Origin of the sequence: Sphingomonas sp. EC-HK361 (assembly GCF_902498785.1) — a bacterium.
GTDB lineage: Bacteria > Pseudomonadota > Alphaproteobacteria > Sphingomonadales > Sphingomonadaceae > Sphingomonas.
The window spans coordinates 284618-726664 of the sequence record NZ_LR701494.1 but is presented as its reverse complement, the minus strand read 5'-3'; the positions used below and the strand labels follow the sequence as shown (position 1 = coordinate 726664).

At 66.2% G+C, this 442047-nt stretch carries 452 protein-coding genes, 9 tRNA genes, 1 other RNA gene, 2 pseudogenes and 1 riboswitch (2 of these 465 only partly in view); of the genes and pseudogenes, 236 read left to right on the top strand and 228 right to left on the bottom strand.

Annotated features, from left to right (window positions below; translation table 11 throughout):
* The 6 genes from tig to BOS5A_RS10790 form a co-directional block, all read left to right on the top strand.
* Nucleotides 1-1363, top strand: partial view of a trigger factor gene (gene tig / locus BOS5A_RS10815; RefSeq protein WP_151955118.1) — the 3' portion only. Its footprint begins 302 nt before the window's first position; the window shows 1363 of its 1665 coding nt (coding positions 303-1665); the start codon falls outside the window, past its left edge; it ends in the stop codon at nucleotides 1361-1363.
* 135 nt (nucleotides 1364-1498) lie between these two features.
* Nucleotides 1499-2440: a glycosyltransferase family 2 protein gene (locus tag BOS5A_RS10810; RefSeq protein ID WP_151955117.1), complete on the top strand. Its 942-nt coding sequence runs from the start codon at nucleotides 1499-1501 to the stop codon at nucleotides 2438-2440.
* Nucleotides 2441-2496: 56 nt separating this feature from the next.
* On the top strand, nucleotides 2497-3186 hold the full coding sequence (locus BOS5A_RS10805; RefSeq protein WP_151955116.1) for an ATP-dependent Clp protease proteolytic subunit: 690 nt from the start codon (nucleotides 2497-2499) through the stop codon (nucleotides 3184-3186).
* A gap of 109 nt (nucleotides 3187-3295) precedes the next feature.
* Nucleotides 3296-4561, top strand: a complete 1266-nt coding sequence (clpX, locus tag BOS5A_RS10800) for an ATP-dependent Clp protease ATP-binding subunit ClpX (RefSeq protein ID WP_151955115.1) — start codon at nucleotides 3296-3298, stop codon at nucleotides 4559-4561.
* Nucleotides 4562-4676: 115 nt separating this feature from the next.
* Nucleotides 4677-5801 carry a calcium:proton antiporter gene (locus tag BOS5A_RS10795; RefSeq protein ID WP_151955114.1) on the top strand — a complete coding sequence of 375 codons (1125 nt, stop codon included), beginning with the start codon at nucleotides 4677-4679 and terminating at the stop codon, nucleotides 5799-5801.
* A 113-nt stretch (nucleotides 5802-5914) separates the two neighbouring features.
* Entirely contained in the window at nucleotides 5915-6247 is a 333-nt protein-coding gene (locus tag BOS5A_RS10790) for a PilZ domain-containing protein (protein WP_151955113.1), read from the top strand.
* 7 nt (nucleotides 6248-6254) lie between these two features.
* On the opposite strand, the gene pyk is transcribed toward BOS5A_RS10790, so the two are convergent.
* The 5 genes from pyk to BOS5A_RS10765 all read right to left on the bottom strand — a co-directional run bounded on the left by pyk (nucleotide 6255) and on the right by BOS5A_RS10765 (nucleotide 11332).
* On the bottom strand, nucleotides 6255-7715 hold the full coding sequence (gene pyk / locus BOS5A_RS10785; RefSeq protein ID WP_151955112.1) for a pyruvate kinase: 1461 nt from the start codon (nucleotides 7713-7715) through the stop codon (nucleotides 6255-6257).
* Between the two features lie 105 nt (nucleotides 7716-7820).
* Nucleotides 7821-9122: a M20/M25/M40 family metallo-hydrolase gene (locus BOS5A_RS10780; RefSeq protein WP_151955111.1), complete on the bottom strand. Its 1302-nt coding sequence runs from the start codon at nucleotides 9120-9122 to the stop codon at nucleotides 7821-7823.
* A 30-nt stretch (nucleotides 9123-9152) separates the two neighbouring features.
* Entirely contained in the window at nucleotides 9153-9323 is a 171-nt protein-coding gene (locus BOS5A_RS10775) for a DUF1289 domain-containing protein (RefSeq protein ID WP_151955960.1), read from the bottom strand.
* 10 nt (nucleotides 9324-9333) lie between these two features.
* Nucleotides 9334-10728 carry a DEAD/DEAH box helicase gene (locus tag BOS5A_RS10770; RefSeq protein WP_151955110.1) on the bottom strand — a complete coding sequence of 465 codons (1395 nt, stop codon included), beginning with the start codon at nucleotides 10726-10728 and terminating at the stop codon, nucleotides 9334-9336.
* 127 nt (nucleotides 10729-10855) lie between these two features.
* Entirely contained in the window at nucleotides 10856-11332 is a 477-nt protein-coding gene (locus tag BOS5A_RS10765; protein ID WP_151955109.1) for a hypothetical protein, read from the bottom strand.
* A gap of 95 nt (nucleotides 11333-11427) precedes the next feature.
* Here BOS5A_RS10765 and BOS5A_RS10760 point away from each other — a divergent pair, with 95 nt between their 5' ends.
* The 3 genes from BOS5A_RS10760 (at nucleotide 11428) to BOS5A_RS10750 (ending at nucleotide 14287) form a co-directional block, all read left to right on the top strand.
* Nucleotides 11428-12891 (top strand): FAD-binding oxidoreductase, encoded by a 1464-nt coding sequence (locus BOS5A_RS10760; protein ID WP_151955108.1) that lies wholly within the window; start codon nucleotides 11428-11430, stop codon nucleotides 12889-12891.
* Nucleotides 12892-12953: 62 nt separating this feature from the next.
* The gene (locus tag BOS5A_RS10755) at nucleotides 12954-13718 is read left to right on the top strand and encodes a SapC family protein (RefSeq protein WP_151955107.1); all 765 of its coding nucleotides are present in this window, start codon (nucleotides 12954-12956) and stop codon (nucleotides 13716-13718) included.
* A gap of 20 nt (nucleotides 13719-13738) precedes the next feature.
* Nucleotides 13739-14287, top strand: coding sequence for a cytochrome b (locus BOS5A_RS10750; RefSeq protein WP_151955106.1), 549 nt, complete (start codon nucleotides 13739-13741; stop codon nucleotides 14285-14287).
* Nucleotides 14288-14492: 205 nt separating this feature from the next.
* Here the strand turns inward: BOS5A_RS10750 and BOS5A_RS10745 are convergent, their stop codons facing one another.
* The gene (locus BOS5A_RS10745; RefSeq protein ID WP_199857339.1) at nucleotides 14493-15350 is read right to left on the bottom strand and encodes an N-formylglutamate amidohydrolase; all 858 of its coding nucleotides are present in this window, start codon (nucleotides 15348-15350) and stop codon (nucleotides 14493-14495) included.
* Between the two features lie 99 nt (nucleotides 15351-15449).
* On the opposite strand from BOS5A_RS10745, the gene cpdR reads away from it, so the two are divergent.
* The gene (cpdR, locus tag BOS5A_RS10740) at nucleotides 15450-15824 is read left to right on the top strand and encodes a cell cycle two-component system response regulator CpdR (protein ID WP_151955105.1); all 375 of its coding nucleotides are present in this window, start codon (nucleotides 15450-15452) and stop codon (nucleotides 15822-15824) included.
* A 71-nt stretch (nucleotides 15825-15895) separates the two neighbouring features.
* Nucleotides 15896-15970 (top strand) — tRNA-Val (locus tag BOS5A_RS10735).
* A 208-nt stretch (nucleotides 15971-16178) separates the two neighbouring features.
* On the opposite strand, the gene glnA is transcribed toward BOS5A_RS10735, so the two are convergent.
* The 3 genes from glnA to map form a co-directional block, all read right to left on the bottom strand.
* A complete protein-coding gene (gene glnA, locus BOS5A_RS10730) occupies nucleotides 16179-17591 on the bottom strand; it encodes a type I glutamate--ammonia ligase (protein ID WP_151955104.1) in 1413 nt (470 codons plus the stop codon).
* 128 nt (nucleotides 17592-17719) lie between these two features.
* The gene (locus tag BOS5A_RS10725) at nucleotides 17720-18058 is read right to left on the bottom strand and encodes a P-II family nitrogen regulator (protein WP_151955103.1); all 339 of its coding nucleotides are present in this window, start codon (nucleotides 18056-18058) and stop codon (nucleotides 17720-17722) included.
* Nucleotides 18059-18223: 165 nt separating this feature from the next.
* Nucleotides 18224-19051, bottom strand: coding sequence for a type I methionyl aminopeptidase (map, locus tag BOS5A_RS10720; RefSeq protein ID WP_151955102.1), 828 nt, complete (start codon nucleotides 19049-19051; stop codon nucleotides 18224-18226).
* Nucleotides 19052-19102: 51 nt separating this feature from the next.
* On the opposite strand from map, the gene BOS5A_RS10715 reads away from it, so the two are divergent.
* Both BOS5A_RS10715 and BOS5A_RS10710 read left to right on the top strand, forming a co-directional pair.
* Entirely contained in the window at nucleotides 19103-19861 is a 759-nt protein-coding gene (locus tag BOS5A_RS10715) for a competence/damage-inducible protein A (RefSeq protein ID WP_151955101.1), read from the top strand.
* A gap of 105 nt (nucleotides 19862-19966) precedes the next feature.
* The gene (locus BOS5A_RS10710) at nucleotides 19967-21730 is read left to right on the top strand and encodes a sensor domain-containing diguanylate cyclase (protein ID WP_151955100.1); all 1764 of its coding nucleotides are present in this window, start codon (nucleotides 19967-19969) and stop codon (nucleotides 21728-21730) included.
* A 10-nt stretch (nucleotides 21731-21740) separates the two neighbouring features.
* Here BOS5A_RS10710 and accC read toward each other — a convergent pair whose 3' ends face one another.
* The 3 genes from accC to aroQ are packed head-to-tail and all read right to left on the bottom strand — an operon-like array spanning nucleotide 21741 to nucleotide 24037.
* Nucleotides 21741-23099, bottom strand: a complete 1359-nt coding sequence (accC, locus tag BOS5A_RS10705; RefSeq protein ID WP_151955099.1) for an acetyl-CoA carboxylase biotin carboxylase subunit — start codon at nucleotides 23097-23099, stop codon at nucleotides 21741-21743.
* Nucleotides 23100-23101: 2 nt separating this feature from the next.
* The gene (accB, locus tag BOS5A_RS10700) at nucleotides 23102-23590 is read right to left on the bottom strand and encodes an acetyl-CoA carboxylase biotin carboxyl carrier protein (RefSeq protein WP_151955098.1); all 489 of its coding nucleotides are present in this window, start codon (nucleotides 23588-23590) and stop codon (nucleotides 23102-23104) included.
* A 12-nt stretch (nucleotides 23591-23602) separates the two neighbouring features.
* Nucleotides 23603-24037 carry a type II 3-dehydroquinate dehydratase gene (gene aroQ, locus BOS5A_RS10695; protein WP_151955097.1) on the bottom strand — a complete coding sequence of 145 codons (435 nt, stop codon included), beginning with the start codon at nucleotides 24035-24037 and terminating at the stop codon, nucleotides 23603-23605.
* A gap of 172 nt (nucleotides 24038-24209) precedes the next feature.
* Here aroQ and thiS point away from each other — a divergent pair, with 172 nt between their 5' ends.
* From thiS to BOS5A_RS10680, 3 genes are all read left to right on the top strand, one after another.
* Nucleotides 24210-25217, top strand: a complete 1008-nt coding sequence (thiS, locus tag BOS5A_RS10690; protein WP_151955096.1) for a sulfur carrier protein ThiS — start codon at nucleotides 24210-24212, stop codon at nucleotides 25215-25217.
* Nucleotides 25218-25228: 11 nt separating this feature from the next.
* Nucleotides 25229-25981: an alpha/beta hydrolase gene (locus tag BOS5A_RS10685; RefSeq protein ID WP_234419303.1), complete on the top strand. Its 753-nt coding sequence runs from the start codon at nucleotides 25229-25231 to the stop codon at nucleotides 25979-25981.
* 92 nt (nucleotides 25982-26073) lie between these two features.
* A complete protein-coding gene (locus BOS5A_RS10680; RefSeq protein WP_151955095.1) occupies nucleotides 26074-26244 on the top strand; it encodes a CsbD family protein in 171 nt (56 codons plus the stop codon).
* Between the two features lie 124 nt (nucleotides 26245-26368).
* Here BOS5A_RS10680 and BOS5A_RS10675 read toward each other — a convergent pair whose 3' ends face one another.
* The 3 genes from BOS5A_RS10675 to BOS5A_RS10665 form a co-directional block, all read right to left on the bottom strand.
* Entirely contained in the window at nucleotides 26369-29284 is a 2916-nt protein-coding gene (locus tag BOS5A_RS10675) for a TonB-dependent receptor plug domain-containing protein (RefSeq protein WP_151955094.1), read from the bottom strand.
* Nucleotides 29285-29517: 233 nt separating this feature from the next.
* Complete coding sequence (locus BOS5A_RS10670; RefSeq protein ID WP_151955093.1) at nucleotides 29518-31170, bottom strand: thiamine pyrophosphate-binding protein; 1653 nt, start codon at nucleotides 31168-31170, stop codon at nucleotides 29518-29520.
* Nucleotides 31171-31339: 169 nt separating this feature from the next.
* Nucleotides 31340-32779, bottom strand: coding sequence for an NAD-dependent succinate-semialdehyde dehydrogenase (locus BOS5A_RS10665; protein ID WP_151955092.1), 1440 nt, complete (start codon nucleotides 32777-32779; stop codon nucleotides 31340-31342).
* A gap of 76 nt (nucleotides 32780-32855) precedes the next feature.
* Between BOS5A_RS10665 and BOS5A_RS10660 the strand changes: the two genes are divergently transcribed.
* The 7 genes from BOS5A_RS10660 to guaA all read left to right on the top strand — a co-directional run bounded on the left by BOS5A_RS10660 (nucleotide 32856) and on the right by guaA (nucleotide 39057).
* On the top strand, nucleotides 32856-33779 hold the full coding sequence (locus BOS5A_RS10660; RefSeq protein WP_151955091.1) for an SMP-30/gluconolactonase/LRE family protein: 924 nt from the start codon (nucleotides 32856-32858) through the stop codon (nucleotides 33777-33779).
* 10 nt (nucleotides 33780-33789) lie between these two features.
* Nucleotides 33790-34485, top strand: coding sequence for a VIT1/CCC1 transporter family protein (locus tag BOS5A_RS10655; RefSeq protein WP_151955090.1), 696 nt, complete (start codon nucleotides 33790-33792; stop codon nucleotides 34483-34485).
* A gap of 190 nt (nucleotides 34486-34675) precedes the next feature.
* On the top strand, nucleotides 34676-35044 hold the full coding sequence (gene rpsM / locus BOS5A_RS10650; protein ID WP_151955089.1) for a 30S ribosomal protein S13: 369 nt from the start codon (nucleotides 34676-34678) through the stop codon (nucleotides 35042-35044).
* A gap of 66 nt (nucleotides 35045-35110) precedes the next feature.
* The gene (gene rpsK / locus BOS5A_RS10645) at nucleotides 35111-35500 is read left to right on the top strand and encodes a 30S ribosomal protein S11 (protein ID WP_114687585.1); all 390 of its coding nucleotides are present in this window, start codon (nucleotides 35111-35113) and stop codon (nucleotides 35498-35500) included.
* Nucleotides 35501-35588: 88 nt separating this feature from the next.
* Complete coding sequence (locus BOS5A_RS10640) at nucleotides 35589-36653, top strand: DNA-directed RNA polymerase subunit alpha (protein WP_151955957.1); 1065 nt, start codon at nucleotides 35589-35591, stop codon at nucleotides 36651-36653.
* A 227-nt stretch (nucleotides 36654-36880) separates the two neighbouring features.
* Nucleotides 36881-37303: a 50S ribosomal protein L17 gene (gene rplQ / locus BOS5A_RS10635; protein WP_151955088.1), complete on the top strand. Its 423-nt coding sequence runs from the start codon at nucleotides 36881-36883 to the stop codon at nucleotides 37301-37303.
* A 200-nt stretch (nucleotides 37304-37503) separates the two neighbouring features.
* A complete protein-coding gene (gene guaA, locus BOS5A_RS10630) occupies nucleotides 37504-39057 on the top strand; it encodes a glutamine-hydrolyzing GMP synthase (RefSeq protein ID WP_151955087.1) in 1554 nt (517 codons plus the stop codon).
* Nucleotides 39058-39315: 258 nt separating this feature from the next.
* Here guaA and rplI read toward each other — a convergent pair whose 3' ends face one another.
* The 4 genes from rplI to BOS5A_RS10610 all read right to left on the bottom strand — a co-directional run bounded on the left by rplI (nucleotide 39316) and on the right by BOS5A_RS10610 (nucleotide 41148).
* The gene (rplI, locus tag BOS5A_RS10625) at nucleotides 39316-39933 is read right to left on the bottom strand and encodes a 50S ribosomal protein L9 (protein ID WP_151955086.1); all 618 of its coding nucleotides are present in this window, start codon (nucleotides 39931-39933) and stop codon (nucleotides 39316-39318) included.
* A gap of 12 nt (nucleotides 39934-39945) precedes the next feature.
* Nucleotides 39946-40170: a 30S ribosomal protein S18 gene (gene rpsR, locus BOS5A_RS10620; RefSeq protein ID WP_007403456.1), complete on the bottom strand. Its 225-nt coding sequence runs from the start codon at nucleotides 40168-40170 to the stop codon at nucleotides 39946-39948.
* Nucleotides 40170-40595 (bottom strand): 30S ribosomal protein S6, encoded by a 426-nt coding sequence (rpsF, locus tag BOS5A_RS10615; RefSeq protein ID WP_151955085.1) that lies wholly within the window; start codon nucleotides 40593-40595, stop codon nucleotides 40170-40172. The genes rpsR and rpsF overlap by 1 nt, the downstream gene beginning before the upstream one ends.
* Nucleotides 40596-40779: 184 nt before the next feature.
* On the bottom strand, nucleotides 40780-41148 hold the full coding sequence (locus BOS5A_RS10610; protein WP_151955084.1) for an RcnB family protein: 369 nt from the start codon (nucleotides 41146-41148) through the stop codon (nucleotides 40780-40782).
* Between the two features lie 172 nt (nucleotides 41149-41320).
* On the opposite strand from BOS5A_RS10610, the gene fabD reads away from it, so the two are divergent.
* The 6 genes from fabD to mltG all read left to right on the top strand — a co-directional run bounded on the left by fabD (nucleotide 41321) and on the right by mltG (nucleotide 46219).
* On the top strand, nucleotides 41321-42256 hold the full coding sequence (gene fabD / locus BOS5A_RS10605) for an ACP S-malonyltransferase (protein ID WP_151955083.1): 936 nt from the start codon (nucleotides 41321-41323) through the stop codon (nucleotides 42254-42256).
* A gap of 41 nt (nucleotides 42257-42297) precedes the next feature.
* Nucleotides 42298-42729 carry a GxxExxY protein gene (locus BOS5A_RS10600; protein WP_151955082.1) on the top strand — a complete coding sequence of 144 codons (432 nt, stop codon included), beginning with the start codon at nucleotides 42298-42300 and terminating at the stop codon, nucleotides 42727-42729.
* On the top strand, nucleotides 42729-43469 hold the full coding sequence (gene fabG / locus BOS5A_RS10595; protein ID WP_151955081.1) for a 3-oxoacyl-[acyl-carrier-protein] reductase: 741 nt from the start codon (nucleotides 42729-42731) through the stop codon (nucleotides 43467-43469). Before BOS5A_RS10600 ends, fabG begins: the two co-directional genes overlap by 1 nt.
* 77 nt (nucleotides 43470-43546) lie before the next feature.
* Nucleotides 43547-43783, top strand: coding sequence for an acyl carrier protein (locus BOS5A_RS10590; protein ID WP_056424990.1), 237 nt, complete (start codon nucleotides 43547-43549; stop codon nucleotides 43781-43783).
* 96 nt (nucleotides 43784-43879) lie between these two features.
* Nucleotides 43880-45139 carry a beta-ketoacyl-ACP synthase II gene (gene fabF / locus BOS5A_RS10585; RefSeq protein WP_151955080.1) on the top strand — a complete coding sequence of 420 codons (1260 nt, stop codon included), beginning with the start codon at nucleotides 43880-43882 and terminating at the stop codon, nucleotides 45137-45139.
* Between the two features lie 111 nt (nucleotides 45140-45250).
* On the top strand, nucleotides 45251-46219 hold the full coding sequence (mltG, locus tag BOS5A_RS10580; protein WP_151955079.1) for an endolytic transglycosylase MltG: 969 nt from the start codon (nucleotides 45251-45253) through the stop codon (nucleotides 46217-46219).
* A gap of 60 nt (nucleotides 46220-46279) precedes the next feature.
* Here the strand turns inward: mltG and eda are convergent, their stop codons facing one another.
* The 8 genes from eda to BOS5A_RS10540 form a co-directional block, all read right to left on the bottom strand.
* On the bottom strand, nucleotides 46280-46891 hold the full coding sequence (gene eda, locus BOS5A_RS10575) for a bifunctional 4-hydroxy-2-oxoglutarate aldolase/2-dehydro-3-deoxy-phosphogluconate aldolase (RefSeq protein WP_151955078.1): 612 nt from the start codon (nucleotides 46889-46891) through the stop codon (nucleotides 46280-46282).
* Nucleotides 46891-47856 carry a glucokinase gene (glk, locus tag BOS5A_RS10570; RefSeq protein WP_151955077.1) on the bottom strand — a complete coding sequence of 322 codons (966 nt, stop codon included), beginning with the start codon at nucleotides 47854-47856 and terminating at the stop codon, nucleotides 46891-46893. The genes eda and glk overlap by 1 nt, the downstream gene beginning before the upstream one ends.
* A gap of 10 nt (nucleotides 47857-47866) precedes the next feature.
* Nucleotides 47867-49678, bottom strand: a complete 1812-nt coding sequence (gene edd, locus BOS5A_RS10565) for a phosphogluconate dehydratase (protein WP_151955076.1) — start codon at nucleotides 49676-49678, stop codon at nucleotides 47867-47869.
* 81 nt (nucleotides 49679-49759) lie between these two features.
* A complete protein-coding gene (gene pgl, locus BOS5A_RS10560; protein WP_151955075.1) occupies nucleotides 49760-50464 on the bottom strand; it encodes a 6-phosphogluconolactonase in 705 nt (234 codons plus the stop codon).
* A gap of 79 nt (nucleotides 50465-50543) precedes the next feature.
* Nucleotides 50544-52007: a glucose-6-phosphate dehydrogenase gene (zwf, locus tag BOS5A_RS10555; protein ID WP_151955074.1), complete on the bottom strand. Its 1464-nt coding sequence runs from the start codon at nucleotides 52005-52007 to the stop codon at nucleotides 50544-50546.
* Between the two features lie 20 nt (nucleotides 52008-52027).
* Nucleotides 52028-52954 carry an N-acetyl-gamma-glutamyl-phosphate reductase gene (argC, locus tag BOS5A_RS10550; protein ID WP_151955073.1) on the bottom strand — a complete coding sequence of 309 codons (927 nt, stop codon included), beginning with the start codon at nucleotides 52952-52954 and terminating at the stop codon, nucleotides 52028-52030.
* Complete coding sequence (locus tag BOS5A_RS10545; RefSeq protein ID WP_234419302.1) at nucleotides 52951-53187, bottom strand: SH3 domain-containing protein; 237 nt, start codon at nucleotides 53185-53187, stop codon at nucleotides 52951-52953. Before BOS5A_RS10545 ends, argC begins: the two co-directional genes overlap by 4 nt.
* 73 nt (nucleotides 53188-53260) lie before the next feature.
* Nucleotides 53261-53593, bottom strand: a complete 333-nt coding sequence (locus BOS5A_RS10540) for a MarR family transcriptional regulator (RefSeq protein ID WP_151955955.1) — start codon at nucleotides 53591-53593, stop codon at nucleotides 53261-53263.
* 232 nt (nucleotides 53594-53825) lie between these two features.
* Here BOS5A_RS10540 and secG point away from each other — a divergent pair, with 232 nt between their 5' ends.
* From secG to BOS5A_RS10525, 3 genes are all read left to right on the top strand, one after another.
* Entirely contained in the window at nucleotides 53826-54224 is a 399-nt protein-coding gene (gene secG / locus BOS5A_RS10535) for a preprotein translocase subunit SecG (RefSeq protein ID WP_151955072.1), read from the top strand.
* An 85-nt stretch (nucleotides 54225-54309) separates the two neighbouring features.
* Nucleotides 54310-55944 (top strand): CTP synthase, encoded by a 1635-nt coding sequence (locus BOS5A_RS10530; RefSeq protein ID WP_151955071.1) that lies wholly within the window; start codon nucleotides 54310-54312, stop codon nucleotides 55942-55944.
* Between the two features lie 8 nt (nucleotides 55945-55952).
* The gene (locus tag BOS5A_RS10525; protein ID WP_234419301.1) at nucleotides 55953-56399 is read left to right on the top strand and encodes a hypothetical protein; all 447 of its coding nucleotides are present in this window, start codon (nucleotides 55953-55955) and stop codon (nucleotides 56397-56399) included.
* A gap of 44 nt (nucleotides 56400-56443) precedes the next feature.
* Here the strand turns inward: BOS5A_RS10525 and BOS5A_RS10520 are convergent.
* Nucleotides 56444-56520: transfer RNA gene (locus tag BOS5A_RS10520), tRNA-Arg, on the bottom strand.
* 56 nt (nucleotides 56521-56576) lie between these two features.
* On the opposite strand from BOS5A_RS10520, the gene BOS5A_RS10515 reads away from it, so the two are divergent.
* Nucleotides 56577-57326 carry a queuosine precursor transporter gene (locus tag BOS5A_RS10515; RefSeq protein WP_151955070.1) on the top strand — a complete coding sequence of 250 codons (750 nt, stop codon included), beginning with the start codon at nucleotides 56577-56579 and terminating at the stop codon, nucleotides 57324-57326.
* A 148-nt stretch (nucleotides 57327-57474) separates the two neighbouring features.
* Here BOS5A_RS10515 and gorA read toward each other — a convergent pair whose 3' ends face one another.
* A complete protein-coding gene (gene gorA / locus BOS5A_RS10510; RefSeq protein ID WP_151955069.1) occupies nucleotides 57475-58824 on the bottom strand; it encodes a glutathione-disulfide reductase in 1350 nt (449 codons plus the stop codon).
* An 85-nt stretch (nucleotides 58825-58909) separates the two neighbouring features.
* The gene (gene pgi / locus BOS5A_RS10505) at nucleotides 58910-60397 is read right to left on the bottom strand and encodes a glucose-6-phosphate isomerase (RefSeq protein WP_151955068.1); all 1488 of its coding nucleotides are present in this window, start codon (nucleotides 60395-60397) and stop codon (nucleotides 58910-58912) included.
* A 101-nt stretch (nucleotides 60398-60498) separates the two neighbouring features.
* Here pgi and lepB point away from each other — a divergent pair, with 101 nt between their 5' ends.
* The 4 genes from lepB to era are packed head-to-tail and all read left to right on the top strand — an operon-like array spanning nucleotide 60499 to nucleotide 63330.
* Complete coding sequence (lepB, locus tag BOS5A_RS10500) at nucleotides 60499-61329, top strand: signal peptidase I (RefSeq protein ID WP_151955067.1); 831 nt, start codon at nucleotides 60499-60501, stop codon at nucleotides 61327-61329.
* Nucleotides 61284-62048, top strand: coding sequence for a ribonuclease III (gene rnc, locus BOS5A_RS10495; RefSeq protein ID WP_151955953.1), 765 nt, complete (start codon nucleotides 61284-61286; stop codon nucleotides 62046-62048). Before lepB ends, rnc begins: the two co-directional genes overlap by 46 nt.
* Nucleotides 62045-62440 (top strand): GIY-YIG nuclease family protein, encoded by a 396-nt coding sequence (locus BOS5A_RS10490; RefSeq protein ID WP_151955066.1) that lies wholly within the window; start codon nucleotides 62045-62047, stop codon nucleotides 62438-62440. The genes rnc and BOS5A_RS10490 overlap by 4 nt, the downstream gene beginning before the upstream one ends.
* The gene (gene era, locus BOS5A_RS10485) at nucleotides 62437-63330 is read left to right on the top strand and encodes a GTPase Era (protein WP_151955065.1); all 894 of its coding nucleotides are present in this window, start codon (nucleotides 62437-62439) and stop codon (nucleotides 63328-63330) included. Before BOS5A_RS10490 ends, era begins: the two co-directional genes overlap by 4 nt.
* Nucleotides 63331-63391: 61 nt before the next feature.
* On the opposite strand, the gene BOS5A_RS10480 is transcribed toward era, so the two are convergent.
* A complete protein-coding gene (locus BOS5A_RS10480; protein ID WP_151955064.1) occupies nucleotides 63392-64090 on the bottom strand; it encodes an NAD-dependent deacylase in 699 nt (232 codons plus the stop codon).
* Nucleotides 64091-64171: 81 nt separating this feature from the next.
* Between BOS5A_RS10480 and BOS5A_RS10475 the strand changes: the two genes are divergently transcribed.
* Both BOS5A_RS10475 and BOS5A_RS10470 read left to right on the top strand, forming a co-directional pair.
* Nucleotides 64172-64726: a hypothetical protein gene (locus BOS5A_RS10475; protein ID WP_151955063.1), complete on the top strand. Its 555-nt coding sequence runs from the start codon at nucleotides 64172-64174 to the stop codon at nucleotides 64724-64726.
* A 51-nt stretch (nucleotides 64727-64777) separates the two neighbouring features.
* Entirely contained in the window at nucleotides 64778-65569 is a 792-nt protein-coding gene (locus BOS5A_RS10470) for a TonB family protein (RefSeq protein ID WP_234419300.1), read from the top strand.
* 141 nt (nucleotides 65570-65710) lie between these two features.
* Here BOS5A_RS10470 and pepN read toward each other — a convergent pair whose 3' ends face one another.
* Nucleotides 65711-68305 carry an aminopeptidase N gene (gene pepN / locus BOS5A_RS10465; RefSeq protein WP_151955951.1) on the bottom strand — a complete coding sequence of 865 codons (2595 nt, stop codon included), beginning with the start codon at nucleotides 68303-68305 and terminating at the stop codon, nucleotides 65711-65713.
* 102 nt (nucleotides 68306-68407) lie between these two features.
* On the opposite strand from pepN, the gene BOS5A_RS10460 reads away from it, so the two are divergent.
* Together BOS5A_RS10460 and BOS5A_RS10455 are read left to right on the top strand one after the other, a co-directional pair.
* Complete coding sequence (locus BOS5A_RS10460; protein WP_151955062.1) at nucleotides 68408-70057, top strand: M28 family peptidase; 1650 nt, start codon at nucleotides 68408-68410, stop codon at nucleotides 70055-70057.
* Nucleotides 70058-70061: 4 nt separating this feature from the next.
* Complete coding sequence (locus BOS5A_RS10455) at nucleotides 70062-70973, top strand: NAD(P)-dependent oxidoreductase (RefSeq protein ID WP_151955061.1); 912 nt, start codon at nucleotides 70062-70064, stop codon at nucleotides 70971-70973.
* On the opposite strand, the gene BOS5A_RS10450 is transcribed toward BOS5A_RS10455, so the two are convergent.
* The 3 genes from BOS5A_RS10450 to BOS5A_RS10440 all read right to left on the bottom strand — a co-directional run bounded on the left by BOS5A_RS10450 (nucleotide 70883) and on the right by BOS5A_RS10440 (nucleotide 75197).
* On the bottom strand, nucleotides 70883-71821 hold the full coding sequence (locus BOS5A_RS10450; protein WP_151955060.1) for a DMT family transporter: 939 nt from the start codon (nucleotides 71819-71821) through the stop codon (nucleotides 70883-70885). The two genes, BOS5A_RS10455 and BOS5A_RS10450, sit on opposite strands and share 91 nt — an antisense overlap.
* A 64-nt stretch (nucleotides 71822-71885) precedes the next feature.
* Nucleotides 71886-72887 (bottom strand): threonine aldolase family protein, encoded by a 1002-nt coding sequence (locus BOS5A_RS10445; RefSeq protein WP_151955059.1) that lies wholly within the window; start codon nucleotides 72885-72887, stop codon nucleotides 71886-71888.
* 147 nt (nucleotides 72888-73034) lie between these two features.
* Nucleotides 73035-75197 carry a transglycosylase domain-containing protein gene (locus tag BOS5A_RS10440; RefSeq protein WP_151955058.1) on the bottom strand — a complete coding sequence of 721 codons (2163 nt, stop codon included), beginning with the start codon at nucleotides 75195-75197 and terminating at the stop codon, nucleotides 73035-73037.
* 96 nt (nucleotides 75198-75293) lie between these two features.
* On the opposite strand from BOS5A_RS10440, the gene BOS5A_RS10435 reads away from it, so the two are divergent.
* A complete protein-coding gene (locus tag BOS5A_RS10435) occupies nucleotides 75294-76292 on the top strand; it encodes a LacI family DNA-binding transcriptional regulator (RefSeq protein WP_234419299.1) in 999 nt (332 codons plus the stop codon).
* Here the strand turns inward: BOS5A_RS10435 and BOS5A_RS10430 are convergent.
* Entirely contained in the window at nucleotides 76289-77305 is a 1017-nt protein-coding gene (locus tag BOS5A_RS10430) for a YeiH family protein (protein WP_151955056.1), read from the bottom strand. The two genes, BOS5A_RS10435 and BOS5A_RS10430, sit on opposite strands and share 4 nt — an antisense overlap.
* 206 nt (nucleotides 77306-77511) lie before the next feature.
* On the opposite strand from BOS5A_RS10430, the gene BOS5A_RS10425 reads away from it, so the two are divergent.
* Both BOS5A_RS10425 and hemA read left to right on the top strand, forming a co-directional pair.
* On the top strand, nucleotides 77512-78750 hold the full coding sequence (locus BOS5A_RS10425; protein ID WP_151955055.1) for an MFS transporter: 1239 nt from the start codon (nucleotides 77512-77514) through the stop codon (nucleotides 78748-78750).
* Between the two features lie 41 nt (nucleotides 78751-78791).
* Nucleotides 78792-80048 carry a 5-aminolevulinate synthase gene (gene hemA / locus BOS5A_RS10420; protein ID WP_325058541.1) on the top strand — a complete coding sequence of 419 codons (1257 nt, stop codon included), beginning with the start codon at nucleotides 78792-78794 and terminating at the stop codon, nucleotides 80046-80048.
* 4 nt (nucleotides 80049-80052) lie between these two features.
* On the opposite strand, the gene BOS5A_RS10415 is transcribed toward hemA, so the two are convergent.
* Together BOS5A_RS10415 and BOS5A_RS10410 are read right to left on the bottom strand one after the other, a co-directional pair.
* Entirely contained in the window at nucleotides 80053-80541 is a 489-nt protein-coding gene (locus BOS5A_RS10415) for a DUF3429 domain-containing protein (RefSeq protein WP_151955054.1), read from the bottom strand.
* Entirely contained in the window at nucleotides 80541-80981 is a 441-nt protein-coding gene (locus BOS5A_RS10410; RefSeq protein ID WP_151955053.1) for a hypothetical protein, read from the bottom strand. Before BOS5A_RS10410 ends, BOS5A_RS10415 begins: the two co-directional genes overlap by 1 nt.
* A 194-nt stretch (nucleotides 80982-81175) precedes the next feature.
* On the opposite strand from BOS5A_RS10410, the gene rpiB reads away from it, so the two are divergent.
* The 5 genes from rpiB (at nucleotide 81176) to BOS5A_RS10385 (ending at nucleotide 84731) form a co-directional block, all read left to right on the top strand.
* On the top strand, nucleotides 81176-81616 hold the full coding sequence (rpiB, locus tag BOS5A_RS10405; protein ID WP_151955052.1) for a ribose 5-phosphate isomerase B: 441 nt from the start codon (nucleotides 81176-81178) through the stop codon (nucleotides 81614-81616).
* Nucleotides 81613-82920, top strand: coding sequence for a serine hydroxymethyltransferase (glyA, locus tag BOS5A_RS10400; RefSeq protein ID WP_151955051.1), 1308 nt, complete (start codon nucleotides 81613-81615; stop codon nucleotides 82918-82920). Before rpiB ends, glyA begins: the two co-directional genes overlap by 4 nt.
* Nucleotides 82921-82933: 13 nt before the next feature.
* The gene (locus tag BOS5A_RS10395; protein WP_151955050.1) at nucleotides 82934-83122 is read left to right on the top strand and encodes a hypothetical protein; all 189 of its coding nucleotides are present in this window, start codon (nucleotides 82934-82936) and stop codon (nucleotides 83120-83122) included.
* Nucleotides 83123-83134: 12 nt separating this feature from the next.
* On the top strand, nucleotides 83135-83608 hold the full coding sequence (gene nrdR, locus BOS5A_RS10390) for a transcriptional regulator NrdR (RefSeq protein WP_151955049.1): 474 nt from the start codon (nucleotides 83135-83137) through the stop codon (nucleotides 83606-83608).
* 67 nt (nucleotides 83609-83675) lie between these two features.
* On the top strand, nucleotides 83676-84731 hold the full coding sequence (locus BOS5A_RS10385; RefSeq protein WP_151955048.1) for a TrmH family RNA methyltransferase: 1056 nt from the start codon (nucleotides 83676-83678) through the stop codon (nucleotides 84729-84731).
* 17 nt (nucleotides 84732-84748) lie between these two features.
* Here BOS5A_RS10385 and BOS5A_RS10380 read toward each other — a convergent pair.
* The 7 genes from BOS5A_RS10380 to BOS5A_RS10350 form a co-directional block, all read right to left on the bottom strand.
* Nucleotides 84749-84824: transfer RNA gene (locus BOS5A_RS10380), tRNA-Phe, on the bottom strand.
* Nucleotides 84825-84854: 30 nt separating this feature from the next.
* Nucleotides 84855-85028 (bottom strand): DNA gyrase inhibitor YacG, encoded by a 174-nt coding sequence (locus tag BOS5A_RS10375; protein WP_151955047.1) that lies wholly within the window; start codon nucleotides 85026-85028, stop codon nucleotides 84855-84857.
* A complete protein-coding gene (locus BOS5A_RS10370; protein WP_151955046.1) occupies nucleotides 85025-85990 on the bottom strand; it encodes a ribonuclease in 966 nt (321 codons plus the stop codon). The genes BOS5A_RS10375 and BOS5A_RS10370 overlap by 4 nt, the downstream gene beginning before the upstream one ends.
* The gene (locus BOS5A_RS10365; protein ID WP_151955045.1) at nucleotides 85983-86558 is read right to left on the bottom strand and encodes a Maf family protein; all 576 of its coding nucleotides are present in this window, start codon (nucleotides 86556-86558) and stop codon (nucleotides 85983-85985) included. Before BOS5A_RS10365 ends, BOS5A_RS10370 begins: the two co-directional genes overlap by 8 nt.
* Before the next feature lie 119 nt (nucleotides 86559-86677).
* Nucleotides 86678-86923, bottom strand: a complete 246-nt coding sequence (gene infA, locus BOS5A_RS10360; protein ID WP_022685627.1) for a translation initiation factor IF-1 — start codon at nucleotides 86921-86923, stop codon at nucleotides 86678-86680.
* 144 nt (nucleotides 86924-87067) lie between these two features.
* Nucleotides 87068-87970, bottom strand: coding sequence for an RNA polymerase sigma factor RpoH (gene rpoH, locus BOS5A_RS10355; protein ID WP_151955044.1), 903 nt, complete (start codon nucleotides 87968-87970; stop codon nucleotides 87068-87070).
* A gap of 57 nt (nucleotides 87971-88027) precedes the next feature.
* Nucleotides 88028-88975 (bottom strand): RluA family pseudouridine synthase, encoded by a 948-nt coding sequence (locus BOS5A_RS10350; RefSeq protein WP_151955043.1) that lies wholly within the window; start codon nucleotides 88973-88975, stop codon nucleotides 88028-88030.
* Between the two features lie 17 nt (nucleotides 88976-88992).
* Here BOS5A_RS10350 and BOS5A_RS10345 point away from each other — a divergent pair, with 17 nt between their 5' ends.
* The 9 genes from BOS5A_RS10345 (at nucleotide 88993) to rnpB (ending at nucleotide 96484) form a co-directional block, all read left to right on the top strand.
* Nucleotides 88993-89457, top strand: a complete 465-nt coding sequence (locus tag BOS5A_RS10345; RefSeq protein WP_151955949.1) for a M67 family metallopeptidase — start codon at nucleotides 88993-88995, stop codon at nucleotides 89455-89457.
* On the top strand, nucleotides 89454-90101 hold the full coding sequence (locus BOS5A_RS10340) for a histidine phosphotransferase family protein (protein ID WP_151955042.1): 648 nt from the start codon (nucleotides 89454-89456) through the stop codon (nucleotides 90099-90101). The genes BOS5A_RS10345 and BOS5A_RS10340 overlap by 4 nt, the downstream gene beginning before the upstream one ends.
* A gap of 79 nt (nucleotides 90102-90180) precedes the next feature.
* Nucleotides 90181-92478 carry a chemotaxis protein CheA gene (locus BOS5A_RS10335; RefSeq protein ID WP_151955041.1) on the top strand — a complete coding sequence of 766 codons (2298 nt, stop codon included), beginning with the start codon at nucleotides 90181-90183 and terminating at the stop codon, nucleotides 92476-92478.
* On the top strand, nucleotides 92478-92909 hold the full coding sequence (locus BOS5A_RS10330; protein ID WP_151955040.1) for a chemotaxis protein CheW: 432 nt from the start codon (nucleotides 92478-92480) through the stop codon (nucleotides 92907-92909). Before BOS5A_RS10335 ends, BOS5A_RS10330 begins: the two co-directional genes overlap by 1 nt.
* A gap of 74 nt (nucleotides 92910-92983) precedes the next feature.
* Entirely contained in the window at nucleotides 92984-93349 is a 366-nt protein-coding gene (locus BOS5A_RS10325; RefSeq protein ID WP_151955039.1) for a response regulator, read from the top strand.
* A gap of 16 nt (nucleotides 93350-93365) precedes the next feature.
* Complete coding sequence (gene cheB / locus BOS5A_RS10320) at nucleotides 93366-94430, top strand: chemotaxis-specific protein-glutamate methyltransferase CheB (protein WP_151955038.1); 1065 nt, start codon at nucleotides 93366-93368, stop codon at nucleotides 94428-94430.
* On the top strand, nucleotides 94427-95284 hold the full coding sequence (locus BOS5A_RS10315; protein WP_199857331.1) for a CheR family methyltransferase: 858 nt from the start codon (nucleotides 94427-94429) through the stop codon (nucleotides 95282-95284). The genes cheB and BOS5A_RS10315 overlap by 4 nt, the downstream gene beginning before the upstream one ends.
* Before the next feature lie 121 nt (nucleotides 95285-95405).
* Entirely contained in the window at nucleotides 95406-96038 is a 633-nt protein-coding gene (locus BOS5A_RS10310; RefSeq protein WP_442800526.1) for an N-acetylmuramoyl-L-alanine amidase, read from the top strand.
* 10 nt (nucleotides 96039-96048) lie between these two features.
* Nucleotides 96049-96484: RNase P RNA component class A (rnpB, locus tag BOS5A_RS10305), an RNA gene on the top strand.
* Nucleotides 96485-96497: 13 nt separating this feature from the next.
* Here rnpB and BOS5A_RS10300 read toward each other — a convergent pair.
* On the bottom strand, nucleotides 96498-96986 hold the full coding sequence (locus tag BOS5A_RS10300) for a MarR family winged helix-turn-helix transcriptional regulator (protein WP_234419298.1): 489 nt from the start codon (nucleotides 96984-96986) through the stop codon (nucleotides 96498-96500).
* A gap of 77 nt (nucleotides 96987-97063) precedes the next feature.
* Here BOS5A_RS10300 and BOS5A_RS10295 point away from each other — a divergent pair, with 77 nt between their 5' ends.
* The 4 genes from BOS5A_RS10295 (at nucleotide 97064) to BOS5A_RS10280 (ending at nucleotide 100755) form a co-directional block, all read left to right on the top strand.
* Nucleotides 97064-98143, top strand: a complete 1080-nt coding sequence (locus tag BOS5A_RS10295) for a branched-chain amino acid aminotransferase (RefSeq protein WP_151955035.1) — start codon at nucleotides 97064-97066, stop codon at nucleotides 98141-98143.
* Between the two features lie 75 nt (nucleotides 98144-98218).
* Nucleotides 98219-98293 (top strand) — tRNA-Gln (locus BOS5A_RS10290).
* Between the two features lie 108 nt (nucleotides 98294-98401).
* The gene (locus BOS5A_RS10285; protein ID WP_151955034.1) at nucleotides 98402-99514 is read left to right on the top strand and encodes an S-(hydroxymethyl)glutathione dehydrogenase/class III alcohol dehydrogenase; all 1113 of its coding nucleotides are present in this window, start codon (nucleotides 98402-98404) and stop codon (nucleotides 99512-99514) included.
* Nucleotides 99514-100755: an NAD(P)/FAD-dependent oxidoreductase gene (locus tag BOS5A_RS10280; protein WP_151955033.1), complete on the top strand. Its 1242-nt coding sequence runs from the start codon at nucleotides 99514-99516 to the stop codon at nucleotides 100753-100755. The genes BOS5A_RS10285 and BOS5A_RS10280 overlap by 1 nt, the downstream gene beginning before the upstream one ends.
* A gap of 30 nt (nucleotides 100756-100785) precedes the next feature.
* Here the strand turns inward: BOS5A_RS10280 and BOS5A_RS10275 are convergent.
* A tRNA-Ser gene (locus tag BOS5A_RS10275) sits at nucleotides 100786-100875 on the bottom strand.
* 178 nt (nucleotides 100876-101053) lie between these two features.
* On the opposite strand from BOS5A_RS10275, the gene BOS5A_RS10270 reads away from it, so the two are divergent.
* From BOS5A_RS10270 to BOS5A_RS10230, 9 genes are all read left to right on the top strand, one after another.
* Entirely contained in the window at nucleotides 101054-101857 is an 804-nt protein-coding gene (locus tag BOS5A_RS10270) for a DUF1134 domain-containing protein (RefSeq protein WP_151955032.1), read from the top strand.
* Nucleotides 101791-102705, top strand: a complete 915-nt coding sequence (gene bla, locus BOS5A_RS10265) for a subclass B3 metallo-beta-lactamase (RefSeq protein WP_234419405.1) — start codon at nucleotides 101791-101793, stop codon at nucleotides 102703-102705. Before BOS5A_RS10270 ends, bla begins: the two co-directional genes overlap by 67 nt.
* 48 nt (nucleotides 102706-102753) lie before the next feature.
* Nucleotides 102754-103101 carry an ArsC family reductase gene (locus BOS5A_RS10260; protein WP_151955031.1) on the top strand — a complete coding sequence of 116 codons (348 nt, stop codon included), beginning with the start codon at nucleotides 102754-102756 and terminating at the stop codon, nucleotides 103099-103101.
* 73 nt (nucleotides 103102-103174) lie between these two features.
* Nucleotides 103175-103612 (top strand): hypothetical protein, encoded by a 438-nt coding sequence (locus BOS5A_RS10255; RefSeq protein WP_234419297.1) that lies wholly within the window; start codon nucleotides 103175-103177, stop codon nucleotides 103610-103612.
* 25 nt (nucleotides 103613-103637) lie between these two features.
* Complete coding sequence (gene panB / locus BOS5A_RS10250) at nucleotides 103638-104513, top strand: 3-methyl-2-oxobutanoate hydroxymethyltransferase (RefSeq protein WP_151955030.1); 876 nt, start codon at nucleotides 103638-103640, stop codon at nucleotides 104511-104513.
* A 68-nt stretch (nucleotides 104514-104581) separates the two neighbouring features.
* A complete protein-coding gene (locus tag BOS5A_RS10245) occupies nucleotides 104582-105283 on the top strand; it encodes a tetratricopeptide repeat protein (protein ID WP_151955029.1) in 702 nt (233 codons plus the stop codon).
* The gene (locus tag BOS5A_RS10240) at nucleotides 105280-106602 is read left to right on the top strand and encodes an outer membrane protein assembly factor BamB family protein (RefSeq protein WP_151955028.1); all 1323 of its coding nucleotides are present in this window, start codon (nucleotides 105280-105282) and stop codon (nucleotides 106600-106602) included. Before BOS5A_RS10245 ends, BOS5A_RS10240 begins: the two co-directional genes overlap by 4 nt.
* A gap of 63 nt (nucleotides 106603-106665) precedes the next feature.
* Complete coding sequence (gene der / locus BOS5A_RS10235; RefSeq protein ID WP_151955027.1) at nucleotides 106666-108036, top strand: ribosome biogenesis GTPase Der; 1371 nt, start codon at nucleotides 106666-106668, stop codon at nucleotides 108034-108036.
* A gap of 96 nt (nucleotides 108037-108132) precedes the next feature.
* A complete protein-coding gene (locus BOS5A_RS10230; RefSeq protein WP_151955026.1) occupies nucleotides 108133-108567 on the top strand; it encodes an Hpt domain-containing protein in 435 nt (144 codons plus the stop codon).
* On the opposite strand, the gene BOS5A_RS10225 is transcribed toward BOS5A_RS10230, so the two are convergent.
* The 18 genes from BOS5A_RS10225 to BOS5A_RS10140 form a co-directional block, all read right to left on the bottom strand.
* Complete coding sequence (locus tag BOS5A_RS10225; RefSeq protein ID WP_151955025.1) at nucleotides 108568-110160, bottom strand: long-chain fatty acid--CoA ligase; 1593 nt, start codon at nucleotides 110158-110160, stop codon at nucleotides 108568-108570.
* Nucleotides 110161-110236: 76 nt separating this feature from the next.
* Nucleotides 110237-113734 (bottom strand): DNA polymerase III subunit alpha, encoded by a 3498-nt coding sequence (gene dnaE / locus BOS5A_RS10220; protein ID WP_151955024.1) that lies wholly within the window; start codon nucleotides 113732-113734, stop codon nucleotides 110237-110239.
* A gap of 51 nt (nucleotides 113735-113785) precedes the next feature.
* Nucleotides 113786-114217 carry a DUF6628 family protein gene (locus BOS5A_RS10215; protein ID WP_151955023.1) on the bottom strand — a complete coding sequence of 144 codons (432 nt, stop codon included), beginning with the start codon at nucleotides 114215-114217 and terminating at the stop codon, nucleotides 113786-113788.
* A gap of 68 nt (nucleotides 114218-114285) precedes the next feature.
* Nucleotides 114286-115605 (bottom strand): bifunctional folylpolyglutamate synthase/dihydrofolate synthase, encoded by a 1320-nt coding sequence (locus tag BOS5A_RS10210; RefSeq protein WP_151955022.1) that lies wholly within the window; start codon nucleotides 115603-115605, stop codon nucleotides 114286-114288.
* A 30-nt stretch (nucleotides 115606-115635) separates the two neighbouring features.
* The gene (accD, locus tag BOS5A_RS10205; protein WP_151955021.1) at nucleotides 115636-116496 is read right to left on the bottom strand and encodes an acetyl-CoA carboxylase, carboxyltransferase subunit beta; all 861 of its coding nucleotides are present in this window, start codon (nucleotides 116494-116496) and stop codon (nucleotides 115636-115638) included.
* Nucleotides 116493-117305 carry a tryptophan synthase subunit alpha gene (trpA, locus tag BOS5A_RS10200; RefSeq protein ID WP_151955020.1) on the bottom strand — a complete coding sequence of 271 codons (813 nt, stop codon included), beginning with the start codon at nucleotides 117303-117305 and terminating at the stop codon, nucleotides 116493-116495. Before trpA ends, accD begins: the two co-directional genes overlap by 4 nt.
* Nucleotides 117302-118531, bottom strand: coding sequence for a tryptophan synthase subunit beta (gene trpB / locus BOS5A_RS10195; RefSeq protein ID WP_151955019.1), 1230 nt, complete (start codon nucleotides 118529-118531; stop codon nucleotides 117302-117304). The genes trpA and trpB overlap by 4 nt, the downstream gene beginning before the upstream one ends.
* The gene (locus tag BOS5A_RS10190; protein WP_151955018.1) at nucleotides 118528-119163 is read right to left on the bottom strand and encodes a phosphoribosylanthranilate isomerase; all 636 of its coding nucleotides are present in this window, start codon (nucleotides 119161-119163) and stop codon (nucleotides 118528-118530) included. The genes trpB and BOS5A_RS10190 overlap by 4 nt, the downstream gene beginning before the upstream one ends.
* A gap of 45 nt (nucleotides 119164-119208) precedes the next feature.
* A complete protein-coding gene (gene pyrF / locus BOS5A_RS10185) occupies nucleotides 119209-119883 on the bottom strand; it encodes an orotidine-5'-phosphate decarboxylase (RefSeq protein ID WP_151955017.1) in 675 nt (224 codons plus the stop codon).
* Complete coding sequence (locus tag BOS5A_RS10180) at nucleotides 119880-120218, bottom strand: lipopolysaccharide assembly protein LapA domain-containing protein (protein ID WP_151955016.1); 339 nt, start codon at nucleotides 120216-120218, stop codon at nucleotides 119880-119882. Before BOS5A_RS10180 ends, pyrF begins: the two co-directional genes overlap by 4 nt.
* A 66-nt stretch (nucleotides 120219-120284) precedes the next feature.
* On the bottom strand, nucleotides 120285-122570 hold the full coding sequence (locus BOS5A_RS10175; RefSeq protein WP_151955015.1) for a patatin-like protein: 2286 nt from the start codon (nucleotides 122568-122570) through the stop codon (nucleotides 120285-120287).
* Nucleotides 122570-123262 carry an endonuclease/exonuclease/phosphatase family protein gene (locus tag BOS5A_RS10170; protein ID WP_151955014.1) on the bottom strand — a complete coding sequence of 231 codons (693 nt, stop codon included), beginning with the start codon at nucleotides 123260-123262 and terminating at the stop codon, nucleotides 122570-122572. The genes BOS5A_RS10175 and BOS5A_RS10170 overlap by 1 nt, the downstream gene beginning before the upstream one ends.
* Entirely contained in the window at nucleotides 123259-123897 is a 639-nt protein-coding gene (locus tag BOS5A_RS10165; protein WP_151955013.1) for a DedA family protein, read from the bottom strand. Before BOS5A_RS10165 ends, BOS5A_RS10170 begins: the two co-directional genes overlap by 4 nt.
* A complete protein-coding gene (locus tag BOS5A_RS10160; RefSeq protein ID WP_151955012.1) occupies nucleotides 123894-124313 on the bottom strand; it encodes a hypothetical protein in 420 nt (139 codons plus the stop codon). The genes BOS5A_RS10165 and BOS5A_RS10160 overlap by 4 nt, the downstream gene beginning before the upstream one ends.
* A gap of 13 nt (nucleotides 124314-124326) precedes the next feature.
* Nucleotides 124327-124402: transfer RNA gene (locus BOS5A_RS10155), tRNA-Thr, on the bottom strand.
* Between the two features lie 19 nt (nucleotides 124403-124421).
* Nucleotides 124422-125288 carry a hypothetical protein gene (locus BOS5A_RS10150; RefSeq protein WP_151955945.1) on the bottom strand — a complete coding sequence of 289 codons (867 nt, stop codon included), beginning with the start codon at nucleotides 125286-125288 and terminating at the stop codon, nucleotides 124422-124424.
* Nucleotides 125278-125625, bottom strand: a complete 348-nt coding sequence (locus BOS5A_RS10145; RefSeq protein ID WP_151955011.1) for an MmcQ/YjbR family DNA-binding protein — start codon at nucleotides 125623-125625, stop codon at nucleotides 125278-125280. The genes BOS5A_RS10150 and BOS5A_RS10145 overlap by 11 nt, the downstream gene beginning before the upstream one ends.
* Nucleotides 125622-126941, bottom strand: coding sequence for a replication-associated recombination protein A (locus tag BOS5A_RS10140; RefSeq protein ID WP_151955010.1), 1320 nt, complete (start codon nucleotides 126939-126941; stop codon nucleotides 125622-125624). Before BOS5A_RS10140 ends, BOS5A_RS10145 begins: the two co-directional genes overlap by 4 nt.
* A 96-nt stretch (nucleotides 126942-127037) precedes the next feature.
* Between BOS5A_RS10140 and BOS5A_RS10135 the strand changes: the two genes are divergently transcribed.
* Both BOS5A_RS10135 and BOS5A_RS10130 read left to right on the top strand, forming a co-directional pair.
* The gene (locus BOS5A_RS10135; protein ID WP_151955009.1) at nucleotides 127038-127616 is read left to right on the top strand and encodes a PadR family transcriptional regulator; all 579 of its coding nucleotides are present in this window, start codon (nucleotides 127038-127040) and stop codon (nucleotides 127614-127616) included.
* Nucleotides 127617-127624: 8 nt separating this feature from the next.
* The gene (locus tag BOS5A_RS10130; RefSeq protein WP_151955008.1) at nucleotides 127625-127915 is read left to right on the top strand and encodes a DUF2218 domain-containing protein; all 291 of its coding nucleotides are present in this window, start codon (nucleotides 127625-127627) and stop codon (nucleotides 127913-127915) included.
* A gap of 117 nt (nucleotides 127916-128032) precedes the next feature.
* On the opposite strand, the gene BOS5A_RS10125 is transcribed toward BOS5A_RS10130, so the two are convergent.
* The gene (locus BOS5A_RS10125; protein WP_151955007.1) at nucleotides 128033-129178 is read right to left on the bottom strand and encodes a glycosyltransferase family 4 protein; all 1146 of its coding nucleotides are present in this window, start codon (nucleotides 129176-129178) and stop codon (nucleotides 128033-128035) included.
* Between the two features lie 71 nt (nucleotides 129179-129249).
* Here BOS5A_RS10125 and BOS5A_RS10120 point away from each other — a divergent pair, with 71 nt between their 5' ends.
* From BOS5A_RS10120 to BOS5A_RS10095, 6 genes are read left to right on the top strand one after another with little or no spacing between them, the layout of a single operon-like run.
* Nucleotides 129250-129954, top strand: coding sequence for a glutathione S-transferase C-terminal domain-containing protein (locus BOS5A_RS10120; RefSeq protein WP_151955006.1), 705 nt, complete (start codon nucleotides 129250-129252; stop codon nucleotides 129952-129954).
* A gap of 50 nt (nucleotides 129955-130004) precedes the next feature.
* Nucleotides 130005-131378 carry a DNA repair protein RadA gene (radA, locus tag BOS5A_RS10115; protein WP_151955005.1) on the top strand — a complete coding sequence of 458 codons (1374 nt, stop codon included), beginning with the start codon at nucleotides 130005-130007 and terminating at the stop codon, nucleotides 131376-131378.
* A gap of 57 nt (nucleotides 131379-131435) precedes the next feature.
* Nucleotides 131436-131981, top strand: coding sequence for a CvpA family protein (locus tag BOS5A_RS10110; RefSeq protein WP_151955004.1), 546 nt, complete (start codon nucleotides 131436-131438; stop codon nucleotides 131979-131981).
* The gene (locus BOS5A_RS10105; protein ID WP_151955003.1) at nucleotides 131978-132409 is read left to right on the top strand and encodes an iron-sulfur cluster assembly scaffold protein; all 432 of its coding nucleotides are present in this window, start codon (nucleotides 131978-131980) and stop codon (nucleotides 132407-132409) included. The genes BOS5A_RS10110 and BOS5A_RS10105 overlap by 4 nt, the downstream gene beginning before the upstream one ends.
* Nucleotides 132402-134165: a cation:proton antiporter domain-containing protein gene (locus BOS5A_RS10100; protein WP_151955002.1), complete on the top strand. Its 1764-nt coding sequence runs from the start codon at nucleotides 132402-132404 to the stop codon at nucleotides 134163-134165. The genes BOS5A_RS10105 and BOS5A_RS10100 overlap by 8 nt, the downstream gene beginning before the upstream one ends.
* A 2-nt stretch (nucleotides 134166-134167) precedes the next feature.
* Complete coding sequence (locus BOS5A_RS10095; RefSeq protein ID WP_442800525.1) at nucleotides 134168-134494, top strand: DUF423 domain-containing protein; 327 nt, start codon at nucleotides 134168-134170, stop codon at nucleotides 134492-134494.
* Here BOS5A_RS10095 and BOS5A_RS10090 read toward each other — a convergent pair.
* The 3 genes from BOS5A_RS10090 to BOS5A_RS10080 are packed head-to-tail and all read right to left on the bottom strand — an operon-like array spanning nucleotide 134491 to nucleotide 136270.
* Nucleotides 134491-134631: a DUF2256 domain-containing protein gene (locus BOS5A_RS10090; protein WP_151955000.1), complete on the bottom strand. Its 141-nt coding sequence runs from the start codon at nucleotides 134629-134631 to the stop codon at nucleotides 134491-134493. The genes BOS5A_RS10095 and BOS5A_RS10090 overlap by 4 nt on opposite strands.
* A complete protein-coding gene (gene aroB / locus BOS5A_RS10085) occupies nucleotides 134631-135731 on the bottom strand; it encodes a 3-dehydroquinate synthase (RefSeq protein ID WP_151954999.1) in 1101 nt (366 codons plus the stop codon). Before aroB ends, BOS5A_RS10090 begins: the two co-directional genes overlap by 1 nt.
* A complete protein-coding gene (locus BOS5A_RS10080; RefSeq protein WP_151954998.1) occupies nucleotides 135728-136270 on the bottom strand; it encodes a shikimate kinase in 543 nt (180 codons plus the stop codon). The genes aroB and BOS5A_RS10080 overlap by 4 nt, the downstream gene beginning before the upstream one ends.
* Nucleotides 136271-136363: 93 nt before the next feature.
* On the opposite strand from BOS5A_RS10080, the gene BOS5A_RS10075 reads away from it, so the two are divergent.
* From BOS5A_RS10075 to BOS5A_RS10060, 4 genes are read left to right on the top strand one after another with little or no spacing between them, the layout of a single operon-like run.
* Entirely contained in the window at nucleotides 136364-136501 is a 138-nt protein-coding gene (locus tag BOS5A_RS10075; RefSeq protein WP_199857327.1) for a hypothetical protein, read from the top strand.
* Nucleotides 136502-136517: 16 nt separating this feature from the next.
* Nucleotides 136518-138293 (top strand): hypothetical protein, encoded by a 1776-nt coding sequence (locus BOS5A_RS10070; protein ID WP_234419296.1) that lies wholly within the window; start codon nucleotides 136518-136520, stop codon nucleotides 138291-138293.
* On the top strand, nucleotides 138290-139192 hold the full coding sequence (locus BOS5A_RS10065) for a tyrosine-type recombinase/integrase (protein ID WP_267903843.1): 903 nt from the start codon (nucleotides 138290-138292) through the stop codon (nucleotides 139190-139192). Before BOS5A_RS10070 ends, BOS5A_RS10065 begins: the two co-directional genes overlap by 4 nt.
* A 9-nt stretch (nucleotides 139193-139201) precedes the next feature.
* Complete coding sequence (locus BOS5A_RS10060) at nucleotides 139202-140152, top strand: acetyl-CoA carboxylase carboxyltransferase subunit alpha (protein WP_151954997.1); 951 nt, start codon at nucleotides 139202-139204, stop codon at nucleotides 140150-140152.
* Between the two features lie 88 nt (nucleotides 140153-140240).
* Here BOS5A_RS10060 and BOS5A_RS10055 read toward each other — a convergent pair whose 3' ends face one another.
* Both BOS5A_RS10055 and BOS5A_RS10050 read right to left on the bottom strand, forming a co-directional pair.
* Nucleotides 140241-140408 (bottom strand): Flp family type IVb pilin, encoded by a 168-nt coding sequence (locus tag BOS5A_RS10055; RefSeq protein ID WP_151954996.1) that lies wholly within the window; start codon nucleotides 140406-140408, stop codon nucleotides 140241-140243.
* A 138-nt stretch (nucleotides 140409-140546) separates the two neighbouring features.
* Entirely contained in the window at nucleotides 140547-140753 is a 207-nt protein-coding gene (locus BOS5A_RS10050; RefSeq protein WP_151954995.1) for a Flp family type IVb pilin, read from the bottom strand.
* 32 nt (nucleotides 140754-140785) lie between these two features.
* Here BOS5A_RS10050 and BOS5A_RS10045 point away from each other — a divergent pair, with 32 nt between their 5' ends.
* Entirely contained in the window at nucleotides 140786-141214 is a 429-nt protein-coding gene (locus BOS5A_RS10045) for a (deoxy)nucleoside triphosphate pyrophosphohydrolase (RefSeq protein WP_151954994.1), read from the top strand.
* A gap of 1 nt (nucleotide 141215) precedes the next feature.
* On the opposite strand, the gene BOS5A_RS10040 is transcribed toward BOS5A_RS10045, so the two are convergent.
* Nucleotides 141216-141289 (bottom strand) — tRNA-Cys (locus tag BOS5A_RS10040).
* A gap of 166 nt (nucleotides 141290-141455) precedes the next feature.
* On the opposite strand from BOS5A_RS10040, the gene BOS5A_RS10035 reads away from it, so the two are divergent.
* The 6 genes from BOS5A_RS10035 to BOS5A_RS10010 all read left to right on the top strand — a co-directional run bounded on the left by BOS5A_RS10035 (nucleotide 141456) and on the right by BOS5A_RS10010 (nucleotide 150969).
* Nucleotides 141456-142130, top strand: coding sequence for a protein-L-isoaspartate O-methyltransferase family protein (locus BOS5A_RS10035; RefSeq protein ID WP_151954993.1), 675 nt, complete (start codon nucleotides 141456-141458; stop codon nucleotides 142128-142130).
* A 2-nt stretch (nucleotides 142131-142132) separates the two neighbouring features.
* Nucleotides 142133-143650: a TolC family outer membrane protein gene (locus tag BOS5A_RS10030; RefSeq protein ID WP_442800514.1), complete on the top strand. Its 1518-nt coding sequence runs from the start codon at nucleotides 142133-142135 to the stop codon at nucleotides 143648-143650.
* A 37-nt stretch (nucleotides 143651-143687) separates the two neighbouring features.
* A complete protein-coding gene (locus tag BOS5A_RS10025) occupies nucleotides 143688-144167 on the top strand; it encodes a DUF2497 domain-containing protein (RefSeq protein WP_151954992.1) in 480 nt (159 codons plus the stop codon).
* A gap of 61 nt (nucleotides 144168-144228) precedes the next feature.
* Complete coding sequence (locus tag BOS5A_RS10020) at nucleotides 144229-146277, top strand: S9 family peptidase (protein WP_151954991.1); 2049 nt, start codon at nucleotides 144229-144231, stop codon at nucleotides 146275-146277.
* A gap of 91 nt (nucleotides 146278-146368) precedes the next feature.
* Entirely contained in the window at nucleotides 146369-149377 is a 3009-nt protein-coding gene (locus BOS5A_RS10015; protein ID WP_151954990.1) for a valine--tRNA ligase, read from the top strand.
* Nucleotides 149378-149493: 116 nt separating this feature from the next.
* Nucleotides 149494-150969: an MATE family efflux transporter gene (locus BOS5A_RS10010; protein WP_151954989.1), complete on the top strand. Its 1476-nt coding sequence runs from the start codon at nucleotides 149494-149496 to the stop codon at nucleotides 150967-150969.
* Here the strand turns inward: BOS5A_RS10010 and BOS5A_RS10005 are convergent.
* On the bottom strand, nucleotides 150966-151862 hold the full coding sequence (locus BOS5A_RS10005) for a diacylglycerol/lipid kinase family protein (RefSeq protein ID WP_234419295.1): 897 nt from the start codon (nucleotides 151860-151862) through the stop codon (nucleotides 150966-150968). The two genes, BOS5A_RS10010 and BOS5A_RS10005, sit on opposite strands and share 4 nt — an antisense overlap.
* 79 nt (nucleotides 151863-151941) lie before the next feature.
* Between BOS5A_RS10005 and hemB the strand changes: the two genes are divergently transcribed.
* Nucleotides 151942-152934 carry a porphobilinogen synthase gene (hemB, locus tag BOS5A_RS10000; protein WP_151954987.1) on the top strand — a complete coding sequence of 331 codons (993 nt, stop codon included), beginning with the start codon at nucleotides 151942-151944 and terminating at the stop codon, nucleotides 152932-152934.
* The gene (locus BOS5A_RS09995) at nucleotides 152931-153458 is read left to right on the top strand and encodes a GNAT family N-acetyltransferase (protein ID WP_151954986.1); all 528 of its coding nucleotides are present in this window, start codon (nucleotides 152931-152933) and stop codon (nucleotides 153456-153458) included. The genes hemB and BOS5A_RS09995 overlap by 4 nt, the downstream gene beginning before the upstream one ends.
* Nucleotides 153459-153464: 6 nt before the next feature.
* Here BOS5A_RS09995 and BOS5A_RS09990 read toward each other — a convergent pair whose 3' ends face one another.
* Nucleotides 153465-153968: a hypothetical protein gene (locus BOS5A_RS09990; protein ID WP_151954985.1), complete on the bottom strand. Its 504-nt coding sequence runs from the start codon at nucleotides 153966-153968 to the stop codon at nucleotides 153465-153467.
* Between the two features lie 83 nt (nucleotides 153969-154051).
* Here BOS5A_RS09990 and BOS5A_RS09985 point away from each other — a divergent pair.
* A tRNA-Arg gene (locus BOS5A_RS09985) sits at nucleotides 154052-154128 on the top strand.
* A gap of 172 nt (nucleotides 154129-154300) precedes the next feature.
* Here BOS5A_RS09985 and BOS5A_RS09980 read toward each other — a convergent pair.
* A complete protein-coding gene (locus tag BOS5A_RS09980) occupies nucleotides 154301-154507 on the bottom strand; it encodes a helix-turn-helix transcriptional regulator (protein ID WP_151954984.1) in 207 nt (68 codons plus the stop codon).
* A 344-nt stretch (nucleotides 154508-154851) separates the two neighbouring features.
* Here BOS5A_RS09980 and BOS5A_RS09975 point away from each other — a divergent pair, with 344 nt between their 5' ends.
* The 4 genes from BOS5A_RS09975 to BOS5A_RS09960 are packed head-to-tail and all read left to right on the top strand — an operon-like array spanning nucleotide 154852 to nucleotide 164687.
* On the top strand, nucleotides 154852-156660 hold the full coding sequence (locus BOS5A_RS09975; RefSeq protein WP_199857325.1) for a hypothetical protein: 1809 nt from the start codon (nucleotides 154852-154854) through the stop codon (nucleotides 156658-156660).
* Nucleotides 156661-156662: 2 nt separating this feature from the next.
* Nucleotides 156663-158204: a hypothetical protein gene (locus BOS5A_RS09970; protein WP_151954983.1), complete on the top strand. Its 1542-nt coding sequence runs from the start codon at nucleotides 156663-156665 to the stop codon at nucleotides 158202-158204.
* Nucleotides 158201-163729, top strand: a complete 5529-nt coding sequence (locus BOS5A_RS09965; RefSeq protein WP_151954982.1) for an FtsK/SpoIIIE domain-containing protein — start codon at nucleotides 158201-158203, stop codon at nucleotides 163727-163729. The genes BOS5A_RS09970 and BOS5A_RS09965 overlap by 4 nt, the downstream gene beginning before the upstream one ends.
* Before the next feature lie 4 nt (nucleotides 163730-163733).
* Nucleotides 163734-164687, top strand: a complete 954-nt coding sequence (locus tag BOS5A_RS09960) for a hypothetical protein (RefSeq protein ID WP_151954981.1) — start codon at nucleotides 163734-163736, stop codon at nucleotides 164685-164687.
* Nucleotides 164688-164704: 17 nt separating this feature from the next.
* Here the strand turns inward: BOS5A_RS09960 and BOS5A_RS09955 are convergent, their stop codons facing one another.
* Genes BOS5A_RS09955 through BOS5A_RS09940 form a run of 4 tightly spaced genes read right to left on the bottom strand, consistent with a single transcriptional unit; the run spans nucleotide 164705 to nucleotide 170950 of the window.
* On the bottom strand, nucleotides 164705-165544 hold the full coding sequence (locus BOS5A_RS09955) for a phosphoadenosine phosphosulfate reductase family protein (protein ID WP_151954980.1): 840 nt from the start codon (nucleotides 165542-165544) through the stop codon (nucleotides 164705-164707).
* A complete protein-coding gene (locus tag BOS5A_RS09950) occupies nucleotides 165541-168849 on the bottom strand; it encodes an ATP-binding protein (protein WP_151954979.1) in 3309 nt (1102 codons plus the stop codon). Before BOS5A_RS09950 ends, BOS5A_RS09955 begins: the two co-directional genes overlap by 4 nt.
* Nucleotides 168846-169769 (bottom strand): DUF4007 family protein, encoded by a 924-nt coding sequence (locus tag BOS5A_RS09945; RefSeq protein WP_151954978.1) that lies wholly within the window; start codon nucleotides 169767-169769, stop codon nucleotides 168846-168848. The genes BOS5A_RS09950 and BOS5A_RS09945 overlap by 4 nt, the downstream gene beginning before the upstream one ends.
* Nucleotides 169770-169780: 11 nt before the next feature.
* Complete coding sequence (locus tag BOS5A_RS09940) at nucleotides 169781-170950, bottom strand: cysteine desulfurase family protein (protein ID WP_199857323.1); 1170 nt, start codon at nucleotides 170948-170950, stop codon at nucleotides 169781-169783.
* A 66-nt stretch (nucleotides 170951-171016) separates the two neighbouring features.
* Here BOS5A_RS09940 and BOS5A_RS09935 point away from each other — a divergent pair, with 66 nt between their 5' ends.
* Genes BOS5A_RS09935 through BOS5A_RS09925 form a run of 3 tightly spaced genes read left to right on the top strand, consistent with a single transcriptional unit; the run spans nucleotide 171017 to nucleotide 172810 of the window.
* Nucleotides 171017-171442 carry a hypothetical protein gene (locus BOS5A_RS09935; RefSeq protein WP_151954976.1) on the top strand — a complete coding sequence of 142 codons (426 nt, stop codon included), beginning with the start codon at nucleotides 171017-171019 and terminating at the stop codon, nucleotides 171440-171442.
* Nucleotides 171442-172083 carry a class I SAM-dependent methyltransferase gene (locus BOS5A_RS09930; protein ID WP_151954975.1) on the top strand — a complete coding sequence of 214 codons (642 nt, stop codon included), beginning with the start codon at nucleotides 171442-171444 and terminating at the stop codon, nucleotides 172081-172083. Before BOS5A_RS09935 ends, BOS5A_RS09930 begins: the two co-directional genes overlap by 1 nt.
* Complete coding sequence (locus BOS5A_RS09925) at nucleotides 172067-172810, top strand: hypothetical protein (protein ID WP_151954974.1); 744 nt, start codon at nucleotides 172067-172069, stop codon at nucleotides 172808-172810. Before BOS5A_RS09930 ends, BOS5A_RS09925 begins: the two co-directional genes overlap by 17 nt.
* Nucleotides 172811-172860: 50 nt before the next feature.
* Here the strand turns inward: BOS5A_RS09925 and BOS5A_RS09920 are convergent, their stop codons facing one another.
* Nucleotides 172861-173064, bottom strand: a complete 204-nt coding sequence (locus BOS5A_RS09920) for a hypothetical protein (RefSeq protein WP_151954973.1) — start codon at nucleotides 173062-173064, stop codon at nucleotides 172861-172863.
* On the bottom strand, nucleotides 173061-173387 hold the full coding sequence (locus tag BOS5A_RS09915; protein ID WP_151954972.1) for a hypothetical protein: 327 nt from the start codon (nucleotides 173385-173387) through the stop codon (nucleotides 173061-173063). Before BOS5A_RS09915 ends, BOS5A_RS09920 begins: the two co-directional genes overlap by 4 nt.
* A 405-nt stretch (nucleotides 173388-173792) precedes the next feature.
* On the opposite strand from BOS5A_RS09915, the gene BOS5A_RS09910 reads away from it, so the two are divergent.
* Nucleotides 173793-174992, top strand: coding sequence for a hypothetical protein (locus BOS5A_RS09910; RefSeq protein ID WP_151954971.1), 1200 nt, complete (start codon nucleotides 173793-173795; stop codon nucleotides 174990-174992).
* A 58-nt stretch (nucleotides 174993-175050) separates the two neighbouring features.
* Nucleotides 175051-175899, top strand: coding sequence for an HNH endonuclease (locus tag BOS5A_RS09905; protein ID WP_151954970.1), 849 nt, complete (start codon nucleotides 175051-175053; stop codon nucleotides 175897-175899).
* Between the two features lie 9 nt (nucleotides 175900-175908).
* Here BOS5A_RS09905 and BOS5A_RS09900 read toward each other — a convergent pair whose 3' ends face one another.
* The 3 genes from BOS5A_RS09900 to BOS5A_RS09890 form a co-directional block, all read right to left on the bottom strand.
* Nucleotides 175909-176106, bottom strand: a complete 198-nt coding sequence (locus tag BOS5A_RS09900; RefSeq protein WP_151954969.1) for a hypothetical protein — start codon at nucleotides 176104-176106, stop codon at nucleotides 175909-175911.
* Nucleotides 176107-176201: 95 nt separating this feature from the next.
* Nucleotides 176202-177164 carry a helix-turn-helix domain-containing protein gene (locus BOS5A_RS09895; protein ID WP_151954968.1) on the bottom strand — a complete coding sequence of 321 codons (963 nt, stop codon included), beginning with the start codon at nucleotides 177162-177164 and terminating at the stop codon, nucleotides 176202-176204.
* Nucleotides 177165-177651: 487 nt separating this feature from the next.
* On the bottom strand, nucleotides 177652-178137 hold the full coding sequence (locus tag BOS5A_RS09890) for a helix-turn-helix domain-containing protein (RefSeq protein WP_151954967.1): 486 nt from the start codon (nucleotides 178135-178137) through the stop codon (nucleotides 177652-177654).
* A gap of 478 nt (nucleotides 178138-178615) precedes the next feature.
* Between BOS5A_RS09890 and BOS5A_RS09885 the strand changes: the two genes are divergently transcribed.
* The 18 genes from BOS5A_RS09885 (at nucleotide 178616) to BOS5A_RS09800 (ending at nucleotide 196830) form a co-directional block, all read left to right on the top strand.
* Complete coding sequence (locus BOS5A_RS09885; protein ID WP_409314177.1) at nucleotides 178616-178861, top strand: hypothetical protein; 246 nt, start codon at nucleotides 178616-178618, stop codon at nucleotides 178859-178861.
* A gap of 28 nt (nucleotides 178862-178889) precedes the next feature.
* The gene (gene traL, locus BOS5A_RS09880) at nucleotides 178890-179177 is read left to right on the top strand and encodes a type IV conjugative transfer system protein TraL (RefSeq protein ID WP_097064904.1); all 288 of its coding nucleotides are present in this window, start codon (nucleotides 178890-178892) and stop codon (nucleotides 179175-179177) included.
* A 13-nt stretch (nucleotides 179178-179190) separates the two neighbouring features.
* A complete protein-coding gene (locus BOS5A_RS09875) occupies nucleotides 179191-179757 on the top strand; it encodes a type IV conjugative transfer system protein TraE (protein ID WP_151954966.1) in 567 nt (188 codons plus the stop codon).
* Nucleotides 179754-180566, top strand: coding sequence for a type-F conjugative transfer system secretin TraK (locus BOS5A_RS09870; RefSeq protein ID WP_151954965.1), 813 nt, complete (start codon nucleotides 179754-179756; stop codon nucleotides 180564-180566). Before BOS5A_RS09875 ends, BOS5A_RS09870 begins: the two co-directional genes overlap by 4 nt.
* Entirely contained in the window at nucleotides 180563-181885 is a 1323-nt protein-coding gene (locus BOS5A_RS09865; protein WP_151954964.1) for a TrbI/VirB10 family protein, read from the top strand. Before BOS5A_RS09870 ends, BOS5A_RS09865 begins: the two co-directional genes overlap by 4 nt.
* 38 nt (nucleotides 181886-181923) lie before the next feature.
* Nucleotides 181924-182763, top strand: coding sequence for a DsbC family protein (locus BOS5A_RS09860; RefSeq protein ID WP_442800524.1), 840 nt, complete (start codon nucleotides 181924-181926; stop codon nucleotides 182761-182763).
* A complete protein-coding gene (locus BOS5A_RS09855) occupies nucleotides 182760-183587 on the top strand; it encodes a TraV family lipoprotein (RefSeq protein ID WP_151954962.1) in 828 nt (275 codons plus the stop codon). The genes BOS5A_RS09860 and BOS5A_RS09855 overlap by 4 nt, the downstream gene beginning before the upstream one ends.
* Nucleotides 183584-186157, top strand: a complete 2574-nt coding sequence (gene traC, locus BOS5A_RS09850; RefSeq protein ID WP_151954961.1) for a type IV secretion system protein TraC — start codon at nucleotides 183584-183586, stop codon at nucleotides 186155-186157. The genes BOS5A_RS09855 and traC overlap by 4 nt, the downstream gene beginning before the upstream one ends.
* A complete protein-coding gene (locus tag BOS5A_RS09845; RefSeq protein ID WP_151954960.1) occupies nucleotides 186150-186509 on the top strand; it encodes a hypothetical protein in 360 nt (119 codons plus the stop codon). Before traC ends, BOS5A_RS09845 begins: the two co-directional genes overlap by 8 nt.
* The gene (locus BOS5A_RS09840; RefSeq protein WP_151954959.1) at nucleotides 186502-186900 is read left to right on the top strand and encodes a TrbI F-type domain-containing protein; all 399 of its coding nucleotides are present in this window, start codon (nucleotides 186502-186504) and stop codon (nucleotides 186898-186900) included. The genes BOS5A_RS09845 and BOS5A_RS09840 overlap by 8 nt, the downstream gene beginning before the upstream one ends.
* Nucleotides 186887-187423 (top strand): S26 family signal peptidase, encoded by a 537-nt coding sequence (locus BOS5A_RS09835; RefSeq protein ID WP_151954958.1) that lies wholly within the window; start codon nucleotides 186887-186889, stop codon nucleotides 187421-187423. The genes BOS5A_RS09840 and BOS5A_RS09835 overlap by 14 nt, the downstream gene beginning before the upstream one ends.
* Nucleotides 187420-188061, top strand: coding sequence for a type-F conjugative transfer system protein TraW (gene traW / locus BOS5A_RS09830; protein WP_151954957.1), 642 nt, complete (start codon nucleotides 187420-187422; stop codon nucleotides 188059-188061). Before BOS5A_RS09835 ends, traW begins: the two co-directional genes overlap by 4 nt.
* 98 nt (nucleotides 188062-188159) lie before the next feature.
* Nucleotides 188160-189146, top strand: coding sequence for a conjugal transfer pilus assembly protein TraU (traU, locus tag BOS5A_RS09825; protein ID WP_423228913.1), 987 nt, complete (start codon nucleotides 188160-188162; stop codon nucleotides 189144-189146).
* Nucleotides 189146-189898: a type-F conjugative transfer system pilin assembly protein TrbC gene (gene trbC, locus BOS5A_RS09820; protein WP_151954956.1), complete on the top strand. Its 753-nt coding sequence runs from the start codon at nucleotides 189146-189148 to the stop codon at nucleotides 189896-189898. The genes traU and trbC overlap by 1 nt, the downstream gene beginning before the upstream one ends.
* Nucleotides 189895-191640 (top strand): conjugal transfer protein TraN, encoded by a 1746-nt coding sequence (locus tag BOS5A_RS09815; RefSeq protein ID WP_234419294.1) that lies wholly within the window; start codon nucleotides 189895-189897, stop codon nucleotides 191638-191640. Before trbC ends, BOS5A_RS09815 begins: the two co-directional genes overlap by 4 nt.
* Nucleotides 191637-192455 (top strand): conjugal transfer protein TraF, encoded by an 819-nt coding sequence (gene traF, locus BOS5A_RS09810; protein ID WP_234419293.1) that lies wholly within the window; start codon nucleotides 191637-191639, stop codon nucleotides 192453-192455. Before BOS5A_RS09815 ends, traF begins: the two co-directional genes overlap by 4 nt.
* A 181-nt stretch (nucleotides 192456-192636) precedes the next feature.
* Nucleotides 192637-193986 carry a conjugal transfer protein TraH gene (locus BOS5A_RS09805; RefSeq protein ID WP_151955937.1) on the top strand — a complete coding sequence of 450 codons (1350 nt, stop codon included), beginning with the start codon at nucleotides 192637-192639 and terminating at the stop codon, nucleotides 193984-193986.
* Nucleotides 193987-194004: 18 nt separating this feature from the next.
* Nucleotides 194005-196830, top strand: coding sequence for a conjugal transfer protein TraG N-terminal domain-containing protein (locus BOS5A_RS09800; protein WP_151954955.1), 2826 nt, complete (start codon nucleotides 194005-194007; stop codon nucleotides 196828-196830).
* Between the two features lie 542 nt (nucleotides 196831-197372).
* On the opposite strand, the gene BOS5A_RS09795 is transcribed toward BOS5A_RS09800, so the two are convergent.
* Genes BOS5A_RS09795 through BOS5A_RS09785 form a run of 3 tightly spaced genes read right to left on the bottom strand, consistent with a single transcriptional unit; the run spans nucleotide 197373 to nucleotide 201260 of the window.
* Nucleotides 197373-199328, bottom strand: a complete 1956-nt coding sequence (locus BOS5A_RS09795) for a hypothetical protein (protein ID WP_151954954.1) — start codon at nucleotides 199326-199328, stop codon at nucleotides 197373-197375.
* A gap of 43 nt (nucleotides 199329-199371) precedes the next feature.
* On the bottom strand, nucleotides 199372-199944 hold the full coding sequence (locus BOS5A_RS09790; RefSeq protein ID WP_151954953.1) for a hypothetical protein: 573 nt from the start codon (nucleotides 199942-199944) through the stop codon (nucleotides 199372-199374).
* Nucleotides 199941-201260, bottom strand: coding sequence for a dsDNA nuclease domain-containing protein (locus BOS5A_RS09785; RefSeq protein WP_151954952.1), 1320 nt, complete (start codon nucleotides 201258-201260; stop codon nucleotides 199941-199943). Before BOS5A_RS09785 ends, BOS5A_RS09790 begins: the two co-directional genes overlap by 4 nt.
* A 459-nt stretch (nucleotides 201261-201719) precedes the next feature.
* On the opposite strand from BOS5A_RS09785, the gene BOS5A_RS16160 reads away from it, so the two are divergent.
* Nucleotides 201720-202046, top strand: coding sequence for a helix-hairpin-helix domain-containing protein (locus BOS5A_RS16160; RefSeq protein ID WP_234419292.1), 327 nt, complete (start codon nucleotides 201720-201722; stop codon nucleotides 202044-202046).
* A 2-nt stretch (nucleotides 202047-202048) separates the two neighbouring features.
* On the opposite strand, the gene BOS5A_RS09775 is transcribed toward BOS5A_RS16160, so the two are convergent.
* From BOS5A_RS09775 to BOS5A_RS09745, 7 genes are all read right to left on the bottom strand, one after another.
* Nucleotides 202049-202672, bottom strand: a complete 624-nt coding sequence (locus BOS5A_RS09775; RefSeq protein ID WP_151954950.1) for a class I SAM-dependent methyltransferase — start codon at nucleotides 202670-202672, stop codon at nucleotides 202049-202051.
* Nucleotides 202669-203031 carry a hypothetical protein gene (locus tag BOS5A_RS09770; protein WP_151955936.1) on the bottom strand — a complete coding sequence of 121 codons (363 nt, stop codon included), beginning with the start codon at nucleotides 203029-203031 and terminating at the stop codon, nucleotides 202669-202671. Before BOS5A_RS09770 ends, BOS5A_RS09775 begins: the two co-directional genes overlap by 4 nt.
* 58 nt (nucleotides 203032-203089) lie before the next feature.
* A complete protein-coding gene (locus tag BOS5A_RS09765) occupies nucleotides 203090-203284 on the bottom strand; it encodes a DUF6961 family protein (RefSeq protein WP_151954949.1) in 195 nt (64 codons plus the stop codon).
* Between the two features lie 78 nt (nucleotides 203285-203362).
* Nucleotides 203363-206284 carry a MobF family relaxase gene (gene mobF / locus BOS5A_RS09760; RefSeq protein WP_151954948.1) on the bottom strand — a complete coding sequence of 974 codons (2922 nt, stop codon included), beginning with the start codon at nucleotides 206282-206284 and terminating at the stop codon, nucleotides 203363-203365.
* A 9-nt stretch (nucleotides 206285-206293) separates the two neighbouring features.
* The gene (locus BOS5A_RS09755) at nucleotides 206294-208603 is read right to left on the bottom strand and encodes a type IV secretion system DNA-binding domain-containing protein (RefSeq protein ID WP_151954947.1); all 2310 of its coding nucleotides are present in this window, start codon (nucleotides 208601-208603) and stop codon (nucleotides 206294-206296) included.
* Nucleotides 208593-208883 carry a hypothetical protein gene (locus BOS5A_RS09750; protein ID WP_151954946.1) on the bottom strand — a complete coding sequence of 97 codons (291 nt, stop codon included), beginning with the start codon at nucleotides 208881-208883 and terminating at the stop codon, nucleotides 208593-208595. Before BOS5A_RS09750 ends, BOS5A_RS09755 begins: the two co-directional genes overlap by 11 nt.
* A gap of 449 nt (nucleotides 208884-209332) precedes the next feature.
* The gene (locus BOS5A_RS09745) at nucleotides 209333-209572 is read right to left on the bottom strand and encodes a hypothetical protein (RefSeq protein ID WP_151954945.1); all 240 of its coding nucleotides are present in this window, start codon (nucleotides 209570-209572) and stop codon (nucleotides 209333-209335) included.
* A gap of 404 nt (nucleotides 209573-209976) precedes the next feature.
* Between BOS5A_RS09745 and BOS5A_RS09740 the strand changes: the two genes are divergently transcribed.
* A complete protein-coding gene (locus tag BOS5A_RS09740) occupies nucleotides 209977-210246 on the top strand; it encodes a DUF6437 family protein (protein WP_151954944.1) in 270 nt (89 codons plus the stop codon).
* A complete protein-coding gene (locus BOS5A_RS09735; protein WP_151954943.1) occupies nucleotides 210233-210454 on the top strand; it encodes a hypothetical protein in 222 nt (73 codons plus the stop codon). Before BOS5A_RS09740 ends, BOS5A_RS09735 begins: the two co-directional genes overlap by 14 nt.
* Nucleotides 210455-210497: 43 nt before the next feature.
* On the opposite strand, the gene BOS5A_RS09730 is transcribed toward BOS5A_RS09735, so the two are convergent.
* Nucleotides 210498-210908, bottom strand: coding sequence for a single-stranded DNA-binding protein (locus BOS5A_RS09730; protein ID WP_151954942.1), 411 nt, complete (start codon nucleotides 210906-210908; stop codon nucleotides 210498-210500).
* Nucleotides 210909-211177: 269 nt separating this feature from the next.
* Nucleotides 211178-211630 carry a thermonuclease family protein gene (locus tag BOS5A_RS09725; protein ID WP_151954941.1) on the bottom strand — a complete coding sequence of 151 codons (453 nt, stop codon included), beginning with the start codon at nucleotides 211628-211630 and terminating at the stop codon, nucleotides 211178-211180.
* 171 nt (nucleotides 211631-211801) lie between these two features.
* Between BOS5A_RS09725 and BOS5A_RS09720 the strand changes: the two genes are divergently transcribed.
* Nucleotides 211802-212074: an NUDIX hydrolase gene (locus BOS5A_RS09720; RefSeq protein WP_151954940.1), complete on the top strand. Its 273-nt coding sequence runs from the start codon at nucleotides 211802-211804 to the stop codon at nucleotides 212072-212074.
* A 153-nt stretch (nucleotides 212075-212227) separates the two neighbouring features.
* Here BOS5A_RS09720 and BOS5A_RS09715 read toward each other — a convergent pair whose 3' ends face one another.
* From BOS5A_RS09715 to BOS5A_RS09680, 8 genes are all read right to left on the bottom strand, one after another.
* On the bottom strand, nucleotides 212228-213196 hold the full coding sequence (locus tag BOS5A_RS09715; RefSeq protein ID WP_151954939.1) for a DUF2493 domain-containing protein: 969 nt from the start codon (nucleotides 213194-213196) through the stop codon (nucleotides 212228-212230).
* A gap of 224 nt (nucleotides 213197-213420) precedes the next feature.
* Nucleotides 213421-214065, bottom strand: a complete 645-nt coding sequence (locus BOS5A_RS09710; RefSeq protein WP_151954938.1) for a hypothetical protein — start codon at nucleotides 214063-214065, stop codon at nucleotides 213421-213423.
* Between the two features lie 70 nt (nucleotides 214066-214135).
* Nucleotides 214136-215056: an ArdC family protein gene (locus tag BOS5A_RS09705; protein ID WP_151954937.1), complete on the bottom strand. Its 921-nt coding sequence runs from the start codon at nucleotides 215054-215056 to the stop codon at nucleotides 214136-214138.
* A 131-nt stretch (nucleotides 215057-215187) separates the two neighbouring features.
* Nucleotides 215188-217203: a ParB/RepB/Spo0J family partition protein gene (locus BOS5A_RS09700; protein ID WP_151954936.1), complete on the bottom strand. Its 2016-nt coding sequence runs from the start codon at nucleotides 217201-217203 to the stop codon at nucleotides 215188-215190.
* Nucleotides 217204-217286: 83 nt separating this feature from the next.
* Nucleotides 217287-217745 (bottom strand): PIN domain-containing protein, encoded by a 459-nt coding sequence (locus BOS5A_RS09695; RefSeq protein ID WP_151954935.1) that lies wholly within the window; start codon nucleotides 217743-217745, stop codon nucleotides 217287-217289.
* Nucleotides 217742-217975, bottom strand: a complete 234-nt coding sequence (locus BOS5A_RS09690) for a type II toxin-antitoxin system Phd/YefM family antitoxin (protein ID WP_151954934.1) — start codon at nucleotides 217973-217975, stop codon at nucleotides 217742-217744. The genes BOS5A_RS09695 and BOS5A_RS09690 overlap by 4 nt, the downstream gene beginning before the upstream one ends.
* 67 nt (nucleotides 217976-218042) lie before the next feature.
* Nucleotides 218043-222251 (bottom strand): strawberry notch-like NTP hydrolase domain-containing protein, encoded by a 4209-nt coding sequence (locus BOS5A_RS09685; RefSeq protein ID WP_199857321.1) that lies wholly within the window; start codon nucleotides 222249-222251, stop codon nucleotides 218043-218045.
* 45 nt (nucleotides 222252-222296) lie between these two features.
* On the bottom strand, nucleotides 222297-223205 hold the full coding sequence (locus BOS5A_RS09680; RefSeq protein WP_234419291.1) for a DUF7146 domain-containing protein: 909 nt from the start codon (nucleotides 223203-223205) through the stop codon (nucleotides 222297-222299).
* A 126-nt stretch (nucleotides 223206-223331) separates the two neighbouring features.
* Between BOS5A_RS09680 and BOS5A_RS09675 the strand changes: the two genes are divergently transcribed.
* A complete protein-coding gene (locus BOS5A_RS09675; protein WP_234419290.1) occupies nucleotides 223332-223958 on the top strand; it encodes a lytic transglycosylase domain-containing protein in 627 nt (208 codons plus the stop codon).
* Between the two features lie 23 nt (nucleotides 223959-223981).
* Here BOS5A_RS09675 and BOS5A_RS09670 read toward each other — a convergent pair whose 3' ends face one another.
* Entirely contained in the window at nucleotides 223982-224164 is a 183-nt protein-coding gene (locus tag BOS5A_RS09670) for a hypothetical protein (RefSeq protein ID WP_151954932.1), read from the bottom strand.
* Nucleotides 224165-224235: 71 nt separating this feature from the next.
* Between BOS5A_RS09670 and BOS5A_RS09665 the strand changes: the two genes are divergently transcribed.
* From BOS5A_RS09665 to BOS5A_RS09650, 4 genes are all read left to right on the top strand, one after another.
* Complete coding sequence (locus BOS5A_RS09665; RefSeq protein ID WP_442800513.1) at nucleotides 224236-224889, top strand: S24 family peptidase; 654 nt, start codon at nucleotides 224236-224238, stop codon at nucleotides 224887-224889.
* 26 nt (nucleotides 224890-224915) lie between these two features.
* Nucleotides 224916-225308, top strand: coding sequence for an HIRAN domain-containing protein (locus BOS5A_RS09660; RefSeq protein WP_151954931.1), 393 nt, complete (start codon nucleotides 224916-224918; stop codon nucleotides 225306-225308).
* Nucleotides 225301-225564: a hypothetical protein gene (locus tag BOS5A_RS09655; RefSeq protein WP_151954930.1), complete on the top strand. Its 264-nt coding sequence runs from the start codon at nucleotides 225301-225303 to the stop codon at nucleotides 225562-225564. The genes BOS5A_RS09660 and BOS5A_RS09655 overlap by 8 nt, the downstream gene beginning before the upstream one ends.
* A 175-nt stretch (nucleotides 225565-225739) precedes the next feature.
* Nucleotides 225740-226363 carry a recombinase family protein gene (locus BOS5A_RS09650; RefSeq protein WP_170172280.1) on the top strand — a complete coding sequence of 208 codons (624 nt, stop codon included), beginning with the start codon at nucleotides 225740-225742 and terminating at the stop codon, nucleotides 226361-226363.
* Between the two features lie 259 nt (nucleotides 226364-226622).
* Here the strand turns inward: BOS5A_RS09650 and BOS5A_RS09645 are convergent, their stop codons facing one another.
* The 4 genes from BOS5A_RS09645 to BOS5A_RS09630 form a co-directional block, all read right to left on the bottom strand.
* Nucleotides 226623-227105, bottom strand: a complete 483-nt coding sequence (locus tag BOS5A_RS09645) for a c-type cytochrome (protein WP_007406258.1) — start codon at nucleotides 227103-227105, stop codon at nucleotides 226623-226625.
* 14 nt (nucleotides 227106-227119) lie between these two features.
* Entirely contained in the window at nucleotides 227120-228355 is a 1236-nt protein-coding gene (locus BOS5A_RS09640) for a molybdopterin-dependent oxidoreductase (RefSeq protein WP_007406293.1), read from the bottom strand.
* Between the two features lie 89 nt (nucleotides 228356-228444).
* The gene (locus BOS5A_RS09635; RefSeq protein ID WP_007406242.1) at nucleotides 228445-229596 is read right to left on the bottom strand and encodes a TDT family transporter; all 1152 of its coding nucleotides are present in this window, start codon (nucleotides 229594-229596) and stop codon (nucleotides 228445-228447) included.
* Nucleotides 229593-230465 carry a LysR family transcriptional regulator gene (locus BOS5A_RS09630; protein ID WP_151954929.1) on the bottom strand — a complete coding sequence of 291 codons (873 nt, stop codon included), beginning with the start codon at nucleotides 230463-230465 and terminating at the stop codon, nucleotides 229593-229595. Before BOS5A_RS09630 ends, BOS5A_RS09635 begins: the two co-directional genes overlap by 4 nt.
* Nucleotides 230466-230611: 146 nt before the next feature.
* On the opposite strand from BOS5A_RS09630, the gene BOS5A_RS09625 reads away from it, so the two are divergent.
* The gene (locus tag BOS5A_RS09625) at nucleotides 230612-231679 is read left to right on the top strand and encodes a molybdopterin-dependent oxidoreductase (RefSeq protein ID WP_007406227.1); all 1068 of its coding nucleotides are present in this window, start codon (nucleotides 230612-230614) and stop codon (nucleotides 231677-231679) included.
* Entirely contained in the window at nucleotides 231676-232188 is a 513-nt protein-coding gene (locus BOS5A_RS09620) for an MgtC/SapB family protein (RefSeq protein WP_007406274.1), read from the top strand. The genes BOS5A_RS09625 and BOS5A_RS09620 overlap by 4 nt, the downstream gene beginning before the upstream one ends.
* Nucleotides 232189-232239: 51 nt before the next feature.
* Here BOS5A_RS09620 and BOS5A_RS09615 read toward each other — a convergent pair whose 3' ends face one another.
* Genes BOS5A_RS09615 through BOS5A_RS09600 form a run of 4 tightly spaced genes read right to left on the bottom strand, consistent with a single transcriptional unit; the run spans nucleotide 232240 to nucleotide 235324 of the window.
* The gene (locus tag BOS5A_RS09615) at nucleotides 232240-233010 is read right to left on the bottom strand and encodes an anti-sigma factor family protein (RefSeq protein WP_007406229.1); all 771 of its coding nucleotides are present in this window, start codon (nucleotides 233008-233010) and stop codon (nucleotides 232240-232242) included.
* Nucleotides 233007-233516 (bottom strand): RNA polymerase sigma factor, encoded by a 510-nt coding sequence (locus BOS5A_RS09610; RefSeq protein ID WP_007406239.1) that lies wholly within the window; start codon nucleotides 233514-233516, stop codon nucleotides 233007-233009. Before BOS5A_RS09610 ends, BOS5A_RS09615 begins: the two co-directional genes overlap by 4 nt.
* Nucleotide 233517: 1 nt before the next feature.
* Complete coding sequence (locus BOS5A_RS09605; RefSeq protein WP_007406255.1) at nucleotides 233518-234957, bottom strand: YncE family protein; 1440 nt, start codon at nucleotides 234955-234957, stop codon at nucleotides 233518-233520.
* 1 nt (nucleotide 234958) lies between these two features.
* The gene (locus BOS5A_RS09600) at nucleotides 234959-235324 is read right to left on the bottom strand and encodes a DUF305 domain-containing protein (RefSeq protein WP_219994278.1); all 366 of its coding nucleotides are present in this window, start codon (nucleotides 235322-235324) and stop codon (nucleotides 234959-234961) included.
* A gap of 163 nt (nucleotides 235325-235487) precedes the next feature.
* Nucleotides 235488-235564, top strand: a riboswitch (Fluoride riboswitch).
* Between the two features lie 23 nt (nucleotides 235565-235587).
* Between BOS5A_RS09600 and BOS5A_RS09595 the strand changes: the two genes are divergently transcribed.
* From BOS5A_RS09595 to BOS5A_RS09585, 3 genes are all read left to right on the top strand, one after another.
* Nucleotides 235588-236946, top strand: coding sequence for a voltage-gated chloride channel family protein (locus BOS5A_RS09595; protein ID WP_007406263.1), 1359 nt, complete (start codon nucleotides 235588-235590; stop codon nucleotides 236944-236946).
* Entirely contained in the window at nucleotides 236903-237355 is a 453-nt protein-coding gene (locus BOS5A_RS09590) for a DUF190 domain-containing protein (protein WP_204200589.1), read from the top strand. The genes BOS5A_RS09595 and BOS5A_RS09590 overlap by 44 nt, the downstream gene beginning before the upstream one ends.
* 142 nt (nucleotides 237356-237497) lie before the next feature.
* A complete protein-coding gene (locus BOS5A_RS09585; protein ID WP_097065254.1) occupies nucleotides 237498-238055 on the top strand; it encodes a recombinase family protein in 558 nt (185 codons plus the stop codon).
* A gap of 75 nt (nucleotides 238056-238130) precedes the next feature.
* Here BOS5A_RS09585 and BOS5A_RS09580 read toward each other — a convergent pair whose 3' ends face one another.
* The 3 genes from BOS5A_RS09580 to BOS5A_RS09570 form a co-directional block, all read right to left on the bottom strand.
* A complete protein-coding gene (locus BOS5A_RS09580) occupies nucleotides 238131-238634 on the bottom strand; it encodes a DsrE family protein (protein WP_018251190.1) in 504 nt (167 codons plus the stop codon).
* 70 nt (nucleotides 238635-238704) lie between these two features.
* On the bottom strand, nucleotides 238705-239115 hold the full coding sequence (locus BOS5A_RS09575) for an ArsR/SmtB family transcription factor (protein ID WP_018251191.1): 411 nt from the start codon (nucleotides 239113-239115) through the stop codon (nucleotides 238705-238707).
* On the bottom strand, nucleotides 239112-239735 hold the full coding sequence (locus BOS5A_RS09570; protein WP_018251192.1) for a peroxiredoxin: 624 nt from the start codon (nucleotides 239733-239735) through the stop codon (nucleotides 239112-239114). Before BOS5A_RS09570 ends, BOS5A_RS09575 begins: the two co-directional genes overlap by 4 nt.
* 84 nt (nucleotides 239736-239819) lie before the next feature.
* Here BOS5A_RS09570 and BOS5A_RS09565 point away from each other — a divergent pair, with 84 nt between their 5' ends.
* The 12 genes from BOS5A_RS09565 (at nucleotide 239820) to BOS5A_RS09510 (ending at nucleotide 248610) form a co-directional block, all read left to right on the top strand.
* Nucleotides 239820-240737: an MBL fold metallo-hydrolase gene (locus BOS5A_RS09565; RefSeq protein WP_272695613.1), complete on the top strand. Its 918-nt coding sequence runs from the start codon at nucleotides 239820-239822 to the stop codon at nucleotides 240735-240737.
* On the top strand, nucleotides 240737-241174 hold the full coding sequence (locus BOS5A_RS09560) for a YeeE/YedE family protein (RefSeq protein ID WP_170172224.1): 438 nt from the start codon (nucleotides 240737-240739) through the stop codon (nucleotides 241172-241174). Before BOS5A_RS09565 ends, BOS5A_RS09560 begins: the two co-directional genes overlap by 1 nt.
* The gene (locus BOS5A_RS09555) at nucleotides 241174-241599 is read left to right on the top strand and encodes a DUF6691 family protein (RefSeq protein ID WP_018251195.1); all 426 of its coding nucleotides are present in this window, start codon (nucleotides 241174-241176) and stop codon (nucleotides 241597-241599) included. Before BOS5A_RS09560 ends, BOS5A_RS09555 begins: the two co-directional genes overlap by 1 nt.
* An 18-nt stretch (nucleotides 241600-241617) precedes the next feature.
* Nucleotides 241618-242052: a TIGR01244 family sulfur transferase gene (locus BOS5A_RS09550; RefSeq protein WP_018251196.1), complete on the top strand. Its 435-nt coding sequence runs from the start codon at nucleotides 241618-241620 to the stop codon at nucleotides 242050-242052.
* On the top strand, nucleotides 242049-243281 hold the full coding sequence (locus BOS5A_RS09545; protein WP_018251197.1) for an NAD(P)/FAD-dependent oxidoreductase: 1233 nt from the start codon (nucleotides 242049-242051) through the stop codon (nucleotides 243279-243281). The genes BOS5A_RS09550 and BOS5A_RS09545 overlap by 4 nt, the downstream gene beginning before the upstream one ends.
* The gene (locus BOS5A_RS09540; RefSeq protein ID WP_018251198.1) at nucleotides 243278-244060 is read left to right on the top strand and encodes a sulfite exporter TauE/SafE family protein; all 783 of its coding nucleotides are present in this window, start codon (nucleotides 243278-243280) and stop codon (nucleotides 244058-244060) included. The genes BOS5A_RS09545 and BOS5A_RS09540 overlap by 4 nt, the downstream gene beginning before the upstream one ends.
* Nucleotides 244061-244089: 29 nt before the next feature.
* On the top strand, nucleotides 244090-244869 hold the full coding sequence (locus BOS5A_RS09535; protein WP_234419289.1) for a TlpA disulfide reductase family protein: 780 nt from the start codon (nucleotides 244090-244092) through the stop codon (nucleotides 244867-244869).
* Complete coding sequence (locus BOS5A_RS09530; protein ID WP_151954928.1) at nucleotides 244866-245492, top strand: DsbA family protein; 627 nt, start codon at nucleotides 244866-244868, stop codon at nucleotides 245490-245492. The genes BOS5A_RS09535 and BOS5A_RS09530 overlap by 4 nt, the downstream gene beginning before the upstream one ends.
* Nucleotides 245493-245494: 2 nt before the next feature.
* Nucleotides 245495-246136, top strand: a complete 642-nt coding sequence (locus tag BOS5A_RS09525) for a DsbA family protein (protein ID WP_026189135.1) — start codon at nucleotides 245495-245497, stop codon at nucleotides 246134-246136.
* 21 nt (nucleotides 246137-246157) lie between these two features.
* Nucleotides 246158-247045 carry an MBL fold metallo-hydrolase gene (locus BOS5A_RS09520; RefSeq protein WP_018251202.1) on the top strand — a complete coding sequence of 296 codons (888 nt, stop codon included), beginning with the start codon at nucleotides 246158-246160 and terminating at the stop codon, nucleotides 247043-247045.
* On the top strand, nucleotides 247042-247998 hold the full coding sequence (locus tag BOS5A_RS09515; RefSeq protein ID WP_018251203.1) for a c-type cytochrome: 957 nt from the start codon (nucleotides 247042-247044) through the stop codon (nucleotides 247996-247998). The genes BOS5A_RS09520 and BOS5A_RS09515 overlap by 4 nt, the downstream gene beginning before the upstream one ends.
* 93 nt (nucleotides 247999-248091) lie before the next feature.
* Nucleotides 248092-248610 (top strand): hypothetical protein, encoded by a 519-nt coding sequence (locus BOS5A_RS09510; RefSeq protein WP_231376781.1) that lies wholly within the window; start codon nucleotides 248092-248094, stop codon nucleotides 248608-248610.
* Between the two features lie 40 nt (nucleotides 248611-248650).
* Here the strand turns inward: BOS5A_RS09510 and BOS5A_RS09505 are convergent, their stop codons facing one another.
* Complete coding sequence (locus BOS5A_RS09505) at nucleotides 248651-249055, bottom strand: MerR family DNA-binding protein (RefSeq protein WP_101750172.1); 405 nt, start codon at nucleotides 249053-249055, stop codon at nucleotides 248651-248653.
* A gap of 72 nt (nucleotides 249056-249127) precedes the next feature.
* Here BOS5A_RS09505 and BOS5A_RS09500 point away from each other — a divergent pair, with 72 nt between their 5' ends.
* Entirely contained in the window at nucleotides 249128-249895 is a 768-nt protein-coding gene (locus BOS5A_RS09500) for a glutaredoxin family protein (protein WP_017980773.1), read from the top strand.
* A 21-nt stretch (nucleotides 249896-249916) separates the two neighbouring features.
* Here BOS5A_RS09500 and BOS5A_RS09495 read toward each other — a convergent pair whose 3' ends face one another.
* The 13 genes from BOS5A_RS09495 to BOS5A_RS09435 all read right to left on the bottom strand — a co-directional run bounded on the left by BOS5A_RS09495 (nucleotide 249917) and on the right by BOS5A_RS09435 (nucleotide 264074).
* On the bottom strand, nucleotides 249917-250243 hold the full coding sequence (locus BOS5A_RS09495; protein WP_017980774.1) for a copper-binding protein: 327 nt from the start codon (nucleotides 250241-250243) through the stop codon (nucleotides 249917-249919).
* On the bottom strand, nucleotides 250243-253380 hold the full coding sequence (locus tag BOS5A_RS09490; RefSeq protein WP_151954927.1) for an efflux RND transporter permease subunit: 3138 nt from the start codon (nucleotides 253378-253380) through the stop codon (nucleotides 250243-250245). Before BOS5A_RS09490 ends, BOS5A_RS09495 begins: the two co-directional genes overlap by 1 nt.
* A complete protein-coding gene (locus BOS5A_RS09485; RefSeq protein WP_018251209.1) occupies nucleotides 253377-254876 on the bottom strand; it encodes an efflux RND transporter periplasmic adaptor subunit in 1500 nt (499 codons plus the stop codon). Before BOS5A_RS09485 ends, BOS5A_RS09490 begins: the two co-directional genes overlap by 4 nt.
* Nucleotides 254873-256090 (bottom strand): TolC family protein, encoded by a 1218-nt coding sequence (locus tag BOS5A_RS09480; protein WP_018251210.1) that lies wholly within the window; start codon nucleotides 256088-256090, stop codon nucleotides 254873-254875. The genes BOS5A_RS09485 and BOS5A_RS09480 overlap by 4 nt, the downstream gene beginning before the upstream one ends.
* An 897-nt stretch (nucleotides 256091-256987) precedes the next feature.
* Nucleotides 256988-257440, bottom strand: a complete 453-nt coding sequence (locus tag BOS5A_RS09475) for a DUF411 domain-containing protein (protein ID WP_017980778.1) — start codon at nucleotides 257438-257440, stop codon at nucleotides 256988-256990.
* Between the two features lie 68 nt (nucleotides 257441-257508).
* Nucleotides 257509-257874, bottom strand: a complete 366-nt coding sequence (locus BOS5A_RS09470) for a DUF305 domain-containing protein (protein WP_018251211.1) — start codon at nucleotides 257872-257874, stop codon at nucleotides 257509-257511.
* A 160-nt stretch (nucleotides 257875-258034) separates the two neighbouring features.
* Entirely contained in the window at nucleotides 258035-258772 is a 738-nt protein-coding gene (locus tag BOS5A_RS09465) for a PepSY domain-containing protein (protein WP_017980780.1), read from the bottom strand.
* Nucleotides 258773-258797: 25 nt separating this feature from the next.
* Nucleotides 258798-259271, bottom strand: coding sequence for a c-type cytochrome (locus BOS5A_RS09460; RefSeq protein ID WP_234419288.1), 474 nt, complete (start codon nucleotides 259269-259271; stop codon nucleotides 258798-258800).
* A 126-nt stretch (nucleotides 259272-259397) separates the two neighbouring features.
* On the bottom strand, nucleotides 259398-260690 hold the full coding sequence (locus tag BOS5A_RS09455; RefSeq protein WP_024310688.1) for a copper resistance protein B: 1293 nt from the start codon (nucleotides 260688-260690) through the stop codon (nucleotides 259398-259400).
* The gene (locus BOS5A_RS09450; protein WP_018251213.1) at nucleotides 260687-262720 is read right to left on the bottom strand and encodes a copper resistance system multicopper oxidase; all 2034 of its coding nucleotides are present in this window, start codon (nucleotides 262718-262720) and stop codon (nucleotides 260687-260689) included. Before BOS5A_RS09450 ends, BOS5A_RS09455 begins: the two co-directional genes overlap by 4 nt.
* 67 nt (nucleotides 262721-262787) lie before the next feature.
* Nucleotides 262788-263357: an RNA polymerase sigma factor gene (locus BOS5A_RS09445; protein WP_018251214.1), complete on the bottom strand. Its 570-nt coding sequence runs from the start codon at nucleotides 263355-263357 to the stop codon at nucleotides 262788-262790.
* 10 nt (nucleotides 263358-263367) lie between these two features.
* Nucleotides 263368-263808 carry a periplasmic heavy metal sensor gene (locus BOS5A_RS09440; RefSeq protein WP_017980786.1) on the bottom strand — a complete coding sequence of 147 codons (441 nt, stop codon included), beginning with the start codon at nucleotides 263806-263808 and terminating at the stop codon, nucleotides 263368-263370.
* Complete coding sequence (locus BOS5A_RS09435) at nucleotides 263805-264074, bottom strand: hypothetical protein (protein ID WP_020486670.1); 270 nt, start codon at nucleotides 264072-264074, stop codon at nucleotides 263805-263807. The genes BOS5A_RS09440 and BOS5A_RS09435 overlap by 4 nt, the downstream gene beginning before the upstream one ends.
* Nucleotides 264075-264201: 127 nt before the next feature.
* On the opposite strand from BOS5A_RS09435, the gene copC reads away from it, so the two are divergent.
* The 3 genes from copC to BOS5A_RS09420 are packed head-to-tail and all read left to right on the top strand — an operon-like array spanning nucleotide 264202 to nucleotide 265823.
* Complete coding sequence (gene copC, locus BOS5A_RS09430; protein ID WP_020486671.1) at nucleotides 264202-264570, top strand: copper homeostasis periplasmic binding protein CopC; 369 nt, start codon at nucleotides 264202-264204, stop codon at nucleotides 264568-264570.
* Nucleotides 264571-264574: 4 nt separating this feature from the next.
* Complete coding sequence (gene copD, locus BOS5A_RS09425) at nucleotides 264575-265501, top strand: copper homeostasis membrane protein CopD (RefSeq protein ID WP_017980789.1); 927 nt, start codon at nucleotides 264575-264577, stop codon at nucleotides 265499-265501.
* 52 nt (nucleotides 265502-265553) lie between these two features.
* A complete protein-coding gene (locus BOS5A_RS09420; RefSeq protein WP_017980790.1) occupies nucleotides 265554-265823 on the top strand; it encodes a flagellar biosynthetic protein FliQ in 270 nt (89 codons plus the stop codon).
* A gap of 45 nt (nucleotides 265824-265868) precedes the next feature.
* On the opposite strand, the gene BOS5A_RS09415 is transcribed toward BOS5A_RS09420, so the two are convergent.
* The 4 genes from BOS5A_RS09415 to BOS5A_RS09400 form a co-directional block, all read right to left on the bottom strand.
* Nucleotides 265869-266201: a four-helix bundle copper-binding protein gene (locus tag BOS5A_RS09415; protein WP_151954925.1), complete on the bottom strand. Its 333-nt coding sequence runs from the start codon at nucleotides 266199-266201 to the stop codon at nucleotides 265869-265871.
* A gap of 89 nt (nucleotides 266202-266290) precedes the next feature.
* Nucleotides 266291-267169: a DUF4396 domain-containing protein gene (locus tag BOS5A_RS09410; protein ID WP_234419402.1), complete on the bottom strand. Its 879-nt coding sequence runs from the start codon at nucleotides 267167-267169 to the stop codon at nucleotides 266291-266293.
* A gap of 70 nt (nucleotides 267170-267239) precedes the next feature.
* Nucleotides 267240-268553 (bottom strand): hypothetical protein, encoded by a 1314-nt coding sequence (locus BOS5A_RS09405; RefSeq protein ID WP_017980793.1) that lies wholly within the window; start codon nucleotides 268551-268553, stop codon nucleotides 267240-267242.
* Nucleotides 268554-268845: 292 nt separating this feature from the next.
* A complete protein-coding gene (locus tag BOS5A_RS09400; protein WP_177179223.1) occupies nucleotides 268846-269031 on the bottom strand; it encodes a hypothetical protein in 186 nt (61 codons plus the stop codon).
* Here BOS5A_RS09400 and BOS5A_RS09395 point away from each other — a divergent pair.
* Together BOS5A_RS09395 and cueR are read left to right on the top strand one after the other, a co-directional pair.
* Entirely contained in the window at nucleotides 268981-271242 is a 2262-nt protein-coding gene (locus tag BOS5A_RS09395) for a heavy metal translocating P-type ATPase (protein WP_234419287.1), read from the top strand. The two genes, BOS5A_RS09400 and BOS5A_RS09395, sit on opposite strands and share 51 nt — an antisense overlap.
* The gene (gene cueR / locus BOS5A_RS09390; RefSeq protein WP_017980795.1) at nucleotides 271239-271622 is read left to right on the top strand and encodes a Cu(I)-responsive transcriptional regulator; all 384 of its coding nucleotides are present in this window, start codon (nucleotides 271239-271241) and stop codon (nucleotides 271620-271622) included. Before BOS5A_RS09395 ends, cueR begins: the two co-directional genes overlap by 4 nt.
* A gap of 52 nt (nucleotides 271623-271674) precedes the next feature.
* Here cueR and BOS5A_RS09385 read toward each other — a convergent pair whose 3' ends face one another.
* Complete coding sequence (locus BOS5A_RS09385) at nucleotides 271675-272196, bottom strand: DUF6118 family protein (protein WP_017980796.1); 522 nt, start codon at nucleotides 272194-272196, stop codon at nucleotides 271675-271677.
* 212 nt (nucleotides 272197-272408) lie between these two features.
* On the opposite strand from BOS5A_RS09385, the gene BOS5A_RS09380 reads away from it, so the two are divergent.
* Nucleotides 272409-273656, top strand: a complete 1248-nt coding sequence (locus BOS5A_RS09380) for a cytochrome P450 (RefSeq protein ID WP_017980797.1) — start codon at nucleotides 272409-272411, stop codon at nucleotides 273654-273656.
* A 73-nt stretch (nucleotides 273657-273729) separates the two neighbouring features.
* Here the strand turns inward: BOS5A_RS09380 and BOS5A_RS09375 are convergent, their stop codons facing one another.
* Nucleotides 273730-274146 carry a MerR family transcriptional regulator gene (locus BOS5A_RS09375; RefSeq protein WP_017980798.1) on the bottom strand — a complete coding sequence of 139 codons (417 nt, stop codon included), beginning with the start codon at nucleotides 274144-274146 and terminating at the stop codon, nucleotides 273730-273732.
* A gap of 62 nt (nucleotides 274147-274208) precedes the next feature.
* On the opposite strand from BOS5A_RS09375, the gene BOS5A_RS09370 reads away from it, so the two are divergent.
* From BOS5A_RS09370 to BOS5A_RS09365, 3 genes are all read left to right on the top strand, one after another.
* The gene (locus BOS5A_RS09370) at nucleotides 274209-274625 is read left to right on the top strand and encodes a mercuric transporter MerT family protein (RefSeq protein WP_017980799.1); all 417 of its coding nucleotides are present in this window, start codon (nucleotides 274209-274211) and stop codon (nucleotides 274623-274625) included.
* A complete protein-coding gene (locus BOS5A_RS16260; protein WP_081609171.1) occupies nucleotides 274625-274846 on the top strand; it encodes a GDCCVxC domain-containing (seleno)protein in 222 nt (73 codons plus the stop codon). Before BOS5A_RS09370 ends, BOS5A_RS16260 begins: the two co-directional genes overlap by 1 nt.
* 262 nt (nucleotides 274847-275108) lie before the next feature.
* Nucleotides 275109-276311, top strand: coding sequence for an aspartyl protease family protein (locus BOS5A_RS09365; RefSeq protein WP_082795033.1), 1203 nt, complete (start codon nucleotides 275109-275111; stop codon nucleotides 276309-276311).
* Here BOS5A_RS09365 and BOS5A_RS09360 read toward each other — a convergent pair.
* Entirely contained in the window at nucleotides 276305-276721 is a 417-nt protein-coding gene (locus BOS5A_RS09360) for a MerR family transcriptional regulator (RefSeq protein WP_004212867.1), read from the bottom strand. The genes BOS5A_RS09365 and BOS5A_RS09360 overlap by 7 nt on opposite strands.
* 78 nt (nucleotides 276722-276799) lie before the next feature.
* Between BOS5A_RS09360 and BOS5A_RS09355 the strand changes: the two genes are divergently transcribed.
* The 3 genes from BOS5A_RS09355 to lspA all read left to right on the top strand — a co-directional run bounded on the left by BOS5A_RS09355 (nucleotide 276800) and on the right by lspA (nucleotide 280008).
* Nucleotides 276800-277426: a cation transporter gene (locus BOS5A_RS09355; RefSeq protein WP_004212870.1), complete on the top strand. Its 627-nt coding sequence runs from the start codon at nucleotides 276800-276802 to the stop codon at nucleotides 277424-277426.
* Nucleotides 277426-279387: a cytochrome c/FTR1 family iron permease gene (locus BOS5A_RS09350; RefSeq protein ID WP_151954923.1), complete on the top strand. Its 1962-nt coding sequence runs from the start codon at nucleotides 277426-277428 to the stop codon at nucleotides 279385-279387. Before BOS5A_RS09355 ends, BOS5A_RS09350 begins: the two co-directional genes overlap by 1 nt.
* Nucleotides 279388-279483: 96 nt before the next feature.
* Entirely contained in the window at nucleotides 279484-280008 is a 525-nt protein-coding gene (gene lspA, locus BOS5A_RS09345) for a signal peptidase II (protein WP_064311259.1), read from the top strand.
* A 74-nt stretch (nucleotides 280009-280082) separates the two neighbouring features.
* Here lspA and BOS5A_RS09340 read toward each other — a convergent pair whose 3' ends face one another.
* The 7 genes from BOS5A_RS09340 to BOS5A_RS09310 all read right to left on the bottom strand — a co-directional run bounded on the left by BOS5A_RS09340 (nucleotide 280083) and on the right by BOS5A_RS09310 (nucleotide 288552).
* Complete coding sequence (locus BOS5A_RS09340; RefSeq protein ID WP_232318420.1) at nucleotides 280083-280664, bottom strand: class I SAM-dependent methyltransferase; 582 nt, start codon at nucleotides 280662-280664, stop codon at nucleotides 280083-280085.
* 125 nt (nucleotides 280665-280789) lie between these two features.
* On the bottom strand, nucleotides 280790-282079 hold the full coding sequence (locus BOS5A_RS09335; protein WP_198161971.1) for a sodium:proton exchanger: 1290 nt from the start codon (nucleotides 282077-282079) through the stop codon (nucleotides 280790-280792).
* The gene (locus BOS5A_RS09330) at nucleotides 282076-282423 is read right to left on the bottom strand and encodes a DUF190 domain-containing protein (protein ID WP_064311318.1); all 348 of its coding nucleotides are present in this window, start codon (nucleotides 282421-282423) and stop codon (nucleotides 282076-282078) included. The genes BOS5A_RS09335 and BOS5A_RS09330 overlap by 4 nt, the downstream gene beginning before the upstream one ends.
* A 14-nt stretch (nucleotides 282424-282437) precedes the next feature.
* Nucleotides 282438-285719, bottom strand: a complete 3282-nt coding sequence (locus BOS5A_RS09325; RefSeq protein ID WP_084445250.1) for an efflux RND transporter permease subunit — start codon at nucleotides 285717-285719, stop codon at nucleotides 282438-282440.
* A gap of 3 nt (nucleotides 285720-285722) precedes the next feature.
* Nucleotides 285723-286895, bottom strand: a complete 1173-nt coding sequence (locus BOS5A_RS09320; protein ID WP_064311257.1) for an efflux RND transporter periplasmic adaptor subunit — start codon at nucleotides 286893-286895, stop codon at nucleotides 285723-285725.
* Entirely contained in the window at nucleotides 286892-288235 is a 1344-nt protein-coding gene (locus BOS5A_RS09315; protein WP_064311256.1) for a TolC family protein, read from the bottom strand. The genes BOS5A_RS09320 and BOS5A_RS09315 overlap by 4 nt, the downstream gene beginning before the upstream one ends.
* Nucleotides 288232-288552, bottom strand: coding sequence for a hypothetical protein (locus tag BOS5A_RS09310; protein WP_147036290.1), 321 nt, complete (start codon nucleotides 288550-288552; stop codon nucleotides 288232-288234). The genes BOS5A_RS09315 and BOS5A_RS09310 overlap by 4 nt, the downstream gene beginning before the upstream one ends.
* Nucleotides 288553-288802: 250 nt before the next feature.
* On the opposite strand from BOS5A_RS09310, the pseudogene BOS5A_RS16255 reads away from it, so the two are divergent.
* From BOS5A_RS16255 to BOS5A_RS09255, 12 genes and pseudogenes are all read left to right on the top strand, one after another.
* Nucleotides 288803-289009: pseudogene (locus BOS5A_RS16255) on the top strand (iron permease); the annotation flags it as partial.
* Between the two features lie 51 nt (nucleotides 289010-289060).
* Nucleotides 289061-289249: a hypothetical protein gene (locus BOS5A_RS09305; protein WP_115381664.1), complete on the top strand. Its 189-nt coding sequence runs from the start codon at nucleotides 289061-289063 to the stop codon at nucleotides 289247-289249.
* 141 nt (nucleotides 289250-289390) lie between these two features.
* On the top strand, nucleotides 289391-289741 hold the full coding sequence (locus tag BOS5A_RS09300) for a hypothetical protein (protein ID WP_151954922.1): 351 nt from the start codon (nucleotides 289391-289393) through the stop codon (nucleotides 289739-289741).
* Nucleotides 289742-289806: 65 nt separating this feature from the next.
* A complete protein-coding gene (locus BOS5A_RS09295; RefSeq protein WP_151954921.1) occupies nucleotides 289807-291153 on the top strand; it encodes a TolC family protein in 1347 nt (448 codons plus the stop codon).
* Complete coding sequence (locus tag BOS5A_RS09290) at nucleotides 291150-292331, top strand: efflux RND transporter periplasmic adaptor subunit (protein WP_151954920.1); 1182 nt, start codon at nucleotides 291150-291152, stop codon at nucleotides 292329-292331. Before BOS5A_RS09295 ends, BOS5A_RS09290 begins: the two co-directional genes overlap by 4 nt.
* Nucleotides 292332-292334: 3 nt before the next feature.
* Entirely contained in the window at nucleotides 292335-295580 is a 3246-nt protein-coding gene (locus tag BOS5A_RS09285; RefSeq protein WP_151954919.1) for an efflux RND transporter permease subunit, read from the top strand.
* Nucleotides 295577-295849, top strand: a complete 273-nt coding sequence (locus BOS5A_RS09280) for a DUF190 domain-containing protein (RefSeq protein WP_325058540.1) — start codon at nucleotides 295577-295579, stop codon at nucleotides 295847-295849. Before BOS5A_RS09285 ends, BOS5A_RS09280 begins: the two co-directional genes overlap by 4 nt.
* A 117-nt stretch (nucleotides 295850-295966) precedes the next feature.
* The gene (locus BOS5A_RS09275; RefSeq protein ID WP_199857320.1) at nucleotides 295967-296446 is read left to right on the top strand and encodes an SRPBCC family protein; all 480 of its coding nucleotides are present in this window, start codon (nucleotides 295967-295969) and stop codon (nucleotides 296444-296446) included.
* Nucleotides 296443-296823 carry a hypothetical protein gene (locus BOS5A_RS09270; RefSeq protein ID WP_234419286.1) on the top strand — a complete coding sequence of 127 codons (381 nt, stop codon included), beginning with the start codon at nucleotides 296443-296445 and terminating at the stop codon, nucleotides 296821-296823. Before BOS5A_RS09275 ends, BOS5A_RS09270 begins: the two co-directional genes overlap by 4 nt.
* 31 nt (nucleotides 296824-296854) lie before the next feature.
* Complete coding sequence (locus BOS5A_RS09265; protein WP_151954917.1) at nucleotides 296855-297538, top strand: ZIP family metal transporter; 684 nt, start codon at nucleotides 296855-296857, stop codon at nucleotides 297536-297538.
* 69 nt (nucleotides 297539-297607) lie between these two features.
* Nucleotides 297608-298066 carry a hypothetical protein gene (locus BOS5A_RS09260; RefSeq protein WP_151954916.1) on the top strand — a complete coding sequence of 153 codons (459 nt, stop codon included), beginning with the start codon at nucleotides 297608-297610 and terminating at the stop codon, nucleotides 298064-298066.
* An 82-nt stretch (nucleotides 298067-298148) separates the two neighbouring features.
* The gene (locus BOS5A_RS09255; protein ID WP_064311253.1) at nucleotides 298149-299066 is read left to right on the top strand and encodes a cation diffusion facilitator family transporter; all 918 of its coding nucleotides are present in this window, start codon (nucleotides 298149-298151) and stop codon (nucleotides 299064-299066) included.
* A 60-nt stretch (nucleotides 299067-299126) separates the two neighbouring features.
* Here the strand turns inward: BOS5A_RS09255 and BOS5A_RS09250 are convergent.
* Nucleotides 299127-299435 (bottom strand): annotated as a pseudogene (locus BOS5A_RS09250) (efflux RND transporter permease subunit); the annotation flags it as partial.
* 247 nt (nucleotides 299436-299682) lie between these two features.
* Here BOS5A_RS09250 and BOS5A_RS09245 point away from each other — a divergent pair.
* The 6 genes from BOS5A_RS09245 (at nucleotide 299683) to BOS5A_RS09220 (ending at nucleotide 303314) form a co-directional block, all read left to right on the top strand.
* The gene (locus tag BOS5A_RS09245; protein ID WP_151954915.1) at nucleotides 299683-300015 is read left to right on the top strand and encodes an ArsR/SmtB family transcription factor; all 333 of its coding nucleotides are present in this window, start codon (nucleotides 299683-299685) and stop codon (nucleotides 300013-300015) included.
* An 11-nt stretch (nucleotides 300016-300026) separates the two neighbouring features.
* Nucleotides 300027-300455 (top strand): arsenate reductase (glutaredoxin), encoded by a 429-nt coding sequence (arsC, locus tag BOS5A_RS09240; protein WP_151954914.1) that lies wholly within the window; start codon nucleotides 300027-300029, stop codon nucleotides 300453-300455.
* Nucleotides 300455-301741 (top strand): arsenic transporter, encoded by a 1287-nt coding sequence (locus tag BOS5A_RS09235; RefSeq protein WP_151954913.1) that lies wholly within the window; start codon nucleotides 300455-300457, stop codon nucleotides 301739-301741. Before arsC ends, BOS5A_RS09235 begins: the two co-directional genes overlap by 1 nt.
* Nucleotides 301738-302061, top strand: a complete 324-nt coding sequence (locus BOS5A_RS09230; RefSeq protein WP_151954912.1) for a YnfA family protein — start codon at nucleotides 301738-301740, stop codon at nucleotides 302059-302061. The genes BOS5A_RS09235 and BOS5A_RS09230 overlap by 4 nt, the downstream gene beginning before the upstream one ends.
* Before the next feature lie 19 nt (nucleotides 302062-302080).
* Complete coding sequence (gene arsH, locus BOS5A_RS09225; RefSeq protein ID WP_151954911.1) at nucleotides 302081-302827, top strand: arsenical resistance protein ArsH; 747 nt, start codon at nucleotides 302081-302083, stop codon at nucleotides 302825-302827.
* Between the two features lie 181 nt (nucleotides 302828-303008).
* A complete protein-coding gene (locus BOS5A_RS09220) occupies nucleotides 303009-303314 on the top strand; it encodes a hypothetical protein (protein WP_151954910.1) in 306 nt (101 codons plus the stop codon).
* Nucleotides 303315-303858: 544 nt separating this feature from the next.
* Here BOS5A_RS09220 and BOS5A_RS09215 read toward each other — a convergent pair.
* The 9 genes from BOS5A_RS09215 to BOS5A_RS09175 all read right to left on the bottom strand — a co-directional run bounded on the left by BOS5A_RS09215 (nucleotide 303859) and on the right by BOS5A_RS09175 (nucleotide 312264).
* Nucleotides 303859-304143, bottom strand: a complete 285-nt coding sequence (locus tag BOS5A_RS09215) for a hypothetical protein (protein WP_151954909.1) — start codon at nucleotides 304141-304143, stop codon at nucleotides 303859-303861.
* A 360-nt stretch (nucleotides 304144-304503) separates the two neighbouring features.
* Entirely contained in the window at nucleotides 304504-305739 is a 1236-nt protein-coding gene (locus BOS5A_RS09210; RefSeq protein WP_151954908.1) for a tyrosine-type recombinase/integrase, read from the bottom strand.
* Nucleotides 305740-305997: 258 nt separating this feature from the next.
* A complete protein-coding gene (locus BOS5A_RS09205) occupies nucleotides 305998-306213 on the bottom strand; it encodes a hypothetical protein (protein WP_151954907.1) in 216 nt (71 codons plus the stop codon).
* A 65-nt stretch (nucleotides 306214-306278) separates the two neighbouring features.
* Nucleotides 306279-307532: an N-succinylarginine dihydrolase gene (locus tag BOS5A_RS09200; protein WP_151954906.1), complete on the bottom strand. Its 1254-nt coding sequence runs from the start codon at nucleotides 307530-307532 to the stop codon at nucleotides 306279-306281.
* Nucleotides 307532-308548, bottom strand: a complete 1017-nt coding sequence (locus tag BOS5A_RS09195) for an arginine N-succinyltransferase (RefSeq protein ID WP_151954905.1) — start codon at nucleotides 308546-308548, stop codon at nucleotides 307532-307534. The genes BOS5A_RS09200 and BOS5A_RS09195 overlap by 1 nt, the downstream gene beginning before the upstream one ends.
* On the bottom strand, nucleotides 308545-309753 hold the full coding sequence (locus tag BOS5A_RS09190; RefSeq protein WP_151954904.1) for a hydrolase: 1209 nt from the start codon (nucleotides 309751-309753) through the stop codon (nucleotides 308545-308547). Before BOS5A_RS09190 ends, BOS5A_RS09195 begins: the two co-directional genes overlap by 4 nt.
* A gap of 46 nt (nucleotides 309754-309799) precedes the next feature.
* Nucleotides 309800-310693, bottom strand: coding sequence for a DUF481 domain-containing protein (locus tag BOS5A_RS09185; protein ID WP_325058539.1), 894 nt, complete (start codon nucleotides 310691-310693; stop codon nucleotides 309800-309802).
* 68 nt (nucleotides 310694-310761) lie between these two features.
* Nucleotides 310762-311244 carry an RNA pyrophosphohydrolase gene (locus tag BOS5A_RS09180; RefSeq protein ID WP_151954903.1) on the bottom strand — a complete coding sequence of 161 codons (483 nt, stop codon included), beginning with the start codon at nucleotides 311242-311244 and terminating at the stop codon, nucleotides 310762-310764.
* Nucleotides 311245-311250: 6 nt separating this feature from the next.
* Nucleotides 311251-312264 (bottom strand): alpha/beta hydrolase, encoded by a 1014-nt coding sequence (locus BOS5A_RS09175; protein WP_151955929.1) that lies wholly within the window; start codon nucleotides 312262-312264, stop codon nucleotides 311251-311253.
* Between the two features lie 66 nt (nucleotides 312265-312330).
* Between BOS5A_RS09175 and BOS5A_RS09170 the strand changes: the two genes are divergently transcribed.
* From BOS5A_RS09170 to BOS5A_RS09150, 5 genes are all read left to right on the top strand, one after another.
* Nucleotides 312331-313260: a histone deacetylase family protein gene (locus BOS5A_RS09170; RefSeq protein WP_151954902.1), complete on the top strand. Its 930-nt coding sequence runs from the start codon at nucleotides 312331-312333 to the stop codon at nucleotides 313258-313260.
* Between the two features lie 97 nt (nucleotides 313261-313357).
* A complete protein-coding gene (locus BOS5A_RS09165) occupies nucleotides 313358-315226 on the top strand; it encodes a 2-oxoacid:acceptor oxidoreductase subunit alpha (protein ID WP_151954901.1) in 1869 nt (622 codons plus the stop codon).
* On the top strand, nucleotides 315223-316254 hold the full coding sequence (locus BOS5A_RS09160; RefSeq protein ID WP_151954900.1) for a 2-oxoacid:ferredoxin oxidoreductase subunit beta: 1032 nt from the start codon (nucleotides 315223-315225) through the stop codon (nucleotides 316252-316254). The genes BOS5A_RS09165 and BOS5A_RS09160 overlap by 4 nt, the downstream gene beginning before the upstream one ends.
* The gene (locus BOS5A_RS09155; RefSeq protein WP_151954899.1) at nucleotides 316251-317615 is read left to right on the top strand and encodes a cryptochrome/photolyase family protein; all 1365 of its coding nucleotides are present in this window, start codon (nucleotides 316251-316253) and stop codon (nucleotides 317613-317615) included. Before BOS5A_RS09160 ends, BOS5A_RS09155 begins: the two co-directional genes overlap by 4 nt.
* Nucleotides 317616-317657: 42 nt before the next feature.
* Entirely contained in the window at nucleotides 317658-318884 is a 1227-nt protein-coding gene (locus BOS5A_RS09150) for an SAM-dependent methyltransferase (protein WP_234419285.1), read from the top strand.
* On the opposite strand, the gene BOS5A_RS09145 is transcribed toward BOS5A_RS09150, so the two are convergent.
* A complete protein-coding gene (locus BOS5A_RS09145) occupies nucleotides 318881-319594 on the bottom strand; it encodes an SDR family NAD(P)-dependent oxidoreductase (protein WP_151954898.1) in 714 nt (237 codons plus the stop codon). The genes BOS5A_RS09150 and BOS5A_RS09145 overlap by 4 nt on opposite strands.
* A 26-nt stretch (nucleotides 319595-319620) precedes the next feature.
* Nucleotides 319621-321078, bottom strand: a complete 1458-nt coding sequence (gene purF / locus BOS5A_RS09140) for an amidophosphoribosyltransferase (RefSeq protein ID WP_151954897.1) — start codon at nucleotides 321076-321078, stop codon at nucleotides 319621-319623.
* A 159-nt stretch (nucleotides 321079-321237) separates the two neighbouring features.
* On the opposite strand from purF, the gene hisI reads away from it, so the two are divergent.
* Genes hisI through BOS5A_RS09120 form a run of 4 tightly spaced genes read left to right on the top strand, consistent with a single transcriptional unit; the run spans nucleotide 321238 to nucleotide 324352 of the window.
* Nucleotides 321238-321600: a phosphoribosyl-AMP cyclohydrolase gene (hisI, locus tag BOS5A_RS09135; protein ID WP_151954896.1), complete on the top strand. Its 363-nt coding sequence runs from the start codon at nucleotides 321238-321240 to the stop codon at nucleotides 321598-321600.
* Entirely contained in the window at nucleotides 321597-322094 is a 498-nt protein-coding gene (locus BOS5A_RS09130) for a hypothetical protein (RefSeq protein ID WP_234419284.1), read from the top strand. The genes hisI and BOS5A_RS09130 overlap by 4 nt, the downstream gene beginning before the upstream one ends.
* Before the next feature lie 31 nt (nucleotides 322095-322125).
* The gene (locus tag BOS5A_RS09125; protein WP_151954895.1) at nucleotides 322126-322548 is read left to right on the top strand and encodes a MerR family transcriptional regulator; all 423 of its coding nucleotides are present in this window, start codon (nucleotides 322126-322128) and stop codon (nucleotides 322546-322548) included.
* Between the two features lies 1 nt (nucleotide 322549).
* Nucleotides 322550-324352, top strand: a complete 1803-nt coding sequence (locus BOS5A_RS09120) for an acyl-CoA dehydrogenase C-terminal domain-containing protein (RefSeq protein WP_151954894.1) — start codon at nucleotides 322550-322552, stop codon at nucleotides 324350-324352.
* On the opposite strand, the gene BOS5A_RS09115 is transcribed toward BOS5A_RS09120, so the two are convergent.
* The 3 genes from BOS5A_RS09115 to BOS5A_RS09105 all read right to left on the bottom strand — a co-directional run bounded on the left by BOS5A_RS09115 (nucleotide 324339) and on the right by BOS5A_RS09105 (nucleotide 327961).
* On the bottom strand, nucleotides 324339-325628 hold the full coding sequence (locus tag BOS5A_RS09115) for a cell wall hydrolase (protein WP_151954893.1): 1290 nt from the start codon (nucleotides 325626-325628) through the stop codon (nucleotides 324339-324341). The genes BOS5A_RS09120 and BOS5A_RS09115 overlap by 14 nt on opposite strands.
* A gap of 135 nt (nucleotides 325629-325763) precedes the next feature.
* A complete protein-coding gene (gene cysK / locus BOS5A_RS09110; RefSeq protein ID WP_151954892.1) occupies nucleotides 325764-326684 on the bottom strand; it encodes a cysteine synthase A in 921 nt (306 codons plus the stop codon).
* Nucleotides 326681-327961, bottom strand: coding sequence for an MFS transporter (locus tag BOS5A_RS09105; RefSeq protein WP_151954891.1), 1281 nt, complete (start codon nucleotides 327959-327961; stop codon nucleotides 326681-326683). Before BOS5A_RS09105 ends, cysK begins: the two co-directional genes overlap by 4 nt.
* A 134-nt stretch (nucleotides 327962-328095) precedes the next feature.
* Here BOS5A_RS09105 and pdhA point away from each other — a divergent pair, with 134 nt between their 5' ends.
* Together pdhA and BOS5A_RS09095 are read left to right on the top strand one after the other, a co-directional pair.
* Nucleotides 328096-329163 carry a pyruvate dehydrogenase (acetyl-transferring) E1 component subunit alpha gene (gene pdhA, locus BOS5A_RS09100; RefSeq protein ID WP_442800512.1) on the top strand — a complete coding sequence of 356 codons (1068 nt, stop codon included), beginning with the start codon at nucleotides 328096-328098 and terminating at the stop codon, nucleotides 329161-329163.
* Between the two features lies 1 nt (nucleotide 329164).
* Nucleotides 329165-330565, top strand: coding sequence for a pyruvate dehydrogenase complex E1 component subunit beta (locus tag BOS5A_RS09095; protein WP_151954890.1), 1401 nt, complete (start codon nucleotides 329165-329167; stop codon nucleotides 330563-330565).
* A gap of 45 nt (nucleotides 330566-330610) precedes the next feature.
* On the opposite strand, the gene BOS5A_RS09090 is transcribed toward BOS5A_RS09095, so the two are convergent.
* Genes BOS5A_RS09090 through BOS5A_RS09080 form a run of 3 tightly spaced genes read right to left on the bottom strand, consistent with a single transcriptional unit; the run spans nucleotide 330611 to nucleotide 333209 of the window.
* Entirely contained in the window at nucleotides 330611-332056 is a 1446-nt protein-coding gene (locus BOS5A_RS09090) for a TadE/TadG family type IV pilus assembly protein (RefSeq protein WP_199857318.1), read from the bottom strand.
* Nucleotides 332057-332058: 2 nt separating this feature from the next.
* Nucleotides 332059-332637, bottom strand: coding sequence for a TadE/TadG family type IV pilus assembly protein (locus BOS5A_RS09085; protein ID WP_199857317.1), 579 nt, complete (start codon nucleotides 332635-332637; stop codon nucleotides 332059-332061).
* The gene (locus BOS5A_RS09080; RefSeq protein ID WP_151954888.1) at nucleotides 332634-333209 is read right to left on the bottom strand and encodes a TadE/TadG family type IV pilus assembly protein; all 576 of its coding nucleotides are present in this window, start codon (nucleotides 333207-333209) and stop codon (nucleotides 332634-332636) included. The genes BOS5A_RS09085 and BOS5A_RS09080 overlap by 4 nt, the downstream gene beginning before the upstream one ends.
* A gap of 117 nt (nucleotides 333210-333326) precedes the next feature.
* Between BOS5A_RS09080 and BOS5A_RS09075 the strand changes: the two genes are divergently transcribed.
* A complete protein-coding gene (locus BOS5A_RS09075; RefSeq protein WP_151954887.1) occupies nucleotides 333327-333974 on the top strand; it encodes a squalene/phytoene synthase family protein in 648 nt (215 codons plus the stop codon).
* A gap of 61 nt (nucleotides 333975-334035) precedes the next feature.
* On the top strand, nucleotides 334036-334512 hold the full coding sequence (locus BOS5A_RS09070) for an EF-hand domain-containing protein (RefSeq protein WP_151954886.1): 477 nt from the start codon (nucleotides 334036-334038) through the stop codon (nucleotides 334510-334512).
* On the opposite strand, the gene trmFO is transcribed toward BOS5A_RS09070, so the two are convergent.
* Both trmFO and BOS5A_RS09060 read right to left on the bottom strand, forming a co-directional pair.
* Complete coding sequence (gene trmFO / locus BOS5A_RS09065) at nucleotides 334485-335831, bottom strand: methylenetetrahydrofolate--tRNA-(uracil(54)-C(5))-methyltransferase (FADH(2)-oxidizing) TrmFO (protein WP_151954885.1); 1347 nt, start codon at nucleotides 335829-335831, stop codon at nucleotides 334485-334487. The genes BOS5A_RS09070 and trmFO overlap by 28 nt on opposite strands.
* Before the next feature lie 58 nt (nucleotides 335832-335889).
* Nucleotides 335890-335964 (bottom strand) — tRNA-Glu (locus BOS5A_RS09060).
* A gap of 102 nt (nucleotides 335965-336066) precedes the next feature.
* On the opposite strand from BOS5A_RS09060, the gene BOS5A_RS09055 reads away from it, so the two are divergent.
* Nucleotides 336067-336906, top strand: a complete 840-nt coding sequence (locus tag BOS5A_RS09055) for a carbon-nitrogen hydrolase family protein (RefSeq protein WP_151954884.1) — start codon at nucleotides 336067-336069, stop codon at nucleotides 336904-336906.
* Here the strand turns inward: BOS5A_RS09055 and BOS5A_RS09050 are convergent.
* From BOS5A_RS09050 to BOS5A_RS09030, 5 genes are read right to left on the bottom strand one after another with little or no spacing between them, the layout of a single operon-like run.
* A complete protein-coding gene (locus BOS5A_RS09050; RefSeq protein ID WP_151954883.1) occupies nucleotides 336903-337358 on the bottom strand; it encodes a MaoC family dehydratase in 456 nt (151 codons plus the stop codon). The genes BOS5A_RS09055 and BOS5A_RS09050 overlap by 4 nt on opposite strands.
* Before the next feature lie 22 nt (nucleotides 337359-337380).
* Nucleotides 337381-337848, bottom strand: coding sequence for a cyclic pyranopterin monophosphate synthase MoaC (gene moaC / locus BOS5A_RS09045; RefSeq protein WP_151954882.1), 468 nt, complete (start codon nucleotides 337846-337848; stop codon nucleotides 337381-337383).
* Complete coding sequence (gene trpC, locus BOS5A_RS09040) at nucleotides 337845-338627, bottom strand: indole-3-glycerol phosphate synthase TrpC (protein ID WP_151954881.1); 783 nt, start codon at nucleotides 338625-338627, stop codon at nucleotides 337845-337847. The genes moaC and trpC overlap by 4 nt, the downstream gene beginning before the upstream one ends.
* Nucleotides 338624-339616 carry an anthranilate phosphoribosyltransferase gene (gene trpD, locus BOS5A_RS09035; protein ID WP_151954880.1) on the bottom strand — a complete coding sequence of 331 codons (993 nt, stop codon included), beginning with the start codon at nucleotides 339614-339616 and terminating at the stop codon, nucleotides 338624-338626. The genes trpC and trpD overlap by 4 nt, the downstream gene beginning before the upstream one ends.
* A complete protein-coding gene (locus tag BOS5A_RS09030) occupies nucleotides 339613-340197 on the bottom strand; it encodes an anthranilate synthase component II (protein ID WP_151954879.1) in 585 nt (194 codons plus the stop codon). Before BOS5A_RS09030 ends, trpD begins: the two co-directional genes overlap by 4 nt.
* A 146-nt stretch (nucleotides 340198-340343) precedes the next feature.
* Between BOS5A_RS09030 and BOS5A_RS09025 the strand changes: the two genes are divergently transcribed.
* The gene (locus BOS5A_RS09025; RefSeq protein ID WP_151954878.1) at nucleotides 340344-340793 is read left to right on the top strand and encodes a hypothetical protein; all 450 of its coding nucleotides are present in this window, start codon (nucleotides 340344-340346) and stop codon (nucleotides 340791-340793) included.
* A 3-nt stretch (nucleotides 340794-340796) separates the two neighbouring features.
* On the opposite strand, the gene trpE is transcribed toward BOS5A_RS09025, so the two are convergent.
* Entirely contained in the window at nucleotides 340797-342308 is a 1512-nt protein-coding gene (gene trpE, locus BOS5A_RS09020; protein WP_151954877.1) for an anthranilate synthase component I, read from the bottom strand.
* Complete coding sequence (locus BOS5A_RS09015; protein ID WP_151954876.1) at nucleotides 342289-344238, bottom strand: peptidylprolyl isomerase; 1950 nt, start codon at nucleotides 344236-344238, stop codon at nucleotides 342289-342291. The genes trpE and BOS5A_RS09015 overlap by 20 nt, the downstream gene beginning before the upstream one ends.
* Nucleotides 344239-344344: 106 nt before the next feature.
* Between BOS5A_RS09015 and tpiA the strand changes: the two genes are divergently transcribed.
* On the top strand, nucleotides 344345-345082 hold the full coding sequence (gene tpiA, locus BOS5A_RS09010) for a triose-phosphate isomerase (RefSeq protein WP_151954875.1): 738 nt from the start codon (nucleotides 344345-344347) through the stop codon (nucleotides 345080-345082).
* A 21-nt stretch (nucleotides 345083-345103) separates the two neighbouring features.
* Here the strand turns inward: tpiA and BOS5A_RS09005 are convergent, their stop codons facing one another.
* Entirely contained in the window at nucleotides 345104-346486 is a 1383-nt protein-coding gene (locus tag BOS5A_RS09005) for a leucyl aminopeptidase family protein (protein WP_151954874.1), read from the bottom strand.
* A gap of 85 nt (nucleotides 346487-346571) precedes the next feature.
* Between BOS5A_RS09005 and trxB the strand changes: the two genes are divergently transcribed.
* The 7 genes from trxB (at nucleotide 346572) to BOS5A_RS08970 (ending at nucleotide 351794) form a co-directional block, all read left to right on the top strand.
* On the top strand, nucleotides 346572-347540 hold the full coding sequence (gene trxB / locus BOS5A_RS09000; protein ID WP_151954873.1) for a thioredoxin-disulfide reductase: 969 nt from the start codon (nucleotides 346572-346574) through the stop codon (nucleotides 347538-347540).
* A 30-nt stretch (nucleotides 347541-347570) separates the two neighbouring features.
* On the top strand, nucleotides 347571-347822 hold the full coding sequence (locus tag BOS5A_RS08995; RefSeq protein ID WP_234419281.1) for a hypothetical protein: 252 nt from the start codon (nucleotides 347571-347573) through the stop codon (nucleotides 347820-347822).
* Nucleotides 347815-348570 (top strand): prepilin peptidase, encoded by a 756-nt coding sequence (locus tag BOS5A_RS08990; RefSeq protein ID WP_151954872.1) that lies wholly within the window; start codon nucleotides 347815-347817, stop codon nucleotides 348568-348570. Before BOS5A_RS08995 ends, BOS5A_RS08990 begins: the two co-directional genes overlap by 8 nt.
* Complete coding sequence (locus BOS5A_RS08985) at nucleotides 348567-349019, top strand: hypothetical protein (RefSeq protein ID WP_151954871.1); 453 nt, start codon at nucleotides 348567-348569, stop codon at nucleotides 349017-349019. The genes BOS5A_RS08990 and BOS5A_RS08985 overlap by 4 nt, the downstream gene beginning before the upstream one ends.
* A gap of 24 nt (nucleotides 349020-349043) precedes the next feature.
* The gene (locus tag BOS5A_RS08980; protein WP_151954870.1) at nucleotides 349044-350501 is read left to right on the top strand and encodes a coniferyl aldehyde dehydrogenase; all 1458 of its coding nucleotides are present in this window, start codon (nucleotides 349044-349046) and stop codon (nucleotides 350499-350501) included.
* Between the two features lie 2 nt (nucleotides 350502-350503).
* The gene (locus tag BOS5A_RS08975) at nucleotides 350504-351391 is read left to right on the top strand and encodes a crotonase/enoyl-CoA hydratase family protein (RefSeq protein ID WP_151955924.1); all 888 of its coding nucleotides are present in this window, start codon (nucleotides 350504-350506) and stop codon (nucleotides 351389-351391) included.
* Nucleotides 351392-351488: 97 nt separating this feature from the next.
* Complete coding sequence (locus BOS5A_RS08970) at nucleotides 351489-351794, top strand: hypothetical protein (protein WP_199857316.1); 306 nt, start codon at nucleotides 351489-351491, stop codon at nucleotides 351792-351794.
* Between the two features lie 51 nt (nucleotides 351795-351845).
* On the opposite strand, the gene BOS5A_RS08965 is transcribed toward BOS5A_RS08970, so the two are convergent.
* The 3 genes from BOS5A_RS08965 to BOS5A_RS08955 are packed head-to-tail and all read right to left on the bottom strand — an operon-like array spanning nucleotide 351846 to nucleotide 354243.
* Entirely contained in the window at nucleotides 351846-353066 is a 1221-nt protein-coding gene (locus BOS5A_RS08965; protein ID WP_151954869.1) for a M20 metallopeptidase family protein, read from the bottom strand.
* A gap of 53 nt (nucleotides 353067-353119) precedes the next feature.
* The gene (locus tag BOS5A_RS08960) at nucleotides 353120-353758 is read right to left on the bottom strand and encodes a peptidylprolyl isomerase (RefSeq protein WP_151954868.1); all 639 of its coding nucleotides are present in this window, start codon (nucleotides 353756-353758) and stop codon (nucleotides 353120-353122) included.
* On the bottom strand, nucleotides 353755-354243 hold the full coding sequence (locus BOS5A_RS08955) for a hypothetical protein (protein ID WP_151954867.1): 489 nt from the start codon (nucleotides 354241-354243) through the stop codon (nucleotides 353755-353757). The genes BOS5A_RS08960 and BOS5A_RS08955 overlap by 4 nt, the downstream gene beginning before the upstream one ends.
* Nucleotides 354244-354361: 118 nt before the next feature.
* Between BOS5A_RS08955 and BOS5A_RS08950 the strand changes: the two genes are divergently transcribed.
* Nucleotides 354362-354757: a phasin family protein gene (locus BOS5A_RS08950; RefSeq protein WP_234419279.1), complete on the top strand. Its 396-nt coding sequence runs from the start codon at nucleotides 354362-354364 to the stop codon at nucleotides 354755-354757.
* Nucleotides 354758-354763: 6 nt separating this feature from the next.
* On the opposite strand, the gene BOS5A_RS08945 is transcribed toward BOS5A_RS08950, so the two are convergent.
* The 3 genes from BOS5A_RS08945 to BOS5A_RS08935 form a co-directional block, all read right to left on the bottom strand.
* Nucleotides 354764-355528 (bottom strand): esterase/lipase family protein, encoded by a 765-nt coding sequence (locus BOS5A_RS08945; RefSeq protein ID WP_199857314.1) that lies wholly within the window; start codon nucleotides 355526-355528, stop codon nucleotides 354764-354766.
* 55 nt (nucleotides 355529-355583) lie between these two features.
* Nucleotides 355584-356363, bottom strand: a complete 780-nt coding sequence (locus BOS5A_RS08940; RefSeq protein WP_151954866.1) for a transglutaminase-like domain-containing protein — start codon at nucleotides 356361-356363, stop codon at nucleotides 355584-355586.
* An 80-nt stretch (nucleotides 356364-356443) separates the two neighbouring features.
* Nucleotides 356444-357187: a Bax inhibitor-1/YccA family protein gene (locus BOS5A_RS08935; RefSeq protein ID WP_151954865.1), complete on the bottom strand. Its 744-nt coding sequence runs from the start codon at nucleotides 357185-357187 to the stop codon at nucleotides 356444-356446.
* 146 nt (nucleotides 357188-357333) lie between these two features.
* Between BOS5A_RS08935 and thpR the strand changes: the two genes are divergently transcribed.
* From thpR to BOS5A_RS08915, 4 genes are all read left to right on the top strand, one after another.
* Nucleotides 357334-357885: an RNA 2',3'-cyclic phosphodiesterase gene (gene thpR, locus BOS5A_RS08930; protein WP_151954864.1), complete on the top strand. Its 552-nt coding sequence runs from the start codon at nucleotides 357334-357336 to the stop codon at nucleotides 357883-357885.
* A 33-nt stretch (nucleotides 357886-357918) separates the two neighbouring features.
* The gene (locus BOS5A_RS08925; RefSeq protein WP_151954863.1) at nucleotides 357919-358488 is read left to right on the top strand and encodes a septal ring lytic transglycosylase RlpA family protein; all 570 of its coding nucleotides are present in this window, start codon (nucleotides 357919-357921) and stop codon (nucleotides 358486-358488) included.
* A 77-nt stretch (nucleotides 358489-358565) separates the two neighbouring features.
* Entirely contained in the window at nucleotides 358566-360119 is a 1554-nt protein-coding gene (locus BOS5A_RS08920) for a spinster family MFS transporter (protein ID WP_151954862.1), read from the top strand.
* A 41-nt stretch (nucleotides 360120-360160) separates the two neighbouring features.
* On the top strand, nucleotides 360161-361138 hold the full coding sequence (locus tag BOS5A_RS08915; protein ID WP_151954861.1) for a M48 family metallopeptidase: 978 nt from the start codon (nucleotides 360161-360163) through the stop codon (nucleotides 361136-361138).
* On the opposite strand, the gene BOS5A_RS08910 is transcribed toward BOS5A_RS08915, so the two are convergent.
* Complete coding sequence (locus tag BOS5A_RS08910; RefSeq protein ID WP_151954860.1) at nucleotides 361132-362070, bottom strand: D-2-hydroxyacid dehydrogenase; 939 nt, start codon at nucleotides 362068-362070, stop codon at nucleotides 361132-361134. The two genes, BOS5A_RS08915 and BOS5A_RS08910, sit on opposite strands and share 7 nt — an antisense overlap.
* Nucleotides 362071-362153: 83 nt before the next feature.
* On the opposite strand from BOS5A_RS08910, the gene trhO reads away from it, so the two are divergent.
* Nucleotides 362154-362969, top strand: a complete 816-nt coding sequence (gene trhO / locus BOS5A_RS08905) for an oxygen-dependent tRNA uridine(34) hydroxylase TrhO (RefSeq protein WP_151954859.1) — start codon at nucleotides 362154-362156, stop codon at nucleotides 362967-362969.
* Between the two features lie 93 nt (nucleotides 362970-363062).
* On the opposite strand, the gene BOS5A_RS08900 is transcribed toward trhO, so the two are convergent.
* The 13 genes from BOS5A_RS08900 to BOS5A_RS08840 form a co-directional block, all read right to left on the bottom strand.
* A complete protein-coding gene (locus BOS5A_RS08900; RefSeq protein WP_151954858.1) occupies nucleotides 363063-363242 on the bottom strand; it encodes a DUF4169 family protein in 180 nt (59 codons plus the stop codon).
* On the bottom strand, nucleotides 363242-364639 hold the full coding sequence (locus BOS5A_RS08895; protein ID WP_151954857.1) for an efflux transporter outer membrane subunit: 1398 nt from the start codon (nucleotides 364637-364639) through the stop codon (nucleotides 363242-363244). The genes BOS5A_RS08900 and BOS5A_RS08895 overlap by 1 nt, the downstream gene beginning before the upstream one ends.
* 125 nt (nucleotides 364640-364764) lie before the next feature.
* The gene (locus BOS5A_RS08890) at nucleotides 364765-365916 is read right to left on the bottom strand and encodes an HlyD family secretion protein (protein ID WP_151954856.1); all 1152 of its coding nucleotides are present in this window, start codon (nucleotides 365914-365916) and stop codon (nucleotides 364765-364767) included.
* Entirely contained in the window at nucleotides 365913-367571 is a 1659-nt protein-coding gene (locus tag BOS5A_RS08885; RefSeq protein WP_151954855.1) for an MFS transporter, read from the bottom strand. Before BOS5A_RS08885 ends, BOS5A_RS08890 begins: the two co-directional genes overlap by 4 nt.
* Before the next feature lie 171 nt (nucleotides 367572-367742).
* On the bottom strand, nucleotides 367743-368069 hold the full coding sequence (locus BOS5A_RS08880) for a hypothetical protein (protein WP_234419278.1): 327 nt from the start codon (nucleotides 368067-368069) through the stop codon (nucleotides 367743-367745).
* A 21-nt stretch (nucleotides 368070-368090) separates the two neighbouring features.
* A complete protein-coding gene (locus tag BOS5A_RS08875; protein WP_199857412.1) occupies nucleotides 368091-369566 on the bottom strand; it encodes a L,D-transpeptidase family protein in 1476 nt (491 codons plus the stop codon).
* Nucleotides 369567-369732: 166 nt separating this feature from the next.
* Nucleotides 369733-371193, bottom strand: coding sequence for a cysteine--tRNA ligase (gene cysS, locus BOS5A_RS08870; RefSeq protein WP_151954853.1), 1461 nt, complete (start codon nucleotides 371191-371193; stop codon nucleotides 369733-369735).
* A 70-nt stretch (nucleotides 371194-371263) separates the two neighbouring features.
* Nucleotides 371264-371881 carry an FKBP-type peptidyl-prolyl cis-trans isomerase gene (locus tag BOS5A_RS08865; RefSeq protein WP_151954852.1) on the bottom strand — a complete coding sequence of 206 codons (618 nt, stop codon included), beginning with the start codon at nucleotides 371879-371881 and terminating at the stop codon, nucleotides 371264-371266.
* A gap of 103 nt (nucleotides 371882-371984) precedes the next feature.
* Nucleotides 371985-372191: a 30S ribosomal protein S21 gene (rpsU, locus tag BOS5A_RS08860; protein ID WP_088331195.1), complete on the bottom strand. Its 207-nt coding sequence runs from the start codon at nucleotides 372189-372191 to the stop codon at nucleotides 371985-371987.
* A gap of 108 nt (nucleotides 372192-372299) precedes the next feature.
* Nucleotides 372300-373376: a DUF3667 domain-containing protein gene (locus tag BOS5A_RS08855; RefSeq protein ID WP_151954851.1), complete on the bottom strand. Its 1077-nt coding sequence runs from the start codon at nucleotides 373374-373376 to the stop codon at nucleotides 372300-372302.
* A 36-nt stretch (nucleotides 373377-373412) separates the two neighbouring features.
* Complete coding sequence (locus BOS5A_RS08850) at nucleotides 373413-374654, bottom strand: cytochrome P450 (protein ID WP_151954850.1); 1242 nt, start codon at nucleotides 374652-374654, stop codon at nucleotides 373413-373415.
* 73 nt (nucleotides 374655-374727) lie between these two features.
* The gene (locus tag BOS5A_RS08845) at nucleotides 374728-375957 is read right to left on the bottom strand and encodes an ABC transporter permease (protein WP_151954849.1); all 1230 of its coding nucleotides are present in this window, start codon (nucleotides 375955-375957) and stop codon (nucleotides 374728-374730) included.
* Complete coding sequence (locus BOS5A_RS08840) at nucleotides 375954-376895, bottom strand: ABC transporter ATP-binding protein (protein WP_151954848.1); 942 nt, start codon at nucleotides 376893-376895, stop codon at nucleotides 375954-375956. Before BOS5A_RS08840 ends, BOS5A_RS08845 begins: the two co-directional genes overlap by 4 nt.
* 132 nt (nucleotides 376896-377027) lie before the next feature.
* On the opposite strand from BOS5A_RS08840, the gene queG reads away from it, so the two are divergent.
* Nucleotides 377028-378107 carry a tRNA epoxyqueuosine(34) reductase QueG gene (gene queG / locus BOS5A_RS08835; protein WP_151954847.1) on the top strand — a complete coding sequence of 360 codons (1080 nt, stop codon included), beginning with the start codon at nucleotides 377028-377030 and terminating at the stop codon, nucleotides 378105-378107.
* A gap of 84 nt (nucleotides 378108-378191) precedes the next feature.
* On the opposite strand, the gene BOS5A_RS08830 is transcribed toward queG, so the two are convergent.
* Nucleotides 378192-378566: a hypothetical protein gene (locus tag BOS5A_RS08830; protein WP_151954846.1), complete on the bottom strand. Its 375-nt coding sequence runs from the start codon at nucleotides 378564-378566 to the stop codon at nucleotides 378192-378194.
* Nucleotides 378563-379240 (bottom strand): EI24 domain-containing protein, encoded by a 678-nt coding sequence (locus BOS5A_RS08825; RefSeq protein WP_151954845.1) that lies wholly within the window; start codon nucleotides 379238-379240, stop codon nucleotides 378563-378565. The genes BOS5A_RS08830 and BOS5A_RS08825 overlap by 4 nt, the downstream gene beginning before the upstream one ends.
* Nucleotides 379241-379406: 166 nt before the next feature.
* Here BOS5A_RS08825 and BOS5A_RS08820 point away from each other — a divergent pair, with 166 nt between their 5' ends.
* Nucleotides 379407-380405: an adenosine kinase gene (locus BOS5A_RS08820; RefSeq protein WP_151954844.1), complete on the top strand. Its 999-nt coding sequence runs from the start codon at nucleotides 379407-379409 to the stop codon at nucleotides 380403-380405.
* A gap of 69 nt (nucleotides 380406-380474) precedes the next feature.
* On the opposite strand, the gene BOS5A_RS08815 is transcribed toward BOS5A_RS08820, so the two are convergent.
* The 10 genes from BOS5A_RS08815 to hisB form a co-directional block, all read right to left on the bottom strand.
* On the bottom strand, nucleotides 380475-382010 hold the full coding sequence (locus tag BOS5A_RS08815; protein WP_151954843.1) for an amino acid permease: 1536 nt from the start codon (nucleotides 382008-382010) through the stop codon (nucleotides 380475-380477).
* A gap of 110 nt (nucleotides 382011-382120) precedes the next feature.
* A complete protein-coding gene (locus BOS5A_RS08810) occupies nucleotides 382121-382498 on the bottom strand; it encodes an HIT domain-containing protein (RefSeq protein ID WP_151955920.1) in 378 nt (125 codons plus the stop codon).
* Between the two features lie 77 nt (nucleotides 382499-382575).
* Nucleotides 382576-382890, bottom strand: coding sequence for a phosphoribosyl-ATP diphosphatase (locus BOS5A_RS08805; RefSeq protein ID WP_151954842.1), 315 nt, complete (start codon nucleotides 382888-382890; stop codon nucleotides 382576-382578).
* A gap of 33 nt (nucleotides 382891-382923) precedes the next feature.
* Nucleotides 382924-383076, bottom strand: coding sequence for a hypothetical protein (locus BOS5A_RS08800; RefSeq protein WP_199857310.1), 153 nt, complete (start codon nucleotides 383074-383076; stop codon nucleotides 382924-382926).
* A gap of 40 nt (nucleotides 383077-383116) precedes the next feature.
* On the bottom strand, nucleotides 383117-384163 hold the full coding sequence (locus BOS5A_RS08795) for a methyl-accepting chemotaxis protein (RefSeq protein ID WP_151954841.1): 1047 nt from the start codon (nucleotides 384161-384163) through the stop codon (nucleotides 383117-383119).
* 56 nt (nucleotides 384164-384219) lie between these two features.
* Nucleotides 384220-384999, bottom strand: a complete 780-nt coding sequence (hisF, locus tag BOS5A_RS08790; RefSeq protein ID WP_151954840.1) for an imidazole glycerol phosphate synthase subunit HisF — start codon at nucleotides 384997-384999, stop codon at nucleotides 384220-384222.
* Nucleotides 384996-385220 (bottom strand): hypothetical protein, encoded by a 225-nt coding sequence (locus BOS5A_RS08785; RefSeq protein ID WP_151954839.1) that lies wholly within the window; start codon nucleotides 385218-385220, stop codon nucleotides 384996-384998. The genes hisF and BOS5A_RS08785 overlap by 4 nt, the downstream gene beginning before the upstream one ends.
* Nucleotides 385217-385945, bottom strand: a complete 729-nt coding sequence (gene hisA, locus BOS5A_RS08780; protein WP_151955919.1) for a 1-(5-phosphoribosyl)-5-[(5-phosphoribosylamino)methylideneamino]imidazole-4-carboxamide isomerase — start codon at nucleotides 385943-385945, stop codon at nucleotides 385217-385219. The genes BOS5A_RS08785 and hisA overlap by 4 nt, the downstream gene beginning before the upstream one ends.
* 26 nt (nucleotides 385946-385971) lie before the next feature.
* A complete protein-coding gene (gene hisH / locus BOS5A_RS08775; protein WP_151954838.1) occupies nucleotides 385972-386580 on the bottom strand; it encodes an imidazole glycerol phosphate synthase subunit HisH in 609 nt (202 codons plus the stop codon).
* A 4-nt stretch (nucleotides 386581-386584) separates the two neighbouring features.
* Nucleotides 386585-387172, bottom strand: a complete 588-nt coding sequence (gene hisB / locus BOS5A_RS08770; RefSeq protein ID WP_151954837.1) for an imidazoleglycerol-phosphate dehydratase HisB — start codon at nucleotides 387170-387172, stop codon at nucleotides 386585-386587.
* Between the two features lie 74 nt (nucleotides 387173-387246).
* On the opposite strand from hisB, the gene BOS5A_RS08765 reads away from it, so the two are divergent.
* The 3 genes from BOS5A_RS08765 (at nucleotide 387247) to BOS5A_RS08755 (ending at nucleotide 389549) form a co-directional block, all read left to right on the top strand.
* On the top strand, nucleotides 387247-387726 hold the full coding sequence (locus BOS5A_RS08765) for an SspB family protein (protein ID WP_151954836.1): 480 nt from the start codon (nucleotides 387247-387249) through the stop codon (nucleotides 387724-387726).
* Nucleotides 387727-387867: 141 nt separating this feature from the next.
* Nucleotides 387868-389256 carry a class II fumarate hydratase gene (gene fumC / locus BOS5A_RS08760; RefSeq protein ID WP_151954835.1) on the top strand — a complete coding sequence of 463 codons (1389 nt, stop codon included), beginning with the start codon at nucleotides 387868-387870 and terminating at the stop codon, nucleotides 389254-389256.
* A gap of 80 nt (nucleotides 389257-389336) precedes the next feature.
* Nucleotides 389337-389549 carry a hypothetical protein gene (locus tag BOS5A_RS08755; protein WP_151954834.1) on the top strand — a complete coding sequence of 71 codons (213 nt, stop codon included), beginning with the start codon at nucleotides 389337-389339 and terminating at the stop codon, nucleotides 389547-389549.
* 8 nt (nucleotides 389550-389557) lie between these two features.
* Here the strand turns inward: BOS5A_RS08755 and BOS5A_RS08750 are convergent, their stop codons facing one another.
* The gene (locus tag BOS5A_RS08750) at nucleotides 389558-390124 is read right to left on the bottom strand and encodes a DUF2585 domain-containing protein (RefSeq protein ID WP_199857308.1); all 567 of its coding nucleotides are present in this window, start codon (nucleotides 390122-390124) and stop codon (nucleotides 389558-389560) included.
* 37 nt (nucleotides 390125-390161) lie between these two features.
* Here BOS5A_RS08750 and gmk point away from each other — a divergent pair, with 37 nt between their 5' ends.
* Nucleotides 390162-390812, top strand: coding sequence for a guanylate kinase (gmk, locus tag BOS5A_RS08745; RefSeq protein WP_151954832.1), 651 nt, complete (start codon nucleotides 390162-390164; stop codon nucleotides 390810-390812).
* On the opposite strand, the gene BOS5A_RS08740 is transcribed toward gmk, so the two are convergent.
* The 5 genes from BOS5A_RS08740 to BOS5A_RS08720 all read right to left on the bottom strand — a co-directional run bounded on the left by BOS5A_RS08740 (nucleotide 390790) and on the right by BOS5A_RS08720 (nucleotide 394292).
* Complete coding sequence (locus tag BOS5A_RS08740) at nucleotides 390790-391506, bottom strand: ATP12 family chaperone protein (protein WP_151954831.1); 717 nt, start codon at nucleotides 391504-391506, stop codon at nucleotides 390790-390792. The two genes, gmk and BOS5A_RS08740, sit on opposite strands and share 23 nt — an antisense overlap.
* Complete coding sequence (locus tag BOS5A_RS08735) at nucleotides 391503-391712, bottom strand: hypothetical protein (RefSeq protein ID WP_151954830.1); 210 nt, start codon at nucleotides 391710-391712, stop codon at nucleotides 391503-391505. The genes BOS5A_RS08740 and BOS5A_RS08735 overlap by 4 nt, the downstream gene beginning before the upstream one ends.
* The gene (locus BOS5A_RS08730; RefSeq protein WP_151954829.1) at nucleotides 391709-392362 is read right to left on the bottom strand and encodes an HAD-IA family hydrolase; all 654 of its coding nucleotides are present in this window, start codon (nucleotides 392360-392362) and stop codon (nucleotides 391709-391711) included. The genes BOS5A_RS08735 and BOS5A_RS08730 overlap by 4 nt, the downstream gene beginning before the upstream one ends.
* Complete coding sequence (locus BOS5A_RS08725; protein WP_151954828.1) at nucleotides 392359-393456, bottom strand: RluA family pseudouridine synthase; 1098 nt, start codon at nucleotides 393454-393456, stop codon at nucleotides 392359-392361. The genes BOS5A_RS08730 and BOS5A_RS08725 overlap by 4 nt, the downstream gene beginning before the upstream one ends.
* 104 nt (nucleotides 393457-393560) lie before the next feature.
* Nucleotides 393561-394292, bottom strand: a complete 732-nt coding sequence (locus tag BOS5A_RS08720; protein WP_151954827.1) for a hypothetical protein — start codon at nucleotides 394290-394292, stop codon at nucleotides 393561-393563.
* A 105-nt stretch (nucleotides 394293-394397) separates the two neighbouring features.
* Here BOS5A_RS08720 and BOS5A_RS08715 point away from each other — a divergent pair, with 105 nt between their 5' ends.
* Nucleotides 394398-394619: a hypothetical protein gene (locus tag BOS5A_RS08715; RefSeq protein ID WP_151954826.1), complete on the top strand. Its 222-nt coding sequence runs from the start codon at nucleotides 394398-394400 to the stop codon at nucleotides 394617-394619.
* A gap of 57 nt (nucleotides 394620-394676) precedes the next feature.
* Here BOS5A_RS08715 and BOS5A_RS08710 read toward each other — a convergent pair whose 3' ends face one another.
* The 6 genes from BOS5A_RS08710 to BOS5A_RS08685 all read right to left on the bottom strand — a co-directional run bounded on the left by BOS5A_RS08710 (nucleotide 394677) and on the right by BOS5A_RS08685 (nucleotide 400186).
* Nucleotides 394677-395267, bottom strand: coding sequence for a glycine zipper 2TM domain-containing protein (locus tag BOS5A_RS08710; RefSeq protein WP_151954825.1), 591 nt, complete (start codon nucleotides 395265-395267; stop codon nucleotides 394677-394679).
* A gap of 107 nt (nucleotides 395268-395374) precedes the next feature.
* Nucleotides 395375-395803: an OsmC family protein gene (locus BOS5A_RS08705; RefSeq protein ID WP_151954824.1), complete on the bottom strand. Its 429-nt coding sequence runs from the start codon at nucleotides 395801-395803 to the stop codon at nucleotides 395375-395377.
* A 78-nt stretch (nucleotides 395804-395881) separates the two neighbouring features.
* On the bottom strand, nucleotides 395882-396190 hold the full coding sequence (locus BOS5A_RS08700) for a glycine zipper 2TM domain-containing protein (protein WP_151954823.1): 309 nt from the start codon (nucleotides 396188-396190) through the stop codon (nucleotides 395882-395884).
* 912 nt (nucleotides 396191-397102) lie between these two features.
* On the bottom strand, nucleotides 397103-399514 hold the full coding sequence (locus BOS5A_RS08695; RefSeq protein WP_151954822.1) for a TonB-dependent receptor: 2412 nt from the start codon (nucleotides 399512-399514) through the stop codon (nucleotides 397103-397105).
* A gap of 95 nt (nucleotides 399515-399609) precedes the next feature.
* Nucleotides 399610-399978 carry a winged helix-turn-helix domain-containing protein gene (locus BOS5A_RS08690; RefSeq protein WP_151954821.1) on the bottom strand — a complete coding sequence of 123 codons (369 nt, stop codon included), beginning with the start codon at nucleotides 399976-399978 and terminating at the stop codon, nucleotides 399610-399612.
* 1 nt (nucleotide 399979) lies between these two features.
* Nucleotides 399980-400186, bottom strand: coding sequence for a TOBE domain-containing protein (locus tag BOS5A_RS08685; RefSeq protein ID WP_151954820.1), 207 nt, complete (start codon nucleotides 400184-400186; stop codon nucleotides 399980-399982).
* Between the two features lie 94 nt (nucleotides 400187-400280).
* Between BOS5A_RS08685 and BOS5A_RS08680 the strand changes: the two genes are divergently transcribed.
* Complete coding sequence (locus tag BOS5A_RS08680) at nucleotides 400281-400940, top strand: trimeric intracellular cation channel family protein (RefSeq protein ID WP_151954819.1); 660 nt, start codon at nucleotides 400281-400283, stop codon at nucleotides 400938-400940.
* Here BOS5A_RS08680 and BOS5A_RS08675 read toward each other — a convergent pair.
* From BOS5A_RS08675 to sppA, 3 genes are all read right to left on the bottom strand, one after another.
* On the bottom strand, nucleotides 400920-401480 hold the full coding sequence (locus BOS5A_RS08675) for a GNAT family N-acetyltransferase (protein ID WP_151954818.1): 561 nt from the start codon (nucleotides 401478-401480) through the stop codon (nucleotides 400920-400922). The genes BOS5A_RS08680 and BOS5A_RS08675 overlap by 21 nt on opposite strands.
* A 66-nt stretch (nucleotides 401481-401546) precedes the next feature.
* Complete coding sequence (locus tag BOS5A_RS08670; RefSeq protein ID WP_151954817.1) at nucleotides 401547-401921, bottom strand: glyoxalase; 375 nt, start codon at nucleotides 401919-401921, stop codon at nucleotides 401547-401549.
* Nucleotides 401918-403801 carry a signal peptide peptidase SppA gene (gene sppA, locus BOS5A_RS08665; protein ID WP_151955918.1) on the bottom strand — a complete coding sequence of 628 codons (1884 nt, stop codon included), beginning with the start codon at nucleotides 403799-403801 and terminating at the stop codon, nucleotides 401918-401920. Before sppA ends, BOS5A_RS08670 begins: the two co-directional genes overlap by 4 nt.
* Before the next feature lie 122 nt (nucleotides 403802-403923).
* Between sppA and BOS5A_RS08660 the strand changes: the two genes are divergently transcribed.
* The 4 genes from BOS5A_RS08660 (at nucleotide 403924) to pepF (ending at nucleotide 409572) form a co-directional block, all read left to right on the top strand.
* A complete protein-coding gene (locus tag BOS5A_RS08660; protein ID WP_151954816.1) occupies nucleotides 403924-405324 on the top strand; it encodes an MATE family efflux transporter in 1401 nt (466 codons plus the stop codon).
* Between the two features lie 117 nt (nucleotides 405325-405441).
* Nucleotides 405442-405729 (top strand): co-chaperone GroES, encoded by a 288-nt coding sequence (gene groES, locus BOS5A_RS08655; RefSeq protein WP_093003109.1) that lies wholly within the window; start codon nucleotides 405442-405444, stop codon nucleotides 405727-405729.
* An 88-nt stretch (nucleotides 405730-405817) separates the two neighbouring features.
* Nucleotides 405818-407461 carry a chaperonin GroEL gene (groL, locus tag BOS5A_RS08650; RefSeq protein ID WP_151954815.1) on the top strand — a complete coding sequence of 548 codons (1644 nt, stop codon included), beginning with the start codon at nucleotides 405818-405820 and terminating at the stop codon, nucleotides 407459-407461.
* Between the two features lie 242 nt (nucleotides 407462-407703).
* Complete coding sequence (pepF, locus tag BOS5A_RS08645) at nucleotides 407704-409572, top strand: oligoendopeptidase F (RefSeq protein ID WP_151954814.1); 1869 nt, start codon at nucleotides 407704-407706, stop codon at nucleotides 409570-409572.
* Nucleotides 409573-409687: 115 nt separating this feature from the next.
* On the opposite strand, the gene BOS5A_RS08640 is transcribed toward pepF, so the two are convergent.
* Nucleotides 409688-410743 carry a mannose-1-phosphate guanylyltransferase/mannose-6-phosphate isomerase gene (locus BOS5A_RS08640; protein WP_151954813.1) on the bottom strand — a complete coding sequence of 352 codons (1056 nt, stop codon included), beginning with the start codon at nucleotides 410741-410743 and terminating at the stop codon, nucleotides 409688-409690.
* 185 nt (nucleotides 410744-410928) lie between these two features.
* Between BOS5A_RS08640 and BOS5A_RS08635 the strand changes: the two genes are divergently transcribed.
* From BOS5A_RS08635 to BOS5A_RS08610, 6 genes are all read left to right on the top strand, one after another.
* On the top strand, nucleotides 410929-412317 hold the full coding sequence (locus BOS5A_RS08635; RefSeq protein ID WP_151954812.1) for a TIGR03013 family XrtA/PEP-CTERM system glycosyltransferase: 1389 nt from the start codon (nucleotides 410929-410931) through the stop codon (nucleotides 412315-412317).
* Entirely contained in the window at nucleotides 412314-414365 is a 2052-nt protein-coding gene (gene prsK / locus BOS5A_RS08630) for an XrtA/PEP-CTERM system histidine kinase PrsK (protein WP_151954811.1), read from the top strand. Before BOS5A_RS08635 ends, prsK begins: the two co-directional genes overlap by 4 nt.
* Nucleotides 414362-415714, top strand: a complete 1353-nt coding sequence (prsR, locus tag BOS5A_RS08625; RefSeq protein ID WP_151954810.1) for a PEP-CTERM-box response regulator transcription factor — start codon at nucleotides 414362-414364, stop codon at nucleotides 415712-415714. Before prsK ends, prsR begins: the two co-directional genes overlap by 4 nt.
* A 67-nt stretch (nucleotides 415715-415781) precedes the next feature.
* Entirely contained in the window at nucleotides 415782-417821 is a 2040-nt protein-coding gene (locus BOS5A_RS08620) for a tetratricopeptide repeat protein (protein WP_234419277.1), read from the top strand.
* 10 nt (nucleotides 417822-417831) lie between these two features.
* Nucleotides 417832-418638 carry an ATP-binding protein gene (locus tag BOS5A_RS08615; protein ID WP_151954808.1) on the top strand — a complete coding sequence of 269 codons (807 nt, stop codon included), beginning with the start codon at nucleotides 417832-417834 and terminating at the stop codon, nucleotides 418636-418638.
* Nucleotides 418639-418714: 76 nt separating this feature from the next.
* A complete protein-coding gene (locus BOS5A_RS08610) occupies nucleotides 418715-419668 on the top strand; it encodes an isopenicillin N synthase family dioxygenase (RefSeq protein WP_151954807.1) in 954 nt (317 codons plus the stop codon).
* Here the strand turns inward: BOS5A_RS08610 and BOS5A_RS08605 are convergent, their stop codons facing one another.
* A complete protein-coding gene (locus BOS5A_RS08605; RefSeq protein ID WP_151954806.1) occupies nucleotides 419669-420736 on the bottom strand; it encodes a beta-N-acetylglucosaminidase domain-containing protein in 1068 nt (355 codons plus the stop codon).
* A gap of 64 nt (nucleotides 420737-420800) precedes the next feature.
* On the opposite strand from BOS5A_RS08605, the gene BOS5A_RS08600 reads away from it, so the two are divergent.
* Nucleotides 420801-421883, top strand: a complete 1083-nt coding sequence (locus BOS5A_RS08600) for an anhydro-N-acetylmuramic acid kinase (protein ID WP_151954805.1) — start codon at nucleotides 420801-420803, stop codon at nucleotides 421881-421883.
* Here the strand turns inward: BOS5A_RS08600 and BOS5A_RS08595 are convergent.
* The 4 genes from BOS5A_RS08595 to BOS5A_RS08580 form a co-directional block, all read right to left on the bottom strand.
* The gene (locus BOS5A_RS08595; protein ID WP_151955917.1) at nucleotides 421868-422380 is read right to left on the bottom strand and encodes an NUDIX hydrolase; all 513 of its coding nucleotides are present in this window, start codon (nucleotides 422378-422380) and stop codon (nucleotides 421868-421870) included. The two genes, BOS5A_RS08600 and BOS5A_RS08595, sit on opposite strands and share 16 nt — an antisense overlap.
* 35 nt (nucleotides 422381-422415) lie before the next feature.
* Complete coding sequence (locus BOS5A_RS08590) at nucleotides 422416-423087, bottom strand: TPM domain-containing protein (protein ID WP_151954804.1); 672 nt, start codon at nucleotides 423085-423087, stop codon at nucleotides 422416-422418.
* On the bottom strand, nucleotides 423087-423962 hold the full coding sequence (locus tag BOS5A_RS08585) for a TPM domain-containing protein (RefSeq protein ID WP_199857306.1): 876 nt from the start codon (nucleotides 423960-423962) through the stop codon (nucleotides 423087-423089). The genes BOS5A_RS08590 and BOS5A_RS08585 overlap by 1 nt, the downstream gene beginning before the upstream one ends.
* 66 nt (nucleotides 423963-424028) lie before the next feature.
* Nucleotides 424029-424616 (bottom strand): LemA family protein, encoded by a 588-nt coding sequence (locus BOS5A_RS08580; RefSeq protein ID WP_151954803.1) that lies wholly within the window; start codon nucleotides 424614-424616, stop codon nucleotides 424029-424031.
* A gap of 123 nt (nucleotides 424617-424739) precedes the next feature.
* Here BOS5A_RS08580 and mscL point away from each other — a divergent pair, with 123 nt between their 5' ends.
* From mscL to BOS5A_RS08540, 8 genes are all read left to right on the top strand, one after another.
* Entirely contained in the window at nucleotides 424740-425183 is a 444-nt protein-coding gene (mscL, locus tag BOS5A_RS08575; RefSeq protein ID WP_151954802.1) for a large conductance mechanosensitive channel protein MscL, read from the top strand.
* An 80-nt stretch (nucleotides 425184-425263) separates the two neighbouring features.
* The gene (locus BOS5A_RS08570) at nucleotides 425264-427675 is read left to right on the top strand and encodes a glycogen/starch/alpha-glucan phosphorylase (RefSeq protein ID WP_151955915.1); all 2412 of its coding nucleotides are present in this window, start codon (nucleotides 425264-425266) and stop codon (nucleotides 427673-427675) included.
* A complete protein-coding gene (glgB, locus tag BOS5A_RS08565) occupies nucleotides 427672-429849 on the top strand; it encodes a 1,4-alpha-glucan branching protein GlgB (RefSeq protein ID WP_151954801.1) in 2178 nt (725 codons plus the stop codon). Before BOS5A_RS08570 ends, glgB begins: the two co-directional genes overlap by 4 nt.
* 80 nt (nucleotides 429850-429929) lie before the next feature.
* Complete coding sequence (gene glgC / locus BOS5A_RS08560) at nucleotides 429930-431183, top strand: glucose-1-phosphate adenylyltransferase (RefSeq protein ID WP_151954800.1); 1254 nt, start codon at nucleotides 429930-429932, stop codon at nucleotides 431181-431183.
* A gap of 148 nt (nucleotides 431184-431331) precedes the next feature.
* Complete coding sequence (gene glgA / locus BOS5A_RS08555) at nucleotides 431332-432756, top strand: glycogen synthase GlgA (RefSeq protein ID WP_151954799.1); 1425 nt, start codon at nucleotides 431332-431334, stop codon at nucleotides 432754-432756.
* Nucleotides 432753-434375, top strand: a complete 1623-nt coding sequence (locus BOS5A_RS08550) for an alpha-D-glucose phosphate-specific phosphoglucomutase (protein WP_151954798.1) — start codon at nucleotides 432753-432755, stop codon at nucleotides 434373-434375. The genes glgA and BOS5A_RS08550 overlap by 4 nt, the downstream gene beginning before the upstream one ends.
* The gene (gene glgX / locus BOS5A_RS08545; RefSeq protein ID WP_234419276.1) at nucleotides 434376-436181 is read left to right on the top strand and encodes a glycogen debranching protein GlgX; all 1806 of its coding nucleotides are present in this window, start codon (nucleotides 434376-434378) and stop codon (nucleotides 436179-436181) included.
* Between the two features lie 82 nt (nucleotides 436182-436263).
* The gene (locus BOS5A_RS08540; RefSeq protein WP_151954797.1) at nucleotides 436264-436932 is read left to right on the top strand and encodes a DUF4893 domain-containing protein; all 669 of its coding nucleotides are present in this window, start codon (nucleotides 436264-436266) and stop codon (nucleotides 436930-436932) included.
* 9 nt (nucleotides 436933-436941) lie between these two features.
* On the opposite strand, the gene BOS5A_RS08535 is transcribed toward BOS5A_RS08540, so the two are convergent.
* From BOS5A_RS08535 to BOS5A_RS08525, 3 genes are all read right to left on the bottom strand, one after another.
* Nucleotides 436942-437202, bottom strand: coding sequence for a hypothetical protein (locus BOS5A_RS08535; RefSeq protein ID WP_151954796.1), 261 nt, complete (start codon nucleotides 437200-437202; stop codon nucleotides 436942-436944).
* A gap of 42 nt (nucleotides 437203-437244) precedes the next feature.
* Complete coding sequence (locus BOS5A_RS08530) at nucleotides 437245-437679, bottom strand: CoA-binding protein (protein ID WP_151954795.1); 435 nt, start codon at nucleotides 437677-437679, stop codon at nucleotides 437245-437247.
* Nucleotides 437680-437765: 86 nt separating this feature from the next.
* Nucleotides 437766-438719, bottom strand: a complete 954-nt coding sequence (locus BOS5A_RS08525) for an Mrp/NBP35 family ATP-binding protein (protein ID WP_151954794.1) — start codon at nucleotides 438717-438719, stop codon at nucleotides 437766-437768.
* Nucleotides 438720-438790: 71 nt separating this feature from the next.
* On the opposite strand from BOS5A_RS08525, the gene hflK reads away from it, so the two are divergent.
* From hflK to BOS5A_RS08510, 3 genes are all read left to right on the top strand, one after another.
* Entirely contained in the window at nucleotides 438791-439903 is a 1113-nt protein-coding gene (hflK, locus tag BOS5A_RS08520; protein ID WP_151954793.1) for a protease modulator HflK, read from the top strand.
* The gene (gene hflC / locus BOS5A_RS08515) at nucleotides 439900-440760 is read left to right on the top strand and encodes a protease modulator HflC (protein ID WP_151954792.1); all 861 of its coding nucleotides are present in this window, start codon (nucleotides 439900-439902) and stop codon (nucleotides 440758-440760) included. The genes hflK and hflC overlap by 4 nt, the downstream gene beginning before the upstream one ends.
* A gap of 104 nt (nucleotides 440761-440864) precedes the next feature.
* Nucleotides 440865-442047 carry the 5' portion of a Do family serine endopeptidase gene (locus tag BOS5A_RS08510; RefSeq protein ID WP_151954791.1) on the top strand. Its footprint extends 350 nt past the window's final position, so the window shows 1183 of its 1533 coding nt (coding positions 1-1183); the start codon lies at nucleotides 440865-440867; the stop codon falls past the right edge of the window.

The window sequence follows — 442047 nt, the reverse complement described above, 5'->3', positions numbered from 1 at the left end:
CAAGGACGCCGAACTGAAGGTCGAGCTGGAAGTGCTCCCGCAGGTTCCCGCCCCGGCGATCGACACGCTGACGCTCGAGCGGCTTTCGGTGCCCGTCGATGACGCCGCGGTCGATGCGCAGCTCCAGAAGTTTGCCGACCAGTCGAAGGCTTGGGACGATACCAAGGCGACCTACAAGGCGAAGAGCGGCGATCTCGTGACCGTCGATTTCGTCGGCAAGACGCTGGACGGCGTGGCGTTCGACGGCGGCACCGGCGAGGACATGGCGGTCGAGATCGGCTCGGGCCGTCTCATCCCCGGCTTCGAGGACCAGATCATCGGTGTAAAGGCCGGCGAGGAGCGCCAGATCAAGGTGACGTTCCCGGCCGACTATCAGGCGAAGGAACTGGCCGGCAAGGACGCGACGTTCGACCTGACGGTCAAGTCGGTGAAGACCGCCGGCGAAAGCAGGATCGACGAGCAGCTGGCGAAGAATCTCGGGCTCGAGAGCCTGGAGCAGCTGCGTGGGCTGGTGAAGGGCCAGATCGAGCAGGAGCATAACGGCCTCACGCGCACCCATATGAAGCGCAAGCTGCTCGACCAGCTGGCCGAGGGGCATGACTTCGACGTGCCGCCGTCGATGGTCGAGGCCGAGTTCAACCAGATCTGGGCGCAGCTGGAGCATGAGGCGACGCACGAGGCCGATCCGGACGCCGCGATCAAGGAAATGGAAGCCGAGCGCGACGATTACCGCAAGATCGCCGAGCGCCGCGTGCGCCTTGGCCTGCTCCTTTCGGAAATCGGCCAGGCGAACGGCGTCGAGGTCTCCGCGCAGGAGATGAACCGGTTGATCGCGCAGGCAGCGCAGCAATACGGCCCGGAGGATCGCCAGCGCTTCATCCAGTATGTGCAGCAAGAGCCGATGGCGGCAGCCCAGCTGCGCGCACCGCTCTATGAGGACAAGGTCGTCGATTTCCTGTTCGAAAAGGCCGCGATCACCGACCGTGACGCGACCCGCGAGGAACTGGAAGCCGCGATCGAGAGCGAGGACGGCTTCGCGACCGGCACGCACACCCACGATCACGATCACGACCACAAGCCGAAGAAGAAGCCGGCTGCGAAGAAGGCTGCCGCAAAGGCTGACGCTCCGGTTGAGGACGCTGTAGAGGCGCCGAAAAAGGCGGCTCCGAAGAAGGCGGCGGCCAAGCCTGTGGCAAAGGACGACGATTCGGCGGTTGTGACGGACGAGCCGGCTCCGGCGAAGAAGGCTTCTGCGAAGAAGGCGGCACCGGCCAAGGCGGAAGCCGCTGAGTCGGAAGCGGCTCCCAAGAAGGCCCCGGCCAAAAAGCCCGCGGCAAAGAAGACCGCGAAGGCCGAGGGGTAGGCAACCCCGGCGTCCGTTCGCCCTGAGCTTGTCGAAGGGCTGTCTTTCTCTTTAGGAAGGGCAGGGCTCCGGCGGGACCCATCAAAGTAGTACTTTGATGGGCGCCCTCTCAGGCTCAGCCCGAACGGAGTTGGGGTGGAACGCTCACATCGACCGACGATCGCAGTCCTGCTGCCCTGTTACAACGAGGAGGCCGCGATCGCGCAGACGGTCGCGGGGTTCCGTGCGGCGCTGCCCGACGCGCGCATCTACGTCTACGACAACAACAGCCGCGACCGGACCTGCGAGGTTGCGGCCGCCGCGGGCGCTATCGTCCGGCGCGAGCGGATCCAGGGCAAGGGCGCGGTCGTCCGGCGGATGTTCGCCGATGTCGATGCCGACATCTATGTGATGGCCGACGGTGACGCGACCTATGACGCGGCGTCGGCCCCCGCGCTGGTCCGCCGGCTCGTTGACGAGCAGCTCGACATGGTGGTCGGCAGCCGCATCGGCGAAGCGGTCGAGGCGTATCGGCGCGGTCACCGGCTCGGCAATGCGATGCTCACCGGCATGCTGGCGCGGCTGTTCGGGCGCAGCTTCACCGATATCCTGAGCGGATACCGCGTTTTCTCGCGGCGCTTCGTGAAGAGCTTTCCCGTGCTGTCGGTCGGATTCGAGATCGAGACCGAGATCAGCGTCCACGCGCTCGAGCTGAAGATGCCGACCGGCGAGGTCGAGACGCCCTATTATGCGCGGCCCGAGGGATCGGTGTCGAAGCTCAGCACCTATGGCGACGGCTGGCGTATCCTGCGGACGATCGCGACGCTTTACCGGATCGAGCGGCCGCTGTGGTTCTTCGGCGCGATCGGCGGTGTGCTGGCGCTGATCGCGATCATCCTCGCGGTGCCGCTGGCGATCACCTATATGCAGACGCATCTGGTGCCGCGCTTTCCGACCGCGATCCTCGTGACCGGGCTCATGATTCTGGCCGCGCTCAATGTCTTTGCCGGGCTGATTCTCGACACCGTCGTGCGCGGGCGGCGCGAGGTGCGGCGCCTCGCCTATCTGACCCACAAGGCGCCCGGCGCGGACACTTGAAGTCCTTCGCCGAAGCGCCGATGTTGGCGCTCTAATCGGGCATAAGAGAGAGTTTCATGCACAATCCGTTCGAGACCGGCGATTTCGCGAGCCCGCTGGCACAGGCCGGCGTCGGGCTGCAGCAGACCCAGGCGGGGCTGGTGCCGATCGTCATCGAGCAGTCGAACCGCGGCGAGCGCTCGTTCGACATCTTCTCGCGCCTGCTGCGCGAGCGCATCATCTTCGTGACCGGTGGAGTCGAGGATGGCATGGCTTCGCTCATCTGTGCGCAGCTGCTGTTCCTTGAATCGGAAAATCCGAAGAAGGACATCTACATGTACATCAACTCGCCGGGCGGAGTCGTCACGGCGGGCATGGCGATCCATGACACGATGCAGTATATCCGCCCGCGCGTCGGCACGCTGTGCATCGGCCAGGCGGCGTCGATGGGCAGCTTCCTGCTTTCGGCGGGCGAGCCCGGCATGCGCGTCGCGACCACCAACAGCCGGATCATGATCCACCAGCCTTCGGGCGGGGCGCAGGGCATGGCGGCCGATATCGAGATCCAGGCGAAGGAAATCCTGCGCATCCGCCACCGGCTGAACGAGCTGTATTCGAAATATACCGGCCAGCCGATCGAGGCGATCGAAAGCGCGATGGACCGCGACAAGTTCCTCTCGTCGGACGAGGCGAAGGCATTCGGCCTGATCGACGAGGTGTTCGACAAGCGCCCCGCGCCGGCTGATGACGTCGCGGCGGCGGCTTGAGGCGTTTCAAGGACGGCAGGCCGAAATACGGCATTGTGCAGTGTGTGACGGCCGGGTTACGTTGCCCGGCCAATAACGGCGCGCGCATGCCGCGCCAGGGAAGGTTTGAATGACGAAGCTGAGCGGTGGCGACTCGAAGAGCACCCTCTATTGCTCGTTCTGCGGAAAATCGCAGCACGAGGTGCGCAAGCTGATCGCGGGTCCCACCGTCTTCATCTGCGACGAGTGTGTCGAGCTGTGCAACGACATCATCCGCGAGGAGACGAAGTCGGCGCTGGTCGCCAAGAAAGACGGCGGCGTGCCGACCCCGCAGGAAATCTGCGATGTGCTCGACGATTACGTCATCGGCCAGAAGCAGGCGAAGCGCGTGCTGTCGGTGGCGGTGCACAACCACTACAAGCGGCTGAACCACGGCGCGAAGGGTGCCGATGTCGAGCTCGCCAAGTCGAACATCCTGCTCGTCGGCCCTACGGGTTGCGGCAAGACGCTGCTCGCCCAGACGCTCGCGCGCATCCTCGACGTGCCGTTCACGATGGCCGATGCGACGACGCTGACCGAGGCAGGGTATGTCGGCGAGGATGTCGAGAACATCATCCTCAAGCTGCTTCAGGCCTCCGACTACAATGTCGAGCGGGCGCAGCGCGGGATCGTCTATATCGACGAGATCGACAAGATCAGCCGCAAGGCGGAAAACCCCTCGATCACCCGCGACGTGTCGGGCGAGGGTGTTCAGCAGGCGCTGCTCAAGCTGATGGAGGGCACGACCGCGAGTGTGCCCCCCCAGGGCGGACGCAAGCATCCGCAGCAGGAGTTCCTGCAGGTCGACACCACCAACATCCTGTTCATCTGCGGCGGTGCGTTCTCGGGACTCGAGAAGATCATCGGCGATCGCCTCCAGGGCAAATCGATCGGCTTCGGCGCCTACGTGGCGGCGCCGGAGGAGCGCCGCACCGGCGAGATGCTGCGACAGACAGAGCCGGAGGATCTGCTCAAGTTCGGGCTGATTCCCGAGTTCGTCGGCCGTCTGCCGGTCATCGCGACGCTGGAGGATCTCGACATCTCCGCGCTGGTGAAGATCCTGTCCGAACCGAAGAACGCGCTGGTCAAGCAGTATCAGAAGCTGTTCGAGATGGAGGACGTGAAGCTCGGCTTCACTGACGAAGCGCTGGTCAGCGTGTCCAAGAAGGCGATCGACCGCAAGACGGGCGCGCGCGGGCTTCGCTCGATCCTGGAGGGCATCCTGCTCGACACCATGTTCGAGCTGCCCGGCATGGACGGCGTTGACGAGGTGATGATCGACAAGGACGTGATCGAGGGCCGCAAGGAACCGGTGCGCGTCTATGCCGAGAAGAAGAAGGCGGGCGACGCCGCCTGATTCTCGGCGGTTGGCCTAACGACCGAAGCGGGCGTCGAGCGATCGGCGCCCGTTTTTTCTTGTGCACCGTGAACGGCTTCGCCCACCATCGGTTGGTGATCACCGAGGAGACAGAATGCCGCAGCCGATGACCGCGAAACCCGACCTGAATTCTGCGCCGAAGGCCCATGAGCGCCTGCCGCTCTGGTCGCTCGTTTTCCCCCTCCTCGGCATTCTCGCGGTCGCGGTGTCGCTTTACACCATGGGCACCCTCGGCGCGACCGGCGCGGCGGTAATCCTGATCGGCGCCGTGCTCGCCGCGGTTCACCATGCGGAGGTCGTCGCGCACCGTGTCGGCGAGCCGTTCGGCACGCTGGTGCTCGCGGTCGCGGTGACGGTGATCGAGGTGTCGCTGATCGTCAGCCTGATGCTGGCGCCGGGCGGCGACACCACCGCGCTCGCCCGCGATACGGTGTTCGCGGCGATCATGATTATCCTGAACGGCATCGTCGGGCTCTGCCTGCTGGCGGGCGGGCTGCATCACGGCGAGCAGCGCTTCACCCTGCGCGGCGTCAGCGCGACGCTCTGCGTTCTGACCGCCATGGTGGTGCTATCGCTCGTCCTGCCCAATTACGTGTCGAGCGCGCCGGGGCCGACCTATGCGCCGTCGCAACTGGTGTTCGTCGCGGTCGTGTCGCTGATCCTCTACGCGACCTTCGTGATGGTCCAGACGGTGCGCCACCGCGACTATTTCCTGCCCGCGGACGATGAGGCGGCCAAGGATGCGCATGCGCCGCCGCCGTCCAACCGGATGGCATGGATGGCATTCGGGGCGCTGCTCGTCGCGCTCGTCGGTGTCGTCCTCCTCGCAAAGGGCCTGTCGTCGATCGTCGAGACAGCGGTCGTCGATGCCGGGCTGCCGCTTGCGGTCGTCGGCATCGTGATCGCCGCGCTCGTCCTCGCGCCGGAAAGCCTGGCCGCTTACCGCGCGGCGCGGCGCGACCGGTTGCAGACCAGCCTCAATCTCGCGCTGGGGTCGGCGCTGGCGACGATCGGGCTGACGATTCCGGCCGTCGCGGTCGTCTCGCTGCTGCTCGACCTGCCGCTGGCGATGGGGATCGGACCGAAGGGCATCACGCTGCTCGTCCTCTCGCTCTTCACCATCACGCTGTCGCTAGGAACGGGACGGACGACGATCCTGGGGGGCGTCGTGCATCTCGTCATCTTCGCCGCCTATCTGTTCACCACCGTCATCCCGTGACCGGTGTGCAGGTCCTCGGCCAAGCCGCTTTGACTGGCTCAGTGATCGTTACGGAAACGATTTAGACAAAGTTAATCAACGGTGCATAAGCTTTTCCCGCAAAGGGGTGGGGAATGGCATCGCGGGCCACGCAATATCGGCCGGTCCAGCCGGCATCGATCGATCAGCGCGGCGCAGTGCGGCACCGGCTCACCTTGTCGCGCGCGACGGTGCGACGGCATGGTGGGCAACCCGTCGAGGCCGAACTGCACGACGTGTCGATCTACGGTTGTCGCGTTGCGGGAGACTTGCCGTTCGCCGAGGGCGAGCGGCTGTGGCTGCGATTCGAGGGCGGGATGCCGATCGCCGCGACGATCGTGTGGAGCGTCGATGGCTTTACCGGGTGCCGTTTCGACGACCCGATCGACCGCGCGCTGATGCGCCGGCTGACACTGGTGATCTGCTAGGCGCGCTTCAGGCGCCCTTGTGACCCTTCAACTCGTCGCCAAGGATGCTGACGACGTGCAGCACGTTGGTGGATCCCGGCGTCTTGAAGGGCACCCCGGCCATCACGACCACGCGGTCGCCGGCCTTGGCGATGCCGTGGCGCAGCGCCATGCGCTTGGCCTTGGCGACCATCTCCTCGAACGAATCGACGTCGCGGGTGTGGACCGCATAGGTGCCCCAGAGCAGTCCGAGCCGGCGCGCGGTGTCGATATTGGGGGTCAGCACGAGGAGCGGCACCGCCGGGCGCTCGCGCGCGACGCGGCGGGCGGTCGAACCCGAGGTCGTGAAGCAGATGATCGCCGACGCCGACACGGTGCGCGCGATGTTCTTCGCCGCTTCCGACAGGGCGTCCGCGGTCGTCGGATCGGGACGGGTGACGGTGAAATGGATGCGGTCGCCGTGGGCGGGATCGCGCTCCACCGCTTCACCGATCGCGTTCATCATCGCGACCGATTCGACCGGCCAGTCGCCCGCGGCGCTTTCCGCCGACAGCATGATCGCGTCGGCGCCGTCGTAGATCGCGGTCGCGACGTCCGACACCTCGGCGCGGGTGGGCGAGGGGGACTTGATCATCGATTCGAGCATCTGCGTCGCGACGACGACCGGGCGACCCATGCGGCGCGAGGTTTCGACGATCCGCTTCTGCAGCGGCGGCACCGATTGCGGCGGCAGTTCGACCCCCAGATCGCCACGCGCGACCATGACGCCGTCGCACATCTCGACGATCTCATCGAGGCGTTCGATCGCCGCCGGCTTTTCGATCTTGGCGAGCAGCGCCGCGCGCCCCTGGATCAGGCGCCGCGCCTCGGCCAAGTCTTCCGGGCGCTGGACGAAACTCAGCGCGATCCAATCGACATTCTGTTCGCACGCAAAGGCGAGATCGCTGCGGTCCTTTTCGGTCAGCGCGGCCATCGGTACGACGACGTCGGGGACGTTCAGCCCCTTGTTGTTCGACAGCACGCCGCCGACCTCGACCATTGTATCGATCCGGTCGAGCGAGTGATCGGTGACGCGCACGACGAGCTTGCCGTCGTCGAGCAGCAGACGCGCGCCCGGTTCGATCGCGGCGAAGATTTCGCGGTGGGGGAGCTCGACGCGCGTCGCGTCGCCGGGGGTGGGATCGCGGTCGAACGTAAAGGTCGCGCCGTGCTCGAGCATCACGCGGCCTTCGGCGAAGCGCCCGACGCGCAGCTTGGGCCCCTGCAGATCGGCAAGGATCGTCGTCGGGCGGCCAAATTCCTTCTCCAGCGCGCGGATCGCTGCGATGACCGCGACCTTGGACTGCTGGTCGCCATGGCTCATGTTGATGCGGAACGCGTCCGCGCCCGCCTGAAACAGCGTGGCGATCATGTCATGGCTGCTGCTGGCAGGGCCGAGCGTCGCGAGGACGCGCACCTTGCGCGCGCGGGGGCCGATGGCCTTGGTCATTCGTCTTGGTCCTTCGCGTCTGCGCGCGTCGCTGTAACCGCTCCCACGCAGCGATCAACCGCCAAGCGGCGATTTGTTGACCCCGCAATGCCGTAGCGTCGCGGCTCAGCGGCGCGGCGCGCGCCCGGCGAAGGTCACGAGGCTCTCCGCTCCGCCGGCGGAAAGTGCTGAGACGCCGACGAAATTGTCGTCGACGGGCACTTCCTTCAGCAGCGTTTCGGTCGCGCCCGTGACGGTGCGGCTGTCGGCCCAGTCCTGCCTGTCGGTTCGTCGCCAATAGACCTTGTAGGCCGTCGCGCCGGGTACCGGTTTCCACGCAACGGTCGTGTCGCGTGACAGGGCGCCCGACACGCTGACTGCGACCGGCGCGGCAGGTGCCGCGGCGAGGCGAGCGAGCGTCCCCACGTTGATCGCGGTCACGTGCGCCAGATAGTCGAAATCCATCGCCTCGGGCAGGTCGCCGTACGGCCTACCGCCCTCGGTGCGGACATCCTGATGCTGGCGGTCCCAATTTTCCACCGCGGAGGTGAAGCGGACGGCGGGATAGCCTTCGGCGAGAAACGGCTCGTGGTCGCCGCCGCGACCGAAGCGGTCGGGGCGCCTGTCGACAAAGGCGTCGAACTTGCCGGGAAGCGCTTGCGCGACGCCGTCGATCGCCTTGGCGAGCGCGCGGCTGGGGCCGTCATCCTCGCCGCCGATCGCGCGGCGTTCCATCGCCTCGGCAAGGCTTTCGTCGGCGCGGATGCCTTCGGAGAAAACGCGCACCCGGTCGGCGACCTTCAGGCCGCCCTGGCCGATCGAATTGCCGACGATATCGTTGTTGAGCATCGCATCGACCTGCCACCCGCGCGCCTTCGCGGTCTGTGCGAGCAAGGTGCCGCCCCAAAGACCCTGCTCTTCGCCGGAAAAGACCGCGTAGACGATCGTCGCGGCGAACTTCTCCTTCGACAGGATGCGCGCGGCTTCCAGCACGAGCGACACGCCCGAGGCATCGTCGTTCGCGCCGGGCGCATCGCCGACCGAGTCCATCACGTCGCTGCGCATGCTGTCGATATGCCCGCCGACGATCACGTAGCGGTTCGGGTCGGTCCCCTTCTGGATGCCGAGCACATCCTCGATCACGACGCCGTTGGGCGCGCGCGGACCGACGAAGCGGCGTGAGATTCGTTCGACCGTAAGGCAGCCGCCGCAGTCGCGCCCAATCGCTGCGAACCGCGACGCCGCCCAGTTGCGCGCCGCGCCGATGCCACGCTTGGGATCGGTCGTGGTCGAGAGCGAATGGCGCGTGCCGAAGGCCGCGAGCGTGGTGACGCTGTCCTTCAGCCTGGCGGGCGAGGGTGCCTCCCGCGCAGCGACGGGGGCGGCGAGGATCAGCGAGGCGAGGGTGAGGGGCGTGAACAGGCGCATGGCCTTGTGTGGCCGGATTCCGCCGCCTGCTCAAGCCGTTCGCTTGCGTTTCTCGATCGCGGCGAGAATGTCCCGTCGCTCGCGGTCGCCGGCGTCGGGCCATGCCGTGATCTCGGCGAGGGTGCGCAGGCAGCCGAGGCACTGCCGCCGTGCCGCGTCGAGGCGGCACACCCCGGTGCACGGCGAGGGGACGGCTGTCAGGGCCGGGGCCTCAGAGGCCGAAGGTCGCGTTCAGGAAATCCGGGATCGGCCCGTTCCAGCCTTCGTCCGGGCCGTCGTCCTGGGGCGCGCGCTGCCGCGCAGGCTGGGCGCGCTCTGCAAAGTTGCGCTCGCTCGTGCCCGCCCGTTCGCGGCGCGGTGCGCGCTCGCGTGCGGGGGCGTCGACGGCTTCCCGTGCGGGCTTCGCTGACGCCTGTTCCGCGCTGTCGGCCCGCGCGCGCCGACCGCGGCGGGGGCGTTCCCCGGCATCCTCTTCCACTGCAGGCTCGGCCATGTCGAAGCGCTTGATCTTGTGGCCGGTCAGCTTCTCGATATTGGCGATGTTCTCGGCATCGTCGGCGCCGACCAGCGTGTAGGCGACCCCGGTCGCGCCGGCACGGCCGGTGCGGCCGATGCGGTGGACGTAATCGTCGGGATGCCACGGCGCATCGAAGTTGAAGACGTGGCTCACACCCTTCACGTCGAGGCCGCGTGCGGCGACGTCGGAGGCGACGAGGATGTTGACCGTGCCCGCCTTGAACCGGTCCAGCTCGGCGATGCGCGCGGGCTGGTCCATGTCGCCGTGGATTTCGCTGGAGCGGAAGCCATGGCTCTTCAGGCTCTTGTTGAGCTCGCGCACCGTGGTCTTGCGGTTGCAGAAGATGATCGCGGTCGTCACATCCTCGGCCGCCAGCAGGCGGCGCAGCGTATCCCGCTTCTTGAAGGCCGGTCCGGTGACGGGAACGATCCACTGCGTGATGTTGGTGTTGGTGCTCGCCGGCCGCGCGACCTCGATCGTCTTGGGGTTCGACAGGAACTTGTCCGCCAGCTTCTTGATCGGCGGCGGCATGGTGGCCGAGAACAGCAGCGTCTGGCGCGTCGTCGGCAGCTTGGTGCAGATTTCCTCGATATCGGGGATGAACCCCATGTCGAGCATCCGGTCGGCCTCGTCGATGACGAGCAGGCTGCACCCGGTCAGCAGGATCTTGCCGCGCTGGAACAGGTCCATGAGGCGGCCGGGGGTCGCGATGAGGACATCGACGCCCTTTTCCAGCGCCTTGACCTGATCGCCCATCTGCACGCCGCCGATGAGCAGCGCCATCGATAGCTTGTGATACTTGCCGTATTTCTCGAAATTCTCCGCCACCTGGGCGGCGAGCTCGCGGGTCGGCTCCAGGATCAGGCTGCGCGGCATGCGCGCCCGGCTGCGGCCGTGCGCGAGGATATCGATCATCGGCAGCACGAACGACGCGGTCTTGCCCGTGCCGGTCTGCGCGATGCCGATCATGTCGCGCATCATCAGGACGGACGGAATCGCCGACGCCTGGATCGGCGTGGGTTCGGTGTAGCCCGAATCCTCGATCGCGCGGAGCAGTTCGTCGGAAAGGCCGAGATCGGCAAAGTTCATGGAAATGTCCGAAAATAGCGCGGACGCACAGGTCGGTCCGCTGCCTCTGCGCGCTTCCCCATCACGCGCCAAAAGTCAAGAAAATGCGCGTTGGCGCGGCCTCGCTGGCCCTGCAAGAGCGGTCGGATCAGTGCTTGGGAACGAGAGAGCGGAACCGGTCGATCGGGCACACCGCCCCCGATCGCGACCGGATGGCATCACGGTCTGCGCACATTTGCCCGTCCGCCGTCGGCTTGAGGTAGAAGCCGGAGTAGAAGTCGAGCGCCGGACAGTCATCCTCGAGCTTCGCCCGGACCCGCTTGTTGCCCGCCAGCACGAAATCGACCCCGTCGTCGCCGCCGAAGGCCGCGCCGCGCAGCGCGGCGATCGGCACGCATTTCGGCCCCTTCTTCTCCTTCCACTCGATCGGCGCGACGGCGGCGGGCGTATCGCGCCCGGCACGCGGATCGAGCCGCGGCACCCGGATGACGATGCGTTCGCGCACCGTCAGTTGCGCCCACTGCGTCCCGTCGAGATCCTGTGCGGCGCCGGCCGAATCGCGCACGCCCGCCATGAGCGGGGCAGCGGCGAGCAGGCCGATTGCAGGAATGAGGCGCGCGATCATGGAAGAGCGCGATCGTAGGTCTGTGGGTTGAATGGTCCATGAATTTCCGTGGCGATGCTTGGGACTCGGCAACAGATCGCCTAAGAGCGTTGCCGATGCGCAACACTTCCATCGGTCTCGACGTCGCCGGCCTGCTCGAACGGGTGGGCGGCGTGCTCGATCCCAGGGGCATCATCACAGATGCGGAGGCGATCGCGCCCTGGCTCGACGACTGGCGCGGGCGATGGCACGGTGCGGCGGCAGCAATCCTTGCCCCGCGATCGACCGATGAGGTGGCGGCGATCGTGAAGGCGGCGGCCGCCACGCGCGTCGCCTTGGTACCGCAAGGGGGCAACACATCGATGGTGGGCGGCGCCACCCCGCCTCCGGATGGAAGCGCGGTGATCCTGTCACTGCGCCGGATGAACCGGGTGCGACATCTCGATCCCGAGGCCGGACTGGCCGTGGCGGAGGCCGGGGTCATCCTCGCCGATCTGCAGGCGGCGGCCGAGGCGGTGGACCGGCGCTTTCCGCTGACCCTTGGTGCGCGCGGATCGGCGACGATCGGCGGGCTCGTCTCGACCAATGCCGGCGGTACGCAGGTACTGCGCTGGGGGACGATGCGCGGCCTTGTCGCCGGGGTGGAGGCAGTCATGGCGGACGGATCGATCCATGACGGCACGACCGCGCTCAAGAAGGACAATCGCGGCTACAGCCTCGACCAGTTGCTGATCGGCGCGGAAGGGACGCTGGGCATCGTCACCGCAGCGACACTGCGCCTCGCGCCCGCGATCCGACAGCGCGCGGTGGCCTGGGCGGCGGTGGCGACGCCGGCAGATGGGCTGCGACTGCTCCGCCGGTTCGAGGGCGAGAGCGATATGGTGGAAAGTTTCGAGCTGCTGCCCGCCGAATCGCTGGCCGCGGTTCTCGCGCACATCCCCGGCACGCGCGCGCCGCTGACCGGCGCCCATCCCTGGCACGTCCTGATCGAGGCGGTATCGGGGAGGCTTGATGGCACGGCACCGACGGAGATGGTCGAGGGTGTGCTTGCATCCGCTGCCGCGGACGAAATCATCGCCGACGCCACGATCGCGGCGAGCGAGGCCCAGGGCGCGGCCTTCTGGCGCATCCGCGATTCGATCTCCGAATCCGAACGCGCGCTGGGGCCGGCGGTCCAGCACGACATTTCCGTGCCCGTGTCGGCCATGCCGACGTTCATGATCGATGCGGCGAAGGCGTGCGAGGCGCGCTTTCGCGGCACGCACGCCTCAGGCTTCGGTCATCTGGGTGACGGCAACGTCCACTTCCACGTCCGCGCGCCCGCCGGTGTCGACCCGGCGCGCTGGTATGCGGAGGATGCGCCGGACATCAGCCGGTTCGTTCACGATCTCGTGACCGGGGCAGGGGGCTCGATTTCCGCCGAGCATGGTATCGGCCAGATGAAGCGGGAGGAGCTTGCCCGGCTCGCGTCGCCGGCCCGGATGATGGCGCTGCGCGCGATCAAGCAGGCGCTCGATCCGCTCAACATCCTGAACCCCGGCAAGCTCGTGGCGCTTGCGCCCGCGCGCCCGGGGCAATAGGGCCGCGCCAGTCCGCTCGCCCGCGTGGCGGGCGTAACGCCATATCTGTCTGGAGAGTTCCGATGGCCAGTGCGCCGCTTCCGCTTTTCTACAACGGCCTCGAGCCGCTTTCGAGCGAAACCCACGCCAATTACAAGGTGCGTCAGCAGGATCGCGCGCCGTTCCTCGCGACCACCCACGCGGTGCCGGTGACGATCGACGAGTTCCCGCTGGCGCAGCGGTATCTGCCGATCGTGTTCTCGATCGGTGACGACGCGATTCCGATCGCGCTGATGGGCCTGAACGAGGGCGTCAACGTCTTCCTCGACGACGAAGGCAAGCTGATCGACGACAACGTCTACGTCCCCGCCTATGTGCGCCGTTACCCCTATATGCTCGCCCGGCTTCGCCCCGACGCGGAAGAGCTGTCGCTGTGCTTCGATCCCACCTCGGATTCGATCGGCGCGTTCGACGACGGCGACGCGCTGTTCGCCGATGGGCAGCCGACCGATCTGACCAAGAACATCCTCGCCTTCAACGAAAGCTTCGAGCAGGCCGGTGCCCGCACTCAGCAGTTCATGAACGAGCTGAAGGAGCTGGAGCTGCTGATGGACGGCGAAGTCTCGATCCAGCAGGACGGCGTCGAGCAGCCGTTCATCTACCGCGGCTTCCAGATGGTGAACGAAGAGAAGCTGACGAACCTGCGCGGCGATCAGCTGCGCAAGATGACCCAGTCGGGCATGCTGCCGCTGCTCTATGCACACCTGTTCTCGCTGTCGCTCATGCGCGAACTCTTTGCCAAGCAGGTGAAACTGGGCAAGATGCCGCAGCCGCAGCTCACGCTGTAACTGCCGAGAAGGGATCGCCAATGGCCACCTTGCCCCGCGACGAACGCTATTCGATCGTCGCGATCTGGTTCCACTGGGCCATCGCAGCAATGGTGATCCTCAATCTCGTGATCGGCCTTTTCCATGAATCGCTGCTGGCGGGATGGAAGGGATCGATCGGGATCCACAAGGCGGTCGGCATCACCGTGCTCGTGCTGACCGCGGGGCGGATTCTGTGGCGGCTCGCACACCGTCCGCCCACGCTGCCGGCGAACGTCGCCGGGTGGGAGCGGGGTGCGGCGCACGCGGCGCATTGGGCGCTCTACGCGCTGCTGTTCATCATGCCGCTGACCGGCTGGGCGATGAGTTCGGGGCCGAAGCGCTATCCGCTGACCTGGTTCGGGCTGTTCGATATCCCCTATCTGCCGGTTTCGGCTGGCACCGCGGGCTTCAGCCACGAGGCGCATGAGGTGCTCGGCTTCCTGATGGCGGGGCTCGTCGTCATTCATGTCGCCGCTGCGCTGCGGCATCATTTCCTCCTGCGCGACCGCGTGCTTGCGCGCATGCTGCCCTCGGCCGCGCGTCACTGATCGAATCCGGTTGCGACAGATTGCGACAAAATCGTTGATCAGATGGGCTTGAACGCCCTGATCATGCGCCTATATTCGAAAGCATACGGTGGCGTGTCCCCCCCTTTCGCGGCGCCGTATGACACATCTTCGGATGTGTCTCCTCCCTGAACCTTGGCCGCCTCGGATGCTTGCATCCGGGGCGGTTTTTTATCGAACGCCGCGGCTATTCCGCTGCGGTGGCGAAGGGCGTACCCTCGGCCTCGTCGGCCAGCGCCGCGATCATCCGGGCGAGCAGCGCGGCGGTGCCGGCAAAGCCGGGCCCGGGACCATCCATCCGCGGATCGAGATAGAGCGTCCGGTCGATTTCCAGCTGCACCGCGTGGATATTGTCCTGTGTGCGGGCGTGGCGTTCGAGGATGTGGCCACCGGCATAGGGCGTGTTGAGCGCGCACGGGATGCGGTGGGCGCGCGCTTCCGCCTCCAGCCGGTAGACGAAGCGCGCGCCGGCGCTTTTGCCGAAGCGGTCGCCCAGTACGATCCGCGCCCCGCTGGCGAGTGGCGGCATCGAATGGATGTCGAGCAGGATAGCGATGCCGAACCGCGCGCGCGCCGCGTCGAGGAGGTCGCCGAGCGCGGCGTGATAGGGGCGGTGATCGCATTCGATCCGCGCGACCACCTCGTCGCTGCTCAGCTTGCCTCGCCAGATGTCGCCGGCTCCGGGCGTGCGCCGTGGCACGAGACCAAGCCCGCTGCGCAGCTTGAGCGACGGCGCGGATTGGCGTCGGCGGTCCGCCCCCGAATCGATCGCCGGGTCGCGCTCATGCTCTGCGCGGTTGAGATCGATCCAGGCTCGGGGCAGCCGCTGGACGATCGTGGTATGGTCGCCGCGAGCGGCATGCGCCAGCGCATCGACATGCCGGTCCTCCAGCGGGGCCAGCGCCTCTAGCGGAACGCGGATCGCGGCGCGCAGGGCCATCGGATAGTCGCGGCCCGCATGCGGCACGGACAGCACGACCGGGCTTTCCGGCTGGCAGGGACCGTGAAGGTCGAATGACGGCGTGCGCATGCTCACGGTCGCCATCCTATGGAACGCATCGATCCGTCGCAATCGCGCGGGTGCGTGCTGGAAAATCTTAAGGGCTTCGCGCATAGATTCTCGCGTGAGCGTGCGGGGATTGGAATGATCAGGATTTTGCTGGCCGAGGACGACCAGATCATGCGCGAGTATCTGACGCGCGCGCTGGAACGGTCGGGCTATGCGGTCAGCGCGGTCGATCGCGGCACTGCCGCGATTCCGCTGCTCGAAACCGAGCATTTCGATCTGTTGCTCACCGATATCGTGATGCCCGAGATGGACGGAATCGAGCTTGCGCAGAAGGCGGGCGAGATCGCCCCCGACCTGCGGGTGATGTTCATCACCGGCTTTGCAGCTGTCACCCTGAAGGCGGGAAAGGCAATGCCGCAGGCGCGCGTCCTGTCGAAGCCGTTCCACCTGCGCGATCTGGTTCTGGAGGTCGATCGCATGTTCGAACTGGGCGACGCGAGCGGTCTTTGAGAAATTCGTAGCGAAGATGCGCGAAGCGCTTGCCAGCCGTCTGCAGCGCGGCTAATGGCGCACCTCCCCGTGGGCGTGTAGCTCAGTGGTAGAGCACTGTGTTGACATCGCAGGGGTCGCAAGTTCAATCCTTGCCACGCCCACCATGAAAAGCCCGTCCGGTCACCGACCTGGCGGGCTTTTCTGTTTCCGCACCGAGATCACGCAGATGAGCGTCTGAAACCCGTGGCGGATGTGGAAGCGCAACGCCAGCATTGGCTTCGAGCGCAATGCTGGGGTCACAATGCTGTCAACAGACGGCTATGGCGCGGGTGCGGGGCGCGAGCGCGCCCCGCAGGCAAGGCATGACCCGCCTCAGCCGCTATAATACATATCATACTCCACCGGGCTGGGCGTCATCTCCCAGCGCGCGACTTCCTGGTATTTCAGCTCGATATAAGCCTCGATCTGTTCCTTGCCGAACACGTCGCCGCGCAGGAGGAAGTCGTGGTCGGCCTCGAGGCTCTCCAGCGCCTCGCGCAGCGACGCGCAGACGGTGGGGACGTTGGCGAGCTCCGCGGTTGGCAGGTCGTAGAGGTTCTTGTCCATCGCCTCGCCCGGGTGGAGCTTGTTCTGGATGCCGTCCAATCCCGCCATCATCAGCGCCGCATAGGCGAGATACGGGTTCGCCAGCGCATCGGGGAAGCGCACCTCGACGCGCTTCGCCTTGGCGCCGGTGCCATAGGGAATGCGGCACGAGGCGGAGCGGTTGCGCGAGGAATAGGCGAGCAGCACCGGTGCCTCATAGCCCGGCACCAGTCGCTTGTAGCTGTTGGTCGACGGGTTGGTGAAGGCGTTGATCGCCTTGGCGTGCTTGATGATGCCGCCAATGAAATAGAGGCACATGTCGCTGAGGCCCGCATAGCCGTTGCCCGCGAAGAGTGGCTTGCCACCATCCCAGATCGAGAAGTGGGTGTGCATCCCCGAGCCGTTATCTTCCTTGATCGGCTTGGGCATGAAGGTCGCGGTCTTGCCGTACGCATGTGCGACCTGATGGACGACATATTTGTAGATCTGCATCCGGTCCGCCGTTGTCGTCAGCGTGCCGAAGGTTAGGCCGAGCTCATGCTGCGCGGCGGCGACCTCGTGGTGATGCTTGTCGCAGGGCAGCCCCATTTCGAGCATGGTCGAAACCATCTCGCCGCGGATATCGACCGCGGAATCGACCGGCGCGACGGGGAAATAGCCGCCCTTGGCACGCGGGCGATGCGCAAGGTTGCCGCCTTCATATTCGCGGCCCGAATTGCCGGGCAGCTCGATATCGTCGATCTTGTAATAGCTTGTCGAATAGCTGTTCTCGAACCGCACGTCGTCGAACATGAAGAACTCGGCTTCCGGCCCGACATAGACGGTGTCCCCGATGCCCGTGGTCTTCAGATACGCCTCGGCGCGCTTGGCGGTGGAGCGCGGGTCGCGGCTGTAGAGCTCGCCGGTCGAGGGTTCGACGATGTCGCAGAACACGATCAGCATCGGCGTGGCCGAGAAGGGATCGTCATAGACCGCGTCCAGATCGGGCTTGAGGATCATGTCGCTCTCGTTGATCGCCTTCCAGCCCTCGATCGACGATCCGTCGAACATCAGCCCGTCGGTGAACTCGTCCTCACCGAGGATCGAGGCGACCATCGTCAGGTGCTGCCACTTCCCCTTGGGATCGGTGAAGCGCAGATCGACCCACTCGATCTCGTCGTCCTTGATGCGCTTCAGGATGTCGGACGCCTTGTTCGCCATGATAATCTCGTTCCCTAGTCAATGTTTACGCAAAGCCGTTTGCCCTGAGCTTGTCGAAGGGTCGTTCTTTTTTCTTGTCTGGAAAAGAAGAACGGGGCTTCGACAGGCTCAGCCCGAACGGAAACTACTCAGATCGCTTCCTCGTCGCGTTCGCCGGTGCGGATGCGGAGTGCGGTTTCGACGGGGATGACGAAGATCTTGCCGTCGCCGATCCGGCCGGTTACCGCGGCGGCGGCGATCGCTTCGACAACGCGGGTCGCGAGGCTGTCCTCGACGACCACCTCCAGCTTTACCTTGGGGAGGAAGTCGACGACATATTCGGCGCCGCGATAGAGCTCGGTATGGCCCTTCTGGCGGCCGAAGCCCTTCGCCTCGGTCACGGTGATGCCGGACACGCCCACTTCGTGGAGCGCCTCCTTCACCTCGTCCAGCTTGAAGGGTTTGATGATCGCTTCGATCTTTTTCACGCAGTCCTGTCCCGCCCGGTCCCGAGTCCCGCCTGAAAGGCGCCTTGCACCGAACGTGCCAGCCGGCCGGCGCAGGGGCAAGGGCGAGACTCGCGGGGTGCAGAGCGCTGCCCTGCCCAAAACATGGGCAGCGCGGCGGGCGCTGCCCGGAATCCGGTCAGTCGATCAGGCGTAGGGCGGCTTGTGGAAGCCCGCGGGGCTTGTCGTGAAGATTTCGCAGCCCGTCTCGGTGATGCCGATCGAGTGTTCGAACTGCGCCGACAGCGAGCGGTCGCGCGTCACCGCGGTCCAGCCATCGTCGAGCAGCTTCACGTCGGGGCGACCGATGTTGATCATCGGCTCGATGGTGAAGATCATGCCGGGCTTCAGCTCGGGTCCGGTGCCGGGGCGGCCGACATGGACGACCTCCGGCGCGTCGTGGAACAAGCGGCCGAGCCCGTGGCCGCAAAAGTCGCGGACGACGCCGTAGCGGTTGCCCTCGGCATGGCGCTGGATCGCGTTGGCGACGTCACCCATGTGGTTGCCGGGCTTCGCCTGCTCGATGCCGAGCATCAGGCATTCATAGGTGACCTCGACGAGCCGCCGCGCCTTCAGGGGCACATCGCCGATCAGGTACATGCGGCTCGAATCACCGTGCCAGCCATCGACGATCGGGGTCACGTCGACATTGACGATGTCGCCCGATTTCAGCGTCTTCTCGCTGGGGATGCCGTGGCAGACGACATGGTTGATCGAGATGCAGGTGGAGTGCGTGTAGCCGCGATAGCCTAGCGTCGCGGGCACGCCGCCAGCGGCCGTCACGAAATCGTAGATCAGCCGGTCGAGCTCCGCGGTCGAGACGCCGGGCACCATGTGCGGCACGAGCATGTCGAGCGTTTCGGCCGCCAGCCGCCCCGCCTGGTGCATGCCGGCAAAGGCATCCGGCCCGTGAAGCTTGATGGCGCCGGTGCGCGCGTCCGGCGCGTCGGAGGTGACGGTCACATATTCGGTCATGGCGGGCGATATAGCGTGGCGGGCGCGGTTTTGCGAGGCTATGCCGCGGGCATGGCAAGCGAGCGCATCTGGACGGCCGCGTTGATCGTGATCGGCGACGAAATCCTGTCCGGTCGCACCCAGGACAAGAACGTCGCGCAGATCGCCCGGTGGCTCAACGTCCAGGGAATCCGGCTGGCGGAAGTGCGCGTCGTCGCCGACCGCGAGGATGCGATCGTCGAGGCGGTGAACGCGCTGCGCGCCCGCAACGACTATCTGTTCACGACGGGGGGCATCGGGCCGACTCACGACGACATAACCGTCGATGCGATTGCGGCGGCGCTGGGCGTGGGTGTCGTCCATCATCCGAAAGCGGTCGCTGTGCTCGAGCGTTACTACGCAACGCGCGGCGGCGCGACCGAGGCGCGGCTGCGGATGGCGCGGGTGCCCCAAGGCGCCGACCTGATCGAGAATCGCGTGTCGGGCGCGCCGGGCATTCGCATCGGAAACGTGTTCATCATGGCGGGCGTGCCGCACATCACCGCCGGCATGCTCGACGCGCTGACCGGGACGCTGGAGGGCGGTCGCCCGGTCGTCAGCCGGACGATCGGCTGCTGGGTTGCAGAGAGCGAGGTCGCGGACCTGTTAGGCGCGGTCGAGCGCGCGCATGAGGGCGTCGCGATCGGCAGCTACCCGTTCTTTCGCGAAGGCCGCACGGGTGCCAACTTCGTCGTGCGCTCGCCGGATGCGGTGCAGGTGGATGGCTGCATCGCCGACCTGTCGCAGGCGCTCGAAGGCGCAGGCTATGCGGTGGTGACCGACGGCATCTGAACTTCCAAGCGGCTGCCGCCATATTTTTGCAATGAAAGCGCTTCCAAGCTCCTTGCCGGCCGCGAAGTAAACCGCCCCTTTACCCTCCCGGCCTAGGGCGGACACATGTCCGCTGCCGCGCTGCGTCCCCTTACTGCCTGCCTCATTCTCGGCGTCGCGTATTTTGCGGCGGCGTCGCTCACGATTCTCGTCGGGCGGTTCGATCACGGCGTGGCGTTCGTCTGGGTCGCGACCGCGGTCCTGAGCAGCCGGCTTTCCGTCCTGCCGAGGGTCATCTGGCCGCGCGCTATCGCCGCGTGCTTCGTCGGCAGCGTGCTCGCGACGGGGCTTTTCGGCTTCGGCTGGGCTCTCGCCTTGCCGATCGCGGTGGTGAACATCACCGAGGGCGTGTTCGGCGCGTGGCTGCTCAGCCGCCTGAACGGCAGCTTCGATCCGCTCAAATCGCTGCGCTGGGTCGGCGGCTTCCTGCTGGCCCTGGGGCTTCTGGCGCCCGCGCTGGGGGCGGTGGCGGCGTCGGTGATCGTGGCGCTGCTCGCGGATCAGGACGTCGTGGTGATGGGCGTGCGCTGGTTTCTGGGGCATGCGCTGGGGACGATAACCTTTGCGCCCATTCTCCTCCTCGCGTTTCGTACATCGCCGCAGGAATGGATCGCGTCGGTCAACAAGGCGCGTGCGCCCGAAGCGACGGCGCTGCTGCTGCTGGTCGTCGCGACGTCGTTCGGGGTGTTTGCGCAGAGCGAGCTGCCGCTGCTGTTTCTGCCGACGCTGCCGGTGATCCTGGTGACGTTCCGCCTCGGGCGGCTGGGCGCCAGCGCGTCGATCGTGATCCTTGCGGTCATCGGGACGACGATGACGCTCCACGGTACCGGTCCGTTGAACCTGGTGACGGGATCGATGGGGATGCATCTGCAGGTGCTGCAATTCTATCTGGCCGCGACCGTGATGACGATCCTGCCCGTCGCGGCCGAGCTGGCCTATCGCGGCGAGCTGTTCCGCCAGCTGCGCGAGAGCGAGACGCGCTATCGCCTCGTCGCCGACAACTCGTCAGACATAATCCTGAACGTCGATCTGAAGGGAATCATCCGCGTCGCCTCGCCATCGATCCGGCAGATGGGCGGCTACAGCCCGGACGACGTCGTCGGCACGCCGGCCATAAGACTCGTCGCGGCGGAGCATCATGACGCTGTCATCGGCGCGCACCGCGACGTGCTCGCGAACCCCGACCGCAATGTCATCGTAGAATATCAGGCGATCCACGCCAATGGCGAGATCCGCTGGTACGAGAGCCACACGCGCGCGGTGCAGAACGAAGCCAATGCGGTCATCGGCGTCGTCAGCGCGGTGCGCGACATCGCACATCGCAAGATCGTCGAGGGCGAACTGGCCGCTGCCGCCTATACCGATGCGCTGACCGGGCTGGCCAACCGCCGCGCCTTTCTCGCCGAATTCGATCGGCGTGCGGCGAATGGCGGCCATGGCTGCGTCGGGATGCTCGACCTCGATCATTTCAAGCGGGTCAACGACGTGCATGGCCATGATGCTGGTGATGAGGTGCTGCGCCGCTTCGCCCTTGTCGCGCGCGGATGCCTGCGCGACGGGGACATGCTCGCGCGGATCGGCGGCGAGGAGTTCGCGTTGCTGCTGCCGGGCGCCGGGCTTGCCCAGGCGCAGGTCGTGTGCGACCGAATCCGCACCGCGGTCAGCAGCGCGCCGATCACCTATGCCGGCGTGACGCTGCTGGTGACGGTGAGCGGCGGCGTCGCGCCCTGGGGAGCGGGGGCCGACCGGCAGGAGACGCTGCGCGAGGCCGATATCGCGCTCTACCGCGCGAAGCGCGAAGGACGCGACCGGCTGGCGCTCGCGTCGTGAACGGCGCGGTTCAGCCCGCGTTTTCCTCGCGGGCCAGCCATTCCTCCAGCCACTTGATCGTATACTGGCCGTCCTGGAATTCGGGGTCCTCGATCAGCGCCCGGTGAAGCGGGATCGTTGTCTTCATCCCCTCGATCACGAACTCTTCCAGCGCGCGGCGCAACCGGCGGATCGCACCCGCGCGGGTGGTGCCGTAGACGATCAGCTTGGCGATCATGCTGTCGTAATAGGGCGGCACCTTGTAGCCCGCATACAGCCCGCTATCGACGCGCACGTTCATGCCGCCGGGGGCGTGGAACATCTTCACAAGGCCCGGCGAGGGCGCGAAGGTGCGCGGGTCCTCGGCGTTGATACGGCACTCGATCGAATGGCCGCGAAACACGACATCCTGCTGGCGCAGCGTCAGCGGATGCCCTTCCGCGATACGAATCTGCTCGCGCACGAGATCGAGGCCGGTGATCGCTTCGGTCACCGGATGCTCGACCTGTAGCCGCGTGTTCATCTCGATGAAGTAGAACTCGCCGTCTTCCCACAGGAATTCGATCGTGCCCGCGCCGCGATAGCCCATATCGGCCATCGCCTTTGCGACGATGCCGCCCATCCGCTCGCGCTCTTCCGACGAGATGACGGGGGAGGGCGCCTCTTCCAGCACCTTCTGGTGGCGACGCTGGAGCGAGCAGTCGCGTTCGCCGAGGTGAATCGCATTGCCGTTGCCGTCGCCGAAAATCTGGAACTCGATGTGGCGCGGATTGCCGAGATATTTTTCGAGATAGACGGTCGCGTCGCCGAACGCAGCCTTCGCCTCGGTGCCGGCCTGCAGCATCTGGGTTTCGAGGCTGGCTTCGTCATTGACGACCTTCATGCCGCGCCCGCCGCCGCCCGACGCCGCCTTGATGATGACGGGATAGCCCGCTTTCGCCGCGATCGCCTTCGCTTCCTCGATGTCCGAAATCGGACCGTCGGAGCCGGGGACGAGCGGCAATCCCAGCGCACCCGCAGTGCGTTTCGCCTCGATCTTGTCGCCCATCGTGCGGATATGCTCGGGCTTTGGCCCGACGAAGATCAGGTCGTGCGCCTCGACGATCTCGGCGAACTTGGCATTTTCGCTGAGGAAGCCGTAGCCGGGGTGGATCGCGTCGGCGCCCGAGATTTCGGCGGCCGAGATGATGTTCGGTATGTTGAGATAGCTGTCGGTCGCGGACGGCGGGCCGATGCAGATCGCCTGATCGGCGAGGCGCACGTGCATCGCATCGGCATCGGCGGTGGAGTGCACCGCCACCGTCTCGATCCCCATTTCATGGCACGCGCGGTGGATGCGCAGCGCGATCTCGCCGCGGTTGGCGATCAGCAGCTTCCTGATGGCGGGCATGATTACTCGACGACCACGAGCGGCTGGTCGAATTCGACGGGCTGGCCGTTGTCGACGAGGATCGCGGTGACCTTGCCCGCGGACGGCGCGACGATCGGGTTCATCACCTTCATCGCCTCGACGATCAGCAGCGTTGCGCCGGCGGCGACGGTGTCGCCCACGGACACGAACGCCTTGCCGCCCGGTTCGGCCGACAGATAGGCGGTGCCGACCATCGGGGACTTCACCGCATCGGCGTGGCTGGCCGGTGCGGGCGCGCCGGCCTCGGCGGTCGCAGCCGGTGCGGCGGCTGCCATCGGCGCGGGCGCGGGCGCGGCGTGATAGACGGGGGCGGCGGCTGCGACGGGCGCTGCCTTGCGCGCGACACGGATGCGGCGGTCGCCATCCTCCACCTCGATCTCGGTCAGGTGCGTGGCGTCCAGCATTTCGGCGAGCTGGCGGACGAGATCGACATCGACCTTCATCGCGCCCTTATCAGAATGATCGGTCATCGCGGCCCTCTGTCAGATGCGTGCGGCGGCTTCAAGCGCGAGGAGATACGACAGTGCGCCGAATCCCGCCACTGTGCCTTTTGCGGCACGCCCGACATAAGATACGTGGCGAAACGCCTCGCGGGTGTGCGGGTTCGACAGATGCACCTCGATCACCGGCGTCTTCACCGCCTTGATCGCGTCGTAGAGCGCGATCGAGGTGTGGGTGAAGGCGCCGGCGTTCAGCAGCACCGCCTTCGCATCGTTCGCCTGCGCTTCGTGCAGCCAGTCGACCAGGTGCCCCTCGTGGTTCGACTGGCGCATGTCGATCATCAGATCGAGGTCGCGGGCGCGGTCTTCGAGGTGGCCGGCGATATCGTCGAGCGTGTCGTCGCCGTAGATCTCCGGCTCGCGCAGGCCGAGAAGGTTCAGGTTGGGACCGTTGAGAACGTAGATCGTGGCGGGCATGAGGGACTTTCTTGAACCGGCTGTCCGGGACGACTAGTTGGCTGGCAGGTCCTTAGCCCGTTTGCCCTGAGCTTGTCGAAGGGCCGTCCTTCTTTTCCGTTCTCGGGAGGAAGAGAAAGACGGGGCTTCGACACGCTCAGCCCGAACGGGAGTGGGGGTCTGCCCCGATATCATGCCGCACACCGACGGAACCGTCTCGATCAGCGTGAATGGCGAACATCGCCGCGTTCGCGCTGGACTCAGCCTGGCTGAGCTTGCGACAGACATGGGGCTTGTCCCCGAAAAGGTCGCGGTGGAGCGCAATCTGGAGGTCGTTCCGCGATCGACGCTGGCGCAAGTCTGCGTCGAGGATGGCGACGAGCTCGAGATCGTCCACTTCGTCGGCGGGGGGGATCACGCCGCACCGATCGCGGACGATAGCTGGACGGTCGCGGGCCGGACGTTCCGGTCGCGCCTCATCGTCGGCACCGGAAAGTACAAGGACTTCGCGCAGAACGCAGCCGCGGTGGAAGCGTCTGGCGCGGAGATCGTCACCGTCGCGGTGCGGCGGGTAAATGTCAGCGATCCGAACGCGCCGATGCTGACCGATTTCATCGATCCCAAGCGGATCACCTACTTACCCAACACCGCCGGCTGCTTCGATGCGGAGTCGGCCATCCGTACGCTGCGGCTGGCGCGCGAGGCCGGCGGCTGGGACCTGGTGAAACTGGAGGTGCTGGGCGAGGCGAAGACGCTCTACCCTGACATGGTGGAGACGCTGCGCGCGACAGAGGTGCTGGCGAACGAGGGTTTCAAGCCGATGGTCTACTGCGTCGACGATCCGATCGCGGCGAAGCGGCTGGAGAATGCGGGCGCGGTCGCGATCATGCCGCTGGGGGCGCCGATCGGCTCCGGACTCGGTATCCAGAACCGGGTCACTATCCGGCTGATCGTGGAAGGGGCGGGCGTGCCGGTGCTGGTCGATGCGGGCGTCGGCCAGGCATCCGATGCGGCGGTCGCCATGGAACTCGGCTGCGACGGCGTGCTGATGAACACCGCGATTGCCGAGGCGCGCGATCCGATCCTGATGGCGTCGGCGATGAAGGCCGCGGTAGAGGCGGGGCGGATGTCTTATCTGGCGGGACGGATGGGCAAGCGGCGCTATGCCGACCCGTCGAGTCCGCTCGCCGGTTTGATCTGAGGGAGATGCGGATGCGGGTGGGACTGACGATCGCGGCAGCCGTGATGCTGGTGTCGTGCAGCGGCGGTGCGGCGCAACCGGGCAAACCGGACGAGAAGGGCAGCTTGATGAGCCTGCCCGCCGCCGACAAGATGCCGCTCATCGCGCGGAAATATTCGGCCGAGCACCCGCGTGCGACGATCCTGCTGTTTCATCAGGCCGGGTCGGGGAAGGGCGAGTATGCAACGATCGCGCCGCGGCTGACCGCGCTCGGCTATGACGCGGTCGCTGTCGATGCGCGATCGGGCGGGGGCCTGTACGGCGAGAACGAGACGGTGCAGCGCAACGGCCGCTCCACCGACATGAAGCTGGCGCAGCGTGACTTGCAGGGCGCGGTCGATTGGGCCGCGGCGCAGGGGCGGCCGGTGATATTGTGGGGCAGCAGCTATTCCGCGGCGCTCGCCTTTCCGGTGGCGGCGGCCAATCCGGGCAAGGTGAAGGCGGTGCTCGCTTTCTCGCCGGGCGAGTATTTCGACGGGAGGCCGGCAATCGCGGCGGCCGCGAAAGCGGTAACGGTGCCCGTGTTTATAACCGCTGCCCCGACCGCAGAAGAGCAGGCTCAGGCCAAGCCGATCTTCGACGCAGTGGGGGCGAAGGACAAGACGCTGTTCGTGCCGAAGGACGGCGTCCACGGCTCGTCCACGCTGATCGCCGCGAAGAATCCGGCTGGCGCGGCAAGCGAATGGACGGCCGTCGAGGGTTTCCTGAAAAAGCTGTCACTCTAGGCCCGCGGCGGAACTTTCGAGCGGGAAAGGCCGTTCAATTCTTCGTGATTACCGGCGCCTAATTCCGGGTGTCGCAGCAACGGAGATCGAACATGGGCGAGCTCGTCGACAAGATCAAAGGCAATGTGAACGAGGCCATCGGCAAGGCCAAGCAGCATTCCGACAACCCCGATACGAAGGCCGATGGCGCCGCGCAGGAAGCCAAGGGCAAGGCGCAGCAGCTGGGCGGCAAGGTCAAGGGTGCGCTCGGCGACGATATCTGAGCCTTCACCCGGATGACAAAGAAAAAGGCCGTCGCGGGAAACCGCGGCGGCCTTTTTTATGAGGTGCTTTCAGACAAGGGTTTTCGGACGGGTCCGAAAACCCGTCCGCCCCTCTCCCCGAGCTTTAGAACTTGAAGTTGGCGCCGGCCCGGAAGGCGCGGCCGACCACGCCCGACTGGGTGTAGGTCGGGTTATAGTTCACGCCCGCATAGTTGCCCGCGTTGAGCGGAGCATGCGCGTCTAGCACGTTCAGGGCATTGATGTAGAAGGTGAACTTGTCGTTGACCTTCACCTGCCCGACGAGATCGACGTTGATGAACGACTTCACCTTGCAGTTGAAGTCCGGATTGCTGCCCTGATAGGTGCTGCTGTTCGCGCACGTATCGTCGCCGAACTGATCGATGCCGACCGCCTTGTAGCCATCCGTGTAATAGGCGGTCGCGGTGAGCGAGTAGGGGCCGTATTCCACCGTGTTCTGCCAGTTGCCGCGCCACTGCGGCGTGCCGGCGCCCGACGACGTCACGTAGGGCGACTGGGTGCCGACGAAGTCCTGATAGGGCGACGCGGCGTCAGGCTTGAACTTGTAGTTGATGATGTAGGTCGCCTCTGCGCGGCTGGTGAAGCGCAGGTCGTCCGACGCCTTGAAGTTCACCTGGGCGGCAAAGTCGATGCCCGACGTCTTCAGCGCCGCCGCATTCGCGAACGGGCCGTTGATGAAGAGCGCACGGCGCGGCGCGTTCGGGAAGGCCGGATCGATCGCATCCGGCGTGACCGAATAACCGGTCGGCAGCGCCGTGCCGGCATAATAGGCCGCCAGGGCCTGACCCGCGAGCGGGGCGCCGGTGATGATGTCGGTCTTCTTGATGTTGTAATAGTCCGCGGTGAAGCTCAGCCAGCGGGTCGGCTCGAAGACTGCGCCGGCGGTGAAGCTGGTCGACTTTTCCGGCTTCAGGTTGGGATCGCCGATCGTGTTGAATCCGAACCCGTAGGACTGATTGTACGAGCTGCCGCCCGAGCAGGTGCCATCAGCATTCAGCGTCGCGCCGTGCTGGACCTGGATCGAGCAAGGCGGACGGCCGCTGGTGAACCCGACCACCGAACCGCCCTGTTCGGCGAAGCTCGGTGCGCGGAAGCCCTTCGAGAAGGTTCCGCGCAGCGCGACCTGACGGATCGGGGTGAACTTCGCGCCGATCTTTGGCGAGAAGTTGCTGAACCCGTCGGAATAATGGTCGTAGCGGCCCGACCCGTTGATCTCGAGCACGTTCAGCACGGGCGCGTTGATCTCGAAATAGCCCGAGGTGACATAGCGGTGGCCGACTGCGCTGTACTGGTTCAGGTTCAGCGTCTGCGCATTGGCATTCTGGTTCGGGTCGTTGACCGCTTCGTAGCGGAACGAACCGCCGACGCCGACCTGCAGCGGGCCACCCGGGAGGTCGAACAGCTCCTTGGTCACGACGCCCTGGATCATGTCGAGATCGCTGGTGGCGTTCGTCACCACGGTCGGCGACAGTGCGCTGCGCACCGCGTCGGTGTTGAGCGACGGATTGGCGAAGTTATAGCTGCCGGTATTGATCGCGGTGATGAGCGCGGGCAGGTTGATATACCCGTCCTGCGTGATCTTAAGCCACGACTTGGCGGCGGTCGCATCGACCTGGAAGCCCCAGCCATCACCGAACTTGCCCGATGCGCCGACCTGTGCACGGGCGACGTCGTTGCGGTAGTTCGACGACTGCGGGATATCGCCGAAGAGGTAACGGATCGCGGCCGACTGGCCAGTCTGGGCGAACGGGTTGTTCGTGATGTTAAGCTGGCCGTTGTCTAGCACCGCGGGGAGCACGATGCTTAGCGTGTTGACCGGGTTAGCCGACCGGATGCCGTTGGGCGTGCCGTTCACGGTCACTTCGTTGCGGAAATAGGACAGCGCGGCGTGCGCCTCGATATCCGGGCTGACCTGAAGCGTGCCGTGGACAGTGCCGCCGTAGCGGGTCTGCTTCGGCTGGAGGACACCGTAGTCATAGGCGGTGTTCTGCTCGCAGCCGGTGCCCTGCGCGCCCGTCCGCACTGCCTGTCCGGCGGGGCAGGAGCCGCCGAGGATCTGCCATGGGCCGTTGGTCAGCCCGGTGCCCGACAGCGGGTTGCCCGGCTGGGTCTGATTGCTCGGCGCGACGATCGCGGTGGTCGTCGTGCCCGGGACGACCGAACCGGCGTTGTTGTTGTCGCCGCCGATCGAGCTCAGGTCGTTGGTGTTGTAGGGGAAGCCGCGACCCTTGTTGAAGATCGGGTCGTCGTGCTGATATTCGCCGCTGATGTAGATGTTGTAGCCGTCGTCGCGCAGGCTGCCGTGACCCAGGGTCAGCGTCGCGCGTTGCTCGCCGCCGTCGCCGCGCTCGGTGATGCCGCCCTCGACGGTGCCTTCGAGGCCGATGATTTCCTTCTTGGTGATGATGTTCACCACGCCGCCGATCGCGTCCGCGCCGTAGCTGGACGACGCGCCGTCCTTCAGCACTTCGACCCGATCGATCGTCGCGTTGGGAATGGTGTTCAGATCGACGAACGAGCGCTGGCCGTCATCGGCGAGCGGATAATAAGCGGAGCGCACACCATCGACGAGGGTGAGCGTCGAGTTCACGCTGAGGCCGCGCAGCGACACGCCCGACGAACCCGCGCCGAAGCCGTTGCCGAACGCGGTCGGGATCGAGCCGCTGCTGTCGGCCGAGATCGAACGCACCGCGTCGGCGGCGGTCGTGATACCGGCGCGCGCGAGGTTGTCCGACGTCAGCACCGTGACGGGCGAAGGGGTTTCGGTGTCGGTGCGGCGGAACAGCGTGCCGGTGACGACGATGTCGGACTGATCGCCCGCGTCTGCGGCGGGGGCCGGCTGCGCCGTCTGGGCGGTCTGATCGGTCGGCGTAGCAGTCGTCGGGGCGGTCTGGTCCTGCGCATAGGCAGGCAGCGCAAGACCCGCGCCTGCTGCCAGGACGAGCGGCAGGGCCACGCCGCGCAGAAGCGCGGAACGCGAGGTAACGGCGATGTCGATCATTTGGGGCCTGTCCTTCTAAAATTCTTCGCCCCGCCGTCCGGCAGGCACGAATTCCACTCGCAACATCGAGGGCCCCCGGCCCCCCTGTTCGGGCCGATCCTCGACGACGTGGGTGGGCTGGTGCGCCCGAACCGTTCACCCTGTAAAGTCCGCCTGCGACGAACCGAAGTTGCTTAGATTCAGCCTGTAGCAGAAACGTCACACTTCCTGACGTATCCGTTATGATCGACTGGTCAGCTTCGGCGCGCGCGCATCGCGCTCAGCGTCGTGCCGTTCGTGATGACCTCGACGTCGGTCTTGATGTGGAGCAACCTGACGCCGCTCACATTCCGGGCGCGCATGAGGGCGGGCGCGAAATCCTCGGTGCGCTCGATTGTCTCGGCCCAACAGCCATAAGCGCGCGCGAGCGCCGCGAAATCGGGGTTGGCGAGGCGCGTGCCGGATATGCGACCGGGAAACTCGCGTTCCTGGTGCATGCGGATCGTGCCGTAGGCGCCGTTGTCGACGACGATGACGAGCATGTCGGCACCGTGCGCGACCGCGGTCGCGAGTTCCTGCCCGTTCATCAGGAAGCAGCCGTCGCCGGCGAGCGCGACGACCTGCTGGCCGGGTCGGCGCAGCGCCGCCGCGACCGCGGCAGGGACGCCGTAGCCCATTGCGCCCGCGGTCGGGGCGAGCTGCGTGCCGGGCGCGGCATAGGGCCAGTAACGATGCCACCAGCCCGAATAATTGCCCGCACCGTTGCAGATGATCGAATCTGCGGGAAGCTGATCGCGCATCGCGGCGACGCAGGGGCCGAGATCCATCGCCACGCCGTCGCGGGGCTTGGGCGTCGACCAGTCGCGCCAGTCGGCGTGTGCGGCGCCGCCGTCCGCGGCTGGCGGGCCGTCGATAGGCGACAGCACCTCGGCAAACTCGGCCATGCTCGCGCAGATGGCGAGATCGGTCCGGTAGGTCATGCCGAGCTCGGTCGCGTCGGGATGGACATGGACGAGGCGCTGGCCGGGATGATCGGGGGTGATGAGTGTGTAACCGTCGGTCGTGGCCTCGCCCAAGCGCGGGCCGACGATGAGGAGCAGATCGGCGCTTTTGACCCGCTGGACCAGCTTCGGGTTCGGGCCATAGCCGAGATTGCCCGCCCAGGCGGGGCAATCGTTGGGGATGGCATCCTGCCTGCGAAAGGCGGCGGCGACCGGCACGCCGGTGCGATCGGCCCAGGCGGCGACATCCTGTGCGGCGATGCCGTCCCACCCGGCGCCGCCGACGATCGCGAGCGGGCGCTCGGCAGTAGCGAGCAGATCGGCGAGCTGTGCCATCGCGTCGGGATCGGGCGCCTGCGCGACTTTCTCCACGCGCGGGCGATCGATTGCCTCGACGGCATCGAGTAGCATGTCCTCGGGCAGCGCAAGCACGACCGGGCCGGGGCGTCCCGACATGGCGGTCGCATAGGCGCGCGCGACATATTCGGGGATGCGGCGTGCGTCGTCGATCCGCGCGGCCCATTTGGCGATGGGTGCGAACATCGCCTCGAAATTGATCTCCTGGAACGCTTCGCGGTCACGCGTGCCGCGGTCGACATCGCCGATGAAGAGGATCATCGGCTGCGAGTCCTGCATGGCGACATGGACGCCGATCGAGGCGTTGGTCGCGCCGGGGCCACGGGTGACGAAGGCGATGCCTGGGCGGTGGGTCAGCGTGCCGTCCGCGCACGCCATGAACGCGACGCCGCCCTCCTGCCGGCACACCACGAGATCGATCGCGGGGGTGTCATGCAGCGTATCGAGGACGGCGAGGAAGCTTTCGCCCGGCACGGTGAAGATGCGGTCGCAGCCCTGCGCCACGAGGTTGTCGACAAGGATGCGGCCGCCGGTGCGAGTTTGAGTCATGGTGAGCGCATCTAGCGGGGGGATTACCACGACACAAATCCTCCCCTGCAAGAGGAGGTGGCAGCGCGGAGCGCTGACGGCGGGGGCGTGCGGCAAGCGAAATCGATTGCGGCTGGCCCCCTCCACCATGTTTCGCATGGTCCCCCTCCCCGTGCCGGGGAGGAATGGGTCATGCCTGGTGGATGGCCTTCACCACCGTGAAGCTGTCGAACCCCTCGCTGCCGCCTTCGCTGCCGAAGCCCGACTGCTTCACCCCGCCGAACGGCGCGTCCGCCACGCTGATCGCGAAGGTGTTGATGCCGACCATGCCGGCCTCTATCGCGTCACCGAGCAGGTTCGCGCGGCGACCGTTCTCGGTGAAGGCGAAGGCGGCGAGGCCGTAGGGGAGGCGGTTCGCCTGTTCGATCGCCTCGTCCATATCCCTGAACGAGCGCGAGACCGCGACCGGCCCGAACGGCTCGTTCGCCATGATGTCTGCCTCCAGCGGCACATCGGCAAGCAGCGTCGGCTGGAAGAAGAAACCGCCGTCTCCGGAACGCGCGCCGCCGGCTGCTGCGCGGGCGCCCTTGGCAACGGCATCGTCGACGAGCGCCGCGATCGCATCGGGGCGGCGGCGGTTGGCGAGGGGCCCCATGCGGGTCGCGGGATCAAGCCCGTCACCGACCGGCACCTTTGCGGTGCGTGCGGCGAAGCCTTCGATGAAGGCGTCGTAGATCGGCTCCTCGATATAGAAGCGCGTCGGCGAGACGCAGACCTGACCCGCGTTCCGGAATTTCTGCGGCACGACCATGTCGAGCGTCTTTTCCAGGTCGCAGTCGGCGAAGATGAGGACGGGCGCGTGGCCGCCCAACTCCATCGTCGTCACCTTCACGCCGTCCGCGGCCAGCCGCATCAGATGTTTGCCGACGGGGACCGACCCGGTGAAGCTCACCTTGCGGATCACATCGGATGCGATGAGGTGACGGCTGACCGTGTCGGGCACGCCGAACACCAGCTGCGCGACGCCCTTTGGCAGGCCCGCATCGACGAGGCATTCGAACAGCGCCCCGGTGCAGCCGGGCGTTTCCTCAGGGGGCTTGGCGATGACGGAGCAGCCCGCCGCGAGCGCCGGGGCAAGCTTCTTCGCCATCAGATAGACCGGGAAGTTCCAGGGCGAGAGTGCGGCAACCGGGCCGATCGGCTGGCGCAGCACGATCGAGCGTTGCCCGGTGGGGCGCACAAGCACGCGACCGTAGGCACGCTTGGCCTCTTCGGCATACCAGTCGAACATCTGTGCCGATCCCGCGACCTCGCCGCGCGCCTCGGCGATCGGCTTGCCCTGTTCGCGGGTCAGCAGCGTCGCGATCCGCTCCGCGCGTTCGCGCATGAGCGCCGCGGCCTTGTGGAGGATGCCGGCGCGCGTCTCGACATCGGTGGCGCGCCACAGCTTGAAGCCCTTGTCCGCCGCATCCAGCGCCGCGTCGAGGTCTGCGGCAGACGCCAGCGGCACCTGTGCGATCGCCTCGCCCGTCGCGGGGTTCATCACGTCCTGCGTGTCGCGCCCTTCGCCGGACTGCCATGCCCCGTCGACGAACAGGCGGAGGTCGGCATCATAGACGGTATCGGTCATGGCGGATTTGGTCCTTGGCGAATGGGGATGGCCGTCAGATAGTGGCGGCAGGAGATCAAAGCGAGAGGCAGCGCGGATGGCCGACTTCACGATTCTGGCGGACGGATTGCGGTTTCCCGAAGGCCCGGTGGCGATGCCGGACGGCAGCGTGATCCTTGTCGAGATCGCCGCGGGCCGGATTACCCGCGTCATGCCCGACGGCCGCAAGCTCACGGTCGCCGAGCCCGGCGGCGGCCCCAATGGGCTCGCAATGGGGCCGGGCGGCAAGCTCTTCTGCTGCAACAATGGCGGGTTCAACTGGAACGAGGGCGCTGGGTATCTCGCGCCGCACGGCCAGGCGGACGATTATTCGGGCGGGCGGATCGAGATGATCGATCCCGACAGCGGCAAGGTGGAGGTGCTCTACAAGGACGGTGACTTCGGCTGCTCTCTGCGTGGCCCGAACGACATCGTCTTCGACGATGCGGGCGGTTTCTGGTTCACCGACCACGGCAAGACCCGGCCGCGCGAACGCGACGTTACGGGCATCTTCTATGGAAAGGCCGATGGCAGCCATCTGGAGGAAGTGATCTTCCCGAGCGAAAATCCCAACGGCATTGGCCTCTCGCCCGACGGCAAGCGGCTGTACGCGGCGGAAACCTACACCTGCCGGCTTATGGCGTTCAACGTGATCGCGCCCGGCAAGGTCGACGATGCGGCTGGTCCGGGCGGGCCGGGCATCCCGATCTACCGTCCTGCCGGCTATAAATTCTTCGACTCGCTGGGCGTGGAAGAAAGCGGCAACGTCTGCGTCGCGACGATCGGCGAATGCGGGATCAGCGTTATTTCTCCCGATGGCGCGCTCGTCGAGTTCGTGGCGACGGACGATATCTTCACCACCAACATCTGCTGGGGCGGGGCGGACCGGATGGACGCCTATATCACCTTGTCGGGCACCGGGCGGCTCGCGAAGACGCGGTGGGCGCGGCCGGGCCTCGCGCTGCGTTATCGAAGCGGTTAGGGCAGCGCGCATGAGCAGGCTGCACGCAGAGGGTCACCGGGTCGAGCGCATCGGGTGGCTGCGGGCTGCGGTGATGGGCGCGAACGACGGCATCGTCTCCACCGCAAGCCTCATCGTCGGGGTCGCAGCGGCCGGACCTGACCGCGCTGCGATCCTGCTGAGCGGAACGGCCGGGCTGGTCGCTGGCGCCATGTCGATGGCCGCCGGCGAGTTCGTCTCGGTCAGTAGCCAGGCCGATGCCGAAGCGGCGGACCATGCGCGCGAGACCGAGGAACTGGTCAACGATCCCGACGGCGAGCATGAGGAACTGGCCGCGATCTACCGTGCGCGCGGGCTAGATGCAGCACTGGCGGGGCAGGTCGCGACGCAGTTGATGGCGCACGACGCGATCGGCGCGCATATGCGTGACGAGCTGGGCATAACCGAACACGGCGCGGCGCGCCCCGTGCAGGCAGCGATGGCGTCGGCGGCCAGCTTCGCGATCGGCGCGGCGATACCGTTGCTGACCGTGATCCTCGCGCCGGTTGCGCGGATCGGCCTGATCGTCTCGATCGCCAGCCTTGTCCTCCTCGCGGTGCTCGGCGCGGTCGGGGCGCGGGCGGGGGGATCGCCCCTCGCGAAACCGATGCTGCGCGTCGCGTTCTGGGGCGCGGCGGCGATGGCGGTGACCTATGCCATCGGGCATCTGGTCGGCGCCAATCTTTGACCGCGTCGGTCGGTTGACAGTGCGGGCGGGCAGCCGTATTGGACGCGGCTTCCGATAGACCGGCTCCCGGCGGCGTGCTTGTGCGCCCGCCGCGTTTGTTGCGTTCAGGTGCCGGCGAATCGGGGCAGTGCGACGAGATGGGATGCGTGGCAGCCATGCCGCACCCCGTGGAGCAAGGAGAACAAGTTTCATGGCACGTATCGCGGGTGTCAACATCCCGACCAACAAGCGCGTCGTCATCGCGCTGACCTATATCCACGGCATCGGCCCGACCAAGGCGAAGGCCATCACCGAGAAGCTGGGCATCACGTCCGAGCGTCGCGTGCAGGACCTGACCGACCAGGAAGTGCTGCAGATCCGCGAGACGATCGACGCCGACCACACGGTCGAGGGCGATCTGCGCCGTGAGACCGCGATGAACATCAAGCGTCTCATGGACCTCGCCTGCTACCGTGGGCTTCGCCACCGCAAGGGCCTGCCGGTCCGCGGCCAGCGCACGCACACCAATGCGCGCACCCGCAAGGGCAAGGCCAAGCCGATCGCCGGCAAGAAGAAGTAAGCCTCGCGCTTACTTCTCCGCCGGCGCTGAACCGGCGTATCTTGAGATTCAGGTCAGGAACACCAAATGGCACGTGAACCGCAGCGTATTCGCCGTCGCGAACGCAAGAACATCACCAGTGGCGTCGCGCATGTGAACGCCAGCTTCAACAACACCATGATTACCATCACCGATGCGCAGGGCAATGCGATCAGCTGGTCCTCGGCCGGGATGATGGGGTTCAAGGGTTCGCGCAAGTCGACGCCATACGCCGCGCAGGTCGCAGCGGAAGACGCCGGCAAGAAGGCCGCCGAGCACGGCGTCCGCACCCTCGAGGTCGAGGTGAAGGGCCCGGGTTCGGGCCGCGAATCGGCACTGCGCGCGCTGCAGGCGGTGGGTTTCCAGATCACGTCGATCCGCGACGTGACCTCGATCCCGCACAACGGCGTTCGTCCGTCGAAGCGTCGCCGGGTCTGATTTTTCCGACCGCCGGCTGACGAGTCGGCGCGTTTTTCCTCAACGGCTGGCGCTTCCCCCCGCCCGCCCAACACCAGGGGACATGAGCTTGTCTGTCAATGCAAAGAACTGGCAGGAACTGAAGAAGCCCACCGGCCTCGAAAAGAAGACGAGCGGTGACGGCAAGCGCAAGGCGACGTTCGTCGCCGAGCCGCTGGAGCGGGGCTTCGGCCTGACGCTCGGCAACGCGCTGCGCCGCGTGCTGCTGTCGTCGCTGCAGGGCGCCGCCGTCACCTCGATCAAGATCGAGAACGTCCTACACGAGTTCAGTTCGCTGGCCGGCGTCCGTGAGGATGTGACCGACATCGTGCTGAACGTGAAGCAGATCGCGCTGAAGATGCAGGGCGAAGGCCCGAAGCGTCTCCAGCTTTCGGCGACGGGCCCCGGCCCGGTGAAGGCCGGCGACATCGCGGTGTCGGGCGATATCGAGGTGATGAACGCCGATCTGGTGATCTGCCACCTCGACGAAGGCGCGACGCTCAACATGGAGCTGACCGCTGATATCGGTAAGGGCTATGTCCCCGCGACCGCCAATCGCCCGGCCGACGCGCCGATCGGGCTGATCCCGGTCGATGCGCTCTACTCGCCGGTGCGCCAGGTGTCGTACAAGGTCGATCCGACCCGCGTCGGGCAGGACCTCGATTACGACAAGCTGACGCTGACGGTCGAGACCGACGGCACGATCGCCCCGGAAGACGCGATCGGCTATGCCGGCCGTATCCTTCAGGACCAGCTCGCGCTCTTCGTCCACTTCGATGATTCGGCGGTCACGCGCTCGGCCCCGATCGGCCATGCAGCACCCGCTGCTGGCGCGGAGCCGGCTAGCGACACCCAGCAGATCAACCGCTACCTTCTCAAGAAGGTGGACGAGCTCGAGCTGTCGGTGCGTTCGGCGAACTGCCTGAAGAACGACAACATCATCTATATCGGCGACCTGGTCGGCAAGACCGAAGCCGAGATGCTGCGCACCCCGAATTTCGGCCGCAAGTCCCTGAACGAGATCAAGGAAGTGCTGTCTTCGATGGGCTTGCGCCTGGGCATGGAAATCCCCGGCTGGCCGCCCGAGAATATCGAGGAAATGGCCAAGAAGCTCGAGCAGGAGATTATGGGGTGATCGCAGCGGATTAGCGCACGCTAATCCGTGCCGTGGCGATCGCCTCGGCCGGCGGGTCGGCTCGCCGAACCCGACCGACGACGCGGGATTTACTCCCGCGTCGTATCGAGCCGGTAGAGACATGGATCCCGGCCTTCGCCGGGATGACGGTAAACAAGGTCGGCCACCGTCCCGACCTGCCTTGGGGTTCCGTGAAACGGCCCCCTGACGAACGAAAAGGATAGATCATGCGTCACCGTGTTGGCGGCCGTAAGCTTCAGCGGACCTCGGCCCACCGCATCGCGCTGTTCCGCAACATGTCGGCAGCGCTCATCAAGCATGAGCAGATCACGACCACCGTCGCCAAGGCGAAGGAACTCCGCCCGTATATCGAAAAGCTGATCACGCTCGCGAAGAAGGGCGGCCTTTCGAACCGCCGCCTCGCGCACTCGCGGCTGCTTGACGATGCGCAGCTGGTGAAGCTCTTCGATGTGCTGGCCGCGCGCTATGCCGACCGCAACGGCGGCTACACCCGCATCATCAAGGCCGGCATCCGCGCGTCGGACGCGTCGCCGATGGCGATCATCGAGTTCGTCGACCGCGACCTCTCGGCCAAGGGCCAGGATTCGGGTCCGGTGATGTCGGACGAGGATTTCGACGAGGCGGCGTAAGTCGCAGCCGTGTTGCGACGAGGCTCAAGCCTCGTCCAGCCGGCGGCGCTCAAGCGACGACCGACGACGCGGCTTTGCCGCGGCGAATCACGAAGGGGCTGCGCCTATGCCGGGGCAGCCCCTTTTCGTTTCTTCACGTGCTGCCCCCGCCCCCGCCGACAGGCTTGGCCTGAGCCGACTACGCCGCTAGGGCCTGCGCCATGGAGCATCCCGACAGCATTCTCATCATCGATTTCGGCAGCCAGGTCACCCAGCTGATCGCACGCCGGGTGCGCGAGGCGGGGGTCTATAGCGAGATCGCGCCCTTCCAGTCCGCCGCCGACGCCTTCGAACGGATGCAGCCCAAGGGGGTCATCCTCTCGGGCGGGCCGGCATCGGTGACCGACGCGGACAGCCCCCGCGCGCCGCAGGCGGTGTTCGATAGCGGCGTTCCCGTGCTCGGCATCTGCTACGGCCAGCAGGTGATGACAGAACAGCTTGGCGGGCGGGTCGAGAAGGGCGCGTCGGGCGAGTTCGGCGAGGCGTTCGTGGAGGTCGATCGGCGCTGTGCCCTGTTCGACGCGCTCTGGAAGGAAGGCGACCGGCATCAAGTGTGGATGAGCCACGGCGATCATGTCGCGGAGCTCGCGCCCGGCTTTCGCCCCGTCGCATCGTCCAGGGGCGCGCCGTTCGCGATCACCGCCGACGAGGATCGCCGCTATTACGGGCTCCAGTTCCATCCGGAGGTCGTCCACACCCCCGATGGGAGCAAGCTGATCGCCAATTTTGCGCGCCATGTTTGCGGGCTTTCCGGTGACTGGACGATGGCGGAGTTTCGCCAGACCAAGATCGCGGAGATTCGCGAGCAGGTCGGCAAGGGGAGGGTGATCTGCGGGTTATCGGGGGGCGTGGACTCGGCCGTCGCAGCGGTGCTGATCCACGAAGCGATCGGTGACCAGCTGACCTGCGTCTTCGTCGATCACGGGCTGCTGCGCGCCGGCGAGGCGGACCAGGTCGTTTCGCTGTTCCGCGGACATTACAACATCCCGCTCGTCCATGTGAGCGCGGAGACGCTGTTCCTGAACGGTCTCGCCGGCGTCACCGATCCGGAAGCAAAGCGTAAGTTCATCGGCAAGACCTTCATCGAGGTCTTTGAAAGCGAAGCGAAGAAGATCGGCGGCGCGGAATTCCTGGCGCAAGGCACGCTGTATCCGGACGTGATCGAAAGCGTCAGCTTCACCGGCGGGCCATCGGTGACGATCAAGAGCCATCACAATGTCGGCGGGCTGCCGGAACGGATGAACATGAAGCTCGTCGAGCCGCTGCGCGAGCTGTTCAAGGACGAGGTACGCGATCTGGGGTGTGAACTCGGGCTGCCCGACATCTTCGTCGGCCGCCATCCGTTTCCCGGACCCGGTCTCGCGATCCGTATTCCGGGCGAGGTCACCAAGGAGCGGTGCGATATCCTGCGCAAAGCCGATGCCGTCTATCTGGAGGAGATCCGCAACGCCGGGCTCTACGATGCGATCTGGCAGGCGTTCGCGGTGTTGCTGCCGGTGCGATCGGTGGGGGTGATGGGCGATGGCCGGACATATGATTCGGTGCTCGCGCTGCGGGCGGTGACCTCGACGGACGGGATGACTGCGCAGGCATTCCAGTTCCCCGGCGACTTCCTGTCGCGGGTTACCACGCGGATCATCAACGAGGTGAAGGGCATCAACCGCGTAACCTACGACTATACGTCGAAGCCGCCCGGCACGATCGAGTGGGAGTGAGCGGACGCGTTCAGGCGCGGTAAAGGCATTTCGAAACTATTTGGCGCCCGGTGCATTCTGCCTTTCTGAAACCAACAGCAGATCGCCAAAAGCCCGTGAAACAGATCTTCCCCGTCGTCCTCGCTCTCATCCCGCTGGCCGCCGTGATCGGCGCGTGCGTCGCCTGCCCCTGAGCGGCGCGACGCCCGACGAAAAAGAAAAGGGCCGCCCGGCAAAACCGGGCGGCCCTTTCTGTTTGGCCGTGAAAGACGCGGGGCGTCAGCCCTGCGCGTCGTCCTCTGCGGCGGGCTGTGCCTCGGAGGCCTGCGTCTCGGCAGTTGCGCCTGGCTCGGCATTGGGATCATAGTCCTCGGTGAAACCGCTCTCGTCGCGGTTTTCCTCGAACATCGCCGCCATGACGTCGACACCCGACGCCTGCATCTCGGCCTCTTCGGGCGAGCGTGCGACGTTGACCTTGACCGTCACCGACACTTCGGGGTGCAGCGCGACCTTCACCTCGTAAACGCCGATCGCCTTGATCGGCTTGTCGAGCACGATCGCCGACTTGGCGACCTTGTGACCATCGGCGTTCAGCGCCTCGACCAGATCGCGCACCGCGACCGAGCCGTAGAGCTGGCCGGTGTTCGATGCCTGGCGAATCAGCGTGATCTTGGCATCGTCGAAGGTCTTTGCCTCCGTCTCGGCCTCGCTACGGCGATTGGCGTTGTCCGATTCGATGCGCGCGCGGTTGGCCTCGAACACCTTGCGGTTGGCTTCGTTCGAGCGCAGCGCCTTCTTGTTCGGCAGCAGGAAGTTGCGGGCGAACCCGTCCTTCACGGTGACGACGTCGCCGATCTTGCCGAGCTTTTCGACGCGTTCCAGCAGAATGACATCCATGTCTGCTACTCCTTACTTAACGACATAGGGCAGCAGGCCCAGATGGCGGGCGCGCTTGATCGCCTGAGCGAGTTCGCGCTGCTTCTTTGCGCTCACCGAGGTGATGCGGCTGGGCACGATCTTGCCACGCTCGGACACGAAGCCCTGCAGCAGGCGGACGTCCTTGTAGTCGATCCGGGGCGCGTCCTTCGCGGAGAAGGGGCAGCTCTTGCGGCGACGGAAAAACGGGCGGGCCATCAGTTCATCTCCTCACGACGCGAGCCACGATCGGGGCGGTCGCCACGATCGGGACGACCCTCGCGCCCACCTTCACGGTCGCCGCGGCGCTCACGGTCGCGCTCCTGCTTGCGCATCATCACGGTAGGCCCCTCTTCGAGCGCATCGACGCGGACGGTCATGTAGCGGATGACGTCTTCGTTGATCGACGTCTGGCGCTCCAGCTCGGCAACCACATCGCCGGGGGCGTCGATTTCGAGCATCACATAATGCGCCTTGCGGTTCTTCGCGATCTTGTACGCGAGGCTGCGCAGGCCCCAGGTCTCGGTCTTGACGACCTTGCCCTTGTGATCCTGAACGATCTTGGTGGCGGCTTCCGCCAGCGCGTCCACCTGCGCCTGTGCCAGATCCTGGCGCGCAAGGAACACGTGCTCGTAAAGAGCCATGTCTTGTCCTTCGTCTTGGCCGATCGCTGACGCCCGCCCCATGCGATGCGCCCCTCCGGCTGTCGTCTCGTGCAAAAGCACATCGAGGCGAGAAGCAGACGCTTCCCACCCCGATGGCGGTTCCTTAGCGGTTTCCGGGCGAAAGGCAAGGCTTCCGCCCGGAATGGCTGGCCCGAAAGCAGCCTTAGTTGAGCGCGCCGCCGATGACCGCACCGATCAGCCCGCTGGCAACCGCGACGAGCACCGCGTCATTGCCCGACCGCACCCAGTGATAGCCCCGGGGCGGCGCATAGAGGCGACGGTCCCGGTACTGGCGATAGTCGATCTCGCGGTAGTTCTGCGCATAGCGGCGATCGAAGCGCTGGCCCTTCGCCCAGTGGCGATAGGTTACGCGCGCCGGCGCCTTGCGCACGGTCTTCTTGACGACCACGGTCCGGCCGGGCTGGTGGCGCACGATGGTTTCGTGGCGCTGCGGCGCGGCCATCGCGGGGGCTGCGGCCATCGGGCTGGCGATAACGGCGGCGGCGACCGCGCTCAGAATAAGCTTCTTCATGACTTGTCTCCTCATGTCGGGCGCCGGATGTCCCCGGCGTCGAATGAAGAGATAGGAGGCGGGTGTATCAGCCCCGTCCCGGCAACATGACGAAAGTGTCACCAGGTGTCGCAGCTTGCGAAACGGCGTTCAGCTTTCTACGCGGACGACCTGTTTTGACGAGAGGATGACGATGCGCGCCTTCATGTTCCCGGGGCAGGGAAGCCAGTCGGTCGGCATGGGCAAGGCCCTGGCCGATGCCTCCGCTGTCGCTCGCGAGGTGTTTCAGGAGGTCGACGAAGCGCTCGGCCAGTCGCTCTCGCGCCTGATGTGGGATGGCCCGTCCGAAGATCTGATGCTGACCGAGAACGCGCAGCCCGCGATCATGGCGAATGCCATCGCGACGCTGCGTGTGGCGGAACGGGAGGGCGGGATACGCCTTGCCGACAAGGCGGACTTCGTGGCCGGGCACAGCCTGGGCGAGTATACGGCCCTGTGCGCAGCCGGCGCGATCGACCTTGCGACGACGGCGACGCTGCTGAAGCTGCGCGGGCAGGCGATGCAGGCGGCGGTGCCGGTGGGCGTCGGGGCGATGGCGGCGTTGCTCGGTGCCGATCTTGCCAAGGCGCAGGTGATTGCCGATGCTGCGGCCGAGGGCGAGGTCTGCACCGTCGCCAACGACAATGATCCGTCGCAGGTCGTCCTCTCCGGGCACAGGGGCGCGATCGACCGCGCCATCGCCATCGCCAAGGATCACGGTGCCAAGCGGGCGATCGCGCTGCCGGTGTCGGCGCCGTTCCACTGCCCGTTGATGCAGCCCGCCGCCGAGGCGATGGGAGCGGCGCTGGCCGACGCGCGGATCTCCGCGCCGCTCGTCCCGGTCTACGCGAACGTCACCGCGGCCCCCGTCGCCGACCCCGACACGATCCGCGCGCTGCTGGTCGAGCAGGTGACCGGCATGGTCCGCTGGCGCGAATCGGTGCTGGCGATGGAAGCGGCCGGGGTGCACGATTTCGTCGAGTTCGGCGGCAAGGTGCTCAGTCCCATGGTAAAGCGCATCGCGCCGGACGTGACAGCAACGAGCGTGGTGTCGATGGACGATATCGAGGCGCTGGTGAGAGTCATTTAGAACTTTGTTCGCGCGGAGACGCGGAGAGCGCGGAGGAAATGGTGAAGAATATTGATGAGATCAGCGGTGATGTCGTCGATGTTGCACTGCGCCTTCACCGCGATCTTGGCCCCGGGCTACTCGAAAGCGTTTATGAAACGGTTCTGGCGGCCAGATTGGCACAGATGGGCTACACCGTCGTCAGGCAGCGGCCAATCGATATCGAATTTGACGGGTTACGCTTTGAGGCCGCTTTTCGTATCGATTTGTTGATCGATGATCGATTGCTGGTGGAAATCAAATCGGTGGAGCGCCTGACGGCGGTGCACGCCAAGCAGTTGCTGACCTACCTCCGTTTAACCAAGCAGCCCGTTGGGCTGCTAATCAATTTCGGTGGCGCGACGCTCAAGGAAGGTCTCCGTCGCCTGGTCAATGACTACACTCCCTCTGCGTCCTCCGCGTCTCTGCGCGAAAAAATTCCAAGGAAAATATGATGTTCGACCTGACAGGCATGACCGCGCTGGTGACCGGCGCATCTGGGGGCATCGGTTCGTCGATCGCCAGGGGGCTTGCGGCGCAGGGTGCGCGGTTGGCGGTTTCGGGTTCGAATGCGGCGAAGCTCGATGCGTTCTGCGCCAGCCTTGGTGGCGATCATGTCGCACTCGCCTGCGACCTTTCGGATGCCGCGGCGGTGGACGGGCTTGTGCCGCGCGCGGTCGATGCGCTCGGCGGCAAGCTGGATATCCTGGTCAACAATGCCGGCGTCACCCGCGACAATCTGACGATGCGGATGAAGGACGAGGAATGGGATCAGGTAATCCGCGTCAACCTGGAAGCTGCCTTCCGCCTGATTCGCGCCGCGGCCAAACCGATGATGAAGGCGCGGTTCGGGCGGATCGTCTCGATCACCTCGGTCGTCGGCGCGACGGGCAATCCGGGGCAGGCCAATTACGCCGCATCCAAGGCCGGGCTGGTCGGCATGTCGAAGGCGATCGCGCAGGAGCTCGCCAGCCGGAACATCACGGTGAACTGCGTCGCGCCGGGGTTCATCACCTCGCCGATGACCGACGCGCTGCCCGATGCGCAGAAGACCGCGCTCACCTCCCGCATTCCCGCCGGGCGGCTGGGTGAGGGCGAGGACATCGCCGCCGCGGTCGTCTATCTCGCCAGCCGTGAAGCCGGATACGTCACCGGGCAGACCGTGCATGTGAACGGCGGGATGGCGATGATCTGATACTTGCGCCCCTGCGTCACGCGTTCTACGTGCGTTCAGGAATTACCCAAAACCCCCCAACGTGAAGAGGGAATGTTATGAGCGAGACCGCCGACCGCGTGAAGAAGATCGTCGTCGAGCACCTCGGCGTCGAAGCCGACAAGGTGACCGAAGATGCGAGCTTCATCGACGATCTGGGCGCGGACAGCCTCGATATCGTCGAACTGGTGATGGCGTTCGAGGAGGAATTCGGCGTCGAGATCCCCGATGATGCCGCGGAGAAGATCGCGACCGTCAAGGACGCGATCACCTATATCGACGAGCACAAGGGCTAAGCCCCCACGTCCCACATCGGGCCGGATTTGAGCGGCTCCCCGTCCCCGGCTAGAGGGCGGGGAGCCGTTTCGTTTTGGACAAGGATTGGAGTTGCCATGCGGCGTGTCGTCGTAACCGGATTGGGGCTTGTCACGCCGCTGGGCGCGGATGTGGAAACGGCCTGGGCGAACATCATCGCGAGCAAATCGGGCGCGGCGACGATCACCCGTTTCGATGCGACGGATTTCCAGACCAACTATGCCTGCGAGGTGAAGCCCGCTGACCATGAATTCGGGTTCGACGCCGGCAAGCGTGTCGACCACAAGATTCAGCGCCAGGTCGATCCGTTCATCGTCTATGGCATCGACGCCGCCGGCCAGGCGCTCGAGGATGCGGGCCTGACCGACATGAGCGAAGCGGAGCGCCTGCGCGCCGGCTGTTCGATCGGATCGGGGATCGGCGGGCTGCCGGGGATCGAAAGCGAGTCGCTCGTCCTCGCTGAAAAGGGGCCGAAGCGGGTCAGCCCGCATTTCGTGCATGGACGCCTCATCAACCTCATTTCGGGGCAGGTCTCGATCAAATACGGCCTGATGGGACCGAACCACGCCGTCGTTACCGCCTGTTCGACCGGCGCGCATTCGATCGGCGACGCGGCGCGGATGATCGCGATGGACGATGCCGATGTCATGCTCGCCGGGGGCGCGGAAAGCGCGATCTGCCCCATCGGGATCGCCGGCTTCGGTCAGGCGCGCGCGCTTTCCACCGGCTTTCGCGACGATCCGACGCGTGCCAGCCGGCCCTATGACAAGGACCGCGACGGCTTCGTGATGGGTGAGGGCGCCGGCGTCGTCTGCCTCGAGGAATATGAGCACGCCAGGGCGCGCGGCGCGAAGATTTACGCCGAGGTCATCGGCTACGGCCTGTCCGGCGACGCCTATCATGTGACGGCGCCGCATCCGGAAGGCTCCGGGGCGTTCCGGTCGATGGAAATGGCGATGCGCAAGTCGGGCCTTTCGCTCGAGGATATCGATTACATCAACGCGCACGGCACCTCGACGCCGCTGGGCGACGAACTGGAACTCGGCGCGGTAAGGCGGCTGTTCGGCGATGCGCTGGGCGGCGTGTCGATGTCCTCGACCAAATCGGCGATCGGCCATCTGCTGGGCGGCGCGGGCGCCGTGGAGAGCATCTTCTGCATCCTGGCGATGCGCGACCAGATCGTCCCGCCGACGCTCAATCTCGACAATCCGAGCGACAATTGCGTCGGCGTCGATCTGGTGCCGCATACCGCCAAGAAGCGGCAGGTGCGCGCGGTGCTCAACAACTCGTTCGGCTTCGGCGGCACCAACGCCTCGCTCGTGATGAAGGCGGTCTGATATGGCTTGCTATTTTCCTGGCCCAATGCGCCGTTCGGCCTGAGCGAAGTCGAAGGCCATGCGCTTCGTCAGGTGCTTCGACTGCGCTCAGCACGAACGGGGAATGACGCGATGAGACCGCTCGGCTGCTTCGGCCTGCTGCTTGGCCTGCTCGGGATCGTCGCGGCGTTTCTGATCGCGCAGGACTGGCGCGGGGCGGGGCCCTCGAACAGCGCGCTGACCGTCCAGATCCCGCGCGGAGCGACGCTGTCGCGGGCGGCGGCCGAGCTGGAAAAGGCGGGCGCGATCGATTCTGCGTTCCGTTTCCGCGCCTATGCTCGCGTATTCGGTAACAACAAGTCGATTCGTGCCGGCGAATATGCCCTGCCGCCGTCCGCCAGCAAGTCGGAGGTTCTGAACCTGCTTCAGGCGGGGAAGGTCCGCCAGCGGTTCGTCGTGGTGCCGGAGGGGCTGCCTTCGGTGATCGTCCATGATGCGCTGCTGCGCGCGGACGGGCTGGTCGGCAGCGTCGATGTGCCGCGTGAGGGGTCGGTACTGCCCGACAGCTATGCCTATGAGCGTGGTGACACGCGAATTTCGGTGGTGTTGCGGATGCAGAAAGCGATGCGCGACTATCTCGCCGCGGCGTGGAAGAAGCGCAAAGCCGATATCGCGGTAAAGACGCCCGAAGAGGCCATCACGCTCGCCTCGATCGTCGAGAAGGAGACGGGCAAACCGTCCGAGCGGCGGACGGTCGCGGGCGTCTATGGCAACCGCCTGCGCCTCGGCATGCCGCTGCAGGCCGACCCGACCGTCATCTATCCGATCACCAAGGGGCGTCCGCTTGGGCGGCGCATCCTGGAATCGGAGCTGAAGGCGAAGAACGGCTACAACACCTATGCAAGCCCCGGCCTGCCGGTCGGGCCGATCGCGAACCCGGGCAAGGCATCGATCGACGCGGTGCTCGATCCGGCGGACACGAAGGCGCTGTATTTCGTCGCTGACGGAACGGGCGGGCATGTGTTCGCGGACACGCTGGAAGAGCATAATGCCAATGTCGCGAAATGGTATGCGATCCGCCATGCGCGCGGCGAGATGTAGAGACGTGCTCCCGCGAAGGCGGGAGCCCAGACTGGGTCCCCGCCTTCGCGGGGACACATATTACCTATGAATTGCGCTTGCAGCCCGCGCCTTCGCTTCCACATCAGCCATCGACGCGCCTGCGGGGGTCGCCCAGCTGCCGCCGACGCACAGCACCTTTTCGAACGCTAGCCACTCGGGTGCCGACGTTTCGGTGATGCCGCCGGTTGGACAAAAGCGACATTGATAGAACGGCGCGGCGAGGGCCTTCAGCGCCTTGATCCCGCCAGAAGTTTCCGCCGGAAAAAACTTGAAGTGCGTCAGGCCCAGGTCGAGCCCGCGCATGATGTCACCCGCGGTCGCGATGCCGGGGAGGTAGGGCACACCGCTCGCGATGATCGGATCGGCGAGGCGATCGGTCAGGCCGGGCGAGACGATGAACTCCGCGCCCGCGTCCATGACCTGCGCGAACTGATCGGTCGAGACGACCGTGCCCGCGCCGACGATCGCGCGGGGGACCTGCTTCATCTCGCGGATGGCGTCGAGCGCGGCGGGGGTGCGCAACGTGACTTCTAGGACGCGCAGACCGCCCGCGACGAGCGCTTCGGCGAGCGGCCTTGCGGTCGCGGCGTCGTCGATGACGAGGACCGGGATCACCGCGCTTGTCCGCATGATCGTTTCGATATCGGGCATCAGCTATGTTCCTGCGCAAAGGCGGCCGCGGCGCCGAACAGGCCGGGCTGGGGATGGGTGATGAGCTTGACCGGGAGCGACGCCATCAGCGACTGAAAGCGGCCCTTGGCGATGAAGCGCTGGTCGAAGCCCGATCGCAGCAGCTTGTGCTTGATGCGCAGGCCCAGGCCGCCCGCGATGACAACGCCCTTCGCGCCGTGCGCGAGCGCGAGATCACCCGCGGCGGCACCGAGCGTCAGGCAGAAGCGATCGAGCGCGGCGAGCGCGATCGAATCGGTGCCGTCCAGCGCCTCGGCCCAGATCGTCTTGTCGTCACGGCTGTGGACGGCGCGCCCTTCGAGCTCGGCGAGCGTTTCGTAGATCGCGACGATCGCCGGCCCGGCGCAGACGCGCTCGGTCGAGACGCGGGTGAAGGTCTTGCGCAGCCGCTTGAGGATCGCGTCCTCGATCCCGTCGAGCGGGGCGAAATCGACATGGCCCCCCTCGGTCGGCAGGACGTAATAGCGGTCCGGCGTCTTGAAGACCTGCGCGACGCCAAGCCCCGTGCCGGGGCCGCACACGGTCGTCACACCCTCGACCGGGAGCGGCGTGTCGGGGCCGCAGAGATGGTCGAAATCCTCCACCGGCAACTGCGCGACGGCATGGCCCACCGCGCCGAAATCGTTGATGACGGTGTAGATGTCGGCGCCCAGCCGCTCGGGGATCAGCGACTGGCGGATCACCCAGGGATTGTTGGTCAGGCGGATGACGTCGCCCGTGATCGGCGAGGCGACCGAGATCGCCGCGGCCTTGGGGGTTGGGCGGCCGAGTTGCGCCTCGAACGCCTGCCACGCGGTCTGGAGGCTCGCATGCTCGGCAGTCTTCAGCGTGACCGGCTCGCCGAGCGCCACGACGCGGCCACCCTCGACCTCGGCGATCGCGAAGCGCGCGTGGGTTCCGCCGATATCAACTGCCACGACTTCCATCGACATCCTCCTAAAGCCCGGCACCCGCCAATACCGCCGATGCGCCCTTTTCGGCTTCATCGGCAAGCCCGCGGAACATCCCGAACAATTCGCGCCCCATGCCCGTGGCGGGTGCAGGTGCGGGAGCAGATTCGCGCGTCGCCCATTCGGCCGGATCGACGAGCGCGTCGAGCGTGCCGTTCACCGCATCGACGCGGAGCATGTCGCCGTCACGGACCAGACCGATCGCACCGCCAAGCAGCGCCTCGGGCGAGCAATGGATCGCGCACGGCACCTTGCCGCTCGCGCCCGACATGCGCCCATCGGTGACGAGCGCGACCCTGAACCCGCGATTTTGCAGTACGCCGAGGCACGGCGTGAGCTTGTGGAGTTCGGGCATGCCATTGGCGCGCGGGCCCTGGAAGCGGACGACGACGACGACATCCTGCTCCAGCGTGCCCTGCCGGAACGCCTCGAGCACTTCGAGCTGATCGGCGAAGACGCGCGCCGGCGCCTCGACGATCCAGCGGTCGCGCTCGACCGCCGACACCTTGATGCACGCGCGGCCGATATTGCCTTGCAGGATGCGCATGCCGCCATCGGGGGAGAAGGGCGCGGTGGCGGGGCGAAGGATGGTCTCGTCGCCGCTGTCCCCGACGCGTTCCCAGGCGAGGGCATCGTCCTTGAGCACCGGCTTCGACGCGTAGTCGCGGAGGTCGGCGCCGCCGACCGTCCTGATATCGCGGTGGAGGTAGCCGCCATCGATCAGCTGCCCGATGACGAAGGGCATGCCGCCCGCTGACTCGAAGGCGTTCACGTCGGCGGACCCGTTGGGATAGACCCGCGCGATGAGCGGCACGGCGGCGGAGAGGCGGTCGAAATCCTCCCAGTCAATGACGATGCCCGCCGCACGCGCGATGGCGGGGACGTGGAGCAGGTGGTTGGTCGATCCGCCGGTCGCCAGCAGCCCCACCGCCGCGTTCACGATCGCGCGCTCGTCGACGCAGTGCCCGAGCGGGCGGTAATCGTCACCGCGCCAGCCGAGGCCAGCGACCTTCTGGACGGCGGCGCGGGTGAGTTCCTGACGCAGCTTCGTGCCGGGATTGACGAACGCGGCGCCGGGCATGTGCAGGCCCATCACCTCCATCATCATCTGGTTGGTGTTGGCGGTGCCGTAGAAGGTGCAGGTGCCCTGGCCGTGATAGGCGGCGATCTCGCTGTCGAGCAGCTCCTCGCGCGTCGCCTCGCCGGTCGCGAACCGCTCGCGCACCGCGGCCTTGGCCTTGTTGGCGAGGCCCGAGGGCATCGGACCGCCGGGGATGAGGACCATCGGCAGATGGCCGAAGCGTAGCGCACCCATCAGCAGGCCGGGCACGATCTTGTCGCAGATGCCGAGCAACGCCGCGCCCTCGAACGTGCCGTGCGAGAGCGCAATCGCGGTGGAGAGCGCGATCGTGTCGCGGCTGAACAGCGACAGCTCCATGCCCGGATAGCCCTGCGTCACCCCGTCGCACATCGCTGGCACGCCGCCTGCGACCTGCGCCGTGGCGCCGACCTCGCGCGCCCATACCTTCATCAGTTCCGGGTAGCGGTAGTAGACCGCGTGCGCGGAGAGCATGTCGTTATAGGCGGTGACGATGCCGATGTTCATGCCCGCATCGGCCTTCATCGCCTCGCGGTCCTCGGGCGTGCCGGCATAGGCATGGGCGAGGTTCGCGCAGCCGAGCGACGGGCGGCCGATCCAGGTCTCGCGCTCGCGCTCGATCAGCGCGAGATAGGCGGCGCGGGAGGGGCGCGAGCGTTCGATGATGCGGTCGGTGACCGCGCTGACGGCGGGGTTCATTTCGATCTCCGATGTGCTCCCGCAGGGACGGGAGCCCAGTCTGGATCTCCGCCTTCGCGGAGATACATTAGGGTCAGGCGATCAGGCCGCCCAGTGGATATCCACCGGCAGCTCCGCATCCGCCAGCACGCGGCCGATCGGATAGGGCGAGCCGGCACCTTCCGAGATCGCGTCCTCGATGACCTTGCGCTTGGCATCGCCCGTGACCGCGATCATCAGCGCGCGCGCGGTGACGATGGCGGAACGGCTGAGCGTCACCCGTGCGACCGGTGCCTCGGGCGGCAGCGGATCGGGCATCACGCCGAGCGCGCGCCGCTCGCGCGGGCCATTCAGCGCTTCGTCGAAATCGGCGCCGGGGAAGATCGACGCGGTGTGCCCGTCGCCGCCGACACCGAGCAGGCACAGGTCGAGCGGCCAGTGCAGGTCCTGCATCAGCGCGTCCGCGGAGCGCCCGGCCGCCTTGTAGTCCGCCGTCGCGCTCGGCACGATCGGCATGACGCGAGCGCCCTTGGGGATGAACGCCTTGCCGATCATCGTGACGTTGGACAGCGGATCGCCCAGCGGCACGACGCGCTCGTCGGTCGGCACGATGGTCACGCGCTTCCAGTCGAGCTTCGCCGCGCTCAACTTCTCGTAGATGGGCACCGGAGTCTTGCCGCCCGAGAGCGCGATAACCGCGCCGCCACGTGCGTCGATCGCGCTTTCGATGATGAACTGGATGTCGCCCGCGACCGCGCCCGCCATCTCGGCTGCGTCGTCATAGTCCCACCATTCGATCTCGGTCATATCGTGCCTTTTGCGTTGTGCTCCCGCGCAGGCGGGAGCCCAGACTGGATCCCCGCGTGCGCGGGAATACAAGAAGTGCTCAATCGTCCTGCCAGGTCACCCCGTCGCGCTCCGTCAGCGCGATGGCGTTGGAGGGTCCCCAGGTGCCCGACGCATAGCTTTTGGGCTTCATGTCGTTCGCGGTCCACCCCTCGCGGATCGCGTCGATCCACTGCCACTGCGCTTCCACCTCGTCGCGTCGCACGAACAGCGTCGGGTCGCCCTCGATCAGGTCGAGGAGCAAGCGTTCATAGGCAATGCGGCGGCGCGTGCCGGCGAATTCAGCGTCGAGGCTGAGGTTCAAGGGCACTTCGCGCAATCGAATCCCCTCGCGGTCGAGCCCGGGCTCCTTCGCCATCACGAGCAGCTGGATATACTCCTCGGGCTGCAGACGAATGATGAGCATGTTGGGCTGGAGCAGCCCGCCGCGGCCAGCGAACATCGAATGCGGCACTGGCTTGAACTGGATCGCGATCTCGCTGCGCCGCGTCGCCATCCGCTTGCCGGTGCGCAGGTAGAAGGGCACACCCTGCCAGCGCCAGTTGTCGACATGCGCCTTGATCGCGACGAAGGTTTCGGTCGTCGATGGCTTGCCGAGTTCGGCGACGTAGCTCTTCACGATCTCGCCGTTCACCGCACCGTCGCCATATTGGCCGATCACGGTTTCGTGTGGGACCTGTTCGGGCGGCATCTGGCGGAGCGAGCGGAAGACCTTCGCCTTTTCGTCGCGGATCGCGGTGCCGTCGAAGCGGGCGGGGGGCTCCATCGCGATCAGCGCGACGAGCTGGAGCATGTGGTTGGCGACCATGTCGCGCAATGCGCCCGCCGTCTCGTAATAACCGGCGCGATCCTCGAGCCCGACCGTCTCGGCAACGGTGATCTGGACGTTGTCGATGCCTTGCGCGTTCCAGACGGGTTCGAAGAACGAGTTGCCGAAGCGCAGCGCAAGGATGTTCTGGACGGTTTCCTTGCCCAGATAATGGTCGATCCGGAAGGTGCGATCCTCGGGAAAGGCAGTCGCGACAGTGTCGTTGATCTCCTTCGACGAGGCGAGGTCGTAGCCGAGCGGCTTTTCGAGGCCGATCCGCACCGTCTCGCCGGTCAGTCCGGCGGATTCGAGACCCTTGATGACCGGCTCGAACAGCGATGGCGCGGTCGAGAGGAAGATCGCGAGCCCGCCCGCCGTATCGCCGATCTTCTTCGCCAGATCCTTGTAGTGCGCCATGTCGGTCGCATCGAGCGCTTGATATTGGAGCCGATCGAGGAACGACTTCAGCGCTTTTTCGTCCTTGCGGTCGTCCGGCAGGAACTCGTCGAGCGCGGCTTTCGCGAACTTCTTGTAGCTCGCATCGTCATGCTCGGACCGGGCGGTGCCGGTGATCGTCAGCCCGTCGGGCAGCAGACCGTCGGCGTGGAGGCCGTAGAGCGACGGCAGCAGCATGCGCTGCGCCAGATCGCCGGTGGCGCCGAACAGCAGGAGTTTACCGACGGGGCTGCGCTGCAACGGGCGTCTCCTTGGAAATATCAGGCGGTGAGGCCGGCGAGCGGATCTAGCCCGGCCATGATGTTGAGGTTCTGGACTGCGGCACCCGCCGCGCCCTTGCCGAGATTGTCGAGCGTGGCGACGAGCCGCGCCTGACCCGCCGCGTCATTGCCGCAGGCATGGAGCGTCAGCCGGTCGGTGCCGGCATCGTCCGCGATCGCGATGGCCGCAGCTTCCGCGCCCAGCCGGACGAGCGGATGACCGGCATAGGCGTCGGTCCAGCAGTCCCGGATCGCGGCGAGCGTCGGGCGGCCGGGGACCGCGTGGAGATGGAGCGGCACCTCGACGACCATGCCGCGATAGGTGTTGGCCACGGCTGGCGCGAAGATCGGCGCGTGCGCCAGGCCGGCATGCGCCTGCATTTCGGGCACATGCTTGTGCGCGAGGCCGAGCGCATAGGCGCGAAATGCGGGGGCGGGGGAAGCGCCTTCGAACTCGGCGATCATCGCCTTGCCGCCACCCGAATAGCCCGACGTCGCGTTGACCGTCATCAGCCAGTCGGCGGGGATTAGGCCGCTTCGCACCAAGGGCCTGACGAGCGCCAGGAAGCCGGTCGGATAGCAGCCGGGGTTGGTGACTCGCGCCGCTGTCCGCAGCGTTTCGGCGCGATCGGCCTCGATCTCGGGAAAGCCATAGGTCCAGCCGGCGGCGGTCCGGTGCGCGCTCGACGCATCGATGATCCGAACCGCGGGGTTGGTGACCAGCGCCACCGCCTCGCGCGCCGCATCGTCAGGCAGGCAGAGCACGACGACGTCTGCCGCATTCAGCGCGTCGCTGCGGGCCGCGGCATCCTTGCGCAGGTCATCGGAAAGCGTCGTGACCGTCACGTCGTCGCGGCCTGCCAGCCGCTCGCGGATTTCGAGCCCCGTGGTGCCGACCGCGCCGTCGATGAAGACGCGCACGCTCATCCCGGCAGGCCGAGCGCCTTCGCCGGCAGGTAGCCGACAAGACCGGAGCCGGTCGCGATTCCCCAGGCTACCCCGCCGGTCACGTCGAGCACGTCGAACGCGTCGCCGGCGGCGAGTTGGGCAACGGTCCCGGAATCGGCTTGGCGGGTTTCGGTCATCACGGCGGCGCTTAGCAGCTTGCGCGGCATCGGCGCGGCATAATGCGGCGCGAATACGTATTCGGCGAGCCGCACGTCGGCGATATCCGGCCGAACGGCGTTGGTGCGCGGATCGAGGTGGCGCGACGGCCCGGTCAGCGCGAAGCTGCTACGCGCTGGCGTGGTTGGGTGCCCGTTCGGCGAGCGGTTCGTCTCCGTCGCCGATGAAATGGCCGAACTCCTCAAGAAAATCTGCCCCTTCGGATGTGCGCGCGATGAATATATTGCGCTTGTCGCTGTCGTCGCGCTGGCGGCGCAGATAGCCCAGCGCGCCCAGCCTGTTCAAGGCGCGCGTGACCACCGGCTTCGACACGTTCAATGCACGCGCCAGACCGCGGACCGTATGGGGGCCGGGATTGAGATAGACAAGCAGAAGGAGCGCCATCTGCCGATTGGTGAGGTCGGGCTCGCCGGAGCGGACATAATCGACCAACGTCCGCATCCAGCCGCCGAGCTCGGGATGTATTGCCGTTGCCACCGCTTCATTCGTCCCGATAGTGAAAACCCGGGGATACGGGCCTTGCCTGTGCGCAGATAACGCCTGCATTCCGCGCTGGTTTCAGCTGTGTTACGAATTTGCTGGATGGGGGGGCGGGCTGATCGGTTGATCGGACGCACCATCCCGCCTATGTGCGCGCTCGGTCATCACCATCATCGGGCTCTCGTCGCGCATCATGTTCACCTTTCTCCTTGTCGTGCAGGCGATCATCGCCGCGGCCCTCGTCACGGTGATCCTGATGCAGAAGTCGGAAGGCGGCGGCCTGACTTCGGGCGGCAGCCCGTCGGGGCTGATGTCCGCGCGCGGTGCCGCCGATTTCCTGACCCGGTCGACCGCAGTGCTGGCGTTTCTGTTCGTGTCGATGAGCATCGCGCTGTCGGTGATCGCCGCCGGCCGCCAGTCGACGACGGTCGATACTTCGCTGGCCCGCAAGGCACCGCTCGCCCCGGCGAGCACCGGACCGGCGCCCGCCGATCAGGGCGCGCCCTTCGCGACGGCAGCGCAGAATGCGGCCGCCGCAGCGGCGCAGAACAGCACCCCGCCTGCGGACAACGGCGTCCCGCTCGCGCGGTAAGAATACCGAATTGTCGGCATTTCGTCGCGTCCGTGGATTCGGGCGCTTGTGATCCCTTGTGTTTAGAGGCTAGGCGTTTCCTCCCATGGCGCGGTTCATTTTCATTACCGGCGGCGTGGTCTCCTCGCTCGGCAAGGGTCTCATGGCGGCATCGCTCGCCGCTCTCCTCCAGACGCGCGGCTACAAGGTCCGCATCCGCAAGTTCGATCCGTATCTGAACGTCGATCCGGGCACGATGAGCCCGTATCAGCACGGCGAGGTCTATGTGACCGATGACGGCGCGGAGACCGATCTCGATCTCGGCCATTACGAGCGCTTCACCGGCGTCGCGTCGCGGCAGAGCGACAACATCACGTCAGGTCGCATCTACCAGCAGATCATCACCCGCGAGCGCCGCGGCGACTATCTGGGCGCGACGGTGCAGGTCATCCCGCACGTCACCGATGCGATCAAGGAATTCGCGAAGGCCGACACCGACGACCTGGATTTCGTCCTGTGCGAGATCGGCGGGACGGTCGGCGACATCGAATCGCTGCCCTTCATCGAGGCGATCCGCCAGCTCAAGAACGACCTTGGCCGGGGCAATTCGATCAGCGTCCACCTGACGCTCGTTCCCTATATCTCGGCGGCGGGCGAGCTGAAGACGAAGCCGACCCAGCATTCGGTGCGCGAACTCGCCGCGCTCGGCGTCCAGCCCGACGTTCTGGTCTGCCGCTGCGAGCATCCGCTGCCCGACAGCGACCGCGCCAAGATCGCGCTGTTCTGCAACGTGCCCAAGGCCGCGGTCATCCCCGCGCTCGACGCGAAGAGCATCTATGCGGTGCCGCTGCAATATCACGCCGAGGGCCTCGATTCCGAGGTGCTGCGCGCCTTCGGGATCGAGCCGGGCTCGACACCCGATCTGTCGCGCTGGGAACAGATCGTCGACCGACTGACCAATCCGGAAGGCGAGGTGACCGTCGGCGTCGTGGGCAAATATGTCGGGCTGCAGGACGCCTACAAGTCGCTCAACGAAGCGCTGGTGCACGGCGGCATCGCCCACAAGGTGAAGGTCAACATCCGCTGGATCGACGCCGAACTGTTCGAGGGCGACGAGAGCGAGATCGCAGCTGCCCTCGAGCCGTGCCACGCGATCCTCGTCCCCGGCGCGTTCGGCGAGCGCGGCGCGGAGGGCAAGATCGCGAGCATCCGCTTCGCACGAGAGCGCAACGTGCCGTATTTCGGCATCTGTTTCGGCATGCAGATGGCCTGCATCGAGGGCGCGCGCGACCTCGCCGGAATCGCCGGTGCTTCCTCGACCGAATTCGGCCCGACCGACGAACCCGTGGTCGGTCTGATCACGGAATGGATGGGCAAGGACGGGCTGGAGAAGCGGGAGGCGAACGGCGACCTGGGCGGCACGATGCGGCTGGGCGCCTATGAGGCGAGGCTGGACGGCAACAGTGTCGTTGCGTCGATCTATGGCGACACCACGATCCATGAGCGGCACCGGCACCGGTACGAGGTGAACACCGGCTACCGCGCGGCACTGGAGACGGGCGGGCTCGTCTTCTCGGGCATGTCACCCGACGAAACGCTGCCGGAGATCGTCGAGCGGCCGGATCATCCGTGGTTCGTCGGCGTGCAGTTTCATCCGGAGCTGAAGTCCAAGCCATTCGACCCGCATCCGCTGTTCGCCAGCTTCATCGGCGCGGCGGTGAAGCAGAGCCGGCTGGTCTGACGCCCATATTGCCGCCGCCGGTCGTCGCCACGCTGGAGCGGGTTGCGGCGCTGCTAGGCAAGGCGGACGAGCCGTGGTGGATCATCGGCAGCGCCGCGGTCGCGCTGCACGGCGGGGCGGCGGACGAGATCGGCGACATCGATGTGCTTCTTGGCACCGCCGATGCTTTGCGGCTCGTCGATGAACTTGGTTTGGCGCGATGTGAAAGCGGGAACGATCCGCTGTTCCGCTCCGCCATATTTGCGCGATGGACCGCCCCTCCACTGCCGGTCGAGTTCATGGCCGGCTTGCACGTCGCGGATGCAGGGCAATGGGCAAGCGTGGTGCCGCAGAGCCGGGAGTTGATTCGATGCGGCGACGTCATGATCGGTGTGCCGTCGCGCGCCGAACTGCGCGCGATTCTGCTTCTGTTCGGACGGCCGAAGGATTTACGGCGGGCAACGACGCTTGTTTGAAAATCACGGCGCCGGACCACTTGGCGCGGATAACCGGGAATTGGTGGCGCGCCCGGAGGGATTCGAACCCCCGACCAAGGAGGTAGAAGCTCCTTGCTCTATCCATCTGAGCTACGGGCGCCCGCGGCCCTGCTAGCGGCAATTGCGCGCGAGTGAAACCGGCAGCATAACCTCGCCATGATCGAGGGGGCTCAGGACAGGCCGCGCGCGACCGACGCGAGCACGCTCGGCGGCGCGAATTTCCGTTACTATGACTTCGTGATGGCGGCGTTCGTCGCGATCCTGCTGCTGTCGAACGTCATCGGCGCCGGCAAGGTCGCGGTCGTGAACCTGCCGGTCATCGGCGACTGGCCGTTCGGGGCGGGCATCCTGTTCTTCCCCGTCAGCTACGTCATCGGCGACGTGCTGACCGAGGTCTATGGCTATGCGCGCGCCCGGCGGGTGATCTGGGCGGGGTTCGCGGCGGTCGTGTTCATGGCGTTCATGGCCTGGGTGGTCGTCAAGCTGCCGCCTGCGCCCGACTGGAAGAACCAGGCGGCGTATGAGGTGATCTTCGGGCAGGTGCCGCGGATCGTGTTCGCCAGCGTCTGCGCCTTCTGGGCGGGGGAGTTCGTCAACTCGTTCGTGCTGGCGCGGATGAAGATCTGGACGGGCGGCCGGCATCTGTGGACCCGCACGATCGGATCGACGATCGCCGGGCAGGCGGTGGACAGCGCGATCTTCTATCCGCTGGCGTTCTGGGGCGCGGAGGGGTGGACCAACGCATTGGTCGTGAAGGTGCTGTTCACCCAGTGGGCGCTGAAGGTCGGCTGGGAGGTGCTACTGACGCCCGTGACCTATGCGGTCGTCGGTTTCCTGAAAAGGCGCGAAGGCATCGACGTGTTTGACCGCGATACCGATTTCACGCCGTTCCGGGCGCGGGTGTAAGCGTCGTTGTCACCCCAGCCCTTCGACTGCCTGCAAGGCAGGCGCTCAGGATAAACTTCGGCCGTAGGCCGAAGGCTGGGGTCCATGTCTGGCCGACGCCCCACCCCGATAGAGCCATAGACCCCAGCCTTCGCTGGGGTGACGGAAATTAGCGCAATAGAACAAGCTCCTCGGCCATGCTCGGGTGGAGCGCGACGGTCTGGTCGAACTGGTCCTTGGTGAGGCCCGCCTTGACCGCGATCGCCGCCGCCTGAAGGATCTCGGGCGCGTCGGGGCCGATCATGTGTAGACCAACGACACGGCCGCTGTCGCCGTCGCAGACCATTTTGTAGAGCGCGCGTTCGTTACGGTTCGCCAGAACGTTCTTCATCGGGCGGAAATCCGACGTATAGACCCGGACTGAGCCGAGCGTCTGTTTGGCCTGGCTCTCCGTCATGCCGACGCCCGCCATCGGCGGGTGGCTGAAGACGGCGGAGGGAATGCAGCCATAATCGACGCGCGTGGGTTTGCCCCCGAAGACGCTGTCGGCGAAGGCCTGCCCCTCGCGGATCGCGACGGGGGTGAGCTGGACGCGGTTGGTCACGTCGCCGACCGCGTAGATCGACGGGCAGGTCGACTGGTTGTCGTCGTCGACCTTGATCGCGCCGGCCTCGTCCAGTTCGACCCCGGCGGATTCGAGCCCGAGTCCCCTGGTGTTTGGCAGGCGACCGGTCGCGAACATCACGAGATCGACCGTGACCGGCTCGTGACCCTTCAGCTTGACCGTCAGGCAGCCGTCGTCGCTCTTGTCGATGCCCTGGAATGCCGCGTTGAACTTGAACTCGATCCCCTTGGCGAGCGAGACCTGGAGCAGGCGGTCGCGGATCGACTCGTCATAGCCGCGCAGGATCACATCGGTGCGGTTGATGAGGATGACGTGCGCGCCGAACTGGTGGAAGATGCCGGCGAATTCGTTGGCGATATAGCCGGCGCCCGCGATCAGAACGCGCTTTGGGATCGCATCGAGATGGAATGCCTCGTTCGAGGTGATGCCGTGTTCGTGGCCGGGGCAGGTGGGGACAGCTGGGTGCGCGCCGACCGCGATCAGGATTTTACCTGCGGTCTTCCTCGTGCCGTCGGCGAGCGTTACTTCGTTGGGGCCAGAGACGGTGGCGCGCTGGGGAATGATCTCGACGTGGTGGCTTTCTAGGGTGTTGGTGTAGGCGGTGTTGAGCCGATCGACCTCGGACAGCACGTTGTCGCGCAGCGTCGTCCAGCTGAACTCGCATTCGTCCGGCACTTGCCAGCCGAAGCGCCTGGCGTCCTTCAAATCCTCGGCGAAGTGGGCGCCGTAGACGAGGAGCTTCTTGGGGACGCAGCCGCGGATCACGCACGTGCCGCCGACGCGGTATTCCTCGGCGACGGCCACGCGCGCGCCGTGGGCGGCGGCGACTCGGCTCGCGCGGGTGCCGCCCGAGCCGGCGCCGATGACGAAGAGGTCGTAGTCGTAATCGGGCATTTCGGTCTCCGGACGCGATGTATCCCCGCGAAGGCGGGGATCCAGACTGGGCTCCCGCCTTCGCGGGAGCACATTGTGGGGTGATCTAGCCGAACGCCCGCTTGATGAGGTCGTTCGTCGAGGGGTCGAAGTCGCCCCCGCCCTTCGCGGCTTCCTTCGCCATTTCCTTGCCGAGCTCGACGCCGAACTGGTCGAAGGAATTGATGTTGAGAAGCACACCGTTCACGAAGACGCGGTGTTCGTAGAAGGCGATGAGCGCGCCGAGCGTGCGCGGGTCGCACTGATCGAGCAACAGCGTCGAGGACGGACGGTCGCCGGAATAGCTGCGCGCGGGATCGTCGACCTGCTTGCCCTTCATCAGCGCGCCGCCTTGCGCGAAGGCGTTGAGAAGGAGCTGCTTGTGGTGGCCCTCGTCGAGCGTGTCGCCCGCCTCGATCACGGCGATGAACTCGACGGGGATGAGGTGGGTGCCCTGATGAAGCAGCTGGAACACCGCATGCTGGGCATCGGTGCCGACCCCGCCCCAGGTGATCGCTGCGGTCGGACGGCCCACGGGCTTGCCCTCGATCGTGACGCCCTTGCCGTTCGACTCCATTTCGAGCTGCTGGAGGTAGCTCGGCAGGAGGCGCAGGCGCTCGTCATAGGCGAAGGGCGCGCGGGTCTCGGCATGGCGGACCTGCGTATAATAGAGGTCGGCGAAGGCGGCGAGCGCGGGGGCGTTCTCGTGCAGCGCTGAGAGGCGGAAGTGGCGGTCCATCTCGGCCGCGCCATCGAGCAGTTGCTCGAAGGCATCCCAGCCTAGCGCCAGCGCTGCCGGGAAGCCGATCGAGGACCAGAGCGAATACCGTCCGCCCACGCCCTCGCTGAACGGGAGCACGCGGGTTTCGTCGACCCCCCATTCGGTCGCCTTGTCGGGCGAAGCGGTGAGCGCGACCACGCGGCCATAGGGGTCCTCGACGCCGTGTTCGGTCATCCACGCGATCACGCTTTCGGCGTTCATCATCGTTTCGGTCGTGGTGAAGGTCTTGGACGCAACCACCAGCAGCGTTGCGGCGGGATCGAAACGCTCGAACACATCCTCCAGCGCGATGCCATCGACGTTGGACACGATCGCGACGTCGTAACGCTTGTCCTCGCGCCCCAGCGCATCAACGAGGAGATGCGGGCCGAGCGCTGAGCCGCCGATGCCGACGTGGAGGATGTGGCGGACCGGGCCGAGTGCGTCCGATTCGATCGCGTCGATGAGCGCGCGCATCCGGGCGTGATAGGCGCCGGCGCGCGCAACGCTGTCGGGCAGGCCCTCGCCGCGTTCCGCGGTATGCTCGACAGGGCGATCCTCGGTGACGTTGACGTGGCTGCCGGTGAACATCGCCTCACGGCGCCCCGCGAGGTCCGTTTCCCTGGCGAGCTGTTCGAACGCCGTAATCGCGTCCATGGTCAGGTGCGTCTTGGAAAAGTCGAAATGGATGCCGGCGACACCGAGGCTGAGGCGAGACAGTCGGTCCGCATCGTCGGCGAACAGCTGTTCCAGCTTCGTCGCGGGAAGCGCCTCGATCTTCGACCAGTCTGCCATGTCGTGAGTCTCCGGATTTGGGATGGGCGCGCTCTAGCGTCCCCGCGCACAACGCGCCACCGCTTGACGCGGGTTCCGCGCCCTCGCAAACCGCACACCCGATGACCGATACCGACACAGCAGCCCCGGCGACCACCGCGCCGAAGCCCGCCGCCAAGCGATCGGAGGCAGGCGACACGTGGCGTTTCCTGCTGAAACTCGCACTCGTCGTGCTGATCTTTCGCAGCTTCGTCTTTTCGCCGTTCAGCATTCCCAGCGAGTCGATGCTGCCGCGCCTGCTGATCGGCGATTATCTGTTCATCTCGAAATGGAACTACGGCTATTCGCGCTGGAGCCTGCCGTTCGGCTTCCCGCCGATTCCGGGGCGGCTGTTCGGACGGACGCCGACCCCGGGCGATACGGTGGTCTTCCGCGGCCCGCCGGCGAACGACCATGACGTCATCAAGCGGGTGATCGGCATTCCCGGCGATACGATCCAGATGCGTGGCGGGCAGCTCATCCTGAACGGCAAGCCGGTGCCGAAGGTCGCACAGCCCGATTTCATCGTGCCGGTAACCCCGAATTTCTCGTGCGATGGCCAGTTCCAGAGCGTGGCGCAGAATGGGCAGACCGTGTGCCACTTCCCGCAGTTTCGTGAGACGCTGCCGAACGGCAAGAGCTACAACGTTCTCGATCTTGGCCAGACGATCGTCGACGATACCGAGGTCTATACGGTGCCCGCCGGCCACGTCTTCCTGATGGGCGACAACCGCGACAATTCGGAAGACAGCCGGTTCAGCCAGGCGGCGGGCGGATTCGGCTATGTCCCGATGGAGAATATCGAGGGCAAGGCGGTGGTCGGCTTCTTCTCGACCGACGGTTCGGCCAATTGGTTCCTGCCGTGGACATGGTTCTCGGCCGCGCGCTGGCACCGGATCGGGATGGGCTTTTGAACAAAGTCGCCGATTGGGTCGCATCGATCTTCGGGCATACGGCCCGCGACCCGGCCCTGTTCGAGCGCGCACTGACGCACGGCAGCCGCGCCGCTGACACCTATGAGCGCCTAGAATTTCTGGGCGACCGCGTTTTGGGGCTGACCGTTTCGGAGTGGCTTTACGCGGTCTTCCCCCAGGAAAGCGAAGGCAAATTGTCGAAGCGCTTCAATGCGCTCGTCACCGGCGCTGTTTGCGCCGAGGTCGCGCGTGGGCTGGGCGTGCCCGAACGGCTGCGGCTGGGCAAGCAGGCGCGCGACGACGGTGCGGCGGACAGCGACAATGTGCTTGGCGATGTGATGGAGGCGCTGCTCGGCGCGCTCTATTTGGAGGCCGGGCTCGATACTGCGCGCGGTGTCGTCCGCCGCCTTTGGGCAGACCGTATTCTCGCCGACGCCGCGGTGCCGCATCATCCGAAGTCCGCGCTCCAGGAATGGGCGGCGGCGAACAACCGCAAGCCACCGGTTTACGAGATCACGGACCGTTCGGGCCCCGGGCACGCGCCGCGCTTCACGATCCGTGTCGCGATTCCCAAGCTGACCGAGGCGACCGCAACGGGCGCCAGCAAGCAGGAGGCGGAGACGGCCGCGGCGGCGGCGTTGCTGAAGGACCTGACCCGGACCGTTAGCCCTGAGCCGGTCGAAGGGCGACCTTCGCGCAAATCGAGGTCGGGCGGATGACCTTCTGGTGTTACCTTTTACGGTGTGGCGACGGCAGCTTCTATTGCGGCCACACCGACAACCTCGAAGCGCGGATCGGCCAGCATCATACCGGCGCGATTGATGGTCACACCAAGCATCGCCGGCCGGTTTCGCTCGTATGGAGTGCGGACTTCTCCACTCGGTTGGAGGCGCTGGAAGTGGAGCGTCGGATCAAGGGCTGGACGCGCGCGAAGAAGGAAGCATTGATCGCCGGGGACTGGGACCGCGTTTCGCTGCTAGCCCGGAATCGTCATAGCGCTGGCCGCCCTTCGACAAGCTCAGGGCGAACGGCTAAAGGCTGGAGCGATCTTCAAAAATCCGTTCGCCCTGAGCCTGTCGAAGGGCGGCCTGACACCGAGACAATCACATGACCCAATCCTGCGGCCTTGTCGCCGTCGTCGGCGCGCCCAATGCGGGCAAGTCCACCCTCGTCAATGCGCTGGTCGGGCAGAAGGTCGCGATCGTCAGTCCCAAGGCGCAGACGACGCGCGCCAAGCTGATGGGCGTTGCGATCGAGGGCGACACGCAGGTGCTGCTCATCGACACGCCGGGTATTTTCGAGCCTCGGCGACGGCTCGACCGCGCGATGGTCGCGGCTGCGTGGGGCGGGGCGGAGGGCGCTGACGTCATCGCGCTCGTCGTCGACGGGAAGGGCGGGCTGCCGGAGAAGGTGACGGCGATCGCCGAGAGCCTGAAAGATCGGCCCGAACCAAAGCATCTGATCCTCAACAAGGTCGACATCGCGACCAAGGAGAAGCTGCTCGTTCACGCCGAGAAGCTGAACGCGATTCTTCCTTTCGCGGAGACGTGGTTCGTGAGCGCGGAAACAGGCGACGGCGTGCCCGAATTGAAGCGCGCCTTTGCGAAGGCGATGCCGGCGGGGCCGTGGCACTTTCCCGAAGATCAGGTGTCTGACGCGACCGAACGCGCGCTGGCGGCGGAGGTGACGCGCGAGCAGCTGTATCTCCAGCTTCATGCCGAGCTGCCCTATGCGAGCACCGTCGAGACCGAGAAATTCGACGAGCGGGCGGACGGATCGGTCGAAATTCACCAGCAGATTCTCGTCGAGCGGCCGACCCAGCGCGCGATCATCCTCGGCAAGGGCGGGCAGCGGATCAAGGAGATCGGCGCAAAGGCGCGCGCGCAGCTGACCGAGCTGATGGAGCGGCCGGTGCATCTGTATCTGCACGTGAAGGTCAAGCCCGGCTGGGACGAAGACCGTGCAACCTACCGCGATATCGGGCTGGATTGGGTGGAGTAGCGCGTGTGTCCCCGCGAAGGCGGGGACCCAGACTGGGCTCCCGCCTTCGCGGGAGCACATTTTAAGGCAGCACTTCGTCCACCCACGCTGGCACCAGCACGCTCGCCGGACCAAGGCGACTCTGGCCGAACCACCCGCTGCCTTCCGACGGATCGAGGTTGAGTTCCAGCGTTTCGGCACCGTGATAGCGGGCAGTCTGGACGAACCCGGCAGCGGGATAGACCGCACCTGACGTACCGATCGACACGAACAGGTCGGCTTGGGCGAGGGCGGCTTCGATGCGCTCCATTGCGTAGGGCATCTCCCCAAAAAAGACGATGTCGGGGCGAAGCGTCGCCGCGCCACAGTCCGCGCAAGGTGTGTCGGGTGGCAGATCGCCGCTCCATTTGATGCGCGCGCCGCACGCCGCACATAGTGCCGATCGTAGCTCGCCGTGCATGTGGAGCAGGCGCCGCGCACCGGCGCGCTCGTGGAGGTCATCGACGTTCTGCGTCACGATCAGAAGTTTGCCCGGCCATTCGGCGTCGAGGCGGGCAAGTGCGCGGTGGGCGGGGTTCGGCTCTACCCCGGCGAGTGCCGCGCGGCGCAGATCGTAGAAGCGGTGGACGAGATCGGGATCGCGCGCGAGCGCTTGCGGCGTGCAGACATCCTCGACACGGTGCCCCTCCCACAAGCCGCCGGGGCCGCGAAAGGTGGCGATGCCGCTCTCGGCGGAAATGCCCGCGCCGGTCAGGACGACGATGTTTCGGATATCCCGCATGGGCGGGAGGGTAGCGCAGCTTTGCGCTCGCGCAACGCCGTCGATCGTGAGAGGCTGTGCGTCGATCATTCGGGGGTCTTCATGCTTCGCTTGTTTGTCGCTTCACTGCTGCTTGCCCTCCCGGCCACTGCGCAGACCGTCGCGCCGCCGAGTATCGCGTCGTTGCTTGCGGGCACGGCGGGGACCTGGACCGGTCGGCTGGAATATCGCGACTATCAGAGCAATCGCTGGGAAGGCCTGCCGATGACCGCCACGATCGCGCTGCAGGCGGATGGCGCGACGATGATCCGCACGGCAACCTTCGACGACGGGCCGAAGACCGGCGCGGTCGTCATCACCACGATCTCGCTGGTCGATACCACCAACGAGACCGAGAGCTATGCGAGCTTTCGCAAGGGCAAGCCGCTGTCGAGCGGCACCGCGATCCTCTCGATGCCGGCACCGCCGCGCGACGCGACGCACTGGACGATCGTTGCGCAGGAACATGCCCGCGACGGCGACGGGTTGGCCAAGCTGCGCGAAACGACGACCCGCGACGGCGATATGCTGACGGTGTTGAAGGAGGTCGATCCGGACGGGGATGGGAAAGACGCGTGGCTGCCCCGCAATCGGACGACGCTGAAACGCGTGGGCTGAGGCGGTTCAGCCTCTTGAAATCGCGGGTGTTGCAGGCCGACATGCGTGACGATGGCGACGTATCTGCAACCCTCCAGGACGGAGCGCGCGCGCGGGGCCGCGCTGGCGCTCGGCGTGCAGGCGGTGCTCGGCTACGCCCTGTTCACCGGGCTGGCGATGCACATGCCCGGGGTGGTCGAGGATAGCCTCAAGGTCTTTGCCGTGACCCCGCCACCGCCGCCCCCGCCGCGCGAAACGACCAAACCCCACATCGTCCGCTCGACGCGTCCCGAAGGAGCTGCGGCGCCGCCCAATCTGCGATCGAAGGCGACGCAGGTGGTGGCGCCCAAGCCTATCGTCATTCCGCCCCCGTTGCCGCCGCCGATTCCGGTCGCGGAGAAGGCCGGCGTCGGCGCGGACGCGACCTCGGGCAATGCCGATATCGTCGGGCCGGGGACGGGCGCGGGCGGCGTCGGCAACGGGACCGGAAGCGGACGCTATGGCGATGGCGACGGGGATGGAGGCTTCACCGCGCCGGTCCAGATAAGAGGGAAGCTCAAGGATTCCGATTTCCCTGACGAGGCGGGGGATCGGAATCAGACCAAGCCCGTCTATGTCGATTATGTCGTGCAGCCGAATGGCCGTGTCACCGACTGCCAAATCCGGCATTCGAGTGGCAACCGGCTGCTCGATGCAACGACGTGCCGGCTGATCGAGGAACGGTTCCGCTTCAGGCCCTCACGCGATCCTTCTGGGCGCGCTGTGGAATCAGTGGTGACGGAGAGTCATGGCTGGTCGGAAGAGATCGTGCCGGCGGAACCGGGGCCGCCCGTGGTGGAGCGTCGGCGGCGATTTCCGTTTTGAGGGTGGAATACAGGGCGGCCAAGGTCCTCGATTCCGTTCGTGCTGAGCTTGTCGAAGCACCGTCCTTCTCCGCATCAGTTGCAAAAGAAGTACGGCATTTCGACAGGCTTAGTGCGAGCGGGGAAGGGCGTCGTGTGGGCCCTACTCCAAACTTTTCGATGCCTGCTCGAACAGGTCCTTCGACAAGCCCGGCGTGCGGACGATGCGGTCCAGTTCGGCGCGCATGAGCGCCGCGCGCGCTTCGTCGAAGCGGCGCCAGCGGCCGAGCGGGGGGAGCAGCTTCGCGGCGGTCTGCGGGTTCAGCTTGTCGAGCGCGATGAGCTGGTCGGCGAGGAAGCGATAGCCCGCCCCGTCGGCCGCGTTGAACGCGCGCTGGTTGACCCCGAACGCACCGACGAGCGAGCGGGCACGATTGGGGTTGGCGAGCGTGAAGTCGGGATGCCGGGCAAGCTCCGCGACGATCGCGGGGGTATCGTCGCGCGACGAAAGCGCCTGAGTCTGGAACCATTTGTCGAGGACGAGCGGGTTCGTGGCGTAGCGATTGTAGAAGATGTCGAGCGCGGCCTCGCGCTCGTCCGACGTGCCGTTCGCAAGCGTCGTGAGCGCGGCCTGCCGGTCGGTCATGTTATCCGCCGCCTCGAACTGGCGAAAGGCAAGGGTGGCGGCATCGTCGGCGCCGCTCGCGGCGATGTAGCCGAGCGCGACCGCGCGCAGGCGGCGCTTGCCCTTGGCGTCGGGCGAATAGGTGTAAGGCCCCTTGGGCGCCTGATCATAGGCCAGGCGCCACAGGTCGGCGAGACTGCGCCCTAGGTCGCGGCGCAGTGCCTCACGCGCGCGGAAGATCGCGTCGGGATCGACCGTCGACAGCTGATCGCCGATGAAGCTTTCGGACGGCAGCAGTACGGCTTCGGCGACGAACGCCCAGTCCAGCTCCGGGTCCTCGATCGTGTTCGATACCGCTTCGATGACTGCCTTGTGATCGGCGCGACCCTCGATCGTGGCGGCCACGAGGGTATCGAGCATGAGCTGCTGCATTGCCTCATACCGCGCGAACGGATCGTCGTCGTTTGCCGAGAGGAACGCGAGATCGGCCGCGGAGCGATCGCTTTCGATGACGACAGGGGCAGAAAAGCCGCGGTTGATCGACAGGACCGGACGTTCGGCAATGCCTTCGAACGTCACCGTTTCGGCGGCGGAATCGAGCTGGATGAGCTGTTCCTCGGTCAGCGGCTTGCCGGTTTCCGCGCCGAACAGCCGGACCTTGAGTGGCAGGACCATCGGCGCCTTCACGTCCTGACCGGGCGTCGGCGGGACATGCTGGGCCAGACGCAGCGTCGCACGTCCGCCGCCATCACGGTGATCGAGGCTGGCCGAGACGCGGGGTGTGCCGGCCTGGCTGTACCAAAGCCGGAACTGTGAGAGATCGACGTCGCCGGCCTCCTCCATGCAGGCGACGAAATCCTCGCAGGTCGCGGCGGTGCCATCGAAGCGATTGAAATAGAGATCGGTCGCGGCGCGGAATTTCGTGGGGCCGAGGATCGTCGCCATCATCCGGATGAGCTCGGCACCCTTGTTGTAGATGGTGGCGGTGTAGAAGTTCGAGATCTCGATATAGCTTTCCGGCCGGACGGGGTGCGCGAGCGGGCCGGAATCCTCGGGGAACTGCGCTGCACGAAGCCCGCGGACATCCTCGATCCGCTTGACCGCGGCGCTGCCCTGATCGGCGGAAAAGCTCTGGTCGCGGTAGACCGTGAAGCCTTCCTTCAGGGACAGCTGGAACCAGTCGCGGCACGTGACGCGGTTGCCGCTCCAGTTGTGAAAATACTCATGCGCGACGACGGCGGCGATGGCGTCATAATCGTAATCGGTGGCGGTATCGGGATCGGCGAGGATGTAGCGGCTGTTGAAGATGTTCAGCCCCTTGTTCTCCATCGCGCCGAAGTTGAAATCATCGACCGCGACGATGTTGAACACGTCGAGATCATATTCCCGGCCATAGACACGCTCGTCCCATGCCATCGACGTCTTCAGAGCGTCGAGCGCGTGGTCGGTCTTGGGCAGGTCGGCCGCGCGCACCCAGATGCCGAGCGCGACTTCGCGGCCCGAGCGGGTGGTGAAGGTGCCGCGATTGACCGCGAGATCGCCAGCGACCAGCGCGAAGAGGTAGCAGGGCTTGGGATAGGGATCGTTCCACTCCGCCCAGTGCTTGCCGCCATCCGCATCGCCCTGCGCGATGGGATCGCCGTTCGCGAGCAGCACCGGGAAGCGCGCCTTGTCGGCGGTCATCCGCACCGCATAGCGACTGAGGACGTCTGGCCGATCGGGGAAATAGGTGATGCGGCGAAAGCCTTCCGCCTCGCACTGGGTGCACAGATTGCCGCCCGAGGCGTAAAGACCCATCAACTGCGTGTTGCGATCCGGCGCGATCGCAACCTCTGTCTCGATCGTGTGTGCAGCGCCCGACAGCGGGATCACGAGCGTCTCGCCATCGAGCCGCCAGTCGTTGACCGCGACACCGTCGATCATCACCGAGAGCGGCTGCTGCCCGGCACCGTCGAGCCGTAGCGGGTCCGTGTGCGCGCCGTTTCGTTTCACCGACAGCCGCGCTTTCACGCGTGTTTCCGCCGGATCGAGATCGAAATCGAGATGGATGTCCGGCACGAGCCATTCGGGCGCGCTGTAGGCCTCACGGCGCGTGACGGTCGGTTGGGCGGGCGCGGTCTGCACGTCGATCATTCCCGACATATAGTCGGCGTGCGCGGCCATTCCATCCGAATCCTTGCGCGGGCGGTTCGGCGTGCTACGCGCTCGATACACCGCTCTTCACAAGGATCCCGCATGCGCCGTTTCGCCCCCCTGATCCTGCTTGCACTTTCGGGCACCGCGCTCGCCGACAACGCGCCGTCGCCGGCGGAGCTGAACGCGCGGCTCGCGGCGCCGCTGCCCGCCGATCAGGCGGCGATGAAGGCGCATGTTCTGTTCCTCGCCTCCGACGCGATGCAGGGGCGCGAGGCGGGGAGCGCGGCCTATGACATCGCGGCGCAATACGTCGCCGCACAATTCTACGCAGCCGGGCTGAAGCCGGCGGGCGACGAGGGCGGGTATCTCCAGGCGGTGCCGCTGGTCAGTTACAAGGCGGCGGGCGAGGGGACGTTCGTGCTTTCGCACGGCGCGACGCCGCAGCCGCTGGTGTTCGGCGAGGATTATGTGCCCGCCGCCAACCCGGCCAAGGCGGAGACGAGCGTGACTGCGCCCGTCGTGTTTGTCGGCTACGGGATCAACGCGCCAAAGTACAAGCGCAACGATTACACGGGCGTCGATGTGCGCGGGAAGGTCGTCGCGTTCTTCGGCGGTGCGCCGGCCGGCTTCGACGGCGAGGAGCGCGCGTTCTTCAGCTCGCCCGCGACCAAGGCGCGGGAAGCGGCGAGCCGCGGTGCTGTCGGCATCATGATGCTTTCCAGCCCCAAGACCGAGAAGACGCGCCCCTTCGCGCGGACGGCGCAGGGGTATCGGGCGATGAGGATGACGTGGGCGAATCCCGACGGCACGGGTAACCTCGACACGCCCGGCACGCCGATGCTCGGCACGCTGAGCCTGGCGGGTGCGGCGAAGCTGTTCGCCGGCGCGAAGACGCCGTGGAGCGCGGTGATGGCGGAAGCGGCGAAGGACAATGCGGCGTTCCGCGCGCAGGTGCTGCCCGGCACGCTATCCGTTGCGACGAAAACCAGCTTCGAACCGGCGCGGTCGTCGAACGTCGTTGGCGTCATTCCGGGCAGCGACCCGAAACTGAAGGACGAGGTGGTCGTGCTGTCCGCGCACCTCGATCATATCGGCATGAAGAGCGATGGCGCGGGGGACCGGATCAACAATGGCGCCTTGGACAATGCGATCGGGATCGCGAGCCTGATCGAGGAAGCGAAGCGCTTCAAGGGCGCGACCGCGCCGCGGCGCACGGTGATGTTCCTGGCGGTGACGGCGGAGGAAAAGGGGCTCGTCGGTTCCGATTACTTCGCCAACCACCCGACTGTGCCGCTCAAATCGATCGTCGCTGACGTGAACCTCGATATGCCGATCCTGACCTACAAGTTCGAGGATATGGTGGTGTTCGGCGCCGAGCGATCGACGATCGGTCCGATCGTACAGAAGGCTGTGGAGGAGATCGGCGTCGGCCTGTCGCCCGATCCGATGCCGGAGGAAGGCATCTTCGTGCGATCCGACCATTTCCGCTTCGTCCAGAAGGGCGTGCCGTCGGTGTTCCTGTGGCCGGGGCAGAAGGGCGCGGGCAAGGCGGCGGTCGAGGATTTCATGAAGAACCGCTATCACAAGGTCGGCGACGACCTGACCCAGCCGATCATGTGGGATCAGGGGGTGCGCTTCGTCGATGTGAACTACCGGATCGGGCGCGCGCTCGCCGATGCCGATACGCGGCCGGTGTGGAACAAGGGCGATTATTTCGGGACGCTTTTCAAGGGGCCGATGGCGCGGTGACAGCGTGACCGGTCGGCTGCTAATCTTCGGCTTCGGCTATACCGCGCAGGCGATCGCGGCGCGGCTGCCGGGGTGGCGGGTGGTCGGCACGACGCGGGATGGGCGCGAGGGGACGCTGGCGTTCGACGATCCGGCGGTCGAGCGCGAGTTGGCGACGGCGACGCATGTGCTGTCGTCGGTGCCGCCGGACAGTGAGGGCGATCCGGTGCTGGCGCGATTCGGTCCTCTCCTTGGTCATCCCGGCGAAGGCCGGGATCCATGTCTCTCCGATGTGCCACACCGACCAGATATGGACCCCAGCCTGCGCTGGGGTGACGGGAAAAGGTTATGGCTCGGCTATCTTTCGTCGACCGGTGTCTATGGGGACGCAGGGGGCGCGTGGGTCGACGAAACCGTGTCGATCCGGGGAAGGCGCGAGGGTCGCAACGCTGCCGATGCCGCCTGGCTCGAACTTGGCGCGCGGGTTTTCCGATTGCCGGGCATCTATGGTCCGGGGCGGTCCCCGCTCGATCGAGCGGCGGCGGGCCACGCGCACCGTGTCGATGTTCCGGGGCAGGTCTTCAGCCGGGTGCATGTCGACGATATCGCCAGCGGGGTGATCGCGGGATTCGATGCGCCTGCGGGCGCCTACAACCTGGCCGACGACGCGCCGTGCGGGCAGAATGAGGTCGCCGCATTCGCTGCGTCCCTGCTCGGCCTCGAACCGCCGCCATTCGTGCCGCTCGAAATCCTCTCACCGATCGCGCGCGCCTTCTATGCGGAGAATCGCCGGGTCGCGAACGGCAAGGCGAAGCGCGTGCTCGGCTGGTCGCCCGCCTATCCCGATTACCGGTTGGGCCTGCGTGCCCTGAGTGCGATAACGAGGCCGATGCCGGTCAGCACAGCGCCGCCGATCGCGAGCGGCGACCAGCGATAGCCTTCGAACAGCGTCGATAGGAGCATCGCGATAACGGGGACGATGACGCTGGAATAGGCGGCCTTCGCCGGACCGATGACGCGCAGCACCCCGAAATAGAGCGGGAAGGCGAGGGCGGAAGCGGCGAGGCCGAGATAGAGGATTCCGGCGACATAGCTCCAGCGCGGCTCGAACACCGGCGCGCCGGTCGTCGCCCATGCGAACGCGCCGTCGAGTAGCGCACCGAAGAGCATCGCGAGCGCGAGCGTCGCGTTCATCGGATAGCGCTTCGCGGTGTCGGTCGCCTGCAGCACGTTGGCGCTGGAGGCCGACAGGATCGCGGCGAGGGTGAAGCCGATGCCGATGAGGACCTCGGTGGTGCGGCTGGGGTCGATCCGCGCTTCGTGCACGAACAGCAAGACGACGCCCGCCATCGCGACGAACGATCCGACGAGCAATTGCCGCCCGAGCTTCTGGCCGAGAAAGAGGCGGCCGAAGAGCGCGTTGGGGACGAGGAGCATCGCGAAGACGACCGCGACAAGCCCGGAGGTGATATGCTCTTCTGCGCGGTAGACGAGGTTGAAGTTGAGACAGAATTGCGCGAGCCCGGTCGCCGCCACGAACGCCAGTCCGCGTGCGTCGAACCGGAAGGATTCGCGCTTCATCAGCGCGAAGACGAGCATGGCGACGCCGGCGACGACGAAGCGGTAGGTGACCGACCAGCTCGGCGGCACGACGCCCAGCTGGTCGCGGATGACGAGCCAGGTGGAGCCCCAGATCAGGGTCACGATCGCGAAGGGAATCAGGATCGCGGCGCGGGTGGATTGGGGAGGGGCCGCGACCCGTTCGTGCTGAGCCTGTCGAAGCACCGTTCTTCTTTCTTTGGAGCGAAGGTAAGGGCGGCCCTTCGACAAGCTCAGGGCAAACGGATGTTTAGAGCGCGGCGATCGCGTCGGCGAGTGGCCGGATCGCCTCTGCTTGCTGATCCCAGGACGTGACGAGCCGTATCTCGCCGGCCGCCCAGTCGTAGAAATCGAAGCCCTCCGCCCGCAGCGCCGCGGCTTCGTCGGGCGTCGCGCGCAGGAAGACTTCGTTCGCCTCGACGGGATGGATCAGGCGATCCCCTGCGCCGCTCGCCAGCAGGGTCGCGCCGGCATTCGCGGCGCGGGCGTTCTCCAGCCACACATCGTCTTCGAGCATCGCGAGCGGCTGAACCGCCAAATAGCGACCCTTGGACAGCAGGTGCCCGGCGCGCTTGCGGCGGATGAGCGTCGCATCGGCGAGGTCGGTCTTGAAGAAGACGAGCACCTCCGCGTTCATCGCGCCGTTCTTCACGAAGCCGAAGCTCAGTGCCTCGACGCCAGCTCGCCACGTCACCTCGGCGGGCGAGCAGCCGAGATGCGCGACAGCATTGGCGAAGCGCGCGCCGTCCATGTGGAAACCGAGGCCCCGCGCCTTTGCAAGGGCGCCGATCGCTGCGACTTCGGCGGGCGTGTACACGCGGCCATATTCGGTCGCGTTGGTGATCGAGATCGCGTGCGGCTGGACGCGGTGGACGTCGCCCGCGATGGCGTCGAGCGTCGCGGTGATCGCGTCGGGGGTCATCTTCGCGCCGTCGCCGTCGACGAGCATCAGCTTGGCGCCGTGGGTGTAGAATTCGGGTGCGCCGGCCTCGTCGTTCTGGATGTGCGCGTCGCGGTGGCAGACCACGCCGCCATAGGGCGGGCAGAGGGCGGCGAGCGCGAGGCAATTGGCAGCGGTGCCGCTCGGCACCCAGAGCGCGCGCACTTCGGTTTCGAACAGGTCCGAGAAGCGCGCGTCGAGCGACTTCGACCAGCGGTCGCCATCATAAGCGGTGTCGAGGACGTTGACGTCCGCCATCGCCTTCAGGACGGCAGGGTGGACCGGGGCGGCGTTGTCGGAGAAGAAGCGCATGCGCAGCGCATTACGGGGGTGCGAAGGCTCGTCAACCGCGATGTGCGCCAATCCGTACGGGCTGAGCTTGTCAAAGCCCCGTCCTTCTTCCGCGCAAGAAAGAACGGCACTTCGACAAGCTCAGTGCGAACGGAGAAGTGTCGAAAATCACTGCTGATCGTAGACCGAATCCTCGTCCGGCGCGCGCCGATCCTCGCGACGATCGCGCGGCGGCGGCTCATCCCGGCCGCGCGACGGGCCGACGGTGATGCTGCCATCCTCGCCCATCTTCAGGTTCAGCCCCATGCCTTCGAGCTGACCCTGGATGGGCGCGATCTGGCCATTGACGATATCGCCGACGCCCTGGTCGATGAGATTGCCGACATCGTCGCCTTGATATTCGTCATCGGCGGGAATTGCGGCTGGCCGCGTCGCTGGTTCCAGACCGAGCGCCTGGGTCATGAAATCGCGCCAGATACGCGCCGGGATGCCGCCGCCAGACAGGCCGGGGTTTGGCGTGTTGTCGTCATTGCCGACCCACACGCCGGCGACGATCCCGTTCGCGAAGCCCATGAACAGCGCGTCGCGGTTGTCCTGCGTCGTGCCGGTCTTGCCGAACGTATCGACCGACAGCCCCGCCTGCCGGCTGGTTCCGCCCGAAACCGACGCGGACATGAGGTCGAGCATCTTTGCGCGGATATCGTCGGGGATCGTCGTCGGACGGCTGGTGAAATTCTCGTACCAGCTCTTGTCCTGCACCTGTTCCAGCCCGCGCGGCGCGACCGGATAGCTGCCGCGCGCGATCGCGCCATAGGCGGCGGTGAGTTCCAGCAGCGAGACGGTCGAGGTGCCGAGTGCGATCGTCGCTTCCTCCGGGATCGGCGTCGAAATACCGAGATCGCGCGCCGCTTTGATGACCGCGCGGACGCCGACCTGCTGGGTCAGCCGCGCGGCGGCGACGTTGGACGAGCGTGCAAAGGCTTCGCGCAGCGTGATGGTGCCGCGATACTGGCCGTCAGAGTTCTTCGGTTTCCAGCCCGAGATTTCGATCGGGCGGTCCTCCACCGTCGAATCGGGCGTCATCCCGGCGCGCATCGCGGCGAGATAGACGAAAAGCTTGAAGGTCGATCCCGGCTGGCGCCGCGCCTGTGTTGCGCGGTTGAACGGGCTTTTCCCATAGTCCTTGCCGCCGACCATCGCGACGACGCGCCCGTCGGGACGCATCGCGACAAGGGCGACCTGCGCCTGTTTCAGCCCGGCGCGCTTCACCGCGCGCTCGGCGGCACGCTGCATCTTGCGGTCGAGTGTCGTCTGGACGGTCGTCTCGGTCTTGATCTCCCCCGCCTGATCGCGCGCGGATGGCAGCACCCAGTCGGCGAAGTAGGTGCCGTTGGGGAGTTGCTCGACGTCATCGTGCCGTACCCGCTGCGGCTGGACGCGCGCAGCTTCCGCCTTCGTCAGGAAGCCGGCATCGACCATCGCGCCGACGACAACCGCCTCGCGCGCGCGGGCTCCCGCCAGATTGCCGGTAGGGGCGAGGCGCGAAGGAGCTTTGACGAGTCCCGCGAGCATCGCCGCCTGGCCGATGTTCAGGTCCTCCGGCGTGCGGCCGAAATAATGTCTCGACGCAGCCCGGATGCCGTAGACATTGTCACCGAAATAGACGTTCGAGAGGTAGCGTGAGAGGATTTCGTCCTTCGTCAGCCAGGCCTCCAGCCAGAACGAGATCATCGCCTCGCGAATCTTGCGCGCGGCGGTGCGATCCGAATCGAGGAAGGCGTTCTTTGCCAGCTGTTGCGTGATCGTGCTGCCACCCTCGCGCACCCCGCCACCGCGCATGTTGTGCCAGGCGGCGCGCGCGATCCCGCGCGGATCGACGCCCCAATGCGAATAGAAGCGACGGTCCTCGATCGCCAGGAACGCCTCGCGGACATGCGCTGGCAGCTTGGCCGCATCGACCGGCGCGCCGATGATCGCGCCGCGCCGTGCGATCGGTGTGCCGTCCTCGGCGGTCAGCGTGATCGAGGGTGGGGTGGGGGGCTTCAGCGAGCGCGAGAGCGGCGCGGTGACCGCGAGCCACGCGACGATGATGATGAACAGGATGATCGCCGAGCCGAACCCGCGCATGATCCAGCGACCCCAGCGGCGGCGCGGGTGGGCGGGCTGGACGGGCGGCGTTCCGCTGCCGCTGCCCGAATCGACGCCATGCCAGTCCCCGAACCCGGTTAGCCCGGGCCGGTCCGCGATCGGCGCGGGGGGCGGGTCGGCAGGCGCGTGGTTGTAGCGCAGGCGGCCCCATTCAGGCTGTTGGTCGAAGGGATCGGGACGCATGGACAAATCTCTATCGGGCGACTGTATTAGCTTCATACGACAGTTGCCGCAAGTGCGGGCATCATGCCACAAGGCGCAGCCATTCGGGAGACGGCATTGCGCGCCACCATCAAGGACGTATCGCGGGAAGCGGGCGTTTCGATCAAGACCGTGAGCCGCGTTCTCAACAACGAGCGCTATGTGGGGGCAGCGACCCGGGAAAAGGTGCTGGCGGTCGTCGCCGCGCTCAATTTCCGCCCGAGCATCGCCGCGCGCTCGCTGGCGGGACGGCGCAGCTGGCAGATCGCGCTCGTCTGCGACAATCCCAGCCCGCATTACGTCTATGAAATGCAGACGGGGATTCGCGACCGGTGCGATGTGGACGGTGTGCGGATGATCGCGCAGCCTTATGACCGCGGCTCAGACCGGCTGATGAGCGAGATCGAGGGGCTGATCGACGCGACGCATGTCGATGGGTTGATCCTTACACCGCCGGTCAGCGACCATGCGCAGGTGCTTGAATTATTGACGGAGCGCGGCGTGCGGTTCGTGCGCGTCTCGCCGGGATCGGCGCCCGCGCTGTCGTCGTCGGTCTATATCGATAACGAGAGCGCTGCGGCGGAGATGACGCGCTATCTCCTGTCGCTGGGGCACAAGCGGATCGGTTTCATCGCCGGGCACCGCGACTATGCGACCAGCCGGCAGCGGCAGGCGGGGTATGCCGCGGCGCTCGGAAAGGCCGGGGTTGCGCTGGACGAGGCGCTGGTCCTGCCGGGAGACTATGACTTCGCATCGGGGTCGGCGGCCGCGGATCGGCTGCTGGCACTGTCCGACGCGCCAACCGCGATCTTCGCGGCGTCAGACGATATGGCGGCGGGTGCGCTGGCGTCGGCGCACCGGCGAGGGCTGTCGTTGCCTAATGATCTGTCGGTCGCGGGGTTCGGCGACGATTCGCTCGCCGGCTATGTATGGCCGCCGCTCACCACGATCCGCCAGCCAGTGCGGAAACTGGCGTGGGAAGCGGCCGACCTGCTGCTGGCGCCGGAGGATGCGCCGGCCGAACAGCGCGAATTGGCTTATGAGTTGGTGGTGCGGGGATCGACGGCGGCGGTCTAGCCGATCAAAAACATCGCCGCGCCGAGCGCGAGCGCGAAGGCGACCAGCGAGGAGGCGAGGATTACCACCAGCGGGCGCGGTCCGGCGGCGGTGAGCTGCGCGAGCGGGGAGCGGATCGCGGTGGCGGTGACGGCCGCGGCGAGCATTGCGGCGGCGATCTTCTCCGCCCATCCCGCGGCAATCGCAGGGATAAGGCCGAAGGAGTTTATCCCGGCCAACACGAAGAAGCCGACGACGAACCACGGGATGCCTGGACCTTTCGCGCCGCTCGTTCCCTTGGGAAGGAACATCGCGACGATCGCCAGGACGGGCGCGAGGAGCGCGACGCGCGTCAGCTTCACGATCGCGGCGATCTGGCCGGCGCCGTCCGAATAGGAGTAACCCGCGCCCAGCGCCTGCGCGACGTCGTGGATCGACGCGCCCAGCATGAAGCCGGCTTTCAGGTCGCTCATGTGCAGCCAGTGTGCGACGAAGGGGTAGGTGACCATCGCGAGCGCGCTCGCCGCCGAGATGCCGACGAGGACGAGCGTGAGCTGCGCCTGGCTCGCGCGACGTTCGCCCAGTGTCGTCGCCAGCGCCATTGCCGCCGACGCGCCGCAGATCGCGACTGCGCCGCCCGCGAGCGTGCCGAACGCCGAATCGAATCCGAGCCGCCGCGCGACCAGAATGCCCGCGCCGATCGTCAGCGCAACGATTGCCACGACCGCGAGCAAGGCTGCGGGGCCGAGCGCGGCGATCTGCCCGAAGGTGATCCGCACGCCGACCAGGACGATCCCCCAACGCAGCAGCGAGCGTGAGGCGAAAGCGAGGCCCGGGGTCAGCCGCGAATCGGCGGACAAGAAGTTGAGCGCGAGGCCGATCAGCAGCGACATCAGCGTCAGCGGCGCGCCGTAACGATCGGAAATGAACCCCGCGGCCAGCGTCCCCGCGGTGACGATCGCGAGCCCGGGCAGGTATCCGCGCCACGTCGCCCTGGGGCTGGGTTCGATATCGCCGTACAGATCGGCGGCCATCGGGAGGGGGCGAGAACTTATATTGGCCATCGATCTCATCACCGTTCGGGCTGAGCCCCTCGACACGCTCGGGACAGGCTTGTCGAAGCCCCGCCCTCCCTTACAAGAAGTGCGTCCCTTCGACAGGCTCAGGGCGAACGGATTGCGTATAGCCAAGCGCGCTGCGTTATGACAACGTTATCAGGAAAAGAAAAACGGGAGTGGGCATGACGGGATCGGCAAATCGCGGGCGCTGGGGGATCGTCGCGCTCGTCTTCTTCGCGATCATGCTCAACTATGTCGATCGGCAGATCCTGGCGCTGCTCAAGCCGACATTGGAGGTCGAGTTCAACTGGTCCGACCAGGATTATGCCAACATGCTGTCGGCCTTCCAGGTTTCGGCGGCGGTCGCGTTTCTGGGGACCGGATGGTTCATCGATCGCGTCGGGCTGCGGCTGGGTTTTGCGATCGGGGTTGCGGTCTGGAGTCTGGCCGGGATGGCGCACGCGGTGGCGACGTCGGTCGGCGGCTTTATCGCGTCGCGCGTGGTGCTGGGGGCGGCCGAGTCGGTCGGAACGCCAGCGGCGGTAAAGTCTGCCGCGACCTATTTCACTCAGAAGGAACGCTCCTTCGCGCTCGGCGTCGGCAACACCGCGCCCAATATCGGGGCGATCGTGACGCCGCTGGTCGTCCCGGCGATTGCGGTCGTGTTCGGGTGGAAGGCGGCGTTCCTGCTGGCGGGGGGGCTCGGGCTGGTGTGGGTCGTCGCATGGTTCGCGGTAAAGGTGCCGCCGGTTGCCGAGACGGGGGCCAAGCCGACACCGATCCGCTGGGCGAGCCTGCTTCGTCGGCGCGAGACCTGGGCGATCGCGGTGGCGAAGGTGCTGTCGGATCAGGTGTGGTTCTTCATGCTCGCCTGGCTGCCTGATCTCTTTCACCGGATGTTCGGCCTGCCGCAGGGCACCGTCGGGCTCCCCGTCGCGCTCGCTTATGTGATGGCTGCGGCGGGCGCACTGACCGGTGGGTGGCTCCCCGGGCGGCTTATGGCGCGTGGGTGGGACGTGAACCGCGCGCGCAAGACGACGCTACTGATCTACGCGGTGCTGATTTTGCCGGTGACGCTGGTGCTGGTCGTCGACAGTGCCTGGACCGCCGCGCTGCTGCTCGGGCTCGGCCTCTTCGCGCATCAGGGATTTTCCACCAACGTCTTCGGCCTCGCGACCGACATGGTGCCGGCGCGCGCGGTGGGATCGACCATCGGGATCGCGGCATTCTGCGGCAATATGTGGTCGATCGTGCTGATCCAGCTGGCGGCGGTGTCGCTGAGCCATGGCTGGGGCTATGGCCCGCTGCTCGCAATCTGTTCGGGCTCGTATCTGGTGGCGCTCGGGCTCGTCCACCTCATCATTCCGCGCATCGAGCCGGTTGATGAAATCGATACCGATGTCGTGATACTTGCCCATTGAAGGGTGGTGCGCGCCCGTGCGATCGCCTAGATGGGCCGGCCATGAGCGATGTGAACGAAGCGACCCACCCTGCTCAGTTGGGGGTGGATTATTCCCGGATCTTCACCCAGGCGATCGATCGCCTGCATGCCGAGGGGCGCTACCGCGTCTTCATCGACATCCTGCGCAACAAGGGACAGTTTCCCAATGCGCGGTGCTTCGCCGGGCATAACGGGCCGAAGCCGATCACCGTCTGGTGCTCGAACGACTATCTGGCGATGGGGCAGCATCCCAAGGTGATCGCGGCGATGGAGGAAGCGCTGCACGATGTCGGCGCCGGGTCCGGCGGCACGCGCAACATCGGCGGCAACACACACTATCATATCGATCTGGAGGGCGAGCTTGCCGATCTCCACGGCAAGGAAGCAGCACTTCTGTTCACCAGCGGCTACGTCTCGAACGAGGCGACGCTGGCGACGCTGGCGAAAGTGCTGCCGGGCTGCATCATCTTTTCGGACGAGCTCAACCACGCGTCGATGATCGCGGGCATCCGCAATTCGGGGTGCGAAAAGCGGGTGTTCCGGCACAACGATCTCGCGCATCTCGAAGAGCTGCTCGCGGCTGAGGACCCGGCGGTGCCGAAGCTGATCGCGTTCGAGAGCGTCTATTCGATGGAAGGCGATATCGCCCCGATCGCCGCGATCTGCGATCTCGCCGACAGATATCACGCTTTGACCTATCTCGACGAAGTCCATGCGGTCGGCATGTACGGCCCGCGCGGTGGCGGCATTTCGGAACGTGACGCGCTCGCCGACCGGATCACGATCATCGAGGGCACGCTTGGCAAGGCGTTCGGGGTGATGGGCGGCTACATCGCGGCCGATCGGACGATCATCGACGTGATTCGCAGTTATGCGCCGGGGTTCATCTTCACCACGTCGCTGTCGCCGGTGCTGGTCGCGGGCGTGCTGGCGTCTGTTCGGCACCTGAAAGAGTCGTCGGTCGAACGCGACCGCCAGCAAGCGTCCGCCGCGATGCTGAAGACGATGCTCGCGGATGCCGGCCTGCCGGTGATGACGGGCGATACGCACATCGTGCCCGTGATGGTGGGCGATCCGGTGAAGGCCAAGAAGATCAGCGATATCCTGCTGGCCGAATATGGAATCTATGTTCAGCCGATCAACTATCCCACGGTGCCGCGGGGGACCGAGCGGCTGCGCTTCACCCCCGGCCCGACGCATGACGCCGCGATGATGCATGAGCTGACCGACGCGCTTGTCGAAATCTGGGGCCGGCTGGAACTGCGCGCCGCGGCGTGATCGGCTAATTCACGACGCTGTAGCTGATCGTGATGGCATGGGGCGCAAGTATGCCGGCGAGGATCGTCATCGATCCCAGCGTTAGCGACAGGGGCACCCGCAGTGTCATCCAGTCGCGCGGCGCGCGCGCCTCCTTCACGAGTTCGCGGTCGATCAGCAGTGTCAGCATGATCGCGCTGCCCAGCGCGACGAGCGCCCAGCTGACCGGCATTCCGAGCAGCCGCGCGAGGATGAAGAGGCCGGCGACGATCGTCGGCGTGACCGCGATCGCCGCGACCGACGCCTGGCCCTCGCCGCGCCCGACCGCGAATCCCCACCATATCCCGCCGATGAAGCTCAGGATCATCGCGGCATAGAGGAACGCCGCGAGCGCGCCGAGCGCCGGATCGATGCCGCTGACGATGAACAGGATCGCGATCAGTTGCGGAATCAGCCCGGCGAAACCGAGCAACCGGGTTGTGCCGACCATTGCGGTGCCGGTTGGGTGCAACATCAGCCGCGGCAATATCCCTCGCCGGGAGCGACCGTCAGGCAGTCGCGCTTCCCGTCGAGATATTTGAGGCCGGTCGCGGCACCATCGCTCGGTTTCAACGTGAGCGTCTTGCCGTCGCGTTCGAAGGCGATGCCGTCGTCGGCCGCACGGCCCGTCGCGGTCATCTTGTGGTCGAGGTCATATTGCATTTCGAGCGCATAGGTGTCCGGCGCGGTCGGCTTGACCACGAGATACATTCCCTCGACCCCGATCCAGCGGCCCGCGAGATTCGCGGGCGTGGCGCTGGGCGATGGCGACGGAACGGGAACTGGCGAAGGCTCGGGCGAAGGCGCCACCTCGGCAACATTGCGATCGACCGCGCCGGCTGACCCGGCCACGTCGGTCACATTGGTTTCGGGGGCGGGCCGGCTGCACGCGGCGATCAGGGCGAGGCACGACATGGCCGATAACGGTATTCCACGCGACATCGGCGCAACCCCCTTTCTTGATACAGGTTATCCTCAACCGCCCGCGGCGGCGCCCGTTCCGCTCCAGTCGGGTGTCCCGCAGAATCTTTTTGGCCTGTGGCATTTCGCGACGTTGGGCGGTAAGGGGCCAGCGATCCCCGATCACCCGAGCCGGAGCGCCGCTGCCCATGCGCATCGCCATCGCATCAGACCATGCCGCCGTCGCCCTCAAGGACGTGCTCGTCCCCTGGCTGGAGGCTGCGGGTCACGCGGTCGAGGATCTGGGAACGCACGGCACCGCCAGCGTCGATTATCCCGATTATGGCGAAGCGGTCGCGGGCGCGCTAGCCGACGGCCGGGTTGAACGCGGGATCGCACTCTGCGGGTCGGGCATCGGCATCGCCATCGCCGCCAACCGCAACCCCGCGTGTCGCTGCGCACAGGTCAGCGAACCGCTCTCGGCCCGCCTCGCGCGCACCCACAACGACGCCAACGCGATCGCGATCGGCGCGCGGCTGGTCGGCGAGGAAATGGCCAAGGCCTGCATCACCGCCTTCCTCGACGCCGATTTCGAGGGCGGGCGACACCAACACCGCGTCGACAAGCTATCCCGGAAGGAATTCGCATGAGCACCAACCCCCGCACCCTTTCGGACGTGCAGCCGGACGGCTTCTTCACCCGCACGCTGGCCGAAGCGGACCCCACGATCTTCGTCGGCGTCGCGCACGAGCTGGAGCGCGAGCAGACCCAGATCGAGCTGATCGCGAGCGAAAACATCGTCTCCAGGGCGGTGCTGGAAGCGCAGGGGTCTGTCTTCACCAACAAATATGCCGAGGGTTATCCGGGCAAGCGCTACTATCAGGGCTGTCACCCTTCCGACGAGGTCGAGCAGCTGGCGATCGACCGCGCGAAGCAGCTCTTCGACTGCGGCTTTGCCAACGTCCAGCCGCATTCGGGCGCGCAGGCTAACGGCGCGGTGATGCTCGCGCTGACCAAGCCGGGCGACACGATCCTGGGCATGAGCCTCGATGCCGGCGGGCACCTGACCCACGGCGCGAAGGCGGCGATGTCGGGCAAGTGGTTCAACGCGGTGCAGTACGGCGTGGATCCCGACACCCATCTGATCGACTATGACGCGCTGGAGGCGCTTGCGGTCGAGCACAAGCCGACGCTGATCATCGCGGGCGGATCGGCGTATCCGCGCGTCATCGATTTCGAACGCTTTCGCGCGATTGCGGACAAGGTCGGCGCGAAGCTGATGGTCGATATGGCGCATTTCGCCGGGCTGGTGGCGGCCGGGCATCATCCCTCGCCGCTGCCCCACGCGCATGTCGTGACGACGACGACGCACAAGACGCTGCGCGGGCCGCGCGGCGGCATGGTGCTGACCAATGACGAAGGCGTGGCGAAGAAGATCAACTCCGCGGTCTTCCCCGGCCTTCAGGGCGGGCCGCTGATGCATGTGATCGCGGCGAAAGCGGTCGCATTCGGGGAAGCGCTGCGGCCGGAATTCAAGAGCTACGCCGCGGCCGTCATCGAGAACGCGAAGGTGCTGGCCGCGACTCTGAAAGAGCGCGGCGCGGAGATCGTCTCCGGCGGCACCGACACGCATCTGGCGCTCGTCGATCTCACCCCGCTCGGCGTGACGGGCAAGGATGCCGACGAGGCGCTGGAGCGCGCCGGCATTACCTGCAACAAGAACGGCATCCCCAACGATCCGCTGCCGCCGGTGAAGACCAGCGGCATCCGCGTCGGCTCGCCCGCCGGCACGACCCGCGGCTTCGGACCCGCAGAATTCCGCGAGATCGGCCATATGGTCGCCGACGTCCTCGACGGACTGCGGGCAAAGGGCGAAGCGGGGGACCCGAAGGTCGAGGCGGACGTTCGGACCCGTGTGCGCACGCTGTGCGCGCGCTTTCCCATCTATCAGTAAGGAGCAGCGGCGCATGGCCGGCATCGACGACAAGATCAAGGAAGTGACGGGCGACGTGAAGCGCGATCCTGAACTCGGCAAGAGCATGGCGAAATGGGCGGCGCTCGGCGCGGTCGTGGCGATCCCGGTGCCGTTCGTCGGCCCGATCTTCGGTGCGCTCGGCGGCGCGGCCTACGCCTATATGAAGAACAAGAAGGCCTAGGAACCAGACCGGATGCGCTGCCCCTTTTGCGGCCATGACGACAGCCAGGTGAAGGACAGCCGCCCCACCGAAGACGGGGCGGCGATCCGTCGGCGACGCCAGTGCGAGGGCTGCGCCGCGCGCTTCACGACGTTCGAACGCATCCAGCTTCGCGATCTGACCGTCGTGAAAAGCGAAGGGGCGGGCGGAGTGCGCCGCGAGTCCTTTGACCGCGAAAAGCTGCTGCGTTCCATCGCGATTGCGACGCGCAAGCGCCCGGTCGATGGCGTCGCGATCGAGCGGCTGGTGTCGGGCATCCAGCGCCAGCTCGAAACGCTGGGAGAGGCCGATGTTTCGTCGAAGCGGATCGGCGAGATGGTGATGGACGGGCTGAAGGGACTCGATTCAGTCGCGTATATCCGCTTTGCGAGCGTCTATCGCGATTTCAGCGAGGCGAGGGACTTCGAGGAATTCGCTGGCAGTGTGGAGGAAGTGGGGCGGGGGTGACAACAAGAGATCCGTTCGGTTCGAGCTGCATCGAGCTTGCCGAGATGCAATCGTCGAGAACCTGCGCATGACGTTCTGGGTCTATATCCTCCGATGCTCGGACGGCACGTATTACACCGGTCACACCGAAGATTTGGAGCGCCGGTTGGCTCAGCATGAGACGGGCGCATTAGAAGGCTATACGAGCAAGCGCTTGCCGGTCGAATTGATGTGGGCGGAGGAATTTCCCACGCGCCTCGACGCGCTTGAGCGCGAGCACCAGGTGAAAGACTGGTCACGCAAAAAGAAGGAAGCGCTCTTCCGGAGCGACTGGGCTGGAATATCGGCGGCCTCGCGTTCTCGACCACGCGCCTCGGCTGCGCTCGACGCTGGCTCGAACCGAACGGTGGGAAGCACCACCACGCCTGCCCCCGTCATCGTCCTCGTCCGCCCGCAGCTCGGCGAAAACATCGGCAAGGCCGCGCGCGCGATGCTCAATTTCGGGCTCGTCGAGATGCGGCTCGTCGCGCCGCGCGACGGGTGGCCGAACCCGCAGGCCGGACCGGCTGCGTCGGGCGCGGACATCGTGCTGGAGCAGGCACAGGTCTTCGACAGCGTCGCGAACGCCGTTGCCGACTGCGCGCATGTCTATGCGACGACGGTGCGCAAGCGCGGGGTCACCAAGCCCGTCGTCACGCCCGAAGTCGCGGCGCGTGAAATCCATGCGGGGCCGGGGCGCTCGGCGATCCTGTTCGGCCCCGAACGTTCGGGGCTGGAGACGGATGACGTCGCGATCGCGCGCACCATCGTCACGGTGCCGATCAATCCCGAGTTCGGCAGCCTGAACCTTGCCCAGGCGGTGATCCTCGTCGCCTATGAGTGGTCGAAGGGCGTCACGCTGGCGCAGCCGCCCGAGGTCGATCTTCCCGATCCCGCGCCGCAGGGCGAGCTCGACGGGATGATCGCGCAGCTCGACGCGATGCTGGAGGAGGCTGGCTTCTACTTCCCGCCGGACCGCGTTCCCGCGTCGAAGCGGACGCTGCGGACGCTGCTGACGAAGCCCGGCTGGTCGAGCCCGGAAGTCCGCACGCTGCGCGGCGTGCTGTCCGCGCTCGCCCCGAAGGTGCCGCGGCGACTGCGCTGATTTCAGGAAGAAGGGAATGGTGCCCAAGGGCGGGATCGAACCACCGACACTACGATTTTCAGTCGTATGCTCTACCAACTGAGCTACTTGGGCATTTCCGAACCGCGTCCGGAAGCGGCGTCTCTAGGGATGGTCGGGCGGGCTGTCCAGCCCTTCCTCGTCAGTTTTCGGCCCCGGAATGCGATAGCCTTCGCCGAGCCATTGCAGCAGGTCGCGATCCTTGCAGCCGCGGCTGCAGAAGGGGACGTGAAGCGCATGCGGCGACTTGCCGCAGACGGGGCAGGCGCTCTTGGTCATCCTCGTTCCATTGGGTTCGGCTCCATACGCGAGACGACGCCTGTGCGGCGTTCGAGTTCCGCGCGCCAGCCTTCGCTATCGATGCGCGCGATGACGGCGGCGGGCAGGCGCACCGCGTTCACCGCGCCCGGCGGCGTCCGCTCCAGCGTGCGCAGCACCGCGCGTGCGGCGGCGCCGATGGGATCAGCGCGCAGGAATTCGGGCAGCGACGCGCGGGGACGCGGCCGGACGATCTGCAGGAAGCCGAACCCGTTGACTGCGGTGCGTTCGAACGGCTGGGCGAGCGTCGCGTCCAGGGCGTCGGCGACGGCCTGACGCTCCGCCTTGTTACCGAGTGTCGGGAAGTCGATGCCGATCGATCCGCCGATGTCGTGGCGATCGATCGCGGCAGCGACGGCGCGCGCGGCGGCGACCGCGAGAGGGCCAAGCGGGGCAGGGCCGTCGACGTCGAACAACGTCATCGCCGGGGTCGGCGAGAGACGCAGCGCGCCGAGTGCGAAGCAGATGTCGCCGGTGCGGGCTTCCTCCAGGACTTCGGACCAGCCCGCAGTTTCCAGCGCGTCGGCTTCATGCGCGCGACACATGCGGACGGCGTGGGGGGACGCCGTGATCCGTTCGAGAAGGGCCGGGGCGTCGCGTTCGATTGCGTCCTCGGCAGCGACGCGCGCGCGTGCGAGCTTGGGGCGACCCGGTTCGGGGATCGCCTCGCGGACGACCTCGATGGTCAATGCGCTGCCGAGGGTTGCGCCGGCGGGCGGGCGATCGACAATGATGTCCCGGCCATCGTTCAACCGTGCAAGACCGATCTGCGCGGAGATGCGCTCGATCAGTCGGGCCTTGGCGATCGTTCCGACCCGCAGGCCGATTGCGGCGGGTTCGATCCGGGCCGCGAGGATGGTCTCGCCATCGACGAGCGCTGCGCGCGCTTCGCCGATCCCGGCCTCATACAGCCATTCAGGCAAGCGGCAGGCCCGCCGCGACGAGCAGCGCGCGGGTTTCGAACAAGGGCAGCCCGACAACGCCCGAATGACTCCCCTGGAGGAACCGGACGAACGCTTCCGCACGGCCCTGGATCGCGTAGCCGCCCGCCTTTCCCATGCCTTCGCCGCAGGCGACGTAACCGTCGATCTCGGCAGCGCTCAGCGCCTTGAACGCAACCGTCGTGTCGGAAATGCGGGTGCGCAGCGTGCCGGCGCGATCGATGACTGCAACCGCGCTGATGCAGTGGTGGCGGCGCCCCGAAAGAAGCGCGAGCATCCGGCGCAGGTCTGCCTCGTCGGCGGGTTTGCCGAGAATGCGGCGTCCGGCGGCGACGGTGGTGTCGGCGGCCAGGATCACTTCGTTATCGGCGCGCGGTACGGCCATCGCCTTCGATACCGCGATCCGCAACGCGTAATCGCGGGGGCGCTCGTCCTTCAGCGGGGTTTCGTCGACATCGGGCGCAGCGATGCGCGATGGTTCGATTCCGAGCCGCGCGATCAGTTCGCGGCGGCGTGGGGAGGAGGAGGCAAGGACGAGGGACTGGGCCAACACACAACCGTTTGCCCTGAGCTTGTCGAAGGGCTGTTCTTTCTTCGTCCTTCAAACAAGGAGGACGGGGCTTCGACAAGCTCAGCCCGAACCGTGTGAAGGTGCGGCCTAACCGCGGCTCAGGACGGTCCCGGACCGCCGCGGCCCGGCATGAAGCGATAGGTGATGCGGCCCTTGGTCAGATCGTAGGGCGTCAGTTCGACCAGCACTTCGTCGCCGACGAGCACGCGGATGCGGTTCTTGCGCATCTTTCCGGCCGTGTGACCGAGGATTTCGTGATCATTCTCGAGCCGGACGCGGAACATCGCGTTGGGCAGAAGCTCGACCACCTGGCCGCGCATTTCGAGGAGCTCTTCCTTGGCCAAACAAAACCTTCCGAATTCTGGGATATCTGAGGACGGCGCGCCTTAGCGGATCGCGCGCCGAAAGGAAAGACGGGCGCGGCGGAACGTGGGGTCGCCACATTCCGCTGCATTTTTGGATCGGATTGCGGCAAGCGCCGCGCGGGTTCAGGCGGTGAGCAGTCGCTTTTCGCCAGCGAGGCGCATCATCGCCTTTTGCAGCTTTTCGAACGCGCGCACTTCGATCTGTCGGACGCGTTCGCGCGATACGCCGTAAACCTGGCTCAGCTCCTCGAGCGTCTTGGGATCGTCGGTCAGGCGGCGTTCGGTGAGGATGTGCTTCTCGCGGTCGTTCAGGTCATCCATCGCCGACACGAGCATGCCGTGGCGAACCTCGGCCTCCTGCGTTTCGGCAACGATCGTATCCTGCAGCGGTGCATCGTCGGCGAGCCAATCCTGCCACTGGCCCTCGCCATCCTCGCGCATCGGCACGTTGAGCGAGGTGTCGCCGCCCATTGCCATCCGACGGTTCATGCTGACGACGTCCGCTTCCGCCACGCCGAGATCGGTCGCGATCTTGGTGACGTTCTCGGGGCTGAGATCGCCGTCCTCGAACGCGTCGAGCTTGGACTTCATCCGGCGCAGGTTGAAGAACAGCTTCTTCTGTGCAGCCGTGGTGCCCATCTTCACGAGCGACCAGCTGCGCAGGATATATTCCTGGATCGACGCGCGGATCCACCACATCGCATAGGTCGCGAGGCGGAAGCCACGATCGGGCTCGAACTTCTTCACGCCCTGCATCAGGCCGATATTGCCTTCGGAAATCAGTTCCGATGTGGGCAGGCCGTAGCCGCGATAGCCCATCGCGATCTTGGCCACGAGGCGCAGATGCGAGGTAACAAGCTGGGCTGCTGCTTCGGTATCGCCATGCTCCTGAAAGCGCTTGGCGAGCATATATTCCTGCTCGGGTGCGAGGATCGGGAATTTCTTGATCTCGGAAAGGTAGCGGTTGAGGCTCGCCTCTCCGCCAAGCGCGGGGATCGTCGCTGGGACGTTGCTGCGGGCTGCCATGATCGAACTCCCTTTCTTCGGGGCACCTACGCTGCATCGCAGCGCATTGCCCTTTAGCTATACGTGGAGGTGACTGAACAGTTCCTGCATGTCAGCAGGGATTGTACTTTCGAACGCCAAAGCGGCGTTTGTCACCGGATGAATGAACCCCAGATGGGCCGCGTGCAAGGCCTGGCGGCGGAAACCGAGCGTTTCGAGAAGCGCTTTCTGGGCGCCTTTTGTTCTACCATAGGACTGGTCGCCCAACAAGGGGTGGCCGATCGATGCCATGTGGACGCGCACCTGATGCGTGCGCCCCGTCTCCAGGCGGCATTCGACCAGTGCGGCGCCGTCGAGCGGCTCCAGGGTGCGATAATGGGTCACGGCGCGCTTGCCGGTAGATACGATCGCAATCTTCTTTCGGTTACTCGGGCTTCGCGCGAGCGGCGCATCGATAGTGCCGGCGGCAGGGCGGGGGTGACCCGTCACGATCGCGCGGTAGCGGCGGTCGATGCTGTGCGCGGCGAACTGCTTTGCCAGCCCTTCGTGCGCGCGGTCGGTCTTTGCCGCAACCATCAGCCCGCTCGTGTCCTTGTCGATCCGGTGAACGATCCCCGGTCGCGCGACCCCGCCGATGCCGGACAGCGACCCCTTGCAGTGGTGGAGCAGCGCGTTGACGAGCGTGCCGTCGAGATTGCCAGCCGCTGGATGGACAACGAGCCCCGCCTGCTTGTCGATGACAATCAGATGATCGTCCTCGAACGCGATCGAGAGCGGGATATCCTGCGCTTCGTTATGCGGCTCGGTCGGGATCGGGACCGCAACGGTGAAGGTCTCTCCGGCAGCAGCCTTGCGGGCGGGGTCGCGGGCGAGGATGCCGGCCCTTTCGACCTGGCCGGCATTGATAAGAACCTTCAGCCGCTCGCGCGAGAGCGTCGGCACCGCGTCGGCGAGCGCGCGGTCTAGCCGCCAGCCGTCAGCCGAAGGGGCGATCGTCGCCTCGAAGATGGAAACCCCCCGGTCCATGCGCTAGCGATGTGGCGATGCGGGTGACGATTTCAAGCACGGTGCTGGCGCAGATCGTCGCAGAAATGCGGGCCTCCCCTGCAAAGGAAATCTGCGGCCTTCTGTTCGGAGACGGCACCGCCATTCACGCGGCGCAAGCATGCTTAAACGTCGCGACGGACCCAGCCCGAACGTTCGAGATCGATCCCGCCGCGCTGATCGCCGCGCACCGGCACGCGCGCTCTGGCGGGCCTGCGATCATGGGGCATTATCATTCACATCCGTCCGGTTTCGCGGAGCCTTCCGCGCACGACGCAGCGGATGCCACCCCCGACGGATCGCTGTGGTTGATCGCTGCGGGAAACGAGGTGCGGGGCTGGCGCGCGGTGCGCGACGGGGCGGTGCATGGGCGCTTCGATCCGGTCACGCTTGTAAGCCTCGCGCCTTGCGCCGCCGACTCCGCTTCGCCAGAAGACGCGATTGATACGAAGGACTTTCAATGACCACCGTCGCCCCGATCGATTTCGCCGGACTGCTCTGCTCGCGGCTGTGCCACGACCTGCTGTCGCCGGTCGGCGCGCTCAACAACGGGCTGGAGCTGCTTGCCGACGAGACCGATCCGGATATGCGCCAGCGCTGCCTCGATCTGCTGGCGGAAAGCGCGCGGACATCGGCGAACAAGCTGAAATTCTTCCGGCTCGCTTTCGGTGCGGCGGGCGGCTTCGGCGATGCGGTCGAAACGCGCGAGGCGCGGCTGGCGATCGAGGGACTGTTCGCCGAATCGAAGCGCGTGGCCGTCGGCTGGCTGGTCGAGGCGGATCAATTGCCCAAGGCCGCGGTGAAGGTGCTGCTCAACCTCTCGCTGATCGCTGGCGAGGCGCTGGTGCGTGGCGGCAACCTGGATATCGGCGCCGAGTGCGAAGACGGCCGGATCGAGATCGTTGTGCGTGCGGCCGGGCCGCGGCTGATCCTCGACCCCGAATTGAAGGCGATGCTGGTCGATGGGCCAAAGGATGCCGCCGTCACCCCGCGCGCCGCCGCTGCCTACCTCATCCACTCGCTTGTCGCGGAGGGCGGCGGCTCGCTTCAGGTCAGCGAACCGGCGGAAGGCACGCTGCTCTTCGGTGCGGCCTTCAACGCCGGTTGAACCGGCGGCGCCAAGGCTAACGCAGCTTTAACGTCTTTGAGGGCAATACCGGCCGCGAACGCGACGCGCCCGGGGACCCATGGACGACCTGCTACAGGAATTCATTGCCGAGACACGCGAGACGCTTGAAGCGCTCTCGGGCGAGATCGTCGCGTGGGAAGCCGATCCGAGCGACCGCGCACGGCTCGATTCGATCTTCCGGTTCGTCCACACCGTAAAGGGCAGTTGCGGCTTTCTGGACCTGCCGCGCCTGTCGCGGCTCAGCCATGCCGCCGAAGACGTGCTGGCGGCGGCGCGTGACGGCACGCGCAGCGCCGACCCCGCGCTGGTCAACGCGGTCCTCGCGATCGTCGATCGGATCGGCGAGATCGTCGAGGCGATCGATGCGGGCGTCGCGCTCGACGATACCAGCGACGACCTGCTGATCGCCGCGCTGGAAAAGAATGCGGTCGCAGCGACGCTCGTCACGACATCGATGGCGATGCGCGCGCCGACGCGCAGCGTGCGCCTGTCGGTCGATCTTCTCGACCGGATGATGGGCGGCATGTCCGACATGGTGCTGGCGCGCAACGAACTCGCGCGCCGTTTGCGCAGCGATGGCGGCGACCCCGCGACGGAAGCGGCGCTGGAGCGGCTGAGCGCGACCGTGGCGGAAATGCGCGACACCGTATCGCGCACGCGGATGCAGACGATCGATGCGTTGTTCTCTGCCTTGCCCCGCATGGTGCGCGATACCGCGGCGAGTGTCGGCAAGGCGGTGGCGCTGACCATCGACGGCGCCGATGTCGAGCTCGACCGCGAACTGATCGAGATGATGCGCGACCCGCTGGTCCACATCATCCGCAATGCGATCGACCACGGGATCGAGTCGCCGGCGGATCGCCGCAAGGCGGGCAAGCGCGAGAGCGGGCGCCTCGCCGTTTCCGCACGGCAGTCCGGCAATCGCATCATCGTCGAGATCGCGGACGACGGCCGCGGGATCGACACCGACCGCTTGGTCGCCAAGACGATCGCGCAGGATCCGCGGCGCGAACCCGAGCTGCGCCGCATGTCGGAGCGTCAGCGGCTCGACCTCGTCTTCGAACCCGGCCTGTCGAGCCGCGACGAGGTGACCGCGATCTCCGGTCGCGGCGTCGGCATGGACGTGGTGCGCGCGAATATCGAGCAGCTCGGCGGCCGCATCGAACTCGACAACCGTCCCGGCGCCGGCCTGACCCTCGCCATCCACGTGCCGCTGACGCTCGCGATCCTGTCGGCGGTGGTCGTCGGGGTCAACGACACCTGCTTTGCGCTCCCGCGCCAGGCGATCGACGAAATCATTGCGATGCGATCCCCGGCAATCCGGATCGACCGAGTCGGCGCGCAGATGGTCGTGCGGGTGCGCGAGCGGCTGATGCCGCTGATCGATCTCGGCACGCTCATGGCACTGCGCGGCGAGCCGTCCGACGATGCGACGCTGGTGATCGTCGACGTACCCGGCGGCAGCTTCGCGCTGGTCGTCGATTCGGTGCTGGATACCGAGGAACTGGTGGTGAAGCCGGCAGCCCCCGCGGTGATGGCGGCGGGACTTTATGCGGGGCAGACCCTGCCGGACAGCGGCCTGCCGCTCCTGCTGCTCGATTGTTCGGGCATCGCCGCGACGGCCGGCATCCGCTTCGAACGCGTGGCCGCGTCCGAGGTCGCCGTGGAGACGGCAAGCGCCCCGATCGGTGCGTCCGCTCTGCTGTTCCGCGATCTCGATGGTGTCCGCCGTGCCGTGGCGTTGTCTGCGGTCGATCGCGTCGAGCAGGTTCCGGCCCACATGATCGCCCGCACGGGCGGACGTTTACGGCTGACCGTCGAGGATCGCACCGTGCCGCTGGTCGCGACCGGGGACGTTGCCGCGGCCGGCATGGTGCCGGTCCTGCGGCTCCATGACGACATGGTCGAAATGGGTTACCCGATCGCGGAAGCGCTCGAAATCGTGACGCTCCCCGTCGAGATCGCTGCGGTTCCGCCGGGAGGCGCCATTGCTGGCGTCGCGGTGATCGATGGCGAGCCGACAGAACTTGTCGATCCGCTGTGGTTGCTCGCGTCCGCGGTCGATTCGGATCAGCCAACTGCGCAGCCGCTCTGCCTGCTCGAAGGCAGCGATGCCGGCTGGATGGAAGCCTTTCTGAAACCCGCGCTAGAGAGCGCAGGCTACCGCGTCGCCGCGACGTTGGCGTCGGGCGAAAAAGCCGATGTACGTCTCGCGATGATCGAGGATGCGAGCGTGGCGAGCGGTGGCGCGCCCGTCGTGCGGCTGGGGCGCAGGCGCGGCGAGGGGGTCTACCGCTACGACCGCGCAGAACTGCTGGCGGCGGTCGCGGCGAGTGTTTCGGGGCGGGGTGCGTGATGAGCGAAAAGCTGTTTCTGGTGGCACACATCGCCGGCCGCGCGGTTGCGATCGACGCGGCGCAGGTCGAATCGGTCGTCGATCTCGGGCAGAGCGTGCCCGTGCCGGGAGCACGCGCCGAGGTGTTGGGGCTTGCTGCACTGCGCAGCCGGGTGGTCACCGTCATCGACACGCTCGTCGCGCTTGGGCTGCCTAGCTACGGCGCGCCGGGCCGGCGCGCAGTGATCACCCGCGTCGACGAGCACCTCTACGCGGTGCCGGTCGACATGCTGGAGGATGTCGCGCCGTTCGAACCGGCGCCGCTGCCGGTCGGACTGCATCTCGACGGGCGCTGGGCCGATATCGGCCGCGGGCTGGTCACACGCGATGGCGAGGCGCTGCTCGTCATCGATCTCGGCAGCCTGGTTCCCACGATCGCACAGGCCGCTTGAAGTCCGACAATTAACCCCATCCTTACTGTTGTCTGCCAGGGTTTTGCTGGCTGTAACCCCCGAGGTGTCTCCGCATGAAAACGTGCCTGGTCGTCGATGATTCGAAGGTGATCCGCAAGGTCGCCCGGCACATTCTCGAGGCGATGAATTTCGAAGTGTCCGAAGCCGCCGACGGGCGCGAGGCGCTCGATTCGTGTCTGGCGAAGGTGCCCGATGCGGTGCTGCTCGACTGGAACATGCCGGTGATGAGCGGCATGGATTTCCTGCGCGCGCTGCGCGACACGCAATTGTCGTCGCGCCCCAAGGTCGTCTTCTGCACCACCGAAAACGGGATGGCCCATATCCGCGCCGCGATCGAGGCGGGGGCGGACGAATATGTGATGAAACCCTTCGATCGCGAGACGCTCGAAAGCAAGCTGCAGCTCGTCGGCCTCGCCTGACGCGGGAGCGAGCCGGGTGTCGTCCTCCCCCCAGATCGCCGAGCGGTCGCAATCCGCGGCGCAGCGTGTCCTGATCGTCGATGATTCGGCGGTCGCGCGGGCCGTTCTGACGCGCGCGATCGGCGAACATCCGAACTTTGTCGTGGCGGGGGTCGTCAACGACGCGCTCGGCGCGCTCGCCTTCCTTGAAAACCAACGCGTCGATGTCGTGCTTCTCGATCTCGACATGCCGGGTATCGATGGTCTTACAGCGCTTCCCGACCTCATCGCGGCAGGGTGCGGTGCGCGTGTCCTCGTCGTGTCGTCGTCCTGTGCGGAAGGCGCATCCGCGACGGTGCAGGCGCTCGCGCTTGGCGCTGCCGATACGCTGGTGAAGCCGGGTATCGGCACACACAACGGCCGCTTCGCCGATATGCTCGCCGAGCGCCTTTCGCGCCTGACCGATCCGGTGGTGCAGGGCGAGGGCAAGGCTGCCGCCATTTCCGGTCCGATGCCCGAGACGATCGACGTTGTCGCGATCGGTGCCTCGACCGGCGGCATTCACGCGCTCAGCCAGCTGCTCCGCGCGATCCCGACCGATTTTCGTGCGCCGATCCTGGTCACCCAGCATCTGCCGCATTCCTTTTCGCCCTATTTCGCCGCTCAGCTCGCGGTGCTCGCCAATCGGCCGTGCGACCTCGCCGTCGATCGGCTGCGCATCCGCCCCGGCCGCGTCATCGTCGCGCCGGGCGATGCGCATATGACTTGCGTGGCGCTGCCCGACGGCACTGCGTCGGTGCGCCTGTCGCGCGATCCCGTCGCAAATGGCTGCATGCCGTCGGTCGATCCCATGATGGCGTCGGTCGCGATGGCTTACGGCGCGCGCGCATTGGCGATCATGCTGAGTGGTATGGGGCGCGATGGCGTGGACGGCGCACGCCTCATTCGCGAGGCCGGCGGCACCGTCTTCGCGCAGGACCGCGAGACATCGGTCGTGTGGGGAATGCCGGGTGCCGTTGTCGGCGCGGGGATCGCCAACGCGGTGCTCGATCCGCCGACCATTGGCCGCCTGATCGCCTCGCGCGCGCGGGTGCAGCCATGATCCAGATGCCGATGCCGCATCCCGGGCCAGCCGGTATCATCGCCGCGCTGATGCAGGCGCGCGCCGGTCAGGAGATCGCTGCCAATCGCGCCTGGCGAATCGACCTTGCGCTGAAGCCGCTGCTGGCGGAACGCGGTCTCAAGACGCTGGACGAGCTTGTGGGGCAGCTTCTCGACGGCAAGGACACGACCGTCGGCGACCGGATCGTGGATGCCTTGCTCAACCAGGAAAGCTCGTTCTTTCGCGACGCCGGGATCATCGAGGCGACCGCGCAGGCGATTCGCGAGACATCGGCGGATGGCCTTTCGGCGCGCCCGAAAATCTGGTGCGCGGGCTGCGCGCGCGGGCAGGAGCCGCTTTCGCTCGCCATGATTTTCGCCGAGGAGAGCGAGGGAGCGTTGCTGCCCGATATTCTCGCCACCGACATTTCGGACGCCGCGCTGCAGCGCGCGCGGCAGGGGCGCTATACCCAGTTCGAGATCCAGCGCGGTCTGCCAATCCGCCGCATGATGCGCTGGTTCGATGCGGAGGCCGTCAGCGGCGACTGGATCGCGAAGCCCGAACTGTTGCGCATGGTGCGGTACCGCCGGCAGAATCTGGTCGCGGACGCGGCGCCGGTCGGTCTGTTCGATGCGGTGATGTGCCGCAACGTGCTGTTCTATCTGACCCCGCCACTGCGCGCGGCAGTGCTGGACCGCTTTGCGAACGCATTGCGTCCGGGCGGCTTGCTGGTGCTCGGTGCGGGTGAAACGGTGATCGGATTGTCGGACCGCTTCACCCCCAGCCAGCGCTTCCGCGGATTCTACGAGGCGCTACCTGCAAAGCGGTCCCGCCCGGTCGCGAGCGCTGCCTGACGCGCTGGCGCTTGTGTCCGCGCCCTAAGCTGCTCTAGCACCGCTGCAATCGAAGGATATGCCGGTGCCGCCGATCGATCTGCCGTCCCCCAATTTCGACGCGCGCGCGCTGCCGATCAGCATGATCGTGCTGCACTATACCGGCATGGAAAGCGCCGAGGCCGCGATCGACCGGCTGCGCGACCCCGAGGCGAAGGTGTCCGCCCATTACGTCGTCGACGAGGATGGGCAGGTCATCTGCATGGTGGATGAGGGTGACCGCGCCTGGCACGCGGGCGCGTCGCACTGGCGCGAGATCGACGACGTCAATTCCGCGAGCATCGGGATCGAGATCGTCAATCCCGGCCACGAATGGGGCTATGTCCCCTTCCCGGATGCGCAGATCGACGCCGTCATCCGCCTCGTCGCGGAAATCAAGGACCGCTACGAGATCACACGCGGCAACATCGTCGGCCATTCCGACATTGCCCCGGCGCGCAAGCGCGATCCCGGCGAGCTGTTTCCCTGGCACCGGCTGGCGCGCCTCCGTCTTGCGCTGCCGCGTCCGACGCAAAGTCTCATGGACCCGTTCTGGACGGAAGCGGGTTTCTGCCTCGCGCTCGAACGGTTCGGGTATGACGTGACCGACCGGATGGCCGCGATCATGGCCTTTCAGCGCCGGTTCCGCCCGGAGCTGATCGACGGCGAGATCGACGCCGAGTGCCGAATGATCCTGCTCGCGCTCCTGCTTCCCAAGCCGCGCGGAGACGCGTAGGGAGGCCGCGCTAGAGGGCCGGGCGACTGCGGCCCCCGCGGAGGGCGCCCGTCAAAGTAATACTTTGACGGGACCCGAGGCGGGGGGCGAGGAAAGTCCGGGCTCCGCGGAACAACGGTGCCGGGTAACACCCGGCGGGCGGGCGGCCTTGTGCCGACCGTTCAGGGACAGTGCCACAGAGAGCAGACGGCGACCGCTTAGGCGACGCCACGGTGAAAGGGTGCGGCAAGAGCGCACCGCGCGCCTGGCAACAGGGGCGGCACGGCAAACCCCACCGGGAGCAAGACCGAATAGGGGTAGCGAGGGCGCATTCGTGCGTCCGGGGCGTGTTCCCGCCTGCTACCCGGGTTGGTCGCTTGAGCCTGTCGGTAACGGCAGGCCTAGAGGAATGGTCGCCCATCCGCATCTGCGGTGGACAGAACCCGGCTTACAGGCCCTCTGGCAATTCCATCCGGATCGTCATCCGCGAAGTGCGGCGACGCGCGGCAGTTCCTTTTCGGGGATAAGCCCTTCCAGCACCGACCAGAAGCCGGTGACCGCTTCCTGCCCCGCGTTCGAATAGGCCGAAGACCAGCGATCGCGGACGTAATCGAACATCTTCGCCTCGAACGCCGCACCCTCGGGCGTCAGCCGCAGCAGCCGCTGGCGGCGATCGCGCTCGCCTGGCCGGGTCTCGACATAATGGCGGTCGGTCAGTTCGTTCAGCACGCGGCCGAGCGACTGCTTGGTAATGCCGAGCAGCGCGAGCAGGTCGCTGACCGCCATGTCGGGCTTACGCGCGATGAAATACAGCGCGCGGTGATGCGCGCGCCCCAGCCCCTGTCGGGCGAGGTCCGCGTCGATCTTCCGGGCGATGTAGGTCTGCGCGAAATACAGCAGTTCGATGCCGCGCCGAATCTCCGATTCGCGCAGGAACAAGGCTGATGCGGACTGGGTTTGGGCAGTCATGTTGACCGGCTTTGCCATCGGCACTAGGCGTCCGCAAGCCGTAACCTGCGTTATACTGTCCCCAATCTGGAGCCGACGTGACCTTCGCGTACGAACCTCACCCTTCTCCCGTCGCCGCCAGTGAGCGCGACGGCCGCCTCGTCGATCCCGGTTTTGGCCGCGTTTTCACCGATCACATGGTCACGCTGCGCTGGTCGGAGGGGAAGGGGTGGCACGACGGCAAGGTTCATGCCCGCGCGCCGCTGCAGATGGATCCCGCGTCGTCTGTGCTTCACTATGCGCAGGAAATCTTCGAAGGAATGAAGGCGTATCGGCTCGACGACGGCACCACCGCGCTATTTCGCCCTGAAGCAAATGCGCGCCGCTTCCAGGATTCGGCCCGTCGCATGGCGATGCCAGAACTGCCGGAGGCGCTGTTCCTCGAATCGATCGAGCGGCTGGTCGAGATCGATCGCGACTGGATCCCGACGATCGAGGGCGGTTCGCTGTATCTGCGCCCCTTCATGATCGCCAGCGAGGTGTTCCTCGGGGTGAAGCCCTCGTCCGAATATCTCTACATGGTCATCGCCTCCTCCGTTGGCGGCTATTTCAAGAGCGGCGCACCGGCGGTCTCGCTATGGGCGACGCGCGATTTCACCCGTGCGGCTCCCGGCGGGACGGGCGCGGCGAAGTGCGGCGGCAACTATGCCGCCAGCCTTGCCGCGCAGCACGACGCGATCGCGCGCGGGCACGACCAGGTCGTCTTCCTCGATGCGGCGGAGCGCCGCTGGATCGAGGAGCTTGGCGGCATGAACATCTTCTTCGTGTTCGAGGACGGCAGCGTCGTCACCCCGCCGCTGACCGGCACGATCCTGCCCGGCATCACCCGCGATTCGATCCTGACGCTGCTTCGTGACGAGGGGGTCGCGGTGCGCGAAGAGCCATATGCCATCCAACAGTGGCAAGCCGATGCGGAGAGCGGCCGCCTGATCGAAAGCTTCGCCTGCGGCACCGCTGCGGTCGTGACACCGATCGGCAAGGTCACCAGCACGGAGTTCGCGTTCACCGTCGGCAGCGGCGGGCCGGGCCAGATGACCCAGCGCATCCGACAGCGCCTCGTCGACATCCAGCGCGCCCGCGCCCCCGATCCGCATGGCTGGCTGAAGCGCCTCGACTGAGGCGGAAACGGGTCTTTCCTAACCCGCGCGGGCCGCTATAAGCCCGCGCTTCCGGGTGGCCGAGCGCCACCTCGTTGGGGCGTCGCCAAGTGGTAAGGCAGCGGCTTTTGGTGCCGCCATTCGCAGGTTCGAATCCTGCCGCCCCAGCCAATTCCCCGAGGCCTTCACGCGCGCTGAGGTCGCCACTCGCCATATTGACTTCGCGGGCGCTTTCGCATCCCAGACAGGACATCCGCCCTGCTGGAGAGAGACGTCCCCATGAAGACCCGTGCTGCCGTTGCGTTCGAAGCGAAACGCCCGCTCGAGATCGTCGAGCTCGATCTGGAAGGGCCGAAGGCTGGCGAGGTGCTGGTGGAGATCATGGCGACGGGCATCTGCCATACCGACGCCTATACGCTCGACGGTCTGGACAGCGAGGGACTGTTTCCGAGCGTGCTGGGCCATGAAGGCGCGGGCATCGTGCGCGAGGTCGGGGCGGGGGTGACCTCGGTGAAGCCGGGCGATCACGTCATCCCCCTCTACACGCCGGAATGCCGCCAGTGTAAATCCTGCCTCAGCGGCAAGACCAATCTGTGCACCGCGATCCGCGCGACGCAGGGGAAGGGGCTGATGCCGGACGGGACGACGCGGTTCAGCCACAAGGGCAAGCCGATCTTCCATTACATGGGCTGCTCGACCTTTTCGAATTTCACCGTTCTGCCCGAGATTGCGGTGGCGAAGATCCGCGAGGACGCGCCGTTCAAGACAAGTTGCTATATCGGCTGCGGGGTCACCACCGGGGTCGGCGCGGTCGTCAACACCGCCAAGGTGCAGGTCGGCGAGACGGTCGTCGTCTTCGGGCTTGGCGGTATCGGTCTCAACGTCATCCAGGGCGCGCGGCTGGCGGGCGCGAGCCGCATCGTCGGGATCGACCTCAACCCCGAGCGCGAGGCCTGGGGCCGCCAGTTCGGGATGACGGACTTCATCAATTCCCGGGGGCTGTCACGCGAGGAGACGATCGCGAAGGTGCTGGAGCTGACCGATGGCGGCGCGGATTACAGCTTCGACGCGACTGGCAATACCGAGGTGATGCGCACCGCGCTGGAATGCTGCCACCGTGGCTGGGGCACGTCGATCATCATTGGCGTCGCGGAAGCCGGTAGGGAAATCAGCACCCGGCCGTTCCAGCTCGTCACCGGGCGGAACTGGCGCGGCACCGCGTTCGGCGGCGCCAAGGGGCGCACCGATGTACCCAAGATCGTCGACTGGTATATGGACGGCAAGATCGCGATCGACCCGATGATCACCCACGTCCTCACCCTGGACGAGATCAACAAGGGCTTCGACCTGATGCACGCCGGCGAGAGCATCCGCAGCGTCGTCGTCTATTGATGACGGACGCGGCGGCCTATGACGTCCTGATCGTCGGCAGCGGCCATGGCGGCGCGCAGGCCGCGATCACGCTGCGCCAGATCGGGTTCACGGGGAGCGTCGCGATCCTGGGGGACGAGGCGGAGCCGCCCTACGAGCGCCCGCCGCTATCCAAGGATTATCTCGCCGGCGAAAAGCCGTTCATGCGCATCCTCATCCGTCAGCGGCATTTCTGGGCTGAACGGGAGATCACGCTGCTGCCTGGGCGGCGGGTGGTGTCGGTGGACGCCGCGGCGCACCGCATCACGACCGGTGACGGCGAGACGATCGGTTATGGCCGTCTCATATGGGCTGCGGGCGGTGCTGCGCGGCGGCTTGCCTGCGCGGGCCATGATGCCGCTGGGGCCCACAGCGTTCGCACGCGCGCGGACGTCGACAGGGTGATTGCCGAGCTGCCGGATGTAGCGCGCGTCGTCGTCGTCGGTGGCGGCTATATCGGGCTGGAGGCGGCTGCGGTCCTGACCAAGCTGGGCAAGCAGGTGACTGTCGTCGAGGCGCTCGACCGCGTGCTGGCGCGGGTGGCGGGAGAGCCGCTGTCGCGCTTCTTCGAGGCCGAGCACCGCGCCCACGGCGTCGATGTTCGGCTCGGCGCCGCCGTGGAGGAAATCCTTGTCGAGAAGGCGCGCGCTGCGGGGGTGCGTCTGGCCGACGGCGCGGTGTTGCCGGCGGAGATGGTGATCGTCGGCATCGGCATCCTGCCGGAAGTCGCGCCGCTCATCGATGCAGGCGCGGTGGGCGGAAACGGGGTGGAGGTGGATGCCTTTTGCCGGACGAGCCTGCCCGACATTTTCGCAATCGGCGACTGTGCCGCGCATCCGAACCCGTTTGCCGCAGGTCGTATCGTTCGACTGGAATCGGTGCAGAATGCCGTCGATCAGGCGGGGGTCGCCGCCCGCGCGATCGCCGATACCGCGCCGCAGCCTTATGCCGCCGTGCCGTGGTTCTGGTCGAACCAGTATGACCTGAAGCTCCAGACGGTCGGACTGTCGGCCGGCCACGACGCCTGCGTCTTGCGCGGAGACCCCGCCACGCGGAGCTTTTCGCTGATCTATCTGCGGGAAGGCGCGGTCATCGCGCTCGACTGCGTCAATGCGACGCGAGACTATGTGCAGGGCCGCGCGCTGGTGGAACAGCGCGCGATGATCGACGCAGCCCAGCTTGCGGACACGACGACCCCGCTCAAGACACTGCTGAGCGCGTAGAAGCTCTCGATTTCGGGCGCTGGTCGGCGGTGGCGGAGACGGAGGGATTCGAACCCTCGGTACGGTTTCCCGTACGACGCTTTAGCAAAGCGTTGGTTTCAGCCACTCACCCACGTCTCCGGATGCGCTGCGAGGGCAGGGCTATAGCGACGGGTATCGCCGGGATCAACGCGCATTTCGCGGATAAGATCGCTGCATTCGGGCGTGAAATCGACTCGGGTCATCGACGGTTCATTGCGCGGCTGCGACGAACGGGGTTAACCAAGGTAGGTGGGGTGCGCCCCGGGGGGTGAATGACATGCGGAAGGTTCTGAACGGGTTGGCAATCGCGGCGATGCTGCTGGGCGGGGCCGCGGCGCCCGCGCAGGTGCGCACCATCGATCCCAATCAGGCGATCGACAGCGATCTCGGCGGACAGCGTAGCGCGCCGCCGCGGACGGCTCAGGCCGACCCGACGAATTACCCGTACGAACCGGTTCAATCCGGTTCGCAGTCCGATCCGATGCAGGAGGTTCCGCCTGCCCCCGCGCAACAGGCGCCGGCTCAGCCGCTTCCACCACCGGCGGCGCACAGCGAGGCCGCGCAGGAGCGGAGGGCCGAGGCGACGACGACCGCCGACCAGACGTTCAAGCGGGACGATCTGATCGGTGCGGGCGAAGGCGTGTTCGGCAAGGGCGCGGAAGGGTTCGCGTCGATCATCGAGAAGATCCTGAAGGACCAGGGCCAGCCCAACGCCTACATTGCGGGGCGCGAGGCGTCGGGGGCGTTCGTTGTGGGGCTTCGCTACGGATCGGGGATCATGACCCACAAGGTCGAGGGGCAGAAGCCGGTCTATTGGACCGGGCCTTCGGTCGGCTTCGATGTCGGCGGCGATGCCAACAAGGTCTTCGTGCTGGTCTACAATCTCTACGACACCGAGGAGCTCTACAAGCGCTTCCCGGCAGCAGAAGGCCGACTGTATTTCGTCGGCGGCTTTGCGGCGACCTATCTGCGGCGCGGCAACGTCGTGCTCATCCCGGTGCGTCTCGGCGTCGGCTGGCGGGCGGGCGTCAATGTCGGCTATATGAATTTCACCCACAAATCGCGCTGGCTGCCGTTCTGAGCCTGCGCCTGCGTATCGCGCTTAGCGCAACGGCGCTTGCCGTCCTTCCGGCGGCGAGCGCGGTTGCCGCCGACCCGCCCGAATGGACCCGGCCGACCGCGCCGTTCCATATCGTCGGCAACATCTGGTATGTCGGCAGCGAGGGGCTCGCCGCGTACCTCATCAAGACCACGGCCGGCGCGATCCTGATCGACGCGACGATGGCGGAGAATGTGCCAGCGATCCTGCGCAATATCCGAAGCGTCGGGGTGTCGCCGCGCGACGTGCGCTACCTTCTCGTCAGCCATGCGCATTTCGACCATGCGGCCGGCGATGCAGCGATGGTGAAGGCGACCGGCGCCAAGGTCGTGGCTGGTGTTGGCGACGTGGCGGCGCTGCAGTCGGGCAGGCCGCCGGGCGAAACGACCTACACGCCGGTAAATTTCGCGCCGGTGACGGTCGCGCGCGGCGTTCGGGATGGCGATGCGGTAAGCCTTGGCGGGGTCACGCTGCGCGCGGTCGCGACGCCTGGCCATACGCCGGGCTGCACGACCTGGACGATGCGGACGCGCGGGGCGGGGCGGATGCTCGATGTCGTGTTTCCGTGCAGCATTACCGTGGCCGGCAACCGGCTCGTCGGCAACCGGCGCTATCCGGCTATCGTCAGCGATTTCCGGAAAAGTTTCGATCGTCTTGCGAGGCTTCACGCCGACGTCGTCCTTCCTGCGCATCCCGAGTTTGCCGATGTGCTGACCCGGCATACCCGCGGCGGCGAACGGGCCTATGTCGCGCCGGGGCTGCTCCAGACGATGGTGGCGAAAGCGCGCATCGCCTTTGCGGACGATCTCGCCAAGCAGCAGAAGCGGTGATCGCGCGGGCAGTTGCAGCAGGTGGGCGTTTCGTCGATTGAGCGGCGCATGACGATGACTCTTTACGGCATTCCCAATTGCGACACGGTGAAACGCGCGCGGCGCTGGCTCGACGAGCACGGTGTTGCCTACGCCTTCCACGATTACCGCAAGAACGGTGTCGATGAAGCGGCGCTTCGCGGCTGGATCGGTCGGTTGGGTTGGGAGGCGCTACTCAACCGATCGGGCACGACCTTTCGAAAGTTGCCCGAAGATATGAAGCGGGACATCGACGCGGAAAAGGCGATGGCGATCATGCTCGCCAACCCGTCCGCCATACGCCGCCCCGTCGTCGTTCAGGGCGATCGGCTCGTCGTCGGCTTCGATCAGGATCGCTTCGCGCCCCTGGCTGGCTGAGCAAGTCGTTCCTTCGATTGCGTTTGTCGGAAAGGCGGCGCAGCATATCGCCAGCATTTGGTGGAGGGGACAGATGATGGCGGGACGGCGCAGGGCACCGGTTTGGTTCAAGCTCGTGGCGGTATTGCTGACGGCGTGGGGGATGCTGGGCTGCTATGCCTGTCTGATGCAGTTCCTGCACGGCGCCGAGGCGATGGGGCCGGCGACCGACTATGACCGCGCGCTCTACGCCGCGCTGCCGATCTGGTACAATTCGGTCTATGCCGTGGCGGTCGTCACCGGCTTTCTGGGCGGCCTGTGCCTGATCGTGCGATCGGCGATGGCGCGGCCGCTTTTCGTCATTTCGCTGGTCGCGGTCATCGTGCAATTCGGCTGGCTGTTCGCGACGACCGATATCATCGCGCACAAGGGCGCGGGCGTAGTCCTGCCGTTCCCGATCCTGATCGTGCTGATCGCAGCGTTCGGCATCTGGCTGTCGGGGCGGGCGCTGCGTCGCGGCTGGATCGGATGATGCGCGCGGTGTAGAGCGCGCGACCATGTCCACGACCTTCACGATCGACAGCGCCACGAGCCGCGCCAATCCCGTTTCCGCGCCGATGAAGCGGCTGACCGTGCCTGCCATCCGGAAGCGAAAGACGGAGATCGCAGCGGGCGCAGAGCCGCTGGTGATGCTGACCGCCTATACGGTGCGCAACGCCCAGCTGCTCGATCCGCACTGCGACCTGCTTTTGGTCGGCGATAGCCTGGGCCAGGTGATCTACGGCCTGCCCTCCACGGTTCCCGTGACGCTCGACATGATGGCGGCGCACGGCGCGGCGGTGGTGCGCGGCAGCTTTCACGCGGTCGTCGTCATCGACATGCCGTTCGGCAGTTACGAGGCGTCGCCCGAAAAGGCGTTCGAAAGCGCGGCGTGGCTGTTGAAGCAGACCGGCGCCGCAGCGGTGAAGCTGGAGGGCGGGGCGGCGATGGCACCCACGGTCGGTTTCCTTTCGGAGCGCGGCATTCCCGTGATGGCGCATGTCGGGCTGACGCCGCAGGCGGTGAACGCGCTCGGCGGCTATGGCGCGCGCGGGCGCACCAAGGCGGAGGCGGACAAGATCGTTGCCGACGCCAAGGCGGTGGCCGACGCGGGCGCGTTCGCGCTGGTGATCGAGGGCGTGGTAGAGCCGATCGCGGTCGCGATCACACAAGCGATTCAGTGCCCGACGATCGGCATCGGCGCGTCTGCACAGTGCGATGGCCAGGTGCTGGTCGCCGAGGACATGCTGGGCCTGTTCGAGCGGACGCCGCGCTTCGTGAAGCGGTTCGACGACATGGCCGGCCATATCTCGAAGGCCGCGGCGACCTATGCCGCGGACGTTCGATCGCGCGCGTTTCCCGGCCCCGAACAGACCTACGCGCCCAAGGATTGAGCGCGCTTCCGTTTCCCGTTTCGCGCGGCTAAGGTCCGCGCCTTTCCACACCTGCCGGAGCATTCCCCTTGGCCGTCACGCCGAATACCAACGATACCTTCCTGCGCGAGGTCGATGAGGAACTGCGCCGCGACCAGGCGATCGCGGTGTGGCGCAAGTGGGGACGGCTGATCGTCGTCGGCGTGGTCGTCGCGCTGGTGGCATTCGGCGGGTATCTGTTCTGGCAGCACCGCAAGGCCGAAGCCGCCGGCGCCGAGGGCGAGCAGCTGCAGGCAGCGTATGACAAGCTTGCTGCAGGGCAAAAGGACGCGGCGGCCAAGCCGCTGGCGGAACTGGCGCAGTCCAGTGCGGACGGCTACCGCGCGCTCGCGATCTTCACACAGGCGGACCTTCTGCTGCAGAAGGACGATCTGAAGGGCGCGGCAGCCAAGTTCGCCTCGGTCGCGAACGATAGCAGCGTCGCGCAACCTTTCCGCGACCTTGCGCTCGTGCGTCAGACGACGGCGGAGTTCGACACGCTGAAGCCGGATGACGTCATCGCGCGGCTGCGCGGTCTCGCGGTGCAGGGCAATCCGTGGTTCGGCAGCGCCGGCGAGCTGGTGGCGGCGGCGTATCTGAAGCAGGGGCGGCGCGATCTGGCGGGCGCGATGTTCGGCCGGCTCGCCAAGGACGAGGGGGTTCCGGAATCGATCCGTCAACGCGCGGTTCAGATGGCCGGGACGATGGGGGTCGACACGGTCGGCGCGAACGAAGGTCAGAACAAGCAATGAAGAAGACTGTTGCAACCCCGCTCGTCCTCGCGGCGATGATGGGGCTGAGCGCGTGCGGCGTGTTCAAGGGCGGCCAGAAGAAGACGCCGACGCTGGGCAACCGCGTGCCGATCCTGGTGTCCGAAAACGGCGCCGAGGCGGACAAGACGCTCGCCGATATTCAGGTCACGCTGCCCGCACCAGTCGTCAACGACGCGTGGGCACAGCCCGGCGGCAATGCGTCCAAGTCGATGGGTCAGCTCGCCATCGGTGACCAGCCGACCCGCGCCTGGGTCGCCCGGATCGACGGCGGATCGAGCCGCGCGCGGTTGGGTGCGGCGCCGGTCATTGCGGATAACAAGATCTTCGCGGTCGATGTCGACGCCAACGTCCACGCCTTTGCCGCCGACACCGGCGCCTCGCTCTGGTCGCACGGCCTCGCCGATGGCGAGAAGAACCGGGCGGCGCGCTTTGGCGGCGGGGTGAGCTACGACGAAGGCAAGGTCTATGCGACCGACGGTCTTGGCGAAGTCGTCGCGCTGAACGCGGCGGACGGCAAGGAAGTGTGGCGCGCGAAGCCGGGTGGCCCGCTGCGCGGCGCGCCGTCGATCGCGGGGGGCCAGCTTTACGTGCTCAGCCAGGACAACCAGCTCTTCGCGCTCGACGAGGCGACGGGCAAGGTGCTCTGGAACCAGACCGCCAGCCTCGAAACGCAGGGCGTCTTCGGCGTGGCGGCGCCGGCGGTCGCGTCCGGCACGGTCGTTGCGGGCTTCTCCTCGGGCGAGCTCAACGCCTATCGTTACGAGAATGGCCGCTCGCTGTGGCAGGATGCGCTGTCGCGCACGTCGATCTCGACCTCGGTGTCGAGCCTTGCCGATGTCGATGCCGATCCGGTGATCGAGGACGGCCGCGCCTATGCGGTCGGTGTCGGTGGTCGAATGGTCGCGATCCAGCTCGATACCGGGCAGCGGCTTTGGGAACAGAATCTGGCCGGCATATCCACCCCGTGGATCGCGGGCGAGTGGCTGTTCGTCGTGACCGACGACGCGCGGCTGATCGCGCTGTCGCGGACCAACGGCAAGGTGCGCTGGATCAGCCAGCTGCCCGGCTATCGCAACGTCAAGAAAAAGAAGAACCCGATCAACTGGTTCGGTCCGGTGCTCGCGGGCAACCGCCTGTGGCTGACCAATTCGGCCGGCCAGATCGTGGCGACGAACCCCAGCGACGGTTCGGTGCATGCGACGATCGAGACGAAGGAATCCTTCTCGCTGCCGCCGGTCGTCGCCAACAACACGCTGTATGTGCTCGACCAGAAGGGTCAGCTTTCGGCCTATCGCTAGGGGCGGAACCGGCGTTCCACGATCACGGGTGACGACAGCGCGCGCGTCGGCTATCGCGCGCGTATGCCAAAACTCCCCGTGGTCGCGATCATCGGCCGTCCCAATGTCGGCAAGTCGACGCTGTTCAACCGGCTCGTCGGCAAGAAGCTGGCGCTGGTCGACGATCGTCCCGGCGTAACCCGTGACCGGCGGGAGGGCGACGCGCACCTCCTCGGCCTCGATTTCCGGATCGTGGATACGGCTGGTTATGAAGACCACGACGCCCAGTCGCTACCCGGTCGGATGCGCCAGCAGACCGAAGCCGCGGTTGCACAGGCCGACGTCGCGCTGTTCATGATCGATTCGCGTGCCGGTATCGTCCCCCTCGACGAGGAGATCGCACGCTGGCTGCGCGGCGCCAGGACGCCGATCCTGCTCGTCGCCAACAAGGCGGAAGGGCGCGCCGGTGAGCAGGGCATCCTCGAATCATTGGCGCTCGGCTTCGGCGATCCCGTCCAGCTCTCCGCCGAGCACGGCGAGGGCATTGGCGATCTGTTCGAGGCACTGTTGCCGCATATCGAGGGCAAGGCGACCGACGATGATGCGGACGACGACGAGGGAGAGGACGCGCCGCTGAAGCTGGCGATCGTCGGTCGGCCCAATGCGGGCAAGTCCACGCTGGTCAACAAGATGCTCTGCGAAGACCGGATGATTACCGGTCCGGAAGCCGGCATCACGCGCGATTCGATCGCGATCGACTGGGAATGGACCGCGGCGGACGGCACCGTGCGCCCGGTGCGGATCATCGATACTGCGGGCATGCGCAAGCGCGCGAAGGTTCAGGACAAGCTGGAAAAGCTGTCGGTTGCGGACGCGCTCCACGCGGTCGATTTCGCCGAGGTCGTCGTCCTGCTGCTCGACGCGACGCTGGGGCTGGAGGCGCAGGATCTGCGCATTGCCGACAAGGTCCTGTCCGAAGGCCGCGCGCTCATCATCGCGATCAACAAATGGGACATCGCCGAAAACGCGTCGTCGCTGTTCAACGGCATCAAGCGTGCGCTGGAAGACGGGCTGAGCCAGGTGAAGGGCGTGACCGTCATCACCGTCTCCGCCGCGACGGGGAAGGGGATCGACCAGTTGATCCAGGCGGCGTTCGAGACGCGCGAGGCGTGGTCGCGCCGCGTCGGAACGGGCGAGCTCAACCGCTGGTTCGAACGCGCGATCGAGGCGAATCCGCCGCCCGCCCCCGGCGGCAAGCGGATCAAGATGCGCTACGTCACCCAGGTGAAGACGCGGCCGCCGAGTTTCGTGATCTTCGGCACCCGCGTCGATCAGCTGCCCGCAAGCTATGAACGCTATCTGGTCAACAGCATGCGCCGCGACCTGAATTTCGGCGCAGTGCCGGTTCGGCTGACGCTGCGCGCACCGAGCAATCCGTTCGATCGCCGCGAGTGATTGCGGTGCCCGCGTCAACGACATGTTTACCCAGATCGGACTAACTTGCGCTTTAACAGTGCCGTTCGGCGTTCGCGCCGATAGGGGGAGATCACGGTGTCGTTCGAAGGTAGCACTCTGGTGGACTGGGCCGCCTTTTCGCGCGCCCGTGCTGAGCTGGGCGCGGGATTCGTGCGGATCCTGGGGTATTTCCGCGAAGATGGCGTCAAGTCGGTCGCCGCGATCGAGGACGCGATGCGCAGCGGCAACGCGACCGCGATGGTGATTCCCGCGCACACGCTGAAGGGCGAGGCGCGGCAGTTCGGCGCGGAACCGCTGGCCGACATGGCCGAGCGGATCGAGGTCATCGCGCGCGACTGCGTCGAATCGCGTGATACGCCGGATCAGGCGATCGAGGATATCGTCGCATTGCGCCCGATGTTCGAACAGACGCTCGCGCTGCTGGAGCGCGAGGCCAATCCACTGGCCGAGCGCCGGCCCGCCGGCGGGTTCGGTCGCCGTGCATCGCCCGGAGGCTTCGGCCGCGCCTGATCAGCCGGCGAGGCGCGCGTCGGGCAGTCGATAGTCCCGAAACTGGTCCCGTAGCGCCGTCTTCAGCAGCTTGCCGGTCGCGGTGTGCGGGAGCGAATCGACGAACTCGATCGCATCGGGCAGCCACCATTTGGCGACATGCTTCCTCAGATGCGCATTGATCTCGTCGGGTGATACGGCCGATCCCGGCTTGCGCACGACGAGAAGGAGCGGGCGTTCGTCCCATTTGGGATGCGCGATGCCGATGGCGGCGGCTTCCGCCACGCCTGCGCAGCCGACCGCGGCGTTTTCCAGCTCGACCGAGCTGATCCATTCGCCGCCCGATTTGATGACGTCCTTCGAACGATCGGTGATCTGCATCGTGCCGTCCGGGTGAAGCACCGCGACATCGCCGGTGTCGAACCAGCCACCGGCATCGACCGCGTCCTGATCCGCGCCGAAATAGCGCTTCACGACCCAGGGCCCGCGCACCTGCAGGCGACCCGAGCTCTTGCCGTCGCGCGGCAGCACAGCGCCATCGTCGTCGATGACCTGCAGCTCGATCCCGAACGGAATACTCCCCTGCTTGCACATCCGGTCGAGTTGGGCGTCGCGAGTCATGCTCGCCCAGTCCGGCGGTTCGTTGCCCGCCGTGCCGATCGGTGAGGTTTCGGTCATCCCCCACAGATGCTTGACGGTCGCGCCCATCCCCATGATCCGGTCGATCATCGCGCGCGGCGCCGCCGAACCGCCGATCGTGACCTGCTTCAGGTGGCGCGGACTTTCCCCGGTCGCATCGATATGCTGGAACATCGACAGCCACACCGTCGGCACGCCGGCCGAATGGGTGACCTTTTCGTCGTTCATCAGCCGGCACAGCACGGCCGGATCATTGACGGCGGAATAGACGAGCTTCGCGCCGGCGAGCGCGCAGGCGAAGGGCAGGCCCCAGGCGGCGGCGTGGAAGAGCGGGACGACGGGCAGCACTACCGAACTCGGCGCGAGATCGAAGACCCATGGCGCAACCTCCGCCATCGCGTGGATCATCGTGGAGCGGTGTTCGTAGAGAACGCCCTTCGGATTGCCGGTCGTGCCGCTGGTGTAGCAGAGCATGCACGGCTCGCGTTCCGGCCCCTCGACCCATTCATAGTCGTCGTCCTCGCGATCGATCAGCGCGGCAAAGCCCTGCAGCCCGAGATCGTCGAACGCGACATAATGACGGATGCTGGTCCACTGGCTTTTCAATCGATCGACGATCGGCTGGAAGGCCATGTCGTAGAACAGCACCTGATCCTCGGCGTGATTGGCGATGTAGACGAGCTGTTCGTCGAAAAGGCGCGGGTTGATAGTGTGGACGACCCCGCCCATGCCGATCGCGCCATACCACGCGACGAGGTGGTGCGCGTGGTTCATCGCCAGCGTCGCGACCCGGTCCCCACGGCCCACGCCCATTCGTTCGAGCGCCTGCGCCAGTTTGCGCGCATCGCGTGCGATGCCGGCCCAGTCGGTGCGCGTCTCGCGGCCATCGGCCCAGTGTGTGACGATTTCCCGCGCGCCATGTTCGCGCGCCGCGTGATCGATGAGGCGCGGTACGCGCAGCTCGAAATCCTGCATTCCGCCAAGCACCGCCCACGCTCTCCCGTTCGTGTCGATCGCATCGGCCGGAGCGAACGCCGCCCGGTCTCCCGCGTCAGCCGACGAGCGCGAGCCGGGTTTCTGACGGCTTGAGCAAGGCGGTGGTCACACCGTGCAACGTCTCGATCCGGCCCGCAAGCTCGCCGTCGAGCAGGAAGTCGCGCCCGAGTAGCAGCGTTGCGGTTCCGCCTGTCGGCACAAGAACCTTGAGGCGAACCTCACCCCGCGCGCCGCGGTGCGGGGCGAGTGTGGCGGCAAGCGCCGGGATGGCGGCCGCATCATCGACTGCGATCTCCAGCACGAAGCGCGCGGTCGATGCCAGCGTCTCGAACGGCTGGATTCGTTTCACCGACACGCGCGGCGTATCCTCGCCCGGACGCCTGTCGAGTTCGACGGTGATGAGCCCGCATCCGCCGTTCTTCGCGGCGTCCTCCAGATCGGCGGCGACCGCGTCGTCGAAGCAGGTTGCGACGAACTGGCCGCTGGCGTCGGACATCGTCGCCATCATGTAGCGCCGCCCGCGCGCCGAGGTGCGCCAGCGCGCGTCCTCGACCAGCACCGCCATCGTCGCGCCGGTCCGCGTGCCATCGTCGGGGATCGACAGCTCGCCAAGCGCGACGAAGCTGCGCGCGCCGTGGCTGCGGGCAAGATGCAGGTGGCGATCGACGGGATGGGCGGAAAAGTAGAAGCCGTAAGCCTCCTTCTCCTGCTCCATCCGCTCGGCGAGCGACCAGTTGGCGCCCGCGGGCAGCTTGATCGTGTCGCCTGCGACCGCGCTATCGCCGAACAGCCCACCCTGGCCGCTGATCCGTGCCGCATGGTTGCTGGCCGCCACCGCGAGGATCGTCTCGGCCGCGGCGAACACGCCGGCGCGGTTGGGTTCGAGCGTATCGAAGGCGCCGGCAGCAGCGAGCGTCTCGACCTGGCGCTTGTTGAGCAATCGCGGATCGACGCGATCGGCGAGGTCGTCTAGGCTCTGGAACGCGCCGCTCGCCTGGCGTTCCTCGACCAGCCGTTCCATCGCGCCTTCGCCGACCGATTTGAGCGCCGCAAGCGCGTATCGCACGGCGTGGCCGTCCGACGTCGCCTGGACATCGAACTCGGCTTCGCTCGCGTTGATATCGGGCGGCAGGCATTCGACGCCGAGTCGACGCATGTCATCGACGAAGATCGCGAGCTTGTCTGTCAGATGCAGGTCGTAACACATTGATGCCGCGAAGAACTCGTGCGGATAATGCGCCTTCAGCCATGCCGTCTGATAGGTGAGCAGCGCATAGGCCGCGGCGTGGCTCTTGTTGAAACCATAGCCGGCGAACTTGTCGATCAAGTCGAACAGCTCGTTGGCTTTCGCCTTGGCGATCCCGTTCACCTGTGCGCAGCCCTCGACGAAGATCGCGCGCTGCGCGTCCATCTCGGCCTTGATCTTCTTGCCCATCGCGCGGCGGAGCATGTCGGCGCCGCCCAGCGTGTAGCCCGCCAGGATCTGCGCAGCCTGCATCACCTGTTCCTGATAGACGAAGATGCCATACGTCTCTTGCAGGATCGGTTCGAGAAGGGCGTGAGGATATTCAATGGCTTCGTTGCCATTCTTGCGACGGCCGAACATCGGGATATTGTCCATCGGACCCGGCCGATAGAGCGCGTTGAGCGCGATGATGTCCTCGAAAACGGTCGGCTTCACCGCGGTCAGCGTCCGGCGCATGCCCTCCGACTCGATCTGGAACACCCCGACCGTGTTGCCGCTCTGCATGAGCTTGAAGGTCGCTTCATCGTCCCATGACAGCGTATCGAGATCGACAACTATATCTCGTTTCTTAAGTAGTTCGACAGCCTTCTTGAGAACCGAAAGCGTCTTCAAGCCAAGGAAGTCGAACTTCACCAGCCCGGCGCCCTCGACATATTTCATGTCGAACTGTGTGACGGGCATGTCCGATCGCGGGTCGCGGTAGAGCGGGACGAGCTGGGCGAGCGGGCGATCGCCGATGACGACGCCGGCGGCGTGGGTCGAGCTGTGGCGGGGCAGGCCCTCCAGCTGCGTCGCAAGGTCGAGCAGGTGGCGGACCTGATTGTCGTTCGAATATTCGCGCGCCAGCTCTGGCACGCCGTTGAGCGCGCGCTTGAGGTCCCACGGGTCGGTCGGATGGTTGGGCACCAGCTTGGCGAGCCGATCGACCTGACCGTAGCTCATCTGGAGGACGCGTCCGGTGTCCTTCAACACCGCGCGCGCCTTCAGCTTTCCGAAGGTGATGATCTGCGCGACCTGATCGCGGCCATATCGTTCCTGAACGTAGCGGATGACCTCGCCGCGCCGCGTTTCGCAGAAGTCGATATCGAAATCGGGCATCGACACGCGTTCCGGGTTCAGGAAGCGTTCGAACAGCAGACCCAGCTTCAGCGGATCGAGATCGGTAATCGTCAGCGACCAGGCGACGACCGAGCCCGCACCCGAACCGCGCCCTGGTCCCACGGGAATATCGTGGTCCTTCGCCCATTTGATGAAATCGGCGACGATCAGGAAATAGCCCGGAAACCCCATCTGGATGATGACGTCGAGCTCGAATTCCAGCCGCGCGATATAGGGATCGCGCCAGCCATCGGGAGCTGGCTCTGCCGCGAATGCCGCGATCCGGTCGAGCCGGGCGTGGAGTCCCGCGCGCGCCTGTTCGCGCAGCATCGCCGCCTCGCCGTCGCGGTCGCCCGCAAGGCTCGGCAGGATCGGCTTGCGCTTGGGCGCGGCGACGGCGCAGCGCTGGGCCACGACGAGCGTGTTCGCGATCGCTTCGGGCAGGTCGGCGAACAATGTCGCCATGACGTCCGCCGGCTTCATCCACGCGTCCGGCGAGCTGCGGGGACGATCCTCGCTCTGTAAGTAGCTGGAGCTGGCGATACACAGCATAGCGTCATGCGCCTCGCCGAAATCGGCCTCCGCAAAGCAGCAGGGGTTGGTGGCGACAAGGGGCAGGTCGCGGGCGTAGGCGAGATCGATCAGCGCCTCCTCGGCGGCCTCCTCGATCGCATCGCCGCGGCGCGAGAGTTCGATGTAGAGGCGGTCCGGGAACGCCTCGGCAAGCTGCTCCGCATAGGCCAGCGCGCGCGCCGGCTGGTCTTCCGCGAACAGCCGCGCGACCGCCCCTTCGCCGCCGGCGGTCAGCGCGAGCAGGCCGGCGCTGAATTCTCGCAGTGTCGACAGCTCGACATGGGGCGGCTGGTCGATAGGCCGGTCGAGATGCGCGCGGCTGACGAGTTGGCACAGATTGTCATAGCCCGCGGCGTCCTGCGCGTAGAGCGCGATCCAGTCGACGACGGGCGCGGCGCCGTCCGGCATGCCCGGTCGCGCGATCGAGAGCATCGTGCCGATCACCGGCTGGACGCCGGCGCCCATCGCCGCGTCGGAAAACGCCATGGCGGCGTAGAGACCGTTGCGATCGGTAAGTGCCGCAGCCGGAAAGCGCAGTTTCGCCGCAGACTTCGCGATCGCCTTGGGTTCGATCGCACCGTCGAGCATGGTGTAGGACGAAAAGATACGAAGCGGTACGAAGCCGGAATGCGCCATGCGGGCGACTATGCGCGCCCCGCGCGATTCGCGAAACCGCTGTTCGCCAGATCAGTCGCTCAGGACGATCGGGTGCCCGAGATCGGCAAAGGCCGCCGACACCGCTGCGATGCTGGCGAGCGCGCCATCCACGGATCGGTTCCCGAGCAGGTCGGCGAGCAGCAGCCGCGCGCGTGCCGGTCGCGTTTCCGCGCATTCCAGCAGCAGGAGCAGCGCGCGTTCGGCGTCGGTTGCGCGCGCGCAGCAGCACGGTGCGATGGTCAGGCAGGTGGCAGCACTCGCGGCGAGATCGGCCATCATCGCGCGCATCAGGGACAGCGGGCGTCGGAATCCGGTGCCGAAAGCCTGCATCATGATCTGCGTGGCGCGTGCATCGTGAAGCCCGTGCGCACCGATCCGGCGAACAACGAACAGGGCAAGGCGTGCCGTTCCGCCGGCGGGCAGGGAATGGGGCAGGGGGCGACTCACCGAAACGATGTCCATTGACGCGACTCCTTTGCGAGGACAGTCTCGCAAGTCGCTATTGCAAGTCAATCGCAAATAAAGTGGGGTCAGTCGGGCGGGGTGCCGTTGAGCTTGAGCGCCTCGCCGGCGAGGTAGAGCGAGCCTGCAATGAGGATGGCTGCTACATTCGATTGCGCCGTCGACGCCAGGCGGAGCGCGGCGGCGATATCGCCAGCAGCTTCTGCGTTCAGGCCCATCCCCCGCGCCTGGTCGGCCAGCGCTTGCGGATCATGCTCGTCGTGCCCGGGAACCGGGACGGCGACCACGAGGTCAACGACCGGAGCAAAGGCTCCCAGCACGCCGGCCGCATCCTTGTTGGCGAGCATGCCGAGAATGAGGATGCGCGGCCCGCGCGGCGCTGCTTCGATAAAGGCGTCCGCGACGCGCGCCGCCGCCGAGGGGTTGTGCGCCCCGTCGAGCCACAGCGCGCAATGCGCGGGGAGCGAATCGACCAGGTCGCCGCGATCGAGCCTCTGCATGCGGGCGGGCCATGTCGCCTGCCGGGACGCCTCCGCCATGGATTCCTCAGGCATGCGAAGGGCCGACTGGTTGCGGATCATTGCCGCGGCGAGCGCGAGGTTATCGCGTTGATGGTCGCCGGCAAGGGTCGGGATCGGCATCGCAATCGCAACTTTGGCGTCATGATAGCGCACCACGCCGTCCTCGCCCGTCCAGGTCCAGTCGCGGCCTTGCATCACGACGGGCGCGCGTCGCTCGGTCGCGATACGGTCGATCACCGCGGCGATCTCGGGCGGGTAGGCGAGGGTGACGAGGGGAACGCCCTCCTTGGCGATGCCGGCCTTTTCCGCGGCGATCACCGGCAGCGTCTCGCCGAGAAATGCCTGGTGATCGATGCCGAGCGCGGCGATTCCGGTGACGGCGGGGCGTGCGATGACGTTGGTCGCATCGAGCCGACCGCCTAGCCCCACCTCGATCACACAGGCGTCCGCGGGGGTGCGCGCGAAGGCCAGGAACGCAGCCGCGGTCGTGACCTCGAAGAAGCTCGCCCGCAGGCCATCGGCGTGATCGAGCACCTCTTCGAGTAGTGCGGCGAGATGGGCGTCGTCGATCAGCTCGCCGGCGAGCCTTATCCGCTCGTTGAAGCGGACGAGATGCGGGCTCGAATAGACGTGGACGCGTTTTTCCGCCGCCTCGATCGCGGCGCGCAGGAAGGCGCAGGTCGATCCCTTGCCGTTCGTCCCGGCGACATGGAAGACCGGGGGCAGATTGCGTTGCGGGTTGCCAAGACGATCGAGCAGCCGCGTGATCCGATCGAGCCCCAGCACATCCGCGCCGGGCGAGAGCGACCACAACCGGTCCAGCTGTGCCTGAACGGCAGGCGAGGAGGAGACGGCGTGGTCGGGCATCGCCGCTATCCTTGTGCGATCAGGGCGCGATCAGGCCGCGGCCCGTTCCGGGCAAAGATATTCGATCACGGTCGCCAGCTTCTCGCGAAGCGCCTTGCGGTGCACGACCATGTCGATCATCCCATGCTCGAGATAATATTCGGAAGTCTGGAAATCATCGGGCAGCTTTTCGCGGATCGTGTTCTCGATCACGCGGCGGCCGGTAAAGGCGAGCGTCGCCTTGGGTTCGGCGATGTGGACGTCGCCCAGCATGGCATAGGCCGCCATGACCCCGCCGGAGGTGGGATCGGTCAGCACGACGATGTAGGGTAGCCCCGCGTCGTGAAGCATCTGGATCGCAACGGTCGCGCGCGGCATCTGCATCAGGCTCAATATGCCTTCCTGCATGCGCGCGCCTCCGGACGCGGTGAAGACGATGAAGGGGCATTTGTCCTCGATCGCCGCCTGCGCGCCGCGAATGAACGCCTCGCCGACCGCCTGGCCCATCGATCCGCCCATGAACGCGAAGTCCTGCACGCCGATGACCACCTTGTGGCCCATGATCCGCCCGCGCGCGTTGACGAACGCGTCCGCCTCACCGGTCGCGACGCGCGCGGCCTTCAGCCGGTCGGCATATTTCTTGGAATCGCGGAATTTCAGCGGGTCTTCGGCGACCTTGGGCGCGGGCAGTTCGGCAGAGCTGCCCTCGTCGAACAGATAGGCGAACCGGTCACGCGGGCCGATCCGTTCGTGATGGTCGCATTTCGGGCAGACGTGGAGGTTTTCCTCCATTTCCTTGGCGAACACCATCTGCCCGCAGCCCTTGCATTTGTGCCAGAGATTGTCGGGCGTTTCCTTTTTGGTAGGAACAACCAGCGACAAGGCATTGCGAACACTAGAAAGCCAGCTCATGCGGGAATCCTTCGGGCCGACGAAACCGCGTCGGCGAGACTGCGAATATAGGGGATGACGGCGGCGGGTGCATCAGCACCGTTCGCGGCGATGATCTCGACGATGGCCGAGCCGACGACGACGCCGTCGGCGACCGCGCCGATCGCTTGGGCCTGTTCGGGTGTCCGTATGCCGAAACCGACCGCGACGGGCAGATCGGTTGCGGCCTTGATCCGCGCGACCGCGGCCTCGATCGAATCCTGCGCGGCCTGCTGCAACCCGGTGATGCCCGCCACCGACACATAATAGAGGAAGCCCGAGGCGCCATCGATCACCGCCGGCAACCGCGCGGCGTCGGTGGTGGGCGTCGCCAGGCGGATGAGGTCGAGCCCGGCGGCGCGGAGCGCCGGGCCAAGCGCGTCGTCCTCCTCGGGGGGCACATCGACGCAGATCACGCCATCGACACCGGCTTCCTGTGCGGCGTCGGCGAACCACGCGGCGCCGCGGCGGAGCATCGGATTGGCATAGCCCATCAGGACTAGCGGGATGCCAGCGTGGCGCGTCCGAAATTCCTTCGCGATGCGCAGGATGTCGGCAGTTGTCGTCCCGGCATCCAAACTGCGGATGTTCGCCGCCTGGATTGCAGGCCCGTCCGCCATCGGATCTGTGAAGGGCATACCCAGCTCGATGACATCCGCGCCGCCCTCGACCAGCGCATCGAGGATAGCCCCGGTCGCGGCTGGCGAAGGATCGCCGGCGGTCACGAAGGTGACGAGCGCCGCGCGACCATCGGCCTTCGCGCGCTCGAAGGCCGAACCGAGGCGGCTCATATCGCGACCCCCAACGCCTCGGCGACGGTGAAGATGTCCTTGTCGCCACGACCGCACAGATTGGCGAGGATGATCTGATCTTCCCGCATTTCTCGTGCCTTCCGCGTGACGGCTGCAATCGCATGAGAAGGCTCGAGCGCTGGGATGATGCCTTCCGTCCGACAGAGCAGCTGGAACGCGTCGAGCGCCTCGCTATCGGTGGCGGAGTCATATTCTACCCGGCCGATATCGCGCAGCCACGCATGTTCCGGACCGATGCCGGGATAGTCGAGGCCCGCCGAAATCGAATGTGCCTCGGTGATCTGGCCGTCCTCATCCTGGAGCAGATAGGTCTTGTTGCCGTGCAGGACGCCGGGAAAGCCGCCGGCGAGGCTGGCGGCATGGTCCTTGTCCAGTCCGTGACCCGCAGCTTCCACGCCGAGCATCGCGACGTCCGGATCGTCGAGAAAGGGATGGAACAGCCCGATCGCGTTCGATCCGCCGCCGATCGCCGCGACCAGCAGGTCGGGCAGGCGGCCGGTGCGGGCAAGCATCTGCGCCCGCGCTTCGATGCCGATGACGCTCTGAAAGTCGCGGACAAGCTCGGGATAGGGGTGCGGGCCGGCGGCGGTGCCGATGATGTAGAAGGTGTCGTGGACGTTCGCGACCCAATCGCGCAGCCCCTCGTTCATGGCGTCTTTCAGCGTCGCGGCACCTGAAGTCACGGCGCGAACTTCGGCGCCCAAGAGCTTCATCCGAAAGACATTCGGCTGCTGCCGCTCGATATCGCGCGCGCCCATATAGATGACGCAGGGCAGGCCGAAACGCGCGCAGACGGTCGCGGTCGCGACGCCGTGTTGGCCGGCGCCGGTTTCTGCGATGATCCGCGTCTTGCCCATGCGGATCGCGAGCAGGATCTGGCCGATGCAATTGTTGATCTTGTGCGCGCCGGTGTGGTTCAGCTCGTCACGCTTGAACCAGATTTCGGCACCCATCCCCTGCTCGGCACCTTCGCGCACCGCCGCGGTAAGCCGCTCCGCGTGGTAGAGTGGGCTGGGGCGACCGACATAATGTTCGAGGAGGTCGTCGAACTCGGCCTTGAATGCCGGGTCGGCCTTCGCCGCGCGATATTCCCGATCGAGATCGAGAACGAGTGGCATCAGCGTCTCGGCGACGTAGCGACCGCCGAACTGGCCGAAATGGCCACGATCATCAGGCTGTGCCCGGAAGGAATTTGGAGCGTTCATGCGTGGTCCACGGCTTTAAGGAACGTCGCGATCTTGTCCACATCCTTGACGCCGGGCGCGGACTCGACGCCGGAGGAGACGTCGACGATCATGGCGCCGGTGCGGCGGATGGCCTCGCCGACGTTCGAGGAATCCAGCCCCCCCGACAGCGCCCAGGGAAGCGGGTGGTGGAAGCCATCGAGCAGCCCCCAGTCGAAGCGGATGCCCATGCCGCCGGGCAGCGACGCATCGTCCGGCGTCCTGGCGTCATAGAGGATGCGCGTCGCGGCATCGCGGTAAGCCGCGGCGCGGTCGAGATCGGCGCGCGTCTTGACCGCGACCGCCGCCCAGGTTTCCAGGCCCGTTCGCCTTCGCAAGGCGGCGACGCGATCGGGCGCCGTCTTGTGCAGTTGCAGCGCTTCGAGCCTACTCGCCGCGACGGCTCGGTCGATCACGGCATCGTCTGGATCGACGAAGACGCCGACGCGCTGGACGTGGGAAGGGATGTCCCTCGCAAGCGCTGCGACTTGCTCAAAGCCGACGTCGCGTGGACTGGGCGCGAAGAAGACGAAGCCGATGTGGCGCGCGCCGCCCTCGATCGCGGCATCGCGTGCCGCCGGCGTCGTGACGCCGCAAATCTTGGCCACTGGCATCGCGGCGATATAGCGCGCGCGGCGGGCGAGGGAAGGGCGCGCGACTTACAGCGTCGCGCCGATTTCCCGCGCGGCGTGGTCGGGGTCTTCGGCCTGGGTGATCGGCCGCCCGACGACCAGGATCGAGGCGCCGGCGTCGAGCGCGGCGCGCGGGGTGACGACCCGCTTCTGGTCGCCGACCGCGCCGTTGCCTGGGCGCACCCCGGGCACGACGAAGAAACCCTTGGGCCAGAGCCGGTGCGCGGCGGCGACTTCCTCGCCGGAACAGACGATGCCGTCCACGCCCGCGCTCATGGCGAGTTCGGTCAGGCGCATCACCTGATCGTGCGCGCTGCCCGCGACGCCCGTGGTGCGAAGATCGCCGTCGTCGAGGCTGGTGAGCATCGTCACCGCGACGACCTTCGTCCCCGATGGCGCTGCGGCCTTCGCATCCTCCAGCATCGCGCGGCCACCCGCGGCGTGCACCGTCAGGATCGCCGGCTCGAGCGGGCGCAGCGACTGGATCGCTTTCCCGACCGTATTGGGGATGTCGTGGAGTTTCAGGTCGAGAAAGATGGGAAGGCCGATATCGGCCATCTCGCGCACGCCCTGCCGGCCGTTGCCGAGGAAGAATTCAAGACCGAGCTTGATTCCGCCGACATGGTGGCGAACGCGCTCTGCGATCGCCTTTGCCCGGTCGAGATCGGGGGTGTCGAGCGCGACGTAGATCTTGCTCGTCATGGCCGAGGCTCGCCTACCGGCGGGATCGGGACGCCGGCTGGCGAAAGCGGCGGGGCCATCGCGCTTGTAGCCGGCGGACCCGCTGCAAGGCGAATCTCGCTCAGCGCGCGCTCGGTCGCCGCGAGCCGCTGACGCAGCCGCCACTTGGTTGCCTGCTGATAGAGCAGCGTCGGGAGAAAGCCGATGAGGAAGACGATGAGCAGCAGGAGCGGCAGGTTGGTTTCGGCGATGAGTCCGCCGCCGACGCGGACGGGGACCGTGGTCCAGTTGCCGATGGTGAACAGCGCCGCGATGAAGGCGATGAGGCACCAGAAGAGGATCTTGAGAAACTGCATGGCTGCCGCCTCCCATGCGGGCGCCGCAAAAGCTAGCCCCGATGCGATCGCTTGACCAGAGGTGGCTCAGCCGATCTCGCGGCGGACGGCGGCGATCAGCGAAGCAACCGCGGTCAGCCGGGGCGCCTCCTCGTCGAGGATCGCGAGAAACACCTGTCGCTTGATCGCGGCGACGCGTCCCGGCTTCAGCCGGATCGTGTCGGGGAGTGCGGAGACGGTGATGTCGATGAGTCGTTGCGCGCCGTGGAGACGCCCCCACAGATAATCGTTTTCGCGGTAGGCGCGGCTGAAGAACGCGCCGAAGCTGTTGAACTGGATGCCCTTGAGCGTCGCCTCCGCACCGCCGCCGCGGATCGAGCGCGCGTCGTCCGGGGAGATGCGATCGACCTTGATCGGATCGAACTCATCGAGGCCCTCGCCCTGGAGCAGCGGGAGCGTCGCGACGTCGAAATAGGGAAAGCCGAGATAGGCGAGCAGCAGCGGACGGCGCACATCCTTGGCGAGCGCGGTCAGCGCATCGGCCAGTCGCGCATCGGTCTCGTCATCGATCCGCTTGAGATCGAGCGATGCGGCGAGCGCATCGATGACCGGGGCCGCATCGCCGCGCAGCGCGCGAATCTGCTGACGCAGCGGCGCGTGCCGCGGCGGCGACTTTGCGGCAAGATAGGCGGAAAGCGATTCGTAGACGGCATCGCGGATCGGTTGCAGCGAAGCCTCCGCGACATCGGCTTCGAGCGCGACGATGCGGCGCGACAGCAGCCGCAGACGGCGCAGGCGAAAGGCGATGTCGTGTTCGCGCAGGAAAGCGATGGTCGTCGGGTCGTCGGCCGAGCCGGCGGCCGCCTCGTCCAGCCCGCGTTCGCGCAGCGTATCGGCAATCGCGCCGCGTATCCTCCGCCAGCGCTGCGGGCCGGGCTCGCCACCGATCGCATAGGCAAGCTGGGTCATCCCTTCGATGACGCCGGCAAGCTTCAGATGGCCATAGGCCGCAAAGCCATAGCCCGCCTTCGCCGCAGCACCGGCATTCGCGCGCTTTCGCCAGGCGGAGAGGCGCGCCGGCGTGGGGCGATCGAGGAACAGCGTGTAGCCGAACAGCGATTCGACCTCATGCTCCACCTCGGGGCGGATCGCGGTGACGATCGCACGCATCCGCTCGATCCGCGCGGAGCGTTCGGCGATGGCGTCCAGATTGTCGCGGATCGGCTGGTGACGCGGCAATTCTGTCACCGCGCCGAGGATCGTCTGGAAAAAGCCCGGCACCTCGCTCGCTTCGCGTGCAAGGCGAAACTTCATGCCCGGCGAGGGGTCGATATAGACGAACCGGCGGTCGATCGGCCGGCGGGCGGGGCGATCCGCCAGTGCATCGATTGCGGGGCGGAAGGGCGCGTTGGCGAGCACCGAGCCGTCGATCATCACCGCCTTTTCCGCCGCATCGGCGGCGGCATGGCGCGGCAGGATGCGCGAAAGGAAGGCCTTGCGCCCCGGCCAGGGCCTATGCCGTGCCTTCAGCACGCCATCGAGTTCGCCGACGCTGAACGGCGGAAAGGCGCCGGGAAAGCTCGATGTGGCGCGCGCGGCGAAGGCGAGTTCGGCGGCGTCCCCCAGGGACTGCGATGGCTCACCGTGATCGCTGAACGCAAAGACCAGTCGGTGCTCGGTTTCGACGACCTCCGGTGGCGAATTCAGGCGCAGGCGTTCGGGATGACCCGTAAAGTCGGTGACGGTGACGAACAGATCGAGCGGCTGGCCGTCCGGGAGGAGCCGCGGCCCCCTGGGTGCCGCCTCCATCGCCTCGAACGCGTCGAGCAGCAGCGCGGTGAAGCGCGCGCCCCCGAAAGGCGGCTCGAACCAGCGCGACCGGACGAAATGGGAGAGCTTGGCGCGTACCTCGTCGCGCGTGCCGGGGTCGAGCTCGTCGATGTTCTCCGCGCTCCTGCCCGCCGCCATCCATGCGAGCGGGAGCGCCCAGGCCTTGGAAAAGCGCGAAGCGGGAGCGGCTTCGGCATCGATCAGCGCCTCGACATCGGCGGAGGTCAGCCACAGATCGGTCAGCGGCTCAAGGCTTTGTCCGGTCGCGAGCGCCTGGGCGAGGAAGATGCCGTTGATCCCGCCCGCGCTCGCGCCTGCGACGATATCGGGCAGCACGCGCAGCATCGTGTCGCCATCGGCCGCGATTTCCTCCAGCAGCGCGCGGTAGACGCCCTGGCTGCCGCCAAGCGCCGGCTCGCCGTCGTGGAAGGCGCGGCTCGCACGGGCCAGGCGCCAGATCTCCTTTGTGATGCCGTGCATGTAGACGGCAAGGCTGATCCCGCCATAGCAGACCAGCGCCAGGCGCAGCTCGCGTTCGCGCATCAATCCGCCGCCAGCGTCGCCCAGATGGGCAGGTGATCGGACGCCCGCCGCGCGGTGTTGCTGTGGTGCACGCCGCAATCGACGATGGTCATGTCCCGCACCATGATCCGGTCGAGACGCCCCACCGGTCGACGGGCGTGGAAGCTGGGGCCGGTCTCGGCGAAGCGGTAGCCATGGCCGAAATCGCGCAGACAGCCGCCAGACGCGGTCCATTCGTTCAGGTCGCCCATCATCACGGTCGGCAGGCGGCGGGTGCAGGCATCGACATGCGCCATGATCGCATGCGCCTGGCGGCGACGCCACAGTCCAGAGAGATCGAGATGCATGCCGATGACGCGAACGACGGTATCGCCGATCGCGACATCCGCGCTGACCGCGCCGCGCGGTTCGAGAGCCGGCAGATGAATCGGTTCGCAATCGAGGATACGCGCGCTGCGGCGGACGAGGATCGCATTGCCGTGCCAGCCGAGGCTCGCCGCGCGCACCCCCACGTCGATCGCCTGCCAGTCGCCATGCTCTGCCAGCGCATGCGGCGTGATGACCGCGGCGCGAGCGCCGAAGCGTCTGTCCGCCTCCTGCAGCGCGATGATATCGGCATCGACCTCGCGCAGGACCTCGAGGATCCGGTCGGGATTGCGTCGCCGGTCGGCGCCGATCCCCTTTCGCATATTGTAGCTGGCGACCTTTATCATGCCGATGGCGTAACGTCCGGCATCCTGTCGGTATCCCCGGAAAGATCGGCCGGCTTCATCGCGCGGTAAAGCCGGTATCCGAGGAACAGCGTGGCCGCGCCGCCGGCGATCGCCCAGCTGACGTTGCCGAGCAGCTCGGCCATCGCCTGGATGCGGTCGCTGAAGATATAGCCCAGCCCGCCGTAGAGCAGCACCCAGAGCAGCTCGCCCGAAACGTCCCAGAGCATGAAGCGCGGCCACGGATATTCGCTGAGTCCGCTGGTCACGTTGATCCATGGGCCCAGCGCCCCGACCAGCCACCGCGTGAAGAAGATGCCGGCGCCCGACCATTTGCGCGCGAAATCTTCCGCCGCATCGACCTTGTCCGCGCCGCCCACCGCGTCGGTAATCCGGCGGACGAGCCGGCGACCGCCCCAGCGCGCAGCCCAATAGCCGATCTGGTCGCCCAGCACCGCGCCTGCGACCGCGGCGGCAAGCGCCTGCGCCGGGTCGATCTCCCCCTGCGCGGCGACCGATCCGGCGGCGAGCAGCATCAGGGAGGATGGAAACGGTACGCCCGCCGATGCGAAGACGAGAATGAGGAAGAGCGCGACGACGCCGTAATCGGCGAACAGGCCGAGCAGGGTATCGCTCACCGCGCGCTCGATGCCGGCTTGCCCGTGCCCGGCGGTTGCCGCGGTGGCGGCGGCCCGGGCGGCGGATAGGGCGGGCGGACGTGGACGATCGCGTTCAGCAACCGCGCCTTCAACGTCGCCAGCGGCACCCCGGTGTCGGCGGCGATGCGGGCGAGCCGGCGGTGATCGGGTGGCGGCCCCGGCGGCAGCCCGATCGCCTGCTCCAGCACATAGGGCGGGACGTGATAGGAATGCGCCACGAAGCCGATCGACATCCAGCCCTCGATCGGCTCGTCGCGGTGTGCGTTCCAGAAGCGGACTTCGCGCACCGTGCGGACGACGGCGACGGCAGTGACGGTGGCAACGATCACGAAGCAGGCGATGAGCAGCCACTGGGTCGGAGAGCGGCCGCGCCATGTCATCTGCTGCGCCTTCATGCCCGAGCCAGAATGGTGCCGGTTGCAGGAATCGAACCCGCGACCTTCGGTTTACAAAACCGCTGCTCTACCAGCTGAGCTAAACCGGCGTTTCACGCGTCCTTTGCGTCAGGCGACGCCGAAGGTCCAGCCCTCGCTTTGCGCGATTGCGTCGGTCATCGCTTGCGGGTGCCACAGCTCGGTGCGCCGGGCGGAGGCGCGCAGCCACGCGGCGGTGAGGATCGCGTCGGTCGCGTGGTCGTCATAGCGGGCGAGCGGCGCGTGCGGGCGGCTGCCGATCGCGGGCGACGTCAGCGCTTCGTCGAGCGCATCCGGGCCACGCATCTTGCTCAGCCCCTTGCGGATGCCGGCCGCGCGGGCGGCGATGGTGGTGTAGATTTCGACGATCGCGGCGCCCTTGGACGGCGCGGGGTCGAACGGCCAGACGGGGATCGCACCGTCCAGACGATGAAGCAGGCGCATCCCCGCAAAGCTCGATTTCGCGACCTGCGCGGCGCCGATCGCGTCGTAGACCGTGGAGGGCTTGCCGCCGCCTTGCGCGTTGAACCACGTCTCGCATTCTCGAAAATGCATGAAATCGGCCTTCGCGCCGTCCGCCGCGCCGAGATAGAAGTGACGACTGCGCCGCGCTTCAAGGAAAGACGCGGCACCGAGATCCACATCGGCGCTGTGCGCATCGACATAGGCCCACAAATCACGCGCGCGAACGCTGTCGGTTTCGCCCGGCAGGTGCGCGCCGCGCGCCATGAAGGGCGCAGAAAAGCTGAAATCGAACCCGACGAGCATTGGGTCGCTGCGCCGGGCGACCAGCCAGTCGAGCACCGCTTGCCGCGACCACACGCCGTCCGGCGGATCGACGAGGACAGGCGCCGCGTCCCCCTTGTCACAAAGCGCGACCGCAATCCCCCTGTGGCGGCTTCCCTTCGCGCCCGACCAGTCGATCGCGGCGAAGCGGCTGAAATGCTCAGGGACGATCGCCGAACGCTCCCCGCTGCACCTTCGACGCGCGGTCCCACCACGCGCGGCGGACGACGCGTGCGACGCGCTCCGGATCGGCGCTGCCATAGCGTACGAGCAGTCCCGGCCAGCCTTCATAGTGCGGCGTCTGCCAGAAAGTGTCGGGATCGGTATCCAGCAGCACCGCCTTTTCGTCGTGCGGGCTCATCACATGGAAACTGTCCGCCTCGCGGCCCGGTGAGACGAACGCCTTCTTGTTCACCTTGGGGCAGGGCGTGCCGTAGAAGCTTTCCATATAGGTATCAGGCAGCGTCAGCGCATAGGCGACGACCTGATCCCAATCGTCGAAGGTCATGATCGGCGCTCGGCGCGGAGTTGCGACCAGTAGGCGAGCCGTTCCGACAGCCGCTTCTCGAATCCGCGCTCGGTCGGTTCGTAAAAGGTCTGTGGCGGCAGGTCGTCGGGCCAGTAATTCGCGCCGGAAAATCCGTCCTCGGCATCATGGTCGTAGGCGTAGTCCTTGCCGTAGCCGATCTGCTTCATCAGCTTCGTCGGCGCGTTCAGGATGTTGGCCGGCGGCATCAGCGATCCGGTTTCCTTCGCCGTTCGCCAGGCCGCTTTCTGCGCCTTGTAGGCGGCGTTCGATTTGGGGGCGGTCGCGAGATACAGGCAGGCCTGTGCGATGGCGAGCTCACCCTCGGGCGAACCCAGGAAATCATAGGTATCCTTCGCCGCGATGCACTGGACGAGCGCCTGCGGATCAGCGAGCCCGATATCCTCCACTGCCGCGCGGGTCAGGCGGCGGAGGAGATAGAGCGGTTCCTCGCCGGCCGTCAGCATCCGCGCGAGATAATAGAGCGCTGCCTGTGGATCGCTGCCGCGGATCGATTTGTGGAGCGCGGAGATGAGGTTGTAATGCCCCTCCCGGTCCTTGTCGTAGACTGCGACGCGGCGTTGCAGGAAGCTGGAAAGGCCCGCGGGATCGAGCGGCGCGGGCAGGTCGGCCGAGAACAACGTCTCCGCCTGATTGAGAAGGAACCGGCCATCGCCATCGGCGCTCGCGACCAGCGCGTCGCGGGCGGGCGGGGTGAGGGGGAGCGGGCGGTCCATCTCCGCTTCGCCGCGCTCCAGCAGCAGTTCCAGCGCAGCGCGATCGAGACGGTGGAGGATCAGCACCTGCGCGCGGCTGAGGAGTGCGGCGTTGAGTTCGAACGAGGGATTCTCCGTCGTCGCGCCGACAAGCGTCACCGTGCCGTTTTCGACATAGGGCAGGAAGCCGTCCTGCTGCGCGCGGTTGAAGCGGTGGACTTCGTCCACGAAGAGCAGCGTCTTCGTGCCCATGCGGGCATGTTCCGCTGCCTCCGCGAACGCCTTCTTCAGGTCGGCGACGCCGGAAAACACCGCCGAGATCGCGACGAATCGTAATCCCACCGCGTCGGCGAGCAGCCGCGCGATCGTCGTCTTGCCGGTGCCGGGCGGACCCCACAGGATCATCGACGAAAGCCGCCCCGCCGCGACCATCCGTCCGATCGCGCCCTCGGGGCCGGTCAGGTGATCCTGCCCGACGACCTCACCGAGCGCGCGGGGGCGGAGGCGGTCTGCGAGGGGCGCGTCCGGCGCAGCGATATCGGCAGGGGCGGCGGGTTCGAACCCCGCGAACAGATCGGCCATACGTTCAAGATAGGGGGTGTGGAAATTTTTTCACAGCCGGTCTTGTCGACGCGCATCAAAGATATATCTTAGCGCTATCGAGATAGGAGTTCGAACATGTTTCACGGAATGCACGGCCGCGAATGCGGTCCACGGAGTGGCGGGCGCTGGCAGCGCGGGCCGTTTTCGGTAAGTTGGGAAATGCACGGCGAACGCCACGGCCCCGGCCGCGGCAGGCGTATGTTCGATGGCGGTGAGTTGCGCCTCGTGTTGCTGAAGCTGATCGCCGACGAGACACGCCATGGCTACGAGCTGATCCGCGCGATCGAGGACATGACCGGCGGCGCCTATGCGCCGAGCCCTGGCGTGGTCTATCCGACGCTGGCGCTGCTCGACGAAATGGGACTGATTGCGGAACAGCAGTCGGATGACGCCAAGAAGCGCTTCGCCGTGACCGAGGATGGGCGCAAACATCTGGAAGAAAATGCCGAGCAGGTCGCCGAGTTGATGGCGCGGCTCGAAGCGGTCGGCCAGCATCGCGAGCGCACCGATGGCGCACCGATCCGCCGCGCGATGGGCAATCTGCGCGTCGCGCTGCAGAACCGCCTGTCGAAGGGTGAGTTTTCCGAAGAGACGTTGCATGACGTCGCGGCGCTGATCGACGAGGTCGCGCAGAAGATCGAGCGGCTGCGGTGAGCGCCGGGATGAGCGTGTCGCTCGCACGGGTGCCGACGCATTCGGCGAGCCGCTACCTCCAGCAGCTTGCCAAGCACTGGAGCCACAAGATGACGGTCGTGTTCGACGCGCAGGAGGGCACGATCGACTTTTCGAACGGCAGCCGGCTGGAGATGCGCGCGGACAGCGAAAGCCTGGACGTCGTGCTCCGGGTGCCGGACGGAGAGGACCGGGCACGGATGCGCGAGGTGGTGGCTAGCCACCTCGATCGCTTCGCCTTTCGCGAAGCGCCGCTGACGTTCGATTGGCGCGAGGGCTAGCGCGAAAACGGGCTGGCTGGAATCACCACGTCCGTTCGTTTCGAGCGAAGTCGAGACACGCTGGACTGCGCCTGGAAACGCTTCTCGACTTCGCTCGAAGCTAACGGGTTCATGGGATCAGCGGGTGCCCAGCAGTTCCAGATAGGTCTGCAGCACCGCTTCGTTCGCCACCTCCCAGCGATAGCCGGCCGCGCGGGCGTGGCCGGCGTCGCCCATCGTGCGCCGCATCGCCGGATTACCGACGATCTCCCCGATGGCATCCGCATACGCATCGACGTCGCGCGGCGGCACGAGGAACCCCGTTGCGCCCTCGACGACGAGATCGACCGCGCCCGTCGCGCGTGCGGCGACGACCGGCACGCCGGCCGCCATCGCCTCGGTCGTGACGTTGCCGAAGGTTTCGGTCACGCTCGGGTTGAAGAATACGTCCATCGACGCGACCGCGCGGCCCAGGTCGTCGCCCGACATGAAGCCGGTGAAGACCGCCTCCGGCACGCGCGCGGCGAACCATTCGCGCGCCGGGCCCTCGCCGATCACGAGCACGCGGTGCGGGACGCCGCGCTCGCGCAGTCGCGTTGCGACGTCCGCGAAGATGTCGAGGCCCTTTTCCTTCACCAGCCGGCCGAGAAAACCGATGACCATCTCATCGTCGCCGATCCTGAGCGAGCGGCGCCAGGCGAGATCGCGCCGCGCAGGGTTGAAGCGCGCATGGTCGATCCCGCGCGACCAGATGCCGATCGGGGTCGTCACGCCCCATTCCTTCAGCAGCGCGCCCATGCTCGGGCTCGGCACCACGACACGGTCGGCGCGGTTGTAGAAGCGGGTCAGGAGGCGTTCGATCAGTGGCTCGACGAAGCCGACGTGATAATAGCGGAAATAGGTTTCGAAACGGGTGTGAAGCGAGGCGACCGACGCGACGCCGTTCGCCCGCGCCCATGTCAGCGCCGCATGCCCCAGAAATTCGGGTGCGGAGACATGGACGATATTCGGCCGGAACGCCTCGAGATCGGCGCGCGGCTTCGCCGGCAGCCCGCGGCCGAGCTTGTATTCGCCGCGCCCGCCGATCATCGGGAAAGCGGGCACGTCGACAAGGTCGCCGGTCGGCGCAAAAGCGGGTTCGGCGACGGTCGGCGAATAGACGCGAACGGTCACCCCGCGATCCAGCAGATGCCCGACCAGGAGGTTGAGCGCCTGGTTGGCGCCGTCGCGCACATAATTGTAATTGCCGCTGAACAGCGCGACGCGAAGCTCTGAAGGTTGCATTGCGGGCGGGCATAGCGGTTCGCCTGTTGCGTGCCTACCTGTCGTCAGAACGACAACGATGCGAGGCGAACATGGCGGACCTTTCCGGCTTTCCGATCACCCGGCGGTGGCCGGCGCAGCATCCCGATCGCATCCAGCTCTATTCGCTGAACACGCCGAACGGGGTGAAGGCATCGATCATGCTGGAGGAGGCGGGGCTGCCTTACGAAGCGCATCTGGTCGATTTCGCGAAGGACGACCAGAAGTCGCCCGAGTTCGTCTCGCTCAATCCCAACGGGAAAATCCCCGCGATGATCGATCCCGATGGCCCGGAAGGGGCACCGATCGCCCTGTTCGAAAGCGGTGCGATCCTGCTGTATCTCGCGGAGAAATCCGGCAAGTTCATTCCGGACGACGCTGCGGGTCGCTGGCATGCGATCCAGTGGGTGATGTTCCAGATGGGCGGCGTCGGGCCGATGTTCGGCCAGCTTGGCTTCTTCAACAAGTTCGCCGGCAAGGACTATGAGGACAAGCGCCCGCGCGACCGTTATCTTGCCGAGAGCAAGCGGCTGCTTGGCGTCATGGATGCCGCGCTTGCCGGGAAAACATGGTTCCTCGGCGACGACTACACGATCGCCGACATCTCCATGCTCGGCTGGGTGCGCAATCTGATCGGCTTCTATGAAGCGCGCGATCTCGTCGGGTTCGATGGCTATCCGAACGTCGCGGCATGGCTCGATCGCGGGCTGGCGCGGCCGGCGGTGCAGCGCGGGCTGGAGATTCCGTCCAGGGGATGAACGCGCTGGAGCATGTTCCCCTCCCGTTCCGCTTCTGCTAGGCACTCGCCATGGCCAAACCCCAGAAGCGCTATGTCTGTCAGTCCTGCGGCTCGGTGAGCCATCGCTGGCAGGGGCAGTGCGCCGATTGTTCCGAGTGGAACACGCTGGTCGAGGAGGCAGGCGCGGTCGTCACGCCATTCCACGCCAAGCACAATCTGCAAGGCGGCGGGCGGACGATCCTGATGAGCGGCCTCGACGCCGACGTCGCCTTGCCCGACCGGATGGCGACGGGGATTGCGGAGCTCGACCGCGCATTGGGCGGGGGCTTCGTCGAGGCGTCCGCGACGTTGATCGGTGGCGATCCGGGGATCGGCAAGTCGACGCTGCTGTTGCAGGCGGCGGCGAAGATGGCCGTCGCGGGGCTGTCGGTCGCCTATGTGTCGGGCGAGGAAGCGGCCGACCAGGTACGACTGCGCGCACGGCGGCTGGGGCTGGGCAGCGCACCGGTGCAACTGGCCTCGGCGACCTCAACGCGCGACATTCTGACCACGATGTCGCAGGGCGCGCCGCCTGCGTTGCTCATTATCGATTCGATCCAGACGATGCATTCCGACCTGATCGAAGGCGCACCGGGCACGGTCAGCCAGGTTCGGGCGTCGAGCCAGGAACTCATCCGTTTCGCCAAGGAACGCGGCACTGCGGTCGTGCTGGTGGGCCATGTCACCAAGGACGGATCGATCGCCGGCCCGCGCGTGCTGGAGCACATGGTCGATACCGTGCTGAGCTTCGAGGGCGAGCGCAGCCACCAGTATCGCATCCTGCGCGCGATCAAGAACCGCTTCGGCGGCACCGACGAGATCGGGGTTTTTGCGATGGAGACGGGCGGGTTGTCCGAGGTTGCGAACCCGTCAGCGCTGTTTCTGACACAGCGCGACGAGGGGGTGACGGGAACGACGGTCTTTCCCGCGCTCGAAGGCACGCGGCCGGTCCTCGTCGAAATCCAGGCGCTCGTCGTGCGGTTGGCGAGCGGGGCGACGCCGCGGCGTGCCGTTGTCGGCTGGGATTCGGGGCGTCTCGCGATGATTCTCGCGGTGCTGGAGGCGCGTTGCGGGCTCAGCTTTTCGACGTGCGAAGTCTATCTGAACGTTGCGGGCGGATACCGCGTGCAGGACCCGGCGGCTGACCTTGCGGTCGCCGCCGCGCTCGTCTCCGCGCTTAGCGAGCGGCCGGTTCCGGTCGATGCAGTCGCGTTCGGCGAGGTCGCACTGTCAGGCGAAGTTCGCCCGGTTGCGCACGGCGCGCTGCGGTTGAAAGAGGCGGGCAAACTCGGTTTCGAACGCGCGCTGGTGCCGATCTCCATGGCGTCGGAAGCGGGCGGGTTGCGACTGTCGGGCTTCCGCACGCTCGGCCAGTTCGTTGACCATATGCTGGGGCGGGGCTAGCGAAATCCTGATCTGTCGCCCACCTCAGGGTTGGGCATCACCTGAGAATCGGACGACATGGGACTGACTGCGCTCGACATCATCGTGTTGCTGTTCGTCGCGGGCGCGGCCGTTCTTGGCTTCATGCGCGGTTTCGTGACCGAGGTGCTGTCACTGTTCGCGTGGGTGGCGATCGTCTTCGTCATCAAGGTCGCGCATCTGCCGCTGACGAAGGTGCTGGCGCCGATGATCGGCACCAATTCAGGCGCGGCGGTCGCGGCGTTCGCGCTGCTCGGCGGGGTGACCTACATCTTCGGCCGGATGGTGGCGAACGCGATCGGCGCGCGGACACGGACGTCGATCCTCGGCCCGGTGGATCGGGCACTGGGGTTCGGGTTCGGGGCGCTGAAGGGCCTGATCCTCGCCAGCCTCGCCTTTCTTGGCGTCGTGCTCGTGCTCGATACGATCCGCGGCGGGCCGGCGCGGCGGCCGGTCTGGCTGACCGATTCGCGCACCTATCCGCTGCTGAACACGACGAGCAAGAGTGTCTCGGATTTCGTCGATCGGCGCAGGCGGGGGCTGCCCGCGCTCGGCCCCACGCCGCGCCAGAGCGACCGGCCATGAGCGCGCCGCTTTACAATGAGGCGATCCTGCGGCTGGCGACGGAGTCGCATGCCGAGCGGCTGGCCGATCCCATGGCGTCATCCGAGAAGCGTTCGCCGATTTGCGGCAGCCGCGTGACCGTTGATGTGAATGTCGATGCGGATGGAAGGGTGAGCGAGATCGGCATGCTGGTGCAGGCCTGTGCGCTGGGCCAGGCGTCGTCCGCGCTGCTCGGCGCCCATGCGGTCGGCCGCACGCCGGAGGAACTGGCGCAGGCGCGCGATGCGTTGACAGGGTGGCTCGCCGGCGAAGGCGGCACGCCCGACTGGCCGGGTATGGAGGTGTTCACGCCGGCACTGGACTACAAGGCGCGTCATCCGTCGATCCGCCTCGCGTTCGAAGCGGCGGCGCAAGCGGCAGACGAAGCGAGGGCCAGCCACCATGCATGACGCCGCGAACGCGACCTCGCTTCTGCGCGACGGATTCATCCTGCTCGGCGCGGGGCTGTTCTTCGTGCTGGTGTTCCGGAGGCTCGGTCTCGGCGCAACGCTGGGTTATCTCGTTGCGGGCGCCGTCGTCGGACCGCAGGTGCTGCGGCTCGTGGGCGATGCCGAATCGAAGCTCGGGATCGCCGAACTCGGCATCACGATGCTGCTGTTCATCGTCGGGCTGGAGCTCAATCCGTCACGCCTGTGGCGGTTGAAGGAGGACATTTTCGGCCTCGGCCTGATTCAGGTCGTTGCGTGCGGATTGGCGATCGCATCGATCGTGGCGGTGTTCGTCAAATTCTCGATCCCCGCGGCGTTCGCGATCGGATTGCCGCTGGCGCTGTCGTCGACGGCGCAGGTACTGCCGATGCTGCAATCGTCGGGGCGGATGCGCACGCCCTTCGGCGAGCGCGCCTTTTCGATCCTGCTGTTCCAGGACCTTTCGATCATCCCGATGATCACGATCATCGCCGCAATGAGCCGTAACCCGGCCGATGCCGCCGGGCCGCCGGGATGGCTGCTGACGCTCTATACCATCGGTGCGATCGTCGGGCTTATCGCGGCGGGTCGCTTCATCCTGCGTCCGCTGTTCCGGCTGATCGGCAATATGGGCGAGCGCGAGATGTTCGTGTTCGCGGCGCTGTTCACGATCATCGCAAGCGCGGCGCTCATGGAGGCGCTGGGGCTGTCCACCGCGCTCGGCGCGTTCATCGCGGGCGTGATGCTCGCAGACAGCCCCTACCGGCACGAGCTGGAGGCCGATGTCGAGCCGTTCCGATCGATCCTGCTCGGGCTGTTCTTCCTTGCGGTCGGGATGATGCTCAACCTCACCGCGATCGCCGAGCGGCCGGTCTTCGTGATTGCGATGGCGGCGGCGCTGATCGCGACCAAGACGCTCGTCATCACGCTGATAGGGCTGGCGTTCCGCATGAAATGGCGCGGCGCCTTCGCGCTTGGCCTGCTGCTGAGCCAGGGCGGCGAGTTCGGCTTCGTGCTGCTGGCTCAGGCGCAGAACGCGTATCTGATCGCCCCCGATGCGGCGAGCCTGTTCGGCGCGATCATCACCCTGTCGATGGCGACGACCCCGTTCCTGATGACCGTGACCCGCAGGTTCCGCGAGGAACCCGCGAAGGACGGAGAGGAGCGCGAGGGACCGTCGTCGGACGGCGCCAACGCGTTGATCGTCGGCTATGGCCGGTTCGGGCAGACGGTCGGCCAGATGCTGCTTGCGCAGGACATCCCGGTCACGCTGATCGATACAGATATCGAGATGATCGACATCGCCGGCGAGTTCGGTGCGAAGGTCTATTATGGCGACGGGACCCGGCTCGATCTGCTGCGTCAGGCGGGCGCCGGGGAAGCGGAGCTGATCCTGTTCTGCATCGACGGCGACCAGATCACCCCCGACATCCTGGAGGGCGTGCACGAGGCCTTTCCCAATGCGGCGCTCTACGTTCGCGCCTATGATCGCCGCGCACTCGTGAAGCTGAAGCCAGGGCCGGCGACGCTGGTCGTGCGCGAGGTGCTCGAATCGGCGGTGAAGATGGCGCGGCTCGCGATGGAGGGGCTCGGCATCGACAAGACGGATATCGACCGCGCCGAGGATATGTACCGGGCCAAGGACAAGGAACGGCTGCGCATCCAGATCGAATCTGGCGACATGCTTGCCGCGCGTGCGCAGACCGCAGCGCAAGTACCCTGGGGGAACGACAAGTGAACCTGCTGCTGGCGTTGGCGGCGCTGTCGGGAGCGGTGGCGGTCGCGGCGGGGGCATTCGGCGCGCACGGGGCGAGCGGCGACGCGGCGGAGTGGCTGAAGACCGGTGGGCATTACCAGCTGATTCACGCGGTGGCCGCGCTCGTCGCGACGAAGCTGGAGATGCACGGGCCGGGGTGGCTGTTTCTGGCAGGTGGCGCGATCTTTGCCGGCACGCTCTACCTGATGGCGCTGGGCCTGCCGCGCTGGCTGGGCGCGATCACACCGATCGGCGGCGCGCTGTTGATCGGCGGCTGGCTGTGGATGGCGTGGATCGCCGCGCGGGGCTAGCGTTTCTTGCGGCACGCGTCCGAGCAATAGATCACCGTCTCCCAGTCGCGCGCCCATTTCTTGCGCCACATAAACGGACGACCGCAGGTCGGGCACGTCTTGGTCGGCAGATCGGTTTTCGCGACGCCGTTGGGCATCACCGATCCCGACCATCGAGGAACGCGGTGACGTCGGCGAGATCGACCGTCTTGTCGAGATAGGTCTGGCCGATGTCGCGCGCCAGAAGGAAAGGCAGCGTGCCGGCCGCCATCTTCTTGTCGTGGCGCATATGCTCCACGAGCGTCGCGCCGGTCGCTTCGATGCCGGCGGAAGGCACGCCGTCGGGCAGGCCAACCGCGCGGAAATGTGCGGCAACGCGCTCCGCTGCACCCGCCGGACAGAGGCCGCGCCGCGCGGAATAGGCGAAGGCAAGCGCACAACCGGCGGCAACCGCTTCGCCGTGGAGAAGGCGGTCGGAGAAGCCGGCCTCGGCCTCCAGCGCGTGACCGAAGGTATGCCCGAGATTGAGCAGCGCGCGGCGACCCGTCGTCTCGAACTCGTCCTCGCCGACGATCCGCGCCTTTGCGGCCACCGAATGCGCGATGGCCTGCGCCTGAAGACCGCGGTCGCCGGCCAGCAGCGCTGCACCGTTCTCCTCGCACCACGCGAAGAAAACGGCGTCGTCGATCAGGCCGTATTTGGCGACCTCCGCATAGCCTGCGCGCAGCTGACGCGGCGGGAGGGTCGCCAGGACATCCGGATCGATGAGCACCCTGGCGGGCTGGTGGAAGGCGCCGATCAGGTTCTTGCCGGCGCGCGCGTTGATCCCGGTCTTGCCGCCGACCGACGAATCGACCTGGGCGAGCAGCGTCGTCGGGACCTGGATGAAGCCGCAGCCGCGCTTCAGGATCGCGGTCGCGAAGCCGACAAGGTCGCCGATCACCCCGCCGCCGAGCGCCACGACATGATCGCCGCGCTCGACCCCGAGTGCCAGCAATTCGTCGCAAAGGCGCTCGAGCGTCGCCCAGCTCTTGCTGGCCTCGCCGGCGGAAATCTCGATCGGGTGCACGACCAGACCGGTACTCTCCAGCGACCGGCGGAGCGTCGCCAGATGCGTGCCGACATTCGCGTCGGCGACGATGACCACCGGGCGCGTGCCGGTAAGCGGCGCGATATGGTCTGCGGCGCTGGCGAGCAGGCCAGGCTCGATGATGACGTCATAGCTGCACGCGCCGAGTGCCACGGGAACCACGGTCATCGGCCGATCGCCTTCAGGATGGCACGAACCGTCGTCTCGTGCGGGGAACGGTTGCTCGCGACGTGGATCGGCGCGGTCGCGTAGAGCGGATTGCGCACGGCGGCGAGATCGCGCAGCACGACCAATGGATCGCGCCCGCGCAGCAATGGGCGCGTGTCGCGCCTGGTGACGCGGTCGGCCAGCACCTCGGGCGGGGCATCGAGCCAGACCGCCAGTGCCTCGGCAAGAATGAGCGCGCGGGTTTCGTCGTTGACGAACGCGCCGCCACCGGTCGCGATGACCTTTGGCACGCCGTCCATCAGCCGCGCGATCACGCGGCGCTCGCCATCACGGAAATAGGCTTCGTCGAAGCGGTCGAAAATCTCGGCGATGGTCATGCCCGCCGCCGCCTCGATCTCGTGATCGGCATCGACGAAGGGAAGCCCGAGGCGCGCCGCGAGCCGGCGGCCGACCGTCGACTTGCCGACGCCCATCAGCCCGACGAGCACGATCGGCTGGCCGGTCCAGGCGGCGGGTGGGGCGGGGCGGCTTTGCAACATCGGGTCCGGGGCTATACAGCGCAGCAGCGCCGCGGCAAAAGCCGACGACAGGTCGGCGCCGACAATTTTTGTGCAAGGGTGGTGTTCTACGCGATGTCCCGGTTGATCGTTTCTCTCGTCGTCATCGTCGTCGTTGTTGTGGGCGGACTGTTCCTGCTCGGCAGCCGCGCGACCGAAAAGCCGCAGACCCGCGTCGAGCAGACGGTGGAGCTCGGCAACCTTGCGAGCTAGGATTTTTCTGCTCGGCGTGGCCGCGCTGGCCTTTGTCGGCGCGGGCGCCCTCGCCCAGAAGCAGGACCAGAAACAGGAAAAGCCCGAATCGCTGCTGCCGCCCGGTTTCGGCGAGCAGGCGCCGACGCAAGCCCCGGATCAGCCCGGGCTGTCGCCCCAGCAGCAACCGCCACAGACGGTGCCGGCCGCGCCGGGAACCGTTGCTCCGGCGCTCGTGAACGGCGTGGCGCCCGATATCCTGCCCAGCCCGACGCCGACTGTGTCGCCGACACCGATCGATCCGGCGACGCTCGCAAAATACGAGATGCCCGAGTTCGCGCGCCGCAGCCTGACGACGGTTGGCACGGGTGGCGGAGGATTCGGCGCCGACGCTTTCGGGCAGGCCGATGGCGGTTATCTCGAAACGCTGATGCGCCGGTTGTCCGCGCCCGTCCCCTCGCGCTGGGTATCGATTGCGCTGCGCCGGCTGCTGACCGCGCCGATCGCGACGCCTGCGCAGCTGAACGGCGCGGACTTTGCTGCCGAGCGTGCATGGCTGCTGCTCCGGATGGGAGAATCGGTGTCGGCGCGCAGCGTCGTCGAGGCGGTCGATAACGACAACTATACGCCGAAGCTGCGTCAGGTCGCGATGCAGGCGATGCTCGCCACCGCCGACCCAGCGGGGCTGTGCCCGCTCGCGAACGCGTCGACCGCTGCGTTCAACGAACGTGGATGGGTGCTCGCCAAGGCGATGTGCACCAGCCTGTCGGGCGATGCCGCTGCGGCGCGTCCGCTGATCGCCGCCGCGAAGCGGCAGCGTTTGGCGACCGGGATCGACATGCAACTCGCCGAAAAGGTGGCCGGCGCAGGGGCCGACAGCCGTCAGGCGGTGACCATCGAATGGAACGCGGTCGATCAGCTCACCGCCTGGCGTTTCGGCCTTGCCGCCGCGACCGGTGTCGCGATCCCCGATACGCTCTATGCGTCGGTCGGGCCGCAGGTCACCGGCTGGCGCGCGCTCTCGCCGGCGATTCCGATGGCGGATCGCGTGGGGGTCGCGGGGCAGGCGGCGACGATGGGCGTCCTGTCCAGCGCCGCCCTCGTCGATCTCTACGCCGCGCTTGATACGGCCGACGACACGCCCGCGCCGATCGCCGCTCTCGCGAGCGATATCCAGAACGCATATGTCGGCGCGGACGCGGCGACCCGCGCCAAGGCGCTGGTGAACCTGTGGGACGGCGCGACGACGCCGGCGGACCGCTATGCGCGGCTGATCCTGACCGCGCGCGCAGCCGCGCGAGTCCGCCCCGGCGACAACCCCGAAGCGAATCGTCTGGTTGCGGCGATGCTCACTGCAGGGCTCGACCGGCTCGCCTCGCGCTGGCGCAACAGCGTGAACGAAGGGAGCGATGGCTGGGCGCTCATCACGCTCGCCGATCCCGATTTCGCCGGGCGCGTCTCATATCGTACCCTGTCGGGCTATGCGGGGAGCGGCGACGCGGCGCTGAAGCAGCGGCTGTTCTTCGCGGGGCTCGCCGGGCTTGGCCGCATGGCGCCCGACGATGTCGAGCGCGCGGCACAGGCGCTCGACGTGCCGATCGGGGCCGAGAACAGCTGGACCCGCGCGCTGAACGTCGCGGTGCGCCGGCGTCAGCCGGGAACGGTATTGCTGCTCGCTGCGGTGGGTATGCAGACGCCGGGGTGGGACGGCGTGCCGCCGGCCGCGCTCTACCGCATCGTCGCGGCGCTGCGCGCGGTCGGATTGAACGGCGAAGCGCGGATGATCGCCGCGGAAGCGCTGACACGCGCGTGACCACGGGCGGAGACGCCGCGCTCGTCGAGCGGTTTCTGGAGATGATGGCGGCGCAGGTCGGCGCGGCGCCGAACACGCTCGCCGCCTATCGCAGCGACCTGATGCTGGCCTCGTCGGCGCTCGATGGACGGCTCGCGACGGCGGATGGCGACGCGATCGCTGCACTTTCCGCAACATGGCTCCCGCTCGCGTCGTCCACCGTCGCGCGCAAGGCGGCCGCGCTGCGAAGGTTCTACGCCTTCCTGTGTGAAGAGGGCGACCGCGACGACAACCCCAGCGACGCACTCCCCCGCCCGGCGGCGCGGCGCACGCTGCCGCGCACGCTCGATCATCATGATGTGGATCGCCTGTTCGGCGTTATCTCCGAACGCTTGGCGGGCGCGCCGTTACCGTCGGACCTGCGGCTAGCTGCGCTGATCGAGCTTCTCTACGGATCGGGGCTGCGCGCGTCGGAGCTGGTATCGCTGCCGCGCGGCGCGGTGCATCCCGACCGGCCTTATCTCATCCTGCGCGGCAAGGGCGGGCGGGAGCGGATGGTGCCGATTTCCGACCGTGCCCGCGCGGCGGTGGCGGCGTGGCGCGCGCATGTTGATCCGGGGCGCGCGTTCCTGTTTCCGTCGGGCAGGGGGCATCTTTCGCGCATCCGCCTCTACCAGCTCGTCAAGACGCTCGCGGCCGATGCCGGGATCGATCCCGACCGGGTCAGTCCGCACGTGCTGCGCCACGCATTCGCTACGCATCTGCTGGAGGGGGGCGCCGATCTTCGCGCGCTGCAATCGATGCTCGGTCACGCCGATATCGCGACGACCGAAATCTATACCCATGTCGATGCGAGCCGGCTGGTCGATCTGGTCAACGCGCGCCACCCGCTCGTTGACCTGACGCGCGAGCGGCCTTAGTCGCCGCCGATGCCAAGTTTTCTGGATTTCGAGAAGCCGATCGCGGAGCTTCAGACTCGCATCGACGAGTTGCGCGAGACGGGCAATGGTGGCGGAATCGATATCGATGCCGATGTCGCGCGCCTGCAGGCCAAGTCCGACAAACTGCTGCGCGACACCTTCGCGAAACTGACCCCGTGGCAGAAGACCCAGGTCGCCCGCCATCCCGAGCGGCCGCATTTCAAGCACTATGTCGCGGGTCTGTTCGACGAGTTCGTGCCATTGGCGGGCGACCGCGCGTTCGGCGACGATCAGGCGATCCTCGGCGGCTTTGCGATGTTTCGCGGGCGGCGAGTCATGGTGCTGGGTCACGAAAAGGGCGACGACACCGCATCGCGCCTCCGCCACAATTTCGGAATGGGCAAGCCCGAAGGGTATCGCAAGGCGATCCGGCTGCTCGAGCTCGCCGATCGTTTTGGTCTGCCGGTGGTGACGCTCGTCGATACGTCAGGCGCGTTCCCCGGCATCCAGGCCGAGGAGCGCGGGCAGGCGGAGGCAATCGCGCGGTCGACCGAGGCGTGCCTCGCGCTCGAAGTGCCGATGGTCGCGGCGGTGGTTGGCGAGGGCGGCTCGGGCGGCGCGATCGCGCTGGCGAGCGGCAACCGCGTGCTGATGTTCGAGCACGCCGTCTATTCGGTGATCTCGCCCGAGGGTTGCGCGTCGATCCTGTGGCGCACCGCCGACAAGGCAGCCGACGCGGCCGAGGCGATGAAGGTCACGGCGCAGGACCTGAAGGCGCTCGGCGTCATCGATGCGATCGTGCCGGAGCCGCTTGGCGGCGCGCACCGCGATCCGGCCGCGGCGATCGGCGCGCTCGGCGATGCCATCATGGCGCAGCTCGATTCGCTGTCGGGCATGGATCAGGCCGCACTGAAGGCGGATCGCCGTACCAAGTTCCTGACGATGGGCCGCTTCGCCTGAGATTGCTGGTGCGGGACCGACCGCAAAAGAAAGGGGCGGCGGACCCTGTGGTCCGCCGCCCCGTTTCCGTTCGCAAAGTCGCTTGGACTTACGAAGCCTTCATGTTGGTCGACACGTTCGAGAACGTGGTCTTCAGCTGGTTGCCCAGGCCCTGCATCGCTGCGATGGCGGCGACGGCGATCAGCGCGGCGATCAGGCCGTACTCGATTGCGGTGGCGCCCTTGTTGTTCTTCAGGAAAGTGCGAATCTTCTGCATGTCCGGTCTCCGTTCAATAACGCTTCAGTCACCCGGCTGAACCGGGAACACCGGAGCAGCGGCACGAGGATTAGGGATTCTGGGTTGAGAAAAGTTTAAGGCCGCGCCGGATATTTTCTTACAATAGCGGCGCGCCGGTCAGCGTGCGTTTGCGACCTTCGACGACACATCGTTCCACATGCCGGTCGTCGAGTTCGCGACCGCCTGGATGCTGCCGACGACCGCGAGGAAGATGAGCGCGAGAATGAGCCCGTATTCGACCGCCGTCGCGCCGCGCTCGTCCGCCGCCAGCCGCGAAAGCTGGCGAGCAAGGGCGCGAGGCGATAGGCGACGACGCAGGTTCATCCCTGCCGCGATACCGCCGAAAGCCTTAACGAATGACTGATGCCGTCCCCGAAACGATCGCGCTGCTCACCGTCGTCGCCTGCGCGCTGATCGATCCGCAAGGACGGGTGCTGGTGCAGCAGCGCCCTGCCGGCACCGACATGGCGGGACTGTGGGAGTTCCCCGGCGGCAAGATCGAGGCCGGCGAGGCGCCGGAGGTCGCACTGTGCCGCGAACTGCGCGAGGAACTCGCGATCGGCGTCGAGATCCGGGATGTCCTGCCGCTCGCGTTTGCCAGCGAGCCGAGAGGCGAGCGTCACCTGTTGCTGCTGCTCTTCATCTGTCACCGCTGGACGGGCGATGTGCAACCGCTGCATGCAGCCGCGCTGAGGTGGACCGGGTTGCCCGAACTCGCCGAGCTGCCGATGCCGCCCGCCGACGTGCCGCTCGTCGATGCGCTGCGCGCGTATCTGGCGGCGTAGATGGAGGCCCGACCGGGAATCGAACCCGGGTGCAAGGATTTGCAGTCCTCTGCGTCACCACTCCGCCATCGGGCCTCGATGTCGCGGGAGGCGCGCAGATGCGGGGATGCGGGGGCCATGTCAAGCGCAAGCGGCAACAGGCGGCGGGAACGCTTGGCGACACCCGACAGGCGCGATAGAAGCCTCGACAGAACGAAGTGTATTGCATTGGTATAACAGCTGTGCGACAGGACAGACAATGATGACCGCGACCAACGACTTGACGATCGATTTCGCAGCGCTGCGCTCCGCCATGGTGGCCAGCCAGCTGCGCCCGAACGCGGTCAACGATCCGCGTCTCGTCACCGCGATGGCGGAGGTGCCGCGCGAGAATTTTCTGCCCGCAGCGGTCGGCGCGCTCGCGTATCGCGACACTGCGGTGCCGATCGGCGGCGGACGCTCGGCCAACGTGCCGATCGCGACCGGCAAGCTGCTGACCGAGGCGTATCTGCGCGCCACCGACAAGGTGCTGCTGATCGGCGCGGGCGCGGGCTACACCGCCGCGGTGCTGTCGCGCCTCGTCGCGTCGGTCGTCGCGGTCGAAGTCGATTCGGCGTTGGCAGAGCAGGCGCGGACGAACCTTGCCGATGCCGCAAACGTGACCGTGGTCGAAGGTCCGTTGCCCGCGGGCGCGCCCGATCACGCCGCCTATGACGTGCTGATCGTCGATGGCGCGGTCGAAAAGCTGCCGGACGCCCTGATCGATCAGGTTGCGATCGGCGGCCGGGTGGTGACCGGCATCGTCGATCGCGGTGTCACGCGACTTGCGACCGGCAAGCGCAGCGCGGGCGGCTTTGGTCTTTCCGATTTCGCCGATATCGACTGCGTCGTCCTGCCCGGCTTCGCCGCGCCGGCGTCCTTCTCCTTTTCGAGGTAAGTGTGCTGAACCGTCGCTCGCATCTTCTGGCTGCCGCCGCCATTCTCGTCGTCGTGCCGGGAGCGGCCGGCGCGGACACGCTGCGCGATGCGCTGCTGAAGGCCTATAACAGCAATCCGACGCTGACCGGCCAGCGCGCGGCGCAGCGCGCGAACGACGAGAATGTGCCGATCCAGCGCGCAGCCGGGCTGCCGTCCGCCAACGTGCAGGGCGACTACACCGAGAACCTGCTGAACAGCGGGACGAACTTCACCAGCGTCGCGCGGAGCGTGAACGGGCAGGCGCTCGTCTCGCTGCCGGTCTATTCGGGCGGCGCGGTCAAGAACTCCGTCCGGGCGGCAAAGACCCGCGTCGAGGCCGGGCGCGACCAGTTGCGCAGCACCGAGGCGACGGTGTTCACCAATGTCGTCGGCGCGTATATGGACGTCATCCGCGACGAGGCGATCGTCGGGCTCAATACCCAGAACGTGAAGGTGCTCGACGTCAATCTGGAAGCGACGCGGGATCGATTCCAGGTCGGCGACCTGACGCGTACCGACGTCGCGCAGTCGGAGGCGCGGCTGTCGATCGCGCGCGCACAACTTCAGACTGCGCAGGCGAATCTCATCGCAAGTCGTGAAAATTACGTGCGGTTTGTCGGCACTGCACCGGGAACGCTCGATGCGCCGCCGATTCTCCCGAACCTGCCCGCCTCGCCGGACAGCGCCGTTGATGTGGCGCTCGATCGCAATCCCGCGCTGCTTGCCGCGCAGAAGGAGCGCGACGCGAGCGGCTACGACATTTCGGTCGCGCGGGCCGGGCGGCTGCCGACCGTGAGTGTGACCGGCGGCGGCACCTACACCAACTATCTCGGATCGCTGAATTCGGGGCAGGGCTTCCCGGTCGGGCAGAGCGGCGTCGGCGCGACCGCCGGGGTGACGCTGCGCCTGCCGCTGTTCCAGGGTGGTCGTCCGGGCGCGCAGGTGCGCCAGGCGCAGGCGCTGCGATCGCAGGCGATCGAGCAGGTCACCGAAACCGAACGCGGCGTGATCGCGCAGGCGCGCTCGGCTTATGCGATCTGGCAGTCGTCGCAACAGGTGATCCAGTCGTCCGAGGCGGCGGTTTCCGCCAACAAGCTGTCGCTGGAGGGCGTGCGCGCCGAGAACAGTGTCGGCACGCGCACGATTCTCGACATTCTGAATGCCGAGCAGGAGCTTCTGAACAGCCAGGTGACGCTCGTCACCGCGCGCCGCGACGCGTATGTGGCCGGCTTCGCGCTACTGGCTGCGATGGGCGAGGCGGAGGCGAAGGACCTCGGGCTGAACGGCGGGCCGCTCTACGATCCGGTCGCCAATTACAACCGCGTGCGTCACCGCATCAACGATTTCGATTCGGACCCGGCACCCCAGCCCGTTGCCTCGACGACGCGCACGACGCCTGCGCAGGGGGCGCAGGTCACCAAGTCGCTCGATCCCATGCTGGAGAGCGATGTTGACAGAGGCGCGCCTTTGACGACAGGTGAGAACGCACCGAACCGCTGACATCCCGGCGGTCGTTGTCGGGGAGCGCGCAGGCGAGATGGGCGACGTTACGACCGAACCGTCGATGGAAGACATCCTGTCGTCGATCAAGCGGATCATCGCCGAGGAAGGCGAGGGCGCCGTTCAGGCGCGCACGCGCCGGGCGGAACCGGCCCCGCGCGCCGCTTTGCCCGCTTCGAAGCCCGCACCCGTCATCGAGGACGAGGTGCTAGAACTGAGCGACCCGATGCCAGCCCCCGCGCCCGAGCCTGCCATGCTGACCCCTGCCGATGATGCGCCGTCTGCTAGCCCGGCGCCGATCCTCTCCGATTCGGCCGCGCAGGCGACGCGCGGTGCGCTCGATATCCTGTCGCGGCTGGTGGTGAAGCCCGAGCCGCCGAGCGACGGCACGCTCGAGGGCCTGGTGCGCGATATGCTCCGGCCCATGCTGCGGGAGTGGCTCGACGCCAACCTGCCGGCGATGGTCGAACAGATGGTGCAGCGCGAAATCGCGAAGATCACCGGCGCGCAACGCTGACGCTTCGCCGCCGATGCGACGGCGATTGTCGCATACGTAACGATCTGCTCTAACCCGCATCATGAAGATGCTTCTGACCGCGAGCCTCACCGCGCTCGCCACCGCCGCCGTGCCTGCTTCCGCCCGGCAACTTACTATCGATGACGTGATCGCGCTGAGCCGCGTCGGGGCGCCTGCTGCATCACCGGACGGCCGCTGGCTTGTGTGGCAACAGCGCGAAACCGATCTTGCCGCGGACAAGGGACGGTTCGACCTCTGGCGGCTCGACCTGACCCGCAAGGGCGCGGCACCGGAAAAGCTCGTCGCCGATGCGGATGTCAACGAGACGAGCCCGCAGATCGTCGGCTCGACCGTCTATTTCCAGTCGGACAAGGGCGGCGATGATGCGGTGTGGGCGGTGGGGCTGGACGGCGCGAACGCGCACCGCGTCACCGACTTCAAGGGCGGTTTCGGCGGGTTCAAGGTGTCGCCCGCCAGTGACAAGCTGCTCGTCTGGGCTGATCGCCTTCCCGGCGCGCCGAGCCTTGAGCCAGCCGCCACGAAGAAGGATCCGAATGCGGGCGCGGCGCGGACCTATGACCAGCTGTTCGTGCGTCACTGGGACACCTGGGCGGACGGCACGCGGTCGCAGCTGTTCGTGCTGCCGCTGAGCGCCGCGGGCGCGGCCGGCAACGGCGTCCCGATCGAAGGCAAGCTTGTCGGCGATACGCCGTCCAAGCCCTTTGGCGGCGGCGAGGAAGTAAACTGGAGCGCGGACGGCAAGACCGTCTATTTTGCGCTGCGCGAGGCAGGACGGATCGAGCCGACCTCGACCAACCTCGACATCTTCGCAGCGCCCGCCGATGGATCGTCGCCGCCGGTGAACCTGACCGACGCGAATGACGGGATGGACAATCTGCCGACCGTATCGCCCGACGGGAAATACCTCGCCTGGTTCGCGATGAAGCGCCCGACCTATGAAGCCGATCGTCAGGTACTGATGCTCCGCGATCTGGCGAGCGGGCAGGTGCGCGCGCTGACCGAAAGCTGGGATCGCTCGGTCGGATCGATCGCCTGGGCGCCCGATTCGAAACGCATCTACGTGACGGCCGAGGACACGCAGGAAACGCCGCTCTGGTCGGTCGATCCGGCGAGCGGCAGGGTCGCGCGGCTGACGAAGGAAGGCAGTGTCTCGGCCGTCGTGCCGACCCCCAAGGGGGTCGTCATCGCGATGAACAGCCTCACCGCGCCGGACGACTTCTACATGGTGGCGGGCAAGGGCGCGCCGAAGCGGCTTACGAAGGTCAATGCCGCCAAGCTCGCGGGCATCGACATGCCGACGGTCACGCGCTTCAACTTCAAGGGCGCGAACAACGATACCGTCTGGGGCTATGCGGTGAAGCCTGCGGGCAGCGCTGGCAAGGTGCCTATCGCCTATATGGTCCACGGCGGGCCGCAGGGTTCCTCGAACAACAGCTGGTCCTATCGCTGGAACCCCGCGGTGTTCGCGGGCGCCGGCTATGGGCTCGTCGCGGTCGATTTCCACGGGAGCACCGGCTACGGCCAGGCCTTCACCGACGCGATCCGCAACAATTGGGGCGGCTGGCCGCTCGAGGACCTGCAAAAGGGATTGAAGGCGGCGACGGACAAGTTCGCCTGGCTCGACGCGGACAACGCTTGCGCGCTCGGCGCGTCCTATGGCGGCTATATGATGAACTGGTTCGAAGGTCAGTGGCCCGATCGGTTCAAGTGCATCGTCCAGCATGACGGCGTCTTCGATGCGCGCGCGATGGCCTATGAGACCGAAGAGCTGTGGTTCGACGAATGGGAACATGGCGGCAAGGCCTATTTCGAGGACCCGCAAGCGTTCGAGAAGTGGAACCCGGTCAATTACGTCGCGCAGTGGAAGACGCCGATGCTCGTCATCACCGGCGAGAAGGACTTCCGCATCCCCTACACCCAGGGGATCGCGGCGTTCACGGCGCTCCAGCGGCGCGGGATTCCCTCGCGGCTGGTGGTGAACCCGGGCGAGAACCACTGGGTGCTGAAGCCGAAGAACAGCCGCCAATGGTATGGCGAGGTGCTGGGGTGGATGGATCGGTGGACGGGGAAGGACGGCGCTGCTCAATGATGTGTCCCCGCGAAGGCGGGGACCCAGACTGGGCTCCCGCCTTCGCGGGAGGACATTGCGGCTAGCGCTGTGGTGTGGCTAAAGCCCGGCCATGACCGAACTCCCCAAGACCTTCGACCCCTCGGCAATCGAATCGCGCTGGTACGCGCATTGGGAGGAAACCGGCCAGTTTCGCCCCGACCGCCCTGGCGCGGAGCCGTGGACGATCGTCAACCCACCGCCCAATGTCACCGGCTCGCTCCATATCGGCCACGCGCTCGACAATACGCTGCAGGACATCCTCACCCGCCACGCGCGGCTGAAGGGCAAGGATGCGCTGTGGGTCGTCGGCACCGATCATGCCGGGATCGCGACGCAGATGGTCGTCGAGCGGCAGATGGCCGCCGCCCAAGACAAGCGCACCAACTATTCCCGCGAGGATTTCGTCGCGAAGGTGTGGGATTGGAAGCGCGAGAGCGGCGGCGAGATCACCCGCCAGCTCCGCCGGCTCGGCTGCTCGATGGACTGGGCGAACGAGCGCTTCACGATGGACGAGGGCTTTTCGAAGGCGGTCCTCAAGGTCTTTGTCGATCTCTACAACCAGGGCCTGCTCTACCGCGACAAGCGGCTGGTGAACTGGGACCCCGGCCTTGGCACCGCTATCAGCGATCTGGAGGTCGAGACACGCGAGGTGCAGGGCAAGTTCTGGCACTTCAGCTATCCGCTTGAGGACGGCAGCGGCGCCATTTCGGTCGCGACGACGAGGCCGGAGACGATGCTCGCCGACATGGCGGTCGCGGTGAACCCGGAGGACGCGCGCTACACCGCGCTGATCGGCAAGCGGGTGCGGCTGCCGATCACCGGGCGGCTGATCCCGATCGTGGCGGACGAGCATGCCGATCCCGAACTCGGCTCGGGCGCGGTGAAGATCACGCCGGGGCATGATTTCAACGACTTCGAGGTCGGCCGGCGCGCCGGGATCGAGGCGCGCGACATGCTCAACATGCTCGACGCCAAGGGGGCGGTGACGCAGACGGCGGACGGGCTGATCCCGGCCGATCTGCTTGGCCTCGACCGGTTCGAGGCACGCAAGGCCGTCGTCGCGGGGCTGGAGGCGGACGGCGTGCTGGAACGCGTCGAGGATCGCACGATCCAGACGCCTTATGGCGACCGATCGGGCGTGGTGATCGAGCCTTGGTTGACCGACCAATGGTATGTCGATGCCGCAACGCTCGCGAAACCCGCGATCGAAGCGGTGAAATCGGGCGCGATCCGGATCGTGCCGAAGACGTGGGAAAAGACGTTCTTCAACTGGATGGAGAACATCCAGCCCTGGTGCGTGTCGCGGCAATTGTGGTGGGGGCACCGGATACCGGCTTGGTTCGGGCCGGCCAGAGACGAGGTTGGTCTGGCGAGCCATATCGACATGACGTTTCATGCGGATGGCACATTTACTGAGCGGCCAGCGCTCGCGAGCCAAATCTTCGTGGCGATCTCCGAGGCTGAGGCCATAGCATCTGCGGCCGCCTTCTATGGTGACAGATTTGCCGTGAAAGTCGACCACACACGAAATTTCCCTCGAGCAACGAATGACGAGGTTTACCTCGTTCAGGACGACGACGTCCTCGACACCTGGTTCTCCTCCGCCCTCTGGCCCTTCGCGACGCTGGGATGGGAGGGCTCCCAGTCTCCGTTGGCCCTGAGCGAAGTCGAAGGGCAGGCCACAGGCGATACGCCCGAGACAAGTGCTTCGACTTCGCTCAGCACAAACGGCAAAGGGAGCTGGGGTTTCCCAAACCGCACGCCCCAACTCGCCGGCCGCTACCCCAACGATGTGCTCATCTCCGGCTTCGACATCCTGTTCTTCTGGGACGCCCGCATGATGATGCAGGGCTTGCACTTCATGAAAGATGTGCCGTTCAAGACTCTGTATCTTCATGGTCTTGTCCGTGCGGCGGATGGGCAGAAGATGTCGAAATCGAAGGGCAACACCGTCGATCCGCTGGGCCTGATCGACACCTACGGCGCCGACGCGCTGCGCTTCTTCATGGCGGCGATGGAGAGCCAGGGTCGCGACATCAAGATGGATGAGAAGCGGGTCGAGGGGTATCGCAACTTCGCGACGAAGCTGTGGAACGCCGCGCGGTTCGCGCAAGCAAACGGCATCGGCGGATCGACGACGCTCGAACCGCCCGCTGCGACGCTCGCGGTCAACAAGTGGATCATCGCCGAGACGATCCGCACCGTCCAGGCGGTCGATCTCGCGCTCGCCGACTATCGGTTCGACGGCGCGGCGAACGCGATCTACCAGTTCGTCTGGAGCCGCTTCTGCGACTGGTATCTCGAACTCATCAAGCCCGCCTTCAACGCCGACGTGAAAGCCGAGATCGACGCGGAGTCGAAGGTCGTCGCGGGCTGGGTCCTCGACCAGATTCTCGTCATCCTCCACCCGTTCATGCCCTTCATCACCGAAGAACTGTGGCACGCGCTTGCTTCGCGAGAGCACGACCTCATCGTCGCGCAATGGCCGATGGCCGACGCGCGCGCGATCGATCCCGAGGCTGAAAGGGAAGTCGGTTGGCTGATCGACTTCCTCAGCACGCAGCGCGAAGTGCGGGCGGAGGTCAACGTTCCGCCGGGCGCACGGCCCGCGCTGTATGTTCTCGGGCAACAGACGGTAGCGGGAAGCGCCGATCCCGCGACCTATCCGAGCGACTTGATCGACGTATTCGACCGGCATCGCACGACGATAAACCGGATGGGCCGCGTGGACGTGATAACCTTCCTTAACACAGGCATGCGCTTCGATCTCAAATCCGGCGAGCGCGAAAGCCGGCTAGGCGAAAGTCCATTGCTTGGCAGCGGCGTGCAGTTCGTGGTTGGCGAGGATACCTACTTCATCGCACTCGAGGGCACGGTCGATCTCGACGCTGAACGCGCCCGCTTGACCAAGGCCATCGCCGCCGCTGAGAAAGAACGCGATAGCCTCGCAGGTCGCCTCAACAACGCCAGCTTCGTCGAGCGCGCCAAGCCGGAGGCGGTGGAGAAGGCAAAGGCCGATCATGCCGAGAAGTCCGCGGAGGCGGAGCGATTGACGGCTGCGCTGGCGCGGCTCGGCTGACCTCACGTCGTCACCCCGGACTTGTTCCGGGGTTCACGCTGCGGCACAGGCAAAGCGAAGAGCGACGCGGCACGACGGATGCCGGAACACGTCCGGCATGACGGGGTAGCGCAGCGATGGCATCCGATAGCGACGTTCCTCCGCGCGAGCGCTCCCGCCCCGGCCAGCGAGACCTGACCGCCGGACCGATCGGCAGTACGCTCATCGCGTTTGCGCTTCCCACGCTCGGCTCGAACATTCTCCAGTCGCTGAACGGCTCGATCAACGCGATCTGGGTGGGGCGCTTCCTCGGCGAAGGCGCGCTCGCGGCGACGTCCAATGCGAACATCATTATGTTCCTGATGTTCGGTGCGGTCTTCGGGTTCGGCATGGCCGCGACGATCCTTGTCGGGCAAAGCTGGGGCCGCCGCGATGTCGATGGTGCACGGCGCGCGTTCGGGTCGGCGATCGGGCTCGTGCTCGGCGCATCGATCGTCGTCGGCTTTGCCGGCTGGGCGTTCGCGCCGGGGATACTGAAGGCGCTCGCGACCCCGCCGGAAGCGCTGGCGCAGGCGGAGGCGTATCTGCGCGTCATCTTCCTCGGGTTGCCCGCATCGATGATTCTCGTCCTGATGTTCATGGGGCTGCGCGGGACGGGTGATTCGCTGACGCCTTTGTGGTTCATGGGGCTGTCGGTGGTGCTCGACAGCGGGCTCAACCCCGTCTTCATCCTCGGCCTCGGCCCCGCGCCAAAAATGGGGATTGCGGGATCGGCGACCGCGACGCTGATCGCCAATGTCGTCGCGGTGTCCGCGCTCGCGCTCTACATTCGCCTGCGCGACCTGCCGCTGCGTCTGCGCGGGGGTGAACATCGCTACATCCTCCCCTCGGCCGATCTGACGAAGCTGATCGTCGCCAAGGGCCTGCCGATCGGTGCGCAGATGCTGGTGATCTCTACCGCGGGCCTCGCAATGGTGGGCCTCGTCAACCGCAATGGGGTGGATACGACCGCCGCCTACGGCATTACCCAGCAGCTATGGGCCTATGTCCAGATGCCGGCGATGGCGATCGGTGCCGCGGTCAGCGCGATGGCGGCGCAGAATATCGGGGCAGGGCGGTGGGACCGGGTATCGCGGATCACCCGATCGGGACTGATCCTCAACGTCGCGTTGACGGGTGTGATGGTCGGGGTCGTCCTGTGGTTCGACCGCACGATCCTGGGTCTGTTCGTGGCCGAAAGCAGCGCCGCACTGCCGATCGCGCAGCATATCAGCTACATCGCGACCTGGGGGTTCATCCTGTTCGGCGCGACGATGGTGTTGTTCGGCATCGTCCGCGCGAACGGCGCGGTGTGGGGGCCGCTCGTCAGCCTGGCAATCGCGATGTTTCCGGTGCGGCTCGGCATCGCCCTGGCGCTCAAGCCCGCACTGGGCGCCGATGCGTTGTGGTGGAGTTTTCCCGCCGGTTCGGCGACGACGCTGATCCTTGCCGGGCTGTATTATCGCCTCGGGCCGTGGCGGAAGGGGCGGCTCGTCGTCCCGCACGAGCATGAAGCGCAGGACCAGGCGCACGCGACACTCGAACCCGCAGGGACACTCAAGCCCGCGGGCTAGGCGCCGACCGGCGCCATCACCCGGATCACGCCGGCCGCGATCTTTGCGGTGACGGGCGTGTGGGCCAGCACCTCGCCGTCGATCGAGATCGGCAGCGGCGGGATCGTCGCGATCTTGAGCTCGCGCCCGCGGAAAGAAACGGTGTCCTCGTGCCTTGCCTCGTGCCGAAGAACACTCGCCGCCCAGTTCTTGATGAGCGTGCTTTTCACATGGCCCCGCACCGCCTGGACGATGATCTCGCCCGAATCGACCGCGGCCTCATCGACCAGTTCGGTGCCGCCGTGGAAGGGGCCGTTCGAGATTCGCACCTCGACGACCTTCAGCCGCTCTGCGCTTTCGCCCTCGCCGACGATCAGCGTGAAGGGTTTGAACTTCGCGAATTGCACGCCAGCCCAGCCGAGATACCCGACGCGGCCAAGCACCTTCTTCAACCCGTGCGGCACCGTCTCCGCGATCTGCGGGCTGATCCCCATTGCGGCGCAGTTCGCGAAATAATCCTTGTCGATCATGCCGAGATCGATTCGCTTCGGCGCCCCGGTCCGCAGCACCTCGATCGCGCCGTTGATGTCGAGCGGAATGCCGAGGGTGCGCGCGAAGCTGTTCGCGGTGCCGAGCGGCAGGACGCCGAGGATCGTCTCCGTCCCCACCAGATAATCGACGAGCCCGCTGACCGTCCCGTCGCCGCCGCCAAGGATCATCAGGTCGGGCTGCTTCGCCATCAAGGCCTTGATGGTGGGAACGAGCTTCCTGGGATCGTCGACCGCGCGTGCCTCGACCGGAAAGGGTAGTGCGTCCAGACGCTTGCAGGCTCTTTTGAAGAGGCGCTGTCCTTTGCGGGACTTCGCGTTGACGATCATCGCCGCCGATCGGATTGCTTGTGGAGTTTCGGGCATCGCGGCGCTCAACGCACGAATGGCGGTTTCGCTTCCGTAACGCTTGCGAGCCGCGGGGACGGGGCGCAAAAGATGGCGCATGTCCGCAACCTACCCCGCGCTCCGCCTTCGCCGTACCCGCTCTGCCGCGTGGAGCCGTCGACTCCACGGCGAAACCGTCCTCACTCCCGCCGACCTCATCTGGCCGCTGTTCATCGCGGAAGGGGAAGGAATCGAGGAGCCGATCGCGAGCCTGCCGGGCGTCTCGCGCTGGTCGGTCGATGGCATCGTCGCACGCGCGAAGGAGGCGCGCGACGCGGGCATCCCGTGCATCGCGCTGTTTCCCAATACGCCGCACGCCTTGCGCAGCGCTGACGGAGCGGAGGCGCTCAATCCCGACAATCTGATGTGCCGCGCGATCCGCGCCCTGAAAGACTCGGTGCCTGAGGTCGGCGTGCTGACCGACGTCGCGCTCGATCCCTATACCAGCCACGGGCATGACGGGCTGGTCGACGACACCGGCTATGTGATGAACGATGCGACTGCCGACGTCCTGATCGGTCAGGCGCTCAACCAGGCCGAGGCCGGTGCCGACATCATCGCACCCAGTGACATGATGGACGGCCGCGTCGGGCTGATCCGCGAGGCGCTGGAAGAGAGCGGGCATGTGAACGTGCAGATCATGGCCTATGCAGCGAAATATGCCTCCGGCTTTTACGGGCCGTTCCGCGATGCCGTCGGCAGTCGCGGGCTGCTGAAAGGTGACAAGCGCACCTATCAGATGGACCCGGCCAATGCCGAGGAAGCACTGCGCGAGGTCGCGCTCGATCTCGCCGAGGGCGCTGACAGCGTCATGGTCAAGCCCGGGCTACCCTATCTCGATATCATTCTGCGCGTGAAGAACGCCTTTGAAGTGCCTGTATTCGCCTATCAGGTCTCCGGCGAATACGCGATGCTGGAGGCTTCGGTCGCGGCAGGAGCAGGCGAACGCGATGCGCTGGTGCTGGAAACGCTGATGGCGTTCAAACGCGCTGGCTGCTCGGGCGTGCTGACTTACCACGCGCTTCATGCGGCGCGGCTGCTCGGCGCGTGATCGAAACCGCGCGGCTGATCCTGCGGCCCTGGCGCGAGAGCGACGACGCGTCCTTTTTCGCGATGGGGCAAGATGCTGAGGTGATGCGCTTTCTTGGCCCGCCGACGACGCTCGCCGATGTCCGATCGGCGCGCCAGAGGATGACCGCTTGCCAAGCGGAGTATGGCTACTGCTTTTGGGCGCTTGAACGGAATGAGGACGCGGCCTTTATCGGCTTTTGTGGATTGAAGCCCGCCAAGCCGCCGATCGTGGGCGAAACGGAGATTGGCTGGCGGCTGGCGCGCGACGCATGGGGGCAGGGCTATGCCCGCGAGGCGGCGGAGGCCAGTCTCGCATGGGGCTGGGCGAATCTCGATGTGCCTGCGATTGCCGCGATCACGGTCCCTGCAAATGCACGCAGTTGGGGTTTGATGGAGCGGCTCGGCATGGTCCGTGATCCGGCCGGCGACTTTGATCACCCCGATCTCGCCCTCGACGACCCGCTGCGCGCCCACATCACCTACCGCATCACGCGGCCGCGCTGAGGTGCGTCAGAGCGGCGCGAGTTGCGCCTGCAACGTGGCGATCCGCTTCGCCTGGTCGTCGGCTTGTGCGGCTGCTTCGCCGCGCAGGGTTTCCAGCGCCGGATAGGCCGGCTCCAGCGCCGTCGCGCGCACGATCGCCTGCTGTTCCAGATCGGTGACGACCAGCGATGTGTCGGCGCGCAGCGAATCGAGCGTTGCAAGCCGCGTCTGCGCTTCGATCCACGGCTCGCTGCCGGCCGCCGCGCCCTTCGCCGTGCGCGCAGCAGAGCCGGCGCGGTCTGCCGCCGCGTCAAACGCGGTCTTGCCGCTCGCGAGCTTTGCCCGCGCCGCGGCAATCGCAGCATCGAGCGCAGGGTCGGCCACGACGGGCTTCGCCTCGGGCGCGGCGGGTTCGGCAAATCCGAGCTTCTCGACCGGACGCGGCGCAAGCGAGGGGTAGCCCGTCGTTTCCGGGGTCGCGCAGGCGCAGAGCGCGAGCGCAAGGCTGACGGCGGAGAGCGACACTTTCATCGTGCTCTCGTGTAGGCGGCGAAGATTCTTGGCGCAACGCACTTGCGCAATCCGAAAGCCCCTTATATCAGCGCCACTCCCAAGCGCCCGTAGCTCAGCTGGATAGAGCATCAGACTACGAATCTGAGGGTCGGACGTTCGAATCGTTCCGGGCGCGCCATTTTTCAAGGGGTTAGCAGGGACCATCCCTCGCCCGGATGGCTCTAGGTAACATACTAGGTAACACGCTCCCCTGAAGGGGGAGTCGAGAGCCGTTCAAGCTGTCAGATGAGTCTGCCACGCTGTTCTCCGTATCCGCCGACCTTACGCCAGCTCTGCTCTTCGCTGCACCCTCAAACGCTCGGCTTTGCAGGCCGGCTGTCGATCCAATGATCGATGTCACTCACTAACCAGGCGACGGCCCGTGGCCCGAGCTTCCGAGGTCGTGGGAAACCGCCGTGCTCCATCATGCGGTAGATGGATGATCGGGCGAGACCAGTCCGGAGTTTAACTTCAGGCAGCCGGATGAGGCGCGTGGGTGTGTGAGCATCTTTGGCCATGAACTGCTCCAAGCAGGATAGCCCCTTCCGGAACGATTATACGGCCTGAGGGATCGTCAGGAAAACGTTGGAGCGTCAGTAGACGGCAACAGACAGCTTTGTGCCTTGGTAGAGCGGAGGCGAATCGCGGCATCGATAATTTCACCAGCGCCTTGCCGACGTGCATCGCGCTGCAAGGGCGATCGCGCTCGCAGCCTCCGCGAGTCCTGTCGCGCGAATCGCCTATGAGGCGAAGGCGGTGGCGCGCTCGTCGTTGACCTAGGCCTCCGCAAATCGCACGTTGATCGCAACACGTCGTAATGTCGGGGTCGAACTTGTCAGTGAATTCAACGGCGGCGGCATGGGTGCGGTTTCTACGCAACTACGGACCCATCCCGACCAACGACAATATGTATGACGAGTCGATCCAACGCGCGCTGCGCCGCCACAAGATTCGACCGATCACCTTGCCTGCGCCGCTGCGCGACCGCCTTGTCGCGATGTTTCGCGGCGATGCGCCGATTTCGCACATCATCACCGGTACCGCCGGCGACGGCAAAACCTATCACTGCCGCGAAGTCTGGACCGAGCTCGGCGGGGATGTCACGGCCTGGAACCACGGCGACAAGGTCCAGCGGCTCGCAGTGGGTGCGCGCACGCTCGTCATCGTCAAGGATCTAAGCGAGCTCCGTGACGATGAGAGCAATAATCTCATCGTTGAGTTTGCGCAGGATGTCGCTAATCCCGCGACCGACACTTTCTATCTGTTCGCGGCCAATCACGGCCAGCTGCTCGAAAAGCTCAAATCGGCGCCGGCAAACGACGCGGTGGTCCGGGTCAGCAAGGTGGTTGAGGATCTGCTCGTCACCGGCGCCAGTGCCGATTCCGGCATCGCGCTCGAATTGACCGATCTTAGCCGGTCGCCCGCCGCCGAAATGGCAATGACGATCATAGAGGAAGTCACCGACCATGAGGGCTGGGAAGGGTGTGGTGAATGCGGTGCCAGCAGCGACGGCAGCTGTCCGATCTTTGAAAATCGGCGCCGGCTGATCGGCGATGGCCCCAACGATCCCTTCAAGCACCGGCTGACCGCGCTTATCGAGCTTAGCGAGCGCAACGGCAGCCATTTTCCGGTGCGCCAGCTGCTCGCGCTCGTTGCCAATGCCATTCTCGGCCATCCCGAGGCGCGCGACGGTCTGATGAGCTGCAACGATGTGGCGGGCATCCAAGCGTCGGGACACGCCGATCGCGCGTCGATCTACCGGAACATCTTCGGTGAAAATTTAAAGCCCAGTAAGGCCGAGAAAACCGAGCTGTTCCGCAAGCTTAACGCCTTCGGCATCGGTGCCGAGACCAGCAACCGGGTCGACAATCTTTTGGTCTATGGCGCCGACGATCCGGCATATGCCGCCGACTATAACGCGCTCGTACTTGGCGATCCTGTCTATGGCGCGACACCGGCCTATACCAACGCGCAGCGCGGTTATCTCGAAGGCACTGACGATGGCGACCGGGCAAGCTTTCTGGGCGCCTTGCGCGCCCAGCGTCAGCGCCTCTTCTTCACCATGCCCGCGGACAAGGCGGCAGACTATGATCTGTGGGATCTGACCGTGTTCCGCTACGCCGGTCTCTATCTCGAGGTCGCCGAGAAGGTCGCCGCGAAGCAGCCGGTGCCGCGCGCCGCGCTCAACATGGTGGTGCGCGGCCTCAACCGCATCTTCACCGGCATGCTGGTCCAGAACCAGGACGAACTCGTGCTCGCGACCTCTGGCAGCTATTCACAGTCGAAGCGCAGCCCGCTGCTCGACGAGCTGATCTCGGTCCCCCGCTCAGGCGGCGAGGAAGTCAGCATAGTCGCCGACAAGAGCGAGGGATCGTTCGGCGTCTCGGTCAAGCTGGTGCGCGGCAGCGAAATCCCGCCGGTATTCCTGTCGCTCTCGCCAACCCGCTTCGAATTTCTCGGCCGCGTCGCCGAAGGCGCGTTGCCCAGCAGCTTCTCGCTCGAATGCCATGAGGATTTGCTGGCGTTCAAGGCGCGGCTGCTGCGCGAGACTGAAACCCGCCGCAAGCTCGATGGCGACGACGAAGCCGCCGAGGGCGAACTGGTGCTGCGCTTCATCGAGCTGAGTGCCGACGGCCGCGCGCAACCGCGCCGCGTGATTGTGCGAGTCTGATAATGGAAATCCTTGCCCGCCCCACCGAGTTCGAGGATCGCGCTGGTCCCGCCTTCTGGATCGACGAAGCGATTTGGGGCCATCGCTTGCACGACGAACAGGCGCCCTGGCTGATCTTCCTCGAGTTTATGACCGTGCTGCTCGCCGAGCATCGCGAGGGACGGGCGCTCAGGGAGGAGCGGCTCAACAGCCTCTCCTACAAGCCGCAGCTGCAGCTGCGGCTGCGCAACCTGGTCTTCAATAATCCGCATGTGATGACGGTGCGCGCCGAGGCCCGCTCGGACGAGGCGGCCTGGGCCAGCTGGCTCGAGAAAATGGCCGACACCGCCGGCGGGATCGAGGATCGCAACTTCGCCTATTTGCGCGACCGGTTCGAGAGCTTCGACGATTTCGCCGCCGTGCTGAGCTTCCTCCAGGGTTCGGCGATCGAGGGCACCAGCAACAAGCGCTGGAGTTCGAAATTCGTGTTCCCGTTCGGTCCGCACGCGCTCTACGAAGACGTCAATGTAAAGCCGAGCGGCAGTGTCTCGAACGACCGCCGCTTCTTCGCGCGCTCGGGCGAACTCCTCTATCTCATGCTCAGCCGCAGCCAGCATGCCGATGCGCTGCGCAACCTGCTCGTCACGCGCTTTCTGGAAAGCCCGGTGCCCTATGACAGCATGGCGCATGCCCTGCAGGGCGAGCGGCAGCTCGCCAAGGCCGAACGCGCCGGCGCCTATCTGCCCTGTTCGAGCCATCCGATCTTCGACCGGCTCGCCGCCGACTGGCTTGCAATCCTCAACCTGCCGATTCCGGCGCATGACGCGATCCCGCATCTCGTCACCATGACCGGGCTCAATCTCATCCTCTATCAGCTCGACCGCGCGCGCGAGTTGCTCGACCGGCCGCCGATCAGCCTCGTCTGCGAGATCGTCTCGCCGCGCAAATCGGTGGTGCGCGACCTCTCGGCCGACAGCTATCAGCACAACAACATACTGCCGCAGCAAGCGATCGAGCATTTCGTGCGCCGCGTCACCGCGACCGATGTCTGGACCGAGGCGCTGGCGTCGGACGATCCGACGCTCAATGCGATCGACATCCTCAAGCGCGAGTTCGGCTGGCCCGACGGCGACGACGACGAGCTCTCGACCGACCCGCAGGATTTTGTCGATGCGCTGGTCGACCGGGCGACGGTTCGCCACAAACAGCATGTCGGCAAGATCCACATGACCTGGTCGCGCGCGATTGGGCTTGCGTCGCGGCGCTCGAGCCGGCGCGTTCGCTATGCACCTACCGATCGACTGTTGAAGACACTGGTCATCGCCTGTGTCGGCGAGCGCCTCGAGTTCAAGGATTTCTTGATCCGGCTCCACGAGCGCTATGGCCTCATTATCGGCGACGCCCAGGCCCGGCCGTTCATCGACGCCGGCACCGCCGACCAGGAAGATTTCTCCGACAATGCGCACCGTTTGGAAGAACGGCTCGCCAGCCTCGGTCTGTTGAATCGCCTGTCCGACAGCTGCGCCTATGTCGAAAACCCGTTCCAGCGAGCCCAAGCCGCGTGACTCCTTCCGATCTGATTGGCGCCGCCGGCGCAACCTCCATTCGCCTGCGTCTGGAAAGCCTCACCCCCGAGGATGAACTCGCACGCTATCTGCTCGACCGGCTGACCGGCGAACAGGTCGCCGCGATCACCCGCGCGCTGCTTGCCGATGGCGCGACCGCGGCCAAATTGATGATTGCGCTGCCGCGCGACCTCGTCGCGCCGTTCGGTCTGCCCGAAACGGTCATCACCGACGAGCGTACCGTGCGCGTCCGCAACCTTGAATGCGATCGGCCGGCGATGCTCATCGCCAATACCGATGACGACCAGGGCGCCTCGCTCGGCGACGTCACGCTGATCGGCGCCAAGCAGCTGACCGAGGAGCCCGACCCCTGGGTCGACGCCGCGGTTGCAGGGCTTGGTCTCGTCGATACCCAGATCGCCGCGTGGAAGGCGGCGCTGCGCGGTCTCAACAGCGCGGATGACTGGACGCTCCATCAGATCGGCACCTATGTCGCGATGACGCGCGAGCGGATCGAAACCGACGCCGTGCCGGTAGCCGCGGCGCTCGGCTGGGCCTTGCCGGCGCTGCGCCTGCCCCGTGACAGCGGCTATTTCATGGCGCTCGGCGACAAGGACCGCGAACAGCCGCGCCGCTGGAAGAAGCTGTTCGAGAAATTGGTCTCCGACCGCAAGCCGCTTCTGGTGAAGCAGCGGCCCAACCGCCAGATCATCGAAAGCGACGAGCTGCGCAGCCAGTTCGAGGAGGTCCGCGAGGATATCCCGGCCGAAGTGCACCCGGCGATCGACGCCTTTATCGACACCGCGCCGGGCTGGGGACCGGAAGCCGAAGCGCTCGCCGCGTTCGAATGGGAAGGGGAGAGCGTCCTCCAGCTCTTCTCGGGCATCAAATTGAAGAAGACCTCCTTCGCGCAGGAGACCATCAACTTCTTCGAGTTCACCTTGCCCGACCGGCTGAGCGCGGCCGACAACGACTATCTAACTGCGCTCAAGGGCCGCTCGCTCAAGGAGACGCGCGACGACGATCGCGATTTCTTCGAGGCCCACCGCGACGATCTCGCCCAGGACAAATCGCTCCGCGTCAAATGGGAGCGGTTCATTTTCGGCCGCCCGATCGAATGCACTGATTTTCTCGAAGGACTGTTGCGGGCGATCGAACGCTTGTTCGGTCAGGTCAATTTGCTCGGCGGTACGCGCAAGCTCACGATCAAGTCGGCACGCCGCAGCCGCAACCAGTGGCTCGACCTGAACGCCGATGTCGGTCTCGCCTTCGGTCTGCGCTATCGCGGTCTGAAAGACCTGATCGGCCCCTCAGTCGACTGGGATGTGCCGCATCTCTTCGCCTATGAAGAGCTGCTCGACCGCGCCAAGGCGCGCCAGAAGAAATATCGCCGCAATGAGTCCACCGCGCGCGGCGCGATCCAGATTAAGTTCGATATCGCGCTGAGCGTCGGCGGCGAACGCGCCACCGTGCAGCTAGTCTGGACCGGGCAACCCGGCGTCATCGGGGTCGAAATGCCCAAGGATGTCGGCCGGCTGCTCAAGCGCCCGTTCGTGCGCAGCAATGTCGCGCGCCTGCCGGTCAGCCGCAAAGGCGCGCTGCAATCCGTGTCGCTCGTCGATGTCGGCACCTTACAGCCTGCCTTCGGCCAGGATGCCGGCACGCTGGTGCCGCGCACCAATGCAGGCGAGGATATCGCCAAGCTCTTCCCCAAGGCGCTGAGGACCGCGCGCGACGGCGGCCGCATCGACGCCGCCGGCTTTGCCGCGATCGAGGCGAGCTGGTCCGCGTTCGCCGCGCTCTACACCGACGCACTGACCGCCCTGCAAAGCTCGGGCTATGCCTCGGGCACGCTGATCGCGCAGGCCGAGGCCTATGGCGCGCTGCTCTCGACCCTCGCCGCCCATGCGGTCGGCGACCTCAACCGCCGCGACCTCTGGGAACCCTTGCTCAGCCTCGGCACCGTCACCGTGGTCGGTGGCGCGCCATCGGCGATCGTCGCGCCGTGGCATCCGCTGCGCCTTGCCGCCAGCGCCGCCAAGATGCGCTCGGTTGCGGGACTGGCCGATTATCTGCTGTCCGATGTCGATGTGAATTTCGGCGATTCGCGCCTGTTCTTCGCCGATCTGCGCGACGAACTTGCCCATCCACTTTTTCCTGAAATCGCGGTCGGCTATGACGGCAGCGAGGCGGTGCTCCTCGCCGAGACCAGCACGGTCAATGACTATAGCCTGCTCGAGCGGCCGGTGCGCGATCCGTCCGAGGCGACCACCGACGTCGATCCGGCCGAGGCGGCGCGGCAGATCCGTAGCTTGCTCGAACGCTATCTCGACCTCCAGCCGCATGAGCGCTCGAACCTGTCGATCATGCTCTACAATTGCGATGCGGCGGGTCTGCCGCTCGCGACCGTCAATGCGCTCGGCTCGGTGCAGGACCAGGACGAGGTGCATTGCAATGTGCTGGTGCGGCACCGCGACCGCTCGCGCCTCTCGCGCGTCTATACCGAGTTGCTCGAACGCTCCGAAGGCGATCCCGACGCGGTCGTCGTCAGCGAGACCTCGCGCAATTTCATGTCCAAGCTGCGCATCGGCGTGATGCTCGACGCCGGCACCACCACCGGCGGCAACACCCGCGAAATCGATGTCGCCTTCCTGCACGATGTCGTCTCGCGCCAGGCGCGCGAACAATGGTTTCCGGTGCCCGCGATCAGCGACAATCCGACCCTGCTCGAGCATGTCCCGGCGCGCTGGTCCTATCGCCGCGTGACCTCCGAGGACGAGCTCAAGGCGACCAGCTATCTTACCTGTCCTCGCCAGCCCGATGCCGGCTGGGCCTATGTCGATGCCATCGCCAACATTGTGCGCCGCCAGTCCCACGCGCCCGACGAACATTATCTGCCCGCGCGCCAGATTTCGTTCCAAGATGGCGGATTGAAGGCGATGTTCGAGGAGGTCCATGGCCTCGCCGAATGGGTCGCGACCTATGACGACCTGCTCGACAAGCGCCAGCTCGCCGCACAGGGCATCAACGTCATTCGCTATCGCCGGCAGCGCACCCATGGTCGCAACATGGTGGTGTCCTCGACCTCCGAACTGCGCATTCTGCATGTTCTGGTTCTGCGCCGCCTGACCGAATTGTCGCTTGGCCTCGACGACGCGCGGCTCGGTGCGCTCGCCAAGCGGATGATCGAGGACGCCAACGCGATCTCGGGCGACATCGTGCTGCGCGCCGCCAAGCGCGGCGTCTCTGCCGGCGAACTTATCGGGCTCGTGCTCAGCCGTGCGCTGATCGCGGAGGAAATGGGCAGCAGCGCCGCGATCGCCTGGTTCCTGCTCGACGATTATGCCGAGTGGCTCGGTCAGAAAGAGGAGGGCATCGCCGATATTCTCGGGCTCAGCCTTTCGACCGATGCTGAGGGCGAGCCGCGGCTGCGCGCGATCGTCACCGAAGCCAAATATGTCGATCAGACGGGTGCGGCCGAAGCCAGCCGCAAGTCGCGCGGCCAGCTTCGCCAGACCGTCGCGCGGATTGATGACGCCCTGTTCGGCGATCCCGGCCGTCTCGACCGCGATCTCTGGCTGTCGCGCATCGCCGACCTGCTTCTCGACGGCACAGCAGCCCTGGGCCAGCCCAATCTGCTCGAGCGGGTGCGCGACGGGATCCGGCGCGGCGCCGTTCCGATCGACCTGCGCGGCTATTCGCACATCTTCATCTCCGGCCCGGCCGGCGATGGCAGCAATGCGGGCGAGCAGGACGCATTGCCCGGGATCCAGGGTGGTCTGCAGGAGACCTTCTCCCGCGAGGGTCTGCGCCAGCTGTTGAAAGCCTATGAAGCACGGGCGCCGCTCGCCGTCGTGCGCGAGAGCCTTGGCGAGGATCGCAGCTGGGATACGCCTCACTTCAGCGCGCCAGCCCCGCGCGTCGAATGGACCAAGTCGATCGGGGTCGATGCGACGCCCGCCGCCACCGCCAAGCCGATCGTCCATGATTATGATGAGGATGACGACGAAGGCGATCCCGAAGGCGGCATCACCGTCGATGAGCCGGCGCCGACGCCCGGTTCCGGCGATAGCGGTGCAGCTGCGGGTTCGGATAGCGAGCCTGCGGCACCGACGGATGCAGCAACCGCCACCCCACCGACCGAAAGCGAGGCCGCGACACCTGACGCATCGCCGCCAGCAGGCAACAGCGGTGGGGCAGGGGAGAGCGCTGCGCCGGTCGAGGCTGTGACCAGCCCGGTCGAAACCGCGTCTGCGGGTGCTCAAGCAGCGCCGGTGACCCCGCCGCCGCCCGATCCCGTCGCACCCGCGCCCGTGGCAGCGCCGGCTGTTCCCGTAGCGCAGGCAGGGTCAGGTCTCTCGATCGACGCCCTGATCCAGGCCCGCGCCGAAAAGGCGCATGAAGAATCGGCGGAGGCGCAAAGCTGGCTCGACGCGACCGCGCAGAAGCTGCGATCGGCGCTGCTCGGCTATAATCTCCAGGCCAAGATCACCGGCACCCGGCTCACCCCCAATGCCGCGCTGATCCGCTTCATGGGGTCCGACCGGCTGCGCGTCGAGGACATCGAGGCGCGTCAGTCAGCACTGCTCACCACCCATGGCCTGCGGTTGATTTCGGTGTCGCCGCTTCCCGGCGAGATCGTCGTCGGGGTTGCCCGGCCGCAGCGGCAGATCGTGTCGCTCTGGGATGTCTGGGCGCGCCGCGAGATCAACCGCAACGCCGCCGGCGTGAACGCCTCGTTCGTGCTCGGGCTGAAGGAGCTCGACGGCGACATCCTCTATCTCAACCTTGGCGGTCCCTTCGCCGGCGGGCAGCAGCACGAGCCGCATACGCTGGTCGCGGGTGCGACTGGCTCGGGCAAATCGGTGCTCATCCAGGCGCTGTTGCTCGATATCGCTGTCACCAATGCCAGCAATCTCGCGCACATCTATCTCATCGATCCGAAAATGGGGGTCGACTATGCGGCGATCGAGCGGTTGCCGCATCTGCAAGGCGGGGTCATCGTCGACCAGACCCGCGCGGTCGAAGTGATGGAAGGCCTCGTAGCCGAGATGGAGCGGCGCTACGAACTGTTCCGCACCCATGGCGCGCGCGACATCCGCGCGTTCAACACCAAAGTCCCGCCCTCCGAGCGGCTACCCTATGTGTTTCTGGTCCATGATGAATTCGCCGAATGGATGCTGACCGACGAGTATAAGTCGGCGGTGACGTCCAACGTTTCGCGGCTCGGGGTCAAGGCGCGCGCGGCGGGCATGCACCTGATCTTCGCAGCCCAACGGCCCGATGCCAATGTAATGCCGATGCAGCTGCGCGACAATCTCGGCAATCGCCTGATCCTCAAGGTGGCGAGCGTCGGCACATCGGAAATTGCGCTCGGCGTGAAGGGTGCGGAACAGTTGCTGGGGCTAGGCCATCTCGCCGCGCGATTGAGCGGCGAGCCGTCGATCATCTATGCGCAGGCCCCTTTCCTGTCAGACGACGATATCGACGCGGTGGTGGATGCGATCATCGCGGGGGATAGGTGACGCCATGACGGCTCGGGAGCGTCAATCGCTTCATTTTGTGCCGGGGATGGAGCGACTGACGTACGACGAGGCAGGAATCGCGACGCTCCGATACACAGCGATCGATCCAGCGACGAAACTGTTTACCTGCAGCTGCGGAAAGCCTGATTGCAACATCGCATCTTTCAGTCCGCTGCGCGATCATATCGCCGAGCTGGTGCGCGTCATCCTCTCAGCTGGCCACGAAGGCCAGCTGCCGGGCGCAGAAGGTGCTTATGAGGCTTGGCCGGGAGTTTGCTATCCGCTTCAAATGGCAGCGAGCATCACCGATGTGTTCGCGGATCCCTCAATCACAGATGACTCCGAGGCTTGGGCATGGTGCAGCCCGGCTTGGGAAAGCGACGAAGACGATCGTGAACAGGCCTCGAAATACGTGGCGGGCCTGACCGTCTTCAATTTTGTCTGGATGGCTTATGAGGACGCGATCCGAGAGACCAAAATAGCGCAATACAAGAAAGACAAGCTGCCAGTTCAAGCGCGAAAGCACTTTGCCGATTTTCACGATCGGACAGAGGACATGCCCCTTCTTGCTTTTTCCTACCGGCTGGCAAGGCATTGCTGCCTTAAAGATGAGGTGCTCACTGAAGATATCGGCAAAATCGAGCAGCAGTATCAACTCAAGGGAGCAGCTGCAGCCGCCGAATTAGTGAGAATCTTTCGGAACTATATCGTCCATGGCTCCGACCCCATCCCGATCTATCATCTCCCCGGCGGCTGGGCCTTCGCACGCTTTTACGCGATGTCGCGTTTGCTACTCCTATTGATCCAGTCTCTAATCCGTTTGCAGCTCGTTCAGCCCAACAAACGCATTCCGATGTCCAGAACCTACGACCAGATTACGGAACCGGCAGGAACGATCTTCAAAAGCCTTCACCTCTTGCCAGAGCGCTGGAGAAGTTCTGAAACGGACGCCGAATAGGTGATGCGACGGTCAACCTATTTGTGACAAATGACGCAGCTGCTTGATCCTTCGTCGATGCCATAGACATCGTCGATCGTCTCGGCGGTGTTGGCCGAGAGCGGATTGAACCGGCGATTCCTGCGCAGCCGCTCGCGGCGCTTTTCATAATCCGCCTTGATCTGGCTGACACGCGCGGGCGCGATCAATTCGGTCAGGCTCTCACCCTGGCTCCAAGTGAAGGGCGAGCCGTCCTTGAGCGCTGTTTTCTCATAGTCGACCGCCTCGGCGAACCGGTCGGGGTGGTTTTCGGACAGGCGGACCCATTCGATTTTCTGCTGATAGAAGCAGAAGGTGCAGCCCGAGCGCGAGCGCCATTTATAATAGTCGGGCTCACCGACGTCGGATTGTTCGAGGATTTCGAGCACCCCGGCGCGATCGATCCCGGCATCGCGCAGCGGGAAGTGCACGCGCATATTGGGATGAGTCGCCTGATAGCCTTCGCGGCTCGGCTCGTCGGCGCGGATCGCGACATAGCTGTGAATGACCGTGCCGGCCTCAAGATCGGCCTTCAGCCAATGTTCGAGCGGCCGCAATTTGAGCTGTCTGGTGCACCAGCGCGTGCGCGGCGAGGGCAGGAAATTGCCGTATTCGTCGAGCCAGAAGTCGAAGTCACGATCGGGGTTGAGCCGCTGGATCGGCTTGCCGAGAAAGCCCTCGAGCTTGTCGAGGAAGCTATAGACTTCGGGCAGTTCCTTGCCTGTGTCGGTGAAGAAATATTCGAGCGGCAGTCGCGGATGATGCTGGCGCATATACACGGCGAGCGACGCGCTGTCGCGGCCGCCCGAAATGCCGAGGATATGGCGTTCGTTGGTCATGCCGCTTCGGCCTCATCCTCATGTTCGGCAGCGAGCATCGCCACCGCGCGGGCGAGCGCGGCGAGCTGCAACCGGCCGGTCTTGTCATCGGCCTGCAATGCCGCGACCAACCGATCGGCCATGCTGGCGGCGGCGGCCTTTTCCTGCTCGTTGAGGACGAAGCTGCGCATCAGCGGCGGTGCCTTGGGATCGAGCCCGACGACCAGCGCCAGCGCTTCGGTGTGCGACTTACGGTCGCGCACCACCGCCAGCGCCTCGAGTTCGCGGAAGCGTCGACCATAGCGCGCGATCTCGGTCAGCGCTTCCTCGCGGTCGCGGTCCGACCAGTTGCGCGCCGGACGGTGCAGCAACACGCTGACCAGGCTCTCGATATCGCCATTGCCTTGTTCGATCGCGGCAGCACGATCGGCGAAGGCATCGAAATTATAGTCGTTGGTCAGCCCCTTGATCAAGGCCGCCCGTTCGGTGATCCCGCCGAAATCATTGGGGTCGATGCCAAGTGCGCGCCCGAGCGCCAGCCGGACTTCGTCGAGCAGGTCGGGATAGCTGGCTTCAGCCTCGAGGATCGCCTGGTGGATCGCCTCGGGGGTCAGTGCCTCGCCAAGCGCATCGGGCAAATCGTCGAACAGCAGTTTCTCCGGGTCGTCGGACTTGGTGACGACGCCGCGGATGGTGCGCGCCTGCCCGTCGATCCGCTGGGTGCGCTTCGCGAAATTCGGCAAGGCCTCGAAGCGCTGGAACAGCGCCGCGGCGATCGGCAGCGACGCATTGCTGTCCTCAACCTCGAGCAATTTGCCAAGTCCGCTCAAAAACGCGAGTTCGCGCACCGAACGATCGATCTTGCGCAGCCGGAAGCTCCCCGGCTTCTGGATCAGCTTGTCGACCACCACATCGTCGATCGCGGTCTGGTAGATGCCGTCGATGTAAATCGCCACGCTGTCGGCCTTGGCGAGCATATAGGCGAGCGCAATCGCCGGCATCACCCCGGCCTTGATGCCATAAGGCGGGGCCGCCCAGCGCGCATAGATCTGGTCGAGCGGCTCATCGCCGGCGGCGTCGAGCACGTCCCAGGCCGGCTGGAGCGACTGGCCGACACGTTCCTCGTCCGGTGCCATGAACGCATAGCGGCCCGGTTCGACCTCGCGGTGGAGCCCGAACGGCTTGATCACCGTCAGATAGAGCCCGAGCTCGGCGGGATATTGCGTCATGCCGAGCTGCGCCTGGTCGCCGGCATGGACCATCGCATGCGCCAGATCGCGCAGTGCCGCCATCGCGTTCGACGACGGCTTGTCGCGCTGGAGCAATTCGCTCTTGAGGATCGGCGCCTTGGCATAGCCGGCATCGGCGAGCGCGCTCGCGATGATCGCCAGCGGCTCGCTGTGCGCGCGCTTGGGGGCCGGCGCCAGATACCATTTCGCGCCTTCGAGCGCGGCTTCCAATTTGCGGTGCAGTTCGTCGATACAGCGCGACTGGCGGGCGGCGATCTCACGCCGGGCAATCCGGTCACCCTCGAGCTGGGGATGCTCGCGGAAGACACGTTCGACCGCCAGCAGCTCAGCTGCGGCACTGCGCAGCGCGAAACTCTCGCTGGCGCTGCCGATCGCGATCACCCGGCCGCTCGCCTTGAGCGCCTTGGCCACGCTCTTGGCGAGCGCTTCCACCGCCTGGCGCGGCAGGCTGCCATCGGCGAGGAACAGCAACAGCAGTCCGCTGCCACGCTGCGGTCGTGCGCTGACGCGTGCGACCAGCGTTTCGGTCGTGTCTTCGGGCGACACCACTTGCAGCGCGATCTCGAAGGTACGCAGCGCCCCGGTCAGGAAATAATGGCGCTTGGCGGTCGCGAAGCCGAACCCGACTCGGTTGGGAATGCCCTCGAGCTGGACATTGTCGACCGGCATCTCCGCGCGCCCGATCGCTTCGTCGAGGTCGAAGTCGCTGCCCGCGAATAATGCATAGCCGCCCAGCCGCGGCTGGCGGATCAGCACCGCCCAGTCGAGCAGGTCCCTGATTGCCGCGCGGACCATTTTCTCCGGAGCATTCGGCACCGAGGCGATGAGGAATTCGTCAGCGAGCGTCACACCCGAGCCGTTGCGGAAGAACTCGATCACCGCCGCCGCCTTGGTCAGCGCGACATGGATGCCGTCACCCTTGGCGCCCGCGCGCTCGATCGCTTCATAGGCGAGGCTGAACCGGCTGCCATCGGTGCCGCCGGCGAGCGCCATGCCGAAATTGGCGGCGAGATAGTCCCACAACATTGCAGGATCATAGGTCGCGCCGGCGTCGTCGGCATGATCGAGGAAATCCTGGAAACCCGATGGTTCAGCCGAACTCAGGAAGCCGAAGACGCTGCGCTCATTCTGCGCGAAGCGCGCGCGCGAAACCGGCCCCAGCAGCAGCGCGGTCACCGGGTTGAGCGGCCAGGTATCGGCGAGCGCGCGAGCGAGGCTCTGCGTATCGGTCGGCCGCCGCTTGGCGACTTCCTCCGCGACGGTTCTGGCGACATCCTCGGCTGACGGCGGGTGGTCAGCCGAAATCGCGCGTCCGAGCAGCGCGACGGTCTCGTCGGCGCCGGACAGGAACGCGATATCGTGGAAACGGCCCTGGACCTTGGCCCATTCCTGCCGTGCATCGCGCGCGGCGCGAGCGGCATATTGCTCGAACGACTGGTGCAGGATGCCGATGACGACCAGCCGGCCCTTGCTGCGCGTCGCATGTTCGGCGAGATCCTGCAGCAAATGCACATCGCCGCCCTCGAGCGCTTCATGTTCGAGCAGCTTGCCGAGTTCGTCGAGGATCAACAGCGTGCCGCTCGATGCGGTTTCACCACCCGCGATGAGCGCAGCGATCAGCTTGTCGTCGCTCGCACTATGGGCGGCAACCTCGGCCGAGCTCCAGTCGAGCGCGATCGTCGCGGCGTCGATGATCGCATCGCGCAGTCGCTGCCGGCTGCCGGTGACCGCGACCACTTTCCAGCGGCCCTTGGGCTCGGGAAAGGCTTCGGTGTAGAGGCGGCTCAGCGCTTCGCCGGCAATGTCGCGCGCGATCTTGCGATTCCCCTTGGTTCCCGCGACCAGATTGGCAAGCAGCAGCGCCGCACTCGACTTGCCGCCGCCATAAGGGCCGGTCCAGGTGAAGGCGCCCTGGTGGCTGTCGCACTGGCTGTCGCCCAAGGTCTTCAGCGCCTTGGCGATGCTCGCCTGCATGACATAGCCGACCAGCGGCGGCGTGCCGTTCAGGTCCGCGTCGAGCCGCGCCGAGCGCGCGAAGCGCCGGTCGATCGTGACGATCGCGGAGAGCTTGGTCATGCCGCTGCCTCCAGCGGCACCGGCCGCGGATAGGCGAGGGGCAGGGTGTTCAGCGGGTCGAAGTCCGACACGCGCTGGATCTGACGCAGGCCGGCGGTATCGACCCATTTCCAGGCGTCATCGGTCAGATCGTCGAGCCTCATCAGCCGGCTGATGACGCTGTCCTCGTCGAGCTTGAACACGCGGCCCGGCGAGCCCGGCGCATAGCAGATCTGCTCGGCGGTCAGCGTCGTCGGATATCCGCTGCGCGCCCAGAAATCGCCAAGCGCATAGGCGAACACCGCGTCGCTGAGGCTCGGCTTGGGGCCGCGCACGAATTCATACCAGCCGCCGAGCCGCGCTTCGCGAATGATCGCGAGTTCGGCGAGCAAGGGCTCGGCAGCATCCTCGTTGAGTGCATCGCCGCGCCGGACATAGCTGCGCAGAAACACCTCGATGTCGCGCTTCAAGGTGCCGCGGGTCGCGCGCCAGCCATTTTCCTCGACCAGCGCGAAGATTTCCTCGAGCAGGATCGCCGGATCGAACTCGATCGCGCTCAACAGGTTGAAGGCATAATAGGCCGTCGTCGTCATCTCGGGTGTCGAGGCGACATGCCAATGCGCGAGCCAGATGGTCGCGGCCTGTTCGAGATAGGGATCAAGACCGTCGTCGGCCAGCACGGTCTTGCCAAGCGCGGTCGGGAAAATGACCCGGTCCTGTTCGATAAAGAAGCCGGTCGCCAGCGCCCAATAGCGCATCGAGGCGGCCATGTTGCGACCGACGCCGAAGCGTGCGATAGCTGCTTGTTCCTGGAATGTTCTTGCGTCAGCGCCGTCGCCGACGGCATCAAATGCCTTTTTCAACCACAGCAGGCGCAGCGGAAATGTTTCATGACCGGCAAACTGCCCTCTCGAATCAAATTTTATGGAGCCCCGCCGCATTGTGCGGAATGCTACTGGCGAACCTCTCCAGCCGCAAGCCGAGAACGGGCCGCGGCGGCGACAATGCGGTCGGCTGCGTGGTCGATCGCGCCATCGTCGAGGTAGCGATGGCAGAAAATGCGGACCACCTGGCGCGCGTCAATTTCGGAAAGTCCAATTGCCTCAAGCACATGCGATTGTTTGATCTGACCCGATGTGCAGGCCGAACCGGTCGACAGCGAAATTTCGCGCGCCGCCATCGCGCACAATCGGTCGGCATCGACGCCGGCAAGCTGGAGCGCGGCGCTGCCAGACACGACCGGCGCATCGCCGGTGATCCGGCGGAACCGCAATTGCCGCTTGGCCAGGCCATCGAGCAAGGCGGCGATCATCGCGTCGCCGTGGCCGCGATCGTTATCGAGGCCGGCGCGCGCCGCTTTGGCGGCAGCGCCGAACCCCGCGATCAGCGCGACCGGCTCGGTGCCGGGCCGCATCGCATCCTGTTGGCCGCCGCCATGGATCAGCGGCATCGGCTTTGGCGCATGGGCGGCGACATAGAGTGCGCCGATCCCCATCGGCCCATAGCATTTGTGAGCCGAGAGGCTGAGATAGTCGACGTCGAAATCCAGCACATCGACTTGGATCTTTCCGGCCGCCTGCGCCGCATCGCTATGGATGAAGCCGCCGGCGGCATGGACGAGCGCCGCGGCTTCGGCGACGGGTTGGATGGTGCCGGTCTCGTTATTGACCAGCATGATAGAGGCGAGCAGCAGATCCTCGCCCATCAGTGCGGCGAAGGCATCGAGAGCGAGCCGGCCGTTGTGGTCGACCGGGGCGATATCGACCGCGAAGCCTTGGGCCGCCAGCACCTGCGCGGGTTCGAGCACGGCCTTGTGCTCGATCGCCGAGACGATGATCCGGCGGCGCTCCGGAAACTGCGCGACGGCACGCTGCGCCACGCCGAACAGCGCCAGATTATTGGCTTCGGTGGCACCGGCGGTGAAGATGATCTCGGACGGGGCGGCGCCGATCAGGGCAGCGACATTAGCGCGGCCATCGGCGATCAGCCGTGCCGCGCGTTCGCCCGAGGCATTGGGCGAGCCGGCATTGCCGGGCTGTTCCCATGCCGCAAGCATCGCGTCGCGCGCCTCCGGGGCCAGCGGCAGGGTCGCGAACCCGTCGAGATAGATCGGTGCGCTCACTGTCACGCACGCCCGCGCGCGGCGGCGAGCGCCTTGCTATGGACCGGGGAAAGGAGCGCGTGATTCATGGGTGAAGATGTAGCGGCAGACGCACCGGATCAGAAGGCGATTTACGAACAGCGCTGTGCAGACTTTCGGTCGCTCAACGGTTTCCTGTGGCAGTCGCCCCTGATCATCATGTCGTTGACCGGCGGTTTGTGGTTCGCGGTGGCGAGCTTTCCGCTCAGCGATCCGGCGCGGTCGATGCTGCTGCTGTTCGCTGGCCTCGCCAATATTCTCATGATCGGCGCGCTCATTCGCCTGCGCTGGGTGATGCAGAGCGTGCTGCGCGACATCCGCCGTTATGACGGCAAGCACTGCATCGGCGGCAACTACATCATTGTCGGAATTTTCTCGGCGCTGCTGACACTGACGGCGCTCGGCTCGTTCGTCGCGAGCTGCCATCCCGGCGCCTATTTCACCAAGCCCGCTGCCACTAAGGCGGTCGATTAATGGCTTTGTCCGACCGCCTCGATGCACCGGACTATTATGACCGGGACGCGGTCGGCTTTGCCGCGCGCTATAATTCGGTGTCGTTCGAGGCCGTCCACCCCTTGCTGTTGCGCTATCTGCCGGCGACCGGACGCGCCCTCGATGTCGGTGCGGGGAGCGGCCGTGACGCGCGGGCGATGGCTAAGCGGGGGATGATGGTTACCGCGGTCGAGCCGTCCGACGGGTTGCGCGCGATCGCCGCGGCGAACAGCGCTGGCATTCGCTGGATCGACGACCGTTTGCCGCATCTTTCCCGGCTCGCGGGGGAGGCGGGGCAGTATGACTTCGTCCTGTGTTCCGCCGTTTTGATGCTGGTGCCGTCCGGCGATCTGGCGCCGAGCCTAACTGCCATGGCTGCGCTGCTCGGGGAGGGTGGGCGTCTCGGCCTCAATCTGCGTGCGCCGCGTTCCGGCGAACCGGCCGATCTGTTCTTCGATCACCGCGATGATGCGGTGCTGGCGGCCGCTGAAGCAGCGGGACTGGCGTGTCTCGATTGGGGCGAAGACGATGATGCGATCGGGCGCGGTGGTTATCGCTGGCGCAGCTTCGTGTTCGAATTTCTCACAAAACCCAATGGCGAAACCAATGCTCCAGCTCGATGACCGCGATTACGCGCATTTCTATTTCGACGACTACGATCTCGAAGCGCAGCTGATCGCGATCCGAAACTTTCTGGCCCGATCGAGCGAGGATGAGCGGCAGGAGGACAAGGACATTAAGGCGCTGGCCCGACGCGCCGAGGAAATTGGCAGTGACCATCTGGTCGGCATGTACACCGACAGTGTCCACGCCTCAGTCTATAGTGGCGCGGCACGCAGCGCGGCGGCCGTGGGCATGCTGGCGCCGTTCGTCGAGAACCTCTTCACCGGGATTTTTAGAGGGATCGGCAGCGAGGAAGACGACTATCTCGGGCGCGATAAGAACTCGACCCGGTCGAAGAATGCGCGCGCCCATTTTTGGGATCCGCACGTCAGCTTCGGGTCCAGCGAGGTAAAGACCAATCTGATCGACGGGATCATGCAGTTGGCCGACGCCTCGAAACTCGCACCACGGCTGCCATCGGACACGCGGAAAATCCTCGAGGCCTTGTTCGAATACCGCAACGGCATGCTCCACGCCGGATTCGAGTGGCCGCCAGCGAGGCGAGAGAGATTCGCCCAGCGTGTGCGCACCTGGGATGCGAACTGGTTTATCTCGGCCCAGTCCGGCGGCAAGCCTTGGGTCTGGTATATGTCGGACCTGTTCATCGACCGGATCTTCAGCTTCATCGACGAAGTTTTGATCGCGGCAGGTCAGCACGCGCGAGAAACGTACTTTCCGCAGACGTGATCTGGTCAGCCACAAGACATTGCTGATGCGGTGCGCCCCGTTTTCCGATTTCAGGATCGGTGACTGTGCGCGCGTCGAGCCTGGCCAAGCGCTGTCGTCAGCTTGCGCCGGCTCTCGATCAGCCGCGCAAGCTGGACGGTTCCCTCGGCTTCGATCAACGGCAGGCGCTCTGTGGCGCTTGTCCCGCCCTTGAAGCTGGTCAGGGTCATCGGGGCGACCCAGTCGCCCGCGCGGTCTACAGCAACCTTGGTCACGCCGTGACATAACATGGTGCGCACCGCGTCATGGGTTCGGAGGTCCGCGAGCGCGGCTCCGGCGACCCTTTCATGCGCGGTTGGCGCTGCGCTCGCCGCGAGCAGCGATTGCAGCCGATCGTATCCTGCCCGACAAGATAAGGGAACTTCACGCCTTTGACCGGCGGTGCGGTTTCGTTGAGCCGCACCAGCGTCTCGGTCACCGCTTGTTCGGCGCGCGCAAGATTTTCAATCATCTGTCCGCGCCACTGGTTGAGACGCGCGCAGGCCGCGTCGAAGTTGACCATCTGCCCTGCGGGCTCGATCCTGGCGGACGCATTCATTGTCCGGTCATCGCAGCGGCGGGTTGAGATACGGTGAGCGGCTTGTGACTCCGTAGAATGATTGGAGCGCGGTCAACTGTTGCTGACGGCTGCGCGCAGCCGTCAGGGGTCGCGCGCCTTTGCCCTGCCGCGCGGCTCTCTTGCTCTGTCCGGCGGGGCGCGGCGGAGGCTAGCCTACAGGCCCGCGCGCACGCCCCCGCTTGGCCGGAGGCCGCAAGGGTGCCGGTCCATGTCGCGACAGTGGGGACTTGCTTCTGTCGATAAGGTGACCGGTTTCGCAATTTGACAGCGATGGCTTGCCCGACAGGGCGCGAAACTGTGGAGCGTCGTCGAAGTATGTTTGCGGCAATGCGGCCCGGCGCCATTATCATTGAGCTTTAATAGGCATCGAAGACGGGGACGAGTGTGCCGATCAGGAAGCGGTTCGAAACGCGCGAGCCGGTAAACTATCTCGGCGTGGTCGAGGAAGTGGTCGATGCGGATCCGCGCAACGGCCGAACCCGCTCGTTCATCCTGCTCGACTGCGTGCGCGCTGATCGGTTCGCGGAAATGGGGCCGCAGATACTCGAGGACCGCAGCGCCCTCGCACTGGTGCGCGCCATGTCCACGCCCAAGCGCTGGGAAGAACGCTTCGGGTTGGGCGATCTTGGCAAGGGCGACTGGCTGTCGTTCCGGCTCGATGACAGCGGCGACATCCCCCGCGCATGGGAACTGCGGGCCGACCGCAACTACCTGGCGGGGCCGTCGCGTTCGATCAGTGCGATGCGGCGGATCAACGGACCTGGTGTCCTTCAGCAGCCCGGCGATGCGGAACTGGTGATGAAGCTCATGGCGACGGCCACGCTGCCGATGCAGGGGCGAAAAAGGGTCCCCGCGTCGCGGATTGTCCACCGGCTGCGCGGTTCAGGTGATGTCGAGATCGTCGTGCTCGATGTTGGGCAGGCATCGGCGGCGCTGATTAAGCGCAATGGCAGGGCGATAGGTTTCTTTGATGTCGGCGCGCCGCTGTGGTTCAACAACGGATCACTGCCCCAGCCCATGACGCATCCGGTCATTTCCGGTGGCTTTGTCCTGCTTTCGCACTGGGACTGGGACCATTTCGATCTCGGCCGACGCCATACGCCCTATCGGCAGCTCGACTGGTTCGCGCCCGATCAACCAATCGGGCCAAACACCGCTCGCTTCCAGGCCGACCTCGGCGACAAGCTGACCTTTATCGATGGACCGGCCTCGTTTGCCGGGTTCACACTGGCGCGCGGAACTGCGACCGGCGTCAATGACCGCAACGGCTCGGGCTATCAGCTGCGCTACGAGAAGGATGGTCGCGCCGTCCTGCTCACCGGCGATACCAGCTACGATCTGATCCAAGCGCATATGCTCGCTGGCGTCGGCGGGTTGACGATCCCGCATCATGGGGGCCGCTCCGATGCGGCAACACCGCTAGCGATCGACCAGAAGCGCGCCATCGCGTCCTATGGCGACAGGAACAGCTACCGGCACCCGCATGCCCAGACCATCGCCGATCATGATGGGCAAGGCTGGCAAATCCAGCGCACGGCTACGACGCCTACGCGACCGCGTGGCAACCGGCGGCTTTATCCATGACACCTCCGAGCCAACTCGACCGGATCCTGCGCGCAACCTACGTAACGAGGGAGGGTCTATGAAGTTCGTCAGCACGCTCGACCAGCTGCTCACCAATGTTGCGACGCTCGATGCCGTGCGCACTGGGCACCGCCCCGGCGACAGCGCAGCCTATCTCAGCCTCATTAAGAAGGGCACCTGCTTCCTGCCCTATGCCACGACCGACGGCATCGCCTTCGCGCCGTCACGCTTCATCGGCTATGCCGGCAACAGCTTCATCAAGCATGCTGCCAACAGCTCGCGCGACGGTCGTCTAACCAATGGCGAAATCAATGCGCTTCTAGGCCATCCGCCGGTGTTCGATGAGGCGCTCGAGGCGCAATATCACCGCTTCTGCCTGGAGCTGGGCTTCACACCATCGAAGGCCGGCACGTTCGGCGTTGCCCGAAAATACTGGGTCACCGCCGACATCCGGGACCGGCTCGATCTCATGGCCGAGCAGGCCGTCATCGGCGACCCCGGCCTCACGGCGACCGAGAAGGACCAGCTGATCAAGGCGCGCGTGGGACAGGGCGTGTTCCGCGACGCCTTGTTGAACCATTGGAGATGCCGCTGTTGCGTCACCGGTTGTGTCATCCGGCCCGTGCTGCGGGCATCCCATATCAAGCCCTGGCGGGCATCGTCGAACACCGAACGCCTCGACCGGTTTAACGGACTGCTGCTGGTCGCCAATATTGACGCGCTGTTCGATCGCCACTTGATATCGTTCAGCGATGCCGGTGAGATGCTGGTCGGCCCCGGGATCAGCAGCGATGACCTGCGCGCCCTGGGTTGCGATTCGGAGCGCAGGATCAGGCTCACCAAGCGCCATGCGCCCTATCTTGCGTGGCACCGCGAAAAGTTTCGCGAGCGGGGTGGCAAGGGTTGAGGTGGAGGCTCAGCGCCGCCAGCAGGCGGTTACGACCTGTCCGTTGTCGGCGATCACCGCATAGCAGGCGCGGTAGCGTTCGAAATGCCGCGCCTCCTGCCCGAGATAGGCCGCGAACCGTTTCCACGCCCTCTTGGTGAAATAGCACGTCTCGGCACCCGGACCGGACCGCGCCCGTTCGCCGAAGTCGAGCAGGGCATCGACCACCGACGCAGGGATTGACCGCTGCCGGACCCGCGTCGTCGCATGGCGCGAGAGTCGGGTACGGCGCCCGGCCCCACAACCGTTTGCGATTGGCGCGCTCACAGTCCGAGCTCCCCAAGCCCGAGTGTCTCCAGCCAAGCGGCATTTTTCGCGCCAAGTTCGGCAGCGCGCTCCTTGACCCACGTCGCTCGGGCTTCGGCCTGGCCGACATCGCGCAACTCCTTGGGAATTTCGTGCAGGCCGACCCGGCCGGTAACGATCTCCTCGCCGGCATCGGCATCACCGCCCAAATAGGCGAGCGCCTCCTCACGGCAGATTTCGTACCGCGGTGGATAGCCGTCCGACCAGCAATATAACAGCTCGGGCTCGCTGTCCGCCGGCTGGAGCGCGTCGAGCCGGTGGCGCAGCTGGGCGACGAAGGGGTTGTCGACACTGTCGTCATAGTCGAGCGGTCGGGCATCGACATAGTCGTCGCCTTCGTCGACCTTGTCCCCGCGCAGGTCGCGTGCCGTTATCGAGCGCTCTTCACGCAATCCGATTTCCTCGGCATTCCAGTCGTTGAGCATCCGCTCATGAAGATGCGGGAAACTTCCCGACATGTCCAAAATACGGCTGCGCAGGTCGCGCAGGCTTGCGAGCTTGTCAGACCGTTGCTTGAGCGTCTCCGCGGCGACCACATGGAACAGCAACGGGGCGATCTCGATGATGTCGAGCGGCCGCATGCCGTAGCGCCACGCGACAAGATGCAGCGCGTTGCGAACCTCGTGCGGCACGCGAACATTAAGCTGGGAGCGGTAGAGGAACGGGCTCTCCAGGCCGATTTCAGTGTCGTCGGCGGGGATCTCCACCTCGGCTACTTGGGTGGCGGTGAGCTGTTCGGGTTCCAGTCTGAACACCTTGGCGAGACGTGCAACGACATGCTCGGCGTTGTGCTTCATGCGTCCGGTTTCGATGCGGTGCAGCGTCGTTCTATCCACGCCGGCTCTGCGGGCTAGATCGTCGAGGCTCAGCTTCATTTTCTGTCGTTCGAGCTTTGCGACGATTGAATTGATTCGTGCCATCTCTTCCTCCTGATGACACAATATGCATTGCAATTTGCAGCATCTCTATACGCACTTTCCGATCGGCAGTTTCTCTTGCTAGCGATGCAACGGCCAAGAAGCAGATAAATTTGCATTTCAGGCCGGTATTCTAGCTGCAAGCGGCGTGGCAAAGGGTGTGTTTCGTCTGGCGTAGGCGCGTTTATATGCGAGTGAGGCCTGACGCCGGATATGACCTAGCTTTGAAGATCAGACCGGTGCATGCCGAGAAGGCAATGTCCGCTCACTGGTGCGAAGATCCATCTTGAGCCGCTGCAGTCGATGCACGCCGAATCTAATTCGCGCCGCGCCTCTATGCGGCTGAAGTGTTCCGCAAACGCCGCTGGCACCGAAGGCGCGCCTGATCCTAAAGCAGCTTCGGCCGTACCGGACGACCACGCCGCCCATAAGGTCGACCTGTAGCCCGTGCCCGATGGGCACGTTTGAGCGCCATTAAGCGACTGAACGCCTAAGCCGAAGGCCGCAAACCTGCGGCAGGCCTGAACTCGCCTAGCTTCTCTTCTCGCTCGATCAGCTCATCAATGTGGCTCGCGATCCGCTGAGCAACAAACTTCGCCACCGCTGGCCCCCAGCGCGGATCTACGCGATCGCTGCTTTCGGCGAGCTCGGCTGCGAGCGCGTCTGGCAGCGCGGCGACGAGTGTCTCCAGAAACGCAGCCATGCCGGACCGCGACCACTCGCTGGCGAGATCGCGGCGATCGAAGAGGGCGAGGGTGAGGGCGCCGCGTGCTGGCAGGCCGGCGGCGGAGAGCATCAATCCTGCTTCTTCAAGGCTGAGATGCCGCGTGCCCTTCAGCGTACGACAGATCTGATCCTTCGACAGGCCGATCTTGGCCGCCAAGTCGCGCTGGCTGAGCCCGCTCTGATCGACGAGGTCTCCAACTATGATGTGCAGCGGTATCGAGGACGGGGCTGCCGGGCTGCTGGTGGTCACGACTCCAACTCCAAGGACTGATTCGCACGCACGGTATCAAGCGCCGAGCCTGTAGGAAAACAAAACAAGAACATCCTAGCCGGTAGTGAAACGTGCGATTGGCAGAGTCGCGCCGCTTACGCCGTCGGCCTCTCACCGGAAGTGCAAGGAATGCAGCCGGAAAGGCGATTCGCGACGGCTGTCGCCAGCGACCGCATCTGCCTTGTCATTCAGCGCGAGCGGCATCGCGCGAAGCTAGGAAACTTCACACTCCAGACGCGATCTGCGTCGCGGATTTCGCGACCAAACGGCCGACCCGTTCTCGTCGTGTTCCTTTTCGTTGAGCGGCGGCCCGAGCCGGCGTGAAGGTGATTGTGCGGTCGGGATGCGGCCGCGGCGAACACCTTCGGAGACGCTCTCGATGCACAGCCTGAAGCTCCCGCTGACCCGTGCCGGCCTCGGCCGGGCCAGCGACTATCTCATCCCGGCGATCGGCCTCATGGCCGTGGCGAGCGCGGCCTATGCCGGCGCCGACACGACCTTCGGGCCGGCGCTCACCAAGTTCACCGACTTTCTGGAGGGCTCAGGCGGCAAGATCATCGCCGTGCTCAGCCTGGCCGGCGGCATCATCGGCATGGCGTCCGGCCGGTTCACGCTCGGGCAGGTGGCGATCCCCGTCGCCGTCGGCATCGGCGTCGGCACGGGCGTGCCGATCGTCACCTCCACCGTGACCGCGATCATCTGATCGCGGCGGCGAGGGCGGCGTAGCGCACATGACTGACAAGTACCTTGTCCCCCGGCGGCTCGACGATCCGGAGCTCATCGGCCTTTGGACCCTGGACGAATTCTTGGGGCTCGCGGCGCCGTTCGCCTGGGGCATCTTCTCCCAGCACATCCTGCTGGGTCTCGTGGGTGCCGGAGGAGCGTGGTTCGCGCTTCGCAAGGCCAAGGCTGGCCGGGCCAGTTCCTGGATCATCCACGCGGCCTATTGGTACCTGGGGGCAAGCTTCGTCAGGCTTCGCGCCACGCCGCCCTCCCACTGCCGCCGGCTCGCCGGCTGAGGGGAGGGGCTCCATGCTATCCGATATCGCGCATCAGCGCAGCCAGTCGCTGCTTCGCCAGCGCAAGGTCCTGGTCGTCGCGGCTGCCGCGTCGTTCCTGGCGAACCTCGCACTGCTGACGGCGCTCAGCAGCCGCGACCGCGAAGTGATCCTGCAGCCGGTCACGACGCGGCCGCTGGCGATCAGCTCGTCGGGCGTGTCGGCCGACTATCTCGAGCTGGTTACGCGCGACGTCGCGCTGATGCTGCTCAACAGGTCGCCGACCGGGCTCGACTATTGGATGGAGCAGATCCTGAAGGTGGCGGACCCGTCTGCCTATGGGGCGCTCAAGGCCGAGCTCGTCAAAATCGTCACCGAGCAGCGCGGCTCCGACCTCGCCCAGGCCTTCGTGATCACCGGCATGACCGTCGATCCAAAGGGCCTGAGCTCCACCGTCGAGGGCGATCTCAAGACCTTCGTCGGCGGCCAGGTCATCGCCAGCGAGAAGAAGCGGTTCCGGTTCGGCTGGACCTACGTCGGCCTGCGCCTCTCGCTCTCGAGCTTCGCGCTCACCCAAGATCACAAGGAGGCGCTCCAATGATCGCCGCGACACCCGCCTGCCTGCTCGGGGCCGGCGCCGCCACCTTTGCGACCGGCACATCCCGACCGCGCGACATCAGCCTGAAGCCGCTCGGCATGGCACTGATCGGCGCTGCCATCGCGCTCGCCGCCACTCCGGCGTGGGCCGACCAGTATCGGCAGGCCGTCGATAATGCGCAGGTCGATTGCGTCGTCTCGAACCATGAGCTGACGCGGATCAGCCTGGTCGGCGATGCCTTCGCCAGCGTCAGCAAGATCACGACCGGGTACCCGTTCAACGACTTCACCGTCACCAACGAGCCGGTCCGGGGCGACATTTACCTGTCGGTGCCCGAAGGCTTCGCGCCGGGGCGGCTGAGCTTCTTCGCCACGACCCGCAAGGGCTATGTCTACAAGTTCGCCTGTAGCGTCGGCGGACCCGACGCCGAGCAGATCTTCGTCTCGAACCCGGCGATCGCCGGCGAGCGAGCGCAGGCCTGGGAAGCGAAGGCCGGACCCCGCGATGCCGCGGTGCGCCTGATCCAGGCCATGGCCGCGAACCGTGCGCCGGATGGCTATACGATGCGGCAGGTCGCCGCCGCCCCGACCCGGGTCGGTGACCTCACCGTACGCCTCGTCGCCGAGTATCGTGGTGCCGCGCTCACGGGCCGTGTGCTGCGGATCGACAATCGCGGCGCCAAGCCCGTTACCATCGATCCGGCACAGCTCACCCCCGCCGGTAGTCTCTCAGTGAGCGTCGCCGATCGCGAGCTCGGCGCGCAGCAGGCAACCACGCTCTACGTCGTGCTCGACGGGAGTGCCGGCGCATGAGCGAGCAGGCCACCCCTCCGTCCAACCCGGCGCAGGAGAGCGTCACGGCTTTGGGCGCACTCAACGCCAAGACGCGCGCACGCCAGCGCATGCTGCTGCTCGGCGGTGGCGGCTCGGCGGCGATGCTCGCGCTCTGGTTCGTGGTCGGCGGCACCGGCGATCACACGCCGGCCGCGGACGCGCCGCAGAAGATCGAGACCGACGGCATCGTCAATCGCGACCTCAGCCAGAAGGAGTTCGTCGCGATCTACGGCAATCGGCTCAATGCTCAGGCGCGGCAACTGAAGGCGCTCGAAGAGAGCAAGGCGGTCGCGCCCGAGGTGCAGGCCAGGCTCGACGCGCTCGCGGCCGAGAACCAGGCGCTCAAGACAGACGGCACCAAGACGATCGATGCGCTGACGCAGGAGAACAGCACGCTACGTGGCGAGCTGACCCGCGCGCAGACGCGAGCGGCTGCCCCGCCGCCGGTGGCCGTGCGTGATCCGTCGATCCCGTCGGGGTCGCCGCTCGACCCGAACATGGCTGCGGCGCAGGGCCCGGCGCTGCCGCCGCCGGCCGAGCGACAGGTAAAGACCGTCTCGTTCTCGAGCGGCACGTCGGAAGCTGGTGCAACGGCGAAGACCGGCCTCAGAGCTGGCCGTCCGAGTGCGCCGGCGATCGAGATCGAGGACAGCCCCGAGTATCTGCCGCCCAACAGCTATGCGCCGGCTCGCGTCATCGTCGGTGTCGACGCTTCGGCGGGCGTCTCGAGCCAGACCGACCCGCTGCCGGTCGTGCTGCGGATCACGGGGCCGGCGCGCTCGGTCGTCAAGGACGGCAAGCTGCTGACCACGCGCATCCAGGGCTGCGTCGTCAATGGCGCGGCGCGCGGCGATCTCTCGGCCGAGAAGGTCTACGTCAAGCTCCAGAAGATGACGTGCGACCAGCCCGGTGGGCGGGTCGCCGTCAGCGAGGTGAAGGGCTTCATCAGCTTCGCCGGCAAGACCGGCGTGCGCGGCCGGGTCGTCAGCCGCGAGGGCAGTCTCGTCAGCCAGGCGCTGCTCGCGGGCATCGTCGGCGGCTTCGGGCGTGGCTTCTCCGCCAACTCGAACAGCCTCTTCTCCGGGATCACGACCGGAGTCGACGGCAAGCGCCAGCAGCTTTCGGGCGGCGACATCGTCCAGGGCGGTCTCGGTCAGGGCGTCGCTGACGCCTCGGACACGGTGTCCAAATATCTGATCGAGCGCGCCGAACAATATCAGCCAGTCGTGGAGATGCCGACCGGCATCGATGTCGAAATCGTCTTCCTCGACGGCGTTTATGTGAGGAACTCCCAATGAATTCGTCCGACACTCGTCTTGGCCGCGAGCTGGCCAGGATGCGCCGCATGGAAGGCGCGCCGTTCTGGAGCCTGATCGCCTCCGCGTCGCTCGCGCTCGGCATGGGGGCAGGGCTGGTCGCCAAGTCTGTCCATGCCGCCCCAGCGATGGCCGGCGTGGACACCACACTGGTCCGCGCGGCGCTCAAGTTGCGCCTGCCGAAGACCCGCATCGGGGCGATCGACTGCGGTCGCTTCGGCGGGCTGTGCGAAGTCGTCGCCGGCACCACGCTCTTCTACGTCGACCGAAGCGCGCGCTACCTGATGATTGGGCGGCTCTACGACATGGAGGCGCGCAGCGACCTGACCGCGACGCGGCTGCTCGAGCTCAACCCGGATTTGCTCGCCGCTGGCGCTGCGGGCCGGCGCGATGACGAGGAGGCGAAGCCTGCCGCGGCGACGCCGGCGGCTGCCAAGGTCGACCTCGCCAGCCTGCCCGCCAGTAGCGCAATCCATTGGGGCCCGGCGAACGGACCCAGGCTCGTCGTCCTCAGCGACTTTCATTGTGGCTACTGCCGCAAGCTCGCCGCCGAGCTCGCCCGCATGGGTGCGCGTGTCGAGGAGCGCCCGATCTCGATCTTTGGCGTGGAGAGCCGCAAGCTCGCCGAGGCGGTGCTCTGCGCGCCCGATCCCGCCGCCGCGGCGCATGCCGCTTATGCCGGCCAGCCGGTGGCGCCGGGCGAGACCTGCGACGTGTCGGGGCTCGACGCGAACGAGGCGTTCGCCCGCAAGCACGGGTTCGGCGGCACGCCGGTAATCATCCGCGCCGATGGTGCGGTGCTGCAGGGCTTCCACACCGCCGAGCAGCTCAAGGCCTTCGTCGTGGGAGGCCGGGCATGAACCGCGCCATTCTCCCGCTCCTGCTCGCCGGCGCGTCGGCGCTCGGTGGCTGCACGACGCTCGGCGGCACGGTGAAGGGCGACTTCACCTGCCGTGCGCCGGCCGGCACCTGCGCGCCGATGACCAGGATCGATGCGGCCGCAATCGGCCAAGTCGCCGAGGACGGGGCCGATCCTGCAGTAGGGCCCGATCGGCACCCGCCGCGGACGGGTCGTGGCGGCAGCGTCGCTGTCCGGACGGGCGAGCGTATGCTCTCCATCCTGCTGCCCGCGCATGTCGATGAGACCGGCGTGCTGCACGATGCGGCCACCGTCCATGCCGTAGTCGAGCAGCCTGGCTGGACCTTCACCGCGGCCACCGACCCGACTTCGCATTCCGAGATCTCGCGCAGTCCCGCCCCTTCCTCCCTGCGCGAGGCGATCGCCGGTGCTTCGGCACCGGTGATCGAGGGGCTTGAGACTCCTCCCGCTCAAGCCCCTCAACCTTTCAGTTCGGCCGCGTTGCCCCGCGCGGTCGATCCCGGCGCGCCGACCGCGGCATCGCTAGCGGCCGCGCGCGCCGGGCACCGGATCGGCAGCGGCACCGGAAACGCAACGCCTGCGTCAGCCGCTTCCGCTGAACCGAACAAGACCGTGCGACCGTCCCTGCCGCCTGGAAAGGTCGTGCTCCCGCAAGGTGACGCGGCGGCCGCGCGGGCGCGGCTCAAGACGCTGGCCACCCCCGATCTGGCGCGGCTGGGCAAGCGGTCAGACCAGGGCACATCACCAGCCGAAGGTGATGCGAGCCCGTTCAGCGCGCCCGCAGGGCAGGAGCAGCCGCGATGAGCCTGTCGCTGAAGACGCTCACCGGATCGCTCATGACCGGACTGTTCGGCGATGCCGAGGAGAGCGAGGGCGAGCGTCCGGTGCTGGGCCTCGACATGCTGTCGAGCTTCCTGCCGTACCGGGTCTACGAGCCCTCGACCAAGCTCTACCTCAACGCGCGCTCGTCCGGCTTCATCCTCAACGTCGCACCCCTCGTCGGCGCCGACGAGCGGGTCGGCGACCTGCTCGGCCAATTCCTGTCCGAAGGGCTGCCGGCGGGCGCCTGCGTGCAGATCGTCCACTGGGCGTCTCCACGGATCAGCCGCAACATCGCGCCCTGGTTCGCGCCGCGCTACGCCCGTGGCGGCGTGTACGAGCAGATCGCGCGGGCGCGCACCCAGTGCCTCTACGACCTCGTCTGGAGCAGCGGTTCCAGCGGTGCGCCCTTCCACGCGCGTCATCACCAGCTGCTCGTGTCGGTCGGCGTGCCCGCGAACGGCAGCACGTCCAAGGAAGAGCTGGTGGCGGTGCGCGAGAGCCTCGTCGGCGTGCTGCGCTCGCTCGACGTGCCGGCACTCGACGTCGACCCAGTCGAGCTCATCGCCTTCCTCGACGACCTGACTTCGCCGACCACCGCGAGCGGAGACGATGCCATCGACTACAACCCGCTCGACCCGATCGCCGATCAGGCGATCCGCCGCGATATAGAGCTCACCGTCGAGGAAAGCCGAATGCTGCTCCGGACCGAGCGCTTTCGTCCGACCGGCGGGCACGACGGCGAGGCGCCCGAGATCGGCGAGATCTATCCCGACAGCTTCGACGTCCGGCATTTCGGCGTCCGCAACATGCCGGTGCGCTGGACGCCGTGGGAGACCGCGCGGCTGATCGGCGACCTGTTCACCGACAAGCTCCGCTACCCGTGCCCCGCGGCGACGATGCTCTGCCTCGTCTATCCCGACCAGGAGGCCGCCTCGACGCGCGCAGGCATGAAGTTCCTGCGCACGACCAGCCTCTCCGAAGGCAAGTCCGCGCGCTACGTGCCCAAGCTCCGTGAACAGGCAGCCGAGTGGCGCGAGGTCCAGGCGCAGCTCCAGGAAGGCCGGCGGCTGGTCCGCGCCTTCTACGGCGTGACGACCTTCTCGCCGGCGGGCGACGGCGACCGGAACGAGCGCATGGTCAAGTCGCTCTACAAGTCGGCCGGCTGGGACCTCGCCGACGAGCGCTTCCTCCAGGTGCAGGGCCTGCTCGCGGCGATGCCGCTGACCCTCGCCGACGGGCTCGCCGCAGACCTCGAACGCTGCCGGCGCATGCGGACGATGCTGTCGACCACGGCGGCGAACATCGCACCTGTCCAGGGTGAATATCTCGGCGGCGCCGTGCCGCACCTGCTGTTCCTCGGTCGGCGCGGTCAGCCCTTCTTCTGGTCGCCGTTCGAGAATGGCGCCGGCAACCACAATGTCGCGATTCTCGGCAAATCAGGCTCGGGCAAGTCGGTGCTGCTGCAGGAGATGTGCGCGAGCCTGTGCGGCGCGGGCGCCAAGGTCGTCGTCATCGATGACGGTCGCTCCTTCATGAACAGCTGCCGTCTGCAGGGCGGGCGCTTCATCGAGTTCACCCTGGCGAGCGGCTTCTGCCTCAATCCCTTCTCGATGATCGACGCCGGACGGGTCGTCGAGGACGAGGATTATCGTCTCGACTGCATGGCGATGCTCAAGTCGATCGTCGGCCAGATGGCGCGCTTCATTGACCGGCTGACCGACACCGAGCGCGGCCTGATCGACCAGGCGGTCAACCGAGTCTGGGAAGAGCAGGGCAGGGCAGGATCGGTCGAGGCGGTTGCGCTTGCGCTCGAAGGCACCGGCAATGCCGACGCTGCCAATCTCGCCATCGCCATGGGCCCGTTCCGCGCGGGCGGCACCTATGGCGGGTTCTTCAATGGCGAGGCGACGCTCCGGCTCGAGGCCGACTTCACAGTCTTCGAGATGTCGGACCTCGCGACCCGCGAGGAGCTGCGCTCGGTTGTGCTCACCGCGATCATGTTCATGACCGGCCAGGCGATGACGCGCTCACCCCGCTCGGTGAAGAAGCTGCTGCTGATCGACGAGGCCTGGGCGATGCTCAAGGGCGGGTCGATGTCCGACTTCGTCGAGACCTATGCCCGTACCGCCCGCAAATATGGTGGGGCGCTCTGCACCGCGACGCAGTCGCTCAACGACTTTTACAAGTCGGATGGCGCCACCGCCGCGCTCGAGAACTCCGACTGGATGCTGGTGCTCCAGCAGAAGCCGGAGACGATCGCCGATCTGCGCAAGTCCGCCCGGCTCGACATGGACGACCGCACCGAAGGGCTGATCCGCTCGCTGAAGCGATCGGGCAGCGAATATTCGGAGGTCTTCATCCGCGGCCCGGAGTGCCAGGCGATCGGCCGGCTGGTGCTCGACCGCTTCTCCGCGACCGTCTTCTCCTCCTCGCCCGACACCTATGCCGCCATCGAGGCACGGGTCGCGGCCGGCGAGCCGATCGCCGAAGCGATCGACGCCGTCGCGCGCGGCGAGGTCGATCCCACCCATCCGGAGCGCCGCAATGGCTGATCCCCGACCCACTTTGCGAGCGCGGCTCGCGCGCGCCGGCCGCATCGCGTCCGACATTTGCCATGTCGGCCTGAGCGTCAGCCTCTGGCTCGCCGGCACCCTGCTGGCCGCGCTCGGGATGGTGCTCGCCTTCCTGGTCGTCGCCGCAGACGGGCGACCGCTACGCTTCTTCGCGCACCTCCAGAACCTCTCGACCCATTATCTGTTCGCCGATCCGCTGGCGCGCGCGCACTTCGATCGGCAGGTGCTGGCGCTAATCCTCGGCCTGGTCGGCCTCCTCGTCATCGCTCGGCTGCCGTCCTTCGTCGGCAAGCTGCGGCGCGATCTGGCGCGCGGAGGCCAAAATGGCTGAGCCCGCTGTCCGCAAGCACCGCACGATCGCGGGCTGGCCGGTCGCGCGCGTAATAGCCGCCGTCCTGCTCACTGCCGCGCTCGTCTGGGCGGCGTGGACGACGCGGACGGTGGTCGAGCTCCAGCAGCGCCGGATCGTGTCGGTCAGCCTCTCGCGGCTGGTCGAGGACTTCGTCGCTGCCGAGGCCCGCAACGGCGGCACGCCCGAACAGTCCGCAAGCCGCACGGCGAGCTATCTCGCGGCCGTCAACAAGGCGGTCGCGGAATTCGGGCAGGGCGGCACGACCGTCCTCGTGTCCGAAGCAACCCTTGGGCGCTCCGTCGACGACCGCACCGCTGACGTTCGGGCGCGGGTCGCCCGCGCGATGGAGGCCGAGCATGACCGCCGCTGAATCCATCGACCGGCGCTTCTGGTCGCCCGTTCGCCGCCAGCGCTGGGGCGTGATGCTGGCGGTCGCGGCCGCGGCCAGCGCCTATGCCAGCTTGGCCAGTTGGAGCGACGGGCACGTCTTTCTGGTCAACCAGAGCACCAGCCTGCCCAGCTGGGCGTTTCTGGTCGAGCGCCATCGTCTGCCCGCACGTGGCGACACGATCTTCTTCGATCCACCGGCGAGCCGGCTGCTCGAGCGTCACTTTGGGCGCGATCATCCGCCGTTCGGCAAGGTCGTCTACGGCATCGCCGGTGACAAGGTGACGCGTCGGGGACGGCTGTTCCTCGTCAACGGCCGGGCGGTGGCGCTCGCCAAGGAGCAAACGCTGCGCGGCGAGCCGCTGGCGCTCGGGCCGACCGGAATCGTGCCGCGCGGCTGCTACTTCGTCGGCACGCCCAACAAGGACAGCTTCGACAGCCGCTATGCACTGATCGGCTGGGTCTGCGGTCGCCAGTTGATCGGTGTCGGAAAGGCGATCCTGTGAGCACGCGGCTTGTCCCGCTCGGGCTCGCAGCCCTGCTCCTCGCCGCTCCGGCGGCGGCGCACGACTATGGCCAGCAGGGCGCGGTCTTCCCGGTCATCGAGGCGGACCTGCTTTCGGTGATCCAGCAGCGGCTGACGACAATGCAGGCGAGCGGTGCGATTGATCGCGCGAACCGGCAGCTGGCCGAGCGCACCGCCGCGCGGGTGCGCCGCCCGGCACCCGTGCCCGGGATCGCCCCAGCGACCGAGGAGCGGCGCTGGACCTTCGATCCGACAATCACCGTGCGCGAGGATCTGCGCGACGGACGGGGCCGCATCGTGGTGGCTGCCGGTACGCGCGTGAACCCGCTCGACACGGTGCCGCTCCGCCAGCGGCTGGTGTTCCTCGATGGCGACGATCCGGCGCAGGTCGCCTGGGCGCGCAGCACGACGACGGCGCTCAACGCCAAGCTCATCCTCGTTGGCGGATCGCCCTTCGCGCTGATGAAGGCCGAGCAGCGCCGCTTCTACTTCGACCAGCAGGGCACGCTCACCCGCCACTTCGGCATCCATGCCGTGCCGGCGCTCGTCGAGCAGCAGGGGCGCACGCTCGCCATCCGCGAACTGGTGATTCGGGGAACAAAAGGAGATCGCAAGTGAGCGCGGTGAGCAATCGCGAGTGGTTTGCCGCGTCCGCCCGGCGCCGCCTGATCGTGCGCCGGCGCGTCCGCTGGCTGCTGGCGGGCCTCGCCGCACTCGTGCTGATCGTCAGCTTCGTACTCGCCTCGCCGGCAAGAGCAGAGGGGACGCCGGGGCGGTGCACGGGTCGCTTCGTCAATCCGATCACTGACGTCTGCTGGAGCTGCATGTTTCCGATGTCGGTCGGCGGGCTCAACATCTGGCCTTCGCTCGCCGGTCGCCCCGACACCGACAATCCAGCGCTGCCGGTCTGTGCGTGCGGCCTGCGTGTCGGCATCGCCATGGGCTTCTGGGAGCCGGTGCGGCTAGCCGACGTCAGCATGAAGCCGTGGTGCTTCGTGAACCTGGGCGGCCTCAAGCTCGATCCCGGGTTCGACATTGGCTTCAAGACCATCGCCGGGCCGAGCGCGATCGGCGGCAAGGCGCAGAACACCAGCGGCTGGCACGTCCACTGGTACGCCTATCCGTTGCTGTACTGGATGGAAATCGTCGCCGACTTCCTCTGCCTTGAGCAGGGATCGATCGACATCCTCTACATCACCGAGGTCGATCCGCTCTGGCAGGATTCCGAGCTCACCGCGCTGATCAACCCGGAGGCGGTGCTGTTCGCCAACCCGCTGGCACTCGCCGCCTGCGCGGCCGACTGCGTCGCCGCGAGCGCCAGGCTGCCGACCGACCCGCTCTTCTGGTGCGCGGGCTGCCAGGGCACGATGTATCCGCTCAACGGCAACATTGGCGCGTCGATCGGCCATGTGCAGGCCTCACGGCTCGCGCTTGCCCGCTTCGCCTACAAGCTCCACCGCGAGCTCGTCGCCTGGGGCACGATGGGCAGCAAGGGCCTGTGCGGCAGCTACCTGATGCCGGTGATGCGTAAGCAGCAATACCGCTTCCAAGCCACCAACCCCAATCCCCAGACCGGCGGGCGCTACGCCTGCGCGCCGATCGGCGCGTCGACCACCTTCATGTCGGCCGGCCAAGTCTATCCCGCGATCGGAGAAGATATGGGCTATCTCGTCTGGCGCAAACGCAACTGCTGCGTGCTGTGATGCGGCGCCGTGTTTCCCTAACTATCGGCAGCGCCGCGCTGGTCGGCCTGCTCCTCGGTCTGGGTGCGGGATCGGCGGCGCAGACCGTCGAGGGGCTCGACCTTGCCAGAGTGCGTGCCCGCGCAAAGCTGTCGCCGCAGGACGCCGAGGCGCTGACCAAGGTTGTGGCGCGCCGCGGCGAGGCGCTGCGGCAGGAAGCGACGGCGAGCGCCGCCACCGCGCGCGCGGCGTCGGCGCGCTATGCGAGGAAGGCGGGTCCCGGCGATCCGACGGCGACCTTCGACTTCGATACCATGGTCGCGGCGACCGCCGGGCCGATGGCGCCGGAGGACGCGCCGCGGCTCGTCGCCTTCGCCAGCCTCTCCATGCCGCCGGCATCGCTCAAGGCGATGATCACGGATGTCGGGCGCGCCGGGGGCGTCGTCGTGTTCCGGGGCATGCCGGGCAACTCGGCGCGCACCTTCACGACCGCTCTCGCGAAGGTGCTGCCGCAGGGCGAGGTCAAAGCGGCCGTCGGGATCGACCCGCGTCTGTTCCGCGCCTTCGGCATCGAGGCGGTGCCGGCATATGTCGTGACCGCCACCGACTTCGACCTGTGCGATGGGTTCGACTGCCGCACGGCGCTGCCGCCGCATGACCGCATGTCCGGCAATGTCAGCCTTGACTATGCGCTCGACGCCTTCGCAGACGGCGGCGGCGCCACTGCGCGCGTGTCCGCTGTCTATCGTACGCGCCTGGGAGACCGACGGTGAGCCGGACCCGTCTCAGCTGCACGCTGGCGCTCTCGCTATTTACCGCCGGACTCGGCAGCGGCGCCTTCGGACAGAGCCAGACCGGCACCGAAGCGGCCCGTGCGGAGGGCAAGGCGTTCGGCGGAGAGGTGCTCGGTAAGGCGCAGACCGCTGCCAAAACTCAACCGACCGCCGATCGCGTTCCGGGGTTTGGGGGCACACCGAGCCAGTCGACCCTGTTCGACGATCCCGACGCGATCGCGCGACAGGCGGCAACGGCAGCGGCCTCGAACGAGGGCTATGCGACGGTGCGCTCCTCACTCGACAGCCGCCCGCGCATTGCCGTTGAGGACATCGAGGCGACCATCGCCCGTGGGCGGACCATCTCTGATGATCCCACCAATTTTGTCAGCGGCATGAGCGTTGGCGGCGGGCAGGGGAAGTGCCGCGAGTTGCCGCCATCGAGCGGCACCACGGGCACCTATGAGGCAACCTGCAACAACGGCGTCGCGCTCGAACAGCGCACCGCCAGCTGCACCATCCCGCTCAACGTCAGCGTCACGCGCACGACCGGCTATCGCTATTGGTGCAGCGACTTCAATGCCGGCTTCAACCGTGTCGATGACTGCAGCCTTTTCGAACAGGCCTCGTGCCAGCGGACGGGCTCGCACGAGGGGCGCTGCCTGCAGGGCCGCAATCGCCCGCCCTATGAATGGTGCACTGAGCCGGGCGAACCGGTTCATGAGCTGCTCTGTGACGCGGAAGTCGCCGGCGGCACGCTCCGCGGCACCGAGACGAGCAGCAGCGTCAGCGAACGGCGTGACGAGAGCCAATGCGCGAGCCTCGCGGGCGAGGCGAGCTGCACCAGCACGGACGAGACTTGTACATCGAGCGATCCGGTCACCCGTGTCATCGACGGCGTTTCGGTCACGAAGCCCTGCTGGGCGTGGACGCGCACCTATGAATGCCATCGCGCGGTGCCGGCGCAGGACTGCGGTACGCTCGAGAATGACAGCAATTGCCGGTTCGCCCGGGAAGAGTGCCTGACCGAGGAGGTGCCGTGCCCCACCCGCGAGCGCATCTATGTCTGCTCGGTGCCGGGCGGCCCCGCACCCGAGAAGCAATATGTCTGCGATGGCGACATCTATTGCGTCAATGGCGAGTGCGAGACGATCGATCGCCAGCCGAACACTGAGTTCAAGGATGCCGCGGTCGCGCTCAACGCTGCGTCGCAGGCCGGCAAGGAGTTCGATCCGGCCAACCTGACGCTGTTCAAGGGCGAGCGAGAGACCTGCCACTCCAAGGTTTTCGGCATCCTCAACTGCTGCGCGGGCAAGGCCTTCCCGCTGATCCCTTACTCCCAGCTGCTGGTGGCGCTCGGCTGCAACCGCGAGGAAGTGCTGCTGCACCAGCGCGATGCGCAGGGGCTCTGCCATTATGTCGGCAGCTATTGTTCGGACAGTGTCTTCGGCATCTGCGTCACCAAGAAGAAGGCCTATTGCTGCTTCGAGTCCAAGCTCAGCCGGATCCTGCAGGAGCAGGGGCGGGCGCAGATCAACAAACCATGGGGCTCGCCCAAGCGGGAAAGCTGCCAAGGCTTCACCATCGACGAGTTCGCCCGGCTTGACCTCAGCCGCATGAACTTCTCCGAGGTCTATGCCGAGTTCCAGGATGCGGCCAAGCTGCCGGAAGAACTCGGCACCGTCGAGACGATGCAGCGCAAGATCGAGGACTTTTACGTGATAAATGGAGGCGGCCGATGAGGCCGGTCGTCATGCTTACGCGCATCGTCGCGCTCGTCGCGACTGCACTCATGCTGGCGCCGGCGCAGGCCCAGCCGCCGGCCGACCGTCAGACGATCCAGGCGGGTGACCGCTTCTACTGCCAGGATCGCAAACTCGGCACCTGGTTCTACTGCGAGCGTCCACGAGACGAGGAACCGGCGACCGTCCCGCCACCACCGCCGGCGAAGTCGGCGGCAGAGCAGCTGGACGCGGTCACGGCCGAACTGCGCGAGCTCAAGGCGCGAGCGATCCTCGAGCCGACGCCAGACAATGTCACCGCCTATATCCGCTTCCAGCGCGCCCAGCTCGATCGCGCGTCACTGTTCGGCGACGTGTGGCAGCGGTCGCTCTGGCAGGCACCTGACCTCGACTACACGCTTCAGCGGCCGGTCGGGACGGTCGCCAAGCAGCAGTGGACCGATGCGCGCAAGGTCGAACGCGACCAGGCGCTTGATCGGCTTGGGGCACGCTACGGGCTGTTCTACTTCTTCGCCCAGAGCTGCGGCTCGTGCCGTGTCATGTCGCCGATCGTGAAGGCGGTTGCTGACACCCACCACCTGACGGTTCGTGCGATCTCGACGGACGGCGGGCCGTCCGAGACCTTTCCGCGCTACACGGTCGAGACCAACCAGCGGACACGAATGGGCCTTACCGCCAGGGTCACGCCCGCCGTGGTCCTGTTCGACAGCGCGACCCAGACCGCCATTCCCATCGGCTACGGCATCATCGCTGCCGACGAGCTGATGGAGCGCATCTTCCTCCTTACCCAGCGAAAGGCCGGCAGTGACTATTGATCCAGCGACCGTTGCCGGGCGCCTGCGCGCGCTCGCCCGTTCCGCGCTCGCCACCACGGGCGCTGCTCTTGGCCGCTACACCCGTTTGGCGGGCACGCTGGCTTGCTCGCTGAGCCTCACCGGCGCGGTTGTGCCGCTGGTGCTGCCGGCCGCGCCTGCTGCGGCGGACGTCGGCAGCGCGATGGACCGGTTTGTGACGGAAGCCGGCAGTGCCGCCAACGTGACCGGCCCGAGCGCCTTTCAGGGCCAGTCGGCAGGCTATTACAGCCTCGGCAACGTCTGGACGCGCTTCCCGCAGAAGACGACCAACCTCGCCAACGTGCAGCTGCCGTCGGCGCGCGCGGGCTGCGGCGGCATCGACCTGTTCGCTGGCAGCTTCAGCTTCATCAACTCGAGCGAAATCGTCGCCATGCTGAAGGCGGTCGCGAACAACGCGATCGGCTTCGCCTTCAAGCTCGCGATCGACACCGTCTGCCCGGAATGCTCGAAGGTCATGGATGAGTTCGCCCAGAAGGCGCAGCTCATGAACAATCTCAATATCTCGAGCTGCGAAGCCGCCCAGGCGCTCGTCGGCTCGGTGTGGCCGAAGGGTGACCTCGCCGACAAGGCGATCTGCGAGGCGATCGGCAACTCGGACGGTATCTTTTCGGACTATGCCGCCGCCAAGCACGGTTGTGGCAGCAAGGGTGATCGCAGTTCGACCATCAACGGCGCCGATCCGTCCAAGTGGGATGCCGTGAACAGCGCGGTGCCGCGCAACTACACCTGGCACGTGCTGCGGGGTTCCAAGTTCTTCAACGCCGGCGGCAGCTTCGATCGGGACCTCGCCGAGTACGTCATGACCATGGTCGGCACGATCATCTACGTGCCGCCGACCGACAGCGATGCGGGTCGCTTCCAGCCGCTGACCGGTGACACGACATCGACGCTCGTCACCGCGCTCCTCGATGGCACCAGCGCCGGCGAGGTTCAGGCCTATCACTGCGACACCGAGGACCAGTGTCTCAACCCGACGCTTAGCCCGCTGTCGGTGCCAACCGCCAAGGCATTGCGGCCGCGCGTGACCGCGCTGATCGACGGCATGGTCGAGGCGATCCGAACCGACACGGCGATCAGCCCCGAGCAGAAGGAGCTGCTCCAGATCTCCTCCATCCCGCTGTATAAGATCCTGACCGTGCAGGCTGCCTACGCGCGCGGGCTCTCCACCGACGACCGCTCGACCCTCGCCGAGATCGCTTCGATCGACCTCCTCTACGCGATCCTCGACCAGCTGGTGAGCGAGGTCGGCAAGTCAAAGGCGACGTTCATTGCCGCCGACGAGGCGAAGCTCGCGACCTGGACGGCGCAGATCAACACGGCCCGGACCACGCTCGCCGATCGCCAGCAGACGACACAGGCCCGGGTGACCGCGATCATGGCGATCATTCAGAAGACGCAGTTCCTCGAAAACGTGCTCGCGAACTCGATGTCGCCGGGGATGGCGGCGTCGCTCGATTGGTCCCGCGGCGTCGCCGCGCGCGGCCTCAACTAAGCTTTGGGATCAGACTAGATGGGCACGGTCGAGCTCTTCACGATCGGCGGGGGCGAGTACATCGTCGCCGTCCTCAACGCAGTCGCGGCCTGGACCGGGGCAGGGGGCTACAAGAGCCTCCTGCAGGTGGTCATGGTTATGGGGCTTGCCTATTCTGTCCTGATCGTCGCCTTCAACCTCGACTGGAAGGCATGGCTGCACTGGTTCCTGCAGGCGACGCTCATGTACATGGTGCTGATGGTGCCGCGGCTCGACGTGCACGTCACCGATCGCATCAACCCGAGCCTCGCGCCCGCGCAGGTCGCCAATGTGCCGCTTGGGTTGGCCATGATGGCGAGCTTCACGAGCCAGGTGGGCGACTATCTCGTCCGATCGTCCGAACTGGTCTTCGGCCTGCCGGGCGACCTCGACTACAGCCGCAATGGCATGATCTACGGCTCGCGGCTGTTTGAGGCGACGCGCAGCCTCAGGATCAACGATCCCGAGTTCGCGGCCAATCTCGACGAGCATTTCAAGCAGTGTGTCTTCTACGACGTGCTGCTCGGCCGCTACTCGATGGAGACGCTGGCAACCACACCTGATCTTTGGACAGCGATCGCGCCCGGCAGCCAGGCACGTGCACAGCGCTTCCTGACGCGCGATGGCTCAGGAGCGGTCACCTCAACCATTCAGACCTGCCGCGAGGCGTACACGAGCCTCAGCGGCCAGTGGAACGGTATGGTCGATGATCTCGGCCGCGCCTTCGGGCGGCAGCTCTACCCGAAGCAGACGGCTGATCTCGCCCGCGCCAAGCTCTTCGCCGACCTGCCGATCGCCTATCAGTACCTGACCGGCGTCTCTGCGTCCGCCAGCACGATCATGCGTCAGACGCTCACGATCAACGCGATGCAGCAGGCGATGCACAGCGCGGCGGGCACCAGCGGCACTGGCAACGTCGACGTCTATGCGCAGACCCGGGCCGACATCCAGACCGAGCGAACCTACGGCTCGATTGCCCACGCCGCGATGAAATGGGTGCCTGTCCTCAACATCGTCCTAACGGTGGTCTTCTATGCGCTGTTCCCGGTGCTCTTCCCGCTGTTCTTAATGCCGCGCAGCGGGCCTTATGCGCTGAAGGGATACTTGACCGGTTTCTTCTATCTGGCCGCGTGGGGGCCCCTCTACGTCATCCTTCACATGGTGATGATGTTCAAAGGAGCGGCCGAGGTGGCGGGTGCCAGCGGCGGCTCCGGTCTGACGCTCGCAAGCTTCACCGGCATGAGCGAGGCTAACGACGACATCAGCCTTCTCGCCGGCTATCTCGTGGCCTCGATCCCGTTCCTCGCTGGAGGAATCGCTCGCGGCGCGATGGCGATCTCGAGCCAAGCGACGAGCTACCTCAATCCGTCGCAGAACGCTGCCGAGGAAGCGGCGCGAGAAGCGTCCACCGGCAACATCGCGCTGGGGAACTCAAGCTTCGACAATCAGACCGTAAAAACGCGCCAGCACGACCAGTGGAACCAGGCACCCAGCTTCACCTACGGTGCCGCGCAGACCCGGTCGTTTAATGACACCGGCACGCTCTCGACGAGCTTCGCGAGCAATCAACTCCTCGACGTACCCGTATCCAAGCTGCCCTTCATGCCGCAGGTCACCCAATCCGTCGCTGCGGAGGCCGCAAAGGTCGCGTCGGAAACGCGAAGCCGTGGTGAGACCCTCTCCAATCAAGCGGTTCAGAGCACCAGCAATGCAGTAAGCCGATTTCAGGAGTTCCGCCATGCCATGAGCACGGACCGCTCAGTTTCCGAGAGCTATGGGAACGAGGATCGGGCGAACATCTCTTCGACGTTCAACGAGGTAGATCAGGCGTCGCGGATGCTCCAGAGCCGTTTCGGGCTGCGCGCCGAGGTTGCGGATTCGATCGCCGTCGAGAAGTTTGTCAGCGGTACGGCTCGTGCGGAGGCAGGTATAGGTGCGAACTTCGGTGCCGCTCGCATCGGCGCATCTGCAAGCGCGAGTGCTGGGATCACGCGACGCTGGACGGACAACGACGTTGCTTCCGTATCACGGGACGGCGCCCGTATTGAGGACGCGCTCACTCAATGGTCCTCCAACCGGGGCTGGGCGACAAACCGCGACACGTTCGATAGGTCAGTCGTGGCGACGTCGCAGACGGACGTGGCAAGCCGTGCGTCCGGTATGTCATCGAGCATCACCGAGGCGAACAGCTTCAGCCGAGAGGCGCGAAAATTTTACGAGGAAGCAAATCGCCTGGAGCAGCGCTGGTCACTGAGTGACGGTGCCACAGTCAGCGGTGCGCTGAACACTAGCGACGCCTTCCTGACCTTCGCCCGAGACGAAATTGCCAAAACACCACTTGTCTATGGCAACTTCGATCCCGCCAACGCAACGCACTGGTCCAGCGGGGACCCCCAGCTTGAAAGCGAGCGTAACATGCTGCTGCAGCGCTATGTCTCTCACGCCAGCGATCGCATGCGGACGGACCTGGCGACACGTTTAGTGAAGCCAAGCTCAGCCGGGATCACTGGGCTTACCGTTCGTAGGAGCAGCGAAGTCCGGGCGCTCAGATCAGGCGAAGGGGCTGCCGGAAGTGTCGTCGGGGCAATTCAGGCGACGGACATTAGCGCTGAGACCGAAAGCATTCGTGCAGAAGTCGAAGCGGCTCAACACCTGGGCAGGGCGAGAGTGTCCCAATCGCGCCACCTTCGCGAGGCTGATACCGAGGCGGTTGGACCGCCAACGAAGAAGGGTGCCGATCGTGCCCGATCCTGGGGCCAGTCCATTCCACAGCTTTCGGAGAACAGAATTAGGAAAGCAGAAGATAAGCCCAAACGAGCGCGATGATCGACAATACTATAACCGTCAAAGCGCGGCTTAGGGGGTCGGCCCAGCTTTTCCGCAGAAGATATGCCGTTGAGCGGTTCTCGCTCCAGGCCTGACCAGCCTCGCGAAAGCCATCCAGTGCGTCTGCTTGGTAGGTGCTTCGTTGCATCATGCGCTCATCCTCCAGCGCACGGAGACGATCGCCGCTTCGGGCTGGATCGGGAAAGGTCGGGTCCGGCATGCAGCACCTGTTTGCTCGCACAGTGTCATAGCAGCGCTTCTCTCGATCCGACAGGCTCAAGCGCCATGCCAAGCATACCTCCTCTCAGGGGAGCTGAAGCCCACTCAGTGTAGCCGCGCCGGGTTGACCCCGAAGGCTAATGCGTGCGGAAGCAGAAACGTCCGCCACAATGGGTGGAGAGCGGCCTGTCCGCTTTCGGGCTCTCAGATGCCATTAGAAGCCGTTTGCGGACATAGGCGGATCCCAGCCTTCTTGACTCAGACAGGCCCGGCGTTGTTTGCGCGTCTTTTGCTAATCGCGCTGAGGCGGCCCACTCGCGACTTCACTTTCCGTTGTAATATGGAATTAGCGGCGGGTTCTCTGGGTCGCCGGGCCGCATGTGCCGCTCGAACAGAGCGAAGTCCGTCTGCTCGAGTGGTGGCGAAAATTCCTTATCGATCAGGATCAGCTGCGTGTTGCGAAACTCTCCGGCTTTGAGCTCGTAGAGCAGCCGATAGAAGCCCTCGAACTGATCACGATTCTCCCGCTCGCTGATATTCTTCATCGGGGAGTCAATGATCAGCAATTCGGGCAGCGGCGCTTTCAATTGAACAGCAAGCCGATGCACGGCGATCGCAAAGCAGCATTTGAAGAGAGTTTTCTTGCCTCCGCTACTAATTGTCGCAAATGTCGTGACTGCGTGCTGATTGGGATTGGGGCCAAAGACTTCCGCATAGAATGACGGAGTTGGTATTTGGACGCGATCATTCTCCGTAATGCCGGGGACGCCTGCGCGAACCAGGCAATCGAGGAAATACTCTTTAAGTTGATCGAGGTTGGTGGCGTCGCTCTCTGCGGCCTCTCGGGTTTCCTTGAGTTCCGCGCGAAGCCGCTGTTCCTTGCCTACGATCTCAGCGAGACCTTCACGCTGCGCCTCGACCATGCGAGGCAGGCGGATCAGAGATCCAATATTCTCGGCCTCCTGCAACAGCGACGCTGCCTCGCGCTCAGCCGTGATCATGGTCGAAAGATAGGCCGTGTCGTACCGATGCATCGCTTCATTGCGCTCACGCTCGATGCGAGCCTTTGTCGCGAGCAACGATTCCCTTTCGCTTCGCAGTGCTCCTAACTTGGCATTATGCAGCGCGAGAATGCCATTGAGTTCCGCGATCCGGGCTTTCGCATCTCGCTCGATCACCGCCAGTTCGACTGGATCGGCAATCTCGACATTGTCGGCCTGGCCGCAAACCTTGCAGCAGCCGGTATCCCGTTCGGGCAAATCCTGCGCGCACCGAGGGCATGACTCAAACGCGACGCCGGTCAGCACCGCCTTGGCAGACACAGACCTCCGGAACTTGAGGGAAAGCGTCTCGATCTCGTGCAAATGCCGCCGGTCCCGCTCCTGGGCCTCGAGAATATTCGCGATCGCTTCGTCTAAGCGGCCGAGTTCTACCCCCATTTCACGCGCCTGCGCGCGCAGGATGTCGGCCGCATGGTCGGTTCCCTGGTCGCGTGTCGTGCGCTCTCGGGCCGACTCGATCTCCGCGTAGAAGCCTGCGGCCTGATCCCGCAGCCCCGAGACGCGCTGCAGGATCTGCATCTCGGACTCGACTCCGACTTCCTTGAGTACCTTGACTAGACCGTCGATCGTCGCCGTTAGCGCGAGACGTTCGCCACGCAACTGATCCAGTTCAGCTTCGAGCTCGGCGACCCTCTCATCGTGGAACCCGATGACGTACCGCAGCACGTCACGGCTCTTGTACCGTTTGTAGAATGGAGCGCTCTCGTCCAGGTGAAAAAAGGAGCTGTCGATCTCGTCCTGGTCGAGATAGCAGTACCAGAGCAAATCCCGCAACGAGAGCCGGGCGGTGTCGCTATCGTCACGTGTCTTGCTCTTTCGCACACGGGGCGGGCGAATGTCGGATAGCCAAAAGATCAAGTCCGAGAGTTGTTCGACACCGGTCCCCGGCAGCACCTCACCATCGGGACGTCGCGCCGGAAGGCTCAGCTCGAACCCCTCGTCGCCTTCGCCCCACTTGGCGATAACCCGGTCCGAATCGCGCGGACGTTCGATCGTGATTTCACCGTTCAAAAGCAACACACCGAGCGTCGCCGAAACGAATTCATCCTGCATAGCGGGGGAGAGCTGGATGCTGCCGCCCAGGCAATAGTCGATTAGCCGCAGGATGCTGGTCTTGCCGGCACCCATCTGACCCCAAAAATAGCTGACGTCGGCGAAATCGATCTGAACCGCGCCACGCCGAAGGTTCAGGACAAGAGAGGTGAGCCTGAACTTCATGCTTGGACGCCGACGATGACGGGGCGAGACAAGAGGTTTTGCCTCATAGATCGATTTCCCTTCCCCACTTCATATCAACGATCTCGGGGATCGCGACGTACACGAAATCCTTCAGCCGCGTGGCCGACATCGGTCCAACCGCCTTCATGACCACATCGGCACGGCGGGCGAGGTCGGCGAACAGCGGATCCGCTTGAAACTCGGCAGCCAGCACTCTGCCTGCGTCGGAGAGGCCGATCTGCACCGTATTGCCCTGCAGGCCCAGAATGACGAGACCGCGCGCCGCGAGAAGACCCAGCCAACGCCGATAGCGCGCATCCCACGGTCCATAGCGAAATCGAACCATTTTCGCCTCGATCGACGACCGTTCGCGTGGTTGCACCTTTGCGTCGGCCGGGTCGCGGCCGAGTTCGATCAGCGCCCTCTCCAAGGCCGTAGGGTAGCGCAGCAAGAAGTCGAGCTTGGCTAGCTTGGTGATGCCTTCGACCGCCTTGGCCTTGGTAGACGGCGTCGACTTCCGAGCATCGGCGCTCGCCAGCAGAACTAGCAATCGGCCGAGGTGGAAATCGTCGAGATTTTCGGTCTCGGCTACCGCTTGAACGAGGCGAAGGCTCATGTGACCACCGGCGGATTGAGCGGAAATCGAGGGCTCCACCACACGCGGCACTCGCCGGTGAGCAATCCCGCGACGCCCACCAGACAGTCATAGGAATGGCCGCCGATTATTGCCGCATCATCGGCTGCTACCCGGCGCAGCCTATCCTGCGCGTCTATGAGCATGGCGGGGCCGAATGGGGCGGTCTGTTGGCGCGCGCGCAAATAGGCTTCGGACAACTCTCCATGCACCCGCTGCTCAATTTGCCGTAGCAGAGCGGGAAAACGCTCCGGCCGCCGCATAATATCTTCGAGCAGGTTATATTCCGCTGCTCGGGCCCTTTCGCTGATGTATTCGATGTCCTCCTTTAGTCCGGCAGCGTCGAACTTCTGTTCGAGGACGTCCGATTTCAGCCCGGCACCGAGATCAAGCTTCGGATCGCCGGGATAGCGAAAGTCTGGCGTTGCAGAGCCGCCGTCATATCGAAGCGCATCCGCGATCACGATCTTCTTCGCAGCAAGCGCAGGATCGCCATCGCGCGGCGCGACGAGGGGGCGAAGATGTCGGATCGGATCGGTCACCTGTAACGATGACGCCCGGTGGATGAGCGCCACGAGGTCGTCCCGGAAAGCGTTGAGCTGGTCGGGCGTGAGACTGCGACAATCGTCGAGTTGAGGGAGGTGCTCATTGGAGATCGTCGCGTCGAACTCACCGCGAGAGGGTCCCACGACTAGGTCCATCCGATGCAGGACAGCGATCAGCTGCTCCGGGCTGCAACCGCAGGTGGCCTGGAGCTCATCGAACGCACTGTCGAAGGGCGCGGCGATCTCGCTGCGGGCGGAGCAGGCTTTTACATGCTTGAGGAAGAGACCGGGGCAACGTCCCCTCTGGCGCTCATTCTTGCTCTCCGGCGTGACGCGGTCGAAATCCTTGTTCGAGACGAAGAACAGATCACCGATCTTGTCACCAAACGCTTCGACAAGATCGAGGAAGCGACCGATCGATTTGGTCAGTTCGCCATCAGTGAGCTTCCAAGCTCCGCTTTCGGGCCGCGAGGTCTTGATTTGATAGCCGTCGAAGACATTGTCGCTGCGTTGCGCGAGGAAGTCTTCGTGATGCTCACACCAGATCGCGACATATGGCCGCACGCCACGATCCGCAGCGACCATGATGATGATGCCGTAGGCGTGCTGATACCGATAGTTTCGACTGGTAGCGTCGCCGGGATCGGTCGTGTTTCGCCGTTGCGTCGGGTCCGCAACAACCGGCGCGATATCGTCCTTTCCTTTTGATGACGCGTCAGCTGGCTCGTCCATCCGCAGCGGATCCCCCTTCAACTGGTTACGATAGCTAGACTGTTGAAGGACGGCGAGCGCAGATTGCGATAGGCAACACGTGCGCCAATCTGTGCGCTATCGGAGATGCGCGGGACGCAAGGTGCAATCTCTATCGTCGATACCGCCGGTAGCGCCGCCACGCGCCGCAGGTGTACAAAGGGACTGACTGACGATACATCAGCTCAGGCAACGTCCGCATCGATGGATTGCCGCCGTTCAGATGGGCCAGCGGTAGCGTCGGCTTCATCCCTCAATGCTCACCATTCGAGTGGGTTTTCAGGTGATCTCAAGCCGATGAAGGAATGTCGGAAGTCGAAAAGGCGATAAGGCGCGTTCAACGTCGTCTCATGGGTCTTTGCGTCCTCAGCCGAGTGACAGAAGCTGAATGACCGAACCATCGCTGCGGCAGCGGTGGCGTCAACCGCAAGCCAATGCGTCGATGATCGCCGCATAAGACGCATGCTGCGTCTCGGTTACCTCAACGGTGTCGCTTCCGAGCGCTGGAGGCGTGACGGCGTATTGGTCGTACAGACAAAGGCGAAGAAGTCTTCGGCAAGCCAGGCCAGAAGGGCCGCTCGTCCGGTTGTGGAGCAAAGAGGTATGATCAACCTCAACACGGCATCGGCGGACGAGATCGACGCGGTTCCGCAGCTGACGAGGCATGGGTTCGAGATCGTCCGCTACCGCGAGGAGCGCGGCCGGTTCGAAGCGGTGCGGCAGCTCGAGGAGGTGCCCGGCGTAACAAGCAAAGCTGCCGGGCTGGAGGACACCATCCGCTTCGGCTGACCTCAGCGGCGCGCCTCCACCGCGATCAGCGGATCGCCGTTTTGACCGTCCGCGAGCACATGCGCTTGGACATCGTGGAAGCCAGCTTTCTCGAGATAGAGCCGTATGAGCGCAGCTTGGCCGTTCATGTCGAGCGCGCGCCAGATCGCCACCGCCCTTGTCGGGAAGCATCGGTTCGAGAAGCTGGCGATCACTACCCCATCCGATGTGAGAATGCGCCTGATCTCCTGAAATACGGCCAGCGGGCGCTGAAGATATTGGACCCCGTCGCACACCAGGACCGCGTCGAACGCACCGTCCGGCTCCGGCAGGACGCTATTCTGATTGAGATCCTGAACGAACCATCGGCAGAGGCGCGGGTTGGCCGCGAGCTCCTCCGCATTCATGCTGTGACCGACGACCTTGAGATCGAGGTCGCCGGGCAAATGGCTGACCCAGCTCGACATGAGATCGAGGACGTGATCGCCGGCTTTCAACCGCGCAGCATAGTGGCCGGTGAGCGCTTCGACGGCTGTCTCATCAATGTGCGTGACCAGGCGGGGCGGCGCATAACAATCGAGGTCGGCCCCGCCGTCCTGCTTGGTAAATGCCTCGGGCGGCAGACCCAATGCGTCAACGTCGCTCATGTCGTGCTCCCGAGCGTTTCGTACCAGTCGGCATAGTTCGTGTTCCGAGCCATCCGCCGGTTCTGGTCAGGCGTGCCGTCGCTCCACCAGACGGGGCCACGCTCACCAAGCGCGACCTTCGCGCCCTGCACTCGCGCCCGCGCGGCAGCGAGTGCGGTGTCATCTCGGGCGCGCAGGGCTGCGCCCACGGCCCGCCGTGCGCTCATCAGCAGGTCGGTCAGCGCCTTGCGCTGCTGATCATCGAGGCCAGGGTTGGCCCGCCGCCAGAGCCGGCCACGCACGACGATGTAGCGGCCGTCCGGGGTCACCGGGGGCGACGCTGACGTCCCAGCGACGGAGGCGGTTTCGAGCGAAGACATCTGCACCGAACGAGCGGGCACCTAGCCGGTTCAGGCGTCGGTCGATCCGTCGGTGCATTCAGCCGATTGTCGAGTGTCGGCCGACCTGAAGCTGGTCCAGGCGCGCGGCAAGGATGGTGAAGCGCTCGACGCCCAAGCCGTCGCCCTTCGCCCGAAGCGCCTCGATCCGCTCCAAAATCCAGGCCATGGCCCGCCCGCCATGAAGCCGCTCGATCGCGAGCGCTTCGGCCCATCGTTCCTGGTCCTGGGTCATCGGCATGGATAGCTACCCTAGTCAGCGCGATCCATTTGGCCATGCCGAGCCTTAAATCTCGAAGCTAAAACGGCCGGATCAGATGCCGATGTCATAGGGTTTGCTGCGGCCAGGGTCTAAATCCAGGCTCCGTTCGGGAGGAGTGACGGATGTGCGGCTGCCGTCCCGGCCCGGCGCGGATCGCAGCTGGCCGGTCGTCTCCAGGGCTGAGGTCTTGCCGCCCGGATTGCGCGCCAGCTTCGCCTGGAGCTTGTCGGCACTGTCGACGATCAGCGTCAGCGAGTCCCGCAGGCGGGTCACGGTGACGAGGAAGGTCTGCTGGTTGACGAGCTTGGCGTCACGGGTTTCCATCACCGCGATTCCCCGATCCGAAGTCAGGCCCTGCGCCATATGGGCGTTCAGCGCATAAGCGAGATCCAGCCGCGAGAGCATTGGATCATCGGCGCGCATCGTGACCGTCAGTCCCTGGCTGGTCGCGACCGTCACCCGCCCGCTATCGATCGCCATCACCTGCGCCTGGTCGGCGTTGAAGAGGCCGCGATCATGGTCGTTGGCGGTCCACCGGATACGATCGCGCTCGTGGAGCGTCAGGCTCTTCTGCTCATAGAGCTGGACGGGGGAGGCACCGTCACGAATGCGGAGCCTGGCAGGGCGGATGACGCGCTCCGCGCCACCCGACAGCTTGAGCGTGACCGTTCCGGCGAGTGCATCGACGCGCTCGACAGTGGCTCGGGCTCGAGGCAGTCGCAGGCCCGGCTGCGCGCGGCTGATCTCGACGACCATCCCGGCCGCATAGCTGTGCGGATAGCGCAGTTCCTCGTCGGTCAGGCTGACACGGTCGAGGACGGTCAGATCCAGCTTGCCGGGACCGAGCTCGCCGCGCGCGAGCAGGCCGGCCTGAACCGCGCTGTTCACCTCGGCGCGCAGCCGTCGCCCTGAAGCGTAGATCGCGGTGCGTGCCCGGTCGGCATCCGGCAGCGCCAGCCAGCGCTCAGCCGCTTCCGCACTCGCCCGGTCGGGCGCTTCGACGGTAAAGGGCCGCAACGCTTCCATCGCGCGGTCAACGGCGCCGATCTGCGCCGCAGCAGCCGCTGTGCGGATATCCTCGCTCCGCGCGCGCAGGTTCTCGCTCATCTGGGCCGTCGGTGCACCGGCCTGCTGCATGACCGAGAAGGGCTTGCCGGCATCCACCGCGCCGAGCTGACGGGCATCGCCCACGAACGCCAGGCGTCCGACGCCTGCCAGATTGGCGAGCCGGACGAGGCTCAACTGGTCGCGGTTCGACAGCATGGAGGCCTCGTCGACGAGGATCGCTGCGCCGCCCAGCGTCGTCCGTGCCTGCGCCAGAGCGATCGGATCCGGCGTGGAGCGCAGCGCGGCTTCATGCGTCTTCAGGAAGCGCGCGACGGTCATCGACGGGATACCGGTTTCGCGTTGGAGCATCTGCACCAGGGTGTTCTGGACGGCGAGCCCGATCACCTTGTCACCGTGGCCCAAGATGATCTCGGCAGCGGGCGCAAGCACGCTGCTCTTGCCGGCGCCGGCGACGCCTTGGATCGCGACGATGCGGTTGGGCGAAGACAACAGCATGGTGCCGGCGGCCTGCTGGCCGACGTTCAGCCTGATCCCTGACCGCTTCGCGGCGGCGTCCTGAAGCGCGGCGGGCGCCTGCGCGATCGTCTGATAGGCACGGCCCTGGCCGCGACCGACCTCGGTCGCATCCAGGATCGCGGCCTCGGTTGCGATGCCCTGCGCGGTCGTGAGCATCGTGTCCCGACGTCCCACGCCGCGCACCAACGCGCCTGCGGCGAGGAGCTGCTCGACGCGCCGCTCCACCGCTTCGATATTGGTGGGCAGCCCGGTGTCGAGCGCTGCCTTCAGGAGATCGGTTCTGGCAAAGGCCGCCTCGCGTGCCTCCAGGTGCCGAACTCCCGAGGCGACGGCATGGGCCGCGGCGGCGTTGTCCGGGCGGAGACCCGGTCCTGGTCGCGGCAGGTACGGGTCACTCGACGCCAGCCCGAGCTTGCGTCCGAGGTCGCCGACGACATCCTTCATTCTCGTCGCGACCGAACCAATCGACTGGGCTAGGCGCGCCCAGGGTGCGACGGTGGCAGTGGCGATCCGCTCTGCGCCAGACATCACGCCGGCGAGATCCAGGCCGACATCGGCTGCGCTGCCTCGCCAGCTGGTGTAAAGCGCGGCGCGGTCGGTGACTGGCGCCTTGTCCGGGCGGGTCATGAGCGTCGCGGCGTCGAACGCGGCGGGGCTTCTGGCGCCCAGTTCCGCGACCTTGGCGAGGATCTGCTGGCGGCGTGTGCTGAAGGCCATCACGAGATTGCGCGGGATGCCCGCGGCTTCGAAATTGCCGTGGCGGGAGCGGTCGCCAACCCTGTATCCCAGGGCCTCGACGCGCTCCCGAAAGCCAGCCATGGCGATGGCGTTGAGCAAGGTGTTGAGCTGCCAGAGCTTGCCGTTGTGAAGCGCACGCCACTTGCCATCCGGACCCTGCGTGACATTGGCGACGACCGCGTGGAGGTGCGCCTGTGGATCGTGCGCCCGGCTGGTGTCATGCTCGAACAGAGCGACGACGAGGTTGTTCGTCGCCACCACTTTCTCGCGCCCGCGCACCTCCATTCGCGTCTCGGTGGCGTTCTTTTCGGCCCAGGCGAGCGTGTGTTTGACGGCCTCGCGATAGGCTTCGACGATGCGCCGGTCGCCGCCGACCAGGGCAAGCAGCGACCAGCTCTTGGGGAGCGAAAAGGTCAGGTCGACGCCGGCGCTGTGTCGCTCCGAAACCCCGACCTGTTGACCGTTCGGGAGTTCGCCACGGAGCACAGCCTCGAAGGTCTTCTGGTCGACCGGCCCGACCAGACCAAGTGTCGCGGCGCCGCGGCCGACCCACTCGCCCGCCGCCTCGGGCTGGTCGGCCGTGTAGTAGTTATCGGCGGCGAAATAGCCTGCCGCGCCCTGAGCTGAGCGGACCGTCGCCACCGACAACATGGTCTTCTCTCAGAAATCGAGTTCGGGTTCGTCGCTGGCGTGCGGGTCTGAGGGCGCAATGCCCTCGCGCAGCTCTCGACGGGTGATATTCTCCTGCTGTCGCGGGCGTTCGGTGGCACCTCCCTGACGGCCAGCGTCTGCGCCCGTCCGGGTCACCGGGGCGGCAGGCGCCGTCGCTTGATCAATGGCCTCCGGGGCCCCGTCAGTCGCGCCGGTCGCCTTTGAGAGCAGAAGCCGGGCCGATCCGACGGAGGCGGTCGGCTGCCGAGCGCCTTGTGGTAGGCCTTCGCCATTGTGCCTGTCGCGCGGTGGATCTGCCGGCGCCTTTCCGAAGGCAGGCTCGCGGTCGGCGGCACGCATCTTCGGCTTCGCGTGGCCGTCCGGCAGCCTGCGCGCGCTCGCCGGATCGGCTTTGCGGTCCTGCTGTGAGCGCGGGCCCGGCCCCTGGTCGCTGGCGCCGCTCGTGTCTCCGGTGGGCTCGTTTTGAGCGGCACTGGGGTCCGGTCCGGAGGTGCTCGGAAGCGTCGAAGAGCGGGGAATGAACGGCTCGGCACGGCTCGGATAGGCGACGTAGTCGAGGCGCACTGGTGCCGCCGGAAAGCCGTCGGGGAACTTGAGATAGCCTTGCAGCCTCGGCAGGTTCATCAGCTGGTCGGGCAGCAGAAGCGGTTCGATCTGGCGCCTGGGCGTGAGGCTCACCGCGTCCCGCGCATTATTGTACCCGTAGCTGTAGCCCTCCTCCATCTCGCGATACTGACGGTGGCCGATGAAGTCGGAGCACCAGGTCGCGGACTCGCGGTCGGCGGTGGCGAAGATGAGCTTGGTCCGTGCGAGCGCGGCAAGGGTCATCGCCATGTTGTCGCCGTAGGTTTCCTTCAGCTTGGCATAGGCATGGACCCCCGCGACGATAGCGCCGCCATAGTTGCGCGCGGTCTGGAGTCCTTTTTCGAGCGCGGGCAAGCGATGCAGTGCGCCGAGCTCGTCGAACAGGAACCAGACCTTGAGGTCGGTGGTGCGCGGTCCTGCCATGAGCGTGTTCATGGCGGTGTCCATCCAGACGGTGAGGAGCCTGGAGGCGACCGACATGTCGACATAGCGCGCTGAGACGAAGAGAAAGCTCGCCTCGGCGCAGTTGCCCTCAACCCAGCGGCGGACGGAGAAGGGCACCCCCGTCACCGGCAGCATGCGGAGCGCCTTGGCGTTGGCGTTGAACACCGCTCGGATCGACTCCGCCATGCGCGCGGCCTCGGGTGCGGTGAGCGGATCGGCGACGGTGCCCTGCATCAGCTGGTGCACATGGGCGAGGCTGGCCGTCATCAGCTCGTTCGAGAGCGCCGCATTGGTCGCGCGTCCCTCCGCGGCGAGCTTGAGGCACATTTCAACGAACAGCATGCGCGCCGCGAGTACCCAGAAGGCCTCCGCGCCGCCCCCGTCATGGGGCACGAGTGCTTCCGCGGCGGCGGTGAAACTCGCCTCGTCCGTGCAATCCTCGAAGACCGACCATTGCGGGCAGCGCGCATCAAGCGGGTTGAGGATGACGTCCCGCTCCGGATCGTAGAATGCCTCGATAAAGGCACCGGTCAGGTCGAAGATCACCGCGCGGTGCCCAGCGGCGCGGACCTGGCTCAGCAGGTCACGCAGGCAGACGGTCTTGCCGGTGCCGGTCGTGCCGATGAGCATGGCGTGGCTCTGCTCGAGCCGCCACGGGAACGGGACGCCCGCGAGACGATAGGGTTCGTAGAGCTGTGCGGCGCGGCGCTCCGCCGGAGAGGTGAGGCGCCAGCCGGGCCCGAGCGTCCGCCGATACTCGATCGCGCGCTCGCCGCGATTGTGAGCGTCGATTTCGGCAACCAGGGTCGGAAGATCGGCAAGCGTGGCGCCGCGCTCATGCTTGCTTTCCTTCGAGCGGCGGCCGAACCACGCGGCGATCCAGGCGAAGGCAATCGTTGCGGGAACCGTGATGAGGGAGGCGGTCACGGCGCCGTCGCGCGCCGCGACCAGGCACTTCGACCATGCGGCCGCCATGATCGGATGGCTGGCGGCACGGGCCATCGGCACGAGCAGGGGCGCGCCATCCCGCGCCAGATTGACCGGGCGCCCGGGATCGAATTCGAACCAGGTGTAGCCGGCGACATAAAGGCGCATCCAGCAGAGGTAGCTTTCGGCATTGCTGAGGGTCGCCGACACGCGCCACCAGATGAAGCCTCCGAAGATCGCGATGGCGAAGAGGAGAGGGCCCTTCAGACCGGCGGCGAACATGAAGCCGAAATGCCCGATGAGCTGCGAGCCGCGGGTGAAGTTGACGAGCTTATTGCGCATCGGACGACGCCTCCTCGTCGAGGCGCGTGCGCCATTGCTGGATGACATGGTCGCGCAGCGTCTCGTCGCTGTGTGCTGCCAGCAGCTCGTCCATGGCGATCGCCAGGAACAGGAGCTGGCCGAGCGCCTCGCGCGCGCGATGACGCCCGACGGCGAGCTCGAAGGCGATCAGGTCGCGGACGAGTTTGCCGACATCGAGCTGGCGCTCGGCGGCATGGGCGAACAGCTCGGCACGCATGGTGCCGCTCATCCGCACGGTAATGAATTCATGATACGACATGCACGTCTCCATCACCGGATGGAGCGTGGTCGCGCTTCGCAAGGCTCGGCCGATGTAGCGCGACAGACGGGGTGTAGGAAAACGAATTCGCTCGCCACCTGCGGAGCTGAAATCCAGTCGAATCAGCAGGTTGACCGTCCGCCAAAACGGACCCACGAAATCGAGCGGCGTGTGGGACAGGTTTGCTCCGCCGAAATCAACTACTTAACCTGCGGGCTTGCCGCATAGGGTGTGCCCTCTTTGCCCCATATCGTCGAGGTGCTGCGGTCGGTGATGTTGGTCTGTCGATCGGGCCGTGATCGGTCATCCGGGAGGAGCGCGAACGCGAGGCTGTCCCGTCAATATGCGAGCCGGAGCTCCGCACGAGCAGGCGCTTCTCGCACCTACTTCAGAAGAGATCGATGCTCTGGACGAGCAAAGCGAGAGGCGCCGAAGCCCCTCTCGCCGTCTTACTCCTCGTCGCTGCGTCCGGCGGCCACGGTGTGGACGATCCGGTCGATCAGGTCTGCCATCAGGCTTTCGTAGTCACCTTCGTCGGCGACCCAGTAGCAGCCGTCGTCGGTGCGGATGATGTGCTGGTCGAAGTAGCTGTAGGGCGCCCTGGCGGCGGCCTTGGCGTAGGCGGCGAGATAGGCGTCGTGGTCCGCAGTGGCGGCGGCGGTGGTGTTGATCGGGCTGTAGAAGGTCATCGTCCGTCCTCTCAATGTTCAAGTGAAAGACGGCGTCAGAGGGACAGCGGGGAAGATCGGGGGTCAGGGACCGCTCCGCAGGAGCGGCCGCGCCAGCGGCGATGGGGGTCACGATTTTTCCGGCCGCGCGATGACGCTGGTGGTTAGGACGAACGTCGATCGGCCGGAAAAATGGTGGGGCCCCGTCGTCCTTGAGGCCCGGTCTTCGCCGCTGTCATGCTACCCCATGTCGAGCGAGTAGAAGAGCTCGGCCGGTGCGGGCTCGATGCCCGCGGCGGCCGATTGGATGCGGCACGCTCGAGGAAAGGGACTGACCCGGGCAGCTGAAGAAAGCGCTTTCCTACAGCCACGCCGCTGCGCGAAGAAGGACGTCGGAAGGGGCTTCGACCGACAGGAGACTGGTCGTGGCCAAGAAGAAGCCGAGCGCGCTCGATGCGCTCACCCGACATGACGAAGAAGAACGGCGCCTCGCCAGTCTGCGCGACGCACTGCGCCAGGCCGCCGCACTCGAACTTGGCATCATCGTGCTCGACGCCGGGGGCGGTGCCCTCGGCTCCGAAGGCCTCCGCGTGGCCATCCGCAAGGCGCTCGGCGACGGGTCGCAGGGTCCCTGTGCGGGGCGCAAGACGGCCGGAAAGCCTGGTGTGAAGGGAGGCGACGATGGCCAGCCCTGAGCCGCGGTTCGACGGAGCCGAGGTGGTCGAGTTGCTGGCGATTCTCGCCGATCCTGCGACCAGCTATTGGCTGCGTGACGCGATCGTGTCGTCCTGCGAGCGCGATCCGTTCGATGCGGAACGCGATGCGCTGGCGCTTGCCGCACTGCTGACGCGGCGCCTGGATGCGATCGTCGCTCGGCATTTCGGAACCCGCCCGCAGGCATGAAGAAGGCCCCGGCGGCGACGCCGCCGGGGCTGATCGGGCCCGGTCAGAAGGGCAGGTCGTCGTCGATATCGTTCTGGCCCGAAGGCTCGCCGCCGCCCGCCGGCTTGCCGCGGCTGAGGAACTGGACATCCTCGGCGATGATCTCGCAGCCGTAGCGCTCGACACCCTCCCGGTCGGTCCACTTGCTGTAGTGGATGCGGCCACGCACGGCGACCATCATGCCCTTGGTGGCATATTGCGCGACCGTCTTGCCGAGGCCGTTGAAGCAGGTGATGCGGTGCCACTCGGTTTCCTTGGCGGTGTAGCCGCTCGCATCCTTGAAGGTCTTGCCCTCGCTGTCGCGCTTGGGCCGACTGGTGCCGAGGCTCAGGCTGACGACGCGGGTTTCGCCGCGGGTGGTGCGGGTCTCGGGATCGGTGCCGAGGTTGCCGACGAGAAGAACGGTGTTGGTCATGAGGCTCACTCCTGGAAGGTCGCCGGGACCGTCCCCGTCGACGCAGAACCCGGCCATGGCGGGCTCGAGCGGAGCGCTGCACTGAAGGCCGTGAGGCCGGAGGGGAACCTGACGGGCAAGGCTGGCGCGGGCAGCGCCAAGCGTCAGCGCGGGCGCAACACGGGCCTTGAACGGCGGGTTGCAGGGATCCGCGGCCGCCATAGGGATCAGGCGGCGATGGGGAGGGTTTCGTACGCGCTCAGGAAGACGAGCCGTCCGGCAGCGATGGGTCAGGACGAGCCTGGGGCCGATCGGCAGACCAGCCTGCCATCGTAGCGTGACCACGACAGAGCGTAGCCGCCCCGGACCATCGCGCAGGAAAGGTCACCCGTCGAGCCGGAGCGGCAGAAAGCGCCCGTCCGGGAGCCGCGGGCAGAGCCATTCGAGCGGCAGCTGAGCACCGGACCGCGCACGATAACATGGCCGGTCCGCAGCGTGCCGCGCGCTCCACCCAGCAGGGCGACGAGGTGATCGCGCGCTTCGCGGCCCGAGGCACGGGGACAGGGATGACCTGGTCGGCAGCTGCCGTCGATCTCGCGTGCGGCGATCCCCGCCAGCCGGATGCGGGGTCCCTCCCGGCACCAGATCGGACCATCGCCGTCCCAGACCGCGACCGGGGTGCAGGTGAAACGCTCCCCGGAGGGCACAACCATCGAAGCGGCAGCGAGGAGCAGGAGTGACATGGCAACGTCCTAGCGGTCCCACCCAAGTGTAGGAAAGCGAGTAAGCACAATGTGATGGAGCGTGCCGGCTGAAGGTGATCTAGACGTTGATCGTGACCATCCTTTCGCCTCATCCGTGAGGCTCAGTCGGCCGCCATCCCCTACCGCGTCGAGTCCGGCGGAGATGTGTCGGTGCTGCTCAAGATCTCGCGCACGCGGCGGCGCTGGATTCTGCCGAAGGGCAAGATCGCCCGCGGGTTGGTGGCCTCCCGGTCCGCCGAGCGCGACACCTATGAGGAGGCAGGTGTGACCGGCCGCATCGCGTCAGAGCCGATCGGACTCTACTGTCAACCGGGCGGATCGATGCTCGGATTCGGCGGCACGATCCGGATCGATGCATTTCCGCTCGAGGTCCAGACCGAGCTCGCGGACTGGCAGGAGCGACACGAGCGGCAGCGACGATAGTTCACGCTGCCCCACGCCCGACGCGCGGTCAAAAACGCCGAGCTGCGCCGGGTGCTGGAGGCATTCGGGCGGTGGATCAAGGCGTCGCCTGCAACGCGATGCGGCTAACGCAACGGCTGGAGGAGCGTGGCCGAAGCCACGCTCCCGATTGATTTAGGGGCGCCCTGACGCCTGCGCACGCGCATGCTGCTTGGGATTGGTGCCGAGCGGACCGCGGCGATCGACAACGGAGAGACCGCGCTCCTTGGCCTGGATGACGAGGCGCTCGAGGACGCCGTTGCCGGCAAAGGCGACGACGTAGCGCGGCTTCAAATCGAGCATCTGCTCGTTGCGCTTGAACCCGGCCCGAGCACCCAGCCGCTTGTCGAGGCTGAAGGCGATCTGGGGCACCTTGTGCCGTTCGGCCCAGGATGCCGCGAGGCGGTCAGCACCCTTGCCGTCGCCGCCGTGAACGAGGACCATGTCCCCGACATTGGCCCGCACGCGGTCGAGCGTCTGCCAGATCGCATCGCCATAGGTCTTGGCGTCATCGGTCGAGGCGAAGCTCAGCCGACCACCGGCAAAGACGATCGGCGTCCCCTGCGGCATCGCCGCGCGGCGCTTGCCCTCGGCGCGTGCCTTGAGGAACTCGCGCCCCTGGACGACCGCCGAGGTGGTGAGCGCGTCGTGGCTGAGCCGCGAGCCACTGGCCGGCCGCCACGATGACCCGGTCTCGGCGAGGTAAAGAGCAGCGGCGGTCTCGCGGAGCGCCTCCAGCGCCAGCATCTCGTCCTCCGCGACCTGCGCACGCTCGACCTGCTGTTCGAGTTCGGTGGAGTGGACTTCCGAGCCATCGTTGGTGGCGAGCAGCAGCCGGATCTCGTCGGTCGCGCGATCGATCCGGGTGGATGCCTTGGCGGCGGCGCGGTGGAACAGGTTGACGACGCCCCAGCCGAGTTCCTCGGCCTGATCCTCAAGGACGGTATCGGTGAAGAGCCCGAACAGGTCGGACCAGACCGCCGCCAAGGTCTGGTCGATGGCATCGGGTTGAAGGGGATTGCGGCACGCGGTGCTCGCGTCGGCGCTGATCGAGAGGTGACCGAGTTCCAGCGCGGCGAGCTGGGCGGCAAGGGTCGTGGGCATGAGAGGTCTCCAGGTCTGACGCCGCGCAAGTGCGGCGACGCGCCCTCCCACCCGTCGGCATCAGGGGTGGGCGCCACTCCCCGGCAAGGCTGGCGCGGGCAGCCCGGCGGCGACCACGTCGCCGGGCAACACGGGCCGCAGGCGGGCGGGTTGCGCGCATCCCGCCGGCGGGTAGAGGGCCTCTCGCGCCGCATGCCGGCGTCGCCTGAAACCCTCCGCCACCCTCACGCGACCAGCCGGGGCTGGATCTCCGCGGCTAGGAAGAGGCCCAGCTCGTGCGCGATCCGCCGGGCAAAAGCCGAGGTGTCGAGCAAGGCGGGCATGCGGGCCCAGTGGTTGCGCTCGCCGCTATAATCCGAACGCCCGCGGCACCGCCGGAACAGGATCTCGCCACCGCCAAAGCCGCCGATCGAGACCTGGACGTAGAGTTCCTCGGCATGGAGGATGACCTCGCCGGAGACCGCAGGCCCACCCTCGCATACGCGGATGTCGAAGCTCTTCGCCGGCAGCTGCAGGTCTCCCGCGAGCCGTCTCAGCGCACGCCGGGCCTCGGTGTGGAAGGTGCGCTTGGCATCGGCGTCGTAGGAGGCGCCGCGGGCTGCGAGCAGGACCAGGAGGGGCGTGCGCGCAATCTCGGCGAGCGCCTCGCCGCAGAGCGATCGGAGTCCGGAGCGGTCGGGCATCTTCATCGTGGCCACGCTCCCGAGATGCTGTGCCAGCAGCACCACGGCAGGGTCAGCCTCGAACGGCTTGCCTGCGTTGCGGCAGTCCTTGGCAGCTGCCTGGAGGGCGTGAAGGCACGCGGCGATAGTGTCGAGGCCGCTCGGATCGAGCGCCTGTGAGAAGCGGTAGCCGACGTCATAGGTCATGGGGATTTCTCCGGTCGAACGCCGCCGTGGCGCCGCAATGGGCGCATCGATGGCAGCATGCTGGGTGGGATCAGGCAGCGAGCAGCGTGGGCGCTTGCACTCGCCCAGGTGCCTGGAAGGCGAGCAGGAAGGCGCTGGCCTCCTCGGCCTTGGCGGCGGCGGTCAGGATAGCGCGGCTGTCGGTCTTGAGCACCTTGAGCCAGGAGGCGAGGTAGCTCGCATGATCGTCGAGATGATCGACCGGGAGCCCGAGCTCGGCGCCGATCATCGCCGCGGTGAGTTCGGCGACGAGCTCTTCCATCGCATAGGCGTCGCTGCCGAAGCGGTTGCCGAGCGCGCGATCGAGCCGGCTGGCGTGCCCGGTCCAGTGGGCCAACTCGTGTGCGAGCGTCGCCCGATAATGGTCACGACTGCGGAACGCCGCGATCTCAGGCATGGTGATCTCGTCGCTCGACGGTATGTAATAGGCCTCGCCGCCACCGTGGCGAAGCCGCGCCGGCACGCCGGCGAACCAAGCGTCGAGCGCGTGGTCGCGGGCATCGGGCGCGGGCAGGGGCATCGTCACGGGCGTGAACCGTTCGGGAAGCCCATCGATCTGGTCGACGTTGAAGACGGTGAAGCTCTTGAGCACGCGACGCGCTTCATCCTCGCGCTCGCCCGTGCCCGGGTTCTCGACCTCCTTGGTGTAGCTTTTGTAGAAGATCGCGAGCGTGCCGAGCTCGCCCTTGCGGACCTGACCGCCGAGCAGCTGCGCCTGATGGTAGGTCATCCACGTGGGGGAAGCGAAGCCGCGCGCCTGTGCCGCCATCCACAACCAGATGACATTGGCGCCGCGGTAGGGCGTGCCGCAGACGCGCAAGGGCCGGGAAACAGGACCACCGGTCCACGGCTGCCGCCACGGGCGGACGCCCGCCTCGAGGCGTTCGATGATGGCTCGGGTGATCGTCTCGGCGGGGTTGGCCGGGACCTTGTCTGATCGATACTGGCGCATGGCGCGTCTCCCTCTGACGAGCCGGGATCGGCTCGCCCCGGCGCCAGCCGCCTTTCCTCTTTCGAAGGCGCACAGGAGAAAGGGGCGACCTCGCCGACGAGATCGCCCCGGACGTTCTACAGGTGAGAGGTTCAGGCGGCGGCGCGCGGCGCTGCGGGATCTCCGATGTCGCCTGGCTCCTCGATGCCTTCAGCATCGACGAGCTCGGGATCCGTCGCGGCGCCGGTCGCCGCGTCGGGATCACCGGTGGGCGAGGCGAAGCGCATTGCTGCGGGAAGCCAAGCGCGCGCGACCTCCTTCGTTCCGACCTCACCGATGAAATCGCCTGCGCAGATGCGCTCGCACGTGCCGGCGAGGTCAGCCTTCTTGGCGGCGCCGTAGCGTGCGGCGAGCGCCGGTCCTTCGATCTGATCGAGTGCCTCGAACATCACCGGCTTGGTGACCTTGTCGAAGAAGTTGGTGGCGGTGGGACGCCACCAGGCCGCGACGTCGACCTCGAGCAGGTGCCCGAGATGATCGTGGAACCGGCACGCACTCGCGCCCGTCCCGCCGATGCTGGCCTCGAGCGATGCTGCGACCGCGTGCCCCAGCCACGCCGCCCGCTGCTCCGGGTCGACCGCGCGGAAAGCGTCGAACCGCGCCTCGACCTGGTCATGCCCGGCCCAGCTGCGATCGAGCTGCTCCTCGGCTTCGGCCCGCGCGATCGTCGCGGCCGCCCCAGGCGTGCGGAATCCGATCACCGGTTCTTGGGGCGGACGAGCGCTCAGCGTCGAGCCGTAGCGGTCCGTCCGGTGACCCGACAGGCGATCGACCATAAGGAAGATGGCGAGATCGAGCGCGAAGTCCGGATCGGCCGCGACATAAACGGCCAGAATATCGCGCCGCTGGATCGCGAGTTCATCGGTCAGTCGCTGGGAGAGGCCGATGATGCGCGGTGAAGGTGTGTCGACGCCATCAGCCGGCGCCTCGCCGTCCTCGCTGTCGCTGGGAACAGGACGATCGGCGTACAGGGTCTGGTGCAGCTTCGGCTTGCCATCGGGACCGAGCACCAGAAACGCGCCGACGGTCGGACGAAGGTCGTCGCCCAGCACCGGCGGCTTGTCGGTGATCGCCTCGATAGCCTTGTCGAGCGCTTCGAGCCGGGCTTCGGCGGCGGCGCGATCCTCCTCGCTGCTGGCCTCATCCTCCAGCATACCGACCTGGTCCGCCGCCTGCGCTTCCAGCTCGGCGACCTGGCGCTGCTCGTCATCGCTGAGCTCAGCTGCTTCGAGTTCAACGCGCGTCATACCCTCGGTCTGCTGCCAGTCGACGTAGCGGTCGAGCGTCGGGCGCACCCAGGCGAAGCCGGTTTTGGCCGCCAGCGCTGCAGCGGCCTCCTCCATCTTCTCGTTGGCGAGCCGCTCGAGAATGGCGATGTCGAGCCATCGGGTCGAGGCATCGTCGGCGAACAGGTCACGGTCGATCCGGCCACCCGCCGCGAGATAAGCATCCTCGCCGACGAGTCGCGCGCGTGGATCGCTCGCCGACACGGTGGCCTGCGTCATCATGCGCCGCACACTGTCGGGATGCGCGCCGCCATAGCCGCGGCTCATCTGGTCGAAGACATGGGCCTGACGCTCGCGGTCGGGCGTCGAGGCATAAGCCTTGGCGACATCGAGCGTGATCTCGCCATCGGCAAGCGCCTGGAAGACGACGGGAGCGAGGCTGGCGAGGCGCAGCCGGCCTTCGACAAAGCGGACGGTGACGCCGAAGCGACGCGCGATCCCTTCGACGTCGGAGCCCTGCTCGATGAAGTGCTGGAAGGCGAGGCATTCGTCGGCGGGATTGAGGGCGAGCTTCTGGAAGTTCTCGGCGAGGCTCGCTTCCGAGACGGCACTGCCGAGGTCGTCGAGCACGAGGCAGGGCACCGCGACGTCGACCGCGAGCGTGCCCGCCTCGGCCAGCGCCTTGAGCGCCGCGTGGCGGCGGCCGCCCGCTTCGACCGCGAAGGTGCCGCGCGGCTTCTTGTTGGCGGTGACGATCAGATTCTGCAGCAGGCCGCGCGCTTCGATGTCGGCGCGCAGCTGGGCGTCCGCCGCCTCGTCGCTCCGTCGCCGGACGTTGCGCGTTGACGGGACGAGCTTGTTGAGCGGGATGGTCTGGATCATGGGACAGGCTCCATGAGCCCTGGCGCCCGATTGCGCCCGAGGCTTACCCGCCCGGCGCCCGCCTTTCCTCTCTCGTCAGGCGCTCAGGCGAACAGCCGCGTCAACCGATCGTCGGACGTTGCCGCGAGCGGATCTAGAACCGTGACGCCCCGCCAGGTGAAGCCGCTGCTCATGTCCTCGGACAGGAGGAGCGTGCAGCCCGCCTCGGCCGCGGCATTGAGGATCAGCGCGTCCCAGAACTGAAGCTGGTGCGCCGCGACCAGATCCAGTGCCGAGTAGAGCGCAGACGCGCCGCTGTCGGCGGTGCCGAAGGCTTCGGTCATGCGCAGCACCGTCGCACGCGCGTCGCTGCGGCTGGCGCTAGCCCGCGTCAGTACGACGAACAGCTCGCCCATCACCTGGACCGGAACGACCAGCGAGGCGCGTCCGCGCAGGCGCTTCAACAGCGTGCGGCTTGCGTCGATCTTGGCGGCATCATCGGCGTGGCGATCGACGCCGGCGACATAAGCGAGGATGTTGGTGTCGAGCGCGACGCGGGTCACTCGTAGAGGTCCGCGCGGCTCCAGCCAGTGAGAGATCGCCGCGGCAGCGTCTCGACATGCGCGAGCAGAGCGTCGATCGCAGGCGCCTGCCGATCGAGGTCGTCGACCGGGACCATCTTGGCGACGGGCCGTCCGCGCGAGGTCACGACGAAGGTCTCGCCGTCCTGCACCTCGCGCAGCAGTTCGGAAAAGCGCTGGTTGGCATCGCTGGCGGTGATCGCGCGTTCCATGTCGAAGCCTTTCTAGTGGCAACACCTAAATAGGTGGTAAGATGGCGCGTGTCGAGCATGGCGGCGATTAGGTGGCGAGCGACGACAGGATGGCGTTTGCACGATCGAGCGGGACGAAGAGCCGGGTCTGATAACGGATGATCTCGGTGAAGCAGCCAAGCGCCTTGTATTCGGGCAGACGTTCCGGCTCGAACCCGGCGAGTTCGAGCCGCCGTTCGCCGCCCACGAGCGCACGCTTGAGCGTCAGGCGGGCAAGGCCGGGCAACTGACAGGGACGGCCCGTGTCGAGCACGGCACTCGCGATGAGCTTGGGATCGAGCGCGCCATCGAGATCAAGCCCGAGACGTTTGCCAAGCTCAGGCAACGCGAGTGCCGGGACCTCGCGGCCGAGAAGCGACTGGCCGGCCTGGTCGACGATGCGGAGGACCTGGACCTGATCGTCCGGCAGGACGTTCCAGATCGGCAGCAGGAGTCCGGTCGCGAGATAGAGTGTCTCGGTCGAAGTCGAGGCGAGCGCCTCGTCCATTTCCTCCTGCCAGGCACGCTCGAACGCTTGCGGATCGGCCTCGGTCCAGCTCGTCTCGCCGAAGCGATCGGCGGCGACATGCTCGCGCTTCATGGGCCTGACGAGCTCGTATCGCCGCTGCAGCTGTCCATCCTCGGTGAGCAGGCTGCGCCCGTCGCGGCGCACCGCCGCGCGCCCGGAGCGGGCGTTGACGAGCAGGCGACCGTTGCCGCCTTGAGCCAAACGTCGTGCGGACGCCAGCGTGAGCGGGCGCGGCCGGCGTGTCAGCGCCAGCTCCAGCAGGTGGGTCTCGGCGCCGCTCGACAGATCGGTGCGCAGCAGCGTGTCACAGACGATCCGGATGTCCTCGACCGGCAGCGTTTCGACGCCGAGGTCGAGCGTGCCGGCTTCGCGAGCCGCATCGACCCGGGCCTCGACCAGTCCGAGATACTCGTCGAAGATGGCGTTCTGCAGCTCGATCGGGAACGCCAGGAGCCGGTTGAGCCAGCGCTGGATGGGCGGCAGGTCCTCGCGCAGGCCGCCGCCTTCTGCCTCGAGGCTCAGGCCAGATCGCTCCTGAAAGTCGGCCACCGTGATCGACGCGAGCTTGCCGGCGAAGAGCAGGCGGTACCAGGCGAGCAGCGCGTCCTTGGCGTAGCTGCTCTCGAGGTTGTCAGCGGGGTTGAAGAGGTTCTGCCCGCCGGTCTGGCGCTGCCCGCGCGTCAGGGCGCCCAGCGTGTCGAGCCGCCGGGCAATAGTCGAGATGAAGCGTCGCTCGCCGCGCACATCGGTGGTCACCGGTCGGAACAGCGGCGCCGATGCCTGTGCGCTTCGGTGCGTACGGCCGAGACCCTGGATCGCGGCGTCGGCGCGCCAGCCTGGCTCGATGAGATAGTGGATGCGGCGCGCCTGGTTCTTCGCGTGCACGCAGGCATGATAGCTGCGGCCGGTCCCGCCGGCGTCGCTAAAGACGAGCAGCTTCTTGGCGCCGTCCATGAATGCCTGCGCCTCGGTGAGATTCGCCCGCTGGCTGCGGCGCTCGATGCGCTGCGCGCCGTCCGAGCCGACCACCAGCCGGCGGGTGCGTCCCGTAACTTCGGCAACCGCGTCGACCCCGAAGCGCTCAATCATGGCGTCGAGAGCGGTCGCGATCGGCGGCAGGGCGCAAAGCTGCTCTACCAGAGCGTCCCGCGCGGCCTCGGCCTCGCGGCAATGAACTGGGTTGCCGTGCTCGTCGCACATCGGTTCGGAGCGGGTATTGCCGTCCGGATCGGTGAAGACGCGCATCTGCCGGGTCGGGAAAGCGCCGAGCAGATAGTCAATGACGTACTCGCGCGGCGACAGGTCGATCTCGAGGCTTTCCCGCTCTTCGGGAGTGAGTTCGGCGAGCCGGCGGCCGAGCATCGCTTCGGCGGTCGAGACAAGCTGGACGACGACCGCGTTGCCGCGGCCGAGATCCTGCTCAATCGCGGGAAGCAGGCTCGGCAGCTTCGCCGACAGCAGCAGTTGCGCGAAGAAGCGCTGCTTGACGCTCTCGAACCTCGACAGCGCCGCGGATTTCGCGTTCGCGTTAAGCGTGGAGCCGGTGACACTGTCGACGACGCGGGTCGATTCGAGTGCGGCGGTCAGGTTGCGATGAATGATCGCCCAGGCGTCGGCATAGGCGTCGTAGGTCGCGATCTGCTCGGGCGTGAGCTGATGTTCGAGCAGATCATATTCGACGCCGGCGAAAGACAGCGCGCGGGAGGTGTAGAGACCGAGCGCCTTGAGGTCGCGCGCGACGAGTTCCATTGCCGCGATGCCGCCTTGGCGAACACCCGACACGAAGGCTTCTCGATCAGCGAAGGCGGTTCCTGGCCCCCAGAGCCCAAGCCGTGTCGCATAGCTCAAATTGGCGACGTCCGAGGCGCCGGTCGCCGAGACGTACAGGACGCGGGCGCGCGGCAGGAGGTTCTGGAGGCGTAGTCCGGCGATGCCCTGCTCCGAACCCTTGATGCGACCGCGCGAGCCTTCACCGCCCGCAGCATTGGCGAGTGCGTGCGCTTCGTCGAAGGCGATTACGCCGTCGAAGCCAACACCTGCCCAATCGAGGATCTGTCGAAGTCGCGTCGCGTCCTCGCGACCCGACCGCAGCGTCGGGTAGGTCACGAACAGGACGCCCGCGTCGAGCGTGATCGCAGCGCCGAGCTTCCAGGCCGAGAGCGGCTGGACGTCGAGCGCCACGCCGCCGACCGCCGTCCAGTCGCGGCGAGCATCTTCGAGCAGCGCCTCGTTCTTGCTGAACCAGATATGCCGGCGACGCCCGCGGAGCCACTGATCAAGGATGATGCCGGCGACCTGGCGCCCTTTGCCGGCGCCTGTCCCGTCGCCAAGGTAGAAGCCTTGGGTGTAGGCGCAGCCCTGCTCGGCGGGTTCGAGTGCTCCGCCCTCGTCCTTGGCCGCGAAGAGCCCAGGCAGATCGCGCTCGAATGCGGCACCGGCATAGACGAGGGTCTCGAGCTGAGCGGCGGAGAGGATGCCATCGGCAACGGTCCGGGCGGGGAGCAGCGGCACATGATGAGCTCTGGGCGCCGCGATCGAACCCATCGCCAGGGACTCGACGAGTGGGGTAGGGTGTTCTGCGGCGCCGGGCAGCTGCAGGCGGCTCGCGCGCCATGGCAGATAGATGCCGGCAGGATCGCCCGCAGGCGCGGGCTCATCCAGCACCACCACGTTCACCGGCTCGGGCGCGCTCCGATCGGCGTGTTTGGGTGCCGGGGCGAGTGTCGCCGGTCGTTGCCCTGTTGCCCTGCTGAACAGCGACAGCCGAGTTGAAGCGGTAAGCGCCGGCCGCACCGATGTCGTGGTGGAGGCATCGGGCAGGGGCAGCGCCTGCACGCGGCGCAAGAGGTCGGGCAGGTCGAGGACCTCGCAAGGGTCGGCAGGGACAGGTCCCGTCAGCCGATCGCAGACGATCAGCCGCACGGCGATGCCGGTCCCGTGCCTGGCATAGATGCCGCGTGGCAGCAGCGCATCTAGCCGGATGGTGAGGTCGGAGGAGAGGCGGCCGACATCGAAGCGGGGTGGCAGCAGCGCGACGACCCGGCCGCCGGGTCGCAGCCGCCGGATTGCGGCGCGCACGTGGCGTTCGGCGGCGTGGGGGTCCTCGCCGCGACCAGTCGAGCGCGCGAACGGCGGGTTCATCAGAACCCTGTCGGCGATCAGCGTTGGTGGCAGCAGGTCGTCGATCAGCTCGGCATCATGGCCGGTGAGTGCGCCAGCCGGGAATGCCTCTGCGAGGCAGGCCTGGCGGTCGACATCGATCTCGTTGAGCAGCAGCCTCGCGGTCGGCGGCGACGCCCAGACAAGCATACCCGTGCCGGCGGAAGGTTCAAGCACCGTCGTGCCCGGTCGCACCGCCGCGGCCTGCGCCATGATCCAGGCGAGCGGGGCAGGGGTCGAGAACTGCTGCAGCGCGAGCTGGTCATCGGTGCGGACGCTCTGCACCGGTAGATTGACCGATATTTCCTGAATGCGGGCCAGGGCCGCGTTGTCGTCATCGGGGAGCGCCTGCGATCTGAAATACAGCACCTGCGCGAGCTCGAGCGCGTCATAGGCATGGCGCATCGACCAGCCCGAAGCTGCCTGAGACCGCCCCGTCGCGTCGCTGAACAGGGAGCGCAGCAGGCGAGCATCGATCGCCTCCCCAGTTTCCAGGAAGGCGAGCAAGCGCCGGGCGACGTGGACGACGGGATGCGGGTTGAGGGCGTGGTGTTGGACGGCAGCGTGCATGACGGGATCTCCGCCCCGGCCGGCTCGATCGCCGTCACCCGGGCATCAGACCTGCCGCCCGTCTTTCCTCTCGGCCTCGGCGCTGGCCTGGCGTTCCCGCCGAAGGACGTCGTTCCAGTCCTCGCCCAAATCTGCGGGCATGCGGGAAGTGATGCGGACGGTCGGAAAGGCCTCGCGAGCGAGCCGTTCCGCGCGGCGGCCACCTTCGTCATGATCAAGGAAGAGGGTTAGTTGCTCAACACAGGAAGGCAGCGCGACGCGGCGGAAGCGCTCGGTCCCGAGCGTCGCCCAGACCGGCACGCCGGACAGCGCTTGCGCTGACAATGCGGTCTCGATGCCCTCGGCCAGACCAAGCGCTCGTGCCGCCGGCGCAAGGCGAACGAGCCCGCTGCCGAGCCGTCCGAGCGCAGCCTTGGCAGGTTGCCGATCAGACAGCCGCCCGTCGTCGGTGAGAAAGGCACGGTGGACGGCCACCAGACCCGTCTCGTCGCGGACCGGCGCGATCAGAGCAGGCACGAAGCGTGTAAGCGGCGCGCGACCCTGCGGCGTACGCGGGTGGAACCGCAGGGCAGAGTTCGCCGCCAAGCCGCGGCGCCAAAGGTAATGCGCAGCGGGCGTGCCCACAATCGGTCGTGCCTCCGACCAGAGACGCGCTGCCAGCGCCGAGCCTCGCTCCCTGGCGTCGGGTCGCTCGCGATCGGTCCAGCCGGTTGTGGTCGGCAGGTTGAGGCCGCGAAGGGCGCTGAGCACGTCCTCCGTCCGGCAGCCGGCGAAGCAGTGGAAGAGCAGCCGGCGGCGACCTGGCCGAATGCTGAGCGAAGGGCTGCGGTCGGCATGAGCGGGACAGCGGCACAGGCCGCCACGTGGCGTCCAGTGGCCGCCGAGCGCTTCGACAATGGCTTGGCCATTGGATGACGCGCTGTCGAACCGGTGATCGTGCAAGGTCATGGGCATCTCGCATCCTGATTGCGTGCCCCGCATCGCTGCCTGTCCTCTCCGGCCGCGGCGCTTTCCTACACGAGTGTGTTCGCACTATGTTCCGATTCGAGGAAGAGGGTAATTGCATGTTGCGAGACGATGATGATCCGATCCCTTCTCCTGGCGGCGACCGTGGCGGTTGCCAGCCAGTCCTGTCCGGCTGTGGCGCAAACCCATGACGAGGCACTGATCTCCGCGAGTTTCAGTCTCGTCGAGCATCGGATCGGCACCTCGGCACCCGCTTCGGTTCTTCCAGAGCAATCCGGCCTCGCTCCGCCTAGTGGCGAGCCGCGAAGCGTGCCCCAGCCGATGCTTTCCCGAGGAGGCTTTGCACGCCCGGCTGGTCGTGAGAAATTTCTGACGTTCGTTCGGGCGGCGGAGCTTCGGCACGCGCTGCCTGAAGGGCTGCTCGACGCGCTAGTGGCGGTGGAGTCTGCCTATCGCCCGGACATCGTCAGTCGGGCAGGTGCGATGGGCCTCGCGCAGCTGATGCCGGCGACGGCGCACGCGCTTGGCGTCTTCGACCCGTTCGATCCGCGCGCCAATGTCGACGGTGGCGCCCGCTTCCTCCGGGCCATGCTTGATCGCTTCGGATCGGTCGCGCTCGCGCTTGCAGCCTATAATGCAGGCCCGGGGGCCGTGGTCCGTGCCGGCGGCATTCCTGGAAATGCGGAGACACCCGGCTACGTCCGGAAAGTCTTGGCGATGTGGCGCATGGGGGCCCGCTGATGGACTGCGCTCAGCGGCAGCGATCAGGCCCCATGCTCGACCAGGTACGCAGCGACGCGGGCATGGACGAGGCGACGCGGTCGGCGACCGGCGCGCAGATCGAACACGAAGCGGGGATCATGCACCACGATGCGTCCAAATCGGGTCGCGCTGATGCCGACCCGGATCAGGAACGCCTCGACGCGGGGCAGGAGATCTCCGTCCATCGATACCGACTCGCTTTACTGTGTTCTCCATATGTTCTATACCTCGCGCCAGGAGCGATAGGAAATACCCTATGATGGTCCCGACGATCGAACATCCGCGTGAGGCGCTCCAGCGTCTGATCGAGGAGAACAAGGAAGAGTATGCGGCACTATCGCGGTTGATCGGCCGCAATCCCGCGTACATTCAGCAGTTCATCAAGCGCGGCACGCCCAAGCGCCTCGCCGAGGAGGATCGGCGCAGGCTAGCTGCGTATTTCGGCGTCAAGGAGACGCTGCTCGGCGGCGCCGAGGAGTGGGAGAAGCCGACGCTCCAGCAGGTGCCGGTGCTCGACGTCTATGCCTCGGCCGGGTTTGGGGCCGCCGATTTCGGCGAGGCGCGACGGACGTCGATCGGGTTCGACCCGCGCTGGCTACGTGCGCGGACCAAGGGGTCGGCCGATGGGCTGTCGATCATCCAGGTCAAGGGCGACTCCATGGCGCCGACGCTCGCCGACGGCGATGACGTTCTCGTCGATCGCAAGGATGGAGTAGGGCGCCTGCGCGACGGCATCTATGTTCTGCGGCTCGATGACAGCCTGATGGTCAAGCGCCTCGCCCGCCAGCCGTCCGGCAGGGGCATATCGATTAGAAGCGACAACCCGGATTACCCCAGCTGGCAGAATATCGAGCTCAGCCGGATCGATATCGTCGGGCGGGTGCTGTGGTTCGGCCGGACGCTGAGCTGAACGATGCGAGCGTGCGAAGCCAAGCCATGAAGCAGATGAGCTTGCACGTGGTCGGCGCAAACCACCCCAACGCTGACGGTGGCAACCGGCGCTTCGAGATCCTGCTCTGTGTTCCCGGCGAGGCCGTCGACCTTGTTCCTGAGCCCAAGAACCCCGCTGATCCGAATGCACTAGCAGTGTTCAGCTGCCGCGGAGTCCAGATCGGCTATTTGACCGCTGACAGGGCGCCGTGGATCGGCGGGATGCTACGTAACGGGCGACCAGTCACAGCAATCTTCCTGACGGCCACGCCCGCCGGCGCTGCAATCCGCGTGGCCTTCGATAATGACGAGCCCGTTCTGCCCCCGGCTGCACCGCCTCCGCCTCCGCAGCCGACAGACGTCGAGTTTTGGCCAGACGAGATCTATCCTGATGACTGACCGCGACCATCACACTCCCCTGCGCAAGTCCGAGATCCTGCCGGAAGGGTCAGCCGTTTCGCCCGAGCTGCCCATCCTGGATGAGGCATGGGCAATCGCGGTCGATCTGCGCGCCGATCTTGGGATCGCTGAGGCGGTCGCGTGGGCTGGCGCCTACCTGAATGAAGTCCGGCAACGGAAGAGTGCCTCTGCTGTGGCGCGTTGGGCGGTGGTGATCAGCGCGTTGGAGGAGCTGCAGCTGGCGAGCGTGCATTAGTTCGGCCTTGAGCCGCGGGGCGGCTCCTAAAGGTCGGCGTGTATGGCTAGGCGCGACAGAGTCGGAGACGTGGGTTTTGAGCCGTCCAGTAAGGCGGTGGCTAACTCAGGTATACCCAACAACGCCAAGTAGGAGTGATGAGCAGGTGGCAGGCAGCGAGGTTAGGGCGGCGCGGGTGTATTTGCGGGTAAGCACGGACGAGCAGGACCTGACGCGGCAGGAGAGCATTGTGGCTGGTGCGCGGGCGGCCGGCTTTTATGTCGCGGCCGTATACCGGGAGAAGGCGTCGGGCGCGCGACCGGACCGGCCGGAGCTGCTGCGCATGGTGGCGGACCTGCAGCCGGGCGAGGTGGTGGTGGCCGAGAAGATCGACCGCATCAGCCGCCTGCCTCTGCAGGAAGCGGAACTGCTGGTGGATGCTATCCGGGGCAGGGGGGCTCGGCTGGCGGTGCCGGGCATTGTGGACCTGTCGGACTTGGTAGCTGATAGCGCAGGCGTGGCGCGCATCGTGCTGGAGGCGGTGCAGGACATGCTGCTGCGGGTCGCGCTGCAGACGGCGCGGGATGACTACGAGACCCGGCGCGAGCGGCAACGCGAGGGCATCGAGATTGCCAAGCGGGCGGGGCGGTACACCGGCCGCAAGCCGGACCTCGCCCACCACCGGCGCATCGTAGGTCTGCGCGAGGCGGGCATGAGCATCGCGAAGACCGCGGAGCTCGCCGGGTGCAGCATCGCCCACGTCAAGCGCGTGACCGCGCTCCACCGCTCAAGGGCCGCTCAGCCGCAGAAGACTAGTTGAGTACCGTACATGTTTTACCTGCGGGTCGTGGCAGACCGAACCCCACCGCGGATTGGTCTCCGCGTGGAGCAGCAGAGCGGCATCCTGGGTATCACCGCAGGATAATCGCGCATAGTCGCTTCCAAACTGCCATTCTGACACGGGGTTCCGACACCTGTAGACCCGCGGAAAAGCTGGGGTGCTACGCAGGTGTCACAACCGGACGGCTCCGACACCGTCCCGATTGGGATGGTATTTCGGGATTATGGAAGTAGATCGGTTAGCCGGTTCCACCTGAGACATCAGGAGCCACTTTGGGGTCCGGGTCCTGCGCCTTGCCGGTCGCGGGTGCCACCTTCTGGCTCGGCATAGCGGTGAGATAAGCAACGATCGCATCGACGTCCTTCTCGGCCACTGGCGCCTTATACACCTCACGCATCTTGGTGACGGTCGCCTTCCACTGATCCGCCGATAGCGCAGGCTGGGTCAGCGCCATGCTGGCTGAGTGGCACGAGGTGCAATTGGCATTGATGACGTCGGCGTGCGGACCGTCGGGGTAGGTCGCGTCGTCGGCCGGCAGGTCGACGCTGGTCGAGGCAAGCGAGAAGCCGCGCGCTGACACGCTGGCGGCCGGTGCCGGCTCAGACATCTCGGAGATCGGAACGGGCGCCTTGCGGCTGCTCGGCGCGCCGATCGAGACGAGGATGATGCCGGTCAGGCCGATCAGGCCAGCAGCCATCATGCCGGGAGACGGAGTCTTCATGATTTGCTCGCTCCTCAGGCCGCGATGATGGTGGTGGTTTCAATGTTGCCGCGCATGAACCCGCCGGGATTCCAGATCGGCTTCATCGGCTGAGCGACACCGTTGGTGTTCCAGCAGCGCACCATGATGGGGTTAGGCCCGCGTCTCAGCGGCACCCGCCCGTCCCAGCGCCGGAAGCTGTACCTGCCCTCGTCCGCTCCGAGCGTCGTCCTGTACCAGGTGCGGCCACCGTCCGACGACACATCGACCTTGGCGACGCCGCAATCGCCGCCCATTGCGATGCCGCCGACCGGGATCGACGCTTCATAGGCGATCGCCTGACCATCGGGCAGGCTGGTCATCCAGCTACGCGGGATCATGCGATTGATCGGTACGGTCGGGAAGTCCTTGGCACCGGGCGCGACATTCGCGCCGGGTGTCGCGGGGATCTTGTAGGCCTTGGCCATCCAATACTGGTCGTCAGGGCCGGGCAGTACCTCGATCGCGTTCAGCATCTTGACCCAATAGGTCGAGTACCAGCCCGGCACGATCAGCCGGCAGGGAAAGCCGTTGAGGAGCGGCAGTTGCTCGCCGTTCATGCCGAAGGCGATCATGACCTCGCCGTCGCGGGCATGGTCGATGTCGAGTGCCTTCTCGAAGTCAGGAGCGCCCGCCACGACCGGCTGATCGAGAGCGCCGAAGCGCACCTGCACCGCGCCTGCCTTGACCCCGGCGAGGTCGAGCACGTCGCGCAGGCGAACGCCGAGCCACTTGGCGTTGCCCATCGCGCCATTGCCCCATTGCGCGCCGGCGACGCGCGGCTGGAACAGCCCGCGGCTGTTGCCCGAGCACTGGTTCACCGCCGCCATCTCGACCCGTGGAAGGCGCAGCAGCTGAGCGAGGCTGATCGACAGCGGCCGATTGACGTGGCCGAAGACGTTGAGGCGGAAACTTTCGACGTCGATCGAGGTCGGTATGTCGGCCCAGTGCCAGCGGACGAAGAACTGGTCGTTGGGCGTGAACACCGACTTGTCGAAGACCTCCATCGGCGTCTCCAGCAAGGGTGGATGGACGCGCTGGAGGATCATGCTGCCCTTGCCGGGAAAGGCGCTGGTCATCGGCCGCTCGGCATTGCCGCCGGGCAGCTTCAGGTCGACGAGCTGCTGCGCCAGTGCCGGCGCGGCGGCAAGGCCGGCGGTGCCGAGCGCGGCATGGCTGAGGAAGCGGCGACGGCTGGTCTCACTCGCCAGCCCGGCGTCGAAATTGTCCATGACAAGGCTCTCCTGTGGCCAGTCACGCTGGCGGATCGAAGGGGCATTCTGCAAGTGATCGGACCGACTGATCCGATCATCATGGCGGATCAGTTCGGGGTGGCGATGCAGGGCGAGACGAACAGGTTGCCCCGCCATGCACCGGCTAGCGTCTTGGCACCGACCAGCAGCCACATCGCCGCGAGCGCAACCGTCAGCACCGTGCCGACGATACCGAAAAACATAAGGTTCAGCGTCGTGCCGAGGCGGAAGGTGGCGACGGTGTAGACGCCGAGCGGGAAGGTGTAGCCCCACCAGCCGAGGTTGAACGGCACGCCCGCGCGCCAGTAGCGGATGGTGATAAGCGTCGCGAGCGCCAGCCACCACAGGCCGAAACCCCAAAGGCAGAGCCCGGCGACAACGCCGATCCCCTGCGCGACGGTGCCGACGCCGGCTAGCCCGTGCGCGGTGAGGATCGCCGGCGCATCCGCGCCGAGCACCAGCATGCCCAGAGCACCCGTGCCGATCGGCCCCAGCGCCAGCCAGGAAGATGCCGCCATGCTTTCATGCGGCAACTTGTGGAGTGCCATGCGCAGGATGAGGATGGCGAGGATGCCAAACGCGACCGGCACCGAATAGGCCCACAGCACATAGGAGGTCGCGAGCGTCACTATCTGCGCGTGGGGATCGGTTAGATGCGGCGCGAGCAGCCCGCCGCTGGCGCCCGCCACTTCGGCAGCAACGACCGGCAGCAGCCATACGGCGGTCATGCCGTCCAGGCTGTGCTCGTGGCGGGTAAACATCAGGTAGGGGATCAGCACGCCGCAGGCGAGCGACATGGCGACGTCGATCCACCACAGGATATGTGCGACCGGCACGATGCCATTTCCGAACCGCGCGATGCCGAAGGCGAGACAGCCGTTGATGATCGTCGCCAGCCCCATCGGAATGGTCCCGATGAACATCGACACGGTGTTGTGCCCGAAGATGCGCCGCGCCTCGTGCCCGAACATCACCCAGCGCGCGCCATAGAGGCCGGCGAACAGCGCGAAGAGCGCGATATTGAAGAACCACAACACCTCGCCGACAGGTTTAAGCGAAGGCCCGATGCCGGGCACCTGCGGCAGCGCGAGGGCAAGGATGCCCGTGCCCATCGTCGCGGCGAACCAGTTGGGCGTGAACTGGCGGATCATCTCGCGGGGGTGATCGAGCCGGCTGAGCGGCTTGAGGCCGCTGAGAACGGAGTGCGTGTCGGCAGTCATGCGACCTGCTCCTTGATGAGATCCGTCAGCGCGTCGGCCGCGCGGGTGCGATAGCGTTCCTTGTGGCGCAGCGCGTGAAAGGCGCGGTCGGGCAGCCCGAGCGGCAGCTCGACGAGATCGCCAGCCTTGAGCGCGCGCGCGACGACCAATCGCGACAAGACGGCAACGCCGGCACCGGCCTCAACGGCGGTGCGCACCGCCTCGTTGGACGGCAGCGTCATCGCTATCGTCAGCTGGGCCGGATCAAACCCGCGCGTTCGCAGCACGTCCTCGAAAGTCGAGCGCGTACCCGATCCCTGCTCACGGACGATCCAGCGTGCAGCGCGCAGCCAGGCATCGTCGATGCGTTCGGCTTCCTCGCGGCCGACCAGTACCATCGGGTCACGCCCTACGATCCAATGCGCCAGCGCCGGTTCGTCCACCTCGCCCTCGACAAAGCCGAGTTCGGCCGCGCCGCTCAGGACCTGCGCTGCTGCACCCTCAGTGTTGTCGATCGCCAGCTCGACCGCGATCTGCGGGTGGCGTTCGTGGAAGGCGGCGAGCTTTGCGGGCAACCAGTAGCTCGCGATCGTCTGGCTGGCGACGATCCGCAACGAACCACGCGCGAGCCCGGCATAGTCCGCGAGCATCGTCTCGGCATGCGCTGCCCGCCCCAGCACCGCGCGCGCTTCCTCCAGAAAGCCGCGGCCTGCCTCGGTAAGCTGGATGCCACGCCCGACGCGGTGGAACAGCGGAACGCCGTAGCGCGCTTCGAGGGCCGCAACCGCCCCGGAGGCAGCAGACTGCGTGACGTTCAGCGCCTCCGCTGCCTTGGTGACGTGTTCGCGCTCCGCGACACCGACGAATATTCTGAGCTGCTCCAAAGTCATGCAGCATATATCGCGTACTTAGATCGATACGACCAACCGTTTGATATGGTCATTCCAATCTGGATATCGGAATGGTCGGCAGCCTTTCGTCTGCGATGGTCTCGAAGACTTGAAGCGTTACGCGTGCCCGCGACGTTTGATCGTCCATGACCGATATGATCGAGCGCAGTTCTGATCCCTACAATGCCGAGCCGACGCCCGGTGCGTTGATCGAGCGGTTTCTGACGCCGCAGGCGCTGTTCTACGTGCGCAGCCACGGGCCGGTGCCGGATCTGCCCGCCAATCATCGGATCGAGGTGAGCGGGAGGGGCATGGCGAGCCGCTTCTTCTCGGTGCAGGAACTGAAGAGCACGTTTGCCACGCGCACGGTAACGGCGGTTCTCCAGTGCGCCGGCAACCGGCGTACCGATCTCCAGCAGGTCGCCAACACCTCCGGCGATCCGTGGGACGTAGGCGCGATCGGCAATGCGGAGTGGACCGGCGTACGCTTGGCCGATGTGCTCGATGCGGTCGGCGCGCCGGATGCGTCCGAGCTGTTCGTGGCGTTCACCGGCGCGGACGAGGTGGACGTGGAGGGTGAAGAAGCCTTGTTCGGGGTATCGATCGCCATGAGCAAGGCGCGGGAGCCCGACGTACTCCTCGCCTGGGCGATGAATGGCGAGCCGCTGACGCCCGAACATGGCGCCCCGCTCCGCATGGTGGTGCCTGGCTATGCCGGGGTCCGCAGCGCCAAATGGCTGACACGGATCGAGGTGCGTGAAACGCCCTCCGAGGCACCGATCCAGGCGCACGACTACAAGCTCTTCCCCGCCGCTGTGACGAGCGACACCGTCGACTGGAGCCAGGGTCTGACGATCAATGCCATGCCGCTCAACGCCGCGATCTGCTCGCCCGGTGCGGGCGAGAGTTTGGCCGCCGGAGAGGTGCGGATTGAGGGATATGCCATTGCCTATGACCGCCGTATTTCTCGGATCGAAGTGTCGGTGAACGGCGGTCGCGACTGGCAACAGGCGACCTTCGCCGATGATCCGGAGACGCGCTGGGGCTGGCGGCGCTGGATCCTTGACGCCACACTTGCCAAGGGACGCCAGCACCTTGTCGCCCGTGCCTTCGACGAGACCGGGCAGGGACAGCCCGAGCGGCCGGATACGATGTGGAATTTCGCCGGCTATCTGTGCACCGCCTGGCATCACGTTCACGTGCTGGTCGAATGATCGAAGCATCAGCGGCACCGGACGTCGCTTTCTGGATCGATGCGATTGGCCGGCTGGTGGTGGCGACCGCGGCCGGGATGGTGCTCGGCTGGGAACGCTCGCGTGAGAACCGGCAGATCATGGGCCTGCGGACGCTGGGTCTGGTCGGTCTGGCGAGTTGCATCGCCGTTCAGGCGATCGTGCATAGTGGCTTGCCGAACGTGAACGCCGATGCCGCAGGACGGGCGATGCAGGGCATTCTGTCCGGCGTCGGCTTCATCGGTGCCGGTGCGGTGCTGCGGGTCGGCCAGGGTCAGGAAGTGCATGGATTGGCGACCGCCGCGTGCATCTGGGTGACAGCCACGATCGGCGCGGCAGCAGGGTTGGCGGTGTGGCCGCTCATCATCGGCGGGGTGAGCCTTGCAATGCTCGTCCTGTTCGTCGGCGCGCCGCTGGAACGCCGCATCCGCGAGCGAGCCCGTCTGACGCCGGCCGAGACCGACAGGAAGGATGTCGAGCGCAAGCCGTGATCGCGCTGGACCGCCCGGTGCCCGTCGGCGCCGGGAGGCGGCAAGGCGCTATCAGGACACAAGCGCGGCATCTGCCTGACGCCGGACTTCATCGGCGATCGGATGCAGTTCGGCCGCGGGTCGCTCGCCCACCACACTATAGCCGATCCCGTCGACCGCCCATGTGACCCGGCCCATGGTCCCGCTGGACGTGCTGGTCATGCTCGCGGTCTTGTCGATCTGCATGGGCCTCGTCAGCACCGCAAGTTTCGACGCTTGCGGTCCGTCGTAGAGGAGCAGTGCCGCAGGGCCGTGGGGCGTCGCGACCAGTCGCCCCCCGCCATAGCGATAGCCGGCCGTGCTGAGGTCCGGGATCGTGACGCGCTCACCCAATCGAGCGGAGGTCCATCGGATCAGCATGGCGCGCTGGTCGGGGCCGATCTCCGCCGGTCGTATCCGGTCGGCGGCATAGACACGGAAATTATCACTCGCCTCGTTGGCCAGCGCCGCGATGCCCGCGCGGGGTTCGCCGCTCCACCGCGCGCTCGACCAGCCACCGCCAAACCCCAACGCCAGCAGAAGTGACGCGGCGATGGCGAGCTGCCAACGCGGTTGCCGTTGCCGTCCCCTGATCGCTGCCACGCGCATCGTCGCCGGGATCGGTTCATCCGCGACGGGGGCGAACAGGGATGCAAGGGCTCGCGCCTGCTCCGCCTGCTCTCGCACACGGGCATGCACGTCCGGCTGGCCTTCAAGATAGGCGTCGACCAGGCGCTGCCGCTCGGGCGACAGCCTGCCATCGATCCATGCGGCCAGATCGTCCTCGCCGATCGGGCTGGTCATTGCACGCTCCTCAATCGCGGCCGTTCACCCTCCCGGAGGAGGGTCGCCAGACGGTCGCGCCCCCGCGATATGCGCGACATTACCGTGCCCAGCGGCACGCCGACTACGGCAGCGACCTCCGCATAGGGCAGGCCCTCGACCGAGACCAGGAGCAGCACCGTTCGCTGTTCTTCAGGCAACGCATCAAGCGCGCGCAGCAGGTCGCGGTGGTGCAGGCCTGTGTCCTGATCGGCCGGGCGGCCGAGCGCGGCGTCGTCCACGAGGTGGAGCGGAACCGCCGTACCTCGCCGGCTATGCTGCCGCTGATGATCGACCAACAAATTGTGCAGGATCGCATAGACCCACGGGCGGACCTCCGCACCCCGTCGCTGTCGCCAGCGCCCGACCGCGCGCTCCAGGCAATCCTGCACCACGTCATCCGCCATCACCCGGTCGCGCAACCACGACCGGGCATAGCGGCGCAGCCCAGGGATCAGCGGTTCGATCGCGGCGGCAAGCGGGTCCATCTCAGTCGCGCTGCACCTGCACGATGCGCCCCGGCGCGCCGTTCACCACCTCCGCAACCGCCAGAAAGCGCCGGGGTGTCGCGGTGCTGCCCTGAACGATCTGGCGGATCGGACCCGATGCGTTGACGATCGCCGCACCTGCCGGGTTGCTCATGAAGTTCGCAAGCGGCTCTACAGCGCCGCTGCCGTCCGCATTGGCGGTCAGTACGAGCATGTAAGGCTTCTTGGGCTGCAAACCGGTAACGGCACTCTGCACGACCTGAATGATGCCCTGGTCGAAGAGGGTGATGCTGCTTGCCGTACCTTTGCCGCCAATCGGCCCCATGGTCAGATGCAGCGCCTTGCCCGCTGTGCCGAGCGGCTGGAGATTGTCGGTGCCGGGGCCTGTCGGAACTGCGTTCGACACATAGGCGATCGCCTGCGGTGCCTGTCCGACCGGCACGGTAGCGACGACCGTGTTGCCGGCAGTGTCGATCGCGGCCAGCTCATCGGAATTCTCTAGCCCGACATAAACGCGCCGGCCGTCGCCCGATGGCCAAACACCGTGCGGCATCTTGCCGACCGGAATTGTTGCCACCGGCGTGAAGTCGGACGTGCGGAACACCTTGACCACATTCTCTCCGCCGACCGTCACATACGCGAACTGCCCCTTGGCCGTGCGGGCGAAATTGACATGGTTCGTGATAGGCCCGGTATCCAGCACCTTCAGGATCGCGAAGGGTGGCCGAGCATCGAATGCGACCGTCTTGCCGATGTCCTTCAGCGTAAACCACACTTGCTTGCCGTCCGGCGTCGCGGCGATGTTGGGGCAGAAGGGGCTTGGCTGCGCCACCTGTCCGACCTGCGCGTGGGTCGCGACATCGAACACAGCCAATACCGGATTGAACGAAGAGCAGACATAGCCGTACCGGCCATCGGGAGAGAAGATCGTCATGCCCGGACCACCGGGCGTCTTGATGCGCCCCGTCTCCTTGTACGTCGTGGGGTCGAGCACGGCGATATAATCCTCGCCGCGGACCGTGACCCACACCTCCTTGCCGTCCGGCGTGAAGAACGCCTCGTGCGGACTGCGCCCGACATAGGTCGTGTGCTTGACGGTGTTGGTGGCGGTGTCGATCCACGACACGGCGTTCGATCCGATCGACACGACCGCCAAGGTCTTCCCGTCCGGCGAGAAGCCCAGGCCGTGAACCAGCACCTGTCCCTTGTAGAGCGGGGAGAAGTTCATCGGCTGGGGATCGCCGAGTTTGATGACGCCGAGCAGCCGGTTGTCGGCCGGGTCGGTCACCGACACCGTGTTGGAGAATTGTTCAGACGCATAGACGCGGTCGCGGTGGCTGACGGGCATGTCCTTAGCGTTCCACGGCGCCTGCTGGGCCATGGCGAGGCCCGGTGCGGCGCTCATCAGCAAGGCGGCCGAGCGCAGGATGGTCCGGATCATGTCAGTGCTCCATAGGGCTATGGTGGTCGCCGCCCTGCGTCGGGGCTGGCGTCGAAGGCGGTAGCGGCTGGCCGATCGCCAGCTTCATGGCGGCGATCTCCTGCTGCTGATCGATGATGATTTCCTGCGCGATGCGCTTGAGCTGCTCGTTATGGCCGTAGCGCAGCTCCGCCACCGCCATATCGATGGCACCCTGATGATGCGGAAGCATCATCGCCACGAAGTCGCGGTCGACGTCACCGGACGGCTTGACCATCATGCCCGCCATCATCCGGTCCATCGCGACAGACATCATGGTAGCGTAGCCATCGGCGGGGGCGGCCGCGACTGCGCCGGTAAGTAGGGCCGAAGCCGTCAGACCCAGCATCCAATCTCGTCTACGCATAAGCCTCCAGCGCATCGGTCTCGAAAGCGTAGACGATGCTCGTCGGGGTTTATTCCGTGGCCAAAGCCATTTTATCGGTCCTCACCAAAACGATAGTCTCATGCTTCTGCGGTTGGTTGACCGGGTCGCGGTCGGACAGCATATGCGCAGGCACGGCGATGGATTTCCGCCGGGCCATTCGGTCGAACCGCCCTCGCAAGGGCCGATGATTCCTACCAGGCGCCGCAAGGCAGCAAGGAGGAATCGTGCGCGCGACATTTCGCAATCTCTATGACCAGTTCAACATGGCAGCGTTCATTCGCGATCGCCGCACCCATGCCACGTCGGTACTGCGGTGGGCTTTGATCCTGGTCCCGATGGCCGCAGCGGTGGGAACGCTCTGCGCGGCCTTCCTGCGGAGCCTCGACGCCGTAACCCGGCTTCGCTTCGCCTTTCCCTGGCTGCTCTACCTGCTGCCGATCGGCGGGTTCGTGGTCGGACTGCTCTACCATCTGACAGGGCGCTCGGTCGAAGGCGGCAACAACCTCATCGTCGAGCAAATCCACGAACCGGGGGGCGGCGTGCCGCTGCGCATGGCTCCGCTCATCTTCTTCGGCACGGTCGTGACACATCTGTTCGGGGGATCGGCGGGACGTGAAGGCACCGCCGTGCAGTTGGGCGGCAGTCTTGCCAGCGGGTTTGGACGCGCGCTCAGATTGGATGCGGAAGCGACACGCACCCTCCTTATGACCGGGATCGCGGCTGGGTTCGGCGCGGTCTTCGGGACGCCGATTGCGGGCGCGGTCTTTGCACTGGAGGTGCTGGCGATCGGTCGGGTCGAGTATCGCGCGCTGGTGCCATGCCTGGTCGCGGCGCTGGTCGGTGACTGGACCTGTCTTGCCTGGGGCATTCATCACGGCGTCTACCATGTCGATGCGCTGGTGCCGGTCGACGCGCTGCTCGTCGCCAAGGCCGGTGTCGCCGGCATTGCCTTCGGTCTGACCGGGCTGACCTTTGCCGAGGCCAATCACGCGCTGGGCGGATGGTTGAAGCGCGTGATCCCCTATGGCCCACTACGACCCGTTATCGGCGGGCTGGCCGTGATTGCGCTGGTCTGGCTGCTCGGAACCCGCGACTATCTTGGCCTGGGTACGCTCGCCGCGACACCGGACAGCCTGACCATCGCCAGCTTCTTTGGTCCCGATACGCACTCGTGGAGCTGGGCGCTGAAGCTGCTCTTTACCGTCGTGACCCTGAGCGCGGGCTTCAAGGGGGGCGAGGTCACGCCGCTGTTCTTTATCGGCGCGGCGCTCGGCAATGCGCTCGCGCCGATGTTCGGAGTACCGTCGGGGCTATTCGCAGCGATCGGCTTCGTCGCGCTGTTCGCGGGCGCGGCCAACACACCGCTGGCTTGCACGTTCATGGGGATCGAGTTGTTCGGCGCGGCCTATACGGTGCCGATCGCAGTCGCGTGCTTCGTCGCCTACCTCTGCTCAGGCCACAACGGCATCTACCTGTCGCAGCGCGTCGCTGTGCCAAAGGTACCTGCCGCACACCTCACACCCGACGCGACCCTGCGCGATGCCCGCACGCACCGCGCTTCTCGCCGGCGCACGCGCGCCTGATCCTGTTTCCTGTCGAAAGCCCGTCATGCCCAATCGTTTCACCGTCCATCACCGCGAAGTCGGGATGCTGCGCATCTATCTGAAACCGTCCGACAAGATCGGCCCGCGTCGCTTCTGGGGGGCAAAGCCGCTCTATCGCGAGCTGATTCGCACCGCGAAGGCGGACGGCATCATCAACGCCGTCGCGCAAAATACCCATTACGGCTTCAGCAATCACGAACCGATCCGGGAGAACGGCTCGGAAATTGCCGATCCGCATCTGACGATCTGTGTCGAACTGGTCGGCGATCGCGATCAGCTCGACCTCTTCTGTCGCCGGCATGGAGATCTGATCGGCGACAAGGTGATCGTCTACAAACGACTGGAGCATTGGACTATCACGCGCAAAACTGAGCTAACCAGAGCCTGATCGGCGTTCCCGTAAAGGAACCTTCAACGGGACGGATCGGACCAGCATAAAAATGCGCCCGATGAACGCCGGAGCTTTCCCAAAATATGTTCCCGAAATATGAGTCCCGAAATTCGCTGTTCGAGTTGGGATAACGGGACTCATGCTGGTTGGTTATGCGCGTGTCTCGACGTCCGATCAGGACCTGACGCTGCAAACCGATGCGCTGACCAGAGCCGGGTGCGAAATGCTGTTCACCGACAAGGTGAGCGGCGCGAAGCTGAACCGGCCCGGCCTGATCGAGGCCCTCAATTTCGTGCGGGCCGGCGACACGCTGGTCATCTGGAAGCTCGATCGGTTGGGCCGCTCGATCCAAGGCCTGATCGAACTGGCGGCCGACCTCTCGGCGCGCAAGGTCGATTTCCGGTCGCTGACGGATGGGTTCGACACGTCCACGCCATCGGGGCGGCTGCTGTTCCATATCCTTGCCTCGGTTGCGGAAATGGAGCGCGAGCTGATAAAAGAACGGACCATCGCCGGCCTAGCGGCAGCGCGTGCCAAGGGTGGCACCGGCGGGGGTCGCAAATCGGTGATGACGCCAGACATGCTCGACACTGCGCGCAAGCTGCTGGCGGCGGGCGACAGCCCCGCCAAGGTCGCCAAACTGCTGCAAGTCGGCCGCTCGACCTTCTACCGTCACTTCCCAGCCGGCGAACGATAGCTGGTGTCACAACCGGACGGTTGTGACACCGGCCGCGTTACGGACTGGAATGATAAAACAGGAAGTTCGGTACGATCAGTCAGGGATCAGCGCCCAACCACGTATCTGCAATGTCGCCATTGTGGTGAGAGCCGAGACATCGACTTCGATAGCCTTATCGACCGTGACCGGAGCGATCCCATTCCCGACTAAAGCCTGGCTGCACACTCGAACGGACACGCCTGCCCGCCTTAGCGCCGCTATCAAGGCAAGATTGGGGTTCGTCGTGGCACCGGTTTTCGTCGCATATGCCTCATCATCGGCAATAATCGGTGTCGCCGGCCCGTGGACGATCACGATCACATCTCCCTGTGCCGGCCGCACGCCGTCCGCCCCGAGCAGGTTCAGGAAGCGTGCGACCTTCTCCAGCGAGGGATTGACCTTGTCGGGAGATGACGCCGCCTTCGTCACACTGAACAGCACACGATATCGCAGCGAGTGGTCCGGCCGCTCAACCGCGCCTTCTACCGGCGTGATCCTGCCATAGCCGGCAATCACGGGTTGTTGCGCGGTGACGCCTGCTGACCCGGCACTGCTCATGACGGCCAAGCATCCTGCAACTGCGATAGCGGGAAGCCGCATCTGGTTTGTCCTTTCGAAACCGGAATGATTATCCGACCCTCGCAAATACGGCTGCGCCTATATTTTGCGGCCGCGTGGCAGCCGACGCCCCGCGCGCTCGCGACGGTCGGGAAGCGGGCGCTGCCTCATGCACGGCTAGATCATCGGCGCCGAATATCGCCTCGAGCGTGCGCACGCACATTGCGGCTGCGTCATCGGCGAGCCGGTAATGGACCTGCTTTGCCTCGCGTCTCGTCTTCACCAGCTCGGCGCGGCGCAGCTCGGCAAGCTGCTGGCTGAGGGCCGGCTGGGTCACGCCGGTCGCAGCCTCTATGTCCGCAACCTGCCGCTCACCGCCCAGCAGATAGGACAGGATCATGAGGCGCTGGGGTTGAGCGAACACGCGCAGCTTTTCGACCGCCGCATCGGCGATCGCGCGGGATTGATGGATCGCCGTCATCGATCGGCCTTCAACTGATGAAACCAGTCGGCACCGGCGCTGCACGGCAAGGCGGGCGGGAGCAGGACGTCGTCACCCGGCTGCCAGTCGGCCGGCGTATAGGCCTGCCCATCGGCCGATCGCTGCAATGCCCTCACCGTGCGGAGCATCTCGTCGACCGATCGCCCGACGTTCATCGGATACCAGTTGAGCGCACGGATGATGCCCTCAGGATCGATGAAATAGGTCGCGCGCACGGCCGAGGCGTCGCCGGCCTGTTCGTCAAGCATGCCATAGGCGTAACCCACCGCCATCGACGGGTCTTCCACGACCGGGAACGGCACCTCTACACCGAAGACATCCTTGATCGCGCGCAACCAGGCGACATGCGAATACAGGCTGTCAACCGACAGCCCGAGCAAGGCGCAGTCGAGCTCCTCGAATTGCGGTGCGGCCTTCGCCAGGGCCACGAACTCGCTGGTGCAGACCGGCGTGAAATCAGCCGGGTGCGAAAAGAACACGACCCAACGACCACGATACTGATCGAGCGACATCGCGCCCTGCGTCGTGCGGGCGGTGAAATTCGGGGCCGCGTCCCCGATGCGCAACGAGCGCGGTACGTCTGCATCCATCGTTTCCATGCTTTTCAGATGGCACGGGCAGTCCGTTGACGCAAGCGGATTACACAACTACATAAACCATGAAATCAATAATTGGAGGCGATCGTGGAATCGGCGTTGAATGAGGCAGTTGCGCAGATTGAACGTGCGAAGGCGGCGGTAGCGCCGGTCGTTCACTCGTTCTTCGACGAGCCGACCAACACCGCGACCTACGTCGTCTGGGACCCCGCCACGCGAAAGGCGGCGATCGTTGACAGTGTCCTGAACTTCGACGCTGCGGCCGGTCGCACCAATACGGCGTCGGCGGATGCAGTAATCGCTTATGTGCGGGAGCACGGCCTTTCGGTCGACTGGCTGCTCGAAACCCATGCTCATGCCGACCACCTGTCTGCGGCGCCCTATCTGCAAAAGGCGCTGGGCGGTCAGCTCGCGATCGGCCGCGACATCATTCGCGTGCAGAACGTCTTCGGCAAGATTTTCAACGCCGGCACCGACTTCGAACGGGACGGCTCCGAGTTCGACCACCTGTTCGACGATGGCGACCGTTTTACGATCGGCGACATCGAGGCCATCGCGCTGCATGTGCCGGGGCACACCCCCGCCGATATGGCCTATGTCATCGGCGACGCAGTCTTCACCGGCGATACCCTGTTCATGCCGGACTACGGCACCGCACGCGCAGACTTCCCCGGTGGTGATGCGCGCCAGCTATTCCGCTCGATCCGTCGACTGATGCAGTTGCCCGACGAGACGCGGCTGTTCCTGTGCCACGACTACAAGGCTGCGGGGCGCGACCGGTATGTCTGGGAGACGACCGTGGGCGCGCAGCGCGTCGGCAACGTCCACGTTCATGAGGGGGTGGACGAAGACAACTTCGTCGCGATGCGCACCAGTCGGGACGCCACCTTGTCGATGCCCAAGCTCATCCTGCCATCGGTGCAGGTCAATATGCGCGGCGGCCATCTGCCGGAGCCGGAAGTCAACGGCACCCGCTACCTCAAGATTCCACTGGATACGCTGTGATGCCCGGATTTCCCCATGCCATGCCGCTTGCCGGCTTCATCGGCGGCCTGATGATCGGGTTCGCTGCGGCGATCATGTTGCTGGGCAACGGCCGCATCGCCGGGGTCAGCGGCATGTTCGCGCGTGTCCTCGCTCTCTCTGAAGGGGGAGCGCCTTGGATGATGGCCTTGCTTTTCACGGCGGGGCTGCCCCTGGGCGCGGCGCTGACCGCAGCCAATGTGAATGTGGAAGCTCGCTTCCCGACGTCGCTCGGGCTGATCGCCGTCGCCGGGCTGATCGTCGGGATCGGGACGCGGCTCGGCGCGGGGTGCACCAGCGGTCACGGCGTCTGCGGCCTGTCGCGCCTGTCGCCGCGGTCCATCGTCGCGACCGGCACGTTCATGGCGACCGGCATCGCCACCGTGACCCTCATGCGTCTCGCGGGAGTGGTATCGTGATGCGCCAGAGCCTTCTTTCGCTCGTCAGCGGCACGCTGTTCGGCGCCGGCCTCGCCGTGTCCGGCATGATCGATCCTGCGCGGGTACGGGCGTTTCTCGACGTCGCCGGTGCCTGGGACCCGACCCTGGCATTCGTCATGGCGGGAGCGATCCTGCCGATGGCGATAGCCTGGCTCATCGTGCGTGGACGCTCTACGCCGATCGTCGCGGAGCAATTCCATACGCCGGCCACGTCGCCGATCGACGCGCGCCTCCTCGGCGGTGCCGCCCTGTTCGGCATAGGCTGGGGCCTTGTCGGCCTGTGCCCCGGCCCCGCCATCGCCGCGCTCGCGATCCAGCCTGCCCCCGCGCTGCTCTTCACCGCTGCAATGGCGCTCGGCGCAGCCATCCACCGCTTCGCACTCATCCCACGCCGTTCGGCGTGACCGGACAGGAGACATTACATGGCCTTCAAGAAGATCACACCGTCCTTCTCGGCTGCTCCCCAGCTCACCCGGGATGATGTCGCTGCCGCCGCACAGGCGGGGTTTCGCTCGATCGTTTCGAGCCGGCCAAATGGCGAGGAGCAGGGACAGCCGAGCGCACACGAGATGGCCCGGATCGCCGAAGAACACGGCCTTGCGTTCGCCCATGTCCCGATCGTGCCGGGCAAGGCGACCGATGCCGATGCGGACCGGATGAAGGAAGCGCTGACTGCGCTGCCGGGACCGACGCTCGGCTTCTGCCGAAGCGGCACGCGGGCGGCTACCCTATGGGCGCTGGCGGAGGCGAGTCATGCCGATCCCGAAACGATCGTCGGTCAGGCCAAGGCAGCCGGGTACGACCTGGCCGATCTGAAGCCGGCGCTCGCTCGCCGGTCCGAAAGAACCGGCAAATGACCTACGACATCGTCATCATCGGAGGCGGAGCTGCGGGCATCGCAACCGCCGCCAGCATCCTGAAACGTAACGCCAAGGTGTCGATCGCGGTCGTCGATGCGGCCCGGGACCATTATTACCAGCCCGGTTGGACGTTAGTCGGGGCAGGCGTTTTCACCCCCGAACAGACCCGCAAGGCCGAAGCCGATGTCATGCCCAAGGGCGTCGAATGGATCCGGCTGCCGGCGATCACCATCGACCCCGAGCGTCAGGCGATCACCCTGGGCGACGGGGATACGATCGCCTATCGTGTCCTGATCGTCGCCCCCGGCCTGCGTTTGGCGTGGGAGAAGATCGCGGGGCTTACCGAAGCGTTGGGCCGCAACGGGGTCACGTCCAACTACCGCTACGATCTGGCGCCCTACACCTACCAGCTTGTCCAGGAATTGCAGCGGGGACGCGCGCTGTTCTCGCAACCGCCGATGCCGATCAAGTGCGCCGGCGCGCCTCAAAAGGCGATGTACCTGTCCTGCGACATCTGGCGCGAACGCGGTGTTCTCCCCGCGATCGACGTCGAATTTCACAACGCCGGTGCGGCGCTGTTCGGCGTCGCGACCTATGTCCCTGCGCTGATGGAATATGTCGAGAAGTATAGGATCAACCTCAAGCTCGAATCCAACCTCGTCGCGGTCGACGCCGATCGGCGTATTGCCACCTTCGAGCGCAAGCAGAACGGTGTCAGCGAGCGGATCGAGCGCGGGTTCGACATGCTCCACGTCGTGCCGCCGCAGGTGTCGCATGACGTCGTTGCCAAAAGTTCGCTCGCGGCGGCAAACGGCTTCGTCGAGGTCGATGAGGCGACGCTGCGCCACAAGCGATACGACAACGTCTTTGCCTTGGGCGATGCTGCGGGGACGAGCAATGCGAAGACGGCTGCGGCAGCCCGCAAGCAGGCACCCGTGGTGGCGGTCAACGCGCTCGCCGCACTCGAAGGCAAGCCTCCTGTTGTCGACTATGACGGCTATGGGTCGTGCCCGCTCACCGTCGAGCGCGGCAAGATCGTCCTCGCCGAGTTCGGCTATGGTGGAAAACTGCTCCCCAGCTTTCCGTCGTGGCTGCTGAACGGCACGCGCCCGACGCGCGCTGCCTGGTTCCTGAAGGAGCGGATGCTGCCCCCGATTTACTGGCAAGGCATGCTGAAAGGCCATGAATGGATGGCGGCTCCGCATAAGATCGGCAAAGCGGCATGACCCTCGAACCGATCCAGTATCTGCTGGGTGCGTTATCCGGCAGCCTGGTGGGCTTTACCCTCGGGCTTGTCGGCGGGGGCGGCTCGATCCTCGCCGTCCCACTCATGGTCTATCTGGTGCGCGTGCCCGACGCCCATCTCGCCATCGGCACGAGCGCGTTCGCCGTCGCGGCTAACGCCGCCACGGGGCTGATCGGCCATGCAAGGGCGCATAACGTCAAATGGCGCTGTGGCGGCATGTATGCGACCGCCGGCGTCATCGGCGCCCTGTTCGGCTCTACCGCGGGCAAGGCCGTCGACGGCGGCAAGCTCCTGTTTCTGTTCGCACTGGTCATGGTCGTCGTCGGCGTCCTGATGCTGCGCGGGCGCGGTGACACGGGCAACCCGGGGGCGGAGTGCAACCGGGAAAAGGCGCCGAAGGTGCTGGGCTACGGCCTCGGCACCGGTCTGTTCTCGGGCTTCTTCGGCATCGGCGGGGGCTTTCTGATCGTCCCCGGCCTGATCGGATCGACGGGCATGCCGATCCTGAACGCCGTCGGCACGTCATTGATCGCCGTCACCGCGTTCGGGCTGACGACGGCCGCCAATTACGCATTTTCGGGTCTGGTGGACTGGCCGCTGGCTTTCGTGTTCATCGCCGGTGGAGTTGTCGGCGGCTTGATCGGCACGCGCATCGCGAAGCGCCTCGGTACGGGCGGCACGCTCACCACGGTCTTCGCCGTCCTGATCTTCGTGGTGGCGGCCTACATGCTCTGGAAAAGCGCGGCCGCGTTTCTCTGATGGCGGGTGCGATTGCCATCGGGCCGCTGATGCTGGCCGTCGATCGCGGGCTTGCCGTGCTGTGCATCGTCGTGTTCCTTGGCCTCACGACACTGGCCGGTCGGTTCCGCTTCCCTCGCGTATCGACGGTCTCCACCAGCGCCATCGTCGCTGGACTGGTCACGGCACGGATCGGTTACGTCGCAGCGCATTGGTCGAGCTACACCGGCGCTCCGCTGTCCATCCTTGCCGTGTGGCAGGGTGGCTTTTCCCCCGTTGCAGGGCTTCTGGGCGCTGCGGCGATGCTGGCGATCCGGCTTGGCCGCTCAAGCGCGCTGGCGGCAGGCTGGGGAGCGTTGGCTGTTGCGGGTGGCCTCTGGTTCTCGCTTCAGGCGCTGATCCCTCCCGTGACCTACGGCCCGTTCCCCTATCATCTCAACCTGACAACCCCGTCCGGCGCGCCGCTTCCACTCGATCGCTTCCGTGGCAGGCCCTTCGTGGTCAACCTGTGGGCGACATGGTGCGGTCCGTGTCGGCGTGAGCTGCCGATGCTCGATGCGGTTGCGTCGCGCCCTGGCGAGGTCCCGATCCTTCTTGCCGATCAGGGCGAGGCGCAAGCGATCGTCAGCGGTTTTCTCGGCCGTGAAAATATCGGAGCGCGCCATGTCGCGCTCGACCCCGATCGTGGCCTTTCTCAAGCCCTGAAGGTGGCGGGGTATCCCGCAACGGCCTTCGTTGCGGGCGACGGCACGATCGTACAGCTCCAGCTCGGTGAATTGTCACGCGCTGCGCTCGCCGATGGAATCGAATTAGCAAGGAAACACCGATGAATCGTCGCAACCTGTTGTCTCGGGGCCTCCTGGCCGCGCTTGCCTTCGCCGCGCCGATCACGCCTCTCATGGCCCAGCAGCCCGATCTGTCGCGCAAGGCGGTCGTTGACGATCCCGTGGCTTCCAAGCGCGCCGGCAGGACCTACGACGTCACGGTTGTCGAGTTTTTCGACTATAACTGCCCCTATTGCCGTCGCATGGAGCCGGTGCTGAACGCCCTGCTTCGCTCCGACCCGAAGGTACGGGTCGTGTACCGGGACTGGCCGATCTTCGGACCTGCCTCGCGTGAGGCGTCACGCGCGGCTGTCGCGAGCCAATGGCAGGGCAGGCATGCCGCCTTTCACGAGGCCCTGATGACCTCGCCGGCGCGGCTCGACAGCGCGGGCGTCAAGGCAGCGGCTGCCAAAGCCAAGGTCGACTGGCCCCGTCTGCAACGCGATTTGAAGAACCGTGGCGCCGAAATCGACGCGCTGCTTACGCGCACCGATAGCATCGCCCAGGCGATCGGTTTCAACGGAACACCAGCGCTGATCGTCGGCTCGCAGGTCGTCGCCGGTGCTGTCGATCTCCCGACGTTGCGTCGTCTCGTCGCGGAAGCGCGCAAAAAACCAGCGGCGCGCTGACCATGCCCGGGCCGCTCAATCGGAGACAGCTTGCCGGCTTGGGCGCGGTGGTCGTGGGTGGTTGGGCAGTCGGGCAGGTTCTACGGCGTACCGCCCCGATCGGGCGCGACGTCGGGCCGACCGCCGACCTGATCCTTGCCGGTAACGGCTCGCCCGAGGACGGACCTGCCGATGCTACGCTCCGGCTTGCCGTGTTCACCGACTATCGTTGCCCGGCCTGCCGTCATGGATTTTCCGCCCTGGAAGAGGCTGTGCAACGCGACGGCAAGGTGCGGGTCATCTACAAGGATTGGCCCATCTTCGGTCCGCCATCCGAACGTGCCGCAAGCGTGGCGCTCGCGTGCGCCGAACAGGGAGTTTACCCGACCGTCCATCGTGCGTTGATGACGGACAGCCGCACGATCGACGACGACGTGTTGCGGGACGTCGTGATGCGCGCTGGCGGCGATTGGCTGCGCGCGATGACCTGGCTTGCCGCCCACGCGGACGCTGTCGCAGCCCGCCTGCGGGCGAACGGACAGGAAGCCTATTCGATCGGACTGGCGGGCACCCCGGGTTATCTTGCCGGTCCCATGCTGGTGATGGGCGCGATCGACGCCAGCGATTTCCAACGGCTGTTCGCGCGTGCGCGGGAAGAAAGCTGACGATGCGAGAGGATACGAAACATGATCGAGTATAATCACAAGGGCATGACGGTTGCGTCGCTCCATGACGAGCGCACCGGCAGCTTCCAGTATGTCGTGGTCGACGAAGCCACGAAGACCGCCGCGATTATCGATCCGGTCCTCGACTTCGATCCCCGTGCCGGTGCGACCGCAACCGACAATGCCGATATGATCCTCGAATATGTCCGCGCCAAGGGACTTACTGTGGAATGGGTGCTCGATACCCATCCCCATGCCGATCACTTCTCGGCCGCGCCGTATCTCGCGGAAAAGACAGGGGGCAAAACCGCGATCGGCACCAAGGTCGTGGAGGTGCAGAAGCTCTGGCAGGACATCTACTGCCTGCCTGACCTGCCCGTCGATGGTAGCCAGTGGGATCGCCTGTTCGCCGATGGCGAGCAGTTCAGGATCGGCTCGCTCGACGCGCACGTCATGCTGTCGCCCGGCCACACGCTCGCCTCGATCACCTACGTCGTCGGCGACGCGGCGTTCGTCCACGACACGCTGATGGTGCCCGACAGCGGCACCAGTCGGGCTGACTTTCCAGGCGGCAACGCGCGCGCGCTGTGGCGCTCGATCCGGGCGATCCTCGAACTGCCGCCCAGCACCGCGACCTATGTCGGCCACGACTACGGCAAGGACGGGCGCGAAGTCTTTGGACGATCGACCGTGGCGGACCAGCGTCGTGACAACATCCATGTGCACAACGGCATCGGTGAGGCCGAGTTCGTCGCCACCCGCGAGAAGCGCGACGCAACCCTGCCGCTGCCGGACCTGATGCTTGCCGCGCTCCAGGTGAACATCCGCGGCGGTCGCCTGCCGGAGCCGGAGGCGTGCGGCACAGCGTTCCTCAAGGTGCCGCTCAACCACTTCGGCGCGGGCAAATGACCGAACCAACGCCGCCAACGCCCGGTGATGATGGCGATGCCCAGCGTATCATCTTCGCCATTACCGCCGCGCTGCTCGTCCTCGTCGTCACCTACAAGGTAGGGCAGTCTGACGCGCCCGTGCAGGCACCCGTCGAGGTAGCAGCGGACGCCGCCTTTTCGCCACCGGCGGAAAGCACCATCCCCGCCGGGCCGGACGGCGACGCGATCCGGCGCGGTCGACTGATCTTCACCGCGAGCGCGGCTCATGCCGGCCAGTACGTCGGCAACGGCCTGACGTGCAGCAACTGTCACCTCGATGCCGGGCGGAAGGCCGATGCGTCCCCGATGTGGGCGGCCTGGGTCAGCTACCCAGCTTATCGCGCGAAGAACGGCCGGGTGAACACGATGGAGGATCGCATCCGCGACTGCTTCCTCTACTCGATGAACGCGCCCGCCTCGAAAGCCGGCGCCCCGCCGCCCTATGGCGACGATATCTACCGCGATCTCCAGAGCTATTTCGCCTGGCTCGCGACCGGCGCGCCATCCGGCAAGCCGCTGCCCGGTCGCGGGTTCATAAAGCTCGCCACAACCCCGATCGGGCACGATCCGGTTCGCGGCGCGATTGTGTTCGCCGGCCAGTGCGCATCATGCCACGGTGCGAACGGCCAAGGGCAGGCGAACCCGGACGGCAGCTATACTATCCCGCCGCTGTGGGGAGCGCGCTCCTACAATTGGGGTGCGGGCATGACCGGGCTGGCGTCGGCTGCCGGGTTCATCAAGGCCAACATGCCTTATGGTGAGGGCAACACGCTGACGGATCAGCAGGCGTGGGATGTCGCCGCCTATGTCGATAGTCGCGAGCGACCCCGCGATCCGCGGCAGACCGGGACTGTCGAGAGCGCACGTAAGCAGTTTCACCCCAAAGGGGACTATTATGGTCAGGAGATTGACGGAAAAATGCTTGGCAGCTGATCGCTCGGCTTCCTAACCAGTGTCACAACCGAACGGTTTTGACACCATTCCTTGAGTAGCCAAGTCAGCTAATCGCTTAGTGACCTAGCCGTAATGGATAAGTTGAGTCACTGCTGTTTTCTGCTTTCGTTCTCCACGATACTGAATCATAGAATTGTTATGCCAATCGCGCGTGAACATCGCTGGCTCTACCCGATTGACTGGCGTGAACTATCTGCCTTCATCCGGTTTGGCCGCGCCAAAGGACGCTGCGAACATTGTCAGCGCCCGCATGGTCGTCATGTGCTGCATCTGGGCGATGGTGTTTGGTGGGATGAGGACATAAGCAGGTGGCGCAACGGGCAGGGCAGGTGCGTTCGCCGCCTGCCGCCGCCCGACGCCCTCTTATGCGCGCAACCTGGCTTCGTCGGCATTGATCCACCTTCACAAGTGCGGATCACGCGCGTGGTTCTTGCTAGCGCGCATCTGAACCATGATCCGAGCGATAACCGACCACGCAACCTCGCTGCACTCTGCCAGCGGTGCCACATGCGCCACGACGCCAGCGAGCATCGCCGACGTCGGTGGATCAACGCCTTCCGTATGCGTGCGATCGGCGATCTATTTGCCTGATCCGAAATCTCCTGCTGACCGCCTGGGAGCTAATCAAAGATCACTCAGTCGGTGAATCGAACGCTGTCAGGATTGGGCACGGCCCTGCCGATCCCGAGCCGCACTCGCTGGCAAGCCGACGCAGCGAAGCACGCGCCTGTTCAAGCTCGGCGATCTTCGCATCCAGCGCCGCCATCTGCTCATGGGCGAGCTGGCGCGCACGCGCGCGATCGTCGGTCGCATCCAGCGCCAGAAGCTCACCGATCTGCTCGAGCGTGAAACCGGCTGCCTGCGCCGAGCGGATGAAGCGAAGGCGGCGGGCGTCATCGGTGCCGTAGCGCCGGATGCCGCCTCCGGCGCCAGCCCCGGTCGGCCGGTCTGGCTCGTCCAGCAAACCGCGACGCTGATAGTAGCGCACCGTTTCGACGCCGACGCCGCCCTCGCGCGCGAGCGCCGCGATCGTCATGCCGGTCATGCCTTGACTCCGTACTATGGTACGGACCCTATATAGGCGGGGCGAGGATATTGGAGAAGCGGCATGGCGAGCGCCCCCGCCAAACAGGCGACGATCTACCGGATGGTGATGCCGGAACATACCTGCCCTTTCGGGCTGAAGGCGAAGGATCTTCTGCGCCGGGAAGGCTATGCGGTCGATGACCATTGGCTGATGACGCGGGAAGAAACCGACGCTTTCAAGGCGAAGCACGGCGTCAAGACGACCCCGCAGATCTTTATCGCCGGGGAGCGGGTCGGCGGCTATGACGATCTGCGCCGCTTCTTCGGCAAGATGGTCCGCGACCCCAAGGCCGTCACCTATCGCCCGGTGATTGCCGTGTTCGCGATGACGGCGCTGATGGCGCTCGCCGCCAGCTATGCGGTACTCGGCACGCCCTTCACGGTGCGGGCGGGTGAATGGTTCATCGCGTTCTCGATGTGCGCTCTGGCGATGCTCAAGCTCCAGAACGTCGAGAGCTTCTCGAGCATGTTCCTCAACTACGATCTGCTCGCGAAGCGCTGGGTGCCCTATTCCTATGTCTATCCCTACGCGGAAGGAGCGGCGGGCGTCCTGATGGCAGCCGGCGCGTTGACCTGGCTGTCGGTGCCCGTCGCGCTCGTTATCGGTACGATCGGCGCGGTGTCGGTGTTCAAGGCCGTCTACATCGACAAGCGTGAGCTGAAATGCGCGTGCGTGGGCGGGGACAGCAACGTGCCGCTCGGCTTCATCTCGCTCACCGAAAACCTGATGATGGTCGCGATGGCGCTGTGGATGATCGCTGCGCCGCCCGTGCTGGCGATGGCGCACTGACGCGAAGGTCGGCACGCGTCGTCAATGCGGGCTGATCGCCGTAACTTCTGCCGTCATACCCTTCGCCTTGGCGGTGAATGCGACCCGCTGCCCCGACCGCAGTCCCTTGAGCAGGGTCGGGGGGGATGCCCGGAAGGTCATCGTCATTGCGGGCCAGCCGATCGTCGGGATCGGGCCGTGCTTGATGGTTACGGTTCCACCTTTCGCGTCGACGGCAGTGATCGTCCCCGATCCGCTGCCGGATTTTACAGCCGATGCAGCCGGCCTGCTGCCTTGAGCAAGAGCGCTCGCTGCGATCGGCGTGACTAGTAGCATGAATGCGGCGCGCATGGAGAAAGTGGCTTTCATCAGATCTTCCTTTCGGGGCGGGTTGAAGCTCGCCGCCGCAAGAGCAAGTAGGCGGCTGGCAGGATGAACATGGAGAGGAAAGGGGCGGTCAGCATTCCACCGATCATCGGCGCGGCGATCCGGCTCATCACCTCCGATCCGGCGCCATGCCCGATCAGCACGGGGAACAGCCCGGCGACGATGACAGCGACGGTCATCGCCTTGGGACGTACCCGCAACAGCGCGCCCTCCCTGATCGCTTCCGATACTTGCTCGCCCGACGGTGACGGCCCGCGCTCGGCCAATGCGTGTTTCAGGTAGATCAGCATGACGACGCCGAACTCCGCCGACACGCCGGCGAGCGCGATGAACCCGACACCTGTGGCGACCGATTGCGCATAGCCGAGCAGCCATAATGTCCAGATGCCGCCGGTCAGCGCGAAGGGCAGTGTGCCCATGATAAGCGCCGCCTCGTCGAGGCGACCGAAGGTAAGGTAGAGGAGAAGGAAGATGATCGCGAGTGTCGCCGGCACGACGAGCATCAACCGAGCCTCGGCACGCTGCAGATACTCGAATTGTCCGGAATAGGCGATCGAGACGCCGGGGCTGAGCCGAACATCTTTGCCAACAGCACGGCGCAGATCGGCGACCGTGGAGGCCAGGTCGCGCCCGCGCACGTCGACATAGACCCATGTCGAGAGTCGACCATTTTCCGTCTTGAGCATCGGTGGACCTTCCGCGATCGACACGGATGCGACGGTGCCGAGTGTGATCTGCTGACCCGATGCGGTGACGATTGGGAGAGTTCGCAGTCCCTCCGGACTGTCACGCAGCTCGCGGGGGTAGCGGACGCTGATCGGGTAGCGGGCAAGGCCCTCCACCGTCTGGCCGATCGTCTCGCCGCCGATCGCGCCGGACACAATCTCCTGCACATCGGCGATGTTGAGACCGTAGCGCCCCGCGGTCACCCGATCGATATCGACATCGACATAGCGGCCTCCGGTCAACCGTTCTGCCAATGCCGAGCTGACGCCCGGCACGGTCCTGGCGACACGTTCGATGCTGCCGGCGATGCGGTCCAGCTCGGAGAGGTTGGACCCCGACACTTTCACCCCGATGGGACTCTTGATGCCGGTCGCGAGCATATCGATCCGATTGCGGATCGGAGGCACCCATACGTTCGTGAGGCCGGGCACGCGCACTGTGCGGTCCAGCTCCTCCACCAGCTTTGCCGGCGTCATCCCCGCGCGCCATTGATCGCGCGGCTTGAATTGGATGGTCGTCTCGAACATCTCGAGCGGTGCCGGGTCGGTCGCGGTCTCGGCGCGCCCGGCTTTGCCGAACACGGTTTTGACCTCGGGAACGGTTTTTATCAGCCGGTCTGTGCGCTGGAGCAGGGCCGAGGCGCTCGCGGCCGAAAGGCCGGGAAGCGCGGACGGCATGTAGAGCAGATCGCCCTCATCCATCGTCGGGATGAACTCGCCACCCAATCGGGTCAGCGGCCATGCCGTCGTCGCCAGTACCAGGGCGGCGATGCCGATCGCCGCCCAAGGCCGCGCCAACACGCGGTCGAGCGCCGGGCGATAGGCACGGGTGAGCACGCGGTTGATAATGTTGTCGTTCTCGGCCGGAATGCGTCCCCGGATCAGCCATCCCATCAGGACCGGCACGAGCGTTACCGACAGGATCGCCGCTGCCGCCATCGCATAGCTCTTGGTGAAGGCGAGCGGGGCGAACAGCCGTCCCTCCTGCGCTTCGAGCGTGAACACCGGCACGAACGACAGCGTGATGATGACGAGGCTGAAGAACAGCGCCGGCCCGACCTCGGCCGCGGCCTCGGTGATGACGCGCCAGCGTTCCTCGCCCGCCAGCGCCACGCCCGGATGGTCGTGTTCCCATCGCTCGATCCGCTTGTGCGCGTTCTCGATCATCACGATCGCGGCATCGACCATCGCGCCGATCGCGATGGCGATACCGCCCAAAGACATGATGTTGGCGTTCACCCCCTGCACACGCATGACGAGCAAGGCCGCGAGCACCCCCAGAGGCAAGGTGACGATCGCGACCAGCGCAGACCGGACATGCCACAGAAACAACCCGCAGATGATCGCGACGACGACGAACTCCTCGATCAGCTTGCCCGTCAAATTCTCCACCGCGCGGTCGATCAATTGCGAGCGGTCATAGGTGGTGACGATCTCGACGCCGGGGGGAAGGCTCGCTTTCAGTTCCGCGAGCTTGGCCTTGACGGCTTCGATCGTCTGCCGTGCATTCTTGCCCTGACGCAGGATGACGACTCCGCCCGCGACCTCGCCTTCGCCGTTCAGCTCGGCGATGCCGCGGCGCATCTCGGGGCCGATCTGGATCGACGCGACGTCGCCCAAGGTAACGGGGACGCCGGCACCGGCGACCTTGAGCGGGATCGCGCGGAAATCGTCGACGGTGCGCAAGTAACCTGACGCGCGCACCATATATTCGGCTTCGCCCAGCTCGAGGACGGACCCGCCGGCCTCCTGATTGGCGCGGCGAATGGCATCGACGGCCTGAGTGTGCGTGACACCGAATGCGGCGAGCCGCGTCGGGTCGAGCAGCACCTGATATTGCTTCACCATTCCGCCGATGCTCGCCACCTCCGCAACGCCGGGCAGCGTTTTCAGTTCATAACGTAGGAACCAGTCCTGCAAGGATCGGAGCTGCGACAGGTCACGGCGGCCGGTGCGGTCCAACAGCGTGTATTCATAGACCCAGCCGACCCCCGTCGCATCAGGACCCAGCGCGGCCTGCGCGCCTTGGGGAAGCCGTCCCTGCACCTGGCTCAGATACTCCAGCACGCGTGAGCGCGCCCAATAGAGGTCGGTCCCATCCTCGAAGAGGACATAGACGTAGCTGTCGCCGAAGAACGAATAGCCGCGCACGGTTTTCGCGCCAGGCACGGACAGCATCGTCGTGGTGAGCGGATACGTCACCTGGTTCTCGACGATCTGCGGGGCTTGGCCCGGCCAGCTCGTGCGGATGATGACCTGCGTGTCGGACAGGTCGGGGAGCGCATCGACGGGGGTGGCACGCATTGCGAACACCCCGGCCATGGCGAGCGCGATGGCCGCCAGGACGACGAGGAAGCGGTTCGCGACCGACCAGCGGATGATCGCGGCAATCATCGCCCAGCCTCGCGCGTCATGCGGCGCAGCGTTGGACCATCGGCGGGTTGATCAAAGCCGAACCGCACCCGCTCACCCTTGCGATACCCACGCACCAACGCGGGATCGGCGACGCGGAACGTCATTGTCATGGCCGGCCAGCCGATCGCCGGAACGGGCTGATGGGACAGGGTGACGGAACTGCGATCGATCGCCTCGATGCTGCCGACCGTCTCGTAGATCGACGCGGTGGGTTTCACGGCCGGCTTTGTTGCGGGTGACGCTTCGACACCAATCGGACGCGCATCGAGGCCAGCGAGGCTCGCTTCGGAGTCGATCAGGAACTGGCCCGACGCGACAACCTTCTCACCCTCGGTCAGGCCGGCGACTATCTCGGTTTTGCCGCCGCCTTCTGCGCCAGTGCGAACCTCGGCGGGTCGAAAGCGTCCACCCGGCCCTGCCAACATGACGAGTGTGCGCCGGCCGGTCCGGATCACGGCCTCACTCGGAACAAGGAGTGCATCGCGGCTCCCCTGGTCGAGCGCCACGCTGGCGAACATACCGGGGCGCAACCGGCCGGCACGGTTGGGGAGCTCGACGCGGATTGTGAGCGTGCGGCTCGCTGCCTCGGCCTGGGGCAGGATCGCAGCGATGCGGCCCCTGAAGCTTTCGCCCGGGAAAGCCGCCAGCGTGGCGATGACGGGCGTGCCGATCCGCAGGTTTCCTGCGAGGGCCTCAGGGACAGCCGCGTTCAGCCACACGGTGGCGAGGCCGTTCACCTCCGCCAGTGTCTGTCCTTGCGCGACCGTCATCCCCTGTCGGACGCCGAGCGTCTTGATGACGCCCCCCACGGGCGTGCTGATCGTCGTCACACCTTGCGGTCGGCCGCGCCACTCCGCCGATGCAATCGATCCGGCGGGCATCCCGAGAAGCAACAGGCGCTCTCGTGCCGCCCGCGTGAGCCCGGCATCCCCGGTGCGGCGCACGGCGAGATACTCCGCCTGCGCGCCCGCCCATTCGGGCACAAGGATATCGGCGAGCGGGGCGCCTGCCGGCACGACATCGCCTGGCGCGCGCGCATAGACGCGCTGAACGAAGCCGCCGCTGCGTGCCTGCACGACCGCAACGTTGCGGTCATTGAACTCGATGCTGCCGGTTGCCGAGGCCGAGTTTGACAACGATCCGCGTTCGACCGTGACGATCCGCGCGCCGACCCGCTGGAGGCTGGCCGGATCGATCGCTACGCCCGGTGCGGCGCTACCGCCTGCGCCCTCGTCGGCATAGCGGGGGATCAGTTTCATCCCCATCGACGAGAGACCCGGGCCGTCGTGCCGCTCCCCCGGGATCATCGGATCATACCAGTAGAGGATCTTCTTCTGCGGGGCTGGGGATGCCGTTTGATCGGCAGCCGAGGACGTGCCAAGTTTCGCGAGCCCGAAGCCCACGCCCCCTGCGACCAGCACCAGCGCGCTTACCGCGGTGACAAGGCGGGCGCGGGTAATGGTAGTGTCGCTCATCGATCGGCGCTCCCGAAGGTAATGGTGAGGCGGACAGAGTCTGCGGCGACGAGCGCCTCACGGTCGAGCACGGTCAGCTCGGCGTCGGCGAGCGCGGTCTTGGCTTCGATGGCATCCGCAAGACTCGCGCGACCGGCAGAGTAGCTCGCTATCTCCAGATCGGCTCGCTTCCGAGCGAGCGGAAGGAGCACGTCGCGCGCGCGCTGCCATTGGCTGTGATGCATTTGGTGGTCCGCCAGCGCGGCCTCCAGATCGGCTGCCAATGTGCGCCGGGTTTCTTCGCGCGCGGCCTCGGCCTGCGCCTGTGCGGATTTGCGGGCTTCGATGCGCGGGTTCTGACGCGATCGAGCGAACAGCGGCAGGCTCATCGAAACTCCCGCCGACACCATGTCGCCATACCGGGGGTCACGGCGTTGATAAGCTACCTCTACCCCCCAATCGGGTCGCTTCTCCGCTCGCGCCGCATCCACGTCGGCCTGGGCGCGCTGAATACCGGCCTCGGCGAGAACCATGTCGGAGTGAAGGCTGAGCGCGTCCCGCAGCCGCGCCGGAGCCAGATCGATCGCGGGCATATCGCCGGCAATCTCGGGCGCCGATACGCCGGTCCAGCGAGCCAGCATCGCGCGGGCGCGCGCAACGGCGGCCATCAACTCGTCGCGGCGGTCGTCGAGTGCCGCGATCTCCTGATCGGTCGTCAGTGTCTGACCAGGGCGGACCGAACCGGTCGTCACGGCGGCCCGCGCAGCGGAAGGGAGAGATCGAAGGAATAGCAGAACGGTGTCGAGGGCAGCTAGTCGACGCTCGGCATAAGCAAGGTCGATCCATGCCTGCCCCGCTCCCAATCGCACCTCCCGGAGCTTGGTCGCTTGCGATGCTTCTGCCGTTGCGATCACGGCGCGTGCCTGCGCTTGCGCGGCATGACGCTTGGCAAGGTTGGGTAGGTCCTGTTGGAAACCGACACGCCCCATCGTCATGTCGTCTCTGGATAGGGAGAAGGCGGGTGGCCCAGAGACAGGATAATTCTCGATTCCGATCGACACACGGGGGTCCGGAAGGCTTCCCGCCGCACGTGCATCGGCTTGGGCGGCGCTGACCCCCGCGCGACCGGCAACCGCTCCCGGGGCGTTGGCAACCGCATCGCGCAGCGCTTGGTCATAGGTAAGTGTCTGCGCGTGCGCGGCGCTCGTCGTGAGCGCGGCGACCGCGAGCATCATGGATGCGCGCATCCCTCTAGTCCCTTCATGTCATAATGATGGCCGGGCTCCAAATGGTTGATCGGAGCCCGGCACCTGTTCAGGCTCGCCAGCTTAAGTTGACTGGCCGCCCTTCATTGACATGCAGGCGTCGCGACCGCGTTCCATCATCGGGCACACGCAGGCGCTCGACTGGGGAACGTCCGTAACCCATACGCGACGTGGGGCTTGAAGCGGCGCCCGCGGGCCCGGCTGGTAATTGGAACGCCACTCCCAATGACCATTGCTTTTATTTTCAGATGTGGCCGCCGTCGCTGCCGACGCGGCGAGGCTAGCGGCAAATACCGCCAAGATGAACGTTTTCATGTCACTTTCCAATTTGATCGAGATTTAAAATCGGCAGAGCCGCAACCGGCGAACGGCTGCAGCCTGACACGGCTTGACTCGATCAAACGGTAGGCGGTTCGGGCTCGGGAGCGACGTTGAGGCCGGCAAGTGCCCGGCTGGCAGGCCAGATAACGATTTGAGATGCGATCGAGCGCTTCAGCACTCTTGCCGGCTCCTCAAACGTCATGGGAACAACGCATCCCATTTGGGCGATACACGCCAGCGTCAGTCCTTTGCATGGGTGTTCCGATGACGGATCCGGGGTCGCCATACCCGCGCAATCCATGCGGGATGGGGTGACATGGCTCATCGCCATCTTGGGTGAGAGCGATGGGCCGGCCGCATACGCAATTCCTTGGCCCAAAAGGCCAAGCAACGCTCCAACAAGAAGCAAGAGAGAAAGACGAGCTTTCAACACCCGGATACTATCCCAATTGTCAACGCCGAGGTCAATACGGGTGGTTTGCCGGGTGCCGTAGTGCCGGCATGAAGCGCCGGGGAAGATTTGCCGCTCACAAGACAACCTGTCGTTTAGGCGCCGTGGCTAGCAAAGACACGCCGGCCAGCGGCACCGAACGCAATGACGTCATAGGGCTGGGTTCTCATGCCGGGCACCTCCATGCCCGGTGAGCCCATCGGCATTCCGGCCACGGCCAAGCCGCGCACGCCTTTAGGATGCTGGGCCAGCGCGCGCTTCATGTCCGCGATCGGGACATGTCCCTCAAACGCCATGCCGTCGATGATCGCGGTATGGCAGGACGCGAGGTCAGCGGGCAGGCCGATCTTACGCTGCAGCACCTCACGGCGATCATCGTCGATGATCTGGACCTTGCGGCCGAACTGCTGACGCACCTGCGCCGCCCATTTCTCGCAACAGCCGCAACCCGGATCGCGGTGCATGGCGATGTCGGCCGCGGCCGATGCGACCGCTGGGATGGTCATTAGCAAGGCGGCGACGGCGCCACGAACACCATTCTTCATCATCAGCTCCTAAAAGGAAATCCCCGCCCTGCCGGGGGGTAGGGGGATCGACAGGGCGGGGCAGCGCTCCCTTATTGCGGGCGCTTGCCGTGCTTGCTGAGCCACGCCTGCAGCTCGGCAATATCCTTTTCCTGTTTCGTGATCGTCATCTGCGCCATGCGCTTGGTCTCGGCGTCGCGCGCGTCACGCACCGCAACGCGCGACATGGCGATGGCGCCTCGGTGATGCTCGATCATCTTGCGCGTCCACATTTCGGCCGCGTCGCCCTGCTTGGCCGCCATCATCTTCTGATGCATGTCCATCTCGGCCTGGCCGTAGGGATTGCCGGCCATCATGCCCGCCATGTCGTCGTGGTTCATGCCGGCCATCTGACCGTGGTTCATGCCCTGCATTCCGCCGCTCTGCTGCGCGAGGGCGGGCGTGGCGAGCAGCGCCAAAGCTGCGAATGTTGGTGCGAAGCGCATTATTGATCTCCCTGGGTTCTAAGACTTCTACGCGTGCGAGGCGGCTATCCCTCACCCGGGGTGCTAGAACGCGCGAGAAATTGTCAGGAAACAGGACTTTATTTCCGAGGGCTACGCTCCTGAGCCGCGTATATTATGCCTCGATCACGATGTTGCGACGCCGCGTTTTGGGCCATCGCATGTAGAGAAGCACTGCCCCCCCTAACCAAAGCGCAAGCCCACCGATCGCGAAGGCGAGCAGCCAGGGCGTGTTGAAGTTCTCGTGATTCGTCCAATCCATGATGTGAAGGCCCCAGAAGAAGTCGTAGAGCCGCCAAGTGCCGGTTCGGACAGCCGAGATCCGACCGGTGTCGGCCGCGACAAAGACGCGGGTGGAATCGAGGTCGGCGAACGCGACGCGCCAGGCGGGGAGCGTGCCGCGATATTCGGGGCTGGCGCGCTCGATCCGCTCTACCTTCGCCGCTGGTCGAGCACCGCCACGCCATGCCAAACGCGCGATCTCCTCGGCCTCACGAGCCGTTGGTGCTGGCAGCGCTTGGCCCGTCGCGGCGTCGAACAGGCGCGTTCCCTTGGCTGTCGCGACCTCGGCGACCGGGCGGCCAAGCCACATGCGATAGGTGATGGCCTCGATGGGCGCATCTGCTGCGCCTACGATCGCCGATGGTGGGGCGAACGTGCTGCCGCGGGGAAGGGGCGCCGCGGCTTTGCGGTCAACGAGGTGATCGCCATGCACCCGATCGATCGGCAGGAAGCTCATCAGGGCGCCGCTTGCGAACCATAGCAGGAGCTGCGCGCCGATGATGATCGCGAGCCATTTGTGCGTGCGGCTCGCGAGTAGATGCAGCCTCAGTTTCGCGCTTTTCAGAACCACTCCTCCCTCAACCTCGTCGCCGGGGTCACTTCATACCCGGCATGTCCTTCATCATCTCGTCGTGATCGGCCGGGGCGCTCGCGACCAGTGCCTTATACTGTTCGGGCGTCATGCCGGGGAGCTTGCGGACGAACGCGACCATATTCCAAATTAGGGGGTCGGGATGCGTCTTGCCCCATGCCGGCATGGCGCTGAGCTTCACCCCGTGCTTGATGATCCAGAATTGCTGGGCGGGGGTGAGATCTTGAGCGCGCGCGAGTTCCGGCGCCTGTGGATAGAGGCCCTGGCTCATCTCGGATTTCTCGACGCCGGGGCCGAGATGGCAACCGGAACACACTTCTCCGTAAAGGCCCGCGCCGACTGACACGCGCTGCGCCGATGCCAGATCGGCCGGGGGTGTTATGCCGCGCGCGCGTGCCTCAATCGACCGATCGCGCAGGCGTTCGAGCATTGAATAGACCGCCGGCGTGTGCGGTTCGTCGGCCGCGATGTTATACACGCCAAGGTAGATAAACGCGGCTGCGCCCAGCGCCAGGACGATCGCCAGGGCGCCTACGAACGGCAGGCTCGGGAAGTGCTGCCTTATCGAGCGCCTGCCGTCTTGAGCCATCTGTTCCTCCAACGATCAGAACCAGACACGAACGCCGGCGACGATGCTCTTGGACGTTGCGCGATCCCCATCGGCGCGCGCGTAGCGGGCGGTGTCGCCGAAGCGGCGATCCCATGACACGCCGACATAGGGGGCGAACTCGCGCCGGATCTCATAACGCAGCCGCAATCCAAGCTCGGCGTTGGATAGGCCCGATCCGATCCGGTTTTCCGGCACGTCCTGCGCAGCGAAATTGAGCTCGGCGCGCGGTTGCAGGATCAGCCGCTGGGTGATGCGCTGGTCGTAATAGCCCTCAAGCCGCCCTAGCAGGTCGCCCTTGTTGGACAGGAATACCGCGCCCTCTAGCTCGAAGAAGCCCGGTGCCAGCCCCTCCAGCCCGACGGTCGCATAGGTGCGTTTCGGGGACGGCCCCAAATCTTGGCGGACACCCGCTTGTAGATTGAAATAAGGGCCAATGGTCCGGCTATAGAGCGCCTGCACCTCGGCGCTCTCGATGCCCTCGCGGAAGGCTCCCTCGCCCTCAGACTTGATGAAGAGGCGGTTGATGTCACCCCCGAACCACGCCTCGCCATCCCAGCGATAGCCGTCACGACCGTTGCGGAATTGATACTCAGCGAGGTTCAATAGCACCTGGCTGAAGTTTTGACCGCCGTGATGCTGCTGAAGGTGATGGCGACCCATCGCCATCGCGTCCGCGCCGTAAACGCTGTCGGCCGCATGGTCGGTCGGCAGGGGCGGGGCGGGGGCGTTTCCTGCGGGAAGCGCGGTGCCAGTCTGCTGCACCCCATCGGCCGCCATGCCTGGCATTCCGGCCATTCCCGACATGCCCTGCATGTCGTGGCCGCTGTGCTGGTCGGCTGGCATGGTCATCCCCGGCATCGCCGAATGGTCCATGCCCTGCATCGGCTGCTGGGAGCCCTGAGGGACCGTTTGGCCGTTTCCGGGCATCTGCATCCCCGGCATGGCTTCCATGCCCTGCTGTGAGCCCTGCGGAGCCGCATGGTCCATGCCGGGCATAGACGAGTGATCCATGCCCGGCATGGTCCCGTGATCCATACCATTCATGCCGGCCGTTGGCGCGGCGCGGCGTTTCGTCGTCGAAGCTGATGGTCGCCTCGCAGGAGCTGACCTAGTCTTGGCCGGCTTGCCTTTGGCCGTGGGCTTCACCACCGGCTTCTTTTTCGCAGGCATCGGCATGGTCATGCCCGGCATTGCCGAATGATCCATGCCCTGCATCGACTGAGCGGCGACAGGACCGGCGATGCCGAGCATGGTGGTGGCGGCGAGCGCCGCGGTCAGCCGGTTCATGCCGCCTCTCCCGCGAACGGGCGAACGGTGACGACGCGCATCATGCCTGCGGTCATGTGGTAGAGATTGTGACAGTGGAACGCCCAATCGCCGGGTGCATCGGCGGTCAGATCAAAGGTCATCTTGCCTCCAGGCGGCACGTTGACGGTGTGCTTGCGCGGCGCATGATTGCCGTGCCCCGTCACCAGCTCGAAGAAATGGCCGTGGAGATGGATGGGGTGCGGCATCATCGTATCGTTGACCAACGTCACCCGCGCCCGCTCGCCTTTGCGGAACGGGATGGGGTCGGCGGGATCGCTCAGCTTCTGCCCGTCGAAGCCCCACATGTAGCGCTCCATGTTACCGGTCAGATGGATCTCGAACTGACGCGACGGCGCGCGCACGTCGGGGTTGGGCGCGAGCGAAACGAGGTCGCGATAGGTGAGGACGCGGTGATCCAGGCCCTCCAGACCCTGGGGCGGTTCACCGCTACGGTCCTTCGGCATCGGGGAGATGGTCTGCACGCCCGGCCCCATCTTCACGCCCGGCGCATTCTTCGGGTCGCGCATGTTCATGTTCATGCCGCCACCCGACCCGTGGTCCATCCCGGCCATGCCGCCAGCCTGGCCCGATCCGCCCGACATGGCACTATGGTCCATGCCGGCCATGCCAGCACCGCCCGCTGCCATTTGGCTATGGTCCATCCCGGGCATTACAGCGCCGCCCATCTGGCTGTGGTCCATGCCCGACATGCCGGACATGCCCGCCATCGCTGCGCCTGCCGCGACCGTCCCGTGATCGGTCGGCCCCTTCCAGCCCGTCAGCTTCCAAAGATTGCGCGAGGCGTTCTGCATCAAGGTGGGGTCCGGCCCGCGCGTGGCGACCGGGCTCTCGTCCTTCATGCCGGACATGCCCTGCATCCCGCCCATGCTCCCCATGTCCATGCCCATATCGGTCATGGTCAGCAGCGTGCGCGGACGAAGCGGCGGGACCGGGGCGACCATCCCCTCACGCGGGGCGAGCGTCGCCCGGCCCATGCCGGAGCGATCGATAGCCTCGGAGACGAAGCTGTAGGCCCGGTCCTCGGGCGTCACGATCACGTCGAACGTCTCGGCAACGCCGATCTGGAACTCGTCGATCTTCACCGGACGGACATTCTGCCCATCGGCCTGCACGACGGTCATCGGCAGGTCGGGGATGCGGACGTTGAAGTTGGTCTGCGCCGCGGCGTTGATGATCCGCAAGCGGACCCGCTCGCCCGGCTTGAACAGCCCCGTCCAGTTGTCATACGGCCCGTAGCCGTTGACCAGGAAGGTATAGGTCGAGCCGGTGACGTCGGCGATGTCGGCGGGGTCCATTCGCATCTTTCCCCACTCGATCCGGTCCTTGAGCGGCATTTCCCGACCCGCGAGCAAGCCCGCGAGGGTCGGCCGCTGATAGTTGAAATAGGCGCCGCCCATCTGCTTCAGCTTCCGGAAAATCTGCTCGCCGGTCATCTGGCTGTGGTCGGACAGCACGATCACATGCTCGCGGTCGAACGCGATCGGATCGGCACCGGCCGGGTCGATCACGATCGGCCCGTAAAGTCCGCCCTGCTCCTGCTCGCCGGAATGGCTGTGATACCAGTAGGTGCCCGACTGGATGATCGGGAACTCGTAGATGAAGGTCGAGCGCGCCTTGATGCCGGGGAAGCTGATGCCGGGCACGCCGTCCATCGCGAACGGCACGAGCAGCCCATGCCAGTGGATCGAACTGTCCTCGTCGAGATTGTTGGTGACGGAGAGGCGGACCTTTTGCCCCTCCTTCAAGCGAATGAGAGGGGCCGGCACCGTGCCGTTGACGCCGATTGCGGGCGTCGACTTGCCGTCGACGGGAAGTCTGAAACTGTCGATCGTCAGCGCGATGTCAGTGCCCGAGACGGTCGGCAGCGGTTTGACGATCCCGCCCGAGACAGGCTGCGCCCACGCGGGCATATAGGCGGTCAGCGCCATGCCACCGCCAGCAAGGGCGGCGCCGCGAAGCATCTGGCGGCGATCGATAGTGCGGCTCATACGGTCCTCAAGGCTCTCGAACGGGAGTGTCCCTCTAGCCTTGATACGCAGCTCAGGGCGCTATCCCTCAGCGCCCGCCCAATCGCTCCAGCAACTTCGATCGCGCGCGATAGAGGCGGGTTTCTACCGCCTTTTCGCTGATCGACAACACTGCCGCGGTTTCAGCCTGGCTCAACCCCTCGATCGTGCGCAGCACCAAGGATTCCTTCAATGCGGTCGGCAAGCCCGCAATGGCGCGCGTCACGCGGTCGAGTTCCTGTCGGTCGCCCGTCGCGTCGTCGATCGCCACCTGGTCGTCTGCAATGGCTTCGGCTTCCGGGCCGATCGGTGCGGCGAACGCCAGAAAGCGCCGCACGGTGCGCTTGCGCCCCCAATCGCGGCACTTGTTGATCGCGATCGTCGATAGCCACGCGCGCATCGATCGATCGCCGTCGTAGCGGGGCAGGGCCTGATGCGCCGCGACGAAGGTCTCCTGCAGAAGGTCCAGCGCCTCGTCGGCCTCGCCGACGCACGCGCGCACCATGCGGAAGATTGACTGCCGATGGCGGCGCATGATCTCGGCGAAGGCGGCTTCGCGCCCGGCGATGCTGAGGGTCGCCAGCTCGCCGTCCGTAAGCGTGGTCCAGTCGAGGCTCACGCGCCGAACCTCAACGTGCGTCGTCGGTGAGCGCCTTCACCACGGCCTGATCGAACTGGCCGGTCTGATTGGGCCGCAAGAGCTGGCGCATGGCGAAGATGTGCGCCAGCGTCGCTTTCTGGAGCTCGCCCATGACGGCGTGGCTCTGGTCGACCGCTGCGGCGACGCGCGGCCCGTTGCCATGCTCGGCCTCGATCGCTTCAGCGAGCCGGGCATTGTTCGCCCGCAATTCCAGCTCGAATGCGCGCCGCTGCACGGCGAAACGCTGCTCCAGCACTTCAAGTCGCGCTTCCTGGTTGGCGTCCAGCGCCAGCTTATGATGCAGCACGTCGTGCAGCTCCGAGCCGGGCTGGGCACGTGGCGGAAGTAGCGCCCGCCCCACGAACACACCGATGATCGCGGCGATGAAGCACGCGACAATGCCAAGCAGAAGGCGGATGCGGCCGCTCATTGCACGCCGACGAGCAGCGTGGAGGGCGCGAGCGGCGACACCGGCCCCAAGGGCGATAGCGAAGCCGCGCTGGCTTCCTTCGCGGGCACACCGGCACCGAAGATGCCCATGACGAGCGCCGCAGCGATCGTCATTGCCCCAACGCCTAAGCCGGCGCGCGCCGCTGGACGTGCGGCGACCCGCGCCAGCACGCGATCTTCCATGCCATCAAGGCTCGCGGGCACGGGTGCTTGCGCCAGCCTCATCAATACTGCGTCGAGGTCCATGTCGTTCACTCCACCCCTCTAGCATGGATTACGCAAGCGACGCGCCCATCCCTCAAATCCATCCGTGAGGGGTGGTCGATCGGGGCGCGTAATGAAGGACAGGAACCCTCCTGTCGAAAGGCCCCCTATGCGCCGCCTATCCGTTCTGACTGCTGCTGCCGCTCTCGTCATGTTCGCCGGAACGGCGAACGCCCATCCTAAGCTGGTGTCGGCATCGCCGGCCGCCAATGCGACGGTCGCGAAGCCCGCTCGTATCGAACTTCATTTCAGCGAGAAGCTGATGCCAGCCTTCTCCAAGGCCGATCTCACGATGGCAGCGATGCCCGGCATGGCAGCCATGAAGATGGCCAGCGCCTCCGCGCTCTCGTCCGATGGCCGGACCCTCGTCATCACCCCGAAATCGCCGCTCCCATCGGGTCGGTATAGCGTCGCGTGGAATGTCGTCTCGACCGACACCCACAAGGTCGCAGGAACCTACGTCTTCGCGGTGAAGTGAGGCGATGGGGGACTGGTCGCTTATCGGCGTCCGCTTCGCGCTCTACGTGACGCTGGCTGCGCTGTTCGGCCTTGCCGCATTCAGCCTTTATGGGCTGCGGGCGCGCGAGCGCGGCGACGCGCTCGCGCTGCGTCCCTGGTTCATCGCCAGCGCTGGCCTGAGCCTGTTGTTTTCAGGCGCCTGGGTCGTGCTGATGGCCTCCTCAATGGCCGGAACGCCGGCCTGGCCGATCGACCGTGAAGCAGTCGGCGCGCTGCTCACCGGCTCTGCGATCGGAGCAGCATGGAAGCTGCGCATGGTCATGGTGGCCCTCGCGGCGCTGGCAGCGCTGGTCGCGGGCGGGCGCGGCATCTGGCTGAGCATCGTCGCGCTCTGCTCGGCCGTGGCACTCGCAACGCTGGCGTGGACCGGACACGGCGCGATGGACGAAGCCGTGATGGGCTGGGTCCACCTCATCGTCGACATTCTCCATCTGATCGCCTCGGGCGCTTGGGTTGGCGCACTACTGGGGCTGCTCCTGCTCGTCTCCCGACCCGCGGCGCGCGTAGACGCGGCGCATCTGGGGCTGACGCACCGCGCGCTGCACGGGTTCGGCGCGATCGGGACGGTTGTGGTCGGCACGATCCTCGTCACCGGCCTGGTCAACGGCTGGATGCTGGTCGGGATCGGCAACCTCGCCACGCTTCCTGCGACGCTCTATGGTCAGCTCCTGATCGCAAAGCTGGCGCTGTTCGTCGCCATGCTAGGGCTCGCCTCGCTCAACCGCTTCCGGCTCACGCCGGCATTCGAGCGGTCGATCGCAGCGGACGATCACAAGGGCGCCCTCGGCGCGCTGCGGACAAGTCTGGCGATCGAAACCGCCTGTGTCATCGCGGTTCTCGGGCTGATCGCCTGGCTCGGGACGCTCGCGCCGCCTGCATCGGCGATGTGATGCGCGGCCGGGGAGCCCTCGCGGTCCCCGGCCGTTCACGGGGCCGCGCCTGATGGATCAGTCGATCCTGCTCGACGAGACGGGGAGGATGCTGGCCGTGGCCGGCCTGATCTGCGTGGTGCTGCTCGTGCCGATGATGATCGTCGGGCTGATAATCAGCATCATCCAGGCGGCGACGTCGATTAGCGAACAGACGCTGAGCTTCGTGCCTAAGCTGATCGCGCTAGGCGTATGTTTGGTGATTTTCGGGAGCGCAGCGACCGAGCTCCTGACCAAGTTCACGGCCGAGCTGTTCGCTGTGATCGCGAGCATGGGCCGTTGATATGCAGATAGCTGCGCGGGCGGGCGACCGCCCGCGCAAGCCCCGCTATGCCGCCATCCGATCGCAGGAATCGGCGCACTTCCGGCACGCTGCCACGCAATCCTCCATGCCGCCCAGGGCCTCGCAGCTCGCTGCGCAAACCCGGCAGATCTCGGCACACTCGCGGCAGATATGCTGATGGTGGGCGGACTTGCGCGCCATGAAGTCGATCGCAACCGCGCAAATTTGCGCGCAGTCGGCCATGATCTTCATATGCTCGGGCGCGGCGTGCTGGCCGCCCATTTCGAGGCAATGGTTCATCGCCATGTGAAGACAGGTCACATGGCATTCGTGGCAGGCGTCCATGCACGCCTTCATGCCGGGGTCGATCTGGTGCATCGCATTATCTCCGTATGAGCCCCCGCCTGTTCCTAGATACGCGCGCCGCGCGATCACCCCTTGCCGCGATCTCCGTCGTTCGCGGCAAGTTACATGGCCCACCGACCGAACAGCGTCGCAATGATGATGCCCGCGCCAAGCATGATGAGCGTCAACACTGTCATCGCGGCGATCTGAGGTCCGGTCACGCGCGCGCCGGCCGCCATGCCGCTCATCCCTGCCATTGCGTCGTGTCCCATGTCCGGCATCGGCGTGGCCGATTGCCGGTCCGCGCCGACTTCGTGTCCGCCATGCCCCAGCGCGCGCACCGTGCCCATGCCGTGCTTCAAGCGCACGCCAACCAGCCAAAGGTTGATCGGATAGGCGACTGCGAACCCGACGAGTGTCGCCAGCGACATGACGCCCCAAAAGCGGAGCGAGCTGGCGTGCATCGCGGCCATGTCGCGGCTCATCAACACCACCATCGTCGGGATCATGCCGGCCATGACGGCATTCATCGACAGCCATTCGGGGATGAACGACATGCGAAGCGCGCCCCAATAGGAACCGCCCGCCATGTCGCGCATGAAAAGCGCCTGGAAAATCAGCAGTCCGAACGCGAAGCCGAACACATATTCCGCGATCACGTCCTGCCACATCGGCAGGCCGAGCGCCGTGGTGATCGCGGCTGCGGCGATGACGCCGGTTGCATCGCCCGCCATGCAATGGATGGCCGAGCCGAACGCCTGCTTCCAGAGCGGTCGAACGAAATCCTCGTGCCGCTCGTTCGCCGGCTCCTGGCAGGACAGGACATAGGCCGCGGCCATGATCGGGCCACCATAGAGCGTGACCAACAGCCACCCCCATTTCATCACGCGCAGCTCGGGGTTGCGGGTGAAGGCATCCCACGCGACGTAAGCGACCGAAAGGGCGGTCAGCACGAACCACCCGATCAGCACGGCGTCGAGCCAGGGGGCCGGGGATGGCATCGTCACGGCAGCACTCCTCTACATGCTAGAGGATACGCGGCTCTCCGGATCATCCCTTGCGCGGAGCGGGCTAGGCGAGCTTGCTGGAAACGGCCTTGATCGCTTTCAGTCCCGATCCGAACCGCGCGATGGCCTCCCGGTTCTTCTCCAGCTCGCCATAGGGCAGGTAGGATATGTCGAGGTCGGCTACGCGGCTGAACGCGGGCCGCTGCAACTGCGCGCGAACGTCCGTCTCGCGCGCGTCGGGCGCGACAAGGAACAGCCCCGCGGTCGCGTGAAGGTCGCCACCGCTCAAGGCCAGGTCGAGCATCCTGACGATGCCCGAATAGATCGAGGTCGAATGCTCCACCTCGAACGCCGCGGCGACATGATCGCCGGCCTTCTCAAGCCACAGCACGTCGATCAGCCGGATCGAGTCAGCGCCCTTCGACGTCGCGATCGTGTCGGGCAGGCGCTCAAGGCATCCTGCGCCCAAGGGTGATCCGTCGAAGGCGCGGCTGCGGTCGTTCGCGGCGATCCATACGTCATAGCCGAGCGCCAACCCTAGATCGCGAAGCCATGCCTGGATTTCGGTATGGGTGCGCTCGTTCTCGCCCTCGCGCTGAGCGGCCTTGCTGAGCGTGCGCGCTTCCTCGCGCGCCGCCTCAAGCCGCTGCCCCCAGCTCGCCAGCGTCGCGCCGCTCACGTCGAGGGGCGGAGCCGGATAGCGATCGGAGCCGATGTCGAACAACAGACCGCCGATCGCGCCTAAATCATTCGATAGCAGCTCGCGGAAGCGGTCGTTGAGATCGAGGATGCCGGTCCGCATCGCCAGAAAATGCTCCCAGCTCCCGAGCTTCACATTCGCCCCCGTCAGCGCGTTGTAGCCCTTAACGATTGCGGTGTTGAAGGGCGGCACCAGCGTCGGGTGAAGGAAGTAGAGGAGGTTGGCGACCGCCGGACCCAGCCCCTTGATCTTCAAACGGTCGATCGCGTGGATATGGCTGATGATCTCCTCGGCCGTGTCGCAACAGGAACAGGCGTCGAGCAAGCGGCCGAACGCGCGCTGATTGTCGGGGCTCTCGTAAATGTCGGGGATGCGGAGCTTCGGCTTCCAGAGGAACGCATGGTCCGCGCCCTTGAAGATTTGCCGCTGCTCGGCGACGGAATGGACGACGGTTTCGAGCGACGATCCGCGGTAGGCGACGCCGAACGTGCCGCGCTCGATCTCGCCGACAACCTGGGTGATGCCGCGCCGGATTGATCGGAAGTTCTTCAACCGTTCGTCCCAAAGAAACCAGCTCCGATAGGTCGCGCCCTGATCGTCACGCCAGCGGGCAATTAAGCGGCGCACCAGGCCGTCATGGTCGGTGCCAGTAGAAAGACTGTCGATCTGCGCTGCCATATGTCCCCGATTGCCCCCGGCCCGCGTTTGGCGAGCTAGTAATAGACCTAAGCTGCGGCCCTTATGGCGTCGAGGGTGTAGAGCTGGCCCCCGCAATATGAGGGCAACGCCGCTCCCGCGCGTAGATTCAACATACACGCCAGCGGTGCCGACAGGGCCTTGACCCTAACACGGTGTCATACCCTACATGCTCTCGGGTCGAAGGAGTCTTGCCATGAACGACCCTCATTCCCATTCCCAAGCCGGGGGTTGCGGCTGTTCGAAGCCTGCGCCTGAATCGGTCTCCACGCCCTCATCCTGTTGCGGGGGCGGCTCGGCCGCTCCCGCAAAGATCGAGCACGAACATCATCACACCGAAGCGGGCGGCTGCTGCTCGGGCAGTAAGGACAACGATGCCGCAGCAGCAGTGATCGACGCGGTGTGCGGCATGACGGTCGATCCCGCAAAAACGACACACCATGCCGAGCACGCTGGTCATGCCTATCATTTCTGTAGCGCAGGGTGCCGGAGCAAGTTTGTCGCCAATCCTGACGCCTATCTGAGCGATAAGCCGAAACCGGAGCCGATGGCGACGCCGGGGGCGATGTGGACGTGCCCGATGCACCCGCAAATTCGCCAGGAAGGGCCGGGAACTTGCCCAATCTGCGGCATGGCGCTCGAACCCGAAGAACCGTCGCTCGACGATACTCCCAACCCTGAGCTGGTCGACTTCACGCGCCGACTGTGGGTGGCGGGCGCGCTCACGATCCCGCTGCTCGTCGTCTCGATGTTCGCGGAAATGTTAGGCCTGCATGTGGTTAGCCCTGCGGCCTCGCCTTGGGTCCAGCTCGCACTCACCGCGCCGATCGTGCTGTGGGCGGGCTGGCCGTTTTTCGAGCGGGGGTGGACATCGCTTCGTACCCGCCATCTCAATATGTTCACACTGATCGCGATCGGCGTAGGTGCCGCCTTCCTCTATAGCGTGGTCGCGACGCTCGCGCCGGGCATCTTCCCAGCGACCTTCCGCACGCATGGGAGCATGGTTCCCGTCTATTACGAGGCGGCCGGCGTCGTGGTGACACTGGTGCTGCTCGGGCAAGTGCTCGAACTGCGCGCTAGGGCGGCGACAGGGCGCGCGATCCGCGCTCTCATGGATCTCGCCCCCAAGACGGCGCAACGCTTGCAGCCTGACGGTTCTGAAGAAGAAGTCGGGCTTGCCGACGTGGCAACCGGTGACCGGCTGCGGGTCCGCCCCGGTGAAGCCATCCCGGTCGATGGCGTCGTGGTCGAGGGTCGTTCGTCGGTCGACGAAGCCATGCTCACCGGCGAACCCGCGCCGGTCCTCAAGGAAGTCGAGGCGATCGTTACCGGGGGCACCGTCAACGGGACGGGCAGCCTGGTGATGGAAGCCCGCGCGGTTGGTTCGGACACGATGCTCGCGCGTATCGTCCGCATGGTCGCGGAAGCGCAGCGAAGCCGCGCCCCGATACAGGCGGTCGCCGATCGGGTTTCAGGATGGTTCGTGCCGCTCGTCGTGCTGATCTCGATTGCGACCTTCATCACTTGGTCGCTGGTCGGCCCTGAGCCGCGCATGGGCCATGCCCTGCTTAACGCCATCGCAGTGCTGGTGATCGCCTGCCCGTGCGCGCTCGGGCTCGCCACGCCCATGTCGATCATGGTCGGCACGGGACGCGGCGCTCAGGCCGGCGTGCTGGTGAAGAACGCGGAAGCCTTACAGGGGCTGGAAAAGGTCGATACCCTTGTCATCGACAAGACGGGTACGCTCACGGAAGGCAAGCCCAAGCTGATCGCGGTCGAGACGGTCAGCGCGGTCGGAGAGAACGACATGCTCGCGCTTGCCGCGGCCGTCGAAGGCCAATCCGAACATCCGCTCGCGCACGCAATCGTCGTTGCCGCCAAAGAACGAGGATTGCAGCTCGGCACAGTCGCGGACTTTGCCTCGCAAACCGGGCTGGGTGTCAGCGCCACGGTGGGCGGCCGCTCGGTCGTGATTGGCAATGCGGTGCAAATGAGCCGGATCGGCGCTGATCTCAAGCCGGTCGACGCCGCGGCCGATCGTCACCGTGGCGAAGGCGCGGGCATCATCCTCGTCGCGATCGACGGGGCGCTCGCCGGTCTGCTCGCAGTCGCCGATCCGGTGCGCGCATCGGCGCGCGACGCTATTGCCGCGCTTCGCAAGGAGGGCCTGCGGGTCGTCATGCTCACCGGCGACAATCGTGGGACGGCCGATGCTGTCGCGCGCGCCGTGGGCGGTCTTGATGACGTGCGCGCCGATCTGCTGCCGGAAGACAAGGCGCGTATCATCGGCGAGCTGAAAGCGAGCGGCGCAAGGGTCGCAATGGCGGGCGATGGGATCAACGACGCCCCGGCGCTCGCCGCCGCGGATGTCGGCTTGGCGATGGGAACGGGAACAGACGTGGCGATCGAAAGCGCCGGCATGACGCTCACGCGCGGCGATCTCTCGGCGATCGTGCGCGCCCGCAAGCTCGCTCGCGCGACGATGCGAAATATCCGCCAAAACCTGTTCTTCTCGTTCTTGTTCAACGGAATCGGCGTGCCGGTTGCGGCCGGCGTGCTTTACCCGGTTGCCGGTATCCTGCTGTCGCCGATGCTGGCCGGTGCAGCGATGGCGCTCTCGTCCTTCACCGTGGTCCTGAACGCACTGCGGCTCAACGCGGTAAAGCTGTGAACATCGGAGCGGCGTCGGACGCCAGCGGCGTCTCCCAACGCATGATCCGCCACTATGAAAAGATTGGTTTGGTGCCCGCGCCGCCACGGCGCGGGAACTACCGGGACTACGCCGACGCTGACGTTCATCGGCTGCGATTTATCGCCAACGCGCGCGACCTGGGGTTCCCGATCGAGGAAATCCGCACGCTGCTGGGGCTGTGGTCGGATCGCGATCGGTCGAGCGCGGAAGTGAAGACGCTGGCGGAAGCCCGCGCTGCCGAACTGGGCCGCAAGGTCCGCGTCTTGGACGCCATGCGCCGCTCGCTTACCGGGCTCGCCCAAGCCTGTCATGGCGATGATCGGCCTGATTGTCCGATCATCGAACGCTTGGCTGAATAACTTGCGCGGCTAACTTTTACTCCACTTGAGCGTGATCGTGCGTCGCACCGTTTCACGCGTTTCGCGCTGCGGCTTTGCCGCACCCCTCGATCGCCGCGCGGTTGGCCGTCACGATCCTGTCGGCCCCGACGATGGCGCGGAACGCGGTGGGACTGGCGCTCTGGATCATACGCTGCCCGGCTTCCCAGCGGGGCAAGTCGAGCGTCCGCGCCGCCATGCGCTCGGGCCATTGCCAGCTCGCCGGTGCGATCTCGCGCGCGACCAGGCCCGGCACGATCGCCCATGCGAGGATGCCGGCCGCCACCCCACCCAGGGCAAACCATAGCTGCCGATTCTTCTGGTCGGCGCGTGTCCATGCGGACCCGGCGATGGCGCGAAGATCGGCCATGATGCGGGCCTTGTCCTCGCCCGCCTTGGCGAGCGCCGCCTGATCCTCGCGCCGGGCGGCGCTGCCCGCCGCGGCGATGCGCTGCGCCATCTGCTCCGGCGTCATCGCCAGCGCCGGGGCCGCTTTCAGGAATTGGCCGATGCGCGCGACGTTCTCGCCTGCCGTGTTCACGTTCTGCTGGAGCACGCCAAGCGTCTCGGTATGGTCGGGTATGTCGATCGCCGCGCTCGGCCGCCAAGCCCTCCACGGCGCAGCGCCAGCTCGCCGCGCATGGCCTCGAACGCCTCGGCCGCGCCTGCTCCGCCCTGATCGTCCTCGTTCGTCACCTGTCGTGAGCCTGCAACCCGTGATATTCCTCCGAGTTAATCAAAGGAGACCCAACAATCACCGGACCGGTCATGCCTAAGACACCACACACGAAAGGCCCGGACGAAACCCTTTCTCTCCTCGCCGATCCCTATCGGTTCATCTCCAGGCAGTGCCAGCGCCTAGGCGCAAACGCTTTTGAATCCCGTTTCCTGCTGAAAAAGACCAACTGCCTTAAGGGGGCCAAGGCCGCCGAAATCTTCTACGATACGACCCGCTTCGAGCGCGAAGGTGCCATGCCGGTCGCTATTCAGAAGACACTGCTGGGCCAAGGCGGCGTTCAGGGTCTGGACGGCGAGACCCATCGGCACCGCAAGCAGATGTTCATGGGCCTGATGACACCAGAGCGCGTGCGGGCGCTGGCGCAATTGTTCGAGGCCGAGTGGCGCAGGGCGGTGCCGGGCTGGACGCGCAAAGGAGAGATCGTCTTCTATGACGAGTTGCATGAGCCGCTGACGCGAGCGGTATGCGCTTGGGCGGGAGTTCCTCTTCCGGACGATGAAGCCGGCAACCGCGCGGGCGAGCTGCGGGCGCTGTTCGACGCCGCCGGCTCGGCGAGCCCAAGGCATCTTTGGTCACGGCTGGCCCGTCGTCGCGTCGACGCATGGGCGAAGCGGATCATTGAAGGCATTCGGGCCGGGAGCATCGGCTCGGGCTCGGGGACCGCGGCTTACGCGATAGCCTGGCATCGCGACCGGCACGACGATCTTCTTTCGCCGCACGTCGCAGCGGTCGAACTGGTAAATGTCCTTCGCCCGACCGTCGCGATCGCAGTGTACATCACCTTCGTCGCCCACGCGCTGCAAACCTGTTCAGGGATCAGGGCGGCCTTGGTTCAGCAGCCGGACTATGCCGAGCTCTTCGTCCAAGAGGTCCGCCGATTCTATCCCTTCTTTCCCGCTGTGGTGGCGCGCGCGAGCCAAGATTTCGAGTGGGAGGGGATGGCCTTTCCGGAAGGGCGTCAAGTGGTGCTAGACCTTTATGGGAGCAATCACGACGCAGCGACCTGGGCCGACCCCCAGGAGTTTCGCCCTGAGCGTTTCAGGGCTTGGGACGAAGACTCCTTCAACTTCATTCCGCAGGGCGGCGGCGATCACTATCTCGGCCATCGCTGTCCCGGCGAATGGATCGTCCTCGCGATCATGAAGGTGGCGGCACACCTCCTCGTCAACGCGATGCGCTATGACGTACCGGACCAAGACCTGAGCATCGATTTCGCCAGGCTGCCAGCGCTTCCGAAAAGCGGCTTCGTGATGCGCAACGTCCACATAGGTGGCTAGGGCCGCGTGCCGTGGTGATGGTGATCGGCTCCGTTATCGACCGTTTGCGCGAGTACGGGGTGCGATGCGACATCTACGCAGTCGAATGTTGGTTCAGCAAGTCGATCACGGCGCACCTCGCCGCCCCGTCGCCTTCGCAACGGTCGATGGTCGCAGCCAGCAGGCTTTCTAGTTGCGCCAGATCCTCCATCTTAGCGCGCACACGCTCTAGATGGTGAGCCGCGATCTCGCGGACCTCACTGCATGACGCCTGCGCAGAACCGCCAAGAGACAGGATCGCGCGCACCTCGGCCGGGGAGAAGCCGAGTTCGCGCGCGCGACGGACGAACCCAAGTGCGCGGACGTGACCGGTCCCATATACCCGCCGCCCGCCGCTTGTGCGGGGTGGCGTTGCGAGAACACCAACGCGCTCGAAGTACCGGATCGTCTCGATATTCACGCCAGTCCGGCGAGACAGCTCGCCGATCGTGATGCTTTCCTCAACGCGCATATATTGCTTGCTCCTGTAGTCACTACAGGATGCATAACGGGCTAACCCGCTAGAGGCGATAGATGAACCAAGAGACCATCCCGCGTGAACCCCTAGGCGCACCAACGTCACGACGTCGCGCCGACACGGGGCTATCCGCCCTCGGCGCGCTTGCGAGCTTAGCCGCTGTTCTAGCTGCGGCGTCATGCTGCGTCCTGCCCCTCGCACTCGCGGCGCTCGGCCTGGGGGCGGGCCTGTCCAGCAACTTCGCCGCGCTGATACCACTACGGTGGCCGCTAACGGCGACCTCCCTCATCGGCTTGGCTGCTGGGTGGTGGGCCTACGCGCAGCGGCGGAGGTCCTGTGCTGGGGACCGGTCCTGCACAATGCCGCTGCCCTCGCGCGCGACACCTATCCTGCTCGCGATTGGAACGGTTCTGACGCTTATCGCGTTCGCCTGGGACCTCCTAGAAGCGCCGCTGATGAACGCGCTTTCCTGATGCAGCTCACCTCAACCCTGACCTGTCCCAAATGCGGCGGGGTGGCCACCGAAAGGATGCCCACCAACGCCTGCCAATTCTTCTATGATTGCCGGCATTGCGCGGTGGTGCTGCGGCCCCTGGCTGGCGACTGCTGCGTGTTCTGCTCATTTGGCGATGTCCCATGCCCTCCGATCCAGGAAGCGAAAGCAAACGGGACTGTGGCGGGCTGCTGCGGGTGAGGCGATAGCTTCACGTTTCTTCGTGAACTGGGGTCCTGCTCGCCAAGGTCGCGCAAGCGAAATTGCCTACTTCGGTCTTATTCGACCGGTTCCTGACCTGCCTCAACTGCTCATTTTCGAGAGGGCATTTGAACAGGATAGCATTTCGGGCGCTTCAAAAACCCTTGCTCCTCCAGTTGCTAGAGCATGTAACCGCAATTTGCTCTCCTGCGGACGGGGGGCTGGAGGTGGCTTTTTGACGGCCCGTGTTGAAGCAATCGGTATGTCTCGACGCTCATTAGTGGCGCGGCTGGTGGCCTGTGGAACCGGCTTGGTGCTCGGTTCTCCAACGCTCGCGCGACAGACTTCCCGGTCTGCGGCCTCGTGGAACTTCGGCGCGGCTCACCTCGAATGGGAGCCGCTGGAAGTCGGCACGGGTGATACCCTCCTTGTTTCGGCACAAGTGCGCGGAGTGCCGGCGCGGGCGGTGCTCGACAGTGGCAGCGGCGCGTCGATCATGAGCACGGCGCTCGCGGCGAAGCTCGGCTTGAACAATGGTGAGCGGCGCATGATTAGCGGGCTGAGCGCCAAGGCCCCGGTGCTGCTGGTCCGCGACATCGACGTACAGCTCGCCCGCGAAACCCGTCGCTTACCCTTTGCCGTTGTTGGTGATCTGAGTTCAGTGTCGGCGGCCTTCGGACGACCGATCGACGTTCTCCTCGGTGCCGATATGTTCACGGGCAGCTGCATCGCGCTCGATTTCGCGAACAGGCGTATGGCGGTCGTCAAGTCAGGCACGTTTCTCGCCGGCCCCGACTGGCGCGCTGTCGCGCTCGGACGCGGTGCCAAGCAGGAGCTGTTCATCCGGGCCTCCGTCGAGGGCCTGTCTCCCGTGCCCTTGATGATCGATCTTGGCAGCTCGGCCGCGCTGATGCTCTCGTCGGCCTATGCCCGCGATCAAGGGCTGTTGAACGGGAAGCTCGTCTCGACCGCGGCGATCGGCGGCGTCGATGGCGTGCGAGTCAACGATGCTTTCACAACCCAGAACATCAACATTGAAGGGCTTGGCGTCTCGAACGTCCCCACACTCGGGATGAGAGCTTGGCTCTCCACCAGCACGGTTGGCAATGTCGGCCTACCGCTGATCGCTCAATTCGACGTGGTGTTCGACGTGACCGCCGGATTCGTGTGGCTCCGGCCACTCGGTCCTCGTCGTCGCCTGCCGATGCTGAAGGACCGTAGCGGCCTTGGCCTCGCAGCCTCACCAACGGCGCTCACCGTCGTTCATGTGGCGGCGAACAGTCCCGCGGAAAAGGCTGGCTGGGCGGTCGGCGACCGGATCGTGGCGGTGAACGGCCATTCGATCGATGCGAACTATACGCGTGGGGAGCTCTGGCAAGTGCGCTCCCGGCCTGCTGGCACCCTCGTAAAGCTGACGATGGCCTCGGGTGATGTGCGCGACCTCAGGCTAGCCGACTATTACTGATCGGCTTGAGGGTGGCCTTTGCCGATCGCCTTCATGATCCGACAATCGGCCATGCGCGCCTTGGTGCAGCTCTGGCTGAGCATTGCCAACTCATCCCGCAACACCGCGAGTTGCGCCAGCCTCTCCTCAACATCCTTGAGGTGCTGAGCAGCGATAGCTGAGGCGGCACCACAATCCTGGTCCGGGTTCTGCGCCAGCCCCATCAACGATCGTATTTCGTCGACCGAAAAGCCGAGCCGGCGACCGTTGCGGATGAAGTGCAAACGCTCGATGTCGCTGGCATCATAGGTTCTACGGCCCGACGCCGTGCGCGGGGCGGAGCGCAGCAACCCGATCGACTCATAAAACCGGATCGTCGTCACTTTTGTCGACGTCTCGCTGGCGAGCTGCCCAATCATCACCGGCTTCATCATGCCATCCTTGCTAATGCGAACGTGTCGCACATTTCGCTTGCTTCTACAGCGACTGGAGGTGGTAAGGAAGGCCGCATGAATGCTTCTACCGAAAGCTGCGGGTGCCACGGGGAGCCCGCGCGCGCGCAAACCGATCCGGCCTATCGCCGTGCGCTGCTGACCGTCGTGGTGCTCAACCTCGGCTTCGGAGTCGCCGAGCTGTTCGGCGGGTTCATCGCCGATAGCCAAGCGCTGAAAGCGGATTCCCTCGATTTTCTCGGGGACGGGTCGATCAGCCTTATCGGTCTTCTCGCGCTTGCCTGGTCCGCACGGGCGAGGGCAAAGGTCGCGCTGACGCAGGGGTTGTTTCTCGGTGCGCTTGGCGTGGGCGTAATCGGTTTCGCGATTTGGCGCGCCCTGAACGCAACCGCGCCGGATGCCGAACTGATGGGCACAATCGGCGTTGTCGCGCTCGCGATCAATGTCGTGTCCGCCTTGGTGCTTGCGCGTTTCCGGGAAGGGGACGCCAATGTTCGCGCGATCTGGCTGTTCAGCCGCAACGACGCGCTCGCCAATGTCGCGGTGATCGCCGCGGCCGGTCTGGTGGCGTGGACAGGAAGCGCCTGGCCGGACCTCGCCGTCGCCGGCCTCATCGCCCTCCTGTTCCTCCACTCCGCTTATGAAATCGTCACTGGCGCTCGGCGCGAACTGGGAGAGCGGTAGTGCGTCTGCTCACCTTGATCCGGGCAATGCTCTCGCTGCGGCTGCTCGCCGCGCTCGCTGCGCTGCTGATCCCTGCTGCGGCATTCGCCGAACCCGGCGACGTGCAAACCGCATGGCGGCTGCTCGACTATATGGCCGTCGATTATGGAGGCGCGGTCGCGAACGGTCGGATCAAGAGCGCGTCGGAATACGCCGAAATGAATGAGTTTGCCGCGTCGGTCTCGACACGGCTTCAAGGCCTGCCGGCGAAGCCGGAGCGCCAAGCCCTCATTCAGCGGGCCGCCAACCTCCAAGCGGTAATCGCGGAAAAGGGATCGACTGAACAGGTGGCAACACTGGCGCACGGGCTCGCGGCCGATCTGCTGCGCGCCTACCCGGTGCCGCTCGCGCCCGATAAGGCTCCGAACCTCGTCTCCGGCCATGCCCTGTTCCAACAATCCTGCGCGTCCTGTCACGGCATGACGGGCAACGGCCGTGGCCCCGACGCCGCCAAGCTCGCGACACCCCCGATCGCCTTTACCGATGCCGAACGTGCGCGCCAGCGCAGCGTCTTCGCGCTCTATCAGGTGGTGACGCAGGGCATCGACGGGACGGCGATGCAGAGCTTCGCCGATCTGCCGAACGATCAGCGCTGGGCGGTAGCATTCCGAGCCGGGAGCTTCGCCTTCACGGACGCGCAGGCGCGCGAAGGCGAGCGGCTGTGGAAATCCGATCCGACCCTTCGCCGTCGCATCCCGGACCTGAAAACCCTGGTCGCACTCACCCCGGCCGCGCTCGGCGCGGCGATCGGCGACGCCAAGGCTGACGCCGTGCTCGCGTTCCTGCGTCGCCACCCTGAACAGGTGATGCAACAGGCTCCCGGCTCGCTCGCGGTCGCCCGCGCCAAACTCGCCGAAAGCGTGGCCGCTGCCCGGCGTGGCGATGCGCGGATGGCAAAAGAGCTGGCGCTGTCAGCCTATCTCGATGGGTTCGAGCCGATCGAACCAACGCTCACCGCGCGCGACGCGACGCTGATGGGCCGAATCGAGGGCGCCATGGGGGAGTTCCGCGCCGCGATCGACCGGGGCGCATCGCCCGATGATCTCGCGGAGAAGGTCACGGTGCTGGGCGGCTTTTTCGATGATGCAGAAGCGGCGCTCGCGCCCGATGCCGCCACCGAGGCGTCCACGTTCCTGGGCGCGTTCACGATCCTGCTGCGTGAAGGGCTCGAAGCCCTGCTCATCGTCGTCGCCATGATCGCATTCCTGCGTAAAGCCGACCGCGGCGAGGCGCTGCGCTACGTTCATGGCGGCTGGGTCAGCGCGATCATCGCGGGCGGAATCACCTGGGCGGTCGCCACCTATGCAATCGGGATCAGCGGCGCGAGCCGGGAGCTGACCGAAGGGTTCGGCTCGCTGTTCGCCGCGGTCGTGCTGCTCTCGGTCGGGATTTGGATGCACGGTAAGGCGCAAGCCGATCAGTGGCAGCGCTATATTCGCGAGAAGATGTCGCGGGCGCTCTCGGGCGGGTCGGGCTGGTTCCTGTTCGGACTCGCCTTCGTGGTCGTCTATCGCGAGGTTTTCGAGACGATCCTGTTCTACGCCGCTCTCTCCGCGCAAGGTGACAACGGGATGCTGCTCGCCGGTGCCGGATCGGCCATTGGACTGCTTGGTGTGATCGCCTGGGCAATGCTCCGCTACAGCCGCAAGCTGCCGATCGCGCAGTTCTTCCGCTATAGCTCCTGGCTCATGGCCGTTCTGACCGTCGTGCTTGCGGGCAAGGGCGTCGCCGCTCTCCAGGAGGCCGGCCTTATCAACATCGCACCGCTCGCGGACGTGCCGCGGCTGTCGATGCTAGGGTTATTCCCCACCTGGCAATCGGTGCTGGCGCAACTCCTGATGGCGGTCGCCATCGCAGTGGGGTTTGCCTGGAATCGGCGCAACCGATCTCGCTCGGGTTCCGGCCCGGCGACGGCTCACTAGGCGAGGCTCGCATTTGCCCCCGCTTCGCTCGCGCACACTGGCCGGCATGTCGCGCATCCGCGACGGGCGCCAGGACCTCGCGGGTACGCAGCGGACATGAAAGCGGGCACGGCCACGCTGCTGATCGCCACGGGGGCCGCGCTAGACCTGGCGACCAAGGCATGGGCGCGGGCTGCGCTCGAACCCTATGGGCCGGCGGGCGATTTCCTGCCCTTCGTCTCGCTGCGCCTGACCTTTAACGAGGGCGTGTCGTTCAGCCTGCTCGCCTCTGATGGCGACGTCGGGCGCGCCCTCCTGATCGGGCTCACGGCAATCCTGACCCTCGGCCTTGTCGCGTGGGCCTACCGCTCGCAGGGCTGGCAGCGCACGGCCTTAGCGGTCGCCGCGGCCGGCGCCGTGGGCAATCTGATCGACCGCGCCGCACGCTGGTCTGTAACCGACTTCCTCGGGCTGCACTTCGGGAGCTGGCACCCCTTCGTTTTCAACCTCGCCGACGTGTGGATTTCGCTCGGGGTCGGGCTACTGCTGCTCGGGCCATACTTACCCGCAAGAGGATCGACGGCCGAAGCGTTTCGCCGGAATGGCGCTGAACGCCCGGCAGCTACGGACGGAGGGCCGTGATGACAGAGAGTTCTCGCGACAGGCGCCCTTGATGGAGGCAACCGTCCGCCCCCGCCTTTTCGGCTGATACCGAGCTAAGGCTTGTGTGCCGAGTAGATAGAAATGGAGCCGGTCGGCGTTGATATCGACTGGCGCTCGATCACGCGATCGAACCCCGCCGCGGCGAACATGCGGGGTAGCACGCCATCAGCGTTCGGCTGGGTGTTCGCGAACCCGTCGAGGCGCTGAATCTGCCGAAACAGAGCCCGCATCGTCCGGCTGCGCTGCTCGCCATAGTCGGCAACGAAACGCGCGCCGCTTGGCCGCAGAACGTCAAATATCGCGTCAAGGATCGCCCGTTTTATGACAAGCGGGCATTGATGGAATATCAATCTCGACACGACCTTATCGACCGGCTCGATCCCGGTCCTCGCCAGCTCGTCACCCATCGCCTCGGTCCATTCGATCGCGGCGCGCGTTTTGGCTGCCTTCGCGTGGGCGATCTTCAACACGGACGGGTCGGGGTCCACCCCGATAACGCGCGCGGCCGGGCATTGCCGCTTCACCATGATTGCGAAGCTGCCCGTCCCGCATCCTACATCTAGAATCGTTTCGCTCGGGCTGGGGGCCGCCAATTGCAGCAGCGCGGTTCGCCATCGGCGCTCGCGCGTCAGCAACGCTATCGCATGATCGTATAGACCGGTCAGCTCGGGGCGGCCCAGCGCGGCACGTAATCGCGATCGAGGACGACGGGGTGCCGCTGTTTCATCCTGCCAACGGTTCCATCGTCATTGCCGAAACATCATGCATTTTCTCCCCGATGCCTTTGAGGTCGAATGGCACCCACGAGTCCCGCCAGATACTTGGCGTTCAAAGCAAAGAGCCCGCCGGCGAGCACGATGTAAAACCAGCCGAGTGCGGTCAAGCTGGCGACAGTGCGTGCCTCATCACCCTGCCAGGCTACAGCGAGCACGACCTGAACGATGAATAGCCCGGCAAGCGCTGCCGCCCCAAGCAAGCTCAGCCCGAGGCGAAGTAGGAGGGCGATGCCGAACAGCGACTGCGCCGCGGTCAGGAAGAACTCCTCATGCTGGCGCGCGTCGAGTGGTAAACTCGAAAGCTGGCCCGCACCTAGACTGACGGCGAGGGGCAACATGCCGACCAGCAAGGTCCACTGGTTGATCTTGTCGGAAATCATCGTCGCTAAGCCCTGTTCGGACCGCCTCGCCAACACGAAGAGAATGGCGACTGTGACCGCGGGGGCTTCGCTGGCGAGCGGCGCGAGCCATTGGATCAGCAGGAACTCGTCGAACCCGAGCTGACGGCCGGAGTCGACCATCGCTTCGGCGAACGGCTCCGCCGACGCGAGGATTACCGCGGCTGCCACCAAGGTCAGTCCGCCCATGACAAGCCATTGGCGCGTCGGAGAGAGCAGGGTGAGCGCAGCCGCAGGACCGGGCTCGTCATCATCGTCGTCGTCGCTGCCCGCGCCTTCACCCTTGTCGCTCGCTCGCCACATATACAGGCCGAACAAAGCAATGAGCAGGACCGTATCGACGATGCTGATTGCGTCCTTCAAGAGGACGCTGAACGCATAAAGGCTGGGCACGAGGAGGAAGAGGATCTCGACCCGGTTGGCGCTAGAAAGCGAAATTGCGCGTTCGCCTGTCTTGCGCCAATGAAGCAGCACCAGAAGCGGCCAGGCGATGCCGACCAGCAGCCGGTTCGCACCGGTCATATTTGCTGCCGCATAGTGGACGTAATTGGACCCTGGATTAGCCCCAGCCGAGTAGGCGTAGTAGAAGTCCACGGCATATTCCGGGAGCACGGTGATCAGCGCCACGATGGCGACGATCAGGCCCGCGGAGATGCGCGACTCCGCGGCTTCCGCTCCCCATGACAGGTAGAAGCCGGCTGCCAGGATGGCAGCGCCGAACAGCATGGCGTCGAGCAGAGGGTTTGGCCGCCACCCCTCGATCCTCAGAATAATGGCTGGGATCATGGCAAGCGCGGTTAGCGCGACCAGCATGACGAAGCGGCGCAACGATGCTGGATGCGCCTCCGAAGGGAAGAGATCGACTTGCCTCATCATCGTTTCGCCCCTCCGTTGTGGTCAGCGTCGGCCGTCGGGGTAATGATCTCGACCGCCTCCAAGGTAATCAGTCCGATCTCCGGAACGTCGGCGAGCTGGGTCGCAAACGAACGCAGCCTAGGGTCTTCGTCGACGATCTCGACGACCACGGCGCGGTCGCTTTCGAGCACATGGCGACGGTGGACGTGCGCCGATCGGCCGAATCCGATGAGCGCCTCCAGGACCGTCACTCCGGCAAGCCCGGCGTCTCGCGCCCGAGAGGCGACAACCTCATAGACCTTGCGATCTCCGACATAGGCGGCCTCGTCGGTGTAGATGCGGAGCAGTCTGGCTTGCTGGTTCATGCTTGGCTCCATTTTCATATCGTGCCCGGTCCAGGGAGCTGGTGCGCTCCCCCGCCGTCGTGCGGTTCGGGATCATGCCGTGCGGGATCACCGCGCTTGCTCGCCCGCTCGCCCCAGCCGAGCACCACCCGCGCAATGGCGGGAAGGACGAGCAGCGTCAGGATGGTGGCGGCGATTAGGCCGCCGATCACCGTCGTCGCCAAAGGCTTTTGCACCTCGGCGCCGGTGCCGTGCGCGAGTGCCATCGGCACGAAGCCGATCGCCGGCACGAACCCGGTCATGACAACCGCGCGCATCTTGTCCGCCATGCCGTTGCGGATCGCCTCGGCGATCGGCGCGCCGTTCTCGATACGCTCCCGGATCGCGGTCATCACGACCAGTCCGTTCAGCACGGCAACGCCGGCAAGGCAGATGAACCCGACCGCGGCCGACACCGAAAAGGCGATGCCGGTCAGCGCGAGCGTGAACACACCGCCCGCCAGCCCTAAGGGCACGGCCAAGAATACCGCCCCGGCGCGCGCGAACCCGCCCAACGCCATGTAAAGCAACCCGAAGATGGCAAGGAAGCACAAGGGCACCACGACCGCGAGCCTGCGGCTCGCATCCTGGAGGCTCTGGAACTGTCCGCCCCATTCAAGATAATAACCGGCAGGCAGCTTCACCCGCGCGATCTTGGCTTGTGCCTCTGTGACGAACGACCCGGCATCGCGACCTAAGAGGTTGACCTGGATGGCGAGGCGACGTTTGCCGTTCTCGCGCCTGATCTCATTCAGCCCCTCGGTGACGCGTATCTGCGCCACCTGGGCAAGCGGCACCTGCTGGCGCGCTTGGCCGGCTTCGCTGGGCAGCAACACCGGTAGCGCCTGAATTTCATCGAGGTTGATTCGTGTAGCCTCGGGCACCCGCACGGTGATGTCGAACCGCCGGTCGCCCTCGTAGAGCAACCCGGATTCGCGACCGCCCAACGCCGCGGAGACGGTATCGGCGACTTCCCTAACCGTCAGGCCGTAGCGCGCGATGGCGGCGCGATCGAGCTTGACGTCGAGCGTGGGCGCACCGCCAACCTGGTCGGCCTTGACGCTGCCCGCTCCGGGGATCGACTGTAGAATGCGGACCATCTCGCCAGCGGTCTGCGCCATCTTGTCGAGATCGTCGCCGTAGAGCTTGATCGCGACGTCTCCGCGCACGCCGGCGATCAGCTCGTTGAAGCGGAGCTGGATCGGCTGGCTCATCTCGTAGAGCTGACCGAGCTGACCCCGAGACGCTTTCTCAATCCGCTCGATCACGTCCGCTTTGGTATGGACGCCTGCCGGCCACTGATCCTGCGGCTTAAGAATTACATACCCGTCCGACATATTCTGCGGCATGGGGTCGGTCGCGACCTCGGCCGTGCCGGTTTTCGAGAACATCAATTCGACCTCGGGCAGCTTGGTGACGGCCGCTTCAACCTCGCGCTGCATCACCAACGACTGTTCCAGGCTGACGGATGGCACGCGTGTGGACGCGAGCGCGATGTTCTTCTCGTCGAGCTGGGGGATGAACTCGCTTCCCAGAAGCCCGAACGCGGGGATCGCCGCCAGAAAGAATGCCAGGCCGCCAAGGATGAACGGCCACGGGCGCGCAATTGCCTTGTCGAGGAGCGGTAGATAGCGTGCCTTGGTCTTGGCGATCAGCCACACTTCCTTCTCGGCGACGCGGCCCCGGATCAGCAGCGCGACCATCGCGGGCACGAAGGTCAGCGCGAGGATGAACGCGGCGACAAGCGCGAGCATGATCGTGATCGCCATCGGCGAGAAGGTCTTGCCCTCAACGCCGGTGAACATGAGCAGCGGCGCGAACGCGAGCAGGATGATTGCCTGCCCGAACACGGTGGGCTTAATCATCTCCTGGGAGGCCCGCATGGTCTCCTCAAGCCGCTCGCGAAGGGTGAGGAGCCGCCCCTCATGCTCCTGCCGGTGCGCGAGCCTCGCCAGGCAGTTTTCGATGATGATGACCGCGCCATCGACGATCAGGCCGAAGTCGAGCGCGCCCAGGCTCATCAGGTTTCCGGGGACGCGAAAGGCGTTCATCCCCATCGCCATCATCAGGAACGAGAACGGGATCACGAGCACCGCGATCAGCGCCGCGCGCCAATTGCCGAGCAACAGAAATAGCGCCGCGGCAACAAGGATCGCGCCCTCGGTCAGGTTACGTTCGACCGTCGCGACCGTGGCACTGACGAGCTTGGCGCGATCGAGCACGATCTCGACTTCGACGCCCGGCGGCAATGTTTTCCCGATCTGATCCAGCTTCGCGGCCACGTCCTGCGCGACGATCCGACTGTTTTGGCCGATCAACATCAAAACGGTGCCGATCACGGCTTCCTTGCCGTTCACGCTGCCCCCGCCGGTGCGAAGATCGCCCCCGCTCTCAACGTTGGCGATCTGTCCCACCGTGATCGGCACGCCGCCTCGGGTGGCAGCGACGGCGTTCTTGATCTCGTCCACCGAGCGCACCCGCGCGTCGAGGCGCACGAGATAGCCTTCACCGCCGCGATTATAGTAGTTAGCGCCTACCGCCAGATTGGCGTTCTCCAGAGCCTCACCAAGCTCGCTGTAGGAGATGCCGTAGGTGGAGAGCTTCACCGGATCGGGTTCGACCACGAACGTCTTGGCATATCCGCCGATCGAGTCGACGCCGGCCACGCCGGGAACAGAACGTAGCTGCGGCCGGACGATCCAGTCCTGCACGGTGCGCAGGTATCCGGCTTGTTCAACCTCGTTGGTCAGCCGCTCGCCTTCCGGCGTCAGATAGCTCCCGTCAGACTGCCAGCCGGGCTGGCCGTTCGCGCTCCTGGCTCCTTTTCCTCCCGGATTGGCGAAGCGGACCGTATACATCACGATTTCGCCGAGCCCGGTGGTCACGGGGCCGATCTGCGGCTGGACACCATCGGGAAGCGTGTCGCGCGCCTGGGTCAGCCGCTCGCCTACCTGCTGCCGCGCGAAATAGAGGTCAGTGCCTTCGGAGAAGATCGCACTGACCTGGCTGAAACCGTTGCGCGAAATCGATCGGGTCGTCTCTAGGCCGGGGATGCCGGCAAGCGCGGTCTCGATCGGATAAGTGACGAGCTTTTCCATTTCGACCGGCGAAAGACGCCGATCGACCGTGTTGATCTGCACCTGGTTGTTGGTGATGTCGGGCACGGCGTCGATCGGCAGCTTGGTGAGCTGCCAAACACCGATGCCGGCGATCCCCAAAATTATGAACAGAACCGCCCAACGCGCGCGGACAGCCAGCGCAATGAGATTGACGATCATCTGTTATTCTTCCTCGCCCGCGCCCTTGCCGAGTTCGGCCTTGAGCAGGAATGCGTTCTTGGTGGCGATGGTCTGACCCGATGCGAGACCGGACACGATCTCGATGCGGCCGGCGCTGCGCTGCCCGGTGGTGACGGGGACGGCTTTGAACCCCTTGGGCGTGCGGACGAACACCACGTCGCGAGCATTGAGCGATTGCACCGCCTCCTCGGGCACCACGATCGCGGTCGATGCACCGCTGCGGCTCGGAAACAGCCGCACGCGCACGGCCAAGCCCGGCTGAAGCCGACCGCCGATCACGTCGAGCACCGCGGTCGCAGCGCGAGTTTCGCCGCTCAAGGTCGGCGTCACGGCGCGAACACGGGCGCTGGTCGTGGATCCGTCTGGCAGGTCGATGATCGCCCTGTCACCAGGCGCGAGCCGCTGCGCGTCCGCAGGTCCAACCGCCGCCTCGATCTGTATCTGACTGGAATCGGCGACGCGGAACAACTCGGTCTCCGGTTGCACGAACGCGCCCAGGCTGACATTTTCCGATGTCACGCGTCCCGCGATTGGAGAGGCGACGACGACGCCGCGCCCGTCGCTGGTGACATTGGCCGCTCCTGCCGCGACGCTCGCACGCCGCGCCTCGGCCGCCGCTGATGCGGCTTCCGCCTGCGCCGTTTCGAGGTCAACACGCGGCGAGACCTTTTGGCCGTAAAGATAGCGTTCGCGCGCAAGGTTGCGTTGGGCAAGAGTCGCTTTCGCCGCGGCCGCTGTCCGGTCGGCCGCGATCTGGGCGGCGTCGCGGCTTTCGACGATCGCCAGCGCCTCGCCGCGTCTGACAGGATCGCCCAATCGTTTGAATACCCGCGTCACCGCGCCCCCCGCGCGCGCCGTCACGATCGCCTCGCCCGTGGGCGACGGTGCGACCGTCGCCTGGGCCACGATCTCGGCCGCCAACCCGCCTGGATTGACGGTTTCGGTGGTGACGCCCGTTCTCTTCATCATCTCGGCGCTCATCGGGAGCGTATCGCTCGGCGCCGCCTCCGCTTCGGCCGCCTCGGACTTGCCACCCTCGGGCGCGGGCGCGGCCGGGGTGTCGGCCGTCCATCGTGCGACGGTGAACCCGCCCGCCGCCGCAACGAGCACCGCCGCTGCCACGCCGCCCAACAAACGCTTGTCAGATAAGATCATCGAATATCTCCGGGGATGGCGGGGCGCGCACTCGAGGGCGTCTGCTCGGCCGATAGGGTGGCTGGCGCGGTGAGCCGCGCCAGGCGGGCCTCCGCGTCGCGGTATGTGGCAAGGGCGTCGATCGCTGCGGCGCGCGTTTCGCGAAGCGTCCGCTCGGCCTCCAAAAGATCGAGTTGGCTGAACTTGCCCGCCGCGTAGCCGAGGCGTGCGATGCGGGCGGCCTCCGCGGCTGCGGTCAGCGCCGGTCCTCCCGCCGTGCGCGCTGTCGTCGCGGCATTGGCAAGCTCGGCCTGCGCGCTCGCGATCGACCGATCGGCCTCTAGCAACGCCACCCGGCGTAGCGCCTCCGCCTGGGTTGCCTGTGCCTGGGCCTGGGCAATGGCCGCGCGACCATTGTTGAACACCGGAAAGGGGACCGACACGCCGAATACCGCCGCCACATCGTTCGTTGCCTCAAGTCGGCGCGCGCTCGCGCTCACCGTCACGTCGGGGATGCGCTGCGCCCGCGCGAGCCGGACCTGGGCGCTCGCGGTGCGCGCGTCAGCATTGGCCGCTGCCAGCGCCAGCGTGCCCTCGGCCGAGATAAGCTGGGTGGGTCCGTAGCCGCCGATCCGCTCGAACCAAGCCGTATCCAGCGGCCCGGTCACGGGCTGGCCGATCAGCCTCGCCAGGTTCGCGCGCGCCACCTCGGCAGTGCGCGCGGCCCGTTCCACCGCGGTCTCCGCGTTGATGCGAAGCACCTCGGCGCGCTGTTGCTCGATCGGCGACGCCGCGCCTGCTGTCACACGCACCCGTGCCGCCCGCGCGCCCTCAGCCGCAAGGCCGGCTTGCTCGCGTGCGACAATCAACCGCCGCTCGGCCGCCGCAGCCTCGATGTAGCTCTGCGTGATTGAGAGTGTGAGGTCGGCGATCGCGATGGCCGCGCCGATCCGCGCCCGGTCGATCTGCGCGTCCGCGACCGCGACTCGCGCCGATCGCTTGCCGCCAAGCTCGATCGGAAGCGCCAAGCCCGCGGTAGTTTCCGCGCTGCGGAGTCCGCGATATTCGCCGCTGCCGGCGACGTTCTCGGTTTCGACGACGATCTCGGGGTTGGGGCGAAGCGCCGCCACGCGGCGACCAGCCGTCGCGGCCTGTACGCCTGCAGTTCCGGCCGCAATCGAAGGAGAAACGGCGCCGCCAAGCGCCAGAGCGCGCTCAAGGGTGAAGGGAGGCTCCGAAGGCACGGCCGATGACGGTGCGGACGTCTGCGCCAGTGATCCCGACACGGGGAATGCGAGGAGCAGAACTGCGACTAGGCTCTTCCTCTTCCAGCTTTTCTGTCGAACTTGGTGCTTGCTCATCCGATTTCCCGCGATTCATGTCGCAGGTTGCGCTCATGCAACCTACAGTCTCTAGAGGAGCAAGCCCTAATTTCGCTGCTGTGCTTTCCCATCTCGAAACTGGGGCGAAGGGCGACGACGACCCGGCGTGCGGTCACGGCCTGCACGCCGGCATTGCTGACCACCAGCGGATGGAATGCAGCGCCGCCCGGTGCGAGCGCGCGTTCAAGGATGAAGGGCGGATCGGTAGCGGCCTGGGATGGCCGCGCGGCCGTTTGCGCCTGCGCTATCGAAGCGCCTGACGCGATGGCCATAAGGGCCGCGATGACACGGGACATGAATGATCGTCTCCTGACAAACCTGGAAGCCCGTGCGCGCGCACAGGTGCTAGGGGTTCGTCAGGCTTGTGGAGGCCGTAAAGCCGGGTCGCTCGTCGCGGGCGTGATCGACCCTTGATCCCACGACAGCGGGCACACGCGCATTGCGCTCGCCGAGAACACGGGGGCGGGCGTCACCGGCACGCCGATGTGGTCGCCATGGCAAGTCACATGATGGTGCGGATAACCCTTGTCGGAATCGGCTGGCACCGGCAAAGGCGTCGCCGCGCTCCAGGAAGCCGGCCTTATTAACATCGCGCCGCTCACGGACGTGCCACGGCTGTCGGTTCTAGGCGTGTTCCCCACCTGGCAATCGGTGCTGGCGCAACTTCTGATGGCGGTTGTCATCGCGGTCGGATTAGCTTGGAACGGGCGCAACCGATCTCGCTCGGGTTCTGGCTCAGCGACAGCTCACTAGGCGAACCATGTGACGATCCAAACTCACACATTGTTGTTCGGAGAACTAAGAATGTCGAAGTTCAAGCTCATCGGCGCGGCTGTCGCGCTCACCATTTCGTCCGCCGCTTTCGCCGCCATCGCGGCCGATTGCTGCCCGGATATGGTGTGCTGCAAAGACAGCGCGGACCCTTGCGGTGATAGTGGCGAGGCCAAGGGTGGCGACCACGCCGCGCCCGCCTCAGCCGAACAGCATCGCTAGTTCATAGGGCGGGGGCGGGCAACCGCCCCTACTTTTCGCCAAGCTCTGCGCTTTTGCCTCCGCGCGTCTCGCCGTCCCGCCATGCTGCTGTGAAGATTGAAGCGCTATCCCACGAACAACGATGCTGCTAACAAGACAAACGTGCGACGCCTGCTGAACATCCTTGCTTGCCTCACGCTCGTCGCTTCCTTGGGAACGACGGCGACCGCGCACGCGCTGGAGCGTCCGGATGTCAGCGTCGCGGGTTATACGTCGGCGGGCGAGCAAATAGTCCAAGGCCACGCGCCCGGCGATTCTGACGAAGTGCCGGCGGATGGCGACAAGGCTTTTCCGCACCATCATGGCGGCTGCCACGGCGATCACGTCGCAGCGCCGGTCAAGGTCGTCTCCGATACGGCCGTGCGCGATCACCGCACGATCCCAGTGCCGCTGGTCGAGACGGTGCGTCCGCGCTCGACGGCCGATCCTGCGCTGAGGCCGCCGCAAGCCTGACGATCCGCTGACCCTGCCGGCCTGTGCCGTGCGGGGCGGACCCGGTTCGTCAGGAGACATCATCAATGCATCGTATCATCGCGGCCGTGCTGGCTGCGGCGTCGCTCGCCGATACAGCGGGCGCGCAGACGGCACCGCCGCCGGGCTTCCCGGCAGCGACCGCTTCACCTCAGGCGATGGGCGCATTTTCGCTCGAAAGCGCACTCGCAGCCGGCGGTGTGCCGTCTGCCACCGCCAGTTCTGCCGCGTCTTCAAGTTCGGGGGCCAGCTCGACGTCGGCGTTGCCGTCGGTCGCGGCGGCGAGCGCCAGCGTCGATGCCGCCACGGCCGCCCGGCGCGTCGCCGGCTTGCGTCCCAATCCCGAAGTGCAGGCCCAGGTCGAAAACATCGCCGGGACGGGCGCCTATAAGGGGCTGCGCAGCTCCGAAACGACGGTCGGCGTCGCCCTGCCTCTCGAACTTGGCGGCAAACGTCCGGCGCGCGTAGCCCTGGCGACCGCACGCCTAACGCGGGCGCAGGTTCAGACCGAAATCGCGCGCGCCGACCTGCGGCTGCGGATCACCCAGCTCTATATCGAAGCAGCGGCAGCCGAGCGGCGCGCCGAAGTGCTGGGTGAGCAGGCGAGCATCGCCAACAATGCGTTTCGCATCGCCAGCGACCGCGTCCAGGTTGGCGACGTTGGGCCGATCGAGCAGCAACGCGCCGATGTGCTGCGGATCAACGCACAAGTCGCTGCCGACAGCGCGGCGCGGCAGGCACAGGCCGCGCGAGCCAATCTCGCGACCTTGCTCTCCGGTCCGATCGACGGCCCGCTTGATCGCGCATGGTTCGAACGGATCGACGGCTATGGCCCGCCGCGCCCGACCGAGGTCGAGGGTACCCTGACGCTTGCGGCGGCGGAAGCCGACGTTCGCACCGCCGACGCACAAGTGCGCGTCGCGCGGTCGCTCCGCGTGCCGGACCTGACCGTCAGCACCTTCGCCCGGCGGTTAAAGGCAACGGGTGACACCGCCGCGGTGGTCGGCATCTCGATTCCGATCCCGCTATTTAACAACGGCAGTGCGTTCGTGGCGCAGTCGCGATCAGAACAGACGGTGGCGCTCGCGCAGCGCAATCTCGCGCTGATCGACACCCGCCAGGCCATTGCCAGCGCACAAACGGAAGTGGCGAATGCCGCCGCGACTGCTCGTGCGGCCGGTGGTCCCGGTCTCGCCGCGGCGCAGGAAGCCGCCCGCATTGCGCGGATTGGATGGGCGCAGGGCAAGTTCGACCAGATCGCGCTCCTCGATGCCGAGCGCACCCTGTCACAGACCCGCCAGACCTACGTCGATGCCCTCGCGGCTTATCACGACGCACAGGCGCGGCTCGACCGGCTCACGACGCCGGCCCCCTCTTCTGGAGACAATCGATGATCGATCAGGACGCTAACCAGAAGCGGCGCCTGCTGGGCGGCGGTGCCGCCATTGCCCTCGTCGCCGCGCTCGGCGGCTTCGCCGTCGCGCGGTGCAGCGCCGACCAGCCCGCCACGACTGAAGCCGCGACCGGCAACAGCACCGCCGCTGCCCCGGAAGAAAAAGCCCCGGATACCTTGACGATGACCGCGCAGGCGATCGACCAGGCAGGAATCGCGACCGAGACGATCCGGTCCGGCGGGCTTGGCGCAGAGATTGTCGCGCAGGCGACGGTGAACGCCTCACCGCAGGGCGAGGCGATTGTCACCGCGCGCGCAGCCGGTGCCGTCACGCGGCTGATGAAGCGGCTTGGCGATCCGGTCCGCGCCGGCGAAACGTTGGCGATCGTCGAAAGCCGCGAGGCGGCGCAGATCGCGGCCGATCGCACCGCAGCAGCGGCCAAGTCGACGCTGGCGCAGAAGGCGCTCGCGCGAGAAAGCTACCTCTATCGCCAGAAGGTGTCGGCGCGAGTGGAGCTGGAACAGGCGCAGGCCGAAGCGGCATCGGCCGCAGCGGAAGCGCGGCGCGCGAGCGTGGCGGCGGGTGCTGCCCGTGTAACAGCAGATGGTCGAGGCGTGATCGTGACTAGCCCGATCTCGGGACGCGTCACGGCCGAGAGCGCCACCCTAGGCGCGTTCGTGCAGCCCGAAACCGAGCTGATGCGCGTCGCGGATGCCTCGAAGGTGCAGATCGAGGCAGCGGTCGGACCGGGGGACGCGCAGCGGCTCTCGCCCGGCGACCGTGCCATCATCGAGTTGGCCGATGGGCGCACGATCGATGCGCGGGTGCGTGCGGTCACGCCGGGGCTGGCGAGCGAGACCCGCTCGGCGACGGCGGTCCTCGATGTTCCCGGCGCGCTTCAACCAGGCCTCGCGGTAAGGGTGCGGCTGCTACCTAGCCGCGGCGATACCTCGAACGCGATCGTCGTGCCGGAAGACGCGGTGCAATCGCTCGAAGGGCGCGACGTGGTGTTCGTCCGCACCGCGAAAGGCTTCCGCGCGCAAACGGTCACAATCGGCCAACGCAGCAACGGCCGTGTCGAGATCCTCAAGGGTCTGCCGGACGGCAGCCAGGTCGCGACCAAGAATGCATTCCTGCTCAAGGCCGAACTCGGCAAGGGCGCGGGCGAGGAAGAATAGACCATGATAGCGAACCTCATGGCGCTTTCCGTCCGCGCACGCTGGACGGTGCTCGCGCTCTTCCTCGTCATCGCCGGCCTCGGTGTCTGGCAGCTTACCAAGCTGCCGATCGACGCGGTGCCCGACATCACTACGAAACAGGTCCAGATCAACACCGTCGATCCGCGGCTTTCACCGGTCGAGATCGAGAAACTCGTCACCTATCCGGTCGAAATTTCGCTCGCCGGCATTCCCGGCCTGGAGACGACGCGATCCATCTCGCGCAACGGCTTCAGCCAGGTCACAGCGATCTTCACCGACAAGACCGACCTCTATTTCGCGCGCCAGCAAGTCGGCGAACGCCTTCGGCAGGCAACCGAAAATCTGCCTGACGGCGTGCAGCCACAGATCGGGCCGGTCACAACCGGTCTCGGCGAAATCGTCATGTATACGGTCGGCTACACCAACCCGGACGGCAAGGGGGCGAAGAAGGCCGCGGGGCAACCGGGCTGGCAGCCCGATGGCAGCTATCTCACACCCGAAGGCGAGCGGCTGACCGATGCCGTCGCAAAGGCAGGGTATCTGCGGACCGTGCAGGACTGGATCATCAGCCCACAGCTCCGCTCGGTTGGCGGCGTCGCCGGCGTCGATTCCATTGGCGGCTTCGCCAAGACCTTCGTGGTCGAGCCGGACCCGGTGAAGCTCGCCAGCTTTGGCATCTCGTATAGCGAGCTGGGACAGGCACTCGAAAACGCGAACCTCGCGGTCGGCGCGAACTACTTCAACAAGGGCGGCGAGGCCTATCTGGTCCGCGTCGATTCCCGCGTCCGCACGGTCGATGAAATCCGCAACGCGGTCGCCGCGACGCGCGGCGGGACGCCGATCACGATCGGCCAAGTTGCGAACGTCAAGGTCGGCGGCGACCTGCGCACCGGCGCGGGCAGCATGAACGGGCAGGAAGCGGTCATCGGTACGGTGCTGATGCTGATCGGTCAGAACAGCCGTATCGTTGCCGATCAGACGTCGACCAAGCTGGACCAAGTGGCGAAAACGCTGCCGCCCGGCATCGAGGTCAAGGTCGTGCTGAACCGCGCAAAGCTCGTCGGCGCCACCGTCGGCACCGTCGAGCGCAACCTGACGGAAGGTGCGCTCCTGGTCGCGGCCTCGCTATTCCTGCTGCTCGGCAACTGGCGCGCGGCGATCATCGCCGTACTGGTCATTCCCTTCTCGTTTCTTATGATGGCGATGGGGATGAACGCCTTCGGCGTGCCCGGCAATCTGATGAGCCTCGGCGCGCTCGACTTCGGCCTGATCGTCGATGGTGCGGTCATCATCATCGAAAATTGCCTCGCCAGACTGGCGCACCGGCAGGAACACGAAGGGCGGCTTCTCTCGCTGCGCGAGCGGCTTGAGGAGACGATGCGGGCGGCGCAGGATATGATTAAGCCAACCGTCTTCGGGCAGGCGATCATCCTGCTCGCCTTCGCGCCTCTGCTGACCTTCACCGGCACCGAGGGCAAGACCTTCTCGCCGATGGCGATCACAATCATGCTCGCACTCGTTGCGGCGTTCCTACTGGCGATCACGCTGGTGCCGGCGCTGGTAGCGATTATGATCCGGGGCAAGGTCGCGGAAAAGGACGTGTGGCTGATCCGCAAGTCCAAGGAACGCTATCTGCCGCTGCTCGATAGGGCGATTGCGCGGCCGTGGCCGTTCATTCTTGGCGGCCTCGCCTTCTTCCTGGCGGCGATCCCGGCGTTCGGCCTGCTAGGCTCGGAGTTCATCCCACAGCTCGATGAAAAGAACTTGGCGGTCGCATCGACGCGCGTGCCGTCAGTCAGCCTCGAACAGTCGCTCGCAATGCAGCGGGAGGTCGAAAAGGCGGTCAAGAAACTGCCGGAAGTCGAAACGATGTTCTCCAAAACCGGCACCGCCGAAGTCGCAACCGACCCGATGCCCCAAAACGTCTCGGACGGCTTCGTCATCCTGAAGCCGCAGGAGGAATGGCCCGCAGGCGTGGAAACCAAGGCGGACGTGATCGCCCGGATTGAGAAGGCGACAGGCGGCCAGCTCGGCAATCTCTACGAGGTCAGTCAGCCGATCCAGCTCCGCTTCAACGAGCTGATCGCGGGCGTCCGTGGCGATGTCGCGATCAAGCTCTATGGCGACGATCTCGACAAGATGGCGCAAACCGCGAACGAGATGGTGCGCGTGCTGCAAACCATACCCGGCGCGGCGAGCGTAAAGGCCGACCAGGTGGGCGGTGCGCCGACCCTCGACATCAAGCTCGATCGCGCGGCCATCGCGCGGCTCGGCCTGACAGTTCGCGATGTGTCGGACACAATTGCGGCCGGGCTTGGCGGGCGTGAATCGGGGCTGGTCTATGAGGGCGATCGTCGGTTCGACGTCACCGTGCGCGTGCCCGACGCGACACGCGCCAACCTCGACGATATCCGGTCGCTGCCGGTGCTGCTCCCCGCAGTCGAAGGACGGCCCCGCTCCCAGGTACCGCTCGCACAAGTCGCGCAAATCCGGCTAACGGAGGGTCTGAACCAGATCAGCCGTGAGAACGGCAAGCGCCGCGTCGTCGTCCAGGTCAACCTGGGTGGACGCGATGCCGGATCGTTCGTGGCAGAAGCACAGGCTAAGATCGCGCAGGTAAAGTTGCCTGCCGGCTACTACCTCGAATGGGGCGGTCAGTTCGAGAATTTACAGGCGGCGTCCAAGCGGCTGTCGATCGTCGTGCCGCTTTGCTTCCTCGCAATTTTCGGGCTCCTCTACATGGCGCTCGGCGGGTTCGGCCGAGCGGCGTCTGTATTCCTGGCGGTGCCACTCGGCCTCGCGGGCGGGGTGTTCACGCTCGTGCTGACCGGCATCAGCTTCTCGGTATCCGCTGCGGTCGGGTTCATCTGTCTCGCCGGCGTCGCGGTGCTGAACGGACTCGTCGTGATGAGCGCGATCCGGGAACGCAGCGAAGCCGGGCTGCCGGTCGCAGAGGCGATCCGCGAGGGCATGGCCGAGAAGATGCGCGCGGTCATCATGACCGGATTCGTGCCGGCAATCGGCTTCGTGCCGATGGCGCTGGCACATGGCACCGGCGCGGAAGTGCAAAAACCGCTCGCGACGACGGTTATCGGCGGCCTCGTCGCCGCGACGATCCTCACCCTGCTCGTACTGCCCGCCATCGCCAAGGTCGTCCTAGGGGCGACTTCGCGGGAGCGGGGGAAGGATGATCCATCAACGGACGCCCCCTTGGAGGTGACGGCATGACCATGATGAAGCTGCTGCGGGTCTATACCGACGAGACCGCCTATTTTGGGGATCGCAAGGTCTTTGAACTCATTGCCGAACGGGCCCGCGACGCCCGTCTGGGCGGCGCGACTGTGATCGAGGCGATGCTGGGGATAGGGCGATCGGCGCACACGCACCGCCGCCACATTCTGGAAAACGATCGGTCGGTGGTATCGAGATTGTCGACGAAGATGCGCGATTGCGCGCGTTTATCGCCGATTTGCGCGACATCACGGGCATCGGCCTGATGACGCTTGAAGCGATCGAGGTTATCGATCCTGAGATCATCGCGGACGCGAGCGATGAGCGGGAATGAGGATAATACCGCCGGTTTCGGGCGCGATCGGGCGCGGATCGTCGATCATGTGGCGATCGTTGCGGCATCGCCGCTGCGCGTTTGGTCCGTTCTTACCGACTTTGCCGGACATGAGAGCTGGAAGCCTTTCATCCAGCTCGCTGGCGAGGCCATTGAAAGTGGCGAGGCGACATACAGCTTTCGCATCGGCGGGTTGGAAAAACCCATGACAAGCGAAGCAACGATCATCCGCTTCGAAAAACCTGTGGTGTTTGCCTGGACCGCCGGTGTCGCGAAGATGCTGTTGTTCGAGGAGCGCTACGAACTGGCGGACGATCCCGGCGGAACACAGGTGCGCCATAGTGTGCGCTTCTCCGGGCTGTTCTCCCGCCCGCTGATGGCGTTGATGCGCCGCAAAATCCAAGCGAGCCTTGTTACCGCAGATCGGTGCTTGGAGCGTCATTTGCGGCGTCTGGCGACACAACCAATAGCGAGGCCAAGACCTGTGTCGTCGAACCATGCCTCGCGAAGGGCGAGGAAGCGGCGATGACGTGCCTTTGGGTCCGGGACGTCGGCTTGGGTATCGGCTTGGCACTGGCGTCGTCCGGTTGCACCGAACAGCCGCGCAAGGGGCCGCCGACCGAACAGGAAATCCACGCCGGCGACAGCGGCGTCGCGAGCCGAGTGCCCGGCCGCCATCTGTTTCGCTGCACCGATCGCCGTGAGCTCCTAGTCGATTTCAAGGATGAAGGATTGGCAATCGAGCTTCGATGGAGCGCGGGAACGAAGCCGATCGTCCTGACAGCCCCCATGCAGGGACTCCAATATGTCGGCGAGGCGACCAGCGCGACCTTCGCCGGCAGCGAACTCACGATCGAGGCCGCTGGAAAACCCTCCATCCGCTGCCGGAAGGAAACCACTGGATGATCCACCGCCGCAACGAGGGGACAAATTGAGGATGGCCGCGCTCAAATTCTCCCTTATCCCCATGATCGCGATCATGATCGGGGCGCTCGTCGCCGGGTGGCGTACCCCTGGCGAGAAGCTGGTAGCGGCCATGCAGCACCTCGCGGCCGGCGTGGTATTCGCTGCGGCAGCGACCGAAATACTGCCGTTGGTGGTGCACGGCGGATCGCCGACCGCGACGCTGATCGGCGGTGCGGTTGGTGTTGCGGTGATGCTCTGCCTCAAGGCTGCGGAAGCCCGCTTCGAGGGTCCGGTCGCGCTGCTCGCCGCGATCGGCCTCGATCTCGCCATCGACGGCTTGGTCCTCGGCCTCGCTTTCATCGCCGGCGAGAAGGCGGGCACTTTGCTGGCCGTCGCGCTGACGCTCGAAGTGTTGTTCCTGGCGCTGACGCTTACCAATGATCTGGCAAGTCGGTATCGCAAGCTGAAGGCGATCGGCCTTACCTGTGCGCTGGCGCTGCTGGTGCCGATCGGCGCGCTCGTCGCGCAGCCCGTCGCGCTGCTGTCGCCCGCGTGGATCACCGGCTTCCTGAGCTTCGGCCTCATGGCGCTCCTCTACCTCGTGACCGAAGAACTGCTGGTCGAGGCGCACGAGAAACCGGACACGCCGCTCATCAGCGCGATGTTCTTCGCCGGCTTCCTGGCGCTGCTGCTCATCGAGGAGATCGCGCTGTGACCAGAAAACTGATGTCGAACCCGCCTCATTCAAGCCGTTCGGATTTTGGAGAGATTAGGAGAGCGCTAAATGGCCAATAGTCGATCGATGCCCGCCGTGCCGAGCGTGACCAAGCGCCGCATTCTAGTCGCGATGCCACTCGGCGCGTGCTTGATTATGTCAACGACAAGCTGCGCCTCAACTCGCCCGCTGAAGGTTCCCCTGCACGCGATGGGGAATAATCGCGTAGAAATAGTCTGGACGCGGACCTACCCGACCAAAACCGGATTGCGCGTCAGTGGCATGGTCCGTCGCGCCGGTATGTTCGGCCCCGGACTTGGAGGTCATCTCCATGTCACCGCATTCATCAAGGACTTGGCTAACCCATACAGCGTCGACACACGTTGGAACGGCACTCTTTCAACAAGGGTAAGGCGTTTAGTGCCGTTCAGCGCGTCGATCGCCGATGTGCCTATTGAGAGAGTGGAACACATCGACGTCGAGTATCGCTCTGGTCATGATTATCGAACCCGGAGCGTTACAACGTGAGGGTTTATCGTAACTCAATCTGCGCACCCCTTCTCGAACGGGTTGTGGGGCCGTTCATTTCTGAAACTTGGGAAACTTCCTGATGCCGCACGATCATGGCGCAGCCGGCCATAGCCACGACCATACGGCGGGCGCCAACGCGAAGATGCTCACCTGGGCGCTGGGGCTGACCGCCACCTATCTCGTCGCCGAAGTAATCGGCGGGTTCGTTTTCAACAGTCTCGCGCTGCTCTCCGACGCCGCGCACATGATGACCGATGTCGCGGCGCTCGTGATCGCGCTGATGGCGATCAAGCTCGGCGGCAAGTCAGCCGACGAAAAGCGGACGTTCGGCTACCGGCGGTTCGAGATATTGGCGGCGGCGTTCAACGCCGTGCTGCTGTTCGTCATCGCTATCTATGTGTTCGTGGAGGCGATCAAACGCTTCAATGCGCCGCAGGAAGTCCAGTCCTGGGGCATGATGGCGGTCGCGGCGATCGGTCTCGTCGTGAACCTGATTTCGATGCGGCTGCTGACAGCGGGCAAGGACGCCAGCTTCAACGTGAAGGGCGCCTATCTGGAGGTGTGGGCCGACATGATCGGCTCGATCGGCGTGATTCTTGGCGCGCTCGCCATCAAGTTCACCGGCTTTACCTGGATCGATCCCATCGTCGCAGTAGCGATCGGGCTGTGGGTGCTGCCGCGGACGTGGATATTGCTCCGCGATACGACCAACGTGCTGCTCGAAGGCGTGCCGGGTGGACTGAAGCTCGGCGAGGTCCGCACGGCAATCGCCGGCGTTCCCGGCGTCGCCGGCCTCCACGATCTTCACGTCTGGTCGATGAGCAACGACGATGTGAGTTGCACGGTCCATGTCGTGCTGAAGGAGGGCGCGGACGTCGATGCCACTCGCACCGCTGTCCAGGCCGTCCTTCTGGAAAAATACGAGATCGAGCATAGCACGATCCAGACCGAAGGGTCAGATCGTCAATGCGGGGACGAGGACCATCTTCATCGTTAGTCGGTGAAGGATGGGAGGCGTCGCGGAACAGAACCGCAACGCCTCCCACTCTCGCGACTGTCAGGCCGAGGATAAGGCCGTGTCCGTCCGGCGTCGCGGCCTCAACCGCGACACCCAGGCGGTGATCGCCGGCAGCACCAGCAGGGTCAGCACGGTCGATGTGATTAGACCGCCGATCACGACGATCGCCAAGGGCCGCTGCACCGCGGCGCCAGTTCCAGTGGCAAGCGCCATCGGCAACAACCCGAGCGACGCCACCATCGCGGTCATCAGGACCGGACGCACCCGTTCCATCGCGCCATCGGCGATGGCCTGTTCCTCGTCCTGACCATCTTCCAGATGCTTCCCTATCGCGCTCATCATTACGAGATCATCGCCAGCGCCAAGCAAGCGTTTATCAACGATCATATCGATCATTGCCCTGTTCATGCCGAAGAAGGTGAGGGCACGAAAGTCGCGGTGGAGCAATTCCGCGCAATCTCAAAATACTGGTAGCCGCAACAGGGTCGCTGCTTGTCGCATCAACCAAGCCCTGGCCCCAACCATCCCGGCCAACGACCGGTAAGGCAGGGTATACGGGGCTGGACACACCAAGCATATCCATTATGCTGGATATATGGAAAACGAGGATGCCATCTCGGCGCTGGGTGCTCTTGCACAAGGAACGCGCCTTGACACGTTCCGCCTCTTGGTACGGCACGAACCGGATGGTTTGGCTGCCGGCGATATCGCGCGTCAGCTCGACGTGCCGCAGAACACCCTGTCGGCGCATCTCGGCATCCTCGCGCGCGCCGGCCTGGTTCGCTCCGAACGGCATAGCCGCTCGATCATCTACCGTGCCGATCTGGACGGCCTGCGCGCGCTGACGTTGTTCCTCGTCAAGGATTGCTGCGCCGGCAATGCGGAGCTGTGCGCGCCGCTCGTCGCCGAACTCACCCCCTGCTGCTGAAAGGACGCCCCGTGGCCGTCGATATCGTCATTTACCACAACCCCGAGTGCGGCACGTCGCGCAACACGCTGGCGATGATCCGCAATGCCGGCATCGAGCCGCATGTGGTGGAGTATCTGAAGACCCCGCCCGCTCGCGCGATGCTGGTCGAGCTGATCGACCGCGCCGGCATGACGCCCCGCGAGCTGCTGCGCGAAAAGGGGACGCCCTATGCGGAGCTGAGCCTAGAAGACACGTCGCTGCCCGACGAGGCTCTGGTGGATGCGATGATGGCGCATCCCATCCTCATCAACCGGCCGCTGGTCGTCTCACCGCTCGGCGTGAAGCTGTGCCGGCCGTCCGAAGCCGTCCTCGACCTGCTGCCGAGAGACCAGCTCGGCGCGTTCGCCAAAGAAGACGGCGAACAGGTGGTCGATGCCTCGGGCCAGCGCGTCGCCTGATGCTCCTTGCCGTCCTGATCTTCGTCGCCACGATCGCGCTTGTCATCTGGCAACCCAGGGGTCTCGGGATCGGATGGAGCGCGATGGGCGGGGCTGTCGTCGCGCTGCTTGCGGGCGTCGTCACGCTGTCCGACGTGCCGGTGGTATGGGGCATCGTCTGGAACGCGACAGCCGCGTTCGTCGCGATCATCGTCATCAGCCTGCTGCTCGATGAAGCCGGGTTCTTCGAATGGGCGGCGCTCCATGTCGCCCGCTGGGGCCGGGGGCACGGTCGCCGGCTGTTCGTCCTGATCGTGCTGCTCGGAGCGGCGGTGTCCGCGCTGTTCGCAAACGACGGTGCGGCGCTGATCCTGACGCCGATTGTCATCGCCATGCTGCGGGCGCTGGGGTTCAGGGACAAGGCGACGCTGGCGTTCGTCATGGCGGCGGGGTTCATCGCCGACACCGCCAGCCTGCCGCTGGTCGTGTCAAACCTCGTCAACATCGTGTCGGCCGACTTCTTCAAGATCGGGTTCGGCGAATATGCCGCCGTGATGGTGCCGGTCGATCTGGTGTCGATTGCCGCCACGCTGGGCGCGCTGTTGCTGTTCTTCCGGCGCGACATACCGGCGGACTATGACGTGGGGGCACTGCGCGCGCCGCGTGACGCGATCCGCGATGCCGCGACGTTCCGTGCGGGCTGGATCGTTCTTGCACTGCTGCTCGCCGGCTTCTTCCTGCTCGAACCGCTCGGCGTGCCGGTCAGCGCCGTGGCCGCGGCCGGCGCGATCCTGTTGCTAGTGATCGCGGGGCGGGGCCATGTGATCCCAACGGCCAAGGTGCTCCGCGGCGCGCCCTGGCAGGTCGTGATCTTTTCGCTCGGCATGTACCTGGTCGTCTACGGCCTGCGGAACGCCGGCCTGACCGACCATCTGGCGGCGCTGCTCGATCGCACCGCGCAAGGCGGCGTGTGGGGCGCGGCGCTGGGCACGGGCGTCATCGCGGCCGTCCTGTCGTCGGTGATGAACAACATGCCGACCGTGCTGGTGGGCGCGCTGTCGATCGACGCCACCCACGCCACGGGCGCGATCAGGGAAGCGATGATCTACGCCAATGTGATCGGCTGCGATCTCGGCCCCAAGCTGACGCCGATCGGGTCGCTCGCGACGCTGCTGTGGCTCCACGTTCTCGGGCAGAAGGGCGTGCGGATCGGATGGGGCTACTACTTCCGGGTTGGCGTCACCCTTACCGTGCCGGTGCTGCTCGTCACGCTCGCGGCTCTCGCAGTGAGGATCATGATCGGATGACGGCACTGATCTACATTGGCGCGGCGCTCGCGGAGATCGCCGGATGCTTCGCCTTCTGGACGTGGCTTCGCATGGGAAAGTCGCCGGTGTGGCTGGCACCCGGTATCGCCTCGCTGATCCTGTTCGCATGGCTGCTGACCCGCGTGGACAGTGAAGCCGCAGGCCGGGCATATGCCGCCTATGGCGGCATTTACATCTGCGCCTCGCTGCTCTGGCTATGGGGCGTCGGGGGCGTCCGGCCCGATCGCTGGGACGTAGGCGGTGCAGCCCTCTGTCTCGTCGGAACCTGCGTCATCCTGCTCGGCCCACGCGGAGCATGACGATACTGAAAGCCTCTTGATGCCGCTCCGCACGCTTGCCGATCCCGATACCCTGCCGGCGCTCGATCCTGCCTATGCCATCCAGCGGCCGGCGCTGGGGCTTGGCCCGCTCGATCCCGCACCGCGTATCCTCCTGCTCTATGGTTCGCTGCGCGAACGGTCCTTCTCCCGGCTGTGCGTCGAGGAAGCGGCGCGCCTGCTCCGGTTCTTCGGCTGCGAGACACGCATCTTCGATCCGTCGACCCTGCCGCTGCCCGACCAACATGCCGGCGATGACCATCCGGCCGTCCACGACCTGCGCGAGCTGTCTTTATGGTCGGAGGGTCAGGTGTGGTGCAGCCCGGAACGCCACGGTCAGATCACCGGCATCATGAAGTTGCAGATCGACCATTTGCCGCTGTCGATGGGCGGGATGCGCCCGACGCAGGGGCGAACGCTCGCGGTCATGCAGGTGTCGGCCGGATCGCAGTCGTTCAACAGCGTCAACACATTGCGCGTGCTGGGCCGCTGGATGCGGATGGTGACCATCCCGAATCAGTCGAGCGTCGCCAAGTCGTTCAACGAGTTCGATGACGCCGGGCGGATGAAGCCGTCCAGCTATTATGACCGGATCGTCGATGTGATGGAGGAGCTGGTGCGGTTCACGGTGCTGCTGCGCCCGCACGCCGCCCAGCTCGTCGACCGCTATTCCGAGCGCAAGGAATCCGGGGTGCCAATCGATCCGATGATCGATCTATCGAGCGTCGCGACGGCCCCACAGAGTTAGCATCCAGGCGCGGAGAGGCTGCAGTGCACATAAGCAAATAGGATCAGCTCCCGATGCCGAGAGCCTTGCGCGCAGTTCGTCGCTATCGTCGGCGATTCAGAGGCCGGCCCTAACCGTAAGACGCCACAGGCGTTATGTTTGAATGGACAATCTAACTCAGCTGCGTGTGCAGGATATGACGATGACCGATAGCATCATTCAGCCCGGCGCTAAGAAGGTGAAAACCAGTAAAACGCGGTTCGGCAGCGTAACGGTGAGAGCGCCTGCGCCTTCCGAAGCGTTAGTCCAGCACAGTGTAAAAGCCAGCACCCAAGCGCTCGAGCGAGTGACAGAGCGATTGGCGAAGGCCGGCGTCCGGCTTTCAGTGAAGAAGAACGTGCCGCTCTATTGGCTCGAGAGCGACAATCCCGATGTGATGATCCGCAAGCTGAACGGAAAAGTTGAGCGGGGTAGCTTCGTTGACGATGTGTTCAAGGCGATCGGCTGATTTCGGCGGTAGGGGCCGCCAGGTCGCAAGACCCACGAACAGCACTACGAAGGCCGCCCCCTGATGCCAAAGGCAACAGCGGGGACGACCATGTTGCACGCATCCTACTGCATCTGAAGGAACAGGCTGGTCAGGAAAACCGAGGGCCGCCTTGTAGGGCGGCCCCGGTGCTAGTTCCCTACGCGGGAAACGGACAATCCAGTGGATGCCGCATGTCCTGACCTGATAGGGGCTGTCTCCTCTTCGGACAAGTCTCCTCGAAAGATGGATGTGCCACGTGGCACACCAATGGTCGTCGAAAGCACGAAGATTGGGATTTCTAGGCTGAGCTGCTGGCCATCGGTAGGGTCGACCTGCCGATCTTCGTGCTTTCGACGACCATTCCAGCTTCGGTTATGTCGCAGACAGGATCAGGCCGGTGAGCAGGAACCGCACGTCGATTACGACCTTGCCGACGCCGAAGATCTCCCTTGAACCAGCTACCGCTCGCCATCAGGACTATCCCCCCGATCAGCATCCTAAACCGGCTCGATTCGTGTCGGCGTCAGCTGGTCGCGTCGGTGGGCGTGATGGCCAGCGCTGAATCGGCATCGGGATGGCCGAACAGCCTGAGGAGAATTTGCGAACAGAGGGCAGGGGGCACACGTTCGTCGCGCATCAGGTCGAATAGCGCCTCATCGCCAGGCGTCAGCGCCATGCCCTCGATCTCGAGATTAGCGCGGGCATCCTTGTCGTCCTCGCGCCACATCGCATCCTCGGCGAGACTGCCTCGCACAAAGTCGAGCGCGCGGATTTCACGCCGCAGTGTGTCAAGATCGATCATCGTCATGTGTCCCGCTCTTCCGCGTCGAAGGTCCTCTTGCCACGCCGCTCCACCGGCCAAGCATGTTGCCGGCAGTATCGTCCGGTGCTCGTCCCCTCATTTCGAAATCACATCCTAAATGGCCGCGCAATCCCGGCGGCCTGATTAGCTCTCTGCGGCGAGTCTCGCGGTCGAACCGTAGTGCGCTTTCGCGGTTCTCGAGTTTATCGCACGGCCTCGAGCGCTCGAGCCAATCGCGTCGAGTACGCAGCTTGCTGCGGTCTGGCGGACCCCACTTACGAAGAAACAGCCTCGCGATTTTACATAATCTATGCTATCGTTCGACACCTCGACGACTGGCGGTCCGCCGCTTCAAGTACAGTGTCGTCAAGGTAAGGTCGGCGTTATCCCGCCTACAATCCGTTCGAGCTCGCCAGTCCAGCTCTCCAGTGCCTCTCGTTTCTCCCGCTGGTAATCGTAGCGTTGGTAGACGCCGGCGATACCTGATCGGGAGCCGCTGATGTGGTTCAGCACGGCTTCGGTAACGGGCATCGGTACTCCTAGGCGCTGCATGCCTGTTGCGACCGTACGTCGCAGATCGTGCAGGATGAAGTGATCCACCGCGTCTACCTTCATGATCTTGGCCATCTCCCGGAGGAGGCGCGGATGCCCTTTGCTGAAGCCGTTGACCGAAGCGTCGGGATTACCTGCGACGGGAAAGAGCTTGCTCGAGCCATCCATCACCGGAAGATCCTCGATCAATGCCTTGGCGGCTGTCGTAAGCGGCACGATATGAGCTTTGCCGTTCTTTGCTCGAGCGGCTGGGATGACCCAGGTGGCGCCGTCAAACTCGGAACGGGCTGCGTCGAACACCTCTCCGCGACGTTGACCGGTTAAGAGGAGCAGCTTGAAGCCAGGGCCGAACGGCCAGCCCATGGCGTTACATGCCTGCCAAAAAACGCGGATTTCGGCATCTGAGAGAAAGCGATCCCGAGCCTTCGGGAGGGGAGGGCGGCCGGCATCGCGACAGGGATTGGCTGGTAGCTTTTCCAGCTTCGGCATGGCCCAAGTGAAGAAAGAGCTCAGCTGTTGGTGCACTCCCAACCCCGCTCTTGGCGTGGGGTTGTTCGCGTCTCGGTAGGTGATGTCCTCGACCAGCGCGGTCACCTCCGAGCGGGTGATCGTGTCGGCAAGCCGATCGCCAAACCGAGGGAGGATGAACTTCTTCCCGATGCGTTCGATCTCAAAAGCACTCTTCTTTTTTCCGCGAACGGCGCGTTCTATGTACTGAGTCCAGAGAACGGAAAAGGAGAGGCGTCCAACTGCGCCACCAGTGCTAGTCGCCGGCTGAGGCAGTCCCTTTCCGGACTCAAGATCGATCAGCAACGATCGAGCCTTCTTACGTGCGTCTGCTAGCGTGAACGCATCCGAGAAGCGACCTAAGGTAACGTTCCGAACAGAGCCTCCAACGCGCTTGCGCAGAATGAAGGTTTTGCCGCCGGAGGCGCCAACGCGAACGCGGAGTCCGCTGACGAGTTGATCCAGTAGCTCCACTTGGCCGGAAGCTGGCGGGGTGAGGCCTCGGATCTTGGCATCCGTGAGACCTACAGCTTTGCTGGGCATAGCTATGATCCTGGTTCGTTCCGGCCGCCATGCTGTTACCTTAGGTAACAAATGGGTCGCGATACCCTAGAACATACAGGGAACGTCCGGAACATACAAGTTGTTGTATCTGCACCAGAAAGAGACGTTCTGGGACGTAGCTGGAAGGCGCTTTATCGCCCTACGAATCTGAGGGTCGGACGTTCGAATCGTTCCGGGCGCGCCAAGAATTCGGACGGGGCTGGATCAGCGATGATCCGGCCCCGTTTTTCGTGTTTATCACGCGTTTTCGCGTTCCAGCGAATCGAGGATTCGGGCGCCCGCCATGAACACCGCGATCGGGCAGACCGCGAACAGCATCTTGCCGCTGAAGCCGGGATATTGGTGGAGATAATGAACCCCGCGCTCCACCGCACCGGTGCCGAGGCCGTAGATGACGGCGAACGCTTCGAACTTGGTCTTGATGACGAACAAGCGGCTGATTCGGGTCCACATGCCAATCGTTAAGCAAAGCCCGCGCCAACCGCAGAAATCCGCCATTTGCGCGTTAACGCCAGTGGTTAACTGTCAATTAACCCGACAAGATCGAGGCATCCGAGAAGCGCCGCGCGCGCGCGCTCGATCTGATTGACCAGTGCCGTTTCGCTTATCGCTGCGGCGTCGATGGTCTCCGGCCAATGGCAGCGGATGACGTCCGCGATCCGGTCGAGCTTCCCATCGTCGACGAGGAAGCGCGGGTCCACGGTCGCGGGATCGGCGACCACACGCAGGCGCAGACATGCGGGGCCGCCACCATTGGCCATCGATTCGCGCACATCGACGACCTCGACGGCCCGGATCGGACCGTTGCCTGCGATATGGCTCTGCAACCAGGCCCAGACCGCGGGATTGTCACGCGATTCGCCGGGAACGATCAGCGCTTGCTCACCACCTGGCGGGCTGACGAGCTGCGCGTTGAAGAGATAGGATCCGATCGCGTCCGCCAGGCTGACCGCGCTTGCCGGAACCTCGACGATTTCCACCTCGGGCATCAGCGCGCGCAGATCGGCGTAGACGCGGTCCTTGTCGGCAAAGGCCAGCTCATGCGCGAAGAGCGTGCGCTCGTTCGCGACCGCGACGACGTCGTTGTGGAAGGCGCCGGCAGCGATCGCCTCCTCCGATTGCTGGACGAAGAGCGTGCGCGCCGGATCGAGCCCGTGGGCCCGCACGATCGCCTCGCTTGCCTCGCGGTGCTGACGGGCGGGAAAGGGGCCGCCGCTGACACCGTAGACGAAGACCTCGATGCCCGGGCTGGCGTGATCGGCGCAGAGCCGCATGTGGTTCGCCGCGCCCTCGTCCCCGAACGGCGCGGGAACGGGTGGATGAACGACGAACGCCGGGTTCGCAAAGGCGAGCGCAAGTTGCGCGAGAGTCGCCGACGCCTCATGGCTGCGATGCGGCATCGTCACGAGATTGGCGACGGTCAGGTGGCAGCGTCCATCGCGGGTATCGGGCGCGGGCGAGACCGTCGCGGCATTGGCGGCCCACATGGCGGACGCCGACATCGCCTGCGCCTGCAGATGCGCGGGTGCCGCGGCGTAGTTCGTCGCCAACGCGCCAAGCCAGCGGTGATCGGGGCGCGGATGAGGGAGAAGTATGCCCTGAGTCAGCCCGAGCGCGAGGTTCGCACGCATCTTGGCGATCCCTTGCAGCGCGGCGGCGCGCGGATGCGATACGGCACCTGCGTTGCGCGTGGCGGCGAGATTGCCGGGGCTGAGACCGGCATAATTGTGGCTCGGCCCGACGATCCCGTCGAAGTTGATCTCGCGCAGCATCAACTGCGCGGCACGTAGGTGATCGTCGCATCTTCCCGCACGCCGAGCGCACGGGCGGCTTCGGCGTCGAGGACGGCGCGGTCGCCGACCTCGCGGACCTTGCCAAAGGTTGCGCGAAAATCCTTCAGCCGGCCGCTGGCGACGAGCGAGTCGACGCCGCCGTCGCGGTCGATCGCCTCGACCCGCGCGTCGCGCGCATTCCGGATCGTGCGGACATGGTCGGTTCGCGCGGTCATGGTCGGTCCGCCATCGAAGATGTCGATGTAGTTTTCGAATGCAAAGCCTTCATTTTCCAGCATTCGCATCGCCGCGCGGCCGGAAGGATGGGGCAGGCCGATCGCCGCGCGCGCGCTTTCGGAAAGCATCGCGGTGTAGATCGGGTGCTTGGGCATGAGATCTGCAATGAACTGGTGGCCATTGATCGCGTTGAACCGGTCAGCGTCCTGGAAATTCATCCCGAAGAAGCGGCCGGCCAGCCCGTCCCAGAAGGGCGACCCGCCGCCTTCGTCGATGATCCCGCGCAGTTCCGCGAGGATGCGGTCGGCGAAGCGCGGGCGGTTGGCACGGATGAAGAGGTAGCGCGCGCGCGCGAGCAGCAGGCCGAGGCCTCCGGCGCGCTCGCCGGGATGCAGGAACAGCCCGCCGACCTCGCTCGATCCTTCCAGGTCGGTCGCGAGCGCCAGCATCTCGGCGCGGAAAGTGCGGTCGAGTTCTCGGCTGTGCTGGGTCAGCGTGCCGATTCTGTAGCTGTAGAACGGATGCGTCTGGCCGATCTGGGTGAAGATCTGGCAGGTGCCGCGGACCTCGCGCGTTTCGGTGTTTTCGAGCATCAGCACGAACAACTCGTCGCGCGGTGCGGCGTGATCGCTTTCGAACGCGTCCTGGCTGCGATCGAGCTTCGCCTGCAGCGCCTTGCGATCGGGCGGCAGATTGGTGAACCCGCCGCCAGTCAGCTTGGCCATTTCGTAGAGTGGACCCAGATCGTCATCAGTGGCGGGGCGGATGACGAAGCTCACGGGCGACCTCTTTCGGCAATGCGCAAAATGGTTACGGCCGACAGCGCGGCGCGCTCGACCAGGCTTTCGGGGATCATGAATTCCTGCGGAGAATGGATCGCGCCGCCGCGCACGCCCATCGTATCGACGACGGGGACGCCGCAGGCCGCGATGTTGTTGCCGTCGCAAACCCCGCCGGTATCGCGCCACGCGATCGACAGGCCAAGATCGGCGCCCGCATCCTTGACCAGCGCGAAGAGTTTTCCGGCGCCGGGATCGATCGGCTTGGGCGGGCGATTGAAGCTGCCATGGACATGGACGCCGACGTCGCGCGCGGCGGCGACCTCGCGCGTGATCCGATCGATCGCGGCGCGTGCGCGCTCGATTTCGGCGGCGGCCTTCGGGCGGAAATTGATGCGGAGCACGGCACTGTCGGGGACGACATTGTTCGGCCCGCCACCGTCGATCTTCGCCGGGTTCACCGCGAGCGCGGGGCCGCCTTCCGCCGCGAGCCGAACCGCGATCTCCGCCGCAGCGACGACTGCGTTACGGCCTTCTTCCGGATTCCGCCCGGCATGGGCGCTGCGGCCGGTGACGACGATCGAGAAATTGCCGGTGCCACCCCGCGCGCCGGCGAGGGTGCCATCGGCGAGCGCCGGCTCGTAGGTGAGCGCGGCGACCTTGCCCGCCGCAACCTCGGCGAGCAGCGCCGCGGACGAGAAGGAGCCGGTTTCCTCATCGGAATTGACGACGATGTCGTAGCCGAGCTTGGGCGGAGCACCGGAGGCCTCAATCGTCTCCAGCGCGCCGAGCATCACCGACAGCCCGCCTTTCATATCCGCCACGCCGGGGCCGCCGAGGGTTCCGTCGTCGAGATCGGCCAGCGTCTGAAATGAATGATCGGGGGGATAGACCGTGTCCATATGGCCGGTGAAGAGCATGCGGATCGGCGCCTCGGGGCGGACGGACAGGTGCAGATGCCGGCCATTGGCGATGTCGCTGACGCGCCCGTCAACGCCGATACGCTCGGCATGCGAGGGTTCGACAAGGCGGAGCTCGCCGGGGAGCACCGAGAACGCGTCTGCGAGCATCCCGGCGACTTGCGCGAGACCGGCGACATTGCCCGTCCCGCTGTTGACCGCCGACCAGGCCCGCGTCCGCGCCAGCATCGCGTCGTGCGAAAGCCCGCCGATGACCTCCTGCTCTACCCTCGATAAACCCGCCATGGCGCCGCTGTTAGCCTGAAAGCGGCGCGTCGCGCCACCCCGCCAGTCAGAAGCTGTAGACGATCGACGCGCGCCCGATCGTGTCGGTGCCGACCCGCCCGATCGGCGGCTCGCTTTCATACTGAACGTTATAGGACAATTGCGCGGAGAGCGGTCCGATCAGCTTCGCTGCAAGCGCACTCGTGCTGCTGACCGTGCTGTTGTAGCGCTGGAGATAGGCCGACGCGTTCTGGTTGAAGGTCAGCCCGTTGGTCAGCTTCCAGGCGAGCGCCATCGTCCCGCGCGTCGCGAGACTGCTCTGCACCGTCCCGTCGGTGAAAGCGGTGCTCCGGTACGCCGGCCCCAATTCCAGATCGAGTTTCAGCGCCGGTTTCTGGATCGCGCTATACCCGGCACCGACCGACGCCGAATAGCGATCGGTGTAGCCCAGAAACCGGTCGCTCTCGAACTGCGCCGCGCCGTAGACGTAGCGTCGCGCGTCGATCTTGTAGTTGGGCTCGTAGGAGGCGAGGTAGTGCTCCCGGGTCTTGATGCCGAGCGATTCCTGATAGTCGGTCTGCAGCAGCAGCTTGTGGCGCCATTGCAGGCCCTCGCGAGTCACGTCGATGACTCCGGTAAAACCGAACGTGTCGGAATTGCCGGTGGTGACGTAGCCGCCAAGTTCCGCCCGCCCGCGCCACAGCTCGAGCGGTCCTGCTTCCTCGATCCGCTCGTTGCGTGCGCGCTGACGCTCGGCGAGCCATGTGTCGGCGATCTTCTGCACCGCGTCGCCGCTCGCCGGGTCCGCGGAGCGCGCATATTTGACGATCGTCGAAACCTCGCTCTCATTCCCGGACGACAGCGCCGCATCGAGCATCGCGCGGATCGGGGGTGGAATCAGCGGCGGATCATCGGCAGCGATCAGCAGCGGGGCGATGAGGAGGGGGAGCAGCCTGCGCACGACCGCTTCCGTAACGTCGGATAAAGAAGATTGAAACCGTTAACGCGACGGAACGAGTCCGCGCGGCGTTACGACGCGGCGGGGGAGAGATACGGGTCGAACGCCGCCAGAACCTGCTCGTATAGTGCGCGTTTGAACGGCACGATCATATGCGGGAGATCGCGAGGATCGGCCCACCGCCACGCGCGGAATTCGGGATGCGCGGTCTGGATGTCGACGTCGCGGTCCTCCCCGGTGAAACGGAAGAGGAACCAGCGCTGGCGCTGACCGCGATATCGGCCCTTCCACAGCTTGCCGACGAGTTCCGGCGGCAAATCGTAGAGAAGTTCCTCAGGCGCCTCGGCGATCAGCTCGACCAAATGCGCGGGGATACCGGTTTCTTCGCCGAGTTCGCGGATCGCGGTGTCGCGCGCGTCCTCGCCCGGCTCGATCCCGCCCTGCGGCATCTGCCACGCTTCCAGCGTCGAATCGATCCGCTGGCCGACGAAGACGCGTCCGTCCCGGTTGAGCAACATCACCCCGGCACAGGGACGGTAAGGCAGGTCGGTCATCGTGACTCAGCCAGCCGCCTGCGCCATGACCCGCTGCGCCTCCGCTTCGACGATCGCTGCCTTCACCTGCGCCAGATACCCCGCGACGTCGCCCTGCGACGACGGAATGCCCTGACGGATGGTGATGAAGCCGTGGATGTTGCCGACCGCCTCGCGGTAGGTCACGGGGATGCCGGCTTCGATCAGCGCTGCGGCATAGGCGCGGCCCTGATCGCGGATGGGATCGAGGCTGGCGGTGATGACGACCGCAGGCGGCAGGCCGGTCAGGTCGCCGGTCATCGGCGATCCGCGATAGTCGCTCATGTCCGCGCCGTAATGTTCGCCGAACCAGATCATGCCGTCGCGGGTCAGGACATAGCCGTCCGCGAAGGCGGCGAAGGACGGGTAGTCGTCGCGTGCCATGTCGGCGGCGGGATAGATCGGCGCCTGCACGAGCACGGGAACGGCAGCGGGCGAGTCGCGCAGCGCCATCGCGGTGGTGATGGTCAGCGTTCCGCCTGCGCTGTCGCCGCACAGGACGAGACCGGTCGCGGTGCGGCCGAGCTCCGCAGGATTCCCCGCGACCCAGCGTGCGGCGGCTTCGCAATCGTCAGGGGCCGCCGGCCACTTCGCCTCGGGCGCCAGACGGTAGTCGACCGACACGACCGGCAGATCGAGCTGGCGCGCCATTTCCGCGCAGAAGCTCGCATGCGTCTCGATATTGCCGATCACGAACCCGCCGCCGTGGAAGAAGACGACGACCGGCCCGGGCTCGCGCGAGGGACGGGGATCGAAGAGCCGCACGGGAATATCGCCACCGGAGCCGGACACGCGGAAATCCGCGATCGTCGCCAGTTCGCCTACCGGCGGGTCGGCGATGTCCTTCATCGCATGGTAGATCGCGCGCGCGCCCTCTGGCGGCAGTTCGTGCATCTTAGGCCCGGGCACCGAATTGACGTAGTTGAGGAAGGCTTCGACGTCCGGGCGGACATAGGGCCTATCGGGCGCGGGTCGCTCTTCCAGCGTCACTTCGATTTCCATGTCGGCCATGTCGCTCTCCTTGCGCCGGCGCTGGCGGCGCTGCGTTCGTCTGCCTAACTTAGCGCGATGATCGCGGTCGTCCACCATCCCGACTATGTCGCCGAAGCGCCGGCGCGATCGACCTATCGCTGGAACAAGAACGGCCTGATCCGCGATCTGCTGCTGGCGGAAGGCGCGGCGATCGACTGGCACGAGCCGCTGCCCATGTCGGCGCGCTGGATCGAGGAAGCGCACGATCCCGCCTATGTCGCAGAAGTGCTGGAGTGCCGCGTGCCTGCGGCCAAGATACGCCGGATCGGGTTTCCCGTGACTCGGGCGGTCGCGGCGCGCGCAGCTGTTGTGCCCGGCGGGACGTATCTGGCTGCGCAGCTTGCGCTGGAACGCGGCTATGCGGCGAACACTGCGGGTGGGAGCCATCACGCGCTTGCCGATACCGGTGCGGGCTTCTGCGTCTTCAACGATCTCGCGATTGCCGCGCTGCGGTTGGTCGGGGAGGGCACGCTGAATCGCGTCGCGATCGTCGATTGCGATGTGCACCAGGGCGACGGTAGCGCCGCGCTGACCGCGGGGCATCCAGGTATCGCCACCTATTCCATCCATGCGGAAAAGAATTTTCCGGCCCGCAAGGCGCGCTCGACGCTGGATGTGCCATTGCCCGACGCGACACGTGACGTGGCGTATCTTGAAACGCTGGAGCGCACGCTGGCGCCGTTCCTCGATACGCACCGGCCCGAACTCATCCTGTATCAGGCGGGGGTCGATCCCTTCATGGACGACCGGCTCGGCCGGCTTGCGCTCTCACTCGAGGGCCTGACTGCGCGCGAACGGCTCGTCGCACGCCTTGCGATCGATCGCGGCATCCCGCTCGCGAGCACCGTTGGCGGCGGCTATGGCGACGACGCGCTCGCCATCGCAAAACGCCATGTCGGCGCGATCCTGACGCTCGGCCGATGCTTCGCGGATGCGCGCGCCTTACGCTTAGGGGTGACGGCGTGAAGCTGGAGTTGTAGGGCTGATGGTTCATCTCGCTTGGGCTGGCACGCAGGCCTTGCCTAGAGCGTCTGACAACGATGTCCGCAGGAACAGTGCAGTAATGGCGACCGCCGCCCACGAAGTGACGCCCCAGGAGGCGTCGTCCCATCCAGCCGCCGAATCGATCGTCGTGCGCTTCGCCGGAGACTCTGGCGACGGCATGCAGCTGACCGGTGGCCAGTTCACCCTCTCGACCGCGCTCGCCGGCAATGATCTCGCGACCTTCCCCGACTTCCCGGCGGAAATCCGCGCGCCGCAGGGCACGCTGTTCGGGGTTTCCGCCTTCCAGATCAACTTCGGCTCGACCGCGATCGAAACCGCGGGCGATGCGCCCGACGTTCTCGTCGCGATGAACCCGGCCGCGCTCAAGACCAATGTCGAGGCGCTGAAGCCCGGCGGACTCATCATCGCCGACGAAGGCGAGTTCGGCGAACGAAACCTCGCCAAGGCGAAATACACCGCCAACCCGCTGACCGACGACAGCCTCGGACGCTGGCAACTGCTCAGCCTCAACATGTCGGCACTGACGCTGGAAGCGGTGAAGCCGTTCGGGCTCGGCAACAAGGAAGCGTTGCGCTGCAAGAACATGTGGACGCTGGGCCTCGCGCTCTGGATGTTCGATCGCGACCGGCAGCCGATCATCGACTGGCTGAAGACGAAGTTCGCCAAGATGCCGGTGTTGGCGGAGGCGAACATCGCGGCGCTCAACGCCGGCCATGCCTATGGCGAGACGGCCGAACTTTCGGGGCCGATGAAACAGCATTCCGTCGCCGCGGCGCCGGCCGAGGCGGGGCTCTACCGCACGGTGACCGGCGCGGAGGCGATCAGCCTCGGCCTGGTTGCGGGCGCTCAACTCGCCGATCTGCCGATGTTCTTCGGTGGCTATCCGATCACCCCGGCATCGGCGATCCTCCATCATCTGTCGCGACTGAAGGAATACCGGGTCACGACCTTCCAGGCGGAGGACGAGATCGCCGCGATCGCCTCGGCGATCGGCGCCTCCTATGCGGGACAGCTCGGCGTCACCTCGTCGTCCGGCCCGGGCATCGCGCTGAAGGGCGAAGCGATGGGACTTGCGATCATGACCGAGCTTCCGCTGGTCATCGTCAATTCGCAGCGCGGTGGGCCGTCGACGGGGCTTCCCACCAAGACCGAGCAATCCGATCTCTATCAGGCGGTCTATGGTCGCAACGGCGATGCACCGATGCCGGTGATCGCGGCGCGTTCGCCCGCCGATGCGTTCGAGGTGGCGATCGAGGCGGTGCGGATCGCCACCCAATATATGACCCCGGTGATGGTGCTGACCGATGGCTATATCGCCAACGCCGCCGAGCCGTGGAAAGTCCCTGATACGAGCAGCTTCGAGCCCTTTGGCGTCAAGTTTCTGGAAGAAGCGCCGGCGGGCGGCTTCAAGGCCTATGCGCGCGACGACAAGCTGGCGCGGCCGTGGGTCAAGCCGGGCACGCCCGGGCTGCTCCACCGCATCGGCGGGATCGAGAAGCAGGTCGGCACCGGGAACATCGACTACGGGTCCGAGAACCACCAGAAGATGACCGATATCCGGCATGAGAAGGTCGCAGGGATCGCGGTGCCAGACCAGGGGGTCGAACTCGGCGAGACGAGCGGCAGACTGGCGGTCGTCGGCTGGGGATCGACCTTCGGCCCGATCCATCAGGCGGTCCGCCGGGCACGCAAGCGCGGGCTCGACGTCAGCCACATCCACATCCGCCACATCGTGCCGATGCCGCGCAATCTCGGTGCACTTCTCAAGGGTTACGAGAAGATCATCGTACCGGAAATGAACACCGGCCAGCTCAAGACGGTGCTGCGCGACCGGTATCTTGTCGACGCGAAGCCGCTCAACAAGGTGTCCGGCCAACCCTTCCGCATCGCCGAGATCGAAGCCGCCATTGAAGGGGCGCTCGCATGAACGACATGACGCCAATCGCCACCAAGCCCAAGGACTGGGAAACCGATCAGGAGGTCCGCTGGTGCCCGGGTTGCGGGGACTATGCCATTTTGAAGGCGGTGCAGCGCACGATGCCGGAAATCGGCGCGCGGCCCGAAAACACGGTGTTCGTCAGCGGCATCGGCTGCTCGTCGCGCTTCCCCTATTACATGGAGACCTACGGCTTCCACACCATCCACGGTCGCGCGCCGGCGGTGGCGACGGGGGTGAAGCTCGCCAATCCTGAGCTCGATGTATGGATCATCACCGGCGACGGCGACGCGCTGTCGATCGGCGGCAACCACACGATGCACCTCATCCGCCGAAATCTCGATTGCCAGGTGCTGTTGTTCAACAATGAGATCTACGGGCTGACGAAGGGGCAGTATTCGCCGACCTCACGTATCGGCACGACCAGCCCCTCGACCCCGTTCGGCTCGGTCGATCGCCCCGCCAACCCTTGCGCGTTCGCGCTCGGTGCGCAGGCGCGGTTCGTCGCGCGCGCCATCGACGTTCACAAGAACCTGCCCTCGGTTCTGAAAGCTGCCTACGCCCACAAGGGCACCGGGTTCGTCGAGATTTTCCAGAACTGCATCGTCTATAATGACGACGTGTTCGCACCCTTCACCGACAAGGCGAATGCGGCCGGTAACCAGCTTTGGGTCGAGCACGGCAAGCCTCTGCTCTTCGCTGGCGGGACCAAGGGGCTGACGATGGACCGCGAGCGGCTGGTCCTGAAGGTCGTGGATGTGATCGATGGGGATTGGGACGGTGCGGACGTGATCGTCCATGATCAGACCAATCGCGGCCTCGCGCACATGCTCGTCGAGATGCCGGCAGGCACATTCCCGATGGCGCTCGGCGTCATTTTCGACGATCCCGCGCCGACCTTCGAGAGCGCGGTCGTCGAGCAGAATCGCGCAGCCTCGGCCGGCAAGCAGCCCGACCTGCAAAAGCTTCTGTCCAAGGGCCAGACCTGGATGGTCGACAAGCAACCGCACGAGATTTGAGCGAACCCGTCCTTCTCTGGCTGCGGCAGGACCTGCGGCTGCACGATCAGCCAGCGCTCGTAGCTGCCGCGGGCGAAGGGGTGGTCGTTCCCGTCTATATCCTCGACGACGATACGCCGGGCGACTGGCGGATGGGCGGGGCGCAGCGCTGGTGGCTGCACCATACGCTGAACGCCTTTGACGAATCGCTGCGCGCGAGGGAATCGCGGCTGATCCTTCGCCGCGGCAAGTCGGCGAGTGTGCTGAAGGCGCTGCTCAAGGAAACGGGTGCCACGCGAATCCACGCGACGCGGCACTGCGAACCGTGGTGGCGCGAGGCGGAGGACGCGCTTGGCGACACGCTATGCCTGCATGACGGCAACCGGCTCGCACCAACCGAGAGCGTGACGACCGGCGCGGGTGGACAGTTCAAGGTCTATTCGTCCTTCTGGAAGGCGCTGTCGCTGCAGATGCCGCCCGACGAGCCGCTGCCCATGCCGCGCAAGATCGACGTGCCGGCACATTGGCCGAAATCCGACCGGCTGGGTGATTGGGACTTGCTGCCGACCAAGCCCGATTGGGCGAAGGGATTTGCCGGATGGACGCCCGGCGAGGCGGCCGCGCGCAAGGCCGTCGCCGCTTTCGCGCCCATCGCGGATTCTTACGAAACCGACCGCAACCTGCCGTCGATCGAGGGCACATCGCGCCTGTCGCCGCACCTCCATTTCGGCGAAGTCAGCCCGCGCCACGTGTGGCATTCGATCAGCGGCCGCGGGCAGGGGGTGCAGACGTTCCGCAAGGAGCTGGCGTGGCGGGACTTCACTGCTGGCGTCGTCACTGCGCTGCCCGATTATGCCGACGCGAACGGACGGCCGAAGTTCGACAAGCTCCCGTGGCGAAGCGGTAAGGCGGCGAAAGCCGATCTGAGGGCGTGGCAGCGCGGGCAGACGGGGTATCCGATCGTCGATGCCGGGATGCGCCAGCTGTGGAGGACGGGTTGGATGCACAACCGCGTCCGGATGATCGCCGCGTCTTTCCTCATCAAGCATCTGCTGATCGACTGGCGCGAGGGCGAGCGCTGGTTCTGGGATACGCTGGTCGATGCCGATTACGGCAACAACGCGGTCAACTGGCAATGGGTCGCGGGGACGGGCGTCGATTCGAACATGTTCGGGCGGATCATGGCGCCGCTCGTCCAGTCCGAAAAATTCGATGCGGGCGACTATATCCGCGCCTGGGTCCCCGAACTCGCCGATGTGCGCGGTGATGCGATCCACGACCCGGAAAGCGCCGCCTGCCGCCCCCGATCCTACCCACCCAAGATCATCGGCCACCGCGAGGGGCGCGAGCGTGCGCTGGCGGCTGGCGAAAAGGCGCGCTGATCCCCTTTTCTCGGGCGGCGGAATGTGCAGATAGCCGGAGCGATGAACAGGGAAACGCGGCAGGAGCGGCAAAAGCCGGGCGGCAGGATCGCGCGCATCGTCGCGCCGATATTCCACCGCATGCTCGACCGGGTCGATTCCGGGCTGGCGGCGGGCGCGATCGAGGCGTCGCTGCCCGACGGGACGCGGCGGCTGCTCGGCGGCCGGGTGGAGGGGCCGCTTGCCATTGTTCATGTCGTGCGCTGGCGTGCGCTCTGGCGCCTCGCCAGCAGCGGGTCGGTCGGCTGGTATGAGGGTTGGGTCGCGGGCGACTGGACCTGCCCCGATCCGGTGCCGCTGTTCGATCTTTTCATGCGCAACGCGGTGACGTTGCGCCGAGTCGGTCGCGCTGGTGGTCCCGCCAAACTGGCCGCGCGCGCGTGGCATCGCCTGCGGCGCAACAGCCGCGCCGGCGCGCGGCGCAACATCGCGTTCCACTACGATCTGGGCAACGATTTCTACCGCGAATGGCTCGATCACAGTCTCACCTATTCGTCCGCGATCTTTGCCGAGCCGATCGATGTGGCGGAGCCGTTGACGCAGGCGCAGACGCGCAAGCTGCGCGCGGTACTAGCGCGGACGGAGACGAAGGCGGGCGACACCATCCTAGAGATCGGGTGCGGCTGGGGATCCTTCGCGGCGATCGCATCGGCGGCCGGGGTGCGTGTCCACGGCATCACGCTGTCGCGCGAGCAGAAGGAGGCAGTCGAGGCGCAGGCACTGCCCGGCGTTTCGGTCGCGATCACCGATTATCGCGACGTGGCGGGGAAGTTCGACGCGGTCGTGAGCATCGAGATGGTCGAAGCGGTCGGCCGCGAATATTGGGACGATTATGTCGCGGTCATCGCGCGCGCGCTGAAGCCGGGCGGGCGGGCAGCGATCCAGTATATCGCGATCGATGACGCGATCTTCGCGGAATATGCCGACGGCGTGGACTTCATCCAGCGCTACATCTTTCCCGGCGGGCTGCTGCTGTCCGAAACCCGGTTCCGCGCGATTGCGGAGTCGCATGGCCTGATGTGGCAGGACTGCGCGGGCTTCGGGCTACACTATGCGGAGACGCTCCGGCGTTGGCGCGAGGCGTTCGATCTTGCCGTGGACAAGGGGCGCCTGCCGGCCCGGTTCGACGCGCGGTTCGTCGATCTGTGGCGCTATTACCTGATGTATTGCGAGGGCGGCTTTCGCGGCGGCGGGATCGACGTGGCGCAGATCACGCTGGTGAAGCGCTAGGCTTCGACGCGTTCGACATGGCCCGCCGCGAACCCCTCTGACGCCAGCGCGGCGATCCGGTCGCCCACCACCGCCGGGTCCTTAACCGACGCAGGATCCTCGCCCGGATAGGCGCGCGCGCGCATTTTCGTGCGCGTGGCGCCGGGATCGACGATCGCGACGCGGATGCGGCTGATCTCTTCCATCTCGTCGCCATAAGCGAGCAGCAGCGTTTCGAATGCCGCCTTGGAGGCACCATATTGCCCCCAATAGGCGCGCGGCGTGCGACCGACGGACGATGTGATGCCGATGATCCGCGCATCCTTCGACCGGCGCAGCATCGGGTCGAACGCGGCGATCAGCGCGGCCTGCGCGCTGACGTTGAGCGTCAGGACGGAGGCGAATTCCTTGGGATCGATCGCCGGCACCGCGGCGAGCGCGCCGAGCATCGCGGCGTTCAGCACCAGGATGTCGAGCGCGTTCCACCGCTCGCCGATCGCCTTGGCCAGCCGCGCTATCGAATCGGTCTCGGTCAGGTCGAGCGGCGCGATGGTGGCGCTGCCGCCGGCGGCATGGATCGCTTCCTCGACCTCTTCCAGCCCGCCGGCGGTACGGGCGGTCAGGATGACGTGCGCGCCCGCCCGGCCAAGGGCGATCGCCGTCGCGGCGCCGATACCGCGGCTGGCGCCGGTGACGAGCGCAAGGCGGCCGGCAAGGGGCGTGTCGGTCATGGTATCTCCCATGCGGATCTTAGGGGTCAGGCGACGCGCTCGGCGAGCATCGCAAACTGATCGACGTCGGCGATTTCGTCGTGGTCGGTCAGCGTGGTCGGATAGTCGCCCGTGAAGCAGGCGTCGCAATATCGCGGCGAAACATCCGCCCGCTTGGCCTCGCCAAGCGCCTTGTAGAGGCCGTCGATCGACACGAACGACAGGCTGTCCGCGTGGATGAAATCGGTCATCCCGCCGAGGTCGAGCTTGGCCGCGAGCAGCTTCGCGCGCTCGGGCGTGTCGACCCCGTAGAAGCAGCTGTGCCGCGTCGGCGGCGAGGCGATTCGCATATGCACCTCCGCCGCGCCGGCTTCACGCATCATCTGCACGATCTTCAGGCTGGTGGTGCCGCGAACGATCGAATCGTCGATGAGGACAACCCGCTTGCCCTGGATGAGCGCGCGGTTCGCGTTGTGCTTCAGCTTCACGCCGAGATGGCGGACCTTGTCGCCCGGCTGGATGAAGGTGCGCCCGACATAATGCGAGCGGATGATGCCGAGCTCGAACGGGATGCCGCTTTCCTGTGCGTAGCCGATGGCCGCAGGCACCCCCGAATCAGGCACGGGGATGACCAGATCGGCCTCTACCGGCGCCTCGATCGCCAGTTGCGCGCCGATCGCCTTGCGCACCGAATACACCGAGTGATCGTCGACGATCGAATCGGGACGCGAGAAATACACCCATTCGAAGATGCACGGTCGCGCCGGCTGCTCGGCGAAGGGACGGATCGAGCGGATTTCGCCGTTCTGGACGATGACCAGCTCACCAGGATCGACCGCACGCTCGAACGTTGCGCCGACAACGTCCAGCGCTACGGTCTCGGACGCGAAGATCACCGCATCGCCCAGCTTGCCCATGACGAGTGGACGAATGCCGAGCGGATCGCGGCAGGCGATCATGCCTTCCGGCGTCATCACGATCAGCGAATAGGCGCCTTCGACCTGCTTCAGCGCGTCGATGAAGCGATCCAGCAGCGTGCGGTATTTGCTCGTCGCGACGAGATGGATGATCGTCTCGGTATCGCTGGTCGACTGGAAGATCGAGCCGCGGCGCACGAGTTCCTTGCGCAGCCGCATCGCGTTCGAGATGTTGCCGTTATGCGCCACCGCAAATCCGCCGGTCGAAAGTTCGGCGTAGAGCGGCTGCACGTTGCGCAGCGCCGTCTCGCCAGTTGTCGAATAGCGGACATGGCCTGCCGCGACCTCGCCCGGCAGCGCGCGGATGATCTCGTCGCGGTCGAAATTGCCCGCGACATGGCCCATTGCCCGGTGGGTGTGGAAGGATTCGCCGTCGAAGCTGGTGATCCCGGCCGCTTCCTGTCCGCGGTGCTGGAGCGCATGGAGGCCAAGCGCGACGAGGGCGGCGGCGCTGTCGGTGCCGGAAACACCGAAGATGCCGCACTCCTCGCGCAGCTTGTCGTCGTCGTAGGGGTGCGTGGTCAGCATGACGGTCCGTCTATGATGGCGCCCGCCATATAGGGTGGCGATCCGGGTTTGTCGCGCCCCGTGACACGGCGGTGTCACATATTTCGGTTTCGAGCGCAGCATGGGGGTGGAGATAGGCGAGCATCTGGCAGGCCGCGGCGTAACGCGGTAGCAGGCGTCATGCCCGACGATCGCGACACCGGCCTGACGCTCAATCCGAAATTCGACGCGGCCGGGATCCTCACCGCCGTCGTTACCGATGCCGCAACAGGCGCGCTGCTGATGGTCGCGCACATGAATGCCGAGGCTTTCGCCGCGACGCGGGCCACCGGCGAGGCGACGTTCTTTTCGCGCAGTCGAGGGCGATTGTGGAAGAAGGGCGAAACCTCCGGCAATGTGATGCGGGTCGTCGAGATGCGGATCGACTGCGATCAGGATGCGGTGTGGCTGATCGTCGAGCCGGCCGGGCCGGCGTGCCATACCGGGGCGGAGAGCTGCTTCTTCCGGCGGATCGGCGAGGACGGGCTGGAGCCGCTGACTTGAGAGGCGCGGTTGCCGCGATCATGCTACTGCTGCTCGCCGGGTGCGGCGCGGCGAAGCCGGCGCCCCCGGCGCAGACGCGGGATTCCGGCGAGAGACTGGAGCGCGCCGCCGCGAAGGCGGGGCTGATCGCGCCGATCGGCGACCCGACCGGGCTCTATGTCGCCGATACCGACCGGGTCTGCATTGTTCCTGCAAAGACCGATTTCAGGATCGGTGCGGTCATCGATTACGGCAATTCGCAAGGCTGCGGCGCCGTCGGAACGGCGCGTGTCGATGGCGCGCAGATGCAGGTCGAGTTTGGCGCTGGCTGCCGCTTCACCGCGAGGTTCGAAGGCGATAGAATTGTCTTTCCAACGAACTTGCCGCGAAGTTGCGACCGGTCCTGCACCGGCCGCGTCACGCTCGCCGCTCTCACCGTGCCGCGTCTCGGCGCGAGCATGTCGGAAGCGCGCACGATGCGCGATCCGCGCGGCGGGATGCCTTGCGCGTCTTGACGTTCACGTAAAGGCGAGTTAGTCGGCAGCCATGTCGACCGTTGCCGCCTATGCCGCGATCGAGCCGCGTCGCGACCGCGAATCCTTTTCCATTTCCGATCTCTCCGCCGAGTTCGACGTGACGCCGCGGGCGCTGCGTTTCTACGAGGACGAGGGGCTGATCTCGCCCGAAAGGCGCGGGACGGCGCGCATTTATTCGCACCGCGACCGCGCCCGGCTGGCGTGGATCTTGCGCGGCAAGCGGGTGGGCTTCTCGCTCGGCGAAATCCGCGAGATGATCGACCTCTACGATGTCGGCGATGGGCGCAACACGCAGCGCGCGGTCACCATCGATCGCTGCCGCCAGCGGATCGCGCTGCTCGAAGCGCAGAAGCGCGACATCGACGCCGCCATTGCCGAACTCGACGATTTCGTCGCGCTGCTCGACACCAATCCGCATCCCAAGGACGCCTGACATGCCGCAATTCACGCCCCCCGTTCGCGATACGCGCTTCGTTCTCGACCATGTCGTCGGCCTGCAGAATCATGCGAACGTCGAAGGGTTCGCCGCCGCGACACCCGACGTCGTCGATGCGGTGCTGGAGGAAGGCGGGCGCTTCGTGGCCGAGGTTTTGTTTCCGCTGAACCTGTCGGGCGATCAGGAAGGATGCACGCGCAACGCCGACGGGTCGGTGACCACGCCCGCGGGGTTCAAGGAGGCTTACGCCAAGTTCGTCGAGTCCGGATGGGGGACGCTGAGCGCGCCAGAGGCGTTTGGCGGGCAGGGGATGCCGCACGTCGTCTCCACTGCGTTCCAGGAGTATATGATCTCCGCCAACATGGCGTTCGCGATGTATCCGGGACTCGCGCACGGCGCGATCGCGGCACTGCTGGTGAAGGGGAGTCCGGAACAGCAGGCGAAGTATCTCCCGAACATGATCTCTGGTGCGTGGGGCGGGACGATGAACCTGACCGAGCCGCAGTGCGGCACCGATCTGGGGCTCATCAAGACGAAGGCGGAGCCGCAGGCGGACGGCTCCTACGCGATCACCGGCACCAAGATCTTCATCTCGGCGGGCGAGCATGACCTGACCGAGAACATCATCCACCTCGTCCTTGCCAAGACGCCGGGCGCGCCAGACAGCTCGAAGGGCATTTCGCTCTTCGTTGTGCCGAAAATCTTGGTGAACGAAGACGGCTCGCTGGGCGCGCGCAACGGCGTGTCGTGCGGTTCGATCGAGCACAAGATGGGCATCCACGCCAATTCGACCTGCGTGATGAATTATGACGGCGCGACCGGCTGGCTGGTCGGCAAGGAAATGAAGGGCCTGGCCGCGATGTTCATCATGATGAATGCGGCGCGGCTCGGTGTCGGGCTGCAGGGCCTCGCGGTCGGCGAGACGGCGTATCAGAATGCGGTGCACTATGCGCAGGATCGCCGGCAGGGTCGCGCGCTGACCGGTCCGGCCGAGCCGGGCGAGAAGGCCGACACGCTGTTCGTCCATCCCGATGTGCGGCGGATGCTGATGGACGCCAAAGCATGGACCGAGGGCCTGCGCGCGCTGTGCCTGTGGGGTGCGTTGCAGGTCGATCTGGAACATGCCGCCGCAGACGAGGGCGAGCGGCAGCTCGCGGCCGACCTGATCGGGCTGCTGACCCCGGTCATCAAGGGTGTCGGCACCGACAAGGGCTATGAGATCGCGACCAACGCCCAGCAGGTCTACGGCGGACACGGCTACATCGCCGAATGGGGGATGGAGCAATATGTCCGCGATGCGCGGATCGCGATGATCTACGAAGGCACCAACGGGGTGCAGGCGATGGATCTTGTCGGGCGCAAGCTGGCGCAGAATGGCGGCCGCGCGGTGCAGGCGTTCTTCAAGCTGGTTGGCGACGAGATCGCTGCAGCGAAGGGAAATGACGCCGTTGCCGAGTTCGCCGGTCGGCTCGAGAAGGCGCTGGGCGACCTTCAGGGCGCAACCATGTGGTTCATGGCGAACGGCATGCAGAACCCGAACAATGTCGGCGCCGGCGCCTACAGCTATATGCACCTGCTTGGCATCGTCGCGACCGGGCTGATGTGGCTGCGGATGGCGACTGCGGCGGCGGCGTTGAAGGCGGCGGGCGAGGGCGACGCGGTATTCCTCGACGCCAAGCTTGTCACCGCGCGCTATTTCGCTGAACGCGTCATGCCCGACACGGGCGCGCTGCGCCGCAAGATCGAAGGCGGGGCGGACGCCATCATGGCGCTACCGCCCGAGATGTTCATGGCTGCGTGACCGGGCCTGACTGGTCAGTCGGCGTCGCGATCGGCGCCGGCGGTCCGGCGGGCTTGCGGCGGACACCCGAGAGGTCGCCGACTCCGCGCGTCGGAACGACCGCTGGCGGCGCAACCGCACCGTTTTGCGGCGGGACAACCACGGGGGGCAGGCGAAGCACCTGCCGCTTCATGCACTGCGCCGTAGGGCGCTGAAACTCCGCGCAATTCCACAGCATCCGCTCGAGCCCCGCGCTTCGATCGCGCAGGTAGCTGAACGACATCGCGTTCATCTGTTCGGGCGTCATCGGCAGCGCTGCGGCCTTTTGGCGGAGATCCGTCCAGCCCAGCACCTTGCACTGCGCGAGGTCCCCGCACGCCTGCCTGGCGAGGGCGGGAAATTCACCGGCGCGCGTGGTCGGCAGGTTGGTGAGAAAGGTCCCTGGCTCGCTGGCGAGCGGTAGTGGCGCGCCGCCGGTATAAGGCGTCGCCTCGACGATCGCGGCATCGGCCTCACCCAGCGCGACGCCGGTGCGATGCTCGGGAGAGAGCATCGCGAGCTTCGCGATGGCGGGCTCGACCCCGCTGGGATGCCGGTTGAACGCAGGCGGCGTCCCCCACCAGCCGGTCCAGCGGAAGAAGAGGTGCGTGTGGACCTCGACGAGCTTGTCGAGGCTCGATTGCCAATACGGCACGACCCAATCGGTATGATAATGGGTGGCATAGCCGACGGGTTTGTAGACCGAGCCGGCGAGCGCCGCGCTCGCAACCTGTCGCGCGCGGCGCCACGCGGTGTCGGATGGGGTGCGCGACATCGCGCCGTCGCAGGTAAAGGTGAACTGGCAGCCGGTCGATCGCTCCGATCCTTGGAAGACGACGCCGCACACGGTCTTGGGAAATGCCGGGTGACGCAGGCGGTTGAGGACGACCTGCGCAACGGCGCGCTCCCCGACCGCGTCGTCGCCCGCTTCGTAATAGGCGGCCGCGGCGAGGCAGTCGGTGGCGCGCGCTAGGTTATCGGTGCTGCCGGCGAAATGGTAGGCGCGGGCGGCCGGGTTCGGGCCGCTGACGAACGGGATGCTGGCGTTGAACGCCTTGGCATCCTCGGGCGCCAAGTCCTGGATTTCCACGGGTTCGACGTCGGGAACGACGGTGGCGGGGGCCACGCGCTGGGGTCGCTTGACCTTGGCGGCGACGCGGATGGGGATGTGCGGCGGATGCAGCACCACAAGCGTCGGCAGCGTGATGGCTCCCACGGCGATCACCACGGATGCAATTTGGAGAGTGCGGAAACTCATAAAACAGCGCTGCCGGCCGAATGGGTCCCCGCGAAGGCGGGGACCCAGCCTGGGCTTCCGCCTTCGGGGTCCCCGCAAAGTAATACTTTGTGGGGTGCCCCTTCGCGGGAGCACATCGCGAACACCGTAGCCGACCTATGACTCCGGCAGGAAATCCGGCACCGACAGATAGCGCTCGCCGGTGTCGTAGTTGAAGCCGAGGACGCGCACGCCCTCCGGCAGATCGGGCAGCTTCTGGAGAATCGCGGCAAGCGTCGCGCCCGACGAGATGCCGACGAAGATGCCCTCCTCGCTCGCCGAGCGACGCGCCATGTCCTTGGCGATATCGGCGTCGACCTGAATCACGCCGTCCAGCGCGCGGGTGTGGAGGTTCGCCGGGATGAAGCCCGCGGCAAGCCCCTGGATCGGATGCGGCCCGGGCTGACCGCCGGAGATCACCGGGGACAGCGTGGGCTCGACGGCGAAGACCTTCAGGTCCGGCCATTCCTTCTTCAGAACCTCGGCCACGCCGGTGATGTGCCCGCCGGTGCCGACCCCGGTGATGATGACGTCGATCGGCGAATCACGGAAATCGTTCAGGATTTCCTGCGCCGTCGTGCGCGCGTGAACGTCGATATTGGCGGGATTTTCGAACTGCTGCGGCATCCAGCTATTGGGCGTCTGGTCGACGAGCTCGAGCGCGCGCTCGATCGCGCCTTTCATGCCCTTCTCGCGCGGTGTCAGGTCGAACGTCGCACCGTAGGCCAGCATCAGCCGGCGCCGCTCAAGCGACATCGATTCGGGCATCACCAGGATCAGCTTGTAACCCTTGACCGCGGCGACCATCGCCAGCCCGACGCCCGTGTTGCCGCTCGTCGGCTCGATGATCGTGCCGCCCGGTTTCAGGTGCCCGTCGCGCTCCGCCGCCTCGATCATCGCGAGCGCGATGCGGTCCTTGATCGATCCGCCGGGGTTGGACCGCTCGGACTTGATCCACACTTCGGATCCGGGAAACAGCTTCTGGAGACGGATATGCGGCGTGTTGCCGATCGTCTCGAGGATCGTGTTCGCCTTCATGATTGGGTCACTCCGTGTTGCGGGGGTGTATCGAGGATTTCGGGCGGGTCGAATGTCTTTGCAAGCCTCAGCTCGGGAAACAGCCGCGACCACATGAGCGTCACGACGATTGCGGCGACCCCGCCGAACGTAACCGCGCCGACAGGGCCGAGCAGCGACGCCATGAAGCCGGTTTCCGCCTCGCCGAGTTCGTTCGACGCCGAAATCGTGAGCTGGGACACGGCGCCGACGCGGCCGCGCATCTCGTCGGGGGTGTGGAGCTGGATCAGCGATTGCCGGACGTAGACCGAGACCATGTCGGCGGCGCCCGCGACGACGAGCGCGGCGAGGCTCAGCGGGAACCAGGTCGAGATACCGAAGGTCAGGATCGCGGCGGCGAAGATGAGCACCGCGATGAGCATTTTCACGCCGACATTCGCCTTCATGGGGCGGAAGGAAAACCAGATCGATCCCGCCGCCGCACCGATCCCCATGCCGGCCGCCAGCAGCCCCAGCCCGCTCGCGCCGACATGGAGGATATCGCGCGCATAGACCGGCAGCAGCGCAACCGCGCCTGCCAGCAGCACGACAAAGAGATCGAGCGTGATCGCCGCCAGCACCAGCCGGTTGTTGCGCACATAGGCGAAGCCGTCGATGATCCGGTGGAGGGGGTGGCGATCCTTCTGCGCGGGCGGCTGGGGCACCTTGCCGATGAAGAAGATGCCGCCCAGCGCGACGACGAACAGCACCGCGATCGTCGCATAGGCGATGTCGGGGTGGATGGCGTAGAGCACGCCGCCGACGCTGGGGCCCGCGATCGTCCCCGTCTGCCACGCGATCGAGCTGACCGCGATCGCCGTCGGCAGGCTCTCGCGCGGCACGAGGTTGGGCGCGAGCGCGGAATAGGCCGGCCCCGAAAAGGCGCGCGCGACGCCAACGAACGCCGCGGCGAGGAACAGGAATGGCAGCGACAGGTCGCCCAGATAGGTGAGAACGCTGAGCATCGCCGCGTTCAGCGTCAGCAGTGCCATCGTGCAGCGCACGATCCAGCGCCGGTCGAACGTATCGGCCGCGAGCCCCACGACGGGGGTCAGCAGGAACAGCGGCACGAACTGGACAAAGCCTATCATGCCGAGAAGAAAGGCGGCCTCCCGGATATCCATCGTCTGGCGCGCGATGCCGTAAACCTGCCAGCCGATGATGATCCCCTGCGCGCTGATTGCGATGGTGCCGAGGAAGCGGGAGATCCAGTAAGCGCGGAAATTCGCGATGCGTAAGGGGTGTAGCGGGCGGTCCATCGCCATCGGCTTTAGGCCTGCGCGTCTTGCAAGGGCAAGGCTGCGCACGGCTTCGCCCTTCCAAGGAATTGCAGTTGGCGCAAAAGCGGCGCTATAGGCGCGCTCTCCCCTACGGAACCGAGGTTTTTCCAATCGTGGCCAAAGCCCCCCGAGCGACCGCGCCGACATCCACACCGACTGGCGCCGAACCGCCGATCCCCAATCGCGAGCGCCCAGCCGAACCGCAGCCCTACAAGGCGTCGAAGGACGAGCTGCTGCAGTTCTACAAGGAAATGCTGCTGATCCGGCGTTTCGAGGAAAAGGCGGGACAGCTCTATGGTCTCGGCTTCATCGGTGGCTTCTGCCATCTGTATATCGGCCAGGAAGCGGTCGCGGTCGGCCTTCAGTCGGCGCTCGACGGCGACAAGGATTCGGTGATCACCGGGTATCGCGACCATGGCCACATGCTCGCCTACGGCATCGACCCCAAGGTCATCATGGCCGAGCTGACCGGGCGCGCCGCCGGTATCTCGAAGGGCAAGGGCGGGTCGATGCACATGTTCTCGACCGAGCATAAGTTCTACGGCGGCCACGGCATCGTCGGTGCGCAGGTCTCGCTCGGCGCTGGCCTTGCCTTCAAACACAAATACAGCGGCGACGGCGGCGTATGCATGGCCTATTTTGGCGACGGCGCGGCAAATCAGGGCCAGGTCTATGAAGCGTTCAACATGGCGGAGCTGTGGAAGCTGCCGGTGATCTTCGTCATCGAGAACAACCAGTATGCGATGGGCACCAGCGTCAATCGCGCAAGCTCCGAGGACCAGCTGTATCGCCGCGGCGAGAGCTTCCGCATCCCCGGCATCCAGGTGGACGGCATGGACGTGCTCGCCTGCCGCGGCGCGGCCGAGACGGCGCTCGCCTGGGTGCGTGCGGGCAAGGGGCCGGTCATCCTCGAGATGAAGACCTATCGCTACCGCGGCCATTCGATGTCCGATCCGGCCAAGTATCGCAGCCGCGACGAGGTGCAGGCGGTGCGCGACAAGTCCGACCCGATCGAGCACGTTAAGAAGCTGCTCGAAGCCGAAGGCGTGAAGGAAGATGCGCTGAAGACGGTCGAGCAGGAAATCCGCAAGATCGTGAACGAAGCGGCCGATTTCGCCGAGCAGACCCCAGAGCCCGATGCGGGCGAACTCTATACCGACGTGCTTGTGGAGACCTATTGAGATGGCGATCGACATCAAGATGCCGGCGCTTTCGCCCACAATGGAGGAAGGCACGCTCGCCAAGTGGCTCGTCAAGGAAGGCGACACGGTGAAGTCGGGCGATATCATGGCCGAGATCGAAACGGACAAGGCGACGATGGAGTTCGAGGCCGTCGATGAGGGCACGATCCTCAAGATCCTGGTCGCCGAAGGTTCCGACAATGTGAAGGTCGGCACCGTCATCGCGCAGCTTGGCGAGGAGGGTGAGGAAGCGACAGCGCCTGCCGCTCCCGCCAAAGCCGAGGCTGTTGAGCCGGCCAAGACCGATAAGGTCGAGGATTCGGCGCACCCGGCGCAGGAAAAGGTCGAGACCGGCGCACGCCAGATGTTCGAGGCGGCGAAGCATGACGCCGAGGTCCGCGATCCGGCCATTCCCGAGGGCACCGAGATGGTGAAGCTCACCGTCCGTGAAGCGCTGCGCGATGCGATGGCCGAGGAAATGCGCGCCGACCACCGCGTGTTCGTGATGGGCGAGGAAGTCGCGCAGTATCAGGGCGCCTACAAGGTCACGCAAGGGTTGCTGGACGAGTTCGGCGACCAGCGCGTCATCGATACGCCGATCACCGAATATGGCTTTGCGGGCGTCGGCACCGGCGCGGCGATGGGCGGGCTTCGTCCGATCGTCGAGTTCATGACGTTCAATTTCGCGATGCAGGCGATCGACCACATCGTGAACTCCGCCGCCAAGACGAACTACATGTCCGGCGGCCAGATGCGCTGCCCGATCGTGTTCCGCGGCCCCAACGGTGCGGCGAGCCGGGTCGGCGCGCAGCACTCGCAGAATTATGCGCCCTGGTATGCAAGCGTGCCCGGCCTCATCGTTATTGCGCCGTACGATGCAGCCGACGCCAAGGGCCTGATGAAGGCCGCGATCCGCACCGAGGACCCGGTCGTCTTCCTCGAGAACGAGCTGCTCTACGGCCGCTCGTTCGATGTGCCGAAGCTCGACGATTACGTCCTGCCGATCGGCAAGGCGCGGGTGATGCGCGAGGGGCAAGACGTGACGCTAGTCAGCTACTCGATCGGCGTCGGACTGGCGCTGGAAGCCGCCGAGACGCTGGCGGGCGAGGGTGTGGAAGCGGAAGTCATCGACCTGCGCACGCTGCGTCCACTCGACAAAAAGACGGTGCTCAAGAGTCTCGCCAAGACCAACCGGCTCGTCGTGGTGGAAGAAGGCTGGCCGACCTGCTCGATCGCGAGCGAGATCACCGCGATCGTGATGGAAGAAGGCTTCGACGACCTCGACGCGCCGGTGCTGCGCGTGACCAACGAGGACGTCCCGCTACCCTATGCGGCGAATCTGGAGAAGCAGGCGCTGATCAGCGCCGCGAAGATCGTCGCGGTGGTGAAGAAGGTTCTTTGAAGCCTTGAAACGCCCGGCGACATAGATATGTCGCCGGGCGTTCGTTTATTTGGTCAGGCGAGCGGTTGCCACCGCGGCCTGAAACAGTTTCGCCAACGCGCCCGAGATGTCCCCGTCCGTTTTTACTTCGGTGTAAAGGCCGGGAGAGGCGCAAGCCGAAAGGTTGTCGCCGATCTCCGATTGGAACGGCTTCACGTTGCTGTTGTAGAAGCTGTTCGTCGGTAGCGGCAGATAGGACGTGTATAGGATTGCGATCCGCAGCTTTAGGTTGTTCTTGATGTTCTCGCAGACCTGCGGATCGAGCGTGTAGGGCGACCGGGAATACGGAAATTTCGATGAAGGCCGTTCGAGCTGCCCGATCCAGCGGTTGTTGACGTTTCCGCCAACCGCCTCGTCCCGCACACCATCGGTCACGATGAAGACGACGCCCTGCGGCTTGTCGCCATTCACCCGCGTTCCGCCTCCGGGCGTCGAAGCATTCGACGTCACTCCGTTCGTCATCGCGGTAAAGCTGGTCGATGTGTCGTTGTTATAGACCCCTGACTTGCCGTCCGATGCGAGCGCGTAGCTGTTGGCCCACATGGGCGGAATCGTGATCGCGGACGCGACCTGCTTCACCTTTGCAAGGTCAGGGGTCATCGATTGAAGCTGCTGGTATGCAGCGTCAAAGGTCGCCACCGACATGCGGTAATTCGCGCCGTTGCTGGCAGCCGTCTGGGTAGCGGTATCGGTGAGATCCGCCGCCGCTTCGACGACGAGGTCAGACCGGAGCGTCACACCGAGGCTTCGCGCCAGCGCGAAATTGTCCATCGTCTTGCCGGTGCTCGGATCTTTGGGATTCCCCTTGGCGTCGCCACTGGTGCTGCTCGTCGACACATGGTGGCACCCGAAAGCGCAGCCGCCCTGGGCGCTGGTCTTCGAAACCATCAGATCGATACCCGACTGGGTGGCGGCGATCGCCATCGACGGCGAGTTGTCGAGCACCATGTAGAAGTCGATATCCGGCGCGACCATGTTGTTGGCGGTCGAGGAGCCGCCGATCGCGATCGTCGGTGAACCGAGCACGCCGGAAAAGGAATTCAAGGACAGCGCGTTATAGGAAACGACGGCGGTGCGCGATCCGGTGCCGTTGGGATGCGTGATCGTGATCGTCAGATTGGCCGGGTTGTAGGTCACGCCGTCGAGCAGTGCGACCTGCGTGTTGAACATGTTGCGCGCAGTCGTCGTCGCGGTCGCATCATCCTCGTCCATCATCGTCTGCGTGACGGCGGAAAGGGCTGCAGCGTCTGCGAGCGAGTTCATCTTGGTCTGCAACCGTGCCGCATGGGCGTAATCGACGCCCATCGCCGTGGCGAACGTCATCGGCACGACGGCGAAGCCGAAGATGATGAGAACGTTTCCAGAAGCATCGCTGCGCAACCGGGAAAGAAAGCGTTTGATCGTCATCGGCTCGGCCTTCGACTTCGATGGAATGAGTGCTGGTTTGGTCATGCTCAGCAATCCGAACAGGGGATATCGTTGGACCGGCGGGGATTCATGAACAGCTGGTCCTTGAACGTGATCGGCCCGATCAATTTGCCGCCCGCGATCGGCGTGTAGGAATAACTGATCTCGGCAAAGACGAGGTATGTGTCGGGAACACGAAGCGCGGCTGGGACAACACCGTTGGGAAAGAGGATCAGATTGTTGAGATCGCTGTTCTTGAGCGGCTGGCCGCCCTTCGATCGACTCCACTTCACCTTTGGCTGCGTGCCGGGATTGATCCATATCTCTGACACGCGCGTTACCGCGTTGCTGGCGGCATAAGGCGTCATTACCGATGTCGCGGCCGCCATGACGTTGTCGACATCGGCTGCCTGCATGCTCGTGAACTGCGTCGTGACGTCCGCCATCGTCCGCACGGTCATGGACGTCTTCCGGTAGGCCGAGATCGCATCCATCAGCTGATAGCCGCCCAGATAGAGCAGGATCAGGAATGGCGCCGTCATCGCGAACTCGATCGCGCCGACCGCGCGGCGGTCCTGCACGAAGGCGCGAGCGGCGCGCAGCGCCCTTGCCGCACGCGCGATCACGAGCCCGTGCTCCCATAGGGTTCGGTCTTGAACACCGATGTCGCGATCAGCAGGCGCCTGTTCGAGCCCATGTTCGACAGGTCGAATCCCAACGGGCCGGATATCACCGGCAGTTGATACATGGTCCGCATGATGACGATGCTACCCGCGCCGCCGGGCGAGAACTTCCAGGCGTTGGTGACGTTGCCGCTGCTGTCGTAGGTCAGCGCAGGCATCGACGTGTCGACGGAAGAGAAGTTATCGGCATTCTGGACGTCGATCATCAGATTTGCGCATTTCATGAAGCGCGGCAGATTGTTGCATGCGGTGGTCTTGAAGCTGGATTGGGTCGTCCCGCTCGTCTGGGCCTGTCCCGTCATCAGCTGGCGCGCAGTTCGCTCGGCACTGGTTTCGAGCGCCTGCTGCGAGAAGAAGACCACCGATGTTTGCAGCACCGCCATGATAAGCGCGACGAAGGGTGCCGCGACGAGCGCGAATTCGATGACGGTCGCGCCGCTGCGATCGCGCGCGAGCGCGCGAAGGCGCGCCGTGGCCCCGGCCTTTCGCAATGGTCTGTTTGGCGTCGACGCCATGCTTGCGGGTCCAATTCAAAACGGTCCGCAATGGACTTACACGCGGCAGGCTTAAGAAATTCTCAAGGTCCGCCGACCGCGCTTGACCCTGCCGGCGATCCTTTGCAGGCGCGGCCTATGCACCCCGATGAAGCCGGTTCGGCGATCGAACGCCGTATCATCCTGAGCTATGCGCGCGCGCCCGACCGTGCGGCCTTGGCGGCGTTGCTCGCGCTCGACGACCGGCTCGGCGAGATCGTCGCTGCGGCGCGCGATCCCTTGATCGGGCAGATGCGGCTGACGTGGTGGCACGATGCGCTGTGCGCGCTCGATACGGCCCCGCCGCCTGCGGAGCCGACCTTGCGGGCGGTGCATGCCGACCTCCTGCCGCGCGGCGTGACCGGGCGTTCGCTCGCGCAGCTCGTCGATGGCTGGGAGGCATTGCTCGCGATCGAGTCTGCGCCGGATCAGGCGCTGGAGGGACATGCGCAAGATCGCGGCGCCGCGCTGTTCGAGGTTGCGAGTCGGATATTCGGCGCACCCGACGATCGCTTGGCAGAAGCGGGCCGCGGCTGGGCGCTGGCGCAGGCTGCGGCGCGCACAGGGCAGGGCGCCGATGCCGCGCGCGCGCACCTCGCGCGTCTCACCGAACGGCGCTGGCCGGTCGCGCTTCGCCCGCTATCGGCCATGGCGCTGGCTGCGCGCATCGATCTTTCAGGCGGTGCGCCAGCGGGGTCGCTGCCGCGCACCGTCCGGCTGCTTCGCCACAGGCTGACCGGCCGATAGGGAATTGCCAGGCGGTCCCAGCGCGTTAGTCTTGCGACAAAGGGCAATGGGGGAACAGGGCATGTGGCGATGGATCGCGGGCGGGGCGGGGGTGGTGCTGGCCGCCATCGCGGCGTGGCTGCTGATTGGCGGCCGGTCGCGCAGCGATGCGCAGCCGCTGCTTCCCGCAATGCAGGCCCAAGCGACGAACGCGCCTGCCGCTGCCGATGGCCTGCCCGCGACCGTTCCCGAAGCGACCGAGCGGACGCGCGAGCAGAAGCGCTTCGATCGCTACGACAAGGATCGCAACGGCGCCGTCACGCGCGACGAATATCTGGCGCAACGGCGGAAGGCCTATGCGAAGCTCGACACCAATCACGACGGTGTTCTGTCGTTCGAGGAATATGCGGTGAAGGCGACCGCGAAATTCGCGGCGGCCGATGCGGACAGGTCCGGCGCGATGAACGCAGCCGAGTTCGCCACCACCGCGGTCAAGCGCAAGCCCGCCCGCCGCGCGCCGTGCCCGCCGGTTCAGGCCGGGCAGGGCGACGAAAGCTGATCTTCGCGCCAGCGCGCGAAGGCGTCACGCGCGCGGGCGGTATACATCTTCTTGCGGTCGGCCTTCTTCGTGCGACCCTCGATCGGCGGGAAAAGGCCGAAATTGACGTTCATCGGCTGATAGGTCTCGGCCTCCGCACCCCCGGTGATATGCCCGAGCAGCGCGCCGAGCGCGGTTTCGACCGGGGGCAGGGCCAGCGTCTTGCCGCCAAGCTGCGCTGCGGCAAAGCGCCCCGCAAGCAGGCCGATCGCGGCGCTTTCGACATAGCCTTCGCAGCCCGTGATCTGCCCGGCGAAGCGGATATTGGGCTGCGATTTCAGGCGCAGTTCGGGATCGAGCAGCACGGGCGAACGGATGAAGGTGTTCCGGTGCAGCCCGCCAAGCCGCGCGAACTCCGCATTCTGCAGGCCGGGAATAGTTCGGAACAGGCGCACCTGTTCGGCATGTTTCAGCTTGGTCTGAAAGCCGACGATGTTCCAGAGCGTGCCCGCGGCGTTGTCCTGGCGCAGCTGAACGACGGCATGCGGCCAGCGCCCGGTGCGCGGATCGTCGAGGCCGACGGGTTTCATCGGGCCGAAGCGGAGCGTATCCAGGCCACGCTCGGCCATCACCTCGATCGGCATGCAGCCTTCGAAATAGGGCACATTCTCCCACTCGCGATATTCGGTCTTCTCGCCCGCGAGCAGCCCAGCGTGAAAGGCGAGATACTCGTCCTTCGACATCGGGCAGTTGATGTAATCCTTGCCGTCGCCTTCCGGCCCGACCTTGTTCCAGCGCGACTGGAACCAGGCGGTGTCGAAATCGATGCTGTCGCGGTGAACGATCGGCGCGATCGCGTCGAAAAAGGCGAGGGCGTCGCTGCCCGTCGCCGTGCCGATCGCCTCGGCGAGCGCGGGGCCGGTCAGCGGCCCGGTCGCGATGATCGCCGGACCCTGCGGCAACGCGTCCACCCGCTCGCGCACGATCTCGATGTTGGGATGCGCGGTAAGCGCCGCGGTGACACCGTCCGAAAACCGGTCGCGATCGACGGCGAGCGCCGAGCCGGCCGGAACCTTGTGGATGTCGGCCTCGCGCAGGATCAATGAGCCGAGTGCGCGCATCTCCGCATGGATCAGTCCGACCGCGTTACTTTCCGCATCATCGGAGCGAAAGCTGTTCGAACAGACGAGCTCGGCGAGACCGTCGGTGTGGTGCGCCGGTGTCGTATCCCCGCTGCCACGCATTTCGGACAGACGGACGCGAAAGCCGGCCTCGGCAAGCTGCCATGCCGCTTCCGAACCGGCGAGTCCGCCGCCGACGATCTGGATGTCATGAGTCATGCGGGGGCAGTAGCGCCATGGTCGCCAAGGGCAACCCGCAGCGTGCGGTATCAGAACATGGTGACCCCTACGGGAATCGAACCCGTGTTTCAGCCGTGAGAGGGCCGCGTCCTAACCGCTAGACGAAGGGGCCGTCCTTGCGCGGAAGCGGCGCCATTACGTGGGGTTCCGGGGTGCGTCAAGGACGATGTGCCCGCGGTTGACTTCACACTGCCCTCGCGCGCAGCGTCGGGTCATGCCAATCGATCCGACCCGTATCGCGCTTCTCCAGATGACGAGCGGCATTTCGCCTGCCGCCAATGCCGTGGTGCTTTCCGGCGCAGTCGCCGACGCCGCCCGGAACGGCGCTGCAATGCTGTTCACCCCGGAAATGTCCGGACTCATTGACCGGGACCGCACGCGTGCCGCGGCGCACATCGTTGCGGAGGACGATGATCCCGTGCTCGCAGCGGTGCGCGAGGCGGCGGTGCGGGCAGGCATCTGGGTCCACCTCGGCTCGATCGCGGTGCGAAGGAGCGACGGGCGGTTCGCCAATCGCGGTTTCGTCATCGATAATGAGGGCGCGATCCGGGCGCGTTACGACAAGCTGCACCTGTTCGACGTCGATCTGCCGACCGGGGAAAGCTGGCGCGAGTCGGCCGCCTATGCCGCGGGGGTGAGCGCGTCGGTGATCGATACGCCGGTCGGCGCGCTCGGCTTGTCGATCTGCTACGATCTGCGCTTTCCAGCGCTCTATGGTGCGCTGTCCGATGCGGGCGCGAGCGTTCTCGGCGTCCCCGCAGCCTTCACCCGTCCCACCGGCGTTGCGCACTGGCACGTGCTGGTGCGCGCGCGGGCGATCGAGAATGCGTGTTGGGTGGTCGCCGCGGCGCAGACCGGCGTCCATGAAGACGGCCGCGCAACCTACGGCCATTCGCTCGTCATCGATCCGTGGGGTGAGGTCGTGCTCGACATGGGCGAAGGTGCAGGTCTCGGCTACGCGACGATCGATCCGGCGAGGGTCGCGGAGGTGCGCCGCCGCATCCCGGTGATCGATCACCGGCGCGCGATCCCAGCCGTCACGCTGCCGCGTTAGGCGTCCGGACGCGCCATCATCAGCGCCGCGCGGGTGGTGCACAGGACGATCTCGTCGCGCTGGTTGAGGCCGACATGTTCGAACGTCACGATGCCCTGGCCCGGGCGCGATTTGGACGGGCGGATCGCCTTCACCTCGGTTTCCGCGCGGATCGTGTCGCCAGAGAATACGGGCTTGGGAAAGCTGGTATCCTCCATGCCCAGATTGGCGATCGTCGTGCCGAAGGTCGTATCCTGAACGCTCAGCCCGATGACGAGACCGAGCGTGAAAAGCGAGTTCATCAGCGGCCGGCCGAACTCCGTCGTCGCTGCATAGGCGTGGTCGATATGGATCGCCGCCGGATTGTAGGTCAGCGCGGAAAACAGGATGTTGTCGGCATCGGTGACCGTGCGCCGCACTTCATGGACGAAGCGCTGGCCGACGGTGAATTGTTCGAACCAGAGACCGGGCATGCTACCTCCTGAAAGCTTGTCGTCACGCGTGCCAGTCGCCGGATCGGCCGCCCGACTTGGCGAGCAGGCGGACGTCGCCGATCGTCATTGCGCGATCCAGCGCCTTCGCCATGTCGTAGATGGTGAGCAGCGCGACCGACACCGCGGTCAGCGCCTCCATCTCGACCCCCGTCTTGCCGGTCGTCGCGACCGTCGCCGTCGCCGTCACACCGGCATCATCGGTCTGGAGGTCGATGGACACGCGTGTGATCGGCAGGGGATGGCAGAGCGGCACCAGGTCGCTCGTCCGCTTCGCCGCCATGATTCCGGCAACTCGCGCCACCGCGAGAACGTCGCCCTTCTTGACCGCACCCGCGCGGATCGCGGCGGCAGCTTCGGCCGACATGGCAATGTGCCCGGTCGCGGTCGCCTCGCGGGCGGTGTCGGCTTTGGCGGACACATCGACCATTTGCGCGGCGCCCGCGGAGTCGAGATGGGTGAGATCGCTCACCCGACGAGCGCCCTCGTGGCTGCCGCGACATCGTCCGCGCGCATGAGCGCCTCGCCGATCAGGAAACAGCGCACACCGTGCTCTGCCATCGCGTCGAGATCGGCGCGAGTCGTCAGGCCGCTCTCGGCGACGAAGGTGCAGCCAGCCGGCGCCTGACCCACAAGTTCGTAGGTGCGGTCGAAGCTGACCGAAAAATCGCGCAGGTCGCGGTTGTTGACGCCGATGAGGCGCGACTGGAGTTTCAGCGCGCGTTCGAGTTCGTCTGCGTCATGCACCTCGACGAGCACATCCATCCCGCAGTCCAGCGCGGCCGCCTCGATATCGGCGGCGCGCGCGTCGTCGAGCGCAGCCATGATGATAAGGATCGCGTCGGCACCAAGCCCGCGCGCTTCGTGGCACTGCCACGGATCGACCATGAAATCCTTGCGCAGCACCGGAAGCGCGCAGGCATTGCGGGCTGCGGTCAGGTAAGCGTCGGCGCCCTGGAACCAGCGCTCGTCGGTCAGCACCGACAGGCACGTCGCCCCGCCGGCCTCGTAAGCGCGGGCATGGGAAGGCGGATCGAAATCGGCGCGGATGACGCCCTTGGACGGGCTCGCCTTCTTGATCTCGGCGATCAGGGCGTGGCCAACCTGTGCACGCGCATCGAGCGCAGCGCGAAACCCGCGCGGGGCCGACTGCGCTGCGATCCGCGCGTCGATTTCCGCCATCGGTATGGTCGCCTTCTTGGCGGCGACCTCGGCGCGCTTGGTATCGATGATGCGATCAAGAACGGTCATGAATAGGCGATCCAGCGGTCGAGAAGGGCAGCGGCGGCACTGGAGTCGATCGCAGCGGCGGCGCGCTCGGCCCCTGTAATTAGGTCGCTGTCGCCCGCCAGTACGAGTGCGGCGGCTGCGTTGAGGAGAACAGCGTCGCGGTAGGCGCCGGTCTCGCCCGCAAGCAGCCGGCGGAGCGCTGCGGCGTTATGCGCGGGGTCGCCGCCATGGATCGCTGCGATCGGGTGGCGTGGCAGGCCGGCATCCTCCGGCACGATGCGATCGGGAAGCGAAACTTGCCCGATGCCGACCGCGACCGTCGGGCCGGCGCCGGATACCTCGTCAAGCCCCTCCTCGCCCGAGACGACGAGCGCGGCTTCGGTGCCGAGCTGTTCCAGCGCGGCGGCGTAGACGGGGACATAATCCGGCCGCGCGATGCCGATCAGCTGCCGTGTGACCCGAGCAGGATTGGCGAGCGGGCCCATCAGATTGAAGATCGTGCGCTTGCCGATGCGGCGGCGGATCGGGGTGATCCGCTTCATCGCCGGGTGATGGTTGGCCGCGAACAGAAAACAGATGCCGAGATCGGCGAGCGTCGCCTCCGCCAGCGCGCCGGCACGCTCCATATCGAGGCCCAGCGCTTCCAATGTGTCGGCCGCGCCCGCCTTGGACGAAGCGGCGCGGTTGCCGTGCTTGGCGACCGGGACGCCGGCCGCCGCGACGACGAGGCTGACCGCGGTGGAGACATTGAGCGTGTGATGGCCGTCGCCGCCGGTGCCGCATACGTCGATGGCGCCGGGCGGCGCGTCGATGGGGATGAGCCGGTCGCGCAGTGCGCGCGCGGCTTCGGCGATTTCGATACTTGTCTCGCCGCGGTCGCTCAGCCCGATTAGGAACGCGGCGATGGCGTCCTCGCTGGTTTTCGCATCGAGGATATCGGCAAAGGCGAGCGCTGCCGTCTCGCGCGACAGCGGCGATGACGGATCGGGGAGGAGGGCGATCGTCGTCATGCCGGCATCCGCGCGTCGATGCCCGCATCGAGCAGGAAATTGGCGAGCATGGCGTGGCCGTGCTCGGTCGCGATGCTTTCGGGGTGGAACTGGACGCCGTGGATCGGCAGATCGCGGTGGCGGAACCCCATGACGATGCCGTCTTGGGTTCGTCCGTTTACGGCCAGCACCTCGGGCACATCCTCGACGATCAGCGAGTGGTAGCGCGTCGCGGTGAAGGGCGAGGGGAGGCCCGCGAACACCCCGGTGCCGTCATGGACGATCGCGCTCGTCTTGCCGTGCATCAGCCCGCCGCGCACCACTTTCCCGCCAAAATATTGCCCGATCGCCTGATGGCCGAGGCACACGCCAAGTAGCGGACGTTTCTCATCCGCGCACGCCGCGACGAGATCGAGCGAAATGCCCGCTTCGGTCGGGGTGCAGGGGCCGGGCGAGATCAGGAACGCGTCCGCCCCGCTCGCCAGCGCGTCGGCGGCCGTCAGCGTATCGTTGCGCGCGACCTTCACCTCCACGCCAAGCTCCATCAGGTAATGGACGAGGTTCCAGGTAAAGCTGTCGTAATTGTCGACGACCAGGATCATGGCTGCGTGCCATAAACGAAGCCGACAGCATCGCAATCCGTCGATCGCGTTCCAATATCATAGTTGGTCGATATCGCGATCGGCGTTCAGCGGGGAGCAATCCGACGGCGCCGAACGTTACGGTCGCACCCGAGGAGTGAAAAACGATGCCGCGTCTGTTGTTGCCAGCCTTGTTGTTGTCGATGCCCGGCCTTGCCGCGGCGCAGACGGGCGCGCCGCCTGCGCGAGCTGCTGCCACGACACAGGCCGTTCCCGCCGAAACCGGCCAGCCGCCGAAGAAGGTGCGCGACGTGTCGCTGGCCGCTGGGCAGGCTTGCCCGAAGGCGCAGGCCGACGAGATTGTCGTGTGTCGCCCGCTGGAGGATCCGTATCGCATCCCCAAAGGACTGCGACGCCCGGCCGAAATCCCGGCGAAGAACCAGAGCTGGGTCAACCGCGCCGCGACAATGGATCAGGTCAGCCGCGTTGCCGGTGGCCTGCCCGATACCTGCTCGCCGGTCGGCACCGGTGGGCAGACCGGGTGCGCGCTTCAGCAGAACCAGCAATGGGCAGCCGACAAGCGCCAGCAGCGCCGCGAAGCGGAAAGCATTCCCTAAGCGCTATTGGCCGAACCCGGCTTCGCTCGCCCGCGTGATCGCTTCGCGCGCGGCAGCGAACAGGGCGCCCGATTTCGCCTCGCACTCGCGCTGTTCGGCCGCAGGATCGCTGTCCGCAACGATTCCGGCGCCCGCCTGCACGTGCATCACGCCGTCCTTCACGATCGCGGTGCGCAGGACGATGCAAGAATCCATCGATCCGTCGGGCGAGAAATAGCCGACCCCGCCTGCGTAAGCACCGCGCTTTTCCGGCTCCAGCTCGGCGATGATCTCGCACGCCCGCACCTTCGGCGCGCCGCTGACGGTGCCCGCGGGGAAGCCGGCGAGCAGCGCGTCGATCGCGTCGCGACCGTCCGCGATCTGTCCGACGACGTTCGACACGATGTGCATGACGTGGCTGTAGAGCTCGACCGTATAGCTGTCCGTCACGCGCACCGTGCCGGGCTTTGCGACGCGGCCGGTGTCGTTGCGCCCGAGATCGAGCAGCATCAGATGCTCCGCACGCTCCTTCGGGTCGGCGAGCAGGCTGGCGCGGTTCGCCTCGTCCTCCACCGCCGTGCGCCCGCGCGGGCGGGTGCCGGCGATCGGACGGATGGTGACCTCGCCGTCGCGCAGGCGGACGAGAATTTCCGGGCTCGATCCGGTCAGCGAGAAGCCCGGCAGGTCGAGGTGGTATAGGAAGGGCGACGGGTTGATCCGCCGCAGCGCGCGGTAGAGCTCGAAAGGCGGCAGCGGGAAAGGCGCGGTGAAGCGCTGCGCCAGCACGACCTGGAAGATGTCGCCAGCCACGATGTACCGCTTTGCCGCCGCCACCATTTCCAGATAGCGCTCGGGTGCAAGCTGCGGAGACGGTTCGATCGCGAGCGGATCGATGCGCGCGGGGGGCGGGAGTGCCGCGGTCGCCAGCCGCGCTTCGGTCGCATCCAGCCGCGCTTCGGCCTCATCGACGATCGCGGCTGCGCCCCGTGCGGCGTCGGGCCATACCGGTGCGACGAGGAACAGCGTGTCGGCGAGCCGATCGAAGACGCAGATGACCGTCGGCCGCACGAACATCATGTCGGGCAGGCCGAGCGGATCGGCGTCAGGGCGGGGAAGATCCTCCACCAGACCCACGGTTTCGTAGCCGAAATAGCCGACAAGGCAGGCGAGCGCGCGGGGCAGCGCGGCGGGCACCTCCATCCGGCACGACGCGACGAGGTCGCGCAGTGCCTCCAGCGTCGGCGCCGCGCAGGCCTCGAACGCGGCGCGGTCGCTCAGCCAGCGGCGGTTGATCGCGGCGCGCTTGCCATCGGCACGAAAGACGAGATCGGGGGCGAGGCCGAGCAGGCTGTAGCGCCCGCGCACCGATCCGCCTTCCACCGATTCGAACAGGAAGTCGCCCCGCTCCGGCTCGATCAGCTTCAGCGCCGCGGCAACGGGCGTTTCGGTATCGGCGATCCGCGCGCGCCAGACGAGCGCCGGACGACCCTCGCCCAGCGCCCCAACGGCATCCGCGTTACGGCTGGGCGCTGCCACTCTGTCCGCTCAGATCGGCCTTCACCTTGGCGATTTCCGCCGCGTTCTTCTTCACGCCCACCGCGCGCTTCACCGCATTGGTGAACTGCTCGACATATTCGCGGCCAACGACGCGGCCGAGATCGGTGCGGGTGGCTGCAACGACGCCCGGCTGCTTCGTCGCGTCGCCGGGAATGATCTTGTTGAGCTTGATGACGAACCAGCCGCCCTGCTGCGGCGCCTCCAGCATCTTGGCGGTGCCGTTAGCCATGCTGAACAGCAGCGCGAGCGCGGGCGGGGCACCCTGCGGGTTGGCGGCGAGCTGTGCGCGACTGCTGGCGAGCGGCTGCGGCGCGGGGAGCCCCGGCTTGGTCGACGACAGCGCCTCAGCCAGTGCGGTGCCCTTGTTGACCTTGGCGAGCACATCAACCGCGACCTGACGCGCGGCCTTGCGCGCACGGTCGATCGTGAAGTCGCGTGCGACCGCGTCCCGCACCTGCGCCAGAGGGCGCGGCGCGGCGCGCACGATGCGGTCGAGCGCAACGACCGCGAAGCTGCCGTCCTGGCCCAGTTGCACAAGCTGCGGCTGGTCGCCTTCCTCCGCCTGGAACGCCGCCTGGACGACGGGGGCGAGCTTGGCGTCGGGCTTGGACGCCGCATCTTCAGGGTTCACGCCGCCCGCGGTCAGTGGGGCGGTCGCCTGCGCGCTCAGCTTCTGGTCGTTGACCAGCTCACCGAAGTTCGAGTTGTTCGCGATCGAATCGTCGAGCGCATCGTGAATTTTGCCGAGCGCGGCGACGGTCTTCTGCTCGGTCAGCGCCTTGGTGATCTCAGGCGTCGCTTCAGCGAGCGACTTGCCGGCGACCTGCTCGATGGAATCGACGCGCGCGACGACGAAGCCGATCGTGCCCTTCACCGGTCCGACGAGCGCACCCTTGGCGGCGCCGAAGAAAGCACTCGCGAGGTCAGCCGACGCCTGCTGCGCATAGGCGGCACGATCGAGCGTGACCGTGCGCGCTTCGAGCCCTGCGGCCTTTGCGGCGTCGGCCAGCGATGCTCCACCCTTTACCTTGGCGGCAAGCTGGTTCGCGGCATTCTGATCGAGCACGGTGACCTGCGTCACGGCGCGCTTCTCGGTTGCGGAATATTTGGCCTTGTCGGCGTTGTAGGCGGCCGCGATTTCGGCCGCGCTCGGCGTGGCGGACGCCTTGACCTGATCCGGGGTCACGACCGCATAGCGGATGATGCGGCGCTCGGGCGTGGTGTAGAGCGCCAGATGCCCCTTGTACCATCCCTGCAGTTCCGCATCGGTCGGTGCCGCGCCGGCGTTCATCGCCTTTGTCGGAATGAATCCGATCTGCCCTTCGCGCTTCTCGAGCAGCAGCGAGGCATAGGGCAACGCCAGCGACTGCGGCACCTGGCTCGCGCCGCTGGTCGGTGCGATCAGAAAGCCGGCCATGGTCGAATTCGCAATGTCGGCACGGATGCCCGCGTCGGTCAGCCGGCGCTCGGCAAGGAGGCGTTCGTAAATCTTCTGGTCGAACTTGCCGTCAACGCCCTGCAGCCCCGGGATGCTCGCCAGCTGGCCATCGATCAGTCGCTTCGACACGACGAGGCCCTGGCTCGCCCCGAACTGCTGGAGGGCAAGGCCGGACATGATCCGCTCCACCGTCGCATCCACGCCGCCGCCCGCGATATACTGCGCCATGTCGAGCGTCGGCTGCTGCTGGCGATACGCCTCCATCTCGCTGGTCGCGCGCTGCTTCACCTCGGCGTCGCCCACCGCGACCTTGCCGACAGTGCCGACATTGCTGCCCAGCACCGATCCGCCACCCTGCCGCAGCCCGGTCACGTCGCCCGCCGCAAAGGCAAGCGCGATGATCCCGAGCACCACGAAGGTGACGATGACCCCGACCTTGGAATTGATGAGCCGGCGGAAGAAGCTGAGCATGAAGTGGCGTGCCTGTAGTGGAACGGCGTGCTTTAGGGGTGTGGCCGGTCGGCTTCAAGCGCGCTAACGGCGACGGAACACGACAAGCGCATACCGGGGGATGAGGATGACACGCCGCAAGCTGATCGCGGGAAACTGGAAGATGAACGGCAGCCTCGCGACGCTGGCCGAGCTGGACGGCATTGCGGCGGCGGCGAAGGCGCGGCCCGATATCGACGTTGCGGTCGCGGTGCCCTTCACGCTGATTACCCCGGCCGCAACGCGTGTGCCGTCGCTTTCGATCGGCGCGCAGGATGTGCATGCGGCGGACAGCGGGGCGCACACCGGCTGCGTATCGGCGGCCATGGTGCGCGAGGCCGGTGCGCGCTTCACGATCGTCGGCCATTCCGAACGCCGCGCCGATCAGCACGAGACGAGCCAGGATGCATGGGCAAAGGCGACCGCCGCCCATCGTCACGGACTGAACGTGATCCTGTGCTGCGGCGAAACCGAGGCCGAACGCGATGCCGGCCGCGCCGAACGGGTGGTGCAGGCGCAGATCGAGAAATCCGTTCCTGAAAACGCGACCGGCGACTGGCTGACGCTGGCCTATGAACCGCGCTGGGCGATCGGCACGGGGCGGACCCCGACGCTCGACGATATCGCCGCCATCCACGCCATCGCTCGCGCCAAGCTGCGCGCGCTCATCGGTGACGCGGCGGCACAGGTCCGCATCCTCTATGGCGGGTCGGTGACCGGCGACAATGCCGCCGCGATCCTCTCGACTGCCGACGTCGATGGCGCGCTGGTCGGCGGCGCGAGTCTGACCGCAGCGAAGTTTGTGCCGATCATCGAGGCGGCGTGAGCGGCGCCGGTCGCGTGCTGCTCAAGCGTAGCGAGTCTTGAGCAGCGCGTAGGTTGCACGCAGGCCGTAGGCGTCGCCGCCCTTGGGCCGTCCCGGCTTCGCGGCTGGCCGCCACGCGAACGTGTCGAGATGCGCCCAAGCGATGTCGGCGGGGACGAATCGGCGCAGGAACAGCGCCGCCGTGATCGATCCGGCAAAGCCGCTGTCCGGGGCATTCACCATGTCTGCGACATCAGATTGCAGCATCGCATCGTACCCGTCCCACAGCGGCAGGCGCCACAGCGAGTCATGCACCGCCGTCCCGGCCGCGAGAAGATCGGCAGCGAGCGTTTCATCGTTCGCGAAGGTCGCGGGAAGATCGGGGCCGAGCGCCACGCGGGCCGCGCCGGTCAGCGTTGCGAAGTCGAGGATCAGCGCCGGGCTGCCCTCGACCGCCTTGGTCAGCGCATCCCCCAGGATCAGCCGCCCTTCCGCATCGGTATTGGTGTTTTCGACCGTCAGCCCCTGGCGGGTCTTCAGCACGTCGCCGGGACGAAAGGCGTTGCCGGCAATCGCGTTTTCCACCGTGGGGATGAGCAGATGCAGCCGCACCTTCAGCCTGGCCGCCATGACAAGGCCGGCGAGCGCGAGCGCGTGCGCCGCGCCGCCCATGTCCTTCTTCATCAGCCGCATGCCCGCCGCCGGCTTGATATCGAGCCCGCCCGAATCGAAGACGACCCCCTTGCCGACGATCGCGACGCGGGGGTGGGCGGGGTCGCCCCATTCCAGCTCGACGAGCCTCGGCGCTCGGTCGCGGGTCGCGGCCTGGCCGACCGCGTGGATCATGGGGTAGCCGGTGGCCAGCGCATCGCCCTGCGTGACCGTGACGGTCGCGCCGTGCGGCTTCGCCGCCGCTTCGACTGCGGCAGCGAGTTCAGCGGGGCCGAGATCGGAGGCGCCGGTATCGACGAGATCGCGGACCAGCGCGGTCGCCTCTGCGATACGGACGACCTCGGCGATTCGCGCAGGTTCGCTCGTCAGGAGCACCCGCGGTCCTTGCGGATCGTTCGCCTTATACCGTGTGAAGCGGTGCTGGGCGAGGCACCAGCCGAGCATCGCCGCGCCGGGTTCCCCCTCTGCCAGGCGATACGTGCCTTCGGGCAGACTGTCGCCCAGCGATGCGATTCGCCAGGGCGACGTCTCCGCTTCGTCACAGACCAGCAGCATCGACCAGTCGTCCGCTGCATCCCCCGGCAGCACGGCGCGGTTACCGGCCTTTCCGATGCCTTTGTGCGCATGCACCCCCGTGCGTGCGCGCGGTGGCTGTGCCGACAGCCACGCCTCCCAGCGATCGGGATGAACGATGTGGATGCTGCGCGCGGGCTGGCCGCGATCGGCTTGGAGCAGGCTGGCGAAATCGGTCATGGCGCCGACCAAAGCAGGCGCGGCTTGGCGTGGCAACTCGTGAACCCTAGATGTCGGTCAAACGACTCCATTCGGAACAGACATCATGACCACCCATTCGACGCGCATGCTCATCCTCGGCTCCGGCCCGGCCGGCCTTTCCGCCGCCATCTACGGCGCGCGCGCGGGCATGAAGCCGATCCTCGTGCAGGGCATCCAGCCCGGCGGCCAGCTGATGACGACGACCGACGTCGAAAACTATCCGGGGTTCGCCGACGTCATTCAGGGCCCGTGGCTGATGGAGCAGATGCAGAAGCAGGCAGAGCATGTCGGCACAACGCTGATGTGGGACACGGTTGTCGCGGTCGACCTGACCCAGCGGCCGTTCCGCCTGACCGGCGACAGCGGCGATATTTACGAAGGCGACGTGCTGGTCATCGCGACCGGCGCGCAGGCGAAGTGGCTGGGCATCGACAGCGAGGAGCCGATGAAAGGCAAGGGCGTCAGCGCCTGCGCGACCTGCGACGGTTTCTTCTACCGCGGCAAGCGCGTGGCAGTGATCGGCGGCGGCAATACCGCGGTCGAGGAGGCGCTGTATCTGACCAACCACAGCGACAATGTGACGCTGATCCACCGCCGCGATTCGCTGCGTGCCGAAAAGATCTTGCAGGACCGTCTGTTCGCGCACCCGAACATCACCGTGGTCTGGAACAAGGAGGTCCGCGAATTCGTCGACGGTGGCGGCACCGCCGGGCTCGTCGCGCTCGACCTCGAGGACACGCAGACGGGCGAGCACAGCCGGATCGATGTCGAAGGCGGCTTCGTCGCGATCGGTCATCACCCCGCGACGGAACTCTTCCGCGGGCATCTCGAACTGGACGCCGATCACTACATCAAGGTGGAGACGGGGACGACGCGCACGAGCGTGCCCGGCGTGTTCGCCTGCGGTGACGTGATGGACAAGGTCTACCGTCAGGCGGTGACTGCGGCCGGCACCGGATGCATGGCCGCGCTCGACGCCGAACGCTTCCTTGCAGCGGCCGAATTCAAGGAAATGGCCGAGGCGGCGGAATAGCGCGCCGCGCCCGCCCGCAAACCGGCTGACATGGACACGCTGACGACCGCGCTCAAATGGTTCGCCTCAGGCTCCGGCATGATCGCCGCGCTGATGGTGTCGCTCGATTCGGGGCGGCGCGTGACGGGGTGGGGGTTCGTCATCTTCCTCGCCTCGTCGGTCGCGTGGATCGCGGGGGCGGCGCTGGCTCAGGATTGGGCGCTCGGCACGCAGAATGCGGTGCTGTTCGGCATCAATATGCTGGGCGTCTATCGCTACCTGATCCGCAAGAAGAATGACTGAGGCAGCCGCCTGGGCGCTCGCGCTGTTTGTCCTCGGCGCGATTACTGGCAGTTTTCTCGCAAATCTCGCGATCCGCTGGCCGCGTGAACAGTCGGTGATGCGCGGGCGATCGGCCTGCGATGCGTGCGGGAAGACGCTTGGCGCGGGCGAGCTCATCCCGCTGGTAAGCGCTGCGATCCAGCGCGGCAAATGTCGCGGGTGCAGCGCTGCGATCGACCCGCGCCATTGGCAGATCGAGCTTGGCTGCGCGCTGATCGGCGCTGCGGCAGGGTTTGTCGTGGCGGGACCGGTTGCGGTGGCGGGCGCGATATTTGGATGGCTTCTCCTGACCCTCGCGGCGATCGACGTGGCGGAGTTCTGGCTTCCCGATGCCCTCACCGCGACGCTTGCGGTTGCGGGGCTTGTGAGCGGCATCGCGGGGATCGCGCCCGATCTTACCGATCGCGTGATCGGCGGGGCGGGGGGCTTCGCTGCGCTTTGGCTCGTCGCCTTCGCCTATCGCCGGCTGCGTGAGCGTGAGGGGTTGGGCGGGGGTGATCCGAAGCTGTTCGGGGCGATCGGATTGTGGCTCGGCTGGCGAATGCTGCCGATCGTCCTGCTGCTCGCGAGCGCCGTCGGCCTCGCACTCGTGCTCGCCGAGATGCTTTCCGGACGCAAGATGGCGCGTGACACGCGGCTGCCCTTCGGTGCGTTGCTCGCGGTCGCGGCTTACCCGGCGTGGCTGGTGATGATAGGGAGCATGCCATGATGCTGTCGCTGCTCCTCTCGCTCCTCGCCGCGTCGCAGGCAAAGGCTCTGCCGCCCCCGCCGCCGCCTACCATGATCGACGGGCTGCCGATCGCCGGATTGCCCAAACAGGCACTTCCCGCGAAGGGATGCGCGGCCTATCTCTTTTCCACCGGCGCGACGAAGGCGCTCGTCGCGGTGGCCGGGGCCGATCCTGCGCAACTCCGCATCGCGGTCGACGGCAAGGCGACGGATTACGCCCGCAGCGCCGAGAAGACGCCGGCGGGCTTCGGATTTTCCGGCTCCACCGAATATCGCGGCGGCGACGTGACCGCGACGCTCGACATGACCATCACGACCCGCGGCGATCTGACCGCCGGAGCGATCGTCTCCGACGCGACGCTCCGCGTCGATCGGCCGGGCAGGGATTCGATCGTGCTGCCGGTTGCGGGGTTGATCGGCTGCGTCTGACACGGGGTTGCCGCTGAGGTTTCGATCTGCAACTCTCCTGGCGACCGGGTAACGACCCACAGGAGAGAGCGCGTGCGGCATATCCTCGAAGCGCAGCGGACGGCGTTCATGGCCGAGCTGCCCGTTTCCATCGCGACCCGCAAGGACCGGCTGAAACGCGCCGCTGCGATGATCCGCGACCATGCCGATCGCTTCTGTGACGCGCTGAGCGAGGATTTCGGCCATCGCAGCCGCGAGCAATCGATGCTGACCGACATCGCCGGATCGATCGCGCCGATCACCCATGCGATCAAACACCTCGAAAGATGGTCGAAGCCGGATAGCCGCCCCGTCCAGTTCCCGCTGGGGCTGCTGGGCGCGCGGGCTTGGGTGGAGTATCAACCCAAGGGGGTCGTCGGCATCATCGCGCCGTGGAATTTCCCGGTGAACCTGATCATTTCGCCGCTCGCCGGCGTGTTCGCGGCGGGCAACCGCGCGATGGTGAAGACGAGCGAATACACGCCGGTGACGGCGGCGTTGTTCGAGGAGGTCGTCGGACAGTATTTCGACGCGACCGAGCTGGTATTCGTGTCCGGCGGGCCGGATGTCGGCAAGGCCTTCGCGGAGTTGCCGTTCGACCATCTGCTGTTCACCGGGGCGACGGCGATCGGCAAGCACATCCTGCATGCCGCCGCCGACAATCTGACGCCAGTGACGCTGGAACTGGGCGGCAAGTCGCCGGTCATCGTTGGTGCCGGCGCGGATGTGAAGCAGACGACCGAGCGGGTCGCGCTCGGCAAGATGCTGAACGCGGGGCAGATCTGCCTCGCGCCCGATTACATGCTGGTGCCGGCGAGCGAGGAAGCGCGGATCGTCGATGGCCTGAAGACGGCGGCGACGGCCATGTATCCGTCGCTGCTCGCCAATCCCGACTATACCTCGGTCGTCAACGACCGGCACTTCCAGCGCCTGGGCGACTGGCTCGAAGACGCGCGGACGAAGGGCGCGAAGGTCGAGATCGTGAACCCGGCGGGCGAGGATTTCGGCGCATCGAACGCACGCAAGATGCCGCTCCATATCGTCACCGACGTGACCGACGACATGACGCTGATGCAGGAGGAAATCTTCGGCCCCGTCCTGCCGGTGCGGCGCTATTCCGGCATCGACGATGCGATCGGCCAGGTTAACCGCCGCGACCGTCCGCTTGGCCTCTATTATTTCGGCCCCGACGGCGAGGAGCGCCGCCGCGTGCTCGATCGCACCATATCGGGCGGGGTTACGGTGGACGACGTCGTGTTCCACGTTTCGATGGAGGACCTGCCCTTCGGCGGCGTCGGGCCGTCGGGGATGGGCAGCTATCACGGGCTCGACGGCTTCCGTACCTTCAGCCACGCTAAGGCGGTGTTCAAGCAGGCGAAGATCGACGTGGCGAAGCTTGCGGGACTCAAGCCGCCTTATGGTGCCGCGACCATGAAGTCGGTCGCGCGGCAGATGAAGGGATGAGCGTGGATTTCGAGACGATCCGCTATGCGGTCGACGACGGTGTCGCGACGATCACGCTCCACCGTCCCGACAAGCTCAATGCCTTCACCCCCACGATGATGCGCGAGCTGATCGCGGCGTTCGACCTGATCGACGGCGACGACGCAGTGCGCGCGGCGATCGTGACCGGCGAGGGGCGGGCCTTTTGCGCAGGCGCCGATCTGGCCGCGGGCGCATCGTCCTTCGACCGCGGCACACGCGACAACTCCCCGATCCACGAGGACGGCAGCGTCGATTATTCAGCTGAAGGCGCGCGCGATGGCGGCGGGCAAGTGACGCTGCGCATCTTCGAATGCCTGAAGCCGGTGATCGCCGCGATCAACGGCCCCGCGGTCGGCATCGGTGCCACGATGACGCTCGCGATGGATATGCGACTGGCGAGCGATACGGCGCGGATCGGGTTCGTCTTCGCGCGCCGGGGGATCGTGCCGGAAGCCGCGTCGTCGTTCTTCCTTCCGCGCATCGTCGGCATCGCCCGGGCGCTGGAATGGTGCATGACCGGGCGCGTCTTCGATGCGGCGGAGGCGCTCGCCGGCGGGCTTGTCAGCCGCGTGCTGCCGCAGGCGGACCTGCTTCCCGCCGCGCGGGCGCTGGCGCGGGAGATCGCGGACAATACCGCGCCCGTGTCCGTCGCGCTGACCCGGCAGATGCTGTGGCGTGGACTCGGCATGGCGCATCCGATGGAGGCGCACCGCGTCGACAGCCGCGGTATCCTGTCGCGTGGCCGCAGCCGCGACGTGGCCGAGGGCGTCACCTCGTTTCTGGAAAAGCGCACGCCCGTTTTTCCCGATAAGGTGTCGACGGACATGCCAGACTATTTCCCGTGGTGGGACGATGTGTCGTATCGGTGACCCGCGATCCTGAACGGCGGCTGCCAGTGCCGTTCAGTCCGTGCGCATCATCGGGCGCCTAAACCACGATCATTGACGGTGTTTTCGTCGATGAAACGTGGAGGCTTATATTTTCCGCAAACTTGCAATTCCCGCCGCGCTGATCGTCGGTTCGCTCGCAGCGATCGCGCCAACCGCCGCGTCCGCGCAGTCCTATGGTTATGGCAACGGCTATTATCAGCAGGGCCGCGGTTACTATGACAACGACCGTGGTTATCGTAACGATCGCGGCAGTTACTATGCCCGCGAGCGCTGGGAGCAGCGGCGCCGCTGGGCGCGCGAACAGGCGCGTCGCCGGCATCATCACCGCGATCGGTGGGACCGTGACGACTATCGCGGCTATGACCGCGACTACCGCTACTGATCCTTGAGGTTCGTCCGCCGCCGTCGGGGCTTTCGCTCCGGCGGCGGTTTGTCAGGCGTCGAATCCGTTTTCCAGGAACCGCTCGGCCACCGCGCAGTGCACCGCGATCCCACGCGCCATGACATCCTCCGCGATCGTCATCCTGGTGTTGTGGAGCGGGGGGTTCGTCCGTGGATCGGTGCCTTCCTGTGCCACGCCGATGAACGCCATCGCGCCCGGCACTTCGCGAAGAACGTAGGAAAAGTCCTCGCCGCCCATCATCGGCGCGGGCATCGGCGACCAGCCGTCCTCGCCACCGAAATCCTCGGCCACGCCGCGCATCAGCGCAGTCGCGCGCGGATCGCACATCGTGACGGGATAGCCTTCCTCGATGCTCGTCTCCGCGGTGCAGCCATGCGCTGCGGCGATCCCCTCCGCGATCTGGCGAAAGGCGGCGCGGGTCGCCTCGCGGGTGCGTTCGGACAGGGTGCGCAGCGTTCCCATCAGCGCTACCTCGCCGGGGATGATGTTGTGCGACGATCCGGCGTTGATCTTGGTGATCGTCAGCACCGCCGGATCGGCGACGGGCACGCGCCGCGCGATGTGAGTCTGGAGCGCGGTGACGATCTCGCACGCGACGGGGATCGGATCGATGCAGTCGTGCGGCATCGCGGCATGACCGCCCTTGCCCTTGATGATCGCATGCACCGTGTCGGTCGAGGCGAGCAGCGGACCCGGACGCCCCACCAGAACACCGGCAGGCGCGTTGGGCGAGATGTGAAGCGCAAACGCGGCTTCCGGCTTCGCGATCTCCAGCAGTCCGTCCTCGATCATGAAGCGCGCGCCGTGATGGCCTTCCTCGCCGGGCTGGAACATGAAGACGACGGTGCCGGCAAGCTCATCCTTGCGCGCGGAAAGCGCCTTTGCGGCGCCCACCAGCATCGCGCTGTGCGCATCGTGGCCGCAGGCGTGCATCGCGCCGGGGGTTTTCGACGCGAAATCGAGCCCCGTCTCCTCGGTCATCGGCAGCGCGTCCATGTCGCCGCGCAGCAGCACGGTGCGCCCGTTGCCCGCGCCGCCGCGCAGAATCGCGACGAACCCGCTCGTCGATGGGCTGTCGTGGATTTCCAGCGGCAGGCCGGCGATTGCGGCCTTCAGCTTCTCGGTCGTGCGGGTGCAGTGCAGCCCGATTTCGGGATCGGCGTGGATCGCACGGCGAAGCGCGACGATATCGGGCAGCTCCGCGGCGCCGATGGCGGTCCAGTCGGTGCGGCGATCGAGCGTGGTGGTCATTGAGACGACTCCTTTGCCGTCAGCCTAGGCCCCCGCGCCCGCCGGTGCAAAGGTCAGGGTGCGGTCTTGCGCGCGCTGACGATCCGGATCGTCGGGGAGAGCATCTGCCCCTTCATCACGCCTTCGCCCTCGGTCGGGCTCGTCGGGCTGGCCAGAATGCGCTTCACGATATCCATGCCCTCGACGACGCGCCCGAAGACGGCGAAGCCGGGATCGGAGGTGGTCGCGTCCATCGACTTCAGATCGCCGATGACGATGAAGAAGTCGCCCGCCGCGGTCCCCGGCTTCGCCATCGCCATGGAAATCGCGCCATCGACATGGCTGAGCCCGGTCTGCGAGGTCGGCTCGTGCGCGATCGGCGGCAGCGTCCGCTTCGGGTCGTTGCGCGTTCCGAACTGGGCGAGGCCATAGCCCGGCGCGACGTTCACCGCGCGGTAGAAGGCTGCACCGTCGAGTTTTTTCTGATCGACGTAGCGCAGGAAATTGGCGGCGGTAATCGGCGCGTGGACGGTATCGACCGCGATCACGATCGGGCCATCGGCGGTGGTCAGCGTCACCCGCGTGGCGGGCAGCGGCGTAGCGACCGGGGCGGGGGCGGACGGCGCATTCTGCGCAAGAGCGCGCGGCGCATTCTGCGCGGGGGCGGGCGCGGCGATCGTCGCCAGCAGCAACACCGCGACCGCGCGCCTCACGCCTTCACCACCATTGCGGCGATTGCATTCGACTTCGCGCCGCTCAGCTGGATGACATAGGTGCCCGCATCGAGCTTGAAGTCGACGATCTTCGCTATGCCCGAACATTTCGGGCCATGATCGTGCGCCACCGAGGCAATGGCCTTCCCGCCGAGCAGCAGATCGATCCAGGCGCCGCCGCCGAGCGCGACGCGGTAGGTTCCCGCCTGAGCGACCGAAAGCGTCAGCGTGCCGCCATAGCTGTCTGCCGCGGCGGCCTTGGCGGGGGCGGGCGAGAGCGTCAGCGTCGACCCGCGATGCAACGAAACATTTGTCGCCTGTCCTATCGAAAGCGTCGCGCCGTCGCCGCTCTTCGTCCCCGCCGTCACCGGCGTTTGCTGGCTCCACCCGGACAGCGCCGCGGGAATCGCCGGGCGAACGTTGGTGCAGGCGGCGTCGGTCGCGGGGTCCTGAACCGCCAGCATCAGCAACAGTGCCGTCAACATCGCATTCGACTCCCAAGCTTCAAGATCCGGGCGAGAACGCGTGCCACGTCCTTCCGGTTGCGCAACCATATGCGACGCGGCAGGTTGAGCGATAGCTGAACGATCAAGGAGAGTTGCCGTGGCAGACGCGAGGCGCACCACTGGAAAGACGACGGAATCGGTTGCGGACACGATGAAGGCGGCGGCCGACAAGGCGAAACAGGGCTTTGCCGATCATGTCACCGAGCCGGCGCGCCGTGCGGGCGAGCGCATGAAAGACGCCGGTGCCAAGGCGGCGGAAAACTCGTCGGCGATCGGGGTCAAGCTGCTCGATCAGGCCGAGGCGAACATGAAGGAGGCCTTTGCGGCGATGCGCGCGGCGGCCGAGGCGAAGGACCTGTCGCAGGTTATGAAGATCCAGGGCGATTTCCTGCGCGACCAGGGATCGCGCTCGATGACCCAGGCGCGCGAGGTCGGGGAATTGATCCTGCAATTCGGGCGCGACGCGGTCGCGCCGATCAATCGCAAGGACTGATGACGGTCAGGCGGTGGCGGCGTAGGGCTGCCATTCGCCTTCCGGCTGGGCCAGACGGTCAGCAACGATGCGCAGAACCGCCGGGTTCGCGCAGAGGCCCAGATGGCTGCCTGCGACCTCGACATTTTCGGTCGTCGCACTCGCGCGCTGGCGGCAATTCTGCCAGGCGACGACGCCGTCAGCGCGGCTGTAGAGCGCGGTCGTCGGCACCGGCGGATGCTGCATCCCGAGCTCGAGCAGCATCTGCGCAGCGGGGTCGTCGATGCGATGCCCCGCGAGGAATTCATAAGCCCGCCACACATTGGTCGCACGCGGCGATCCGGCAAACGGCGATCCCAGCGTCACGATCTGCCGAACGCATTGCGGCACGCGCTGCGCGATGATCCGCGCCATGATCCCGCCGAGGCTCCATCCGACGAGGCTGACGGTGTGCCCGGTTTCGTCGTGAATGTCCTCAAGCCGCGCGATCAGCTGCTCGCCCTCTTTCCCGATCGAGCGCGGTCCGAAATTGCGGCCGAGCGCCCATGCGCGCGCGTCATACCCGACATCGCCGAGGAAACTGCGAAGGCCTGCTGTCGATCCGTCGCCGGCCATGAAACCGGGGATGACGAGCACCGGATGGCCGTCACCGGCGGGCACCTCGTCGGCGAGAGCCGACGCGCGCGCCAGAGCGCGATATTCGCCGAACGCACGTGGCACCTCGGTCAGCGCCAGCAGCATCGAGGGCGCGCGGATCGCTTCAAGGCGAGAAGGGGAGAGGTGGAGCGTCACTGAACTGTCACATACGCTCAATGCGCACGAAGGGTAAAGGTTCAGCGAATAAAGCTTAGGGAATGCGCGTGACGGTGACTCGCTGCGCCCACAGATCGGCGCGGCCGAAGATCGTCATGAAGGCGATATCGGTTGCGTCGCGCCCGACGCAGACGCGGGCGATGTCCTCGCGCGCGGCCATTCCGGTGGCGTCCGCCAGATGCCACGCGCCGTCCAGCCAGAGTTCCGCGACCGCATGAAAATCGGGCGGATCGACGCCCGGCGCATAGGCCGACACGCATCGGGCGGGAATCCCGCCAGCGCGGGCGAGCGCGACCAGCAGATGCGCGAAATCGCGGCATACACCGTGGCGGGCCGCGAACACGTCGAGCGCTCTCGTATCGCCGCCGCTGGCCCGTATGTCGTAGGTCAGGTGGGTATAGACCCATTCGACCAGGGCTGCGGCGAGCGCCCCGCCGTCAAGCCCGGCAAACCGTTTGCGCACGAACCCGTCGAACCGGTCGACCTCGCAGTAGCGGCTGGGGAGCAGATACGCGGTCAGGTCCGCCGCCAGCGCTCGCACCGGTGTTGCGCCAAACTGGTCGAGCGCGACCGGCTGGCGATCGATTTCCACCACTGCCTTGTAATCGACCAGCACGCGGTCATGCGCGGCGATCCAGCAACGCTGGCCGATGCCGTCCTCGCCGGGAACGGCGCGGATGGGATTGTCGGAATGGACGATCATCGACTGCTCGATCAGCCGCTGATCGGCCATCGCCGCCGCTTCCACCTGCAACAGCACGTCGGCAGGCTCGGGGAAGTAATAGTCCAGATGAACGTCGATCGAGAGCCGCATGGCGTTCCTGTCGCACAAAGGAAGGGGCCCGGCAGGTCGTCCCGCCGGGCCCCGATAGGCTGTAGCTCTTTTGTCTTCGCTTAGTTCCGGCTGGAGCCGAACAGGCGCAGGATGAAGAGGAACATGTTGATGAAGTCGAGGTAGAGGCTCAGCGCCGACATCACGACCGCCTTCGAGATCAGTTCCGGATAACCGGCGACCTGGAAATACAGGCTCTTGGTGCGCTGCGTATCATAGGCGGTGAGGCCCGCGAAGAGCAGCACGCCGACGCCCGAGATCACGAGGCCGAGCGGCCCGGACTGGACGAACAGGTTGATAAGGCTCGCGACGATCAGCCCGACAAGGCCGATGATGAGGAAGGTGCCGAACGCCGACAGATCCTTCTTCGTTGTGTAGCCATAGAGGCTGAGCGCGGCGAAGCCCGCGGCGGTCGCGAAGAACGCCTGTGCGATGGCGAGCGGCGAATAGACGAGGAAGATCGTCGAGAGCGACAGACCCATCGTGACCGCGAAACCCCAGAACATCGCCTTCAGCGTGCCCGAGGACATCCTGCCCTGGCCGAAGCTCATGCCGAAAACGAAGCCCAGCGGCGCGAGCGTGATGATCCATTTAAGGATGCCGCCGCCGACAAAAACCTGCGCGGCCATGCCCGACAGCGCGAAGCCAAGCGCGACGATACCCGTCAGCAGGACGCCGGAGGCCATGTAGTTATAGACGGAGAGCATGTAGGACCGCAGACCCGCATCCACTGCGGCGTCACGTGTCCCTGCGGCGGTCGTTCCGAACGGCGCGGCGCTCGGCCGGGGGTCGGACCAGTTTGCCATGATGTATAAGCTCCTTCGGCCGGTCGCCAGAAATGCCAAAACGCAATCAGACCGGTTACAGGGGAATATCAACGCAGCGCGAGGCGTTTTCAAGTGAATCCGGGGTCACATTCGGGCCGATACTCAAAAAAGATGACAGAAAGTTCATGATTCGCCTCTTCGTCGCCCTCCGTCCGCCGCGCGCGGTGCGCCGGGTGCTGCTCGATCTGGCGGGCGGGGTGCCTGGCGCCCGGTGGCAGGACGACGCCCAATTGCACCTGACGCTGCGCTATATCGGCGAGGTCGACGAGCGCGTTGCGGAGGATGTTGCGATCGCGCTGTCGCAGCTGCGCGCGCCGGTGCCGACGGTGCATCTGGGCGGGGTCGGGCGGTTCGCCAACCGGGGACGGACCGACGTGCTGTGGGCGGGAGTCGCTCCCCACGACGCGCTGGTGGCGCTTCACCGCAAGATCGACCGCGCGCTGGTCCGGTTGGGACTGCCGCCCGAACATCGCGCCTTTCTGCCGCACATCACGCTCGCCCGCCTGCCGCGCAGCGCCGGTGCGGAAGGCGAGGTCGATGCATGGATCGCGGCCAATCTCGCCCTGACGAGCGCGCCGTTCGCAATAGACCGCATCGTCCTCAACGAAAGCACGCTCGGGCGGGACGGCGCACGCTACGACGTGCTGGCGCAGTGGCCGTTGAACGCAGTGGGGTGACGATCGGCGGTGTCGTCCTCTAGGGTTTCGTCCATGCAGAGTCTGACAGCCGCGCGCGCCGGGTTTCCAATTGCGGCAATCCTCGCGCTATCCGCCTGCGCCGGCGGCAACTACCGGCCCGTCCGCGATTTCCCGGTGCGCGTCGGCCAGCCCTATACGGTGCGCGGCACGACCTTCGTGCCTGCCGCCGATCCGACGTACGACATGCTCGGCTATGCAAGCTGGTATGGCAGCGAATCCGGCAATCGCACCGCCAATGGCGAGCGGTTTCGCGGCAACTGGATCACGGCTGCGCATACCACGCTGCCGCTGCCGACCTATGTCGAGGTGACCGCGCTCGATACCGGGCGGCGGATCGTGGTGCGGGTGAACGACCGTGGGCCGTTCGTCCGCAGCGCGCGGATCATCGATCTGTCGCGCGGCGCGGCGGAGGCGCTCGGTGTGCGCAGGGTCGGAACGGCGGCGGTGCGGGTCAGGCGTGTCGAACCGTCGCAGCGGGACCGCGAACGCCTGCGTAGGGGCAAGTCCGCATCCGAACTGCCCGCCGTCGATGCGACGACGCTCGCGAACCTCAGGGCGCAGCTGGCGGCGTCTGAACGATGACCGAGGCCGCAATGCCGCTTCTCAATCTGCCCTGACCTCTGTTACGCCCACGCGAAACCGGTGGCAGGGAGCAGGATATGAGCGAGACGGACACGGCCCAACGCGCGCCGCGCTATGCCTGGTATGTCCTGTTCCTGCTCTTCCTCGTCTACATCCTGAACTTCGTCGACCGGCAGATCATCTCGATCCTGGCGGAAGACATCAAGCGCGACCTGGGGTTGCGCGACGAGGATCTGGGCTTTCTCTACGGCACCGCGTTCGGCGTTTTCTACGCGCTGTTCGGTATCCCGCTCGGGCGGCTGGCGGACAACTGGCACCGCGTCCGGCTGATGACGGTCGGGCTGGCGCTCTGGTCCACCATGACCGCGCTCTCCGGGTTCTCGCGGACTGGCGGACACCTCGCGATGGCCCGCATCGGCGTCGGGATCGGCGAAGCGACTGCCAGCCCGGCAGCTTACTCGCTCCTCTCCGACTGGTTTCCCAAGCGGCTGCGCGCAACCGCGCTGTCGGTCTACGCCGCCGGCCTGTATGTCGGTGTCGGCGCGTCGCTGTTCGTCGGCGGATTGATCGTCCAGCGCTGGAACGCGGCATATCCGGGGGGCGGACCGCTGGGGCTGGTGGGCTGGCAGGCGGCGTTCATGGCGGTCGGGGTTCCGGGCCTGATCCTCGCCATTGTCATTGCGACGCTGCGCGAGCCGACGCGGGGGCAGTCGGAAGGGCTGGCGCCGCCGCCGGCGCACCCGGCGCCGTTCCGCAGTTTCGGGGTGGAACTGATGACGATCGTCCCGCCCTTCACGCTCGTCACGGCTGCGCGGCAGGGATCGCGCGCGTTGATGCTGAATCTGGCAGGATTGGCGGTGGTGGTTGCCGCCGTGCTGCTGCTGTTCGCAATCGGCGAGCCGAAGCCGCAATGGATCGCGGTCGGCACCGGTGTCTACGCGGTGTATTCCTGGGCGTGCGCCCTGCGACGTCGCGATCCGTCGACCTTCGCGCTCATCATCGGCACACCCGCTTTCCTCTACTCGGTTGTCGGCTATGGATTGAATGCGTTTATCAGCTATGCCGTCGGCTTCTGGGCAGCGCCCTATGTCCTGCGCGATCTCGGCATGGCGCCGGCGACCGCGGGGCTGATGATCGGCGGGACGGCCGCCGTATCGGGCTTTCTGGGCACGACGTTGGGCGGGATTCTGGCGGATCGGCTGCGCCGGACGAACCCCGCAGGGCGGCTGGTTCTCGTAATCTCCGGCGCGATCCTGCCGATCCCCTTCGTCATCGTCGCCTTCACGACGACGAGTGCCGTGCTGTTCGCCATCTGCCTGTTCCTTGCGGGGCTTTTTTCCAGCAACGCGCTGGGTGCGGCAGCAGCGACGACGCAGGATCTGGTGATGCCGCGGATGCGCGGAACGGCGACGGCGACCTTCTTCATCGGCACGACGCTGCTGGGGCTGGCGATGGGGCCGTATCTGGCGGGGCGCGTTTCCACGCTGACCGGCAGCCTGTCGACCGGCGTCCTGTCGCTGGTGCTGACCGCACCGATCACCGTCTTCTGCGCGGTCATGGCTTACCGCCTGGTGCCCGAGGCGGAGCGGACCCGCGAGGCACGCGCCGCCGCCGCTGGCGAAGTGCTATGAGGCGAGTGGCGCGCGCCGCGCGGCTCGGCTAGACCCGCGATATGCCGCGTATCCTTCTCGCCGCCGCGTTGTTCGTCGCGGCAAGCCCTTCCCCCGCCCAGACGCTCAGCACAGTCCAGCTGCAGGAATTGCGCCGCGTCGACGCGCGCCTTGCCGCGATCGCCTATCGGCTGACGCGGGCGAACGCGCCGCTGTGCACCGATCTTCAGCGCCAGACGGGCATCGTTCTCCACGCGCTCGATCAATATGCGCCCGATACGCGGGCGAATGCGCGCAGCGTCTTCGGCTTTGCGGCGCCGGTCGCGGTCGAGGCGGTAGTGCGGGGAAGCGTTGCGGAGCAGGCCGGCGTGCGCGCCGATGACGGCGTCGTGGCGATCGGCGGAACGCGGCTGGCTGCTTCGGCCGGTGACGCGGCGACCAGCGCTGATCGGGATGCTGCGGTGGCGTTGCTTGCGCAGCCAGCGAACGACACGGTCGCGCTCGATGTCGTGCGCGATGGCGCCCGCAAGGCGCTTCGCATCGCCGCATCGCCCGGCTGCGCGTCAAGCTTCGAAGTGCTGCTGGGGCCGGGGATGACCGCACAGTCGGACGGCAAGATCGTGCAGATCGCTGTGGGGTATTTCGAGCGCTACACCGACGACGAGGTCGCGGTGATCGTCGCGCACGAACTCGCGCATTCGATCCTGCATCACCGCGAGCGGCTGGATGCTGCCGGGGTTAATGGCGGGCTGCTGGCAGAGCTGGGCCGCAACGGGCGGCTCAACCGGCTGATCGAGGATCAGGCTGACCAGCTGGGCGTTCATTTGCTGCGTAATGCCGGCTACGACCCGCAGAGCGCGCCGAAATTCTGGCGCGCGCATGGCGGCGAGATCGACGGCGGGCTGTTCCGCAGCCGGACGCACCGATCCTCGTCCGCGCGCGCCGACCGGATCGAGGCGGAGATAAAGGCGATCCCGGCGAATGCGCCGATCCCCTATACGCCGCCGATGCTGGCGACGCGCGACGCGAAGCTTCAGTAGCCTGCCGCGAGATCGGTGACGTTTGCCATCGGCGCGCCGTCGAGGAACGCCTTCAGGTTGCGCAGGAACAACGCGCCGGCACGCTGGAACATCTTCGTCTGGCTGCGACCCGACAGATGCATCGAGATCATCGTGTTCGGCGCGGTCCACAGCGGATGATCGGTGGGCAGCGGTTCGGGGTTGGTCGGATCGAGGAAGGCGCCCGCAATCTGCCCGGTTTTCAGCGCCGTGATGAGCGAATCGTCGTCGATCATGTCGCCGCGCGCGATGTTGATGAGCCAGGCCGAGCGCTTCATCGCCGCCAGCTCGTCCGCACCGATCATCGTTTTCGTCGCATCGGTCGAAGGGGCGGCCAGGACAACCCAATCGAAATCGCCGAGCCGCGCCCGCCAAGCGTCGGGGGTGATCGTTCCGTCGCGGCCTGATCGCGTGACGCCGGTGACATCGACCCCGAACGCCTCCAGCCGCTCGCCGATCAACCGCCCGATCGCGCCATAGCCGATGACGAGGGCGGCGGTCTCGAACAGCTCGACCTTGCCGGGCGCGTCCTTCGGCCATTCATGGCGGTCCTGCGCGCGGACGACCTCGTCATAGCGCTTCGCCGCGGCAAGGATGCCGAGAACCGCATATTCCGCGACCGCATAGGCGTTGATCCCCGCGCCGTTGGTGACGATCGCGCCGCGCGTCCGCAGCACGTCGAGCGGGAAGGCGTCGAGCCCGGCATAGATCGTCGACACCCATTTCAGGTTCGGTCCCGACGCGCGGATCGCATCGGCGACGAGATGGGTCGGCTGCATGTCCACCCACGCGATATCGGCGTCGGCGATCATCGTATTCGCGTCTGCCGGCGAAGCGAACCACGCCACGTCGAGGTCCCCCGGCAGATGCGGTTCGAGGAGCGGGCGGGCAAGGGCGGGGAGCACGGCTTTCATCGCCGCCAAGCGTAGCTGCGCGGTCGCGCGCGTCAACGCAGACGCTTGCAAAGTGTGCGCCCGCCGTGTCTTGGCCTGCCAGAATGTCCCAGGCTCTCCCGTTTCGCGTCGCGGCGCTCTACCAATTCAGCCGGTTCGACGATCCCGCCGCGATCCGCGCGCCGTTGCTCGCCCTGTGCGACGACAGGGGGGTTCGCGGCACGCTGTTGCTGGCGGGCGAGGGGATCAACGGCACAATTGCCGGCGCGGATGCGGCGATCGATGCGGTGCTCGCGCATATCCGCGCGCTGCCCGGCTGTGCCGCGATTGAGGTGAAATACTCCCGCGCGCCGACGATGCCGTTCGACAGGATGAAGGTGCGCCTGAAGCGCGAGATCGTGACGATGGGCCAGCCCGATATCGATCCGGTCGAGGGTGCCGGCACCTATGTCGCGCCCGGCGACTGGAACGCGCTGGTCGATGACCCGGAAACGCTCGTGATCGATACGCGCAATGCATACGAGATCGGCCTCGGGACGTTTTCGGGCGCGGTCGATCCCGGCACCCGCAGCTTCGGCGAGTTTCCGGCGTGGTTTCGGGCGAACCGCGACGCGCTGATGGCCGGCAAGGCGCGCGTCGCGATGTTCTGCACCGGCGGCATACGCTGCGAAAAGGCGACCGCGTTCCTGAAGGCGGAAGGTGTGCCCGACGTGCTGCATCTCAAGGGCGGTATTCTGAACTATCTGGAACATGTGCCCGAGGCGGAGAGCCGGTGGGAAGGCGAGTGCTTCGTTTTCGACCGGCGGGTGACGGTGAAGCATGGGCTGGAACCGGGGGAGCGGCGGCTCTGCCCGACCTGCCAGTGCCCGCCGGGGAAGAATGACGGCTGCCCGGACTGCGCGACGGTGGCACATTTTTAATCGTCACCCCAGCGAAGGCAGGGGTCCATGTCTCTGCCGATTGGCATTTCGACTAGAGATAGACCCCAGCCTTCGCTGGGGTGACGCGCTAATTCACTTCGGCTCGCGCCTCGCCCCGTCCAGCACAGCATCGCGTCGCGTGGCCTCGCGCGCATCGGCGTCCCTTTGCGCCCTGGTCCGCCCATGTTTCGCGCGATTGGCGTCCGCCTGCACGGCTGCCTCGGCCCGCGCCTTGCGCTTGCGGGCGATACGCAGGTTTACGATCTCGCCCATCAGTGCTGCGTCTCCGCGACGTCCGCTTGCGACCATCCCCCGCCCATCGCCTGATACAGCGTGACATAGGCGACCAGCCGATCCGCGCGCGCCTGGACGAGCGTCAGCTCGGCGGTCAGCAACCCGCGCTGGGCATCTAGCTGTTCGATATAGGACGAATAGCCCGCGCGGTAGCGGTTGGTCGCATTGCGCAGCGCGCCTGCCAGGGACAAGCGCTGCGCGGCGAGCGCGTCGGCCTGCTCGCCCGACTTCAGGACGCCAGCCAGACTGTCATCGACTTCGCGGAACGCGGTGAGCGCGGCCTTGGCATAGCCGTAAGCGGCCTGGTCACGGCGCGCGGCGGTGGCGTCAGCCTGCGCGCGGGTGCGGCCCGCATCGAAGATCGGCCCCAATATGCTCGCGCCGACCGAAAAGATGCCCACCGGGTTCGCGAGCGCGGTCGAGAGCACCAGCCCCGCCGATCCGGTGAGCGCGACGTTGGGGAGCATCGCGGCGCGCGCGCTGTCGAGGCTGCGGTCGGCGGCGACCAGTGTCTGCTCCGCCTGGAAAAGATCGGGCCGGCGGCGTAGCAGGTCTGCGGGCAGCCCGTCTGGGATGGGCGGCGGCGTTAACGCGTCGAGCGATCTGCCGCGCGCTATGGCGCCGGGCGATTCCCCGAGCAGCAGGCGCAGCGCATTTTCCTGCCGCGAGATCGCAAGTTCGGCGGCCGGCACCAGTTGTTCGGTCGCATGATATTCCGCCTCGGCCTGCCGCTGCTCGAGCCGCGATGTGTAGCCGACATCGGCACGCCGTTTGGCGATTCGCAGGCCCTCGGCACGGGCGGCGAGCGTCTGACGCGCGACCGCGAGCCGCAGATCGAGCGCACGCAGCGTGATGTAACCGGTCGCGACGCTGGTCACGATGCCGAGCCGGACGGTATCGCGCGCGCCTTCGGTCGCGAGCAGTTGCGCACGGGCGGCGCGGCTGGCGTTCTTCAGGCGGCCGAAGAGATCGAGATCGAAGCTCGCCGAAACCCCCGGCTGCGCGCCGATCGCGTCGCTGGGCGTGCCGAAGGGACTGAGCGTCTGCCCCGCCGTCGTCCCCGCGTTGCCGCCGAGCGTCGGCGCCAGTTGCGCGCGCGCCAGCCGGGCCTGCGCGCGCGCTTCCTCGACCCGGGCGGCGGCGGTCGCGATATCGAGATTGGCGGCGAGCGCACGGGTGACCAGATCGCTCAGCACCGGATCGCCGAACGCGGTCCACCAATCGGTGCGGATCGGCGCACCGGCGCGGAGCGCGGTGCGCCAGTCGGGCGGGGGGACGATCGCTGCGGCAGCGGGCGGTCGCGGGCGCGGGCCTATGCATCCGGCGAGGGCAGTCAGCGATAGGAGGAGGGTGGGCAGTAGGCTGGCCTTCGTCACCCCGGACTTGTTCCGGGGTCCACGGAGCCGCGCTGCTCGCGTTCGCGCTTCCAAGGGCAACGCGTGCCGCCCGGTGGACCCCGGAACAGGTCCGGGGTGACGGTGAAGGTCGGCACCGATCCGCCTCATCGTGCGGCCGGCCCGCCGCTGGTATCGACTCGTGCCTGCACCGACATACCAGGGCGCAGCCTTGCCGTCAGCGTCTGCCCGGGATCGATGCGGATTCGCACCGCGATCCGCTGCGGCACCTTCGTGAAGTTGCCCGTCGCATTGTCTGGCTTCAGCACCGAGAATTCGGACCCGGCGGCGGGGGATATCCGCTCGACCCTGCCGGTCAAGCGCGCATTGCCGAGCCCATCGACAGTGAACGACGCCGGCTGACCGACGGCCATGCGCGCGGTCTGAGCCTCCTTGAAGTTTGCGATCACCCAAGTGTCGGGGGGCACGAGAAACATGAGCTGCGAGCCGGCGGTGACATATTGGCCGACGCGCACGCCGACTTCGCTTAGCTGCCCCGCTTCCGGCGCGCGGACGACGGTGTTCGACAGATCGATCTGGGCAAGCTCGCGCGCGGCTGCCGCGCCCGACACGCCAGCGCGCTGACCGCCGCGACCGACCTGAACGGTGCGGATATCCTGTCGGGCGATCTCCCGCGCGGCAGCGGCCTGCTGCACTGCGGCCTGCGCCTGTTTCAGCGCGGCGAGGGTCTGGTCGCGCTCGCGTAGCGACACGGAGCCATCGATGACGAGATCGTTGACCCGCGCCATATCCGCTTTCGCCCGCAGCAACTGCGCGCCCGCATTGGCGACGGCGGCATCCTGCGCCGCAAGGCTCGCCTCGCGGCTGCGCTCGGACTGCTGTGCGTTGGCGAGGGTCGCCTGCTGCGCCTCGACCTGAGACGACGCCTGATCGACCCGCTGGCGGTAGATGCGGTCGTCGATCTTCACCAGCGCGTCGCCCGGCTTCACCTGCGCGAAATCGCGGACGAGCACCTGCGTCACATACCCGCTGACCTGCGGCGCGATGACGGTGGTGCGCCCGCGTACATAGGCGTTGTCGGTCTGCTCGCTGGCGGTTGCGAAGGGCGGAAAGCGCCACGCCGCGAGCACCGCGAGGATTCCCGCGATCGCAAGGACGATGATAATGAACAGCCCCGTCCGCCCGGGCAGCCGCGGCGTCCAGCCCGAACCTGTCGGCGCTGCGGGCTGCTCGGCTTCCATCTCGGCAAGCTTCTCTTCGGTGGGTGGGACGACGGTGGTCGATCGCGTATCGGTCATGCGGCCCCCTTGGCGCGGACGCGGCGTTCGCGCCAGTCACGCCTGCCCAGCAGGAACAGAAGATAGCCGAAGGTCAAGGCGGCAAGCAGCGCGATCAGCCGAAACACGTCGTCATAGGCGAGGACGTTCGCCTCGCGCGTCGTCGTCTGTGACAGGAGCGCGGCGCCTTCGGCGGAGCGGAGCGCTGGATCGCCGATGACGCGCCCGACCGCGGCGCCACCAGCCTGGATGCGCGCCGTGACGATCGGGTCGGTCGGATCGATCGTCTGGACGAGTGCCGCGCTGTTCGCCTTTTCGCGCACCGTCTGATAGGTGCCGAGGAGCGCGGTGCCGCCCAGCCCGCCGATCGAATTGATGATCCCGAACAGCGCGATGAAGGTGATGATGTGTCCGGCGCCCTGCTGGAGCGCGCGGGTCATCCCGAACAGCAGCGACGGCCCGAGGAAGAAGGTCGCGGCGAAAGCGATGACCGCCTGGCTGGCGTAAAGCTGCGGCGCGCGCGTAAGGCTGGTCGAATGGCTGTCCGCAAAGGCGGCGATCGCGACGAGGCCGATCGCGAGCATCACCGGATGGGCGAGCTTCTCCACGTTCAGCGTGACCGCGCTTGCCGCGACGCCAGCGACGGATGCGAAGAAGATGATGAGGAAGAACGGCCCCAGCTGATCGTTGTTCTGCCCCAGCGTCTGGAGCAGGCCGACAGCAGCATAGGTCTGTTCCGACAGCACGATGCGCGCCATGATCGTGACGATCGTGAAGCGCAGGATATCCGAACTCGCGAGCCAGCGGGTGTTGAGCAGCGGCTTCTCGCGGCCATGTTCGATGATCAGCGCGGCGGCCAGCATCGGGATCGCGAGCAGCAGCGCTACACCGATCCACCGCGCCTCGGTCCACCAGACAATGCGCCCGAGTCCGAGCACCGCGGCGACCAGCCCCATGCCGACCGCGTAGAGGGTGAAGGTGAGAAAATCGATCGGCTCGAACGCCTTGATCCGGTTGGTCGGCGGCAGGCGCAGCAGCGCGACCGCGGCGAGGCTGAGCAGCGAAAGCCCGAGCTCGAAAAGGTACAGCGTTCGCCACTGCGACATGGCGAGCAGGTCGGGCGAGAACAGCCGCGCGAGTGGCGTCGCGCATTGCGGTATGCCGATGCCGATCACCACCGCCTTCAACCGCCATTTCGCGGGCAAGGACTGCATGACGTAATAGAGGCCGAGGCTGGAGAGCGCCGCGCCCGCCATCCCGCTCGCACCGCGCACGACGATCGCCGACCAGAAATCGCGGACGAACAGGTGGCCCAGGGTGAGGACGGCGTAGAGGCCGAGGAAGATGAGCGCGAAGGGCCGCAACCCGAACTGCTGGCGAAACTTGATCAGCAGCAGGTTGATGCTGACGTTGGTCATCACATAGATGGTCGGCAGCCACGCGATCTGTGCGGGATCGAGGCCCAGCGCGCCCTGTAGCGTCGTCGTATTGGCGGAGACGAGCGCGCTGCCGAGCCCGCCGGTCAGCCCGAGCAGCACCCCGATCGCGCCATAGGCAAAGCGCCGCGCGGTCGGATGCTCCGGCGCACCGGGGGAGCCGGGCAGCGTCGGCTGCTCGTGCGCCGCAAAGGTCCAGTCTTCCTCGGCAAGGAAACGGCGGAGGCGCGCGAAGAACATCGGTCCATTGGCGCGCGCCGGGCCGGTCTGTCCAGTGTCACCACTCCGCGGCCGGAAAGAGCGTGGGGAGTTCGATCCCTGTCGCCCCGGCCTTGAGCCGGGGTCCCGCTTATTGCGCTATCGGGAAGTAGCGGGACCCCGGATCAAGTCCGCAGTGACGGGCGGCGGCTCCTACTGCTGGGCGTTCTCGACCGGCGCTTCCTCGCTCGGCTGGCTGCGATCGGCGCGGGCGGTCATGCCGACGGCGGCGGCGTCGTCGAGCATCTGCTGGTCGGGCTCGACCGGCGCAGGCGGGGGCAGCGCGTCTGCGGTATTTACCGGCGCCGCGGTTTCCGTCGGCATCGGCGCGGGTTCGTTCATCGTCGGCATCTCCTCGAGCGCCGGCGTCTCGATATTCTCGATGGGCGGCGATTCCGGTTCGGACTTCGAACAGGCCGCGAGCGCGAGCAGGCCGCTCGAAACCGCGGCGGTGAGCATCAGGGCGCGTGTCTTGCGCATCGTCATTTCTCCCTGTTGGTATCAGCGCGCGGCGACGGCTTGTGCCGCGGAACGCGCCTCGATCTTGTCGGCCAGCACGCCGTCCCAGCTGTAAGGATCGTCGCGGAAGCTCACCGTGCCGTCCGGATTGGCGAAGGCCGTCCAGTAGAGCAGATAGACCGCAACGCTGTCCGCCATTTGCGCGCGCACGGTCTTGCCGCCGGCGACGGTCGCCTTGATCTCCGGCACCTGCCATTCGGGGTTGGTCGCGAGCAGGCGTGTCGCCAGCGCCTCGGGCTTCTCGAGCCGGACGCAGCCATGGCTCGCCAGCCGGTCGAATTTCGCGAACCCTGCCTGAGCCGGCGTATCGTGGAGATAGACCGCGAACTCGTTGGGGAAATCGAACTTGAACCGGCCGAGCGCGCTCTTTTCCGACGATTGCTGAAGCCGCTTCGATCCATCGCCATTGTCGATCACACGGAAGCCCGCGCGGCGCAGATAGCCCGGATTCGCGCGCTCCTTGGGCCACAACTCGCGCGTCGCGATCGAGGTCGGCACGTTCCAGGGCGGGTTGAGCACGATCGAGTGGATCTGCGACACGAGCATCGGCGTCTCGTCACCGGGGCGCCCCGTCACCGCTTTCATCGACATGACGGGATTGTCGCCGTCGAACAGCGTCAGCACAGCCGCCGCGATGTTCACCTGGATGCGGTTCTGCTCCAGCGTCGATGGCAGCCAGCGCCAGCGTTCCATGTTCGCCATGATCTGCCGGATACGCGCTTCGACGGGCGCGTTGAGCATCGCCAGCGTCTGGGTGCTGACAATGCCCGAGGGATTGAGCCCATAGCGGCGCTGCGCCCGGCGCACCGCGTCGAGCAGCGCCTGGTCGAACCGGTCGCCGGTCACGGAAACCGCCTTGTCCTCGATCGCGAGCCGCTTCCGGAGCGCGATCACGCGCGCGCCGGTCGCGTTCAGGGTGAGGTCGGGGCCGCTCGCCAGCGTCTGCCACCCGCCATTCGCCGCGATCGTGCGGTAGTGGTCGAGGCCGGCGACGAGCGCATCATAGCCGGCCCAGGGCGGCCCGAGCGTGCGGATCCAGTTGGCGAGGGTGTCGCTGCGCACCGCGGCGGCAAAGGCGGGCAGGGGGTCATAGGGCTGCGGGCGAATCCCCCAGACCTTCAGGAAGTCGGCCTGGTCGAGCCGTCCCGAATGCACCGCGCGCGCATGATCGAGCGCGGCGCGGACAAGCCCGTCATTGTCCAGATCGACCTGGGCCGGGCGCGCGCGCTCGCGCAGGCCCTGCGTCACGGCGTTCTTCGCGATGAGATCGGCGAGCTGCGCGTGCTGCGCTTCGCTCAGTTGCGGCAGAACGACGGGCGCCGGTATGGCCACGGGCGCGGGGATCGTCTGGGTCGGCTGAACCGGCGGCGGCACGACCGGCGCGGTCTGCGGGACGGCGGGAGCCTGTGCGATCTGTGCGGTCGCGGGCATCCCGATCGCCGTGATCGCGATCCCCATGCCAAGCCGCTGGAAACAGGCGCGGTATCCGCTCAAGGATCAATCCCTTCTTCAAACGCTTTACGGGGCCGCCACCGACCGGTGGCACTTACCCCGTCTACTAGACCGCCGCGTCCTGCTCCAGCATGAATGGCCCGTCAGCGCAAAAGACTGGCGGAGCCGCGGGCTAGGCCGATTGCGTCGGCTTCCAGTCCCATTCCAGCGCGTCGCCGTCCATCACTTCCACCCCGGCCGCGGACAGTGCCTCGCGGATCGCATCGGAGGTGGCGAAGTCCTTGGCGGCACGGGCCTGCCTGCGCTCGGCGAGCTTCTCCGCAATTCCCGCCTCGTCGATGGTCGCCTCCGCCGGGCGAGTCCTCAGCGCGCGGCGATCGAGGCGGCAAAGGTCGAGGCCGAGCACCGCATCGAAATCAGCGAGCGCCGCCAGCCGGTCGGCTGCCGGGATCGCCTTGTCCGCGAGCATCGCGTCGAGCACGATCAGCGCTTTCGGCGTCGCGAGATCGTCTGAAATTGCGGCATCGAGCGCGCCGCGGTAGCCCGTCGTATCCACGCTCCCGGCCTTGGGCGGTTGCGCACGCAGGCTCTCTACCGTTTGAACAAGGCGCTTCAGCCGCACCTGCGCCGCGGCTAGGCCCTCCCAGCTGAACTCCATTTCCGATCGATAGTGCGCCTGTAGGCACATCAACCGGTAGCTTAGCGGATGGAAGCCGCGATCGACGAGGCGCTGGAGGGTCAGAAATTCGCCGGAGGATTTCGACATCTTTCCCGTGCGATCGACGAGGAAGTTGTTGTGCATCCACAGCTTCGCACCGGTAAATCCGGCATGGTCGGCGCACGAACCGTCGACGCCGCAATGCGCCTGATTCTGCGCGATCTCGTTGGGGTGGTGGATTTCGCGGTGATCGATCCCGCCGGTATGGATATCGAATTCGTCGCCCAGATATTTGCGCGCCATGACCGAGCATTCGAGGTGCCAGCCCGGCGCGCCGCGTCCCCAGGGCGAATCCCATTCCATCTGGCGGTTCTCGCCCGGACCAGACGCGCGCCAGATCGCGAAATCCTGCGGATTGCGCTTGCCCGCGACGGGATCGATCCGGCCTTCGCCGTCATCCTCCTTCGATCGCGCAAGGCGACCATAGTCCGGAACGGTCGAGACATCGAAATAGAGCCCGCTGTCCAGCGTGTAGCAATGCCGGTCGGCGATGGCAGATGCGAAGTCGATCATCTCGGCGACGTGATCGGTCGCCAGCGGGAAGCGCATCGGATCGTCGATATTGAGGTCGCGGAGGTTCTGCTTGAAGGCCTGGGTATAGTGCGCCGCAATCGCCCAGATATCCTGCCCGCGCTCGCGCGCCGCCGCTTCCATCTTGTCGTCGCCGGCATCGGCATCCGACGTCAGATGCCCCACATCGGTGATATTGATGATGTGGGTGAGCGGCCAGCCCTTCCACCGAAGAACGCGCGAGAGCGTATCAGTGAAGACATAGGCGCGCAGATTGCCGATATGCGCGTAATTGTAGACGGTCGGCCCGCACGAATAGACGCGCACGTTCGCCGGATCGATCGGCGCGAATACCTCGGTGGTGCGGGTCAGGCTGTTGTGCAGTCGAAGCGGGGCGCCGGTCATGCGCGTGCCTTAGTCGCGTCGAGCCGGTAGCGACAAGGCTGACACGCAGCCTTGTCGCACATTCGTCGGATCAGCGACCGGTCGGTGCCGGAGCGCCGCCGGGCATACCGGGTGCGCCCGGAGCCGGAGCGCCGCCGGGCATGCCCGGTGCGCCGCCCTGCTGCATCTGCTGCTGCATCTGGAGCTGGCGGATATACGCCTCGGGCAGGAAATCGAGCAGCTCGACATCGAAGACCAGCAGCGAATTGGCGGGGATGGGGCCAGCGCCCTTCGCGCCGTAGCCGAGGCTCGGCTTGATCCAGAAGCGATACTTCGATCCCTTGGGCATCAGCTTCAGGCCCTCGGCGAAACCGGGAACCACGCCACCCACGGGCATCGGTGTCGGCTGCTGCGACTTGTCGAAGACGGTGCCGTCGTTCAGCCGGCCTTCGTAATTCACCAGCGCCACGTCGGTATCGGTCGGCTTCGCACCGGTGCCGGGGCGGATGACCTTGTATTGCAGTCCCGAGGCCGTCTCGACGACGCCCGGCTGGCTGCGATTCTTTGCGAGCACGCTCGTCACCGGATCGGTCGGGGCGGCCCATGCGAGGGCTGCGGCCGCCAGCACCGCAACCGCGATGCCGATCCACAGCCACACCAGATAGCCGCGCTTCACCGGCGCGATCGGAACGGCGGTCACGGTCGACATGGGGCAGCCCCTCGAATCGGTGCCACGCGCGGGCGCGGCGTCATTCTGGAAAATATCGGACGGGCGAGGCCGCGCTTACGCCTCGCCGATCGGGAGGCGGTGCTTACCGCGCGCCGTCGCGCTCTGCGCGCTTGCGGTCCATCTTGCGGGCGCGACGGACGGCAGCCGCACGCTCGCGGGCGCGTTTTTCAGACGGCTTTTCATAGTGCCGGCGCAGCTTCATCTCGCGATACACGCCCTCGCGCTGCAGCTTCTTCTTGAGTGCGCGAAGGGCCTGGTCGACGTTGTTGTCGCGAACGATAATCTGCATAAACCCGTAAATCTCCGGTCAAATGGCATTAGCGGCACGAAACGCGTGGTTCCTGCCGAACATGGGTCGCGCCTAGCAGGGCGAGCCCTGCATGGCAAGCCGAAGCGTCTACTCGGCCAGTCCGTGCAGCAGGAGCAGGACCAGGAAGGTCGTGAGGGCGACGAAGGCAAAGATGGTTAGCGCGATCGTGCGCCAAAGCGCGGACCGCTTGCGCAGAGAATAGGCGCCGCGAAGCTGGGCGAACATGTGCACGGGCGGCACGAGCAGCGCCGCCATCGTGATGATCCCCGCGCCCGCGCCGACGACACCCGCCAGGATGAGCGTGATGACGAGCAGCATCATGAACCCAAGCGAATAGGTCACGAAGATCGCGTGGTCGTAGAGGTGAAAGCGCCTGCGCCAGAGGAACAGCAGGGCGACGAACGGCACCGACAGCGGGATGAGGCCCCAGCTATATTTATAGGCGCTGGTCTGCAGCTTGTAGATCACGAGCGCGGGGTTGGCGTTGGCCTTGGCGATCCCGTGGTCGAGCCGCTCCCAGCCGGTGTGAAGGTCCGTGATCGTCATCGGGCGACCGGTCGTCGTCAGCGCGCGCGTTGCAGTGTCCAGGCTGACGATCGTCGCATCGAGCGCCTTCTGGTCGCGCTGCATTTCGCCGACCGGTTTTCCCGCGCGCTCGGCGGTCGCGATCTTCTGCGCATTGCGGGCGCGTTCGGTGCGGGCGGACTTGAGCTGCGTGTCCAGGGTCGCCTTCGCCTGCGCCTGCTGCTGGCTCGTCATGTCGGGCAGCAGTTCGCCGCCGACCGCGCTGATCGTCGCGAACATCAGGAAGACTGTGAACAGAAAGAGCGCGAGCGGCGAGACGAATCGCGCGCGTTCGCCCGCGACATAGCGGCGGGTGAGCGCGCCGGGGTGCAGAACCAGCATCGGCAGCGTGCGCCAGATCTTGCCCTCGAAATGGAAGATGCCGTGCGCAAGCTCGTGGCCGATCGCGCCGAGCGAGCGGTGGACGTGCGCCGCCTGTCCGCAGGCGTGGCAATGCTCGCCAATCAGCGCCGTGCCGCAATTGAGGCAGAGGCCGTGCTCCTGCGCGCCGTGCGACGCCTCGCCCGCACGCGGTTCGACTGCGCGTGCGAACAATCCCCCGGTGGCGATATCCGCCGCTGTTTCGATGCCCCCCGACATGCGCGCCTTGCTATCAGCAGGTTGCGGGTAACGCGATCAATATTTGCCGATCTCCACCTGCATCGAACGATAACCATGGACGAAGCACGCCGCGACCCGCGTCGGTTCACCGAGCACGTTCACGCGCATCCGGCGCTTCGCCATTTCCTCCAGCAGGATGCCGATCTGCAATTCGGCCAGCCGCGCGCCGACGCAGCGGTGGATGCCGTGGCCGAACGCGAGATGCCGCCGTGCATTCGGCCGATCGACCACGATGCGGTCGGCGTCCGCACCGAACACGCTCTCGTCGCGATTGGCGGAGATATACCAGAGCGCGAGCTTGTCGCCCACCTTGATCTGCTGACCCATCAGCTCGGTATCCTGCGTCGCGGTGCGGCGCATATGGGCGAGCGGGGTCTGCCAGCGGATGATCTCCTGCGTGGCATTCGCGATCAGCGACGGGTCGGCTTCCAGCTTCGCGCGGCTATCGGGAAACCGGTCGAGGCCGTAGGCCGCGGCGGTCATCGAATTGCGCGTCGTGTCGTTGCCGCCGACGATCAGCAGGATCAGGTTTCCGATGAACTCGAAATGATCCATGTGCGCCATCGCGTCCGAATGGATCATCATGCTGATGAGATCGGGCGTCTGCGGTTTGCCGACCTTCGCGTTCCAGAGGTTCTGGAAATAGGCACCGCATTCATACATATATTCGAGCCGCTGTTTGCGCAGCTCCTCGGTCTTCACCAGCTCGATATCGCCGGCCCAGTCGGACCAGAAGGTCAGTTTGCGGCGATCCTCCCACGGAAAATCGAACAGGATCGCAAGCATCTGCGTCGTCAGCTCGATCGAAACCTTGTCGACCCAGTCGAACGGCGTGTTCCATTCCAGGCTGTCGAGGACTTCGGCGGTGCGCTGGCGAATGTCGGAGGACATGCGCTGCATCTCGGACGGGGTGAAGGCCGGCGCGACGGTGCGCCGCTGGCCGGTATGGACGGGCCGGTCGCGCGCGATGAACATCGGCATCCGCACGTCGCTTTCGGGCAAGAAATCGGCGATCGTGATCCCGCCGACTTCCGACGAATAGAGCTCCGGGAGCGACTCGACCTCGACGATCGGCTTGTAGCTGGAGACGCTCCAGAACGCGCCATAATCGCTGTGCTCGGTCCTGTAGACCGGTGCCTCGGCACGCAGTTTCGCGAACGGTTCCTGCCACTTGTCGTCGCGGTATAGTTCCGCCCGGCTGACATCGAGCGGATCGACGGGATAGGTGTGGACCGGTTCCTGCGCCAGCGTCGCCATGGCTCTCTCCTGTTGAGTTGCGAGAGAAAACCTAATTGACAGGAGTGTCAATAGCGTTGCGGCGTGACGACGATCAGGCGCGGGCGAACATCGTCTTCCACACAGGCTTCGCACTCCCCGATTTGAGTACACCCCGCCGGAATAGTCGCGCGCCGATCGTGATGAAGATGGCGACCCACAGGAGCTGCCACGCGAGCGCGGCGAAATGCGGCCACAGAGCAGGCGAGTTCGCCGCATGCCCCGCCATCGCGAAGGGCGAGGAGAGCGGGAAAACCTCCGCCGCGGTCGCCAGCCAGGTGCCGGGGTGCGACGCCGCTGCGCCGGCAAGCCCGAACATCCCCATCTGCAGCACGGTGATCGGCAGCGACAGCATCTGGATTTCACGCATCGTCGACGCCTGCGCACCGACGCCAAGGAACACCGATCCGAGCAGCAGATAGGCGGTCGTGAAATAGGCGAAGAACAAGACCGAGAACGGACCGACCCCGGTCGCGGGACGAAGCTCGGCCAGCCCTGCGGCGGCGGACGGCGGCAGCAGCAGACCGATCTGGCTGACGACGGTGCCCCAGAAGCCGACGAACAGCACCGCGACCCCGAACATGCCGAGCAGCTTGCCGAGGAACACGCTTTCCAGCGGCACCGCGGCGGCGAGGACCTCGATCACCTTGTTGTTGCGTTCTTCCGCCATCGTTCCGACGACCTGTCCTGCCAGGAACAGCGTCAGGAAGAAGATACCAAAGACCGCGATGAACGCAGCCTGGTTGCGGCCGCCGAGCGATGCCGAGGTGCGGGTAACCGCGGTCTTCGTCGCCTTCGACAGGTCGGCGCCGCCGCTGCGGTCGGCGCGCAGCGTCTGTTCGGCAAGCTCCGCCATATAGTCGGCCGTCCGCGCGCCCTGCGCGCCGTAAAGCACGGTCGGTCGGTCGAGCGGGCCATAGAGAACCGCCGACGCGTCGAAATCCTTGGCGTGGAACTGCGCGCGCGCCTGCGCCGCAGGATCGGCCTCGGGGGTATCGATCCGCAGCTTGGGCGGCGCCTCCGTCGTGCGGAACACGCGGCGAAGCTGCGCGTCGGCGCGCTTCATCACGTCGGCCTGTGGCTCCGCGACGATGGCGACGATGAGAGAGCGATCGACCGAACCGTCGGCGACAGTCGCCGCCCCGATGCCGCCGATCGCGCCGAACGATCCCATGATGACGGGCGCGAACAGGAACAAGAGGAAGATGGGCGTAAAGACCGTCGCCACGAAATCGCGACGCGCGATGGTCAGCGTCTGGCGGAGCGCGCGGCGGACATTGCTCATGCTCCCAACTCCTGTGTCGTCTCCTGCATGTCCTTCAGCGCATCCCTGCCGACGATTTTCACGAATGCCTCGTGCAGACCCGGCCGCTCGATCGACAGACCGGAAATGCCGTAACCCGCATCGATCAGCTGGACGAGCAGCGCCTCGATACCCGTCGACGGCAGCTCGAATCGCCAACCCTCCCCGTCGCGCACTGCGTCACGCGGCAGGCGGGACCGGATCGCGTCATCCTCGTGGTGGGGCACATAATGCACCTGCTGCGGCAGCATCCCGCGCGCTTCGTCCACCGTCCCCTCGAACCGGCGCTTGCCGCCGGCGATGATCGCGAGACGGTCGCACAGCCGCTGCGCGTGCGCCATGACATGGGTGGAGAAAAGAATCGTCGCGCCGCGATCGCGCTCGGCGACGATCAGCGCCTCCAGTTTCTCCTGATTGACCGGGTCGAGCCCGGAAAACGGCTCGTCGAGCACGAGGAGGTCGGGCTGGTGGACGACCGAGCCGAGCAGCTGGACGAGTTGCGCCATACCCTTGGAGAGTTTGCGGATCTTTTCGTCGGCCGCGTGGCCAAGCCCGGCATTTTCCAGCAGCGTCACCGCACGGGCGCGTCCCACCTTCCAGTCGAGGCCGCGCAGCGCGCCCATGAACGCGATCGCTTCCTTCGCCTTCATCGACGGATAAAGCCCGCGCTCTTCGGGCAGGTAGCCAACGTGATCGGAGGCTTCGCGCGGGTGATTGCGACCAAGCAACGTCCGGCTGCCCTCGTCCGGCTCGATGATGCCGAGCAGCATCCGCAGCGTCGTCGTCTTGCCCGCGCCATTGGGGCCGAGCACGCCGTAGATCGCGCCCTTCGGCACCGCGATATCGACCCCGTCCACCACCCGCCGCTCGCCGAAGCGCTTGACCAGGCCCTCGGCGGTCACCGCCAGCTCAGAATGCATGCCCGCCATAAACCCCGTTCGCCCTGAGCCTGTCGAAGGGCGTCCCGGCGCGGTGCGGACCGGGCTTCGACAAGCTCAGCCCGAACGGGTTGGGGGTGCCCATCGAGGATCGCATCGTGGTAGCGGGGGCAGGTGGTTAAAGACAAGCTGGAAGAACGGTTAAAGGCACAGGCCGTCGAACTCGGCTTCGCCGCTTGCGGGATCGCGCACGCCGATGCGGCGCCGCTGGCGGCTGCGCGGCTGCGCGAATGGCTGGCCGACGGGCGCCACGGCGACATGATCTGGATGGAGTCTCGGGCGCATCACCGCCAGGCTCCCGCCGCCCTATGGCCCGCGGTGAAGAGCGTGATCGCGCTCGGCATGAGCTACGCCCCGCGCGAAGACCCGCTGCGGCTGGCGGGCGAGGGCGGGGTCGGGCGCATCTCGGTCTATGCGCAAGGCGCCGACTATCACGACGTGGTGAAACGCCAGTTGAAAGCGCTTGCCCGCTGGCTGGTTGCGGAAGCGCCAGGTGCGGATGTGAAGGTCTTCGTTGATACCGCACCCGTCATGGAAAAGCCGCTCGCGGAGGCGGCGGGGCTGGGGTGGCAGGGCAAGCACACCAATCTCGTCAGCCGGGAGCATGGCAGCTGGCTGTTTCTCGGCGCGATCTACACGACGCTCGATCTGGCGCCGGATATGCCGGGTCGCGACCGCTGCGGATCGTGCGATGCCTGCCAGCGCGCCTGCCCGACGGACGCGTTTCCGGCGCCCTACCAGCTCGATGCGCGGCGCTGCATTTCCTATCTGACGATTGAACACGCAGGGCCGATCCCCCACGAATTCCGCCGCGCGATGGGCAACCGAATCTATGGCTGCGACGACTGTCTGGCGGTGTGTCCGTGGAACAAGTTCGCGCAAGACGCGCGCGCCAACATGGCCTTTGCGCCGCGCGCCGAGCTGACCGCGCCGCTGCTCGCCGATCTGCTTGCGCTCGACGATGCCGGGTTCCGGCAGGTGTTCGCCGGGTCGCCGATCAAGCGGATCGGCCGCGACCGGATGGTGCGCAACGTCTGTATCGCGGCAGGGAACAGCGGCGATGCGGGGTTGGTGCCGGTGCTTACTTCGCTGCTCGACGACCCAAACGGAGTGGTGCGCGAGGCCGCGCGATGGGCGCTCCAATTCCTCCCCGGCACGGGACGGGGGACCAGCGAAGCTGGTGGAGGGGGCTGACCACCAATGCGCCGCCTGCGGCCGGCCCCCTCCACCACGCTCTTCGAACGCGGTACCCCTCTCCGTGCCTGGGAGGATTAGCGCTTACTTCCCGCCATCCCGCCGGGTGAGCGCTGAGACGCAACTCGCCCGGTCGATCGCGCTCCCGTCCGGCTCGCGCGCGTCGAGGTAGCTCACGCGCGGCTCGCCGTCCTTGGGATAGAGATACGCATCGAGCACGCAGATCTTCGACGTGAACTGCAGCTTGCGCGCGGTGCCTTCGCGCACGTCGGCATCGGGGTCGCCGAATAGGCGGACGAGGCCTGCGGCGTTTTGCCCGATGACCCGCTCGAGTCCGACGCTGGTGTAGGGCACCGCAACCGGCGCGACGCTTGGCGGTGCAGCCGAGGGCACGGTGCAGCCGGCGACGCTCAGCCCTACCAGGCCCAGCCCCGAACCCACCTTTACGCGCGATGTCATCCCTTTCGGCCTCCGTGAAACAAATGTGTCGCCATCGCCGCGCCGAGGATCGGCGCGAGGATGTTGAGCACCGGAACCACGAACAGGGCCGTCGCTGCAAGACCAAGCAGGAATCGCGGCCCGCCGGTCGCCTTGCGCCAGCCCCGCATCGCCGCTGCGTCCATGTGCCGGGCAGCGACCATCTCGCCCAGATCACGACCGAGAAGCCACGCGTTGACCGCGAAGAACAATATCGGCGCGCCGACCCCGGTGACGAGCAGCGCTATGTACACCGGCAGCACAACGAGGTTCACGACCACGAACCGCAACCCCGATCGCAGACCCATGATCATCGCCTGGTGGAACGGTACAGCCCGCGCCGAAGCGAGCGCGGCCGGATAGTGTTTCGCCTCGACCGTCTCGACGACTGCATCGGCAAACACCCCGACCACCAGGATCGCGACCGCGCGGAACAACAGCCACAGCGCGAGCAGCGTCGCCAGCACCGCGACGACCGACGCGATCTCCCCGCTATACGCGCCCGACCACGTCGCCAGCAGCGCCCGCGTTCCCCACCACACCAGTATGCCTAACCCAGCAAAGACCGCGAGCGTCAGCGCCAGCGACTGCACGAGCACGCGCCGGATCACCGGATCGTTCAGTTGGGCGACCGAAAGGGCGAGCGCGCGAAACATGCGACAGGGGATGGCGTGCCCCGCCCGGTTGCGCAAGCAAGCCTCGCGATCTAGGGGCGCGCATCACCCATTCCGTTCGGGCTGAGCCTGTCGAAGCCCGTCCCTTCGCTACTGGGGCGCCCCTTCGACAAGCTGAGGGCGAACGGTGACACGGAAGGTCTCCCATTTGACTCAACCCACCTACGACGTCGTCGCGATCGGCAACGCCATCGTCGATATCCTCGCCCATGCCGATGACGACTTCATCGCCGACAACGGCATGACCAAGGGCGCGATGCAGCTCATTTTTTCGCCCGAGGATGCCGATGCACTCTACGCGAAGATGGGGCCGGGGCAGGAAGTCTCGGGCGGATCGGCCGCCAACACGATCGCCGGCATGGCGACGCTTGGCGGCAAGTGCGCGTTCATCGGCCAGGTCGCCGACGATCAGCTGGGTCAGGTCTTCGCCCACGACATCCGTGCAAGCGGCATCCGTTTCGATACCGACGCACGCGCCGGTTCGCCGACGACCGGGCGCTGCCTGATCTTCGTGACGCCCGACGGGCAGCGCACGATGAACACCTTCCTCGGTGCCTCACACTATCTCCCCGAAGCGGCGCTGGATCGCGCGCTGATCGCTGATGCCGCCTATCTTTACATCGAGGGCTATCTCTGGGACCCCGAGGAACCCCGCGCCGCGATGCGCGCCGCGATCGAGGTTGCCAAGGCCGCCGGCCGCAAGGTCGCGTTCACGACCTCCGCCGAGTTCGTGATCGATCGTCACCGCGCCGATTTCCAGGCGCTGATCGATGGCGGCCTGATCGACCTGATCTTCGCCAACGAAGCCGAGCTGATGTGCCTGACCGAGTGCGACGATGTCGAGGCGGCGATCGCGAAGATCGCGCCCAAGGTCGAGACGCTTGTCGTGACACTCAGCGAGAAGGGCGCGCTCGCGGTGCGCGGCGGCGTGCGCACGACGGTCGCGGCGGAGCCGATCGACAAGGTCGTCGATACGACGGGAGCGGGCGATCTTTTCGCGGCGGGCTTCCTCTACGGGCAGACCCACGGCGTCGATCTCGAAACCTCGCTGAAACTCGGCGCGGTCTGTGCGGCGGAGATCATCAGCCATGTCGGCGCCCGACCGCAGGTCGACCTGAAGGCCTTGGCCGGGCCGCTGCTCGGCTGAGCCGCCTTCAAGGCAAATAAAAAGGGCCGGGGAGGAATCCCCGGCCCTTTTTTGTGTCGCCCGAACCCGTCAGGCGAGCGGCTTGGCGGTTTCCGGGATCATCGCGGGGTCGTCGAGCGTGTCGAAGATGCCCCGGCCGACGAAGCTGCGGCGACGGCTGTAGGCGAAGTAGATCACCAGGCCGATCGCACCCCATACCGGCAGCACGAGGATCGCGAGCAGCGGCAGCGAGATGTAGAGATAGGCGCAGCCAATCATCGCGAGCGGCGCGACGACCCACACCATCGGCGTGCGGAACGGCCGCTTGCGTGTCGGGTCGGCCTTGCGCAGCACCATCACCGACAGCGCCACCATGAAGAACGCGAACAGCGTGCCCGAGTTCGAATAGTCGGCCAGCTTGCCCACCGGCAGGAACGCCGCGGCCCCGGTCGCCGCCAGCCCGGTCACGATCGTGACGACGTGCGGCGTCTTGTATTTCGGATGGACCGAGGCGAGCTTTTCGGGGAGCAGGCCGTCGCGCGCCATCGTGAAGAACACGCGGGTCTGGCCGAACATCATCATCAGCACGACCGACGGCAGCGCCAGCGTCGCGGCAAGGCCGATCAGATTGCCGATCTTTTCCCATCCGATGACGCGTAGCACATGCGCCAGCGCCTCGCGGCTGCACGACAGCGGTTCGATCGTGCCGCCGGCGACGATCGCGCGGCACCGGTCGGCCAGTTCCGACGTGCCGGGGGCCAGGACGACGCCCGCCGCGTCACGCACCGGCTGCGCCCCGATCGGCGATCCGATCGCGCCGGCCGACACGAGGATGTAGAAGACGGTGCAGAACAGCAGCGACGCGATGAGCCCGATCGGCACGTTGCGCTGCGGATTCTTGGTTTCCTCCGCCGCGGTCGAGACCGCATCGAAGCCGACATAGGCGAAGAAGATCGATGCCGCCGCGCCTGCGACACCGGCAAAGCCGGTCGGCATGAACGGGGTGAAATGCGCGCCGTTCATCACCGGCACCGACAGCGCGATGAAGAGCGTGAGGGCGGCGACCTTGATCGCCACGAGGATCGCATTGACCCGCGCGCTTTCGGTCGTGCCGATCACCAGCAGCCACGTGACGAGCAGCGAGATGATGACCGCGGGCAGGTTGATATAGCCGCCAGCGGACGGCCCGTTCACCCATTCCATCGGTATGTCTATGTGCAGCAGATTGCGGATCTGCCCGACGACATAGCCGGACCAGCCCACCGCGACCGCGCTCGCGCCGACCGCATATTCGAGGATCAGCGCCCAGCCGACCATCCATGCGAGCAGCTCGCCCATCACCGCATAGGTATAGGTGTAGGCGGAACCGGCGACCGGCACCATCGAGGCGAGTTCGGAATAGCAGAGCGCCGCGACCGCGCAGACGAAGCCCGCGATGACGAACGACAGCATCATGCCCGGACCGGCCTTCTGCGCGGCTTCGGAGGTCAGCACGAAGATGCCGGTGCCGATGACGGCGCCGACGCCGAGCATGGTGAGCTGGAATGCGCCCAGCGAACGATGGAGACCGCGCTTCTCGGCGGTTGCCAGAATGGCGTCGAGAGGCTTTACGCGCCCGAAAATCATCAACTACTCCCCCGGGAATGGCCGCTGCCTCGTGGCGCGGCCTTCGTGGTAAGCGCGAGAACCTAGCGGCAACCGCGCCCCGCGCAATCCCTTAGTGCGCCCGCGCGCAACTATCGTGCAAGCATCGGACCGAGCGTTCGGCCCGCAAAGATGTGGACATGGAGGTGCGCGATCTCCTGATGCGCGTCCTGCCCGACATTGGCGAGCAATCGGTAACCGGGTTCGACCAGCCCCGCTGCGCGTGCGACTTCGCCCACGGCGCGGACGAAATCGGTGATTTCCGCGTCGCTGGCGCGCGCGGAAAAATCGTCCCACGAGACATAGGCGCCGCGCGGGATGACGAGGATATGGGTCGGCGCCTGCGGGGCGATATCGTGAAAGGCGATCGAATGCGCACTTTCATAGACGCGCTTCGACGGAATTTCCCCGCGCAGCACCTTTGCGAAGACGTTCTGGTCGTCATAGGGCAGGGTAGCGTCGATCGGCATATGTCGTCTCTCCACGATGTGCTCCTGCGAAGGCGGGAGCCCAGTCTGGATCCCCGCCTTCGCGGGGATACAATCGACTATTCGGCGCGCCCCGCCTTTTCCTCAATCCCCGACACACCCTCGCGTCGAGCCAGTTCCGCCCGCACATCCTCCAGCGAAACACCCGCGTCGGCCAGCAGCACGATCAGGTGAAAGATCAGGTCCGCCGCCTCTGGCACGATCTTCGCCGGATCGTCGCCCAGGCTTGCGATGACCGTCTCCACCGCTTCCTCGCCCAGCTTCTGCGCGATCCGCCCGCGCCCTTTCGCGAACAGGCTCGCGACATAGGAGGAGGCGGGATCGGCGCCGCGGCGGTCGCGGATCGTGGCTTCAAGGCGGTCGAACGGGTCCATGACGCGCACCGGTGGCGCGACGCGACCGCGCGGTCAATCCTTGCGGAAGCGTTTGCGCAGCGCACGACGGACCAGCCACACGCCAGCGGCCGCCATTACGAACAGCGCGACGTCGGACAGCGCGAACCCCGAGCGGGGCGCAACGACCCCGTCATGGCCGGACGCCACGAGGATCAACGCGGGCATCTTGACTCCCTATCCGCGCGACCGCGCCCGGTTACAGATTTCACCGCTCCACGCCGCGGAAGACACGCCTCAGTGCAAGCGCAATTTCATCCTCGGTCGGCACCTGATGTTCGATAAGGCACCGCAGGTTCAGGCCGTCAAAGTCGTAATAGGGGCTGCTGCCGGACAGCGCCGCGATCTTGCCGTCGCTCCCGGCCACGGCGGACCGGCTCTGCTCGTCGTGGGTGACGCGGTGGCCGAACGCATAGGCGCCGGTCGTTGCGACAACACGCGATTGCTCGTCGAGGATCGAGATCACGGAATTGGTCGCGCTCGCCTTCATCACGTCCATGATCCGGGATGCCTGCCCTTCGAAATCATATTCGAGATAGCATACGCCGACGACGTCGCCCTCGAGGCGGATCGGCGCGACATAGACGAGCACCTTGCGGTGACCCGACCAGGGATTCTCCCACACCGCGTCGGTGAACCAGTCCTCGCCCGCGCGGGCGTTCATGGCTTTTCGATATTGCGGCGCATCGCCGAGATTTTCATTGCGAACCGACGCATTGGCGTGGGCGCAGACGGGTATGCGGCCCGTCGCATCGACGATGAAGGCGTTGAGGAAATAGGGCGAGTGTTTGAGCAGCGCCTGAAGTCGCACGAGCGCGCGCGCCACGGTCCGCGGATCGCGACCCTGATCGGCAGCAGCCTCCACGACGGAGGTGTCGGACGCCAGCATTCGGATATCGATCGATCGATCGTAAAGCGAACGGGAAATCGACTGGACGATCGATTCGGCCAGTTCGGCGAGCCGCGCGCCTTCCACCTCGCCGACGAGTTCATCGGCGATCATGGTGCCGGCGTTCAGACCGCCGAGCACATGTTCGCGAAACTTCGCGGCCGAACCGCGTGCTTGCGATGCGAGGCTTTTCACTTCCTGCGCCACCACCGAAAATCCGCGCCCCGCCTCCCCCGAACGCGCCGCCTCAATCGTGGCGTTGAGCGCGAGCAGGTTGGTGCGGCCTGCAATCTCCTCGCTTTCGTTCGCGAAGGACCGGACTTCGTCGCCAAGCGAGGACAGGAGAGCGCGTATCCGGCGTGGCATCGGTTCTTCCGGTTGAGGGTCGTCGTGAGGATTACGCCATCGTCGTTAAGACCGCCTTACCCTTTGTCGCCCGCCGGTTTTCGAACGGCGATGCCCGCCGCCGCCAGCGCCGCATGGGCATCGGCGATGCTCGCCTGGCCGAAATGGAAAATCGACGCGGCGAGAACGGCACTGGCGTGACCGTCGCGAATGCCCGCGACGAGATCGTCGAGCCCGCCGACACCACCGGAGGCAACGACCGGCACCGTAGTCCGGTCGGCGATGGCGCGGATGAGGTCGAGGTCGTAGCCGGATTTCGTCCCGTCGCGGTCCATCGACGTGACGAGCAGTTCGCCCGCGCCGAGGTCCGCCAGCCGCAAGGCGTGTGCAACCGCGTCTATACCGGTTTCCCGCCGCCCGCCGTGGGTAGAGACTTCCCAGCGTCCGTCGCCCACGCGCCGCGCGTCGATGCTCGCGACGCAGCACTGGCTCCCGAAACGCTCGGCAATGTCGGCGACGACCTCCGGACGGGTGACGGCAGCCGAATTGACCGCAACCTTGTCCGCGCCCGCGAGCAGCAGCGCGCGGGCGTCTTCCGCTGATCGCACCCCGCCGCCGACGGTCAGCGGCATGAAGCAGACTTCGGCGGTGCGCCGCACCACATCGAGAATCGTGCCGCGCGCCTCGTGGCTGGCGGTAATATCGAGAAAGCACAGCTCATCCGCGCCCGCCGCATCATAGGCGCGGGCCTGCTCCACGGGATCGCCGGCATCGATCAGATCGACGAAATTGACACCCTTCACGACGCGCCCGTTCGCCACGTCGAGACAAGGGATGACACGTGCGCGGACGGTCATGGGGATGAAGTCACCATCCGCATGCTCGATGCGAATGTCACAGTCGCGATCACGCCGTAGGTGACAACACTCAGCCAAAACAGAATTGGCTGCTTGTCGCGACGAAAGTCCGGGCCAAAGCGGCTCCATATTCGTCCTTTGCTCAGTCCTCGCACGACCGTCCACACAAAGAACGGACCGATAATGACAAGCCCGAGCATTCCGAATGCAAAATCGCTCACGCTGCCCCAGCTACGCTGAGCGCCGCGGCCAAATCTAGCCGACCGTCATAGAGCGCACGGCCGGTGATGACGCCCTCCACGCCGTCCCGCGCATGCAGCGCCAGCACGTGGATATCGGCGATGCCCTTCACCCCACCGCTGGCGATCACCGGAATATCGACAGCTCGCGCGAGATCGACGGTCGCTTCGACGTTGCACCCCTTCAGCATCCCGTCCCGGCCGACATCGGTAAACAGCAACGCCGCGACGCCCTCATCCTCGAACCGACGCGCCATGTCAGTGACAGTCACGTCGGACACATCCGCCCAGCCGCGCGTCGCGACCAGGCCGTCCTTTGCGTCCACCGCGACGACGATCCCGCCCGGATACGCCTTCGCCATGTCGCGGACGAATTGCGGTTGTTCGAGCGCCGCCGTGCCAATGACGACCCGCGAGACGCCTAGGTCGAACCACCCGGCAACGCTTTCGGGCGTCCGTATCCCGCCACCCAATTGCACATGCCCGGGAAAGCGCGCGACGATCGCCTTCACCGCGTCGCCATTGACGCTCTTGCCGGCAAAGGCGCCGTCGAGGTCGACGACGTGGAGATATCCAGCGCCCGCATCGGCGAACAGCATGGCCTGCGCCGCGGGATCGTCGCCATAGACGGTCGCGCGGTCCATATCGCCCTCCGCCAGACGGACGACCTCGCCGCCTTTCAGGTCGATCGCGGGAAAGACGATCAGTCCCGTCCTGAGCGAAGTCGAAGGGGTCACGGTCGCCACTCCAGAAACCTTTCCAGCAGCGCCAGCCCGTAGCGCTGGCTTTTTTCGGGATGGAACTGAACCCCGATCATGTTGTCCCGCCCGATCGCGGCAGTCACCGGCCCGGCATGATCGGTCGTCGCTATCACGTCTGCGCCTTCGAACGCATAGCTGTGGAGGAAATACGCCTCGCCCGGTTCGATCAAAGGATGGGGGCGGGTGGGGGCCACGTCGTTCCAGCCCATATGCGGGACCTTCGCGTCGGCGCCGTGAGGATCGAGACGCCGCACGCGGCCGTCGATCCAGCCAAGGCCTTCGTGCGTGCCCATTTCCTCGCCCGCATCCGCCATCAATTGCATGCCGACGCAGATGCCCAGAAACGGCACGCCTTCGATGCGGACGCGTCGCTCGAGCGCGTCGATCATCCCCGGCACGCCGCGAAGTGCCGCCGCACAGGCACCAAAGGCGCCGACGCCGGGCAGCACGATCCGGTCTGCGCGGAGCACGGCGGCAGGATCATCGGTGACGGCAAGGTCCGTCGCGCCCGCAGCCTTCAGCGCGTTCGCGACCGAGTGGAGGTTCCCCGCGCCATAATCGATGAGGGCGATCCCGCCCATTGCGCTACAGCACGCCCTTGGTCGAGGGAATCGCGTCCGTCTTGCGCGGGTCGATCTCGACCGCGATCCGCAGCGCGCGCGCCAGTCCCTTGAACGCGCTTTCGGCGATATGATGGTTGTTCTCGCCGTATAGCGTCTCGATATGGAGCGTGATCCCGGCGGTCTGCGCGAAGCTGTGGAACCAGTGCTGGAACAGCTCGGTATCCATCTCGCCCAGCCGCTTCTGGGTAAAGTCCGTCTTCCATACGAGCCAGGGCCGTCCCGAGATATCGAGCGCCACGCGGGTCAGCGTCTCGTCCATCGGCGACAGCGCATCGCCGTAGCGGCGGATGCCGCGCTTGTCGCCCAGCGCCTCAGCGATCGCCTGCCCGATCGCGAGTGCGGTGTCCTCGACCGTATGGTGTTGGTCGATATGGAGATCGCCCTTGGTATCGACGTCTAAATCGATGAGCGAATGGCGCGAGAGCTGTTCGAGCATGTGATCGAAAAAGCCGATGCCGGTCGAGATTCGATACTGGCCAGTCCCGTCGAGATTGACGGTGACCGCGATTTTCGTCTCGGCGGTGGCGCGGTTGATCGTGGCGGTGCGCATGGGCGGCATCCCATAGCGACAATGGCCATCCGTGCAATCTTGACCGCACCCCAAAGCGCGCTACCCATGGCGCGATGACCGACCAGATGCCCGACAGCCTGATTCCGTACGACGAGATCGTGCAGGAGGCGCTGCGCGCCGTCGTCGGCCGCGTCCTCGGCACGGTCGCCGAGAGCGGCGGCCTGCCCGGCGAGCATCATTTCTACATCACCTTCAAGACGCAGGCTGCCGGTGTCGATATCCCCCAGCGCCTGATCGAGCGGTTCCCCGACGAGATGACGATCGTCATGCAGAACCGCTATTGGGATCTGGAGGTCGACGACCGGAAATTCTCGGTCGGGCTGAGCTTCAATCAAGTGCCGTCGAAGCTCGTCATTCCTTATTCGGCGATCACCGGATTCCACGATCCCGCGGTCAATTTCGAGCTCCGCTTCCAGGCACAGGTCGAGGATGGGCCAGAGCCGCACGACGAGGCGACGAACGACGAGCCGACTGCCGTGCCGGTGGAGGACGGGTCGAACGTGGTGAGCGTGGATTTCAAACGGAAAAAATAAATCCCTCTCCCATTGGGAGAGGGAGGGAGCGGCGCAGCCGCGGAAGGGTGAGGGCGCCGGAAGCCGTTTCGCCCTCACCCTCCCACCGCTACGCGGCGGGCCCCTCCCTCTCCCTATGGGAGAGGAGAACAGGAGTTCGACGTGACCGCCACCCGCACCGAGACCGACTCGATCGGCCCGATCGAAGTCCCCGCCGACGCCTATTGGGGCGCGCAGACCCAGCGCAGCGTCGAGAACTTCCCGTTCGGCGCGCGCGAGGCGATGCCGATCGAGATCGTCCACGCGCTCGCGCTGGTGAAGCAGGCCGCGGCGCGGGTGAACCGCGCACACGGACTCGCCGCGGACAAGGCCTACGCGATCGAGGCGGCGGCGGCGGAAATCGTAGCCGGCAAGCTCGACGACCAGTTCCCGCTGGTCATCTGGCAGACAGGCAGCGGCACGCAATCGAACATGAACGTCAACGAGGTGATCGCCGGCCGCGCCAACGAGATGCTGGCCGGCACGCGCGGCGGCAAGGTGCCCGTTCATCCCAATGACGACGTGAACATGGGCCAGTCGTCGAACGACAGTTTCCCGACCGCGCTGCATGCCGCAGTCAGTCTAGCGATCAAAACACGTTTGAAACCAGCGCTGGCGCTGCTGCTCTACAAGATGATGGAGAAGGCGGAGCAATGGCGCGGTATCGTCAAGACTGGCCGAACTCATCTTCAAGATGCGACCCCTCTCACACTCGGAGATGAGTTTTCTGGCTATGCGCGTCAAATTGGGATGGGCTTCGACCGCGTGCGAGACGCGGCGCTCGGTGTTCTGGAACTGGCACAGGGTGGTACGGCCGTCGGAACTGGCCTCAATGCTCCTGAGGGTTTTGGAGAAGCCTTTGCGACTGAGATGGCCGAACTGACCGATTTGCCGTTCCTTACAGCGCCCAACAAATTCGAAGCGCTGGCGTCAAACGACTCGCTGGTGCATCTCTCGGGCGCACTCAATACGCTGGCTGTGTCCCTGACCAAGATTGCCAACGATATCCGCCTGCTCGGCTCGGGTCCGCGCTGCGGGTTCGGCGAACTCGATCTGCCCGCCAACGAACCCGGTAGCTCGATAATGCCCGGCAAGGTCAACCCGACCCAGTGCGAGATGCTGACGATGGTTGCGGCGCAGGTGATGGGCAATCACGTGGCGATCACCGTCGGCGGGATGCAGGGACATCTGGAACTCAACGTCTTCAAACCGCTGATCGGGGCGAACGTGCTGCGTTCGATCGACCTGCTCGCCACCGGCATGGAAAGCTTCGCCGAACGCTGCATCGAGGGGCTGGAGCCGAACCGCGCGCGGATCGCCGAACTGCTCGACAGGTCGCTGATGCTCGTCACCGCGCTGGCGCCCGAAATCGGTTACGACAGCGCGGCGAAGATTGCCAAACACGCGCACGCCGAAGGTCTTACCCTGAAGGAAGCCGGTCTCGCGCTCGGACTCGTTGACGCAGAAACCTTCGACCACGTCGTGCGGCCGGAGGCGATGCTGGGGCGCTGACGGAACTTCCGCGGGTTACTGACGCTTTCATTCCCGAGCGGCGTCGGTGGATCGCGCGCCAGTCGAAAAGGGAATATCGGATGTTGCGGAGTTTAATCGGTGCCTTGGTCGGCAGCGAAATCGATCGGCGCGACGGCCGCGGCGGGTTGAAAGGTGCGGCGATCGGCGCGCTTGCGGCACGCGCGGTGACGCGGATGGGGCCGCTCGGTCTCCTTCTTGGCGGCGGCTATGTCGCAAAGAAAGCGTATGACCGCCACCGTGACCGCCAGCGGGGCGCGCCGCCACGGGTTTGAAGCGGCTTCTAGACGCCCATCTGCCAGTGCCTGATCGCGTCGGACGGCGCGATCAGCATCACCACGTTGAGCGTCAGGTTGTCGCGGATCGCCCACAAGGTGAAGAGCTCGAACCCGATCCCGAGCGCAGCGGTGCCCCACCACGGCAGACGCCTTGCTACCGCGAAACCCAGCACCATCATCGCGATGTCGCTCACCGAATTGGCGACGCTGTCGCCCGAATAGCCGAACGCCATCGTGACGGCGCGGTAGCGAGCGATGATGATCGGCGAGTTCTCCAGGATTTCCCACCCGGCCTCGATCAGGGTCGCAAGAACGAGCCGCGCCTGCCACGGCACGTGCCCGAGTAGCAGCCAGCCCGCGAGATAGAACAGGAAGCCGTGGGTGACATGGCTGAAGCTGTACCAGTCGGTCAGCTGCTGGCTGTTCTCGTTGGACTGGACCTCGCCCGCCCACAGCGCGACATGGCCGCACGGGCAGATCGGCGCGCGACCCATGGCGAGCAGGATCGCGCCCGCGACGAGCACGATTCCGCCGATCGCAAGCCAGTATCCGGCGTTTCTCCTCGTCGTCATGCTTGACGCTTCCCCCTTCGCCACGCCACTAGCGCGCATGTCCGTTTACGACCAAGCCGATCCGCACCGGTTCAAGCGCCGCGGCCTCCTGTTCGTCTTGTCCTCGCCGTCGGGCGCGGGAAAGTCGACCATCGCGCGCAAATTGCTGGCCGACGAGCCCGATCTCTACATGTCGGTGTCCGCAACGACCCGGTCGATCCGTCCGGGCGAGCAGGACGGCAAGGATTACCGTTTCGTCGGGCTCGAAACGTTTCGCGACATGGTCGCGAATCACGAGTTTCTGGAATGGGCGCATGTCTTCGGCGAGCGCTACGGCACTCCCAAGGCGCCGGTCGATGCGATGCTGAAGTCGGGGCATGACGTGCTGTTCGACATCGACTGGCAGGGCGCGCAGCAGCTCCATCAGATCGCAGGCGGCGACGTCGTCCGCGTCTTCATCCTGCCGCCGTCTATGGAGGAGCTTCACGAGCGCCTGAAACGCCGCGCGACCGATTCGGAGGAAATCATCGATCGCCGCATGGCCCGCGCCGCGAACGAGATCAGCCACTGGGACGGTTATGACTATGTGCTGGTGAATGACGATGTCGAGGACTGTTTCGCGAAGGTGAAGACGATCCTTGCGGCCGAACGTCTCAAGCGATCCCGCCAGACGGGCCTCATCGGCTTCATCCGCGGGCTAACGCGGTAACCTCGTCGCCAGCGGCCAAAGCAGCGAGGAACCGCGCGCCAGCGTAGAAATCCGCCCTGGCGGCCGCGGTGACCCGTTCGGCGTCCGCATCGATTCCCCAGCGCTCCGCCTGCCACGCTTCGTCGATCTGCGATGCCTGCCAGACCTGATCGGGTGTAAACGCCCGCTCCGCCAGCGCCAGTGCCCCAATGAGCGAGCCGGTCGTCGTGACCAGCGGCGAGAGTCCCGCAAGCGCGAAGGCATCACGCACGCCGACGGCATCCGTCAGGCGCTTCAGGGTCGCCGGAGGCTGAGCCGCGTGCATGATCCCGGTCACGATCGTGAAATGAACGTCGTAGCGGCCACGTGCCCAATCGAGCAGCGGATCCCACGCGGCACGCTGTCGCGCGACCAGCTCGGCAGGCTCATCGGCTCGGTAGCAGAGCAGATCGCTTTCGGCATAGCGCGCCAGGCCAGCGGCAAAGGTTGCCGTATCGGGCGAAATCCGGTCGATCGCCGCGTTGGCGAGTCCGGTCAGCGGCATCTCGCGCGGGTCTAGCGTATCGCCGACCGCGCGCCATTCCGCCGCGACCGCGTCCGCCAGCGCGGCCGTGGGGAGGGCGAGCGGCGTACGACCCGGCGTGCGAACGGGGCGGTCGTCGAGCCGCACCACCCGCTCCGCATCGATCGTGACGTTGCGCCAGAACCGCTTCACTCTGGCGGAGTCCGCCACTTGCGCGCGAGCGAACGCGGCACGATCGCCATCATCGCCATCGCCGACAGGACGATCGCGACGCCGAGCAATTTGGGGCCGATCGTCGGTGCCCGTGCGAGAAGGACGACGCCGAGCACCGCACCCGCGGCGCCCGCGATCCGCGTCGCGACGATCGCGAAATAGCGCCCGCGCGCAGGATCGTTCACGACAGATGAGCCATGAGTGCGCGGGGGCTGTCGGCCACGCTATGCGCGCCGGTCGCCAGCAGCTCTTCGGCCGGGTGATATCCCCAGGCGACGCCGATCGCGCGCACGCCGGCGGACCGCGCCATCACCATGTCGAAGCTCGTGTCGCCGATCATTGCGGTGGTTTCGGGCGCCGCGCCGGCCTCGTCGATCGCCGCGCGCAGCATCGCCGGATCGGGTTTGGAGGGGTGCCGATCCGCGGTCTGCAGGGTGACGAAATGCGCGGTCAGCGCGTGATGCGCGAGGATATGCGTAAGGCCACGATCGGACTTCCCCGTCGCGATGCCGAGCACCCAGCCGGCATCGAGCAGCGCCGCGATGACATCGGGGATGCCATCGAACAGCGGCTCAGGATCAAGCTCGCCGCTGCTCCGCATCCGGAAGAAATTTGCCTTGTAGGCCGCCGCCAGCGAGCGGTGGAGCGCCGGATCGGCATCCGGAAGCAGCGCCGTCACCGCTTCGACGAGGCTCAGGCCGACGATCCGCCGGATATCCTGGCGCATCGGCGGGGCAAGCCGCGCGGCCGCGAACGCTTCCTCCATCGCCCGGCAGATATTCGCCTGACTATCGACGAGCGTTCCGTCGCAATCGAATACGGCGAGGCGTGTCATGCCTTTTCGCGCTCCCCGCGCACGCGCCGTTCGCCGCGCCGCGCCTTGCGCACCGTCTTGGCATGGGCCTTCGCGCGCGTTTTCATCTGTGCCTTGCTCGGCGGCGTCGGTTCATCGAGCGGCATCATGTTGCCCAGCATCTCGTCGAAGCCGAGGCTTTTAAGGCTCTCGCGGAAATGCGTCGGCAATTCGGCCTCGACATCGATCTTGCCGCCATCGGGGTGATCGACGCGGATGCGGCGCGCGTGCAGATGCATCTTGCGGCTGATCCCGCCGGTGAGGAACGCGGCCGCGCCGCCATATTTGCCGTCGCCGACGATCGGGTGGCCGATCGCCGCCATATGGACGCGCAGCTGATGCGTGCGCCCGGTGAAAGGTTGGAGCTCGACCCAGGCGGTGCGGTTGCCCGCGCGCTCGATCACGCGGTAGCGGGTGCGCGCGGCCTGGCCGTTCTCCTCGTCGACCTGCATCTTCTCGCCCCCGGTGCCCGGCTGCTTGCCGATCGGCAGCTCGACCATCCCGTCCTCGATGGAAGGGACATCGACGATCAGCGCCCAGTAGACCTTCTTGGCAGTGCGCCCCGAAAACGCCTTCGCGAAGAACGCTGCGGCGCGCGACGTGCGCGCGACGAGCAGCGCGCCCGACGTGTCCTTGTCGAGCCGGTGGACGAGCTTTGGCCGTCCCTCCGCATCATATTGCAGCGCATCGAGCAGGCCATCGACATGCTCCGACGTCTTGGTCCCGCCCTGCGTCGCGAGGCCGGGCGGCTTGTTGAGCACAAACGCCTGCGCGTCCTGGTGAATCACCATCTCGCGCGCGAACGCGATCTGGTCCTCGCTTAACGGCGCGCGTTCGCGCTTCGGTCGGGCGGCGTCGGGCTTGGCGGCTTCCGGAGGCGGCACGCGCAGGATCTGGCCTGCCTTCAGCCGGTCGCCCGGCGTGGCGCGCGACCCATCGACACGCAGCTGCCCCGTCCGCGCCCATTTGGCGACCGTCGTGAAGCTCGTGTCGACAAGATGCCGCTTGAACCACCGGTCGAGCCGGATGCCGTCGTCGTCATAGCCGACCGTGAACTGGCGAACGGCGTCGGTCATCGGACGCACGCCGGCGATCGGAGGCAACGGGGCGAAGTAGGGCAGGGGCGGATCATCGCGCCCGCGTTAGCGCTTTCGCGCGCTCCCGCATAGCGGCGTGGCGGTCAGCGATCGCTGCCGACGAGAAGGGTCGCCTCGCTGCCACCGATGCTGTTGCCGCCGACCATTATCAGGGCAGCCGTCCCGTCGGGGCGCGAGGCGGCGAGCACATGCTGCCGGCCATCGGCACGATGTTCTACGGCAAGCCCGGCCCGGCGCAGCTTCGTGGCATACCAGTCGAGCAGCCGACCGGGCGCGGCGGAGGACCGCAGGTTCACCGCGCGGAGCATACAGCCGGCGCCGTCCGCACCCGCCGCTTCGATCACGTCGGCGCGCGGATAGAGCGGAACGGTGTCGGGCAGGCGGCTCGCCCATGCAGCGGAGTAGCCGATCGCGCCGGCGCACCGCGCGAAGGGCGCGCCCTCGGCCTCGGCCAGCGCGGCCAGCGTCAAGGCACCACGAGCGGCCGAACATTGCGGGCACGGCGACTTCGCGGCCGGCGCCGGTTGCACCGTGTCCGTCTCCGCCGGTTTGCCGGTGTCTGCAATTCCCTCAGGTGGGATCGCTGCGGCATAGGGTTCGACCGGCGGGCGAATCGCGTCCGCATTGGCGCGACCGACGAGCGTGGGATCGACCATGATCGACCCGCGCAGCGCCGCGCGAAGCGCCGGGTCGTTCGCGGTCGCTGCGGCGTTCTCCGAAAGCTCGTCGTCCAGCGAAACGTCATGCGGCGCCGGCTTCCGGCCGCAAGCGGCCAGCATGATCGAGACGGCAAGGATGGCGGTGCAGCGGCGCAATCGGTCTGTCCGGCGAAGTGGTCGCGTTTGGCCTAGCGCGCAAAGCGTTAAATTAGCGCTGATCGTGCCTTGCAACCGTAACACACCCGCGCCATGTTCGCCCGCATGCTGAATATTCTTTCCGTGCTGATCGGCCTCGTCGCGTTGCTCTTTGCCATCCCCGGGATCATCCCGCTTCTCGGCATCCTGAACTGGATCGCGGTGCCGATCGCGGTGGTGGGCCTGATCGTCGGCATGCTGTCGTCGCGGAACACCGGCCGCAACGTGAACATCGTGATCCTGCTGGTCGCGATCGTTCGCCTCTCGCTTGGCGGCGGGATTTTCTGATACGAAAAGGCCCGGCGCCTTTCGACGCCGGGCCTCTCGCTCGTCAGGCTGTCGTGCTTAGCGGCAGACCACCTGACCGCGGTCGATCGACTGGCCGAGCAGCGCGCCGCCACCCGCACCGATCACCGTGCCGAGCAGGCGCGAACCGCCACCCGCGATGATGTTGCCCAGCGCACCACCGGCAAGTCCGCCGATGATCAGGCCGGTCGTGCCGTCCGAGCGGCGGCAGTAATAGCGGTTGTCGGTCCCGCGATAGATGCGGTCGGCACGCGTCAGCCGCCGCGGCTGATAATAGCGCCCGTCGCGATAATATTGGTTGGCGTAATAGTTGCGCTGGCCCGGCGGCAGGCGGTTCCAGTCGTAATTGCGATATTGGCGCCAGTCGCGCGCGCGATCCTGGCGGATGTCACGCATGTCGTCGCGGCGATCATGGCGGGCGTCGCGCACTTCGTCCCGATATTCGCGGCGGGCGTTGCGCACATCGCGGCGCGAATCCGCGTCACGCAGATCCTTGCGATAATCGTGCTGCGCATCGCGGACCTGATCGCGATATTCGCGGTTTGCCTCACGCGGGGTGTCCTGCGCCGCGGCGGGCACAGCGCTGAGCGAAGTCGCTGCCAGTGCAGCAAAAAGAATCGGGGTACGCATCGTTTTCACTCCTTCGAAAAACGTCAGTGTAGCAAAAACACGCCGAAGACCTGTCAAGTTGCGTGAACGGAAAACTACTTCGCGTTCACGCAACCGAAAGCCGCGCGTTACTCCGCCAGCTGCGCCTCAAGCGTGATCTCACAGTTCAGCACCTTGGAAATGGGGCAGTTGGCCTTGGCATCATCAGCGATCCGGTGAAAATCGTCCGCACCGAGACCCGGCACGCGCGCGGTCAGGGACAGCGCCGATTTCGTGACCTTGAACCCGTCGCCATCCTTGTCGAGCGTAACCTTCGACGTCGTCTCCAGCGTGCCGTGCTTCTGTCCCGCTTTTGCCAGCGCGAAGCTCAGCGCCATCGTGAAGCAGCTCGCATGCGCCGCGGCGATCAGTTCCTCGGGGTTCGTGCCGGGTTCGTCCTCGAACCGGGTTCCGAAGCCATAGGGGCTGTCGGAAAGCACCCCGGACTGGGTCGAGACCGAACCCTTGCCGTCCTTGCCCAGGCCGTCATACCGGGCCGATCCGCTGCGTGTGGTCATGGCGATACTCCCTTCGAATGGAAAAGGGGCGCGATCCGTCGGACCGCGCCCCTTCAAAGTCGGCGATTTCCGTCGAGCTTAACGGCAGCGGCGGCTGCTGGTTCCGCGCTCGATCTCACGACCGGCCAGCGCACCGAGCGCCGCGCCACCCAGCGTGCCGACCGTACGGTCGCCGCGGGTATCGATCGTGCGGCCGAGCAGACCACCGGCCACGCCGCCGACGATCAGGCCGGTCGTGCCGTCTGGCTTGCGGCAGCGATAACGGCCGTCCTTGCCGCGCCATTCCTTGTAGGAATAGTGCTTGCGCGCCTCGGCGCTCGACACCGGCATGACCAGCGTCGGAACGACCATCGCGGTGGCGCCAAGCGCCAGCATCAGTTTACGCATGTCTTTCACTCCCAGTAGAAACCGACCCTCAAAGTCGATCTGCGTCCGTAACGTATCGAAACTAGCCCAGGTTGCATGAACCCAAAACAACGTCGCGTTCATGCAGCTGGAGAGCCCGCTCATCGATCCCCGATATCCACGTTATCCACAGGCGAACGGGGCCGAATTCCTGTTGGTGCGACTCGCGATCGGTGACAGCATCATGACTGTAAGCAGACGGCGGGAACGGTGAGAAATCACAGGAAACGCAAGAACTTGCCGGTTGATTGAAGGCGCCGCGCCGTCGCGAGACGAACGCGGAGATGCAGCGATCGAACGGGATGCCGTGCAAAGACACCGATCGTGGTTTCCGGCGCAAGTCGGACACGAAGCGAGCGGGATCGGAGCGGGCGTCCGAAACGGCAGCGGCGGTCTGCGTGTTCGCACGCATCGCAATTGCCGGTCGCGACGATGCGGCGTGACGCTGAAAGCAGGTCGAGGTCTTCGGGCCGAAACCGGTGGAGCGTCAGGCAGGCAGGCGCGGCACAGCGAAGCTACCGGATCTTCGGATACGGTGGGGGAGCAGGCCATCGAGGTCCGGCAGGCACGTCCGTTCGCGGATGACACCGCCGGCCCCGATGACCGAAAGCGGGACCGGATATTGCCGCTTGCGGCAAGCGATGGTCACGCTGGATGCGACGACGGATCAGGATGACGGCCCTTCGGGATCGCCAATCGGACACGAAAGCCGCATCCGAAGCGCTACCCCCGGCGCTGGCAACGGCACGGGACAATGCGCGCCGCCGAAACCGGATGCGGGCCAACGGTCTTCGAGACGTGGTCCGGATCAAGGTCCGGCGACAGGGGGATCGGCAGCAATGCCGGTCCCCTTTTTTGTATCGTGGACGCCGTCGCGCGTCAGTCAATGACCGCCTATTGCCGCGCGCGGAACGTCACGCCGATGGTGCGGGGGTCGCTGGGGGTCGCGAGGATCAGGCCGGAATTGCCGGCCTGGATCGTCACGTTCTGGATATAGTCCCGATCGAACAGGTTGCGGGCGAAGATGGCGAGCTCCCAGCCGGCGTCGCTGCGGATGCCGATGCTGCCGTTCACCGCTGTATAGCCGTCGATGACGGTATAGCGCGAGCCGGTCGGGTCACCGAACTGGCGGGTCTTCGAGCTCGAATCGGCATGGAGCACCAGTGCGCCGCCGCCGAGCGCGTGGATCGGGTAGGCATAGTCGCCGCCCAGCGTCACCGACCATTTCGGCAGGCCCGGCAGGCCGACGCCGCTCAGGTCGCAGGCCGCCGTCGCGTTCCCGATCTTCTCGATCGGGCAGGAGCCGGTCGGGTAGTCGACATATTTGCCGTCGGCATAGGTGGCCGAGGCGCGCAGCGAGAAATTGCGGGTGAGCGCGGCGGTGGCGTCGGCTTCGAACCCCTTCACCGTCACCTTGGGGATGTTTGCCAGATAAGTGCGCAACGCAGCCGCAGCGCGGGTGTCGGTGACGTTCGCCTGGAAATCGGTGACGCGGGTGTAGAAGCCGTCGAGGTTGAAGATCAGCCGCCGGTCGAACAGGCAGGTCTTCAGGCCGATCTCGTAATTGGTGTTCTGCTCCGGCCGCACCACCGCGGTGCCGAGCGCGGGCCGGCTGGTGTTGTCGAGCGGCAGACCGGACATGTTGATCCCGCCCGATTTCGCCCCGCGCGCGAAGCTGACATAGCCAAGCACGCTGCTGGTGACTTCATAAGCGATATTGGCGCGGCCGGTGAGGCTGCCGTCATTCACCTTCGCGGCATACCTCTGCCCGCGCAGGATCGACAGCTTGGCGCTGTTGAGCGCGGCGTTCGTCGTCTGCAGCCCGCCGAAGACGAAGGTGTCGTACGTCCCGGTCTTGTGCTCATAGGTGTAGCGCAGGCCGCCGGTCAGCGTCAGCCGATCGATCGGGCGCCAGTTCACCTCGCCGAACGCCGCATAGCTGTTCGACTGGAAATCGGTGCGCCCGTCCGTGCCGTAGCCGTCAAGGAGGTTGCCGGGGACCGGCGTCGCGTTCGCGCCGGTGGTCGGCCCGATCAGCCAATAGGCCGCCAGCGGGCCGTAGATCGAGATCGGCCGCCCGATCAGGCGCTGGCGGAAAAAGTAGAGACCGCCGACATAGCTGAGCGCACGATCGCCGTTCGACGCGAAGCGCAGTTCCTGGCTATATTGATCTTGCCGCGACGGAATGTGCTGCGTGAGCTGGATCGGGACACCGGTATAGTCGCGGTCGTTCGCCGCATCCCAGTTCCAGAACCGCCACGCGCTCACCGACGTGAACGTCACCGGCCCGACATTCCAGTCGCCGATCGCGGAAACGCCGCCCTCGTTGGTGTTAACGCCCAGCGGCGCATCGATATCGGTCACGCGATCATACGGGTTCAGGCTTGGCGGCGCATAGCCGAGCCCGGCGGCAAGCGCGGGATATTGCCGCGAGGCGGTCCGCGGCACGTCGCGTGCGGCGACGCGGTAATAGACCTGGGTGCAGCAATCGCTTTCGAAATTGGTGAAGTCCGCGCTCAGCTTGAGCTGGAAGAGATCGGACGGCTTGTAGAGCAACTGCCCGCGCACCGCCTGGTTGCCGATCTGGTTGTGATCCTGCCCCGTCCGCACGTTTCGGATCACGCCATCGCGGCGCGTGACAACTGCCGAAATGCGCCCCGCCAGGACATCCCCGACCAGCGGCCCCGAGGCTGCCGCCTTCGCCTGGACGAAGCTGAAGCTGCCGATCGACAGCTCTTCCTGCGCCTCCGGCGTAAAGGTCGGCGCGCGCGTCGTGATGTTGATCGCGCCCGCCGTACTGTTCTTGCCGAACAGCGTGCCCTGCGGCCCGCGCAGTATCTCGACCTGCGCGATGTCGCTGAAATCGAACGCGGCGGTTGCGGGGCGCGCGTGATAGACCTGATCGACGTAGAAGCCGACCCCGGCCTCCAGTCCGTCATTGGCCTGACTGACCGCAACGACGCTGCTGCCAAGGCCGCGGATCGTGAAGGCCGTATTGCGCGGATTGGCCGAGCTGTAGTTGAGTGCCGGGACGAGCTGCGAAAGCTGCTGGGTGTTGACGGTGTAGGACCGGTCGAGCAGTTCGCCGCCGACCACCGACAACGATCCTGGGATGCGCTGCGCATCCTCCGCCCGCCGCCGCGCGGTGACCGTGATCGGCGGAATTGCTATGTGGGTTTCCGCGCTTGCGTCGCTTTGGGCTTCGCCCCGCTTCTCAGGCGGCGGCCCGGCCTGTTGCGCGTGCACGGGCGATCCAAACGCTGCGAAGCCCAAGACGGTCATCGCGGTCGTCAACGTCGTTCGCATGGCCACCCTTTTGGATCGACTGTATGCCGACTCGATATATCCGGCTGTATATAGCGTGGCTCGCAAAAGGAAGCGGCCGTTGCCGCGTGCACCGATCAATCGATCAGCGGGGTTTCTCTCACCCGGCGAGTCAGCTCGCGATACGCCGCGCTCTCGGTGATCGCTGCTGACTGTGCCTCCAGATCGCGAAACGCCGCCAGCACCTCTCGCCCGCAATCAGTCAGGTGGGCACCGCGATCCCGGCTGCCACCCGCCCGCGTCTCGACCAGCCGTTCGGCGAAGCAGCGGTTCATCTCGTCCACCAGCAGCCAGATGCGGCGATAGCTCATGCCGAGCGCGCGGCCCGCAGCCGAGATCGATCCCTCGCGGTCGATCGCGTCGAGAACATCGGCCTTGCCCGGACCCATCGCATAGCTGTCGCCGCAGATCAGTTGCAGCTTCAGCTTGAGCGCACCGACGCGCACGCTATTTGCCGATCAGGACGTCGCTGGCCTTGATGACGACCGTCACGCTATCGCCTTCGGCCAGCGCGAGGTCGGCGATCGCTTCCCCCGTGATGCTGGCGGTCACCGTCATGCCGCCGCCGATATCGACCTTCACCGTGGCGTTGACGGCGCCGGGCGTGATCGTCGTGACCCGCCCGGGCAGTTGATTGCGTGCGCTGAGTTTCATGGTGCCTCCGATCGCACGCGACTTTAGCAGGGCAGGCGCCGTCTTCCCAAGCTTCTCTTTACGCTGCCTGCCTGCCCGTCGTAGCGCATGCGTCATGCTGCCTCCCTCGGTCCTTTTTCCTACCCTCGGCCCCTGGTTCGACCTCGCGGGGCTCGCCGTCTTCGCGGCATCAGGGGCGCTGGCGGCGGCGAAACGCGGGCAGACGATGGTCACGCTCGCCTTCTTCGCGCTCATCACCGGCGTCGGCGGCGGGACGTTGCGCGATCTGCTGATCGGCGCGCCGGTGTTCTGGGTGCACGACAGCCGCGCGGCGGGCGTCTGCTTGGGCGTCGCGTTCGTGATCTGGGCGACGCCGGAGCGCTGGTGGAAAGGCGCCGCGCTCGATTGGTTCGACGCGGTCGGGCTTGCCGCCTATGCGGTGTTCGGCGCGGCGAAGGCGCTTGGTTACGGCATCCCTCCGCTGCCCGCCGCGCTGATGGGGGTGGTGACCGCGTGCGTCGGCGGCATCATCCGCGACGTGCTGGCGGGCGAGCCGTCGATCATCATGCGCCCGGAAATCTATGTGACGGCAGCCGCGCTTGCGTCTGCCAGCTACGTCACGCTCGTTCTGCTCGGCGTGCCGGTGGCGATTGCCGCGGTGGTCGGGGCGCTGGCGGGATTTGCGCTCCGGGCGATCGCGCTGCGCTACCACCTCGCGCTGCCCGCCTATCGCGGGCGCGACTCCGGACTCGGCTCAGCCGCGGACGACGCCTAGATCGGCGAAGCGCTTCGGTTCGGCAGGCGGGATCGTCGAATCGTTCAGTTCGCACTGCCAGAAGCCGACGTCGATCCAGCGGCCCTGCTTGTAGCCGATCTCGCGGTAGACGCCCGCCCGGCGGAAGCCGACCGACTCGTGGAGCGTGATCGAGGCGTCGTTGGGCAGCGAGATGACCCCGATCGCCTGGGTGAAGGCCTGCGCGCGCACGGTATCGATCAGTGCTTCGTAAAGCAGCCGCCCGGCACCCTGACGCTGGACCGAGCCGGCCATGTAGATCGATGTCTCGACGACATATTTATACGCCGGCCGATCGCGAAATTTGCCCGCATAGGCATAGCCGAGCACGCCGCCCTCCGGATCGCCATTGGTCGCGACGAGCCAGGGATACAGCCCGTCCGACGCCGCCATCCGCGCCCGGAAGCCGCGCGCATCGGGTGCCTCCGTCTCGAAGCTCACCGTGCCGGTCAGCACATAGGGTGCGTAGATGGCAGCGATGGCCGCGGCGTCCTCGGGCCGTGCGGCGCGGATGTCGATCATGTGGGTCTCCCTCGTGCCCCCGCTATCGCACGCGGAGCGTCAGGAGCAACGCAAAAGGGGAAGGGATCAGGCCGGCCGCTGGGTGACGTGCCAGAGCACGCCCGAAGGGTCCCAGATGAAGCCGACCTTCAGCCCCCAGCTCTGCATCACGGGCGGCTTGGGGTGCTGCACATCGAACTCGGCGGCGAGCCCCGGCGGCACTGCGCGTGCCCACCAATCGTCCACATCCTCGACCATCAGCTGCACCATGCAGTTCTCGGCAAAGGCCTTTTCGTAATAATTCTGGAGGATGATCCCCGACTCGCCAAGGGTGAGCACCGCGACCTGCGCATCGACATGCCCGGCTTCGAAGCCGAGCGCGGCGTAGAATCGCTGCGACAAGGCGAAGTCGCGCGCCGGAATGAACGCGCGGACGCCAAGGACACCCTTCGCCGCGCTCACAGTCCGATCTTTGCGAGCACCAGATCGAGCAACCGCCCGTCGCTCGCCACGCCGCCTACGGGGCCGAGCCCCGCACATTCCAGGCAGCGTGCCTGAACGCCGCCGCTGGTCGCCAGCCGCTTCACATCGCCCAGCGCCTGCGCGAACAGCTGGCGGCGTTCCCATGCGATCCGCCCGAAGGCGTCGGAAGGCGGGCCGGACGCGTCGTCGTCCTTGTCGTCACGCGCGGCGAGCTGCTTGGCGAGCTCCGCGGCCCAGCCCGGCTTCTTTTCGAGATACTGGACCTGCGCGGTCTTCGGATCGAGCTTCGCGCGGCGAGCAGCCTCTGCCACCGCGTCGGAAAGCGTGCCGAACCGGTCGACCAGCCCCAGTTGATGCGCGGTGCCGCCGTCCCAGACGCGGCCCTGCGCGATTTCGTTGACCCGCTGCGGCGTCATGTGGCGCGACGCGGCGACACGGCCGATGAACTGGGCATAGCCGTGCTCGATCGCGGCCTGGAGAACCGCGTCGGTCTGCGGGTTGGTGCCGGCCATTACGTCGGGCTGGCCCGACAGCGGCGTCGTCTTCACTCCGTCGGTCGTCACGCCGATCTTGGCGAGCGTGTTCTCGAAGGTCGGTATCAGCCCGAAGATGCCGATCGACCCGGTGATGGTCGAGGGCTCGGCAAAGATGACGTCGCCCGGCGTCGACACCCAATAGCCGCCCGACGCCGCGAGCCCGCCCATCGAGACGACGACCGGAAGCCCCTTCTTCTTGGCTGCCATGATCGCGAGCCGGATCTTCTCCGACGCCAGCACCGACCCGCCCGGCGAATCGACCCGAACGACGAGCGCCTTCAGGTCGTTCTTGGCGAGTCCGTCGAGGATGTATTTGGCGATCGTGTCGCCGCCGGCGGAGCCAGCCTTCGCCTTGCCGTCGACGATCTCGCCGGCGATGGTCACGATGCCGATGTCGCCGGTCTTGGGCAGCGGCTTCGAATCGACATAGGCCTGGTATTTGATCGCGTTGAAGTAGCCCGCCGGCTTAGATGTGTCGCCGCCAGCGATCTGCGCGACCCGCCGGCCGAAGGCGGTGCGGTCGCCCAGCTTGTCGACAAGGCCGGCCGCGAGATTCGCCTTGGCGATATCGCCGCCCGCCGCCGTCACGACCGCTTCGGGCTGGGTCAGCAGCGGTGCGATCTGCGCCTTGGGACGCTCCTTCGCGATCGCCTGCTTCCATTGGTCGAACAGCACGCCGTACAGCGCTTCCGACGCCGCGCGCGCCTCGGGCGATTGATCGGCGCGGGTATAGGGTTCGACGAACGACTTGAACTTGCCGACGCGGTAGACGTGCGCGTTGACGCCGAGCTTGTCGATCAGGCCCTTGTAGTAAAGCTGCGATCCGCCCGGCCCGGCGAGCAGGATGCCCCCCATCGGGTCCATCCACACCTCGCTCGCCGCCGCTGCCAGCCGGTAGCCGCCATCGGTGTAGCCGGTCGCATAGGCGAGCACCGGCTTGCCGGACGTCCGCACCCGAAGCAGCGCGTCGGAGACTTCGCCGAGCGCGGCGGGATACGCGCCGCCGAACCGGTCGAGGTCGAGCACGATCGCCTTGACCTTCGCATCGTCCTTCGCCGCGTCGATCGTGCGGACGAGGTCGCGTAAGCGATACTGCTGCATGATCTCGCCGCCCGACAGCATCGCGAAGGGCGAGACTTCTTCGGGCTGCTCGACGATCGGGCCGTTCAGGTCGAGCACGAGCGCGCCGTCCTTGATCGTGGCGGGCGCGGACTTCGCGTTCAGCGCGGCGAACAGCACGCCGAAGAACAACAGCATCGCGACGAGCACGAGCGCGTCCTTGATGCCGACCAGCAGTTTCCAGGCGCCGCGTACCAGCTTCACGTGATTCTCCTCGCGCCGGGACTCCCAGCCTTTGGTGTCCTGATAGCCCGACGTGTCATGGTCGGGCAATACGCTATCGCGGTAAATGGACGCGGGCATATCGTGTCCCTAAGGGGACGCGGATGGAACCCGTCGTCCTCCCGACCGGCAAGACCGGCCAGCGTTCGGCGGACACCCGCGGCGAGCTGCGCGCGCTGGCGCTTCTTGCAGGGCCGCTCGTCGGCGCGAACCTGCTCCAGATGGCGGTCTATGCGGTCGACGTGATGTTCGTCGCGCGGCTCGGCACCATCGAGTTCGCCGCCGCGACGCTCGGCGTGTTCCTCTACAGCCTGATCCTCTGGGCGCTGATCGGCCTCACGAATGCCTGCGCACCGATCATCGCGGCCGAACTCGGCCAGCGGTCGCACGCGGTGCGCGAGGTGCGGCGATCGTTCCGCATGGCGATGTGGCTCGGCATATTCGCAGCGGTGCCGTTCATCCTCATCCTCGTCCACGGCGAAACCGTGCTGCGCCTCGCCGGGCAGGACCCGCGCGTCGCCGCGCGCGCGGGCGCCTTTCTCGATATCCTGTGGATTGCGTTGCTGCCGGGCATCCTGACCGCGGTGATGCGCACCGTCGCCGCGACGCTCGGCCGGCCGAACTGGGCGCTCGGTGTGACGGCGGCCGCGCTGGGCGTCGGCATTCTGGCGAACTGGCTGCTCGTCTTCGGGCATGGCGGCTTTCCGGCGCTTGGTCTCGAGGGATCGGCGCTGGCGAGCGTGGTCACGAGCGCCTTCATGATGCTCGCCTATGTCGCGATCCTGCTGTTCGACCCGCCGCTCCGCCGCTGGCGGCTGTTCGGCCGTTGGTGGCGCGCCGAATGGTCGCGGTTCGGCGAGATTGTCCGGCTGGGCGTGCCGATCGCGCTGACGCTTACGCTCGAAGCAGGGCTGTTCGGCGGTGCCGCGATCCTGATGGGGCTGCTCGGCGTGACGGAGGTGGCGGCGCACGCCATCGCGCTGAACATCGCCGCCATCGCGTTTCAGGTCCCGCTGGGAGTCGCGCAGGCGGCGACGATCCGGGTCGGGCTGGCCTTCGGTGCGCGCGACCGGGATTGGCTGGGCAGGGCGGGCTGGGTCGCGATCGTCGTCGGCACCGCATTCATGAGTTTGACCGCGCTCGCGATGTGGGCGGTGCCGCGGCTGTTCGTCGGCATCTATATCGATCCAGCGGCGCCGGCGAATGCGGCGGTCGTCGGCCTTGCGGTCCAGTATCTCGCGGTCGCCGCGATGTTCCAGCTTTTCGACGGCGCGCAGGCCGTCGCGGCGGGGGTCCTGCGCGGGCTTCAGGATACGCGCGTGCCGATGATCATCGCGGGCATCGGCTATTGGGTCGTCGGCTTCGGAACATCGATCGTCCTGGGCTTTCCCGGCGGGCTGCGCGGGGTCGGCATCTGGATCGGCCTGGCGGCTGGCCTTGCCGTCGTTTCGGTGCTTCTCGTCGCACGCTGGATGCGGCGTGACGCGCGATTGTCTCGCGTCTGAAAAATAAGTGGCGCATGCCGTTGACGGCCTATGCGGTGGTGCACATATGCCGGCCGTTGGCACTCCCGACCGGGGAGTGCCAGGCATATCAACTCGCATGAGCAAGAGGGCAACCGCATGAACTTTCGTCCGTTGCACGACCGTGTTCTCGTCCGCCGCGTCGAGGCGGAAGAGAAGACGGCCGGTGGGATCATCATCCCCGATACCGCCAAGGAAAAGCCCCAGGAGGGCGAGGTCGTCGCTGCCGGCACCGGCACGAAGGCCGAAGACGGCAAGGTCACCCCGCTGGACGTGAAGGCCGGCGACCGAATCCTGTTCGGCAAGTGGTCGGGCACCGAGGTGAAGGTCAACGGTGAAGACCTGCTGATCATGAAGGAATCGGACATCCTGGGCATCGTCGGCTGATTTCGGTGCCGGATCGCGAAACAGCGATCTTGGTGTCAACCGTGTCAACCGAATGCCGTTTTTCCATTGCAATTGAAAGGGTAGCCACATGGCAGCCAAGGACGTGAAATTCAGCCGCGACGCGCGTGAGCGCATTCTGCGCGGCGTCGATATCCTCGCCGATGCGGTGAAGGTGACGCTCGGGCCGAAGGGCCGCAACGTCGTGATTGACAAGAGCTTCGGTGCACCCCGCATCACCAAAGACGGCGTCACCGTCGCCAAGGAAATCGAACTGAAGGACAAGTTCGAGAACATGGGCGCGCAGATGCTGCGCGAAGTGGCCTCGAAGACCAACGACAATGCCGGCGACGGCACCACCACCGCGACCGTGCTCGCCCAGGCGATCGTGCGCGAGGGCATGAAGTCGGTCGCGGCCGGCATGAACCCGATGGACCTGAAGCGCGGCATCGACCTCGCCGTCGTCAAGGTCGTCGAGGACATCCAGGCACGCTCCAAGCCCGTGTCGGGCTCGAACGAGATCGCCCAGGTCGGCATCATCTCGGCCAATGGTGACGAGGTCGTCGGCCAGAAGATCGCCGAGGCGATGGAAAAGGTAGGCAAGGAAGGCGTCATCACCGTCGAGGAGGCCAAGGGTCTCGAGTTCGAGCTGGACGTCGTCGAGGGCATGCAGTTCGACCGCGGCTACCTGTCGCCCTACTTCATCACCAATCCGGAGAAGATGACGGTCGAGCTCAACGATCCGTACATCCTGATCCACGAGAAGAAGCTGTCGAACCTGCAGGCGATGCTCCCGATCCTGGAAGCGGTCGTCCAGTCGGGCCGTCCGCTGCTCATCATCGCCGAGGATATCGAGGGCGAGGCGCTGGCCACCCTGGTGGTCAACAAGCTGCGCGGCGGCCTGAAGGTCGCAGCGGTCAAGGCGCCGGGCTTCGGCGATCGTCGCAAGGCGATGCTCGAGGATATCGCCGTCCTGACCAAGGGCGAGATGATCTCGGAAGATCTCGGCATCAAGCTGGAGAACGTCACGGTCTCGATGCTCGGCACCGCCAAGCGCGTCCAGATCGACAAGGACAACACCACCATCGTCGATGGCGCCGGTGATGCCGAAGCGATCAAGGGCCGCACCGAGGCGATCCGGCAGCAGATCGAGAACACCACCAGCGACTATGACCGCGAGAAGCTCCAGGAGCGCCTCGCGAAGCTCGCCGGCGGCGTCGCGGTCATCAAGGTCGGCGGCGCGTCCGAGGTCGAGGTGAAGGAGCGCAAGGACCGCGTCGACGACGCACTCCACGCGACCCGTGCGGCGGTCGAAGAGGGCATCGTCCCCGGCGGCGGCACGGCGCTGCTCTATGCGACGAAGGCGCTCGAAGGACTCACCGGCTCGAACGACGACCAGACCCGCGGCATCGACATCGTCCGCAAGTCGCTGACGACGCTGGTTCGCCAGATCGCGACCAACGCCGGTCACGACGGTGCGGTGGTCTCGGGCAAGCTGCTCGAGGGCAACGACCCGACGCAGGGCTTCAACGCCCAGACCGACACCTACGAGAACCTGGTTTCGGCCGGCGTGATCGATCCGACCAAGGTCGTCCGCACCGCGCTCCAGAACGCGGCGTCGGTTGCCGGCCTCCTCATCACCACCGAGGCAGCCGTCTCGGAAGTGCCCGAGGACAAGGCGCCGGCCGGCATGCCCGGCGGCGGCATGGGCGGCATGGGTGGCATGGACTTCTGATTTTGGACGGGAGCAGCAAAGCTGCTCCCGACACAAAATCAGAACGGCCAGCCGGTCGGCGACGCCGATCCGGGCTGACGTCCAGCGGCGGCTTTGCCGCCACCGTCCAAAAAAGATCAGGGCCGGCAAGCACCCGCTTGCCGGCCCTTTTCTTCACCTCGTCACCAGTGCCTTAATCAATTGACACACCCTCTGCACACCGTAACATTGTCTCATCGAACGAATCCTCTGGGGGCTGCCACATGACCGAACTCACCCGCCGCCAGGCGCTCGTCGCCGCGACGCTTGCCACCGCCGCAACCGCGCTTCCCGCCTGGGCGCAGGACCGCGCCGCCGCGCCCGACGCCGCTGCGTGGGACCTGGCGGACCTCTATCCCAGCGACTCAGCCTGGGACGCCGCCCGCAAGAAAGTCCTGGCGGCGATTCCCGGTCTCGCCAAGAACAAGGGCCATCTCGGCGACAGCGCCGATACGCTCGCCGCCCAGCTCGTCGCCCAGTCCGACCTCGGTCGCGAAGGCGCGCGCGTCTACACCTATGCCAGCCTCAAGGCCGACGCCGATCTCCGGATCGCCGCCAACCAGGAAAAGCAGGCGTTGGCGCAAGACATGTTCACCGCCTTCGGTGAGGCGACGGCGTGGGTGACGCCTGAAATCCTGACGCTCGGCAAACCCAAAATCGAGCGGTTCATCGCCGCGAACAAGACGCTCGGCACCCGGTTCGATTTCCTGCTCCGCGACGCGATCCGGCAGGCGGAGCACGTCCTGTCCCCCGAAGGCGAGATGCTGCTCGCCGGCACGTCCGCGCCGTTTTCGGGGCCAAGCGATATTCGCGAACAGCTCGTCGCGTCTGACATTCCGTGGCCGACGGTCACGCTGTCGACCGGCAAGCAGGTCCGTCTCGACGATCAGGCCTACACGCTCAACCGCGACGCGCCCAACCGTGCTGACCGCAAGCTCGTCTTCGACACCTTCTGGGGCGAATACGGCAAGTTCAAGAATTCGCTGGGCGCGGCCTATCTCAGTCACGTCAAGGCGGATGTCTTCGAGAAGAAGGCGCGCAAATATCCGACATCGCTCGCCATGGCGCTGTCGGGCAACAATGTGCCGGAAGCCGTCTACCGGACGCTGGTGAAGGAAACGAATGCGGGATTGCCGCAACTCCACCGCTATTTCGAACTCCGCCGCCGGCTGCTGAAGCTGCCCGACATGGCCTATTACGATATTTACCCGCCGCTGGTGCAGCTCGACGAGAAGGTCTCGCTGACGCAGATGCGCGCGACGACGATCGAGGCGCTGAAGCCGCTCGGCCCCGAATATGGCGCGATGTTCGCGAAGGCGACTGCGGGCAAATGGATGGACCCGCTGCCCCGCCCCGGCAAGAAATCGGGCGCCTATATGAACCCCGGCGCTGCGTATGACGTGCACCCCTATCTCCTTCTGAATCTGGGTCAGAATTACGAGGGGATGAGCACCTACGCGCACGAATGGGGCCATGCGATGCACACGCTGCTCGCGAACAAGACGCAGGTGTTCGACAAGGCCGACTATCCGATCTTCCTCGCCGAGATCGCCTCGACCTGCAACGAGCAGCTGCTTGCGGCCTATATGGTCGCGAACGCGAAGACCAAGGCGGAGAAGATCTTCTACCTCGGCCAGCAGTTAGAGAGCATCCGCGGCACCTTCTACCGCCAGGCGATGTTCGCCGAGTTCGAGCTGGCCGCGCACGACAAGGCGGAAGCGGGCGAGGGGCTGTCGGGCGACACCTTCACCGCAATGTATCTCGATCTGTTGAAGCGTTATCACGGCCCGAAGGTCGCGGTGTCCGACGTCTACGGATCGGAGTGGGCGTATATCCCGCATTTCTACAACAGCTTCTACGTCTATCAATATGCGACCTGCATCTCCGCCGCGTCCTACTTCGCCCGCGTGATCCTGAAGGGCGGTGCCAAGGAGCGGGACAATTACCTCGGCGTGCTGAAGGCGGGGGGATCGGACTATCCGGTCGACATCCTCAAGAGAGCCGGGCTCGATATGGCGACGCCGGCACCGTACCGTGCCGTCGTGCAGACGTTCAAGGAGACGATGGACCAGATCGAAGCACTGATGGGGTGAAGCGGGATCTGTCGCCCCTTCGCAGGCAGGGGTCCATGTCTGCCGGACGGACACGCTACCCACAGTCATGAATCCCTTCCTTCGCGGGGATGACGGATCGAGCGAGTAATACGGGTCAGCGTTCCTTCATGGCTTCCAAAAGCTGCTTCACCTCCTGGCTCCGCCCGCGCGGGAGGATCAGGATATCGTTGCCGCTGGCGACAACGATCAGGTCGCTCACGCCGACCATCGCGATCCGGGCACCGTCGCTGCGCACGAGGCAGTTGCTCGTATCGAGGTTGATGACCTCGCCGTTGGTCGCGTTACCCGCTTCGTCGCAGGCGCTGATCGCGTGGAGCGCATCCCAGCTGCCGACGTCGTTCCACCCCATCGAGACGGGAACGACCGCAACCCGTTCGGACTTCTCCATGACGGCATAGTCGATGGAATCGGCGGGCGAGGCGGCGAAGGCGTCCTCGTCCGGATAGATGCGACGGCCGTCGCGCCGCGCCTTGTCCATCGACTGCTGCGCGGCGACCAGCATGTCGGGCGCGTAGCTGGCCAGCGCACCGAGATAGATGTCCGCCCGAAACAGGAAGATTCCGCCGTTCCAGGCATGATCGCCGCTCGCGACCATCGCCTCCGCATCCGCGCGCGGGGGCTTTTCCACGAAGCGCGCGACCTTGTGGGCGCCGCTTGCGACTTCCTCGCCGATCTTGATGTAGCCATAGCCGGTTTCGGGGGCATCGGGGGTGATGCCGAAGGTGACGAGCCAACCCTCGGCGACGAGCGGCATCGCGGCGGCGATCGCGGCGTGGAACGCGTCCACATCGGCGATGACGTGATCCGACGGCATGACGAGCAGCGGCGCCGGGCCGCCGCCCGCCGCGATTGCAGCAAGCGCGATGGCCGGCGCGGTGTTGCGCCCCATCGGCTCGAGGATCAGCGCCTGCGCGGTCGTCGCGACATGGGCGAGCTGCGCATCGACATCGTCGGCGTGGCGCGCATTCGCGACGACGATCGGTGCGGCGAATTGCGCGCCGCACGCCCGCCGGGCGGTCAGCTGGAGCATTGTCTCTTCGGCCGTCAGCGCCAGCAGCTGCTTCGGCTTTTCGGGTCGCGACATCGGCCACAATCGGGTTCCCGATCCGCCGGAGAGGATGACGGGGACGATGGCGTGCGCATTCGGCATAAGGTTCGATATTCCCGAGAAGATATGTCGCCCTAACCGACAGCAGGGCGTCGGGCAAACGCCCGATCGCGCGGGCGTATCCCGGTGTGTTCAGCCTTTCTTTGCCAATTGCTGCGAGAGCAGGGTCAGGTGTCGGAGGATTTGACAGTGGCCGGTCAGCGGTCTGCATTTTACAGGAGCGCGCGGTGATCCGCGTGTTCAAACATTATGTGCCGCACGCTGTCGTCATTCTCGGCGTGCTCGACACGCTGCTGTTGCTGATTGCGGGCGAGGCGGGCTGGATCCTGCGTGCCTGGCAGATTGACATCGCGGTCGGCGCCACGACCGCGCGCGTGCCGCAGCTCCTGTCCTTTGCGCTGCCGCTCGAGACCGCGATGGTTGCGGTCGGCGCCTATGGTCCCCGTTCGCTCCAATCGCTCCGCTTCGCGACCGCGCGCATTTTCGTTGCGGTATCGCTCGGCGTGCTGATCCTGAGCGTGATCTACTTCGCGGTGCCGGGGCTGACGCTTTGGCGGTCGAACCTGGCGTATGCGATGCTGTTCGCGGTGCCGCTGCTCATCTTCGTGCGTGTCTTGCTCGGGCGGATGCTGGGGAGTCGCGCCTTTCGTCGCCGTATCGTCGTTCTGGGAGCCGGCGCGCGCGCAGAGCGGCTTAAAGCCCTCGCGGCCGAGCATAATGCCAGTTTCGCCGTCGTCGGCTTCGTCGCGATGTCGGACGGGGAGCCATCGATCCCCGAAGCGATCCGGCGCGGGGCGATCTATAATCTGGCCGACCATGTGGTGATGCTCAATGCGAGCGAAGTCGTCCTTGCGCTGGAAGAACGGCGCAACGCGCTGCCGCTCAAGGACCTGCTGCGGATCAAGACGACCGGCGTGCTCGTCAGTGACTTCGCGAGCTTTCTCGAACGGGAAACCGGGCGGATCGACCTGAAGACCGTCAACCCGTCCTGGCTCATCTTCTCCGACGGTTTCTCGTCCGGACGGCTGTTCTCCAGCATTTCCAAGCGGCTGTTCGATATCGCCGCCAGCCTGTTGCTGCTGACCATAGCGCTGCCGGTCATTGTCGTTACCGCCATCGCCATCAAGATCGAAAGCCGGGGACCCGCATTCTATCGCCAGCGCCGCGTGGGGCTGTTCAACCAGGGGTTCGATATCCTGAAGCTGCGATCGATGCGCCAGGACGCCGAAATTGCGGGTCAGGCGGTGTGGGCGGCGGAGGACGATCCACGCATCACCCGCGTCGGTCGCTTCATCCGCAAGGTCCGGATCGACGAACTGCCGCAGTGCTGGAGCGTGCTGAAGGGCGAGATGAGCTTCGTCGGCCCACGCCCCGAGCGCCCGCAATTCGTCGAAGACCTTGAGCGCGAGCTGCCCTTCTACGCCGAGCGCCACATGGTGAAGCCGGGGATCACCGGCTGGGCGCAGATCAACTATCCGTACGGCGCTTCGGTCGAGGATGCGCGGCACAAGCTGGAATACGACCTTTATTACGCGAAGAACTACTCGCCCTTCCTCGACCTGCTGATCCTGTTGCAGACGCTGCGCGTGGTGCTCTGGCCGGAAGGCGCGCGATGACGCCGGCAACGATCGTGTGGATCCATGCCCTGACCGCGCTCGCCTTCGCAATCGTGGCGCTCCGCGAAACGAAGCAGCGCGCGGGCGGCGGGGGGCGGATCGCCTTCATCGCAGCGCTCGGCGCGACCGCCTTGTGGGCGCTGGCGGTGTCCGGCATCGAGCCCGCCGATCTCGTCACGCGGGTCGCGGAAGGCGTACTCAATCTTGCCTGGCTCGTTTTCATGGCGACGCTGTCGTTCAGAGAACGCCGCGCGCCGCATCGGTCCGCGGTCATCACGCTGTACGTCGTGCTCGGGCTACTCACCGTCGTCGGAATGGGTGTCGCGGGCATCGAGGCGAGCGCTGGTGCGCGGCACCTGGCGCACGCCGCTGCCGACGTCCGTCAGACGATCCGCATGATGACGGCGGCCGGCGCCCTGATCCTGGTCCACCGGCTCGTTATCCAGAGCCGTGGCGTGCAGCGTGGGGGCGTGCGGCTGGTCGCAATCGCGCTCGGCATATTGTGGGGAACCGACCTGCTCTACGCGCTCGCAATCTATGCGGGCGGCCCGCCTTCGACCATGATCGTTGCGCTGCGCGGCGCGCTCATGCTGCTGATCGCGCCGCTGTTCGGCATCGCCGCGAACCGTGGCGGCGACTGGACGCTGCAGCTTTCGCGAACGATGGCGATGCGCTGGGCCGTCGCGGGCGGAGTCTTGATCTACGTCGCGGTCATCGGCTTCGGCACCGCGATCCTCGGCTCGGTCGCGGGTGCCAACGCGCCGCTCGCACAGACGGCCTTTGTATGCGGCATGACGGTCGCCATCCTGACGCTCGCGTCGAACCCTTGGCTCAACGCGTGGCTCAAGGTCGTCATCGCCAAGCATTTCTATCGCCACCGCTATGACTATCGCGACGAATGGCTGCGCTTTACCGACACCATCGGGGCGCCTGAGGCGGGTAAAGCGACGCTGGAAGCCCGCGTGACGAAAGCGGTCGCCGATCTCACCGACTCCCCGGCAGCCTTGCTTCTGACCCCCGATGACGGCGGGCTGGGCGTGGCGGCGCGGTGGAACTGCACCAGCGATTGTGCCGGCGCCGCGGGAAGCGACTTTGCGGAGTATCTGGCGCGCACCGCTCGTATCATCGCGCTCGACGCGGTCCGGGCGGGCGAGGCACCGGCCGACGAGCACATCGTCGTTCCGAGCTGGGCGATCGACCAGCAGGATGCGTGGGCGATCGTTCCCCTGCTCCATTTCGGCGCGCTAGCGGGCGCAATCGTACTTGCCCGGCCGCCTGTGGACCGCGCGCTTGACTGGGAGGACTTCGATCTTCTCGGCCTCGCAGGGCGGCAAGTCGCGAGCTACCTCGCCGAAGACCGCGCCCACGCCCGCCTCGCCGATGCCGAGCGCTTCGATGAGTTCAATCGCCGCTTCGCCTTCATCATGCACGACCTCAAGAACCTGGTGAGCCAATTGACCCTCGTCGCGCGCAACGCCGAACGACATGCGGAGAATCCTGCGTTTCGGGCGGACATGATCGCGACGCTGAAGGATTCCGCGGATCGCATGAACGGTTTGCTGGCCAGACTGTCGCAACATCACGGAGGTAGCGGAAGCGTGCCCGAGCGGATCGACGTTGCCGTGTTGTGTAATCGCATTGCGGAGTCACGGCGCGCGCAGCACCCGGTGGCCGCAGCGGGGCAGGGTGAAGCTCTTGCGTTCGCCGATGTCGGCGCGCTCGAAGTCCTGCTGGGCCATCTCGTCCAGAACGCGATCGAGGCCAGCGCGCCGACGGATGCCGTGATGCTGGTCGTCGGCGAAGACGAAGGACGCGTGACGATCGACATCATCGATCGCGGAAGCGGGATGGATGCGGTCTTCGTGCGCGAACAGCTCTTCAAACCGTTTTCTTCTACCAAGCCGGGCGGCTTCGGGATCGGCGCGTTCGAGGCACGCCAGCTTGCCGAGGCAATGGGGGGCAAGGTGACGGTGGCCAGCCGCGAAGGCGAAGGCACCCGCTTCCGCGTAACGCTACCCATGGCTCGCGACGAGAAGGCGGCGGCATGAGCGACAAGCCGATCCTGCTGATCGTCGAGGACGATTCCGGCCTCCAGCGTCAGCTCCGCTGGGCCTATGACGATTACGAGGTCGTCGTCGCGAGCGATCGGACTACGGCGATCGACGCCGTTCGCCTGCACGAGCCTGCGGTCGTGACGCTCGATCTCGGCCTGCCGCCCGACCCGGACGGTGTATCGGAAGGGTTTGCGACGCTGGCCGAAATTCTGGCGTTGAAGCCTGACGCCAAGGTGATCGTGGCATCCGGGCACGGCGCGCGCGATAGCGCGCGTCAGGCGATCGCCGACGGTGCCTGGGATTTCTACGCGAAGCCGATCGATATCGATGCGTTGGGGTTGATCGTCGCGCGGGCCTTCCACGTCCACGCGTTGGAGGCGGAAAACCGGCGGCTGGCGGCGCGAGATGCGGGCAAGGAGCTCGGCGGCCTCATCACCGCGGCGCCCGAGATGCTCGCGGTCACGCGGACCATCGAGCGGGTGGCGCCTGCCGACGTCTCGGTCATGCTGCTGGGCGCATCGGGCAGCGGCAAGGAACTGCTCGCGCGCGGCCTGCACGATTCGTCCCGGCGTCGCGTCGGCGCCTTCGTCGCAATCAATTGCGCCGCAATCCCCGAGACTTTGCTCGAAAGCGAATTGTTCGGGCATGAAAAGGGCGCCTTTACGGGCGCGGTGAAGACGACCGAAGGCAAGATCGAGCAGGCCAATGGCGGCACGCTGTTCCTCGATGAGGTGGGCGACATTCCGCTACCGCTTCAGGTGAAGCTGCTTCGCTTCCTTCAGGAACGCACGATCGAGCGGATCGGCGGACGGCGGCAGATTGCGGTCGACACGCGGATCGTCTGCGCGACGCATCAGGACGTCGATGCGATGGTCGCCGACGGACGGTTCCGCGAGGATCTCTACTATCGCCTGGCCGAGATCGTCGTTCGCATCCCGTCACTTGCCGAGCGCGCGGGCGATGCGCTGCTTCTCGCGCGCTATTTCCTCGACCGCCACGCGCGCGAGATGGGGCGAACGGTAAGCGGTTTTGCCCCCGATGCGCGCGCCGCGATCGATGGCTGGGGCTGGCCGGGTAACGTCCGCGAGCTCGAAAACCGCGTGAAACGGGCGGTCATCATGGCGGACGGCAAGCTGGTGACCGCAGCCGATCTCGACCTCGCGTTACCCGATGGAGCCGCGCTGCCGATCAACCTGCGCGCCGCGCGCGAAGTCGCCGACCGCGCGGTGATCCGGCATGCGCTGGCCCGGGCGGAAGGGAATATCTCGAACACCGCGAAGCTGCTCGGGGTGAGCCGGCCGACGCTCTACGACCTGCTCAAGGCTTACGATCTGCATGGCTGACGCGAGCGCGATATATCCGATGCTCCGGGGCGGGCGGCGTTCGCGCGTTCGGCGATTTTGGTCAAGGGTGCCGTCGGCGCGTGCGCTGCGGCTGGGGCTTGTCGCGCTGGTGAGCCTCGCGCTCGTCGCGGCGATCGTGCATCTGGCACGAAAGGCCGAGCGTCTCGATCCGGAAACCGCACTGGCCTTGAGCGGCAAGCTGCTTGCGGCCGGCAACTACAATGCCGCGCGAGCACAGGCCCAGTCCGCGATCGAGCAGCGTCCTGAAATGATCGCTGCGTATGTCGCGCTTGCTCGCGCCTATGTCCGATTGGGCGAGGGCGCATCCGCCGAAGGCGCAGTCATGCGCGCGCGCGCCACCGGAGCCAGCCCCGCCTCCACCGCAGGCCTGCTCGCCGAGGCTGCCCGGTTGCAGGGCGACTCCGATCGCGCGCTGGCGGAAGCAGGCAAGGCACCCGCTGGCGACGTCGATGCCGAGCGAGCGCGTGCCCGCGCCTTGGCCGATCAGGGCGACTATCCGGCAGCGCTGCAGCGTCTCACGGCACTGTCCGACCGCAACCCGTCCGACAGCCGGCTCTGGTCTGATCTTGGACGGGTGAGACTGACGGCCGGTGACGTCGGCGGTGCGGCCGCGGCGGCGGCGCGTGCGGTGGCCCTCGACGGCGCGAACCTCGACGCGCTCGTGCTTCGCGGGGAGACGGCGCGCAGCCAATATGGCCTGACCGCCGCGCTGCCCTGGTTTCGAGCAGCGCTCGCGCGGGATGCGTATTTTCATCCAGCGCTCATCGCCGCGGCCGCGACGCTGGGCGATATGGGGCGCTACACCGAAATGCTCGATGCAACGCGGCGAGCGCTTGCCGCACGGCCGGGAAGCGGAGAGGCGCTGTATCTGCAGGCCGTTCTCGCGGCGCGCGCCGGGAAATGGGACCTCGCCCAGGCGATGCTCGACAAGACCGGCGGCGAGGAGGACGACGTTCCCGGCGTTATGCTGCTGTCCGGTGCAATCGACTATGCGCAGGGGCGCTACGAGCAGGCCGTCGCGCGCTTTCGCGATCTCGTCGCACGCCAGCCGATGAACATCGAGGCGCGGCGGCTGGCGGGCGCGGCCTTGCTCAAATCGGGCGATCCGAAGGGCGCGCTGGAGGTTCTGCGCCCGATCGGTCTGCGCGGCGATGCTGATCCCTATGCACTCTCGCTGATAGCCCGCGCGTTCACCGCGACCGGCGAGCCGAACTGGGCAGCGCGCTTTTTCGATCGCGCGGCGTTGTCAGGGAGCGTCAGCTCCGTGCCGTTCGGCACCGATGACGACGCGTCGGTCGACGCCGGGCAGATGGCCGAGAACCCCGGCGATCCTGCTGCAGCCGTCGGCTATATCCGCGCTCTGCTGGAGGCGGGCGACGAGGCCGGCGCGCTCGCTCGTGCCCGCGCGATCGCATCGGTCAGCCCCGGCGCGCCGCAAGCCCATCTGCTCGTCGGCGACACGCTGGCGGCGGAGAGTCGCATGGCCGAGGCAGCGCAGGCCTATGCGCGTGCTGCCGATCTTCGCTTCGACCTCCAGACGATGTTGCGGCTCGTCGATGCCCGTTCGCGGAGTGGCGACGCGGCCGGCGCCGCACAGGTATTGGCCTTGTATCTTTCGCAGAACCCGAAGAGCGTCGCGGCGCGCCGGATGGTCGGCAATCTGCAGCTCGATACGCAGGATTGGGATGCCGCGATCCCAACGTTCGAAGGCTTGCGGCGTGATCTCGGCGCGCGCGATGCGGCGCTGCTGGCGTCGCTCGCGCGCGCTTATGCCGGTGCAGGACATGCGACCATCGCCATGACCTATGGCCGCGCGGCCTATGCCCTGGCGCCAATGAACCCGGCCGTTGTCGATGCCTATGGCTGGGCGGCGTATCAGGCAGACCGGCCGCGCGAGGCGCTGCAACTGCTCCGCAAAGCCGCGACGATCGCGCCGCGCGATCCCTCCATCCGCTGGCACGAAGCGCAGGTTCTCGCCGATGCCCGCCGCGATGCCAAGGCGCGCATCGCCATCGACGTGGCGCTCGCCGATCCTCGGTTCGCCGATCGCGCCGCGGCGGTGGCGTTGCGGGCCGCGCTTCGATAAGGCTCGGGCGATGTCGGACGCCCTTGATCGCATTGCCGCGGCACTTGAACGGCTGTCGCCGCCGCCGGCACCCCCCGCCGATCCGCTGGCGTATCCGGCCTATATATGGCGCGATGGTGCGCTCACCGTGGCGCGCGATTTCCGGCCGCAGCCGCTTGACGCGTTGAAGGGGATCGACGCTCAGCGCGATGCGCTCATCGCCAATCTCGACCGACTGGCGCACCGTGCTGCCGCGCAGGACGTGCTGCTGTGGGGCGCGCGGGGGACGGGCAAGTCCGCGCTGGTCAAGTCGGCGGTCGGGCATCTTCAGGCGACCAGCGACCTCGCGCTGATCGAAACTGGCGGCGACATGCTGGCGACGCTGCCGCGATTGTTCGACGTGATCGCGCGGGTCCGACGCGCATTCGTCTTGTTCGTCGACGATCTCGGCTTTGACGCGCCGTCGGATGCCCGCGCGCTGCGCTCGCTTCTCGAAGGCGGGGCGGAGGCGCGACCATCGAATGCGCGGCTGGTCGTCACCGCCAACCGCCGCCATCTGGTGCCGCGCGACATCGCCGAACAGGAAAGCGCGATCAATCCGCGCGATGCTGTGGATGATGCACTCGCGCTCGCCGATCGGTTCGGACTGAGCCTTGGCTTTCACGTCGTCGATCAGGACGGCTATCTCGCGATCGTGCGCGGATATGCGGAAGCAAACGGCCTGCCGTTCGATGCAAGCGAGGCGGTCGCCTGGGCAACGCGGCGCGGCAGCCGCTCCGGGCGCGTTGCCTGGCAATACATCGTCGATCTGGCCGGTCGCTCGGGCAAGTCGCTCTAGGCGCACCCGGCGATTGGCTCCGACGCCGGGAGCGCCTATGGTCGATGTTTGTCGCTTTGGACGGACTGACTTTCCCATGCTCGATACCCCCACTGCCCAGGTTCCGACGCTGTCGCTCGGCGATCAGGCTTCCGATCCTGACGGCTTTGCCCAGGCGTTCGGCTCGTCCTTCCAGCGATTCGGTTTCGCGATCGTCGCCGACCACGGCATTCCGCAGGCTTTGATCGAGCGCGCGTGGCGCGAGACCGAAGAGCTCTTCGCACGTCCCGAAGCGGAAAAGCGCGGCTATCACGTCGCCGGCGGCGGCGGCGCACGCGGCTATACTCCGTTCAAGACCGAAATCGCGAAGGACGCGAAGCATGTCGACTTGAAGGAGTTCTGGCACGTCGGTCGCGAGCTTCCCGCGGGGCATCGCTTTGCCGACGTCATGTCGCCGAACATCTGGCCGACCGTGCCGGCGGGGTTCAAGGACACCTTCCTCGAGCTGTTCGCAGCGTTCGATACTGCCGGCGACAAGCTGCTGTCCGCGATCGCACGGTATCTGAAGCTCGCACCAGATTGGTTCGACCGGGCCGTGAAGGACGGCAACTCGGTGCTCCGCCTGCTCCATTATCCGCCGATACCGGCCGATGCGGAAGGCGTGCGGGCCGGCGCGCACGAGGACATCAACCTCATCACGCTGCTGCTGGGTGCCGAGGAAGCCGGGCTCGAGCTGCTCGATCGGGACGGGCGCTGGCTTCAGGTTAAGCCGCCCGAAGGCGCGATGGTCGTCAACGTTGGCGACATGCTGCAGCGTCTGACCAACCATGTCCTGCCCTCGACCACCCACCGCGTGGTCAATCCGCCGCCCGAGCGCCGCGGTCATTCGCGCTATTCGATGCCGTTCTTCCTGCACCCCGCGCCCGATTTCCTGATCGAGACGCTGCCCGGCTGCATTACCGCAGATCGCCCGAACCGCTATCCGCAGCCGATCACCGCCCATGATTACCTTCACGAACGGCTGGTCGAGATCGGGCTGATCAAGAAATAGCTACTGCGTCTGGACTTCTTCGTCGGTCATCGTGTCGGCGCCGGCGAGGAAGCCAAGCACCTCGCGCGCGACGGGATGGTCGAAGGCGGCGTAGATTTCGGTCAGCGCGGCTTTCTTCGCGTCCGGCAGCCGGCCCAGCCCGGCATCCTGCAGCGCGAGCAGGTCCGCTTCCAGGCGCGCGCCGAGCGCCGGGCCAGCGACGGATTCCGCGGCCTCGCGGAACGCTGCGCCGTAGCGATACTCCGCGCCGCGTGCATAGCTCATCGGCAAGGTGAGCGCCGGAATGCAGGACAGAAGCGGCTGGATCGAGGGATTGATCGCATGGCCCGTCAAGTGCGCGCCGTTGCCTGCGTCGCGCCCGGTAAAGGCGCGAAGATGGAGATGCTGCGACATGCGCGCGCCGTCGTTGACGGGGTAATTGTCCCACAGGCAGACCGGTCGCCCGATCCGTTCCTCCACATCCTGCAAGTGGCCCGGTCGGATCTCCCGCGCACAGACTTCCTCGCCCGTCCAGTAAATGCGCACTGACGGATCGAGCCGCCGGCCCAGATCTGGAAGATAATCCGCCGGCCGAGCGCCGAACACACGGTCCAGCACCGTGTCGTCGGAATAATAGGTCGGGCAGAAATACAGCTGCGCGCCGCGGGCGTGCTCTTCACAGGCATGAACGATGTCGGCCTGCGCTGACGCAAGCCCGGGCAGGTCGCCGCGCAGATCGTCGAACAGGATTGCCAGATCGTCGATTCCCAGTGCGGCAAGCTCGGCCACTCGGCGCGCAAGCGTAGCCCGCGTGTCGGCGTCGAAGGGGTGACTCGCGTCCATCGGGGTCAGCGCGATGCCGAACCGGACGCCGCGCGGCCGGCAGAGATCGGCGAACCGGGCGATGGCCTCCGCCTCGGCGCGCGGATGCGGCTCGCGCCAGCGGCGGCGCAGATGGGCGTCTGCCTTTGGGCCGTAATGCCAGAAGCGATAGCCTGCCGGCGCGAGGATGCCGAGCACCGCCGCCCGATCCTCCCACGTCCATGCTCGGCCGAAGCGGCCCTCGATGATTCCAAGTTCCGGCGTCATCCTTCGCTCATGCCGACTTGCATCGCCCGCGCCAAGTCGCGAGGGAGCGGGTGAGGAGAACGAGATGCGCGTGCTGGGTTTCATGAGCGGTACCTCGCTGGACGGGGTGGACGCCGCCATCATCGAAACCGACGGCGAGGTCGTGACCGGTTTCGGCCCCGCGCTGCTGATGCCGTTCGAGGACGACGAACGTGCGCTGTTGAAGACCGCGACCGAAGCGACGCTCGCGGCCGATGCCTATGATCCCGCCCGGCTGGTCGAGGCGGATGCGCTGGTCGTCGATGCGCATGTCCGTTGCGCGCGGCGCCTGCTTGCCGAGCCTGACGCCGGAAGAATCGATCTCATCGGCTTTCACGGCCAGACCGTTCTTCACCGCCCGGAACGGCGGCTGACGGTGCAGATCGGGTCGCCCCTCGCACTTGCCCATGCGCTCGGCATCGACGTGGTCGGCGACGTCCGGCAGGCCGACATTGCCGCGGGCGGGCAGGGCGCGCCGCTGGTGCCGATCTATCACGAAGCGCTTGCGCGCTATGTCGGGGCGGAGCGGCCGGTCGCCTTCCTCAATATCGGCGGGGTCGCGAACGTTACTGCGCTGACTGCGGGCGGCGACATGCTCGCCTTCGATACCGGGCCGGGGAACGGCCTGATCGACTTGGTGATGCAGGCGCGGGGCGCGGGACGGTATGACGAGGACGGCCGCCATGCTGCTGCCGGGCGGGTCGATGGCGGGATTCTGCAGACGCTGCTGGCGAGTCCCTATTTCACCAGAATCGGGCCGAAATCGCTCGACCGGTATGATTTTCCCATGGAGGCCGTCGACGCGCTGTCGATCGAGGACGCGGCGGCGACACTCGTCGCCTTCACCGCAGAGGCGGTCGCGCTTGCCACCCGCCGCCTTCCCGAGCCGCCGCTGCGCTGGGTCATCTGCGGGGGTGGCCGGCGAAATCCGGTGCTGATGCAGGCCCTGCGTGAGCGCGTCGGGCAATGCGATGATGCCGATGCGCTGGGACTGCGCGGCGATTTCATCGAGGCGGAAATGATGGCCTATGTCGCGGCGCGGGCGGTGCGGGGGCTGCCGATCACATTCCCCAGCACCACGGGAGCGCCGGAGCCGATGACCGGGGGCAAACTCTACCCGGCGGTGTGAGGGTTCAGCAGCGTTTCCGCCAGCAACAACAGAAGTTTGACATCGATCGCGCATCCTTCTGCGCGCTTCGCCGCGACAAGGGAGGGCACCTCGCAGCGTTTCACGCGGTGGACGGTAATGTTTTCATCGCCATCGCCGCCGCCTTCGCCGACCTTGGTGAGGCCGTGCGCGCGGACCAGGGTGAAGCCTTCGCTGACCATGCCGGGGGAGGCGTGGAAGACGCCCAGTTCCTCGATTCGGTCGGCGCGGTAGCCCGTCTCTTCCTCAAGCTCGCGGTTGGCGGCCTCGGCGATCGGCTCGCCGGCGGTATCGTCGCCGACGAGCCCGGCGGGAATTTCCAGGCAGTTGCGTCCCAGCGGCACGCGGAATTGCTCGACGAGGATGACGTGATCCTCGGCGTCGATCGCGAGGATGACCGCGGCTTCGATGCCGCGATTGCGGGCGGCATATTCCCAGCGGCCGTCCTTCACCACCTTGATGAAGCGGCCTTCCCACATCGTTTCGGGCCGCCCGCCCTGAGCCGGTCGAAGGGTCACAATTCGACCAGCCTGTCGGGAAGTTCGTTCACGTCGCCCTCGCTGCGGGGGAAATGTTCAGCGAGGACGACGCCGATCGCGGTAACCGCGTCGGCCATGCCGTCGCCGGGGCGGCCGTCCTTCACCGCCGTGACAAGCGCGGCCATTGCCGCGCCCCAGTGGTCCTCGGATACCCGATCGTGGATCGAGGCGTCAGCGATGAGTTCGGCGCGGTGCTCCTCGATCGAGAGGTAGAGCAGCACGCCGGTTGTTGCCACCGTGCGCTTCTCGACGCCGGCGCGGAACAGGGCGAGGGCACGGGCGCGGACGCGGCGGGTCTTGGTGGCGGCCGGCGTCAGCGCCAGGCGCAGGGCGCGCCAGGCGAAGATGACGCGCGCGACGAGGAAGGCCGCGGCCAGCACGACGAGCGCGATCGTCAGTGTCGCGCGGATCGAGATGTGGTCGGTCCAGGGGTCGCCGGTGAGCGCGTGCAGATGCTCGATCGCGGCGGGGAAGGCGGCGAGGAGGGCGAGGACGAGCAGCATCGCGAGGATGCTCCAGTGGAGCGCGACGTCGTGATACGCGTCGGAGCGACGCGCGACGATCGTGACGATCTCGCCGTCGGTGTGCGCCTCGGCAGCGGTGACCGCGGACGTGACGCGGTCGTGATCGGCTTGCGTCAGTCGCATCACCAGCTCCCCGAGGCGCCGCCGCCACCGAACGATCCGCCGCCACCGCCGGAGAAGCCGCCGCCGCCCCAGCTGCCGCCTCCGCCACCGTCGGAGCCTCCACCGCCACCCCAGCCGCCACCGCCGCCGCCACGGCCGATCTCGTTGGCGATCGACCACAGCACGACGGGCAACATGCCGCCGCCGTCACCGCGGTAGCGCCGCCCGCGCCGGCCGCCGAAGAGCATCGGCAGGATCACGAAGAACAGGATGATGCCCCAGAAGATCAGCCCTACCGGGATGCCGCCGCTGCCGGAGCGGCGGGCTTTGTGGGAGCGATCGAACTCGGCAATCGCGGCGTCGGTACGGGCCTTCGCTTCCTCGGGTGAGGCGCGGAGCTGGCCGATGATCGCATCGGTGCCCGCGGTCACCGCGCCGTTGATGTCGCCCGCCTTCAGCTTCGGCATCATGTCGTCGTTGATGATGACGCTGGAGAGCGCGTCGGTGAGGATCGGTTCCAGACCGGTGCCGACCTCGATCCGCGGGCCGCGTTGGCCCGCGGGATTGTTGGGCGCGATGAACAGGATCGCGCCGTTGTTCACGTCGGTCAAGCCGACGCCCCAGGCGCGGCCGAGCCGGTAGCCGTAATCCTCGAGCGGATAGCCCTGCGTATCGGCGATGGTGGCGACGACGAGCTGGCGCTTGGTGTCCTTCTGGAGCGCGTCGAGCTTTGCGGTGAGCGCCTGGACGGTTTCGGGCGAAAGGACGTGCGCGTCGTCGACGACGAACCCGGTGAATTTGGGAAAGGTCTGCGCGGTGGCTGGCAGAGTGAAGAAGGCGAGGACGAGCGCGATCACCCAGAAGGCGCGGTGCGCGCGAAGCCTGTCGAAGGACACGTCGTTTTCTCCGTCCGAAAGGGGTGGGCGGCGCACCAGGACACGCCGCCCGATCAGGATCGGACCTTAGCCGTTACCGCCGAAATCGACCTTCGGCGCGGTTTCGGCGCCCGGCGTGGTCGCCTGGAACGGCGTCATCGGCTTCGCACCGTAGAATATGCGTGCGCCGACCGCGTCGGGGAAGGTGCGGATGCGGGTGTTGTAGGCCTGCACTGCGTTGTTGTAGTCGCCGCGCGCGATCGAGATGCGGTTCTCGGTGCCTTCCAGCTGGCTCATGAGCGTCGTGTAGTTGCCCTGGCTCTTGAGTTCGGGATACGCCTCCTGGAGCCGCTGAAGCGACAGCGTGACCGCACTCTGCGCGCGCTCGTAGTTCGCGACCTTGGCGGGATCCTTCAGGTCGTCGCCCGAGAGCTTGACCGCATTGGCGCCGGCGCGGGCCTGGGTCACCTGGACGAGGATATCCTTTTCCTGCGCGCCCGCGGCCTTCACCGTTGAGACGAGGTTGGGGATGAGGTCGGCGCGGCGCTGATACGCGTTCTGGACATCGGCCCAGCGCGCCTTGGCGTTCTCTTCGGCGGTCGGCACGCTATTGATGCCGCAGCCAGCGAGCGTGGCGGCGAGCGTGATCGCGATCGGAGCACGGAACGTCTTCATTGAGTCCTCCTGTAGGGCCGTCGATGCCGGCCTGTCTCACCCATATAGGACACTCGAACCGCTTGGCGAAGAGGAAATCGGACTGTAGCTTCGTCGCTACATCGACCAGCGGGGAGTTCGATCATGCTGAAAGAGTTCAAGACCTTCATCATGCGCGGCAACGTGCTCGATCTCGCGGTCGCGGTGATCATCGGTGCGGCGTTCGGGAAGATCGTCACGTCGCTGACCGACGATGTGCTGATGCCGATCATCGGCAAGGTGTTCGGCGGTCTCGATTTCTCCAGTTACTTCGTCCGGCTGGGTGAGGTGCCGGCAAACTATACCGGGTCGCCGAGCGACTATGCCGCGCTCAAGAAGGCCGGCGTGCCGCTGCTGGGCTATGGCGAGTTCATCACCCAGGCGGTGAACTTCGTCATTGTCGCCTTCATCATCTTCCTCATCATCCGGGCGGTGAACCGGGTGGTGCCGAAGCCCGAGGCGGCGCCCGCCGCCGATCCGGCCGACGTTGTGCTGCTGCGCGAGATCCGCGACGAGCTCCGCGCACGGCCCCGCACCGACGGCGCATAAGGATGAGTGACCGGGCACCGGGGCGGCGCTAGGGTGGACCCGATCAACGACAGGGACCATTCGTGACCGCAACCGCGCCGATGCCGAATGCGACCGAAGATCCGCTGGCTGCGAGGATCCTCGACACGCTGATCCACCGGGTCGGCAAGGATGCGAAAGCCGCGCGGCCGCACGACTGGCTCGCCGCGACGATCCTGACGGTGCGCGACGATATCATCGACCGGTGGATGGCCTCGACCCGCGAGGCGCACGCGGCGGGGGCGAAGCGGGTCTATTATCTGAGCCTGGAGTTCCTCATCGGGCGGCTGTTGCGCGATGCGATCGCCAATCTGGGACGGACGCCGGAGGTGACGGCGGCGCTGGCGTCGCTCGGCGTCGATCTGGCGGAGATCGAGGAGATCGAGCCGGACGCCGCGCTCGGCAATGGCGGGCTGGGGCGGCTGGCGGCGTGCTTCATGGAGAGCCTCGCGACGCTGGAGCTGCCGGCTTATGGCTACGGCATCCGCTATATGAACGGCATGTTCCGCCAGCGGATCGACGATGGGTGGCAGGTCGAGCTGCCTGAGACGTGGCTGGCGCACGGGAATCCGTGGGAGTTCGAGCGGCGGGAGAGCGCCTATTTCGTCGGCTTCGGCGGAGACGTGGCTGCGAACGAGGCGGGACAGGTGCACTGGTCGCCGGCGGAAGCCGTCGAGGCGGTCGCGGTCGATACGCCGGTCGTCGGATGGCGGGGGAAGCGGGTCAATACGCTTCGGCTGTGGACCGCGGTGGCGTTCGATCCGATCCGGCTTGACCAGTTCAATGCCGGCGATCACGAGGGCGCACTGGCAGGGCAGGTGCGCGCGGAGAGCCTCGTGCGGGTGCTGTATCCGGCGGATTCGACCGCGGCGGGGCAGGAGTTGCGACTGCGGCAGGAGTATTTCTTTTCCTCCGCGTCGATTCAGGACATCGTGCGGCGGCACGTCCAGTATTTCGGTGATATCCGCACGCTGCCAGACAAGGCGGCGATCCAGTTGAACGATACCCATCCCGCGGTGGCGGTGGCGGAACTGATGCGGCTGCTCGTCGATCATCACGAGATCGCGTTCGACGCGGCGTGGGAAATCACGAAGGCGACCTTCGGCTATACCAACCACACGCTGCTGCCCGAGGCGCTGGAAAGCTGGCCGCTGCCGCTGTTCGAGCGGCTGCTGCCGCGCCACATGCAGATCGTCTATGCGATCAACGCGAAGCTGCTGCGCGAGGCGCGCAAGGTCGAGGGGGTGGACGACCGCGCGATCGCCGCGATCAGTCTGATCGACGAGGGGGGCGAGCGGCGGGTGCGGATGGCGAATCTGGCGTTCGTGGGCGCGCACAGCGTGAACGGGGTGGCGGCGCTGCACACCGAACTGATGAAGCAGACGGTGTTTGCCGACCTGCACCGGCTCTATCCCACCAAGATCAACAACAAGACCAACGGCATCACCCCGCGGCGGTGGCTGTTCGAGTGCAATCCGGGGCTGACCGCGCTGATTCGGGACTGCATCGGCGATGCGTTTCTCGATGACGCCTCCGCGCTGTCGGCGTTCGCGGATCATGCGGGCGACGCGCAGGTGCAGGAGCGGTTCGACGCGGTGAAGCGCGCGAACAAGGTCGCGCTGGTCGATCATCTGAAGGGCGTGATGGGGCTGCGGCTCGATCCGGACGCGCTGTTCGACGTGCAGATCAAGCGCATCCACGAATATAAGCGGCAGCTGCTGAATATCCTGGAGACGGTCGCGCTGTACGACCAGATCAGGAGCCATCCGGAACGCGACTGGCAGCCGCGGGTGAAGCTGTTCGCGGGGAAGGCGGCGTCGAGCTATCACAATGCGAAGCTCATCATAAAGCTGGCGAACGACGTGGCGCGACGGGTGAATTCGGACCCATCGGTCGGCGGGCTGCTGAAGGTTGCGTTCGTGCCGAACTACAATGTGAGCCTTGCCGAGAAGATCATCCCTGCCGCCGACCTCTCGGAGCAGATTTCCACCGCCGGGATGGAGGCGTCTGGCACCGGCAACATGAAGTTCGCGCTCAACGGCGCGCTGACGATCGGGACGCTGGACGGCGCGAACATCGAAATTCGCGATTATGTCGGCGCGGACAATATCGTGATCTTCGGGCTGACCGCGGACGAGGTGGCGGCGAAGCGGGGCGGCGGGTATGAACCGCGCGCGGTGATCGAGGCTTCGCGCGAATTGGCCCAGGCGGTGAACGCGGTCGCCTCGGGCGTGTTCTCGCCCGATGATCCCAATCGTTACAAGGACTTGATGAACGGCCTCTACGACCACGACTGGTTCATGGTCGCGGCCGATTTCGATGCCTATGCGGCGGCCCAGCGGCGGGTGGACGGCTGGTGGGACGACCAGCCGGCGTGGCGCGCGGCGGCGATCCGGAACGTCGCGGGCGTCGGCTGGTTCTCCTCGGATCGAACGATCCGCGAATATGCGGAGCAGATCTGGGGGGTGATGTGAAACCACCGATTGCCGCGCTGAAGGCATTGCTGGAAGGGCGGCATGACGATCCCTTTTCGCTGTTCGGCGTCCATGCGGGGCCAAAGGGGAGCTTCGCACGGGTGTGGCTGCCGGGATCGGACGTCGCGACCGCCTTTGCGCTCGACGGGACCGAACTCGGCGCGCTGAAACGCTTGGATGACGAAGGGCTGTTCGAAGGCCCGATCAAGGGCAAGCCGCAGCCGGTGAAGTATCGCGCCGGTGCGGCGGGCGTCGAATGGTGGGTGACCGATCCCTACAGCTTCGGGCCGGTGCTCGGTCCGATCGACGACGTGCTGATGGGGGAGGGGACGCATTTCCGCCTCTACGACAAGCTCGGCGCGCATGTGATTTCGCATGAAGGCGCCGAGGGTGTTCACTTCGCGATCTGGGCGCCCAATGCGAAGCGCGTTTCGGTGGTCGGCGACTGGAACGACTGGGACGGGCGCCGCCACCCTATGCGCAAACGCGCAGATACCGGCGTGTGGGAAATATTCCTGCCCGATCTTGGTGCGGGCCGCGCCTACAAATACGAGATCGTCGGCGCGGACGGCATCGTGCAGCCGCTAAAGGCCGATCCGTTCGCCTTTGCGTCCGAACTGCGGCCGGCGACCGCTTCGCTGACGACCGGCGCTCCGCAACACGAGTGGGGCGATGCCGATCACCGCGCGGCCTGGGCGAAGGTCGATCCGCGGCGCGTGCCGATCAGCATCTATGAAGTCCATGCCGGATCGTGGCAGCGCGACGATAGTGGCTGGTTCCTGACCTGGGACGCGCTCGCCGACCGGCTGATCCCCTATGTCGTCGAGATGGGATTCACCCATATAGAATTCCTGCCGATCAGCGAGCATCCCTATGATCCGAGCTGGGGCTATCAGACGACCGGACTTTATGCGCCGTCTGCGCGGTTCGGCGATGTCGAGGGGTTCGCGCGGTTCGTGGACGGGGCGCACCGGGCGGGGCTGGGCGTGCTGCTCGACTGGGTGCCGGCGCATTTCCCGACCGACGCGCATGGACTGGCCCGGTTCGACGGGACCGCGCTCTACGAGCATGACGACCCGCGATTGGGCTATCATCCCGACTGGAATACCGCGATCTACAATTTCGGGCGGCGCGAGGTTTCGTCGTTCCTGGTCAACAACGCGCTGTTCTGGGCGGAGCGCTATCATATCGACGGCCTGCGCGTCGATGCGGTCGCGTCGATGCTCTACCGCGACTACAGCCGCAAGGCGGGCGAGTGGATTCCGAACAAGGAAGGCGGGCGCGAGAATTGGGAGGCGGTCGACTTCCTGCGAAAGACCAACATCGCGGTTTACGGCGAGCATCCGGGTGTCTTCACCGTCGCCGAGGAGTCGACCGCCTGGCCCGGCGTTACCAACCCGGTGCATGAGGACGGGTTGGGTTTCGGGTTCAAGTGGAACATGGGCTTCATGCACGACACGCTGAAATATATGGCGCGCGAGTCCGTCCACCGTCGCCATCATCACGACGACATAACCTTCGGGCTGATGTATGCCTTTACCGAGAATTTCGTGCTGCCCTTGAGCCATGACGAGGTGGTGCACGGCAAGGGATCGCTGCTGACGAAGATGAGCGGCGACGACTGGCAGCAATTCGCCAATCTGCGCGCCTATTATGCGATGATGTGGGGCTACCCCGGCAAGAAGCTGCTGTTCATGGGGCAGGAGTTCGCGCAGCGCCGCGAATGGAGCGAGGAGCGCGCGCTCGACTGGAACCTCCAGCATTCGGCGGCGCATGAAGGCGTGCGCAAGCTCGTCCGCGACTTGAATCGGCTCTACCGCGCCAAGCCCGCACTCCACGCGCGCGACTGTGAGGCGGAGGGGTTCGAGTGGCTGGTCGTCGACGATGCCGAGAACTCGGTTTTTGCCTGGCTGCGCAAGGCGCCGGATGCGCGGCCTGTCGCGGTGATCTGCAACATGACGCCGATTGCGCGCGCGCCGTATCGCGTGCCCCTGCCGCATGATGGGCGCTGGCGCGAGGTCATCAATTCCGACGCGCATGATTATTGGGGGTCGGGCCTCGGCAATCTTGGCGGGGTCGATGCGAAGGACGGCGCGGCCTGGGTGACGCTGCCGCCGCTGGCGACGTTGATGCTGGAATGGTCTGGCGCGCATTCGGACGTCCGTTCGCCCTGAGCGAAGTCGAAGGGCAGAACGTGCTTCGACTTCGCTCAGCACGAACGGGCAATCAGAACGATGCGACGGGAGAAGGTGGAATGGTCGAGAGGAAGCAGCCGCTGGCCCGCGACGCGATGGCGTATGTGCTTGCCGGCGGGCGCGGCAGTCGCCTTCACGAAATGACCGATTCCCGGGCCAAGCCTGCGGTATATTTCGGGGGAAAGAGCCGGATCATCGACTTCGCGCTGTCGAACGCGCTCAATTCGGGCATTCGCCGCATCGGGGTTGCGACCCAGTACAAGGCGCACAGCCTGATCCGCCATCTCCAGCGCGGCTGGAACTTCCTGCGCCCCGAACGCAACGAAAGCTTCGACATCCTGCCCGCCAGCCAGCGGATCAGTGAGTTCCAATGGTATGACGGCACCGCCGACGCAGTTTACCAGAACATCGACATCATAGAGAGTTATGCGCCGGAGTTCATGGTCATTCTCGCGGGCGACCACATCTACAAGATGGATTACGAGCTGATCCTCCAGCAGCATGTCGACAGCGGTGCCGATGTAACGGTGGCGTGTCTCGAGGTGCCGCGAAAGGACGCGGTCGGTTTCGGGGTGATGCATGTCGATGATGAGGACCGGATCATCGATTTCGTCGAAAAGCCCGCCGATCCACCGGCCATGCCGGGCAAACCCGACGTCAGCCTGGCGTCGATGGGAATCTACGTCTTCCACACGAAGCGGTTGTTCGACGAACTGCGCCGCGATTCGGACACCGAAGGGTCCTCGCGCGATTTCGGCAAGGACATCATTCCGTATCTCGTGAAGCACGGGAAGGCGGTGGCGCACCGGTTTTCGGATAGCTGCGTGCGGTCGACGACCGAGGCGACGAGCTACTGGCGCGATGTGGGAACGGTGGATGCCTATTGGGAGGCGAATATCGACCTGACCGACGTGCTGCCGCAGCTCGATCTCTACGATCGCAGCTGGCCGCTCTGGACCTACTCGGAGATCACTCCGCCGGCGAAGTTCGTCCATGACGTTGACGGGCGGCGCGGGTCGGCGGTGGCGAGTCTCGTATCGGGGGATTGCATCGTTTCGGGATCGTCGATCCACCGGTCGCTGCTGTTCACCGGCGTGCGCTCGCACAGCTTTGCGATGCTCGACGAGGCGGTGGTGCTGCCGCATTGCCATATCGGACGCGGATCGCGGTTGCGGAAGGTCGTGATCGATCGCGGCGTTGTGATTCCGGATGGCCTCGTGGTCGGGGACGATCCGGTGCTGGACGCGCACCGGTTCCGGCGGACGGATAACGGGGTGTGTCTGATTACGCAGCCGATGATCGATCGGTTGTGAGGGGGGGCGGCCTAATCCCCTCTCCCTTTGGGAGAGGGGCAAGGCGCGAAGCGCCGCGGGGTGAGGGCGAGTACAGTGCGCAATTCGCCGCCCTCACCCTTCCGCCGCTTCGCGGCTCCCTCCCTCTCCCATCGGGAGAGGGAATGTGATGCGCGTCCTCTCCGTTGCATCCGAGGCCTATCCGCTGGTTAAGACCGGCGGCCTGGCCGATGTTGTCGGCGCGCTTCCCGCAGCGCTGGCGCCGCACGGGGTGGAGACGACAACGCTGCTTCCCGGCTATCCGTCTGTCGGCGCGCAGGTGAAACGGGCGAAGATCGTGCACCGCTGGCCCAAGCTGCTCGGCGTCGAGGCGCGGCTGCTCAAGGGGGAGATCGGCGGGCATCCGCTGCTGGTCCTCGATGCGCCGAAGCTCTTCGCGCGCGAGGGCGGGCTCTACGGTGATGCGATGGGGCGCGATTGGCCCGACAACTGGCGGCGGTTCGCGGCGCTCGCCCGTGCCGCGGCGGATATCGCGATCGGCAGCCGGTTCGACATTCTCCACGCCCATGACTGGCAGGCGGCAATGGCGCCGGCGTATCTGCGTTACGACCGCGCGACGACGAAGAGCGTCGTCACGATCCATAATATCGCCTTCCAGGGGCGGTTCGAGGCGAGTGTGTTTGGCGAACTCGGCCTGCCCGCATCGGCCTTCGCGCTCGACGGGGTGGAGTATTTCGGTGGGGTTGGCTTCCTGAAGGCGGGGCTTGCGGCGGCGAGCGCGATCACGACCGTCAGCCCGACCTATGCGACCGAGATCCTCGTGGCTGAGTATGGCATGGGGCTGGAAGGGCTGATCGCCGCGCGCGAGGATCGGCTGACGGGGATCGTCAACGGCATCGACCCCGCGATCTGGGACCCGGAGACCGACGCGGCGCTGCCGGCGCGCTATACCGCGCGGACGCTCGCGAAGCGGCGCGCGAACAAGCGCGCGGTGGAGGCGCAGTTCGCGCTCGATCGCAGTGATGGCCCGCTGTTCACCGTCGTCAGCCGGCTGACATGGCAGAAGGGGATGGACGTCCTTGTCGAATGCCTCGACGCGCTGGTGGCGATGGGCGGGCGGCTCGCGCTGCTGGGATCGGGTGATGCGGGGCTGGAGGCGGCGTTCCACGGTGCTGCGGCCCGGCATCCGGGGCGCATTGGGGTGCGGATAGGCTATGACGAGGCGCTGTCTCATCTGCTCCAGGGCGGGGCGGACGCGATCCTGATCCCGTCGCGGTTCGAACCGTGTGGGCTGACCCAGCTTTACGGCCTCGCTTATGGCTGTGTGCCCGTCGTTGCGCGGACGGGCGGGCTGGCGGATACGGTGATCGACGCGAACGAGGCTGCGCTGGCGGCGGGGGTCGCGACGGGCGTGCAGTTCGACGGCGTGACCGCGGCGTCGCTCACGCGTGCGATCCGTCGCACGATCGCGCTCCATGCGTCGCCCGGCTGCTGGCAGACGATCCAGCGATCGGGCATGCGCGCCGACTTCAGCTGGGGAACGAGCGGCGCCCGCTATGCGCGGCTCTACAGCGACCTGACGAGGGACTCATGATCCGCGAATGCCCGACCACGCCCTATGACGACCAGAAGCCCGGCACATCGGGGCTGCGCAAGAAGGTGCGCGTGTTCGAGCAGCCGAATTATGCGGAGAACTTCATCCAGTCGGTCTTCGACGTGGTGGAGGACAAGGCCGGCGCGACGCTCGTCATCGGCGGCGACGGGCGCTATCTCAACCGCAGCGTCATTCAGCGCGCGATCCGGATGGCGGCGGCGAACGGGTTCGGTCGGGTCGTGGTAGGACAGGGCGGCATCCTCTCCACACCGGCCGCGAGCCACCTGATCCGCAAGCGGGGTGCGATCGGCGGGCTGGTGCTGTCCGCAAGCCACAATCCCGGTGGCCCGAACGAGGATTTCGGAATCAAGTATAATATCGCCAATGGTGGGCCGGCACCGGAGAAGGTGACCGAGGCGATCCATGCGCGGACGCTGACGATCGACCGGTGGCTGACGGTGGACGCGGACGACGTCGATTTGGATGCAATGGGGACGGTTGAGGTCGGCGATATGCCGGTCGAGATCGTCGATCCTGTCGCGGACTATGCGACGCTGATGGAGACGCTGTTCGATTTCGCCGCGATCAGGCGGGCGGTCGATGGTGGGTTCCGCATGATCTTCGATGCGATGAGCGCGGTGACGGGGCCGTATGCACACGAAATCCTGGAGCGGCGGCTGGCGTTTCCGGCCGGGACGGTTCGGAACGGCACGCCGCTGGAGGATTTCGGAGGGCATCACCCCGATCCGAACCTCGTTCACGCGCGCGAACTGTACGAGGCGATGATGGCGCCGGACGCGCCCGATTTCGGTGCGGCGTCGGACGGGGATGGCGACCGCAATCTCATCATCGGGCGCGGGCGGTTCATCACGCCATCGGACAGCCTCGCAATGCTGGCGGCTAATGCGCATCTCGCGCAGGGCTATGCGGGCGGCCTAAAGGGAATCGCGCGGTCGATGCCGACGAGTGCGGCGGCGGATCGGGTGGCGGAAAGCCTTGGCGTCCGAGCTTATGAGACGCCGACCGGATGGAAGTTTTTCGGCAACCTGCTCGATGCGGGCCTCGCGACGATCTGCGGGGAGGAGAGCGCGGGGACCGGCTCCGATCATGTGCGCGAGAAGGACGGGCTGTGGGCGGTGCTGTTGTGGCTCAACATCCTCGCGGTGCGCGACGTGTCGGTGGACGCACTGGCGCGCGATCACTGGGCGCGGTTCGGGCGGAATTATTATGCACGGCATGATTATGAAGGCGTCGACAGCGCGGCGGCGGATGCACTGATGGCGGAGTTGCGCGCGGCGTTGCCGACGCTGCCGGGTGCGCGGTTCGGCGGGCTTACGGTCGCTGCGGCCGACGACTTCGCCTATCACGATCCGGTCGATGGCTCGGTGAGCGATCATCAGGGCGTGCGGGTGCTGATCGAGGGCGGCAGCCGGACCGTCTTTCGTCTGTCGGGGACGGGGACGAGCGGAGCGACGCTGCGTGTGTATCTGGAACGCTACGAAGCCGAGGTGATCGACGGCGAGACCGGCGCGATGCTCGCCGATCTGGTCGCCGCGGCGGACCGGATCGCCGGGATCGTCCGCCACACCGGCAGGACCGCGCCTGACGTCGTGACCTGAGTGTCGCCGGGGGCGGTCCTGGTCGCGGACGGCGTGCGCTTCGCAGTTCATGCCGCGACGCAGCCGACGCTTTGCCTGTTCCACGGCAAGGCCGAGCGACGCATCGCGATGGCGCGGGCGGGCGCGCTGTGGGTGGCGACGGTGCCGGGCGCCGGCGAGGGAACGCGCTACGGCTTCCGAACAGAAACCGATCCGGCGAAACTGCTCGTCGATCCTTACGCGACCGAGATTGATGTGCCGTTTGCCTGGCATCCCGATCTGGCGGAACCTGGCCGGGAGACGGCGCATCTGGTGCCCAAGGCGGTCGTGCGTGCGCCAATGTCGGCCGTGGACGATCACGTCACCTTCACGCCGGGCGGGCTGATCTACGAACTCAACGTCCGCGGATTTACGATGCTGCATCCCGAGGTCCCGGAAGCGCAATGCGGCACGATCGCGGCGCTTGGGCATCCGGCGGTGATCGCGCACCTCAAGCGGATCGGCGTCGATGCGGTTGAACTGATGCCGGTCGCGGCGTGGATCGATGAGCGCCACTTGCCGCCGCTGGGGCTGCGCAACACCTGGGGATACAACCCGATCACGATGATGGCGCTCGACCCGCGGATCGCGCCGGGCGGAATTGCAGAGTTGCGCGCCGCGGTCGCAGCGCTCCATGCCGCGGAAATCGCGGTGATCCTCGACGTGGTGTTCAATCATAGCGGGGAGAGCGACGTGCACGGCGCGACGCTGTCGTTCCGCGGCCTCGACGGTGCGACCTATTATGCGCATGCGCCGGACGGGAGCCTCATCAACGACACCGGCACGGGGAACACGCTGAGGGCCGGGCATCCCGTCGTGCGGCGCTTGATCCTGGATACGCTGCGATACTTCGTGGAGCACGCCGGTGTGGACGGGTTCCGCTTCGACCTCGCGCCGGTGCTGGCGCGCGATCCGGGGTTCGATCCGCAGGCCGCGATCTTTGCCGAGATTGCCGCCGATCCGGTGCTTCGCGGCCGGACGATGATCGCGGAGCCGTGGGATATCGGGCCGGGCGGGTATCAACTCGGTGCCTTTCCGCAGACCTGGCTGGAATGGAATGACCGCTACCGCGACGATGTGCGCCGATTCTGGCGGGGTGATGGCGATGCGGGGGCACTGGCGACGCGACTTGCCGGATCGAGCGACGTCTTTGGCGATACGGTGACGCGGACGGTGAACTTCGTCGCGGCGCATGATGGGTTCACGCTGGCCGATACCGTCGCCTATGCAGAACGCCATAACGCGGCGAACGGGGAGGGCAATCGCGACGGACACGGCCAGAATTACAGCTGGAATAACGGGGTGGAAGGGCCGACCGGCGATGTTTCGATTATCGAGAAGCGGCAGGCGGACGCCGCCGCGCTGCTGCTGACTCTCGCGGCTTCCCGCGGCACGATCCAGATCACCGCGGGCGACGAATTCGGACGGAGCCAAGCCGGCAACAATAACGCCTACGCGCAGGATAACGCAGAGTTCTGGATCGATTGGGGAGGGCGCGACCGCGCGCTTGAGGCGCTGTTCGCGCAGGCCATGGCCTGGCGAAGGCGGCATCCTGCGGTTGGCGATCCCGCCATTCGCCACGACGCCCGCTGGCTGAGCCTTGATGGCCAACCCCTGACTGCCGCGGACTGGCAAGGCGCTGCGAGCCAGGGGTTCGTTCTTCAGCTGTCGGAGGCCGAAGATAGCATCGCGATCCGGATCGACCGAACCGCACGCTGCGTAACGCTGGGTGCCAGCGACGTGCCCGACGTTCGCTCTGTCCCGCCATTCAGTCGATCGAGCGGTTAACGCGTCGTTTACCATTTGGGATCATGACTCGTTAACGAATTGAGCGGCTGTCAGGGCTAGCTCGTATCGGCAGGAGATATTCATGCGCGGCATCATGACTGCGATCCCGCTTTGCCTTCTCGCGGCGTGCGCCGGACACAAGACACCGCCTGCTGCGACGGTTGCTGCCGAGGCGCCACCGGCGACACCCACCTGGGAAACGCTGATCTTGCCAGAGGACGCGACGCGCCTCGACGATATCGCGCGGCGGTGGGTCAATGCCCGCACCGCAGCGCGGCGGGTGAGCGCCAAGCGGCTGGAAACCGAAGGCGATCTCCTGCAACCGGGCGGGGCGCTCGCCTATCCCGATCCCTCGCCGGGGCCCTATCGCTGCCGCCGCGTGCGGATCGGCACCAGCCCGCGCAGCTTCGTCGGCGAAGCGCCGGGCTTTTGCGCGGTGCAGGCGACCGAGCGTGGTTTGGGCTTCATCATGCAGACAGGCGCGGCGCGGCCGGACGGTTATCTGTTCGCCGACAAGGCCGACCGGATGGTCCTGCTTGGCGGCGAGGCGCCGGGAAAGACCGGACGTGCGCCGGGCTATGGCGCCGATGCCGGAAAATCGGTCACCGGGTCGCTCGAGCGCATCGGGGATTTTCGTTGGCGGCTGGTCATTCCGCGGCGCGACGATGGGCTGGACGTGATCGAGATGGTGCCGATCGCACCCAAGATGCGCGGCGATACCGGCGCAATCCAGGCGAGCGACGCGGATTAAGACGCCCCGTCAATCCGTGAGCGGCGTCGACAGCAAGGCTCGCGGTCGCTTCGTGCACATCCGCGCCCCGACGACCTGGCACCGCTGCCCGTCCTCGACAAAGGCGCGATCCTTGGCGTTTGGCGAATCTCCGGCCGAAGGATCGATCCGGTAAGGGCTGCGTCGCGGCGCCACCTGCGTATCGCTGACGGAAAGCCGCTTCGCTGCGGTCGCGACGAGCGTATCGGGCGTGCCACCCGCGAAGATGAATGCTGCTAGGACGATCGACATATCAAGCACCCCTGGTTCGCTTAAAACGGCTAACGGGTACGCCTACGCTTTCCTGACAGGCGCGATGCCTAGTCGCGCGATCTCGATCTTTGGGCAGCGATCCATGACCACCTCTAGCCCTGCCGCCTCTGCCCGCGCCGCAGCCGCTTCGTTCACGACGCCCAACTGCATCCAGACCGCCTTTGCGCCCGCAGCGATCGCTTCGTCCACGACATCGCCTGCCGCAGCCGAGTTGCGAAAGATATCAACCATGTCGATCGGATCGCCAAGCTGCGACAGGTCGCGAAACACGAATTCGCCGTGGATATGCTCCCCGGTGATCTGCGGATTGACGGGGATGACCCGGTAGCCGTGCGCCTGTAGCGCCGCCATCACGCCGTTGCTCGCCCGCTCGGGACGATCCGACGCGCCGACAAGCGCGATCGTCCGCGTGCTCGTCAGCAGATCACGAATCTCATCGTCGGTGGTCAGCGGCATGATCGTGTCCACGGCAGGAACTGGTCCGCTCGTGCCGACGCTTTACGCACGCGGCACGACCGGTATCAGATCAACGTGTTGAGGCCTCAACGGTTTCCCAGCCACGTGACGATTTTGTCGGCGATCGGACGAAAGACCTGGTCGCCCCCCGCCGCGGCGGGCGGCATGCCCGCGTCGGACGCCTTGCGGATGGCGATGTCGAGGGGGACGCGTCCCAGAAACGGTATCCCGCGCCGCACCGCCTCCGCCTCCGCGCCGCCGCTGCCGAACGGGTCGGAAATCTCGCCGCAACGCGGGCACGCATAGCCCGCCATGTTTTCGATCAGGCCGATGATCGGCACGCCGGCCTTGTCGAACAGGTCGATCGCGCGCTCGGCGTCGATCAGCGCGAGGTCCTGCGGGGTCGATACGATGACCGCGCCCGCCGGCTTGTGCTTCTGCACCATGGTGAGTTGCACATCACCGGTGCCGGGTGGCAAATCGAGCACCAGCGTGTCGGCGGCGCCCCAGTCGCCATCGACCAGCTGGCCGAGCGCACCGGCCGCCATCGGCCCGCGCCACGCAAGCGCGCGGCCGGGCTCGACCAGCTGCCCCATCGACAGCATCGGCACGCCATAGGGCGTCGGCACGGGCAGCAGCACCTTGTCCTTCGCCTGAGGGCGCTCACCCTCCGCCGCCATGAGGCGCGGTTGTGAGGGACCATAGATATCGGCATCGACCAGCCCAACGCGTCTTCCGGCTACGCGCATGGCGATGGCTAAGTTGGCCGCCAGCGTCGATTTGCCGACACCGCCCTTGCCGCTGGCGATCGCGATCAATTTCCGCGTGACTCGCTCCACGGTTACGACGACGCGAACCTCACGGCCGGGCGCCGCGGCGCGCGCTGTCGCTTCGACATCGGACGACAGCGTATCCCGCTCCGTGTCCGACAGCCCGGTCGCATCAAGGACGATCCCGACCCTGCTCCCTTCGAAACGGACGGTGGCGCGGTCTCCGGCGATCGCCGCGATGGCGGCGGAAATGGCAGCGTCTGTGGTCATCCGCGACCCGATACGCGCGCAACCGTTGCTTGCCACTGTTTTTCGGCGACGGCGCACCTATAAAGAGCGGCATGACGATCCTGCCGGCCTGGTTGAGGCGCCCTTCCATTCTATCGATCGACGCACCCAAGGGGCCATGGGGCGGAGGCGGCAACGATGGAAGCGGGGGCGGAGACGGCGGCCCGCCGCGCAATCCCTGGGCGACCCCGCCATCGGGCCGCAAGGGTGGCGCGAAGCCGACCGCGCTCGATGAATTCCTGAAACGCGCCCGGGGCGGCGGCGACGGCAATGGGCTTGGCGGCGGTGGCTTGCCGGGCGGCGCCAACGCCCGCGCGTTGTGGCTGATCGGCGTCGCGATCATCGTCGGCGTGTGGATCCTCTACACGTCGGTGCATCCGATCGGTCCGCAGCAGCGCGGCGTCGTGACCTATTTCGGTCGCTATGCCGGCACGCTCGATCCCGGCATCCGCCTGACGCTGCCGGCCCCGATCGCGCAGGTGCAGAAACTGGACGTGCAGAAGATCCGCACCGACGACTTCCCGCGCGATGGCGACGAGAACGTCCTGACCGGCGATTCGAACATCATCGACCTCGCCTATTCGGTGCGCTGGGATATTTCCTCGCCCAAGGACTTCGTGTTCCAGATCAAGAACCCGGAAGAGACGGTGCGCGCGACTGCGGAGAGCGCGATGCGCGCGGTGCTGGCGACGACGACTCTGAACGACGCGATCGGCGCGGGGCGCACCGTGATCGAGGCGCGCGTCCAGGGCCTTATGCAGCAGATCCTCAACGACTATAAGTCCGGCGTTCGGGTGCAGGGCGTGTCGATCAAGCAGGCGTCTGCGCCGGCGAGCCTGATCGACGATTTCAACGCCGTCACCGCCGCGCAGCAGGAAGCGGCCGGCAACCTCAACAATTCGCGGTCCTACGCCCAGCAGGTCATCGCGCGTGCGCAGGGCGAGGCGGCGTCGTTCGACAAGGTCTACGAACAGTATAAGCTCGCCCCCGAGGTGACGCGCCGGCGCATGTATTACGAGACGATGGAAGCGGTGCTCGCCAATACCGACAAGACGATCGTCGAGCCCAACGGGATCGCGCCGTTTCTGCCGCTCGATCGGGCGAAGCGCCTTCCCGAACCGGAAGCGCCGGCCACGGCGGCGCCGGCGCAGGGAGGTGGCCAGTGAGCGTGCTTCGCAACCCCGTCGCGCTCGGCTTCGCCGCGCTTGGCGCCGTCATCGTCGCCGCGGCGACCTTTGCGATCGTGCCCGAGAACCAGCAGGCCGTCATTTTGCGGTTCGAGCAGCCGGTTGGCATCTACAATGCGTGGAAGCCGAACGAGGTCGTCGGGCGTTCCGGCGCCGGGCTCGTCGCGCGCATTCCCTTCGTCGACAAGATCGTGTGGGTCGACAAGCGCGTGCTCGACGTCGATCTGGACAACACGTCGGTGCTGTCGACCGACCAGCGCCGGCTCGAGGTCGATGCTTTTGCGCGCTACCGGATCATCGACCCGCTGAAGATGGTGGTGACGGCCGGCAGCGTGGAGGGTGTCGAATCGCAGCTTCGCCCGCTACTCGGCACGGCGCTGCGCAACGAGTTGGGCAAGGTACCGTTCGCCGATCTGCTGAGCCCCGAGCGCGGCGCGGTGATGGACGCGATCCAGACGTCGCTGGAGCGAAACGCGCAGCAATATGGCGCCGAAATCGTCGATGTGCGGATCAAGCAGGCCGACCTGCCGGAGGGCAGCCCGCTGCAAAGCGCGCTCGACCGGATGCGCACCGCGCGCCAGCAGGAGGCGAACACGATCCGCGCGCAGGGTTTGAAGCAGGCGCAGATCGTTCGCGCCGATGCCGATGCCCAGGCTGCTAAAATTTATGCCGATGCGTTCAGCAAGGATGCGGACTTCTACGATTTCTACCGCGCGATGCAGTCCTATCGCCACACGTTCGGCGCCGACGGCAACCCGCCGCCAAAGGGCGGCACATCGATCATCATGGGTCCGAATAACGGGTATCTGAAGGAATTCGAAGGCCGCGGGCGCTGAGCCCGGAACAGCTTTCGGTTCGTTCATATTCAAACAGCGTTCATCGAGGATCGACCACAGACGTTATCGATCCGGGATCGACGGAACGAGAGGAAAAGAAGACAGTGCGATACGCCTACGCTCTAACTGGTGCCCTTCTGCTTGGCGGCGCCGCCGCCGCCATCACCCTTCAGCCCGAGGCATCGGCGCAAGTCGCGCAGAACGAGCCCGGTGCGATCCAGGCGACAGCGCCGCGTGCTGGCGCGCCGATGAGCTTTGCCGACATGGTCGCGCGGCTCCAGCCCGCCGTCGTCAACATCTCGACCGACCAGAAGGTCACCATGCGCCAGCCGGCCAATCCCTTCCAGGGCACGCCGTTCGGTGATCTCTTCGGATTCGGCAATCCGGGCGGCGGCGATGGCACGCCGATTACCCGCGACGCGACCTCGCTCGGTTCGGGCTTCATCATCTCGCCCGATGGCTATGTCGTGACGAACAACCACGTGATCGCGCCGGGCGCCGCTGGCGCGACGGTCAGCTCGATCACGGTGACGCTGTCGGATCACAAGGAATACACCGCAAAGGTGGTCGGCAAGGATCAGGCGTCCGATCTTGCAGTGCTCAAGATCACCGCGCCGGGACCTCTGCCGTTCGTGAAGTTCGGGGATTCGACACGCGCCCGCGTCGGCGACTGGGTGATCGCGATCGGCGAGCCATTCGGTCTTGGCGGCACCGTAACGGCCGGAATCATCTCCGCGATCAATCGCGCTACAGGGCAACCGGGTGCCTATGACCGTTTCATTCAGACGGACGCGGCGATCAACCAGGGCAATTCGGGCGGCCCGATGTTCGACATGAACGGCAACGTCATCGGCATCAACAGCCAGATATTCTCTCAATCAGGCGGTAACATCGGCATCGGCTTCGCGATTCCTGCGGAGTCGGCTCAGCCGCTCATCCAGAAGCTCATGAAGGGCGAGGCGATCCAGCGTGGTTATCTGGGCGTGGGTATCCAGCCCGTGTCCGACGATATCGCCGCAGCGCTCGGACTGCCCAAGAACCGGGGCGAGATCATCGGCCGCGTCGAGCCGGCTGGTCCTGGTGCAAAGGCTGGCCTGCGTGCTGGTGACGTAGTCACTCGTGTCAACGGCAAGGACGTGACGCCTGAACAATCGCTCTCCTACCTGGTAGCGAATGTGGCGCCCGGCGGGACCGCGCGCTTGGACGTCATTCGCGACGGCAAGCCGACCAGCGTCACCGCAACCCTGGCGAAGCGGCCGCCCGAGGATCAGCTCGCCCAAACAACCG

Coding starts and splice junctions, on each gene's coding strand:
- BOS5A_RS10805 (WP_151955116.1), top strand. CDS start 2,497: ATGCACAATCCGTTCGAGACCGGCGATTTCGCGAGCCCGCTGGCACAG.
- clpX (WP_151955115.1), top strand. CDS start 3,296: ATGACGAAGCTGAGCGGTGGCGACTCGAAGAGCACCCTCTATTGCTCG.
- BOS5A_RS10795 (WP_151955114.1), top strand. CDS start 4,677: ATGCCGCAGCCGATGACCGCGAAACCCGACCTGAATTCTGCGCCGAAG.
- BOS5A_RS10790 (WP_151955113.1), top strand. CDS start 5,915: ATGGCATCGCGGGCCACGCAATATCGGCCGGTCCAGCCGGCATCGATC.
- pyk (WP_151955112.1), bottom strand. CDS start 7,715: ATGACCAAGGCCATCGGCCCCCGCGCGCGCAAGGTGCGCGTCCTCGCG.
- BOS5A_RS10780 (WP_151955111.1), bottom strand. CDS start 9,122: ATGCGCCTGTTCACGCCCCTCACCCTCGCCTCGCTGATCCTCGCCGCC.
- BOS5A_RS10770 (WP_151955110.1), bottom strand. CDS start 10,728: ATGAACTTTGCCGATCTCGGCCTTTCCGACGAACTGCTCCGCGCGATC.
- BOS5A_RS10765 (WP_151955109.1), bottom strand. CDS start 11,332: ATGATCGCGCGCCTCATTCCTGCAATCGGCCTGCTCGCCGCTGCCCCG.
- BOS5A_RS10760 (WP_151955108.1), top strand. CDS start 11,428: ATGCGCAACACTTCCATCGGTCTCGACGTCGCCGGCCTGCTCGAACGG.
- BOS5A_RS10755 (WP_151955107.1), top strand. CDS start 12,954: ATGGCCAGTGCGCCGCTTCCGCTTTTCTACAACGGCCTCGAGCCGCTT.
- BOS5A_RS10750 (WP_151955106.1), top strand. CDS start 13,739: ATGGCCACCTTGCCCCGCGACGAACGCTATTCGATCGTCGCGATCTGG.
- BOS5A_RS10745 (WP_199857339.1), bottom strand. CDS start 15,350: ATGGCGACCGTGAGCATGCGCACGCCGTCATTCGACCTTCACGGTCCC.
- cpdR (WP_151955105.1), top strand. CDS start 15,450: ATGATCAGGATTTTGCTGGCCGAGGACGACCAGATCATGCGCGAGTAT.
- glnA (WP_151955104.1), bottom strand. CDS start 17,591: ATGGCGAACAAGGCGTCCGACATCCTGAAGCGCATCAAGGACGACGAG.
- map (WP_151955102.1), bottom strand. CDS start 19,051: ATGACCGAATATGTGACCGTCACCTCCGACGCGCCGGACGCGCGCACC.
- BOS5A_RS10715 (WP_151955101.1), top strand. CDS start 19,103: ATGGCAAGCGAGCGCATCTGGACGGCCGCGTTGATCGTGATCGGCGAC.
- BOS5A_RS10710 (WP_151955100.1), top strand. CDS start 19,967: ATGTCCGCTGCCGCGCTGCGTCCCCTTACTGCCTGCCTCATTCTCGGC.
- accC (WP_151955099.1), bottom strand. CDS start 23,099: ATGCCCGCCATCAGGAAGCTGCTGATCGCCAACCGCGGCGAGATCGCG.
- accB (WP_151955098.1), bottom strand. CDS start 23,590: ATGACCGATCATTCTGATAAGGGCGCGATGAAGGTCGATGTCGATCTC.
- aroQ (WP_151955097.1), bottom strand. CDS start 24,037: ATGCCCGCCACGATCTACGTTCTCAACGGTCCCAACCTGAACCTTCTC.
- thiS (WP_151955096.1), top strand. CDS start 24,210: ATGCCGCACACCGACGGAACCGTCTCGATCAGCGTGAATGGCGAACAT.
- BOS5A_RS10685 (WP_234419303.1), top strand. CDS start 25,229: ATGCGGGTGGGACTGACGATCGCGGCAGCCGTGATGCTGGTGTCGTGC.
- BOS5A_RS10680 (WP_151955095.1), top strand. CDS start 26,074: ATGGGCGAGCTCGTCGACAAGATCAAAGGCAATGTGAACGAGGCCATC.
- BOS5A_RS10675 (WP_151955094.1), bottom strand. CDS start 29,284: ATGATCGACATCGCCGTTACCTCGCGTTCCGCGCTTCTGCGCGGCGTG.
- BOS5A_RS10670 (WP_151955093.1), bottom strand. CDS start 31,170: ATGACTCAAACTCGCACCGGCGGCCGCATCCTTGTCGACAACCTCGTG.
- BOS5A_RS10665 (WP_151955092.1), bottom strand. CDS start 32,779: ATGACCGATACCGTCTATGATGCCGACCTCCGCCTGTTCGTCGACGGG.
- BOS5A_RS10660 (WP_151955091.1), top strand. CDS start 32,856: ATGGCCGACTTCACGATTCTGGCGGACGGATTGCGGTTTCCCGAAGGC.
- BOS5A_RS10655 (WP_151955090.1), top strand. CDS start 33,790: ATGAGCAGGCTGCACGCAGAGGGTCACCGGGTCGAGCGCATCGGGTGG.
- rpsM (WP_151955089.1), top strand. CDS start 34,676: ATGGCACGTATCGCGGGTGTCAACATCCCGACCAACAAGCGCGTCGTC.
- rpsK (WP_114687585.1), top strand. CDS start 35,111: ATGGCACGTGAACCGCAGCGTATTCGCCGTCGCGAACGCAAGAACATC.
- rplQ (WP_151955088.1), top strand. CDS start 36,881: ATGCGTCACCGTGTTGGCGGCCGTAAGCTTCAGCGGACCTCGGCCCAC.
- guaA (WP_151955087.1), top strand. CDS start 37,504: ATGGAGCATCCCGACAGCATTCTCATCATCGATTTCGGCAGCCAGGTC.
- rplI (WP_151955086.1), bottom strand. CDS start 39,933: ATGGATGTCATTCTGCTGGAACGCGTCGAAAAGCTCGGCAAGATCGGC.
- rpsR (WP_007403456.1), bottom strand. CDS start 40,170: ATGGCCCGCCCGTTTTTCCGTCGCCGCAAGAGCTGCCCCTTCTCCGCG.
- rpsF (WP_151955085.1), bottom strand. CDS start 40,595: ATGGCTCTTTACGAGCACGTGTTCCTTGCGCGCCAGGATCTGGCACAG.
- BOS5A_RS10610 (WP_151955084.1), bottom strand. CDS start 41,148: ATGAAGAAGCTTATTCTGAGCGCGGTCGCCGCCGCCGTTATCGCCAGC.
- fabD (WP_151955083.1), top strand. CDS start 41,321: ATGCGCGCCTTCATGTTCCCGGGGCAGGGAAGCCAGTCGGTCGGCATG.
- fabG (WP_151955081.1), top strand. CDS start 42,729: ATGTTCGACCTGACAGGCATGACCGCGCTGGTGACCGGCGCATCTGGG.
- BOS5A_RS10590 (WP_056424990.1), top strand. CDS start 43,547: ATGAGCGAGACCGCCGACCGCGTGAAGAAGATCGTCGTCGAGCACCTC.
- fabF (WP_151955080.1), top strand. CDS start 43,880: ATGCGGCGTGTCGTCGTAACCGGATTGGGGCTTGTCACGCCGCTGGGC.
- mltG (WP_151955079.1), top strand. CDS start 45,251: ATGAGACCGCTCGGCTGCTTCGGCCTGCTGCTTGGCCTGCTCGGGATC.
- eda (WP_151955078.1), bottom strand. CDS start 46,891: ATGCCCGATATCGAAACGATCATGCGGACAAGCGCGGTGATCCCGGTC.
- glk (WP_151955077.1), bottom strand. CDS start 47,856: ATGGAAGTCGTGGCAGTTGATATCGGCGGAACCCACGCGCGCTTCGCG.
- edd (WP_151955076.1), bottom strand. CDS start 49,678: ATGAACCCCGCCGTCAGCGCGGTCACCGACCGCATCATCGAACGCTCG.
- pgl (WP_151955075.1), bottom strand. CDS start 50,464: ATGACCGAGATCGAATGGTGGGACTATGACGACGCAGCCGAGATGGCG.
- argC (WP_151955073.1), bottom strand. CDS start 52,954: ATGAGCGTGCGCGTCTTCATCGACGGCGCGGTCGGCACCACGGGGCTC.
- BOS5A_RS10540 (WP_151955955.1), bottom strand. CDS start 53,593: ATGCGGACGTTGGTCGATTATGTCCGCTCCGGCGAGCCCGACCTCACC.
- secG (WP_151955072.1), top strand. CDS start 53,826: ATGTTCACCTTTCTCCTTGTCGTGCAGGCGATCATCGCCGCGGCCCTC.
- BOS5A_RS10530 (WP_151955071.1), top strand. CDS start 54,310: ATGGCGCGGTTCATTTTCATTACCGGCGGCGTGGTCTCCTCGCTCGGC.
- BOS5A_RS10515 (WP_151955070.1), top strand. CDS start 56,577: ATGATCGAGGGGGCTCAGGACAGGCCGCGCGCGACCGACGCGAGCACG.
- gorA (WP_151955069.1), bottom strand. CDS start 58,824: ATGCCCGATTACGACTACGACCTCTTCGTCATCGGCGCCGGCTCGGGC.
- pgi (WP_151955068.1), bottom strand. CDS start 60,397: ATGGCAGACTGGTCGAAGATCGAGGCGCTTCCCGCGACGAAGCTGGAA.
- lepB (WP_151955067.1), top strand. CDS start 60,499: ATGACCGATACCGACACAGCAGCCCCGGCGACCACCGCGCCGAAGCCC.
- rnc (WP_151955953.1), top strand. CDS start 61,284: ATGGTTCTCGGCCGCGCGCTGGCACCGGATCGGGATGGGCTTTTGAAC.
- BOS5A_RS10490 (WP_151955066.1), top strand. CDS start 62,045: ATGACCTTCTGGTGTTACCTTTTACGGTGTGGCGACGGCAGCTTCTAT.
- era (WP_151955065.1), top strand. CDS start 62,437: ATGACCCAATCCTGCGGCCTTGTCGCCGTCGTCGGCGCGCCCAATGCG.
- BOS5A_RS10480 (WP_151955064.1), bottom strand. CDS start 64,090: ATGCGGGATATCCGAAACATCGTCGTCCTGACCGGCGCGGGCATTTCC.
- BOS5A_RS10475 (WP_151955063.1), top strand. CDS start 64,172: ATGCTTCGCTTGTTTGTCGCTTCACTGCTGCTTGCCCTCCCGGCCACT.
- BOS5A_RS10470 (WP_234419300.1), top strand. CDS start 64,778: ATGGCGACGTATCTGCAACCCTCCAGGACGGAGCGCGCGCGCGGGGCC.
- pepN (WP_151955951.1), bottom strand. CDS start 68,305: ATGATCGACGTGCAGACCGCGCCCGCCCAACCGACCGTCACGCGCCGT.
- BOS5A_RS10460 (WP_151955062.1), top strand. CDS start 68,408: ATGCGCCGTTTCGCCCCCCTGATCCTGCTTGCACTTTCGGGCACCGCG.
- BOS5A_RS10445 (WP_151955059.1), bottom strand. CDS start 72,887: ATGCGCTTCTTCTCCGACAACGCCGCCCCGGTCCACCCTGCCGTCCTG.
- BOS5A_RS10440 (WP_151955058.1), bottom strand. CDS start 75,197: ATGCGTCCCGATCCCTTCGACCAACAGCCTGAATGGGGCCGCCTGCGC.
- BOS5A_RS10430 (WP_151955056.1), bottom strand. CDS start 77,305: ATGGCCGCCGATCTGTACGGCGATATCGAACCCAGCCCCAGGGCGACG.
- BOS5A_RS10425 (WP_151955055.1), top strand. CDS start 77,512: ATGACGGGATCGGCAAATCGCGGGCGCTGGGGGATCGTCGCGCTCGTC.
- hemA (WP_325058541.1), top strand. CDS start 78,792: ATGAGCGATGTGAACGAAGCGACCCACCCTGCTCAGTTGGGGGTGGAT.
- BOS5A_RS10415 (WP_151955054.1), bottom strand. CDS start 80,541: ATGTTGCACCCAACCGGCACCGCAATGGTCGGCACAACCCGGTTGCTC.
- BOS5A_RS10410 (WP_151955053.1), bottom strand. CDS start 80,981: ATGTCGTGCCTCGCCCTGATCGCCGCGTGCAGCCGGCCCGCCCCCGAA.
- rpiB (WP_151955052.1), top strand. CDS start 81,176: ATGCGCATCGCCATCGCATCAGACCATGCCGCCGTCGCCCTCAAGGAC.
- glyA (WP_151955051.1), top strand. CDS start 81,613: ATGAGCACCAACCCCCGCACCCTTTCGGACGTGCAGCCGGACGGCTTC.
- BOS5A_RS10395 (WP_151955050.1), top strand. CDS start 82,934: ATGGCCGGCATCGACGACAAGATCAAGGAAGTGACGGGCGACGTGAAG.
- nrdR (WP_151955049.1), top strand. CDS start 83,135: ATGCGCTGCCCCTTTTGCGGCCATGACGACAGCCAGGTGAAGGACAGC.
- BOS5A_RS10385 (WP_151955048.1), top strand. CDS start 83,676: ATGACGTTCTGGGTCTATATCCTCCGATGCTCGGACGGCACGTATTAC.
- BOS5A_RS10375 (WP_151955047.1), bottom strand. CDS start 85,028: ATGACCAAGAGCGCCTGCCCCGTCTGCGGCAAGTCGCCGCATGCGCTT.
- rpoH (WP_151955044.1), bottom strand. CDS start 87,970: ATGGCAGCCCGCAGCAACGTCCCAGCGACGATCCCCGCGCTTGGCGGA.
- BOS5A_RS10350 (WP_151955043.1), bottom strand. CDS start 88,975: ATGGACCGGGGGGTTTCCATCTTCGAGGCGACGATCGCCCCTTCGGCT.
- BOS5A_RS10345 (WP_151955949.1), top strand. CDS start 88,993: ATGCGGGTGACGATTTCAAGCACGGTGCTGGCGCAGATCGTCGCAGAA.
- BOS5A_RS10340 (WP_151955042.1), top strand. CDS start 89,454: ATGACCACCGTCGCCCCGATCGATTTCGCCGGACTGCTCTGCTCGCGG.
- BOS5A_RS10335 (WP_151955041.1), top strand. CDS start 90,181: ATGGACGACCTGCTACAGGAATTCATTGCCGAGACACGCGAGACGCTT.
- BOS5A_RS10330 (WP_151955040.1), top strand. CDS start 92,478: ATGAGCGAAAAGCTGTTTCTGGTGGCACACATCGCCGGCCGCGCGGTT.
- BOS5A_RS10325 (WP_151955039.1), top strand. CDS start 92,984: ATGAAAACGTGCCTGGTCGTCGATGATTCGAAGGTGATCCGCAAGGTC.
- BOS5A_RS10315 (WP_199857331.1), top strand. CDS start 94,427: ATGATCCAGATGCCGATGCCGCATCCCGGGCCAGCCGGTATCATCGCC.
- BOS5A_RS10310 (WP_442800526.1), top strand. CDS start 95,406: ATGATCGTGCTGCACTATACCGGCATGGAAAGCGCCGAGGCCGCGATC.
- BOS5A_RS10300 (WP_234419298.1), bottom strand. CDS start 96,986: ATGACTGCCCAAACCCAGTCCGCATCAGCCTTGTTCCTGCGCGAATCG.
- BOS5A_RS10285 (WP_151955034.1), top strand. CDS start 98,402: ATGAAGACCCGTGCTGCCGTTGCGTTCGAAGCGAAACGCCCGCTCGAG.
- BOS5A_RS10280 (WP_151955033.1), top strand. CDS start 99,514: ATGACGGACGCGGCGGCCTATGACGTCCTGATCGTCGGCAGCGGCCAT.
- BOS5A_RS10270 (WP_151955032.1), top strand. CDS start 101,054: ATGCGGAAGGTTCTGAACGGGTTGGCAATCGCGGCGATGCTGCTGGGC.
- BOS5A_RS10260 (WP_151955031.1), top strand. CDS start 102,754: ATGACGATGACTCTTTACGGCATTCCCAATTGCGACACGGTGAAACGC.
- BOS5A_RS10255 (WP_234419297.1), top strand. CDS start 103,175: ATGATGGCGGGACGGCGCAGGGCACCGGTTTGGTTCAAGCTCGTGGCG.
- panB (WP_151955030.1), top strand. CDS start 103,638: ATGTCCACGACCTTCACGATCGACAGCGCCACGAGCCGCGCCAATCCC.
- BOS5A_RS10240 (WP_151955028.1), top strand. CDS start 105,280: ATGAAGAAGACTGTTGCAACCCCGCTCGTCCTCGCGGCGATGATGGGG.
- der (WP_151955027.1), top strand. CDS start 106,666: ATGCCAAAACTCCCCGTGGTCGCGATCATCGGCCGTCCCAATGTCGGC.
- BOS5A_RS10225 (WP_151955025.1), bottom strand. CDS start 110,160: ATGCAGGATTTCGAGCTGCGCGTACCGCGCCTCATCGATCACGCGGCG.
- dnaE (WP_151955024.1), bottom strand. CDS start 113,734: ATGGCGCATTCCGGCTTCGTACCGCTTCGTATCTTTTCGTCCTACACC.
- BOS5A_RS10215 (WP_151955023.1), bottom strand. CDS start 114,217: ATGGACATCGTTTCGGTGAGTCGCCCCCTGCCCCATTCCCTGCCCGCC.
- BOS5A_RS10210 (WP_151955022.1), bottom strand. CDS start 115,605: ATGCCCGACCACGCCGTCTCCTCCTCGCCTGCCGTTCAGGCACAGCTG.
- accD (WP_151955021.1), bottom strand. CDS start 116,496: ATGAGCTGGCTTTCTAGTGTTCGCAATGCCTTGTCGCTGGTTGTTCCT.
- trpA (WP_151955020.1), bottom strand. CDS start 117,305: ATGAGCCGCCTCGGTTCGGCCTTCGAGCGCGCGAAGGCCGATGGTCGC.
- trpB (WP_151955019.1), bottom strand. CDS start 118,531: ATGAACGCTCCAAATTCCTTCCGGGCACAGCCTGATGATCGTGGCCAT.
- BOS5A_RS10190 (WP_151955018.1), bottom strand. CDS start 119,163: ATGCCAGTGGCCAAGATTTGCGGCGTCACGACGCCGGCGGCACGCGAT.
- pyrF (WP_151955017.1), bottom strand. CDS start 119,883: ATGACGAGCAAGATCTACGTCGCGCTCGACACCCCCGATCTCGACCGG.
- BOS5A_RS10180 (WP_151955016.1), bottom strand. CDS start 120,218: ATGCAGTTTCTCAAGATCCTCTTCTGGTGCCTCATCGCCTTCATCGCG.
- BOS5A_RS10175 (WP_151955015.1), bottom strand. CDS start 122,570: ATGCGCGAACGCGAGCTGCGCCTGGCGCTGGTCTGCTATGGCGGGATC.
- BOS5A_RS10170 (WP_151955014.1), bottom strand. CDS start 123,262: ATGATAAAGGTCGCCAGCTACAATATGCGAAAGGGGATCGGCGCCGAC.
- BOS5A_RS10160 (WP_151955012.1), bottom strand. CDS start 124,313: ATGAAGGCGCAGCAGATGACATGGCGCGGCCGCTCTCCGACCCAGTGG.
- BOS5A_RS10145 (WP_151955011.1), bottom strand. CDS start 125,625: ATGACCTTCGACGATTGGGATCAGGTCGTCGCCTATGCGCTGACGCTG.
- BOS5A_RS10140 (WP_151955010.1), bottom strand. CDS start 126,941: ATGGCCGATCTGTTCGCGGGGTTCGAACCCGCCGCCCCTGCCGATATC.
- BOS5A_RS10135 (WP_151955009.1), top strand. CDS start 127,038: ATGTTTCACGGAATGCACGGCCGCGAATGCGGTCCACGGAGTGGCGGG.
- BOS5A_RS10130 (WP_151955008.1), top strand. CDS start 127,625: ATGAGCGTGTCGCTCGCACGGGTGCCGACGCATTCGGCGAGCCGCTAC.
- BOS5A_RS10125 (WP_151955007.1), bottom strand. CDS start 129,178: ATGCAACCTTCAGAGCTTCGCGTCGCGCTGTTCAGCGGCAATTACAAT.
- BOS5A_RS10120 (WP_151955006.1), top strand. CDS start 129,250: ATGGCGGACCTTTCCGGCTTTCCGATCACCCGGCGGTGGCCGGCGCAG.
- radA (WP_151955005.1), top strand. CDS start 130,005: ATGGCCAAACCCCAGAAGCGCTATGTCTGTCAGTCCTGCGGCTCGGTG.
- BOS5A_RS10110 (WP_151955004.1), top strand. CDS start 131,436: ATGGGACTGACTGCGCTCGACATCATCGTGTTGCTGTTCGTCGCGGGC.
- BOS5A_RS10105 (WP_151955003.1), top strand. CDS start 131,978: ATGAGCGCGCCGCTTTACAATGAGGCGATCCTGCGGCTGGCGACGGAG.
- BOS5A_RS10100 (WP_151955002.1), top strand. CDS start 132,402: ATGCATGACGCCGCGAACGCGACCTCGCTTCTGCGCGACGGATTCATC.
- BOS5A_RS10090 (WP_151955000.1), bottom strand. CDS start 134,631: ATGCCCAACGGCGTCGCGAAAACCGATCTGCCGACCAAGACGTGCCCG.
- aroB (WP_151954999.1), bottom strand. CDS start 135,731: ATGACCGTGGTTCCCGTGGCACTCGGCGCGTGCAGCTATGACGTCATC.
- BOS5A_RS10080 (WP_151954998.1), bottom strand. CDS start 136,270: ATGTTGCAAAGCCGCCCCGCCCCACCCGCCGCCTGGACCGGCCAGCCG.
- BOS5A_RS10075 (WP_199857327.1), top strand. CDS start 136,364: ATGTCCCGGTTGATCGTTTCTCTCGTCGTCATCGTCGTCGTTGTTGTG.
- BOS5A_RS10060 (WP_151954997.1), top strand. CDS start 139,202: ATGCCAAGTTTTCTGGATTTCGAGAAGCCGATCGCGGAGCTTCAGACT.
- BOS5A_RS10055 (WP_151954996.1), bottom strand. CDS start 140,408: ATGCAGAAGATTCGCACTTTCCTGAAGAACAACAAGGGCGCCACCGCA.
- BOS5A_RS10050 (WP_151954995.1), bottom strand. CDS start 140,753: ATGAACCTGCGTCGTCGCCTATCGCCTCGCGCCCTTGCTCGCCAGCTT.
- BOS5A_RS10045 (WP_151954994.1), top strand. CDS start 140,786: ATGACTGATGCCGTCCCCGAAACGATCGCGCTGCTCACCGTCGTCGCC.
- BOS5A_RS10035 (WP_151954993.1), top strand. CDS start 141,456: ATGACCGCGACCAACGACTTGACGATCGATTTCGCAGCGCTGCGCTCC.
- BOS5A_RS10025 (WP_151954992.1), top strand. CDS start 143,688: ATGGGCGACGTTACGACCGAACCGTCGATGGAAGACATCCTGTCGTCG.
- BOS5A_RS10020 (WP_151954991.1), top strand. CDS start 144,229: ATGAAGATGCTTCTGACCGCGAGCCTCACCGCGCTCGCCACCGCCGCC.
- BOS5A_RS10015 (WP_151954990.1), top strand. CDS start 146,369: ATGACCGAACTCCCCAAGACCTTCGACCCCTCGGCAATCGAATCGCGC.
- BOS5A_RS10010 (WP_151954989.1), top strand. CDS start 149,494: ATGGCATCCGATAGCGACGTTCCTCCGCGCGAGCGCTCCCGCCCCGGC.
- BOS5A_RS10005 (WP_234419295.1), bottom strand. CDS start 151,862: ATGCCCGAAACTCCACAAGCAATCCGATCGGCGGCGATGATCGTCAAC.
- hemB (WP_151954987.1), top strand. CDS start 151,942: ATGTCCGCAACCTACCCCGCGCTCCGCCTTCGCCGTACCCGCTCTGCC.
- BOS5A_RS09990 (WP_151954985.1), bottom strand. CDS start 153,968: ATGAAAGTGTCGCTCTCCGCCGTCAGCCTTGCGCTCGCGCTCTGCGCC.
- BOS5A_RS09980 (WP_151954984.1), bottom strand. CDS start 154,507: ATGGCCAAAGATGCTCACACACCCACGCGCCTCATCCGGCTGCCTGAA.
- BOS5A_RS09970 (WP_151954983.1), top strand. CDS start 156,663: ATGGAAATCCTTGCCCGCCCCACCGAGTTCGAGGATCGCGCTGGTCCC.
- BOS5A_RS09960 (WP_151954981.1), top strand. CDS start 163,734: ATGACGGCTCGGGAGCGTCAATCGCTTCATTTTGTGCCGGGGATGGAG.
- BOS5A_RS09955 (WP_151954980.1), bottom strand. CDS start 165,544: ATGACCAACGAACGCCATATCCTCGGCATTTCGGGCGGCCGCGACAGC.
- BOS5A_RS09950 (WP_151954979.1), bottom strand. CDS start 168,849: ATGACCAAGCTCTCCGCGATCGTCACGATCGACCGGCGCTTCGCGCGC.
- BOS5A_RS09945 (WP_151954978.1), bottom strand. CDS start 169,769: ATGCGGCGGGGCTCCATAAAATTTGATTCGAGAGGGCAGTTTGCCGGT.
- BOS5A_RS09935 (WP_151954976.1), top strand. CDS start 171,017: ATGGGTGAAGATGTAGCGGCAGACGCACCGGATCAGAAGGCGATTTAC.
- BOS5A_RS09930 (WP_151954975.1), top strand. CDS start 171,442: ATGGCTTTGTCCGACCGCCTCGATGCACCGGACTATTATGACCGGGAC.
- BOS5A_RS09925 (WP_151954974.1), top strand. CDS start 172,067: ATGCTCCAGCTCGATGACCGCGATTACGCGCATTTCTATTTCGACGAC.
- BOS5A_RS09915 (WP_151954972.1), bottom strand. CDS start 173,387: ATGAATGCGTCCGCCAGGATCGAGCCCGCAGGGCAGATGGTCAACTTC.
- BOS5A_RS09905 (WP_151954970.1), top strand. CDS start 175,051: ATGAAGTTCGTCAGCACGCTCGACCAGCTGCTCACCAATGTTGCGACG.
- BOS5A_RS09895 (WP_151954968.1), bottom strand. CDS start 177,164: ATGGCACGAATCAATTCAATCGTCGCAAAGCTCGAACGACAGAAAATG.
- BOS5A_RS09885 (WP_409314177.1), top strand. CDS start 178,616: ATGGCCGTGGCGAGCGCGGCCTATGCCGGCGCCGACACGACCTTCGGG.
- traL (WP_097064904.1), top strand. CDS start 178,890: ATGACTGACAAGTACCTTGTCCCCCGGCGGCTCGACGATCCGGAGCTC.
- BOS5A_RS09875 (WP_151954966.1), top strand. CDS start 179,191: ATGCTATCCGATATCGCGCATCAGCGCAGCCAGTCGCTGCTTCGCCAG.
- BOS5A_RS09870 (WP_151954965.1), top strand. CDS start 179,754: ATGATCGCCGCGACACCCGCCTGCCTGCTCGGGGCCGGCGCCGCCACC.
- BOS5A_RS09865 (WP_151954964.1), top strand. CDS start 180,563: ATGAGCGAGCAGGCCACCCCTCCGTCCAACCCGGCGCAGGAGAGCGTC.
- BOS5A_RS09860 (WP_442800524.1), top strand. CDS start 181,924: ATGCGCCGCATGGAAGGCGCGCCGTTCTGGAGCCTGATCGCCTCCGCG.
- BOS5A_RS09855 (WP_151954962.1), top strand. CDS start 182,760: ATGAACCGCGCCATTCTCCCGCTCCTGCTCGCCGGCGCGTCGGCGCTC.
- traC (WP_151954961.1), top strand. CDS start 183,584: ATGAGCCTGTCGCTGAAGACGCTCACCGGATCGCTCATGACCGGACTG.
- BOS5A_RS09845 (WP_151954960.1), top strand. CDS start 186,150: ATGGCTGATCCCCGACCCACTTTGCGAGCGCGGCTCGCGCGCGCCGGC.
- BOS5A_RS09840 (WP_151954959.1), top strand. CDS start 186,502: ATGGCTGAGCCCGCTGTCCGCAAGCACCGCACGATCGCGGGCTGGCCG.
- BOS5A_RS09835 (WP_151954958.1), top strand. CDS start 186,887: ATGACCGCCGCTGAATCCATCGACCGGCGCTTCTGGTCGCCCGTTCGC.
- trbC (WP_151954956.1), top strand. CDS start 189,146: ATGCGGCGCCGTGTTTCCCTAACTATCGGCAGCGCCGCGCTGGTCGGC.
- traF (WP_234419293.1), top strand. CDS start 191,637: ATGAGGCCGGTCGTCATGCTTACGCGCATCGTCGCGCTCGTCGCGACT.
- BOS5A_RS09805 (WP_151955937.1), top strand. CDS start 192,637: ATGGACCGGTTTGTGACGGAAGCCGGCAGTGCCGCCAACGTGACCGGC.
- BOS5A_RS09800 (WP_151954955.1), top strand. CDS start 194,005: ATGGGCACGGTCGAGCTCTTCACGATCGGCGGGGGCGAGTACATCGTC.
- BOS5A_RS09795 (WP_151954954.1), bottom strand. CDS start 199,328: ATGAAGTTCAGGCTCACCTCTCTTGTCCTGAACCTTCGGCGTGGCGCG.
- BOS5A_RS09790 (WP_151954953.1), bottom strand. CDS start 199,944: ATGAGCCTTCGCCTCGTTCAAGCGGTAGCCGAGACCGAAAATCTCGAC.
- BOS5A_RS16160 (WP_234419292.1), top strand. CDS start 201,720: ATGCTGCGTCTCGGTTACCTCAACGGTGTCGCTTCCGAGCGCTGGAGG.
- BOS5A_RS09775 (WP_151954950.1), bottom strand. CDS start 202,672: ATGAGCGACGTTGACGCATTGGGTCTGCCGCCCGAGGCATTTACCAAG.
- BOS5A_RS09770 (WP_151955936.1), bottom strand. CDS start 203,031: ATGTCTTCGCTCGAAACCGCCTCCGTCGCTGGGACGTCAGCGTCGCCC.
- BOS5A_RS09765 (WP_151954949.1), bottom strand. CDS start 203,284: ATGACCCAGGACCAGGAACGATGGGCCGAAGCGCTCGCGATCGAGCGG.
- mobF (WP_151954948.1), bottom strand. CDS start 206,284: ATGTTGTCGGTGGCGACGGTCCGCTCAGCTCAGGGCGCGGCAGGCTAT.
- BOS5A_RS09755 (WP_151954947.1), bottom strand. CDS start 208,603: ATGCGCAATAAGCTCGTCAACTTCACCCGCGGCTCGCAGCTCATCGGG.
- BOS5A_RS09750 (WP_151954946.1), bottom strand. CDS start 208,883: ATGTCGTATCATGAATTCATTACCGTGCGGATGAGCGGCACCATGCGT.
- BOS5A_RS09745 (WP_151954945.1), bottom strand. CDS start 209,572: ATGACCTTCTACAGCCCGATCAACACCACCGCCGCCGCCACTGCGGAC.
- BOS5A_RS09735 (WP_151954943.1), top strand. CDS start 210,233: ATGGCCAGCCCTGAGCCGCGGTTCGACGGAGCCGAGGTGGTCGAGTTG.
- BOS5A_RS09730 (WP_151954942.1), bottom strand. CDS start 210,908: ATGACCAACACCGTTCTTCTCGTCGGCAACCTCGGCACCGATCCCGAG.
- BOS5A_RS09725 (WP_151954941.1), bottom strand. CDS start 211,630: ATGTCACTCCTGCTCCTCGCTGCCGCTTCGATGGTTGTGCCCTCCGGG.
- BOS5A_RS09715 (WP_151954939.1), bottom strand. CDS start 213,196: ATGCCCACGACCCTTGCCGCCCAGCTCGCCGCGCTGGAACTCGGTCAC.
- BOS5A_RS09710 (WP_151954938.1), bottom strand. CDS start 214,065: ATGACCTATGACGTCGGCTACCGCTTCTCACAGGCGCTCGATCCGAGC.
- BOS5A_RS09705 (WP_151954937.1), bottom strand. CDS start 215,056: ATGCGCCAGTATCGATCAGACAAGGTCCCGGCCAACCCCGCCGAGACG.
- BOS5A_RS09700 (WP_151954936.1), bottom strand. CDS start 217,203: ATGATCCAGACCATCCCGCTCAACAAGCTCGTCCCGTCAACGCGCAAC.
- BOS5A_RS09690 (WP_151954934.1), bottom strand. CDS start 217,975: ATGGAACGCGCGATCACCGCCAGCGATGCCAACCAGCGCTTTTCCGAA.
- BOS5A_RS09685 (WP_199857321.1), bottom strand. CDS start 222,251: ATGCACGCTGCCGTCCAACACCACGCCCTCAACCCGCATCCCGTCGTC.
- BOS5A_RS09680 (WP_234419291.1), bottom strand. CDS start 223,205: ATGCCCATGACCTTGCACGATCACCGGTTCGACAGCGCGTCATCCAAT.
- BOS5A_RS09675 (WP_234419290.1), top strand. CDS start 223,332: ATGATCCGATCCCTTCTCCTGGCGGCGACCGTGGCGGTTGCCAGCCAG.
- BOS5A_RS09670 (WP_151954932.1), bottom strand. CDS start 224,164: ATGGACGGAGATCTCCTGCCCCGCGTCGAGGCGTTCCTGATCCGGGTC.
- BOS5A_RS09665 (WP_442800513.1), top strand. CDS start 224,236: ATGATGGTCCCGACGATCGAACATCCGCGTGAGGCGCTCCAGCGTCTG.
- BOS5A_RS09660 (WP_151954931.1), top strand. CDS start 224,916: ATGAAGCAGATGAGCTTGCACGTGGTCGGCGCAAACCACCCCAACGCT.
- BOS5A_RS09655 (WP_151954930.1), top strand. CDS start 225,301: ATGACTGACCGCGACCATCACACTCCCCTGCGCAAGTCCGAGATCCTG.
- BOS5A_RS09645 (WP_007406258.1), bottom strand. CDS start 227,105: ATGAAGACTCCGTCTCCCGGCATGATGGCTGCTGGCCTGATCGGCCTG.
- BOS5A_RS09640 (WP_007406293.1), bottom strand. CDS start 228,355: ATGGACAATTTCGACGCCGGGCTGGCGAGTGAGACCAGCCGTCGCCGC.
- BOS5A_RS09635 (WP_007406242.1), bottom strand. CDS start 229,596: ATGACTGCCGACACGCACTCCGTTCTCAGCGGCCTCAAGCCGCTCAGC.
- BOS5A_RS09630 (WP_151954929.1), bottom strand. CDS start 230,465: ATGACTTTGGAGCAGCTCAGAATATTCGTCGGTGTCGCGGAGCGCGAA.
- BOS5A_RS09625 (WP_007406227.1), top strand. CDS start 230,612: ATGACCGATATGATCGAGCGCAGTTCTGATCCCTACAATGCCGAGCCG.
- BOS5A_RS09620 (WP_007406274.1), top strand. CDS start 231,676: ATGATCGAAGCATCAGCGGCACCGGACGTCGCTTTCTGGATCGATGCG.
- BOS5A_RS09615 (WP_007406229.1), bottom strand. CDS start 233,010: ATGACCAGCCCGATCGGCGAGGACGATCTGGCCGCATGGATCGATGGC.
- BOS5A_RS09610 (WP_007406239.1), bottom strand. CDS start 233,516: ATGGACCCGCTTGCCGCCGCGATCGAACCGCTGATCCCTGGGCTGCGC.
- BOS5A_RS09605 (WP_007406255.1), bottom strand. CDS start 234,957: ATGATCCGGACCATCCTGCGCTCGGCCGCCTTGCTGATGAGCGCCGCA.
- BOS5A_RS09600 (WP_219994278.1), bottom strand. CDS start 235,324: ATGCTGGGTCTGACGGCTTCGGCCCTACTTACCGGCGCAGTCGCGGCC.
- BOS5A_RS09590 (WP_204200589.1), top strand. CDS start 236,903: ATGCCCGCACGCACCGCGCTTCTCGCCGGCGCACGCGCGCCTGATCCT.
- BOS5A_RS09585 (WP_097065254.1), top strand. CDS start 237,498: ATGCTGGTTGGTTATGCGCGTGTCTCGACGTCCGATCAGGACCTGACG.
- BOS5A_RS09580 (WP_018251190.1), bottom strand. CDS start 238,634: ATGAGCAGTGCCGGGTCAGCAGGCGTCACCGCGCAACAACCCGTGATT.
- BOS5A_RS09575 (WP_018251191.1), bottom strand. CDS start 239,115: ATGACGGCGATCCATCAATCCCGCGCGATCGCCGATGCGGCGGTCGAA.
- BOS5A_RS09570 (WP_018251192.1), bottom strand. CDS start 239,735: ATGGAAACGATGGATGCAGACGTACCGCGCTCGTTGCGCATCGGGGAC.
- BOS5A_RS09560 (WP_170172224.1), top strand. CDS start 240,737: ATGCCCGGATTTCCCCATGCCATGCCGCTTGCCGGCTTCATCGGCGGC.
- BOS5A_RS09555 (WP_018251195.1), top strand. CDS start 241,174: ATGCGCCAGAGCCTTCTTTCGCTCGTCAGCGGCACGCTGTTCGGCGCC.
- BOS5A_RS09550 (WP_018251196.1), top strand. CDS start 241,618: ATGGCCTTCAAGAAGATCACACCGTCCTTCTCGGCTGCTCCCCAGCTC.
- BOS5A_RS09545 (WP_018251197.1), top strand. CDS start 242,049: ATGACCTACGACATCGTCATCATCGGAGGCGGAGCTGCGGGCATCGCA.
- BOS5A_RS09540 (WP_018251198.1), top strand. CDS start 243,278: ATGACCCTCGAACCGATCCAGTATCTGCTGGGTGCGTTATCCGGCAGC.
- BOS5A_RS09535 (WP_234419289.1), top strand. CDS start 244,090: ATGCTGGCCGTCGATCGCGGGCTTGCCGTGCTGTGCATCGTCGTGTTC.
- BOS5A_RS09530 (WP_151954928.1), top strand. CDS start 244,866: ATGAATCGTCGCAACCTGTTGTCTCGGGGCCTCCTGGCCGCGCTTGCC.
- BOS5A_RS09525 (WP_026189135.1), top strand. CDS start 245,495: ATGCCCGGGCCGCTCAATCGGAGACAGCTTGCCGGCTTGGGCGCGGTG.
- BOS5A_RS09520 (WP_018251202.1), top strand. CDS start 246,158: ATGATCGAGTATAATCACAAGGGCATGACGGTTGCGTCGCTCCATGAC.
- BOS5A_RS09515 (WP_018251203.1), top strand. CDS start 247,042: ATGACCGAACCAACGCCGCCAACGCCCGGTGATGATGGCGATGCCCAG.
- BOS5A_RS09510 (WP_231376781.1), top strand. CDS start 248,092: ATGGATAAGTTGAGTCACTGCTGTTTTCTGCTTTCGTTCTCCACGATA.
- BOS5A_RS09505 (WP_101750172.1), bottom strand. CDS start 249,055: ATGACGATCGCGGCGCTCGCGCGCGAGGGCGGCGTCGGCGTCGAAACG.
- BOS5A_RS09500 (WP_017980773.1), top strand. CDS start 249,128: ATGGCGAGCGCCCCCGCCAAACAGGCGACGATCTACCGGATGGTGATG.
- BOS5A_RS09495 (WP_017980774.1), bottom strand. CDS start 250,243: ATGAAAGCCACTTTCTCCATGCGCGCCGCATTCATGCTACTAGTCACG.
- BOS5A_RS09490 (WP_151954927.1), bottom strand. CDS start 253,380: ATGATTGCCGCGATCATCCGCTGGTCGGTCGCGAACCGCTTCCTCGTC.
- BOS5A_RS09485 (WP_018251209.1), bottom strand. CDS start 254,876: ATGAGCGACACTACCATTACCCGCGCCCGCCTTGTCACCGCGGTAAGC.
- BOS5A_RS09480 (WP_018251210.1), bottom strand. CDS start 256,090: ATGATGCTCGCGGTCGCCGCGCTCACGACGAGCGCCGCGCACGCGCAG.
- BOS5A_RS09475 (WP_017980778.1), bottom strand. CDS start 257,440: ATGATGAAGAATGGTGTTCGTGGCGCCGTCGCCGCCTTGCTAATGACC.
- BOS5A_RS09455 (WP_024310688.1), bottom strand. CDS start 260,690: ATGAACCGGCTGACCGCGGCGCTCGCCGCCACCACCATGCTCGGCATC.
- BOS5A_RS09450 (WP_018251213.1), bottom strand. CDS start 262,720: ATGAGCCGCACTATCGATCGCCGCCAGATGCTTCGCGGCGCCGCCCTT.
- BOS5A_RS09440 (WP_017980786.1), bottom strand. CDS start 263,808: ATGAGCGGCCGCATCCGCCTTCTGCTTGGCATTGTCGCGTGCTTCATC.
- BOS5A_RS09435 (WP_020486670.1), bottom strand. CDS start 264,074: ATGGACCTCGACGCAGTATTGATGAGGCTGGCGCAAGCACCCGTGCCC.
- copC (WP_020486671.1), top strand. CDS start 264,202: ATGCGCCGCCTATCCGTTCTGACTGCTGCTGCCGCTCTCGTCATGTTC.
- copD (WP_017980789.1), top strand. CDS start 264,575: ATGGGGGACTGGTCGCTTATCGGCGTCCGCTTCGCGCTCTACGTGACG.
- BOS5A_RS09420 (WP_017980790.1), top strand. CDS start 265,554: ATGGATCAGTCGATCCTGCTCGACGAGACGGGGAGGATGCTGGCCGTG.
- BOS5A_RS09415 (WP_151954925.1), bottom strand. CDS start 266,201: ATGCACCAGATCGACCCCGGCATGAAGGCGTGCATGGACGCCTGCCAC.
- BOS5A_RS09410 (WP_234419402.1), bottom strand. CDS start 267,169: ATGCCATCCCCGGCCCCCTGGCTCGACGCCGTGCTGATCGGGTGGTTC.
- BOS5A_RS09405 (WP_017980793.1), bottom strand. CDS start 268,553: ATGGCAGCGCAGATCGACAGTCTTTCTACTGGCACCGACCATGACGGC.
- BOS5A_RS09395 (WP_234419287.1), top strand. CDS start 268,981: ATGACGGTCGATCCCGCAAAAACGACACACCATGCCGAGCACGCTGGT.
- BOS5A_RS09400 (WP_177179223.1), bottom strand. CDS start 269,031: ATGACCAGCGTGCTCGGCATGGTGTGTCGTTTTTGCGGGATCGACCGT.
- BOS5A_RS09380 (WP_017980797.1), top strand. CDS start 272,409: ATGCCTAAGACACCACACACGAAAGGCCCGGACGAAACCCTTTCTCTC.
- BOS5A_RS09375 (WP_017980798.1), bottom strand. CDS start 274,146: ATGCGCGTTGAGGAAAGCATCACGATCGGCGAGCTGTCTCGCCGGACT.
- BOS5A_RS09370 (WP_017980799.1), top strand. CDS start 274,209: ATGAACCAAGAGACCATCCCGCGTGAACCCCTAGGCGCACCAACGTCA.
- BOS5A_RS16260 (WP_081609171.1), top strand. CDS start 274,625: ATGCAGCTCACCTCAACCCTGACCTGTCCCAAATGCGGCGGGGTGGCC.
- BOS5A_RS09365 (WP_082795033.1), top strand. CDS start 275,109: ATGTCTCGACGCTCATTAGTGGCGCGGCTGGTGGCCTGTGGAACCGGC.
- BOS5A_RS09360 (WP_004212867.1), bottom strand. CDS start 276,721: ATGAAGCCGGTGATGATTGGGCAGCTCGCCAGCGAGACGTCGACAAAA.
- BOS5A_RS09355 (WP_004212870.1), top strand. CDS start 276,800: ATGAATGCTTCTACCGAAAGCTGCGGGTGCCACGGGGAGCCCGCGCGC.
- lspA (WP_064311259.1), top strand. CDS start 279,484: ATGAAAGCGGGCACGGCCACGCTGCTGATCGCCACGGGGGCCGCGCTA.
- BOS5A_RS09335 (WP_198161971.1), bottom strand. CDS start 282,079: ATGATGAGGCAAGTCGATCTCTTCCCTTCGGAGGCGCATCCAGCATCG.
- BOS5A_RS09330 (WP_064311318.1), bottom strand. CDS start 282,423: ATGAACCAGCAAGCCAGACTGCTCCGCATCTACACCGACGAGGCCGCC.
- BOS5A_RS09325 (WP_084445250.1), bottom strand. CDS start 285,719: ATGATCGTCAATCTCATTGCGCTGGCTGTCCGCGCGCGTTGGGCGGTT.
- BOS5A_RS09320 (WP_064311257.1), bottom strand. CDS start 286,895: ATGATCTTATCTGACAAGCGTTTGTTGGGCGGCGTGGCAGCGGCGGTG.
- BOS5A_RS09315 (WP_064311256.1), bottom strand. CDS start 288,235: ATGAGCAAGCACCAAGTTCGACAGAAAAGCTGGAAGAGGAAGAGCCTA.
- BOS5A_RS09310 (WP_147036290.1), bottom strand. CDS start 288,552: ATGTCCCGTGTCATCGCGGCCCTTATGGCCATCGCGTCAGGCGCTTCG.
- BOS5A_RS09305 (WP_115381664.1), top strand. CDS start 289,061: ATGTCGAAGTTCAAGCTCATCGGCGCGGCTGTCGCGCTCACCATTTCG.
- BOS5A_RS09295 (WP_151954921.1), top strand. CDS start 289,807: ATGCATCGTATCATCGCGGCCGTGCTGGCTGCGGCGTCGCTCGCCGAT.
- BOS5A_RS09290 (WP_151954920.1), top strand. CDS start 291,150: ATGATCGATCAGGACGCTAACCAGAAGCGGCGCCTGCTGGGCGGCGGT.
- BOS5A_RS09285 (WP_151954919.1), top strand. CDS start 292,335: ATGATAGCGAACCTCATGGCGCTTTCCGTCCGCGCACGCTGGACGGTG.
- BOS5A_RS09280 (WP_325058540.1), top strand. CDS start 295,577: ATGACCATGATGAAGCTGCTGCGGGTCTATACCGACGAGACCGCCTAT.
- BOS5A_RS09270 (WP_234419286.1), top strand. CDS start 296,443: ATGACGTGCCTTTGGGTCCGGGACGTCGGCTTGGGTATCGGCTTGGCA.
- BOS5A_RS09265 (WP_151954917.1), top strand. CDS start 296,855: ATGGCCGCGCTCAAATTCTCCCTTATCCCCATGATCGCGATCATGATC.
- BOS5A_RS09260 (WP_151954916.1), top strand. CDS start 297,608: ATGGCCAATAGTCGATCGATGCCCGCCGTGCCGAGCGTGACCAAGCGC.
- BOS5A_RS09255 (WP_064311253.1), top strand. CDS start 298,149: ATGCCGCACGATCATGGCGCAGCCGGCCATAGCCACGACCATACGGCG.
- BOS5A_RS09245 (WP_151954915.1), top strand. CDS start 299,683: ATGGAAAACGAGGATGCCATCTCGGCGCTGGGTGCTCTTGCACAAGGA.
- BOS5A_RS09235 (WP_151954913.1), top strand. CDS start 300,455: ATGCTCCTTGCCGTCCTGATCTTCGTCGCCACGATCGCGCTTGTCATC.
- BOS5A_RS09230 (WP_151954912.1), top strand. CDS start 301,738: ATGACGGCACTGATCTACATTGGCGCGGCGCTCGCGGAGATCGCCGGA.
- arsH (WP_151954911.1), top strand. CDS start 302,081: ATGCCGCTCCGCACGCTTGCCGATCCCGATACCCTGCCGGCGCTCGAT.
- BOS5A_RS09220 (WP_151954910.1), top strand. CDS start 303,009: ATGACCGATAGCATCATTCAGCCCGGCGCTAAGAAGGTGAAAACCAGT.
- BOS5A_RS09215 (WP_151954909.1), bottom strand. CDS start 304,143: ATGACGATGATCGATCTTGACACACTGCGGCGTGAAATCCGCGCGCTC.
- BOS5A_RS09210 (WP_151954908.1), bottom strand. CDS start 305,739: ATGCCCAGCAAAGCTGTAGGTCTCACGGATGCCAAGATCCGAGGCCTC.
- BOS5A_RS09205 (WP_151954907.1), bottom strand. CDS start 306,213: ATGTGGACCCGAATCAGCCGCTTGTTCGTCATCAAGACCAAGTTCGAA.
- BOS5A_RS09200 (WP_151954906.1), bottom strand. CDS start 307,532: ATGCTGCGCGAGATCAACTTCGACGGGATCGTCGGGCCGAGCCACAAT.
- BOS5A_RS09190 (WP_151954904.1), bottom strand. CDS start 309,753: ATGGCGGGTTTATCGAGGGTAGAGCAGGAGGTCATCGGCGGGCTTTCG.
- BOS5A_RS09180 (WP_151954903.1), bottom strand. CDS start 311,244: ATGACCGACCTGCCTTACCGTCCCTGTGCCGGGGTGATGTTGCTCAAC.
- BOS5A_RS09175 (WP_151955929.1), bottom strand. CDS start 312,264: ATGGAAATCGAAGTGACGCTGGAAGAGCGACCCGCGCCCGATAGGCCC.
- BOS5A_RS09170 (WP_151954902.1), top strand. CDS start 312,331: ATGATCGCGGTCGTCCACCATCCCGACTATGTCGCCGAAGCGCCGGCG.
- BOS5A_RS09165 (WP_151954901.1), top strand. CDS start 313,358: ATGGCGACCGCCGCCCACGAAGTGACGCCCCAGGAGGCGTCGTCCCAT.
- BOS5A_RS09160 (WP_151954900.1), top strand. CDS start 315,223: ATGAACGACATGACGCCAATCGCCACCAAGCCCAAGGACTGGGAAACC.
- BOS5A_RS09150 (WP_234419285.1), top strand. CDS start 317,658: ATGAACAGGGAAACGCGGCAGGAGCGGCAAAAGCCGGGCGGCAGGATC.
- BOS5A_RS09145 (WP_151954898.1), bottom strand. CDS start 319,594: ATGACCGACACGCCCCTTGCCGGCCGCCTTGCGCTCGTCACCGGCGCC.
- purF (WP_151954897.1), bottom strand. CDS start 321,078: ATGCTGACCACGCACCCCTACGACGACGACAAGCTGCGCGAGGAGTGC.
- hisI (WP_151954896.1), top strand. CDS start 321,238: ATGCCCGACGATCGCGACACCGGCCTGACGCTCAATCCGAAATTCGAC.
- BOS5A_RS09125 (WP_151954895.1), top strand. CDS start 322,126: ATGTCGACCGTTGCCGCCTATGCCGCGATCGAGCCGCGTCGCGACCGC.
- BOS5A_RS09120 (WP_151954894.1), top strand. CDS start 322,550: ATGCCGCAATTCACGCCCCCCGTTCGCGATACGCGCTTCGTTCTCGAC.
- BOS5A_RS09115 (WP_151954893.1), bottom strand. CDS start 325,628: ATGAGTTTCCGCACTCTCCAAATTGCATCCGTGGTGATCGCCGTGGGA.
- cysK (WP_151954892.1), bottom strand. CDS start 326,684: ATGAAGGCGAACACGATCCTCGAGACGATCGGCAACACGCCGCATATC.
- BOS5A_RS09105 (WP_151954891.1), bottom strand. CDS start 327,961: ATGGACCGCCCGCTACACCCCTTACGCATCGCGAATTTCCGCGCTTAC.
- BOS5A_RS09095 (WP_151954890.1), top strand. CDS start 329,165: ATGGCGATCGACATCAAGATGCCGGCGCTTTCGCCCACAATGGAGGAA.
- BOS5A_RS09090 (WP_199857318.1), bottom strand. CDS start 332,056: ATGACCAAACCAGCACTCATTCCATCGAAGTCGAAGGCCGAGCCGATG.
- BOS5A_RS09080 (WP_151954888.1), bottom strand. CDS start 333,209: ATGGCGTCGACGCCAAACAGACCATTGCGAAAGGCCGGGGCCACGGCG.
- BOS5A_RS09075 (WP_151954887.1), top strand. CDS start 333,327: ATGCACCCCGATGAAGCCGGTTCGGCGATCGAACGCCGTATCATCCTG.
- BOS5A_RS09070 (WP_151954886.1), top strand. CDS start 334,036: ATGTGGCGATGGATCGCGGGCGGGGCGGGGGTGGTGCTGGCCGCCATC.
- trmFO (WP_151954885.1), bottom strand. CDS start 335,831: ATGACTCATGACATCCAGATCGTCGGCGGCGGACTCGCCGGTTCGGAA.
- BOS5A_RS09055 (WP_151954884.1), top strand. CDS start 336,067: ATGCCAATCGATCCGACCCGTATCGCGCTTCTCCAGATGACGAGCGGC.
- BOS5A_RS09050 (WP_151954883.1), bottom strand. CDS start 337,358: ATGCCCGGTCTCTGGTTCGAACAATTCACCGTCGGCCAGCGCTTCGTC.
- trpC (WP_151954881.1), bottom strand. CDS start 338,627: ATGACCGTTCTTGATCGCATCATCGATACCAAGCGCGCCGAGGTCGCC.
- trpD (WP_151954880.1), bottom strand. CDS start 339,616: ATGACGACGATCGCCCTCCTCCCCGATCCGTCATCGCCGCTGTCGCGC.
- BOS5A_RS09030 (WP_151954879.1), bottom strand. CDS start 340,197: ATGATCCTGGTCGTCGACAATTACGACAGCTTTACCTGGAACCTCGTC.
- BOS5A_RS09025 (WP_151954878.1), top strand. CDS start 340,344: ATGCCGCGTCTGTTGTTGCCAGCCTTGTTGTTGTCGATGCCCGGCCTT.
- BOS5A_RS09015 (WP_151954876.1), bottom strand. CDS start 344,238: ATGCTCAGCTTCTTCCGCCGGCTCATCAATTCCAAGGTCGGGGTCATC.
- tpiA (WP_151954875.1), top strand. CDS start 344,345: ATGACACGCCGCAAGCTGATCGCGGGAAACTGGAAGATGAACGGCAGC.
- BOS5A_RS09005 (WP_151954874.1), bottom strand. CDS start 346,486: ATGACCGATTTCGCCAGCCTGCTCCAAGCCGATCGCGGCCAGCCCGCG.
- trxB (WP_151954873.1), top strand. CDS start 346,572: ATGACCACCCATTCGACGCGCATGCTCATCCTCGGCTCCGGCCCGGCC.
- BOS5A_RS08995 (WP_234419281.1), top strand. CDS start 347,571: ATGGACACGCTGACGACCGCGCTCAAATGGTTCGCCTCAGGCTCCGGC.
- BOS5A_RS08990 (WP_151954872.1), top strand. CDS start 347,815: ATGACTGAGGCAGCCGCCTGGGCGCTCGCGCTGTTTGTCCTCGGCGCG.
- BOS5A_RS08985 (WP_151954871.1), top strand. CDS start 348,567: ATGATGCTGTCGCTGCTCCTCTCGCTCCTCGCCGCGTCGCAGGCAAAG.
- BOS5A_RS08965 (WP_151954869.1), bottom strand. CDS start 353,066: ATGACCACCACGCTCGATCGCCGCACCGACTGGACCGCCATCGGCGCC.
- BOS5A_RS08955 (WP_151954867.1), bottom strand. CDS start 354,243: ATGTTGACGGCACTGTTGCTGATGCTGGCGGTTCAGGACCCCGCGACC.
- BOS5A_RS08940 (WP_151954866.1), bottom strand. CDS start 356,363: ATGCGGCTCTCGATCGACGTTCATCTGGACTATTACTTCCCCGAGCCT.
- BOS5A_RS08935 (WP_151954865.1), bottom strand. CDS start 357,187: ATGGCAAACTGGTCCGACCCCCGGCCGAGCGCCGCGCCGTTCGGAACG.
- thpR (WP_151954864.1), top strand. CDS start 357,334: ATGATTCGCCTCTTCGTCGCCCTCCGTCCGCCGCGCGCGGTGCGCCGG.
- BOS5A_RS08925 (WP_151954863.1), top strand. CDS start 357,919: ATGCAGAGTCTGACAGCCGCGCGCGCCGGGTTTCCAATTGCGGCAATC.
- BOS5A_RS08920 (WP_151954862.1), top strand. CDS start 358,566: ATGAGCGAGACGGACACGGCCCAACGCGCGCCGCGCTATGCCTGGTAT.
- BOS5A_RS08915 (WP_151954861.1), top strand. CDS start 360,161: ATGCCGCGTATCCTTCTCGCCGCCGCGTTGTTCGTCGCGGCAAGCCCT.
- BOS5A_RS08910 (WP_151954860.1), bottom strand. CDS start 362,070: ATGAAAGCCGTGCTCCCCGCCCTTGCCCGCCCGCTCCTCGAACCGCAT.
- trhO (WP_151954859.1), top strand. CDS start 362,154: ATGTCCCAGGCTCTCCCGTTTCGCGTCGCGGCGCTCTACCAATTCAGC.
- BOS5A_RS08900 (WP_151954858.1), bottom strand. CDS start 363,242: ATGGGCGAGATCGTAAACCTGCGTATCGCCCGCAAGCGCAAGGCGCGG.
- BOS5A_RS08890 (WP_151954856.1), bottom strand. CDS start 365,916: ATGACCGATACGCGATCGACCACCGTCGTCCCACCCACCGAAGAGAAG.
- BOS5A_RS08885 (WP_151954855.1), bottom strand. CDS start 367,571: ATGTTCTTCGCGCGCCTCCGCCGTTTCCTTGCCGAGGAAGACTGGACC.
- BOS5A_RS08880 (WP_234419278.1), bottom strand. CDS start 368,069: ATGCGCAAGACACGCGCCCTGATGCTCACCGCCGCGGTTTCGAGCGGC.
- BOS5A_RS08875 (WP_199857412.1), bottom strand. CDS start 369,566: ATGGGGATCGCGATCACGGCGATCGGGATGCCCGCGACCGCACAGATC.
- cysS (WP_151954853.1), bottom strand. CDS start 371,193: ATGACCGGCGCCCCGCTTCGACTGCACAACAGCCTGACCCGCACCACC.
- BOS5A_RS08865 (WP_151954852.1), bottom strand. CDS start 371,881: ATGTCGACCGTGACCGCCGTTCCGATCGCGCCGGTGAAGCGCGGCTAT.
- rpsU (WP_088331195.1), bottom strand. CDS start 372,191: ATGCAGATTATCGTTCGCGACAACAACGTCGACCAGGCCCTTCGCGCA.
- BOS5A_RS08855 (WP_151954851.1), bottom strand. CDS start 373,376: ATGTCGGGGGGCATCGAAACAGCGGCGGATATCGCCACCGGGGGATTG.
- BOS5A_RS08850 (WP_151954850.1), bottom strand. CDS start 374,654: ATGGCGACGCTGGCGCAGGAACCGGTCCACACCTATCCCGTCGATCCG.
- BOS5A_RS08845 (WP_151954849.1), bottom strand. CDS start 375,957: ATGAGCAATGTCCGCCGCGCGCTCCGCCAGACGCTGACCATCGCGCGT.
- BOS5A_RS08840 (WP_151954848.1), bottom strand. CDS start 376,895: ATGCATTCTGAGCTGGCGGTGACCGCCGAGGGCCTGGTCAAGCGCTTC.
- BOS5A_RS08830 (WP_151954846.1), bottom strand. CDS start 378,566: ATGACATCGCGCGTAAAGGTGGGTTCGGGGCTGGGCCTGGTAGGGCTG.
- BOS5A_RS08825 (WP_151954845.1), bottom strand. CDS start 379,240: ATGTTTCGCGCGCTCGCCCTTTCGGTCGCCCAACTGAACGATCCGGTG.
- BOS5A_RS08815 (WP_151954843.1), bottom strand. CDS start 382,010: ATGATTTTCGGGCGCGTAAAGCCTCTCGACGCCATTCTGGCAACCGCC.
- BOS5A_RS08810 (WP_151955920.1), bottom strand. CDS start 382,498: ATGCCGATCGACGCTACCCTGCCCTATGACGACCAGAACGTCTTCGCA.
- BOS5A_RS08805 (WP_151954842.1), bottom strand. CDS start 382,890: ATGGACCCGTTCGACCGCCTTGAAGCCACGATCCGCGACCGCCGCGGC.
- BOS5A_RS08800 (WP_199857310.1), bottom strand. CDS start 383,076: ATGCCCGCGTTGATCCTCGTGGCGTCCGGCCATGACGGGGTCGTTGCG.
- BOS5A_RS08795 (WP_151954841.1), bottom strand. CDS start 384,163: ATGCCACGCCGGATACGCGCTCTCCTGTCCTCGCTTGGCGACGAAGTC.
- hisF (WP_151954840.1), bottom strand. CDS start 384,999: ATGACCGTCCGCGCACGTGTCATCCCTTGTCTCGACGTGGCGAACGGG.
- hisH (WP_151954838.1), bottom strand. CDS start 386,580: ATGGGCGGGATCGCCCTCATCGATTATGGCGCGGGGAACCTCCACTCG.
- hisB (WP_151954837.1), bottom strand. CDS start 387,172: ATGCGCACCGCCACGATCAACCGCGCCACCGCCGAGACGAAAATCGCG.
- BOS5A_RS08765 (WP_151954836.1), top strand. CDS start 387,247: ATGACCGACCAGATGCCCGACAGCCTGATTCCGTACGACGAGATCGTG.
- BOS5A_RS08755 (WP_151954834.1), top strand. CDS start 389,337: ATGTTGCGGAGTTTAATCGGTGCCTTGGTCGGCAGCGAAATCGATCGG.
- BOS5A_RS08750 (WP_199857308.1), bottom strand. CDS start 390,124: ATGACGACGAGGAGAAACGCCGGATACTGGCTTGCGATCGGCGGAATC.
- gmk (WP_151954832.1), top strand. CDS start 390,162: ATGTCCGTTTACGACCAAGCCGATCCGCACCGGTTCAAGCGCCGCGGC.
- BOS5A_RS08730 (WP_151954829.1), bottom strand. CDS start 392,362: ATGACACGCCTCGCCGTATTCGATTGCGACGGAACGCTCGTCGATAGT.
- BOS5A_RS08725 (WP_151954828.1), bottom strand. CDS start 393,456: ATGACCGACGCCGTTCGCCAGTTCACGGTCGGCTATGACGACGACGGC.
- BOS5A_RS08715 (WP_151954826.1), top strand. CDS start 394,398: ATGCTGAATATTCTTTCCGTGCTGATCGGCCTCGTCGCGTTGCTCTTT.
- BOS5A_RS08710 (WP_151954825.1), bottom strand. CDS start 395,267: ATGCGTACCCCGATTCTTTTTGCTGCACTGGCAGCGACTTCGCTCAGC.
- BOS5A_RS08705 (WP_151954824.1), bottom strand. CDS start 395,803: ATGACCACACGCAGCGGATCGGCCCGGTATGACGGCCTGGGCAAGGAC.
- BOS5A_RS08700 (WP_151954823.1), bottom strand. CDS start 396,190: ATGCGTAAACTGATGCTGGCGCTTGGCGCCACCGCGATGGTCGTTCCG.
- BOS5A_RS08695 (WP_151954822.1), bottom strand. CDS start 399,514: ATGCGAACGACGTTGACGACCGCGATGACCGTCTTGGGCTTCGCAGCG.
- BOS5A_RS08685 (WP_151954820.1), bottom strand. CDS start 400,186: ATGAAACTCAGCGCACGCAATCAACTGCCCGGGCGGGTCACGACGATC.
- BOS5A_RS08680 (WP_151954819.1), top strand. CDS start 400,281: ATGCTGCCTCCCTCGGTCCTTTTTCCTACCCTCGGCCCCTGGTTCGAC.
- BOS5A_RS08675 (WP_151954818.1), bottom strand. CDS start 401,480: ATGATCGACATCCGCGCCGCACGGCCCGAGGACGCCGCGGCCATCGCT.
- BOS5A_RS08660 (WP_151954816.1), top strand. CDS start 403,924: ATGGAACCCGTCGTCCTCCCGACCGGCAAGACCGGCCAGCGTTCGGCG.
- groES (WP_093003109.1), top strand. CDS start 405,442: ATGAACTTTCGTCCGTTGCACGACCGTGTTCTCGTCCGCCGCGTCGAG.
- groL (WP_151954815.1), top strand. CDS start 405,818: ATGGCAGCCAAGGACGTGAAATTCAGCCGCGACGCGCGTGAGCGCATT.
- pepF (WP_151954814.1), top strand. CDS start 407,704: ATGACCGAACTCACCCGCCGCCAGGCGCTCGTCGCCGCGACGCTTGCC.
- BOS5A_RS08640 (WP_151954813.1), bottom strand. CDS start 410,743: ATGCCGAATGCGCACGCCATCGTCCCCGTCATCCTCTCCGGCGGATCG.
- prsK (WP_151954811.1), top strand. CDS start 412,314: ATGACGCCGGCAACGATCGTGTGGATCCATGCCCTGACCGCGCTCGCC.
- prsR (WP_151954810.1), top strand. CDS start 414,362: ATGAGCGACAAGCCGATCCTGCTGATCGTCGAGGACGATTCCGGCCTC.
- BOS5A_RS08615 (WP_151954808.1), top strand. CDS start 417,832: ATGTCGGACGCCCTTGATCGCATTGCCGCGGCACTTGAACGGCTGTCG.
- BOS5A_RS08610 (WP_151954807.1), top strand. CDS start 418,715: ATGCTCGATACCCCCACTGCCCAGGTTCCGACGCTGTCGCTCGGCGAT.
- BOS5A_RS08605 (WP_151954806.1), bottom strand. CDS start 420,736: ATGACGCCGGAACTTGGAATCATCGAGGGCCGCTTCGGCCGAGCATGG.
- BOS5A_RS08600 (WP_151954805.1), top strand. CDS start 420,801: ATGCGCGTGCTGGGTTTCATGAGCGGTACCTCGCTGGACGGGGTGGAC.
- BOS5A_RS08595 (WP_151955917.1), bottom strand. CDS start 422,380: ATGTGGGAAGGCCGCTTCATCAAGGTGGTGAAGGACGGCCGCTGGGAA.
- BOS5A_RS08590 (WP_151954804.1), bottom strand. CDS start 423,087: ATGCGACTGACGCAAGCCGATCACGACCGCGTCACGTCCGCGGTCACC.
- BOS5A_RS08580 (WP_151954803.1), bottom strand. CDS start 424,616: ATGAAGACGTTCCGTGCTCCGATCGCGATCACGCTCGCCGCCACGCTC.
- mscL (WP_151954802.1), top strand. CDS start 424,740: ATGCTGAAAGAGTTCAAGACCTTCATCATGCGCGGCAACGTGCTCGAT.
- BOS5A_RS08570 (WP_151955915.1), top strand. CDS start 425,264: ATGCCGAATGCGACCGAAGATCCGCTGGCTGCGAGGATCCTCGACACG.
- glgC (WP_151954800.1), top strand. CDS start 429,930: ATGGTCGAGAGGAAGCAGCCGCTGGCCCGCGACGCGATGGCGTATGTG.
- glgA (WP_151954799.1), top strand. CDS start 431,332: ATGCGCGTCCTCTCCGTTGCATCCGAGGCCTATCCGCTGGTTAAGACC.
- BOS5A_RS08550 (WP_151954798.1), top strand. CDS start 432,753: ATGATCCGCGAATGCCCGACCACGCCCTATGACGACCAGAAGCCCGGC.
- BOS5A_RS08540 (WP_151954797.1), top strand. CDS start 436,264: ATGCGCGGCATCATGACTGCGATCCCGCTTTGCCTTCTCGCGGCGTGC.
- BOS5A_RS08535 (WP_151954796.1), bottom strand. CDS start 437,202: ATGTCGATCGTCCTAGCAGCATTCATCTTCGCGGGTGGCACGCCCGAT.
- BOS5A_RS08530 (WP_151954795.1), bottom strand. CDS start 437,679: ATGCCGCTGACCACCGACGATGAGATTCGTGATCTGCTGACGAGCACG.
- BOS5A_RS08525 (WP_151954794.1), bottom strand. CDS start 438,719: ATGACCACAGACGCTGCCATTTCCGCCGCCATCGCGGCGATCGCCGGA.
- hflK (WP_151954793.1), top strand. CDS start 438,791: ATGACGATCCTGCCGGCCTGGTTGAGGCGCCCTTCCATTCTATCGATC.